This window comes from Treponema succinifaciens DSM 2489, from assembly GCF_000195275.1.
Classification (GTDB): Bacteria; Spirochaetota; Spirochaetia; order Treponematales; family Treponemataceae; genus Treponema_D; species Treponema_D succinifaciens.
Genome location: NC_015385.1, coordinates 1,881,113 through 2,342,485 on the forward strand (window position 1 = coordinate 1,881,113; position 461,373 = coordinate 2,342,485).

440 protein-coding genes, 5 tRNA genes, 5 pseudogenes and 1 CRISPR repeat array (2 of these 451 only partly in view) are annotated in these 461,373 nt (G+C 40.2%); of the genes and pseudogenes, 184 read left to right on the forward strand and 266 right to left on the reverse strand.

Features of this window, described 5'->3' with window-relative positions; translation table 11 throughout:
- Together TRESU_RS08920 and TRESU_RS08925 are read right to left on the reverse strand one after the other, a co-directional pair.
- Window positions 1-412 carry the beginning of a putative barnase/colicin E5 family endoribonuclease gene (locus TRESU_RS08920; RefSeq protein ID WP_013701924.1) on the reverse strand. It extends 533 nt beyond the left edge of the window, so 412 of the gene's 945 nt are visible here — the first part of the coding sequence; its start codon is at window positions 410-412; the stop codon falls past the left edge of the window.
- A 12-nt stretch (window positions 413-424) separates the two neighbouring features.
- Window positions 425-2,572 (reverse strand): type IV secretory system conjugative DNA transfer family protein, encoded by a 2,148-nt coding sequence (locus tag TRESU_RS08925; RefSeq protein WP_013701925.1) that lies wholly within the window; start codon window positions 2,570-2,572, stop codon window positions 425-427.
- Between the two features lie 177 nt (window positions 2,573-2,749).
- On the opposite strand from TRESU_RS08925, the gene TRESU_RS08930 reads away from it, so the two are divergent.
- From TRESU_RS08930 to TRESU_RS08950, 6 genes are all read left to right on the forward strand, one after another.
- Window positions 2,750-2,989: a hypothetical protein gene (locus tag TRESU_RS08930; RefSeq protein ID WP_013701926.1), complete on the forward strand. Its 240-nt coding sequence runs from the start codon at window positions 2,750-2,752 to the stop codon at window positions 2,987-2,989.
- A gap of 156 nt (window positions 2,990-3,145) precedes the next feature.
- A complete protein-coding gene (locus tag TRESU_RS08935) occupies window positions 3,146-3,463 on the forward strand; it encodes a hypothetical protein (protein ID WP_013701927.1) in 318 nt (105 codons plus the stop codon).
- A 118-nt stretch (window positions 3,464-3,581) separates the two neighbouring features.
- Window positions 3,582-3,815 (forward strand): hypothetical protein, encoded by a 234-nt coding sequence (locus TRESU_RS14935; protein ID WP_013701928.1) that lies wholly within the window; start codon window positions 3,582-3,584, stop codon window positions 3,813-3,815.
- Complete coding sequence (locus TRESU_RS08940; protein ID WP_013701929.1) at window positions 3,812-4,456, forward strand: hypothetical protein; 645 nt, start codon at window positions 3,812-3,814, stop codon at window positions 4,454-4,456. The genes TRESU_RS14935 and TRESU_RS08940 overlap by 4 nt, the downstream gene beginning before the upstream one ends.
- A gap of 55 nt (window positions 4,457-4,511) precedes the next feature.
- Complete coding sequence (locus TRESU_RS08945; protein ID WP_013701930.1) at window positions 4,512-5,219, forward strand: tetratricopeptide repeat protein; 708 nt, start codon at window positions 4,512-4,514, stop codon at window positions 5,217-5,219.
- 20 nt (window positions 5,220-5,239) lie between these two features.
- Entirely contained in the window at window positions 5,240-6,787 is a 1,548-nt protein-coding gene (locus TRESU_RS08950; RefSeq protein ID WP_013701931.1) for a hypothetical protein, read from the forward strand.
- A gap of 101 nt (window positions 6,788-6,888) precedes the next feature.
- Here TRESU_RS08950 and TRESU_RS08955 read toward each other — a convergent pair whose 3' ends face one another.
- The 12 genes from TRESU_RS08955 to TRESU_RS09010 all read right to left on the reverse strand — a co-directional run bounded on the left by TRESU_RS08955 (window position 6,889) and on the right by TRESU_RS09010 (window position 20,232).
- A complete protein-coding gene (locus TRESU_RS08955; protein WP_013701932.1) occupies window positions 6,889-12,831 on the reverse strand; it encodes a hypothetical protein in 5,943 nt (1,980 codons plus the stop codon).
- Between the two features lie 131 nt (window positions 12,832-12,962).
- Window positions 12,963-14,360: a TrbI/VirB10 family protein gene (locus TRESU_RS14295; RefSeq protein ID WP_013701933.1), complete on the reverse strand. Its 1,398-nt coding sequence runs from the start codon at window positions 14,358-14,360 to the stop codon at window positions 12,963-12,965.
- Window positions 14,350-15,438, reverse strand: coding sequence for a TrbG/VirB9 family P-type conjugative transfer protein (locus TRESU_RS08965; RefSeq protein WP_013701934.1), 1,089 nt, complete (start codon window positions 15,436-15,438; stop codon window positions 14,350-14,352). Before TRESU_RS08965 ends, TRESU_RS14295 begins: the two co-directional genes overlap by 11 nt.
- On the reverse strand, window positions 15,435-16,145 hold the full coding sequence (locus tag TRESU_RS08970; protein WP_013701935.1) for a VirB8 family type IV secretion system protein: 711 nt from the start codon (window positions 16,143-16,145) through the stop codon (window positions 15,435-15,437). The genes TRESU_RS08965 and TRESU_RS08970 overlap by 4 nt, the downstream gene beginning before the upstream one ends.
- A gap of 114 nt (window positions 16,146-16,259) precedes the next feature.
- A complete protein-coding gene (locus TRESU_RS08975; RefSeq protein ID WP_013701936.1) occupies window positions 16,260-17,453 on the reverse strand; it encodes a relaxase/mobilization nuclease domain-containing protein in 1,194 nt (397 codons plus the stop codon).
- 15 nt (window positions 17,454-17,468) lie between these two features.
- On the reverse strand, window positions 17,469-17,951 hold the full coding sequence (locus TRESU_RS08980; protein ID WP_013701937.1) for a hypothetical protein: 483 nt from the start codon (window positions 17,949-17,951) through the stop codon (window positions 17,469-17,471).
- A 15-nt stretch (window positions 17,952-17,966) separates the two neighbouring features.
- Window positions 17,967-18,284: a hypothetical protein gene (locus TRESU_RS08985; protein WP_013701938.1), complete on the reverse strand. Its 318-nt coding sequence runs from the start codon at window positions 18,282-18,284 to the stop codon at window positions 17,967-17,969.
- 14 nt (window positions 18,285-18,298) lie between these two features.
- On the reverse strand, window positions 18,299-18,583 hold the full coding sequence (locus tag TRESU_RS08990) for a DNA cytosine methyltransferase (protein ID WP_013701939.1): 285 nt from the start codon (window positions 18,581-18,583) through the stop codon (window positions 18,299-18,301).
- 9 nt (window positions 18,584-18,592) lie between these two features.
- Window positions 18,593-18,892 carry a hypothetical protein gene (locus tag TRESU_RS08995; protein ID WP_013701940.1) on the reverse strand — a complete coding sequence of 100 codons (300 nt, stop codon included), beginning with the start codon at window positions 18,890-18,892 and terminating at the stop codon, window positions 18,593-18,595.
- Between the two features lie 227 nt (window positions 18,893-19,119).
- Window positions 19,120-19,455 (reverse strand): hypothetical protein, encoded by a 336-nt coding sequence (locus TRESU_RS09000; RefSeq protein ID WP_013701942.1) that lies wholly within the window; start codon window positions 19,453-19,455, stop codon window positions 19,120-19,122.
- Window positions 19,452-19,658: a hypothetical protein gene (locus TRESU_RS09005; protein WP_013701943.1), complete on the reverse strand. Its 207-nt coding sequence runs from the start codon at window positions 19,656-19,658 to the stop codon at window positions 19,452-19,454. The genes TRESU_RS09000 and TRESU_RS09005 overlap by 4 nt, the downstream gene beginning before the upstream one ends.
- Window positions 19,639-20,232: a hypothetical protein gene (locus TRESU_RS09010; protein WP_013701944.1), complete on the reverse strand. Its 594-nt coding sequence runs from the start codon at window positions 20,230-20,232 to the stop codon at window positions 19,639-19,641. The genes TRESU_RS09005 and TRESU_RS09010 overlap by 20 nt, the downstream gene beginning before the upstream one ends.
- Before the next feature lie 505 nt (window positions 20,233-20,737).
- On the opposite strand from TRESU_RS09010, the gene TRESU_RS09020 reads away from it, so the two are divergent.
- From TRESU_RS09020 to TRESU_RS09035, 4 genes are all read left to right on the forward strand, one after another.
- On the forward strand, window positions 20,738-22,825 hold the full coding sequence (locus TRESU_RS09020) for a DNA topoisomerase (protein WP_013701945.1): 2,088 nt from the start codon (window positions 20,738-20,740) through the stop codon (window positions 22,823-22,825).
- 261 nt (window positions 22,826-23,086) lie between these two features.
- Entirely contained in the window at window positions 23,087-24,124 is a 1,038-nt protein-coding gene (locus tag TRESU_RS09025; RefSeq protein ID WP_013701946.1) for an IS30 family transposase, read from the forward strand.
- A gap of 396 nt (window positions 24,125-24,520) precedes the next feature.
- Window positions 24,521-26,026 carry a glycine hydroxymethyltransferase gene (locus TRESU_RS09030; RefSeq protein WP_013701947.1) on the forward strand — a complete coding sequence of 502 codons (1,506 nt, stop codon included), beginning with the start codon at window positions 24,521-24,523 and terminating at the stop codon, window positions 26,024-26,026.
- A 550-nt stretch (window positions 26,027-26,576) separates the two neighbouring features.
- Window positions 26,577-27,974, forward strand: coding sequence for a hypothetical protein (locus tag TRESU_RS09035; RefSeq protein WP_013701948.1), 1,398 nt, complete (start codon window positions 26,577-26,579; stop codon window positions 27,972-27,974).
- Window positions 27,975-28,089: 115 nt separating this feature from the next.
- Here the strand turns inward: TRESU_RS09035 and TRESU_RS09040 are convergent, their stop codons facing one another.
- The 13 genes from TRESU_RS09040 to TRESU_RS09095 all read right to left on the reverse strand — a co-directional run bounded on the left by TRESU_RS09040 (window position 28,090) and on the right by TRESU_RS09095 (window position 35,398).
- Entirely contained in the window at window positions 28,090-28,380 is a 291-nt protein-coding gene (locus TRESU_RS09040) for a type II toxin-antitoxin system YafQ family toxin (RefSeq protein WP_013701949.1), read from the reverse strand.
- Complete coding sequence (locus TRESU_RS09045; protein WP_013701950.1) at window positions 28,374-28,640, reverse strand: type II toxin-antitoxin system RelB/DinJ family antitoxin; 267 nt, start codon at window positions 28,638-28,640, stop codon at window positions 28,374-28,376. Before TRESU_RS09045 ends, TRESU_RS09040 begins: the two co-directional genes overlap by 7 nt.
- 56 nt (window positions 28,641-28,696) lie before the next feature.
- A complete protein-coding gene (locus tag TRESU_RS09050; RefSeq protein ID WP_013701951.1) occupies window positions 28,697-28,978 on the reverse strand; it encodes a GNAT family N-acetyltransferase in 282 nt (93 codons plus the stop codon).
- Between the two features lie 32 nt (window positions 28,979-29,010).
- Window positions 29,011-29,103 carry a DUF3781 domain-containing protein gene (locus TRESU_RS15915; RefSeq protein WP_169309754.1) on the reverse strand — a complete coding sequence of 31 codons (93 nt, stop codon included), beginning with the start codon at window positions 29,101-29,103 and terminating at the stop codon, window positions 29,011-29,013.
- Complete coding sequence (locus TRESU_RS09055; RefSeq protein ID WP_013701952.1) at window positions 29,096-30,106, reverse strand: SPOR domain-containing protein; 1,011 nt, start codon at window positions 30,104-30,106, stop codon at window positions 29,096-29,098. The genes TRESU_RS15915 and TRESU_RS09055 overlap by 8 nt, the downstream gene beginning before the upstream one ends.
- The gene (locus TRESU_RS09060; protein ID WP_013701953.1) at window positions 30,103-30,399 is read right to left on the reverse strand and encodes a hypothetical protein; all 297 of its coding nucleotides are present in this window, start codon (window positions 30,397-30,399) and stop codon (window positions 30,103-30,105) included. Before TRESU_RS09060 ends, TRESU_RS09055 begins: the two co-directional genes overlap by 4 nt.
- A 94-nt stretch (window positions 30,400-30,493) precedes the next feature.
- Window positions 30,494-30,850: a type II toxin-antitoxin system VapC family toxin gene (locus tag TRESU_RS09065; RefSeq protein WP_013701954.1), complete on the reverse strand. Its 357-nt coding sequence runs from the start codon at window positions 30,848-30,850 to the stop codon at window positions 30,494-30,496.
- A gap of 2 nt (window positions 30,851-30,852) precedes the next feature.
- Window positions 30,853-31,068, reverse strand: coding sequence for a hypothetical protein (locus tag TRESU_RS09070; RefSeq protein ID WP_013701955.1), 216 nt, complete (start codon window positions 31,066-31,068; stop codon window positions 30,853-30,855).
- Window positions 31,069-31,384: 316 nt separating this feature from the next.
- Window positions 31,385-32,524, reverse strand: a complete 1,140-nt coding sequence (locus TRESU_RS14300; RefSeq protein WP_013701956.1) for an ankyrin repeat domain-containing protein — start codon at window positions 32,522-32,524, stop codon at window positions 31,385-31,387.
- 87 nt (window positions 32,525-32,611) lie between these two features.
- Window positions 32,612-33,439, reverse strand: coding sequence for a hypothetical protein (locus TRESU_RS09080; RefSeq protein WP_013701957.1), 828 nt, complete (start codon window positions 33,437-33,439; stop codon window positions 32,612-32,614).
- Complete coding sequence (locus TRESU_RS09085; RefSeq protein WP_013701958.1) at window positions 33,405-33,674, reverse strand: hypothetical protein; 270 nt, start codon at window positions 33,672-33,674, stop codon at window positions 33,405-33,407. The genes TRESU_RS09080 and TRESU_RS09085 overlap by 35 nt, the downstream gene beginning before the upstream one ends.
- A gap of 135 nt (window positions 33,675-33,809) precedes the next feature.
- Window positions 33,810-34,232 carry a hypothetical protein gene (locus tag TRESU_RS09090; RefSeq protein WP_013701959.1) on the reverse strand — a complete coding sequence of 141 codons (423 nt, stop codon included), beginning with the start codon at window positions 34,230-34,232 and terminating at the stop codon, window positions 33,810-33,812.
- A gap of 17 nt (window positions 34,233-34,249) precedes the next feature.
- Window positions 34,250-35,398: a hypothetical protein gene (locus TRESU_RS09095; RefSeq protein WP_013701960.1), complete on the reverse strand. Its 1,149-nt coding sequence runs from the start codon at window positions 35,396-35,398 to the stop codon at window positions 34,250-34,252.
- Window positions 35,399-35,961: 563 nt separating this feature from the next.
- On the opposite strand from TRESU_RS09095, the gene TRESU_RS09105 reads away from it, so the two are divergent.
- Window positions 35,962-36,279: a helix-turn-helix domain-containing protein gene (locus TRESU_RS09105; RefSeq protein ID WP_013701962.1), complete on the forward strand. Its 318-nt coding sequence runs from the start codon at window positions 35,962-35,964 to the stop codon at window positions 36,277-36,279.
- Window positions 36,280-36,298: 19 nt separating this feature from the next.
- Here the strand turns inward: TRESU_RS09105 and TRESU_RS09110 are convergent, their stop codons facing one another.
- Window positions 36,299-36,961 (reverse strand): outer membrane beta-barrel protein, encoded by a 663-nt coding sequence (locus TRESU_RS09110; protein WP_013701963.1) that lies wholly within the window; start codon window positions 36,959-36,961, stop codon window positions 36,299-36,301.
- 189 nt (window positions 36,962-37,150) lie between these two features.
- Here TRESU_RS09110 and TRESU_RS09115 point away from each other — a divergent pair, with 189 nt between their 5' ends.
- Window positions 37,151-39,535, forward strand: a complete 2,385-nt coding sequence (locus TRESU_RS09115; RefSeq protein ID WP_013701964.1) for a glycoside hydrolase family 2 protein — start codon at window positions 37,151-37,153, stop codon at window positions 39,533-39,535.
- 83 nt (window positions 39,536-39,618) lie between these two features.
- Here TRESU_RS09115 and add read toward each other — a convergent pair whose 3' ends face one another.
- Window positions 39,619-40,665, reverse strand: a complete 1,047-nt coding sequence (gene add, locus TRESU_RS09120) for an adenosine deaminase (protein ID WP_013701965.1) — start codon at window positions 40,663-40,665, stop codon at window positions 39,619-39,621.
- 371 nt (window positions 40,666-41,036) lie between these two features.
- On the opposite strand from add, the gene TRESU_RS09130 reads away from it, so the two are divergent.
- Window positions 41,037-41,366 (forward strand): RNA recognition motif domain-containing protein, encoded by a 330-nt coding sequence (locus tag TRESU_RS09130; RefSeq protein ID WP_013701966.1) that lies wholly within the window; start codon window positions 41,037-41,039, stop codon window positions 41,364-41,366.
- A gap of 6 nt (window positions 41,367-41,372) precedes the next feature.
- Window positions 41,373-42,269, forward strand: coding sequence for a M28 family peptidase (locus TRESU_RS09135; protein WP_013701967.1), 897 nt, complete (start codon window positions 41,373-41,375; stop codon window positions 42,267-42,269).
- Here TRESU_RS09135 and TRESU_RS09140 read toward each other — a convergent pair.
- On the reverse strand, window positions 42,266-43,165 hold the full coding sequence (locus tag TRESU_RS09140; protein WP_013701968.1) for a DMT family transporter: 900 nt from the start codon (window positions 43,163-43,165) through the stop codon (window positions 42,266-42,268). The two genes, TRESU_RS09135 and TRESU_RS09140, sit on opposite strands and share 4 nt — an antisense overlap.
- Before the next feature lie 90 nt (window positions 43,166-43,255).
- On the opposite strand from TRESU_RS09140, the gene TRESU_RS09145 reads away from it, so the two are divergent.
- Window positions 43,256-44,209, forward strand: a complete 954-nt coding sequence (locus tag TRESU_RS09145) for an RluA family pseudouridine synthase (protein ID WP_013701969.1) — start codon at window positions 43,256-43,258, stop codon at window positions 44,207-44,209.
- Here the strand turns inward: TRESU_RS09145 and rsgA are convergent.
- Complete coding sequence (rsgA, locus tag TRESU_RS09150) at window positions 44,183-45,139, reverse strand: ribosome small subunit-dependent GTPase A (protein WP_013701970.1); 957 nt, start codon at window positions 45,137-45,139, stop codon at window positions 44,183-44,185. The two genes, TRESU_RS09145 and rsgA, sit on opposite strands and share 27 nt — an antisense overlap.
- A gap of 139 nt (window positions 45,140-45,278) precedes the next feature.
- Between rsgA and TRESU_RS09155 the strand changes: the two genes are divergently transcribed.
- Window positions 45,279-45,351: transfer RNA gene (locus TRESU_RS09155), tRNA-Lys, on the forward strand.
- Between the two features lie 154 nt (window positions 45,352-45,505).
- Here TRESU_RS09155 and fusA (TRESU_RS09160) read toward each other — a convergent pair.
- Window positions 45,506-47,539, reverse strand: a complete 2,034-nt coding sequence (gene fusA, locus TRESU_RS09160) for an elongation factor G (RefSeq protein ID WP_013701971.1) — start codon at window positions 47,537-47,539, stop codon at window positions 45,506-45,508.
- Between the two features lie 184 nt (window positions 47,540-47,723).
- Here fusA (TRESU_RS09160) and TRESU_RS09165 point away from each other — a divergent pair, with 184 nt between their 5' ends.
- Genes TRESU_RS09165 through rlmJ form a run of 3 tightly spaced genes read left to right on the forward strand, consistent with a single transcriptional unit; the run spans window position 47,724 to window position 51,615 of the window.
- On the forward strand, window positions 47,724-48,749 hold the full coding sequence (locus TRESU_RS09165; RefSeq protein ID WP_013701972.1) for a response regulator: 1,026 nt from the start codon (window positions 47,724-47,726) through the stop codon (window positions 48,747-48,749).
- Window positions 48,750-48,790: 41 nt separating this feature from the next.
- Window positions 48,791-50,779, forward strand: a complete 1,989-nt coding sequence (locus tag TRESU_RS09170) for an NAD(+) synthase (RefSeq protein ID WP_013701973.1) — start codon at window positions 48,791-48,793, stop codon at window positions 50,777-50,779.
- Complete coding sequence (rlmJ, locus tag TRESU_RS09175; protein WP_013701974.1) at window positions 50,773-51,615, forward strand: 23S rRNA (adenine(2030)-N(6))-methyltransferase RlmJ; 843 nt, start codon at window positions 50,773-50,775, stop codon at window positions 51,613-51,615. The genes TRESU_RS09170 and rlmJ overlap by 7 nt, the downstream gene beginning before the upstream one ends.
- Before the next feature lie 2 nt (window positions 51,616-51,617).
- Here the strand turns inward: rlmJ and TRESU_RS09180 are convergent, their stop codons facing one another.
- Genes TRESU_RS09180 through recA form a run of 9 tightly spaced genes read right to left on the reverse strand, consistent with a single transcriptional unit; the run spans window position 51,618 to window position 61,009 of the window.
- Window positions 51,618-52,403, reverse strand: coding sequence for a hypothetical protein (locus tag TRESU_RS09180; protein ID WP_013701975.1), 786 nt, complete (start codon window positions 52,401-52,403; stop codon window positions 51,618-51,620).
- 25 nt (window positions 52,404-52,428) lie between these two features.
- A complete protein-coding gene (locus tag TRESU_RS09185; protein WP_013701976.1) occupies window positions 52,429-53,103 on the reverse strand; it encodes a tetratricopeptide repeat protein in 675 nt (224 codons plus the stop codon).
- Window positions 53,104-53,163: 60 nt separating this feature from the next.
- Window positions 53,164-54,711, reverse strand: coding sequence for a sigma-54-dependent Fis family transcriptional regulator (locus TRESU_RS09190; RefSeq protein WP_013701977.1), 1,548 nt, complete (start codon window positions 54,709-54,711; stop codon window positions 53,164-53,166).
- A gap of 12 nt (window positions 54,712-54,723) precedes the next feature.
- Window positions 54,724-57,069: a bifunctional cytidylate kinase/30S ribosomal protein S1 gene (locus tag TRESU_RS09195; RefSeq protein WP_013701978.1), complete on the reverse strand. Its 2,346-nt coding sequence runs from the start codon at window positions 57,067-57,069 to the stop codon at window positions 54,724-54,726.
- A 13-nt stretch (window positions 57,070-57,082) separates the two neighbouring features.
- Entirely contained in the window at window positions 57,083-57,853 is a 771-nt protein-coding gene (locus TRESU_RS09200; protein ID WP_052299569.1) for a pseudouridine synthase, read from the reverse strand.
- Window positions 57,816-58,475 (reverse strand): SMC-Scp complex subunit ScpB, encoded by a 660-nt coding sequence (scpB, locus tag TRESU_RS09205; protein ID WP_013701980.1) that lies wholly within the window; start codon window positions 58,473-58,475, stop codon window positions 57,816-57,818. The genes TRESU_RS09200 and scpB overlap by 38 nt, the downstream gene beginning before the upstream one ends.
- The gene (locus tag TRESU_RS09210) at window positions 58,451-59,206 is read right to left on the reverse strand and encodes a segregation and condensation protein A (protein ID WP_013701981.1); all 756 of its coding nucleotides are present in this window, start codon (window positions 59,204-59,206) and stop codon (window positions 58,451-58,453) included. The genes scpB and TRESU_RS09210 overlap by 25 nt, the downstream gene beginning before the upstream one ends.
- 22 nt (window positions 59,207-59,228) lie before the next feature.
- Window positions 59,229-59,735 carry a 2-amino-4-hydroxy-6-hydroxymethyldihydropteridine diphosphokinase gene (gene folK, locus TRESU_RS09215; RefSeq protein ID WP_013701982.1) on the reverse strand — a complete coding sequence of 169 codons (507 nt, stop codon included), beginning with the start codon at window positions 59,733-59,735 and terminating at the stop codon, window positions 59,229-59,231.
- Between the two features lie 5 nt (window positions 59,736-59,740).
- Window positions 59,741-61,009, reverse strand: a complete 1,269-nt coding sequence (gene recA, locus TRESU_RS09220; RefSeq protein WP_013701983.1) for a recombinase RecA — start codon at window positions 61,007-61,009, stop codon at window positions 59,741-59,743.
- A gap of 384 nt (window positions 61,010-61,393) precedes the next feature.
- Here recA and TRESU_RS09225 point away from each other — a divergent pair, with 384 nt between their 5' ends.
- The 5 genes from TRESU_RS09225 to TRESU_RS09245 all read left to right on the forward strand — a co-directional run bounded on the left by TRESU_RS09225 (window position 61,394) and on the right by TRESU_RS09245 (window position 65,394).
- On the forward strand, window positions 61,394-62,338 hold the full coding sequence (locus TRESU_RS09225; protein ID WP_013701984.1) for a formylglycine-generating enzyme family protein: 945 nt from the start codon (window positions 61,394-61,396) through the stop codon (window positions 62,336-62,338).
- A 302-nt stretch (window positions 62,339-62,640) separates the two neighbouring features.
- Window positions 62,641-62,811, forward strand: coding sequence for a DUF362 domain-containing protein (locus TRESU_RS09230; protein WP_013701985.1), 171 nt, complete (start codon window positions 62,641-62,643; stop codon window positions 62,809-62,811).
- Window positions 62,812-62,873: 62 nt separating this feature from the next.
- On the forward strand, window positions 62,874-63,749 hold the full coding sequence (locus TRESU_RS09235) for a LysM peptidoglycan-binding domain-containing M23 family metallopeptidase (protein ID WP_013701986.1): 876 nt from the start codon (window positions 62,874-62,876) through the stop codon (window positions 63,747-63,749).
- Between the two features lie 60 nt (window positions 63,750-63,809).
- On the forward strand, window positions 63,810-64,814 hold the full coding sequence (locus TRESU_RS09240) for a hypothetical protein (protein ID WP_013701987.1): 1,005 nt from the start codon (window positions 63,810-63,812) through the stop codon (window positions 64,812-64,814).
- A 280-nt stretch (window positions 64,815-65,094) separates the two neighbouring features.
- A complete protein-coding gene (locus tag TRESU_RS09245; RefSeq protein WP_013701988.1) occupies window positions 65,095-65,394 on the forward strand; it encodes a Trp family transcriptional regulator in 300 nt (99 codons plus the stop codon).
- 14 nt (window positions 65,395-65,408) lie between these two features.
- On the opposite strand, the gene TRESU_RS09250 is transcribed toward TRESU_RS09245, so the two are convergent.
- Window positions 65,409-66,122: an IMP cyclohydrolase gene (locus TRESU_RS09250; protein ID WP_013701989.1), complete on the reverse strand. Its 714-nt coding sequence runs from the start codon at window positions 66,120-66,122 to the stop codon at window positions 65,409-65,411.
- 191 nt (window positions 66,123-66,313) lie between these two features.
- Between TRESU_RS09250 and TRESU_RS09255 the strand changes: the two genes are divergently transcribed.
- Both TRESU_RS09255 and TRESU_RS09260 read left to right on the forward strand, forming a co-directional pair.
- Window positions 66,314-67,831, forward strand: coding sequence for a peptidylprolyl isomerase (locus tag TRESU_RS09255; RefSeq protein WP_013701990.1), 1,518 nt, complete (start codon window positions 66,314-66,316; stop codon window positions 67,829-67,831).
- Window position 67,832: 1 nt separating this feature from the next.
- Window positions 67,833-69,461 carry a 6-hydroxymethylpterin diphosphokinase MptE-like protein gene (locus tag TRESU_RS09260; protein WP_013701991.1) on the forward strand — a complete coding sequence of 543 codons (1,629 nt, stop codon included), beginning with the start codon at window positions 67,833-67,835 and terminating at the stop codon, window positions 69,459-69,461.
- Between the two features lie 3 nt (window positions 69,462-69,464).
- Here TRESU_RS09260 and lepA read toward each other — a convergent pair whose 3' ends face one another.
- From lepA to TRESU_RS14315, 10 genes are all read right to left on the reverse strand, one after another.
- Entirely contained in the window at window positions 69,465-71,270 is a 1,806-nt protein-coding gene (gene lepA / locus TRESU_RS09265) for a translation elongation factor 4 (protein ID WP_013701992.1), read from the reverse strand.
- A gap of 31 nt (window positions 71,271-71,301) precedes the next feature.
- Entirely contained in the window at window positions 71,302-72,966 is a 1,665-nt protein-coding gene (locus TRESU_RS09270; protein WP_013701993.1) for a S1C family serine protease, read from the reverse strand.
- Window positions 72,950-75,067: a hypothetical protein gene (locus tag TRESU_RS09275; protein WP_013701994.1), complete on the reverse strand. Its 2,118-nt coding sequence runs from the start codon at window positions 75,065-75,067 to the stop codon at window positions 72,950-72,952. The genes TRESU_RS09270 and TRESU_RS09275 overlap by 17 nt, the downstream gene beginning before the upstream one ends.
- Window positions 75,064-76,428, reverse strand: a complete 1,365-nt coding sequence (tilS, locus tag TRESU_RS14305; RefSeq protein WP_013701995.1) for a tRNA lysidine(34) synthetase TilS — start codon at window positions 76,426-76,428, stop codon at window positions 75,064-75,066. The genes TRESU_RS09275 and tilS overlap by 4 nt, the downstream gene beginning before the upstream one ends.
- 102 nt (window positions 76,429-76,530) lie before the next feature.
- Window positions 76,531-77,085 (reverse strand): 50S ribosomal protein L25, encoded by a 555-nt coding sequence (locus tag TRESU_RS09285; protein ID WP_013701996.1) that lies wholly within the window; start codon window positions 77,083-77,085, stop codon window positions 76,531-76,533.
- A 38-nt stretch (window positions 77,086-77,123) separates the two neighbouring features.
- Window positions 77,124-77,196, reverse strand: a tRNA-Gln gene (locus TRESU_RS09290).
- A gap of 21 nt (window positions 77,197-77,217) precedes the next feature.
- Window positions 77,218-77,496, reverse strand: a complete 279-nt coding sequence (spoVG, locus tag TRESU_RS09295) for a septation regulator SpoVG (protein WP_013701997.1) — start codon at window positions 77,494-77,496, stop codon at window positions 77,218-77,220.
- A gap of 96 nt (window positions 77,497-77,592) precedes the next feature.
- Window positions 77,593-78,480 carry a 4-(cytidine 5'-diphospho)-2-C-methyl-D-erythritol kinase gene (gene ispE / locus TRESU_RS09300; RefSeq protein ID WP_013701998.1) on the reverse strand — a complete coding sequence of 296 codons (888 nt, stop codon included), beginning with the start codon at window positions 78,478-78,480 and terminating at the stop codon, window positions 77,593-77,595.
- Window positions 78,481-78,592: 112 nt separating this feature from the next.
- On the reverse strand, window positions 78,593-78,964 hold the full coding sequence (locus TRESU_RS15600; protein WP_052299565.1) for an ISAs1 family transposase: 372 nt from the start codon (window positions 78,962-78,964) through the stop codon (window positions 78,593-78,595).
- Window positions 78,945-79,724 carry an ISAs1 family transposase gene (locus tag TRESU_RS14315; protein WP_052299574.1) on the reverse strand — a complete coding sequence of 260 codons (780 nt, stop codon included), beginning with the start codon at window positions 79,722-79,724 and terminating at the stop codon, window positions 78,945-78,947. Before TRESU_RS14315 ends, TRESU_RS15600 begins: the two co-directional genes overlap by 20 nt.
- 211 nt (window positions 79,725-79,935) lie before the next feature.
- Here TRESU_RS14315 and TRESU_RS09310 point away from each other — a divergent pair, with 211 nt between their 5' ends.
- The gene (locus TRESU_RS09310; RefSeq protein WP_013701999.1) at window positions 79,936-80,229 is read left to right on the forward strand and encodes a hypothetical protein; all 294 of its coding nucleotides are present in this window, start codon (window positions 79,936-79,938) and stop codon (window positions 80,227-80,229) included.
- A 91-nt stretch (window positions 80,230-80,320) separates the two neighbouring features.
- Here TRESU_RS09310 and TRESU_RS09315 read toward each other — a convergent pair whose 3' ends face one another.
- The 11 genes from TRESU_RS09315 to TRESU_RS09365 all read right to left on the reverse strand — a co-directional run bounded on the left by TRESU_RS09315 (window position 80,321) and on the right by TRESU_RS09365 (window position 97,574).
- Entirely contained in the window at window positions 80,321-81,538 is a 1,218-nt protein-coding gene (locus TRESU_RS09315; RefSeq protein ID WP_013702000.1) for an HD domain-containing protein, read from the reverse strand.
- On the reverse strand, window positions 81,538-82,338 hold the full coding sequence (locus TRESU_RS09320; protein ID WP_013702001.1) for a hypothetical protein: 801 nt from the start codon (window positions 82,336-82,338) through the stop codon (window positions 81,538-81,540). The genes TRESU_RS09315 and TRESU_RS09320 overlap by 1 nt, the downstream gene beginning before the upstream one ends.
- Window positions 82,338-84,035: a DNA repair protein RecN gene (gene recN / locus TRESU_RS09325; protein WP_013702002.1), complete on the reverse strand. Its 1,698-nt coding sequence runs from the start codon at window positions 84,033-84,035 to the stop codon at window positions 82,338-82,340. The genes TRESU_RS09320 and recN overlap by 1 nt, the downstream gene beginning before the upstream one ends.
- Complete coding sequence (locus TRESU_RS09330) at window positions 84,028-84,882, reverse strand: NAD(+)/NADH kinase (RefSeq protein WP_013702003.1); 855 nt, start codon at window positions 84,880-84,882, stop codon at window positions 84,028-84,030. The genes recN and TRESU_RS09330 overlap by 8 nt, the downstream gene beginning before the upstream one ends.
- Window positions 84,879-85,955, reverse strand: coding sequence for a DegT/DnrJ/EryC1/StrS family aminotransferase (locus tag TRESU_RS09335; RefSeq protein WP_013702004.1), 1,077 nt, complete (start codon window positions 85,953-85,955; stop codon window positions 84,879-84,881). The genes TRESU_RS09330 and TRESU_RS09335 overlap by 4 nt, the downstream gene beginning before the upstream one ends.
- 113 nt (window positions 85,956-86,068) lie before the next feature.
- Window positions 86,069-86,560: a chemotaxis protein CheW gene (locus TRESU_RS09340; RefSeq protein ID WP_013702005.1), complete on the reverse strand. Its 492-nt coding sequence runs from the start codon at window positions 86,558-86,560 to the stop codon at window positions 86,069-86,071.
- A 69-nt stretch (window positions 86,561-86,629) separates the two neighbouring features.
- Complete coding sequence (locus TRESU_RS09345; protein WP_013702006.1) at window positions 86,630-87,391, reverse strand: ComF family protein; 762 nt, start codon at window positions 87,389-87,391, stop codon at window positions 86,630-86,632.
- Between the two features lie 52 nt (window positions 87,392-87,443).
- A complete protein-coding gene (mutS, locus tag TRESU_RS09350) occupies window positions 87,444-90,035 on the reverse strand; it encodes a DNA mismatch repair protein MutS (protein WP_013702007.1) in 2,592 nt (863 codons plus the stop codon).
- 67 nt (window positions 90,036-90,102) lie between these two features.
- Entirely contained in the window at window positions 90,103-90,636 is a 534-nt protein-coding gene (locus tag TRESU_RS09355) for an OmpH/Skp family outer membrane protein (protein WP_013702008.1), read from the reverse strand.
- 38 nt (window positions 90,637-90,674) lie between these two features.
- Window positions 90,675-93,152, reverse strand: coding sequence for an outer membrane protein assembly factor BamA (gene bamA, locus TRESU_RS09360; RefSeq protein ID WP_013702009.1), 2,478 nt, complete (start codon window positions 93,150-93,152; stop codon window positions 90,675-90,677).
- Window positions 93,153-93,173: 21 nt separating this feature from the next.
- Window positions 93,174-97,574 carry a translocation/assembly module TamB domain-containing protein gene (locus tag TRESU_RS09365; RefSeq protein WP_013702010.1) on the reverse strand — a complete coding sequence of 1,467 codons (4,401 nt, stop codon included), beginning with the start codon at window positions 97,572-97,574 and terminating at the stop codon, window positions 93,174-93,176.
- A 76-nt stretch (window positions 97,575-97,650) separates the two neighbouring features.
- On the opposite strand from TRESU_RS09365, the gene tmk reads away from it, so the two are divergent.
- From tmk to TRESU_RS09395, 6 genes are read left to right on the forward strand one after another with little or no spacing between them, the layout of a single operon-like run.
- Entirely contained in the window at window positions 97,651-98,295 is a 645-nt protein-coding gene (tmk, locus tag TRESU_RS09370; protein WP_013702011.1) for a dTMP kinase, read from the forward strand.
- Window positions 98,296-98,327: 32 nt separating this feature from the next.
- Window positions 98,328-98,957, forward strand: a complete 630-nt coding sequence (locus TRESU_RS09375) for a hypothetical protein (RefSeq protein WP_013702012.1) — start codon at window positions 98,328-98,330, stop codon at window positions 98,955-98,957.
- Between the two features lie 51 nt (window positions 98,958-99,008).
- Window positions 99,009-100,457, forward strand: coding sequence for an NFACT RNA binding domain-containing protein (locus TRESU_RS09380; protein WP_013702013.1), 1,449 nt, complete (start codon window positions 99,009-99,011; stop codon window positions 100,455-100,457).
- Between the two features lie 21 nt (window positions 100,458-100,478).
- Window positions 100,479-101,351, forward strand: coding sequence for a methylenetetrahydrofolate reductase [NAD(P)H] (metF, locus tag TRESU_RS09385; protein WP_013702014.1), 873 nt, complete (start codon window positions 100,479-100,481; stop codon window positions 101,349-101,351).
- A gap of 15 nt (window positions 101,352-101,366) precedes the next feature.
- Window positions 101,367-103,940, forward strand: coding sequence for a homocysteine S-methyltransferase family protein (locus TRESU_RS09390; RefSeq protein WP_013702015.1), 2,574 nt, complete (start codon window positions 101,367-101,369; stop codon window positions 103,938-103,940).
- Window positions 103,937-104,881 carry a hypothetical protein gene (locus TRESU_RS09395; protein ID WP_013702016.1) on the forward strand — a complete coding sequence of 315 codons (945 nt, stop codon included), beginning with the start codon at window positions 103,937-103,939 and terminating at the stop codon, window positions 104,879-104,881. The genes TRESU_RS09390 and TRESU_RS09395 overlap by 4 nt, the downstream gene beginning before the upstream one ends.
- Before the next feature lie 11 nt (window positions 104,882-104,892).
- On the opposite strand, the gene TRESU_RS09400 is transcribed toward TRESU_RS09395, so the two are convergent.
- From TRESU_RS09400 to TRESU_RS09415, 4 genes are all read right to left on the reverse strand, one after another.
- The gene (locus TRESU_RS09400) at window positions 104,893-105,684 is read right to left on the reverse strand and encodes a type I phosphomannose isomerase catalytic subunit (RefSeq protein ID WP_013702017.1); all 792 of its coding nucleotides are present in this window, start codon (window positions 105,682-105,684) and stop codon (window positions 104,893-104,895) included.
- Window positions 105,685-106,593 carry a nucleotidyltransferase family protein gene (locus TRESU_RS09405; protein WP_013702018.1) on the reverse strand — a complete coding sequence of 303 codons (909 nt, stop codon included), beginning with the start codon at window positions 106,591-106,593 and terminating at the stop codon, window positions 105,685-105,687.
- 185 nt (window positions 106,594-106,778) lie between these two features.
- Entirely contained in the window at window positions 106,779-107,480 is a 702-nt protein-coding gene (gene deoD, locus TRESU_RS09410) for a purine-nucleoside phosphorylase (RefSeq protein ID WP_013702019.1), read from the reverse strand.
- A 66-nt stretch (window positions 107,481-107,546) separates the two neighbouring features.
- Window positions 107,547-108,083 carry an adenine phosphoribosyltransferase gene (locus tag TRESU_RS09415; protein WP_013702020.1) on the reverse strand — a complete coding sequence of 179 codons (537 nt, stop codon included), beginning with the start codon at window positions 108,081-108,083 and terminating at the stop codon, window positions 107,547-107,549.
- Between the two features lie 648 nt (window positions 108,084-108,731).
- Between TRESU_RS09415 and TRESU_RS09420 the strand changes: the two genes are divergently transcribed.
- Genes TRESU_RS09420 through TRESU_RS14320 form a run of 3 tightly spaced genes read left to right on the forward strand, consistent with a single transcriptional unit; the run spans window position 108,732 to window position 112,293 of the window.
- Complete coding sequence (locus tag TRESU_RS09420; protein ID WP_013702021.1) at window positions 108,732-109,208, forward strand: SH3 domain-containing protein; 477 nt, start codon at window positions 108,732-108,734, stop codon at window positions 109,206-109,208.
- Entirely contained in the window at window positions 109,208-110,149 is a 942-nt protein-coding gene (locus TRESU_RS09425; RefSeq protein ID WP_013702022.1) for a M48 family metallopeptidase, read from the forward strand. Before TRESU_RS09420 ends, TRESU_RS09425 begins: the two co-directional genes overlap by 1 nt.
- A gap of 2 nt (window positions 110,150-110,151) precedes the next feature.
- Window positions 110,152-112,293, forward strand: coding sequence for a CHASE2 domain-containing protein (locus tag TRESU_RS14320; RefSeq protein WP_013702023.1), 2,142 nt, complete (start codon window positions 110,152-110,154; stop codon window positions 112,291-112,293).
- Window positions 112,294-112,322: 29 nt separating this feature from the next.
- On the opposite strand, the gene TRESU_RS09435 is transcribed toward TRESU_RS14320, so the two are convergent.
- The 7 genes from TRESU_RS09435 to TRESU_RS09465 form a co-directional block, all read right to left on the reverse strand.
- Window positions 112,323-113,216 (reverse strand): prephenate dehydrogenase, encoded by an 894-nt coding sequence (locus tag TRESU_RS09435; protein WP_013702024.1) that lies wholly within the window; start codon window positions 113,214-113,216, stop codon window positions 112,323-112,325.
- A 63-nt stretch (window positions 113,217-113,279) separates the two neighbouring features.
- On the reverse strand, window positions 113,280-114,314 hold the full coding sequence (aroF, locus tag TRESU_RS09440) for a 3-deoxy-7-phosphoheptulonate synthase (RefSeq protein WP_013702025.1): 1,035 nt from the start codon (window positions 114,312-114,314) through the stop codon (window positions 113,280-113,282).
- A 267-nt stretch (window positions 114,315-114,581) separates the two neighbouring features.
- Complete coding sequence (locus tag TRESU_RS09445; RefSeq protein ID WP_013702026.1) at window positions 114,582-114,809, reverse strand: tautomerase family protein; 228 nt, start codon at window positions 114,807-114,809, stop codon at window positions 114,582-114,584.
- 1 nt (window position 114,810) lies between these two features.
- Window positions 114,811-116,097, reverse strand: a complete 1,287-nt coding sequence (locus TRESU_RS09450) for an O-acetylhomoserine aminocarboxypropyltransferase/cysteine synthase family protein (protein WP_013702027.1) — start codon at window positions 116,095-116,097, stop codon at window positions 114,811-114,813.
- Between the two features lie 34 nt (window positions 116,098-116,131).
- Window positions 116,132-118,075, reverse strand: coding sequence for a ribonuclease catalytic domain-containing protein (locus TRESU_RS09455; RefSeq protein ID WP_013702028.1), 1,944 nt, complete (start codon window positions 118,073-118,075; stop codon window positions 116,132-116,134).
- 151 nt (window positions 118,076-118,226) lie between these two features.
- On the reverse strand, window positions 118,227-119,432 hold the full coding sequence (locus tag TRESU_RS09460; RefSeq protein WP_013702029.1) for an ABC transporter ATP-binding protein: 1,206 nt from the start codon (window positions 119,430-119,432) through the stop codon (window positions 118,227-118,229).
- 92 nt (window positions 119,433-119,524) lie between these two features.
- Window positions 119,525-120,055 carry a hypothetical protein gene (locus TRESU_RS09465; RefSeq protein ID WP_041612047.1) on the reverse strand — a complete coding sequence of 177 codons (531 nt, stop codon included), beginning with the start codon at window positions 120,053-120,055 and terminating at the stop codon, window positions 119,525-119,527.
- A gap of 206 nt (window positions 120,056-120,261) precedes the next feature.
- Between TRESU_RS09465 and TRESU_RS09470 the strand changes: the two genes are divergently transcribed.
- The 5 genes from TRESU_RS09470 to TRESU_RS09490 all read left to right on the forward strand — a co-directional run bounded on the left by TRESU_RS09470 (window position 120,262) and on the right by TRESU_RS09490 (window position 126,211).
- Window positions 120,262-122,355, forward strand: a complete 2,094-nt coding sequence (locus TRESU_RS09470) for a methyl-accepting chemotaxis protein (RefSeq protein WP_013702030.1) — start codon at window positions 120,262-120,264, stop codon at window positions 122,353-122,355.
- Between the two features lie 69 nt (window positions 122,356-122,424).
- Window positions 122,425-123,213 (forward strand): META domain-containing protein, encoded by a 789-nt coding sequence (locus TRESU_RS09475; protein ID WP_013702031.1) that lies wholly within the window; start codon window positions 122,425-122,427, stop codon window positions 123,211-123,213.
- A 130-nt stretch (window positions 123,214-123,343) separates the two neighbouring features.
- A complete protein-coding gene (locus TRESU_RS09480; RefSeq protein WP_013702032.1) occupies window positions 123,344-124,492 on the forward strand; it encodes a 3-dehydroquinate synthase in 1,149 nt (382 codons plus the stop codon).
- Window positions 124,489-125,664 (forward strand): cysteine desulfurase family protein, encoded by a 1,176-nt coding sequence (locus TRESU_RS09485; protein WP_013702033.1) that lies wholly within the window; start codon window positions 124,489-124,491, stop codon window positions 125,662-125,664. Before TRESU_RS09480 ends, TRESU_RS09485 begins: the two co-directional genes overlap by 4 nt.
- A 106-nt stretch (window positions 125,665-125,770) precedes the next feature.
- Window positions 125,771-126,211 carry a DUF3276 family protein gene (locus TRESU_RS09490; RefSeq protein ID WP_013702034.1) on the forward strand — a complete coding sequence of 147 codons (441 nt, stop codon included), beginning with the start codon at window positions 125,771-125,773 and terminating at the stop codon, window positions 126,209-126,211.
- On the opposite strand, the gene TRESU_RS09495 is transcribed toward TRESU_RS09490, so the two are convergent.
- The 7 genes from TRESU_RS09495 to rpe all read right to left on the reverse strand — a co-directional run bounded on the left by TRESU_RS09495 (window position 126,208) and on the right by rpe (window position 133,451).
- Complete coding sequence (locus TRESU_RS09495; protein WP_013702035.1) at window positions 126,208-126,807, reverse strand: ribonuclease HII; 600 nt, start codon at window positions 126,805-126,807, stop codon at window positions 126,208-126,210. The two genes, TRESU_RS09490 and TRESU_RS09495, sit on opposite strands and share 4 nt — an antisense overlap.
- A gap of 5 nt (window positions 126,808-126,812) precedes the next feature.
- Window positions 126,813-128,888 carry an FN3 associated domain-containing protein gene (locus TRESU_RS09500; RefSeq protein ID WP_013702036.1) on the reverse strand — a complete coding sequence of 692 codons (2,076 nt, stop codon included), beginning with the start codon at window positions 128,886-128,888 and terminating at the stop codon, window positions 126,813-126,815.
- Between the two features lie 5 nt (window positions 128,889-128,893).
- Window positions 128,894-129,502, reverse strand: coding sequence for a phosphoribosyltransferase (locus tag TRESU_RS09505; protein ID WP_013702037.1), 609 nt, complete (start codon window positions 129,500-129,502; stop codon window positions 128,894-128,896).
- 81 nt (window positions 129,503-129,583) lie between these two features.
- Window positions 129,584-130,708, reverse strand: coding sequence for a tetratricopeptide repeat protein (locus tag TRESU_RS09510; protein ID WP_013702038.1), 1,125 nt, complete (start codon window positions 130,706-130,708; stop codon window positions 129,584-129,586).
- The gene (locus TRESU_RS09515; protein ID WP_013702039.1) at window positions 130,709-131,926 is read right to left on the reverse strand and encodes a hypothetical protein; all 1,218 of its coding nucleotides are present in this window, start codon (window positions 131,924-131,926) and stop codon (window positions 130,709-130,711) included.
- Entirely contained in the window at window positions 131,926-132,825 is a 900-nt protein-coding gene (locus TRESU_RS09520) for a tetratricopeptide repeat protein (RefSeq protein WP_013702040.1), read from the reverse strand. Before TRESU_RS09520 ends, TRESU_RS09515 begins: the two co-directional genes overlap by 1 nt.
- Entirely contained in the window at window positions 132,816-133,451 is a 636-nt protein-coding gene (gene rpe, locus TRESU_RS09525; protein WP_013702041.1) for a ribulose-phosphate 3-epimerase, read from the reverse strand. The genes TRESU_RS09520 and rpe overlap by 10 nt, the downstream gene beginning before the upstream one ends.
- Window positions 133,452-133,653: 202 nt before the next feature.
- Between rpe and TRESU_RS09530 the strand changes: the two genes are divergently transcribed.
- Genes TRESU_RS09530 through deoC form a run of 4 tightly spaced genes read left to right on the forward strand, consistent with a single transcriptional unit; the run spans window position 133,654 to window position 139,043 of the window.
- On the forward strand, window positions 133,654-134,592 hold the full coding sequence (locus TRESU_RS09530; protein ID WP_013702042.1) for a hypothetical protein: 939 nt from the start codon (window positions 133,654-133,656) through the stop codon (window positions 134,590-134,592).
- A 40-nt stretch (window positions 134,593-134,632) separates the two neighbouring features.
- Window positions 134,633-137,377: a transcription elongation factor GreA gene (gene greA, locus TRESU_RS09535; RefSeq protein WP_013702043.1), complete on the forward strand. Its 2,745-nt coding sequence runs from the start codon at window positions 134,633-134,635 to the stop codon at window positions 137,375-137,377.
- Window positions 137,378-137,400: 23 nt separating this feature from the next.
- Window positions 137,401-138,336 (forward strand): MBL fold metallo-hydrolase, encoded by a 936-nt coding sequence (locus tag TRESU_RS09540; protein WP_013702044.1) that lies wholly within the window; start codon window positions 137,401-137,403, stop codon window positions 138,334-138,336.
- On the forward strand, window positions 138,333-139,043 hold the full coding sequence (deoC, locus tag TRESU_RS09545) for a deoxyribose-phosphate aldolase (RefSeq protein WP_013702045.1): 711 nt from the start codon (window positions 138,333-138,335) through the stop codon (window positions 139,041-139,043). Before TRESU_RS09540 ends, deoC begins: the two co-directional genes overlap by 4 nt.
- A gap of 3 nt (window positions 139,044-139,046) precedes the next feature.
- On the opposite strand, the gene TRESU_RS09550 is transcribed toward deoC, so the two are convergent.
- Complete coding sequence (locus TRESU_RS09550) at window positions 139,047-139,397, reverse strand: ArsR/SmtB family transcription factor (protein ID WP_013702046.1); 351 nt, start codon at window positions 139,395-139,397, stop codon at window positions 139,047-139,049.
- Window positions 139,398-139,585: 188 nt separating this feature from the next.
- Between TRESU_RS09550 and TRESU_RS09555 the strand changes: the two genes are divergently transcribed.
- From TRESU_RS09555 to TRESU_RS09565, 3 genes are read left to right on the forward strand one after another with little or no spacing between them, the layout of a single operon-like run.
- A complete protein-coding gene (locus tag TRESU_RS09555) occupies window positions 139,586-142,531 on the forward strand; it encodes an efflux RND transporter permease subunit (RefSeq protein WP_013702047.1) in 2,946 nt (981 codons plus the stop codon).
- 43 nt (window positions 142,532-142,574) lie between these two features.
- Entirely contained in the window at window positions 142,575-143,354 is a 780-nt protein-coding gene (locus tag TRESU_RS09560; protein WP_013702048.1) for an outer membrane lipoprotein-sorting protein, read from the forward strand.
- Window positions 143,355-143,379: 25 nt separating this feature from the next.
- The gene (locus tag TRESU_RS09565) at window positions 143,380-144,837 is read left to right on the forward strand and encodes a DUF1302 family protein (RefSeq protein WP_013702049.1); all 1,458 of its coding nucleotides are present in this window, start codon (window positions 143,380-143,382) and stop codon (window positions 144,835-144,837) included.
- Between the two features lie 46 nt (window positions 144,838-144,883).
- Here TRESU_RS09565 and mtaB read toward each other — a convergent pair whose 3' ends face one another.
- The 4 genes from mtaB to TRESU_RS09585 form a co-directional block, all read right to left on the reverse strand.
- Window positions 144,884-146,332, reverse strand: a complete 1,449-nt coding sequence (gene mtaB, locus TRESU_RS09570; RefSeq protein WP_013702050.1) for a tRNA (N(6)-L-threonylcarbamoyladenosine(37)-C(2))-methylthiotransferase MtaB — start codon at window positions 146,330-146,332, stop codon at window positions 144,884-144,886.
- A gap of 10 nt (window positions 146,333-146,342) precedes the next feature.
- Window positions 146,343-146,972, reverse strand: a complete 630-nt coding sequence (locus TRESU_RS09575; protein WP_013702051.1) for a tetratricopeptide repeat protein — start codon at window positions 146,970-146,972, stop codon at window positions 146,343-146,345.
- Between the two features lie 31 nt (window positions 146,973-147,003).
- Entirely contained in the window at window positions 147,004-147,366 is a 363-nt protein-coding gene (locus tag TRESU_RS09580; RefSeq protein ID WP_013702052.1) for a bactofilin family protein, read from the reverse strand.
- 94 nt (window positions 147,367-147,460) lie between these two features.
- Window positions 147,461-149,524 (reverse strand): DEAD/DEAH box helicase, encoded by a 2,064-nt coding sequence (locus TRESU_RS09585; RefSeq protein ID WP_148228332.1) that lies wholly within the window; start codon window positions 149,522-149,524, stop codon window positions 147,461-147,463.
- Window positions 149,525-149,911: 387 nt separating this feature from the next.
- Here TRESU_RS09585 and TRESU_RS09590 point away from each other — a divergent pair, with 387 nt between their 5' ends.
- A complete protein-coding gene (locus tag TRESU_RS09590) occupies window positions 149,912-151,288 on the forward strand; it encodes a hypothetical protein (RefSeq protein WP_148228282.1) in 1,377 nt (458 codons plus the stop codon).
- Window positions 151,289-151,361: 73 nt separating this feature from the next.
- Here the strand turns inward: TRESU_RS09590 and TRESU_RS15605 are convergent, their stop codons facing one another.
- From TRESU_RS15605 to TRESU_RS15615, 3 genes are read right to left on the reverse strand one after another with little or no spacing between them, the layout of a single operon-like run.
- Entirely contained in the window at window positions 151,362-151,505 is a 144-nt protein-coding gene (locus TRESU_RS15605; RefSeq protein WP_245535659.1) for a hypothetical protein, read from the reverse strand.
- Between the two features lie 10 nt (window positions 151,506-151,515).
- Window positions 151,516-151,980, reverse strand: a complete 465-nt coding sequence (locus tag TRESU_RS15610; RefSeq protein WP_052299576.1) for an ISAs1 family transposase — start codon at window positions 151,978-151,980, stop codon at window positions 151,516-151,518.
- On the reverse strand, window positions 151,940-152,404 hold the full coding sequence (locus TRESU_RS15615) for an ISAs1 family transposase (protein ID WP_052299578.1): 465 nt from the start codon (window positions 152,402-152,404) through the stop codon (window positions 151,940-151,942). The genes TRESU_RS15610 and TRESU_RS15615 overlap by 41 nt, the downstream gene beginning before the upstream one ends.
- 315 nt (window positions 152,405-152,719) lie before the next feature.
- Here TRESU_RS15615 and fusA (TRESU_RS09600) point away from each other — a divergent pair, with 315 nt between their 5' ends.
- The 3 genes from fusA (TRESU_RS09600) to TRESU_RS15175 all read left to right on the forward strand — a co-directional run bounded on the left by fusA (TRESU_RS09600) (window position 152,720) and on the right by TRESU_RS15175 (window position 156,225).
- Complete coding sequence (fusA, locus tag TRESU_RS09600) at window positions 152,720-154,816, forward strand: elongation factor G (RefSeq protein ID WP_013702055.1); 2,097 nt, start codon at window positions 152,720-152,722, stop codon at window positions 154,814-154,816.
- A 201-nt stretch (window positions 154,817-155,017) separates the two neighbouring features.
- Window positions 155,018-155,701 (forward strand): ATPase domain-containing protein, encoded by a 684-nt coding sequence (locus TRESU_RS09605; protein WP_013702056.1) that lies wholly within the window; start codon window positions 155,018-155,020, stop codon window positions 155,699-155,701.
- Between the two features lie 371 nt (window positions 155,702-156,072).
- On the forward strand, window positions 156,073-156,225 hold the full coding sequence (locus TRESU_RS15175; RefSeq protein ID WP_169309755.1) for a hypothetical protein: 153 nt from the start codon (window positions 156,073-156,075) through the stop codon (window positions 156,223-156,225).
- Window positions 156,226-156,227: 2 nt separating this feature from the next.
- Here TRESU_RS15175 and TRESU_RS14335 read toward each other — a convergent pair whose 3' ends face one another.
- The 4 genes from TRESU_RS14335 to TRESU_RS09625 all read right to left on the reverse strand — a co-directional run bounded on the left by TRESU_RS14335 (window position 156,228) and on the right by TRESU_RS09625 (window position 159,232).
- On the reverse strand, window positions 156,228-156,851 hold the full coding sequence (locus TRESU_RS14335; RefSeq protein ID WP_013702058.1) for an L-2-amino-thiazoline-4-carboxylic acid hydrolase: 624 nt from the start codon (window positions 156,849-156,851) through the stop codon (window positions 156,228-156,230).
- A 139-nt stretch (window positions 156,852-156,990) separates the two neighbouring features.
- Window positions 156,991-158,694: a heavy metal translocating P-type ATPase gene (locus TRESU_RS09620; protein WP_245535660.1), complete on the reverse strand. Its 1,704-nt coding sequence runs from the start codon at window positions 158,692-158,694 to the stop codon at window positions 156,991-156,993.
- Between the two features lie 21 nt (window positions 158,695-158,715).
- On the reverse strand, window positions 158,716-158,919 hold the full coding sequence (locus TRESU_RS15620) for a hypothetical protein (protein WP_245535661.1): 204 nt from the start codon (window positions 158,917-158,919) through the stop codon (window positions 158,716-158,718).
- 94 nt (window positions 158,920-159,013) lie between these two features.
- Window positions 159,014-159,232, reverse strand: a complete 219-nt coding sequence (locus TRESU_RS09625; protein WP_013702059.1) for a cation transporter — start codon at window positions 159,230-159,232, stop codon at window positions 159,014-159,016.
- A 165-nt stretch (window positions 159,233-159,397) separates the two neighbouring features.
- Between TRESU_RS09625 and TRESU_RS09630 the strand changes: the two genes are divergently transcribed.
- Window positions 159,398-160,132, forward strand: a complete 735-nt coding sequence (locus TRESU_RS09630; RefSeq protein WP_013702060.1) for a metalloregulator ArsR/SmtB family transcription factor — start codon at window positions 159,398-159,400, stop codon at window positions 160,130-160,132.
- A 7-nt stretch (window positions 160,133-160,139) separates the two neighbouring features.
- Here the strand turns inward: TRESU_RS09630 and TRESU_RS09635 are convergent, their stop codons facing one another.
- The 4 genes from TRESU_RS09635 to TRESU_RS09650 form a co-directional block, all read right to left on the reverse strand.
- The gene (locus TRESU_RS09635; RefSeq protein WP_013702061.1) at window positions 160,140-160,556 is read right to left on the reverse strand and encodes an NUDIX hydrolase; all 417 of its coding nucleotides are present in this window, start codon (window positions 160,554-160,556) and stop codon (window positions 160,140-160,142) included.
- A complete protein-coding gene (locus tag TRESU_RS09640) occupies window positions 160,553-161,005 on the reverse strand; it encodes a GNAT family N-acetyltransferase (RefSeq protein WP_013702062.1) in 453 nt (150 codons plus the stop codon). Before TRESU_RS09640 ends, TRESU_RS09635 begins: the two co-directional genes overlap by 4 nt.
- The gene (locus tag TRESU_RS09645) at window positions 161,006-161,437 is read right to left on the reverse strand and encodes a GNAT family N-acetyltransferase (RefSeq protein ID WP_052299579.1); all 432 of its coding nucleotides are present in this window, start codon (window positions 161,435-161,437) and stop codon (window positions 161,006-161,008) included.
- Between the two features lie 352 nt (window positions 161,438-161,789).
- A complete protein-coding gene (locus TRESU_RS09650) occupies window positions 161,790-162,641 on the reverse strand; it encodes a hypothetical protein (RefSeq protein ID WP_013702064.1) in 852 nt (283 codons plus the stop codon).
- Window positions 162,642-162,727: 86 nt separating this feature from the next.
- On the opposite strand from TRESU_RS09650, the gene TRESU_RS09655 reads away from it, so the two are divergent.
- The 4 genes from TRESU_RS09655 (at window position 162,728) to TRESU_RS09670 (ending at window position 165,634) form a co-directional block, all read left to right on the forward strand.
- Window positions 162,728-163,204 (forward strand): DDE-type integrase/transposase/recombinase, encoded by a 477-nt coding sequence (locus tag TRESU_RS09655; protein WP_052299581.1) that lies wholly within the window; start codon window positions 162,728-162,730, stop codon window positions 163,202-163,204.
- Window positions 163,205-163,244: 40 nt separating this feature from the next.
- Window positions 163,245-164,066, forward strand: coding sequence for a YdcF family protein (locus TRESU_RS09660; RefSeq protein ID WP_013702065.1), 822 nt, complete (start codon window positions 163,245-163,247; stop codon window positions 164,064-164,066).
- Between the two features lie 66 nt (window positions 164,067-164,132).
- Entirely contained in the window at window positions 164,133-164,885 is a 753-nt protein-coding gene (locus tag TRESU_RS09665) for a hypothetical protein (protein WP_013702066.1), read from the forward strand.
- Window positions 164,886-164,908: 23 nt separating this feature from the next.
- Window positions 164,909-165,634, forward strand: a complete 726-nt coding sequence (locus TRESU_RS09670; protein ID WP_013702067.1) for a DUF6198 family protein — start codon at window positions 164,909-164,911, stop codon at window positions 165,632-165,634.
- Window positions 165,635-165,846: 212 nt separating this feature from the next.
- Here TRESU_RS09670 and TRESU_RS09675 read toward each other — a convergent pair whose 3' ends face one another.
- Window positions 165,847-166,974: an SLC13 family permease gene (locus tag TRESU_RS09675; protein ID WP_013702068.1), complete on the reverse strand. Its 1,128-nt coding sequence runs from the start codon at window positions 166,972-166,974 to the stop codon at window positions 165,847-165,849.
- A gap of 73 nt (window positions 166,975-167,047) precedes the next feature.
- Window positions 167,048-167,509 (reverse strand): GyrI-like domain-containing protein, encoded by a 462-nt coding sequence (locus TRESU_RS09680; protein WP_013702069.1) that lies wholly within the window; start codon window positions 167,507-167,509, stop codon window positions 167,048-167,050.
- A gap of 141 nt (window positions 167,510-167,650) precedes the next feature.
- On the opposite strand from TRESU_RS09680, the gene TRESU_RS09685 reads away from it, so the two are divergent.
- From TRESU_RS09685 to TRESU_RS09705, 6 genes are all read left to right on the forward strand, one after another.
- A complete protein-coding gene (locus tag TRESU_RS09685; protein ID WP_169309756.1) occupies window positions 167,651-168,520 on the forward strand; it encodes an omptin family outer membrane protease in 870 nt (289 codons plus the stop codon).
- A 9-nt stretch (window positions 168,521-168,529) separates the two neighbouring features.
- Window positions 168,530-169,468 (forward strand): helix-turn-helix transcriptional regulator, encoded by a 939-nt coding sequence (locus TRESU_RS09690; RefSeq protein WP_013702071.1) that lies wholly within the window; start codon window positions 168,530-168,532, stop codon window positions 169,466-169,468.
- 67 nt (window positions 169,469-169,535) lie between these two features.
- Window positions 169,536-170,345 (forward strand): M48 family metallopeptidase, encoded by an 810-nt coding sequence (locus tag TRESU_RS09695; RefSeq protein WP_013702072.1) that lies wholly within the window; start codon window positions 169,536-169,538, stop codon window positions 170,343-170,345.
- A 201-nt stretch (window positions 170,346-170,546) separates the two neighbouring features.
- On the forward strand, window positions 170,547-171,038 hold the full coding sequence (locus tag TRESU_RS15625) for a LysR family transcriptional regulator (RefSeq protein ID WP_245535662.1): 492 nt from the start codon (window positions 170,547-170,549) through the stop codon (window positions 171,036-171,038).
- Between the two features lie 79 nt (window positions 171,039-171,117).
- Window positions 171,118-171,444, forward strand: coding sequence for a hypothetical protein (locus tag TRESU_RS15630; protein ID WP_245535663.1), 327 nt, complete (start codon window positions 171,118-171,120; stop codon window positions 171,442-171,444).
- Between the two features lie 342 nt (window positions 171,445-171,786).
- Window positions 171,787-172,065, forward strand: a complete 279-nt coding sequence (locus TRESU_RS09705; RefSeq protein WP_013702073.1) for a TetR/AcrR family transcriptional regulator — start codon at window positions 171,787-171,789, stop codon at window positions 172,063-172,065.
- Between the two features lie 135 nt (window positions 172,066-172,200).
- Here TRESU_RS09705 and TRESU_RS14340 read toward each other — a convergent pair whose 3' ends face one another.
- From TRESU_RS14340 to TRESU_RS15380, 14 genes and pseudogenes are all read right to left on the reverse strand, one after another.
- Entirely contained in the window at window positions 172,201-172,875 is a 675-nt protein-coding gene (locus TRESU_RS14340) for a DUF4405 domain-containing protein (protein WP_169309757.1), read from the reverse strand.
- A gap of 18 nt (window positions 172,876-172,893) precedes the next feature.
- Window positions 172,894-173,469 (reverse strand): flavodoxin, encoded by a 576-nt coding sequence (locus TRESU_RS15635; protein WP_281054713.1) that lies wholly within the window; start codon window positions 173,467-173,469, stop codon window positions 172,894-172,896.
- A 3-nt stretch (window positions 173,470-173,472) separates the two neighbouring features.
- Window positions 173,473-174,378, reverse strand: a pseudogene (locus tag TRESU_RS15640) (formylglycine-generating enzyme family protein); the annotation flags it as partial.
- Window positions 174,379-174,401: 23 nt separating this feature from the next.
- Entirely contained in the window at window positions 174,402-175,340 is a 939-nt protein-coding gene (locus TRESU_RS09720; protein WP_013702075.1) for a DUF362 domain-containing protein, read from the reverse strand.
- Window positions 175,341-175,465: 125 nt separating this feature from the next.
- On the reverse strand, window positions 175,466-175,897 hold the full coding sequence (locus tag TRESU_RS09725) for a cupin domain-containing protein (protein ID WP_013702076.1): 432 nt from the start codon (window positions 175,895-175,897) through the stop codon (window positions 175,466-175,468).
- A gap of 102 nt (window positions 175,898-175,999) precedes the next feature.
- Window positions 176,000-176,185 (reverse strand): hypothetical protein, encoded by a 186-nt coding sequence (locus tag TRESU_RS09730; protein ID WP_041612051.1) that lies wholly within the window; start codon window positions 176,183-176,185, stop codon window positions 176,000-176,002.
- A 128-nt stretch (window positions 176,186-176,313) separates the two neighbouring features.
- Window positions 176,314-177,933, reverse strand: a complete 1,620-nt coding sequence (locus tag TRESU_RS09735) for a recombinase family protein (RefSeq protein ID WP_000945966.1) — start codon at window positions 177,931-177,933, stop codon at window positions 176,314-176,316.
- Window positions 177,934-178,044: 111 nt separating this feature from the next.
- Window positions 178,045-178,233 carry a transposon-encoded TnpW family protein gene (locus TRESU_RS09740; RefSeq protein ID WP_000427739.1) on the reverse strand — a complete coding sequence of 63 codons (189 nt, stop codon included), beginning with the start codon at window positions 178,231-178,233 and terminating at the stop codon, window positions 178,045-178,047.
- Window positions 178,234-178,247: 14 nt separating this feature from the next.
- Window positions 178,248-179,087: an ATP-binding protein gene (locus TRESU_RS09745; RefSeq protein ID WP_000200031.1), complete on the reverse strand. Its 840-nt coding sequence runs from the start codon at window positions 179,085-179,087 to the stop codon at window positions 178,248-178,250.
- Entirely contained in the window at window positions 179,084-179,878 is a 795-nt protein-coding gene (locus tag TRESU_RS09750) for a replication initiator protein A (protein ID WP_001205019.1), read from the reverse strand. The genes TRESU_RS09745 and TRESU_RS09750 overlap by 4 nt, the downstream gene beginning before the upstream one ends.
- Window positions 179,879-179,950: 72 nt before the next feature.
- On the reverse strand, window positions 179,951-180,337 hold the full coding sequence (locus tag TRESU_RS09755) for a cysteine-rich VLP domain-containing protein (RefSeq protein WP_000998386.1): 387 nt from the start codon (window positions 180,335-180,337) through the stop codon (window positions 179,951-179,953).
- Window positions 180,327-181,994 carry a relaxase/mobilization nuclease domain-containing protein gene (locus TRESU_RS09760; protein ID WP_009249723.1) on the reverse strand — a complete coding sequence of 556 codons (1,668 nt, stop codon included), beginning with the start codon at window positions 181,992-181,994 and terminating at the stop codon, window positions 180,327-180,329. The genes TRESU_RS09755 and TRESU_RS09760 overlap by 11 nt, the downstream gene beginning before the upstream one ends.
- On the reverse strand, window positions 181,966-182,364 hold the full coding sequence (locus TRESU_RS09765; protein ID WP_001126628.1) for a plasmid mobilization protein: 399 nt from the start codon (window positions 182,362-182,364) through the stop codon (window positions 181,966-181,968). Before TRESU_RS09765 ends, TRESU_RS09760 begins: the two co-directional genes overlap by 29 nt.
- 646 nt (window positions 182,365-183,010) lie before the next feature.
- Window positions 183,011-183,202, reverse strand: a complete 192-nt coding sequence (locus TRESU_RS15380; RefSeq protein ID WP_000841357.1) for a hypothetical protein — start codon at window positions 183,200-183,202, stop codon at window positions 183,011-183,013.
- A gap of 1,091 nt (window positions 183,203-184,293) precedes the next feature.
- On the opposite strand from TRESU_RS15380, the gene TRESU_RS09780 reads away from it, so the two are divergent.
- On the forward strand, window positions 184,294-185,514 hold the full coding sequence (locus TRESU_RS09780; protein ID WP_002584949.1) for an MFS transporter: 1,221 nt from the start codon (window positions 184,294-184,296) through the stop codon (window positions 185,512-185,514).
- A gap of 80 nt (window positions 185,515-185,594) precedes the next feature.
- Here the strand turns inward: TRESU_RS09780 and TRESU_RS09785 are convergent, their stop codons facing one another.
- Window positions 185,595-186,395, reverse strand: coding sequence for a helix-turn-helix domain-containing protein (locus tag TRESU_RS09785; RefSeq protein WP_002575858.1), 801 nt, complete (start codon window positions 186,393-186,395; stop codon window positions 185,595-185,597).
- Window positions 186,396-186,473: 78 nt separating this feature from the next.
- Window positions 186,474-186,737 carry a hypothetical protein gene (locus TRESU_RS09790; protein ID WP_002575859.1) on the reverse strand — a complete coding sequence of 88 codons (264 nt, stop codon included), beginning with the start codon at window positions 186,735-186,737 and terminating at the stop codon, window positions 186,474-186,476.
- 228 nt (window positions 186,738-186,965) lie between these two features.
- Here TRESU_RS09790 and TRESU_RS09795 point away from each other — a divergent pair, with 228 nt between their 5' ends.
- The 5 genes from TRESU_RS09795 to TRESU_RS09815 all read left to right on the forward strand — a co-directional run bounded on the left by TRESU_RS09795 (window position 186,966) and on the right by TRESU_RS09815 (window position 190,806).
- Entirely contained in the window at window positions 186,966-187,379 is a 414-nt protein-coding gene (locus TRESU_RS09795) for a cysteine-rich VLP domain-containing protein (protein WP_002575860.1), read from the forward strand.
- 111 nt (window positions 187,380-187,490) lie between these two features.
- Entirely contained in the window at window positions 187,491-187,886 is a 396-nt protein-coding gene (locus TRESU_RS14730; RefSeq protein WP_002575861.1) for a replication initiator protein A, read from the forward strand.
- 173 nt (window positions 187,887-188,059) lie between these two features.
- A complete protein-coding gene (gene mobV, locus TRESU_RS09805) occupies window positions 188,060-189,004 on the forward strand; it encodes a MobV family relaxase (protein WP_002575862.1) in 945 nt (314 codons plus the stop codon).
- Complete coding sequence (locus TRESU_RS09810; RefSeq protein ID WP_002584948.1) at window positions 188,988-189,200, forward strand: hypothetical protein; 213 nt, start codon at window positions 188,988-188,990, stop codon at window positions 189,198-189,200. Before mobV ends, TRESU_RS09810 begins: the two co-directional genes overlap by 17 nt.
- Window positions 189,201-189,294: 94 nt before the next feature.
- Window positions 189,295-190,806, forward strand: a complete 1,512-nt coding sequence (locus TRESU_RS09815) for a recombinase family protein (protein ID WP_002575864.1) — start codon at window positions 189,295-189,297, stop codon at window positions 190,804-190,806.
- 151 nt (window positions 190,807-190,957) lie between these two features.
- On the opposite strand, the gene TRESU_RS09820 is transcribed toward TRESU_RS09815, so the two are convergent.
- Window positions 190,958-191,155 (reverse strand): helix-turn-helix domain-containing protein, encoded by a 198-nt coding sequence (locus TRESU_RS09820; RefSeq protein ID WP_001909500.1) that lies wholly within the window; start codon window positions 191,153-191,155, stop codon window positions 190,958-190,960.
- Between the two features lie 82 nt (window positions 191,156-191,237).
- On the opposite strand from TRESU_RS09820, the gene TRESU_RS15315 reads away from it, so the two are divergent.
- Complete coding sequence (locus TRESU_RS15315) at window positions 191,238-191,771, forward strand: hypothetical protein (protein ID WP_174255853.1); 534 nt, start codon at window positions 191,238-191,240, stop codon at window positions 191,769-191,771.
- On the opposite strand, the gene TRESU_RS09830 is transcribed toward TRESU_RS15315, so the two are convergent.
- The 11 genes from TRESU_RS09830 to TRESU_RS09885 all read right to left on the reverse strand — a co-directional run bounded on the left by TRESU_RS09830 (window position 191,740) and on the right by TRESU_RS09885 (window position 201,806).
- Entirely contained in the window at window positions 191,740-192,078 is a 339-nt protein-coding gene (locus TRESU_RS09830) for a hypothetical protein (protein WP_425358535.1), read from the reverse strand. The two genes, TRESU_RS15315 and TRESU_RS09830, sit on opposite strands and share 32 nt — an antisense overlap.
- A 212-nt stretch (window positions 192,079-192,290) precedes the next feature.
- A complete protein-coding gene (locus TRESU_RS09835; RefSeq protein WP_002590585.1) occupies window positions 192,291-193,484 on the reverse strand; it encodes a site-specific integrase in 1,194 nt (397 codons plus the stop codon).
- An 80-nt stretch (window positions 193,485-193,564) separates the two neighbouring features.
- On the reverse strand, window positions 193,565-193,768 hold the full coding sequence (locus TRESU_RS09840) for an excisionase (protein ID WP_002590584.1): 204 nt from the start codon (window positions 193,766-193,768) through the stop codon (window positions 193,565-193,567).
- A gap of 451 nt (window positions 193,769-194,219) precedes the next feature.
- Window positions 194,220-194,480, reverse strand: a complete 261-nt coding sequence (locus tag TRESU_RS09850; RefSeq protein WP_002590583.1) for a helix-turn-helix domain-containing protein — start codon at window positions 194,478-194,480, stop codon at window positions 194,220-194,222.
- On the reverse strand, window positions 194,461-195,015 hold the full coding sequence (locus TRESU_RS09855) for an RNA polymerase sigma factor (RefSeq protein ID WP_009321357.1): 555 nt from the start codon (window positions 195,013-195,015) through the stop codon (window positions 194,461-194,463). The genes TRESU_RS09850 and TRESU_RS09855 overlap by 20 nt, the downstream gene beginning before the upstream one ends.
- A 413-nt stretch (window positions 195,016-195,428) precedes the next feature.
- Complete coding sequence (gene rlmN, locus TRESU_RS09860) at window positions 195,429-196,418, reverse strand: 23S rRNA (adenine(2503)-C(2))-methyltransferase RlmN (protein ID WP_002590581.1); 990 nt, start codon at window positions 196,416-196,418, stop codon at window positions 195,429-195,431.
- A 60-nt stretch (window positions 196,419-196,478) separates the two neighbouring features.
- The gene (locus tag TRESU_RS09865; RefSeq protein WP_013702079.1) at window positions 196,479-196,904 is read right to left on the reverse strand and encodes a class I SAM-dependent methyltransferase; all 426 of its coding nucleotides are present in this window, start codon (window positions 196,902-196,904) and stop codon (window positions 196,479-196,481) included.
- 231 nt (window positions 196,905-197,135) lie between these two features.
- Complete coding sequence (locus TRESU_RS09870) at window positions 197,136-197,591, reverse strand: XRE family transcriptional regulator (RefSeq protein WP_001071126.1); 456 nt, start codon at window positions 197,589-197,591, stop codon at window positions 197,136-197,138.
- Window positions 197,592-197,672: 81 nt separating this feature from the next.
- Entirely contained in the window at window positions 197,673-199,592 is a 1,920-nt protein-coding gene (tet(W), locus tag TRESU_RS09875) for a tetracycline resistance ribosomal protection protein Tet(W) (protein ID WP_013702080.1), read from the reverse strand.
- A gap of 362 nt (window positions 199,593-199,954) precedes the next feature.
- Window positions 199,955-200,476 carry a P-loop nucleotide/nucleoside kinase family protein gene (locus tag TRESU_RS09880; RefSeq protein ID WP_013702081.1) on the reverse strand — a complete coding sequence of 174 codons (522 nt, stop codon included), beginning with the start codon at window positions 200,474-200,476 and terminating at the stop codon, window positions 199,955-199,957.
- Between the two features lie 262 nt (window positions 200,477-200,738).
- Window positions 200,739-201,806 carry an alpha/beta hydrolase gene (locus tag TRESU_RS09885; RefSeq protein WP_013702082.1) on the reverse strand — a complete coding sequence of 356 codons (1,068 nt, stop codon included), beginning with the start codon at window positions 201,804-201,806 and terminating at the stop codon, window positions 200,739-200,741.
- Between the two features lie 155 nt (window positions 201,807-201,961).
- On the opposite strand from TRESU_RS09885, the gene TRESU_RS09890 reads away from it, so the two are divergent.
- A complete protein-coding gene (locus tag TRESU_RS09890; protein ID WP_013702083.1) occupies window positions 201,962-202,843 on the forward strand; it encodes a LysR family transcriptional regulator in 882 nt (293 codons plus the stop codon).
- Window positions 202,844-203,078: 235 nt separating this feature from the next.
- Here TRESU_RS09890 and TRESU_RS09895 read toward each other — a convergent pair whose 3' ends face one another.
- The 4 genes from TRESU_RS09895 to TRESU_RS09910 form a co-directional block, all read right to left on the reverse strand.
- The gene (locus TRESU_RS09895; RefSeq protein ID WP_013702084.1) at window positions 203,079-203,435 is read right to left on the reverse strand and encodes a carboxymuconolactone decarboxylase family protein; all 357 of its coding nucleotides are present in this window, start codon (window positions 203,433-203,435) and stop codon (window positions 203,079-203,081) included.
- 84 nt (window positions 203,436-203,519) lie between these two features.
- Window positions 203,520-204,080 carry a flavodoxin gene (locus tag TRESU_RS09900; protein WP_013702085.1) on the reverse strand — a complete coding sequence of 187 codons (561 nt, stop codon included), beginning with the start codon at window positions 204,078-204,080 and terminating at the stop codon, window positions 203,520-203,522.
- 106 nt (window positions 204,081-204,186) lie between these two features.
- Window positions 204,187-204,621 carry a cyclophilin-like fold protein gene (locus TRESU_RS09905; protein WP_013702086.1) on the reverse strand — a complete coding sequence of 145 codons (435 nt, stop codon included), beginning with the start codon at window positions 204,619-204,621 and terminating at the stop codon, window positions 204,187-204,189.
- 34 nt (window positions 204,622-204,655) lie between these two features.
- Window positions 204,656-206,425, reverse strand: a complete 1,770-nt coding sequence (locus TRESU_RS09910) for a 1-deoxy-D-xylulose-5-phosphate synthase (RefSeq protein WP_013702087.1) — start codon at window positions 206,423-206,425, stop codon at window positions 204,656-204,658.
- Between the two features lie 298 nt (window positions 206,426-206,723).
- Here TRESU_RS09910 and TRESU_RS09915 point away from each other — a divergent pair, with 298 nt between their 5' ends.
- Together TRESU_RS09915 and TRESU_RS09920 are read left to right on the forward strand one after the other, a co-directional pair.
- Window positions 206,724-207,362: a TetR/AcrR family transcriptional regulator gene (locus TRESU_RS09915; RefSeq protein ID WP_041612386.1), complete on the forward strand. Its 639-nt coding sequence runs from the start codon at window positions 206,724-206,726 to the stop codon at window positions 207,360-207,362.
- A gap of 23 nt (window positions 207,363-207,385) precedes the next feature.
- Complete coding sequence (locus TRESU_RS09920; RefSeq protein WP_013702089.1) at window positions 207,386-208,156, forward strand: YoaP domain-containing protein; 771 nt, start codon at window positions 207,386-207,388, stop codon at window positions 208,154-208,156.
- Window positions 208,157-208,281: 125 nt separating this feature from the next.
- Here TRESU_RS09920 and TRESU_RS09925 read toward each other — a convergent pair whose 3' ends face one another.
- Genes TRESU_RS09925 through TRESU_RS09930 form a run of 3 tightly spaced genes read right to left on the reverse strand, consistent with a single transcriptional unit; the run spans window position 208,282 to window position 209,831 of the window.
- On the reverse strand, window positions 208,282-209,151 hold the full coding sequence (locus TRESU_RS09925; RefSeq protein ID WP_013702090.1) for a 4Fe-4S binding protein: 870 nt from the start codon (window positions 209,149-209,151) through the stop codon (window positions 208,282-208,284).
- A gap of 15 nt (window positions 209,152-209,166) precedes the next feature.
- The gene (locus tag TRESU_RS15185; protein WP_013702091.1) at window positions 209,167-209,319 is read right to left on the reverse strand and encodes a CD1871A family CXXC motif-containing protein; all 153 of its coding nucleotides are present in this window, start codon (window positions 209,317-209,319) and stop codon (window positions 209,167-209,169) included.
- Entirely contained in the window at window positions 209,316-209,831 is a 516-nt protein-coding gene (locus tag TRESU_RS09930) for a TlpA family protein disulfide reductase (protein ID WP_013702092.1), read from the reverse strand. Before TRESU_RS09930 ends, TRESU_RS15185 begins: the two co-directional genes overlap by 4 nt.
- 188 nt (window positions 209,832-210,019) lie before the next feature.
- Here TRESU_RS09930 and TRESU_RS09935 point away from each other — a divergent pair, with 188 nt between their 5' ends.
- Both TRESU_RS09935 and TRESU_RS09940 read left to right on the forward strand, forming a co-directional pair.
- Window positions 210,020-210,844, forward strand: a complete 825-nt coding sequence (locus TRESU_RS09935) for a DUF3427 domain-containing protein (RefSeq protein ID WP_081454780.1) — start codon at window positions 210,020-210,022, stop codon at window positions 210,842-210,844.
- A 24-nt stretch (window positions 210,845-210,868) separates the two neighbouring features.
- Entirely contained in the window at window positions 210,869-211,321 is a 453-nt protein-coding gene (locus tag TRESU_RS09940) for a (deoxy)nucleoside triphosphate pyrophosphohydrolase (RefSeq protein WP_013701849.1), read from the forward strand.
- Window positions 211,322-211,478: 157 nt separating this feature from the next.
- On the opposite strand, the gene TRESU_RS09945 is transcribed toward TRESU_RS09940, so the two are convergent.
- The 3 genes from TRESU_RS09945 to TRESU_RS09955 form a co-directional block, all read right to left on the reverse strand.
- Window positions 211,479-212,264 (reverse strand): class I SAM-dependent methyltransferase, encoded by a 786-nt coding sequence (locus TRESU_RS09945; protein WP_013702093.1) that lies wholly within the window; start codon window positions 212,262-212,264, stop codon window positions 211,479-211,481.
- Between the two features lie 86 nt (window positions 212,265-212,350).
- Window positions 212,351-212,671 (reverse strand): Rrf2 family transcriptional regulator, encoded by a 321-nt coding sequence (locus TRESU_RS09950; protein WP_245535664.1) that lies wholly within the window; start codon window positions 212,669-212,671, stop codon window positions 212,351-212,353.
- Window positions 212,672-212,874: 203 nt separating this feature from the next.
- Window positions 212,875-213,939, reverse strand: coding sequence for a sensor histidine kinase (locus TRESU_RS09955; RefSeq protein WP_013702094.1), 1,065 nt, complete (start codon window positions 213,937-213,939; stop codon window positions 212,875-212,877).
- Between the two features lie 44 nt (window positions 213,940-213,983).
- Here TRESU_RS09955 and TRESU_RS09960 point away from each other — a divergent pair, with 44 nt between their 5' ends.
- Window positions 213,984-214,601 carry an ECF transporter S component gene (locus TRESU_RS09960; protein WP_013702095.1) on the forward strand — a complete coding sequence of 206 codons (618 nt, stop codon included), beginning with the start codon at window positions 213,984-213,986 and terminating at the stop codon, window positions 214,599-214,601.
- Window positions 214,602-215,014: 413 nt separating this feature from the next.
- Here TRESU_RS09960 and TRESU_RS09965 read toward each other — a convergent pair whose 3' ends face one another.
- Window positions 215,015-215,617, reverse strand: a complete 603-nt coding sequence (locus TRESU_RS09965) for a response regulator transcription factor (protein WP_169309758.1) — start codon at window positions 215,615-215,617, stop codon at window positions 215,015-215,017.
- Window positions 215,618-215,784: 167 nt separating this feature from the next.
- On the opposite strand from TRESU_RS09965, the gene TRESU_RS09970 reads away from it, so the two are divergent.
- The 3 genes from TRESU_RS09970 to TRESU_RS09980 all read left to right on the forward strand — a co-directional run bounded on the left by TRESU_RS09970 (window position 215,785) and on the right by TRESU_RS09980 (window position 217,728).
- Window positions 215,785-216,126, forward strand: a complete 342-nt coding sequence (locus TRESU_RS09970; RefSeq protein WP_013702097.1) for a hypothetical protein — start codon at window positions 215,785-215,787, stop codon at window positions 216,124-216,126.
- Between the two features lie 15 nt (window positions 216,127-216,141).
- Entirely contained in the window at window positions 216,142-217,239 is a 1,098-nt protein-coding gene (locus TRESU_RS09975; protein ID WP_013702098.1) for a hypothetical protein, read from the forward strand.
- Window positions 217,240-217,395: 156 nt separating this feature from the next.
- On the forward strand, window positions 217,396-217,728 hold the full coding sequence (locus TRESU_RS09980) for a hypothetical protein (RefSeq protein ID WP_013702099.1): 333 nt from the start codon (window positions 217,396-217,398) through the stop codon (window positions 217,726-217,728).
- A gap of 126 nt (window positions 217,729-217,854) precedes the next feature.
- On the opposite strand, the gene TRESU_RS09985 is transcribed toward TRESU_RS09980, so the two are convergent.
- The 3 genes and pseudogenes from TRESU_RS09985 to TRESU_RS15865 all read right to left on the reverse strand — a co-directional run bounded on the left by TRESU_RS09985 (window position 217,855) and on the right by TRESU_RS15865 (window position 220,344).
- The gene (locus TRESU_RS09985; protein WP_013702100.1) at window positions 217,855-218,067 is read right to left on the reverse strand and encodes a type II toxin-antitoxin system YafQ family toxin; all 213 of its coding nucleotides are present in this window, start codon (window positions 218,065-218,067) and stop codon (window positions 217,855-217,857) included.
- A gap of 111 nt (window positions 218,068-218,178) precedes the next feature.
- Window positions 218,179-218,769: a CAP domain-containing protein gene (locus TRESU_RS09990; RefSeq protein ID WP_169309759.1), complete on the reverse strand. Its 591-nt coding sequence runs from the start codon at window positions 218,767-218,769 to the stop codon at window positions 218,179-218,181.
- Window positions 218,770-219,456: 687 nt separating this feature from the next.
- Window positions 219,457-220,344 (reverse strand): annotated as a pseudogene (locus TRESU_RS15865) (aldo/keto reductase).
- A 465-nt stretch (window positions 220,345-220,809) separates the two neighbouring features.
- Here TRESU_RS15865 and TRESU_RS10000 point away from each other — a divergent pair.
- From TRESU_RS10000 to TRESU_RS10065, 14 genes are all read left to right on the forward strand, one after another.
- On the forward strand, window positions 220,810-221,454 hold the full coding sequence (locus TRESU_RS10000; protein ID WP_013702102.1) for a LuxR C-terminal-related transcriptional regulator: 645 nt from the start codon (window positions 220,810-220,812) through the stop codon (window positions 221,452-221,454).
- Complete coding sequence (locus tag TRESU_RS10005; RefSeq protein ID WP_013702103.1) at window positions 221,451-222,041, forward strand: hypothetical protein; 591 nt, start codon at window positions 221,451-221,453, stop codon at window positions 222,039-222,041. Before TRESU_RS10000 ends, TRESU_RS10005 begins: the two co-directional genes overlap by 4 nt.
- Window positions 222,038-222,859, forward strand: coding sequence for a sensor histidine kinase (locus tag TRESU_RS10010; RefSeq protein WP_013702104.1), 822 nt, complete (start codon window positions 222,038-222,040; stop codon window positions 222,857-222,859). Before TRESU_RS10005 ends, TRESU_RS10010 begins: the two co-directional genes overlap by 4 nt.
- 12 nt (window positions 222,860-222,871) lie before the next feature.
- Window positions 222,872-223,396, forward strand: a complete 525-nt coding sequence (locus tag TRESU_RS10015; protein WP_013702105.1) for a hypothetical protein — start codon at window positions 222,872-222,874, stop codon at window positions 223,394-223,396.
- An 87-nt stretch (window positions 223,397-223,483) separates the two neighbouring features.
- Complete coding sequence (locus tag TRESU_RS10020; protein WP_013702106.1) at window positions 223,484-224,884, forward strand: ATP-binding protein; 1,401 nt, start codon at window positions 223,484-223,486, stop codon at window positions 224,882-224,884.
- A gap of 180 nt (window positions 224,885-225,064) precedes the next feature.
- The gene (locus tag TRESU_RS10025) at window positions 225,065-226,114 is read left to right on the forward strand and encodes a PDDEXK-like family protein (protein ID WP_041612053.1); all 1,050 of its coding nucleotides are present in this window, start codon (window positions 225,065-225,067) and stop codon (window positions 226,112-226,114) included.
- A gap of 109 nt (window positions 226,115-226,223) precedes the next feature.
- Window positions 226,224-226,379 (forward strand): hypothetical protein, encoded by a 156-nt coding sequence (locus tag TRESU_RS15190; protein WP_013702107.1) that lies wholly within the window; start codon window positions 226,224-226,226, stop codon window positions 226,377-226,379.
- A 72-nt stretch (window positions 226,380-226,451) separates the two neighbouring features.
- Window positions 226,452-226,649, forward strand: a complete 198-nt coding sequence (locus TRESU_RS10035) for a hypothetical protein (protein WP_013702108.1) — start codon at window positions 226,452-226,454, stop codon at window positions 226,647-226,649.
- 9 nt (window positions 226,650-226,658) lie between these two features.
- Entirely contained in the window at window positions 226,659-227,978 is a 1,320-nt protein-coding gene (locus tag TRESU_RS10040) for a hypothetical protein (RefSeq protein WP_013702109.1), read from the forward strand.
- Between the two features lies 1 nt (window position 227,979).
- Window positions 227,980-229,452, forward strand: a complete 1,473-nt coding sequence (locus TRESU_RS10045; RefSeq protein ID WP_013702110.1) for a radical SAM/SPASM domain-containing protein — start codon at window positions 227,980-227,982, stop codon at window positions 229,450-229,452.
- Between the two features lie 115 nt (window positions 229,453-229,567).
- A complete protein-coding gene (locus TRESU_RS10050; RefSeq protein WP_013702111.1) occupies window positions 229,568-229,771 on the forward strand; it encodes a hypothetical protein in 204 nt (67 codons plus the stop codon).
- Window positions 229,772-229,849: 78 nt separating this feature from the next.
- The gene (locus tag TRESU_RS10055) at window positions 229,850-230,386 is read left to right on the forward strand and encodes an amidohydrolase family protein (protein ID WP_041612055.1); all 537 of its coding nucleotides are present in this window, start codon (window positions 229,850-229,852) and stop codon (window positions 230,384-230,386) included.
- Window positions 230,387-230,501: 115 nt separating this feature from the next.
- A complete protein-coding gene (locus TRESU_RS10060; RefSeq protein ID WP_013702112.1) occupies window positions 230,502-230,864 on the forward strand; it encodes a hypothetical protein in 363 nt (120 codons plus the stop codon).
- A gap of 13 nt (window positions 230,865-230,877) precedes the next feature.
- On the forward strand, window positions 230,878-231,543 hold the full coding sequence (locus tag TRESU_RS10065) for a hypothetical protein (RefSeq protein WP_013702113.1): 666 nt from the start codon (window positions 230,878-230,880) through the stop codon (window positions 231,541-231,543).
- Window positions 231,544-231,564: 21 nt separating this feature from the next.
- Here the strand turns inward: TRESU_RS10065 and TRESU_RS15920 are convergent.
- From TRESU_RS15920 to TRESU_RS10105, 8 genes and pseudogenes are all read right to left on the reverse strand, one after another.
- Window positions 231,565-231,946 (reverse strand): annotated as a pseudogene (locus TRESU_RS15920) (transposase); the annotation flags it as partial.
- A gap of 252 nt (window positions 231,947-232,198) precedes the next feature.
- On the reverse strand, window positions 232,199-232,786 hold the full coding sequence (locus tag TRESU_RS10075) for a mobile mystery protein B (RefSeq protein WP_013702114.1): 588 nt from the start codon (window positions 232,784-232,786) through the stop codon (window positions 232,199-232,201).
- A gap of 6 nt (window positions 232,787-232,792) precedes the next feature.
- The gene (locus tag TRESU_RS10080) at window positions 232,793-233,233 is read right to left on the reverse strand and encodes a mobile mystery protein A (protein ID WP_013702115.1); all 441 of its coding nucleotides are present in this window, start codon (window positions 233,231-233,233) and stop codon (window positions 232,793-232,795) included.
- 238 nt (window positions 233,234-233,471) lie between these two features.
- Window positions 233,472-233,765: pseudogene (locus TRESU_RS15655) on the reverse strand (flavodoxin); the annotation flags it as partial.
- 27 nt (window positions 233,766-233,792) lie between these two features.
- Entirely contained in the window at window positions 233,793-234,626 is an 834-nt protein-coding gene (locus TRESU_RS15660; protein WP_013702116.1) for a flavodoxin, read from the reverse strand.
- 21 nt (window positions 234,627-234,647) lie between these two features.
- Window positions 234,648-235,190, reverse strand: a complete 543-nt coding sequence (locus tag TRESU_RS10095) for a cupin domain-containing protein (protein ID WP_013702117.1) — start codon at window positions 235,188-235,190, stop codon at window positions 234,648-234,650.
- On the reverse strand, window positions 235,190-235,903 hold the full coding sequence (locus TRESU_RS10100; RefSeq protein ID WP_013702118.1) for a carboxymuconolactone decarboxylase family protein: 714 nt from the start codon (window positions 235,901-235,903) through the stop codon (window positions 235,190-235,192). Before TRESU_RS10100 ends, TRESU_RS10095 begins: the two co-directional genes overlap by 1 nt.
- A 1-nt stretch (window position 235,904) precedes the next feature.
- Window positions 235,905-236,981 carry an alpha/beta hydrolase gene (locus TRESU_RS10105; RefSeq protein ID WP_013702119.1) on the reverse strand — a complete coding sequence of 359 codons (1,077 nt, stop codon included), beginning with the start codon at window positions 236,979-236,981 and terminating at the stop codon, window positions 235,905-235,907.
- A 283-nt stretch (window positions 236,982-237,264) separates the two neighbouring features.
- Here TRESU_RS10105 and TRESU_RS10110 point away from each other — a divergent pair, with 283 nt between their 5' ends.
- From TRESU_RS10110 to TRESU_RS10120, 3 genes are all read left to right on the forward strand, one after another.
- Window positions 237,265-238,590: a DNA cytosine methyltransferase gene (locus TRESU_RS10110; RefSeq protein ID WP_215904934.1), complete on the forward strand. Its 1,326-nt coding sequence runs from the start codon at window positions 237,265-237,267 to the stop codon at window positions 238,588-238,590.
- Window positions 238,571-239,296: an NgoBV family restriction endonuclease gene (locus TRESU_RS10115; RefSeq protein ID WP_013702121.1), complete on the forward strand. Its 726-nt coding sequence runs from the start codon at window positions 238,571-238,573 to the stop codon at window positions 239,294-239,296. Before TRESU_RS10110 ends, TRESU_RS10115 begins: the two co-directional genes overlap by 20 nt.
- 82 nt (window positions 239,297-239,378) lie before the next feature.
- Window positions 239,379-240,230: a LysR family transcriptional regulator gene (locus TRESU_RS10120; RefSeq protein WP_013702122.1), complete on the forward strand. Its 852-nt coding sequence runs from the start codon at window positions 239,379-239,381 to the stop codon at window positions 240,228-240,230.
- Window positions 240,231-240,462: 232 nt separating this feature from the next.
- On the opposite strand, the gene TRESU_RS15385 is transcribed toward TRESU_RS10120, so the two are convergent.
- From TRESU_RS15385 to TRESU_RS15200, 6 genes are all read right to left on the reverse strand, one after another.
- Window positions 240,463-240,750: a flavodoxin gene (locus tag TRESU_RS15385; RefSeq protein WP_041612057.1), complete on the reverse strand. Its 288-nt coding sequence runs from the start codon at window positions 240,748-240,750 to the stop codon at window positions 240,463-240,465.
- 277 nt (window positions 240,751-241,027) lie between these two features.
- Window positions 241,028-242,185, reverse strand: coding sequence for an ISAs1 family transposase (locus tag TRESU_RS10130; protein ID WP_245535656.1), 1,158 nt, complete (start codon window positions 242,183-242,185; stop codon window positions 241,028-241,030).
- A 194-nt stretch (window positions 242,186-242,379) separates the two neighbouring features.
- Window positions 242,380-242,634 (reverse strand): hypothetical protein, encoded by a 255-nt coding sequence (locus TRESU_RS10135; protein WP_013702123.1) that lies wholly within the window; start codon window positions 242,632-242,634, stop codon window positions 242,380-242,382.
- Window positions 242,635-242,713: 79 nt separating this feature from the next.
- Window positions 242,714-244,843 (reverse strand): hypothetical protein, encoded by a 2,130-nt coding sequence (locus TRESU_RS10140; protein WP_013702124.1) that lies wholly within the window; start codon window positions 244,841-244,843, stop codon window positions 242,714-242,716.
- Between the two features lie 24 nt (window positions 244,844-244,867).
- Window positions 244,868-245,062, reverse strand: a complete 195-nt coding sequence (locus TRESU_RS10145; RefSeq protein WP_013702125.1) for a hypothetical protein — start codon at window positions 245,060-245,062, stop codon at window positions 244,868-244,870.
- Window positions 245,063-245,189: 127 nt separating this feature from the next.
- Window positions 245,190-245,342 carry a hypothetical protein gene (locus tag TRESU_RS15200; protein ID WP_169309760.1) on the reverse strand — a complete coding sequence of 51 codons (153 nt, stop codon included), beginning with the start codon at window positions 245,340-245,342 and terminating at the stop codon, window positions 245,190-245,192.
- Window positions 245,343-245,462: 120 nt separating this feature from the next.
- Between TRESU_RS15200 and TRESU_RS10150 the strand changes: the two genes are divergently transcribed.
- From TRESU_RS10150 to TRESU_RS15925, 9 genes are all read left to right on the forward strand, one after another.
- Window positions 245,463-246,620, forward strand: coding sequence for an ISAs1 family transposase (locus tag TRESU_RS10150; protein WP_245535669.1), 1,158 nt, complete (start codon window positions 245,463-245,465; stop codon window positions 246,618-246,620).
- 402 nt (window positions 246,621-247,022) lie between these two features.
- The gene (locus TRESU_RS15205; RefSeq protein ID WP_169309761.1) at window positions 247,023-247,187 is read left to right on the forward strand and encodes a hypothetical protein; all 165 of its coding nucleotides are present in this window, start codon (window positions 247,023-247,025) and stop codon (window positions 247,185-247,187) included.
- A gap of 41 nt (window positions 247,188-247,228) precedes the next feature.
- Window positions 247,229-247,528, forward strand: a complete 300-nt coding sequence (locus TRESU_RS10155; RefSeq protein WP_013702126.1) for a hypothetical protein — start codon at window positions 247,229-247,231, stop codon at window positions 247,526-247,528.
- A 2-nt stretch (window positions 247,529-247,530) separates the two neighbouring features.
- Window positions 247,531-247,680: a hypothetical protein gene (locus tag TRESU_RS15210; RefSeq protein WP_169309762.1), complete on the forward strand. Its 150-nt coding sequence runs from the start codon at window positions 247,531-247,533 to the stop codon at window positions 247,678-247,680.
- A 102-nt stretch (window positions 247,681-247,782) separates the two neighbouring features.
- Window positions 247,783-248,274: a hypothetical protein gene (locus TRESU_RS10160; protein ID WP_013702127.1), complete on the forward strand. Its 492-nt coding sequence runs from the start codon at window positions 247,783-247,785 to the stop codon at window positions 248,272-248,274.
- Between the two features lie 175 nt (window positions 248,275-248,449).
- Entirely contained in the window at window positions 248,450-249,040 is a 591-nt protein-coding gene (locus TRESU_RS10165) for a hypothetical protein (protein ID WP_013702128.1), read from the forward strand.
- Window positions 249,041-249,053: 13 nt separating this feature from the next.
- Complete coding sequence (locus tag TRESU_RS10170) at window positions 249,054-249,872, forward strand: sensor histidine kinase (protein WP_013702129.1); 819 nt, start codon at window positions 249,054-249,056, stop codon at window positions 249,870-249,872.
- Window positions 249,873-249,875: 3 nt separating this feature from the next.
- Window positions 249,876-250,343: a response regulator gene (locus TRESU_RS10175; protein ID WP_052299588.1), complete on the forward strand. Its 468-nt coding sequence runs from the start codon at window positions 249,876-249,878 to the stop codon at window positions 250,341-250,343.
- A 15-nt stretch (window positions 250,344-250,358) separates the two neighbouring features.
- Window positions 250,359-250,499: a helix-turn-helix transcriptional regulator gene (locus TRESU_RS15925; RefSeq protein WP_148228334.1), complete on the forward strand. Its 141-nt coding sequence runs from the start codon at window positions 250,359-250,361 to the stop codon at window positions 250,497-250,499.
- Between the two features lie 75 nt (window positions 250,500-250,574).
- Here TRESU_RS15925 and TRESU_RS10180 read toward each other — a convergent pair whose 3' ends face one another.
- A complete protein-coding gene (locus TRESU_RS10180; RefSeq protein WP_013702130.1) occupies window positions 250,575-251,927 on the reverse strand; it encodes an ATP-binding protein in 1,353 nt (450 codons plus the stop codon).
- Window positions 251,928-252,246: 319 nt separating this feature from the next.
- On the opposite strand from TRESU_RS10180, the gene TRESU_RS10185 reads away from it, so the two are divergent.
- The 4 genes from TRESU_RS10185 (at window position 252,247) to TRESU_RS10200 (ending at window position 257,661) form a co-directional block, all read left to right on the forward strand.
- Window positions 252,247-253,473, forward strand: coding sequence for an ATP-binding protein (locus tag TRESU_RS10185; protein WP_013702131.1), 1,227 nt, complete (start codon window positions 252,247-252,249; stop codon window positions 253,471-253,473).
- Window positions 253,474-253,637: 164 nt separating this feature from the next.
- On the forward strand, window positions 253,638-254,189 hold the full coding sequence (locus tag TRESU_RS10190; protein WP_013702132.1) for a lipocalin family protein: 552 nt from the start codon (window positions 253,638-253,640) through the stop codon (window positions 254,187-254,189).
- Window positions 254,190-254,343: 154 nt separating this feature from the next.
- On the forward strand, window positions 254,344-257,379 hold the full coding sequence (locus TRESU_RS10195) for an AAA domain-containing protein (protein ID WP_013702133.1): 3,036 nt from the start codon (window positions 254,344-254,346) through the stop codon (window positions 257,377-257,379).
- Window positions 257,380-257,430: 51 nt separating this feature from the next.
- A complete protein-coding gene (locus TRESU_RS10200) occupies window positions 257,431-257,661 on the forward strand; it encodes a hypothetical protein (RefSeq protein WP_013702134.1) in 231 nt (76 codons plus the stop codon).
- A gap of 103 nt (window positions 257,662-257,764) precedes the next feature.
- On the opposite strand, the gene TRESU_RS15215 is transcribed toward TRESU_RS10200, so the two are convergent.
- Entirely contained in the window at window positions 257,765-257,935 is a 171-nt protein-coding gene (locus tag TRESU_RS15215) for a hypothetical protein (RefSeq protein WP_013702135.1), read from the reverse strand.
- Window positions 257,936-258,108: 173 nt separating this feature from the next.
- Between TRESU_RS15215 and gpmI the strand changes: the two genes are divergently transcribed.
- Entirely contained in the window at window positions 258,109-259,773 is a 1,665-nt protein-coding gene (gene gpmI / locus TRESU_RS10205; protein ID WP_013702136.1) for a 2,3-bisphosphoglycerate-independent phosphoglycerate mutase, read from the forward strand.
- 72 nt (window positions 259,774-259,845) lie between these two features.
- Here gpmI and TRESU_RS10210 read toward each other — a convergent pair whose 3' ends face one another.
- The 3 genes from TRESU_RS10210 to TRESU_RS10220 form a co-directional block, all read right to left on the reverse strand.
- Window positions 259,846-261,156, reverse strand: coding sequence for a serine hydrolase domain-containing protein (locus TRESU_RS10210; protein WP_013702137.1), 1,311 nt, complete (start codon window positions 261,154-261,156; stop codon window positions 259,846-259,848).
- 252 nt (window positions 261,157-261,408) lie between these two features.
- Complete coding sequence (locus TRESU_RS10215) at window positions 261,409-262,152, reverse strand: DNA-binding domain-containing protein (protein WP_013702138.1); 744 nt, start codon at window positions 262,150-262,152, stop codon at window positions 261,409-261,411.
- Between the two features lie 279 nt (window positions 262,153-262,431).
- The gene (locus TRESU_RS10220) at window positions 262,432-265,518 is read right to left on the reverse strand and encodes a glycoside hydrolase family 2 (RefSeq protein WP_013702139.1); all 3,087 of its coding nucleotides are present in this window, start codon (window positions 265,516-265,518) and stop codon (window positions 262,432-262,434) included.
- 206 nt (window positions 265,519-265,724) lie between these two features.
- On the opposite strand from TRESU_RS10220, the gene TRESU_RS10225 reads away from it, so the two are divergent.
- The 3 genes from TRESU_RS10225 (at window position 265,725) to TRESU_RS10235 (ending at window position 268,781) form a co-directional block, all read left to right on the forward strand.
- Window positions 265,725-267,005 carry an ABC transporter substrate-binding protein gene (locus TRESU_RS10225; protein WP_013702140.1) on the forward strand — a complete coding sequence of 427 codons (1,281 nt, stop codon included), beginning with the start codon at window positions 265,725-265,727 and terminating at the stop codon, window positions 267,003-267,005.
- Between the two features lie 79 nt (window positions 267,006-267,084).
- Window positions 267,085-267,969 carry a carbohydrate ABC transporter permease gene (locus TRESU_RS10230; RefSeq protein ID WP_013702141.1) on the forward strand — a complete coding sequence of 295 codons (885 nt, stop codon included), beginning with the start codon at window positions 267,085-267,087 and terminating at the stop codon, window positions 267,967-267,969.
- Window positions 267,966-268,781 (forward strand): carbohydrate ABC transporter permease, encoded by an 816-nt coding sequence (locus TRESU_RS10235; RefSeq protein WP_013702142.1) that lies wholly within the window; start codon window positions 267,966-267,968, stop codon window positions 268,779-268,781. The genes TRESU_RS10230 and TRESU_RS10235 overlap by 4 nt, the downstream gene beginning before the upstream one ends.
- Window positions 268,782-268,858: 77 nt before the next feature.
- Here TRESU_RS10235 and TRESU_RS10240 read toward each other — a convergent pair whose 3' ends face one another.
- Genes TRESU_RS10240 through TRESU_RS10255 form a run of 4 tightly spaced genes read right to left on the reverse strand, consistent with a single transcriptional unit; the run spans window position 268,859 to window position 271,900 of the window.
- Complete coding sequence (locus tag TRESU_RS10240; protein WP_013702143.1) at window positions 268,859-269,119, reverse strand: TIGR03905 family TSCPD domain-containing protein; 261 nt, start codon at window positions 269,117-269,119, stop codon at window positions 268,859-268,861.
- Between the two features lie 7 nt (window positions 269,120-269,126).
- Window positions 269,127-269,930, reverse strand: a complete 804-nt coding sequence (locus TRESU_RS10245; RefSeq protein WP_013702144.1) for an ABC transporter ATP-binding protein — start codon at window positions 269,928-269,930, stop codon at window positions 269,127-269,129.
- The gene (locus TRESU_RS10250) at window positions 269,923-270,885 is read right to left on the reverse strand and encodes an ABC transporter permease (RefSeq protein WP_013702145.1); all 963 of its coding nucleotides are present in this window, start codon (window positions 270,883-270,885) and stop codon (window positions 269,923-269,925) included. The genes TRESU_RS10245 and TRESU_RS10250 overlap by 8 nt, the downstream gene beginning before the upstream one ends.
- 58 nt (window positions 270,886-270,943) lie before the next feature.
- Entirely contained in the window at window positions 270,944-271,900 is a 957-nt protein-coding gene (locus TRESU_RS10255) for an ABC transporter substrate-binding protein (RefSeq protein WP_013702146.1), read from the reverse strand.
- A gap of 318 nt (window positions 271,901-272,218) precedes the next feature.
- Between TRESU_RS10255 and TRESU_RS10260 the strand changes: the two genes are divergently transcribed.
- From TRESU_RS10260 to TRESU_RS10290, 7 genes are all read left to right on the forward strand, one after another.
- Window positions 272,219-273,268: an extracellular solute-binding protein gene (locus TRESU_RS10260; protein WP_013702147.1), complete on the forward strand. Its 1,050-nt coding sequence runs from the start codon at window positions 272,219-272,221 to the stop codon at window positions 273,266-273,268.
- 278 nt (window positions 273,269-273,546) lie between these two features.
- On the forward strand, window positions 273,547-274,425 hold the full coding sequence (locus TRESU_RS10265; protein WP_013702148.1) for a substrate-binding domain-containing protein: 879 nt from the start codon (window positions 273,547-273,549) through the stop codon (window positions 274,423-274,425).
- 81 nt (window positions 274,426-274,506) lie between these two features.
- Window positions 274,507-275,358: a phosphate ABC transporter permease subunit PstC gene (gene pstC, locus TRESU_RS10270; protein WP_013702149.1), complete on the forward strand. Its 852-nt coding sequence runs from the start codon at window positions 274,507-274,509 to the stop codon at window positions 275,356-275,358.
- Between the two features lie 8 nt (window positions 275,359-275,366).
- The gene (pstA, locus tag TRESU_RS10275) at window positions 275,367-276,203 is read left to right on the forward strand and encodes a phosphate ABC transporter permease PstA (RefSeq protein ID WP_013702150.1); all 837 of its coding nucleotides are present in this window, start codon (window positions 275,367-275,369) and stop codon (window positions 276,201-276,203) included.
- Complete coding sequence (gene pstB, locus TRESU_RS10280; RefSeq protein WP_013702151.1) at window positions 276,196-276,951, forward strand: phosphate ABC transporter ATP-binding protein PstB; 756 nt, start codon at window positions 276,196-276,198, stop codon at window positions 276,949-276,951. Before pstA ends, pstB begins: the two co-directional genes overlap by 8 nt.
- A gap of 45 nt (window positions 276,952-276,996) precedes the next feature.
- On the forward strand, window positions 276,997-277,656 hold the full coding sequence (gene phoU / locus TRESU_RS10285; RefSeq protein WP_013702152.1) for a phosphate signaling complex protein PhoU: 660 nt from the start codon (window positions 276,997-276,999) through the stop codon (window positions 277,654-277,656).
- Window positions 277,657-277,876: 220 nt separating this feature from the next.
- The gene (locus TRESU_RS10290) at window positions 277,877-278,992 is read left to right on the forward strand and encodes a hypothetical protein (protein ID WP_013702153.1); all 1,116 of its coding nucleotides are present in this window, start codon (window positions 277,877-277,879) and stop codon (window positions 278,990-278,992) included.
- Window positions 278,993-279,087: 95 nt separating this feature from the next.
- On the opposite strand, the gene TRESU_RS10295 is transcribed toward TRESU_RS10290, so the two are convergent.
- On the reverse strand, window positions 279,088-279,783 hold the full coding sequence (locus tag TRESU_RS10295; protein WP_013702154.1) for a DUF6261 family protein: 696 nt from the start codon (window positions 279,781-279,783) through the stop codon (window positions 279,088-279,090).
- Window positions 279,784-280,316: 533 nt separating this feature from the next.
- On the opposite strand from TRESU_RS10295, the gene TRESU_RS10300 reads away from it, so the two are divergent.
- The 10 genes from TRESU_RS10300 (at window position 280,317) to TRESU_RS10345 (ending at window position 293,004) form a co-directional block, all read left to right on the forward strand.
- Window positions 280,317-282,380 carry an EAL domain-containing protein gene (locus TRESU_RS10300; protein ID WP_013702155.1) on the forward strand — a complete coding sequence of 688 codons (2,064 nt, stop codon included), beginning with the start codon at window positions 280,317-280,319 and terminating at the stop codon, window positions 282,378-282,380.
- Between the two features lie 86 nt (window positions 282,381-282,466).
- Complete coding sequence (locus tag TRESU_RS10305; protein WP_013702156.1) at window positions 282,467-283,162, forward strand: response regulator; 696 nt, start codon at window positions 282,467-282,469, stop codon at window positions 283,160-283,162.
- A 3-nt stretch (window positions 283,163-283,165) separates the two neighbouring features.
- Entirely contained in the window at window positions 283,166-284,584 is a 1,419-nt protein-coding gene (locus tag TRESU_RS10310; RefSeq protein WP_013702157.1) for a sensor histidine kinase, read from the forward strand.
- Between the two features lie 61 nt (window positions 284,585-284,645).
- Window positions 284,646-285,317, forward strand: a complete 672-nt coding sequence (locus TRESU_RS10315; protein WP_013702158.1) for a JAB domain-containing protein — start codon at window positions 284,646-284,648, stop codon at window positions 285,315-285,317.
- 39 nt (window positions 285,318-285,356) lie between these two features.
- Window positions 285,357-286,598: a S1C family serine protease gene (locus TRESU_RS10320; RefSeq protein ID WP_013702159.1), complete on the forward strand. Its 1,242-nt coding sequence runs from the start codon at window positions 285,357-285,359 to the stop codon at window positions 286,596-286,598.
- A 154-nt stretch (window positions 286,599-286,752) separates the two neighbouring features.
- Window positions 286,753-288,750 carry an excinuclease ABC subunit UvrB gene (uvrB, locus tag TRESU_RS10325; RefSeq protein WP_013702160.1) on the forward strand — a complete coding sequence of 666 codons (1,998 nt, stop codon included), beginning with the start codon at window positions 286,753-286,755 and terminating at the stop codon, window positions 288,748-288,750.
- Window positions 288,751-288,772: 22 nt separating this feature from the next.
- The gene (locus TRESU_RS10330) at window positions 288,773-289,048 is read left to right on the forward strand and encodes a hypothetical protein (RefSeq protein ID WP_013702161.1); all 276 of its coding nucleotides are present in this window, start codon (window positions 288,773-288,775) and stop codon (window positions 289,046-289,048) included.
- A gap of 212 nt (window positions 289,049-289,260) precedes the next feature.
- On the forward strand, window positions 289,261-291,366 hold the full coding sequence (locus TRESU_RS10335; RefSeq protein ID WP_013702162.1) for an S-layer homology domain-containing protein: 2,106 nt from the start codon (window positions 289,261-289,263) through the stop codon (window positions 291,364-291,366).
- Between the two features lie 308 nt (window positions 291,367-291,674).
- Complete coding sequence (rpmB, locus tag TRESU_RS10340; protein WP_013702163.1) at window positions 291,675-291,905, forward strand: 50S ribosomal protein L28; 231 nt, start codon at window positions 291,675-291,677, stop codon at window positions 291,903-291,905.
- Window positions 291,906-292,047: 142 nt separating this feature from the next.
- A complete protein-coding gene (locus TRESU_RS10345) occupies window positions 292,048-293,004 on the forward strand; it encodes a hypothetical protein (RefSeq protein ID WP_013702164.1) in 957 nt (318 codons plus the stop codon).
- Between the two features lie 71 nt (window positions 293,005-293,075).
- On the opposite strand, the gene TRESU_RS10350 is transcribed toward TRESU_RS10345, so the two are convergent.
- Both TRESU_RS10350 and TRESU_RS10355 read right to left on the reverse strand, forming a co-directional pair.
- Window positions 293,076-293,972 carry an MBL fold metallo-hydrolase gene (locus tag TRESU_RS10350; RefSeq protein WP_013702165.1) on the reverse strand — a complete coding sequence of 299 codons (897 nt, stop codon included), beginning with the start codon at window positions 293,970-293,972 and terminating at the stop codon, window positions 293,076-293,078.
- A gap of 381 nt (window positions 293,973-294,353) precedes the next feature.
- Window positions 294,354-295,172: a sigma-70 family RNA polymerase sigma factor gene (locus TRESU_RS10355; protein ID WP_013702166.1), complete on the reverse strand. Its 819-nt coding sequence runs from the start codon at window positions 295,170-295,172 to the stop codon at window positions 294,354-294,356.
- Between the two features lie 425 nt (window positions 295,173-295,597).
- Between TRESU_RS10355 and asnS the strand changes: the two genes are divergently transcribed.
- The 5 genes from asnS (at window position 295,598) to TRESU_RS10380 (ending at window position 303,419) form a co-directional block, all read left to right on the forward strand.
- Entirely contained in the window at window positions 295,598-297,058 is a 1,461-nt protein-coding gene (gene asnS / locus TRESU_RS10360) for an asparagine--tRNA ligase (RefSeq protein ID WP_013702167.1), read from the forward strand.
- Window positions 297,059-297,190: 132 nt separating this feature from the next.
- On the forward strand, window positions 297,191-298,090 hold the full coding sequence (locus TRESU_RS10365) for a hypothetical protein (protein ID WP_013702168.1): 900 nt from the start codon (window positions 297,191-297,193) through the stop codon (window positions 298,088-298,090).
- Complete coding sequence (locus TRESU_RS10370) at window positions 298,087-299,364, forward strand: YhjD/YihY/BrkB family envelope integrity protein (protein ID WP_013702169.1); 1,278 nt, start codon at window positions 298,087-298,089, stop codon at window positions 299,362-299,364. Before TRESU_RS10365 ends, TRESU_RS10370 begins: the two co-directional genes overlap by 4 nt.
- A 339-nt stretch (window positions 299,365-299,703) precedes the next feature.
- Complete coding sequence (gene guaA, locus TRESU_RS10375; RefSeq protein WP_013702171.1) at window positions 299,704-301,581, forward strand: glutamine-hydrolyzing GMP synthase; 1,878 nt, start codon at window positions 299,704-299,706, stop codon at window positions 301,579-301,581.
- Between the two features lie 71 nt (window positions 301,582-301,652).
- Window positions 301,653-303,419, forward strand: coding sequence for a putative bifunctional diguanylate cyclase/phosphodiesterase (locus TRESU_RS10380; protein WP_013702172.1), 1,767 nt, complete (start codon window positions 301,653-301,655; stop codon window positions 303,417-303,419).
- 5 nt (window positions 303,420-303,424) lie between these two features.
- On the opposite strand, the gene TRESU_RS10385 is transcribed toward TRESU_RS10380, so the two are convergent.
- A complete protein-coding gene (locus TRESU_RS10385) occupies window positions 303,425-303,865 on the reverse strand; it encodes a Holliday junction resolvase-like protein (protein ID WP_013702173.1) in 441 nt (146 codons plus the stop codon).
- Between the two features lie 22 nt (window positions 303,866-303,887).
- Here TRESU_RS10385 and TRESU_RS10390 point away from each other — a divergent pair, with 22 nt between their 5' ends.
- Complete coding sequence (locus TRESU_RS10390; protein WP_148228284.1) at window positions 303,888-304,802, forward strand: hypothetical protein; 915 nt, start codon at window positions 303,888-303,890, stop codon at window positions 304,800-304,802.
- Window positions 304,803-305,176: 374 nt separating this feature from the next.
- On the opposite strand, the gene TRESU_RS10395 is transcribed toward TRESU_RS10390, so the two are convergent.
- Both TRESU_RS10395 and TRESU_RS10400 read right to left on the reverse strand, forming a co-directional pair.
- Window positions 305,177-306,088 carry an IS1595 family transposase gene (locus tag TRESU_RS10395; RefSeq protein ID WP_013700533.1) on the reverse strand — a complete coding sequence of 304 codons (912 nt, stop codon included), beginning with the start codon at window positions 306,086-306,088 and terminating at the stop codon, window positions 305,177-305,179.
- Between the two features lie 16 nt (window positions 306,089-306,104).
- Window positions 306,105-306,434, reverse strand: coding sequence for a hypothetical protein (locus TRESU_RS10400; RefSeq protein WP_013700534.1), 330 nt, complete (start codon window positions 306,432-306,434; stop codon window positions 306,105-306,107).
- 264 nt (window positions 306,435-306,698) lie between these two features.
- On the opposite strand from TRESU_RS10400, the gene TRESU_RS10405 reads away from it, so the two are divergent.
- The 6 genes from TRESU_RS10405 to TRESU_RS10430 all read left to right on the forward strand — a co-directional run bounded on the left by TRESU_RS10405 (window position 306,699) and on the right by TRESU_RS10430 (window position 310,619).
- Window positions 306,699-307,052 (forward strand): OmpA family protein, encoded by a 354-nt coding sequence (locus TRESU_RS10405; protein ID WP_041612058.1) that lies wholly within the window; start codon window positions 306,699-306,701, stop codon window positions 307,050-307,052.
- A 69-nt stretch (window positions 307,053-307,121) separates the two neighbouring features.
- Window positions 307,122-307,784, forward strand: a complete 663-nt coding sequence (locus TRESU_RS10410) for an amino acid ABC transporter permease (RefSeq protein WP_013702174.1) — start codon at window positions 307,122-307,124, stop codon at window positions 307,782-307,784.
- Complete coding sequence (locus tag TRESU_RS10415; RefSeq protein ID WP_013702175.1) at window positions 307,762-308,466, forward strand: amino acid ABC transporter permease; 705 nt, start codon at window positions 307,762-307,764, stop codon at window positions 308,464-308,466. The genes TRESU_RS10410 and TRESU_RS10415 overlap by 23 nt, the downstream gene beginning before the upstream one ends.
- A gap of 16 nt (window positions 308,467-308,482) precedes the next feature.
- The gene (locus TRESU_RS10420; RefSeq protein ID WP_013702176.1) at window positions 308,483-309,235 is read left to right on the forward strand and encodes an amino acid ABC transporter ATP-binding protein; all 753 of its coding nucleotides are present in this window, start codon (window positions 308,483-308,485) and stop codon (window positions 309,233-309,235) included.
- A 67-nt stretch (window positions 309,236-309,302) separates the two neighbouring features.
- On the forward strand, window positions 309,303-310,139 hold the full coding sequence (locus tag TRESU_RS10425) for a cysteine ABC transporter substrate-binding protein (RefSeq protein WP_013702177.1): 837 nt from the start codon (window positions 309,303-309,305) through the stop codon (window positions 310,137-310,139).
- Window positions 310,140-310,202: 63 nt separating this feature from the next.
- Window positions 310,203-310,619, forward strand: a complete 417-nt coding sequence (locus TRESU_RS10430) for an EamA family transporter (RefSeq protein WP_277299664.1) — start codon at window positions 310,203-310,205, stop codon at window positions 310,617-310,619.
- A gap of 14 nt (window positions 310,620-310,633) precedes the next feature.
- Here TRESU_RS10430 and TRESU_RS10435 read toward each other — a convergent pair whose 3' ends face one another.
- The 9 genes from TRESU_RS10435 to TRESU_RS10475 all read right to left on the reverse strand — a co-directional run bounded on the left by TRESU_RS10435 (window position 310,634) and on the right by TRESU_RS10475 (window position 321,128).
- Entirely contained in the window at window positions 310,634-311,617 is a 984-nt protein-coding gene (locus TRESU_RS10435) for an SAM-dependent methyltransferase (RefSeq protein WP_013702179.1), read from the reverse strand.
- Window positions 311,614-312,003 (reverse strand): PilZ domain-containing protein, encoded by a 390-nt coding sequence (locus TRESU_RS10440; protein ID WP_013702180.1) that lies wholly within the window; start codon window positions 312,001-312,003, stop codon window positions 311,614-311,616. Before TRESU_RS10440 ends, TRESU_RS10435 begins: the two co-directional genes overlap by 4 nt.
- Window position 312,004: 1 nt before the next feature.
- The gene (gene ilvB / locus TRESU_RS10445; protein ID WP_013702181.1) at window positions 312,005-313,738 is read right to left on the reverse strand and encodes a biosynthetic-type acetolactate synthase large subunit; all 1,734 of its coding nucleotides are present in this window, start codon (window positions 313,736-313,738) and stop codon (window positions 312,005-312,007) included.
- A gap of 108 nt (window positions 313,739-313,846) precedes the next feature.
- A complete protein-coding gene (ilvD, locus tag TRESU_RS10450) occupies window positions 313,847-315,538 on the reverse strand; it encodes a dihydroxy-acid dehydratase (protein ID WP_013702182.1) in 1,692 nt (563 codons plus the stop codon).
- Window positions 315,539-315,714: 176 nt separating this feature from the next.
- Window positions 315,715-316,752: a tRNA (adenosine(37)-N6)-threonylcarbamoyltransferase complex transferase subunit TsaD gene (tsaD, locus tag TRESU_RS10455; RefSeq protein ID WP_013702183.1), complete on the reverse strand. Its 1,038-nt coding sequence runs from the start codon at window positions 316,750-316,752 to the stop codon at window positions 315,715-315,717.
- Window positions 316,753-316,779: 27 nt separating this feature from the next.
- Window positions 316,780-317,949 (reverse strand): divergent polysaccharide deacetylase family protein, encoded by a 1,170-nt coding sequence (locus tag TRESU_RS10460; protein ID WP_013702184.1) that lies wholly within the window; start codon window positions 317,947-317,949, stop codon window positions 316,780-316,782.
- Between the two features lie 29 nt (window positions 317,950-317,978).
- A complete protein-coding gene (locus TRESU_RS10465; RefSeq protein ID WP_013702185.1) occupies window positions 317,979-318,932 on the reverse strand; it encodes a ParB/RepB/Spo0J family partition protein in 954 nt (317 codons plus the stop codon).
- The gene (locus tag TRESU_RS10470; RefSeq protein WP_013702186.1) at window positions 318,925-319,680 is read right to left on the reverse strand and encodes a ParA family protein; all 756 of its coding nucleotides are present in this window, start codon (window positions 319,678-319,680) and stop codon (window positions 318,925-318,927) included. The genes TRESU_RS10465 and TRESU_RS10470 overlap by 8 nt, the downstream gene beginning before the upstream one ends.
- A gap of 98 nt (window positions 319,681-319,778) precedes the next feature.
- Complete coding sequence (locus TRESU_RS10475) at window positions 319,779-321,128, reverse strand: MATE family efflux transporter (RefSeq protein WP_013702187.1); 1,350 nt, start codon at window positions 321,126-321,128, stop codon at window positions 319,779-319,781.
- Between the two features lie 327 nt (window positions 321,129-321,455).
- Between TRESU_RS10475 and TRESU_RS10480 the strand changes: the two genes are divergently transcribed.
- The 5 genes from TRESU_RS10480 to TRESU_RS10495 all read left to right on the forward strand — a co-directional run bounded on the left by TRESU_RS10480 (window position 321,456) and on the right by TRESU_RS10495 (window position 326,613).
- Window positions 321,456-322,352 carry a class I SAM-dependent methyltransferase gene (locus TRESU_RS10480; RefSeq protein WP_245535671.1) on the forward strand — a complete coding sequence of 299 codons (897 nt, stop codon included), beginning with the start codon at window positions 321,456-321,458 and terminating at the stop codon, window positions 322,350-322,352.
- A gap of 129 nt (window positions 322,353-322,481) precedes the next feature.
- Complete coding sequence (locus TRESU_RS15665) at window positions 322,482-322,655, forward strand: hypothetical protein (protein WP_245535672.1); 174 nt, start codon at window positions 322,482-322,484, stop codon at window positions 322,653-322,655.
- Between the two features lie 59 nt (window positions 322,656-322,714).
- Window positions 322,715-324,496 (forward strand): phospho-sugar mutase, encoded by a 1,782-nt coding sequence (locus tag TRESU_RS10485; RefSeq protein WP_013702188.1) that lies wholly within the window; start codon window positions 322,715-322,717, stop codon window positions 324,494-324,496.
- A gap of 60 nt (window positions 324,497-324,556) precedes the next feature.
- Window positions 324,557-325,207 carry a 3'-5' exonuclease gene (locus TRESU_RS10490; protein WP_013702189.1) on the forward strand — a complete coding sequence of 217 codons (651 nt, stop codon included), beginning with the start codon at window positions 324,557-324,559 and terminating at the stop codon, window positions 325,205-325,207.
- A 50-nt stretch (window positions 325,208-325,257) separates the two neighbouring features.
- The gene (locus tag TRESU_RS10495; RefSeq protein ID WP_013702190.1) at window positions 325,258-326,613 is read left to right on the forward strand and encodes an MATE family efflux transporter; all 1,356 of its coding nucleotides are present in this window, start codon (window positions 325,258-325,260) and stop codon (window positions 326,611-326,613) included.
- 26 nt (window positions 326,614-326,639) lie between these two features.
- Here TRESU_RS10495 and TRESU_RS10500 read toward each other — a convergent pair whose 3' ends face one another.
- From TRESU_RS10500 to TRESU_RS10515, 4 genes are read right to left on the reverse strand one after another with little or no spacing between them, the layout of a single operon-like run.
- Entirely contained in the window at window positions 326,640-327,506 is an 867-nt protein-coding gene (locus tag TRESU_RS10500; RefSeq protein ID WP_013702191.1) for a M23 family metallopeptidase, read from the reverse strand.
- A 53-nt stretch (window positions 327,507-327,559) separates the two neighbouring features.
- Entirely contained in the window at window positions 327,560-328,351 is a 792-nt protein-coding gene (gene dapB / locus TRESU_RS10505) for a 4-hydroxy-tetrahydrodipicolinate reductase (protein ID WP_013702192.1), read from the reverse strand.
- 18 nt (window positions 328,352-328,369) lie between these two features.
- Window positions 328,370-329,695, reverse strand: coding sequence for an aspartate kinase (locus tag TRESU_RS10510; protein WP_013702193.1), 1,326 nt, complete (start codon window positions 329,693-329,695; stop codon window positions 328,370-328,372).
- Between the two features lie 14 nt (window positions 329,696-329,709).
- Window positions 329,710-331,029: a DUF1015 domain-containing protein gene (locus TRESU_RS10515; RefSeq protein WP_041612406.1), complete on the reverse strand. Its 1,320-nt coding sequence runs from the start codon at window positions 331,027-331,029 to the stop codon at window positions 329,710-329,712.
- 86 nt (window positions 331,030-331,115) lie between these two features.
- Between TRESU_RS10515 and TRESU_RS10520 the strand changes: the two genes are divergently transcribed.
- Window positions 331,116-332,549, forward strand: a complete 1,434-nt coding sequence (locus tag TRESU_RS10520; protein WP_013702195.1) for an RNA polymerase factor sigma-54 — start codon at window positions 331,116-331,118, stop codon at window positions 332,547-332,549.
- 74 nt (window positions 332,550-332,623) lie between these two features.
- Here TRESU_RS10520 and TRESU_RS10525 read toward each other — a convergent pair whose 3' ends face one another.
- Entirely contained in the window at window positions 332,624-332,914 is a 291-nt protein-coding gene (locus TRESU_RS10525) for an HPF/RaiA family ribosome-associated protein (protein WP_013702196.1), read from the reverse strand.
- 184 nt (window positions 332,915-333,098) lie between these two features.
- Between TRESU_RS10525 and TRESU_RS10530 the strand changes: the two genes are divergently transcribed.
- On the forward strand, window positions 333,099-333,413 hold the full coding sequence (locus tag TRESU_RS10530) for a hypothetical protein (protein WP_013702197.1): 315 nt from the start codon (window positions 333,099-333,101) through the stop codon (window positions 333,411-333,413).
- An 80-nt stretch (window positions 333,414-333,493) separates the two neighbouring features.
- Here TRESU_RS10530 and TRESU_RS10535 read toward each other — a convergent pair whose 3' ends face one another.
- The 7 genes and pseudogenes from TRESU_RS10535 to earP form a co-directional block, all read right to left on the reverse strand.
- Window positions 333,494-335,158: a Na/Pi cotransporter family protein gene (locus TRESU_RS10535; RefSeq protein WP_013702198.1), complete on the reverse strand. Its 1,665-nt coding sequence runs from the start codon at window positions 335,156-335,158 to the stop codon at window positions 333,494-333,496.
- A 130-nt stretch (window positions 335,159-335,288) separates the two neighbouring features.
- Window positions 335,289-335,672 (reverse strand): DUF4469 domain-containing protein, encoded by a 384-nt coding sequence (locus tag TRESU_RS10540; protein WP_041612060.1) that lies wholly within the window; start codon window positions 335,670-335,672, stop codon window positions 335,289-335,291.
- Between the two features lie 121 nt (window positions 335,673-335,793).
- On the reverse strand, window positions 335,794-336,339 hold the full coding sequence (locus TRESU_RS10545) for an NlpC/P60 family protein (RefSeq protein WP_013702199.1): 546 nt from the start codon (window positions 336,337-336,339) through the stop codon (window positions 335,794-335,796).
- A 276-nt stretch (window positions 336,340-336,615) separates the two neighbouring features.
- Window positions 336,616-338,484: pseudogene (locus tag TRESU_RS10550) on the reverse strand (phosphoenolpyruvate carboxykinase (GTP)); the annotation flags it as partial.
- A gap of 235 nt (window positions 338,485-338,719) precedes the next feature.
- Window positions 338,720-338,794 (reverse strand) — tRNA-Arg (locus tag TRESU_RS10555).
- A gap of 44 nt (window positions 338,795-338,838) precedes the next feature.
- A complete protein-coding gene (gene efp / locus TRESU_RS10560) occupies window positions 338,839-339,411 on the reverse strand; it encodes an elongation factor P (protein WP_013702201.1) in 573 nt (190 codons plus the stop codon).
- A gap of 101 nt (window positions 339,412-339,512) precedes the next feature.
- Entirely contained in the window at window positions 339,513-340,703 is a 1,191-nt protein-coding gene (earP, locus tag TRESU_RS10565) for an elongation factor P maturation arginine rhamnosyltransferase EarP (RefSeq protein ID WP_169309763.1), read from the reverse strand.
- A 98-nt stretch (window positions 340,704-340,801) separates the two neighbouring features.
- On the opposite strand from earP, the gene TRESU_RS10570 reads away from it, so the two are divergent.
- On the forward strand, window positions 340,802-342,367 hold the full coding sequence (locus TRESU_RS10570) for a YifB family Mg chelatase-like AAA ATPase (protein WP_013702203.1): 1,566 nt from the start codon (window positions 340,802-340,804) through the stop codon (window positions 342,365-342,367).
- A gap of 33 nt (window positions 342,368-342,400) precedes the next feature.
- Here the strand turns inward: TRESU_RS10570 and TRESU_RS10575 are convergent.
- A tRNA-Leu gene (locus tag TRESU_RS10575) sits at window positions 342,401-342,483 on the reverse strand.
- Between the two features lie 204 nt (window positions 342,484-342,687).
- Between TRESU_RS10575 and TRESU_RS10580 the strand changes: the two genes are divergently transcribed.
- Window positions 342,688-344,250: a RecQ family ATP-dependent DNA helicase gene (locus TRESU_RS10580; protein WP_013702204.1), complete on the forward strand. Its 1,563-nt coding sequence runs from the start codon at window positions 342,688-342,690 to the stop codon at window positions 344,248-344,250.
- A 47-nt stretch (window positions 344,251-344,297) separates the two neighbouring features.
- On the opposite strand, the gene TRESU_RS10585 is transcribed toward TRESU_RS10580, so the two are convergent.
- From TRESU_RS10585 to TRESU_RS10650, 14 genes are all read right to left on the reverse strand, one after another.
- Complete coding sequence (locus TRESU_RS10585; RefSeq protein ID WP_013702205.1) at window positions 344,298-345,986, reverse strand: HEAT repeat domain-containing protein; 1,689 nt, start codon at window positions 345,984-345,986, stop codon at window positions 344,298-344,300.
- 34 nt (window positions 345,987-346,020) lie between these two features.
- Window positions 346,021-347,157, reverse strand: a complete 1,137-nt coding sequence (gene tgt, locus TRESU_RS10590) for a tRNA guanosine(34) transglycosylase Tgt (RefSeq protein WP_013702206.1) — start codon at window positions 347,155-347,157, stop codon at window positions 346,021-346,023.
- Window positions 347,158-347,181: 24 nt separating this feature from the next.
- A complete protein-coding gene (locus TRESU_RS10595) occupies window positions 347,182-348,252 on the reverse strand; it encodes an LptF/LptG family permease (protein ID WP_013702207.1) in 1,071 nt (356 codons plus the stop codon).
- A complete protein-coding gene (locus tag TRESU_RS10600) occupies window positions 348,249-349,403 on the reverse strand; it encodes an LptF/LptG family permease (protein WP_245535673.1) in 1,155 nt (384 codons plus the stop codon). Before TRESU_RS10600 ends, TRESU_RS10595 begins: the two co-directional genes overlap by 4 nt.
- Window positions 349,404-349,597: 194 nt before the next feature.
- Window positions 349,598-350,041, reverse strand: a complete 444-nt coding sequence (dut, locus tag TRESU_RS10605; protein WP_013702209.1) for a dUTP diphosphatase — start codon at window positions 350,039-350,041, stop codon at window positions 349,598-349,600.
- On the reverse strand, window positions 350,026-351,312 hold the full coding sequence (locus tag TRESU_RS10610; protein WP_013702210.1) for a M16 family metallopeptidase: 1,287 nt from the start codon (window positions 351,310-351,312) through the stop codon (window positions 350,026-350,028). Before TRESU_RS10610 ends, dut begins: the two co-directional genes overlap by 16 nt.
- Before the next feature lie 107 nt (window positions 351,313-351,419).
- Window positions 351,420-353,510, reverse strand: a complete 2,091-nt coding sequence (pnp, locus tag TRESU_RS10615) for a polyribonucleotide nucleotidyltransferase (protein ID WP_013702211.1) — start codon at window positions 353,508-353,510, stop codon at window positions 351,420-351,422.
- Window positions 353,511-353,716: 206 nt separating this feature from the next.
- Complete coding sequence (gene rpsO / locus TRESU_RS10620) at window positions 353,717-353,986, reverse strand: 30S ribosomal protein S15 (RefSeq protein WP_013702212.1); 270 nt, start codon at window positions 353,984-353,986, stop codon at window positions 353,717-353,719.
- Window positions 353,987-354,147: 161 nt separating this feature from the next.
- Window positions 354,148-356,001 carry a tRNA pseudouridine(55) synthase TruB gene (gene truB / locus TRESU_RS14360; RefSeq protein ID WP_052299594.1) on the reverse strand — a complete coding sequence of 618 codons (1,854 nt, stop codon included), beginning with the start codon at window positions 355,999-356,001 and terminating at the stop codon, window positions 354,148-354,150.
- Window positions 355,979-356,383: a 30S ribosome-binding factor RbfA gene (gene rbfA, locus TRESU_RS10630; RefSeq protein WP_013702214.1), complete on the reverse strand. Its 405-nt coding sequence runs from the start codon at window positions 356,381-356,383 to the stop codon at window positions 355,979-355,981. Before rbfA ends, truB begins: the two co-directional genes overlap by 23 nt.
- 11 nt (window positions 356,384-356,394) lie before the next feature.
- The gene (gene infB / locus TRESU_RS10635; RefSeq protein WP_013702215.1) at window positions 356,395-359,130 is read right to left on the reverse strand and encodes a translation initiation factor IF-2; all 2,736 of its coding nucleotides are present in this window, start codon (window positions 359,128-359,130) and stop codon (window positions 356,395-356,397) included.
- A gap of 18 nt (window positions 359,131-359,148) precedes the next feature.
- A complete protein-coding gene (gene nusA, locus TRESU_RS10640) occupies window positions 359,149-360,603 on the reverse strand; it encodes a transcription termination factor NusA (protein WP_013702216.1) in 1,455 nt (484 codons plus the stop codon).
- A gap of 11 nt (window positions 360,604-360,614) precedes the next feature.
- Window positions 360,615-361,082 (reverse strand): LSm family protein, encoded by a 468-nt coding sequence (locus TRESU_RS10645; RefSeq protein ID WP_013702217.1) that lies wholly within the window; start codon window positions 361,080-361,082, stop codon window positions 360,615-360,617.
- A 204-nt stretch (window positions 361,083-361,286) separates the two neighbouring features.
- A complete protein-coding gene (locus tag TRESU_RS10650) occupies window positions 361,287-362,444 on the reverse strand; it encodes an ISAs1 family transposase (protein ID WP_245535656.1) in 1,158 nt (385 codons plus the stop codon).
- Between the two features lie 352 nt (window positions 362,445-362,796).
- Between TRESU_RS10650 and cyaB the strand changes: the two genes are divergently transcribed.
- Genes cyaB through sppA form a run of 3 tightly spaced genes read left to right on the forward strand, consistent with a single transcriptional unit; the run spans window position 362,797 to window position 365,137 of the window.
- A complete protein-coding gene (gene cyaB / locus TRESU_RS10655; protein ID WP_013702218.1) occupies window positions 362,797-363,387 on the forward strand; it encodes a class IV adenylate cyclase in 591 nt (196 codons plus the stop codon).
- A 41-nt stretch (window positions 363,388-363,428) separates the two neighbouring features.
- Window positions 363,429-364,076, forward strand: coding sequence for a DUF975 family protein (locus tag TRESU_RS10660; RefSeq protein WP_013702219.1), 648 nt, complete (start codon window positions 363,429-363,431; stop codon window positions 364,074-364,076).
- Window positions 364,077-364,105: 29 nt separating this feature from the next.
- Window positions 364,106-365,137 (forward strand): signal peptide peptidase SppA, encoded by a 1,032-nt coding sequence (gene sppA, locus TRESU_RS10665; protein WP_013702220.1) that lies wholly within the window; start codon window positions 364,106-364,108, stop codon window positions 365,135-365,137.
- On the opposite strand, the gene TRESU_RS10670 is transcribed toward sppA, so the two are convergent.
- The 7 genes from TRESU_RS10670 to TRESU_RS10700 form a co-directional block, all read right to left on the reverse strand.
- On the reverse strand, window positions 365,128-365,706 hold the full coding sequence (locus TRESU_RS10670; RefSeq protein WP_013702221.1) for a regulatory protein RecX: 579 nt from the start codon (window positions 365,704-365,706) through the stop codon (window positions 365,128-365,130). The genes sppA and TRESU_RS10670 overlap by 10 nt on opposite strands.
- Window positions 365,707-365,744: 38 nt before the next feature.
- Window positions 365,745-366,137 (reverse strand): 30S ribosomal protein S9, encoded by a 393-nt coding sequence (gene rpsI, locus TRESU_RS10675; RefSeq protein ID WP_013702222.1) that lies wholly within the window; start codon window positions 366,135-366,137, stop codon window positions 365,745-365,747.
- A gap of 14 nt (window positions 366,138-366,151) precedes the next feature.
- Window positions 366,152-366,580, reverse strand: a complete 429-nt coding sequence (gene rplM / locus TRESU_RS10680) for a 50S ribosomal protein L13 (protein ID WP_013702223.1) — start codon at window positions 366,578-366,580, stop codon at window positions 366,152-366,154.
- A 188-nt stretch (window positions 366,581-366,768) separates the two neighbouring features.
- A complete protein-coding gene (locus TRESU_RS10685) occupies window positions 366,769-366,990 on the reverse strand; it encodes a hypothetical protein (RefSeq protein ID WP_013702224.1) in 222 nt (73 codons plus the stop codon).
- Between the two features lie 70 nt (window positions 366,991-367,060).
- Window positions 367,061-367,597 (reverse strand): rubrerythrin, encoded by a 537-nt coding sequence (rbr, locus tag TRESU_RS10690; protein ID WP_013702225.1) that lies wholly within the window; start codon window positions 367,595-367,597, stop codon window positions 367,061-367,063.
- A 109-nt stretch (window positions 367,598-367,706) separates the two neighbouring features.
- The gene (locus TRESU_RS10695; RefSeq protein ID WP_013702226.1) at window positions 367,707-368,039 is read right to left on the reverse strand and encodes a branched-chain amino acid transporter permease; all 333 of its coding nucleotides are present in this window, start codon (window positions 368,037-368,039) and stop codon (window positions 367,707-367,709) included.
- Complete coding sequence (locus tag TRESU_RS10700) at window positions 368,036-368,791, reverse strand: AzlC family ABC transporter permease (protein WP_013702227.1); 756 nt, start codon at window positions 368,789-368,791, stop codon at window positions 368,036-368,038. The genes TRESU_RS10695 and TRESU_RS10700 overlap by 4 nt, the downstream gene beginning before the upstream one ends.
- A 240-nt stretch (window positions 368,792-369,031) precedes the next feature.
- Here TRESU_RS10700 and TRESU_RS10705 point away from each other — a divergent pair, with 240 nt between their 5' ends.
- From TRESU_RS10705 to aroA, 5 genes are read left to right on the forward strand one after another with little or no spacing between them, the layout of a single operon-like run.
- A complete protein-coding gene (locus tag TRESU_RS10705; protein WP_013702228.1) occupies window positions 369,032-370,222 on the forward strand; it encodes an ABC transporter ATP-binding protein in 1,191 nt (396 codons plus the stop codon).
- A complete protein-coding gene (locus tag TRESU_RS10710; protein ID WP_013702229.1) occupies window positions 370,219-371,238 on the forward strand; it encodes an ABC transporter permease in 1,020 nt (339 codons plus the stop codon). Before TRESU_RS10705 ends, TRESU_RS10710 begins: the two co-directional genes overlap by 4 nt.
- Window positions 371,235-372,107, forward strand: coding sequence for an ABC transporter permease (locus tag TRESU_RS10715; protein WP_013702230.1), 873 nt, complete (start codon window positions 371,235-371,237; stop codon window positions 372,105-372,107). The genes TRESU_RS10710 and TRESU_RS10715 overlap by 4 nt, the downstream gene beginning before the upstream one ends.
- Before the next feature lie 58 nt (window positions 372,108-372,165).
- Window positions 372,166-373,209: an extracellular solute-binding protein gene (locus tag TRESU_RS10720; protein WP_013702231.1), complete on the forward strand. Its 1,044-nt coding sequence runs from the start codon at window positions 372,166-372,168 to the stop codon at window positions 373,207-373,209.
- Between the two features lies 1 nt (window position 373,210).
- Entirely contained in the window at window positions 373,211-374,602 is a 1,392-nt protein-coding gene (aroA, locus tag TRESU_RS10725) for a 3-phosphoshikimate 1-carboxyvinyltransferase (protein ID WP_013702232.1), read from the forward strand.
- Between the two features lie 34 nt (window positions 374,603-374,636).
- Here aroA and TRESU_RS15830 read toward each other — a convergent pair whose 3' ends face one another.
- Window positions 374,637-374,771 carry a hypothetical protein gene (locus TRESU_RS15830; RefSeq protein WP_281054708.1) on the reverse strand — a complete coding sequence of 45 codons (135 nt, stop codon included), beginning with the start codon at window positions 374,769-374,771 and terminating at the stop codon, window positions 374,637-374,639.
- Window positions 374,772-374,855: 84 nt separating this feature from the next.
- Complete coding sequence (locus TRESU_RS14365; protein ID WP_052299598.1) at window positions 374,856-375,917, reverse strand: HD-GYP domain-containing protein; 1,062 nt, start codon at window positions 375,915-375,917, stop codon at window positions 374,856-374,858.
- Window positions 375,918-376,427: 510 nt separating this feature from the next.
- Here TRESU_RS14365 and TRESU_RS10735 point away from each other — a divergent pair.
- The 5 genes from TRESU_RS10735 to TRESU_RS10755 all read left to right on the forward strand — a co-directional run bounded on the left by TRESU_RS10735 (window position 376,428) and on the right by TRESU_RS10755 (window position 381,499).
- Window positions 376,428-377,498 carry a phospho-N-acetylmuramoyl-pentapeptide-transferase gene (locus tag TRESU_RS10735; RefSeq protein ID WP_013702233.1) on the forward strand — a complete coding sequence of 357 codons (1,071 nt, stop codon included), beginning with the start codon at window positions 376,428-376,430 and terminating at the stop codon, window positions 377,496-377,498.
- Window positions 377,499-377,726: 228 nt separating this feature from the next.
- Window positions 377,727-378,848 carry a DUF362 domain-containing protein gene (locus tag TRESU_RS10740; protein WP_013702234.1) on the forward strand — a complete coding sequence of 374 codons (1,122 nt, stop codon included), beginning with the start codon at window positions 377,727-377,729 and terminating at the stop codon, window positions 378,846-378,848.
- 202 nt (window positions 378,849-379,050) lie between these two features.
- A complete protein-coding gene (locus TRESU_RS10745; protein WP_013702235.1) occupies window positions 379,051-379,458 on the forward strand; it encodes a hypothetical protein in 408 nt (135 codons plus the stop codon).
- A 225-nt stretch (window positions 379,459-379,683) separates the two neighbouring features.
- Window positions 379,684-380,619 carry an NYN domain-containing protein gene (locus TRESU_RS10750; RefSeq protein WP_013702236.1) on the forward strand — a complete coding sequence of 312 codons (936 nt, stop codon included), beginning with the start codon at window positions 379,684-379,686 and terminating at the stop codon, window positions 380,617-380,619.
- A 25-nt stretch (window positions 380,620-380,644) separates the two neighbouring features.
- Complete coding sequence (locus tag TRESU_RS10755) at window positions 380,645-381,499, forward strand: CAP domain-containing protein (RefSeq protein WP_013702237.1); 855 nt, start codon at window positions 380,645-380,647, stop codon at window positions 381,497-381,499.
- Window positions 381,500-381,698: 199 nt separating this feature from the next.
- On the opposite strand, the gene TRESU_RS10760 is transcribed toward TRESU_RS10755, so the two are convergent.
- From TRESU_RS10760 to cas2 (TRESU_RS10815), 12 genes are all read right to left on the reverse strand, one after another.
- A complete protein-coding gene (locus tag TRESU_RS10760; protein WP_013702238.1) occupies window positions 381,699-382,976 on the reverse strand; it encodes a valine--pyruvate transaminase in 1,278 nt (425 codons plus the stop codon).
- A gap of 19 nt (window positions 382,977-382,995) precedes the next feature.
- Window positions 382,996-385,563: an ATP-dependent Clp protease ATP-binding subunit gene (locus TRESU_RS10765; RefSeq protein WP_013702239.1), complete on the reverse strand. Its 2,568-nt coding sequence runs from the start codon at window positions 385,561-385,563 to the stop codon at window positions 382,996-382,998.
- 9 nt (window positions 385,564-385,572) lie between these two features.
- Entirely contained in the window at window positions 385,573-386,685 is a 1,113-nt protein-coding gene (locus tag TRESU_RS10770; RefSeq protein WP_013702240.1) for an ATP--guanido phosphotransferase, read from the reverse strand.
- Entirely contained in the window at window positions 386,685-387,221 is a 537-nt protein-coding gene (locus TRESU_RS10775) for a UvrB/UvrC motif-containing protein (protein WP_013702241.1), read from the reverse strand. Before TRESU_RS10775 ends, TRESU_RS10770 begins: the two co-directional genes overlap by 1 nt.
- A 38-nt stretch (window positions 387,222-387,259) precedes the next feature.
- A complete protein-coding gene (locus TRESU_RS10780) occupies window positions 387,260-388,603 on the reverse strand; it encodes an ABC transporter permease (RefSeq protein ID WP_013702242.1) in 1,344 nt (447 codons plus the stop codon).
- Window positions 388,600-389,292: an ABC transporter ATP-binding protein gene (locus TRESU_RS10785; protein ID WP_013702243.1), complete on the reverse strand. Its 693-nt coding sequence runs from the start codon at window positions 389,290-389,292 to the stop codon at window positions 388,600-388,602. The genes TRESU_RS10780 and TRESU_RS10785 overlap by 4 nt, the downstream gene beginning before the upstream one ends.
- Window positions 389,285-390,565: an ABC transporter permease gene (locus TRESU_RS10790; protein WP_013702244.1), complete on the reverse strand. Its 1,281-nt coding sequence runs from the start codon at window positions 390,563-390,565 to the stop codon at window positions 389,285-389,287. Before TRESU_RS10790 ends, TRESU_RS10785 begins: the two co-directional genes overlap by 8 nt.
- 20 nt (window positions 390,566-390,585) lie before the next feature.
- The gene (locus TRESU_RS10795) at window positions 390,586-391,452 is read right to left on the reverse strand and encodes a hypothetical protein (protein WP_013702245.1); all 867 of its coding nucleotides are present in this window, start codon (window positions 391,450-391,452) and stop codon (window positions 390,586-390,588) included.
- Window positions 391,452-392,327, reverse strand: coding sequence for a signal recognition particle-docking protein FtsY (gene ftsY, locus TRESU_RS10800; RefSeq protein ID WP_013702246.1), 876 nt, complete (start codon window positions 392,325-392,327; stop codon window positions 391,452-391,454). Before ftsY ends, TRESU_RS10795 begins: the two co-directional genes overlap by 1 nt.
- A 20-nt stretch (window positions 392,328-392,347) precedes the next feature.
- Window positions 392,348-393,955, reverse strand: a complete 1,608-nt coding sequence (locus TRESU_RS10805; RefSeq protein WP_169309764.1) for a peptidase associated/transthyretin-like domain-containing protein — start codon at window positions 393,953-393,955, stop codon at window positions 392,348-392,350.
- Between the two features lie 53 nt (window positions 393,956-394,008).
- Window positions 394,009-395,143 (reverse strand): peptide chain release factor 2 gene (gene prfB / locus TRESU_RS10810; RefSeq protein WP_169309765.1). Its coding sequence is split into 2 segments (ribosomal slippage): window positions 394,009-395,073 and window positions 395,075-395,143, totalling 1,134 coding nucleotides; the frame shifts between segments, so codons are not numbered across the junction.
- A 16-nt stretch (window positions 395,144-395,159) separates the two neighbouring features.
- Window positions 395,160-395,450, reverse strand: coding sequence for a CRISPR-associated endonuclease Cas2 (gene cas2 / locus TRESU_RS10815; RefSeq protein ID WP_013702249.1), 291 nt, complete (start codon window positions 395,448-395,450; stop codon window positions 395,160-395,162).
- 273 nt (window positions 395,451-395,723) lie between these two features.
- On the opposite strand from cas2 (TRESU_RS10815), the gene TRESU_RS10820 reads away from it, so the two are divergent.
- The gene (locus tag TRESU_RS10820) at window positions 395,724-396,764 is read left to right on the forward strand and encodes a tol-pal system YbgF family protein (protein ID WP_013702250.1); all 1,041 of its coding nucleotides are present in this window, start codon (window positions 395,724-395,726) and stop codon (window positions 396,762-396,764) included.
- A gap of 405 nt (window positions 396,765-397,169) precedes the next feature.
- Here the strand turns inward: TRESU_RS10820 and TRESU_RS10825 are convergent, their stop codons facing one another.
- From TRESU_RS10825 to TRESU_RS10840, 4 genes are all read right to left on the reverse strand, one after another.
- The gene (locus tag TRESU_RS10825) at window positions 397,170-397,733 is read right to left on the reverse strand and encodes a methylated-DNA--[protein]-cysteine S-methyltransferase (protein ID WP_013702251.1); all 564 of its coding nucleotides are present in this window, start codon (window positions 397,731-397,733) and stop codon (window positions 397,170-397,172) included.
- Window positions 397,734-398,228: a hypothetical protein gene (locus TRESU_RS10830; protein WP_013702252.1), complete on the reverse strand. Its 495-nt coding sequence runs from the start codon at window positions 398,226-398,228 to the stop codon at window positions 397,734-397,736.
- Window positions 398,229-398,230: 2 nt separating this feature from the next.
- Window positions 398,231-399,151, reverse strand: coding sequence for a DUF2156 domain-containing protein (locus TRESU_RS10835; protein WP_013702253.1), 921 nt, complete (start codon window positions 399,149-399,151; stop codon window positions 398,231-398,233).
- A 132-nt stretch (window positions 399,152-399,283) separates the two neighbouring features.
- A complete protein-coding gene (locus TRESU_RS10840; RefSeq protein ID WP_013702254.1) occupies window positions 399,284-399,625 on the reverse strand; it encodes a hypothetical protein in 342 nt (113 codons plus the stop codon).
- Between the two features lie 24 nt (window positions 399,626-399,649).
- Between TRESU_RS10840 and TRESU_RS10845 the strand changes: the two genes are divergently transcribed.
- The 3 genes from TRESU_RS10845 to ychF all read left to right on the forward strand — a co-directional run bounded on the left by TRESU_RS10845 (window position 399,650) and on the right by ychF (window position 403,586).
- Window positions 399,650-401,332 (forward strand): SulP family inorganic anion transporter, encoded by a 1,683-nt coding sequence (locus TRESU_RS10845; protein WP_013702255.1) that lies wholly within the window; start codon window positions 399,650-399,652, stop codon window positions 401,330-401,332.
- 83 nt (window positions 401,333-401,415) lie between these two features.
- Window positions 401,416-402,342, forward strand: a complete 927-nt coding sequence (gene era, locus TRESU_RS10850) for a GTPase Era (RefSeq protein ID WP_013702256.1) — start codon at window positions 401,416-401,418, stop codon at window positions 402,340-402,342.
- 113 nt (window positions 402,343-402,455) lie between these two features.
- Window positions 402,456-403,586, forward strand: a complete 1,131-nt coding sequence (ychF, locus tag TRESU_RS10855) for a redox-regulated ATPase YchF (RefSeq protein WP_013702257.1) — start codon at window positions 402,456-402,458, stop codon at window positions 403,584-403,586.
- A 48-nt stretch (window positions 403,587-403,634) separates the two neighbouring features.
- Here the strand turns inward: ychF and TRESU_RS10860 are convergent, their stop codons facing one another.
- Together TRESU_RS10860 and TRESU_RS10865 are read right to left on the reverse strand one after the other, a co-directional pair.
- On the reverse strand, window positions 403,635-404,957 hold the full coding sequence (locus TRESU_RS10860; protein WP_013702258.1) for an RluA family pseudouridine synthase: 1,323 nt from the start codon (window positions 404,955-404,957) through the stop codon (window positions 403,635-403,637).
- Between the two features lie 7 nt (window positions 404,958-404,964).
- The gene (locus TRESU_RS10865; protein ID WP_013702259.1) at window positions 404,965-405,795 is read right to left on the reverse strand and encodes a pyridoxamine kinase; all 831 of its coding nucleotides are present in this window, start codon (window positions 405,793-405,795) and stop codon (window positions 404,965-404,967) included.
- Between the two features lie 100 nt (window positions 405,796-405,895).
- On the opposite strand from TRESU_RS10865, the gene pdxR reads away from it, so the two are divergent.
- Complete coding sequence (gene pdxR / locus TRESU_RS10870) at window positions 405,896-407,353, forward strand: MocR-like pyridoxine biosynthesis transcription factor PdxR (protein WP_013702260.1); 1,458 nt, start codon at window positions 405,896-405,898, stop codon at window positions 407,351-407,353.
- 21 nt (window positions 407,354-407,374) lie between these two features.
- Here pdxR and TRESU_RS10875 read toward each other — a convergent pair whose 3' ends face one another.
- The 4 genes from TRESU_RS10875 to TRESU_RS10890 all read right to left on the reverse strand — a co-directional run bounded on the left by TRESU_RS10875 (window position 407,375) and on the right by TRESU_RS10890 (window position 412,395).
- On the reverse strand, window positions 407,375-407,953 hold the full coding sequence (locus TRESU_RS10875; RefSeq protein WP_013702261.1) for a xanthine phosphoribosyltransferase: 579 nt from the start codon (window positions 407,951-407,953) through the stop codon (window positions 407,375-407,377).
- A 43-nt stretch (window positions 407,954-407,996) separates the two neighbouring features.
- Entirely contained in the window at window positions 407,997-409,907 is a 1,911-nt protein-coding gene (locus TRESU_RS10880) for a RelA/SpoT family protein (protein WP_013702262.1), read from the reverse strand.
- Window positions 409,908-409,968: 61 nt separating this feature from the next.
- A complete protein-coding gene (locus TRESU_RS10885; protein WP_013702263.1) occupies window positions 409,969-411,435 on the reverse strand; it encodes a peptidase U32 family protein in 1,467 nt (488 codons plus the stop codon).
- A gap of 3 nt (window positions 411,436-411,438) precedes the next feature.
- A complete protein-coding gene (locus TRESU_RS10890; RefSeq protein WP_013702264.1) occupies window positions 411,439-412,395 on the reverse strand; it encodes an alpha/beta hydrolase fold domain-containing protein in 957 nt (318 codons plus the stop codon).
- 48 nt (window positions 412,396-412,443) lie between these two features.
- On the opposite strand from TRESU_RS10890, the gene metA reads away from it, so the two are divergent.
- The 3 genes from metA (at window position 412,444) to TRESU_RS10905 (ending at window position 414,963) form a co-directional block, all read left to right on the forward strand.
- Window positions 412,444-413,358, forward strand: a complete 915-nt coding sequence (gene metA / locus TRESU_RS10895) for a homoserine O-acetyltransferase MetA (RefSeq protein ID WP_041612416.1) — start codon at window positions 412,444-412,446, stop codon at window positions 413,356-413,358.
- Window positions 413,359-413,376: 18 nt separating this feature from the next.
- Window positions 413,377-413,631, forward strand: coding sequence for a hypothetical protein (locus TRESU_RS10900; protein WP_013702266.1), 255 nt, complete (start codon window positions 413,377-413,379; stop codon window positions 413,629-413,631).
- 387 nt (window positions 413,632-414,018) lie between these two features.
- The gene (locus tag TRESU_RS10905) at window positions 414,019-414,963 is read left to right on the forward strand and encodes a DNA-methyltransferase (protein WP_013702267.1); all 945 of its coding nucleotides are present in this window, start codon (window positions 414,019-414,021) and stop codon (window positions 414,961-414,963) included.
- Between the two features lie 5 nt (window positions 414,964-414,968).
- Here TRESU_RS10905 and TRESU_RS10910 read toward each other — a convergent pair whose 3' ends face one another.
- On the reverse strand, window positions 414,969-416,330 hold the full coding sequence (locus TRESU_RS10910; protein ID WP_013702268.1) for a DUF2130 domain-containing protein: 1,362 nt from the start codon (window positions 416,328-416,330) through the stop codon (window positions 414,969-414,971).
- 109 nt (window positions 416,331-416,439) lie between these two features.
- Between TRESU_RS10910 and TRESU_RS10915 the strand changes: the two genes are divergently transcribed.
- Window positions 416,440-417,027: a master DNA invertase Mpi family serine-type recombinase gene (locus tag TRESU_RS10915; RefSeq protein WP_013702269.1), complete on the forward strand. Its 588-nt coding sequence runs from the start codon at window positions 416,440-416,442 to the stop codon at window positions 417,025-417,027.
- A 488-nt stretch (window positions 417,028-417,515) separates the two neighbouring features.
- The gene (locus TRESU_RS10920; RefSeq protein ID WP_013702270.1) at window positions 417,516-417,944 is read left to right on the forward strand and encodes a hypothetical protein; all 429 of its coding nucleotides are present in this window, start codon (window positions 417,516-417,518) and stop codon (window positions 417,942-417,944) included.
- 3 nt (window positions 417,945-417,947) lie between these two features.
- Here TRESU_RS10920 and TRESU_RS10925 read toward each other — a convergent pair whose 3' ends face one another.
- Together TRESU_RS10925 and TRESU_RS10930 are read right to left on the reverse strand one after the other, a co-directional pair.
- Window positions 417,948-418,133 (reverse strand): helix-turn-helix domain-containing protein, encoded by a 186-nt coding sequence (locus tag TRESU_RS10925; RefSeq protein ID WP_013702271.1) that lies wholly within the window; start codon window positions 418,131-418,133, stop codon window positions 417,948-417,950.
- 85 nt (window positions 418,134-418,218) lie between these two features.
- Window positions 418,219-420,303 (reverse strand): methyl-accepting chemotaxis protein, encoded by a 2,085-nt coding sequence (locus TRESU_RS10930; RefSeq protein ID WP_013702272.1) that lies wholly within the window; start codon window positions 420,301-420,303, stop codon window positions 418,219-418,221.
- A gap of 490 nt (window positions 420,304-420,793) precedes the next feature.
- On the opposite strand from TRESU_RS10930, the gene TRESU_RS10935 reads away from it, so the two are divergent.
- Together TRESU_RS10935 and purA are read left to right on the forward strand one after the other, a co-directional pair.
- Window positions 420,794-422,302 carry an IMP dehydrogenase gene (locus TRESU_RS10935; RefSeq protein ID WP_013702273.1) on the forward strand — a complete coding sequence of 503 codons (1,509 nt, stop codon included), beginning with the start codon at window positions 420,794-420,796 and terminating at the stop codon, window positions 422,300-422,302.
- Between the two features lie 45 nt (window positions 422,303-422,347).
- A complete protein-coding gene (purA, locus tag TRESU_RS10940; protein WP_013702274.1) occupies window positions 422,348-423,574 on the forward strand; it encodes an adenylosuccinate synthase in 1,227 nt (408 codons plus the stop codon).
- 76 nt (window positions 423,575-423,650) lie between these two features.
- Here the strand turns inward: purA and TRESU_RS10945 are convergent, their stop codons facing one another.
- From TRESU_RS10945 to prs, 4 genes are all read right to left on the reverse strand, one after another.
- Entirely contained in the window at window positions 423,651-425,000 is a 1,350-nt protein-coding gene (locus tag TRESU_RS10945; protein ID WP_013702275.1) for an MATE family efflux transporter, read from the reverse strand.
- Window positions 425,001-425,045: 45 nt separating this feature from the next.
- The gene (locus TRESU_RS10950) at window positions 425,046-425,702 is read right to left on the reverse strand and encodes an HAD family hydrolase (RefSeq protein WP_013702276.1); all 657 of its coding nucleotides are present in this window, start codon (window positions 425,700-425,702) and stop codon (window positions 425,046-425,048) included.
- 14 nt (window positions 425,703-425,716) lie between these two features.
- Window positions 425,717-426,955 carry an FGGY-family carbohydrate kinase gene (locus tag TRESU_RS10955; protein WP_169309766.1) on the reverse strand — a complete coding sequence of 413 codons (1,239 nt, stop codon included), beginning with the start codon at window positions 426,953-426,955 and terminating at the stop codon, window positions 425,717-425,719.
- Window positions 426,956-427,040: 85 nt separating this feature from the next.
- Window positions 427,041-428,294, reverse strand: coding sequence for a ribose-phosphate diphosphokinase (prs, locus tag TRESU_RS10960; protein ID WP_013702278.1), 1,254 nt, complete (start codon window positions 428,292-428,294; stop codon window positions 427,041-427,043).
- A 653-nt stretch (window positions 428,295-428,947) separates the two neighbouring features.
- On the opposite strand from prs, the gene TRESU_RS10965 reads away from it, so the two are divergent.
- From TRESU_RS10965 to TRESU_RS10975, 3 genes are all read left to right on the forward strand, one after another.
- Window positions 428,948-429,802 (forward strand): leucine-rich repeat protein, encoded by an 855-nt coding sequence (locus tag TRESU_RS10965; RefSeq protein ID WP_013702279.1) that lies wholly within the window; start codon window positions 428,948-428,950, stop codon window positions 429,800-429,802.
- Window positions 429,803-429,992: 190 nt separating this feature from the next.
- A complete protein-coding gene (locus TRESU_RS10970; protein ID WP_013702280.1) occupies window positions 429,993-431,099 on the forward strand; it encodes a DNA adenine methylase in 1,107 nt (368 codons plus the stop codon).
- A gap of 1 nt (window position 431,100) precedes the next feature.
- Window positions 431,101-432,453 (forward strand): MATE family efflux transporter, encoded by a 1,353-nt coding sequence (locus TRESU_RS10975; RefSeq protein ID WP_013702281.1) that lies wholly within the window; start codon window positions 431,101-431,103, stop codon window positions 432,451-432,453.
- Between the two features lie 59 nt (window positions 432,454-432,512).
- Here TRESU_RS10975 and TRESU_RS10980 read toward each other — a convergent pair whose 3' ends face one another.
- Window positions 432,513-433,535: a branched-chain amino acid aminotransferase gene (locus TRESU_RS10980; protein WP_013702282.1), complete on the reverse strand. Its 1,023-nt coding sequence runs from the start codon at window positions 433,533-433,535 to the stop codon at window positions 432,513-432,515.
- A gap of 210 nt (window positions 433,536-433,745) precedes the next feature.
- On the opposite strand from TRESU_RS10980, the gene TRESU_RS10985 reads away from it, so the two are divergent.
- Window positions 433,746-435,326: a type I restriction enzyme HsdR N-terminal domain-containing protein gene (locus TRESU_RS10985; protein WP_013702283.1), complete on the forward strand. Its 1,581-nt coding sequence runs from the start codon at window positions 433,746-433,748 to the stop codon at window positions 435,324-435,326.
- 94 nt (window positions 435,327-435,420) lie between these two features.
- On the opposite strand, the gene TRESU_RS10990 is transcribed toward TRESU_RS10985, so the two are convergent.
- Complete coding sequence (locus TRESU_RS10990; protein ID WP_013702284.1) at window positions 435,421-436,143, reverse strand: PBECR4 domain-containing protein; 723 nt, start codon at window positions 436,141-436,143, stop codon at window positions 435,421-435,423.
- A 362-nt stretch (window positions 436,144-436,505) separates the two neighbouring features.
- Between TRESU_RS10990 and TRESU_RS10995 the strand changes: the two genes are divergently transcribed.
- A tRNA-Pro gene (locus tag TRESU_RS10995) sits at window positions 436,506-436,579 on the forward strand.
- A gap of 32 nt (window positions 436,580-436,611) precedes the next feature.
- Window positions 436,612-437,643, forward strand: coding sequence for a phosphate acetyltransferase (gene pta, locus TRESU_RS11000; RefSeq protein WP_013702285.1), 1,032 nt, complete (start codon window positions 436,612-436,614; stop codon window positions 437,641-437,643).
- Between the two features lie 46 nt (window positions 437,644-437,689).
- Here the strand turns inward: pta and TRESU_RS11005 are convergent, their stop codons facing one another.
- Genes TRESU_RS11005 through lysS form a run of 3 tightly spaced genes read right to left on the reverse strand, consistent with a single transcriptional unit; the run spans window position 437,690 to window position 440,517 of the window.
- The gene (locus tag TRESU_RS11005) at window positions 437,690-438,169 is read right to left on the reverse strand and encodes a COG2426 family protein (RefSeq protein ID WP_013702286.1); all 480 of its coding nucleotides are present in this window, start codon (window positions 438,167-438,169) and stop codon (window positions 437,690-437,692) included.
- A gap of 57 nt (window positions 438,170-438,226) precedes the next feature.
- A complete protein-coding gene (locus tag TRESU_RS11010; protein WP_013702287.1) occupies window positions 438,227-438,859 on the reverse strand; it encodes a hypothetical protein in 633 nt (210 codons plus the stop codon).
- A 41-nt stretch (window positions 438,860-438,900) separates the two neighbouring features.
- A complete protein-coding gene (gene lysS / locus TRESU_RS11015; protein WP_013702288.1) occupies window positions 438,901-440,517 on the reverse strand; it encodes a lysine--tRNA ligase in 1,617 nt (538 codons plus the stop codon).
- A gap of 213 nt (window positions 440,518-440,730) precedes the next feature.
- On the opposite strand from lysS, the gene TRESU_RS11025 reads away from it, so the two are divergent.
- Entirely contained in the window at window positions 440,731-442,503 is a 1,773-nt protein-coding gene (locus tag TRESU_RS11025; RefSeq protein ID WP_245535674.1) for a phosphoglucomutase, read from the forward strand.
- Window positions 442,504-442,506: 3 nt separating this feature from the next.
- Here the strand turns inward: TRESU_RS11025 and TRESU_RS11030 are convergent, their stop codons facing one another.
- Window positions 442,507-443,346: a Cof-type HAD-IIB family hydrolase gene (locus TRESU_RS11030; RefSeq protein WP_013702290.1), complete on the reverse strand. Its 840-nt coding sequence runs from the start codon at window positions 443,344-443,346 to the stop codon at window positions 442,507-442,509.
- A 77-nt stretch (window positions 443,347-443,423) separates the two neighbouring features.
- Window positions 443,424-445,205: a DUF6788 family protein gene (locus TRESU_RS11035; RefSeq protein WP_041612067.1), complete on the reverse strand. Its 1,782-nt coding sequence runs from the start codon at window positions 445,203-445,205 to the stop codon at window positions 443,424-443,426.
- Between the two features lie 148 nt (window positions 445,206-445,353).
- Here TRESU_RS11035 and TRESU_RS11040 point away from each other — a divergent pair, with 148 nt between their 5' ends.
- Window positions 445,354-446,046 (forward strand): hypothetical protein, encoded by a 693-nt coding sequence (locus TRESU_RS11040; protein WP_013702292.1) that lies wholly within the window; start codon window positions 445,354-445,356, stop codon window positions 446,044-446,046.
- Window positions 446,047-446,298: 252 nt separating this feature from the next.
- Here TRESU_RS11040 and ettA read toward each other — a convergent pair whose 3' ends face one another.
- From ettA to csm5, 15 genes are all read right to left on the reverse strand, one after another.
- Window positions 446,299-448,038: an energy-dependent translational throttle protein EttA gene (gene ettA, locus TRESU_RS11045; RefSeq protein ID WP_013702294.1), complete on the reverse strand. Its 1,740-nt coding sequence runs from the start codon at window positions 448,036-448,038 to the stop codon at window positions 446,299-446,301.
- A 153-nt stretch (window positions 448,039-448,191) separates the two neighbouring features.
- Window positions 448,192-448,968 carry a hypothetical protein gene (locus TRESU_RS11050; RefSeq protein ID WP_013702295.1) on the reverse strand — a complete coding sequence of 259 codons (777 nt, stop codon included), beginning with the start codon at window positions 448,966-448,968 and terminating at the stop codon, window positions 448,192-448,194.
- A 410-nt stretch (window positions 448,969-449,378) separates the two neighbouring features.
- Window positions 449,379-450,170: a hypothetical protein gene (locus tag TRESU_RS11055; RefSeq protein WP_013702296.1), complete on the reverse strand. Its 792-nt coding sequence runs from the start codon at window positions 450,168-450,170 to the stop codon at window positions 449,379-449,381.
- Between the two features lie 18 nt (window positions 450,171-450,188).
- On the reverse strand, window positions 450,189-450,809 hold the full coding sequence (locus TRESU_RS11060) for a TM1812 family CRISPR-associated protein (RefSeq protein WP_013702297.1): 621 nt from the start codon (window positions 450,807-450,809) through the stop codon (window positions 450,189-450,191).
- Window positions 450,810-451,242: 433 nt separating this feature from the next.
- Entirely contained in the window at window positions 451,243-452,400 is a 1,158-nt protein-coding gene (locus TRESU_RS11065; protein WP_245535656.1) for an ISAs1 family transposase, read from the reverse strand.
- 92 nt (window positions 452,401-452,492) lie between these two features.
- Window positions 452,493-454,409: a CRISPR direct-repeat array (repeat unit 34 nt; unit sequence GTCTTAATCCCTTAAATCAGGTCTATGTTTTTAA).
- A 250-nt stretch (window positions 454,410-454,659) separates the two neighbouring features.
- Complete coding sequence (gene cas2, locus TRESU_RS11075) at window positions 454,660-454,953, reverse strand: CRISPR-associated endonuclease Cas2 (RefSeq protein WP_013702299.1); 294 nt, start codon at window positions 454,951-454,953, stop codon at window positions 454,660-454,662.
- 7 nt (window positions 454,954-454,960) lie between these two features.
- Window positions 454,961-455,236, reverse strand: a complete 276-nt coding sequence (gene cas2 / locus TRESU_RS11080; protein ID WP_013702300.1) for a CRISPR-associated endonuclease Cas2 — start codon at window positions 455,234-455,236, stop codon at window positions 454,961-454,963.
- On the reverse strand, window positions 455,233-456,333 hold the full coding sequence (gene cas1, locus TRESU_RS11085; protein ID WP_013702301.1) for a CRISPR-associated endonuclease Cas1: 1,101 nt from the start codon (window positions 456,331-456,333) through the stop codon (window positions 455,233-455,235). The genes cas2 (TRESU_RS11080) and cas1 overlap by 4 nt, the downstream gene beginning before the upstream one ends.
- A 23-nt stretch (window positions 456,334-456,356) precedes the next feature.
- Window positions 456,357-456,572 (reverse strand): hypothetical protein, encoded by a 216-nt coding sequence (locus tag TRESU_RS11090; protein WP_013702302.1) that lies wholly within the window; start codon window positions 456,570-456,572, stop codon window positions 456,357-456,359.
- Complete coding sequence (locus TRESU_RS11095) at window positions 456,569-457,060, reverse strand: DUF3990 domain-containing protein (RefSeq protein WP_013702303.1); 492 nt, start codon at window positions 457,058-457,060, stop codon at window positions 456,569-456,571. Before TRESU_RS11095 ends, TRESU_RS11090 begins: the two co-directional genes overlap by 4 nt.
- Window positions 457,060-457,278 carry a DUF3791 domain-containing protein gene (locus TRESU_RS11100; protein ID WP_013702304.1) on the reverse strand — a complete coding sequence of 73 codons (219 nt, stop codon included), beginning with the start codon at window positions 457,276-457,278 and terminating at the stop codon, window positions 457,060-457,062. Before TRESU_RS11100 ends, TRESU_RS11095 begins: the two co-directional genes overlap by 1 nt.
- 103 nt (window positions 457,279-457,381) lie before the next feature.
- A complete protein-coding gene (gene csx20 / locus TRESU_RS11105; RefSeq protein ID WP_013702305.1) occupies window positions 457,382-457,771 on the reverse strand; it encodes a CRISPR-associated protein Csx20 in 390 nt (129 codons plus the stop codon).
- Window positions 457,772-457,782: 11 nt separating this feature from the next.
- Window positions 457,783-458,904: a Card1-like endonuclease domain-containing protein gene (locus TRESU_RS11110; protein ID WP_013702306.1), complete on the reverse strand. Its 1,122-nt coding sequence runs from the start codon at window positions 458,902-458,904 to the stop codon at window positions 457,783-457,785.
- Between the two features lie 12 nt (window positions 458,905-458,916).
- Window positions 458,917-460,389, reverse strand: coding sequence for an RNA-binding domain-containing protein (locus TRESU_RS11115; protein WP_013702307.1), 1,473 nt, complete (start codon window positions 460,387-460,389; stop codon window positions 458,917-458,919).
- Window positions 460,390-460,409: 20 nt separating this feature from the next.
- Window positions 460,410-461,373: the 3' portion of a type III-A CRISPR-associated RAMP protein Csm5 gene (csm5, locus tag TRESU_RS11120; RefSeq protein ID WP_013702308.1), read on the reverse strand. 116 nt of this gene lie beyond the right edge of the window; only the last 964 of its 1,080 coding nucleotides appear in the window; the start codon falls outside the window, past its right edge — the gene reads right to left on this strand; its stop codon occupies window positions 460,410-460,412.

Below are 461,373 nucleotides of genomic sequence, written 5' to 3' on the forward strand. Positions count from 1 at the left end.
CCGCTTCTTTTTTGATGGCATTGTTTTCATCATTCTCTGCAAAGCCTGTTATAACCCAGTTTTCATCACTTCCAAGCCATTGTTTTGAAACACCGACAAATATAGAATTTTTTCTGATATTAAGCCTGTTCTTTGAGATGTCATCAGGAATTACGGTTTCTACAGTGTCTTTTATCAGATAAAGCAATGCGGAAATTTCCTTTTCATCAAGTCCGTCTTTTCTGTAGCGGCCGTCTATGATGTGCTTTATTCCGAATCCACCTGTGTTTTTTTTCTCAAGATTTCCGAGAGTTCCGTTAGCAAAAACAACATCTCCAAGAACAGGATTCTTTATTATCATCGAGCTGTCCTTTTCAATGACTTCCGCAATCTGGGAAAAAACTGCAAGCTGCTCTTTATTCTTATCTTCCATACTTCACTTCCGTTAGAATTTTGTCTCGCGACCGTCGTCCGCAAAAATGTCAAAGTCGCCTGGAATCGACTGCGTTACTTCTATTTTCTCAATCCGCTCGATTGTCCTCTGTATTGAGCTGTCCACGTTGAAATGTTTCTTATGATGGCTCGGAAGCTTTTTAAGCCTTGCGTAAATCTCGTTCATCTCAGGAACTTTTCCGAACGCCTTGTCCTTGAATCTAGGGTCTTCGTAATAGACAACCTTCTTTCCCTTGTATGGCGGCATTTGACCGTTGAACACAATGCAGCGCGAGAAGTCCATTTTCATAAGCTCGTCCGGATTCACAAGGCTTGTCTGCGTTTCCTGCGAACTTCGCGATATATTGCTGAATCCGGCCTGCCACTTTGTGCCTGAGCTTGATATGTTGTCCAGAAGAACGGAGCGGTTTCCGATTGTCTCTGAAAACTGCCTTGCGTCCTTTATGTTTCCCGGAGCAAAAAGAATGATGGTCTTGCAGTGGTCAAGGAACGGATGGTTCTCGCCGTAGACATCGACAATCTGGTTCAGCGACTGGCTTACGATAAAGAAAGTGACTCCGTAGCCCGCGAGAATTCCGGCGTTCAATGCTATGTCCGGGAAATATCCAAGCACCGGGAACTCGTCCAGAAGAAAGAGGCACGGAATTTTGAGCTTGACGGCGTTCGCGTTTGTCGTTCCGCTTGAAAATTTCTTAATCATGAAAGTGATTATCATCCTGAACACAGGGCTGATTCGCTTGATATGGTTGTACGGAACAATTAGATAAAGGCTGATTCCGTTCTTTCCGTCGATAAAGTCATCCACGCTGAAATCCGAATATGCGGTTGCGTTTTTAAGCAGCGGATCCTGGAACAGGGAAATCTTGCTGAATACAGTCGAGTATGTGGAGGCGCGCTCCTTCGGTGTCTGCGTCTCCGAGCGGTTCGCCGCCTTTACAATAAGCTCGTGGATAAGAGAACTTTCGTGTCCTGAGTCGTCAACATGGACTCCTTCCTCCCTCATCTGCGCAAGCATGGCAGAACCCGGTCCGCCGCTCTCCTCGTCATCGCCCTTGCTGTCATCGCCGCCTGCCTGGCTGAAAATATCAAGGACTGTGGAAAGATTCTTGTCTTTCCATGCGATGTACCGGCAGAATCGCACGTGCATGACAACGCCTGCGAAAATATCGCGCGCAGTATTGTTGAAGTACTGCGTAGCTCCGTCTGAGGCAGCCTTCGCGTTTTCCGCTCCGAAGAAAATCTCGGCAATCATGTCAGCCCAGGAGAACGCCTCGCTCGGGCTGTCGGGAATCTCGTGAATCGGATTGTAGTGCGCGGTGTCGCCGTCAGGGTCGAGAGGACGGAACGGAATGCACGTGCTGAACTTGGAGCGGTAGCCTGCTGAAGCCTCCCAGTTCTCGCCCTTCGGGTCGAAAATCACCATCGAGCCGCGCCCCTTTATGACTTTCTTTCCAGTCTTGCTGTCTATTCCCCAGTATGGAACGCCGTAGCTCAGGCAGGTCGGAATTACAGTGCTGACGCCCTTTCCGCTTCTGGTCGGGGCAATCATCCAGGTATTTGTGCGTCCTGAATGGCACACAACAGGCGCGACATGGACTTTCCTGGTAACAAGATTCTTCGGAAGGTCAAGAACAAAGCTCTGCTTCTCCTTGTCGGTATGGTAGCCGACATTCGCGCTTGAAAGCTGTCCGCAGATTACGCCTCGCGGCTGGAGCATTCCGAACTTCTCAAGGTCTTTTCTTGTAGCCCATCTCGCGGTTCCGTGTATATGCTGGTTCTTCTGGTGGGCTGAGACAATCACGCTTGTTATGAAGAACAGAAGCACTGCCACGACAAGGCCGATGAACACCGCAGGGGCTGCCTGAAAAAAATAGTACGAGTACACATCGTCAAAGGCGTACTTGATCATTCCAAGAATGAATATGAGCGGATTGTAGACGCGGTACGAGCCATTTAAAATGAAGAGCGGCCGCCCGATGACACTATAGTCATGATTCATAAGGACGGCGAATTTTTGTGTGGTCAGAATCAGACCTGTTAAAATACACAGAATCGGAACAATCCAGTTAAGCACGGCAAGCCAATAGACTTTATGCGCCGCGTCAGGGTCTGTGCGGATGAATTCTTCTTTGTCTCTCAAAACAACTTTTCCCCGGGCGGGCAGAAAATATTGTTTTTATTGCATAATTATTTCTTAATTTACAATACTATTTATTTGTAAAAACAGCAATATAAAAACATTACAACAAAACGCTTTTCCGAAACAACTTGAAAAAAAAACTTGACAATTCAAAAACAATGGTATAGACTGCTAAGCATGAACACAAGCAACTGGGGCGGAAAAAGAAAAGGCTCTGGCCGGAAGCCCACAGGAAAAAACATCGTGAATATGACTCTAACTTTTCAGAACGCAAGACAAGCTGAAATAATGCGCTCGCTTGCCAAAAATGCGGGTCTTACGGTGAGCCAGCTTGTGATAAAAAGATTCGGGCTTGAGCATGTGGAGAACACAGAGCCTCTTCCCGAGAGCATAACAGGAAACAGAAGGCTCTGCTAAGGAGACCTTAAAAACATTCCCGGACGGAAAACAAGCTTTGTTTTTTATTTCATTTCCGCCGGGGAATCATAACCGAATTACGCCGCCGCTGTCCGGAAAGCTAGCATAGCCCTGCGCCGTAAATAACCACAAGAAAACAAACAACTGGAGTTATTTATGACAGCGCAGGAACTCAAGAAATCCCACCCGGACGTCTTTTTCGTGAAGACAAAAAAATTCATCGACAGACCGAACTACTACCTGATAAAAGAATCCTACATTCCAGAGGACGACTCTCCTCTTCCGACCGTGGAGCAGCTGAACGAGAACACACGCCTTTACCCTCTCTCAATCACATCATATCCCGGAGTTCTGAAAAGAATGACCGCAATGGAAGCCGGAGCGTGGGCAGTTACAAAATGCCGCCAGCAGAAATGGGAGCTTACACTCGACAATTTCCAGTGCTGCCTCGCCAACCTTGAAATGGACTTCTAGCCGGAATTTCTCCGCAAAAAAACTCAGATTCTTACAGAAAAAAAATACCCTCCACTTGAAACTTTTTCGGGGGGGGGTAAAATGTATAGTATAAAAAACAATTCGGAAGGAAACAAAAATGATAATCACAGCGATTCTTTTGGCAAAATGTATTCTATTCTTCTTTTTTCTGCCTACGATGATTCTAGGCTACATAGCACACGGAATCCATAGCAACATTATTGAACCAATATCGCACAGGCATGGAATCATCGCAGGAGTAATGACATTCATTGTGTATGCGCCGACTGTCTTTGTGGGCGGAAGCTCTGTCATCTACATCGCCTCTGAAATCATAAAGGCATTCAAATGAGAAATATCAGGAAACCGACGGCAATTTTAGCCGCAGTGTTCATAGCCATTATTCTGTCATCATGCGCGACAAGCCGGAGCTTCTTCGACACAAGGCCTTATGAGGAGACAGAAGAAGAAAAGGCAATCCAATATCCGTTCAAGGTATTCGGCTGGTACAAAAACAAACTGATTGAGATGGAATTCAGAGACAAGAGCAACCTGATTGTCTCATTCCCGAGAATCGGCGGAGCAAAGAAAGTCTACTATAAATACCAAATGTACAGCACACTTTATTCCTGGAAAAAAGGACACAGCGACATGCAGCTATGCGGAATCGAGTTTAAAGTAATTTGCGCACTGGAAAAGCCTTATTACGGATTCGACTGGCTTACTCTCTGCCGGAAAGGAGACTTCTCAAAGCCTATAAGCGACCCGAAGAACTACACCGACCGGCACACAAGAAACAAGATGGCGATGATGGACTTCTTCGGCGACAGCCTCACATACAGGAAAATCGAGGAAGGAGACTTCGACCTGTCCTACAGCGCGCTTCCCATCATAAGATTCCAGAGAATGGACGAGGAGATAAAACAGGAAAGACAAAAAAGAAGGGAATACCAGCGAACCGGCGGAAACACATCAATCCGCAGAAAATACTAACTTTGATGAAAATTTAAATTTTCATAAATTAAAACTATCTTACAAGGAGTTTATTATGGCAAACGACAATTTTTGGCTCGGAGTCATGATTGGAAACTTATTCTCAAAAAAAGGGAATAACGGAGAACAGAAAGGTGGATGCCTTGGAAAAATCATAGGCATTCTAGTTATTATCGGCATAGGAAATCTTGCCATAAAGTATTACGGAATAAAGGGAATCCTAATACCAATTGCAATACTGATTGCCGCCTTTGCACTGCTGGTCTTTCTTTCAATCAAAATGAGCTATGCAAAGGACACAGCATCTTTCTTCTTAAATCTTTACAACGAAGGAAAGTACACCCAGGCGATTGAGTATATAGAACAAGAGCCGAAAGAAAAAATTGAAAAAGTATTCAAAAAATATCCAGATGTAGCATTGGCGGCTGGCATTTCCTACAGATTCGGAAGAGGCTGCGATGTGAATCCGCAAAAAGCATTCGCGTATTTTGAAAAAGTCAAGAACAAAAGCAATGAGGCGGCAGGCTGCTATGGAGCAATGCTTATCACCGGTGAAGGATGTAATGCTGATGCAAAAACAGGAATTGTCTATTTAAAAAACGCAGTTGTAGGAAATGTTCCTTATGCCTGCTATGAATATGGAAAACTTCTATTTAATGGAGATTTTCTTGAAAAAAATGAAACTGACGGAAAAAAATTTCTCCGCATAGCTTCCGAAAACGGTGTGCAGGAAGCAACCGACTTTCTTAACAATATCCTTTAAAAATAATGGAGAAAATAAAAATGAAGAAAAGAATAGCAGTGCTGGCAGCAATAACACTTGCAATAGAAGTTCTCACAGCGGAAACATTGCCGAACGGTCAGGACGCGCCACTCCTGAAAATGACAAATGATGAAGACGGAAACAAGACGGCAGTGCTTGCCCAGTCTTTCGCAGTTGAAACGAAATATGGAAATCTGACAGCTCCTGCAACTTCCAAAGTCGTCTTCTATGAGAACGGAAACGTAAAGTCAATGCAGCTTGAGGAAGCTCAGGAAATTGAGACCGAAGCCGGAAAATTCACTGTAAACACAAGAGCTGAATTCTACGAAAACGGAAACATAAAGCTCACATTTCTTGAAGGCACTCAGCAGCTTGAAACAAAAGCCGGAACATTCAAAATAACTGCAACCCCAAGCAGCGGAGCGGCGCTCGCAAAAGACAAGCCTTTGACTTTCTATGAAAATGGAACAGTGAAGTCTGCGTATCTTTACGGATCGTCAGCTCCAGGCGAAAGAACAGCAACAGCAAAAACTCTAGACGGAGAAATGGAGATAAGAACAAGAAATTTCATTACTTTCTATGAAAGCGGAAATCTTGAGAGCGCAGTTCCAGCAGACGGAAGCACAGCCGAGTTTCTTACAAAACTCAAGGCAAATGCAAAATTCAACTCAGGCTCACTTTTGACATTCTATGAATCAGGGAAACCAAAAAGCTTCACACCGTCATCATCTTTAAAACATCAGCTCGGATTCAGCACAAAGGCAAGAAGCGAGGTTGTGATTTCAGAAGACGGAAAAATAATCTCATGCATTCCCGACAGAGCCTCAACTCTTAAGCTCGATAAACAATACTGGCACTTGTCTCCGAGCATGCCTTTCAAGAATTTTGAAGACAACTTCCCGGAAGAAATGACAATCGACATGACAGACAACCATTTTCTTTTTGGCTCAGAGCAGGCTGGAATTTACTTCGACCTTGAAGAAGGAACTCCAATAATGCAGGGAAAAACAGGAAAAAGACCTGAATCAGACGAAAGTGCTCGAAGTGTTCCATACGGCGTAATCACACTGAAATTTTTCAGCACAAAAACACTGAAAAGCGCAGTTTCAAGAAATCCATTTGTAATAAAAGTTGGAGCAAATGGAATTTCTACAACCAATGTTGAATTCAATGAAAACTTCAGCCTAAAGAAAATTCTCCTGTCGCCTTATGCGGAGGCTCCAATGGAAACAACGACAGTGCAGATTTCAACCGCTGAAAATCCAGATGTGAAAGTTGCGCGTAAAAAATACACAAGCTGTATTTTACAGAAAATCTACTTCACAAACGGACGCATAGGATGCGCGATTGGAAGCTACTCGCAGGTTCTTCAGGGAAATAGCAAATACTACAGACCTCTGAGCTGCATTATTCTTTTTGAAAACGGAAAAATAAAGGACGTTGTTGCAAAAGGAGCAGAAAGCCTGAACGTAGCATCCGAGCTTATTTTTGACGACAGCGGAAATCCTGTTGCCTATACTTCAAAAGACAACCTCGGCAATGAAAGAACTTTTGAAATAAAAAAATAGAAGCTCAAAAATGAATCCCAACAAATGGAAGTTACCATCTGTTGGGATTTTTTTTTACATCAATGAGCAAGACCTAAAGCCCGCTCATTTCACAATTCCGGCTAGTTCATACTACAGTTTCTGATTTCTCCGACGACCAGAAATTCCTTGTACTCAGACTTTCCATTATGGTTTATTACAACCTTTATGCGTCCGAAATTCTGAATGCCTTTCACAGTTTCATCAGAACTGTTTCTGTAAGTCGCATCAACAACATCCGTCAAGACAGAAGGCGAAACCCTCATTGACCAGCCCTCGTCATCGTCAAGAGTTGAAATTCCACCGGCATTGTCAATAGCGCACTTATAGCCTCTGTCTGTATGATACAGAATCCTCTCCCCCTCGCCTGTCCTTGTGCCAGGGCAATAGAACCAGCCTATTTTCTGAAAATCCGACTCCTGGTATATTTTGCCCCGGAGAGATGTTTTTTCCCTTATAGAAAAAGAACCATTTTTCTCATAAGAAGGACTGCTTCCATTAAAACGTCCAAAGCTCCAGCTACCTTGGTCACGGCCTATAGCCCTGTATGCCCAGTTTTGCGTCATCCATTCATAGAGCGAAGTTTTATTAGTATTCTTACTGCAACGCCCTCCGCTGTAGTTAAAACTTCTGTTGTTTGAGCTATAAATCTGGGCAAAAGTCAAGCAGTCATGCGCAACAGAATGCTTGCAGTCGCCAGCATACCAAGTAAAAGCTGTTTCCCAGTCAGAAAGCTCTGCATTGCCGATGTAAGGAACATAAGCCTTGTTTATCAAATATTCCTTTTTTACAACATCTGCCTGTGAGTTTCTTATAGCATAAACCCCAGATTTTTCCGCAGAAGAAACAATGGAAATAGACGGTGCGCCATTTCCATAAGCCGTAACACTCTGAATAGTCGCATTGGATTTTTCTTCCGCTATAGATATGACTATATTTGAAGACTCTCCATCTCCAAGAAACAGAGTATTTGACTGACTGTCAAAACGAGAAAACTTTCCGTTTGAGCTTGTCTGACCAATATCTACAGAAACACTGGCGTATGCAAACTGGGCTTTTATGGTCTTTGTTCCAACCGTCTCATATGACTTGTTAGGATTCTTCGCCACAAACACAATGTCCACCGCCTTGCTTGTCTCTGAGGCAGGATGAATAACAATTTTTCCTTTTCCATCCCCACTGCTTGCAACCTCATAAGAGAAAGCAGAACCTCCGTTTTCAATGGAATCCGTAGATTCAACAGAAACAATAGAATCGATTGGGCTTACTGCATATTCAAAAGTCTTTGCTTCATCAGGAGTACAAGTAAACGCTGTAGAACCAGAGACGCTGAATTCATAGTCCCACGCAACCCTTACAGCACACTGGGCTTTCGCGCCACCGTCTGTAACGCAGGCAAGAGTTCCGCTTCCCTCCTTGATTCCTGAAATCTCAACCTGTCCGTTTCCTTCCGCATCGCATCCAAGGTCTCGGTACTCGAAGTAGTCCTCGCCCACTCCCTGCGACATTGTCCAGGTAAGTATCGCGTCCGCAGGGCTTACCGTGTATTTCAGAATCTTTGAATGGAACGGCTGAACCTTTCTTGAATTCGTCTCAAAGACAAGGCTCTTTCCCGCCTCGACAATTACAGTGCATTTTGCGACGCTTGAGCTGTCAGGAAGCTGCGCCATAACTGTCGCCTCGCCGACTGAAACCGGGTAGATTGTAACTTTCTGTCCGTTTCCCATAACGCGCGCAACATCCTTGCCGTTCGCGCCCTCGCAAGTCCAGATAAGATTGTTGTAGTCGTTGCTGCTCTCAGCGTTCTCTATTGTCGCCTTGAGCTGGCTTCCGCTTGAGCCTTTGATAATCGTCATGTATGTCTTGTCGAAAGTCACAGTCTTTTCAGCAGTGCCGGGAACAACCACATAGAACTGCAATGTGCTTGCCGCCTTCTCGTGCGAGCAGGTTATAACAGCCTCGCCGCTTTTCAGCGCGGTTATATAGATTGACTGGCCTTTAACAGTTCCGTCGGAGCTGATTCCAGTAACCTGCACAATGTCGCTGTCTGATGTTGTCCACTTCAGATTGTACTGGTCGGAATTCGTGACTCCAGTTCCTGTAAGCGTCGCGCTCAGGCTCTGGCTTTTTCCCTTGTTCACAGTGTAAATCGTTGTGGAGGCCGTTATGTAGACAGCATCGACAGCCTTCTCTTTGACGTAGACCATCATCTCGGAGCTTGCCTGCTCAACGCCGGTGCTTGTCGCAATAAGCCGAGCCTTTACAATTGTCGTTCCAGCTCCGACCGCCGTAATCTGAGCAACAGAATTTGTTCCAACAATCGAGCAGATATTGCTGTTTTCTACAGAATACTCAATGTGAGTTGAAACCGTTGTTGTCGGAACTTCCATGTTCACAAACTGCACGCTTCCCTGCTCAATCGTCATGCTTTCCTTCGGGAATGAGAATTCAGAGTACTGCTGCACGTTCACGATTATCTGCTGGTCGTAAGCCGCTTTCGGGTGGTGAATAGTTATCGTAACGCTTCCGGTCTGCTTAGGCGTAATCGTGCAGACATTCGCTGAATACTGGAAGTCGATTATGTCATAGACATCAAGCGACCAGCTGAAATTGTACTTGTCGTTCGCGCTTCCGTTCACGAGTGTCGCCGTTACAGTCTTCGCGCCGTCCGTCGGCTTCATCGTGATTATGCTGCTCGGCACGCTGATTGAGCACTCGCTTTCCTTTACCTCATCGCAGACTGCAAGAATCTGAGCCGGATATACAGCTTTCGGATGCGAAACCGTGATGTATGCAGTTCCGGCTTTCAACGCGCGCACTTTTCCGACCTCGTTCTGTCCGTAAACCGCGCATATAGAGGAATCATTTGTAGACCAGACAAAATCGGAGAAATCGCTCTGCTTGCCTCCGACCAAGTCCGCCGTAATTGACGTGTACGTTGTTCCGACGTTCAGGTTCATCACGCTTGACGTAAGCTGAATATATGGATTCGCCGCAGCTGCAATCGGGTCAACGCACTGGGCAATAATCTGGAGCGGATACTGGCAGTACTTGCTTGTTACAGTAATCATCGCAGTTCCGATTCCGTTTCCCTGAAGAACCGCAGTCGCTCCGCTTGAAGTCACATCCACGACATTCGGATTGCTTGAAGTCCAGCTGTAGCCGTCAAGAACAACCGAGTCTGAATTCTTCACGCTGACAGATACGCTCTTCGTGTTTCCCTCGCCGACCGCAACAACATTGCTGCCTGTCGTAAGATAGACATATCCTGCAAGCTCCTCAGAGGAATTTCCTACAACAACAAGAACCTTCTTTGTAAGCTCAGTGGCTGTATGTGAAATTGTGATTTCCGCCTGACCGCTCCCCACCGGCTTTATATATGCAGTTCCGTTTACAGACTGAGCTGAAATTTTAGCAACATCCTCATTGTCGATTGAGAATTGAAATCTGTTAGTGTCTGAGCCGGAATAATTGGCAAGAACAGCCTGAAGTTTTTGTGCGGAGTCATCACGGAGCATTGTAATAACATCCTGAGATGAAATATAGACAAGCGGTTCTGCCTCCGGAATCACGTACTCGCTTCCGACACGGACATAGATTTTCAGCGTGTTCTGGCTTTCAGAGTGTGAGACATTTATCACAGTCTCACCCTCGCCTGCCGCTGTTATTGTCGCGGAAGTTCCGTTCGCCTGTACTGTCGCGACAGATTCATTTTCAACCTGCCATTTTATTGAAGAATACTTGCCTGCAGAAAGATTCACCGCACTCACATTCAGGGACGCAGTTTTTCCGGCTGATTTCAGCGAGACAACATTCTGCGTGGTTGTAAGATAGACCTCCGGGTCTGTCTGAACCGTTCCGACAGGATAGACCATTATCTTGAAGCCGCACGAGTATCCGTCGATTGAGCCAGTAAGCGTGCAGGTTCCGGCTTTTAGACCTCTTATCGTGCAAGAGAGCGGATTATATGAATTCTTGTCCACCGAGATGACAGCCGGGTCGGAAGTTGTCCAGGTAAACATCGAGAAGTCGTAGCTTTTTGTCTCATCGGTCTCCTCGTCATACTCATCAAACCCGACCGCATTGCAGAAGACCGTGGCTTCCTTTCCAGCCTCAAAGTTGTAATAGAGTTTGTCGGAATAAAGAGCCTTCATGCTCATCAGCGTCTTCTCGTCATCGGCTGTCATGACAAGGACTGTCTTGTCCTGCTCTGCCTTGCTGTGGCTCACCGTTATATGCGAGATTGTCTGCCCTGTTCCATAGGACGGAGCTTTTATTGTGGCGGAAGTTCCGTTTCCAATAACTGACAGTCTTGTGTCGTCGTTGCTCCATTTTATGTTCTGCTCATCTGATGATGACTTGTTCTTTCCGTTAAGCCCGACAGAATACTCGGTCTCATTGCCGTTAAGCACGCGCACAAGACCGTTGCCTGTGAAATAAAGCGGCTCCTCAAGAATCGCGTCCTTGTTCAGGACTTTTACGAGGATTTCCGTAGTGTAGACAATCTTCGGGTGGCTCACGGTGATTACGGCTGTTCCCTCGGATTTCGGCGTGATGTACGCAGTTCCGTAGGCATAGGTCATCGAGGCAGCCCTTGAGTGGACTGCGCTTCCGTCCGTAGTCTCAAGAGATATGACATCTCCACTTCCCGATGACGGCGAGCTTTTCACAGTCCAGACAAAGCCCTTCTCGTCTCCGTCATCGCCACCGCGCAAACTTACCGAAACAGACGTTGTGTCAGCGCCGACTTTCGTTCTTATGTAGTTCTGACTTGTCGTGATATAACACGAGGCGTCAACAGCATCCTTCAGCTGGCCTGTAACAATGCAGAGCACTTCCCTCGGATAGGCGGCTTTCGGATGAGAGATGATAAGCTTCGCGCTTCCGTTTGCAAGACCGCGCAGCATTACCTGGTTTCCGACAGACGAGACTATCTCAGCAGCGCTCAGGTTGTCGAGGGAATAGCTGTACTCATCAATCGAATAGTCGCCGATGTCGATATTCTCAAGCGTGCTTGTTACAGTCTGCTCCTCAGTTCCGTTCAAGGTAATCATTGTCCTGTCAGGATTTATGTAGACATTCTTTACAATCGTGATTACACGGCACAGAATATCAAGAGGATACGCCGCATCAGGATGAGTGATTCTTAAAGTGCAGCTTCCGCCGCGCAGAGGTGTTATGACCGCATTGTTTCCGTTGAATGAAAGCCCAACAGGAACTTCATTTGAATCCTTTGAAACAATTTCCCACTTGAACGCACTGTCCAGAGAGCCTTCCTTTCCATTCAAAAGTGAACAGTTTATTGTCTGCTCGCCGTCGCCCTGGTTCATTGTAAGAATATTCGTGGATGTCGTTATATAAGGAACGTTTGTGGCGTCCGCAAAGACATAAACACCCATGTAGTACGGATAGCTCGCCTTGCTGTTTGTAACCTTGATTCTCGCATAGCCGGAGTCCTTCGCAGTTATAAGGCAGTACTGGCCGGTCGGCTGGATTGTTGCGACGGAAGAGTTGTCTATTGTCCAGGTATAGCCGTCAATGTCGGAAGCGTCTCCGCCGTAGAGAGATACAAAGACTTTTTCCGTGACGCCCGGACTTGTCTGGATAATCGAAGTGTTTGAATAAATGTACGGCTCTGTGGTTTCCTCATATCCCTGCTCAAATCCTGAGACCGTTATTATGCAGGTCGCGTCATATCCGCCGTAGGAGCAGCGGAGCGAAGTCTGGCCTTCCGAAAGAGCCGTTATCGTCACGCCGAAATTCGAGGCTGTGTCGCAGCTGATTATCTTTGAATCATAAGACCACTTGAACTCGCAGTCCTTCTGGCTCGTGGCTGGATTCACCTTTATCGTTATGTAGTCCATAGAGCCGACTTTCATTGAGAGCGTTGACTTTGCAAATGAAAGCGAGCTGATTTTAACATCATCATCGCCGCCGCTGTCGGACACATCGTTCCAGTGGCAGCCGACAAAAGCAAGAGCCGCCGCAACCATGAGCAGCTGAACAGCATTTCTTAAAAATTTCATCTTTTACTCCAGAGAATTTTTTTTCAATGTCTATTCGTGCGCTCATTTTTGTTTCAGTTTTTTATAATGAAGAATCCGCTTTTTATAAGATTTCTATTCGTGACTGCGGAGCGTTCATATCAGTTTTATTTTCAGCGTGTCCTTACATATTTCCGCTCAGCCTGGTTCACCTTGCACGGCGGAAGCTCAAGCGGAACATTTGTAATCAGCTTGATTTCCCTTCCGCTGTCGATTCTTATCGTAGGCTTTATGTCAAGCGCGCGGTCAATAATCTTGTTTCCGATTTTCGACGACTGCGCCCATACGTCGGTCATCGCGTTCTGGATATACTCGTTGTTCTGGCTGTTTATGCTCTTCGACATATCGGTCTGAATCATCGAGTAGACCGCAATCATTCCAAGAGCCTTCATTGTCGCCCACGGATGGTTCGAGACCTTTCCTTTGTATCCGCTCACGCCCTGCGCGCTCACTCCGTTCATGTTGCCCAAAGTGATTCTGTAGCCGTCAGGCCGGATAAGAAGATTCCATGCGACCTGAACCTTGTCCTGCCCATAGCTGACAGAGCTGTTGTAGGTCGCGTAAAGGAGCGAGCCTTCGGGAATCAGGAGAAGCGAATGGTCGTAGCTTGAGTACACGTTCTGCGTCACTCTGGCAATCACAACGCCCGGATTGTCCGTGTTTATCGCCGTTACAAGCGCGCCCGAGATAATTGTTCCGTCCCAAAGCGTGTTGTACGGAAGGAACTGTCCGTTTCCAGTTCCGTTCCCCTGATTGTTGAAGAATTCCTCACGGTTGGACTGGTAAGCCGCGTTCTGGCTCTGGGGTGTGCCGCCGTAGCTTCCGCTAGAGCCGTAGAGTGAATTCTGAATCTGCTGTGTGCGCTGAATCTGCTGCGCTATGTATTCCTCCTTCGTCATTCTTGACGAGGCTGCCGTCTGCGGAAAATTTCCGTTCATGACCGCGCTCACAATATTGGAGTTCGCATTCGCCGCCGCATAGTCCTGTCCTGCGATTCCCTCTATCTTTCTGGGAGACTTTGAATTGCGTGTGTCCGGGCGGTCTGACTTTGCAGACGAGGACGAGCGGCTTCCGACTGGCGTTACCGGAGCTGTTCCGCTCTGTAGCTCAGGCGGCAGTGTCGAGAGGACTTCATCCGCGTCCTTCTCGCTCATCGGCTTGTCGTCTTTCTTTTCTTCCCCGAAAATCTGCTCCACATTCTCCTTGACTTCTGGAGCTTTCTCAGTCCTTTCCTTGAATTCAATCGCAATCTTGCTGCCGGCCTTGTCAAGCTCACGGCTCTGGACTTTCTTCTTTGACTTCGCCGAGCCTGCCGCCATCACGATAAGGAAAATCACCGCGACCCCTATAAAAATCAGCGCAAGTATATTACCCACGTTAAGCTCGCGCGCCTCGTCCTTTTCATCTTCAGGAGGAGGAAGCTCATCGTCCTCGCTCTCAATCTCGTCGTTTAGGTTCACAGGAGAGGCGTCAAGCTCAAGTTTTTCATCCTCATCGATATTATTTTCCACCTTGCGCTTCCTCCTCTTCTGCGGTGATTTTTTCCGCAATTTTCTGGCTTGTCTTTTTCTTCTCTATCACGACTTTCTGCTTTCCAAGACGGAGAGTGATTTTGTTCACAAGTCGCGGAACGACAAACACATTCTTCTTTACGGAATAGTTCTCTATCTCGTTCTTCTCGTTGAACAGGACAGGAAGCTTCTTCTGAAGCACAATATTGTCCACCTGAATGTAGGTTGACTGTCCATCATCGTAGACACGCTTTGGCAAAAATTCCGGCTTCTTGAACATCGAGTATTTCATTTTGTAGTCAAAGGACAAAAGCTCCGGGTTCGAGATTCTGATGAAGTCGTTCTCGACGGAGCGGCTTTTTTCCACCGACTTTTTCGCATAGACATTCCGTTTTCCAGGATATGTGAATTTCACAATCGCCATGTGGGTGTCGGCGAAGGACTTAACACGCAGGTGGTAGACACGGCGGTCTGTTATGATAATCAGACTTGAGTCAAGCTTTGAGTACGCCGGCTTCACAAAAAAATGCTGGATTTCCTCGCCTGTCTCCGGGTCAATCGAGACGCCTGCCGTAAGCTCCCACACGCTCTCATCCTCGGAGAAAAACGGAGTTCCTTTCACGGTCTCGCCACGCTCAAGGACAATATCTGTAAGGTGATATGGCTGGGCGTAAATTTCGTACACAAGATTCTCGTTATACTGATAGAAAAAAGTTCCGCTCTTGTAGTTCTCCGGTTTTACAGTCGCTTTCTTCTGGCTTGTCTTTACAGCGTCATAGCCTGTTTCAAACCCGCGCTCAAGCTCCGGAACGTCTTTCTGCTCAGGAATATAGACAGGACGGTCAACAAAAATAACTGTGTCCTCTATGTCCTGGACTTTCAGTTCCTCCTGCACATAGTAGCCGTTAAGCTCGGCTTCGTTCTTCTGCTCATCTTCCTCAAGCGATTCCGAGCCGCTGTTGTAAAAGTCCGTCTGGTTCACGCTCTTCTCAAGGTCTCTTGTCGTTGAACATGACAAGAGCAGAAATGTTGCTGCCACAACCGACACGTGTCGGTCGATTTTCTTTCTTGTTTTCATTTTGGTTCTCCTGAATAGACCTTTGTGTTTATTTCCTTCATATCGAATGCGGTTATATAGATTCCAAGAGGATTATCCTTTATATCCTCGTCGCTCGGCTGCAAGGTTTTCACGCTTATTACCGCGCGGTAGGTTACATTGCTCACGACAGAGCCTGAGACCTGCCGGGTCAGAACCTGATAGTCAATCTGATAGGAATCCTTGGAGAGCTTCAGCGGCTCGGTTTGAAAAAGCACTTCCCTTGTACGAGAACCGAAATATTCAAAAGGTTTCTCTTCTTTTACAAGGGATGAATATTTTGACGCTGTTGTGGAAGTCAGGATGTGATAGATTTTGCTGACAGATTTTTTCATCACGGTCTTGTCAGTTGAGAGCGTGTGGTAAAGATTCAGGAAGTCCTTGACCTGATACTGGACTGCGACTTCCGGGACATTGAAGTCCTGATAGTTTCTCCGCGAGACAGGACCGATATATGACGCCTGCCCGAAATCATTCATAGTCACAATCACAGGTATTGAGTCCGGCTGCGCGACCGCATACAGACTTATTCCGATTGATAGGAAAAATGCGAGGCAGGAAATGACAGCCACAATCCGAAGGATATGGTTTTCCCTGCGAATCTGTCCTGTAATCCAGTCGAAATGCTCAAGCTGCGGATAGAACGGTGTCTGGACTTTTCCGGCAGGAGGATATTGTTTTGTACTCATAAAGTATCTCCAAGGATGGGCGGGCAGATACTTTTGCTACAGATTACAAATTTTCAAGCCTATAGTCAATATTGATTTTATTACATATAAAAAAATATTTGTAATTTTAGAAATTTACTCACGCTTACCGGAATTTCTTATGCCTCTCGGTGTACCCACAACACGGATACTTGAGTCTGTAACCTGACGCGACAGGCTTCTTGTTCCGTCTTTTATCTCAACTGACTTTCCCAAAAGGTCATCTTTCTTCAGCTGCCAGACAGGAACATAGACAAGGGATTCTCCGCTTCTTATGACAAGAGCATCGTTCCAGCTTTCATCCTTGTCAAACGAGATTACAGTCTCGACAGTTCCGCTGATTCCGCCGCCTGAGTAAAGCTCAAGTTTTCCGCCTGACTTCTGGTACTCGTCAAAGAATGTGTTGTATCTTCCGGTCGCGACAAGGACTTCCTTCCAGTCATCTTTAAGCTCGTAGAATCCGGCTTTTCTGACAGCAAGATTCATCTCCGAAAGAAAAGCAAGACGGTTCTGCATATCAGGGCTTAGAAGATGAGGGCTTATTTTGCCGGGATATTTTTCAAGCTCCTCGTCTAGCTTCGTCCAGCGTCTTGCGACAACAAGATTCTTCTGCGCTGAAATAATTTCCTGCTCTGTTCTTTCCCCGACCATCTGCGTCGCGATGTATGACAGGGTCTCCCTCATTGTTCGCTTTATCATCTCAGGCTGAAAATAGACACGCTTTCCATTACTGTCTCTGCCATTTATGCAGATGTGCGCATGACGGTGCGCCGTGTCTGTATGGACTGCCCCCTGCCACAAAAGTTTATAGCCTGTCATGGTTTCAACGCGCCTGATAAATTCGGAGGCAAGAACTTTCAGGTTCACATTCTGATTTTCAGGCGAGATTATGAATTTGAAATGCTCGGGAACTTTCGCAGACTCGTACTCTGAGTTTTCCGTGCCGAAAAGTCTTGGCTTGTCCAGAACTTCATTCTTGTTTTCCTGCGACATATAGGTTGAAAGATATTTATCATGCGCCTGCATTGAGGAGCTGTGAGAGACCTTGAACATCACGCGTTGGTCTCGCTGATTTACAGAATTTAAAAACAATGCTCCGCCACGTCCGCCACCTGAGAATCTTCCGCCGTCATCACGACCGACACGTGTCGGTTTTGCCGCAAGCAGCTTTGAGAGCCGCCACATATCGTCCTTCTTGTACGGAACTTTTCTTACCTTGTATAGGTCTTCCTCATAACTCTCCTTTGTCGGACGGTTGGAGAAAATATCTTTTATTGAATGGGATTTCATGGGCAGCCCTAAAAATCAGCGGATAAGGGGGAAATAGTGAAAATAAATTGGAACTTCTGTTTTTCGTTCTACATTTTGTATTTTTTCCTCATACTCCTGATACTCACCCTCGACTTCAAGAACTTTCACAGGTCTGAAAATGTGATTCCGAACAATATGCTTCTTTCCATCTTTTCTTAAAAAATAGGTCTGGCTCACTTCAATTTTTATTTTTTGGCCTATATGATTTTTAGCTACATCATAGAGAGCCTTGTCCTCAATCTCTATCTCCTTTCCGTTCGGCATTGTAAGATAGACATATCTGCACAAAGTTGAACTGTTGCTGTATTTTACAAGACTGACATAGTTCACAGTGCACTCAATGGACTTTGCTTCGCTTTTCTTGTCGCCAAGATTAAGACCGTATGCAATTACAAATAGAAGCAAAGCAAATAAAATAAGAAAAACAAAGAAGCAGATAATTTTTCTCAACACACTATCGTCATCATAATAGGACATTGTTATTTCCTCCTTCTATAATTGACCATTGGTCAAAGTCAATTCGTTCTCAATTTTTTTACAAGAATAAAGTATATATTTAAAATACAGTTCCTCATTCATTCTTTTTGCAGTGTCATTACTGATTTTTCTTATTCTTAGAATTATGCAGAATTGTTTTTCTATTCTTTTTTTTACTCTGATTGCCTTTTCTTTGCTGTTGAAAACCATTATTTCCGAAAGCTCTCCTTCTTCTGAGTAAAACCATTTTCTATTATCGATTTTTTTTCTAGAACAATATTTCAGGCAGTAACCAGAACCATCAAAATCTTCCCATTCAATAACATATCTCATTATCTATTCCTCAATTAATTCATCAGATACAATCCTTTCCATAAATGCTGACATCCAGGGCTTGCCCACATTAAATCAGTGTTTTTGCTTGCTTTCAGTGTTTGCGGCTGTATGTGTTGTACATTTTCGCAACGGTGTTCCGCAAAAGGATAATTCTTTGAATGCGTTTCAATCGCTCTTTCCCAGTGGTTAATTGCGCTCATGTTTACATCAAAGTTATAATCGTGCGCAGCTTCTATAAGTCCTGTAGATTCACCACCGCCACCACAGAACATATCAACAATATTAAGTTTGCTCATTTTAGTCCCCTAGCTTCTATTTGCTTTTGACTTTTCATAGTTTTTTTTCTTATGTTCCTTTATATCCAAGACATCCTTTTTCAGATTTTCTTTTGCCTTTTCATAGGACTTCGCCACAGGCTTTTCTAAATCAAGTCCTCTGTAACGATGCCTCCATGCGTTATAAAAAAACATCTTGTCCGCAGCCTCTTTGCCATTTTTGTAAAAAAGCACATCATACTGCGCACGGACGACATTTTTTTGCAACCGTGCCAGCTCTGAATTGTAAAAGGAATTCTCCTTTCTGCGCTCACGCTCTTTTTTTGCCATTTTTTATTCCCCCAATATCCGCTGTCTTCCCCTCGACCGACACGTGTCGGCTCAGTGCTTTTCTGAATACGCCACCGGCAGAAAATGTGCGGTGATTCTGCCTTATCCGCTTTTCAATTTCAATCAGCTCATTATCCACGGAAGAGCTTTCAAATTTAGAAGTTCTTTTTGCTCTTTCATTACTGTTAGTTTTATTAAGTTTTTGTTTTTTTTACAAAACTCTTTGTTCATTTATTCACCTTCATATTTATATATTTTTCAGGATTTTCAAAATAATCTTCAGGTAATCTGTCTCTCTTTATAAGATATTCTTGCAGTCTTTTTTCGTTATTTTTCTGCTGCTTTACTGCCATGTCTATCAAAAGATTTGTTCGTTCCTGCATCATTTCATCCCATTCCCTGAATTCTCTGATATGCTTTTTTATCATCTCATCCTGTTCTTTTTTTTCCGATCTTTTCTTCAGAACATAGTTGTCTACTAGAGTGTAAGTGTAAACGTATACACCAAAAAGGCATACGCAAGAAACAATAATATATCCAAGTATTTCTGTAATTATATTCATTCTCTCACAAGACCTCGTGCTATCTCTGTTTGAAAATCGTCAACGTGTTTTGAAATTTCCCTGTGTGCTTCTTCTGCGGTCATTCCGTCAAAGCAGTAATCTCCGCTCAAGCTCCTCCATGGACATAATTTTCCATACTCCCAGTATGCGCTTTCGCAGTTATTACATTTGGCTTTAAGAATTTCATTTTCTTTTATTTTCATTTTTCTCCTCGAGCGACACGTGTCGGTTCAGTGCTTTTCTGAATATTCCGCCGACAGAAAATGTGCGGTGATTCCGCCTTATCCGCTTTTCAATTTCAATCAGTTCATTATCCACGGAAGAGCTTTCAAACAGATTCAGATTACAGAACTTTTCGACAGCCTCAATCGCATTTTCCTTATCCAAAAATTCAACATTGACGCTGACATCGGAATAATTTCTCATTGCACTGCTCCAGGCTGAATACCAGCTCAAATATATTTTTTTTCTGAACTGCCATTCTTCATCTTTATTATCAGGCTTGGCCAAAACTAGAAGACAGAACTGAGGCTTGCACATTCCACCGTCGCTGTCATAGCCCACATAAAATTTTCTTAAAATGCCGGAATATTTTTTTCTGAAGAAAGTCCAGCGGCTGTTGCTCCATATTCTCCAGGCACGGAACATTATGTCCGACATCTCCGCAAGCTCCTGCAATCCGCACCAGCCGACATCAAGGGAAATCCTGCACAGCAAATCCGGCGATTTTTTTATCACCTGAACTATCAAAAATTTTCTCTTTTTTGAGAAATACATATTTTTCCACCAATGACATATATTTTCACGTCTAAACCTGTAATAAATATGTCATTATAGAAATATCTTGTCAATATATAAATATTTCTTACAAAAATACAAATTTCAAAAATCCTATACTAAAATGCAACAGAAATCCACTGTACTACACCGCATATTATAGAAGAAAAAAGACATCCGCATTACAGAAAAAACGCACGTAACACAGACAATTTCAGAACTGGAAACGAAATAGTACGGCTTGTAGCACAAACCTTTATCTTGCGTCCAAGAGTTACTCTTTTTTCTCTTTTGTTCATTTCATCTCTTTTCAATAACGGCTCTTTTTCTGAAAATTCTTTTAATGACTTGAAAAGCACGACTTTATCGGAAAAAACGCCCTTTTTTAAAAGTTGAACCGACACGTGTCGGTTCAACAGCAGCAGCGGATACACATACTCTTGAAAAATCCTGAATATCAGGCTATAAATGGAAATGAACTTCTGCCCGCCCGAAGGAGTTCAAAATGCTTATCATCGCAGAAAAACCGAATGTCGCAAAAGAATTTGCGGATGCACTCTCATGCAGGAAAACCGGCGGAATATATTCCGGAAAAGACACCACAATCACAAACTGCAAAGGACATCTGTTCAACCTTGAAGAGCCGAAACACTACACTTCCGAAATTTTTCCGATTATTCCAGAGAGATTCGATTACCGAGAAAATCCAAAGACATCGGAACAGACTAAAATTGTCATCAGCCTTCTGAAAAAGCACCGCAACGAGGAAATCCTGATTGCGACCGATGCAGACCGCGAGGGCGAAGTCATCGCAAGGGAATGTCTTCTGATGGCTGGAATCACAGACTTCAGCAGGATAAAAAGGTTCTGGGTATCGCAGGCTCTCACCACCGAGGTCATAAAAGATGGAATCAGGAATGCAAAGCCTCTGTCAGAATACAATGTGCTTTCCGCTCAGGGATTCGCACGGCAGCACGCAGACTGGCTTGTCGGAATGAATTTTTCAAGATACATAAGCCGCGCCGCAAACACAAAGCTTCCTGTCGGAAGAGTCCAGACGGCGATTCTAAACGCAATCTCGGAAAGGTGCGACGCAATAAAAAATTTCAGGAGCGAGAAATATTTTGAGCACTACGGAATTTTCCGACCGACACGTGTCGGTTCAGGGAACACCGAATGCACAGGAATTTATTTTGAAAACAACACAACAAAATTCCCCGATGATTCAAGAAGCCAGAAACTGAAAGAATGTATAGGAAAGAAAGCTGTCCTGAAAGAAAAAAGAGAAGAGGAAAAATCCATTGAGCCGCCGCAGCTCTACAACCTGAACTCAGCACAAAAAGATGCTTTCAAGTTTTTTGGGTACAGCGCAAACGAAACGCTTTCAATAATCCAATCGCTATACGACGACCTGAAATGCGTGTCCTATCCGCGAACTCCGTCCAAAGTGATGGGAAGCGGAAACGTGGAGCTTTGCCGCAATGTGTTTGACGAGCTTTGCAAAGCATATCCGAAATACAGGCAGCTTGCCGCAAGCGAGGATTTTTCCGTTTCAAACAAGAGGTGCTTCAACGACAAAAAACTCGAAGCCCACCATGCCCTGATTCCGCTGAAAGCCCTTCCTGAAAACGCAGACGAAAAACAGATGAACATCTACACGCTGATTCTTGAGCGTTTCATGGCAGCCTTCCTCCCGGAGGCAAAATATATCCAGCAGGTCTATATTCTTGAAGTCGGAGGAAACACATTCAAAATCTCCGGAAAAAAGACAACAGAATCAGGCTGGAAAAATTTTACTGATATATTGTCCGACCGACACGTGTCGGTCCAAAGCAAAGAAACTGAAAGCGAAGAACAAAGCCTTGACGGAATCGACTGGAACTCGCTTGTCCTTTCCAAAACAGAGACAAAGGAAAAATGGACAAAACCTCCGAAATATTTCAACGAGGCAAGCATTCTATCATTCATGGAAAATCCAAAGCCCGACCGACACGTGTCGGTTCATAATGAACAAAATGAAAAACTTACAGGACTTGGAACTCCGGCTACACGGCACACATTCATTCCTAAGCTCACTGCAAACGGATACATTGAACTCCAGAACAAAAATTTCATCTGCACAAGACTCGGCGAAACGCTCCTTTCCGCATTAAGAAATTCCTCATTGAAACAGATTGCCGACATATCAGCGACAACTCAATGGGAAAAAGAGCTTGCGGAAAATCCCGAAACCTTCGAGAAAAAAATGAAGGACTTTGTGAGGCAAGCTGTCAGCACGGAAATAAAAATCGACCACATAGGAATCACAGAGAATGAAATCAAATGTCCAGCCTGCGGAAAGCCTGTAAAAGAAAGTGCAAAAAACTGGTTCTGCACAGGCTACAAAGACGGCTGCAAATTCAAGTCGCTGTGGAAAGAAACACGAGGAACAAAATTCGCAAAGTCGGACATAAAGGCTTTATGCGAGGGGAAAAAGACATCACTCAAAAAATGCATGAAGAAAGACAGCGGAAACTATGAGTGCCGCTTTATTCTGAACAAAGAAAATTCATGGGAAATTGAACCACTGTTTGAAAAAAGAAATAAAAAATGAACCGACACGTGTCGGTTGCAGAATTAGGCTTGTGGGAAACTCAGAGGCACTTCCAGATGCCGCCCGTGCCTAAGCACGGCTTGAGTTTTCCATAAGACCTCATTTCTCATCTTGAAAAAACAGTTTGACATATCAAGATAATTGTGCTTATTTAAACAAATCGGACTTTGATATGCGGCAAAACACAGAATTCGGAGAATAGACAGAAAACTGCAAATTCTTTTGGCGGCTGAATATCCAGTCCGGCAAGGAATCTGCCAAATGAAATACACACTTGAACACGTCAGAAACAAGCACCTGACAATCTGCGAGCGCACGCTTATCCAGCTCAGACTCAAGGACGGACACACGGTCTATTCAATCGCAAAGGAAATCGGCTGCGCATACAACACAGTCAAGAATGAAATCAGAAGAGGCTCAAAGCAAATATACAGAAGCCGCCGCTTATGCTACCGTGCAGACTTCGGTCAGAAAAAATATGAGGCAAACCGCATAAGATGCCACAGAACCGGAAAATTCCGTGAATGCGCGCAGTTCATAAAACACGTTGAAAAGAATTTCTCAAGCCCCCTGAAAAAATGGTCTGTGGACGCTACGTCAGGAAGACTAAGAGCAGAAAGAATCTTCACACAAAAAAATTCAGTCTGCACAAAGACGCTTTACAACTGGATTCACAAGGGGCTTATGGAAGTCAAAGTTTCAGATCTGCCAGAAAGCCTCAGACGAAAAAAACACGTCTCAAAAAACAGAACAGGAAAGATGAGACTCGGAGCAAGCATTGACAGCAGGTCTGCGGAAGTCGCGACGCGGAAAACATTCGGGCACTGGGAAATAGACACGGTAATCGGAAAAAAGAAAGGAAAGAACGCTGTCGTCCTGACACTCGTCGAGCGCAACACGGATTTCTACATAACGCGGAAAATTCCAGCGAAAGCGGCCAGTGCGGTCAATTCGGAAATCAAGCAGTTGCTCTCAGACTTTGGAGATAGACCGGAGAAAATCTTCAAGACGCTGACATCCGACCGCGGACTTGAATTCGCCTCGCTTGCCGAGCTTGAAAATGAAAGCACAAAAATATACTTCGCACATCCATACTCGTCATACGAGAGAGGAATCAACGAGCGCCACAACCGGATTCTGAGACGCTTCATTCCAAAAGGCGCGGACATAAATAAAATTTCTGAAGAGGAGCTTGAGAGAATTGAAGACCTGATAAACGGACTGCCAAGAAAAAGACTAGGCTACAAAACACCAGAAGAACTTTTCAATGAGCAGCTAGACTTAATCTATAGACTTTGAAAAAAAATCAAAAAATAGTGCAATTTGATATTGCAATTTTTGAAAAGAGTTTTATAATTATCTTATTAAATATCCATATTTAGGTTGTAAGCACTCTGTTGGAAAACAAATTATTAGAGTTGATTTCATTTTGTTTTTAACTTAATTTTATTTTGTTTTTAACTTAATTTCATTTTGATTTTAAGTTGATTTCACTTTGTTTTTAACTTAATTTTGTTTTGTTTTTAAGTTGATTTCATAAAACATACATACCTTGTTCTGTGCATATAAAGCATAACGATGCAGGCTAGAAACCCCGCCTGTTTTCAAGACTTCAGCTTACTTGCGGAAAGAGCTAGATTCAACTAGAATGCTAAGAGTTAAACTGATTAAAATATATAAAGCGAGGTGAATCCAATGCCTACTCCACTTGAAAACTATGTAAAGGAATGCGGCGGAAAACTGAATCCTGCCATGACTTCCTATGTTGCGAATCTTCAGCTTGTCTCTGATGTAGCCCCGGAAATTGCAGAAGACATTGTAAAGGAGCTTGCAACCCAGCGCCGGCATTTAAAGCTTGTTGCAAGTGAAAACTACTGCTCGCTCAATGTTCAGGCCGCAATGGGAAACCTTCTTACAGACAAATACGCGGAAGGATTTCCAGAGCACCGTTACTACGGCGGCTGCGAAAACATTGATTCAGTAGAAAAAACTGCCGCAAAAGAAGCCGCTGAGCTTTTTGGAGCAGACTACGCTTATGTTCAGCCTCATGCAGGATGCGATGCGAACCTTGTTGCTTACTGGGCGATTCTTTCAAAGACTGTTGAAACTCCGACTCTTGAGGAAATGGGCGTAAAGTCTCTTGCGGAGCTTAATGCCGAGCAGTTCGACATTCTGCGCAAAAGATTCGGCAACCAGCGTCTTATGGGACTTGACTATTCATGCGGCGGACACCTTACCCACGGATACAAGATGAATGTTTCAGCCCGTATGTTTGAAAGCCATCCTTACGGAGTTGACAGGGAAACTGGACTTTTGGACTATGACGCAATCGAAAAGCAGGCGATGGAAGTAAAGCCTCTTATTCTTCTTACAGGATTCAGCGCGTATCCAAGAAAAATCAACTTTAAGAAATTCCGCGAGATTGCAGACAAATGCGGAGCAGTTCTTATGGTGGACATGGCGCACTTTGCAGGACTTGTTGCAGGAAAAGTTTTCACAGGCGACTACGATCCTGTAAAATGGGCTGACGTTGTTACGACTACAACACACAAGACTTTACGCGGGCCACGCGGCGCGCTCATTCTTTGCAAGAAGGAATTCACAGACTATGTGAACAAAGGATGTCCTATGGTTCTAGGCGGACCTCTGAATCACATTGTCGCGGCAAAGGCTGTGGCTTTCAAAGAAGCAAAAACTCCTGCATATCAGGCTTATGCGCAGAACGTTGTAAAGAACGCCCAGGCTCTTGCTGCTGCCTGCATTGAAAAAGGAATGAAGCTTCAGACCGGCGGAACAGACAACCACCTTATGCTCGTTGACGTTACAACTTACGGACTTACAGGAAAACAGGCGGAAGCGGCTTTGTTCAAATGCGGTGTTACAGCAAACGCAAACGCTCTTCCTTATGACAAGAACGGCGCCTGGTGGACTTCTGGAATCCGTATTGGAACTCCGGGGCTTACAACTTTGGGCATGAATGAAAACGACATGAAGAAAGTCGCGGAAATTATTGACCTTGTTTTAAAAGGAACAAAACCTGGACTCACAAAAGACGGAAAGCCTGCAAAAGGAAAAATCGAGCTTGACGGTTCCGTTCAGGCTAAGGCGGAAAAAGAAGTCCAGGAGCTTCTTTCAAAACACGTTCTTTATCCAGAGCTTGACCTTGACTTTCTTAAAAAAGAATTTGTAAAAGGACTTTAAGCTGGTGCATTAATTGCAAAAACTGCCGCTAAGAACTAAAACGCTTGGCGGCTTTTTTATTTGACTTCCTAAGCGGCAAAATAAACAGACAAAACCAAGGTAGAAATGAGCGTATATTTTGCCGATAGAATAAAAACCTGCCGGAAGAACATTATAAAGTTCCTTTATTTTCCTTCAATGTCAAAGTTTCTTTTTTTATAATATATTATTCTACTACTCCGAAGTTCTTGAAATAATCTTCTCTCTTGGATATATACTCTCCAAATATCCAGCATATAGGAAATCCATCAAGTTGAGGCTATCTTGGAAAGCAATGACTATTATCTTCAGGTTAAAGTTAATTTTATTGATGATAAGGAACCGTCAGATTATAGTGTGAATGACAAACCTGATGTTCTAAATAAAATCAAAACAATATTGAATAACAACTTATAATTTTATTGTTTTTTGCCTGCCAGAACATAAGTTTTTTTTTGAAGCATTTTTTGTTGGCAGGATTATTTATTGCAAATATATAGATTCTTCTTCCGTAAAAATATAGAATTGCAATGTGAAGAGATTTTTTATTCTTTTTTCAACTGTATTTTTATTTGTATCATCGCTTATTTCGTGCCATATTTTTGATGAGGATGACGATGATCCTGACCGGATCCGCCGGAATTCGTGGGATTACAGAAATATTCCTGACAGCCGGAATTGCGGCGCGGATGAGTCGGCGGATTTTACGGTGGCAAACGGCAACACGGAGATTGCGCCCGGCGTTACGGTAACTTTTCGCCCAGACACAGACCAGTTCAATTTTTCCTCTTACAAAATCAGGGAGCTTCCCGACCGCACGGCTGTCCGCAATTTTGATTTTTCCAGCCACGATTTTGTTACGCTCGGAATGGACAGATACGATGGAAGAAAAACGGTTGTTTTTGAAAACTGCAGGTTCAAGGCTTTCAGAAATGATGCGGTAAGCCCTGATTCGGCGGGAAAAGTTTATTTTGTTTTCAACAACTGCTCGTTCACAGGAAACGTGAGCAGCTCATACATTACATTGAACAACTGCAAGATTGGCGGATTCACTTCGGATGCGATGAATCCGCTGCGTGAATTCCATGCGAAGAATCTTTACGTCTATGACCTTGCGCACGGACCGCTTTCCGGAGAGCTTCATCTGGACGGAATTCAGATTTACGGCGACCAGCGTTCAAGAAAAAACGAAGTGAACGGAAAATGGATTTCTAAAGTTGAAACCGGCGAGATTCATTTTGACAATGTGCGCTTTGAGATTCCTTCCATTAATTTCGGCGCGGAAAACAAGGCTTATGTGAACGCGTGCGTGATGTTTCAGCTTGAATTCAGCGATGTTGACAACGTCTCTTTCAGGAATCTGTACGTGAACGGCGGCGGCTTATGGTTTCCGCTTTATATGGACTACGGAAAAAACAATGAGCGGTCAAAAAACGGAGTTTCCTGGTCGCACAAAAATCTTGTAATGCAGAATGTGCTTGTCTCGAACAATTTCGGGACGGTTTTTTATCCGCAGCTGCTTTCCGACGCAAAGATTGAAAACGTTGACCACCACGGCTATCTTTTTGTGATTTCCGTGTGGAAAGACGAGCACGGAGATGCGCATTTTCTTGTTACTAACGACACAAATTCAGACAAAATTTTAACCGTAAAAACCGACAGGGGAATTTTCAAATACGAAATTCCGCACTGCCCCAGCAACTGGGCTTTGGGCGGAGAAATTGACAAGGGCTTGAACCCGAATGAACCGCTCGCAGATTCCGCCGGAAAACCTTATACAAAATACAAATTTGAAGACCTGCCGTTTGATTTGGAATTCACAGTTCCCGGCTCTCCGAATTTCATTCTATGTTATCAGGATGAGGAGCAAATCCGCTACGCAAGCCTGGACGGAAAAAAGCATTATTATTCGGAGATTTTTGGAGAATAATTTTTCGGGTTTTCAGAATGAAGGACGGACATTTTGAGGACATCTGTCCGTATTACCATGAAGCGTGAAAATCACAGCAATTTTTCGGGAAAAATAAGCGGGCTGGAAAAAAATTCTATTTTTTAAATAAATCAGCGTGAGTTCCTGTGCGTGAAAGTTCAAGAATCAGCACATCATCTTTTATCTGATAAATTAAAAGCCAGTCCGGTTTTATGTGACATTCACGGTGATTTTTCCAGTTTCCCTCAAGCTCGTGGTCGTGGTATTTTTCATCGAGAGGAAGAGCGTTTGCGAGCGAAAAGACAACTTTTTGTAATTCTTCAATTTTGTAATGTCGTTTTTTTGCAAGTTTTATGTCTTTTTTGTATTGCGAAGTCCACTTGATTTGATATTTTGGTTCTACCATTTTTTCATCTCCTCGACAAATTCATTAAATGAGTATCCTTTCACATTCGGGTCGTTCGCAATTCTGTCGCCTTCTTTCATTGCCTTGATTGTCTTGCGGTTAGGGCGGTCAACGGCTACGTCGAACGGAATCCGTCCTTCGCGGAGAACTTGTTTTGTAAAAACGTTGTAAAGCCCTGAAACAGTCATTCCGACCTGCTCGCAGAATGATGAGATGTCTTTTTTGTCCTGGTCATCCAAAGTGATTGTCAAGTTTGCCATAGTATCCTCCAAAAACAGTAATCTACACTTGAATATATGTGAATTTCATGTGTTTTTCAAGTGGAAATTACAGTTTTTCGTCGTCGTCCAGCGGGTCGCAGTCGCGTTTCCCAAGAAAGACGTTTCCAATCATTTTGCAGGCTTTTCAGTTCAATTGCAAAAATCTCATCGGAAGAAATCCGCCATTCAAGGCTTTTCTTTGTTTCTTCAAAACTGAGCGCATTATAAGGTTCAAAACGCACGATTTCTTCATCACAAAGATATTCGTAAAGGTCGTTCAAATCCTTTTCTGCGTATCTGTGGATAATCAGGCGGCCGGTTGTAATTGGCAGCTTCATAAAAGCTCCAAAAGTTTTTATTTGCGGATTTTTTATTTGCACCAGCTGACAATGTCGTTGGTTAAAAAACAAAGATTCCGTTTTATGCGGACAATGCTCAAATCCGTGTGGCAACTTTTATTCAATCGTATAACAGTCTATGCCGGCGTTTTTTAGTTTTTGCCCCATTGTCATGCTGGAGTTTTCGTCCACGGCGACTATAAAATATGTAGTTCCACTGGAGCGGGTTTCTGTGTAGCAGTATGCGTCGAATCCTTTTTCTTTTGCTTTTCTTATGCAGTCATCGGCGTTTTCTTTTTTCTTAAAAAGACCAAGCTGCTGTTTTTTTCCGGGATGTTTTTGCGACAAAGAAATCTCAGGCTGAACAGAAGAATCTTTCGCTGGCACTTTTGAATTTTCAGTGTAACGGTTTTGTGAAGATGAAGCGGCATTTTCTTTCGGCACAAAGTACCAGAACGGAACGCGCATTATCTGGCTTTTTCCATTTGCAACAGATGATTCCGGGCTTAAAGGAAATTCACGGTTAAGTTCATCCGCATAAATTCTTGCTGAAGTCAAATGCCATAAGGTAAAAAGAACCTGCGCCTTTACACTTTTCATGGAGTGCATTGAACTGTATGCTTTTAAAAGCTCCAGGGAATCGGAAATGTCCGCGCCGGGAACAGAAGATGCCTTGCAAAGTTCACTCCAAACAGAATAAAGTTTGACCGTAGCGGAAACAGTTTCATTCTTGGAATTCCTGACCGCGCTGTTCAAGTAAGAATCGGCAGTTTCCCAGTTGCCAGCGCAAAGATTCGCACGCACAGCATTCAGAACAAGTTGCTCAGAAGTAACCTTTGGCATATTTGAAGCATCATGCGCCGCAATGCCAGCTGCCTTTGCATAGGAATTTCCGGCGTCGGTATAAAGTCCGAGCTGTTCCTGCAAAGTTCCGGTATAATATAGAAGAGAACGAGTGTCCGCGGCAGTATCGGCAAAGTCAAGGTTATGCTTTAAATAGTCAATTGAGTCAAGAACAGTTTCCTGCTTTAGAGCTTCCTTTTTTATGATTTCCGCGGATTTTTTATTCTGCGCAAAAATAGAAGCGGAAGCAACACAGGCGAAAAATGCAAGCAATAATTTTTTCATTCAGCGTTTTCCTGCGGTTGCTGCAAAGGAGCTTCTTCTTGCTGAACTTTCTGCCCGGATTTTTTTTCTTTCTTTTTTGTTTCAGAAAAGGAATCCGTTTTTCTTTTTTTCCCAAATGTGAACGGAAGCGTAATTACAACGCCAGCCAAAAAAGCGGAAAGCAATGCTGCAAAAACCGGAATATTTTCAAAGCTATGAAAAAACCAGATTGAGCACTTGTTAGAAAGATTGAATCCAGTAAGAAGAGCGACAAGAACAACCAAAAATAAAATTCCTATAAGTTTTAACGGCATATAAACCTCACAAAAATTCAAAACTATAAATCAGTTAAATTATAATTGCATTCAAGGAAAATTGCAATTTTAATGCCATGGAAAATACAAGGAGTTATTTTAATTTTGCAGAAAGTTTCTTATCAAACGTAAAAATAGTTTCATTAAGAAGTTTTTTTCTCGAAATTATAATGCAGTCAACAAAATCAAATGATGTTTCGGAAAAAATAGAAAGCGCATTAACAATAATTTCCTTATTCTGAATTTCAACTTCATTAAAAACAGGAACAACTATTGATTTTATTTCATTTCTAGGAACTTTATAAAGCTTGGTCAGCACATACACAACTTCGGCAATAATTTCTGGCAAAGTAAAAGAACCTTGCTTTATAACAGATTCTGCTTTGTCCGCCTGTTCTGGAATATCATCCAAAAGATAGCGGAGAATAACATTTGTATCTATGAGAGTCATTTTTATTTTCCAGAAAAAGCAGAAGAAGCTGTTTCCTGTTCAAGGTGAACCAACGACGGATTCGCATAGATAGCAGCAAGTCCGCGGCATGAAACAGATTTTTCATCAGAATCATTTTCTTCATCCACAACAACTATAGCCGACTGTTTTAATTTAAAAGTAATATTTCCAAGAGGAACAAAAGATTTTCCGTCATAATAAGCCTTGACTGCAATCATGAGATGCCTCCTATAATTTTTTAATATATTAAAATTATAATTGCATTCAAGGAAAATTGCAATTTTATATTTATTATGTGCCAGGGCAAACGCATTATAAATGATTCAGCATAAAATTGCCTTTCAGACACGGTTTCCTGGTTCAAAATCGCGCAATAATGCGCTACACGCTGATTGTTGCAAAGCAACTATAGAATTACCCGCTCACGCGGCCGCAACAATCAGAGTGTTTTTGCCCCAGAAACCGTTCCTTCGCGCAAACTTTACTTAAATTATTTATAATGCGTTTGCCCTGTATTATGCGTTTTTTTTTCCGTTATTTTTCTGAGTCTTCTTTTTGTCCGAGATATTTTCCAGTTGCTTCAAACAAAGCATTTTCAATTTCTTCGATTCTGAAATTCCGTTTTTGGATAAAATCCTTGATTGTCATGTCGAATTTGTTTTTTTCGTCAAAAGCATAGCCTGCGCTGAATAGAAGCTGCTCGGTCTGCTCAACAGTCAGATTCATTCCGAGCGCAAGGAGAAAAACAGTGTTCTTTTTGGGATGATAGTTTGGATTTTTTTGGCTTCTGATTTTTGAGAAGGCCCGCTTGTCAATTCCTCCCTCACCGCCGATGCTCGTGTTCTTGTAGATGAGGCTTGGCTTTCCTCGTCCGTTCAAAGTGAACTGCGAGATAAAATATTCCAAAGTCTGATTGAAAGTAAGTTTTGCTTCTGGAGTTTTTGAGTTAAGGCAAATGTTGTCAGTCCGCGCACCCGCATCCCGCAGTATTTTTATTATCTCGGTATAGAGGTCGTCCTTGTTGTTCATAATTGCAAGAAGAAGAATTGAAGTTCCACGGTTTGTGCAGTAATTCACGTCTACGCCATTTTTTATAAGAAGCTCCACCATCTCTTTGTTTCTGTTGAAAACCGCAATCATAAGTGGAGTTATGCCATCTTTGTCAGAACAGTTTACATCGAATCCTTCTGCAATATATTCTTTTGCGGACTCTCGCGAATTCAACATCACTGCCATCATCAGCGGAGTCCAGGAATTCCGCTCTGCAAGCTTCTTAAAATTTTCAGTTCCAGTAATACTTTCTTTTATGCGACTCATTTGCCTTTTTAGCACAGAATCAAGAGGAAGAAGCTCATCAAGATTAACAAAATAAGGACGAGTTGAATTCTTTGCCCAGAAATTCAGGACACTTGTGCCATGGGAAAATGTCATTGAAAAACGGCATCCAAGCTCGGTCATTTTGTTCCGTACAGACTTTGCAAGTGATGAGTTTAGCCTCCAGTCGGATTCTTTTACATTGCGGTAGCCAAGCGAATTGAGTTTTCTGAAAAGAACATCGATGTCATCCGTCATAAAATATTCATAGGTTTTGCCGCGGTCTTCAATGTAAACCTTCACATTTTCAAAAACAACAGATGCTTTTTTCTTGTCAGTTTTTTCTGCATTCTCGGACATAAGCTATTCTCTCTTTTCTTTTAAGTTTTTACAAAATTGTACGGCAATGCAAGCTAAAAAAGTCGCAAAACGGGGGACTTTTAAAAACTATAAATCGGAAGAAATATCAAAGCCAAGTACCGTTGCGGCTCTTATAAAATTTTTTATATTTTGCGGTTCCCATTGTGTACTCACAGCAACTTGCTGGCCATCGGACAAAATTATTGGATGTTTATTAAATCTGTGTCCGCCCCATTCATTATCCTTCACATCTTCAAGCCGTCTTACAACTTTTCCAAATCCTGGTCTCGCAGCTTCATCAGGAAAAGCTTCTTGTAATTGCTCAAAAGTTATTCCAGGATTGTTTTTTACATAGCTTTCTATTACATATCGAACAGTAGGACATTTTCCTCCAGTAGGAACTCCATTCACCGTGAACTGGGCTTTGTTTTTTCCACTTGAAGTAAATGGAACAGAAGGATTCTGAACTACAGCAGATGCTCCAGTATTCATATTCTTTCTTTCGGAGCAAATAAATGAAAAACCTTTCAGTGCAGATTCAACAACATCTTTGTCGTAAGTTTTTATGAAATGTTCCGTCAAAAGATTTTTTACAAGCTCCTCTGAAATTTCTTTTTTTACTTTTACGACATCATTTTTGTTTTTGATTTCAGACTGAATAAAATCTCTTGTATTCTCTACATCAAAATTGTTTTTACTGAAAAGCTCCATTAATTTTATTCCAAGCTCGTTGTCCTTTTCAAAAGGAATTTCCAGGCAATCATTTTTATTGTCAGAATGATTGTAAAAATACAGATACAGTTTTTCACAGACAAGAATACCGATTGAAAGTCTAAGGTCTGTGTGGCTCATATAGTTTAAAAGCTGTTTTTCAAAGTCATCATTTTTTGAAAGTGAATACTGCTTTAATTCCACAATAAATAAATAAATCCCTGCCGTCCTTGTTCAAAATGATGTCGGGAATTTCCCTGTCTGTAGAGCCTATATGAAGTTTCCGCTGCGAATCAATTTCATTAAGAATCTTTTTGAAACCAAATATTTCGGAAAAATAATTTTCCCAAAGAGCCTGAATTTTATATTCAGGTTGATTATAAAATTGTGAATGCTGAGCCACCAACAAATTCCAGTCTTCAATATAACTTCCGCCCATTGCCAATCATCTCCTGTTTCTATAAATTGAAAACACTTCTATTATAATAAACGAAATTAGATTATAAATTTAATTTTTTAACAAATAAAATATTTTGCAACACAAATTTTCTCTCCTTAACAAAAATTCTAAAAACTAGTAATTGTAAGTTACTGTTCTTGATTGGTTAAATCCATATTCAATTGGAATTTCCATTCCTAAATATGGAGAATCATCAACAATTTCACCAGAAAACGCATATCGGGAAAGCAAACTAGGACATTCAATTATTTCAGCGTCATTTTTAAACCCATTCATTAATTGGCTATCCTCTGAAATTTTTCGCCAGCCACGCTCGTCCATTTTGCATACTACTACAATTTCTTTGTGGCAAACACCCAAAATAAAATCTGCCTCGTTCGCCTTTTTTACGTCATCAATTGGCCAGTATTTGCGAACACAGTCCCAGCGAGACGCTCTTCCTGCAACTTTTATGCCTTTGCTCAATTTTTCGTATGATTTGTTTATACATACAAAAATTACCTTTCCGTTTTTTGAATCAAAAATACCGGTTGCCATGTTTTTACCTCCATTTATCATTCATAGTTATCTTCTAGTGGATAAGATCCAAATTTTCCATTATCACGAAATAATTGTCCTGAATTTCCAAGAAAGGAAGAATCATCTGAATAAATAGAACCTTCCCAAATTCCACTCAACATTTTGACTGCATGAATATCATTTGAATATTTCTTTTTATCCCAAAAATCCTTATTCTTACATTCTCCAGTTATATGCCCTATAGAAGCAACATAAGATGCTGAATGCAATCTTAAATCTCCATTGCTACAATGATTACAATAAAATTTATCATAATCAAGTTGTTGCAATATTGAACATCTGCTTTTCCAGCTTGTATGATGCTCCAAAATATGATTCTTTATTTTTTCTGCTGCAAATCTAATACCACAAACAGGACATTCAAGTATTAAATCATAATTTAAATTTGAAACAGCACTTTCTTCAATAAATATTTTATTAAACTTAGATTTTAATATACTTTCTTTTTTATTATAAGTAATTTTTATATCAATCAAATTACTGTTCGCATATTCAATTGCTTTTTCAAAAACAGATTCATCAATTATAACATCATATTCAGAGCAATATTTTTCAATTTTAACTGGCTTTTCAAATCCCGTCTTTTCTGTCAAAAAAGTTTCTTGTAATTGTTCCGCAATTTGTAATGCTTCGTGTTCTATAATACGCTCTGTTTTATATGTAATTATATATTCGTTTTCATTGTTTGCTACTAGTCTAAGAATTAATCCCTTTTCTTTTAAGCACTTGTTTATTTCAATTTCATTATTAGATATAAAAGTTGAATAATCTTTATCAAATTTTTGCGGAATATTTTCTGTAAACAAGACAGGAACATACTTATTATTTACTATAAGCGGTCTACGAATAAAAATTTCATTTGGCAACCTTTCAACAACATATCCCTGTAAACTTTTTTTATCATTAATAAGTTCAATATATTCTAAAAGGTCTTCCAACATTAAACATGATTTTATATTAAAATATAATTTAAAATTGGAATTAAATGCTTTATTCATTTCATTGAATGAAAAGCAAAACAGTTCTGTTAAATCTCCCCAATTTATATATTCATTTATGAAAAAATTTATATATTCTCTTGTTCTTTTAGCAACTTCTAAATCATCATTTTTTTGCTTGCTCATAAAACATCTTTTTCACTCACTTTATCAGTTTCAATAAAAAATCTTCTGCATGGCTTCTTTTTGAGGAAACCATGCAAAACAAAAAAACTAACTTTGTTTTTTTAAGTATATAGATTTTCCATCTTTTGAAAGTATCATTGTATCACTAGAAATTTCATAAGTATAATAAATAGAAACAGGTGATGTTATATGTATAGTTTTTGTGGACTCATCATAAGTTCCTGGCTGAGCCGATCCTGCCACCAAAGAGCATATCCCATCCTCATATAAATACAGGTATACACCTCCAACTTCCCAAACAGTTCCAGCTAATGATGATGTGGAATTTTCATCACTACTGTCGCCCCCCCCCGGAACTTCCGTTGGAACAGCTAGCAACCATTACAGCAACAAGAAAAGCCGCCATAATACTTTTAAAAACTTTAATCATAAAATTCTCCTTGCGTTCCTGCATTTTCTATGCAACCACGCCGTTTTATTAGCTAATAGACTATATTTTAGCACAATTTAACCATGCGTCAAGCGTATACAAAAAGAAAAAAGTAGCTTTTAGAATATAAACAATGGATTTACAAGACACATTTATTAGCAATCTGAAAAGATTCCGCAAAGAACAGAACATGACGCAGGAAAAACTTGCGGAACTTTGCAAGACAGACACTTCATACATTGGGCAGATTGAAACAAAGAAACGTTTTCCTTCTCTTTCGTTTGTTGAAAGAATCGCCGCCTCACTTAAAGTTGAGCCTTACAGACTTTATATGCCGCAAGACTCAAGCAATGATTCTGTTTCTGTGGAAGAACTAAAGCTGATTGAATCTGAAATCCTGCGCGCATTAAAGACCGACATAAAAAAAATCGTAAAAAAGCACGGTCTGTAAAGGCGCAGAATTTTCAATCCTAGAACTTTGCAGTTCCGCCGATTTTTATAAGTTGAGGATAACCTACTTCAATATTCGCGCCGAATTTTTCAGTAAAGAAATATGAAGCTCCAAAGTTTATTCCAGCATAGAAATTTGTTCCGTTTTTCTTGATTGATTCTTTTTCAGTTTTATATTTATAGCTGACAAGATAACCATCATAATTATAAACTGGTTCGTAACTAGGATATTTGTAATCAACTTTCCAGTTCCAGAATTCAAGTCCAAGGCGAAGTCCTGCGTACAAATCAAGTTTTTCTACAGGAACTTGAATATGATAGTTTGCAAGCGCGCCCAAGTTGATGTAATTCATTTCGCCTTTCCATTCGTAGTCAGGAACATCTTCAACTCCGAACGAAGCAGTTTCTTTCATCTTGTCCTGAGAATATCCGATGAATCCGCCAAATCCAAGAGGAAGCTCGCCAAGCTTTTTTGTGTATTCAACAGACGCTTCAAGATACGGAACTTTCATAGAGCCGTCATAAGGCAAACTTTTCCAGTGCCTAGAAAATCCAATGTCGCCACGGACAATAAAATCTCCTTCCTCAATTCCCGCTCCATAGTTCTTCCAGTCAACATTCTGAGCCTGCATAAAGCACAAAGCTCCCAAAAGACAAAACCCAGCAACCAATAGCTTTTTCATAAAAGCCCTCCAATAAAAATAATATAACTTAATTCCATTCTCCCCGACTTTTGCCAAGAAGAAAGAAGCGATTTTTTACAAATTATAAGAACACTTTTTCATAAAAGGTCGCAAAACAAGCGACTTTTTTACAATTAAACTGGCAGCTTCAACCTTGACGATAAAAATTCTTTTGAATAGACTAAAAGAATGAAAGATAGAATTTATTTTAACAACGGCTGGGAATTTTCTCCGTCATTCAATGAAAAAATGTTGGATTCAAAATACAAGGGAAAATTCGAGCAGGTAAGAATTCCGCATTCAGTTTGCGAAACTCCTTTTAACGGATTTGATGAAAGCGAATATCAAAAGCTGAGCATTTACAGAAAATTTTTTAAGACAGAAAAAGAATGGGCAGGGAAAAAAATTCTTCTTACAATAGAAGGCGCGGCTCATCAGTGCGATGTTTTTTTAAACGGAAAATTTCTTGCAAGGCACAGTTGCGGATATACAGCTTTTACAGTTGACTTGACAGATTCTCTTTTGCCGGCAGGAAGAAACAACCTGCTTGCATTAAAACTGGACAGCCGCGAGTCTTTAAACATTCCGCCATTTGGATTTGTAATCGACTACATGACTTACGGAGGAATCTACAGAGACGTTTATCTTGATATAAAAAATCCTATTTATATAGAAGACATTTTTATAAAAACCAAGGCGAGCCATTTTGAAACAGAGATAACTTTGAATTCTTCTGACGCGGAAGGATATTCAATTGTTCAGCGAGTGGAAAGTTCAAGTTCTGTGGTGGCGCAGATAAACACAGGCGTTCCGGGAAACAAAATTCTTACTGCGGCGGACGCACAGCCGGTTCATCCGTGGACTCTTGAGCAGCCGGTTCTTTACAATCTTGTTACAGAACTTATAAATCCAAAGGGAAAAATTGCAGACAAAAAAAATGTAAGATTCGGATTCAGGGAAATAAAATTTGATGAAACCGGATTTTATCTCAATGGAAAAAAAATAAAGCTTCGCGGACTAAACAGACATCAGTCATACCCTTACGTGGGATACGCAATGCCAAAGAATATCCAGAAAGAAGATGCCGACATTTTAAAACTCGAGCTTGGCGTAAACTACGTAAGGACTTCGCATTATCCGCAGAGCAAATATTTTATAGAAAGATGCGATGAACTTGGAATTCTTGTGTTCACGGAATTTCCGGGCTGGCAGCACATTGGCGACGATGCCTGGAAAGCGCAGGCTTTGGAAAATGAAGATGAAATGATTTCGCAGTACAGAAATCATCCTTCAGTCTTTATGTGGGGTGTAAGAATAAATGAAAGCAAGGACGATGACGAATTCTACAAGGCGACAAATTTCCTTGCGCACAAAACAGACTCAACTCGTCCAACTGGCGGCGTAAGATGCATCAAGAACAGCAACTTGCTGGAAGATGTATATACTTACAACGACTTTAGCCATTCAGGTAAAAACGCCGGAAGCCTTGATAAAATCAAAGTTACAAAAAGCCACGGCGGATATTTAGTAACAGAACATTCAGGCCATATGTTCCCGACAAAATCATTCGACACTGAGCAAAGAAGAACTGAGCACGCAATAAGGCACGCCACAGTTCTTGACAGCGTTGCAGGACACGATGACTGCGCAGGCTCAAGTGGCTGGTGCGCCTTCGACTACAACACTCACAAGGAATTCGGTTCCGGGGACAGAATTTGCTACCACGGCGTAATGGATATGTTCAGAAATCCAAAGCTGGCAGCCGCTGTCTATAAAAGCCAGGAAGATTTTACAGGGGATTTTATTGAAGTAAATTCCAACATGAGTATCGGAGAATACAACGAAGGACTTTTAGGCGACCTGTGGATTTTTACAAACGCTGATTCCGTAAAGCTTTTTGTAAACAACACTTTTATAAAGGAATTCAAAGCGTCTGATTCACCGTTTAAAAATCTTGCGCACGGACCGATTCTTGTTGACGACATAATCGGAAACAGGCTCATTGATGAAGAAGGAATTTCTGCAAAGAACAGTGAAAAAATAAAAGAGCTGATTTTTGCAATAAAAAAATTCGGGCAGAACAGTCTTTCTGCAAAATATAAACTGGAAGCCGCAAAGCTTTTTGCAATGCGTGTTATTTCGAAAGAAAAACTAATTGCACTCTTTGGAAAATACATAAGCAACTGGGGCGGAGAATCTTCTTCTTATAAATTTGAAGCAATAAAAAACGGCAAGACTGTAAAAACGCTTGTAAAGTCAATGTGCAAAAATGCCTCTTTAAAAACGCAAGTCAGCCGCACAATTTTAATAGAAGAAGAAACTTACGATGTTGCAGAAGTTCATTTGCGGGCAGAAGACGAAAACGGAAACCTTCAGTCTTTTATACAGGAAGCTGTACTTGCAGAAGCAGAAGGCGCAATTGAAATAATCGGACCACAAGCAGTTTCTCTTAAAGGCGGAATGTCAGGAATCTACGTAAAAACAACTGGCACTGCCGGAAGAGGAACTTTAAAAATAACTGACTGGCAAGGAAAAGAAACCAAGATTAGTTTTACTGTAAAAATTAAAAGATGACAAAAAAATTGCCGTGCATATCAGATTTGCGACTTGCACGGCAACAATATTTAAATGCCAATAACAAAATTCAGATTATTCTGTTAGTTTGCGTCTGGATGTTTTTTAAACCAAGCGTCCCAGGCAGAATCAACATTTTTACAATAGTCATCTTTTTCTTCCTTGGAAATAAAAGCAGCCTTGTATCCATTCTTGATAATCTCTTTTATTTCGTCCAAAGAGAAATTCTGATCTTTGTAAATATTCCAGTATTCATCAATAAGCGAAACTTTAAAGAATGTAGGATCATCTGTATTAAGAGTAACAAAGACTCCCGCATCATAAAGTTTTTTTACAGGATGATTTTTCATATCGCCGTTGAATTCTTTTAGGATAAAAATATTGCTTGTAGGGCAAACTTCAAGCGGAATTTTATTTTCCGCAAGATACTTCATAAAATCAGCATCTTGAGCAGCGGCGATTCCGTGACCAAGCCGTTCAGCCTTGCAAAGTTCCAAGCTGTCTTTCATGGAAAAAACGCCACAGCTTTCTCCTGCATGAGTTACAACATGAAGTCCGTTTTCTTTTGCCTTTACAAAAACATCCTTGTATTCCGCGGCAGGTCCTTTTTTTTCATCTCCACCAAGCCCGATTCCAACGATATAAGGATTTTTTTCAGCAAGCACAAGGTCTAGATTTTTCATTGCGTTTTCCACGCCAAACGAGCGGCTCACATCAACAATGAGTTTTACAGTGCGCCCGGAATTTTCTTTTATGCGCTCAATGTTTTTTTGAACAATACTGATCATGTCGTGGAAACTCCAGCCTTTCTTTAAATGCGAAGTCGGACTGAAAAAAGTTTCGCAATAGATAATATTATTTTTATTCAAGTAAGCTTCAAAATCCTTGAACATATATTCAAAGTCATTTATGTTTGTAAAATAAGATTGGATTTTTATAAAGGAAGAAAGAAAGCCCGTCAAATCATCGTATTCAAAAAGAGAATTGAATTCCTCATCTGACATATCCTGATTAAAATTACGCTTATAAACTTTCTTTACGGTTTCCCTGCTTAAAACAGCCTCCTCATGAACATGGAGCTCGGCTTTTGGAATACTTTCCAGCAAATCATAAAATTCTTCTTTCTTCATGTAAAAGATATTATAACACAGAATGTTAAAAATCAACAGGATAAATTTATCAAAGGCAGGGCAAACGCATTATAAATAATTTAAGTAAAGTTTGCGGGAAGGAACGGTTCCCGGGGCAAAAACACTCTGATTGTTGCGACCGCGTGAGCGGGCAATTCTATAGTTGCTTTGCAACAATCAGCGTGCAGCGCATTATTGCGCGGTTTTGAACCAGGAAACCGTGCATGGCAGCCAGTTTTGTGCTGAATACATTTATAATGCGTTTGGTCCGTTTATCAAAGGCAATTTTACTTGACAGCGCATTTTTTCCATAGTATTTTAATATTGCATGATTCCTTGCCAAGGCTTTGTGAATCTGCAAGGAATTATTTATGTCAAAAAGACTTTACGTTGGAAACTTGAGCTATGCAACAACACAAGATACATTGAGCTCATTGTTTTCTGCTTATGGAAATGTTGTTTCTGCAACAATTATTATTGACCGCGATACAAACCAATCAAAAGGTTTCGGCTTTGTTGAAATGGAAGATCCTGCGGAAACAGACAAGGCAATTGCCAAGCTTGCAGGCAAAGAAGTTGACGGACGCAAAATCCGCGTAAACTATGCAGAAGAAAAAAAGCCTCGTGAGCGTTCTGGATTTTCAAGAGACAGCGGAAAAAGATTCGGTTCAAACAATCGTCGCAGAAACGGAGACTACTAAAATAATATGGGATTCTTTCCGAATGAGTTTTCAGAATATCTAGCTCAAGACTGCAACAGGGCGGATTTTATACAAGAATGGCTTGAAAGCCGCGGTGTAAATTCCAACCGTGTTGTAATAGACGGAAAGAATCACATTTTAGTTCAGTTTGGTTCTTCAAGCTACAATCCCCAGTTTAAAATAAAAACTGTAATTGCCCACCATGACAGAGTTCAAGAAAGTCCAGGCGCAAACGACAACAGCGCGGCGGACTGGCAGCTCATGAACTGGGCGGTGTGGCTTAAAGATTATCCTTCGTTCCATAATGTAAGAATTTTCTTTACAGACGGAGAAGAGCTTGGCTGGACTGTAACAAACCAAGGCGCATTTGGAATTGCAAAAACTTTTCAGCGTCTTGGAATTACAAACGATGATGTTTATGTTTTTGATGCTTGCGGACGTGGGGAAATTCCAATTCTTTCAAAAAGCGGATTAAGTTCTCTTGCTTCTGCAAAATTCAAATCGCAGTTCAATGACCTTTACACAAGAACACAAAATATTTTAAAGCGCGCCACAGACGGCAGATGGATGACTCTTCCAGTTCCATACAGCGACAATGCGTCTTTTCTTGCCTGCGGAATTCCAGCGGTCGCAATTACACTTTTGCCAGCAGAAGAAGCCTCGCTTTATGCAAGAAAAATCAACAGCGACAAGTCTCTTGAAGATGCGGTGATGAACAGAGAATCCTCAAAGCAAAAACGCATTGAAGAAAACATTCCGGACTTTTCATACAAAGAGCACCTGCCCTACACTTGGCGTCTTTTCCACACACAGAATGACAACATAGAATCGCTGACTCCTGCAAGCTTTAAAGTAATGGAATCTATTTTAAAATCCCTTGCAGAAAGCAAAACTCCCTGCTAATTTTCACTTTGCCTTTTAGCCGCATTTTTTGAATTGTAAATAAAAACAAGAATTGCTGTTCCGATTATAATAAAATATCCTGCAACGCTAAAAATATCTGGAACCTGATCAAGAAAAACAAATCCAAGAATTCCTGCAAAAACAATATTCGAATAATCATAAATTGAAATTTTTGAAGCCGGAGCATTGAAGTACGCGTTTGTCATTCCAAATTGACCGCAAGCAGCTCCAAGTCCCGCGCAAAGTAAAATCAAAACTTGAGGCAAACTCATAGACGCATGGAAAAAGAAAACAAAGGGAACAGCAAGCAAGCTGGAAAAAAGTGAAAAGAACACAATTATAAAATCGCCGCAAACATTATACGAATGGAGTTTTCTTACAAAGCAAGATGCAAAACCAGCTCCCATTCCGCCGACAAAAGCAAAAAGAGCTGGAAAAACTTTTACAAAATCAAATGTAGGCTTAATGACAAAAAGCGAGCCGGTAAAAACAACAATCAACGAAAACGCAGAAACAAAATTTGGCTTTTTACCAAGAATAAAAATGCTTGCAATCACAGCAAAGAATGGCGACATTTTATTCAGCATAGCGGCGTCAGAAATATTCATAAAACCCAAAGCATAAAAATTTCCAAAAATTCCAAGGGAGCCGACAGCCAATCTTAAAAGCAAAAATTTCCAAGCCTCACGCGGAACATAAAAAACCGACTTATCCTTTTTAGCCTTCATGTACAAAGTTGAAAAAGCAACAAAAAACGCAATGAGATTTCTAAAAAGAGTTTTTTGGACAAAAGGAAGATTTCCTGCCAAACGCACGCAAAGTCCCATTACTGCAAATCCAAATGCGGAAAATAAAATCCAGCAAACTCCAAGCTTTAAATTTTCTTGATTTTCCATATTTGCAAGATTATAGAACCTTGCATTTTTTTTGTAAATTAAAATTCGGCGGAAATTGAATTTATTCAAAATGAAGTTTATTATAAAACAATGATTGAAAAAAACTGGACAGCAAACGAAAAGAAAACTCTAAATGAATTTTTACGGCAAAAAATTCCAGAACTTCTTGAAGGCGAAATTTCCAACAGCAAAATCAGACGTTTAATTGTTTCCGGCGCAGTCTACATAAATTCAAGGCAATGCAGAATTCCTTCATTTAAAATAAATTCTGGAACCGCAATAAAAGTTTTAATTGACAAGGAAAAATTCTTTTTTGAAAAACAACCGGAAGACGCAGATTTTGAACTTACAGAAAATGATGTTCTTTTTGAAGATGAATATTTAATCGCAATAAACAAGCCGCCTTTTCTTCCAACCGAGCAGACAATCACAGGTCAAAGAAAAAATGCCCACGACTGCACGGTAAAATATTTGTGGCAAAAAAATTCCTCTCTTAGAAATCCACCTTACGTTGGAATAATGCACAGGCTTGACAGAGAAACAAGCGGAATTCTTTTATTCACAAAGAGCCGAAGTGTAAACAAAGACATTTCTGAAATGTTTAAAACCCGCGGAATAAAAAAAATCTACAGAGCCGTCTGCACTGGAAAACTTCCTGAACAAAAAGAATTCACAGTTGAAAATTTCATCGCGCGAATCTCACCAAAAAGCTCGGCTTGCAAAATGGGAATTGTTCCAGAATCAAGGGGTGGACTTTTTACAAAAACTGATTTTAAGATAATTTCAGAAAAAAACGGTTTTATTCAAATTGACTGCCAGCTGCACACAGGACGCACACATCAAATAAGAGTTCAGCTTTCAAGTATGAATCTTCCAATTGCAGGTGATGAGCTTTACGGCGGAATAAAATCAGACAGAATAAAGCTTCATGCAAGAAAAATAGAATTTGTGCATCCGGTTTCAAAAGAAAAAATTACAATCGAATCAGAAATTCCAAAAAATTTTTTTACTGAAAAATCAGTCGCCCCAAATGCCAGTCTTTAATTCTTCAAAAGTTTTTTTCCAGCTCTCGTAGCGCGCCTTTGAAATTTTTCCTTCTTCAACAGCTTTGCAAATTGCACAGCCTTTTTCTTTGACATGGGAACAGCTCATTCCAAAACTGCATTTTCCAATAAACGGAAAAAATTCTTTGTAATAAAGCGCAAGATTTTCCGCGGAAATTCCGTGAAGCAAAAAAGTTTTTACGCCCGGAGTATCGATTATATTTGCGACCGCATCTTTTCTTCCGCCCATAAGAGCTTCATTCAGCTGAAGATGAATCAAAGTCCCTTTTGTAGTTGTATGGGTTCCCTTTCCGTATTTTTTAGAAAGACTGCCGGTTTTTAAAACAACATTGTTATCAAGAACATTTATTATAGAACTTTTTCCAACGCCGCTTTTTCCAACAAAGGCGCAAGTTTTGTTTTCAATGAAATTCGCAAGCTCCTCGATTCCTTCTCCAGTTTTTGCGCTTGAACGGATTATCTTGTAGCCCATTTCTTCCCAGTTCAAAAGCCTCTCTTTAAATTCATCAGACTGCGAAAGCTCATATTTATTGCAGACAATCACTGGAGTTATTTTCTGAAAATCAGCCTGAACAAGCGCACGGTCAATAAAACGCGGCTTAAACGGAGGTTCATCGGGAGTTGTAACAATCAGAAGATAATCCAAGTTCGAAGCAAGAACCTGAGGCTGTCTTTTTTTTACATTCCAGCGGACAAATTCATTTTTCCGAGGAACAAGATTTTTTATAAGCCCTTTTTCCTCTTCAAGGGAATCATCATCAAGCACAACAATGTCTCCAGGCGCAAGCGGATTGTAATAGCCTTTTCCGTCCTTTAAGATTTTTCCTTTTAAAGAACATTCGCGGATAAAGCCATCATCACATTCAACTTGAAAAACATTTTTACTTCCGTCTAAAACAAGTCCATTCATATAACTAATAAAAGTAAAAAAGAAAACTCAAACTGTGTCAAGGGGAAAATTTTGTTAGAATTATTTTGAAAAAACAGTAAAATGCTCTTGACCAAATTTGTTTTAGAGTATATGATACTAATCACGTTGAAAAACGGATGGGCTACTAGCTCAGTAGGTAGAGCAACGCCCTTTTAAGGCGTGGGTCTCGTGTTCGAATCACGAGTAGCTCAGTAAAAGGCACTTGGTTTTCAAGTGTCTTTTTTTATTTTAAATTAATTTCAGTAGAAGAGGCAATGCAAGCAGCGCAAAAGGAACAGCCCGAGAAGATGTTTCCGCAAAAGCAGTAACGCAGTAAACAATCTTGCTCAAGCGTCCTATAAGAATTTACACCTTTACCTGGAAGTGGCTGAACACCATTCCGAAGCTTGCCCTTCCTTGAGTTACAGAGCGAAGATTTGTTGAAAAGCCGAACATTTTTGCCATTGGGGCTTTTGCATGAATTACACTTTCGCCTGACTTTTCATCCATGCTAACAATCATTCCGCCACGCTGTGTAATCTGGCTCATTGCGTCTCCAACAAATTCAGCAGGACATTCAATATCAACTTCCATTACCGGCTCAAGCAGTTCAGGAGTTGCAGACTCGCACGCTTTGTCAAACGCTTCGGCAGCGGCGGCTTCAAATGCAAAAGTAGAAGCTGTAAGCTCATCATATTTTATGTCAGTTACAGAAACCGCAATGTCTGTGCAAGGGTAACCCATTCGTATTCCAGAAGTAAAACAGCTTTGAATACTCTGTTCAATTGCTTCATAAATTTCTTTTGGAATTAAATTGTCATGCACTGCGCAAGTATAAGAATTTCCAGCACCAGTTTCTCTTGGTTCAATATGAATCGTGAGGCAAGCCGCATTTTCTTTTCCGGCAAGAACTTTGCTGAACTCTTCCTTATAATCGGCGGCAGTAGAAATTGACTCTCTGTAAGTAACCTGCGGAGAACCAACCCTGCACTGAACTTTAAAGTCGTCTCTGATTCGGGTAACAAGAACATCAAGGTGAAGCTCTCCCATTCCAGAAATAACAAGCTGTCCTGTTTCTTCGTCATCGCGGAAAGTAAACGTAGGATCTTCACGGCTAAGGATTTCAAGAGTTTCCTGAAGTTTTGCACGGTCGCCCATTGTTTCCGGCTCAATCGCAATCGAAATAACAGGCTCCGGAAATTTTACACTTTCAAGAAGAACTGGCATTCCTTCGCTACCCAAAGTATCTCCGGTCTGCGCAAATTTCAAGCCCACAAAAACCGCAATGTCTCCTGCGCTTACACTGTCCATCTGCTCCATCCGGTTTGCATTCACACGGAGAATTCTATTTACACGCTCACGCTTTTTTTTGCCAACATTGTAAACCTGAGTTCCAGTTGAAATTTTTCCAGAGTACATTCTTACAAAGCAAAGAATTCCTGCCTCGCGGTCATACTGAATTTTAAAAACAAGACCAGCCGGAGTCTTTGAATCAGGATCGCATTTTACAAGAATTTTTTCCTCTTCATTTCTCTTTACATGAATTCCTTCAGCAGGCGGAACTTCATCTGGCGAAGGAAGATAAGCGACAACCGCATCAATGAGAGGCTGAACTCCCTGATTATGCCGGCTTGAACCGCAAAGGAACGGAACAAGCGTTCTGTTAATTGTAGCTTTGCGCAATGCAGATACAAGTTGCTCAACAGAAATTTCCTTGCCTTCTATATAAAGGTCTGTAAGTTCTTCATCATTTGAAGCGACTGTATCAACAAGTTTTTCCCGCCATTCCTGTGCAAGTTCTTTGTACTCATCGCTGATTTCTGATTCTGTAAATTTTTCTCCTTCAGTTTCTGAATCCCAGCAGATTTCTTTCATTTTAAGAAGATCTATAACGCCTTCAAAGTCCTGTCCGCTTCCCATAGGAATTTCAAGGGCAACAGGCTCGCAGCCAAATTTTTTGCGAACATCTTCCATTGCTCCAAAGAAGTCCGCACCGACTCTGTCCATTTTGTTTACAAAGCAAATGCGCGGAACATGAAATTCATCAGCCTGCTTCCAGACAGTTTCAGTTTGAGGCTGAACCCATCCAACGGCGCAGATTACGGCAACAGCTCCATCAAGAACACGCAAAGAGCGTTCAACTTCCGCAGTAAAATCAACGTGGCCTGGAGTGTCAATGATATTTATTTTGTAGCCTTTCCATTCAGTTGTGATTGCAGCTGAAGCGATTGTAATTCCACGCTCTTGCTCCTGCTTCATAAAATCCATTGTAGCCGCGCCGTCATCAATTTCACCGATTTTATGAATTTTTCCAGAGTAATAAAGAATTCTTTCTGTCGTGGTTGTTTTTCCAGCATCAATGTGAGCCATGATGCCAATGTTTCTCATTTTTTCAAGCATATAGATTTCCAAAAATAAACGCGAAATTTTTTTAGTATTTTAAAAAAATACACACCAGATGTCAAGGCAACGAATTTTTCCAAAAGTTTATTTCTTTACATTTCAAGATGATATGATATAATCAATTTGGAATATTTAAAAATTCAGTTTCAGCGGTTTTTAAATTCAACAACTGGAGCAAGAGATGACAACAATTTTAATAGTTGATGATTCTGAAATTGACAGAGCGGTTTTAAAAAACATACTGGCAAGTTTCTACAATGTAATTGAAGCAGATTCAGGATATGCGGCGCTTGATATTTTAAACAATCCGGCATTAAAAATTGACGGACTTATTATTGATATAAATATGCCTGGACTAAGCGGGTTCGAAGTGCTCAGTCTGCTAGACAAGTCAAAGCATTCAGGAATGATGATTCTGCTCATTTCTTCAGAAGCGAAAAAAGACAACATTATAAGAGCCGCAAATTTCGGAGCGTCAGGATTTTTCAAGAAACCTTATGACAGCAAGCAGATTCTTTCAAAACTGAAATCAATATTCGCAAAAAAAGTTCTTGCGGCTTCAATGCTAAAAGGAACTGTATCAGATAAAGAGTTAAAGGCGACAATTCTTTACGCGGACAAGCTTCGCCGTGTTTATCTTACTTATCTAAAAAGTGAAAAAAAGAACGACGATCTTTATATTCACGTAACTGAAATTGTGCATATAATGCTTGAAAATTATTTTGCGACAAAAGCTCCAAAAGATCTCACGCCGGAAGGAATTGAAATAATCAGCCGCGCAGCATATTTTTATGACATAGGCAGAATGATTGTAAGCCATGAAAAATTCAAGGTTTATTCCCAGTCAGAAATCGATGACATTCCAGAAACGCACACAATTGCAGGAGCGGATTTTGTTGGCGTGAACAGCTCGCCAAGTGTCGCATATTTTGTAAAAGTCTGCTCTGACATCTGCATGCACCACCACGAACGCTATGACGGAAGAGGAATGCCTCATGGTCTAAAAAGCAGCATCAACAACATCTACACGCAGATGTGCGCAATCGCAATAGAATTCTGCATAAACTTTTTTTCCGCAGAAGAAATAAGCGCAGCCGAATTCAACATGGCCATGAACACAATTTTAGAAGATAAAGACGCATTCCGGCCAGATGTAATAGAACTTCTTAAAAACAGCCAGGACGACATTCTCGCCTGCTACACATAAAAAAAATTGAATTTTCTGCGGATAATTCGTATAATCGATTTATGAACTACGGATTTTTCAGAGTTGCAAGCGTTTCCCCTTCACTTTCTGTGGCGGACTGCAACTTCAACTCCAAGCAGATAATTGAACTTGTAAAAAAAGCTCAGGACAAAAAAATAAAGCTTCTCGTTTTCCCGGAACTTTCCATTTGCGCCTACACTTGCGCAGATTTATTCACACAAAAAACACTTCAAGAAGAGTGCTATATCGTCCTAAAAAATATTTGCGAGGAAACAAAAAACTGCAATATTCTTTTTTGCGTAGGACTTCCTGTTGAACTGGACTCGGAGCGATTCAACTGCGCAGCTTTCGTTTTCAAAGGAAAAGTTCTTGCTTTAATACCAAAATCTTTTATTCCAAATTATTCTGAATTCTATGAAAGCCGCTGGTTTGCCTCATTTTCTGAAAACACTGTAAAACAAATTTCACTTTGCAAAGGCTTGGAAGACATTCCGTTTGGCACAGATATTTTTATTCAGGATGAAAATGACTCTTCCATAAAAATTTCCGCGGAACTTTGCGAAGATTTGTGGGTTCCGTTTTCACCTTCAACAAGGCACGCATTAAACGGAGCTACGATAATTGCAAATTTAAGCGCAAGCAATGAAGTCGCAGGAAAAGCAGAATACAGACGGATTCTTGTGACAGGACATTCCGCAAAAACAGTAAGCGCATACATTTACGCAAACGCAAGCCACGATGAAAGTTCCACCGATATGATTTTCAGCGGACACAGCATCATAGCAGCAAACGGAGCAATAAAAGCCGAATCCGGTCTTTTTGAAAACACGCAGGAATTTCTTATAGCGGACATTGATCTGGAAAAACTCACGCAAGACAGAATCAAGTCCACAACTTTTTCTAGAAGCACAAGTTTTGCAAAATCTGAATACAAGACAATTTTTGTAAGCGGACTTCAGCAGGAACATTTTGCAGACAACATAGACGAGCAGCTTTATGAAAAAATTGATCTTCATCCATTTGTTCCTTCTGATATTCAAAAAAGAAAAGAAAGATGTTTTTCAATAATTGAAATGCAGTCGGAAGGACTCGCAAAACGGCTAAGGCACATTCATGCGCAGGGAGCAGTCATAGGACTTAGCGGAGGTCTAGATTCAACTTTGGCGCTTTTAGTATGCGCAAGAGCTTTTGATAAATGCAACATTTCAAGAGAAAAAATTTTTTCTATAACAATGCCCGCCTTCGGAACAACAGACAGAACATTCAACAACGCCTGCCTGCTTGCAAAGGAAATGGGAACAACCTTAAAAGAAATAAATATAAAAGACGCTGTGATTCAGCATTTTAAAGATATAGGGCAAGACATAAACACACACGATGTAACTTACGAAAATTGCCAGGCACGCGAGCGTACTCAAGTTCTTATGGATTTTGCAAACAAGTGCAACGGAATTGTAATCGGAACAGGAGATTTAAGCGAGCTTGCTCTTGGATGGTGCACTTACAACGGCGACCAGATGAGCATGTACGGCGTAAATTCCAGTATTCCAAAAACTTTAGTCCGCCACCTTGTTTCTTGGTTTGCGGACGAGGCATTTGAAAAAGGAAACAAAAATCTTTCTGATGTTCTGAATGATATTCTTGCGACACCTGTAAGCCCGGAACTTCTACCGCCTTCAGAAGGAAAAATAAGTCAGAAAACAGAAGAAATTGTAGGTCCTTACGAGCTTCATGATTTTTTCCTTTACTATGTTTTGCGCTGGGGATTTTCTCCACGGAAAATTTATTTTCTTGCACAAAAAGCTTTTCTTGGAAAAGAAGACAAGGCGACAAAGACAATATACACAAAAGAAATCATCTTAAAATGGCTAAAGAATTTCTACAAAAGATTTTTCAGCCAGCAGTTCAAAAGAAGCTGTATGCCGGACGGAGCAAAAGTTGGAACAGTAAATCTTTCGCCAAGAGGAGACTGGAGAATGCCTAGCGATGCAAGCGCGCAGATTTGGATAAAGGAAATTGAAAAATGCTAAGCTATCAGCACGAATATCACGCCGGAAATCTTGCAGACGTTTTAAAGCACACTTGCCTTTGCCTGATTTTGGATTCTCTTTGCAAAAAAGAAAAGCCTTTTACAATAATAGACAGCCACTCAGGTGCCGGAATATTCAGTCTTGATGACGAGCGGATTTTAAAGACAAACGAAGCAAAAGACGGAATAGAAAAAATATACAGATTCTACAAACGGACTTCGCAGGAATTTCCTCACGGACTAAAAGAATACATCGAGCGTGAATCTTCTTATCTTGAAGAAAAAAAATACGCAGGAAGCCCGGAACTTGAAAGCCTTTATTCAAGAGACAAAGACAGCCTTCATTTTGTAGAAAAACATCCGCAAGCGCTTGAATCATTAAGAAGCAACATGAAAGACCACAAGGTCATAATTCACAATGAAGACAGCTACAAAGCACTTTGCGCGCTCACACCACCACTAATAAAACGCGGACTTGTTCTATGCGATCCAAGCTACGAAGATGCAGATGATTACAAAAAAGTCTGCGACGCATTAAAAACTGTAAGAAAAAAATGGAACACAGCAATTATCGCGCTTTGGTATCCGCTTTTGCTCCGCAGAAAAAATGAAACCTCTCAGCTTTTAACAGAACTTGAAGACTTCTGCAAACTAGGAACAACTCCCTGCGAAAGCTTTAAAGTTGAGCTAGTCACAAAAAATCCAGAGGAAACAAAAACAGAGTCAGGCTCTCATCTTTACGGAAGCGGAATGTTTATAATGAATCCGCCATGGAAGCTAAAAGAGGATATGGAAAAAAACTGCACATTTATAAATAAAATCCTCGAAATTTTGTAAACTTAGTCATCGTACCACTCTTCTCTTATTGAGATCGAGCCAAGGTGAAGCAATTTGCTGTAAGACGGGGAATAGCTTGAATCCCTGCCAACGGAAACCGCCCACATATCAACATACCAAACTCCATCTTCGGAACTGCTAGACCAATTTACATCCTCATCGCTTGAAACCGGAAGCGGATTACCGTTGTCAGTTTTCTTGAAGTCAAATCCGTACCCTGAGCCGGAACTCACATTGCGCAAAGGTTTTCCAATCAAAGTTATGCCGCTTGAACCAGCAACATAGCTTTCCATTGCAGAAGTTCCGTAGCAGACAACAGCAGAATATTCAGAAGAACCTTTTATGCTATTCAGGCGGATATAAACATAGCGGTCATCATTTTTTTCTGGAATCAAAGGAGTTTGGTTATAGGAAGAAAATAAAAGCGTCTTATAGTTTCTTGAATTTATAATATTTGTTGCCGCAGCCGAAACATCACTGCTTGAGTTCAATGAGTCAATCGAACTTTGCGCGCTGACCATTGTAGAATAGTTATTATAAATCTTGTAATAGACTTCAGTTCCAAGAAAAGAAAAATCGGACGAGCCGTAATCAGAATTGTCGCCTTCTTCATTGGTCAAAAAAGAAAAATAAAGCTGAGGTCTATCAGTGCTTGTGTATTTTGTTGTGTGCCCGTCAGTTTTTGGCGGCTCAAGGTAATAAAAAGTATCCAAACCGCAACTGACAAAAAGCATGGCAAATAAAAAAAAGGCGGTTTTTAATTTTTTTGCAAAACAAACACCGCCCATTTTTTCTTTATAAAAATACTGATTTTTAGTCAATTTTTCCTTTTGCCCTTAAATCAATAAGGCGGCTTTCAGAAAGGTTTGCCCACTCGTATCCGCTGTAAGAATCAACAGTCTTCTGGTAAAGTTCCGCGGCATTAGAATAATTTCCTGAAAGTTCTAAAACTCTTGCAGCGTTAAAAAGCGCATGGGACGCAAGGTAAAAATCCTTGTCATCCGCAGCAGCCTTATAATAAGCCACAGCATCATCATTTTTAGAAAGCTCCTCTGCGCAAACAGCTGCATTGTACATACATTCTGCATAAGTATAAGCCTTTTTAGAAGCATTGGCAGCCTTTAAGTAACAATCAAGTGCTTTCGTAAAATCTTTCTTTGCAAAGGCAATATCAGCATAAAGCATATTGGCACGAACGCCGGCAACATTCTTTTTTGAAAGATAAGGAGCAAGAGCTTCTTCTGCTTTTGCCTGACGTGAAGAAATCGCATCTTCCTCTATTCCGCCGGATTTTGAAACATAAGAATATTCAATTGAATCAATAGCAGCAAGATCTTTTTTCTTGTTTGAATCAGAAATTGCAAACACAACGCAAACAACTACAGCAGCAGCAACCAAAACAGCCACACCGCAAACGAATATTTTTCTATTTCTAATAATGAAATCTTCAATTTTTACATTTGCAGTAGCTTTTTTTCCCTTAGACATTTTTTACTCCGAATATTTTTTTATTATATAGAATATCAGTTTTTTTGTCAAAACCTGAAACTAAGTCCTGCGGATATTCAGCTCAGAAATAAGCTTTGAAACATAAGTGCGCTGAATATCAAGAATTTTTGCGGCGGCAGTCTGATTCCAGTTTGTTTCCCGTAGAATTCTTTCAACATACTGTTTTTTAAATTCCGAAAGCGCATTCTTTAAGCTACGGTCTTTCATAAGTGAAAGTTCTTCTGCGCAATTTTTAATTTCAGTGTTTTCCTGCAAATTTTCAGAATCCACAGGAAGCCGCAAGTCGTTCAGCTGAATAAAAGGCGGATTCCCGATTATACAAGCCCGCTCAATTGTATTCTCAAGCTCGCGGATATTTCCCGGCCACATATAAGAATAAATCGCTTTTTTTGCCGCTTCTGAAAATCCAAGAAAATCCTTGTGTATTTCAGCCTTGAATTTATTCAAAAAGAATTCGCACAAATCTTCAAGTTCGTCCCTGCGCTCACGCAAAGGCGGAACAGCAATAGGAAGAACATTCAGCCTAAAATACAAATCGCTTCTAAAAGTGCCTTCCTTTATCATTGCTTCTAAGTCGCGGTTTGTTGCGGCAATAATTCTTACATCAACTGAAATCGTATCGCAAGAACCAACGCGCTCAAACTTTTTTTCCTGAATCACACGCAAAAGCTTAGCCTGCAAATCAAAAGGCAGCTCACCAATCTCATCAAGAAAAATTGTTCCGCCGTCAGCCATTTCAAATCGGCCTTTTCTTGCAGAAACAGCATCGGTAAAAGCACCCTTCACGTGTCCAAAGAATTCCGACTCAAGCAAAGACGGACTTAAAGAAGCGCAGCTCACACGGACAAACGGCTTGTTTTTTCTGTTGCTCAAAAGATGAATCTGCTCTGCAAAAAGCTCCTTGCCAACTCCGCTTTCACCAGTAATCAAGACAGAAGAATTAATCGCAGAAGCACGCTTTATATTTTCAATTAATGAAAGAACAAGAGGATTCCGCGCAATAAAAGGATGATAGTCCTTGCCAGCGTCAACTACATACTGAAGCGCATTAAGCTGAACTTTATTTTTCCTGTAACGCAAGGCATTTTGGTAAGCAACAGCCGCCTGTTCGCCCAAAAGCTCAAGAATTTCAAGGTCGTCAGCAGTAAAGTCGCCGTTATTTTCCTTGTTAATCAGCTCAATAACGCCAACACAATCGCCTTTCACACTCATAGGAAAAGCAATCATGTTTCTTGTAACATATTTTGTCATGTTTTGAACTGTGGAATTAAAGCGCGGATCGCTATTTACATCATTGATTATGACCGACTCGCAATTTTCTGCAACCCAGCCAGCGATTGATTCTTTTTCAACAAGGATTTTTTTTACTTCGGAATTTTTAGGACCAAGACTGATATAAAATTCCAGTGAATCGATTTCTTTCCGCACAAGAAGAAGAGATGCGGCTTCACATTTTACCATAAGCATTGCTGATTCCAAAATTGAAACCAGCAATGTATCTGGATCCGCATAATTTAAATTTATGCGCGTATTGATTTCAATGAGTGACTTTAGCCTGTCTAAAGAAATCAAACTGTTTCCACTCATTGATTTTATTTTTTACTCTTCGTGACTCTTTACGCTGTCGCCAATTGTGTAAGCTCTGTCATCATTGCTAGAAGACATATACTGTGAAATTTCAGCACGATCCTGAGCTCTCTTGTATTCTTTTACAGAGAAAGCAACGCGCTCTTTGTCCACATCAATTGAAACAACATAAACATTAACTTTATCGCCAACATTGTATTTCTTTACAGCTTCCTCAAAAGGAACATCACGGTCATCGCTAAGGTTTGCTTTATTAACAAGACCTTCAATTCCATTAGGAGCTTTTACAAAAATTCCAAAATCATTGATAGAAGTAACTTCGCCCGCAAGAGTTCCGCCAACTCTATATTCCTCAGCAAAAGCCTTCCAAGGATTGTCTGTAAGCTGCTTTACGCCAACGCGGATTCTGTGGTTTTCTGGATCGCAGTCCAAAACAACAACATCCAAAGGCTGGTCAACTTTTATTTCGCTTCCAGGATGCTTAATTTTCTTTGTCCAAGAAAGATCTTCGCCAGCAAGGAAAGCGTCAATGCCTTCTTCAAGCTGAACAAATGCACCGCTGTTTGCAATCTTTACAACTTTTCCAGAAATCTTTGTTCCAACAGGATATTTGTCAGCAATTGAATCCCAAGGATTTTCTGTAACCTGCTTAAGACCAAGAGAAACGCGTCCGCCCTGAATGTCATAGCCAAGAATCATGCATTCAACTTCATCGCCTTCTTTTACCATATCAGACGGCTTGTTGATTTTCTTTGTCCAGCTGAATTCAGAGATATGCGCAAGACCTTCAATTCCCTCTTCAAGCTCAATAAATGCACCGAAATCAGGAACTTTTGTAACTTTTCCCTTTACAATATCATTTACATGGTATTTTTCTTCAAAGTGAACCCACGGATCTTCTGTAAAATGCTTAAGAGAAAGGTTGATTCTCTTTCCCTCTGGATCAAGGCGGATAACCTTAAGCTCGATTTCCTGACCTTTTTTTACAAAATCCTTTGGACGAGTTACGTGTCCCCAGCTCATGTCATTGATGTGAAGAAGACCGTCAAATCCGCCAAGGTCAATAAATGCGCCAAAACTTGTGAATGACTTTACAACACCTTTTACTGTGTCGCCAATCTTTACAGTCTCAAAGAATTTATCGCGATTTTCGTTAATCTGCTCTTCAAGATACTTGCGGCGGTTTACAACAACATTACGTTTGCCGTTGCTATAAAGACGCTCAACATAGAACTTAGACTTTACGCCGATAAGCTTGTCTTCTTTTTCAACTTTCTGAGCATCTGCCTGGCTGATTGGAAGGAATGCAGAAATTCCACCGCCAAGATTAACCATATATCCGCCTTTTGTAACAGAAGAAATAACACCTTCTACAGGAGTTTTCTGTTCAGAAGCAACCTTGAGTTCTTCCCAAAGACGTTTTTCATCGGCCTTCTGTTTTGAAACAATAGGACCATTTTTTCCAAACTGACTTACGAGATATACTGTAATTACATCTCCCTCTTTTGGAAGATTTCCAGCAAATTCAGATACTGGAATTTTTCCTTCTGACTTGCAGTTTACGTCAACGAATACAATATCATCTGTAACTTGAACAACAGTAGCCTTTACATTAGCACCGTCTTCAACCGGCTCCATGTTATTAATAGATGCTTCTAATTGTGTGTAAATGTTGTCGGAGCCCTGGGCACCATTCTTTTCCACTTCCTTTTCCATAGCAAACCCTTTTGATTTTATTTTGCTTTCGATTATTGCACAAACATCATTTATGGTCAAGTCAGAAGTGTCAATATAGAATGCGTCCTTTGCTTTTTTTAGCGAGCCTTCCGCCTTGTTTCTGTCCATTTCATCGCGCTTGATAATGGCGGCTTTTATTTCTTCAAGTGAAAGTCCGCTGACTCCCTGATCAAAACGCCTCTTTGCCTGAACATCAATGCTGGCATCAAGATAAAACTTGAATTCCGCGTCGGGAAACACAACAGTTGTCATGTCCCTGCCCTCGCAAATTATGCTAAGGCTTTTTACAATCTGCCTCATTCTTGAATTGACAAAATGCCGAAGCTCAACAAAAGAAGAAACTTTTGAAACATTAGCATCAACCTTGTCCTGATGAAGCAAATCGTCAACATCTTTTCCGTTCAGAATCAGCCTTGCATTCACATAGTCAAGCCTCTGCTTCTTTGCAAAGTCAACTACGGATTTTTCATCATCAAGATTTATCCCGGAATCAAGCAAAGCAAGTGTAAGCGCGCGGTAAAAACTTCCGCTGTTTAAATATGTAAGATTCAAGTCTTTTGCGACTTTTCCAGCAACTGTGCTTTTTCCTGTTCCTGCAGGACCATCTATAGCAACAACCATAACAACCTCTTTTTTAATTTTTGCAAAGTCTAAGAAGGGCTTTAACTTCGTCTTGAGTCAAATCCCTGAACTGCCCAAACTGAAGTTCTCCAACTCCAACGCAGCCAATTCTTATGCGCATAAGGCTTTTTATTCCCACTTCATACTTTTCAAATACACGGCGGATTTCACGGTTTTTTCCTTCAACAAGAACGATTCTCATTCTATGTGAATTAAGCTCGCGGGCATCTTTGCAGCGGTAGAAAACTCCGTCGATTCTGATTCCGTCCATAAAATCATCCGCAAGAAAACGCGGCATAGGAAGGCTTGTGTCCACAATGTATTCTTTTTCAAGCTCCGCGGAAGGATGTGAAAGTTTTGCGGCGAAGTCTCCGTCGTTTGTAAAAATAATAAGGCCGCTTGAAAACATATCAAGTCTGCCAACATTGTAAAGACGCTCCGAATAAGCTTCCTTGAGCAAATCCGCCGCAACAGGCCGACCTTTTTCATCGCTTGCGGAACACACGTATCCAGAAGGCTTATTTAAAAGAACATAACATTTTTTTTCTTCAAGGTGGATTTCTTTTTCATCAACACAGACTTTGTCTTGGACGTCGACTTTAGTTCCAAGCTCTGTTACAACAGTTCCGTTTACGGTAACGCGTCCAGCGCAAATAATCGCTTCGCTGGCACGGCGGCTTGCAACACCGCATTTCGCCATGTACTGCTGAAGGCGCATAACGTCTTCTTTTTTCTCTTTTGAATTATTAACGGGCAAGTTCGAACCTCTCGCTTTCTTTTTCATCAAGCTGCGGCAAATCGGCAATGCTCTGTAAATGGAAGAATTCAAGAAACTCTTTTGTTGTGCCGTACATGACAGGTTTTCCGGGAATATCTTTTTTTCCGACTTCCTTTATAAACTTTCTGTCAAGCAAAACACGCATCATGTTGTCCACATTTACATGGCGGATGCTTTCGATTTCCGCACGCGTTATAGGCTGACTGTAAGCAATTATCGACAAAGTTTCAATAGCGGCACGGCTTAACCTGCCTTCATTCTTTTTTCCATACCGCTCTTTTACAAAGTCAAAGCATTCTCTTTTTGGCGTAAGAGTCCAGCCTCCGATAATCATCGAAAGCTCAATTCCTGAATCCGCATTTGAATATTTTTCTTTTAGACGCTCTATGCATTCTTCAATTACATTAGGAGCCATCTTTGTTATCTTTGAAAGATTTTCAACAGTCTGAGGCTCGCTTTCCAAAAAAAGAACAGTTTCCAAAAGAGCAGTTTCTGTATCAAGATTTAATTCTGCCCGGCGCTTTTCAAGGTCATTTTCAGCTTCATCCAAGGTATCTTCCAAAGCCTCTATATTTTCATTTGGTTCTTTTTTTTCCTCTGAAATCATGCCGCTTTCTGCTTCCTGCATATTTTTATATCTCCAAACATTTTATTTTGATATATTTCAACTAAATTCAATTTTACTGCTTCAAGAATCGCCATAAAAGCGCAAATCACGTCAAGTTCGTTGCCTTTTCTAGTTATCAAGTCTGTAAACATGCATTCGCTTTTCTTTTCCAAAAGCTCGTTTATCAAGGCTATTTTTTCATTCGGAGCAATATCCTCGCCCATGTTCAAAAGACGCTCGTCTGGATTTACATTTGTAAGATTCCTAAAAATCTTCTGCATATCCTGAAGCAAAGCCCAAGTGTCCATCTTTTTCCACTGGGAATCATCTTCGTCAAACGGAAGCGTTCTTTCTATTTTTTTACGCTCAAAGCTCCATTCGCTCTGCTCTTCCTGCTCTTCCATTAAAACAGAAAGTTTTTTAAAACGCTGATATTCAATAAGCTGCTCAACAAGTTCTTCGCGGGGATCTTCCATGCTTTCGTCATCGTCATATCGGACTTCAACAGGCAAAAGAAGGCGGCTCTTTATGCACGCAAGTTTTGCAGCCCAAAGATAGAATTCGCTCAGATCCTGCAAGTCAAGCTCCACAGCATAGTCAAGGTAGTCCTGAAACTGCTCCGTAATTTCCGCAATCGGAATATCATAGATATTTATTTTATTTTCGCGTATAAGGCTCCATAAAAGATCAAGAGGTCCTTCAAATGTTCCTGCCATAAATTTTCTATGGCAAACTGTCCGTTCTTGTTCCATTTTGCACTCCGAAGCAATATTTTTAAAACGAACAATATTTTTCCACACGCTGATCCTTTAAAAGCTCCAGTTTTTTTCCGTAGAATTCTATGTCCGCTTTATTAACATCGGCATTTTTTTGCAAAACTTCAAGAAAAGGCGCAAGAACAAACGCTCTTTCTAAAAGACGCTCGTGCGGAATCACAAGATTTTCTTTTTTTACAGTCTGATTTCCAAAAAGCTCTATGTCAATGTCCAAGGAGCGCGGACCGTTTCTAACTTCAAGACTTCTGTCGCGTCCGAATTTCTGTTCAATTGAGTGGATTTTTTCAAGAAGAGAATCAGGAGTTCCGCTGAACTTTCCAACGGCAACCATATTATAAAAATCATCTTGCTCGCAGACATACATGGCCGCAGTTTTATATATGGAAGAAACTTCAAGCCCATGTATAAAATCCGCAAGGCAAGAGCAGGCTCTTTTTAAAAGCTCAAGTGAAGAAAACGCCCCGAAACTTTTATTAGAGCCAAGCCCCAAAACAACATGTTCCATAAATTTTAGAAAAGCTCATCTGGCACAGGCTTATCTTCTGAAGCGGCCTTTGCAAGGCTTGCTGCCTTTGACTTTGCAGCTTTTGCAGTTTTTTCTTCTGCGTCAGGAGCTTTTTCAGCAGGCTTTTCTTCTTTTGAAGGTGAGTCAACGATAGAGCCAGTTCCAACACCTTTTGCCCGCATTTCCTTTTCATACTGAAGAATCTGCTCTTTTGTTACAACTTCGCCCTCTTTTGTACGCAAAACCTGTCCAGGAAAAATCTTTTCACGCAAAGTATTTTCAAGCTCCATTTTAAATGCCGGATTATTTTCTATATAGGCAACCGCATTTTCCTTTCCCTGACCGACTTTTTCTTCTCCTCTTGTGTACCAGGCGCCGCGTTTGTCTATAAGCCCATGTTTTACAGAAGAGTCCAAAATAGATGCGGCAGAAGAAATTCCTTTTCCAAAGTAAATATCAAGTTCAACCTTGCGGAATGGAGGAGCAACTTTGTTCTTTACAATTTTTACACGCACGCGGTTTCCTACAGCATCCTCTTCGCCCTTGCCGTCAATTGATTCAATTCTGCGGATTTCAAGACGAATGGAAGAATAGAATTTAAGCGCATTTCCGCCTGTTGTAGTTTCAGGGTTTCCAAACATAACGCCAATTTTCATGCGGATCTGGTTTATAAAGACTACAATGCACTTGCTCTTTCCGACAATGGCAGTAAGTTTTCTAAGTGCCTGGCTCATAAGACGAGCCTGAAGTCCCATAACGGAATCTCCCATCTCGCCTTCAATTTCTTTTTGAGGAGTAAGGGCGGCAACTGAATCCACAACAATTATGTCAACAGCACCAGAGCGAACAAGGTTTTCGCAAATTTCAAGAGCCTGCTCACCTGTATCCGGCTGACTCACCCAAAGTTCATCAATGTTAACACCAAGATTTTTGGCATAAACAGGGTCTAAAGCGTGCTCAGCATCAATAAAAGCCGCAATTCCGCCAAGTTTTTGAGCTTCCGCTACAGCATGAAGCGCAAGAGTAGTTTTTCCAGAGCTTTCAGGACCGTACATTTCAATTACACGTCCGCGCGGATAGCCTCCAATTCCAAGAGCCTCGTCAAGCAATATTGAGCCTGAAGGAACAACGTCAATAGAAGCGGTGTCTGTTTTTGTTCCAAGCTTCATCAAAGAGCCTGTGCCGAACTGCTTTTCAATCTGAAGCCTTGCAGCCTCCAAGGCCTTTAACTTTTCCGACATTTCAACCGGAAATTTTTCTTCTGTCTTAGCCATTTTTTTCTCCAATATAACAGCAGGAATAAAATCTTAAACAAAAAGCAGCGGAAACTAAAACTCCAAAGTTCTTAATTTAAGATTTTATAACTTTATATACATTTTTTTTTAATTTTATGCACTGAATTCAAAAAAGTCTTTGGAAATATACCATAAAAAAAAATAGTTTTAAAGTAGAAAAAGAAAAGATACACAGAAATCATCTTTGTCATAAAACGATTCAAATTGAATTTAATAATGCGTTCAAAAAACAGCGGCGGAAAGAGAGGCGGCAGTCAAAAAATCAGCAAAAAACTTACTAACCCACTTGACAAATCCCGGGGGGGGTACAATAGACTTGCTGAATTTTTTCAGCGGAATCTATTGTTTTTAAGGAGCGGGCTTATGAAAAAGTTTGCTAAAATTTCAGCTGTGCTGGCTGCCATGGCGATTGCATTTTCTTTTGCAGGCTGCTCTGACGGAAGCTCCGGCGGCGGCTCTGACAGTTCAGAAATAACCGGCGGAGAAACTTCAGGCGGAGGAACTTCAGGCGGAAGTGGAGAAATTTCAAAAGACTTTGTAAAAATTCCGGCTGTTTCAATCACAGGAAGCGAAAGTTGGACACCGGAATCAGAAGTATTTGTAAGTAAACGTAGACTTGAGATAAAATCATTTTGGATGAGCGACCACGAAGTAACGCAGGCGGAATGGAAAGATGTAATGGGTAGTACTCCTTCTTACATGGCGAATGTAGACGGAAATCCGGACAACAACCCTGTAAATGAAGTAAGCTGGTATGATGCACTTGTCTACTGCAATAAACGTTCTATAAAGGAAGGCTTGACATCGTGCTACAAAATAAAAGATTCTACCGACCCGGACAAGTGGGGAAAAGTACCGACAAAAAGCGATGATACATGGAACGCCGTAACTTGCGACTGGAAAGCAAACGGCTACCGTCTGCCTACAGATGCCGAATGGGAATGGGCAGCACGAGGCGGAGAAAACTATAAATACGCCGGAAGCGACGATATAGATGATGTTGCGTGGTATGCAAAATATGAGTATGAGTATGACAAAGGAACAAGGGAAGTAAAAAGAAAGAAACCGCACGGCTACGTACTTTATGACATGAGCGGAAACGTATGGGAATGGTGCTGGGACTGGTGGAGAGAGAACATACCAAGCGATACGCCTGCTGAAGGTGTGCCGTCCGGTTCTCTCCGCTCTCTACGTGGTGGTTCTTGGTGCAACTACGACAACATCTGCTCTGTTGACAGCCGGGGCATTAAAGCTCCGAGCGAAGGGGGCAATATTACCGGCTTCCGCGTTGTGCGTTCATGCGAATAGCGTTTTTGCCCCGCGCCGGGCAATGTGTATAACTGGACCGCGTCTTTTTGGGCGCGGCAACTATAGCACGGATTGGTGTTTAAATGTAGTGCGCATCGCTGTTTTAATGCAGACGCATCAGTGCCGTCATCTAGGCTTATAGACGGAAAAATTCAGCCTTAGCTGAACCTTTCTGTATGACAAGCCATTTGCTTCACTTAAAACAGAAAACAAAACTTGCCTTTTTAGCAAATTTCAAGTATTATTTTTTTAGAAGATTTCTATAAATAGAAGTTTTCCACACACACAAACCGAGGTATTTTATGGCTTACAAAATTTCATCGGACTGCATCAACTGCGGAGCATGCGAAGGCGAATGCCCTTCAGAAGCAATCAGCGAAGTAAACGACAAGCGTCAGATTAATGCTGACAACTGCGTAAGCTGCGGATCTTGCGCTTCTGTATGTCCAGTTGGAGCAATCTCAGAAGAATAACAGCCACAAGCTGTTAAAGAACAAGGCTGTTCAGGAATATTTTCTTGAGCAGCCCTTTTTTTATGAAGCAAAAACTTTTTTTAATCGTAGGAACATTTTTTTCACTTTTTTGTGTATGGTCGCAAAGTTTTCCGCAAATTCCGTCTTTGGAATCGCGCGACTTTCTTTTTTCCCAGTACCAACAGGAAGTCCAGCAGTGCCAAAAAGATTTTTTTAAGTCAAATACAAGCGTTCAGGCTTTCTATTCATACAAAGCAAAAAAAGGCGACACAATTTTCACCATGGCGGCAAGATGCAGCATTTGGCAGGAAACTTTGTCAACCGCAAATTCCATAGAAAACAGCAGCGAGCTTCTTGAAGGCAAAACAATAATTCTTCCTTCCGCAAACGGAATTTTTATCCCGGAGTTTCCTGCTACTTCCATTGAATTTCTGCTTGCAAACGAGCATAAAGAAAAAATAATGCAAGGAAAATTTGAGCAGTACAAAATAAACGGAAGAATTTTCTATTTTATTCCCGGCGAAAGATTCAGTCCGGCTGAACGGGCGTATTTTTTAAATCCCGGAATGTCCATGCCGCTAGAAAAAAGCATTCTTACTTCCGACTACGGAAAACGGCAAAGCCCCATAACCGGCAGATGGCAGTTTCATAAAGGAATCGACCTTGCAGCTCCAACGGGAACTTCTGTATTTGCCTGCAAAACTGGAATTGTAAAATCCGTGGAAAGAGGAAACAAAATCTACGGAAACCACATCGTAATTTCCCACGCAGGCGGAATGGAAAGCTCCTACGCCCATCTTTCTGAAATCCTAGTCGAAGAAGGAGAAGCGGTTGCAACAGGACAGAAAATCGGAAAAGTCGGAACAACAGGACTTTCAACAGGGCCGCATCTTCACTTTGAAATAAAGCAGAACGGCTCTTCATTATATCCACGGTAAATACTTAAAATAAAAGAAATTACACTAGAAATATAGAAGATTTAAGATTATAATATCAACATGAAATCTTGCATTTCTAGGAAAAACAAAAAAGTTTTCTCTTTGATGCTTTTGGCTTTCTGCGGAATCTTTCTGTTAAAAGCCGAGCCTTTCCGTGTGCGCAAGACAAATTTAATTGCAATCGATTCACTTTTTGAAAAAAAATCAGTTGAAGCAGGCGTAAACGATGCAGTTGTAATAAAACTTCCGGAAGACAAGACTTTTATAGAAGGAATTGAAATTTCAATAAAAGTTCCAAAAATAGTCGCAGAATGGAGGGATTCCGTAGCATGGTCTTTGTATTCAGGAATTTCACCAGTTCCAGATGCAAAACTGATTGACTACAGCGGAACAAGAGCGGAAGTCGGAACGTTCGGTGAAAGTTTAAGTTTTAATATAAAAGTTCCAACAAAGAAAAACAATTCAATAAAAAGCGATGCATATTCATATATGGCGCAGATGATTCCTGCAAATGCCGACGGCTTTTTGTTCTTCAGGCTTCAGCTCGCAATGAAAGGCTCAAGCGATTCCATTTCAAAGTCAAAATTCAGCGTGTGCGCATATCCGATTCTTTCAAATGAAGGGAAAATTTCTCTTGCCATAAATTCTCCAGAAAACGAAGATGAAAAAGAATTCACTGTTTTTGTTGACGGAAAACAGTCGGAGCTTGGCAAAAAAGACATTCTTGTTCCAGCAGGAAGCCATAACGTAAACATCGTAAGCGGCTCTTATCGTAATGAAGTGCGCACTGTAAGCGTTGAGCAGGCAAAGACTTCAAGCATTGAAATTTCACTTAGGGAAATAAAGCCAATAATCAGGCTCATTGCGCCAGAAGGTACAAAAATAGCATTCGACAATGACGAATACACGGCTCCAGTAGAACAGTTCTATACAACAAGCGGCGACCACACCGTAAAATTCATTGTTGGCGACTACGAAATAACAAAGACAGTTTCAGCATTGGATGGGCGAAGCTACAATATTTCTGTAAACATTGACGCAACTATTGAAGAAACGGACGAATAAAGCCGCAAATTCAACAAATATTTAACCAACCATTTAAGTGTCAAGCACGGCAATGACATTAAACTATAAAACTTGAATTTCAAGCTAAACAATAAAAAAAACAATTCAAGAAAAACGGAATGCGCTCCGATATATAAATTACCAGGTGTTCAATTTATCCCCTCCCACCCATTGGAGCCTGGATGCCAAAAGGCATGGCCGGTGTAAAAGCCGGTCTTTTTATTTTAAAGACAGTTTGCTTTTTTAATGCAATTGGATTATCATTCTTTTAGAGGTAAAAATGCCAGAAACAAAAAACAGCCAGAACGATCAGATTAAAGAAATATGCATGCTTCTTTCAAAAATTCAGGACGAAAATCTTATATTTGATTTTTTCGGCTGTCTTTTTACAAAGTCTGAATTAAAGGATTTTTCCAAGAGATGGAGTCTTGTAAAGGAACTTGACGAAGGAACAACCCAGCGCGAAATTGCAAAAAAATACAATTTGTCTTTATGCAATATAACGAGAGGGTCCAGAGAAATGAAAAAGGAAAATTCAGCGTTCCAAAAAGTTCTTACCCTCTTGAAATCGCTGAAATAATAATAAAAACATCTCTAGTTCTTGTTTATAATTTTTGTCTGGGCTTTTCCTGTTGCAATTTCAATAAAGCGCACAAAAAGCGAGACCTTGTTGTCTTCATTTAAGTTTTCCCAGATTGAATTTGCAGTTTCTTCTATAGAAGTTCCGTCCAGTTCCAAAAGCTCAGGCTCACCTTCAAAGCTAGGAAGAGGATTTCCGTTCTGCATATAAGTGTGAATGTAGCGGCCGATTCCTGCGCGCGGATTTTCAAAGTCAAAAGTGTATCTGTTTACAGAAGATTCGTTTCCGCAGTCGCTCTTTAAAATCGACATTGAAAAATTAAAATTTCCATTCTCAACTTCAAGCAAGGCTGAAATGCGCGGTGTAAAATTCGGAGAGTCCGGCTCAAACATTCTTGACTGCAAGGATTTTTCAAAGCTAAGTCCATTTTTAAGTCCGTCATAAACTGTGTCAGTCTGATCGCCGTTTGTTACAATTGTCTTGGAACCAAGAACTTTTACAGGCGCGTAAATTATAAGGCTTGGATCTGTAAGTTTTGAAGGATCAAATGCCTGAGTGCGGATTCCGTCTCCATCTTCCACAAAAATTCTATTGCGGCTGTTTTCGCTTCTTCCCATAATCCAATAGGCAGAAACCGCGTATTTTCCGTCTGCGGATTTTCCAACAATAATTCCGCGTCCTGGATATTCATTTTTAGAAAGAGCCTCTTTCAATGTTTTTTGAATCATAATTCCTCCGAATAGATTTAGTATAGCATGAAATCGAAAGTTTGTGTATTGAAAGACAAAATGTGCAGGAAAGTTTTTATGAAGCCACTAAAAGCTTCAGTTTTTAGAGATGCACTTTACATTGACACTTGCATTTTACAATGATAAAATAGTTTCACTTCTATTTATATATAAAAAGGATGAATCTTCTTATGGATCAAGAAAACAAAATCACTGAACAGAAAACAAAAAAAGACAGTTCAAAAATCGGAGCTGTAATCATACTTGTAATTTCGGCGCTGGTATTTCTTCCCTTTGGAGCGAGCGCAGTTTTTCAGTCAATCTTTAACAAGCAGAAGGCAAGCACTTTCGGCTCTTACAACGGAAAAAACATAACTTATGAGCCAGGCACAAAGTTCTTTATTACGGTTTCAAATCTTGCGCAGTCATATCAGGCTGGCGGATACAAAGTTGACGAAAATTCATACTACCGCATTATGAGAGAAGCCTTTTATCAGACTGTAATCAACATGGCGTTCACTGACTCAGTAAAAAAATCAGGCTACATAGTTCCAAAAGAAGCTGTAAACAGATTTGTAATTGAAAGCTTCACAGATCCTTCAACAGGAAAATTCTCACAGAAAGCTTACAATCAGACAAGCGCAGTTGATCTTGAAAAACTAAGAAAAGACATTGAAAGCAACCTTGTTTACAAACGCTATTTTTATGATTTGTTCGGGGCTGGCAATGAAGTTTCTTTCAACGGAACTCCATTGTACGGACTTAAAAGAAGCGGCGCGGAAAAGAAATTTCTTGCTTCAATGGGAGCAGAAAAACATTCATTTGACGCAGTTGCATTCAGCACGGCGAACTTCCCAAAAGAAGAAGCTGTAAAATTCGGAAAAGAAAATGCTGAAAAGTTCATCAAATACGACCTTTCTGTAATCACAGTTGACGATGAGCAGGAAGCAAAGGCGCTTTTAAAGCAGATAAATGGAAACGAAATTACATTTGCTGATGCAGCAAGTGAAAAATCCCAGAAATATTATTCTGACGCAGAAGGAAAAAATGCAGGAGCTTACCGCTACCAGATTGAAAATATGCTTGACAATGTGGATTCACTTGCAGAGCTTGAAAAACTTCAGAAAGATGAAATCAGCGCAATTATAAAAACAAAACGCGGATATTCAATATTCAAGTGCGACGATTCTGTAGTTGCGGCGGATTTTGAAGACAGCACAGTTCAGGACGCAGTTCTTGGCTACATAAACTCAAACGAAAAAAGCTACATTGAAAACTACTTCCTTGAGATTGCGGAAAACTTTGTTTCAGAAGCCGCTATTTCAAGTTTTGACAGCGCATGCAAAAAGTTCAATGTGGAAAAATCAGAAGTTCAGCCTTTCCCTGTAAACTACGGAAGTTCAAGCATTTATTCTTCTGTTTCTGAAACTGGACCGCTCGCAAGAATCGCTTCAAATGAAGACGCATACAAGACAGCATTTTCTTTAAAGCAAGACGAAATCAGCTCGCCATTTATTCTTGGCTCAAATGTCGTTGTTCTTAAGTGCACAGGAATTCAAACTGACGAAGTGGAAGATGCAAGCGAAACTGAAATCCGCAACGCAGACTTGAACACAGCAAATTCCGCTCTTTTTGCAAATCCAAAAGTTGTAGACAATTTCTTTGCAACTTACATTACTCTTATGAGCGAAAACAAAAACAGGAAATAAATTGAACGAATCAGTTCAGGAGAAGCCCCGTCTGGTAAGTGCCGGTCAGGGCTTTTCTGTTTTAAAGACAGTAGAATACAAAGGTCGCTTTTTATATTCAAAGTACAATCCTGCAAAAGCAATTGAAACTTACATAGACAAAATGCAGGTTTTGAGCGGAACTCTCATAATAGCCTGCTCTCCTCTTCTTTGGTACGGAATTGAAAAACTAAAATCGCTTCTACCGGAAAATTGTGAAATCATCGCGCTGGAAAATGACGAGAACCTTTTTGAGCTTGCAATGCAAAACGACAGCGCAGGCATTCCGTTATTCAAGTTAAATGAAGGCGAAAAAATAGATTCATATGTAAGAAGCATTTGCAAGGGCGGAAGCATAAAGCGCGCATTGAAAATTGACTTTAGTGCGGGAGTAAATTTTTCAAAAGAAAAGTTTGATTTTACAGTCAACGCAATAAGTGAAATAATCGCCACATTCTGGAAAAATAGAATCACACTTGTAAAATTCGGGCGTCTTTTTTCCAAAAACTTTTTAAGGAACATTGCGCATCTTGAATATACAAAAACATTGGAAGATGTTGCAAAAACAGTTTCAAAACCGTTGCTAGTTTTGGGTGCAGGAGAAGGACTGGACACTTTGTCGTATTCAAGTTTTTCCCCAAACGACTTTTTTATAATCACAGTCGATGCCGCTCTGTCTCCATTACTAGCAAGAAACATAACGCCGGACGCAGTTGTTACAATGGAAAGCCAAATTGCAATCGAAAAAACGTTTCTAGGTGCAAAAAACAAAAACATTCTTTTGTTTGCGGATTTATGCGCAAGACCTGAAGCCACAAAAATTCTTGGCGGAAATATAATCTGGTTTGCGACAAAATATGCGGATGGAATTTTCTTTGACAATCTAAAAAAAGAAAGCGTCATTAGGAATTTTATTGAGCCAATGGGTTCTGTTGGGCTTGCGGCAACATACATTGCGCTAAAAATAAGAAGCAGTTCTTCTATTCCAGTTTTTATTGCAGGACTAGATTTTAGCTATTCCATAGGAACAACGCATGCAAAAGACACAATGGCTTTAAAACAACGTTTTATAAATTCCAACAGACTTACTCCAATAGAAAACTACGATGCGGCTTTTTCCATGTCGACGCAAACTGTCATGTCAAAAAACGGAAAAAAAATATGTAGCACAAAAATTCTTTTGCAATACGCCCAGCAATTCAAGCTGATGTTCCAAAATGAAAAGAATCTTTTTGACTGCTCAAGCACAGGAATAAAACTTGGAATACCCCAAAGAAACCTTTTTGCGACAAAAGGAAATTTGCAAAAAGAAAAATGCGAATCGCATAAAAATATTTCTAGCTTCTGTGAAAAGGAAAAAAGAAAACTTGAAGAACTTAGAAGCCTGCTTTCAGATGGAGAAAAGTCGCCTTTTAGAAATAACTTGCCTGAAAAACTTTCTCTTAGCAAGCAGATAAAAAAAATTGCAGAAGAACGGGAGTATCTTTTTCTGCATTTTCCTGATGGCTACAGATTCAAAATGGAGCAGTCGTTTCTAAAAAGAATCAGGGCAGAAACAGATTTTTTCATAAAGCAGCTTGAAATCGCCATGAAGGAAAACAAGCCGCTTTAATTTTTAAGAATCTTCTTTTTCCTTTAAGACAGCAAGGAATGCGCTCTGCGGAAGCTCCACATTTCCAGCCATAAGCATTCTCTTTTTTCCAGCTTTTTGCTTTTCAAGAAGCTTGCGTTTTCTAGTTACGTCTCCGCCGTAGCATTTTGCAAGAACGTCTTTTCTAACAGGATTTACAGTTTCCCTTGCAATTATCTGGCTTCCGATCGCACCTTGAATTGCAACCTTAAACTGCTGGCGGGCAATTTCTCCTTTTAAGCGTTCACAGACAACTTTTGCGCGCTCAACAGCACTCGGTCTGTAGCAAAGCTGAGCCAATGCGTCAACGGGTTTTGAATTTATGAGAATATCTATTTTTATTAAGTCAGTCGGACGGTAGTCAATAACTTCATAGTCAAAACTTGCATATCCGCGGCTGTAAGATTTCAGTTTGTCATAAAAATCAAAAAGGACTTCGGAAAGCGGCATTTCATAAGTAAGTTCAACACGCTTTTCGTCAAGGTACTGCATATTTTTTTGTGTTCCACGCTTTAGGCAGCAAAGTTCCATAATAGAACCAAGATACTCGGCAGGAGTTATTATTGAAGCTTTTATATACGGCTCTTGCGACGACTCTATTTTTCCTTCAGGATAGTCAGCAGGATTGTCTACAAAAATTTCTTCGTGGCCGGGAATCTTTACCTTGTACTTTACGCTTGGAGCTGTAAAAATTACAATCTGGTCAAAATCCCGCTCAAGGCGTTCCTGAATTATTTCCAAGTGAAGCAATCCCAAAAAGCCGCACCTAAAGCCGTTTCCAAGCGCAAGGGAATTATCTTTTTCATAAATAAGAGACGCATCGTTAAGCTTAAGTTTTTCCATTGCCGCTTTGAGTTCTTCGTAGTCATTTGAATCAATCGGGTAAATTGAAGAGAACACAACCGGCTTTACTTCCTTGAATCCTGGCAAAGGAGAAGCGGCAGGCTTTGAAGCAAGAGTTATAGTGTCGCCAACGCTTACATCGCTTACAGTTTTTATTCCGGCAATAATGTAGCCAACGTCTCCAGCTTCAAGGACTCCAGTTTCTTCATATTTAATTTTGAAAACACCAACTTGCTCTACTTTGTAGTCGGTGTTGTTGCTCATAAAGCGGATTATATCGCCAGTTTTTACGCGTCCTTCCATTACTCTCAAATGGACGACAACACCGCGGTACTCATCATAATGGCAGTCGAAAATCAAAGCCTGAAGCGGAGCATTCACATCACCTTTAGGCGGCGGAAACTTTGTAACAATGGCTTCAAGCAAATCGTCAATTCCTTCTCCGGTTTTTGCGCTGACAAGCTGAGCTTCAGAAGATTCAAGTCCCAAATCATGGTCGATTTGCTTTTTTACAGATTCAACATCCGCGCTTGCAAGGTCGATTTTATTTATGACAGGAACAATTGTCAGGTCATGTTCCATCGCCATGTAAAGGTTGCTAACCGTCTGGCTTTCAACACCTTGGGTTGCATCAATAAGAAGCAATGCTCCCTCACAAGAGGCAATCGCACGGCTTACTTCATAGCTAAAGTCAACATGTCCCGGCGTGTCAACAAAATTCAGTTCATAGTCATGTCCGTCTTTTGCCTTGTATGGAATTGTAACGGCCTGGCTTTTTATTGTGATTCCGCGCTCGCGTTCAATATCCATGTTGTCAAGAATTTGATTTTTCATCTGGCGGTCGTCAACAATTTTTGCTTTTTGAATAAGCCTGTCCGCCAAAGTCGATTTTCCATGATCAATGTGAGCTGTAATACAAAAGTTCCGTTTATACTTTAATTCTGTCATCTTTATTCCTTTTTATTTTTTCAGTTTAGTTTTAAAAATAATATGGGCTGTCCAACCCTGCTGAAAATCCAAGGCTCACATCAAGATAGCCATTCTTTCTTTTTTTTGCGTAAAGCTTTATGTATGCGGCTTCTTTTTCAGGACTGAAATCAATTCCAAGCAGTTCAATAGGATCATTTTCACTGAATCCAGTTTCATCTGCGACAGAGCCTTTTATAATTCTTACTATAGAATACTTTTTTTTGTTTGAAGGTGAAACTCTTACCATCTTCATTCCAAACATAGGATAAAAAGAATTTTCAAGCGAATCACGTTTAAAAAATTCATATCCTGGAGATGACGGACGTTTTTCAAGGTAAACAATTTTCTCAGATTCAGTTCCATCTGAAGATAAAATTCCAAGTTTTGTTATAATTCCAGAAGGCTGTTTCATAAACGCAATCTGCAGATCCGAAAGCGAATTAATTTTCTCGCCATTAACAGAAATCACAACATCATCTTCTTTAATTCCTGCACGGTCTGCGCTTCCGCCCGGCAAAACATAAAAAACGGCAACACCTTCATTCTTTGCGCCTGAACCAGGAAGCCGTTTTGTCTTTCCGTAAGAAGCAATCCAAGGATGCTCGCGTTCTCCTCCATTAAATAAAAATGGAAGCTCATTTTTTAAATATTCAACTGGAATTGCAAAGTTAAGTCCCTGAAAATTCTGAACTCCAGCAAAAACAACGGCCTGAACTCTGCCCTTTTCATCAATCAAAGGTCCGCCGGAATTTCCGCTGTTAATAGCTGCGTCCACTTGAAAAACAGTTCCAGCCGTAAAAAGCTGTCTGTCCGTGGAAGAAATAATTCCGCTTGTCAAAGTTTTTTCAAGTCCCAACGGAGAACCAATCGCATAAACTTTATCACCCACTGAAAGGTCGCTACTAGAGCCAAGAGCAAAAACATAAGGAGCATCTATTTCTGTTTTTAAAAGAGCCAAATCCAAAGTCTTGTCATATCCAACAACTTTGGCAGGAACTCTTGTGTCGGGGTCTTCTGCAAGTTTTATATAGAGCCTTGAAAATCCCTCATATTTTTTGTCAACCATGTCTGCAATAACATGATGATTTGTTACAATGTATCCATCTTTTGAAATAAAAAATCCGCTTCCCAAAACAGCATCCGCATAGCCTATTCCTCGCTGAATTTTTATTCCCTTGTCAACAAAAACAGTTACCGTGCCCTTTATCATGTCGGAAACACTTGCATTTGAAACGGAAGGAACCGAACCGCCCGGAACATTTTTGTAAGCCAAAGTTTCAAGCTCAGCTTTTGATTTTGGAATTGAATTAAGCTCAGAATATCCTGCCGCTTCCAAAGACAAATAATATCCAAGCGCATCAAAATATTTTTCTTCATCTATAGCACGAATGCAAGATTCCACGCAAATTTTAGTTGTCTGCTCAAAAATTTGCTTGCATTTTTTATTTGAAGAAATTTTATCATACAAAATTTTTGCGCGCCACAAAGATTTTATTTTATTTTCTGTTGAAAGTTTTTCAACAAGATCGATTTCAATGTCAACTGCGCGTTCTTCACTGTAATCAACAGGAACAAAAATTTCACTGCCGCCTTTTATTGTTCCACAGGAAAAAACAAACAACACACAACCAATAGCAAAAAATAAACTGAAAAGTTTTTTAATTTTTATTTTCATTTTCTATTAAAATTCCAAAGTCAAATTTTTCAATGCGGATACAAATCACTGACTGAGTTTCGTTTTCAACAGTAATCATCGAAAAGCCTTGAACATTTTTTTTGTCAAGCTCTAATTTTGCATTTTTTGCCAGCGCAGAATATATTTCAGGATTGAAAGAATTATTTTTCAAAAGCCAGTAAAAATTTGAATCAGCGTCTTTATAAACAAAAAATTCTTCTTTTCCGTTCGTTACTTTCTGAGGAATATTATTTTCAAATTTCACAACAACAAGATTTTTTTCTGGAACTGTATAGAACATTGATTCTTCAGAAATTCCGTCTGGATAAACAACATGGCGGACATTCCATTTTCCATCTCCGTCTGTATCCCAAGAAGAAATTTTTCCGTTGTTCTCCAAATATTCTTCAGTAAAATCAGGAATCGTATCTTTATTTCTGTCAATCTGAATCATTCTAAGATAAAATTCTGCGTTTTCAGATGGAAGCCCAAAAAGATTTTTTACAACCTGCCTCTCATCTTCAAGCGAATGAAAATTCACTTTTTTCTCTGAATCAACTGAATAAAATTCTGTGGCTTCAAAAATTCCGTCTTTATCAAAATCAACAGTTCTGAAAACCGGAATATTATTTTCAAAATGAGCCTGAGCATAAAGCGTTCCGTCAAATGAATAATACAATGCCTGCTGAATATTTCCATTTAAAAGAACAAAACGAATTTTTTCATTTGAAGAAGTTGTAATTTCAAAATCAGAAGCACAATCAAGAAGTTCTGCAACATTTAACTTTTGCCCATCATTTTTTACAGCTGGAATAAAAAAGTCAAAGCCAAATTTTTCTGAAATTTCAGAATCACGTTCAATCAAAACAGGAGACCACCTCAATGTTTCTGGAACAAAATTAAATTTTTCAACAGGAATTTTTTCTTGCACAAACTCTGCATAATTAAAATACGGAAAATTTGCCCAAGAAAAATTCATTTTCATTTCTCTGCAGTATCCAGAAACCGGAGTTCCAAAATCGCACTGAACAGTCCATTCAAGTTCTCCATCCTGGTTTTCATCAAATAAAATTTCTTGAGGACGTCCGCGTGAAAATTTTACAATTAAATTTTCAATTCCGTCATTGTCAATGTCAAAAGAAAATGAACCAGAAAAAGCTTCAAGGTGTTTCTTTACATTATCACAAGAATCATTTTCAGAAAGCCGCAAAATAAAATTCTTAAAAAGCTCATAGTCAATTTTTTCATCTGCAAAGTCAAAAATGTAATCAACTGCTTCCTGCTCGCCGATAAGATTTTCACTCAAAGCTTCCTGGGCATAAAGCGGATGTTTAAATCCTTTTGCAGTGAAAGATTTTAAAATTCTGTTTTTATTTTCACCAGAAGAAAACAAGGCGGAATAAATTTCAAGTTCTGAATTTTCAGGCTCACGCTGCAAATAAAAATCCAGCTGGGAAACAAAAAATGAAGCAAGCCTTTTTACAGTTGAATCTGAATCGTTCGGATTTTCATTTTTAAAAAATACAAGCGGAAACCTTGTGTCAGAAGGATAAATTCTTCTTGCGCCGTCAATTTTATTTCGAGCCTTAGAAACAGAAGAAGAATCTTTCAATCTGTAAAGGCATTTTATCCTAATAAATTCAGAATCAGAAGAATACAAAAACGGCTGACTGTCCAAAACATCCAATGACTCGGACATTTTGCCAGTATCGCAAAGAATATCCGCATACAAAAGGCGCGCGTTGTCGCGGTTGTAATTTGACCAACTGTCATTTTTTATCGCCTTTTCAATCAACGGAAGAACCGCAGCTTTTGTTTTTTCCAGGGCATTCTCAGAAACAGCATACAAATACCATAAGTCCGAAATTGAATCATCGTATGCAATTCCAAAGCAAGCCTGGCTTTTTGCAGCTTCCCAGTTTTTTTCAAAAATATAATTTGAAGCAGTTTCCAGACAACGCAACGCAGTCTTTTTATTTGCAAGCTTTGAATTTTCATTTTCAGCAAAAGAAAAATCCAAAAAATTCAAAAAGGCAAAAACAAATAAAATTCTTTTTAAAAGATGCAGCGATTTCAATTTTTTATTCTGTTGCATTTTCATTTTACAATCCAGTTTTTAAAGCCAAAAAGACTTCCCCACACACAGCAAATTTCCTGAGAGGAATTATTTTTTTCTGGGCAGATATTTTGAATCAGTGGAATTGAATCTCTCAACTTTCCAGTTTTCCAATCATCCAAAATTTTTGAAACCTGCCTAAAAGAACCGTCTGCATTTTTCACAAAATCGTCCGGCTGCCTGCTTCTGAATACAAACGGGAACTTCAAATTTTTCAAGCAAATCTCAGACGAATCAGTTCTTAAAAAAATTTCATCATCATGCGAAAAAACTTCAAAAGAAATTTCTCCAGCCTGATAAATTCCATTTTTTTCTATTATAACAAAAAAAACGCTTTCTGTCGCTACTTTTCGTTTCTTTTGAATTAAAAACCTTCCGTTGCAAAATGAAAATTCAAGTCCGCCGCATTCTGAACAGCCGGCATTTTCAAAACATCCAGAAGCCAAACAGGATACAAAAGCGTAAGGAATTCTTTCGGAAGCTTTTACAAAATCTATTCCTTTAAAAATTATTCTGACTTTTATTGCAAGCGGAAGTGAAGAAAATTTTTCAGCATCAAATGAAAACTTCTCATTTTCAAATTTGCAGTCAATCTTTAAAAGTTCATTTTCAGTAAAAAAAGAAAGAGCTTCATTTTCCGCACGGCTTTTTTCAGCCAAAGAAAAAACTGCATTTTGCCAGCCAGAAAATTCATTGTCTAAAAAAGGAACAAGCTTATTTCGGATTCGATTTCTAAAAATTTGATTGTCAAAATTTGTGCGGTCAGTTCTAAAATTTATTTTTTGAAGTTGAAGATATTTTTCAATTTCACTTCTGGAAATATTTAAAAGCGGACGGACAAATTTTTCACGCGTCATTGGAATTCCGCAAAGATTAGCCGAACCTTGCAAAAAACGCATGGCAAGAGTTTCTATCTGATCGTTTTTATTGTGGGCAAGACACACAAAAGAAATTCCTTCAGTTTTTATAAAATCTGAAAATTTTTCATACCGAATTTTTCTAGCGGCATCTTCAACTGAAGTCTTAAGTTTTTTTGCAAGAGAAAAAATTTCACCTGGAGCCACATCATAGCGAACGCATTTTACACCAAGGGAACGGCAAACGGATTCAACATAATCGGCATCATCAGAGCTTTCCTTGCTACTTCTTATATTATGGTTCACGGTAACGGCTTTCAGCTGAATATTTAAGTTTTTTTTCAAAGCGACAAGAAGCGAGACTGAATCGGCACCGCCAGAAACCGCAACTCCGGCGCAAGTGCAAGAATCAAGATTTGTGTTTAGCTCGGAAAGACACAAATTTAAATTTTCTAAAACTCTAGCTTGAAAATCCAAAATAAATTCCATACTCGTAAGACTAAAAAAAACACAACAAAAAATCCCCCTGCAAAACACAGAGGGATTTTATTCAGAAATTAAAAATCTCATAATATGATTTTTAAAAACTGATTATTTTTTTGGAGGTGCAATAGAAACAACGAGAGCCGCAGGATCAGAAAGAACTTCGATTTTATCACCAAGATTAAAATCAGCAATTGTAAATTTCTGTCCAATCTCAAGTTTAGAAACATCTGCTGAAATAAATTCAGGCAAATCCTGTGGAAGAGCCTTTACTTTAATTTCAGGAACGTGCTTAACCATAAATCCGCCTTTAAGAACTCCAGCAGCAGTTCCAGAATAACGAATCTTATAAACAAAAGTAAATTTCTTCTGACCACTTACAATATGAAAATCAGCATGAAGAGATTTGTCAGTTTTAATATCATATTCTGTATCTTTTATAAATGCTTTGTTTTCAACACCATCAATTTTCAAAACGATAAGTGTAGTTTTTGTAATTGATCTCCATGCTTTTGAAAATTCATTGGCATCAATTTCAAGCATAAATGATTCACCTTTTTCATTGTATGCAACTGCCGGAATTTTTCCCTGTGCACGAATTTTTTTTGCATATTTTTTTCCTGATTCCGTGCGTGTAGTTGCATTAATAACAAACTGTTCCATTTTTAGAACTCCTTACAAATTTTAAAATATGTATAAAACTGGGACGGCTGGACTCGAACCAGCGGAATGATGGCACCAAAAGCCATTGTCTTACCACTTGACGACGTCCCAAAATATATGTGGACTAAAAACTTATTCTTCAGAAGAACCAGTTTCTATATGTCCCGCATTATATTCTTCAAGAATTTTGGACTGAATCGCATTGCGAAAGTCCGGGCTGATTGGATGAGCAACATCCTTGTACTCACCATTTGCAGTCTTACGGCTTGGCATTGCAATAAAAAGACCAGAAGATCCTTCGATAATCTTTACATTGTGAACAACAAAGCAGTCGTCAAATGTAACAGTAACATAAGCCTTTAGCTTTCCTTCGCCTTCAACTTTGCGGATCCGAACATCTGTAATCTGCATAACAATCTTCCCTCTTTATAATAAAAATCTATAAAACCGCAGACAAAATGCCTATGATTTTCTTTCATCAAGCTGCAAAACTTGCATTTTATTATATCAGCCGCCTAAACAAAGCGCAAGATTGAATTCTTTTTCAAGAAGAACTTTCGCTTTTAAAGCCGTTTCTTTTTTTTCAAAAATGCCGAACACAGTCGAACCAGAACCGCTCATGTCAGCAAAATCCGCACCACAAGACTTGAGCTTAATTAAAGCCTCAGCAATTCCTGCATATTTTTCTGAAACAGGAACTGTAAAGTCATTTTTAAAGCTCCAGTTTTTTACTGGCAGATTATAAATTTCTTCAAGTGAAATTTTATTCCGCCTGCGTTCCAAATCAAGAGTTTCATCCACAAGAGCATAAGCATCTTTTGTAGAAACACCGACATTTGGAAAAACCAAAAGCACAGAAAAATCACTTCTATGCTGTATTTGCCTGACTTTCTCTCCACGACCTTCAACAACAGCTGCAAAAGGTTCAAACTTGCTGAACCGTTTTCCGTCCTGCGCAGAAAGTGCATAAGTAAAGAAAAAAACATCGCTTCCGACTTTTCCTGCAATTGCAGAAAGAGAATCAATGCCTAGACCAGCTTTAAATAGATTGTTCACGGATTGAATAAAAGAAGAAGCATCACTTGAGCCGCCCCCCAATCCACCGCCGGAAGGAATTCTTTTCTTAATTGAAACATGAACTCCCAAATCTATGCCAGTCAGCACGCAGAAAGCTTTGTACGCCGCAGTTATTGTATTTTGATTTGGAAGATCCATTCCAAAAGAATCAACTATGCAAGTATTTTTTTCATCGATTTTAGAAACACAAATTTCATCAAACAAACCGACTGTCGTAAAAATGCTATGCAACCCATGATAACCATCAGCACGCCTTGGAAAAATTTCAAGTCCAAGATTTATTTTCGCAGGTGCTAAAACAGTTATACTGTCAGACATACGCAAATATTATAGTGTTTTACTTTATTTTTTGTCAATAAGACGAATCGAATTATGCAGGGCAAACGCATGTAAAAACACTTTCTGATAAAATTACAGAAAGTGTGAAATTTTAAAGGAGCCTTAAAACCGTTTGGCGGAACTGGCGGTTTTCCCGAAACCAGATCGTGCGCTTGCTTAAACTGTCCTGTTTTTTATTCTCCGGTTTTTCTGCTTGGCGTAAGATATTTAATGCAAGCCGGCGCATAACTGTCATGTTTTCCGGACTATGATCCTTTCGGTGCCTTTTGTAGTCCTCATTGAAAGTCATATCAAGACACCAGTGAAGGCGGTTTTCAATTCCCCAGTGTAGTCGAATTGATTTTTTCACAAGTTCAATGTTATCAAGTGAAGTTAGAAAAAACCTGATGTCTGTGGAAGTTTTTCCATTTACAGTCCGTTCTTCCCGTGCCATGGCAACAGCCTTAAGTCCCCGGCCACTCATCTTTATTCTCCAGCCACGACAGGTTCGTGCACAGGTAATACTGCCTGTTTTCAATTCGTCCATGGTCAGGATTACATTCCTTTTCGCTTTTTATAACTCCGTATTTTGCAAGCTCCTTTTCATCCATAGAGAAAAAGTCTTTTACGGCTTCGTGTGTCGTGCTTTGATTTCCTTTCAAAGAAAGAACATAGTCTGCTTTTTTTTCCTTAATTTTCTCGCAGATTTTTTTCTGGCAGCCCATTGCATCGATTGTGATTATCATTCCCCTTATATCAATCAGTTCCAGAAGCTCAGGAATTGCAGTGATTTCATTTGACTTTTCATCTGTCTTTACCTGCCCAAGAATGAGGGACAGTTCATCTGCCCATGCACTTACAATGTGAATTCCCTTTGCTCCCGTGACCTTGTTTGAGCCGCACATCGTCTTTCCGTCGATGGCAACAATTGTTCTGTCCGGTTCAATTTTTACTTTCTCGTAAATTCCATGAGCCCACTTTATAAAAACTTTCTCGATTTTATCTGCGTTCACATTTCTGAAAACCCGGAGAATTGTGTCGGCACTTGGCGGACCGAACTCAAACTTCACCAGCCCCTTGATGGACTCTTCCGCTTCCTCCGCCCATTCAGCTATGTGCTCAATGTCCTTGATGCCGCTTAGCAGCCCGAACAAAACCAGCAGGAAAATATCAGCCAGTTCAAACTTCCTGCACCTTTTTACTCTAAAATCGTCTATTTCTTCCAGACTTTCTCTTAAAAGCATAATTCCACCCAAGGGGATTTTACCATTTTGTGCATTTTTAAATAGTACTTTAGAGATTTAAAACAAAAAATTTTTACATGCGTTTGCCCTGTCGAATTATGTATGTTTCTTTGCAAAAAAATAAAATTCAATTGACAAAAACATAACAGTATTTTACTCTTTACATGAGGCTTTGTCAGCGGCAAACTAAATTACAAAAAGGAATATAGCAATGCTCAATGACGACGATGTTGAATTTTCATCAATGACTGGATTTTCTTATGAAGATGATGATTTTTCAGAAGAAATGTCTGATGACAATTTTGACGATGATTTTGAAGATGACGAATATGAAGATGATTTCGAGGATGATTTCCTAGAAGAATCTGACAATTACGACGAGCCTTATGACGATCAAGAGCCGGAAGACGGATACGACAACAGAATCCACGGATTTGATGATGGATTTTACAATGACGAAGAAGAAATAGAAGAGGACTCAGATCCCGCTGACATGAAAGGTTAAATTTATAAAAGCATTGGCTGGATTTTAATCACCTTACCAATGCTTTTTTTTACACAAAAAGTTGTTTATTTAAACAATGAAACGTTTTTTTTCAGTCTATAAATTCGTGGAATAGTTTTTTTGCATCGATTCCATTGATAATTTTTCCGTCATCATAAACCTTCAAAAGATTTGCCTTTCCATCTGTAAGTTGCTGGCTCGTTATTCCGTAGCGAATAGAAAGTCCGGCTTCAAGCAATGCAGAATAATGGTCGGCAACACGAACCAAGCGGCCATCCACTGGATTATATTTGTCTTCATTGAATGCGGAATTCAGTTCCTCAAAACTTACAGGAAGAACACATCCGTCAAAAACGCATCTGTTCATAAATTCATCGCTAGTAAAATAAAGTATTTCATCGCAATAAAATTTTTCCATAAGCGGAACAAGTTCTTTTGAAACAATTTTATCTTCAATGTCTTTTACTATCGCAGGAAGTCCGTCGGTCGCTCTTTTTACAGGCGAAATTATATCGCGCGTAACGCTTTCCGGCAAATCATGGAAAAGGCCTGAAAAAAAGTTGTTATAAAGACGTTTTGCACACATTTTCACGCCAGAATCACGGCACAAAAGCAAAGTCAAAATCGCAACAAAAAAGCAATGACCAAGCACGGATGTCCGCGGAACTCTCGGAGTTTGATTCCACCTTGTCTGGAAACGAAGCTGCTCAATCCGCATCAAAAATTCAAACGGCTTCTGTTTTGTAATCAAAAGTTGAAGTCCGCGCAAATCAAGGTATTTTTGCAAGTCGGCATTAAGCTCTTTACGGATTGAATCCAGACGCTCAGTTTCGTTCACTGGAGAAATCATTTCAAGCTCACGCAAAGTTGAATATTTATGCGCCGCTCGGAAAATTTTTACAGTAAGAGGAAGCTCTTTTTTTTCAGCGGAAAAACTGCTTAAATCCTTCAAATAAAATTCAAATTTCTTATAAAGTTCCTTATCGTCAATTAAATCTTTGTAACGCTCTAAAACCCAGTCGTTAAGGCGGGCGTATTCTTCCGGATATTCATTTTTTATAAGAGTCTGAACCGGGCTTTTTATGTCGCAAAGCTGAATTTTTCTGAGCAAATCAAAAAGGCTCGCATAAATCAGCCATTCCCAATCAATTTTTGCGCCGAGATTTTCTTCATATTTTGCAATTATGTATGCAACGACTGTTTTTTCTGCGTGCTTGTCCATTTCGATTATTTCAAAAGGACGAACCAAATCGTTCCAGCGTTCAATAGAAAATGCTTCGAAAATTTTCAGCGTAAATTCTTTTTTCATTATTTTGAGCTTCCGGCTTTTACGTCGGCTTCCATTTTAGTTTTCCAAACAAGCGCTTTTTTTCTTATGTTTTCGGATTCTGTGTTGTCGCCAAGAGCCATTGCAATTCTTCTGTTTGCAATAAGAAGATTTATCGCCATACGCATATCATCAAGCCGACGGGAAGCAAGCTCATAACGATCCCGGTATTCCATTGCGCATTTGTCCAAGAGGTTGCGCAAAAGCCTGATGTAAGTTACAGTTGTTTCGTAAACTGGAGAATTGTGATCAAAATAATCTTTACAAGCCTGCTTCATGTTTATAAAATTTTTTGCAACAACAGCATGGCGGCCGCGCATCTCAACAAAAGATTCTTTCCATTTTGAATTTTCGCCAAAAGCATCAACAAGAAGATCAATTGCAAGCCCTATTTTTTTTACAATGTCAAGTTTTCTTCCGATGGGAACAAAAGCAACGGATGCCAAATGAGTTTCCAAGTCAGAAAACGGACAGTCAACAATATTTGTAACAAGTTCTTCAAGATAAATTATAGATTTATAAATTGATTTTCTGGCATCGTTAAGAGTATCGTTGTTTTTTGTTTCAAGCATTTCAAGAGATATGCTGTTTATACTCATTTGCAAAGTTGCCGTGTAAATCATTTCCTCGCAAAGAAAAATTTTCTTTTCTTCAATTCCTTCCTTCGCACTTCTAAGAGCAAAAGATTCGTCTCTTTCTTTTTTTAAGCAATCATTGATTTTTTCTTTTATCGGGCGGACTCTTTCATTAAATTCTTTTCGCAACTCATCTGATATAGCCATTACCTTCCTCCGAATTTTTTCAGCATTGCAGATGCGTGTTCAAGCGACTGGGAAGAATCTGAATCGCCAGACAACATTCTAGCAATCTCTTTTACGCGCTCTTCGTCAGAAACTTCAAAAACATTCGAGGCCGTTGTGTTTCCTTCCACGCCTTTTTGAATCTTAATTTGATTATCGGCATAAACGGCAATACTCGCAAGATGTGTTATGCAAAGAATTTGCTTTTTTTCCGCAAGAAGCTTCATGTGGCTTCCAACAGAAACCGCAACCTCTCCGCCGATTCCAGTATCAATTTCATCAAAAACAAGAGTTCCCGCCAAATCACCGTCCGAAAGAATTGTCTTCAATGCAAGCATTACACGGCTAAGCTCACCGCCAGATGCGATTTTTGCAAGCGGATTCAAAGGAGAACCAGGATTTGCACTGATTAAAAATTCTATATTGTCCATTCCATAAGGACCGCATTTTTGCTCAACCGCATTCCCTTCTTTTTCAGTAAGTCCAACGCGGAATTTGGTGTCTTTCATTCCAAGGCTGCAAAGAATTTTTTCAACATCAAGCGACATTTTTTCCGCAGCGGATTTTCGTTTTTCACTAAGCGATTTTGCAAGAACGTAAACTTTTTTTTCAAGCTCCGAAATTTCTTTTTCCAAAATCGATTTATCAAAAGTTGAGCCGCCAAGTTCTTCAAGCTGCCTGGAAGCATTTTCAGCATAAGAAAGAAGATTTGCGACAGAAGAATTTCGTCCTGTGTATTTTTGTTTCAGCCTGAAAATAAGCTCAAGCCGCTCCTGAACTTGCTCAAGCCGCTCCGGGTCAAAAACAAGCGAACTTGCATATCTTCTAAACTCGCCTGCAATGTCGTCAATTTCGTAAAACGCAGACTGAAGCCGATTTTCCAAAGGTTCAAGAGATTTATCAGAATCCAAGGCTTTTGACGCAGTTCCGCAGATTTTTTTCAGCAGGAAAATAATTCCGTTTTCACCTTCGCCTTCAAAAGCGGAATTTATTTCTTCAATATCAGCGTAAAGTTTTTCAAATGATGACAGTCTGTTTTCTTCGGCTTCAAGCTCCTCGTCTTCTCCAGCTTTTAAATTCGCCTCAGAAATTTCAGAAACCGCAAAATTCAGCATATCGATTTTTGCATTTCGCTCCGATTCGTTGCTATTAAGATTTTCAAGAATTTTTCTTTTTTCAACAAGCTGATTATAAATTGAAGTAAATGATGAAACTTCTCCGACAATTCCGGCATAAATATCAAGATAACGACGGTGCTCGGCAACTTTCATAAGTGACTGCTGCTCATGCTGCCCATGAATGTCAACGAGAAATGCTGAAAATTCAGAAAGAATCACTCTTGTTACAGGAGTTCCGCCAATCCATGCTGAAGATTTCCCATTATCGCGGATAACTCGCCGGATTATTATGCGGTTTTCTTCAGATTCAATTCCGTGCTCATCAAGCCAAAGAAAAGTTTCTTTGTTTTCAAGGAAAAATACGCCGGAAACTTGGGCTTCATGACAACCAGCGCGAATTTGTTCTGTACCAGATTTTCCGCCGAGCAAAAAGGCAAGGCTTCCAATCAGTATTGATTTTCCGGCTCCAGTTTCACCACTTAAAACAGTAAAGCCTTTTTCAAATTCGATGTGCGCGCTTTCAATAAGAGCGAAATTTTTTATATCGAGTTCTTCAAGCACGTGGACCTCCTGACCAGTTTAGTTTGCTCTGCAATGCTGAAAAAAATTTTTCCTGCGTAGAACAAATAAGCCTTGCCCGAAATTCTGGTATTTTCAAAATCAAAACATCGCCTTCTTTCAACTCAAAATCAATCTGACCATCGCAAGTCAAAGAAGCATCTGAGCGGCTGCTCATCAAAGTTATTACAATTTCACCTTTTTCTCCAAAAACCAAAGGCCTTGCAGACAAACTGAAAGAACTCACCGGCGTCAAGACCAAAGCTGAAAGTTCCGGCTCAACAATCGGTCCGCCTGCAGCAGCAGAATAAGCCGTGGAACCAGTCGGCGTTGAAACAATTATTCCGTTCGTTTTAAAAGGCCCTAAAAGAGCATGGTTGTAAGCCACATTTAAATTTACAAGATGAGAAGACGGACAACTCGAAATAACGCAGTCATTCATTCCGCAGCATCTGAAAACGGTTTTTCCATTTCTCAAAACTTCACACTGAACTAGAGAGCGGCTGCTTATGTAGCATTTTTCCCTTAAGAAAAGCTCCAGTTCTTTTTTCCAATTGTCTTTTGGAACTGCGGCAATAAAACCAAACTCTCCCAAATTTATCGGAAAAACAGGAATTCCTAAAGGTGCGCATCCACGGCAGGCAAACAAAACAGTTCCGTCTCCTCCCAAAGTTACAACAAAATCATAGCCTGAAAAATCAATATCAAGAATTTTTGAGCGGACTTCTTTTCCGTCATATAAAAAGAGCGAATTTTCAATATTTTCTTTTTTCAAAAAAACTGAAATTTCATTTCCCAAAAGCCCGGCGTTTTCTTTAAAAGAATTAGCTATGATAAGACATTTTTTCATGGCAAAGAAGACAATACCTTTACAATCTGAGCCGCATCTTTTTGTCCCAGTCGAGGATACAATGGAAACAATGCGCAGCGCAACAAAAGTGAATTCGCGCAGATGCATTCAGAAGCAAGCTCTTCCTGCCTAAGAGCAATTATAGAATTTTCAAAAGCCTGGCGAATTTCAATATTTTTTTTCTGCGCATAAGATTTCACATCTTTAAACCCAGAATTCAAAACTAAAGGAAAAGAGTAAATTGTAGAGCCATCTTCCGCAGCGCGCACAAAAGTTTTATGCCTGCCAGACATCACAGCTCTTGAAAACAGAGCAAACAACTCACGTCTTGTTTTTTCATTTCGTGAAAATTCCTTTAACTCAACAAGCGCCAAAGCCGCATTCATGTCCGGCAGAATATCTGTAAAAGGAGCTTCATCCGCAATGTGCTTTAACACAGTCCATTCACGGCGATTCGGAGCTATAAGCAACGTGCCGCCTCCAGAAGTTACAATGTCCCGGTCTTCCATTCCAAGAATAGCATAAAGACCATACATTCCAGCTTTTTTTCCTACAGCGGCTTTCTGCTCTCCTCCTTCTTTTTTTTCAGGCTGTTCTTCAGTAGGATAAGTTGCAAAAACCGACTGCGAAATATCTTCAACTATAGGAATTCCAAGTTCCAAAAATGATTTGATTTCAGGAAGAATTCCCATTGTTTCATTTAAAATCAAAAGCCGGCCGCCATCCTTTATGCACTTTTCAACAGACTCAACTGTTACAAGCCCAGTTTCTTCGCAAACATCAGCAGCAAGAACTTTATATCCTAATTTTTCCGCAGTAAGCAGCTGATAAGACGGAGCAAGCGCGCTTACAATAACTCCACTTTCTTTAGGCAGATTCAAAGCTTTAAAAATGTATTCCAATGCAATCGCCGGACTTCTTAAGGCAACTGCGCCGTCAAATCCAATCAGTTCTTTTGCTGTCTGAACAAGCCTTGTGTTCATTTCGCCAGGTCCGATTTTTTCATCAACCATGCAAGTAAGAACAGCTTCCATTTCTTTGCGGCGGATTGTAGAACTATAAGTATGAATCATTTTAAATTCCTTAAAACAAAATATTCACAGAAACAATAATTCTATTTCCGCATAAAAAATATAACAAACGGACAAAAGAGAAGATGTTCTGAGAAAACAAGCATGAACAGAAATCAGACAGCTTCCGGCTCAAGAATTTTCTGAAGTTCCTTTGCACTGAACAACTTGCGTGTATCAAGAATAATAAGATAATTATTTTCCTGACGAACTACGCCGTGAATATATTCTGTGCCAATTCCACTGAGCATCTGTGGCGGAGGTTTGATTTCATCGCCTTGAACAGGAACAACACGCGCAATTCTATCTATAATAATTCCGATTTTATTTCCTTCAATATCAAGAATAATAAATCCGCCTTCATCCTCACCAATTTCATCATCTGAAGCCTTCGCCATTTTCTTGATATAAAATCTTTTATGCAGATTTATTATTGGAATGACTTCTCCGCGCAAATTTATAATACCCTCAACATAAAAAGGAGCATTCGGAATAGGACGCACATTTTGAATCTTAACGATTTCCTTGACATCCATAATGTCCACACCATAAAGCTCATCTCCAAGCTGAAAAGTTACAAGCTGCAACAATGTATCTTCATCTGCCATAGATTTCTCCCATGAATCCATAAAGATTTTAAAGCTAATGCTTCTATTATTTTAATTCATAAAACAATTCTAGTCTACTACAAATAAAGATAAAACGTCTACTTTTGAAATTCCGGCATTTTTCAAAATTTCACAGCAACTTTCAACTGTAACGCCTGTCGTCAAAACGTCGTCAATTAAAAGAACTTGTTCCGGCAAAGAATTTTCAGAGGAAAGACGCTTCAAAAGTTTTGACTCTGTATAAATTTTTCCCTTGGAAGACAAGCGTTTTTTTCTGTCCAGTTTTTTCTGCTGATTTTTTTCCGTGCGCTCCAAAAGCTTTAAAACTTTGTATCCAAATTTCACTTTAAGAATTTCTGAAAGCTCTTCAATTTGATCCCAGCCTCTTGATCTTATTTTTCCGGGACGAGGCGGAACAGGAACAATGAAAATATTTTCTGAAATTCTTTTTTTAATTACAGAATTGCAAATTTCAGCAAATAAAAGTGAAAGATTTCTTTGATTTTGCATTTTCCATTCGAATAAAAGAGTCTTTGCCCAAAGTCTGTATGGAAAAACAGGAACAACTTTATCTGAATTTTTCAGAATGCGCTCTTCACGGCAAGACATGCAGATTTCTTCTTCACTGATTAAAGATTTTCCGCAGATACGACATTTTTCACAATGGGAGTTTTCCGCTTCATCATAAAGTTTTTTCGAGCACGAAATGCAAATTTTTCCATTGAAAGTGGAATTTCCGCATACACAGCATTTTCCATTTCCAAACATGAAATTCAAAACAAGCATTGCAAAACGCTTAAAATCATAAATTGTAAATTTTCTAAAAGCCATCAATAATATGATTACTCGGAAAATAAAAAAAATGCAGTTTTTGTAAAAAAATTTATTTTTCAGCTAGACTTTTTTTCCATCGTAAAATATTTTGCAACGCCACCATTGGAGTCATGTTATCAATGTCACAAGAAAGAATTTCATCAAGAACAAGTTCCTCTTCGGAAAACAATGAGCCTGAAAAAATTTCAACTTTATTTTTTGAAACTTCCTCAGTTTCAGTTTCTGGAATTATAACGGACGCATCTCCTTGAATTTTTTCCAAGATTTTTCCTGCGCGCTCAATGACGGATTCTGGAATTCCTGCAAGCCTTGCAACATGAATTCCATAGCTGTTTTCACTTGAGCCTTCAACAACTTTTCTAAGGAAAACAATATCGCTGCCGTTTTCCGCAACAGCCATGCAAAGCCGTTTCAATGATTTGTGCTCCAGCCTTGTAAGTTCGTGGTAATGCGTTGCAAAAAAAGTCTTGCATTTCAATGTATTTAAAAGATATTCGCTTACAGCCCAGGCAATCGAAAGTCCGTCTTCCGTGCTAGTTCCCCGCCCTACTTCATCCATTATGACAAGAGAATTTTGTGTTGCGGAACGAAGTATTCTTGCAGTTTCCGTCATTTCAACAAGAAAGGTCGATTCTCCGCGCGCAAGATTATCGCTAGCTCCAACACGGCAAAAAATCCTGTCAACAATTCCAATATTCGCTTCATCAGCCGGAACAAAACTTCCAGTCTGTGCAAGAAGCGCAATAAGAGCGTTCTGACGCAAAAACGTGCTTTTTCCCGCCATATTCGGACCAGTAATCAAAGCAAAGGACGCGGAATTTTCAGGCTCAGAGCCGCAAAGGGAAACATCATTCGGAACAAATTCGCCAGCAGGAAGATGACGCTCAACAACAGGATGCCTTCCGTTTTTTACAGAAAATTCCAAGCTATCAGACAAAACGTGCGGACGATTCCAATTGTAAAGAATTGCTGATTCTGCAAAAGAACAAACAACATCAACGTAAGCGATTTTTTTTGCAGCCTGCTGAAGATACGGAATATATTTTTTCAGTTCATTTCTGACTTCAATAAAAAGATTATGCTCAAGCTCAAGAATTTTTGCGCCTGATTCATTTAAAGAATTTTCAAGTTCCTGAAGCTTTTCAGTTGTATAACGCTCAGCATTTAAAAGTGTCCTACGCATAATAAAATGGGGCGGAATTTTATCAAGCTTGCCTTTTGTAACTTCTATAAAATATCCAAGGTTGCCGGTGCTTTTTATTTTTAAATTCTGAATTCCTGTTTTTTCTTTTTCTGACTCAATGTATTCTTCAAGAATTCCGTTAAAATCATTTCGTACTTTTTTCCAGTAGTCGAGTTCTTCCGACCAGCCGTCTTTTATAATCCGTCCTTCTGTAAAAACTGTGGCTGGATCTTCCGCAATTGAATTTTCTATAAGGTCAATAATTTTTTGTGCGGAATCTTTTTCAGGCATAGAAAAATCGTAGCGTTCCAAAACAGCCTGCGACTTCAACCAGAATTTTAAGCTTGCCTTTAACGCCTGCAAATCTTTCGCATGAGCCCTGTCCATTGCAATTCTTCCGGCCAGCCGCTCAACGTCAAGAATTCCATCAAGATTTTCCCGCACGCAATGAAGCAAGTTTCTGTCTTTTACAAAAAGCTCAACGTGATTCTGCCTTGAATTTATCTCATTTTCATTTGTAAGCGGAAAAGAAAGCCATGAACGCAAAAGTCGGCTTCCCATTGCGGTTTTTGTATTGCTCACAGATTCAAGCAAAGTATAACTAGAAGTTCCGTCACGCAAATTAAAAGTGATTTCAAGATTCCGTCGCGAAGAATCATCAATTATAACAAACTGAGAATCCTGATAAACTGAAATTCCTGAAATATGCGAAACAGGCGCGTTCGTAGTTTTTTCTATATAATCAAGAAGAAATCCTGCTGGAGGAACTTCGGGACTTTCTTTTGTAAGTGAAAATGAATTTAAATTCGCAACTTTAAATTGCTTTACAAGATGCTCATAATTTTTTTCAGCATTGAAGTGCCAGTCCGGATACCAGGAAACAGACGCAACCGAAATTGTTTCAAGGATAGTTTGAATTTCCTTATTATTTTTTAAACTTTCAGGAAGAATTATTTCTTTTGGGCTGCACCTTCCGAGTTCCTTAGAAACATTTTCCGCAAATTTATATTCCGGAAATTTTGTGGCACGAAATTCTCCAGTCGTTACATCAATGTAAGCAAGTCCAGCAAATCCGCCGGAAATAAAAATGGAAGCAAGAAAATTATTTGAACCGCCATCAAGATATTCGCTTTCAACAGCAGTTCCCGGCGTTACAACTTCGACAACCTTTCGCTCTGTAAGTCCGCGTTTTGCAACTTCGCCAACCTGTTCTGCAACCGCAACTTTTTTTCCCATCCGAAGAAGCCGTGCGATATAGCCTTTTGCAGAATGATACGGAATGCCGCACATGGGATTGTCCCCCTTATGCGTCAATGTAAGATTTAAAAGCCGCGAAACTTCAAGCGCATCTTCATTGAACATTTCATAAAAATCCCCTAGCCTAAAAAACAAAACATCATTCGGATGCTGTTTTTTTATTCCAAGATACTGTGTGATAACCGGGGTTTCTTCTGCCATCTTTTGCTCCAATTTTCAGACCATTGCCTGAATGAAAATTCAAAGGCAGGTTTTAATTTTTATAAAATCACATAAGTCCAAGCTGCGAAATAACCTGATCTGTAATATCAACAGAAGAACTGTACCACAAAATTGCGTTTGACTCCTGAAGATTTAAAATCATGCTGTAGCCGCCAGATTCCGCAACACGAGCAAGAGTATCATAAAGTTTTTTGTAGAAACTGTTGTTTTCCTGAAGCGATTTTTTTAAAGACTCAAGCTCTATGTTTTTTGCATTTGTATATTCATTTATAAAATCTGATTTTTTTGTAATCTGCGCTTCAATTTTCATTGCTTCTGTATCATTGCCTTTGCGTTCAAATTCTATTTTCTGATCATTCAAACGCTGAAGTTCTGCAACAAGACGGTCGATTTCTCTTTTAAATTCTTCTTTTTTATTTTCGTAATTTCTTACAGGAGCGGAATTTCTAAAATACGCCTGATAAACTTTTGCAGTATCTACAACAGCGAATTTTGTAATCTGCTGCGCAAACGAAAATGCCGCTGAAAAAATTCCGAGCAAAGCAAAAACAGCAATTCTTTTTGTAAAAAAAACTTTCATAAAAACTCCAATTAATTTTAAATTTCCGGCGTAAAAATCTAGCGGTTTGTCATGCTGAATGAAAGAACGAAATTCCAGTTCTTTCTCCAGTTGTAATCTCCGTCTCCGTCCTGATCAGTGAATACAGGAGAACCATCTTTGATTTTAAATGTGTTTGCAAACAACAGACGCAAAGGAAACTGCTGAATAGAAAATCTAAAACTCGGACCAAAACTAAAGTACCAGTCTTCCTCTTTTAAATTAAAGAACTGATAAGGCTCATCTGTAATTGCAACTGCATCGCCCCAAAGGTCAAGCGAGAAAATTCCAGGAATCACAGGCATTCTAAGTTCAAGTGAGTTGCACCACATAGCTTTTCCGCGACCTTTATCTGAATTGTAAATTGTCCATCCGCGGCCATTAAACATTCCGTCTATATAAAGCTGATTGTTCTTTTTTATCGTTGAATCCAAAGCCGAGAACTGGAACGAAAGTCCAGAATATCCCATAAGAACCAGTTTCAATGCCCAGCTGTCTGTTATCGGTTTATTTACAAGAGTGAAATATTTTTCAGCCTTTGTATCTGTACGCAAATAAAATTCGTTTTCTCCCCAGTCAGGCGCAAACGGCAAAAATCCTTCATGCATAAGTCCGTACCAAGAAAAACGTTGGCTTGCAAACCATCCGCTTGAAGGATCCCATGCAATATTTCTTCCATCCATAGAAAATGAAGTCCAGATGGAATTGCGCGGCTCCCAGTTATCCGAGTACTGGCTTATTGAAGTATCATAAGGAATCCAAAGCGAATCATCATAAAGATTGTTAATAAGGCTGCTCGTAACGCCACCAGAAAGTGTAAGAATCGCAAAGTTAGGAGTCCAGCGATGTCCTAAAGAAAGTCCAAGGCTAAACTGATTCTGCTCATACTGCATATAATAATAATCATTGTCAATGTCGCCGCTCGGAAGAATCTTGTCTCTTAAAGCATAATTGTTTGAATGAGAATAGCTAAGCGAAATATTTGTGCTTATAGGTTTGTTGAAAAGCCAGTTCTGACCGTAACTCAAAGAAACTGACTGTTCATTTGTAGAAAGCGTTGTTCCAACAGAAGCAAGTTTTCCTTCACCAAAAATATTTGAGTCTTGAATTCTTGCAGTAAGCGCAATCGGAATTTCTCCAGGATCAGAAACTCCACTGAACGTAAATCCAAAGTCAAGCGAAGTTGTGCTCTGCTCTTCCACAGTGAAAACAATGTCAACAAGATTTTCTTCTGAGCCTTGAAGAACTTCCGGGGAAACCGCAGAAAAATACTGAAGGTTGTAAAGGTTTCTCATTCCGTTTGAAATTTTTGCATTTGAAAAAATATCGCCTTCTTCAATCGGAATTTCACGGCGGATAACAAAATCCTTTGTTTTTTCATTTCCTTTTATGATAATATTTTCAATATGGCTTCTCGGATTTTCCTGAATTCTGATTGTATATGAAATAACTTTAGATTCCGCATCTTTGTTTATATCAGTTGCAAATCTGTTTGAAGTGTAGCCATTTTCATAATACAAGTTCTGAATATTCATTCTTGTTTCTTGAAATTTTGTTTCGTTGTAAACCGCGCCAGTTTTCAGGGTAACGAGATTTTCAAGTTCTTCTGTTGTAAAAACATGGTTTCCGTCAAAAGTAATTCCACCGAAATTGTACTGAATTCCCTCTTGAATCTCAAAAGTTATTTCAATTTCCTCACGGTTCTTTTGTTCATTGTACGAAGTTTTTTGATCAATATTTACAACTTTCGCATCTGCATATCCGCGGTTCTGATAATAAGCAACAATTGCCCTTGAATCCGCAGACAAAGACGATTCCTGAAATGAGCCTTTCCTAAAAAGTCCGGCTTCTTTTAATGAAATTTTTCCTTTGAGAGTTTTTGAAGAAACAACTTGGTTTCCTGCAAAGCCAATGCTTTTTACAACTGTCTGGCGGCCTTCCCTGATTTTAAAAGTAACATAAGCTCCGTCATCACGCATTTCAAAAGAAGATTCTACAGAAATTTTTGTATAGCCTTTTTCAATATAATAATTTCTTATGGCTCTTTCATCTTCAAGAACTTTGCTTTCTACAAAAATATCTTTTGCTTTTAATGAAATTTTTGACTTTAAATCAGCATCATGAATATATCTGTTTCCGTCAAAATTCAGTTTCATAACGACAGGACGCTCAACAACGCTCAGTATAAGATTCACAGTTTTTCCGTTGTCGGCATTTTTCGCAGCTTTGATTTCAACATCGTCAAAATATTCAAGAGAAAAAAGTCTATCGTAAAGCTCGCTGATTAAATCATCAGAAAACGGCTTGCTTATAAAACTGCTTGTAACGCCGTCCAAATCGCCTTGCTTTACATTTTTCAAATTGTCAAAAACTATATTTTTTATAGGCTTTCCGTAAAACCAGTCTTCCGAATCTGTCTGAGAAAAAACAGGAGCAGCAGAAAAAATCGCCGCAACACAAAAAACAGCAAACACAAAAAAAGTGTTCTTAACGCGCATAAAATAAAATCCTCTATATCGTTAGAATGATACACGCCATGACAGTGTAATAGAAGTTGCCTGTGTCCACGATTGCTGGAGCTCGCCCAAGTCAGGAGCAAAATTCCACCTTATGTTGGCAAAAGGCGCTTCAAATTCCAAACCGATTTCCGGCTGAAAAACAAGACCATTGCCCGAAGTTCCACCAGAATCAAGTTTAGTCTTGTCATAAGTCCAATGCAGCAAAGCATCAGCGTAAATGTCATCGCCGAAGTATTTACCAATATAAACAGTCGAATTGTCAAATAAGTTACCAATTATAGAATTATTATCAGAAGCTCTGTTCATATTGAGTCCCTGCATAATTGAATTCTGCAGGATAGTGGTTCTGACAGAAAATATATCAAAATTACTCAAATCACGCAATGCACTTTCAATTTTTCTAAGAAGCGTAACCTGAACTCCATAGTCTCCTGCCGCAACAAGAAAGTTTCCGACAGAAGACGCATCGCCTGAAGCAATCTGCCCTAAAATTTCCATAATTTCACTTTCAGATTTTGCAGGGCTAGAAGAAAGAACCGCATTGAATCTTGAAATATTCTGCGAGATTGCGGAAAGCGTGATTGTAACAGGATCGCCGTTTGTATCGTGCTCGCGAGTTTCCGCGCGGACAGTTATAACAGGATCAAATTTATTCTGGGTTTCATCCAAAATCAGCTGACCTTGCTTAAGATAAAAGTTCCGGCTTAAATACGAAACTTCTCCTCCGCGCAGAACAATATCGCCTTTTATTCCCCAAAGTCCAGTCGCAGTATCAGCATTTACAGAAATCGGAGTTGACGGAGCAACAAGGCTTCTAACCAGCGGATTTATTGCAATCTGAACTTTTTTTCCAATCATCAAATCCAAGTTTATTGAAAAGTCAATGTCATTTGACGCGACAGGCTTTTTCTTTTGAGTAAAATCAGAAGCGTTCATGGAAACTGAAAGCTCCGCATTTTGTAAGCCAACAGAACCATTCAGGCTGACAGAACGATCTTCCATAATAAGAGAAGCATCAACAGAAGTGTAGCCTTTTATTCTAAAGTATGAAACTTTTGAATCGATTGGAATATCCTCGTCTTCCAAAGTCGCAAGGTTAAGCTCAAGAGTCCCAAGAGACCATCTGTCCAAGGAAACAACTGCATTCGCCGCAAGAATTCCGTCTTTGATTTTAAAGTTTGTTTCTGGAATTGAAATTTCTTCCTGCGAAAAATCAACATTCATTTCGGCAGTTGTAAAATGCTCAGGAACAAACTGCGGAAGATTAAAGTCAACATCCGAAATAACAAACCGTCCGTCCATATCGGGATCTGTTATTGTCCCAGACAAATTTAAATTCCCTTCAACAATCGCAGAATAAATAGAAAAAACTTTTGAATTAAAAATGCGGGCGCATCTTGAAACGTCCCAGAAAATGTTTTCAAAATCAAGATCAACGATTTGCTTTTTTATGTTTCCATTTAAATCAAAATAAAGAGGCTTATCTTTGGCAACAGAAAAACTGATTTTTCCATCATCAAGAATTTCTCCAAATGCGCCAAGATTTTCATCAGTAACAATATCGAATCTTCCCGGAGAACGGATTACAGAAAATTTAAACGGAACAAAATCTGCAACAAGCTCGCTTTCAACTGAAGCAAAAGTCGTTTCAACCGAATAGGCTTCCGGGAAAAAGCCTTCTAGATTTTCAGAAAGATTTGAAAGTACAAGTTCGATTCCCGTTTCAATTTTTTTTTCTCCGGCATGAGCTTTGGCTTTTAATGAGGCAGTTCCAGAAAAAGTTTCAAAGTCAATATTTGAAGAAACTGAATCTATCTGAAAATTTTTCCAAGAAATGTCCGCACTTGAAATTGTAAAAGTATTTTCTATTAGAGAAGCTTCTGCCGATGCCGTCAAATTTGAACCGCCAAGCAGAACAGAAGAGTCTATTAATTTTGCAGACAAATACGGATTTTCAAAAGTTCCGCTTGCAGAGAGTTCCGCATTTAAAACATTACTTTCGTTTTGTCGTAAAAGAAAACGGCTAAAAGGAAACGCCTCGACTTTTGTTCCGGCTGAAAAATAAAAATCGCGTTTCAAATTATCTACTGAAAAGATTTCTCTCATAGGATTCGTAAGCTCAGCCTGAAAAGAAATTTTTTCAGAACTTTTTGAATCTTTCAGCTGAACAGACAAAGTTGAACTGTCAAAAATTTTTTCATTTATATTCCAAAATGCATAGCCCTCGCCTTCCAGCTGCGCAAAAGAATCTTTATAAACAACGCTAGAAGCAAGAAAACTTTTTTCATTCACTTCGCCTTTTATAGTAAGTTCTGGCTTCAAACGAAATTTTCCAGAAAGTTCAGAAGCGGAAAAATTTTCAACAAAAAAGTTCCAGTCATATTTTGACAAAACTGAAAAATTGGAATCCAAAGAAAACGCAAGCATAAAATCATTTACAGAAACAGGCAAATCTTTAAAACGCAAAGAGCCGTCTATAAAATTTTTAAAGTCAACAGCGACATCAAGTCCGTAGTCTCCTGTAATGTTCAGCCAGTCTCCAAAAACAAAAAGTCCGTTAAACGCATAAGGAATCGAATTAAAAGTAAAATCAGAAGAAAAAGTCATCTGGTGCTTTGGAAATTCCACATCAAGACCGCCAGACGCGCTCAATGAATTTTTTCCATAAATCAAATCAGCTTTGCTTACTTGAACTGAAGTTCCGACTTTTCCGCCTGTGCCATCAACAGATAAAAGCAAAACTTCTTTGTCTTTTTTTGTGTTGGCAAAAATTGCAAGAGGAGAATTGTAATTGTAATCTTTAAAATCTGTGGCAAAGTAAGCTTCAACATTTGAAATATAAGGCTCGGAAATTTTTACAACTTTGTTTAAAACATTTCTTCCATTTTTTTCTGTAAAAAAAGCTCCAGTCTTAACGCCTGTTTCAACAAAGAAATTTTTCAATTCAGCAGAAGCCTGCAAGTACATATTTTTTCCAAGCTGAAGACTTCCGCTCGCATTTATTCTGCCAGGCTCACCGTATTCAAGATGCGAATAATCGCTAGCTTCAAATGCAAGTTCAATAGACATTCCAAGCGATGAATATCCTTGAAAAGCTGTGTAGCAACTGTAATCTCCAAAATACAATTGCGGAATAAAAAAATCAAAACCTTTGTCTTTTCGTGGCTCAAAAAAAATCTCAGCGGAAATTTTATTTCCATTAAAAAAAGAATAATGCTCTAAATTCAAATATCCAGAAGGCTGAAGTTTTGGAATATAGAAAGAACCTTCAAAAGTTCCCTGTACAATCCCACCGGACGCAGAAAGTTTTTTTACATTTATATCAATGTTATTTCCTGAAGCCTCAACATTTAAAGTCTGTGTGCCTTTTGCAAAACGTCTGGGCAAGGAAAAAAAAGTTTTTGACTTCCAGTTATATTTTAGCGAATTTAAATCAAATGAGAATTCTGAATCAGTTGAAAAAATAGTTCCTTTAAAAAATTTCACAACAGGATGAAGTTTTTGGGTTCTAACAATTTTTAGCGGATCAAAAGAATTTGACTTTAACTTTGCTAAAATTTTTTTTGAGGTAACATCAAAAGAAATCATCGTGGAAAAAGGAAAAACTTCACGAACAGATAATATTTCAATCTTAGGACTTTTATAAGCCGCAAGAAATTCAAGCTTCCGAAGAGAAATATCAGCCTTATAATAATTATCAAGTTTTACAGTGCATGAACTTCCAGAAACAGAATTTAAAATTTTCCCATTCAAAACAAAAGTTGCTCCAAAACTTCTTTCACCAGAATAAAATAAAAAATTTCCTTCTGACTTTAACCAGGAATCAACAGCATTTTCATTTTTTCCAAAATAAAAATTTTTTAATGACAAAGAAAAACTTTTATTTTCCGCAGTAAAATTTAATTTAAAATTTTTTACCTGAACATCAAAAGGAAGAATGAAGGCAATTTTTTTTATCAAGGATTCAACTTTTTCAAAAGAATTTTCAGCTGAATTATTTTTTTCTGAAACAGTTTTTGCAGAATTTTTTTTGCTGTCAATATTTACACAAGCATCTTTCACCAAAAGTTTTTCAAAAGCATTTTCAAAATCACCTTTCAAAATTTTTGGCAAGCTGAAATGAACATAAATCTTATTTACAAAAATAATTTGCTGCCCGCTTTTTGAATCCAAAACATCTATACCTTTTATGCAGATTTTTGATAGAATGGACGGCGATAAAGATTTGTATGAAATCTTCATGCCAGTATTTTTTTCAAGTTCCAGCACAATTTTTTTCTCACAGCTTCTGATTGCTACGTCAACTTTGCTATAAACAGGTTTCATCGCAGCAATAAAAGACGCAGCTATCAAGAGAAAAATAAGAATGCCAATGCTTGTCTTTAACACTTTAGATTTCATAAAGAATCTCGTTTATATTTTAACAGAAAAAATTATTTGAGGAAATGCCCGAATTTGGGCAACGGAGATGTTTAATATGGTCTTAGAAAATTTTATTGTATTCGAAGGAATTGACGGAGCAGGAACAACAACTCAGCTTGAAATTTTAAAATCAAGAACTCCGGAATTTTTATTTACAGCAGAACCAACATCTTCAGAAACTGGAAAATTTCTTCGCAAAATGCTCAAAGGCGAAATTCAGGTTACAAACGAAACCGCCGCCTATATTTTTGCCGCAGACAGAAATGAACATATAAATGGAAACTGTATAATAGAAGAAAACAAACTAATTACAGGAATAAAATCCGCCTGTGAAAAAGGAAAAATCGTTGTGAGCGACCGCTATCTATTTTCAAGCCTCGCATACCAAAGCATAGATTGCTCACCAGAAATTCCTCGGACACTGAATAAATTTTTTCCATTGCCGAGGCTTCTATTCTTTTTCGACATCGAGCCGGAAATTTCACTAAAAAGAATTTCATCAAGAGGACAAAAAGAAATTTATGAAAAAATAGATTTCTTAAAAAGAACAAAAGAAGAATACGAAAAAGTTCTTGCGGAATACAACGGAACAGAAATCAGCAAAGGAATGAAAATAGTCCGCATAGACGCAACAGCTGACAAGGAAAAAATCAGCCGGAAAATTGAAGAAGAAATAAATTCAATTTACAAAATATTCTAAAAACAACAGGCATTTTCTCCGATATTCAAAAGGTGGAAAAGTCTTTTTTTAAAGCAACCAAAATTTTATTTTTGCTTCTCATCGCGCTTCTTTTTTCAGCAGAAAAAAGCAATGCTTATATGGTTAAATATAAAGAAGATTTTTACAAGCTTTATCACGTTCATTATCAGCAGCAACCAGATGACTGCATAGAAAATATTTACTGGCTGGAAAAAGCAGTTAAAGCAGATTTTTGCAATCCTCTGTACGCATACACAAAAATTGAAAATGAACTTCAATGGGAAAAATACCGTTATCTTTTTCAAATGCACTTGAATTTAAAATTAATAGAACAGCACTTGCGGCTTGGACGAATTTACGATAAAAACGCCGCGTATTTTTACGACGCTCCCTGGAAAGATGAATATCTTCGCAATCTTGAAAAAGCAAAAACTTGTTATGAAGCAGGATACATTTACTGGCAGGAAGCTTCGCTTTGGGCTGAAAAAGCAAACATCGGGAAATTCAAATTCTTATTTTTGACAGGAATTCAAAACTGGGAAGATGAACGTGAACGGATAAATTCAGGCTCTTTAGATTACAAAAAAACTTTAGACCGGGAACTAAAAAGACTTAACAAAGTTATAGACGATTTAAAATCAATGGAAACGAAAAGATACTAACTTTTTAAATACCAATTCACTATCCATTTTAAATCTGATATACTTTGAAAAATGTCCTTAAACTGCAATGAAATAAATTTAATATTGAGCGAACTCAACATTGAAGGTTCCTTTATACAAGAAATAATCCAACCGGGCTACGATACGGTTTCATTTAAAATTGTCGGAAAAACAGAACCCGTAAATATTGTAATTTGCACATCACCGCAATCATGCAGAATAAACAAAACGAATTCAAAATCTCCAAAAAATGAAAAGCCTTTAAGATTCAATGAGTTTTTAAAATCACGCGTTCAAGGAATGAGAATCAACTCATGCAAGCAGCTAGGACTTGATAGAATTGTAAAATTCGATGTTTCAACATGGAAAGACAGGCTTTTTATCTATGCCCGGCTTTGGTCAAATGCGGCAAATATTATCGTAACAGATGAAAATGGAAAAATTCTTGACTGCTTGTACCGCCGGCCGGCAAAAGACGAAATCACTGGTGGAGTTTTTGTTCCGCAAGAAAAAATTCCAACTGAAGAAGAAAAAGAACTTTCACTTCTAAAATTTCCTATAAGAACATTCGACGATAATGATTTTTTCAAAGGAAAAGAAGAACTTTCATTCAATGAAAAAATCAATTTATATTACACAGAATGCGCCGGAAAACTTTCAAGAGAAAGCCTCTTAGCTCAAGCTGAAAAATGGTACAATGTAAAACGAAGCAAAATGGAAAACGCACTTCAGCATCTTATAGAAAAAAAATCAGAATTTGAAAACGCAGGAAAACTAAAACACACTGGGGACTTAATTCTTTCATTCGCAAGCCAAATCAAAGGCTCTTACTTAGATTGTACAGACTACAATACAGGCGAACAACTTCATATAAGGCTGAACGAAAAACTGAACCCACAGGAAAACGCCGCATCTTATTATGAGCAATATAAGAAAGCTGTGTCCGGAATAGAATCTCTTGAGCATGACATTGAGCTTGAAAAAAAAGCAATAGCTTCGCTAGACGAAGAATACAATCGGATAATTTCAGAAAAAAACACTTTAAAAATCGAACAGATTCTTCGGCATGATACAAAACCAAAACAGCAGATTCAAAAAAAACATCCTGGGCTTCATTACGAAATTGATGGGTGGATTATAATCGTTGGAAGAAACTCTTCTGAAAATGACGAGCTTTTAAGACATACTGTAAAAGGCCATGATATGTGGCTGCATACAAGAGATTATGCCGGCGGATATGTTTTTATAAAAGCACAAAAAAATAAAACCATTCCTCTTGAAATTCTTCTTTATGCAGGAAACCTTGCAGTCTACCATTCAAAAGCAAGAAAAAATAAACAGGCAGATTTATATTATACGCAGGTAAAATTTTTGCGTCGGGCAAAAAACGGTCCAAAAGGCCTTGTGCTTCCAACTCAGGAAAAAAACTTGTTTATAAAAATCGATGATGAAAAATTAAAACGCCTTGATGAAATTGAAAAGGCAAGCTCAATTCTATAGAATAGAAAACCGAGGAATCAAATGACAATATCTAAAATTCTTGAACAAAAAAAGACGCTTCTATCATTTGAAGTTTTTCCGCCAAAGCAGCAGGCGAATTTTGAAAATACAGTCAACGCGGCAAAAGAGCTTTGCAATCTGAATCCTGATTTTATAAGCGTAACTTACGGAGCCGGAGGAACAACCAGAGAAAACACTGTTGAAATAGCCTCCAAGATTTTATCATTTGGAACACCAGCACTTGCACACCTTACTTGCGTTGGAAATACAATTGATGAAGCTAAAAATATAATTTCTCAAATGAAGAAAAATAAAATTGAAAATGTCCTTGCATTGCGCGGAGACATTCCGCAAGGAATACCAAATCCACTGAGCAATGAACTTGACCACGCAAATGTTCTTGCAAAGATTTTAAAGGATGAAGGCTTTTGCGTTGGAGGAGCTTGCTATCCAGAAGGACACCCGGAAAGCCATAATAGGCAAGAAGATATAGACAACCTAAAATATAAAATAGATGCTGGTGTTGACTTTCTTACAACACAAATGTTTTTTGACAACAATATGCTCTACAGCTATCTCTATCAAATCCAGTCAAAAGGAATTCATGTTCCGGTTTTAGCAGGAATTATGCCAATTACAAACAGCAATCAAGTTTCAAAAATGGTAAAACTTTCATCTGCATATATTCCGGCCAAACTCCTTTCAATTTGCGACCGCTTTTCTGAAAATCCAGAAGCAATGCGCCAGGCAGGAATCGCTTATGCAACAGACCAGATTATAGACCTTATTTCAAACGGAGTAAGAGGCATTCATATTTACACAATGAACAAGCCTTCTGTAGCCCAAGAAATTTACAAAAATGTTGATAAAATTATTTCTGCAATTAACAGCTAGCGAAGGGAGATTGTCTTGAGCGAATTTAAAAATTTTCTATTTAATAAAATACAAAAACATGAGCCTGTTTTCTTTGACGGCGGAATGGGAACAATGATTCAAAAAATTTCAGGTCTTTCCTATTCTATTCCAGAAGATCTGAATTTTTACAATCCAGAAGCAATAAAAGATATTCACAAAAAATATATACTTGCAGGAAGCAACATTTGCACCACAAACACATTCGGCGCAAATCCTATAAAGCTTGAAAACGCATCTCATTCAGCACAAGAATTTATTGAAAAAGGAATCGCTCTAGTAAAAGGAGCAATCGCTGAATGCAAAAAACAAAACGAAAACATAATCTGCTTTACCGCATGGGATTCAGGTCAGATTGGAAAACTGCTTGAGCCAAATGGTCCTCTTACATTTGACGAAGCATATAATTCATACAAGGCAGCTGCAATTGCCGCAGAAAAATCAGGCGCGGATCTTGCAATAATCGAAACAATGAGCGACCTTTATGAAGTAAAAGCCGCAGTTCTTGCAATCAAAGAAAATACAAATCTTCCCGTCATAGCAACAATGACGTTCCAGCCTAATTGTAGAACCTTGACAGGTGCAGATGTTCTTACTTGCGTAACTTATCTTGAATCTCTGCACGTTGATGTTCTTGGTTTTAATTGCGGCGGAAGCCTTGAAGAAGACATTGAACTTGCAAATCAATTCTGCAAATATTCACACATTCCAATTCTTTCCCAGCCAAACGCAGGACTTCCAGAAGTTATAAACGGAAAAGATGTATTCAAGGTAACTCCAGAAGAATTTACAAATGCACAGGAAAAAATACTTGAGTCTGGAGTTTCAATTTTCGGAGGCTGCTGCGGAACAACTCCAGATCATATAAAAACAATGGCAGAAAAACTTTCAGAAAAAAAACTGAAGGCAAAAAAAGAAAAGTTCCAGTCATTTATATGTTCCTACAACAAAACTGTTCAGGCAGGAGGGGCAGCAGGACCTGTAATTATCGGTGAGCGCATAAATCCAACCGGAAAAAAGAAATGCAAGGAAGCTCTCCAAAATAACGATATGCAGTTCATAATTGACGAAGCAGACAGCCAGATAAATTCAGGCGCACATATTCTTGATGTAAACGTCGGACTTCCTGGAATAAATGAAAAAGAAATGATGCTTCAAGCGGTGAAGTCAGTGCAAAAAATTTTCAACACTCCGTTGCAACTTGACTCAAGCGAAAGCGATGTTTTGGAATATGCATTGAGGTATTACAACGGAAAAGCCCTTGTAAACAGCGTAAATGGAAAGCAAGAAGTCATGGACAAAGTTTTTCCGCTAATAAAACATTACGGCGGAGCTGTTGTCGCGCTTTGCATAGATGAAGACGGAATTTCCCAAACTGCGGAAGGAAGGGTAAAAGTCGCTGAAAAAATAATTCAGGAAGCCGCAAAATACGGAATACCTATAAGAGATATTTTTATTGACACGCTCACACTGACTGTAAGTTCTGAACAAAAAACATCACTTGAAACTGTAAAAGCAATCAGAATCTTAAAAGAAAAATTCGGAAAAGAAGGAATTCAGTTTGTGCTTGGAGTTTCTAATATTTCATTTGGACTTCCAAGAAGAGACATTATAAACTCAAGATTTTTTATGCTTGCACTTGAAGCAGGACTTAGCGCGGCAATCATAAACCCGGCAAGTATTCCGATGATGGACACCTACAGAGCTTACAGAGCACTTGGCTGCTTTGACGAAAACTGCCTTGACTACATTCAGACTTACACAGGAACTCTTGATCCTACAACTGAAAAAGCCCGGCAAAAAATTCTTTCGGATGCAGTTAATGACGGAACAATTTCCATTCAGATAAACGGAACGCCCATCGCATCTCCTAAAAAAGAAACTGAAAAAAAAAACACTTTAACTGAAACTATAGGCGCAGAAAAAAACACGGAAGAAAAGGAGCTTATACAGATAATTGAAAAAGGCTTCAAGGATAAGGCGGCAGACGCAACAGCCAGACTTCTTGAAAAAAACGCACCTGTAAAAATAATCGATAACTGCATAGTTCCAGCTCTTGACAACGTAGGAAAAGACTTTGAAACTGGAAAGAAATTTCTTCCACAGCTTTTGCTTAGTGCAGAAACCGTAGGCAATTCATTCCTTAAAATAAAAGAAACTCTTGCAGCTTCAGGAAAAGAGCAGGAAGAAAAAGGAACCATAGCAATTGCAACTGTCTTTGGCGACATTCATGATATCGGAAAAAACATCGTCAAGGCAATGCTTGAAAACTATGGATATAAAGTAATCGATCTAGGAAAAAATGTTCCGGCAGAAACAGTTGTAAAAACAGTTATAGAAAACAAAATCCAGCTTGTGGGCTTAAGCGCGCTAATGACTACAACGGTCGCTAATATGGAAGAAACAATAAACCAGCTTCATAAAGCGTTAAAAGAAAATAATCTGGAATGTAAAATTGTAGTAGGCGGCGCAGTTTTAACACCAGACTATGCAAAAAAAATCGGAGCTGACTTCTATGCAAAGGACGCAATGGAAACAGTATCAGCAGCAAAGGAAGTTTTTGGAAAATGAAAGAAGAAAACCTAAAATACAAGTTCAAAATTAAGAATGCAAAAAAGCCATCTCAAAAGAAAATCAAAAAGACTCTAGGAAGAACTTTAAAAAGCTTTAATGTTCTATATGCCTACGCAATGTTCATTTTTCACTGGACTGGTCTTAAATATTTTGCAGTTTTTATTTTAAATGTAATACAAAAATTCTTTATAGTTCAGTATCTTGAAAAATTCCACATAATACACATTCCAGTAAAAAGAGTAGACCACAAGCTGGATTCAAAAATTCCATTCAAGCCGGAATTCGCACAATGCTATCTTGACTTTGTAAACTATTGGATTCGTCCTATGTGCATGACAATGAAACGCTACGGAAGCTTTGAAGGAATCAAGCTCAGCGCGGAATATGTCCGGTACATGATTATGCTTTACAAGGAAGCATACAAAATTTATTCGCACTGCCTTACAACAACAGTGCGTCCAAAGCCAACAACAAAAGCGACAAAAGGCATTCAGTTTTGGGATCCGCATTATCTTTGCGTGCCGAGCCTGCACATTGCAATTGTTGTTCTTACAATCGGATTTTATAAAATGCTTTTTGAACGTGAAGAATTTACAGAACCAGAAAAAGATCAATGGAACAGCGAGCTTTACACTCATGGAATAGAAATTGCTGAATCAGTTTTATACATGAAGCAGCATAGTGTAAACTGCATTTCTGCGGCAATATACATGGTAACAAAAACTGCGCCAGAACTTTTAACAGAAGAAATGTCCATTGATTTTATTGACTCGATGTTTAAAGATTCTATTTATGTTGAAAAAACTGACTCAAAAGAAATCACAAGTTACATAAAAAAAATGTACAAAAATTTAATGGAAGAAAGCCGTAACTCCGATGACTGGACATCTCCGCTTAAAGAGTGGCTAAAAAATTATAAAATCCAAGCTCAAAATTAAAACGCAAAAAGCTACTTTGCAGAAATTTTCATAAGCTTTAAGCAGCCTTTTATTTCAACGGATTCTCCAGGTTCAAATGCAAAAATATCTTCCGCATTTGCAGGAAGTCCGTTTACAGTTCCGCTTCCTTCAATTATAAAACCAAGAACTATATCACGAGGATTTTTTTTGCCGCTAGCATTCTCTATTTTTGAAGAATAAAAATCTTCAACATTGATTTCTTCAAGAGAAAAATACGGGCAAGAAAAAGCTTCTGGGAAAGGCGCAATTTTTCTTACGCTGCTGTCTTTTATGCAGGCAATTCCCTTTTCTACATGACACTCTCTTCCGCGACCCCAGTCATACAATCTGTAAGTAATATCACTTGACTGCTGAACTTCCAAAAGACGCAAGCCGCCGCAGATTGCATGGACAGTTCCAGCCGGAATATAAATAAAGTCTCCAGCCTTGACTTTTTCATAGCGCAAACAATCCTGCAAAGAATTCGCCTCGATAGCTTTTCTAAGCTCGCTTGAGTTATAAACTCCATTCAGTCCGTAAACAAGTTCTGTATCTTCCTTTGCTGAAAGAACATACCAGCATTCAGTTTTTCCGCGGCAGTGCTCATAAAGAGCAGCTTTTTCATCATCAGGGTGAACCTGAACGCTCAAAGTCTTGTCGGCTTGAATAACTTTAACCAAAAGAGGATAATCACCGCCGCACATTTCAAAGAAATCTTTTTGAAATCCATTTTTATGAGTGGAAGCAATCCAGTTTTCATAGCCCCAAATTTTTTCAGACTTTATAGCGTTCAGTTTTTTCATTTAATGCTCCCAAAGCTTTGCAGGATAATATCCACTTTGAATTTTCTTTGCAATTTCTTGCTTTACAATCTCGCGGTCCTCTGGATAAGTCATTCCAAACCACTTTTCAGAAGAAGTAAAGAATTTTATGCTGCCTTCACCGTTCTTTACGATGTCACTAGCAGCAACCGGCAATAAAGCTTCCGCCTTAAGTTCGCCAATTGAAGAAGCCTTAAATTCATCCCAATATTTATGAAAGCGTTCAAAAGCCTTCAAGCTGAATCCAAAGAAATTCATGCTTACCCATTCTTTTCCTGTAAATGGAATTTCCTTGCCGTCAAGTTCACTTATAATACCATCGCCTTTGTAGCTGATTTTTGTATTTTCAACAATTGATTCAAGATAGCCATCTTTTACAGAACAAACTCCACGGCTAACAGAACCGCTTTTGCTCATAGTGTTTCCAAGAACGTAGCCAACCATTGCATGGTCATTAGAATCCGGACTTATAGATGAAAGATATTTTCCCAAAGTCGCAAATGCTTCCCTGCCGTAATAGTCATCGCTATTTATTACAGCAAACGGAGCGTTTATCTTTTCTTCAGCGCAAAGAACGGCATGAATCGTTCCCCAAGGCTTTGTACGCGCAGAAGATTTTTCCGCCTCGCTAGCAGTCAAAAGAGAATCATGCGTCTGAAAAACATATTCCGCATCAAAGTTACGGGCAACTCTGTCAAAAAGCCGCTCCCTAAAGTCTTTTTCAATGTCAGGACGGATTACAAATACAACTTTTCCAAATCCGCTTTTTTTAGCATCGAAAGTCGCAAAGTCCAAAAGGCACTCGCCATGCTGACCTACAGAATCAATCTGCTTAACTCCACCGTAACGGCTTCCCATTCCAGCTGCAAGAACCAACAATACAGGTTTCATTTCACATTCTCCCGTTAATTTAAATTTTTTAGGTTTTATTTCAAGTTTTATATTTTTATGTCATTATCGGACTTGACCCTGCGATGTTTCTGAAAGAAACCCGGCTAATAATCTAAATGCATATATTGAAATCATTTAGAGATTGTCGTATCAAGTACGACAATGACATTTTGTTTTATAAAAAACTATGCAGTAACAGCTTCAAGCGCAATTTTCATCATGTTTGTAAAAGTTACCTGGCGTTCTTCTGCGGAAGTTTCACCACCCAAAAGAATATGGTCGCTAACAGTAAGAACAGCCAAAGCCTTTCTCTTGAATTTCGCAGCAAGAGTGTAAAGTTCCGCGGCTTCCATTTCTACACCCATAACCCCATATTCCGCCCAAAGCTTCCAGTTTTCCGTTGGATCGTAAAACATATCGCTTGAAACACAAAGCCCTACATTCGGTTTTATGCCGATTTTTTCAGCAGCAGAATACGCCTTTGTAAGAAGCTCAAAGTCCGCAACAGGAGCAAAATGAAGTCCGTTGAACCTCATTGTATTCAACCCGGAATCTGAACATGCGCCTTCAGCAAGAATAACATCTCTAAGCGCAATATCTTTTTGAACAGCCCCGCAAGTTCCAACACGCACAGCTTTCTGCACATTATAAAACTGAAAAAGCTCATTTACATAAATAGAAAGCGAAGGCTGCCCCATTCCAGTACCCTGAACAGAAACTCTTTTTCCATTATAGAGCCCTGTAAATCCATACATTCCGCGGACTTCATTATAACACTTGGCATCCTGCAAGAAATTTTCAGCAATAAATTTGGCTCTAAGAGGATCCCCCGGAAGCAAAACTGCCTCTGCAATGTCTCCCTCTTTTGCATTAATATGTGTACTCATACTCAGAATTATATCATAAATTTTTATAAAACGATACAAAAATCATATAATCGGCAGAAAAAAGACTTATTCAGACTGATAATTTACAAGAGTTGTAACGTTAAGACCTTCAAGCTTTTTCTTATAATTCAAGAAAGGAAGCCCTATAACACCAAAGACATCCGTTGTCTTAGCTCCGCCCTGCTCTATCAAATTTACCGCCGCCTTTAAAGTTCCGCCGGTTGCAATAAGATCGTCAACCAAAAGAATATTCTGACCTTTTGAAATGTCGGCAGTGTGGACTTCAATTTCAGCAGAACCATATTCAAGCTCATATTTGCAGGTATATGTTTTTCCGGGAAGCTTTCCTTTTTTACGAATCAAAACAAGAGGAATTCCCATAGCCTGAGCAAAAGGAGCAGCAAATACAAATCCGCGCGACTCAATTCCAGCAACAGCGTCAATATTTTTATCCTTGTAGAGATCCACCATACGCTCAATTGTATAGCGGAATGCTTCTGGATGGCGAAGAACTCCAGTTATATCATAAAACAAAACGCCTTTTTTGGGAAAATCAGGCACGCGGCCAATTACTTTATCAAGAACCTCAAAATCTTTATTCATGTTTACTCCAGATTTTTTATTATAAACTGAATACAGGCAAAATGCAAATGTGAGTTACAGATAGGCTATTGACAAATTGGTGCATAAACTATAGCAACATTATGTCAATAAGCTATAGAGAATAATGCACATAGACTATGTAGCGTTATCTATATAAGCTATTAAGAACATCACTGACAGACTGTATATAGGTTAACTATACAGTCTATGTACAGCATTACAGATAACTTATATATAAATATCAAATACAGACTGTCTATGCAGTATACGAATAGACTATATATGAATATTGCATATAGACTGACTGTGAGTAATGCGGATAGACTGTCAGCAGATATGTGTATAGACTGTCGACAAATATGCCGACAGTCTATACGTAACACCGTGGACTGTCAGTACCACTATGCCGGTACTGTAAATATTTGACTTTTCCATAATTATATACCCTTAATTTCGAGTTTTATAATTTTATGTCATTATCGGGCTTGACCCGATAATCTATTGAAAATATCCAACAGATTCCTGACCAAGTTTACTACTTAAACATCGCAGTGTCTTAGCATGGGAATAACACTTAAATTACTGTTCTTATCAAAACTCGACATTTGGGCTATTTAACACAAACAATTACAATGATATACTTTAGACATGAGTAAAATCAAAGTTATTTTTTTATCAGTTATGGCGCTGAATATTTCTTCTGCATTTGTCGCAGAGCCAAAACCACAGTACGTGCAGGTGGATTCAGCAATTGTCAGAGTCAAGGCATCCCAATTTGCGTCCATCGCAGGAACTTTAAACCTTGGCGACAAAGTCAAAGTTACTTCAAAAGGAAAATCCTGGTCCTGCATTTCATCCGAAGATGGAAAAATTAAAGGCTGGCTTCCAAATTCATCTTTAACAACAAAAAAACTGATTATAAATATCAACGGAAAAACTTCCGTAAATGCAAAAGAACTTGGACTTGCAGGAAAAGGAATGGACAAGGCTTTTGAAAAAGTTTACAGCCAGGCAAATGAAATTTCGTATGCTCAAGTTGATAAAATTGAAACAAATGCCTGTTCAGAAAAAGACGCCATTGCTTTTCTAAAAGAAGGACAACTCAATGCCGGAGGTGAAGAATAATGAAAAAGCTATCAAAAAAAATTCTTTGCGTTTGCATTTTTTCATCAGTTTCTTTAGCCGCATTTTCTGCTGATATTTTTGGCGCATTAAACAAAGTAAACTCCGCTGTTCAAAAAAGCCAGGATGTAAAGAAAACACTTGAGCAAGCCAGCAGCACAGTTGAGTCAATCGACAGAGCCGCAGAGCCTATTACAACGCAGGACTCATATTTTATTGGAAGAACTGTTGCGTCCAATGTTCTTACTGAATACAAGCTTTACACGGCATCTCCAAAAGCAACTGCTTATGTTAATAAAATTTGCAAAGCAATCACAATGAATTCCGACACGCCAAAAATTTACAAGGATTATTGCGTTGCGATTCTTGATTCAGATGAAATCAATGCGTTGTCTACAAGCGGCGGGCACATTTTTATTACAACAGGAATTTTGAAATGCTGCAATTCAGAGGATGAGGTCGCAGCAATTATTGCACATGAAATTGCACACATTCAGCTAAAACATGCAACCACAGCAATCAAGACTGTAAGAACAACAGAAGCAATTTCAAATTCTGCAACAATGGCAAAAAACTACACAAAGCAGTTTTCAAATCTTAATCAAGAGGAAAAACAGTCCGCGGATTTTCTTACCAGTTCCAGCATTTCAATGATGAATATCATTACAGAAACCGGATACACAAAAGGCCAGGAATTCAAAGCTGACGAAAAAGCAGTTTCGCTTATGGCAGACGCAGGCTATGATCCAAACGCCTTGACTGATGTCCTCAAAATGCTCAAAGCAAAAAGTAGCGGAGAAGATTCAGGCTGGGGAAAAACTCATCCAAAGCCAGAGACCAGAATCAACAGTGTGCAAAAGATTCTTAAAAACTTTAATTTCACAGGAATCAGTAGAGATGTCCGCCAGTCAAGATTTGAAAACGCTTTAGCAGGAATAAAATAGCCATGAAACAAAAACATAAGCTTTGGACAAGAGCCATAATCATTGCCCTTTCAAGCATTCTGATAACTTTAATCTTTCACTTTTCAAAAGCATTTAACGCTTTTGAAAACAAATCTTATGACCTTCGCATGACAAACGCTGCAAAATACAAGCAGCCTTGCGAAGAAATATGTCTGATTATTGTTGATCAGAAAAGCATTGACTGGGCAAAAGAAAAATACAACTGGTCATGGCCTTGGCCTAGAGAAGCTTATGGAAGAATGGTTGATTTTATTTCAGCTGGAAATCCTAAGGCAATTACATTTGATATTCTTTACACAGAGCCTTCTATATATGGAGAAGAAGATGACATTGCTTTAGGCGCGGCAGAGGCAAAAAGTAAAAAAGTTATCCAGACATTTTTTTATTCCGCAGAAGACTACGGAAAAACTTTAATGCCTGTAAAGCCAATCAATGACAATGCGGCTCTTCTAGGAAACATTACAAGCGCAAAAGACAGCGACGATATTATCCGCCGCACTCGCCTTTTTGATACATTTAATGATACTGAATATCCAACGCTCGGACTTGCACCTCTTTTCTTAAATGAAGAAGCTCCTGACTTTTCTTCTATTCCTGTAGTAGACAACAACACTGCCCTTTTGCGTTTTACAAAATCCATAGATGATTATTTTCCATACAGCGCAAAAGATATACTTGAAAGCCATGATCTTTGGCTACAAGGAAAGGAAGGTGTTTTGTCTCCAGAGGATTTCAATGACCTTTATATTTTCTGCGCATACTATGCTCCAGGGCTTTTTGACATTTGCTCAACGCCGGTTTCACAAGTTTATCCGGGAGTCGGAATTCATATTACAACTTTGGATAATTACCTTACAGAAAGCTTTATAAAAAAAGTTCCATTTTGCATTTCTCTTTTATGGCTGATTGCATTGGCATTCTTTGCGTCTTTGTTTGCAGTCATAAGTGAAAAAATTTCTCCACGGTTTTCTGCGATTTTTATTTCAGCGGGAATCTTTGCTGGAATCGCGGTTTCAATTTTTGTACCTGTGATTTTGTTTAACAACGGATTTTGGCTTTTAATGATTGCGCCTTTGTTCGCTTTTCTTATTTCAGAAATGGCAAGTGTTGTTGTAAGTTTGTCTGTAGAAGGAAAGCAAAAACGCTTTATCCGTTCTGCGTTCAGCCAATGTCTTTCAAAAGATGTTGTCAATCAAATTATAAATGACTCTTCTTCGTTTACATTGGGAGGAAAAGAATTTGAAATGTCGGCGATTTTTACAGACATTCAGAAATTTTCATCCTTTAGCGAACTGCTCACAGCAAAAGAGCTAGGCTGTCTACTAAACTTTTATCTTACAAAAATGTCTGACATCATAATTGATGAAAAAGGAACTGTTGATAAATACGAAGGAGATGCGATTGTTGCACTTGTCGGCGCGCCAGTTGCAATGCCAGACCATGCAGTTCATGCGTGTGCCGCCGCAATAAAAATGAAAAAAGCAGAACAAGTAATGAATCAAGATATTATACGCTATTCGCAAAATCCTAAGCCTTCATGGATGGAAGAAGCTTTGTATTCTGCATTTAAAACTCTTGTGGCAAACAGCAAGACAATTTTCACTAGAATCGGAATTAATTCAGGTGAAATGATTGCAGGCTATTTTGGTTCGGAAAAGAAAAAGAATTACACAATGATGGGCAACAATGTAAACCTTGCGTCCCGTCTTGAAGGTGTAAACAAGCAGTATCACACAAATGGAATTCTTATTAGCCAAAGCACAAAAGAATTGATTGGAGACAGATTCGTTGTGCGTTCTCTTGACCGTGTTCGGGTTGTAAACATCAACACACCGATTGGACTTTATGAACTTATTGAAGAAAAATCTCTTGCATCTCCAGAACTTCTTGATTATATGCAGAACTGGGAAAGCGCAATGGCTAAATTCAGCAACAAAAATTACACAAAAGCTAAAGAACTATTGTCTTCCCTTGCGAAAAAAAACAGCAATGACAACGTTGCAAAATATTACATTCATCTTCTTGACGACTATTTTCTTAAAGGAACTTTTCCAAAAGAAGCTGACGGTGAAGGAGTTGAATTCAATCCAGACGACGGAGTTTTCAAACTGCTTCAAAAGTAAAGAAACTGAATCAACCTTGCTTTTGAACCCTACACTTTTACTTCTATACGGCTCATGGAAATGCGTTTTTCTCGGACATTTTCAAGATAAGACTTCAGGGAAGAAGCGTTGTTTTTTTCTATAAATCCTTTTAGCTCATTAAGAGATTTTTCAAAATTTTCAATGTGAAGCAGAAGTTCTTTTTTATTTGCAAGGAAAAGTTCTGTCCACAAAGGAGCATTAATCATGGCGATTCTAGTCAAGTCCTCAAAGCTTCCGCCGCCAAAAGCCGTTATCTTGGAATCTTCCGCACTATCAACAAGCGCGCTCGCAATGACATGGCAAAGCTGGGAAGTAAAAGCAATTTTATGGTCGTGAACAAAAGCATCAGTTTCTACAATCCTGGTAAATCCCATAAGCGAAACAAGCTGCTTAAAGAGTTCCAGATTTTCGATTTTATTCTGTTTTAGCGGCATTAAAATGTAGTTATGATTCTTAAAAATTGAACCACATGAATTTGCATAGCCTTCCTTTTCGCTGCCAGCCATCGGATGCCCCGGAATAAAATCAAATCCACCGGAAAGAATTTCATTCAGGCGAGAAAATATTTCAGACTTGACTCCGCTTATGTCCGTTACGATTGAACCGGGCTTAAAATTATTTTTGTGCTGAATTAAAAATTCCAAAGTCGCATGAGGATAAAGGCACACAAAAACAAAATCACACTGGCAAAGCATAGAGTCAACTTTGCTGATAAGAAAAGTTTCATCCGCAATGTGCTGTTCTCTCGCCAAGGAAAGGGATGCTTCATTTATGTCCGCAGCAAGAATCTTTCCGCTGGCAGAAGAAACTGAAAGCACATTTTCCCTGATTGCCTTTCCAAGAGAGCCGCCCATAAGACCGAATCCAACAATTCCATAAGTCAAGTCTGATAAATTTTTCAATTTGAAATCCTTCTATTGTTGAGCTGCCGGAACTTTTTTTCTTATTAAGAATCCGGCATTTTTTTACATAGTTTTTCCTTCAACAGCCGCATATTTTCCAAGCTTAATCATGAGTTCTTCAAACTGACTAGGTGGAAGCTGCTGGCTTGCATCGCTCCAAGCCTTTTCAGGGCAGCAGTGAACTTCAATTTCAAGTCCGTCAGCACCGGCGGCAACAGCAGACTGGGCAAGAGTTCCTACCATCCATCTGATTCCGCAGGCATGGCTTGGGTCAATCACAACCGGTAAGTGTGAAACTTTATGAAGATAAGGAACTGCGCTTACATCAAGGCAGTTGCGTGTATATCCGTCATAAGTTCTAATTCCGCGCTCGCAAAGAATGACATTTTCGTTTCCGTTGGCCATTATATATTCCGCGCTCATCAAAAGCTCGTTGATTGTTCCAGAAAGACCGCGCTTAAGCAGAACCGGCTTATTAAATTTTCCAAGTTCCTTCAGAAGGTCAAAGTTCTGAAAATTTCTTGCTCCAACTTGAATCAAGTCAACATTTTCAAAATTCTTAAGTTCGCTGATTGCCATAAGCTCCGTGCAGATTGGAAGCCCTGTTTCTTTCTTTGCTTTTTCAAGAAGCTTTATACCTTCCTTTCCAAGCCCTTGAAAACTATAAGGTGAAGTTCTTGGCTTGTATGCGCCGCCACGTAAAATTCTTGCTCCGGCTTTTTTTACAGCAAATGCCGCATTCATAATCTGGTCTTCAGTTTCAACAGCGCAAGGACCTGCGATTACAGGAACAGTTTTTCCGTCTCCAATTTTACATTCAATAACGCCGCTCTGCCCTGTTCCGATGCAGACAACTGTATTTTCCGGATGGAATGAACGGCTTGCCATTTTATACGGTGCGCTGACACGCTCCGCAGTTTCAACTATATCATTTGCAAGGAAATCCTCTGGAACAAGTTTTGAAGTATCGCCTAGAAGACCAATAATAGTCTTGTCTACTCCAGTCGAAATATGAACGCCAAGACCTTTCTGCTTAACCTCTTCAACAAATTCATTGATTGCCGGCTCTGTCGCGCCTTTCTTTAAAATCACTATCATACAAAAACCTCCGAAATTTAAACCGTCTGGCAAAAAAAAGAGCCTTCCACTGCGGAAGGCTCCATTATTTTACCAGTTATACGGCAAACACAATGCTCGCTATTATCTAGCGAAACTTCCGCAAGGCACGAGAAAACCAATAAAAGCTAAAGTAAAGGTAAGCCAACGATGAGATATTGATAATTACTGCCCAATGGGTTGTGTTTTTCATAGTAAAAAATATATCATGCAAAACTGATACTGTCAACAAAAACATTTTTGTATTTGCTACATTGTATAGCCAGGCTTTACAAAAATATTTTTATTATCCGGGTCTACAATCTTGTTAAAAACACGCTCTTTCCATTCGTCCTGCGGAATATCTTCTACAGAAACAGAAAAATGCTCGATTCCCCTGCCAAGCTCCTCGCTCGCTACTTTTGCAAGTTTTTCTGCAAGATTTTTCTTGATTTCGTCATTTCTTCCGGGAAACATTTGAACTGTAATATGCGGCATCTTAAACCTCCAGTGCCTGAGTTAAATCAGCAATTATATCATTTACATTTTCAACACCAACAGAAAGTCTTACCATGTCCGGCAAAACACCTGCAGCCTTTAGCTCTTCATCGGACATCTGCCTGTGTGTAGAACTTGCAGGGTGAAGAACACAAGTCCTGCTGTCCGCAACGTGCGTTGCAATCATTGCAAGCTTAAGGTTCGACATGAATTTTTCAGCAACCTGTCTTCCGCCTTTCACTCCAAAAGAAATAACTCCGCAAGTTCCGTTCGGCATATATTTTTTTGCAAGCTCGTAATATTTGTTTCCTTTTAATCCGGGATAGTTCACCCAGGAAACATTTTTATGCGACTGAAGAAATTCAGCAATTTTCAAGGCATTTTCGCAGTGACGGGCAACACGAAGCGGCAGGGATTCAAGTCCAAGATTTAAAAAGTAAGCATTCATCGGGGACTGAACAGAGCCAAAGTCTCTCATAAGCTGAACAGTTGCTTTTGTAATAAACGCGCCTTCCTTTCCAAATTTTTTTGCGTAAACCACGCCGTGATAGCTTTCATCCGGGGTGCAAAGGCCCGGAAATTTCTGGGCGTTTGCAAGCCAATCAAATTTTCCAGAATCAACAATCGCGCCACCAATAGTCGCATCATGTCCATCCATATATTTTGTTGTGGAATGAGTTACAATGTCTGCGCCCCATTCAAACGGACGGCAATTCACGGGAGTTGCAAAAGTATTGTCTACAATAAGTGGAACTCCGTGGCTGTGCGCCGCTTTTGCAAAACGCTCAATGTCAAAAACAATCAAAGCCGGATTCGCAATCGTTTCGCCAAAAACAGCTTTTGTGTTCGGTTTAAAAGCCGCATTAAGTTCCTCCTCTGAACATTCGGGATCTACAAAAGTAAAATCAATTCCCATCTTGCGCATTGTAACATTGAACAAGTTGAAAGTTCCTCCATAAATTGTAGAAGAAACAACAACATGATCGCCTGCGCTTGCAATATTAAAAACCGCAAAAAAGTTTGCCGCCTGGCCGGAAGAAGTGAGCATAGCGGCAGTTCCACCTTCAAGAGCAGCAATTTTCGCAGCCACATAATCATTTGTAGGATTCTGGAGTCTGCTGTAAAAATAGCCAGAATCTTCAAGGTCAAAAAGTTTTCCCATTGCTTCGCTTGTGTCATACTTAAAAGTTGTACTTTGAACAATAGGAATCATTCTAGGCTCGCCGTTTTTTGGCTCATAGCCTGAGTGAATGCATTTCGTCTCAATTCCGTTTTGAAAATCTTTCATTCTTTATACACCTCAATATTTTTGTACTTAAAACTTAATTTACAATTTCAAATTCAACTTGCAGTTCTGTAAGTTCAATTTTCTTTACTTTTATTTTCACCACGTCATTAAGCTCTGTTTTTTCAGGGCAAGGCATAAAGGTTTCTATTGCAAGAGAAGGAATTGAAAAAAGAGGAAGCTTCATTCCCTTGTCAACGCAGACAGCCTCACCTGTCCAGCCGGGATTTTGCAAAAGATAAACAAGAGTCCAGTGCATATTGCTTTTGCGTTCAGCCTTGTGAGCCGCCTGAGCCCCGGCATCTCCTTCTGAAATACGCATAAGAATAGTGTCCTTGTCCAAAAGCTCCCTTTTATCCAAAAATGCTCGCAGCTGAATATGAGCAATCAAGTCTCCGTAGCGGCGCAAAGGGCTTGTAACCTGACTGTACATATTAAGCCCCAAAGCGCAATGCATTCCAGGAGTTACACCGACAGATCTTTTTCTCATGCATCTTCTAAGCCTGAACTGACCTGCAAGACCTTCCGGAACATCATCTGGAATTACAGGAGCTTCCTGGCTTACAAACGGAAAAGGAATCTGATTTTTGAATGCGAATTTTGCAGCTCCTTCTCCGGCCAAAAGCATCATCTCACGGATCATTTCTGAGCTTTTAGGATGAACAAGAGGCTCGATTGAAACTTTTTTTGTTTCAGGTTCAACGGAAATATGAACTTCCGGCATTGAAATCTGAACAGCCCCGGACTTTTTGCGGCGTTCCACATTTTTCCATGCGATAGAAAAAAGAGGCTTTAGCTCTTCACTTTCCATAAGATCATCAGCCTGCTCATAAGAAAGGCGCTTTACTTTTACAAGTGTCTTAAAAACGGAACAATCTTCAATCGCGCCGTTTTCATCAAGAAGAATTCTAAAAGACAAGGCACGGCTTTTTTCCTTTAGTCCAAGCGCATAATCTTCAAGACAACTTTCACAAAGCATTCTGGCAGCACCTTCTGGAATATAAAGAGTTGCACCTCTTGCACGCGCATTTTTATCAATAGGAGAATCTGGCTGAACCGTAGACGCCGGATCTGCAATATGAATCCAAAGATATTTTCCGTCAAAGGCAACAGCATCGTCCGGATCAGTTGACCAGGCATTGTCAATTGCATAAGAAATACAGTCAAGCTCAAGCCGCTCTTCTTCCGGCGGAGAATCAAGGGAATCTGACGCTGATTTTGTGGAAAGTCCCCAGCGCAAAGGATACGGATTACGTGTAATGTCCCAAAGTCCTGTATCAAGCAAAAGTTTGTGCGCACGTTCTGGAGTTTCCTTTAAGCCGGCATCATGCATTGTACGGCTTTTGTCTGTTTTTCCAAGCGCAAGAGCTTCCACATCGCCCATAAAAACAGAATCTTCCGGCAAAAGCTTTCCAGTTTTTAATCGCTGAATAAATTCAGACCGCAGTTCGGCTTCTTTTTCCTTTTCACCGGCTTTTTTTACAAGGGAGTCAATTTCTTGCTGAGGGCGGACAGTAAACGCAATTTTTCCGTCCAGCTGATCCTTTAAAACCTGGCTAAAATAAACAGTATTTTTTAAGGCGCAGTAAAGTCCCCAAGCCTCATCAGGTTTTACTTCGCCTCTAAAAAGTGAAACCAATTCATTAAAAGGATAACTTTCGCCAGGAGTTTCGCCTGACAAAAGTTCATAGCAGTCTTTTATCTGAAGAAAAATCTCATTTGCCTGCTCAAGATTGTAAATATCAGAGGCTGAAGGACATTTTTCCACAGCGAATTTCAAAACAGATTCAAGAGAAGAAACAGGACCTTCATTCAGCAAAAGAATATCCTTTGCGCGGACATTCTGAGTTTCATAAACAGCAGGCTTTGTGGCAGTGGCAGGAACAGACTGAAATTTTATAGAAAACTTATTATTTTCACCAACAGAAAGAACAACAGCAGCAGTATTTTTATATATAACAAGTGAATTAGGTTTTATCATGCTGAAAGTTTACAATAAAAAAAAAGCAATTACAATAAAGATTGTTATGGCTGATTCTATAATGACATAAAAAAACACCGCCAGAATTGCTCTAGCGGTGTCCAAGGCTACAAATTTTCAAGTCTGCCTAAGAAAACTTGAAAAGCATAGATTATTTTCTGATTTCAGAACCAATTGCTACTTTATAGCCAACTTCGCCTGTAATAGCATTCTTGAGCCATGGAGCAGAAATTTTGTCTGCTTCACAGATGTTGATTTCCTTGCTCTGATCTTCCGGATTCTTAGCAAAGAATTTGCATCTTTCCATTGCTGGCTTAAAGTTTACAGTTTCGCCAATCTTGAAGTCTCCCTTAGAAGAAGCCTGTACACGGGCAACAATGCTCTGTGTCTTTGTAGAAAGGAAGAGGTGTGTTTCTGCACCAAGAGGCTCCTTGTTAGAAACTTTCATCTGCATATTGTTTTCTGCAGCTGGAGCTTCTGAATAAACAAGGTCTTCCGGGCGTACACCGAAGTAAACCTCTTTGCCTACATAGTCTTTAAGAGAAGCCTGCTGTTCTGCTGTAGGAACAACTGTGAATGTGCCTTCATCAGCAACAATCTTGTCGCCTTCTTTCTTGATTGTAACAGAAAGGAAGTTCATTGGAGGAGTTCCAATAAATCCTGCAACAAATTTATTGATTGGGTGATTGTACAAATAGAGAGGCTCACCAATCTGCTGTACGTGACCGTCTTTCATAACAACGATTTTTGTACCCATTGTCATAGCTTCAATCTGGTCATGAGTAACATAAATCATTGTAGCATTAAGTCTCTGGTGCAAACCTGCGATTTCTCCACGCATTGTAACACGGAGTTTTGCATCAAGGTTAGAAAGAGGCTCGTCAAACAAGAATACTTTAGGGTTGCGGACAATTGCGCGTCCTACTGCAACACGCTGTCTCTGTCCACCAGAAAGAGCCTTTGGCTTGCGGTCCAAGTACTGTGTAAGACCAAGAATATTAGCAGCTTCATCAACACGGCGTTTAATTTCACCTTTATCCATTTTGCGGATCTTAAGTCCGAATGCCATGTTGTCATATACTGTCATATGAGGATAAAGAGCATAGTTCTGGAAAACCATCGCAATGTTTCTGTCTTTTGGCGGAACATCATTCATAAGCTCGCCATCAATAAGAAGCTCGCCTTCAGAAATTTCTTCCAAACCTGCAATCATGCGGAGAGTTGTTGATTTTCCACATCCAGAAGGTCCTACGAATACACAGAAGTCGCGGTCCTCAATAACAATGTTGGCGTTTTCTACAGCCTGAACATTTCCATCGTAAATCTTACCGATTCCTTTTAATTCTACCTTTGCCAATTTTGGCCTCCTAAGGGTTTATGTTATGCAACAATTATAAATTCAAAAAGTATAGAAGTCAAACAAATTCTTTAAAGAAATTCAGTTTTTTTTCAGCCGACAGAGCCATTTTTGTAAACTTTGGCTTCAACAAACTTTCCGTCTGAGCCGATCTTCTTTCCGTCTATTTCAACAAACCCATCTTTTGTATAAAGTTTGAACGAAAAGAATTTATCCGGCTTTACATAGCAATATTTTTCAGCTGGAGCTTCAAATCCTTCAGGCTCAAGAATAGTTCCCGGTTCAAACTGAGGTGCAAAAAGAACTTCGCAAGTTTCCCGGTCTGTAACATTCGGATCAGAGGCCGCAAGCAGCATTCCGTTGCTTCTGACTCCGCGGAAATTTGCAGGCTTTAAATTATAAACGATGACGATTGTTTTGCCCAAAAGCTCTTCAGGCTTATAAAAAGGCACAATGGAACTTACAATCTGCCTAGGCTCTTCATCTCCGTCGTTCAATGTGAGTATATATAGAAGACTTCCGCCCGGATGCTGCTCCACTTTTTCTATGCGCGCAGCCTTTAAAATAACACGGTTTCTGAACTGTTCCGCTTCTGAAACTGCTTTTTCTTCGTTTTCTTCCATAAATATAACCTCGCTTTATGTTTTTTTCCATACAAAATATAGAGCAAATTCAAAAGATTTTCAAAGCCCGTCAATAGCAGAAAAATATAAAGATCAGCATTCACATAAAAATTTCATTTGGGAAAATTTTTGATAAAAAAAAAAAAATTTTTAAGTTGAAATAAAAAAAAATCTAATATATAACCTATAGTAAATTGGAGCTGAATATGTCTTTAATGAAAAAAACTTTTTTGTTTTCGTCTGTATTTTTTATTTTTATCTGTTTCATTTCAATTTTTACTTACGGCATTGCAAAACGCAAGATCGGGCGGAAGAATCTTTCGCAGGGAATCCGAACGGAGCTTACCACTGACCAGCTCATGCTTGAGTCTTCGGTGAATAAGGACATCACTCTTGCGCTTCAAATGGCCCGTTCGCCTGTAATTTCAAATTATTTCCGCAATGCGACCGACAAGAAACTTCAGAAGCCTGCATTTGACGAGATGGCGGCATACGGAAAGGCTTTTTCTTCCGGAATAAATTTCTGGATAAACGACACGGATCACTTTTTCTACTTCGGGGACAAATATTCATACACGCTTGATCCTAACAAACCAGAAAGCTACTGGTATAACATGACGCTCTACAAAACCGAATCGTATAACTTCAACATAAACTACAATCCAGACGTGAACGAAACCTGCCTTTGGGTAAACGCTCCTGTTTTTTCCGCGGACAAAAAGCCTGTAGGAGTTGTCGGAACTGGAATTATTTTGGACTCTTTTCTTGATTCTGTTTACAAGACTGTGAGCGGCGGCGGAAACGGTCAGCTTTTCTTCTTCAACAGCCTCGGAGAAATTACAGGAGCAGCAGACAAGTCTCTTGTAAGCAAAAAAGCGCTGGTAAAAGATCAGCTTGGCGGACTTTACGAGAAAATCGAAGGGGCGCTTGAAGACTACAAGGACGGACAGGTTTACACATTTAGCCTTGGAGATGCGGAATACGGTCTTTGCTACGTTAAAATTCTTGACTGGTATCTTGTGCGCCGCATAGACATCGCCTCAGGAATGGCAACCGAAAGTTCTCTTCTTGTAATGCTTGCGATGTTCATAATCGGAATGCTCATCGTCTCCTGCCTGTACACGCTTTTCATATCGCTGATTCTAAAGCCGCTTTTAAAGCTTCGGGAATCCATGAACAAAATCGCAGATGGAGACTTCACCGAAAAATTCAGCTACAAGAAGAACGATGAAATCGGAAGCCTTGCAGGAAGCCTCTCACACATCACGGCGACCGTAAATTCTCTCATAAACGGAATCACGGAAAAGGCGGACTACGTTCACGACACGAACAACCTTCAGCAAAAAAATTTCGACTCTGGAAAGGAAAAGTCCGCGGCAATTGTCCACGAGCTTGAAGGAATGAAAAATTCGGTTTCGGAACAACAGGGAATGATTCAGAGCGCATCCGACAAAATCGAAAAGACAACGGAAAGACTCAAAGGCTTCGGAAGCATAATCAAGACGCAGATTTCTGATATCGAGGAATCCGGCGAGCAGATAAAGCAGCTTTTGGATTCGGTCGAGTCTGTTGACAAAATCAGGAAGTTCACGGTTGAGAACATGGGGCTTCTTTCTTCCGCATCAGAAAAGGGAAATACGCACATCAAGCAGGTTTCGGAAACGATTCAGCAGATTTCAAACGACACAAAAAAACTTCTTGAAACAAACAAGATAATTTCTTCAATTTCAGACCAGACAAATCTTCTTGCAATGAATGCGGCGATTGAAGCGGCTCATGCGGGAAAAGCTGGTGACGGATTCGCGGTTGTCGCGCAGGAAATCAAAAAGCTCTCTGAAAAAACTCATGCGCAATCGGAGAACGTTGCGAAAGTTATCGGCGGAATCATCGACTCTGTTCAGCGTGTTGTGGAAGTTTCCGAAGTTACAAGCCAGATTTTCTCGGACATTGTGAAGCAGGTTTCCGCGGTTGACTCTGACTTCAAGGAAATGTCGGGCATAATAGAAAACGAGAACTCACTGAACATTTCGGTTGCGGAAAAGCTCAAGGCTCTGTCCTCTGGCTCGGCTTCGGTTTCCAGCGGATTTTCAGACATGGAAAAGGACACTTTGAATATCGCCTCTGCAATGGAAAAAGTTACAAGACGCACAATAGAACTTGTAGCAAGTGTTGATGCAAGTTCTGAAAGCGCGCTTGCCATAAACACGCAGCTCAAAGAGGTTTCAAATCTTGCGAACAAATCCGTGGAGCAAATTCAGACACTTGCAGATTCGCTTGAAATATATAAAATAGAAAAATAAGTGCAAGATAAACTGGATGAAATAACGTCAGTTTTATCTACATTGACTTTTTTATGGAGCAAAATAAAAATGAAAAAAATCAAAATTTTTACAGCAGTTATGTCATTTGCAATGCTGGCTTTTTTGGGTTGCAAATCAAAGGACACAAAACAAATTGAAGGCGACTGGAATCTTGTTCAATACAAAATTAACGAAAAGCAAGTGGAATTTTCATGCGCCACAATTTCCCTTTTGCAAGATGAAAACTTGAACATTAAAGTATCTGGTTTTTCAGGCGTAAATTCTTTCTCTGGACTTTACAAGGCAAATGGAAAAAAACTTATCGCAGAGCCGGGATTTATTTCCACAAAAATGATGGGAAGCAAAGAAGACATGGAATTTGAAAGGCTCTTTTTAAATTCCGCAGTTGGAGCTGACAGCTGGAAAACAAAAAAACAGAACGGAAAAATTCTTTTGTGCATTTATAATTCAACGGAAAATTCCGAGCTTATTTTTGCAAAAGCTTCTATAAAAGACGCAACTTGGACATTAACCGCAATTCTAAAGAACAACGGAGTTCAAAGCATAGACGCAGACCAAACAGAACTTCCTACACTCACCTTTAATGAAGAAAATACAGCTTCTGGTTTTTCAGGCGTAAACTATTACACAATGGACTACAATCTTTATGAGGCGGCAAAAAAACTTTCGTTCAAGCCAGGAGCTTCAACCCTGATGGATTCGGGAAGCAAGGAAGCGCAGGAACTTGAGCAGCAGTTTTATATCTACTTAGATCAGACTGCAACTTATTCGCTTTTTGGAAACACACTTACGCTCCGCTCAAAAGACGGAAAAACTCTTTTGGAATTCACAAAGTAATTTTTCAGACAACCATATTTCATTCCTGTGAAATTCAAATGAATGGCACAGGAGTGGCTTTAAGCAAAAATCGTTTTCAAAAATTTCAATAGGGTTTGCTTCCATTTATAAAATGCAGTAAACTGTAGAAATGAATATTTCACCAATAGATAATTTTGAACTTTTATTTCCTGACAATTCAGGCTTTGATAAAACTGATATTCTTTTTTACAGTGGAAAAAATGACTTATGCAGCCTTTACCTTTCCGCGGAAAATAAACGCAACAGACTTTTCGTTACCGACACAAACATCGCTCCTTTATGCACAGATTTTATTTCACATTTTACAGATGAAAATGCAGACAACATAAAAGCTCCTTCTATTTTCAAGAAAGGAAACGACACGCTTTGCATTCTCGGCGCAGGAGAAAAATACAAGACAATAGAAAATGTCCTTGAAATTGTGAGAGCGGCTTTAAACTCGAACTTCAACAGGAACTGTCTTTTTGTTGCAATCGGAGGCGGAGTTTTAAGCGACATGACAGGATTTGCTGCTTCGATGTTTAAACGCGGAGTTGACGTTGAGTTTGTTCCGACAACTTTGCTTTCTGATGTTGATGCTTCGATTGGCGGAAAAACTGGATGCGACTTTGACAGTTACAAAAACATGATCGGAGCTTTTTATCCTGCAAAAAAAATTCATATATGGAGTTCATTCATACAAAGCCTTCCGCAGAATGAATTTATTTCAGGACTTGGCGAAGTTGTAAAAACAGCTTTTCTTTTTTCTCCAGAATTGACAGAAATTTTAAAGACACAAAAAGAAAAGGTTATGAGCCGCAACGAAGAAGTTCTGCAAAAAATAATTACAATATGCGCAAAGGCAAAAGCAAAAACAGTGCATGAAGATTTTAAAGAAAAAGGAATCCGCGCGTATTTAAATTACGGACATACTTTTGGACACGCGCTTGAAACTGTAGCAGGACTTGGAAAAATAAGCCACGGAGAAGCAGTTGCCTGGGGAATTGGAAGAGCACTGGGACTTTCCTTAGACAAAAATCTTTGCTCTGCTGAATTTGCAAATGAATGCAAGTCAATTCTTTTTGACTACGGGTTCTGCACGGATCCGCTTCCACAGATTATAAAAGACATTCCAAATGCAACACTTGCTTTAGTTTCTGCAATGCACAAAGACAAAAAAAATTCTGGAAGCTGCGTAAAAGTCATTCTGCAAAAAACCGGACAATCCACATTTATAACAGAAGTTCAGGACAACGAAATTATTGAGGTTTTAAAATGATTTCAGCAAAGCATTATTTTGACTGGGCTGCAACCGCTCCAAATGATGAAGAAATTTTAACTAAAGCGCTAAAACATTCTATTGAGCATTGGGGAAATCCTTCGAGCATTCACAAAGCTGGAACCGATGCAAAAAAAGCATTGGAAACCGCAAGAAAAAGAGCAGCACAAGCTTTAGGTGTAAATGCAGAAAACATTTTCTTTACTTCTGGAGGAACAGAAGGAGATCACATTGCGATTCTTTCTGTCTTAAATCGACCGCAAAAAGGAAGCGTTGTATTAAGTTCCATTGAGCATCCGGCCCTGCGTGAAATGACAAAGTCAATGCAAAACTGCGGCTGGAAAGTTATAAATGTAAATCCAGATAAAAATGGAATTGTCTGCGCACAAAGCATTTCGAATGCGCTTCAGGAAGATACGGCATTTGTTTCAGTAATGGCGGTAAATAATGAAACCGGCGCAATTCAGCCTATTTATGAAATCGCAAAAATTATTGAAGAAAAAACAAAAGGAAAACGAAAACCATTTTTTCATGTTGACTGTGTTCAAGCCGCAGGAAAAATTCCACTGAATTTAAAAGCAAGCGGAATTGATTCGGCTTCATTCAGCGCACATAAAATCGGCGGACCAAGAGGAGTCGGAATTCTTTATCTTGCAAAAGAACTGAATTCATTTTTAAAAGGTGGAGGACAGGAAAAAACAGTAAGAAGCGGAACTGAAAATCTTTTTGGCGCAGAAGCATTTTCACTTTGCCTTGAAAAATATTTTATTTCAGAAAGAAACACTTCCGCTGAAAAAAGATTTGAACAGCAAAAAATTCTCACTGCAAATTTCATAAAGAAGCTAAAAGAAATAAAAGGCTGCGTTATAATTCCGCATTGCCGTGAAGGAGAAAAATTTGAAGCAAACTTTTCTCCTTGGGTTGTTCAAGCCGCATTTCCAGGAATTCCAGGACAAGTCATGGAGCGCGCATTAAGCGAAAAAGGATTTTTCATTTCAACAGGAAGCGCGTGTTCATCTTCGCACAAAGGCAGACCAGTTCTTGATACAATGCAGTTAACTCCAAAAGAAAAAGAAAGCGCAGTAAGATTCAGCTTTGGATTTTCAACTGAAGAAGAAGGCATGAACGAGCTAATTGAAGAACTGAAAAATATTTGCAGTCAGTTTTTATAATGGAGATGCTTGCAATAAATTTTAAAATGCTGTAAAGTTTAAGGAGTCATATCCTGCATCTTTTTTGATGCAAAAAAATCAAACTAAATTTTTAGGGAAGGACATTATGGGAATTCGTGGAGAACTTTTTACAAATCAGGTAAACTTGGACAAACGTTCGTATTATTTCAACGTAAAAGAAAACCGCAATGGAGATGTTTTTCTTCAGATTGTTGAAAGCAAAATAAAGGACGGACAAGATGAAAGACGCGACATTGTTGTTTTTGCAGATGACATGAAAAGTTTTTTGGGCGGAATGGACGAATCTTTAAGAGCTGTTGAAAAAATTCAAAAGGAACGCGCAAAGCTCCGTGCAGAAAAAAAAGCCGCAAAAGAAGCAAAATATGCAGCAAGCGGAATGTCAGAAGAAAAGCCAGCAAAAAAAGTTTACCGCAGAAAAGGCGAAAGCCGCTTAGTTTCAGAAAGAAGAGCAGAGCGCAAGGAAATTTCAGGCAGACTTCATGTTGTTTCAAAAAGACAGCCTGACGCTGAAAAAACAGAATACTAATATTTAAACGAAAGCCGCTGAATGGGAGACGGTCCTAAACGGCGGCAAATTTCTTTATGCGCAAGAGTTGGATAGCCTTTGTGCTTTGCATACCCATACTCCGGATAGAGTTTATCGTAATCAATCATAATTTTATCACGCTGAACTTTTGCCAAAATGCTTGCCGCCATAACACAAGGAAATTTTGAATCAGCTTTTATAACTGCTTTTATATCAAGATTTTTATCAGTAAAAGGCAACATATTTCCATCGACAATTATTTGCATGGAATTTTTGCATTGCTCAAAATTAAATTTATTTTTTTCACACCAGGCAGGAAGTTTCATTCTCATCATATCAAAAGCAATTTTCATTGCCTTAAAATCAGCCTGAAGAATATTTATCTCGTCAATTATTTTTTCACTGACAATTCCGATTCCCCAGCAAGATTTTTCTCTTATAACATCAGATGCAGCCTCACGTTTTTTTTCAGAAAGTTTTTTGCTGTCATTTAAAATTTCCACAGGAAAATCAATAGGCAAGAGAACACATCCGGCCGTAACAGGACCAGCCAAAGGACCTCTTCCCGCTTCGTCGATTCCAACAAGAAAATCCATAAAACTTAAAATCCTTTTTGAATATTTTTTTCTGATGCAACAGAATTTACATTGCTCCAAATTGGAGAACTTTTTTTAGTTGAATCAGAAAGTCTTGCGTTAAATTCATTTTGAACAATTGAAGCGTTTGCATTAAGAACTTGAATTCCGCGTCCAAAAATTCCAATCAAAGAAAAAGACGAATCAGAGAATGAACAAGTTCCGCCTGAAAGTTTCACATTGAAACAAGACTCCGCAACCGATGTGAACCTTGAATTTTTGCAGTTGACATTTGAATTTTCAGAAGAAATTCCGCAAGCGTAAGAATCAGATTGAATTGTAAATCCAGAATTTTCAATCTGAGCATTTGAATTTTCCAAATCAAGCAAAGTGCCTCTTTTCAAAGACACTGCGAAAAACTCACAGTCAGAAATTCCAACAGAAGAATTTTTTGCAGAAATAAGCGGAAAATTTTCATCTCGGGATTTCTTTTCAATAATTAGATTTTCAAATTCAACATTTGCATTTAAAATTTTTACAGCAGTATTTTCTTTAAAGTTTAAACTGGAATCATGGCCTATAAAAGTGCAATCTTTTGAAATTAAAAATTCGTTATCAGGAATTTCGATGTTTCCATAAATATGAAACCTAAGTTTTTTATTTGAAGATTTCAAAACTGAAATAAGCTGGTCAAAAGAATTAAACGGCTTATCATAAGAGCCGTCTTGAATTTCATTTTGCGAATTTGCAAAAAGATAATAGTTTGTTTCATCAATGATTATTTTCTTTTCTGAAACTTCACTTTTATTCCCAGACGCATCAACAGAATATGCGCACACTTTATAAAACACTGCGTTTTTATCTGAAGACTTGAGAAAAATTTCATTACCCTTGTACAAAGAAAAATTAGTAGGATTTATCTTTTCAAATTCAGACTGCGCGCTTTCTACAAATCCGTCTGGTATTTCAAAAGGCTTGCTCAAAGCATAAAAAATTTTAGCATCTGGCTCACTTGAAATTCTGAAAAACGATTTTATTCTCGTAAGTTTTCCTACAGATGATGAAAAAATTTCAGGAGGTTCTGGCGGAAGCCTGTCTATAGAAAAATCAGCGTCAATTGTTCCCTGATAATTTCCATTGTAAAAAATTTTAAAGCAAGCAGAACTTTTTATATCTTCATTTTCAAACGCATCGGCATAAGCAAAAGGAGAATTTTTTTCAAATGTGAAATTCTCATTTCCATCTATAAAAAATTCGACAACACCATTTTTGTCTTTTTTGGAAAAAACCAAAGGTTTTGCCGGAAGCTCATATTCAAAAATTTCATTTCCGGGATAAAATTCAACTGGCTGCCAAGAAATTTTATGAGCATAATTTCTGTCAATAAAACTTGATTCCGATGGAGACTTCCAGTTTTCATCATCAATTCTGTAAATAAAATTTTTATCCTTAAAAGAAAAATTATTCCACTCTGAAATTTCAAACGGAACATTGTCGGCTTTTGAATCGGTAGTTTTTTTAGCAGGAAGAACTTGAATTACAAAATGAAAAAAATTATTTCCTGTAAAATCAACAGCAAAGCAAGAAACAAAACGCTCCACAGAATTTTTACCTGAAAGAAAAAGCTTTGACTTTAAATATGGAGCTTTGGAATTTTCAAGAGAATACAAAAATTCAGACGGAATAAAAAAATCAGTTCCAGAAATATAAAGAACAGTAGGATTTTGATTTATTGAATTTATAAATTCTTTTGACTGAATGCTATATTCAACTTCTGAATTCTCTTCGACATTGTACTCAATTGTAAAATCTTTTCTTTCGCCGTTTTGAGCAATCGATGTAATCTTCACAGTTATATCTCCAGTCTGATCAATGAGAACAGGAGAATCATAAGAAAATCCAGAAACATAAGGATCGCTGCCTGTAAAAGAATAATAAACGTCCGTGCCTTTTTCCAAATTTAAAACAAGAGCCTGTTTATTTTTCCAAACTCCAGAAATAGGACTCAAAATATTTTTTTCTTCAAAAGCAAAAAGCTTGCTAAAAGTAAAAAGCAAAAGAATACTTATAATTTTTTTTACAGACAATCGCATTTCATTCATGGAATTTATTCATCCTTAAAAATCGGTTCTAAAACCTCACGCAAATCAGGGTAAGGTTTATAAAAATTTTCCTCAAGCTCTTCATGTGTAAGCCCGACAAGTTCGTGGCTGTTATAGTTAATCCAATTGTTTTCTTCTGGATTTGAAATTTCAAATTTTCTGCACCAATAGTCAGGCTGAATAGGAAGCTGCTCCTTCCATTTGTACACTTTATAATCATGCACAACAATTTTTATATTTTCACGCGGAACTCCTCTTTCCAAAAGAATTCCAACCAGATAATTCAAAGTTCTTCCTGAATCAAAAATATCATCCACGAGCATAATTTTATCGCCGGCACGAAGATAATCCGGGGAATAAGTCCAGCCGTCAATTCTAACCGCAGAATGCTGGGAAACATCGGTATAGCTTCTTGCAACAACAGCGGCATACAAAACAGGCTTGTGATTTTTTAAAGCGACTTTGTAATACTCACTGATTACGTTCGCCATGTATGCGCCGCCACGCAGAGAAGTATAAATAACATCAGGAACAAATTTGTCCTGCTGATAAATCTTATGAGCGAGCTTCAATGCATCGATTCTAACACTGTCATAGGGTAAAAATTCTTTCATATAAATTCCTTAATAAAAATTATCCGAAACAAAAACGGATGAATAAAAGTCTGCAACGCAAACCAACTTTTCAGCTGAACTTTAAGACTCTCCAAGCGTTCTGCCCTTTAACTGCTGATAAATTCCGCAGCCAAAAAGATACAGTTCTCCATTTTCAATTTTTATCTTAGCAAGAAACCTAACCGGCTTTTCCATATCGACAGGCGGCGCTGGAGCTTTTTCAAAAACAACTTTTACAGTTCCAATTGAAGAGCGTTTTTCTTCAGCCGGAATATAATTCACCAGAAGCATACAGCCCCAGGAACCGTCGCTTTTTTGATATTCATTTACAGCAGTGCCATCCCAAATCACATAGCAATTCTGGTAAAGCAACGGATTTTCCTTTACTTCAAGATAAGAATAATTATCCTTTAGAGAACTGAATGAAGGCTCTTTAAAAAGCTCCGTCATCTCCAAAGATTTTTGCTTGATTGAAGAAGCCGCATTGCTGTTTAGAATTTTATTAAGCTCAACTTGCGCGGCATTATCCCGTCCTTCACCAAAATATTTTTTTGCAGAATTAAAAACAGAAGCAACCTGATTTTTTTCAAGCTTAACAGTAAAATCTTTTTCAGAAATATTTATCTGAAGCGGATTTTTTATTTCTTCCGTAGAAAGAGAAAACTTTGAATCAAATTCAGTGAGCGGCTTATTAAACTTTTTCCAAGGCTCATAAACCATAAGCACAGAACAAACAATTCCTGTTAAAAGCCCCGCAAGAACGCAGTTTCTTATAATGTCCGGATTCATTCCAAGTGGCGGATAGAATTTTTTTATGTCGCCGGAATCAACCCATTTGCAGATTGTCGTATAATCTCCGTAAAGCCTGATAAATTCCATTGCTGAGCGCGCAATCGAATTTCTTGGATCAATGTCAAGCACTTCAAGATAATACTCAAGAGCCCTGTCGGTTTCTCCGTGCCTAAGAAAAATAACCGCCTGCCCCAAAAGAAGCTGTGTGTTTTTTATTTTTATTTCACGCGCGCTTCTAAAATTCTGGGAAGCTTTTCCTGGAACATCAGCATACAAATAAGCAACTCCCAAAGCAAGGTAATATTCAAAATCACCTTCATAAATATCCTCGTAAGATTCAAGAATATTTATTGCAAGATCAAATTTGCGGCGCTTTATGAGATGTTTTGCTGTGTCCAGGTTGGAGCGTCCCATTTATCTTTGAACTCCAAGTTTTGCAAGAATTGAATCAAGTTCTGAATTAAGCCGGGCAAGTTCTTCCTTGTCAACGTCATTTGAAAGAGAAGCTATGTGGTCAAGTAAATTCTGGATATATTCAGGATCAAGCTGCTCTTCTGTAACTTCAACAAAGGGCGTTCCATTTTTTGTATAGTCGTGAATTTCTTTTTCTGAAAGTCCGGCTTCTTGAGGAGTAAGAGGAGTTGGAGCTGGCGCAACGTTTGTTGTCGGAACAGCAACTTTAGAATAAATTCCAAGCATTGTTTTTCCGTTCGCTAAATCTGAAAGAAATTTTTTTCCAGCAGGAAGTTCTCCGTCCGTGGCAACTGAAATAAAAAATCCAACGGCAGAAGTTTTCAGCGGATCAAGATACGCAGTGTCCCAGTTTATGCAAAGCGCAGAATTATTGTACGACAAAACAGAAGTAAAGCTTTTTCCATGCTGAACAGGAGGAATCCAGCCGGAAGAATTTACAAGATTTTCTTTATTCGCAAGCACAACATTGCAAGGTCTGCTTATTCCAGCTCCTTCAAGAAGAAATTGAACCGCCGCTTTTGCATTGCTAGAGCGAATCCACAAATCATCAGACATATCTGTAAACAAAGTTTCAGAATTGACTTTGCTTCTAGCCGCTGTAGAAAAATGCGCTGAAGTATTTTCGCCAAGAACAGTGTCAAACACGCCTTTCAGTGCAAACGACTGAATGTTTTTTCCAAGGTTGATTGTATAAACGGTAACACGCAACATATCGGTTCTTGTGGAATTAGGAATCGACGGAAGAAAGCTAAAGTCAACAACAACCTGGGCAACATTCGGAACCAGATAAGCCATCTGCGCCCCCAAAGGAGTTCTTCGGCATTCTGTTTTTATTCCAGTTCCGCGGGCAAGTTTGTATTCTTTTCTTCCAGCTTTAAGAGCAAAAAAAGATGCCGAGCCTGAATCATAGCTTGAAAGAAGAGCAATTTCACGACCTTTTTCAGGAAGCGCGTAAAGAGAAAAAGCTCCAGTTGTACTGTCAAGTGCAAGCCGGATTTCGTCCTTGTCAATTACAATATTTTTTTCCACTGAATATGAAGGAATCTCTTTTTTCTCCAAAGAATCTTTTTGCATTACAAAAGAAAGATCTTCATTCTGAGCATTCAAAGTAAAAACAAAAGAGGTAAAAAAAGCAAAAGCAAATAATTTTTTTTTCATTACTTTCCCCCGTATTTTTCATCAAGAAGTTTCTGAATCAAAGCGGCTTTTTCTTTTAAAGAATACATTTCCTCATCTTCAATTCCGCCAGAAGAAACTGTAATTCCTTCATTCGAATTTTCCGCACGGACATTTGAAGCAGAAGGCAAACCGGATGAAGCATTTTCTTCAAGCTCCCTGATTCTGCTGTTTGCAATTCTAAGCTGCTTTTTCAGCTCGGCAATATCTTCCGACTGCATAGTTCTAAGCTCGCGCTCATAATTTTCCTTGCTACTAAGATATTCTTCGCCAGTCATCTTCAAGAGGTACAGAAGCTTCTGTTCACGGTCGTGCTGAGTTATAAGGTAAAGTTTGAATTCCGCGTCGCTGCATTTTGCGCTGTCTGGATATTCATAAATAATTCTTTCATACAAAGATCGGGCTGTCTCGTAATCGTAGTCCTCATAAAAACACTCGGCAATCCAGTACAATGCGGAAGAATACATTTTGCTTTCTGGATATTCATTGCAGAAACTTCCAAGAGCCATTACCGCGCTGTCATTCTGCCCGATGCTATGCAATGCTCTTCCACGCTGATATTCAACTGCAGGAAGCAAAGAGCTTTCCGGAAAAACAGAAATAAAATAATCGCAGGCATTTACAGCAGAAGAAAAATCTTCAGAATAAACAAGGCTCATAATAACCATAAACCAAGTTGAATCCGTTGAATATTCCTCTGAATCCGCTGCCTGCCTCAAAAACACAGAAGCGTCAGTCCAAGCTTTGTCCTTATAGCAAATAAGACCTTGCACAAAAGAATCCGCCGCGCTTTCACCTGATGAACTTTTCTGGCTAAATGCAAACGGAAGCGCAAAAGTCAAAACAAGAAAAGCCAGTACAAAGCGTTTTTTTATTTCCATTCTAAATTCCCCCTGAAAAATGACGAGCCGGAAACAACAATATCTGTTCCCGCTTCAAGGACATCCTCCAAGGTTTCTTGATTTATGCCGCCATCTACAGAAATAAGATATTTAAAGTTTTTCTCTCTCTGTATATCGGCAAGTTTTCTGATTTTTTCAATAGTATATGGAATAAGTTTTTGTCCGCCCCACCCAGGATTAACAGACATAACAAGAACAATGTCAACAAAAGGCAAAAGTTCTTCAACCGCGCTCAAAGGAGTTGCCGGGCACAATGCGATTCCGGCTTTTTTTCCGGCGTCATGAACAAGCTGAACACATCGGTCTGCATGGCAAGTTGCTTCTATATGGAAAGTAACAAAATCCGCGCCAGATTCTATATAGGAAACAATTGAATTTTCAGGACGCTCAATCATAAGATGGACGTCAAAAGGAAGCTTTGTGCATTTTCGGATTGAACTGATTACAGGCTGGCCATAAGAAACCTGCGGAACAAAATGCCCGTCCATAACATCAACATGAACAAAGGAACTGCCCTTTTCTTCTATAAATTTAAATGCAGAGGTCAAATCTGAAAAATCCGCGGAAAGAAGCGATGGCGAAAGAAATCGGCTGTTTTTTTTCATAAAGCCATGATAAATAAATTCCAATTATTTATCAATTGAAATTTTCAAGAACAAAAATTCAGACCAAACAAAAAAATCTAAAACTTTTAAACTATGAGGCACAAAACTATTGACAAACATATTAAAAAACCATTATAAATAATACCCCCTTTTGCAGAAAATCACATTGACTAAATCTTCCAAATATATATAATTGAATTCTATGGGTATTCAGTCAGAAAATGCGCTCTGCGATGCATTCAAACTCATTGAAATCTGCAATATTTCAGAAGCTTCAGAAATGCTCAAGGATGCGCTGACTATCAATCTGGACGACGAAAGCATTGTTTTTGCAATAAAATGCTGCGGATTCTGGATTGACACACTGAATTCAATTCCCAGCCTTTCCAGTTTTGAACAAGGCGAAACTCTTTTGAATCAATGGAAGCAGTTTGTCTTTATAACCGGAAAAAAAAGCGAAAAGTACGAAAGAACAATTTATTCCTTTAAAAAAGGAATTTTTTCGCTCGCACTGGAATGCTACAGCAAGGCGGCGGACGAAAAAGACAGCAGGCTCAAATCTGAAATTTTAAGAAAAACCGGGCTTTGCTACAAAAAACTGGGCTCTTATGAAGTCGCCCTTAACTTTTTAAGGGAAGCAAACGGAACTCTTTCCGGGCAGGCAGCCATTGTTGCGGAAGTCGCCGACTGCTATGCGCTTTGCGGGGAAACCAAAAATGCAAAAATGCTTTTCAGGGAAGCTTTTTATATAGATGCAAAAAAAATAGACTTTTTTTTCCTGGATTCGCCAATGATAAAGGCTCTAATAAATAAAGTCGAAGAAATTGGCTATACAGGCGAAGCGTTGCAGGAATGGGTTGCAGTTTACGGAGTCATACTTGAAGTTTTTACCGTAAAAAGACTTTTAAGAGCGCAGGAAGTAATTCGCCTTAGGCAGGAAATTTTTGCCAGAGAAAGCGAAATGAAAGATCCCGGAAGCAACAAGGAAGTTATAAAACCAAGGCTCTTGAACCTTTATTTTTGGCTTATAGATTACTATATCTCGTCAAAAGAAAAGTCAAGCAGTATTTCGGAAGTCATGCTCAAGATGAAAATTCTTGATCCTGAAATTCATAATTTATACAGATTTGGAAACCTCTGAAAAAACAGAGAGGTTTATAAAAAAACTAGGAGCAAACATTATGTCTGAAGAACTTGAAAATTCTGTCCGCGAAATGCTGAAGGCAGAAACATGGACACGAGCGGGAATTACAAACTTCACCAAGAACAACATCGAAGAACTTGAAAAAGTCCTTGACGAATGCAGAAACCAGAACTGTGAGTACGCCATCAAGGATATCTGCGATGAGCAGCTTGCGCACACAAAAGACAGCATTGTAGCCCTTTATCTTTCAGGAATGATTGCAATGCGTACAGGTTCCGTAGACACAAGCTCCCTTTACGCGCTTTTTGATATTTTTGAAAAGAACCACAAGGAATCGCTCGTTGAATATCTTTGCAATTCAATTCTTGAAGACGATCCGCAGAACAAGCTCGCTCTAAGAAAACTCGCAGATTACTACAAGGCTTCAAATGACGACAGGATTTGGGAGCTTTATGAAAAAATTGTAAAACTTGACTTTGAAGAAGCTGAAATGGCGCGCATTCTTGCTGAACGCTATGATTCGCAGGGAAACAGAGAAGCCGCAATAAATTACTATAAAAAGGCATTGCTCCGCTTTGTCGCAGCAAAAAACATCGGTTCAGCAAAAGCTATATGGTCAATTCTTGTTTCCTATATTCCAGAAGAACTTGATTTCTTTATGCTGGTTCAGCGCAAAATTGCAAAGACAATCAGTGAGGACAAATCAGCAATTCTCATGCAGGAACTTTATGCATATTACAAGGAAACTGCAAAATGGGACACAGCAATAAGCATTCTAAAGCTTATTCTTGAAATCGACAGCAAGGATTCCTGGGCGCGCAAGGAAATCACAGAATGTTTCCGCGGAAAATACGCAGACCACTCGCATCTTGAAGACTACATAAAATCCTCAAATTTAAACCAGTCGTTCCGCAACGTTTTTGAAGCAATCAACGACTTTGAAAAGCACATTGCATTCGATGCAAAAAATTACGTTTACCACAGAACTTGGGGCGTTGGAATTATTTCAAAAGTCGAAGGCGACATTCTTACAATCAACTTCGGAAAGAAAACCGGCGTTCACACAATGTCCTTGAAAATGGCAGTCAGCGCACTTCAGCCTCTTGCAAAAGACCACATCAAAGTCTACAAGAAAACTGTAAAGCATGAAGAGCTTGTAAAAAAAGTAAAGTCAGACATTCCATGGACTTTAAAGACAATAATTAAAAGCTACAATAATAACTGCGACGAAAAGCACATCAAGGCGGAACTTGTTCCTTCGATTTTAAAAGATGCAGTTAAAGACAAAGACGGAAAAACAAAAGGCTCAAGCGAATGGACAAGCTGGCACGCAAAAGCTCAGAAAATTCTTGCCGAAGCTCCGTTCTGCGTAAATCCAAACGATGCGAATTTCTACACAGTACGCGACAGGGAACTCAGCAAATCTGAGCGTCTTGCAAATGAATTCAAGGCAAACAAGGAATTCTTCCCGAGAATCGATATAATGGCGCGTTATCTTGAAGCGATTGAAGACCCTTCTGACGACCAGTTCTCCGAAATGTTCAGCTACTTTGCAAACTACCTCAAGGCATTTACTTCGGTAAATGAGCAGACCGTTGCTTCTTATCTTGTTGTTCAGGAAATTGTAAAAAGGATTTCCGCACTTGAAAATCCTGCAAAGTTCACATTCGCCGAGCTTTATTCAGAAATTGAAAATCCACGCGAAATGTACACAAAACTCAAGGACACAAAAAACACCCACCTCAAGAAAATGTTCCTTGCGAATATCAAGATGCTTCCGGACTGGGACTCTCAGTACACATTCCTGTTCCCGACTGTGCTTGATAAAAATCTTATCGCAGAAATTATTTCAGCCGGAAAAAAAGAAAAAGCTGTCCGCCTTGTTCAGGATATTTTCAACGACTACAGAAGCAATAGAAATGCTGTAAACTACTTTATTTCTAAATGCAAAACTGAAGAATGGTTTGTTGAAGCAAAAATTTCAGAGGAAAAGCAGCTCGTAACTTTGGTCAACATAATTTCAGTCTGCAACCGTGAAAAAAACAATCACGTAAATACAGTTGAAAACACAAAGACTATAAAAGAAGCCACTTCCCTTCTCTTTGGAAACAAGTTGAACGAAGACAAGAATCCAATGCTAGAGTATATGCTTTCAAATTCAACTGATGTTATCACAAGAATGTACACAATGGTCAGCGATCTTTCGGAACTTGAACTGCAATACAAAGCCGCTTTAAGAAACGGGATCTTGAAAAAATATCCAAACTTCAAATTCCAGGAAGCAGAAATCAAGCAGGAAGCTCCAAAAGGACTTTTGGTTACTACAAAAATGCTCGATGTCAAACGTTCGCTTGCTGAAGACATTGAAAAAGTTCAACTTCCAAAAGTTGCTGCTGAAATCGGCGAGGCAAAAGAAAAAGGCGACCTTAAGGAAAATGCTGAATACATCGCGGCAAAAGAAGCCCAGCATCGTCTTAATGTTCAGCTTTCAAAACTCAAGGAAGAACTTTCGCGCGCAGTTGTATTTGATCCTACAACAGCGACGACATCGCTTGTTTCATTCGGAACAAAAGTTACATTGCATAACAACCTCGAAAACAATGAAGTTGTTTACACAATTCTTGGTCCGTGGGAATCAAATGTTGATGAAGGAATAATTTCTTATCTTTCGCCACTCGGAAACAATCTTCTTGATATGAAAAACGGAGAGCAAAGAGCATTCACAATAAACGACCACAAATATGATTACACTGTAAAATCTATTGAGGCCGCTGAAGTTTAATAAAAATTGGAGCTGGCAAAACAATGGCTATAAATGAAAAATCATTTGTAAAACTTTCAGCTAACGTTGGAATGTTCTGCCACTCCACAAACATTGGAGTTGTTTTCAGCAATGATGAAATTTTTCTTATTGACTCAGGGCAGTCAGAAGAAGACGGAAAACTCATTGCTGAAACACTTTCCTCTCTCTTTCCTGAAAAAAAAATCAAAGCAGTAATCCAAACACATTCGCACGCTGACCACTGCGGCGGCTCTTTATATCTGAAAAAAAATTTAGAAACTCAAATCTGGGCTTCTGCTGAATCCGCGAGAATAATGGAAGTTCCCGCAATAATCGGGGCAATTTACTGCGGAGGAGTTTCACTAAAAGAATTTGATATTCCGCAGTTTATGCCGCCAGAACCAATTTTTACAGACAGAATTTTAACTGAAGAAAAAATTGAGCTTGACGATGTTTTTATTTCATTCTATTTTCTTCCGGGACACTTTTTTGATCAGATTGGAATTTTAGTTCAGGACAAGTCAGACGGAATAAAAAGTTTTTTTCTTGGCGACAGTTTCTTTGGAATTGAACTTTTAAAAAAAACATGGATTCCGTTTTTATGTAATCAAAAGGACTTCAGAAAATCAGTAAGAAAAATCGCATCGATAAAATCTGATTTTTATATTCCCGGCCACGGCTCAAAATGCACGTTCGCAACAATAAACGCATTTGCAGAAATAAACATAATGGTTACTTACGAATTTGAGTCTCTCATTTTAAAAAAAATAAAAGAAGGATTCAGGACAACGGAAGAGCTTTTAAAAGCAATCGCCGACTATTCATCAATAAAAATGAAAGTTGTTCCGTTTTATTTAATCGGCACAACATTGCGTTCATATCTTTCCTGCCTTGAGCACGAAGGTCAAATCGCCTGCGAAATCATAGACAACAAACTTATTTGGAGGACCTTGAAATGACAAAACAAGAACTTGCAAACTTTATAGACCAGACACTTCTTTCACAGGAAGCTACGGAAGAACAAGTTGAAAAATTCTGCCAGCAAGCAAAAGAATACGGATTTGCAAGCGTCTGCATAAATCCAGTTTTTGTTTCAACTGCGGCAAAAATTCTTTCAGGCTCGCAAACAAAAGTCTGCACTGTAATAGATTTTCCGCTTGGCGCCGGCGGAACAGAATCAAAAATGTCTCAGGCTGACATTGCAATTACAAACGGTGCGGACGAGCTTGACTTTGTAATCGACCTGAACCTTGTAAAAAGCAAAAAATGGAATGAGCTTACACAGCAACTTTCATTTTTAACAAAGAGCGTTCAAGAAGCTTCAATGTTCGCAGAAAAGGACGGACTTCCGCGCAAAGGAAAAGTTTTAACAAAGCTGATTTTGGAAACAACACTTTTGAATGACGATGAAATAATTCAGTCTTGCATTTGCGCAAAAAACGCAAGATTTGATTTTGTAAAAACCTCCACAGGATTTTCAATGAAAAAGCCAAACGGAGCAACAATCCACGCCGTTGAGCTGATGAGAAAAACCGTAGGAAATGAAATGGGAGTAAAAGCAAGCGGAGGAATTCATTCTACACAAGAAGCGTTGGATTTTATTTCGGCTGGAGCAAACAGAATCGGAGCAAGCTCAGGAATTCAAATTGTTGACGGTCTGAACTGAAAATTATTCAGCCTGCTCTTTTCTTACTTTTTCTATGATTCTAAGGCTTTCATTTACAAGCTTGTCAATTTCTGCAAAATTTTCTGAAATGGAAATTTTGTAGAAAACCCAAGTTCCGCGTTTTATTGTTTTTACAAATCCAGAATCCTTTAAAATTTTCAAATGATGAGAAATCGCAGGGCGCGAAAGATTTGACTTGGAAGTTAAATCCATAACACTTATTCCTTCTTCGCCGGCATCAGCTATGTCAAGAATAAGTTTCTGGCGCACTTCATCGCCAAGAGCTATAAAAAGAGGACCGCATTTATTGAGCATTTCATGTATTTTTTTTAATTCAGACTTGCTTATTGCCATTTGCAGAACCTCGCATTTTTTCAAGTATCATTAATAATATAGTTTAAATTCGCAAAATGTCAATAAGTTTAAATAATTAAACTTTTTTACATTTTTTTACAAAACCTATTGCATTTTATAAAAAAAACATTATATTTATATATCAATAAGTTTAATCTTTTGAACATTATTCAGGAAAGGATTATTTTATGAAAAAGAAATTTCTAAAAACTTTTTTTAGGTATCCTTGGGCGATAATTGTAGCCACACTTCTGCTCACAGGATTCTTCGGATTCTTCTTAAAGAATTTAGCCCTTGAAAATTCGCTTCGCTCATTCTTCCCGCAAAAGGATACATCTTATGACTTGCTTACAAAAACCGAAGACGAATTCGGAAGCATGCTTTCTATTGGAATCACATTAGAAACAAAAAGCGGAACAACAATACTTACTCCAGAATACATTGATGTTGTAAGAAAAATCACTGACAGAACTCTTGAATTGCCGGAAGTTGAAGATATAGATTCTGTTACCCACATCGATTATGTCTGCGATGAAAACGGATCAATATCAGCGACACAGCTTATTCCAGACACATACACAGGAACAGACGAAGATATTTTTCAGCTGAAATCACGGCTTGCAGAATGGCATGATATGTACAACCGCGTAATCGTGAATGACGACAGTACTGGATTTCAAATGCAGATTTCACTTCGTCCAAAAAGTGATGAAACTCTTTCATTGGAAGAAAATCAAGCTAAACTTGCAGAGCTTACAGAGCAGGCAAAAACTGCTGACAACAAAACAGAAATCAATGCGGAAATCGCAAAGACAAAATCGAACATAAAAGAAATAAAAGCTCAAGTCAGAAAACTTGGCACTGACATTATGAGGCAGCAAAAAGTTCTTGCAAAAGTAAAACAGATTGTAAACGAAGAAACAGACGGGCATCATCTCAATGTGAAATTTGTAGGAGAGCCTGTTCTTTCCGAAGAATCAAAGCAGTTTATGATTTCAGACTTGTTGGTTTTGATTCCGCTTGTAATTGTTGTTGTTCTTCTTTCTCTTTACATGAGCTTTAAAACAGTAACAGGAATGCTTCTTCCTTTATGCACGGTTTTGCTTTCAACAATAATTTCTGTTGGAATGATGGGATTCTTTGGAATAACTTTCACTTTGATTTCAAGCGTAATTCCAGTTTCGTTAATTGCAGTCGGCTCTGCATACGGAATCCATGTTCTTTCACATTACTACATTGCAATCAACAGCGTCGAAGGTGAAATGACAAGAGAAAAATATGAAGACTGCGTTTTCTCCGGATTGAATGAAGTTATCGTTGCTGTTTTTCTTGCTGGTATTACAACAATTGTCGGCTTCATTTCACTTATAACAAGTCCGCTCGGACCTTTGCACAGTTTCGCAGTATTCACAGCGGTTGGAGTTTCACTTTCGCTTCTTCTTTCTATAACATTTATTCCTGCAGTACTTCTTTTAAAGGACTACAGAAAAGCTGTAAAAAGAGAACGCAACATCGACAAGCTCACTGCGAAAGTAAAAGCAAAAATGGAAAAAGCAAAGCGCCGTCTTGAGCTGGCAAAAATTCAGCGTGGCGGAAAAACAGAAGCAGAAGCTAGCGGCGACACGCTTTATTCAATCTACAAATTCTTCTGTGGCTCTGTTCCACGGCTTGTGCTTACTTCAATTATCATAATTGTTCTTTCATTCACTGGACTCAAAGTTCTAAAAATTGACACAGCCTTAATCAACTACTTTCCAAAGAACTGCGACTTCAGAAAAGACGTTGACCACATCGACCAGCAATACGCCGGTTCAAACTGTCTCTTCTTTGTAATTCAAGGACAAGAAAAAGGTGACATTTCAAATCCTGAACTCTTGAAGGCAGTTGACAACATGGAGCATTATCTTGCTGCAAACCATGAGAACATTGGAAAAATCGTTTCATTCACAACATTTATAAAACGCATAAACCAAGTCTGGCACGTTCCTGGAGCACAGCCAGTTTCTTCAAACGAATCATCAGACTCTTCTTCAAGCGGGTTTTCTGACGGATGGGATGACTGGGGCTCTGACTTTGGAACAGACAATTCTGTCTCTTCTGACGACTGGTCAAACTGGGGCACAGATGATTCAGAAACACAGACTTCTCCTGCGAAGGATTTTGTAGATCCAAACATTGCTTACAGCGAGCAGCTTGAAACTTCAATGACAACAAAAGAAATCCTTGAGCTTTTCCACAAGGCTTATGTTGAAGCAGGCGGACAATATGCTTCCGTAGAAGATATTGTTAACCAGCTTATGAAACAGGTTAACTACAACGGAACTGCATACTATGAAATTCCTTACGACACTTCAAAGTATCCAGTTGCAACCCGTGAAGAACTGAAAAATGTTGTTGAAAACTATCTTACACTTTTAAGCGGCTCGCTTGACAGATTTATTGATGACGACATGAATCCAAAGGAAATGCGCATAACTTGCCAGCTTAGAAGCCATTCATCAGAGGAAAGCGGAATAATAATCGCAGATGCAAAAAATTATGCCGCAGAACATTTTCCTGAAGGCTACACTCTCGAAGCAACTGGTTCAGCGCAAATGGAACACAGAATGACAAGTATGATTGTTTCAAGCCAGATAACAAGCCTTGCGCTTTCATTGTTCTCTGTATTCCTGATTATCGCAATTTCATTCAGATCTTGCTGGGCAGGTCTTTTGGGAGCAATTCCGCTTGCATTCAGTATTCTTCTTAACTACATGACAATGGGATTCTGCGAAATCAATCTTGACTTTATTACAAGCATTATCGCTTCAGTTGCAGTCGGCGTTGGTATTGACTACACAATTCACTTTATGACAACCTATAGAGAAGAAAGAGCAAAAACAGATAATGTTGTTGAAGTTCTAAAGGAAACATTCAGAAAGAGCGGACGCGGAATTCTTACAAACGCGCTTGCAGTAGGACTTGGATTCCTTGTTCTTACACTTTCAAAGTTTATAGTTTTGCGCTACATTGGAATTCTGGTTGCAATCGTAATGTTTACATCAAGTTTCCTTGCAATGACAATTATTCCAGGAATTTTGAATCTAACAGATCCAAAATTTATGCGTCCAAAAGAAAAAAATGAAAACAAATAAAAAAAAATCCCGGATTTTTCCGGGGAAAACATGGAGGATAAAAATGAAACTTACATTTAAAACACTTACATTGGCAGCGGCACTTGCAGCAGGAACTTTAGTAGCGTTCGCAGATGCTCGCGGAGACGAAATCATGCAGAGAACACATGATGTCGCAAAACCTGACTATAGCCGCTCTCAAGTTGGAATGCTTCTAACAGACAAAAACGGAAGCACAGAACAGCGCAATGTTCTTCAGTACGGACGCAACAAAAACGACATAACAAGCGCAGTCATGGATTTCCGCTCGCCAGCAAACATAAAGGACACAAGATTTCTTCAGATTGAAAACAAAGGCGCGCCAGATGACAAATGGATTTACCTTCCGGCATTAAAAAACACAAGACGCGTAAATTCAAGCGAAGGCTCAAAGTCTTTCATGGGAACTGACGCAACTTATGACGATCTTTCTACACGCGAAATGGAAGAAGACACTCACGAGTTCATAAAGGAAGAAACAAAGAACGGTTTCAATTGCGAAGTTGTAAAAAACACACCGATTGATCCAAAGTCAAGCCAGTACAGCTACAGAATGGTTTGGGTAGACAAAGCCACAGACTATCCTGTTTACACAGAGCTTTTTGACAAAAACGGAAAACTCATAAAAACTCTTACTGTTTTCAAAATTGAAAATGTTGACGGCTTTAACATTCCAATGGAAAACAAAATGGAAAATGTTCAGACAAAACATTCAACTTCCATAAAGGTTCTTAAAGTTGATGTAAAGACAGTTCTTCCAGACAAAATCTTTACACAGGACTTCTTGAACACAGGAAGATTCTAAAAGCAAAACTAAGGAGTTTCTTTATATGAAAAACAAAATTTTTGCGCTTGCAATGATTTTCTGTTCATTTGCATTTGCACAGGATTTTGATGACTGGGGAAGTTTCTCTGACGACACAGACGGTTTTGGCGGAGGCTCAAGTCCTTCAATTACGTTCAGCGGCGAAGGAGAACTTCAGGGCAGAATGTATCTTGACAAGCCGGAATACGAAAGCCAGAAAGATTCAGACTACGACTCAGTTTCAGATTTTCCGGTTACCGCAACTCCATCTGCAAAACTTGGAATCAATTTTTCAGGTACAAATGTTGATGCGGACATTCAGTTGAAATTTGATGAAAACGCAATTAAAGATTATCCACAGGATGTAATAAATGAACTTACAGTCCGCTGCTATTTCGGAAAACTAAAACTTGAAGCAGGAAAAATGAAAGTTATATGGGGAAAAGGCGACAAGCTTCATGTTCTGGATAATTTTAATGCGGATGACTACACGGACTTTATTGTTCCAGAATACATCGACCGCAGGCTCAGCACACCTATGTTCCGCGCAATATATTCCTTTGAAAAAAACGATTTGCGCTTAGAAGGAATCTGGACCCCATACATGGAAAAAGACAGATTCGCAACAGACGGAATTTGGACGCCAGATGCATACACAGAATTGAAAAATTCTGTAACTGAAATAGCTTCAAAGTGGGCAGCGGGCGGAACAGCAGGACTTATGGCAGCTGCGCAATTCGACCAGAACGACTTGTACCCGGACACGCAAAAATTAAAATACACACAAGCAGGTCTTAGACTCACTGGCACATTCGGCTCGTTTGACTGGGGCGCAAGTTACTATTACGGACATTACAAGCAGCCTTCAGCAGATTTAAGCGCGACAATTTTAAGCGGAAAAACAACAATGCCTTCACTTGAATATGACTGGAAGCAGACATTCGGACTTGAAGCGGCGACTGTGCTTGGAAGATTCAACTTGCGCGGCGAACTTGCCTACAATTTGACTGACGATGTTGCAGGCGATAATCCTTGGGTTCATAACAACAGCATTGCATGGCTTGCGGGTTTTGATGTGGACATTCCGGTTAACAACATTAACATCAACATTCAGGAAATTGGAACTTACATTTTCAAAGGCGACAAAATTGATGATGCGGAAGGATTTTATAACTACGGTGTAATGAAATCAGCATTGAAATCCTGCGATGTTGACTATGACAAAACCGGATACACAAACAACAAGCTTGTCGTAAACATTACAGATTCCTGGATGAATGATAAAATCGCGCCGGAAGTTACTGCGCTTTGGGGAATCGAACACGGAGACCTTGTTGTTCAGCCTAAAATCGCATACAAGCCAAACGGAAATTTAACACTGACTTTAAGCGGAATGTACATCCATTGCAAAGATGAAGACAGCGAATTCTACGAATGGAAAGACAACAGCTTTATAAATGTTGGTGTAAACTGCAAATTCTAAAGTAAAAAAGCAACGGACGCTTTGGAAAAATCCATTGCGTCCATTTTTATTTTAAAAGTTCCGCGGAACACTCTTCTTCTCTTCCGCATTTTATGCTGTCTTCAAGCGCGGAAATTATTTTCAGCATTGCAACGCTTCCGGCTTTTAATTTTTTTTCAGACTCAAATTCAGCATGAAGAAAATTTTCGGTAACGGCATGAAAAATATTTTTTCCATTTGATTTCTGCAAAACTTTTTTTTCAACAGTCGCTTCAACAGTTTTTTCTTTAAAAGAATTTATATAAGAAATTTTTCCAGAAACAGCAATTTCAGCAAGCCACTTTACGCGCTCATTTTTTGTCCGCTCAGGAATTTTTGGTGTCATAGAAAATGCCAATGTTCCAGGTCTTGCAGAAAAAGGAAAAGCGTGAATCCAAGCGAAATTCATTTTTTTGCACAATGACTTAGTCTGCTCAAAATCATCTTCCGTTTCTCCGGGAAATCCTGCGATTATATCACAAGAAATAAACGGATTCATTTTGCATTCTCTAAGAAGCTGAACCGCATTTTCAACTTGTTCCCGTTTGTAAGGTCGGCGCATGGAATTCAAAATAGAATCGCTTCCAGACTGAATGCTCAAATGAAAAAACGGCTGAACTCTTTTATCAGACAAAACTGCACAAAGTTCTTTTGTTATATGCTGCGGATAAAAAGAAGAAATTCTAAATTTTACTTTTTTTGTATTAGAAAGCAAAAATGAAAGCAAATCTTTAAAATCAAAAATTGCACCGTCTTTTGACATTCCAGCATACTGGCTCAAGTTTACACCTGTAAGCACAATTTCAGAAGAACCTAAATTTTCAATTTCCTTCGCACGCTCAAGAATTTTTTCAGGCTCAAGAGAAACAGAAGTTCCTCGGGCAAAATGAATTCTGCAGAACGAACACGAATTATTGCATCCGTCTTGAATTTTCAAAGTCGCCCGACTATGCTTTTCAAAAACAGGCGTATATAAAGCAAACGGATTAATCGCCATTGGAATTTTTTTTGCAGAATCAATTCTTTCAAATGAAAATATTTTTTTGCTAACAAAGGATTTTAGATTTTCAAAATTAAATTTTCCGCTTTTAAAATCAAGATCGCCACCATTCATCGCAACGGCAATTTCCTTTAAAACAAATTTTTTTGTGCCGGGAACAATTACAATTCTGTTTTTGGAAATCGAAGTTATTTCGGAATCAGCAAGTTCCGCATAGCAGCCGGTAACAATCAAAGGCGCGTTAAAAAATTTTTCAAGAAGAAGCCTGATTATGCGCCGGGCTTTCTGTTCAGCTTTGCCTGTAACAGTGCAGGTGTTTATCACGCTTAAAATTACATCTTGAGAAGGATTTTTTGCAGACGAAATAGAATTGAATTCACAGATAAAACCAGCATCAGAAAAAGAACGCGCGGCTCCTTCCGTTTCGTCCTGATTAAGCCTGCAGCCTAGAGTTTCAAAATGAATAATATTTTTCATCAGCCAAAAACTAAAGACGCTCCTGGCATCTTTTTTTTCCGCGGACAGCATCGTAATTCTGGGAATTCAAGCCAAGCGCTCTGTCATAAGCTGTAACGGCATTTTTAAAGTCGCCGCACATTTCACGCGCGTAGCCAAGCCTTGTCCACCAATGCGCACTATAGATCGGCTCATATTTTACAGCCGCGCTAAAAGAAATGTCCGCATGCTCATATTTTGTCTGGCGGACATAAATTTCGCCCATGTAATAATATGCAGTTCCAAGCCGCGCCGCAGTTTCCGAAGAATTTGCAACATAACGTTGAAACATATCGAGAGCTTCATTGTTTTTTCCAAGATAAAATTTAGCCTCGCCAAGAACTTCAATTAAACGAATGTCATAGGAATTTATTTTTCGCGCTTCTATAGCTCTAAGCTCGGCTTCCTTATATTGTTTATTTCCAACCAGCGACCAGCACAACACCGCATAGGAATCCATGTTGTTCGGATTGTTAGAAATTTCAGCTTCACAAACAGCCACCGCATCTTTGTATTTTCCTTCACGGTAAAGCTTAAGAGCATCAGGACGAGAGGCTTGGGAAAAAACTGCAGAAACAAAAACAAAGAATATAATAAATGCAAAACAATTTTTCTTATTCATAATCAGCACCTTGAAAATTCAACTTGAAAAACTACATTCCAGACATTGAGCATTTTCCAGAAAAAACAGAACCCGGCTCAAGCACAACTTGCGCAGAAGAAATATCTCCAATTACAGAACCAGTCGAAGCAACATAAACAAGTTTTTTTCCCTTTATATTTCCTACAACTTTTCCGCGGACAAGCACACGTTCTGTTGAAATATCAGCATTGACTTCCGCATTTGTATCGATAAGCAAATCACTTGAAGCCTCGATTGTTCCATTCATTTTTCCTTTTATCATAAACGGCTTTGAAAAACGTATGTTTCCTGTAAATGAAATGTCACTAGCCATTACAGTGTCAAAATCTTCTTCGTCAGTATCAAACGGCTTTGAATCTTTTATTTCGTACATTTCTTTATTTTATTGATGAATAGCATTGAAGTCAATGCGACTAGAATAAAAAAACGCCGCCATTTCTAGCAGCGTTTCTATCTAAAATTTGAAATTAATATTCCTGAGCATCAGATCTCTTGAAGAATGAAGATGAACCGCTTCTCTGTGTAGCAGTGTGAACTCCAGCTCTTGCATGAGAACCTCCGCGGAATCCCCTGTCTCTATCACGTTCGCGACGTCCACCAAAATCTCTGTCGCGTCCAAATCCCCGGTCGCGTTCACGTCCTCTATCGCGTCCGCCTCTTCTTGAGCCACGGTCTCGTCCAAATGAATCGCGCTCACCAAGTCCGCCGCCAGTAACTTTTGTGTCAAGGTGCATATGCGGCAAAGAACGATCGCGCTCGGAAAGCTCAATAGCTCTTCTTCCATCGTCAGCCGGCAAAGAAAGAAGACAAAATTTGTCCGCCATATCAATAGCATCAACTTTACGCCCCGGAACGCCAAGCAAGTCATGGAAGAAATCCGCAATTTTTCTTGGATTGTAGCCGTTGTCCCATCCCATCTGAACATAAAGCCTAAGCTGATCATCGCCAACAAAAGCATCTCCGCCTCTTCTTGAGCCACGGTCGCGTTCACGGCGTCCGCCACGGTCTCTGTCGCGTCCTTTTGATTCAACAGAATAAGTGTTGATTTTTCCATAGCGGTTTTTGTTCAGCATTCCGCCGTAAGAAACTGCAAGCAATGAAGCTACAACTTCCTCTGGATTCTGGCCGTTGCAAAGTTCTTCCGCAAGCTTGTCAAAAATAGGATCGCCTTTTCTTAAGTGAGGAACTTTTGGCTCTGCACAAGCATTAGCTTCTGCATTTTCATCCGCGGAAACAGAATCACTTTCAGCCTGAGATTCAGATTTTTCCTGATTGAGTCCAAGCTTGTTTTTTATATCAGAAAACAGGCGGCTCTTTTTTGCTTCAAGAACTTCTTCTATTGAAGGAACTTTGTCTTCAACAATTTCGCCCTTGGAACTTTTCTTTACAGTATTAATAAGATAATTAAGACGTCTGCGGGTTTCTTCCGGCTTTACAAAAGTAACCGCCATTCCAGCAGCTCCGGCACGTCCTGTACGTCCAATACGGTGAACATAAGTCGGACCGTCAAAAGGAAGCTCGTAGTTTACAACGTGAGTTACGCCTTCAATATCAATTCCGCGAGCAGCAACATCAGTCGCAACAAGAATTCTTGTTTTCTTTGAACGGAATCTCGCAAGGATTTTTTCACGCTGTCCCTGAGGAATATCTCCGTGCAATGCGGCGGCTTCATATCCGCGCTCGTCAAGTGACTTTGAAACATAGTCAGCATCAGATTTTCTCTGAACAAAAACAAGTCCGAAGAAATCAGGCGAAATATCAATAAGACGAACCAAAGCATCGACTTTTTCACTTTCGCGCATAACCCAATATTTCTGCTCAATCAAAAGCGGCTCTTCTTCAAAGCCTTCTTCTTCAACAATTTCGTATTCGCCCATAAAACGCTGGGCAATTTTCAAAATTTCTTTCGGAACTGTCGCACTGAACAAAAGAACACGGCAATCCTGATTTGCGCATTCAAAAATATTCTCAATATCCTCGATGAATCCCATGTCAAGCATTTCATCGCCTTCATCAAGAATAAAGTAATCGATTTTGCTGATATCAAGAACACCGCGGTCAATCAAGTCCTGAACACGTCCCGGAGTTCCAACAACAATTTCAACTCCGCGGCGCAAAGCTCTCATCTGCTCGCCCATCGAAGCTCCGCCGTAAACAACAGCAGTGCGCGGATATTTTCCAGTTGTAAACGAAGCCATTTCAGTCGCAGTCTGCATGGCAAGCTCGCGTGTAGGCTCAAGAATTATTGCGCGGACATGGTCGCTTTCTTCACGCAAATCCTGAACAAGAGGAAGTCCAAAAGCGGCGGTTTTTCCAGTTCCAGTGCGGGCCTTTGCGATAACATTCGCATCTCCATTCAAAAGACGCGGAATTGCAAGAACCTGAATTGGTGAAGGAACTTTAAAACCTTTTTTCTCAATAGCGGCAAGAGTGATTTCATCAAGTCCCAAGTCTGCAAATGAAATTGTCTCAGGCTCATTCGATGATTCATTTGAATTTTCCACAGAAACCTGTGAATCCTCTGCGGGCATAGTAATCCCGTCAACTTTGTTTTCTAAATCTTCCATAAACGATTCCCTTTTCCTTACATGAAAGACCGGAACCGCTTGAAAATATCTTTTTTTACTTGATTTTCCTTTTTACCTGGCAAAGCCTAAGAAGCGGCTGCAATCTGACATGCTTATGATATAAAATATAGCGTAAAGTATATAAAATTTTTCAATGTTATTCAAGTGAAAAAGCATAAAAACGCAAAAAATGTCATAATTTTCCATCAAAATTCTATATTTACTGTCATTATTAGGCTCAACCGCGATGTTTCTAAAAGAAACTCGGTTAATAATCCATTGAAATTTTATAGCTGATTAATTTTCACAAAAACCATGCAGAAAATTACTTTTTTCAGAAATAAATATGTTATGAAAAACAAAATTACTTTTATAGCAATTATTTTGGCAGCGAACATTTGCCATGCGCAAATCGAATTTTATTCCGGGAACAATTTTAAATTTCCTGTAAAAGACGGAAAAGAAAATTTTTCGCTGAAATACGATTCCGGCTCAAAGTTGAAAATCCACGGACTAACTGCAATTTGGGTTGCAGGAATCGGAACAGAAACTTTTCACGACATTGCAAGGTCTTCATTTTCTGAATTCGAGACAATGCAAAAATACCGCTACGGAATAAAATATTCAGCGGCAACAAAATTTACGGCCACAGAATTTCTTGCGGGAACTTTGCATTTTTCACAAGGAATTTCAAGGCTAAAGCATCCAAGTTTTTATGTTCCCGGAGCACTGAAAAAGCCTTCGCTTTTGACACCGGGAATTTCGCCAGCCCTGCCCTCCTGGACTTCTGCAAAAACTCCGTTGTCGGCGGCAATTTCAATTTCTTCTGGAAACAAAAATTCAGTTTTACCAACGTTCCAGTTTTCTATTCTTGAAACAAAAGAATTTTACGCATCTGCCTTCAAAAGATTTTCAGCTCCGTTAATTCCAAACGCAAGCATTTCATTCTCAGGAGGACTTTTTGAATACGGAAGAGAAAACACTTCGGCTTGGTTTCAAAAGCAAAAATACTTTTCCGAAAAGAAACGAGGCGCAGTGGAGACTGAAGTGAATTTTGTTTTTCCGCATTTTAGAATTTCAGGAGCAGCAGGAATGCACGAAAGTCCGTTCGGTGGAAATTTCTGTTGGGCAAGGCTTCAAAACTTCATTCTTTTAGGCGATTTTTTGCTGCATTCCTTCCATTATATTGCAGATAAATCTTTAATAACCGTTGACAAATCTGAAAACAGAATAAGAACACAAACTGGAATAAATCCGCAGTACACATTTTGGATCGGAAAAAATTCGGCAAGCATAGGAATTCTTTTTTATTCCGCGGAAAGACAGACAACCGAAAAAATTCCCACTTGTTTCAACGAATACTGCGCAAAAACAGCATTGAATGTTTCAAGCGGAAAATTCAAAATTTCATCAAACGCATCTTTTCTTTATTCCACGGAAAAAAATGAAAAAGAATATTCAACGCAGATAAAGGCTTCAAGAAATTTCAAAAGCTCTTCCGCAAACGCAACTTTTTCCTATAAGAAAGAAGACTCAGGGAAAAACACATTTTCATTAGCAAGCACAGTTTATCCTAAAAAAATAATCATACATCAAGCCGGAATCGGATTTTCACTTGCAGAAAACGAAGGAGAGTTCAAATGCAGTCCTTCAGCGACTACAGTTTTTAAAGGCGGAAACAGAAAAATCAAATGGAACATAAAAACGGCATTTCTATTAAATTTTTAAACTTTCTTCAAAACAGCCCAGGGCAAACGCATGTAAAAACACTTTCTGATAAAATTACAGAAAGTGTGAAATTTTAAAGGAGCCTTAAAACCGTTTGGCGGAACTGGCGGTTTTCCCGAAACCAGATCGTGCGCTTGCTTAAACTGTCCTGTTTTTTATTCTCCGGTTTTTCTGCTTGGCGTAAGATATTTAATGCAAGACGGCGCATAACTGTCATGTTTTCCGGACTATGATCCTTTCGGTGTCCTTTTGTAGTCCTCATTGAAAGTCATATCAAGACACCAGTGAAGGCGGTTTTCAATTCCCCAGTGTAGGCGAATTGATTTTTTCACAAGTTCAATGTTATCAAGTGAAGTTAGAAAAAACCTGATGTCTGTGGAAGTTTTTCCATTTACAGTCCGTTCTTCCCGTGCCATGGCAACAGCCTTAAGTCCCGGCCACTCATCTTTATTCTCCAGCCACGACAGGTTCGTGCACAGGTAATACTGCCTGTTTTCAATTCGTCCATGGTCAGGATTACATTCCTTTTCGCTTTTTATAACTCCGTATTTTGCAAGCTCCTTTTCATCCATAGAGAAAAAGTCTTTTACGGCTTCGTGTGTCGTGCTTTGATTTCCTTTCAAAGAAAGAACATAGTCTGCTTTTTTTTCCTTAATTTTCTCGCAGATTTTTTTTCTGGCAGCCCATTGCATCGATTGTGATTATCATTCCCCTTATATCAATCAGTTCCAGAAGCTCAGGAATTGCAGTGATTTCATTTGACTTTTCATCTGTCTTTACCTGCCCAAGAATGAGGGACAGTTCATCTGCCCATGCACTTACAATGTGAATTCCCTTTGCTCCCGTGACCTTGTTTGAGCCGCACATCGTCTTTCCGTCGATGGCAACAATTGTTCTGTCCGGTTCAATTTTTACTTTCTCGTAAATTCCATGAGCCCACTTTATAAAAACTTTCTCGATTTTATCTGCGTTCACATTTCTGAAAACCCGGAGAATTGTGTCGGCACTTGGCGGACCGAACTCAAACTTCACCAGCCCCTTGATGGACTCTTCCGCTTCCTCCGCCCATTCAGCTATGTGCTCAATGTCCTTGATGCCGCTTAGCAGCCCGAACAAAACCAGCAGGAAAATATCAGCCAGTTCAAACTTCCTGCTACCTTTTTACTCTAAAATCGTCTATTTCTTCCAGACTTTCTCTTAAAAGCATAATTCCACCCAAGGGGAATTTTACCATTTTGTGCATTTTTTAAATAGTAGTTTAGAGATTTAAAACAAAAAATTTTTACATGCGTTTGCCCTGCAAAACAGCCCAAGACCTATTGAATTTACCGCTATTTTTTAATAAAATTGCTTGAATTAATTGCATTATGCGGAAATCTTTGCATTTCGTATTCTGCCGACTCACGAATTTTTTTTTGAGAGGTATACACTATGGGTTTTGATATTACAAAAGTACGTAATATCGGTATCAGTGCGCACATTGACTCTGGTAAAACAACAACATCAGAACGTATCTTGTTCTACTGCAACAAGATTCACCAGATCCATGAAGTTCATGGCAAAGACGGTGTAGGCGCTGTAATGGATTCTATGGATTTGGAGCGCGAGCGTGGAATCACAATCCAGTCAGCAGCGACTCAGGTAAACTGGAAAGGCACAACAATCAACCTTATCGACACTCCAGGCCACGTAGACTTCACAGTTGAAGTTGAACGCTCACTCCGTGTTCTTGACGGAGCAATCCTTGTTCTTTGCGCTGTTGCAGGTGTTCAGTCTCAGTCTATCACAGTTGACCGCCAGCTCAAACGCTACCATGTTCCACGAATAGCTTTCGTAAATAAATGCGACCGTCAGGGTGCAAATCCGCTTCGTGTATGCGCACAGCTCCGCGACAAGCTCGGACTCAATGCATATATGGTGGAACTGCCAATCGGTCTTGAAGACAAGCTTCAGGGTGTTGTAGACCTTATCGCAATGAAGGCTTACTATTTTGAAGGACATGACGGTGAAGAAATCCGCGTTGCAGAGATTCCGGCTGAACTTGTAGAACAGGCAAAAGAAAAGAGAGCAGAACTTCTTGAAGCAGCCGCAATGTTTGATGACTCGCTCATGGAAGACCTCATGGAAGAAAAAGAAGACATTCCAGAAGAAAAGATTATCGCCGCAATCCGCAAAGGAACTCTTGAAGAAAACTTCGTAGCAGTATTCTGTGGTTCTGCGCACATGAACAAAGGTATCCAGCCAGTTCTTGACGGTGTTGTACGCTATCTTCCTAACCCGACTGAAGTTCACAACTACGGTCTTGACCTTGACAAGAATGAAGAGCAGGTTGAACTTTTCAATGTTGAAAACAAGCCTTGTGTCGCTCTCGCATTCAAGCTTGATGACGGTCAGTACGGTCAGCTTACTTATGTCCGCATCTATCAGGGAAAAATCACAAAAGGCGATGAGCTTTACAATACACGCGCAAAGAAAAAGTTCAAGGTTGGACGCATTGTCCGCATGAACTCAGCGGAAATGGAAGACATTAACGAAGGTCAGCCAGGCGACATTATCGCATTGTTCGGAGTTGACTGCGCATCAGGAGACACATTCTGCGGCGGCGGGCTCAACATTGCAATGACTTCTATGTTCGTTCCGGAACCTGTTATTTCAGAAGCAATCACTCCTGTAAACAAGCAGGATGCCGCAAATATGTCAAAGGCACTCAACCGCTTTACAAAAGAAGACCCTACATTCCAGACTTACGTTGACCCTGAATCAAATCAGACAATCATCAAGGGAATGGGCGAACTTCACCTTGCAGTTTATGTTGAGCGCATGAAACGTGAATACAAATGCGAAGTTACAGTTTCTCAGCCGGAAGTTGCATACCGCGAGTCTATCACACAGCGCGCTGACTTCAACTACACTCACAAAAAGCAGACTGGTGGTTCAGGACAGTACGGACGCGTTGCAGGATTTATGGAGCCAATTTCAGAAAAAGACTACGAGTTTGTTGACGCAATCAAAGGTGGAGCAATTCCAAACGAATACATTCCTTCTTGCGACAAAGGTTTCAAGAAAGCAATGGAAAAAGGCTCTCTCATCGGAGCACCAGTTGTTGGCGTAAGATGCACAATCAACGATGGTCAGTACCACCCGGTTGACTCTTCAGACATAGCATTCCAGACTGCTGCTATCGGCGCATTCCGTGAAGGCTACGCAAAGGCAAAACCGGCAATTCTTGAGCCAATCATGAAAGTTCAGATTGCAGGACCTACAGAATTCCAGGGAAATATGTTCGGACTTATCAACCAGAGACGCGGTGTTATCATCGATTCTTCTGATGAAAACGGAAACTCAACTGTAAACGCAGAAGTTCCTCTTTCTGAAATGTTCGGATTCTCAACAATTCTCCGCTCTTCTACACAGGGAAAAGCAGAATTCACAATGGAATTTGAAAAATACAGCAAAGTTCCAAATGCAGTTGCCGACGAGCTTATCAAGGCTTATGCAGAAAAGAAAAAGGCTGGACAGGCAAAATAAAATTATAAAAGCCTAGTTTAACCGCAGAATCTTCAGTGAAAGAATTTTCTTTTGCTGGAGATTTTTTTATTGTAAAATAAAATTTATGTGCTATACTTATTCAAACGGACACAGAACTTTTTGCAAGAAAAAAACATTTTGAAGCGCAAAACCTTCTGCAAAAGTTAAAAAAATCAAGCTAAAAATTCAGGAGGCAGCATTATGGCAAAGCAGGAATTATATGAAAGAAGCCCGATCCGCATTTTTGACGAAGCGGCAAACGGAGGGCTCAAGGCTGGAGAACTAGGACTTGTTACAGCAAAAAAGGGACTTGGAAAAACCTCCGTGCTTGTTCAGTTCGGAATGGACACACTTCTTAACGGAAAGCAGCTTGTTCACGTTTCATTCAACCAGCACAGCGAAAACGTAATTTCTTGGTATGATGGAATCTACAACGAAATTTCAAAGAAAAAAGCAATCGCAAACGCCGCTGACGTAAAGGAGCAGATTCTTCGCAACAGAACAATTTTGAACTTCAATCAGGACAACATCAGTCTGGAAAAAGTTGTTAACACATTGAATGCGCTCAAGGCTGGCGGAACAGCAGTTGCAGGAGTTGTTATTGACGATGTTGATTTTTCAAAAGTAAAAGAAGCCGACTTGCAGACAGTCGCAAGCTACGCAAAGGCAACAAAGACAAAAATCTGGTTCAGCTCAACTTCAGCAGGCGACAAGCTTGAAGATTCAGCTCCAAAGGCACTTCTTCCATACTTCTCTGCTGTTATTCACCTTTCTTCAAAGAATTCTGTAACTCAGCTGAGCATTCTGAAAATGGGCAAGAACACGGATATTGAAACAACACTTAAGCTGGATTCAAAGACCCTGCTCATCACAAACAACAAGTAATTTCAGAATGTCTCTGAAAGACGAACTTTTAGAGACGGCAAAAAAAACGAGGCTAAAACAAAACGACTGCCCTTTAGAAATAGAGGGCAGTTTTTTTGTTTTTGAAATATTATTGAAAGAAATTTGGGCTAAATAAAAAAAAATTTCCTTTAGTAAATCCGTTATTTTCCATAGGCTGTAATTATAAATAAAACGGAACTCTGTAAAGATTTGTTTTTCTTTTTCCATTGTATACAGCTTGGTGCATTCTTCTTTTCTTTCCTCGTCCAACTCATTGCGGACAAAAAGGTCGTGCGCTATTGCAGGAAAGGAAGCTTGACTTGTTTTAAAATAGGTCAAATTTCGAGTTTCAAAGGAAAAACATGAAGCGCATGCTTACGCATGAACAGTTTCGGCTTCTAATGAACCGCAACAGAATTGAGAACGCCTGGTCGGTAATGAGGCTGAACTACAACCTGGTTTACCACCGCGCAAGGAGCGTGGCTGGAATGTTCCGCCGGGCTTGTTCATTGGCAATCATTTGACTTCAATTTATAGCAATATGATTGTAGTGGCAGTCGCAGTATTTTCCGCCGCCGGCAAGCGTGAATTCTCTGGAAAACTCCGTGTTGTTCAGGGCGGCCATGTCGTAGTCCAAACTGCACATTGCCGGAATGTATTCCTTTAATCCTAGCTTTGTCATAAGGAAGCAGACTCCGCAGGTGTGGAAAGTCGCCGTATATTGATTCAAGGTTTCGCCGTCTTCAACGGAAAATTTCCAGGAATAGGGATTCGTGTTTTTCTCGCTTTCTTTTGCCTGCGATTTCAGCAGTTCCCGCCCTTTTGCCGTGTATGCCCTGCTTTTTTGACGGCTGCTTTCATCAGAAAGTTTCCGCACATCGCCCTGCGGTAATAGACGCGGACTTCTTCCAGGGAATATTTTTTTTGTTAACAAAAGCACGACGGAAAGCATTGCGCAGCTCAGAATATTCATCAGAAAATGGTCGCCTTTTTCAAATTCGTCAACTCCGGACAGAATTTTCCTGTATTTTTTGCTGGCGTTTTTTATCACCTCCGCAGGATTCCGCTCGTCAAACGATTTTGAAAGCTGCTTTCTGAACGTTCCCTTGAAACCTGTCCACATAAGTCTCTGAATAAAGCCGTATCTCATTTTCCGCCTCAAGATATTGTAAGTTGCCGCCGGATAAATTTATTGTGCTGAACGCTGATTCCCCTGTCAGGCCGGAGGAAATGACAGCCAGCTGCGATAATGACAGAGCCGCAATCCAACCAAAGCCGTGAATTTTCTCCTACAGCCCTTTCACGTTCAGTGCGCGGACGGCATTCAGGACTGCCAGAACCATTACGCCCACGTCGGCGAAGATTGCAAGCCACATATTTGCGATTCCCAGCGCACCGAGCGCAAGGCAGGCGAATTTTATTGCGAGCGCGAACGAGATGTTCTGATAGACGATTCCGATACACTTGCGCGAGATTCTGATTGCCTTTGCTATTTTGAGCGGATCATCGTCCATAAGCACAACATCGGCGGCCTCAATCGCGGCATCCGAGCCCATCACTCCCATTGCGATTCCTATGTCGGCACGCGATAGAACCGGCGCGTCGTTTATCCCGTCGCCCACGAACGCAAGCACGTCGTTCTTTTTCTTTTCCGCAATCAGCCTTTCAACCTGATTCACTTTGTCCGCCGGAAGAAGCTCCGCATGAACCTCGTCGATTCCAAGATCCGCCGCCACTTTCTCAGCGACTTTCTTCGCGTCTCCGGTGAGCATTACGGTCTTTGCGACTCCGGCTTTTTTCAGAGCGGAAAGAGCTTCCCTGGATGTCGGTTTTTCAACGTCGGAAATCACTATGTGTCCCGAATATTCTCCGTCAATCGCCAGATGGATTATCGTTCCGAGCGAATGGCATTCTGCAGCCTCGATTCCGAGCTTTTTCATCAGCCTGAGGTTTCCCGCAGCGATTTTGTGTCCGTCAACTTTTGCGGTGATTCCGTGTCCGCTTATTTCCTCGATGTCCGCGACACGGCTTCTGTCGATTTCCTTTCCGTAGGCCGCCTGAAGGCTTCTGCTGATCGGGTGGGATGATGAGCATTCTGCGAGCGCGGCGTATTCAAGAAGCTTTGCCTCTCCGATTTTGCTGTGGTGAACCGCCGTAACCTCAAAGACTCCGCGGGTCAGCGTTCCGGTCTTGTCGAACACGACGATTTTTGACTTGGATAGCGTCTCAAGGTAGTTCGAGCCTTTTATGAGAATGCCTTCCCTGCTTGCGCCTCCAAGTCCCGCAAAGAAGCTTAGCGGAATGCTGATTACGAGAGCGCACGGACAGCTGATTACGAGGAAGGTGAGCGCGCGGTAAATCCAGTCGCTCCATCCGGGATCCGATTTTGCGATGATGCAGACAAGAGGCGGAAGAACGGCAAGCGCAAGCGCGCTGCAGCAGACGGCAGGAGTGTAGACCCGTGCGAACTTGGAGATGAATTCCTCGGACTTGGATTTTCTTGAGCTGGCGTTCTCCACAAGCTCCAGGATTTTTGAGACGGTCGACTCTCCGAAATTCTTTGTCGTCCTGATTTTGAGGACTCCGCTCATGTTTATGCTTCCGCTTATGACTTCCGTTCCTGTGCTGACTTCACGCGGCAGGCTTTCACCTGTGAGCGCGCTTGTGTTCAGCGTTGAGTTTCCTTCTGTTACAATGCCGTCAATCGGAACTTTCTCTCCGGGCTGAACCACAATCACGGTTCCCGGCGCGACTTCGGAAGGGTCAACCTGAACAAGCCTTCCGTCCTTTTCGATGTTCGCGTAGTCAGGGCGGATGTCCATAAGCTCGGTGATGTTTCTGCGGCTTTTTCCGACCGCATAGCTCTGGAAGAATTCGCCGATCTGGTAGAAAAGCATTACGGCGACCGCCTCGTTGCAGTCGTCAATCAGAAGAAGATTTCCGTGCGCATTGTAGATTTCAAGCGCGAACGCTCCCGCTGTTGCGACCGCCATCAGGAAATTCTCGTCGAAGACCTAGCGGTTCCATATTCCCTTTCCGGCCTTTTTCAGGATGTCGTATCCGATTATCAGATAGTCAACCACGTAGAGAATCATCTTGAGCGGAACTTTTCCCGGAATCGCGGAGAACACGTTCAGCCTGTCAAGCACGTTCAGCACCAGAAGCAGCGTGAACGCCGTGATGATTCTTGCAAGCATTTTCTTCTGTTTCTTTGTCATAAATTCTTCCTTAATTAATTGTCATTGCCGGGCTTGACCCGATAATCTTTCACAGAGAGATTCGACGATCAAGTCGGGGAATGACATCGGGCGTTTAAAACTCAATCTCGCAGTCGTCCTCGACTTTCCTGCACGCCTTGAGGACAGCCTTCATCACTTTCTTGTCGTCCTGTCCGTCGCCGAATTCCACGGTCATTTTCTGAAGCATGAAATTCACGCAGGCATCCTTTACGCCCTCAACAGTTTTTGTTGCGTCCTCCATTTTTAGGGCGCAGCTCGCGCAGTCAACTTCAATCTTGTAAGTCTTTTTCATGTTTTCCTCCGGAAAGTCAGTCCTGTTTATTCCTTCGATTAAGCGGTTGTTTAATCTTTATATTCAAGATATAATCCGGGGCGGATCTTTGCAAGGGCGGCGCAAGATTTATTTCCTTTTCGGAAAAACAAATTTCCGTTTGGGACGCTTGACGGGAGGCAAAAAATGAAGCTTGTTCACGGACACAACGAATATTTCAATCTGGATCTGCTCAGGGAGATTCTTTCAGACGGAAACACCGTGCGGGAAACCGCGGAATGTTTTGCGGTTTTTGCCGATGAGGTGCGCGTGCGGATTTTCATGCTTCTGTGCCACACAAAGCAGTGCGTCGTGAACATTGCGGACTTCATGGAGATGACCGCGCCTGCCGTGTCCCATCATCTTAAAATCTTAAAGGATGCTGATCTGATTGAAAGCTGGCGCGACGGAAAGGAGGTTTTTTATTCAGCGTCGGATTCTGAGAAGAGCCGCACGATGCACGGAATAATTGAGAGACTGATGAAGACAAGCTGCCCGGACTTTGAGAGCAAGCACGAGAAAATCAACGAGCGATCGGAATTTCAGGACAGGCAGATTGAGACTGTGAAGAAAGTCCACGACTTTATGTGCGAGCATATTTCGGAGCGGTTTACGATTGACGGTCTTGCGCGCAGGTTCGGCATGAACACGACGACTCTAAAGACAGTTTTCAAGGACGTGTACGGAACTTCGCTTGCTGCGCACATCAAGGAGCACCGCATGAAAAAAGCCGCGGAGCTTCTTTCCAGAACCGACCTTTCGATAAGCGAAGTCGCAGCCCAGGTCGGATATGAGAGCCAGGGCAAATTCAGCGCGACATTCAAGGAATTCTACGGCACGATTCCGAGCGGATACAAGAGGGACAAGCGGTGTGGAAAATGAAATTCTTTCAGTCCAGCTGTGTCTGCCAGTTTTTATTTTCATAAGCCGCAAAGCACATTTTTATCTGCTCAAGATTGTTTTTTTCTTCCGCAAGATTGAGCTTAGAAATTTCTTCAAGTGAAAAATATTTACTTTCTGTTGTTTCGATGTTTGCCGTGAATTTTCCGTCTTTTTTTATTGAACAGAGAATGAAGATTTTGCAGATTTTCCAAGCATAAACCGGCTTGTTGTGTTTTTCCCTGTCTTGAACCGCAATCACTTTTTCAAGCGGAAGTTCAGTTTTGTGCGCAACAATTTCTGCGGAGATTTTTCTGATTTCTTCGTAACGTTCAATGTCGAACTTGTCTTTTCCGTAAGTGAGTCCGGCCTGCGCTATGCTTTGAAGTTTTACCGCCCAGTCAAGCCAAATATTTTCCCCGCTCATTTTTCTTCCCTGTTCCTTACCATTTCCGCGTCGCTGATTACCTTGTTGCGGTATGTGATGTCGCTTCGTTTTGTAAAGCCGTGATTTTCCCAGAATGTGTTTCCGCTTTCGTTGTCTGAAAAGACGAGGAGGGCGACTTTTGCGATTCCCTGTTTTTTAAGCGCGCCCATTGCGGATTGGAGCAGTGCGGTTGCAATTCCGCGTCTTCTGAACTGGGGAAGAACCGCCGTGTGGTAAATGTAGCCACGCCTGCCGTCGTGCCCCGCGATGATTGTTCCGGCAAAAATTCCGTCTGTTTCTGCAACAAAGCATGTCTTGGGATTTCTGCGCAGAAAACGGACAATGCCTTCCTTTGTGTCGTCAATGCTGTTCAAGCCCATTTCCGGAATGTTCTGCCAAAGTTCAAGGCACTTTTTCCAGTCGCGTTTTTTCATAACCCTGATTTTCATTTACTCCGCCTTGCACATCAGCTTGAGACGCTGCGATTCATCGTAGTCAAAGCCGAATTTTTCGTAGAACGGAATTTTGTCTGGCCCGGCACAGAGTTCCACGAAAATATTTGTTCCGCTCACTCCGTTTTTTCTGACAAAGTTCAAAAGCTCATCAATCAGAAGCCTTCTGATTCCCATTTTCTGATATTCGGGGTGGACAACAACATCCTTGATGAAGTAGTCCAGACCTAAGTCGCCGAGCATCCGCGCCATGCCAACGATTTTTCCGCCGTCAAAAATAGAAACCCGGAACAGAGTGTTTTTCATCGCAATCTCCGCCTGTTCGGTTGAAGGTCCCGCGCCCCAGACCGTTTTCCAAAGCTCGATGAACTGCACAGCCGTAAGCTCGTTGTATTTTATCGTAAGATTTTCTGTTGGTTTTGATTCCATTCCTGTCTTCCATAAGAACTTCGACGCTATCTCAGGCAAAGTTTCTGTTCCTGCTTCCTTGAAAATTTTTTACAGTATATTTCATTGCGGCAGATTTTTACAAGCTGACATTGTTATTTTTTTTGTTCCCGAATTCAACAAAAACTTTAGATGTCATGGGGATGTCTAACAAGTATCTTTTCTGTCATTGTCGGTCTTGACCCGAAAATCCAAATGCGTATATTGCAATCATTTTTAGATTGTCTTATCAAGTCCGACAATGACAAATTGACAGATTGACAACGAGACTAAAAAAGGCTGCCCGTTTGGACAGCCTGTCTTTTAGCAACTATAAAATGCTATTTTTTTAACCTTACAGTTTTTTATATTCATCGCAGTCAGGGTCAAAAATGAATTTGTACTCTGTGCCTGTTTTCATATTGTAAGAAGTTGATGTCAGTGTGGCAGGAAGGTTTGCGAAATTAATTGTGATGTATCCATTTTCTTCGTTTAGTTTATAATCACCATTTAAATCCTTCAAAGTTTTTGTTGCCGTTTTTACAGTGTATGAACCTTTAATTTTGTCACCAGAGAAAGTTTTTTCTTTTGCATTTAGTTTTATTTCCCAGGAATCTCTTTCGGCAACATTTAGTTCTATTTTTCCATCATCAAAATCTACTCTAAGTGCAACATTTTCCGCATAAACGAATTCAGAACCTTCAACATCTTTGTCATCGCCAAAGTAGTCGCCCAAAAGAATATTGCCATCATCCTTTACGAAATAGCACTTAGAAATATTTTCTGCAAATATATTCTCATCGCCTAACTGTTCTTTTGCTTCTGCAACAGTGCAGCCGTTATCTTTTGCAAAATATTTGTACACATCATCCATTGAAGTCATTTTTACGCCATCGACAGTCCAAGAAACAATGTTCAAATAAAGAAGCCCGGTATTTGCATTGCAAGTGTATTTGTATTCTGTTATTTCTGTTTTTGGTGATTCTCCTGTTGGCTGCTTAACTTCTGTTTCTGTAACAGTGCCGTCTTTAAAGACATAAGTAATTGTCTTAGTCTTTTTGTCATCTTTCTGTGAATACCGATAAGAGTTTCCGGCAAGAACATTTTCTCCTACAGAAGGTAGCAAACCATTTGTGCTGCTATCATCATCGTCTGAATCACTGCCATTAGAGCATGATGCGAATACGAACGCAAATGCAAGAAGCATAAGCGCTGTGCAAATTTTTTTTTAAAGCTTTCATAAAAAGCCTCCTTGTAAAAAATAAAATATGTGGCATTTTACATCGGGGGGGGGTGTCAAGTGGTTATGTAAAAAAAGTAGCCTTTGTCCGCCCTGCAAGCGTCTACAACATCATGAAAGAGTACGATTTGGTCCATAAATGGGCTAAGAATGAAGGAGAAGCAAAGAAAAAAGGCTTTGACCAGCCCGAGGCTCCGCATGAGCAGTGGCATACAGATATTTCATACATCAAGGTTCCTGGTGTGTTTTATTATTTTATCAGCATAATGGACGGCTACAGCCGAAAAATTCCGGACTGGGCATTATGCGAAAACATGGAGGGAATAAACATTGAGCTTCTGGTTGCAAGAGTAAAGGAAAAGTATCCGGAAGCAAAAGCACGAATCATCCACGACAACGGAAAGCAGTTCATTTCAAAAGACTTCAAATCGTTGGTTTCTCTGCTGGAACTTTACGATCATAGAAATAAAAAATTGACATTAACATCAAAAGCACAAATAGAATCTCCATATATGAAGTTATATTTATAAGTTCTTTTCAATTGAAGTTTATGTATGTATAATCTCCATTATGCTTTCATTAATTTTTCTCATTTTAGCCGTTTTGTCCGGCGTTTATTTTGTTTTGATTAACATTGCTTCTCCGGGAACTTTTTTGGGGACGATTTTTAGTTTTTCTGCGGTTTGGCTTTGGATTGCTGTTTTCTTTGTGCTTCTTTTTGTGCTTGAAAGACGTAAGGTTCTGAAAATAATTTGCAGCAGGATTTCAAAGCGTATAAAAATAATTTTGATTTTTTTATTTTTCGCGGGAGTTTTTATTTCCGGATTGAATCTATTTTTTATCTGCAATCCAAGGCTTTCTGATGGAAAAGAAAATGTGCGCTACGTGATTGTTCTTGGTGGCGGAATCACAAAAGATGCCAAGCTTACAGATTCTGTGAAGAACCGTGTGCGTGTTGCTTCCGAATATTTTAAAGCTCATTCGGCAGCTCTTGTGGTTGTTACAGGCGGAAAAGGAAAATTTTCTCCTTGCCCGGAATCTGATGTTTTAAAACCTGTGCTTGCTTCTTATGGAATTGATGAAAATCGGATTCTTGCGGAAAACAAAGCAAAAGACACAATTCAAAATTTTATGTTCAGCGCAAAACTTTTTGCAGAGTATGATGGAATCAGCATGGAAGAAGTTCTTGCTTCTCCTGTTGCGGTTGTAACAAGCGACTTTCACATTGCGCGTGCTGAACGTCTTGCTTCGCGAATGGGATTTTCAGATGTGTATGGAGTCGCGTCAAAAACTCCGCCGCTTTTTGTACTGAACAGCTACTGCCGTGAAATCTGCAGCTACATAAAACTGAACTTAAGAATTTTGCTCACAGGCAAGCCAACGCATCTGTAGTAAAGTTACGCATTGTGATAGCATTGAATAAGATTTATTTTTGAGTCTTTGCTGGAGAAATTTATTATGAATAACTTTTGGGAAAAGATAAAACTGTTTTTCATTGATGCAAAAAATAAAATCGTTTCTTTTTTTGAAAAATTGAAGAATTCTTTCTGCGGATTTTTAAAATCACTACGAAGCAAAATTTTAAACTTTTTTGAAAAACATAAAAATTCAAAGACACAAAAAGATTCAAATTTAAAAGATGAATATGAAGAGACAACAATAAAAAAATCACTTGGTAAAAAAATCGGTTTTGCATTTTTGAATTTCTTTGATATTGTTTTTGATTTAGTTTTTGCGGCAGTAATTATTCTGATACTAAAACCTGAACTTATAAATGGCAATTCACTTTGCAATAAAATTTCAATCATTGATTTTGTGAAAAATAATTTGCCAGAAAATTTTTTGTTTTTAATTTTTCTTTGCGCATTGTTGGCGGCATATTTTATTTTCAAATTGATTTTTTCATTTATTTATGTGCGCAGTTTGCAGAGAATTTCTTGCGCAATGATTGTGGTGTTGAGCATTGTTTCAATTCTTCTTTTGCCAACAAATATTCTGTTCTTTCTTTTGTTTTATTTTCTTCTATATATTACGTTTCAGATTTCGTGCGGAATAAAACCTAGTTGCGCTATTTACAAACTTATTGCAGTGATAGTTTTGGACATCACGCTTTATTTTGAACTTCATCTGATTTGCATAGATGAAATATGGAAATCTATAAGAGATATTCAGAATTCAATTTTTGAAATTTTTGGTTATCTTAAAATTTAGAATAATAATAAAAGGGAATTTATATGAAAATTAATTTTAGCATTAAACAGTTTTTTCCTCAAAAGTGGCAGGTAAAACTTCCGGTTATGCTTTTTGCGGTTGTGATGATGGGAATTACGCTTTCAGTTCTTATTGAAATTGGCTGGGGAACTGATCCTGCGACTTTTATGAATTATCATGTGGCGGCATTGCTTGGAACTGATAATATCGGCTTGATTCAGATTATGGATTACGCGGTTTTTCTTGTTTTTGTAATTTTGTTTGGGGCGCAGCATATCGGTTTTGGCTCGATTGCGAATATGTTTTTTATCGGATTTGTTTCTGATTTTTCACGCTGGATTTGGAAGCTGATTGGATTTCATCAGTTTTTGCAGAATGCGGAACTTTTGCCAAAGGCTGGAATTTTTGCTTTTATTTTGCTTCTTTTTGTAACTGCTTGCGCGATTTATATGAATTCAGAATTGGGAATTGCTCCTTACGATGCGGTTCCTAAAATTATCAGCGATAGATTTGTTAAGCTTCCTTTTTTTGTTGTCCGCATTATTTTTGATTATTCTGCAATTACAATTGGACTTGTGGCGGCTTGCTTTGCAAAAAACAACATTCCGAATCCAGTTGCGACTTTTGCCGGAGTCGGACTTAAAACAAATATTTTCGGTTCAGTCTGTATGGGACTTCTTTTAGGACCAGCCATTTCTCTTGTTGGAAAATTTATGAAAAAAATTATTCCAGTGTTTCGTGAAAATTAACCTGAATATCGAATTTTGAAAAGGACAGGCATTTATGTGTCATTCCCGTGCTGCGACAGTGCGATGTTTACGCAGTAAACTCGGTTAGGAATCTGTTGTAAAACTACAATAGATTATAAATCGAGTTTCTTTTAGAAACATCGCAGTGGCAAGCCCTATAATGACATTAAACTATAAAACTCGAATTTAGGGCTAATTAAGAAAATAGTTTTTTATTTTAAAATCGCTTTCATTGCGCAGAGGGCGACTAGAAAAATAATGTTCATTAGCGTAAAGACTGCGAGGAATTTTCCGGTGCCGCCTTTTTCCTGCGTGTATAGTTTTAGGCTTATAAGGCTTGCAAGAGATGCCACCGGTGTTCCAAGCCCGCCGATGTCCACGCCAAGCAGAAGCTCCTTTGTGTTCCGCGCGAACGGATGAAGCAAAAGTGTTGCGGGAACGTTGCTTATCAACTGGCTGAACGCAAGGCTTACGTTAAATTCATTTTCTCCGGTTATCCGTTTTAGAAAACTGTCCACGCTTTCCAGCCGCGCGATGTTTCCTGTGAAAATGAAAAACGCCGTGAATGTCAGAAGCAGCATAAAATCGATATTGCAGAAAATTTTCCGGTCGGAAACAAGAACGCAAATAGCGACAAGGACTGCCGCCGCCCATTTTGGAACTACGTCCGCAACTGAAAGCAGGCACAATATAAAAAGGACAGTGTACAGAATATTTTTTCCTGCGCAGCTTGTGCTGTCTTTTTCGGCTTCCTGCTGTTCAATCTGCGTTTCTTCATTTTTTATTATCAGAGTTGAAAAAATCAGAAGCACAAAAGAAAGCGATGTGTACGGAAAAAGAATTTTCATAAACTGGACTGTGCCGAGCGGCATTTTTGAAAACAAAAATATATTCTGCGGATTTCCAATCGGCGTAATCATGCTTCCAAGGTTCGCCGCAAGAGTCTGAAGAACGACGGTATACAATAGAAGAAAACCGCTCGTTCCTGAAAGAAGCACAATCGCGAACGGAACAAATGTAAGGAGCGCCACGTCGTTTGTAATAATCATGCTTGTGAAAAAACAAAGCATAACAAGCGTAAGGCAAAGTCCGCGCTGACCGTGAACTTTGCGGCAGACGGTTTTCCCAAGAGCGTCGAAAAGCCCTGTCCGCCGCCAGCCTGAAACGACCGCCATCAGCGAAAAAAGAGTCAGAAGCGTTCCAAAGTCGATGTACGAAATATATTTTGCATCCGGCTTTACAAAAAACATTGAAACGAGCGCGAATAAAAATGTGATGCAAAAGATAATTTCCTTTTTGCACCAGATGAATGTTTTATTAAAGATTTTTCCTGCCGACATTTTTTTTACCTTTTTGAAGATTAGTATATTTCCCTTTGAAAAAAATGTCAGCAGTTTTACATTGCAAAAAAAATTATTTTATTGCAATGTAAATAAAAATTGTTCCTGTTTTTCCGTCGCAGTCTTCCTGGTATTCTTCAAAGTCGCCAGTGAATGTGCGTTCAAGCGGAGTGTTCCAAATTTCAGCCCAAGTTTTGCCAACATCTTTTGCAACGTCGCCTTTCACCGTGAACTTTGCATATTTTCCGCTTGGAATTTGTTTTACTGCAAAGCTTTTTTCTTTTGCATCTTCAGCTGATTCATTTGAAATTTGGACTCCAACAAGAACCGTGTAATCCTGTTCTGTCGGCATTCCGTAGTCGCAGTAAAGACCCACTGCTTTTTGGTTTGTTCTGCCCGTGAACTTTGACTGCATGTTTCCAAGTTTCTGCCAAAGGCCACCAATTTTTTGCGTCATATTCGGTGAGCTGTTTGATGTTACTTCTGTAAGTCCTGCGAATGTCATTTGCGGCAATTCTACGATTTCGTATTTCATGTTTTCTCCATTGAAAAAAATTTATGCCTGAATTATAAAACGGTTAATATGACAACAGTATGTCATGTTTTGTTTTAAATTGCATTTATTTTTTTTTGCTTAAATGCTATGATGAAAATGTCTGTGAAAAAAATATTTTTCATGTCTTTATTTATTTCATTTTTCTCTTGCTTCAAGTTCAGTGCTGAAACTTTTTCATTTGCGGCTTCCGTTGGTTTTCAGTCTGGAAAAGTTCAGGAATATGTTTATGATTCTGGCGATGTTCTTAGCCGGCTTGACTGGAAAACTTATTTTATTCCTGTTGCGGATATTTCTTCTAGGCTGAATATTTTTCACATTGTTACTGATGTTGATTTTCTTTGCGCATTGCCGATAAAGTACGGAACGATTGAAGACTGGGACTGGCTTGGAGAGGATAAAACAAGAGCAACAAATTTTTCAAAACATGATCTTTCAGTTGAAAGAAAATTTGAAGTTGAAGCAAAAAGCGGATATGAATTTGTTTTTGAAAAAATAAAACTTGTTCCGCAGTTTGGCTTGCGTTATCGTAATCAAAAGTTTAAGGCGCACGACGGATATTATAAGTATGCGGATTATGAGAATGGAGAGTATTTGAGCAGTTCAATTGAAAGAAAAAAAATTAATGGAGCTGGACTTTCTTACGAGCAGCAGTTTGTACTTCCGTTTATTTCTCTTGAAGCCGAATATAAAATTTTTTCTAACTGGAATTTGATTTTAAATTGGCGTTGCTATCCTTATATTTATTGCTTTGCAGTTGACAGACATTATTTTAGAAATACAGATTTCCGCGATGCGATGTATGGCTCTGGATTTTTGTTTGGTGCGGAATTGCGTTACAAGTCTTTTTCAATTCTGGCAAATTATGAATTTCTTGAATGCAAAAACGGAATATCAGAATATAAAGAAGACGGAAAATCCGCAGTGAAGCTTTATACTGTGCCTGGAATAAAATCTTCTGTTGCTTCTGTCATGATGCGTTATAGATTTTAAAATAAAAATATGTCGCAGAAAAATCTTTTTGAGCTTGTTTACATTCTCTTGGATAAAAAATCGGTAACTGCAAAAAATCTCGCGGAACATTTTGGTGTTTCTGAAAGAACAATTTTGCGTTGGGCAGAATCTTTGGCAGAAGCGGGAGTTCCTGTTTATTCTACACAAGGAAGGTACGGCGGATTTTCGATTGCAGAAAATTATGTGCTGGATAAAACTATTTTTACTGATGAAGAAAAATGCTCTGTTGTTTCAAGTTTGAAGGCTGTTGCAAAACTTACAGGCAGTGAGCATTCTTGCAAAAATTCTGCGGAAAAAACTGCGGTGCAAAAACTCAGCAAGTTTGCTAAAAAAAATACTGACTGGCTTGAACTTGATTTTTCTCCATGGAATCCGCAGGGAAAAAATATCAACGGAATATTTAACAAACTTAAAAATGCCATAATAGAAAAACAGCAAGTTGAGTTTGATTATTTTTCACTTAACAAAAAAACTGAGCATAGAACTGTTCAGCCTTGGAAAATTGTATTCCGCGGTGTTGGCTGGTATTTTTACGGTTGGTGCAATGTGCGTTGTGCTCCAAGATATTTCAAGCTTAATAGAATCTGCAATCTAAAAGTACTGAATAAAAAAGTTTTTATGGAAGAAAAATTTGGAGCTGAGCAGAAAAATTCTTATAGTGCGGAAAAAGAAATTTCGATAATTGAAATAACTGCTCAAGTTTCAGACAACGAGCTTTATAGAATCCTTGATGAATTTGCAGTTTGCAAAGTTGAGAAGTTTTCTTCAGAAACTTCAATTGTAAAATTTAACGCGCCGGAAGTCAGCTGGCTTGTTCCATTTCTTTTGTCATTTGGCTCAGCTATAAAAATAATTTTTCCTGAAAAAATAAAAGAACAGTTTTCTCTTGAAGTAAAAAAAATGTCAGCGCGCTTAAATGAAAAATAAAAATTCAATTGAAGAAGATAAAAATATTTGTATAATAAATTTTAGTTTTTTGCGAGGAAATATTTTTATGAAAAATTTTTTGTGGATTTTGTTTTCATCTTTTGTTTTAGTTTTGTTTTTGGGATGCATGGCAACAACGACTTCAGCAGGAAATGTGGGAGCGGACAGAAATCAGCTTATGATTGTTTCAGAAGAACAGATGGAGCAGAGCGCGAATGAGTCTTATGCTCAGGTTATTGCCGAGGCAAAAAAGTCCGGCACGTTGAATGTTGATGCTACGACTGTTGCCCGCGTAAGAAATGTTGCAAAAAATTTGATTGCGCAGGTTGGAGCTTTTAGAGAAGACGCGCTTTCTTGGAACTGGCAGGTGAATGTAATCAGCGACAACACTGTAAATGCTTGGTGTATGCCTGGCGGAAAAATTGTTGTCTACACTGGAATTATCCAAAGCCTCAATTTGACAGATTCGCAGCTTGCCGCTGTAATGGGACACGAAATTGCGCACGCGCTTAGGGAACACAGTCGTGAGCAGGCTAGCAGCGAAACTTTAAAAAACGCCGGAATCGCAGTTGTTTCTTCCGTTGCAGGACTTAATGAAACTGGAAACTCTTTGCTTGGTCTTGCGGCTCAATATACTTTGACTCTTCCGTTTTCACGTTCGCACGAAACAGAAGCGGATCACATTGGAACAGAACTTATGGCACGCGCTGGGTACGACCCTAATGAAGCTGTTGCAGTTTGGGAAAAAATGTCTGCGCTCGGTGGAAGTCAGATTCCAGAAATTATGAGCACCCATCCTTCCAACACAAGCCGCATAAAAGACTTAACCGAAATCTCTAAAAAAGTTTATCCACTTTATGAGGCTGCAAAAAAATAACGTCTAAATACATTTGGACAAGGCACGCTTACACTCAATGTCTTAGCCGTTTTTATGGTTTGAATATACTCTAAATGAAAATTGACAGAACAAGTCCGGTAATGATTGTTTGTTCTAGTGATAAAAGTGTCCTCAAGTTTTGCAATCTCACCATCTATGCGGTATAGATTTAAACTATACTAAAAAGCTAAAATGAAACAAATGACACTACAGCAGCTAAAATATGCAGTTACAGTCGCCGAGTGCAGAACAATCTCTAAAGCGGCTGAAAAAGTCTTTATCTCGCAGCCGAGCCTCACAGCCGCAATCAGGCAGCTTGAAGACGAAATGAACGTGAAAATCTTCTCGCGCACAAACAAAGGAATTGAAATCACAAAAGACGGCGAAATTTTTTTATCTTACGCGAGGCAGGTTCTTGAACAGGCGGACTTGCTCGAGGAAAAATTCACAGGAAAGCGAAGTGCAAATCCGTTTTTCAGCGTTTCTTGCCAGCACTACTCGTTTGCGGTGAATGCTTTTGTTGACGTAATCAAAGAATTCGGCGGAAACAAATACAATTTCACGCTCAGGGAAACTCAGACTTTTGAAATCATCGAGGACGTTTCATTCCTGAAAAGCGAAGTCGGAATTCTCTACACAGACTCAAAAAACGAGGAGATAATCGGAAAACTCCTGAAAAAAAAACGAGCTTGAATTCTCCGAGCTTTTTACAGCAAAGCCTCACGTTTTTATAAGCGACAAAAATCCGCTGTGTAAAAAAAGCCGAATCACCGTGAAAGACCTTGCGCCGTTTCCGTATCTCGTCTTTGAGCAGGGGGAGCACAGTTCATTTTATTTTTCCGAAGAGCCTTACCCTGCAATTGAGCACGAAAAAACAATCATGGTGCGAGACCGGGCGACTCTCTTTAATCTTCTTATTGGACTTGACGGATTTACAGTGAGCTCTGGTGTAATCGACGAGGAGCTGAACGGAGATCATATCGTGGCGCGACTGTTCGAACTTGACGAGAAAATGCGGATTGGAATCATCACGAAAAAGAACGTGATTCTTTCAAGATACGCGGTAAGTTACATTGAAGCGGTGAGAAAGTATATTTAAGATGAATGCGTGATAAGGGTCAAGAAAAATGGGAAATTAACGTTTTATGAAAGTGCAAAGTTTTGCGAACGTTACTGTAACGCTTCAAGAAATTACGTGCTGACGGCAAACGTTACGGTAACGCAAGGAGAAATCAAGCAAATTCGGCGAACGTTATTTTAACGCAGGCAGAAAACAGATGTTGCCGGAGAAAATCAAAATAACGTTTGTCAAAAGCGCACCAGTTCACGGAATGTTACCGTAACACAACAAGAAATCAATTGAAGATGAAACATTTCCGTTTGACACCCTATCAGTCGGTCGGATATATTGTCAGTGATATTTTTATTCAGGAAACTCGATATGGCGGAAAAAGGTAACACAAAGCAGGAGATTCTGGAGGCGGCGCTGGATTTGTTTTCGGCGCAGGGCTACGAGGCGACTTCCATGCAGCAGATTGATGACTTGAAGCACGGCATGAATTTCCGGGTGATTGACGCGAAGACCGAAATATTCAGCCGGCAGGGACGCGTTTACAAAACTCCAGCCGCGATTCTGAGCAGGGAAGAATTCATCCAGGAATATCCCGGAAGTACGGATTTTTTCTCATGGATTCCTAATGTATCACTCAGAAGCAACTGAAAACACATTCACAGACATTGACAGAATGATTGCTTCTGCAGGCTGATGAAACAAACACGGCTTAGGCATTTTTCATACCGTAGGTATGCTGCGAGATTTTGCTGCCGCAAGGCAGGAAAGCTCCTGAAAAAAAATTTACCTGTGCTTTTTTTCTGTAAATAGTTTCATCGCAAAATGCGAAAGCATAATCATTCCTGCGGTCATTCCCAAATATTCTGACACGCATACAAAAATGTTCGGAGCGGAAAGTTTCCATGCGTTCCGCCAGAAAAGATAGACATAAAGCTGGCTATGAACTATGCAGAAGATTCCGAGTGCGAAAATTAAAATCCACAGAATTTGAAGGATTGCAAAACACGCGGAATTTCTGCAGTCCGCTTTTTTCCCATTCGCCGCCGTTTCAAGTTTTTTCAACTTTGAATGAAGATGAAGCCCCAAGTGAAAGCCCATCACCAGAAATCCCCAGGAGCATGAAAAAGCGTGCAGCGGGCGGCTCCAGGAAGTCATGTTGATAGAAGAAAACGCAAAAACCGCGCCACTCATCATAACCGAGCTGAACGCCATCAAAATCATCAGAGCGAACAAAAGCCACGCAGTCGCGCTCAGCAAAATCCGCACGGAATTATATTTTCCGCGGTTCAAGGAACGGTAAAAGCCGCCGTTCAAAATGTGATGCAAAATAAACAGCGCAAAAAGCGTAGCCCCGAAAATTCCATGCGCCGAAAGATTGCGCACAACCTCATGGCTCATCAAAAATATAAAGTCCGCGAACATAAGAATATCGGTTATGATTTTAAGAAGTTTTCGCATTTTCATATTCAAAATAGCTCACAGTCCGCTTTCTTTCAGCCATTCGTCGATTCTTGCATTCAGGTCGCGGCCGCCGGAATAGAAGAACTCAAACGGAAGCCCCAGGTAGCTTTTTGGCAAGTGCTTTGAAAGGTCGCTCACGCTGTCGCCGTACATTGTTCCGCCGTGGCTTGAAAATGAAACCACGGCTTTGCCTGAAAAATCGTAGCTTTCAATGAAACTGTAAACCGGCATTGGAAGAGTCGCCCACCAAGTCGGGTAGCCGAGCAAGACAACGTCGTATTCCGCCATTTTTGTGGCAGATATTTTTGTCTTTAAAGGAGGCCGCGTTCCGCTCATCAAGTCGCACTGGCTTACATCGTAGATTCCGCCGCGGTACGGATTCTTCATTTCAAGTTCCACAAGGTCAACTTTTTCATCGCCGAATTTTTGTTTCAGGTTTTTTGAAATATATTCAGCCGAGCTTTCGGTGTTTCCCGAATAAGAAAAATACGCAACGAGGACACGCGGATTTTTAGGAACTGAAATTGAAGCGATTCTCTCATCATATTTTGTCTCAAAAACAAAGTTCCGTTTTCCGGCGTTCCGCGCGATTCTGAATCCAAGATTTCTGTCTTTTGTAAGCGGATTTGAAGCCGAACGGTATGCGCTCCGCAAATGCTTTCCAAAATCATTGAAGCCACCGCCACGGTTCACGCGGTAAATACCAACTGACGCACCAAGCGGATTCAAGACAGATTTTCCGCCCATGCCAGAAGCATTTTTTCCGCCCGAACGTCCAATTCCAGCCGCGCCAGCAACATCTGGAGAAGAAATCGAATCGTCATAACCGCCGTAATAATTAAAAACCCACTCGCTCACATTTCCGTGCATATTGAAAAGCCCGAATGCATTCGGCGAGAGAGAGCCCACCGCAACCGTTTTTCCGCGGTTCAAGCCCGGCTGAACATTCGGATTTGTGCGCCGAACATAATTTTCTTCTATTAGATACGGATAGCTTCCCTCATAGTTCGCGTCTTTCGGATTGTTCCAGTTTCCCATGCTGAAAATCGTTTTTGTTCCGGCACGGCAGGCGTATTCCCATTCAGCCTCGCTCAAAAGCCGGTAACCGTCCGCCGCCAAGTCCACAGATACATCTGGGAACTTCGCGTTTTTTCCGCCGATTCTGTAAACCGTAGCCAGACCCTCCGCCAAAGATTTCTTGTTGCAGTATTCAAGTGCGTCGTAAAAAGAAACATTCTCAACAGGAAGATTCGCGCCCTTGTTATAGCTTGGATTTTCTCCCATCAGTTTTTCATAATCCGACTACCGGACTTCAAACGCGTCGCAATAAAAATCGTCCACCGCAACCGAATGTTGCTCCTCGTCCTTATCGCGCATCCGCTCCGAAGCAGAGCTTCCCATCAAAAAAGTCCCGCCTTTGATTAAAATCATTTTAGATTCCGAAAAAACTGAGCCGCACAAAAGGCAAGCGGCAGCCACCGTAAAAATAATTTTTTTCATTGCAATATTCTCCAAGTTCTCCCCTACTTCAATTCCACGAGCCGATAGTTTCTTGTGCCGCCGCCGAGTTTTTCAAGCTGCTCGACCATTCCTGTGCAGTGGGCGGCTTTCCATTCGGATTTTGTGGCATTGTCAACATCGGTTTTTTCAATCACAAAGTCCAAAGTGCATTGCTCAAGGGCCACGATGTCGTTCGAGGCTATGATTCCGATTTTTCCGAGATTTTTCGCGCCCCGGCAGCTGTCGTTCGGCTCGATGTCGTCAAGAACATTGATGAACGCCCAATTTTTCTTGTAGTCAAGCGCGGCTTTTGCGGCATCTGCAAAGCTTTTTTCAAGAACGTCGGCAGGAGTACTGTGATAATGGCTTTCGTCCGTGCCGCCTGAATGAATAATGCACTTTCCGCTTCGGTTGGCAAGGCAGAGCGAAATATTTTTGATGTTTCCGTCAAAAGCCGGGAGCATGTGAAGCCGGACGCGAAAAACTGAAATCAGCGTGTCAAAGCCGGCGAATTCTTTTCCTGTTCGCGCGTATTTTAAAAGATTTCCGCCAGTCAAAGGCAGATTGATATAGTCGCTGTCGCTAACCATCACGCATTTTCCGATTTCCATGAAACCGTGCCGCCTCGCATACGAAAGATTCATCTCCGAAGTACGCCTGTTGCCCGACAAGCCGTTTCCGTCAAACATCGTGCCACCAGTCGTCCTTACAAGGTCGCGCAAAAGATCTGGCTGCAAAACTTCCTCGTCGGGTCCGCCAAAGCTCACCTTGATTCCCACGTTTCCCTCGATTTTCTGCTTCAGAGCGCGGTAAACTTTCATAAGCCCCGCGGAAGAAACATCACGCGTAAAATAGACAATGCTCTGATTCTGCGAGCCGTTTTTTTGACCGTCATTTTGATTCTGGGCAAAAATTCCGGCAGCAAAAAGCAAAGCCAAAAGTGTTGAAAGAAGTTTTTTCATATTTGTCTCCAAAGTAATTTTTCTTTTTTAGTTTACTTCGTTCACGACCCGAATTGCATTCAAATCTGCGCCCTGCCGTCAAAACTTGCGTACATAAAACAGATGATTTTCATTTCAGTTTTTCCTTATTCCCCAAGTTTTCCGTATTCCTCGTCGCTCACAGGTTCAAGCCATTCATTGGAAGTTCCCTCGCCTGCAGGCTCAAACGTGATGTGGCTGAACCAGCTGTCTTTTTTTGCGCCGTGCCAGTGCTTAACGTTCGCAGGAATAACAACAATGCTTCCGGCTTCCATAGAAACCGCCTCTTTTCCCCATTCCTGATACCAGCCGTTTCCAGCCGTGCAGATTAAAACCTGGCCGCCGCCTTTCATTGCATGGTGAACGTGCCAGTTGTTGCGGCAGCCCGGCTCAAACGTAACATTAAAAATCGGAAATTCGCCTTTTTTTGTGTCCGTAAGCGGCTTCAAGAACGACTGACCGATAAAATACTTTGCGAAAGCCTCGTTCGGCTCACAAACTCCAAATTTGTCGATTTTAGAAAATTCCTCTTTTGTCATATTTTTCACCTTTTTCTTCTTTTTTTTTGCAAGTTTCACAGTTGTTTCAGTAAAGCTGTAGTAGACGACGAGCTTTTTTGAGCTTGAAAAAACGGCAGGAGATTATTCAGAAGCAGACGCAACAGATTCAGCCAGAGTAAAAGCAAAAACGCTTCTGCTTGAAAGATTTTTCAGAACATCGCAAACGCTTTTATCCGCAAATTCGCCGATTTCCACCGCCCTTGTAGAGCCGATGCAGTGGTCTGCGTAAGCAACGGAAATCGCCTGAAACAAACATTTTTTTGTCAAAAAATCACTTCAAATAAGTCTCAAAGAACACCTGAAGCTTTGCTAATGTGCGATAAAGAAGTAATAGAAGTGTAAAAAATTTTGCCGTTCCTATCCGGCACTTAGGGCTGTGTCGGATAGGTCAGGCGTTAGGCTTCCGGCAAGTCTATCTTGCCGACAAAGCTGTAATAAATCTCAATGTCCTGCCTGCGGGTGCCGTTCTCGTCATAGCTGCACTCATGCACGACGATTTTCTCAATCATTTCCCGCAAGAGGGTGGGGGTCAATTCTTCAAAAGCAAGGTGCTTTCTCACAATCCCCATGAATTTCTCGGCGTTGACGGTGGCGGCCTGCGACTTGGAAAGTTCCTCCTGCAAAGCGGCAGCCCGGTCTTTCAGTTCCCGCTGCTCCTGCTCATAGTCCGCCGACAGCTCCATGAAACGCTCGTCGCTGATTTTGCCGCTTACATTGTCCTCATACAGCCGCTTGATAATGCGGTTCACTTCGGCAATGCGTGTCTGGGCCTGTTCAAGCTGCTTCGTGGCTGCGGCGGTCTTTCTCTTGCCGCCGATTTCGTTCTGCTGGATGAGCAGCTTTACAAAGCGGCTCTCATGCCTGGCGGCGTATTCCGTCACTTGCCGGAGATTGGAAAGCACGCCCGCCGTCAAAAGGTCGGTGCGGATAAAGTGTGCCGTACAGTCACGGGTACGCTTCTTGTAGCTGCCGCAGATATAACAGTCCTGCTTGCGGTTCTTGTTCTGATACCGCTGCTGATACAGCACATGGCCGCAGTCGGCGCAGAACAGCATACCAGAGAACAGCCCCACTTCATCATAGCGGTTCGGGCGTTTTCGCTGCTTGCGTAACTCCTGCACACGCTCCCATGTTTCCGTGTCGATAATCGGCTCATGGTGATTTGGGAAGATAGCCTGCTTCTCGATGGGGTTCTCAACGCTGTGCTTGACCTTGTAAGAGGGCTTCTCCGTCTTGAAGTTTACCAGACAGCCAGTGTACTCCCGGTTTTCCAGCAGATGGACGACGGTGTTTGTCGCCCACTTGCACTCATAGCCGGGGTGGTAGCGTCGGGTGCTGCCCGTCCTGCGGTATTCCAGCGTCCCCGGCGTGGGGATTTGCTGCTCCGTCAGCATACGGGCAATCTTGGTCGGGCCATTTCCCGCAAGGCAAAGCTGGTAAATCTGCCGGACAACCGGGGCGGCTTCCTCGTCAACGATATAGTTCTCGTCCTTGTCCATGAGATAGCCATAGACTGGCTTGCTGGTTACAGGCTTGCCGCTCATGCCTTTTGCTTTCTTTACTGCCTTGATTTTCTTGCTCGTATCTCTCACCAGCCATTCGTTAAATAAGTTCCGCAGAGGGGTAAAATCATTGTCCATGCCGCCGTTTGCGCTGTCCACGTTGTCATTGACAGCGATAAAACGCACGCCCTTTTGAGGGAACAGCATTTCCGTGTAAAATCCCACCTGCAAGTAATTACGCCCCAGCCTGCTCATGTCCTTGACTATGACGGTGCCGACTTTCCCGGCTTCAATGTCTGCAAGCATGGCTTGAAATCCGGGCCGCTGGAAGTTCGCACCTGAGTAGCCGTCGTCGGTGTACCAGCGCAGATTGGTAAAGCCGTTCTGCTTGGCGTAGGCTTCCAAAATCCGTTTCTGGTTGGAAATGGAATTGCTCTCGCCTTGCAATTCGTCCTCATGGGACAATCTCGGATAAAGGGCGGTAATGAGGTTTTGGGTGGCTTGTCTTAACATAAAATCCTCCGTTTCCGACAGCCAGCCCCACTATTCCGTGGTTTCATTGTACCACGGAACAGGGGCGGCTGTACAGCGGTAAAAGTGATAAATCTGCTTCTTTACAGCTTGTCAAATCGCCTTTTTTTGTGTAGCAGCGGCTTCCGCTTCCAGTACCCTCGCCATCTTGTCGGCGGCGGTGCTGGTGGTGTCTTTCTTGAAAAAGCCGGACACGACAAGAACGGTATTCCCCATGCGGATTTCCGTCACGCAGTCGGGGCGGCGGGTGGTACGGTGGTCGTGCTGCTTGATATTCTCCATAGGCAATACTCCTTTCATTCAGCCAGCAGTTTCTTCATGGTTTCCATTTTCCGCTTTGCGGTTTCCTGCCGGAAGTTGACGCCAGTAAAGCGTATCGGGACGCACATGGACAGCAGTCGGTCATAAATCCGGGAATGGGCCGTGTCTGTCGGCTTTTTCAACTCGTCCAGCGGGCGGTTGGTGGTGGCGATCAGCGGCTTGTTGCTGCGGTATCGGGTATCAATCACATGGAATACCTGTTCCAGTCCATAGTCGGTGCCACGCTCCATGCCGAAGTCGTCAATGATAAGCAGCGGATAGCGGCAAAGGCGGGAAATATACTCATTCCGGCCTGTAAAGCCGGGAGAGAGGTCGCCCAGGATAACGGCGAAGTTCGTCATATATACGGGGACTTCTTTCTCCATGAGGGCGTTTGCGATACAGCCCGCAAGGTAGCTTTTCCCGTTGCCGACGTTCCCCCAGAACAGGCAGCCGATGTTTTCGGCCTGCATTTCTTCCCAATGCTCCGCATACCGCCGGGCAATCCCGGTCTGCGGGTTTCTGCCGTTGTCGTTCTCGAATGTCCATTGCTGCATGGCTGAGTCGGCAAAAGCCCTCTGTTTCAGATTTTCCACGGCTTCCACATGGCGGCGGTGTTCCTCGGCGGCCTGCCGCTGCTCACGGGCGGCTCTCTGGCAGTCGCACTCTGCCGGGTGGCGGTCACGGCCAAACAGCTCCTTACCCTCCGGGAAGTAGGCTTCTTTCGGCGTATGGCACTTTCCGCAGTAAAGCAGTCCGTCCTCGCCGATATAGTCCTCCATCTCCGGGGCGGCGGTTGTCATGTTCTCCAAAATATCTTTGATTTCACTTGTCATAAGCTTTCTCCCTCCATACAGGTATAGTCGGGGATGCCCTGTTTTACGGCTCCCTTTTTGTCATTGGCCGCCCATCTGTGCAAGGCGGCGGCATAATTCTGGTAGGCTTTCCCGCTGGCGGCAAGGTAATGGCTCATTTCCTCAATCAGCCGTTCCAGCCTGTCCGGGTATTCTGCCTGTAACTCGTCATATTCGTCCTTTGACAGAAAAATATTCTCATATCGGCCATAAGCTGTGGGCGGCTCCCCACTCGCTCTCATTGTTTGGTTCTCTATTAAGTTGTTTATATTAGTTTTGTTAGGGGTCGGTTTTCCGACCATCATAGGGTCGGTTTTCCGACCGTCATAAGGTCGCTTTTCCGACTGTATGAGGGTCGCTTTTCCGGCCATCAGTTGGTCGGAAAACCGTACCACTGGGACAGGCGGCACTTTCACATAAAGCCGATTGGGTGCGGAGAAGCCCCGCCGTTCCCGTTCTAAAAGCCCGGCTGCGTCCAGTTCTTTCAAGGCTCCCTTGATGGCGGTACAACCCTTGTCCAGCATTTCCGCTATCTCCGCAACGGGGTAGACAATGAATATCCTGCCCTCGCCGTCCTGCCAGCCGTTCTTCTGTGACAGGGTGGAGCGGTCTAATAAAAGCGCATACAGCAGCTTGGCGGTCTGTGAAATCTCCATTTTCAGCAGGAAACGGGGGTATGGAAGATAGGCGGGCAGCGTGGTGTCTGCCCTGATATAATCAGCGATAGTATCACCTCCCTCTGTGTTGTGTCGTTTTTGGGCTTTGTCACGCATTAGGACGGCATTTCCGGGGGGAAAGGATAAATGTATCGCATACCCTTTGACACCCACGAAAAAAGCCTTGATTTATGCGGGTTTGAAAGGCTCTAAAGCGTGACATTTCTGCCTTTGTTTCCGCTTTCTCTCGGCGGCTTTGCGTTTCTTCATGCACCCGGCGCAGCCGGGGCAGTATTTCCCCCGGTTGGATTTGGGGACAAAGGCCGCCCCGCAGACCGCGCAGCGTTTCCGGCTCCCCCGGTACAAGAGGGCTGCGGCCAGCTCCCCGTCAAGGGGCAGGACAGCCACACGGAACCAGCGGCACATGAGGGAATAGGAAATGCTCTGGACGCACACGCAAGGCTCCCCGTCGTCTAACAGCAGGCAGTTCCCCTCGTCGTAGTTACAGCACTCATGCACAAGGCGGCGGGCTGCCTGGTGCTGGCGGTAGTCCATGCGGGACGGCTTATCGTTCATGGCTCTGCTCCTTTCTGCGGTGCGGCTCTTCCCGGCGCAAAATCTGGTCGATGTTCCGCTTGACGGTCTGCAACTCCCTGAACCGCTGCTTCTGTTCGTGATAGGTGTTGTACAGGCCGTCTTTCTCGGAGATAAGCTGCTCGATCTCGGCCTGCAACGCTTTTCGGCCGGGCAGCTTGGTAAGCCCCTGTGCCTTGAAATACCGGGCGGCGGCTTCGGCTATGATAAAATCGCTCTCGTTTGCCTGGCGGTATGCGGCGCGGGCTTTCTCGGATTTCTGCGCTTTCAGCCCCTCGCGGATGGGCTTGGTCTTGGCATAGGCAAGTACCTGTTGCCGCAACTCCCTTTTCCCTTGCAGCTTCGTTTCCAGTGCTTTCAGTTCGCCGCTGGTCTGGCGCATTTCCTGATAGGCGGTAGCAACGGCGGCTTCAAGCTGTTCCGGGGAAGAAAAGCCGTACTGTTGGTAGATGGTCAGGGTCTTGGCGGCCTGTTTCAGATTGTGTATCTTCGCCCATCGTTCATAGCCTTTGCCCTTGCCCTCGGCCATCTTCTGCTCAATGTCCACAAGCCGCTGCACACTGTCCTGTCTGGGGTCGATTTTCCCTGTCTTTTCGCCCTGTAAGCGGCCTTTCCCGGCGTGTAGGTATTCGGGTATGGCTGCGGTCTGTTCGGCGGCTCTGGCGGCTTGGTGCTGCGGGGTGTAGCGAACCGTTACGCCCCTCTGGGCGTTCTGCTCCAAAACGGCAAGGACGGCGGTGCGGTCAAAGTCGCCGCCCAGCTTCCGGGCGGTGATAGGCTTCGTCCTGTCTGGCGTGAGGTAGGACAGCCGCCCCCGGCTCTCCTTGACGGTCACACCCTCCCGCAACAGCAGAGAGGAAAACTCGTCAAAGCTGGCAGCGGTGGCAAGGGCTTTCCGTAGGGTCTGCCGCAGCTTCTCCTTGTTCGTTTCAAACTTGGTCTGCCGGGGCGTGATACCGCCTGCAATCATGGGGGCGTTCTGCTTGTCCAGTGCGGCCTGTCCCTTTTTCTGCGCCCAATATTCCCGGTCTGTGACACGGTTCTTGCTGCCGTTCAAGAGGTCGATTTGGTAAAGTCCTTCCCGGTGGCACATCTCCATGACCTCGGACTTGAAGTAGCGTAGGGCTGCGTCGGTGCAGCGGTGCTTGCACCCGGCTTTCGTGTCCGCTGGCCTGTCCATGTAGGGCAGGAACGGCACTTCCTCTATCCGCAGGCTGTTAATGACGATATGCACATGGATGTTGCCGCTGTGGTTATGCCCGTCCGGGTGGGTGCAGACAAGGGCCTGATGGCCGGGGAAATGCTCTTTACAGAATTGCTCCCCCAACGCCTGCGCCCGGTCTACGGTCAGGCCGTTGTCCGGCCCGTCCCGTGGGTCAAAGCTGATGATATAGTGGTGGCTTTTCACATCCTCCCGCCGCTGATTTTTCTCATAGCGGAGATTGGAGCGCATACACGCAACGGCAAAATCCTCGCCGCCGCAGTTCAGCGTGGACAAGCGATAATCCTCACGGGGGATAAGCCTGCCGTTTTCATCAAGGACGGGCTTCATAGTAAATTCGTCATGCTCAAAGAGCAGGTATTGTTCGGCGGCTCCGTAGTCGGCGTTCTTAGAGCCTAAATGCTTGAGTGTTGCCAACGGCGTCACCTACTTTCTTTAGGACTTCATACTTGAGGGCGGCAAGGTCGGCGGCCGCTTCCCGCAATTCCTTTGCCATAGCCGGGTAGGGGCTATGCCACTCGTTGAGGGTGCGGGCAATCTGGTTGAGATTGCCGCCAATCCTGCCGTACTCGGCTGTGAGCTTCCCGACAGCGGAGAGCAGCTCGTCATTGACTGACGACACATGGAGTACGGGGCGTATGGTAGTGCGCCGGATGGCCTGCCGGAGAAATTCGGACTGACTGATACCATAGGGCGCAAGCCGTTCTGTGAAGTCGGCGTATTCTTCATCGGTCAGCCGGGTTTTCACAACATGGCTGCGGTGGGGGGTGTTGTATCGCTTCGGCATGGGCTGTAAACCTCCTTTCACTTATCACAAAAAATGGGCTGGTCTGTTAGCTATTTTCGGGGCATTTCCTGTCTGCCGGACAGAAATATTTTTGCGGCGTAAGCCGCATAGCAGGGTTTGGGGAAGGCACTCCCCAACAAGTTTCCCGCGAGGGGCAAAACCGCAGAATTGCGGATTTTGGCACCGTGGTAGAAACTTGCTCTAAGTAAGCCGTAGATTTCCCCTTGCACTTACTACTCGTATAGCTGCCGCCTGTTTTGGCCGGATTTCTGCAAAAATCTTACGGCGTGGGGCGATTTTTACCCGCAGTTCTTTCTTTCCGCTAAAGATACATTTCAAAGGCCGCCAGCTACCCGCTTGCCGGGAATTTTCTCAAATTTTCCTTTGCCTTAGAAATACAGAAAATGCAGATTTGGCTACCGCCGCAGAAAATTTTTTGTTTCCGGCTTCACCTACCTACTACGGATGACTTTGCGATTTTGCCAAACGGATAAAGAAAAAAGCAGCAAATCTTTTTCAGACTTACTGCTTTCGCTGGCCGCCGATGGGCGGTGGATATTCAGTTTTGAAAGTTCAGGTCAGGTTGGCCCGATGATGGATAGCACAATAAATTCCTGTTTTCCCTTTAAGGCATTGTGCATTTTTTCTATTTCTCTTGATGATTATTTTTTTCATAATCAATCAATGTACCTATAACAATTCCAATCAACATTCCGATACCTGCACAAATAGAAATAGCAAAAAGATTTTGCAAAAACGCCCATGCCAACACACCTATGCAACCACCGACAATAAATCCTGTTAATAAGCCAATAGTTAAGTATTTATTACTTTTCATATTGCTATATCTCCCCTAAAAGTATATTTGTCGTTGGTTAGGTCAGTTTACAAGGAACTACACGCAGACCGTGAAACGGGCTGCTGACAACAAACGGCGCTATGCTCCCGGCTGGGTGCATAGCACCTGTTTGTTGCGGGGGTTTCCAAAGGGGGCAGCGCCCCATTTGGCACACGACTTTGCGGAGCAAAGTGTAGTGTGTTATACGCTCTGTCGGCGTTGCCCTGAAAATACCGTTGCCGCCGGGGAGGGCAAGGGCATTTGACGCGGCAGGAAAGCAGGGCTTTGTTTGGGGCTGGTAAGCCGGAAACAAAGGGCTGATTTCAGCAGCAGACAGGGCGTATTATGAAAGCCCCCGTCCCTCGTCCTCCGCCCCCGGCCTATGGGACAAAAAGTCCCAAAGCTCTGGACACCGTGACCAGATGTGTGGCCACACTCCGGGAAAAGTAGCAGGACGGCAGGAAACCGTCAAGGCTGAAATGAATGGGCTGACGCCCGGCCTTGACCGTTCCCCGCCGCCCCGCTGGATGGGTGGACAAGGTGGCCAATCCCTAAAAGTGTTTGGCCGCACTCGTTCATTTTGGGGCCTTTCTTCTCCCAAAATTGAAATGGGCGGGAAAGCCCTAAAATGGCTTTCCCGCCTTGATTACCCATTAGCAAAGACGGGCGAGACTGTCAACGGCGGCGCTGAAAGCGCCGTTCATCTTGACCGTTGACTGGCTCGCCTGGCTTTGCTACTGCCCGTAAGAGATGGAAAAACAAGATGGAAAACAAGGTTAAAAATGGTTGACAAGTCTATCGGATGTGTGTTATACTGTGCGACAGTTTGAGATTGGAAGGAGGCTTACGTGTGTTAATTTGTGTACGCTAATAAGCAATAAAAAGTAGAAGTACCTTTCCACATGATGGTGGGCTTTTTTTGCGTGCGTATGCAAAGGAACACGTAGGTTTGACACGAGCAGTCTTTGAACTGTATCGTGGTGTTTTTTCGTGCTTTGTTGTTATGCAGGCGTCTGCCCTCTCTGTGGGACAACGCCTGCTTTTTATTGCAGAAACAAAGGAACAATGCAATAAAAAAGGAGGTTCGCATTATGACCCAAAACAACAATTCATGGAGAAAAACTTATTTTACACTTCTTGCCGGACAAGCAATATCCTTTATTAGCAGCGGTATTTTGCAAATGGCCATTATCTTTTATTTGGTTGCGAAAACTAATTCTGCAATCATATTGACGGCGGCAACACTGATTGGATTTTTGCCGCAAGCCTGTTTAGGCCCGTTTGCAGGTGCTTTTGTTGACCGGCACAGCCGTAAAAGCGTAATGATTGGTGCGGATTTGATAATTGCCGCCGCTGGCGGTATTCTGGCGCTGGTGGCGTTTTACATGGAATTGCCCGTATGGTCTATTATGGTTGTCCTGTTAATCCGAAGTGCGGGAACTGCTTTTCATTCTCCAGCATTCAGCGCAGCAACACCTATGATTGTGCCAAAAGAGGAACTTACAAAATGCGCTGGTTACACGCAGACCATGCAAGCAGTAAGTGCGATTATCAGTCCAGCTGCCGCAGCGTTTTTATATGCTGTTTGGCCTCTTAATGCAATTATATTGTTAGATATTGTGGGTGCAATCCTTGCCTGTGTGACTGTTGCGATTTCGTCCATACCAACGCCTGAACTATGTCCAGAAACGAAAAGACAACAGTTTTTACAGGATATGAAAGAGGGGTATGTGGTATTAAAGCAAAACAGGGGCCTCTTTGCTCTGCTCTGGATTGGTGTAATTTATATGTTCTTTTATATGCCAATCAGTACGCTTTTTCCTCTCATCTGTATGTCATACTTCAAAGGAACACCGGCCCATGCCTCTGCCGCTGAAATTGCTTTTGCGGTTGGTATGCTGCTTGGCGGAGTCATTCTGAGCATTTGGGGCGGTTTTAAGAAACGGCGGTACACCATCGGTCTTTCCGTTCTCCTGATGGGCGTTAGCAATATGCTCTCCGGGCTTTTGCCGCCAGACGCATTTCTTGTCTTTGTTGTGTGCTGTACTGTTATGGGAATTTCCGCTCCATTTTACGGTGTGCAAAATGCGATTTTTCAAGAAACGGTCAAACCAGAATATCTGGGGAGAGTTTTTTCTCTACTGACAAGCGCCGCTTCCCTCGCCATGCCGTTTGGCCTTGTCATTTCCGGGCCTCTGGCGGAGCGGCTGGGAGTTGAGAAATGGTTTGTCATTTGCGGAATTGGCATTATCATCGTTGCGCTTGCCGTATTTTTACTACCCGGTTTGAGAGAGATTGACAATACGCAATAATCAACTGCACCTTTTTCTATTACTAAACAAAATGCCTGGATGGTGGTTCTGAAAAACCAGAACCGCCGTTCAGGCATTTTTTATCTTCGTCCTCTCTGCGGTTTTGGATTCTTCAGCAAGTCGGATTTTTCCGCAATCTTTTTCAGCCACTTCCGTTCTTCTACTGACAGCTTCCTAAAATTCAGCTTGAGCCGTTTGCAGATAAACGCCAAGTACGCTTGTTCCGTGTCGCTGTCCTGGCTGACGATTTCACCAGCAGTTTCCAGCATTTCTTTTAGCGGGTTATCCTCTGGGACGCTGAAAAAATCGTCCTTGTGTGTTTCCCGCAGAGCAAGGGCAATCCCGTTTATGTCCCGTTGTATCACATAGCGGCAAAACTCGTCCTCATCAATATGGGCGGTGATAAGCTGTCTTAACTGCGTATCACTCATGCCAGGATTATGCTTTTTTATAACAGTTGCGCTCATCGTGTCCACTATGGCGTTTGCACCCTGCGCCTGTTTCAGTGCCGTTCCGTTCACATAGATTTCAAGGTCAGCCATCAGCCGGGGGAAATCCGGGTGCGCCGCCAGCTCACACAGCAGGGTATTGTCTATCCTCCCGCTTTTCAGCAGGTCAATCATTTCATCACTCAAACGCAGGTCTGCAAGATCGGCGTTTGGGTGATTTTTCATTTCAGACAGCCCCAGCAGATAATCAGCGGTCACACCGTAAAACTTCGCCAGCCGGATAAGGGCATAGTGGCTGATGTCCTTGAAGTCTTCCGTTTCGTAACTGCCCAGCGCAGACTTGGAAAGCCCGGTCTGCTCCGCAAGCTGCCCCAGCGTCAAGCCACGCTCCACACGTAGGTCTTTTAATCGCTCTTGTATGGATAAAGACATATTCACCCTCCTTGCTAGCTCAACGAAAGAGAAGCCGTTATGCTATGTACTATGCTCATAGCATAACGGCATAGGCATTTACAGTTTTATTTTACCATTTGCTACATCTTCACGAAATTTATCAACAAGCTTCGCTGTCAGCTTGGATTTACCGTAGTGTTCAAGTACAAAAGTACGATAACTTTTTCCATCTACAAGCACATCACTTTTTCTGGTCAACAACCAATTTCCGTTACCTCCTCCCTGTTCTCTAATATTCCAGTCTTTCCCATATCTTTTATAGATTTCATCTTTTTTACCTTGAACAGACATTGATTCGCTTGGAATATAAACAATTTGCATAATAGCTCCTCCTTTATTTTGTGCAAGAAGACCAGAAACCTGAATTTGTCTTTTATCTTTTTTTGATTATATCACAAATCCGAGAGCGTGGAAATAGGGAGTTTTTCAGGCTGATTTCCTACCTCTTGGATATACGGCACAGGCGGTCAAAAAGGTGTAGACTTGGGATAGTTCATCGATGGACAAGCACCTTGGAAACAGAACACGCCAAAGAAAACGGAGGGACGCATGAGCAAAAGACCCTATCAACACCTGCCGCCGCTGGAACACAGGCCGGACGGCTCCCCCTACCGCATAACCCCGCCCCAGAAGAGACGAGCCAGCGGCCTGATACGCCGGGAGTGCTGCAACTGCGAGGACGGAAACTGCCTTGCGCTGGACGATGGCGACACCTGCGCCTGTCCGCAGATGATTTCGTTCTCCGTCTGCTGCAAGTGGTTCCGCTGGGCGGTCTTGCCGCTGGACAGGACGCTGGAAGCGGAGATTTACCGGGACAGGGACTTGAAACGCTGTGCGGAGTGCGGCGGTGTGTTCGTCCCGAAGTCCAACCGGGGCAAATACTGCCCGGACTGCGCCGCCAGAGTTCACAGGCGGCAGAAAACAGAAAGTGAACGGAAAAGGAGGTCTGCTGTGGACAGTTAAGAGCGGGAAAAGCCTTGATTTGCAAGGCTCCGCAAGCCCTCAACCGGGGCGGCTGGTATCATTTATCATTCGCCCCGGAAAACGGGCCTCTAACCGTCCACAAAACACGCTATGACAAACACGATTTATATTCACCAGCCGGAAAAGGCGTTCAGTTTCACCCGGCTCCCCAATTTCCTTTTTGAAGCACCCACATTCCAGCCCTTGAGCAACGAAGCGAAGGTGCTGTATGCCTTTGTCCTGCGCCGGGCGGAGTTGTCCCGGAAGAACGGCTGGGCGGACGAGTACGGGCGGGTCTACCTGTACTACCCCATCTGCGAGGTGGTCGCTTTGCTCCGCTGCGGGCGGCAGAAAGCGGTCAACACCCTGCGGGAGTTGCAGTATGCGGGGCTGGTGGAAATCCAGAAACAGGGCTGTGGAAAACCCAACCGCATTTACCCGAAATCCTATGAAGCGGTTCCAAACACCGACTTCAAGAAATCCGGTTATGGTACGCCGGAGGGCTGAAAACCGTACTTGGCGAGTACGAAAATCAATCCTCTTGAAGTACGGAAATCTGACGGTATATAGAAATACAGAGATTAAAACCATCTATTTACATTCATTCCATTCCAATCCTATCAGAGATATTTTCGGCGGGAAAACCCGCCGGAAAGGAATGGAATGGGGAAAGGAGTTCAATGGCACAACACGCAATTTTGCGATTTGAGAAGCACAAGGGCCACCCGGCGGGGCCGCTGGAAGCCCACCATGAACGGAAAAAGGAGCAGTACGCCAGCAACCCGGACATTGACACCAGCCGGAGCAAGTACAATTTCCACATCGTCAAGCCGGATGGCCGCTACTACCATTTCATTCAGAGCCGCATCGAGCAGGCCAGATGCCGCACCCGCAAGGACAGCACTCGGTTTGTGGACACGCTGATTACCGCCAGCCCGGAGTTTTTCAAGGGCAAGTCCCCAAAGGAGATAGCGGCCTACTTCCAGAGGGCGGCGGACTTCCTCATTGACCGGGTGGGCCGGGAGAACATCGTTTCGGCTATGGTACACATGGATGAAAAAACGCCCCATCTGCACTTGGTCTTTGTGCCGCTGACAAAGGACAACCGCCTGTGCGCCAAAGAAATTATCGGCAACCGGGCCAATCTGACGAAGTGGCAGGACGATTTTCACGCCTGTATGGTGGAGCAGTACCCCGACCTGGAGCGTGGGGAAAGCGCCAGCAAGACGGGCCGGAAGCATATCCCCACCCGGCTGTTCAAACAGGCGGTCAACCTCTCCAAACAGGCGAGGGCCATTGAAGCGGTTCTCTCCGGCATTACCCCGCTGAACGCCGGAAAGAAGAAAGAGGAAGCCCTCTCCATGCTGAAAAAGTGGTTTCCGCAGATGGAGAACTTCTCCGGGCAACTGAAAAAATACAAGGTCACAATCAATGACTTGTTAGCGGAAAATGAAAAGCTGGAAGTCAGGGCAAAGGCCAGCGAAAAAGGCAAGATGAATGACACGATGGAACGGGCGAAGTTAAAAAGCGAACTGGACGATATGCGGCGGCTGGTTGACCGTATCCCGCCGGAGATTTTAGCGGAACTGAAACGGCAACAGCGGCAGCATGGAAAGGAAAGGTGATCTTATAAGTAATATCAGATACAAAAAGGAAATCGAAATCGTGACTTTTCAGGGAAAGGAAATCACACTGGAAAATCTCTCCCCGGTGTTCACGCCGGAACAGGAAGCAGCCAAACGCCGGGAACTGGAACAGCAGCTTTATGAGGTGTTCCGCAAGTACGCCGACAAGCGGGAGAGTGAGGAAGCCGGGACATAAGGTTTTCCAAACCCATCATTGATTTGCGGGGCTGCTGGCGGTATAATAGAACTGTCAGCAGCTCCGTTTCTTTTTTAAGAAAAGGAGCGACAATATGAACAATCGGATAGACGCAATCTATGCAAGACAATCGGTAGACAAAAAGGACAGCATTTCCATTGAAAGCCAGATTGAATTTTGCAAATACGAGTTGAAAGGCGGTAACTGCAAGGAATACACAGACAAAGGGTACAGCGGCAAGAACACAGACCGTCCGAAGTTTCAAGAACTGGTGCGGGACATCAAGCGGGGCTTGATTGCAAAGGTCGTGGTTTACAAGCTCGACCGTATCAGCCGTTCCATTCTGGACTTTGCCAACATGATGGAGCTGTTCCAGCAGTACAATGTGGAGTTTGTGTCCTCTACGGAAAAGTTTGATACCTCCACGCCGATGGGACGGGCCATGCTGAATATCTGTATCGTGTTCGCCCAGCTTGAACGGGAAACGATACAGAAGCGGGTAACGGACGCTTACTACTCCCGCAGTCAGCGGGGCTTTAAGATGGGCGGGAAAGCCCCTTACGGCTTCCATACGGAGCCTATCAAGATGGACGGTATCAACACAAAGAAGCTGGTGGTAAACCCGGAGGAAGCGGCCAATATCCGGCTGATGTTTGAGATGTACGCCCAGCCCACAACTTCCTACGGGGACATTACCCGGTACTTTGCCGAACAGGGGATTTTGTTCCATGGCAAAGAGCTGATACGCCCCACGCTGGCGCAGATGTTACGCAATCCTGTCTATGTGCAGGCAGACCTTGATGTGTACGAATTTTTCAAAAGTCAAGGTACAGTCATTGTCAATGACGTTGCCGATTTTACGGGCATGAACGGCTGCTATCTGTATCAAGGGCGAGATGTAAAGGCCAGCAAGAAAAACGACTTAAAAGACCAAATGCTGGTACTGGCTCCCCATGAGGGTATCGTCCCCTCCGACACCTGGCTGACCTGCCGCAAGAAGCTGATGAACAACATGAAAATCCAGTCTGCCCGGAAAGCCACCCACACATGGCTGGCAGGAAAAATCAAGTGCGGGAATTGCGGGTATGCTCTTATGAGTATCTACAATCCCTCCGGCAAACAGTATCTCCGCTGCACGAAACGGCTGGACAATAAAAGCTGTCCTGGCTGTGGGAAAATCATCACTTCGGAACTGGAAGCGGTTGTTTATCAGCAGATGGTAAAGAAGCTGGCAAGCTACAAGACGCTGACAGGAAAAAAGAAAGCGGCAAAGGCAAACCCGAAAATCACCGCCCTGCAAGTGGAACTTGCCCATGTAGACAGCGAGATTGAAAAGCTGGTGGACAGTCTGACGGGGGCAAACAATGTCCTGTTCTCCTATGTGAATGTGAAGATAGCGGAACTGGACGGGCGCAAGCAGGAACTTCTGGCAAGGATAGCGGAGTTGACTGTGGAGGCCATCAGCCCGGAACAGGTCAGCCAGATTTCCGGCTACCTCGATACCTGGGAGAATGTATCTTTTGATGACAAGCGGCGTGTGGTGGATTTGATGATCACCACCATAGCCGCCACAAGCGACAGCTTGAACATCACATGGAAAATCTGACTGGCGGCACCCCTCCCGTCAGATACCTACCCTGTGTAGTCCCTTGTAAACTGTACTTTCTATTATACTATGACCTGCTTCCTTTAGGAATAGATGAATTGTAAACTGGCTGGAGTGAAACCGCTAATGACAGCCAGTGTTTGTTCTTTGTTTATCGGTCAAAGCGAAATTTGAACAGGGCGGCAATGAGCTGTTGCTTTATATGTTCCTCAACTTCGGCGTTGACTTTCCCGTGTACTTTGGAACAGTAGCGGATATATCCGGCATAGTGGGAAAGAATGGTGTCGATTGCGTCCGGGTCGCCCTCATGGGCTTTGACGATTGTTTCATAGGGGAGAAGTTTACTCATAGTCATTTCCCTCCATGAGCCGCCTTAACCGCTGCAAGGCAAGCCGGATATGCCGCCCCGCTGTGCTGCGTGTCCGGCCAATATGTACGCCGATCACTCGCTGCGGCTGGCGCAGGAAATAGTAACGAAAAATTTCTTCCTGCGTCTGCTCCGGCAAAAGGGCAAGGGCGGCGGCAAGCTCCGCATGATACAGAACGGCGGTCTGGCCGCAGGCGGTAAAAAGATATTCTTCAAGCTACTCCGGCTCGGCAAGCTGGACAAACTTTTCACTCATCAGATAATCAAGGGAAACTTCCCGTTCCCACCTCCGGCGCAGCTTCAAGATTTTATCTATGGCTGCGTGACGAATGACTACCTTGCAAAAGGCATTGAATGTGTACTGGATATGCACCTTGTAGGCTTCATCTTCGGTCATGGAAATTCCCCCTCTCTGAATAATAGTGCGGGGCGGCAGCACTCCTTGCTGTCGCTCCTTGACTGCCTAACTGCGAAACCGGGCGGGGCTGTCAACGGTGGGCGAAGCCCGTTCATCTTGACCGCCCGCTGGCTCGGCTGGCTTTGCTATTTACCCGACAAACTTGAATTTATTGTAAGGTATCACGTTTTACCTTCTTAAGCCTTACTATCATTACCATAGGAATTTCTTTGTTGGTTTTGAAACATTCTTCATAAAATCCATCAATGACAAATCCAGCTCTAAAACAAAGGTTAAAAATATCTTGTATGGAACGATGATAATAAATCTGCTCTTTCGGTTGCCCTTCAATCGCTATATCATAGTAACTGTGCGGTGTCATATATTTTTCAGTCAACGTGACAAAACAAGGGTGTTGCGTTGCAAAGACAAAAATTCCGCTTTCCTGCAACAGTTCATAAACAGCCATAAGAAGTGGTTCAATATCCGTAATATCCATAATTGCCATATTAGAAACTGCTTTAGTAAAGGCTCGATTTTTATATAAATCAAAATATAGTTTTTGACTATCTCTTTATAAGTTCTCATAAGCCGGTATAGCCTGTATTTACAGGCTTTCCGGCATTTTTCAAATCGGAAGAAGCTCTTATATATTCTCATTTCCCCTCATGTTTTCGCGTCCAAAAGTAGTAAATCAAGTAGTAAAACCTCTATCTACTACTAAGCAATCAGCCGTTCCATTTCTGCCATTGCACTATCAGAGGTAGCATGGGCGTAATAGTTCAGCGTCATGTTGATGTTGGAATGTCCCATGATATACTGCAATGCTTTCGGGTTCATTCCGGCGTTTGCTAAATTGGTACAGAACGTATGGCGTAGGGTATGGGGCGTTGTCACTTTCGGTAAGGCTTCCTCATGGCTTTTGTTGTACTTCTTCACAAGCCCCCGGAACATGGTTTCAAAGTTGACTGCTACTTTCGGTAGCCCGTTCCGGTTAAGGAATAAAAATCTGCTGTAACCGCCGACAATAAAATTGTCTGCCCGTCCCCTGTCATTCAGCACACGCTTGAACGCTTCATAGACTTTGGTACTCATTGGAATTTGTCTGATACCGCTTTTTGTCTTTGGCGTTTCAACATGATACCCAACTCCCGATACTTTCAAAAGCTGGTGGTCTACGTTGATTAGCTTATGCTCAAAGTCAATATCGCTTTCAGTCAGTCCGCAGAGTTCAGAAATGCGAAGCCCTGTTCCTAACAGTATGATAATCTCGTCGTAATACTTCTGATAGACTTTATCACTCTGCACAAAGGACAGGAAAGACGCTTCCTGTGTTGGGGATAGAGGTACCTTTGGTTCGGTGTTATCTTCTAAAACGGTGTTCAACTGGAAGTCAAAGGGATTTTTCCTAATGCAATCGTCCTGTATGGCTGTGTAAAAGGCAGCTTTCAGAGAACGCTTGTGATTGTTGATTGTCTTGAATGAATAGCCCTTATCTTTCATGCGTAAAGCCCATTCTTTCGCGTCGGACAGCTTCACGCTCTCAATGCTGCAAGCTCCAAGACTATCTTCTTCCAAAATCCTCATAAGCTGCTTGCGCCCCTGTTTTGTGCCATGCCGTACATTTGCCCGGTGCCTTATCTGCTTTGCGTAGAGTTGGCAGACAGTCATTTTCTTTCCCAACGTGTCAATCCCGTCGTCAAGGTCTTTCTGTATCTCTTTTTCCTTTTCCCGAAGCGAAATATCTTCACGTTTTCCCGCCGGGGTCTTGTCGGTAGGTACTAACTTCCAAGCGTAAACAAATTGCGGGTTCCCAAAGGTATCTATATATTTGTAAGCATATCTTCCGTCTTTTCTCTGGCTCTCTCCTGTGCGTAAAATGCGGTTCCTGTTATCTCGTCTTTTCTCCGACATTGTTCGTCATGCTCCTTTCCATGACGGAAAGAGCCTTGATATGCTTGTATCTATTATACCACATTCAAGGCTCGATTTCACTATATAACTTCCAAAGTGTCAATGAATTTTTCAAACTGTTTTCGCTTGATTTGAATACGGTTGCCGTTCATAATCACCCACCCGGCAGCCGGGTTTTCTTCCGCTAATTTACGCAGCTTGTTTTCCCCGATACGGAAATATTTTGACGCTTCCTCAATGGTGAGCGTGTACTTCTCCCAGATAGGCACATCAGTAATATTCATTAAAATGTCCCCCTTTCAATAGAGTACAATAGTTTCAAAAGTAGAAAGAGAGCTTTAATCGGACGGTTATTAGCATAACCTCATGGGAATTGCACCCCCGCATGGTTCTCATGCAGCCCTACCCATTGCCTGCGACGCTCTTAACGCTCGGACTGTGGCTGTAAGGAAGTATCATTGTATATTTTGCGTGTCGTCGCCCGCAAGCCGCTACACTTGCTTTCCGGCGCGGTGTTGGTCGCTCGGCTGTCCGGGTGGGGATAACCTCACCCGGATAGCGTCATGGCGCACCCGCCGTATGGCTCGGCGCAAAAGGAACGTATCCGATTTGCCCTATGCTGCGCCGCCGTTATCTTGCGCCGCTTTCTTTGTCAAGGTTCAGAATGGCTTTGCTGCCGCGTCAGCAGCGGAACGGAAAAGGGGGAGAGAGAAAGCGTCCCGCCGCCGCTGCGGTTTATTCCTCTGCCTTAAAGGTGAGGACAGCCATCATCAGTTTTGCTTGCAGCCGTTCCCGAATGTCGTGGTCTACGCCAAAATAGACGTTCCCGCGCTCGTCGTACAGCTTCCGCATGGAGAGGCGGGCTATGTAGCCGCTGAAATGCTGCAAGACAATCTTCATAGCGTCCGGGTCGCCCTTTGTCGCTGCCAAAATGACAGGATAGGGAACAAGGGCTTTTTCCGGGTAGCCGGGTTCGTTACCATTCGTCCCATTCATCAGCATTTTCCTCCAGATATTTTTTTAGTAGCTCAAAAGAGCTTGTCCGCCTGTACTGTATCGTGCTTCTCGACGTATCGAACAGCTCCGCAATCTCGGTGTCGTTCATTCCCTCGAAATAGTACAGGAGTACGGCTTTGCGCTTTTCTTCCGGCAAAGTACGGATTGCTTCAAGAAGCAGCTTCGGCGTGATTTTCTTCCCGGCTCTTTCAAAGGCGGTTTCCCCTTTGAAATATTCATCAAAGGTATGAAGCTGCCGCGCTTCTTCTAAGGTCAAGTCGGAAAAGGTAATCTCCTTTGCCTTATGCCTGTGCAGCTCTTTGTGAGCGTCACACGCTTCATTGTGCAGTACCGTATTGCAAAACTTCTGGAAAGCGCACTGTTTTATAAACTCCCTGCGATTAGGTTCCACATTCTCACCCCCTTTCTCGTTGGAAAGTTGGTGGTGCTTCCCCCTTTTCGCGGGGCAATACTGCCTTTTGAAAAAAACGCCGAAGATTTTCGGATTTTTTTCAAAAAATTTTTTGAGCAGCAAAATACGCCTGTCCGAAAAGCCCGGACAGGCGTATAGGTATTGTAAGTAGTATTTAGATGATTAGACAGTTCATATTCAAGGGTGGAGAGGTTCCCGACGGTGGTCGGGCTTTTTTTGATAAGTCAATGACCGTCGGATTTTGTCGATAGGGTATGTGCTTCATGGCGGCTACCTCCTTTAGCCGCCGCTTTTAACAGTGATACCGCGTCATTTCATCAGAAAATAAAAAGAAACGGCGGCTTTGATTTTTCAAAGCTGCTGCGGAAATCAAAGAACGACAAGCAACAGTTCTGATTTTGCTCCAATATGGTTATTGGGGGCACAAATTAAAATCAAAAAAGAGCCGATAACAGCAGTATTTCAAACTGCATATTATCGGCTCTGCGTCTGTGCGTCTGGCTCTTTTAATTAAATTATTTTTGTTGTTTTTTGGCTTTATTATATGTATTAGCTAATTGTCCACAAGCTGCTTTAATCTCTCTACCATGAGAAACTCTCATGGTAACTTCAAGTCCTGTTTGCTCTAATTGATGTTTGAACGCAACCATTTCTTGTTTTTGTGGTGCTCTAATTTTTGAATTACTCGTCGGGTTGTATTGCAGCACGTTAATCATAACATTTTTGCCCTTAAACCATTTTGCAAGTTGCCTTATATCTGAGGAACGGTCATTTATACCTGGTAAAAGTAAATACGCAAATACCACTTTTCGATTATGCCTTTGTGAATAGGACAATGCTTGCTTAACAACATCTTCAATAGCGTACATGTGCATATGAGGAATGATACAGTTTCTCGCAGCCTGTGTTGCTGCATGTAAAGATATTGTCAACTGAATTTTTAGATGTTCTTCGCGCAATTTTTTTAATTGATTAACTGGACCAACTGTTGATACGGTAATGCCGTCGGTTGGAAAGTTAAGTCCATTTCTATCTCGAAGAATATGGATTGCTGCAATCAAGTTGTCGTAATTGAATAAAGGTTCTCCCATTCCCATAAAAACGATACGATTTACTTTTTGACGTATCAATATGACCTGCTGCACAATTTCAGACGGTGTTAGATTACGAACAAAACCATTGCGTCCGGACTCACAAAAAATACAGCCAACAGAACAACCAACTTGCGTACTTACGCAAACAGTCCCACCATCTCGCCGTTTAATAAAAACCGTTTCGATATACCTGTTGTCTTTCAATTCATAAACATACTTTTCAGTATCGCTACTTTTATAGACTTTTTTTGTTGATATTGATAGATTTTTTTTGTGAAATGGCTGTTTATATAATTCCGTATATAAGGCTCTTGCTTTATCCTCTCCAATTACTTCCGACATTTCTTTGTAAGTAAATCCGTATGGGTCATTCAATATTTCCGTAGGTGTACTTTTAGGTAAGTGTTTCATTTAATATCCTTCCTTTTCAAAATTAAAAAGTTTGTTTTTCAGAGTTTTTGATTATGATTTCTAATTTTTCAACATCAACGATATGTGTAGCAAGAATTCTAATATACTTTTTCTATTGGTCGCATCCGCCACACAAAATTCAATTTGTTTTGCATATTGTGATTGCCGTCTTTTAGCCAATTCTATCATTTTTTTGCTGTAATCAAAAGCGACAACCGAAGCGCCTCTTTGTGCAAGATACGAAGAATAATTTCCATTGCCACACGCAATATCCAAAATATAATCCGCAGGATTAGGAGATAGAAGTTCCGTTACTTTGGGACGCACTACCTCTCTGTGAAATTCATTAGATTCGTCACCCATTGCATTATCCCAAAATTGTGCGTTCTCCTCCCAGATTTTTTTACTTTCCTCTGTTCCCATGTTCTCTCCCACTCCCAAAATTTGCTTTTTTGCTTCCATTAAATCTTCCTTACTATATTCCATTGTTACCCTCCATAACTTCTGATTGTTGTCGTCTTGACTATTATGTATCTTTTCTTTCCAAAATGGTATAGGCTTTTATTTTTGTAATGCTGCAAAACTTTTCTTCTGTAAGGTATTCAAAGGATATTTCCCTTTGCCGCCGCTTGCATTAAGCCGCCGCTATTGGAAAGCCAAAAGCAGCGGCTTTTTTTACTCGGTATTACCGAAAAGTATAGAAAGCAGGATATGTCATCATTTGTCATTTCTTCTCAATGTAATAACTGCATGGCATATCAAGCCAAATACAAGAGAAAAACAGCCACCGCCAAATAGTGATGCTCCCCACCCTGCACCTGACATTGTCATAAAACCGCCAACAAAGAAAATACCAATGCCAAGAAATATACCAACACCATAAAAAAGTCCAATTGCCATATCGTACTTATTAAATTGTCGTTTCTCCTTTTTTTCATATGTTTCCATCTTTGTTATTACCTCCTTCGCAAAATCGTCCATGTTGACTCCAAAAAGAAAGCAAATTTTTTTCAACATATTTAAATCGGGTTCATTAACATCTCTCTCCCAATTCGATAGTGCCTGCCGGGTAACATTCAATTCCCCGGCTAGTTCTTCCTGTGTCATTCCCAATTGTGTTCGCAGATGACGTATTTGCTTTCCTGTTGTAATATTCGTCTGTTCCTGGTTCAAAATAGTTTCTCCTCTCTGATACTGATTTTATCAATGATATTTCGCAATAGCCAGCAATGAACGCTTGCATTGCGCAAGACGTTACATTATCTTCTGAAACATATAGCGCACCTTGTCCAGGCGGCTGTTTGGACGGCGGGGCTGGATGACTGGCTTGCCGACAGCGGCCTGATACCCTTTCAGTTTTGTAAGGCATACGCTCTGCCCGTTGGTGTAAAAGGCCAGATCAGTACGGTATGCCTGTATACAGCGGGCGGGAATCTCGCCAGTAAAGACAACTTCATCCTTTTTTACCTGGGCCGTTTCGATGGTGGCACAGTATTTCGGTGCATCATGATAAGCCCTGGAAAGGTATTCCTGGGGCGCATAGAGGGTGAAGGAGAGATAAGGTTCCAGCAGCTGCGTCCCCGATTCCTTCAATGCCTGTTCCAATACAATCGGGGCCAATGAGCGGAAGTCCGCCGGCGTGCTGACTGGACTGTAATAAAGCCCGTATTCAAAGCAAATCTTACAGTCCGTTACGTTCCAGCCGAACAAGCCCTGCTCCAGCCCGTAACGGATACCATCCCTGACAGCGTTTTGAAAACTCTGGTTCAAGTATCCCAGCGAAACCCGGCTCTCGTATTGTACGCCGGAGCCAAGCGGGAGTGGTGTAACAGACAGTCCGATAGATGCCCAAAACGGGTTGGGCGGCACCTCGATATGGATGGTGTGGCTGGCTGCTTTGAGCGGCCGCTCCATATAAATGATGGTGGGTTCCTTTACCACTGTTTCAAGCTTGTATTTTTCCGACAGCAAAGCGGAAACAACCTCCAACTGCACCCGGCCCAAAAAAGAAAGAATGATCTCATGGGTGATGGAATCCACCTCGCAGCGCAAAAGCGGGTCAGTATCCGCAAGTTGCGTAAGAGCGTCCAGCAGCCGTTCTCTTTGCGCTGCCGTTTTCGGCGCAATCGACGTCCGCAGCATGGGGAGGGGGTCCTCACGCCACCTTTTACGAGGGAGCCGGGTTGGGTCCCCTAATACATCGTTTAACCTCACGCTGTCGCTGGGAAGGATAACAATTTCACCCGGATAAGCGGTGTCTGTCCGAACAATTTCCCCTTTGGATGGAATACGCATCTCTGTGATTTTCAGCTTTTCTCTCCCGGCCAGGGCCACCGTATCCCGCAGGCGCAGCGTTCCGCTGTATAGCCGTAGATAGACACGCCGCTGGCCGCAATCTGTATACTCCACCTTGAAAACGCTGCCGCATAGGGCGGCGCTCCCCTGTTCCCCAATCGGTTGGAACAGCCCTGTCACCGCATCCATCAACGGTTGAATGCCAAGGCCCTTTTTGGCGCTGCCATAATAGACCGGGAACAGGGAGGCGTCTTGAACCCGCCGCTGTTCCTCCCGCACAAGTTTTTCCCGGCTGATTGGTTCTCCTGCGATATACTTTTCCAATAATTTATCGTTATTTTCGATGACCGCATCCCATGCTTCTATGTCGGTATTTTCCTCCAGGACTATTTCCGGGGACAGCGACACCGTCTGCTTGATGATAATATCGGCGGAGAGCTTATCCCGAACAGACTGAACCACGCTCTGCAAATCAACGCCAGCCTGGTCGATCTTGTTGATAAAGATAACGGTGGGAATGTTCATTTTCCGCAGGGCATGGAACAGAATACGGGTCTGGGCCTGCACGCCATCTTTAGCGGAGATCACCAAGATGGCCCCATCTAAAACAGCCAAAGAGCGGTACACCTCCGCCAAAAAATCCATGTGGCCGGGCGTATCCACAATGTTGACTTTACATCTGTGCCACTGGAAGGAAGTGACTGCCGCTTGAATGGTAATCCCACGCTGCCGCTCCAAAAACATGGTGTCCGTCCTCGTTGTCCCTTTTTCGACGCTCCCCGGTTCTGAAATGGCTCCGCTGGCATATAGCAGGCTCTCCGTCAAGGTCGTCTTTCCAGCGTCTACGTGGGCAAGAATGCCAATATTGATTATTTTCATGTGATTGTCCTCCTTTTACAGCCCGAAAGGGCACAAAAATCCCCAGCAGTAAAATACTTTTACCACTGGGGATGATAATTTGCGGACATCCCCAAAAACAGCATACACCTGTTTGTGACTGCTGTTTTTTTGGATATGTCAAAATTGATAAGGCAAAAGTATTCTTAAATTGGGTACAAAAAATCAAGCCCCCACAAAAGGAACTATCATAATCCTTTGTTCCCACTATTTGATTATAGTTTTATTTAAGAATACCTTGCCGCATATTTTTTACTCCTTTTCTGGAATGAAGCTATTATATCACATCAGTTTTAGGAAAGAAAGTACCTAAAAGAAATTTTTCTTCCCCTTATATGTAACAATCATACCGGCTTCCTGGCGTTCAGAATGGTTTCTGCTGTCTGCTGTGGTGTTTGGTTGGAATTGTCCAGCCAAAAGCCGATCCGTGGTGTTGTCTGCATAAATGTATCGTATAAGGTTTCAACCGTAAAGCCGGAATAGCCTGTTTTCTCCCTGTATCGTTCCCTTTCTTTTATTGTTTCCACATCTGGACAAAGAACGACAACCTCAACAGGGTATTTATGCAGATAATTTATCATTCGATTTAATTCATCACCGTAGTAGTTATCTTGGATCACTACAGAAAAGCCGTTGTCAAAGTATGACTTTGCCGCATCAGCAGTCAATTTGTATCGAAGGTACAGCTGGCGGACTGCTTCCGCTGATGGGGTAGCTGACATATTTTCTCTGCCTGTAATAATCATTTTTCGGAACACATCACCACGAAGATGGACGCATTTTTCTATTGATTTTGCCAGTAAATCGGAAACTGTAGATTTTCCAGAAGCCATTAAGCCTGTAATGAGATAAATTTTTGGATTCATTTCACTTCCTCCGGTACAAAAAATATGTACATGTAACTAATTCAACACATTTATAATTTGAATAGGGACATTATAGCATTTACTAAATACAAATTCAATGTATACGGAAAGAAAGATATAAGGAGTGGGAGGGATTCCGCCGTAGTCGGCATTGTAGGAGAATCCAAAAGTTTAGATTTTCCCACAATGCTTATCTTTTGGTCTTTGGTTCGGAATAGTGTAGTGCTGGCGGTCTATCTATTGTTTTCGGTTGCTTGCTTCTTTACCGTACATGAGCATTTTCCCATGGAATAAAGTTGCCATTTCCGCCGTCATAAAGGTCGCAGTGGCTTGCTTCAGGAATTATCATAAGCTCCTTGTTGTCTCCTTTTAGCAGTTTGAATGCAGTTTCTCCCATATAGCGCGAGTGGGCTTTCTCGCCATGAACAATGAGAACTGCGCTTTCAATTTCATCTGCATAGGCAAAAAGTTTTGTGTTCAAGAGCGATGAACTTGCCTGAACTGACCAGCCTCCGTTTGAATTAAGGCTTCTTGGGTGGTAGCCGCGTTCTGTCTTGTAATAGTCCCAATACTGGCTGAAAAATTCAGGATTCTCTGGACGCTCATTCGGAAGCCCCCCGGCAAGCTTATAAGTTCCGTTTTTATAGTCTTCGGTGCGCTGAGCATTCAAAGAATCACGTGCTTGCATTCTTGCTTGTTCATTGTCCGCAGCATCAAAATATCCGTTTGCTGTAATACGGCTCATATCGTACATTGTCATTACTGCGGTTGCCTTTATCCGTGTGTCGATTGCAGCGGCATTCAATGCCATTCCGCCCCAGCCGCAAATTCCGATGATTCCAATTTTCTGGGAATCAACGTTTTCTTGAACGCTTAAAAAATCAACCGCCGCCTGAAAATCCTCTGTGTTAATGTCAGGAGAATTCATATAACGAGGATTTCCTCCGGACTCTCCAGTGAATGACGGATCAAAAGCGATTGTTAAAAATCCGCGTTCTGCCATTGTCTGGGCGTACAATCCCGAAGCCTGCTCCTTTACTGCGCCGAAAGGTCCTGAAACAGCAAGCGCCGAAAATTTTCCGCTGTCAGGAACTGATTTTGGAGTATACATATCAGCTGCAATCGTGATTCCAAAATGGTTAACGAAAGTTACCTTTTTATGGTCAACTTTGTCAGATTTAGGGAATACTTTATCCCATTTTGAGTCAAGCCTAAGTTTTTCCATTTTTACTGCCACCTCGTTTTTTTGATTTTTAATTTTTGCAAAAGCTCCGCTAGCCGCTACAAAAGCAAGCGTAAGAACAGCAAAATTCCTTAGATATTTTTTCATTTTCTTAAAATCTCCATTCTGTTCAAAGTTTTTACGGTGCGCATCCGTTTTTAGTTTTTATCGACAATAGAAATATAAAATATTCCAGAAGATATTGCCAATATTTTGTTTTTATAACTAGATATTCCTTTTAGGAATAGATATAATGTCAAATTATGGAATTTCGTGTGTTAAAATACTTTCTAGCGATTGCAAAGGAAGAAAATATGAGCCGGGCGGCGGAAATTCTGCATATCACGCAGCCGACACTTTCCAAGCAGATAAAAGATTTGGAAGAGGAGCTTGGAAAAAAGCTCTTTAAGCGCTCAAACTATTCAATGCACCTTACTGCCGAGGGTCAGATTCTTTACAAGAGAGCTAGAGACATAGTTTCGCTTGCGGACGAAACTGTTGACGAGCTTAAATCTATGACAGAACCAACTGGAGGAAACGTAAATATCGGGGCCGCCGAAAGCGATTCAATAAAATATCTTGCGCGAATCATAAAACAGCTTCAGGAAGAGAGCGCAGGAATTACGGTGAACATCTATTCCGGCGATAGCGAGATGGTTGAATATAAACTTGACCGAGGACAGCTTGATTTTGCGGTTGTTGTGCGCGAATTCGATGTGAACAAATATTCATTTTTAAAGCTGCCGTATACTGACAAATTCGGGCTGATTACACGGCGCGACAATCCTCTTGCGAAAAAAAAACAGATTACAGCAGATGACTTGATAGAAACAAATGAGCCGTTGATTGCTTCACGGCAGAGCCTTCATTACGATTTTCAGAAATGGTGCGGAGAGAGGGTTGAAAAGCTTAATATTGTCGCAACGGGCGATATTCCATTCAACCTTTCGCTCCTCGCAAAAGAGGGCGTCGGATCGCTTTTGTGTTTTGGCAAAATCATCAATACAGGAACTGAAAGTCCGTTGGTTTATATTCCACTTTTCCCTTTACTGGAAAGTCCGATGTTTATTATCTGGAAAAAAGGCATGGAACTTACGCCGCCTGCAAAAAAATTAATGGACAGATTCCGTTTTCTTGCGCTGTAAAGACTGTTTTTTTAGACGGTAAAAACGGAAAAAAAGAGGATATGTTTTTCTCCGAACTGTCTTAGGGATATAAAACCTACAGTATGCGTTTTTACGTATGCGCTAAAGCGCACGACCCAATCCTGCTGGCTTAAATATAGTAGCTCTACGAAGCAGTTCAAAACAACATTAAAAATCAGATATTGCCAATATTTTGTTTTTATAACTTGATATGCAAGTTTTGAATAACTAAAACCTACTCCGTCCAGACCTGCTTTGCCAGATTGAAGACCGCCCAGGCTTTCGGCCAGCCGGCATAAAACGCAACGTGGGTAACAACCGCGGAAATCTCGTTTTTGGTGACGCCGTTTTTCTTTGCGTTTTCAAGGTGATATTTAAGTGAGCTGTCCGTAATTCCCTGCGCCATAAGGGCAACCACCGTGATAATACATCGGGTTTTGAGGTCGATGTCATGATTGTTCCAGTTTTCGCCAAAAAGAATATCGTCATTGAAGCGCGCAAAGTCCGGCGCAAACTCGCCAAGAGCCGCACGCCCAGCCGTCTGAACAATTTTCTGCGGATTCTGATTTTCTGAATTTTCATTTTGTGGCATAATTTTCCCCCTCAAAATATTTGTTTAAACTTTCTAAAAAAAGAGATTCCCATGTTGTTTGCCTGGAAATGACACACAGTCAGTTTATTTCAAAATGCTGTCAATATATTTTTTCACTTCCGCACCGGATGCGCTTCCTCTGAATTCCCGGCCACCTTTCAGAACTGCGCCTTTTGCGTGCTTTGCCAAGTCAGAGCCGCTTCGTCCAAGTCCGCTTCCGCCGCTTGTGCAGAGCACCACAAGATTCTTGCCGTTCAGGTCGTTCTGTTCAACGAATGTGTAGACGATTTTTGGAGCGAATCCCCACCAGATTGGATATGCGATAATCACGTTGCCGTAGCCACTCAGGTCGATCGAGTTTGCGATTGCAGGACGGCTTTTATTGTCGTTGTTTTCTTTTACGCAGCGAGAATTATTGTCTCGCCAGTTCAAGTCCGCGCTAGAATATTTTTGCGCCGGAACAATTTCGTGCAAGTCCGCGCCCAAAGCCGAAGCCGCTGTTTTTGCGAGCCGCTGCGTAGTCCCTGTCGCGCTGAAATAGCAGACAACCGTCTTTTTTGCGTTTTGTGTTCCCTGTGAACTCTGCGCATTTGCTCCAAACATAAGAATTCCTCCTGCCAAAAGTGAAATTAAAAGTTTTTTCATATTTCCTCCAAATTTTTCGGGCGTTTCCCCCCCCCCTCAATGTGTTAGGTTCCGCTCCTGTTGGCTGTATCTCTTTCCCAGCTGTTTGCCGGATGATTTTCCGCATTTATTTTTCCGCTTCCACGCTAACAATGCCTGAAAGATTTTTTATATTCTCCGCGCCGCTGACCGCTTTTCCAAGAATAAAAAGTCCAGGATACCCGCTGAATTTTCCGTAAAAAAGAACGATATTTCCCCACGGCGAAAAATATGCCAGCGTTCCCGAATCGCCTGAGCCTTCAATTCCGTTTTTCAGCGGAATTTTTTCTTTCGGATAAAAGATTTTTTCGTTTGTGCTGTAGTTTTCAATCTGAACTTTTATCGGAAGCTGACTGTAAAGCGATTTGCTCTGCCCGCTTGCGTTCAGTTCATAAACGATTTTATTTTTTCCGTCCGAAACACTGATTTTCATATTTTCTCCATTTACGGCATTTTCCGCAAAAGCACAGGAACTCGCCGCCAAAGCCGCAATGATAAAAAATGAAAGCAAAAGTTTTTTCACAAGCCGCGCCTCCAAATTTCTGTTTCCCAGTTTTTTATTTCCCAAGAATCTCTTTCACGTCCGCCAGAATCTGCTCGGTTGTCATTCCAAGCTCCTTCAAAAGCCCGGCCGGATTGTAGCGGTCGTAGAATTTCTTTTCCAGGCCGTAATTTTTCACTTTCATATTTGAAATTCCGTAGAACGAGGCGATTTTTTCGCCGAAGCCGCCGCTTGTGATTCCGTCCTCAAGCGTAATCACAAGCACATGGTCTTTCTTAAGCTCTTCAAGAAGTTTTTTGTCAACGCCGCTTGCAAAACGCGGATTTATCAAAGTCGGCTCAAAGCCAAGAGCGCTTTTTATAGCCGCCGCAACAGCCTCGCCTTTCTGGTAAAAGTCGCCGAGCGCGACAACCGCGACTTTCTCGCCTTTCTTTTCAACTTTGTAAGTGTCAAGCGCGTCAAAAGTTTTTTCTTCTGCGCAAGACGAGCGGTGGAAAACTTCATTCCCTGGAATCAGAATCAGAACCGGGTGGGATTTCTGTTCAATCGACCAGTTCAGCATATTCAGATATTCTTCTGCGCAGGTCGGAGCAAGAACCACAAGATTCGGAATATTCGTGAATACCGCAAGCCCGAAAATTCCCAAATGCGTAACGTCGGTAAGTCCGTCAAACGAAGTGTAGTTCATCAGCATTGTAACCGGCAGATTGTTTATGCAGACATCCTGCGAAATCTGGTCGTAAGCGCGCTGCAGGAAAGTCATATTTGTAACCAGAAGCGGATTTCCGCCGTTTTTCGCGATTCCTGCGCAGACCGCAACTGCCGCCTCCTCCGCGATTCCAACGTCAAGATACTGCGGGCCGAGCTTTACACGAAGCTCAGGCACAAGTCCGACCGAGGCCGGCATTGCAGGAGTCACGACAACAAATTTCCTGTCCTTTGCGGCACGCTCCATAATCCAGTTCGGAGTAATCGCGCCGTAGCTTTCTCCGTCTCCAAAATTCACAGTCGTTTTTCCGGTCGCGCGGTCAAACGGAAGAGTCCAGTGCCAGGCCTCCTTGTTTTTCTCAGCAGGGGCATAGCCTTTTCCCTTCAAAGTGTGGATATGAAGCACAACCGGATGGTCAATGTCCTTCACCTTTTCAAAAAGCGCAATCATTGCGCCGATGTCGTTTCCGTTTTCCTCATAAATATAGTCAAGCCCGAACGCGCGGAACATATTGTTTGAAGATTTTCCGTTTGTCTTGCGCAATTCTTTCAGATTCTTGTAGATTCCGCCGTGATTTTCCGCAATCGCAATCTCGTTGTCGTTCACAACAATGATGAAATTTGAATTCAGCTCAGAACCTGCAACGCTCAACGCCTCCAAAGCCTCTCCGCCAGAAAGCGAGCCGTCACCAATCACTGCGATAATATTTTCCTTTCCGCCAAGGACATCGCGCCCTTTCGCAAGACCTGCCGCCAGCGCAATAGAAGTTGAAGTGTGTCCCACATTGAAAAAATCGTGCTTGCTTTCGTCAGGATTCGTGTAGCCAGAATCCTCCGCAAAATGCGCATCGTCCAAATATCCGGCTTTTCGCCCGGTCAAAAGCTTGTGCGCATAGCTCTGGTGCGAAACGTCAAAAACAAACTTGTCCACAGGCGAATTAAAAACGTAGTGAAGCGCGATTGTCGCCTCAACCATTCCAAAGTTCGGTCCAAAATGTCCGCCGATTTTCGTAAGCCGGTTGAACAAAGCCTCGCGCATCTCTTCCGCAAGAGCCGTCATCTCCGGCAAAGAAAGTTTTTTCAAGTCAGCCGGTGAATTGATTTTTTCCAAGTACATATTTTCTCCATTTTTTGGGCGCTACCGCTGCGTTCGTTTCTCAAGCTCAACTGCCGCAACGGTCGGGCTATCCGCACTTCGCAAACTGCTCATCCGTCCGCTTCGCTACCGGACTGCTTCGCAGGTGCTACTATCCCTAGCGCACATAATAGTACATTTTATTTATTTTTAAGAAACATTCCGTTACTTAAACAGAATTTACAAACATTTTAGTTACTTGTCAACACTAAAAATTAAAATAAACAACGTTTCATCACTTATTCTTGAAATAAAAATTGTTTTATTCTATTATATTTGCATGGCAGATTATATCCGCGCGCGAAGCTACGACCAGAAAGAAGAGCGTCTGAACCAGATAAAAAAAGCAACCGAAGAACTCTTTGAAAATTTTCCTTATACAGAAATCACTCTTTCTACGATTGCAGAAAAACTAGGCTGGTCCCGCGCAAATTTATATAAGTATGTAACAACAAAAGAAGAAATCATCCTTGAAATTGCCTCCGACAAAATGACCGCATACTTCAATTCGCTTCTTTCTGCTTTTCCGCAAAAAAATAATTTCAGCCTTGAAGTAATTGCAGAAGTCTGGGCAGGGCTTGTAAACGCGCACCAGGATTATATGCGATACGTTTCGTATTTAAATCCGATTATTGAAACAAATGTAACAGTCGAACGACTCGCCTCATTCAAAAAAAAATATTATAACTTTGCATATTTATTCCGCGACAGGCTCTCGCAAATGCTTAATATTTCCGCTGAAAAATCCTATAAAATTCAGTTGGATGTGCTTTTTTTTGCATCTTCAAATGCGGTCTGCTGCTATAAGAATCCGCTAGTCAAAGCCGCCCTTGATCAAATCGGCATTGTTCCGCCAAAAATGGACTTTTACGAAGACATGAAAACTTTTATCTTGATGCGGCTAAGCTGGGAAAAATAATTTTTCTTTCTGGACGGAGCTTTATGGAATATATAAAAATTACAAAAGAAAACATTGACTTGGAGCACATCTGCTGCGCCATGTCTGGAAAACAGAGCCTTGCTAAAAAGGAATGGATGAAAAACCGCTTTGAAGACGGGCTTGTTTTTTACCGGAGCAAGGAGCGCGGCAAGTGTTTTATTGAATATATTCCGGCTGAAAATGCATGGATTCCGATTGAGGCTGGCGGTTACATTTACATCAACTGCCTGTGGATTGCCGGCGCTATGAAAGGACACGGTTATTCTGACGATTTGATTTCGGAATGCATTCGGGACGCAAAGGAAACAGAAAAAAAAGGAATCTGCATACTTTCGTCGGAAGGAAGAAAAAAAGAGTTTCTGTCGGATTCAAAATATCTTGAACACAAGGGATTTGCTGTCGCAGATACTTCCGAGCCGGGAATTACACTTATGTACCTGCCGTTCGACAAGAATGCCGAACCTCCGAGATTCAAAGAATGTGCAAAACACCCAAAAACTGACGAAAACGGCTTTGTTCTTTACTACACAGACCAGTGTCCGTTCACATATTACTGGGTCCCAAAAGTTCAGGAAGCGGCGAAAGAAAACAACATTCCCCTTAAAGTAATCCACATAACAGATAAGTCATCCGCCCGGAACGCCCCTTCCCCGGTTACAACCTACGCCCTTTTCTACAACGGAAAATTCATAACGCACGCAATCCAGTCCGACAAAAAGTTTTTGAAACTTGCGGGGGAAACAGGAGAAATAAAATCTTTTCCGGTGGTTTAGAAAGCCGCCCTGGAATATAAAGCAAAATTATCCATCAGTCCGAAGGATAATGGGAAAGAGCGCGCATACCACATTATCCAGCGTCATAGAAAGCATTGCAGTCAATTTTGATTTGTTGCCTTTTTCTATTTTTCTACATTCGATACTGTGAATTTGATTGCTTTATTGGGACAGACTGTCTTGCAGTCGCCGCAGCGTATACAGTCCATGCTGTTGGGATTCCGCCATACGGGAATGTCTAATTTACAGATTTTCTGGCAGGAGGCACACTCTGTGCATTTTTCAGTGTCAATTTTAAAGCGATAAAATGAAATCTTGTTGAAGATTCCGTAAACTGCGCCGAGCGGACAAACATAGCGGCAGAATGGACGGCATATTATAATAGAAGAAAACAGCGTAATTAATAGGATTAAAACTTTCCAGCGGAAGATAAAGCCCGCGGCCTCCCGCATTCCTTTATCTAACAGCACAAGCGGAACGCCTCCCTCAAGTGTTCCCACCGGGCAAATCCACTTACAGAACCAGGGCTCGCCCAAACCTGTAATATCAATAACGAACATAGGAAGCAGGATTACAAAAATTCCCAGAAATACAAAGCGCAGCCAGCGCAGACCTTTTTCGCCCGGAAGACGACGGATTTTTTTGACGAATGGAATCTTAAAAAGCAAATCCTGAACAAGACCAAATGGGCATAAAAAACCGCAGACAAATCGTCCAAGAATAATTCCGAATATCACAAGTAAGCCCACAACATACATTGAGATGCGGTATTCGCGGGCATTGAGCGTGGCCTGCAGAGAGCCAATCGGACAGGCTCCCAGCGCTCCCGGACAGGAATAGCAGTTCATCCCCGGAAGGCAGACAGCTTTCGAGCCGCCCTCAAAAATTTTTCCATGGGAAAAACCCTTGATGTAGCCGTTTGAAATGGCTGCAAAACATGCCTGAAATATTAGACGAATGCGGGAATGTTTTTTCAGTCTTGAACTGCCTGCCATAGAAAAATTCCTCTTCTATCCTATTCCGATACATTCCAGGCAGATTCTGCTGGCTTTATTGAAAACAGTTTCTGCCTCTCCCCGGAAAACCCCTGCTATCACAAGGCCAATTCCAAGACAGAGGGAGATTATTGCTATGATTTTACGGACTTTTTCATCCAATTTCATTTTTCCAGAATTCCATCGATAATCTTCTGCCAGTCTTTCTGGCTGCGTGAACCAAGATACGCATTTCCAACCTGATTTCCGTTTGAATCTACAAAAATCGTTGTCGGAACAGCCTGCACACCTCGCAGAATACCGGAGAACATCTCGATATTCGGAATAACATGGGTATAGTCTGCGCCGGTATTTTTGATGATTTTCTCGCCTGTTGTCTTTACCCGTTCACTGACCTGGCCCTTGTTATCAAGAATATCTATTACAATTCCTATAACTTCAATTCCCTTTGCCTTATTCTCTTCGTTTATGCGGGCAAGATCAGGCATTTCCCGGATGCAGGGACCGCAAAAAGTACCCCAGATGTTTACCATCGTAAGCTTATTCTTTGCAAAAATTTCGCTTGTTACGGGATTTCCCTTAAAGTCTGTGGCAGTAAATGAAATTTTGTCACCCGCTTTTTGTGCAAATAAAAGTGTTGAAAGAGTCAAAAGCGCGATTACAGTAAAGAGTTTTTTCATATAAATTCTCCTGTGAAGGCGAGCCTCTCAAATCTCGCAAGGCTGGGATTATAATACAAAGAAGAGAAAATACAGTCAATAAAGGAAATATTCAAAAGGAAAAAGAGCTTTTAAGCTCAATCGGCAAAAATATAAATGGTTTACAATTCCAGAAATGAAAACTGATAGGAATATAATCCGCAGAAACAATTTTTAATTCAGAAAATTACTTTGCTTCTGTTGATGAAATTGCAGAAAAGGCAAGAAAATACCTTTCTTTTGTGAATAAAACTTCTATCGTTCATGCCTGCCAGACGCTTAGCGGAACATATTTTGACACAAGCGAAAAAACACGGTACGAAAAGGCGATTTTTAATTTTGACGGAACTTCAGTTTCATTCAATAAAAACACGGTCGATTCCCTTGAAAATTCAAGATTTTCCGCACAAAAGAAGCTTTGGGTAGAAGACTTGATTCAATACAATCTTTTGCGTTACCAAAACGAATTCGGCTCAGATGATTATTCTGAAAACGGAACTTTGCCGTTTTTAAAGCTTTACCAAAAATACACGATGCGCGACGCGGCTCTTTTATGCGACTATACAAAAATCCATTCTTCGTTCCGCGGACAAGGACTTATAACTTCCGCAAAGCCAGATTATTTTCTATTTGTGAACCTGCACAAGGATGCGGACATAAAAGATTCAATAAATTATGCTGACAGATTCATAACGCCGGACCATTTTCAGTGGCAGTCGCCAAACAGCACAACGCAAAATTCTGAAGTCGGACAGAACTTAATCCGCAACATCGAAAGAAAAATCCGACTTCATCTTTTTGTACGCAAATTTGAAAAAGTAGAAAACATAACCCAGCCGTTCATTTATCTTGGTCAGGTTTCAACTTTTCCGGGCAGCGCGGAAGGCAACAAGCCAATCACAATGAAATTCGCGCTTCATAGCCGTGTTCCTGACGAGCTTTTCAACGACTTTATAACACGCACCGACAAAATGGGAAAAAACAGCGATAATTGACTTTACAAAAAAAGGACTGAAAAAATGAACAACGCAAATATAACAAAAAACGATTGTAAAACCCAAACTACACCGCTCAAGCAAATCCACGTTTCTGCGGCGGTAATTTTCCGTACTGTGGCTGGCGGCGAAAAGCTGGTTTTTGCGACGCAGCGTGGCTACGGAGAATGGAAGGACTGGTGGGAGTTTCCGGGCGGAAAGATTGAAGATGGAGAAAGCGCGGAACAGGCGGTTGTGCGGGAAATACGCGAGGAGCTTGCGACGGAAATCCGGGCAGAACGAAAACTCTGCACGGTTGAATACGACTACCCCGCTTTTCATCTGACAATGGAATGTTTTTTGTGCTCAATTGTTTCCGGGAAGCTTACTCTGCTTGAGCACGAGAACGCGGCATGGCTTTCCGAAGAAAAGCTTAAAAGCGTAAAATGGCTTCCTGCGGATGTGGAAGTTCTAGAAAATCTAAAGGAACTTTTTTAGGCGGATGCGGTAGCGCTGGGAGCAATGCCGGAGGCAGTCCGAACAAAGTGAGGACCGCGCGCAGCAAGTTGCGGACATAGCGACGGCAAGCGCCGTAGGTGATTGCCGGACCGCCACGTATGCAAAGCATTGTGGGAACGCCAATTTGTTGTATATATTATTTTTTCTTTAATTCTGCTATTGCTGCATAATGAAGAACGTCGAATTCTTCTGGTGCTATCTGTTTAAGAAGTTCTCTGTGTTCTGTTTCCCATGCAACAATTTCTTCTTTTGAAAGCGAAGCGCCGATTCCACGGCAGGCTTTTATCCGTCCATTCCATGATTCGCGAGTAAAATGAACCTTTAGTGGAAATTCTTCGTGATGTACAAGTTGAAAATATTCGTTGTAGATTTCTGGAATTTGGATTTGATGGATTGTTTCTCGTCCACCACTCCAATTTGGGCTATACTTTAGAACAAGATCCTCACTGGCTCTTGCAATTTTGTCATCGAAAGGAAGCCAAGCCATATAAAGAATCAAAAACCGACCATCTTTCTTTAGTATTTTGTGAAAATTTGGAGCTGTTACTTTGTGTTTGAAATACCAAAAACACTGGCATGCTGTTATAATATCGAAAGTTTCATTTGGAAAATGTAAATCTTCTGTGGAGCTTACAAAATAATTAATTTTCTTTCCAATTGAAAGAAGTTTTGCCTGTTCTATCTGGTTTTCTGAGATGTCCGCTGCCGTCCATTCTGCACCGTAGTGGTAAAGATTACGTGGAATAACTCCAGTTCCCGTTCCAATATCGAGTACGGACTGTCCTTTTATGCAAAACTTGCGTTTTATAATTTTATCGTAAAATTCTTTCGGGTATATGTCGCGGTATTTTGCGTAATCCGATGAAGTCCGTCCCCAGTCAAAAGCCTTTCCTTTGTCAATATTTTCGTCTTTTATTAACATTCTGTACTTCTTAATTTTAAAAGAAAATTAAAATTTTTATTCAAATTTATGTTTAGTTTTATCCGCAGGTTGTTTTCTTCTGCTTGTTATTTCTCCGCAGATTCCGCCTTTTTTAGTTCTGCCGCAAGGTCGGAAAATTTTACCGTCGCAAGACTTTGTTCAAACGCTTTCTGCGCGTCCGCAAGGTGGGAGTCGAGTATGTTGTGAATGTTTCCGCCAACAGGGCACGCGGGATTCGGTTGCTCGTGAAAACCAAAAATATTTTCTTCCATGCTGCCCGAAGCCTTGTAAATGTCAAAAAGTGTAAAATCCTCCGGCTTTACCGCAAGCTCAGCTCCGCCTGTTCCTGCCGCAACGTTCACAAGACCCGCCGCCTTGAGCGAAATGAGCGTCCGCCTGATAATCACAGGATTTACGCCCGTGCTTCCGGCAATAAAATCCGAAGTAACCTTGTATTCTTTATTTAAAACGGAAAATGCACAACAACGTGTGAACCGTCACCGTAAATTTGCTGCTTATTTTCATACGCTGATTTTAACAGATTTTTGATGTAACTTCAATTATTACAATGTCAGGGCGAATGTTGCTGTCCGGATTGCAAAATTCCGTTTTAATACGGCACGGTGACCGTCACCTGCGTTCCTGCCCCTTTTTCTGTATTGAAGCTGACTCCGCCGCCGAGCCCTTCCGCGCGGGTCTGAATGTTTTTCAGTCCGAAGTGATTTTTCTTTTTGAGCGCGTTTTTCAAATCAAAGCCCTTTCCGTCATCAGAAACGATAATCTTGAAACTTTTTTCATCAACGGTTCTGACCGGCACGCTTATACTTTCTGCTTCCGAATGTTTTATTGCATTTGTGATAATCTCCTGCGCGATTCGGTAAATGTTCAGACTTTTGTCTTTCGGAAAAGTCTTAAAAGCCTTGTTGTTTTTGAGTTCATCCTGAATGCTCAGGACAATTTCCACGCCGCTCTGTTTCTGCAGGACATGGCACAGGGAAATCAGCGCTTCAAGAATTCCTTCGCCCAAATCAGACGGAGTAAGCGCATAGCAGACGCTGCGGACATCGGAAGCGATTTTTTTGCAAAGGCTGACGGATTCCTCGTCTTCAAGGCGGAACTGGAGCACACCCAAATCCTGACAGACCGTATCATGAAGCTCGCAGGAAATTCGCTCGCGCTCGGCTTCCTGGGTTTTTATCATCCGGGCAGTAAAGGCAAGATTTTCCTTGCGGAGTTTTGATGACAAAAGATACATGACCGAAAACACAAGCGATGCGAGCAATGCAATAATGATTACAAAAATCAAAATCCTGTAGGAATAATAGACTTGCTCAAGCTGAAACCTTGCAAGATTTTTCTGGAGGATTTCCCAGCCGCGAACGTTTTCCGCAATTTTCTGCCTGTCGCCTTCATTGATTCCGTCAAGAATGTTTTCGTAGACGACCTTTGCTTCCGGAAAATAATAAATCACGGTATCAGAATGAGAGGCGTTTTTCACTTCGGCACGAAAATCTTCAAGATGTTTTTTGAATTCAGCTTCCTCCGCCGATTCACATTCCATCCACTTTTGAGTAATCCCTTCCATCATAAGCGGTTCAGCCTGCTTCTGAGCCTTATGAGCGAAAGTGGGAAAACTGAATAGAACAGACAGAATAAAAACCGTGATTTTTTTCATCTTTAGAGTATAACATATTTTTTATACAGCTGATATAATAAACCATGCTTTTCAAGTTTGACTCGTCAAATCGAAAGAGATTTGTATTTTTTGCTTTAAGCGTTCTTGCCGGTCTTTTAGATTACCTTATCTGCGACTTTGTGGCCTGGATAAACCATCTGCCTCTTTTCTGTGACACGATTTTTATCATGGCGCTCAGTTTTCTTGCAGGTCCATGGTGGGGAGTGCTTGCCGGATTCTTCTATCACCTGATTGACTTTATTTTGAACAGGACGCTCGAACCCGGACATCTGTTTATGCTCTGTCATTTTCTTGCGGCTCTTACAGCAGGATATTTTAAAATCCGGTTCATAAAAAAGACTGACACGGGCCGTGCGGTTTTTGTAAAACTGATTGTTCTCAGCATTGTGCTGTGCCTTGTCATGAGCGTTTCGGGCGGAATCATAAGCTACATTCTGAGTTTTGTGGAAGCGTACAACCAGGCAAGCAGCCAGACTGATTTTCTTACGTTTCTGTGGGAAAACAGCTTCCGTTCAAAGATTCTGCTTCTGATAGCCGTGCGCCTTCCTGTAAACTTTGCGGACCGGCTCATCTGCACATTCGCCGCCTGGGGCATTTTTCGGGGCGGAGAAAGGATTCTGTATATTTCTGGAAAATTATAGGTTTTTATTTCGGGAAAGTAATTAATATCATTTTTATTAAAACAACTTGCAGATTCTGTCTGCTTTGTGTACTATACATTTTACAGGGGATACTTTGCAATTTGTGGCGGCTTGCCTCCGATTTCTCATGAATGAAGGAGGATGTCTGTGACAGAATACGAAAAAGCAATGCTTGTTGTTGCAATTATCGCACTTGTTATAGACTTGCTCACTTTCCTGGTAAAATAGGATTAGAGCATAAAAAAGCCCGCCCCATAAGCCACCAACTTCGGACGGGCTGTTAACAATAGCTTACGGGGACGGTCGCTCAGTTGCTTGGTGTCTCCGTCTATTTTTATAATATATACCAATATAGAATGTTCGTCAAATTTTCTGATGCTTGATATTCATCGCGAAGCTGTCTCGGCAACTTTCTACAAATACCGTCCCAGTTCGTAGCGGTTCTTCACGTTGAATTTGTCGAAAATGCGGGAGACATAGTTTTCTACGGTGCGTTTGGAAATTCCAAGACGAGAGGCGATTATCTCGTTCGGAAGATGTTCGGAAATCAAATCCAAAAGCTCGCGTTCTTTCTTGGTGAGGGAAACAAGGATTGAGCTTACATACATCATGCCGGGAATCAAATCCTTTTGGATGTAGGTTCCGCCACGTGCGACTGTCCGGACTGCATCCAGCATTTCTGCTTTTCTGGCATTTTTGGAGACAAAGCCCTTTATTTTGTGCTCCATGGTTTTTACAACAAAGCCCGCGTTTGAAAATGAGGAATACATAAGGCAGTTCACTCCGCGCCGGACAAGAAAGTCCGCCGCATCAAAGCCGCTTTCGGTTTCAAGCTTTATGTCAACCATTGCGACCGTTCGGCTTAGCTCTTCTGGAGATTTTGAGCCGATGAACGCTGCTGCCTCATCCTTTGTCTTGCAGAAATGACAGACCTGGATGTCTTCAGTTTCCGAAAACACCTGCTCTAGGCCAAGGCTTATCATTTCATGGTCGTCAATACTGATTACGCTGATCATTCTCATATTTTATCTTAGAAGAACGCAAAAATATACAGAGAAAACTCACAGGAATAAAGTGAGTTTTTACTGACTACAAGGAAAAAGTCTGACTGTATAATTTTGCTCAAATACAGAGGTTTCGCCTCAAATAGTCGGAGGACATTAAACTCGGAGGATATTTTTTTATGAAAAGACTTTTTGTTGCGCTTGCAACATTTACGCTCGCGGTTACTTTGATGAGCTGTGGTGGTGAAAAACTTGCTGACACGACTTGGAAAGGCTCTGATAATTATTGGAACTACACGCTTACGTTCACAAAGGATGAAGTAACTTTTAATCAGACTGACAAAGATACACAGAATCCTGTAAAACCAACCGAAATGACTGAAAAATACACCATAAAAGGCGACACAGTCTATATTATCAGCAGTTATAATGGAGAAAAAAATCCTTTCTGCACGATAAACGAAAATACTATTACAGTCGCCGCTGATGGCCAGACAATTAAATTTGCAAAACAAGAGTAAAAAAGGAAGAAAAAAATGAAATTAAGGAAGATTATTATAGCCATATTAACAGCCACGACTTCATTTGCCGCATTTGCGCAGAACGCAGATTATAACGTGCTTCTCTCAAAAGGCAAGGATTATGAAAATAAAAAGCAGTTCGTATATGCGTTGGGAACTTATTATGATGCTGTTGCGGCAGAACCGACCGGGGATTCAAAAGAAGCCCAGGATGCTTTTAACACCTTGTTGGATTCCATAAAGAACGGAAATCCCGGAATCGGTGAATTTGATGAATTTGAGATTTATGACAGCTGGCTTGTTTTTTGCAAGGAATATGAGAAATATTGGACTGAATACAGCCCAAGAGCAATTATTTACGAATTGGAAAGAGACAGCATTGACCGGACTACCAAAACTGGTAATTACAAAGTAAGTCTCAAATGTGAATGGTCAGCAAAATATAAAAGAATATCCGAAGCAGTCCTTGCCGGTCTTGAAAAATCATGGCAGGATGACTGGACTGGTATTCCTAAAAGATGGCCAAAAGAATCTGCATACATGGCAGAATTAAAAGGTACCAGACCAAAGAATTATACTCCAGGGGCTGATTTTGGAAGGTATTTTACTTCTGTAACAGATACATACTTAAAAAACGGGGCGGCTCTTTTTCAGTCTTATGAAGGCGATTATTTTTATGAAAAAGATTTTAGAAAGTATCCGTATTACTCGATTATTCCTGCCACATTTGTAGAAAACGCTTATTCTATTGACAGTTGGGGTAATCAACAAACAAAAAACGGTTGTCTTATTGACCTGAAAGTAAAAATTGCAGATGAAAACGGAAAAACTCTTTATACAAGCAGCCGCATCTCAATGATGGGTGGTGGCGACAGTATATATGGCTGTGTGTATATTTTTAAAAATATAGATCAGGCAACTATGAAATTGATTGACAGCGGAAAGGCAAAACTTGAGCTTGATAGCGCTTTCCTTGAATACGGAAATCCACCAAAGTCGTTAGTTTCATTCGAGGCACCAGAAGACAGAACATGGCTGAAATCACTTCCGGAAGTAAAGATTGACAATGCAAAATTCGTATGGGGAAAAGATAAAGACGCTTTCGTTAAATAAGCATGGCTCCGTATTTTTTAATCGGTAAGACAAAGAAATTATGAGTGCATGGGCAATGCGCTCATAATTTCTTTAAGGTTTATACAAACATTAAAAACGGCAAAGTCAAGGTCTTGAGCATAACCGTGTCTTGACCAGACGTATGGGAGATATAAAATGAAAGAGGCGATAATCGGCGGAATCTTTGCGTTGCTCGGCTCTTTGGTCACATTTTTGGGGACGTATCTTTCAACCTTAAATACAAAAAAAGAAGAACGGACCAGAAGGCGGATAAAGAACTACCTTGAAGAATTAAAGGGGTTCTACAACCTTGAGCAGCTTTACATGAAAGCCGTCGCACAGTTGCGCGGAAAAATTCCGGAAAATCAGGAAAGTGCAAGTCCGCTTGGAATTCAGAAAGAATTCCGCAAGGCAAATGAGGAAGAATGCGGTATTATTCTTTCAATGACAGACCACAAGGCAGATAAATTGCTTGCCGATTTGGAATAAAACAAAAGCAAAAGTTTGCAAAATAAGCGTTGTGGAATAAAAGCAACGCTTGTTTTTTCTACAGCCTCAATAAATCAGCATGAGTTCCGGTGCGTGAAAGCGTAAGAATCAGTTCCGTCTTGTTCTTTATATAGACCAGAATCCAGTCGGCTGAATGTGCAGTTCCCGGAATTTCTTCAGCTTGCCTTTCAGCTGGTGGTCGCAGTACTTTTCGGGGAGCTTTTTGCCGCTTTTCAGCCATTCCAAAACTTCTGTAAGAGCATTCATGTCAAGATGTCTCTTTTCTGCAAGACGAACATCTTTTTTGAACGATGATGTATAAATCAGTCTATATGTCATGATTTGTACTCTGGCTAATCCTCTGCTACAGAGTCGCTGTCGCCTGGGACATTTTTTGAGACAAAGCCCTTGATTTTTGCTCCATTGTTTTTACAACAAAGCCGTGTTCTATCATTTTTTTGCAAGAATCAAAGTGTAATAACAACCGTCGCTGACATTATTTGCTCCAGACTTATTTACACTACTGACAGCAAACCAATTCACATCTGGATTTTCAAGATTTTTTCTGGTTCGGGAATTTGAAGCCCAAAGATTTACAATTTCATCGGCTGCAACATCATCCATAGTCATAATCTTGCTAAAAGCAACATTTTGAGCAACGAATTTATAGCCAGCAGATATTTTTTTCACATTTATATTAAAAATCTGCTTTTTATTTGCCATTTTTTTTGAATGAGTTTTGCAGATTTCATGCAAGCCCGAATCATAGTACATGATAGAATCCGGGCGTCTTTGTTTTATGTATTTATTGATTGCATCCAGAATTTTCTTATCATAAAAACCGCAACTATAGAAACCGTTTGTCGGAACACAGGCTTCATCCGCAAGCTTTTGTTCCTTCACGGACTGAAATTCTTCTGATGTTATTGAATTTATATATTCAGAGTTTTCCTCTGCCCATGAAACTGAATCGCATGAAAGCGAATCGCATGAAACTAAAAATCCAAAGGAAAACAAAGAAATCAACAAGGATTCCAGCAAAAATTTTCTATTTAATATAGATTTATTTTAATGAAAATTGATACTTTGTCAATCTTGCATAATAAGCTGTTATTTTACAACCGTCAAAATCATCTTTAATTTTTAATTTTGTAAGCGCCTTCAGCGAATGTGAAACATTTTTTTTGCATTACAATTATCTGGCCGGCTTTCAAAATATGCGGAACTCCTAAGACTGTGATTTCAGTTTTTCCCTCTTTGTATTGAACCAAATCTTTCCGAACAAGCGGAGCTGCGTCTTCAACATTTTTAATAAGTTTTTCTTCTATATTATTGCGTCTAAATCCACAGAAGAATTTTTATTTGATTCATAGTGATATATTTATAGAAGAAAAAGATTTTTCGATAGACTTTGATAGCTGGCTTAAGGATTTAAAAGGTGAGCACGCGAAAACAAATGTTTGAATTTGCTCTGGGGCGAAGCCGTAGCCCGCAACAACGTAAAACCGTTTTTTCTTGCAGGCTTTTTTATAACCTGAATAAAAACATTTCTTGTTTCCATTTCGTTCTCCTTGCAGGCATTAAACTGCCTATTTTGGAATTTGACACCTGTCGGAATAAAGTACGGAACCGGAATAGGATGTGTTGAATATGTCCCCAGGTTACAGCAAAACTTTGAAGCCAAGTGCGACCATCACGGGGAACGTCATAACTGATTTCTTCGCTTTTCTACCATGCCTTCTTTTCTTTTGAAGAATTCTGCTGCTGCTTCCGCTCTTCAACCATTTTTACGAACCATTCCACCATTGCAGGATCCTGATGACTGAAGAAAGAACTTGTTGCAGTATCGATAGCGGTGATTTTTGATATCTCTTCGGCAGTGAGGGTAAAATCAAAGACATTCAGGTTTTCTGCCATGCGTTCCTTGTGGGGTGATTTTGGAATAACCACAATTCCTCTCTGCAGGTGCCAGCGGAGCATAACCTGAGCTGTTGTTTTTCCATGTGCGGCAGCAATTTCTTTTAACACAGAATTTTCAAAAAGGCCACCACGTCCCTCGCCAAAAGGGGCCCAGGCTTAAAGCTGAATACCGTACTTGTTATTCCATTTTTTTGCCTCTATCTGCTGATTCAAAGGATGACATTCCACCTGATTCACCATAGGCTTTATGCGGTTGAAGGACGCAAACTCCACCATGAGGTCGGCATAAAAGTTGGAGATTCCGATTGCCTTTAAAATTCCTTTTTCATAAAATTCTTCAAGAGCGCGCCATGCACCGTAAGCATCACCAAAAGGCTGATGAAGAAGCATGAGGTCAATGTAATCAGTCTTGAGTTTCTTAAGAGACTCTTCTACAGAAGCCTTGCAAGAGTCATAGTCGCAATGCTCAATCCAGACTTTTGTTGTAAGGAAAATGTTGCTCCGGGCAATGCCCGATTTTGCAATTGCATTCCCCACTTCTTCTTCTTTGAAATACGACTGCGCCGTGTCAATGGAACGGTAGCCGACTTCCAGCGCATCCGAAACACAGCGTTCAGCATCTTCCTTTGTCACCTGATACACGCCATAGCCCAAAACAGGCATTTTGATTCCATTTGAAAGTGTTATGTAGTTCATATATGTCTCCTGAAAGTAAATTGTTTTCTAAAATAAGAGTAGCGTGCAGACAGACCTTTTGTACAATAAAACTTTCGTAATGCGGTATTCGCCGTGCGCATAGCGCTAACGCATTTTTTTCCTAAACCATTTTCTACAAACACAAATATTTTCGTCGCTTAATTAGGCCTTTTTATTTTCTCTCACACCTGCCCTTTAAACTTCCTTCTGAACTTTACAGTCTTTCATATGTAAATGTTAATGAATAATAAGAATCATCTTCCGTGATAACATTTTGTTTTTCTTCTTCACTTTCTTTGTTATTAACCATGCATTTTATCCATTCGAAAGATTAGCCGTTATCTTTTTTTTGTAACAATAATTTGCAAAGTACACCATAGGGCTAAGAATATTCTTTTTACTCCCGAAATTTCCGGGAGTAAACCCCCTACAAAACACATTATTTTTCATTGTATAATCGTTTTTATGAGAAAAAGCATAATTCTTGTTGATGATCACGCGCTTTTACTGAACGGAATTAAAAACTGGATAGAAAATCATTCGGATTATAAGGTGGAATTTCAGGCAAGTAACGTCGAAGAATGTAAGGAAATCCAGAATCAGTTTGAGAAAGGAAGTATTAAGGCTGATGATTTTCTTGCGTTCGTAGATATTTCCTTTAAGTCTTCCGATTCGCAGATGGAAAACTCCGGTTTTGGCATCATCAAAGAATTTTCAGCTCTGGGGATTCCCTGCATTGCCTATTCCAGCCACGACTCCGGCGGCTTTATTGAACACGCAACAAGCTCTGCCGTGGGGGCAAAAGGCTTTGTTTCAAAAACGGCAGATGAATCCATTCTGCTAGCAGCAATCAATTCGGTGGCAAATGGCGGAATTTATATTCAGGCTGAGCTTGTAACCGGGCTTCTGGAAGTGCGCGACATCACCCAGACCTTCACTAAAAAGGAAAAGCTCGTCGCCGACACGCTGACTATCCACAACACAAATGCCGAAGTTGCCGCCGCCCTGGGAATTGCGGAAAAAACTGTCGTAAATTATCTGACAATTTTGTATGATAAGGCAGGAGTAGAAAATAAACTCAAGTTTCTTGAAAAAATGGGAAGATTATGAAATCCAAAAAGATTGCATTCACAGGACTTTTATGCCTCCTTGCTCTTATATTGAACATTGCAAGCGCAATGCTGGCCTCCACCCTCAAGCTCCCGGCCTTTTTAGACACAATTTTTACCGTGGCAATTACTTTTTATTCAGGTCTGATTCCCGGAATCATCGTAGCCACCCTTTTTAACCCGGTTATGACACTTCTCCGCTGTGCTATGACCGGTAGTGAAATTTTCCTGTATGATTTTTTGTATGGAATCTGCGGAATTCTCATTGTAATAGCCAGTTGGCTTTTCAGCCGCAACAAAAAAGAGTTTCATTTTAATCGCCGCGTCACCCTTCTTTACCTTCTGATAATCGTTTTCTTCTCAACCTTTCTAAGCTCATTTTCTGCAAGCGCACTGGACACCTTTATCCGCCCGCTTTTTGAAAAAGCATCGGGCTTTTCGGCAATCGACGACATTTCCCTGATCTTTCAGAAATTGAATTTCAGCGTATTTTTGTCCTATCTTTTACCCCGCATTCCAATTACGCTTTTAGACCGTTTTATCTGTACCTTTGCCGCATACGGCATTTATTCGGGGCTTCGTAAATGACAGAGCTTGATTTGCAGGATTTAACTTCCGCCCTCAGTCTTTACACTTCATTTTTTATCTTTCTTGTCGTCCTTACTTTTGCAGCCTTTATCATCCTTATGGTGATTTTGATTCACAACATTAAATCCCGCAAAAATCCTAAGAATAACCGCCAATTTATTGAAGAAACAATTGCCGTGCAGGAAGAAGAGCGCCGCCGCATCAGTCAGGAACTTCACGACACGGTAAGCCAGAACATAAAAGCCCTGCTGCTTACCCAGAAGGAAGTCAAAGACCACTGCAGGGACACAAATCTCCTTACAGAACTTGAAAAAATCATCAGCCTGGAAAAGAAAAATCAGAAGGAACTGAGGGCCATAATCCAGAATCTTTCTGTTCCTGCCCTTGCAAGCATTCCCTTTAAAACCGTCATAAATGATTTGTGCGAGCAGTTTTATGCCCAGAGTAAAATCCCCTGCAAATTTTTTGTTGACCCAGACCTTTCTTTAGACACCTTCACCACTGAACAAAAACATCATATCCTGCGCATTATTCAGGAAGCCTTGAACAATACCCGGGCCCACGCTAAGACCGAAGAAACGAGCGTTGTTATAAGAAAAATTTCTGACCCGCAGAAAAACAGCAACCTGATTCGCATTATGATTTTTGATGACGGACTGGGTTTCGATTCTGAAAAACAGATGGCTCCGGGCAACGCGACTTCTCACTTCGGCATGAGCGGAATGGAAATGCGGGCTAAGCTCCTGGGTGGCAATTTTTCTGTAAACAGCTCGCCAGATACAGGAACCGAAGTACAGCTGGAGCTTCCCCTGCAGTAAAGCGGAGAGTAAATGAAAAAGAACCGCCCGAAGAAATACGAGGAGAGCCTTAAAAACTGTATTTTACTCGCACGAATAGAATTCTTCACAATTTCTGCAGATCCAGATGACCAATATCAGAACCAGCTTGCAGAAAAAATATTTCAAATACAGAGAAAAATAGAAAATAAACAAAAGGATAACGGGCTTTTTGGCGGCCGCTACGGAGTAAAGTGGTATCAGCAGCTCTTTACAAATTTTGCGACGAACTTAGGCATTTCAAAAATGTGCCCCATTTACCGCCTGCCAGGCTTTTACGCTTTTGACAACGCAAATCCCCGCCGCGTCTACCAAAAATGGTGCGCCGCCTTTGACGGTCTTCTTTCTAAAAGCGACATAGACTTAATCGTTTCTGCCGCCATAAAAAATGACGATAACTTCTACGAATACGGCATTAAAGCCTGGGAAAATATGCAGGAACAAAAACGCTGGAACCTTACCGGCGAACTCATTACCATCTGGCGATATTGGAAAAAGAAAATTACGGGAAACGATTAGCTTCTTCTTGACGATTTCTTTTTTCAGCATTATCATTTTACTCGGATAAAACCGAGTCGGAAATATTCGAGTAAAAAGGAGATGCATATGGCAATAGGGGAAGTTTTCTTTGGAAGAAAAGAAAATATCAAAGCAATTTCAAGATTTTTCAATTCAGATAATAATGATGCAGCCCTAATTTACGGTCGTCGGCGGGTTGGCAAAACAGAACTGATTAAGCATTGCCTGAAACAAACAAAAACAACTTCTATCTATTATGAATGTAAAGAAACCTCTGAGCTGAATAATGTCAAATCCCTTTGTGAAATCATTTCAGAAACTTTTGGTCTGCCGCCTTTAGCCTTTGATACCTTTGAATCAACACTTGCTTTTCTCTATAAGCAAGCTGCAAAAAAAGAATTAATCCTTGTGATTGATGAATATCCTTATATCAGGAAAGTTGTAGAGGGATTAGACAGCATTATTCAGTCTTTTATCGACAATAACAAGTCTACTTCCAGATTAAAGCTGATTTTATGTGGCTCTTACGTAGAAACCATGAAGTCTTTGCTCTCGGAAGAAAATCCGCTCTTTGGTCGTTTTGATTTAGTTATGAATCTTAAAGCTATGGATTATTATGAATCAGCTCTCTTCTATAAAGATTTCAGTGATGAAGATAAGGTTCGCTTATATTCTGTTTTTGGCGGAATCCCTTATTACAACAGGCGCATAGATTCATCAAAGACAGTTAAACAGAATATAATTGATTTGATTGCCAGTCCCGGCAGCCGTTTTGAAAATGAAGTTCAAATGCACCTGAAATCTGAAATTTCCAAAATGCAGAATGCGTATGAGGTTTTTGAAGCTCTGGCAAAAGGATTTGTTCGATTTAAAGATATTCTCTCTCAATCACAAGTCTCAAGTTCACCAACGCTTGCAGATGTTCTTGATAAATTAATAAATATGGATATCGTTGTAAAAGAATCTCCAATTAATGATGAAAATAACAAGAAGAAAGCCGGCTATTATATTTCAGACCAGCTGACTTTATTTTATTTCAAATACATTTACAGAAATCTTTCAAGACTTGCAGTAATGGAGTCTGAAGCTTTCTATGATAAATTTATTGAACCAGATTTTGAAGAACATTATGTTCCACAGGCTTTCGAACAGATTTGCCGACAATTTTTAATCCGTAAAAATCGCTCAGGAGAATTAGCTGATTCGTTTGAAAAAATTGGAAAATACTGGTATGACGATCCTATAAATCACAAAAATGGAGAGTTTGATGTAGTCACTGAAAACGATAATTCCTATATCTTTTACGAAGCAAAATTCCGTGAAGGTAAATTAGACAAAAATCTCATTTGGAACGAAATCCAGCAGGTAAATAGCACAGGTTTAGTTTGCAGCAAATACGGATTTTTCTCTAAATCTGGGTATAAAGAGATTGACGAGTCCCATAGGCAGCAGTTGATTCTTTATAAGCTGGAAGATTTGTATCAGTAAACTCGCCTTGTGTACGTAAGGTATTAACTCCCAATATAATCAGGAAAAATTTCCTTTTATTTCTTAAGAGTTTCCTCCCAATACAGAATAAAATTTTCAGTGTAAAATTGATTTTGTTACAAAAAAATGATTTTTTGCTGCATGACTTATTTATATTATGCAGGCAATTGTGGAGGAAAAATGAGAAAGATAACAGAAACAAAAAACATTTTTAAGGTGCTGGATATTGGCCACTTGGAAAACTATCACAGCAATATGCTTGCATGGCTTTTAGATGTTAACGGCGGCCATCATATTGGTTCAACTTATTTTAGAAATCTTGTCAGCGGTCCTATTCAAAAAAAATCTCAAAAAGAGATGGAAGAAACTGTTGATATGGACTGGGAATCATTTAGTGTGTACCGCGAATTCCCTGTAGAAAATGATGAGAAAAAAGGCTTTATCGACATTTTCTGCATTTCTGAAGAGAAAAAATGCGTAATCTATATTGAAAACAAAGTCGAAAGCTCTGAACATTCAAATCAATTGCAGCGCTATGCAGATTTTGTAGAACAAGAATATTGCGAAAAAGGCTACAAAGCGCTCTTTATGTATTTTACACCAACAGGCGAAACTCCTTCTGATGCACGCTGGATAAAAAAGAATTACAGAGACCTGTATGACATTACCCGCACAGCAATAGGAAATATCGTTGACGGCAAAATAAGAGGCATTGTGGAAGATTACGGAGATGTTCTTCTTAGTCTTTTTGCTAACACACGTGATTTTAAAAGTTGCATCACAGAAGTGAATGAAAGCATCGTTGCAAAGGACTTTTCAAACTTAGAATGTGCCGGAATCACATCAATGAATACTCTATACAAAGATTCTTCACTGACCCGCTTCGCTCCTGCAGATACGACAGGCGGCTACATGAACACAACTGATTTGTGCTACATCAATATCAAAATGGAAGACTCGCAACGAAAAAAAGGCACGCTTGCCTGTGTGCTTACATTTACCAATCACCCTAAAAATCTTGAAGAAGGCTCTGAATTTAGAAAATGCTTTCCTAACGCAGGACTGAATTTTCGTTGGTATAATGCAATCACAATTGAAGAGAAATTCTTAAACGATGGCGAAAAGTTACGGGATTTTCTTATGAGCAACGAATGTCAGGAGCGTTTAGGTGCCGTGGTAAAGAGCCTGCTTTCTAAGATGAAAGACGAAATCAAGGCAAAGGCTCTGTAGAGGAAAAAAACGCTAAGTCTTATAAATTGCGGTATTTGCCGCTTTTTATAGCCCTGCGTTGCAGGACACAGATTCGGAAAACGAATCTTATCAAGCTGAGGTAATTCATATGGAAGACAAAAAATCAACAGAAAAGGCTACTGTGGTTTATGAAAAACCGCAAGTTCTTGCACAGAATGATGCTTCTGGAAGCTATGCTGCTGGATGTCCTGCCTATAAAGACGGCAACGGACACTGGTGCGCAGAGTGCGAACGCAGAAACTAAAACTGTGTCTTATAGTGGCAAAGCCCGCTATGTAAAATAAGGTGGCTGAAATAATTTTAGTGGTGAAGCGATATGGCAATAAAAGATGTAGAGAATGAACCTGGATATGTATACGACGATGAGAAGCCGTCAAAAATAGAAGATGGTAAGAAAATGTTTTCAAGTCATTTTGACAGGAATCGGGCTAAAGAACTCGGAATGTCAGAAGAAGAAATCAGACTTCATGAAACTGGTGTAAAAAATCGCGAGCATTTTATTTATTCAAATTAGGAACAAGCAATGTTATATCGACAAAAAAAAGATGTTCTAATTAGAAAGACAGAACACGGTGCATATATTCTCTCAAAAGAAAATTACAGCGAAAAAATTGTGAATGAAAGTGGATCTGTATTCTTATGTGCTCTTTCAAAAGATCCTCAATCAATAGAAACCCTTGCAGATACAATCTTAAAATCATTTGTCGGAGCTGACAAAGAAACGATAATTTCTGATGCCATAGAATTTTATGAAACTTTTGTAAAAGAAGGCTTTGTTGCAAAAGGCGAGACAGAAGCAGAGCTTAACGAGAAAGATGCGAGCGGAATTTATAATTCTGATTGTAGAGTATATGATGGAAGAAATAAAATACACTTTTTTATTCCTGGCTTGGACTTGCAATATCAGGGATTTTACTCCCTATTTTTTGATTATATGAAAAAATTTTCTTATCGTTTTATGGATAATATTGATGTTCCCGCTGTTTATGGTTCATTCAATAATATGATATGGAATGGTGGACGTGTCCGCAGAGGTGTTCAGCCAGCACTGGAAGAAATAAAATCGACGATAAAGACTTTAAATGATTTTGGAATAGCCGTTAGATTTACTTATACGAACAGCCTTGTTGAAGAAAAACATCTGCAAGATACTATGTGTAATCTTACGATGGAAATTGCAAACAATGGAATGAATGAAGTTCTGGTAAATTCGCCTTTGCTTGAAGATTATCTAAGAAAGACCTATCCAAATTTCAAATATATTCTTTCGACAACAGCTTGTGTACGCGATGTAAATAAAATAAATGAAGCGACAAAAAAATATGATTTGGTCGTCTTGGATTGGCGTGACAACAGAAATTTTGACTTCCTAAAAAAAATTCAGGATAAAGAAAAAATCGAAATTCTTGTTGATGAAAAATGCCCAAGTTCTTGTCCAAACAGAAAAGCAGATTATGCGCATGTCTCAAAGGTGAACTTATATCAGGCAACTTCAGATGAACTGAATTTAAAATGCATGAGAGCGGTTTCAGATGTTGCAGGATTTTATAGAGGATTGAAATTCAATCGTGACACAAATCTTACTTTCAATGACATTTACGGAAAATATTATGACATGGGCTTTAGAAATTTTAAGCTTATGGGACGAAATGAACAGGATTTATTAAGTCTGTTTGAAAGCTATATTTATTACATGGCAACCCCTGAATGTCGGGATATTGTACGCTACGACTTACTCACTTACTATATGGATTATTTAATTCGTGATTTTGGTGGAAACAGAACTTCTGCAATACGCTGGCACGAAGAAAATCTAAAAAAATCTTACGCACAAGGAAAATAGAATGTTTTATCGGCTGAAAAAAGATACTTATGTTCGAAACTATGATGGAATCGGATATATCACATCAACTGGAATATTCAATGACAGCGTTGTAAATGGAACTGGAGCTGTCTTGCTCAGCCTCTTAAATCGGCAGCCGCAATCTTTGGATGAACTTGTAAATAAGGCGGAAAAGATTTTTGATAGTGCGAACCATATGATTATTTACAAAGATGCAAAAGAATTTTATGACAATCTTGTTGAGAATGGGTTTGTTTTAAAAGGGAAAAATGAAGATGAATTAAATGCTAACGACATTGGTTTTACATACAATACTGTACTTCCTAAGACAATTCAAGATGATTTTACGCCATCAATTCAAAGAGCAGATACTTCTACGCAGGAATTTTTAGAGAAATACTTTAAGGATAAGCCACATCTGACAAGCTTTCAGATAGAACTTACAAGTCGTTGCAACGAAAGATGCATTCATTGCTATATTCCGCACAAATATAAATTGTACAATATAAGTGATGAATTATATTATTCAACATTGGAACAGTTGTCAGAAATGAATATTCTTTCTGTATGCTTAAGTGGTGGGGAACCTATGATGCATCCTCATTTTAAGGAATTTTTGAAAGCTGCAAAAAAATATGATTTTTATGTGACGCTGCTTTCAAATCTCACGCTTTTAGATGATGAAACTGTTCAGATTATGAAGGAAGGAAATGTTTCAAGCGTTCAAGTTTCACTATATTCTATGGTTCCAGAACACCACGATGCTATCACGCAGTTAAAAGGCAGTTTTTATAAAACCCGTGATGTAATTCTAAAATTGATAGAAAATGATATTCCTTGCCATGTAAGTTGCCCCACAATGAAAGCTAACAAAAATGATTTTACAGATGTACTTGCTTGGTGCAATGAGCATAAAATTCGCGCACAGACTGATTACATTATGATGGCGGAATACAATCACGAAACAGAAAACCTTGCTAACAGACTTTCTGTAGATGAGGCTGGCGAAGTCATAAAATCTATAATGACTGGTGATATAGATTATCAAAAAAATGTTCTTAAGAATGACTTCCTTACAAATATGAACATGGCACAGTTCAATCCAGAACGTCGTTTATGCGGAGTCGGAATCTCGACTTGTTGTATGGTGGCAAATGGCAATGTTTACCCATGTCCTGGCTGGCAAGAAATGGTCTTAGGCAACCTGAACGAAATACCGCTTCAAGAAATCTGGGATAACGGCGAAAAAATCAAATGGCTTCGTTCTCTTAAAATGAAAGACTTAGGAGGTGGCGAATGCTGCAAGTGCGACAAAGCAGCATTTTGTGCTCCCTGCATGGTTCAAAACGCAAACGAATCTCCTACAGGAAACCCTCTTGAAATAAACAGACACTTCTGTGCAGTTGCCGCAAAAAACAAGCAGATTGTACTTGACTGGCGAAAAGCAAAGCTGAAGGAACTGGGGCATAAATAGATTCTTCGCTTTGCTCAGAATGACGCTGAATCAAGTTCAGAATGATATTCCAATGCAGAGTGGAGGTTGGCTATTGTCATGTTGAGTGCAGTGAAACATCTTTAAAAGGAGAGCTATGACCGACTTTCATGTTCACATCGGACAGTATGAAAAAGCATATTACTACGCAGACCGCGTGTTTTCCGTATTAAAGAAAAACGGCGTGGATGAAGTCTATTTTTCGTCTACAACAAGCTGTATCTTCTGCAAAGAAAGCACCAACATCCGATTCTCTGAACATGAAAGAAAAAATGCTCCATCCGCAAGTACGCTTTACTAAGCAATACGCTATGAGGTAAAAAACGCACTGGTTTGTGCAAAAGAAATCGGTATAAAAACTCATGCTCTTTATTGGGTTGTGCCGGATTTTCATTTTGCAAATTGCGCTCTTACCATAAAAAAGGCGATGGACGACGTTCCGTATGACGGATTTAAAATTCATCCGTTCGCACAAAAATGGAATTTAAAAGATGAAAGGACGGCAGGGCTTGCCGAAGAGATTTTTGACTATACGGAAAAAAATAAAAAGCGGATTGTAATTCATACTGGTGTTGATGATTTTTGCAGTCCGAAATTATTTGAAAAATATACTGCAAGTCATAAAGATGTACTTGTCCAACTTGCACACTGTCGTCCTTTGAGACAAACGGTTTATATGCTGGATCATTATGAAAATGTTTTCTGCGATTCTTCTATGACTAATAGAGAAACAATAGCAGAAACAGAAAATAATGGTTTAAAAAATCGTGTATTATACGGAAGCGATTTTCCTATAACTCATTGGAGAGAGTATAAACCTGATTATGATCCGACAGAAAAAGAACTGTCTGATTTTTTTATATTATGTATAACTTCCCCAGGCTATCCTGCGATAAGGCAGGTTAACCGCGATTAAGCGGAGTCTGGGGTTTTAGGGGTGGTCACACCCCTAGGCGAAGGGGGTGCGGCGCAACGGAGTGCAACGCAGGGGGTCAAGACTTTCCCCCTCACCTTAAATTCTGGAGGTAGAAATGAAAAAGCAACTTCTCAGTTTTGTAGTTTTGATTATGTTTGTATCTGCTTTGGTAAGTGGTGAGAAAAAAAAGAAAACTTTGTATAAGAGATTTACCGAATTATTTGATAAAAAAGTAGAAAAAGCTGAGAAAGAACTCCCTCCCAAAATCGAAAAAGGCATGGAAACCTTTACCGACAACCTGGAAGATTTTGAAAACGACATTCATGCCGAGCCCAAAAAGCAGAGCAAGTTCGCAAAGATTTTTAATTATATTGCAGATATTGATATTACTGAGACCTATGCAAATGATTATGCACAAATAAATCCTGAAGATATTGAAAGAGTCGGAGCTTACACAGACGCCCGCGAAGAAAAGTAAGAAAGGACCGCCTATGATAACCATCAAGGGAAAAAAATACGCAATTTCAGAGGATACCGCCATCTCCTGGTTGAAAAGTGTTCACTTTCAGCTTGCAAAGCCGCTTGCAGAAAAAATGGGGCTTGAGCTGCCACCGGATTTTGTTTCGGATAATGAGGGAAAAAGACCGGGCGATTATGGAAGCCAGACTTATGAAGAGGCGCTAAAAAAAAGTGAAGAATATATCGCTATGAGGATAAAATGGGAGACCCGTAAAAAAGCTCGCCGGGTCTGCAGCTTGAAGCAGGAATACGTCTATATTGTCACAAGTTACGAGCGGGATGACGATTATTCGGCCTTTGCCTATGCTGCAATCGATAAGAATGAGGCTGTCAGCTTTGTTGAAAAGGAACAGAAAAAGTGGAGGGAAGGCTGGGCAACTCACGCCTTTTTGTGGAGATGCAAACTGGGGCTTTGGGGCGGCGAAAAAATCCTCTGGGGCATTTACAGTGTAGAAAAAAACGAATGGCTGACTGATTATTCAGTAGACGAAAACGAAAGCATTTTCTTTGAAGACCAGGTGCTGGTAAAAGCGCCCTACTCCAGCCCCAACACCGGTATTCTTGTCTGCCCGATGGAGGTAAAGGATGGGAGAAGGTCGTTTATGTCAATGCCGGCGAGAAATTTCCTATCAAGGTGAAGACATTTTTCTGCCTTTTCAGTTGATTGCCAGAGCGACATATAGGGCTTTGTTGATGTTTTTGCCGTCCTGCCTTGAATTTACGCGTAAGGCATCTAGAAAAAGAATAGAATATGATTTTTCAAGCGACCTGTTCTGCCATTCACGAACATCGGCCATGACTGATTCAGTGATATTTGAAATTGTTTCTGGAGAAACTTCAACACCGTAGACCTGCTGCAGATGCCGCTGAATGTCACGGGTACTCATTCCGAAAGAATACATCGAAATAATCTGGTCGTTGAAAAAGTGGCGTGCGTTTTTCATGTTTTGGAATTATTACAGGTTCAGCTGTCATCCCATGGAAGTCAATCTGATCCAGCAACTGGTCGATGACATCTTTTTCTTTTATTTTGGCCAACATTGTACTCCTCCTTAAGAGTATCATATTTGTCAGCCATTTACACAGAAAATTTTACAAGGTCAAAAATCTACCTTATATTCTAATTAGCGGCGAGTCCTACCCTAAGTGGAATCTTTAAAAGCAGTGTACCCTACTGTGAGTGGGAACTTTAAAAGCGGAGAATCCTGCCGTTAAGTGGAATCGATAAAGCCGTTCAGTTCGCTGAGACGGCTTTTTTTATAAAAATATAAATCCGTATTTGTCACTATTCATTTATTTTTTCATTGTAAAATTCAACAAATCTGTATAATCGCCTGCGTCTGCTTTTCTAAGAGCATCAATATATTTTCTGCGTACTTCTGAAACGTCTACAAGATTCGTATCTCCCCAATAAAGAGTTTTTCCTTCAAGTTTCTGGAGTACTAAATCTGCCATAAGACGGGAAACACGCCCATTGCCATTTGGGAAAGGATGGATTTGAACAAGCTTATGATGGAGCCTGACTGCAATTTCATGATTTGAATATGTTTTGTTGTCAATCCAAAAATTTAAATCATCAAAAAGCTGCATGAGTTTCATTGGAATCTGATATGGTGCAACGCCAATATTTCTTTCAGTAATCCGGTATTCGCCTGCCCATACCCAGACATCACAAAACATTTTTTTATGAAGATTCCGCAAGAATGTATCTGAACAAACGTCCTTTTTCTTGTTAGATGCAAGCCAGAGCTGAGCCTGTGCTATATTTCGAGCTTCCGCCTCGTTTAGTTCCGAACGCAGTGTTATCCACTTCAGTTTGAGACCATTTTTCTCTTCTGCCGTAAGAGGTGTTGAATTATCGTCTGCTTCAAAAATGTCCATGTATCATTAATCCCAAATCTGTTTGATTTTTGTGTTTATTAAATCACTGGCAAAATCTTTTACTGCTTCATCTTCTGCAATTTCCTGATTTTCAAGAGCCATATTCACATTTACGGTTTTCAGAACTTCTGCGGCCTTTTTTTGAGCCTGTTCATCAACAAGATTCTGGAAAGTTGTTCTAGGCTTAAAGTAATACACGAATTCACAATTCATAGCTTCGGCGGCTTTCTTCATGGTTGAGAGTTTTAGATTGTCTTCATTAGATTCCATTTTTGTAATTCGCGGCTGAGTAACTCCAAGTCGTGCAGCTAGCTGACTCACTGTCATTCCGATTGCTTCACGCACTGTTTTTATCCAGCCGGAAGGTTGAGGAACTATATTTTTTGCACTCTTTAAGTCAGAAGTTTTCTTATCCAAAGCTCTGATTTGTAAAACCCTTGCATCCATATAATAACCTATACATTATATTTCTATAGTATTATAGAACATTTAGGTTATATTTTCAACTTAAAGTATTACTTTTCTATTATTTATTTTCATTATTCTATAACCTTTGTGTTATTTTTTTGTCGTCAAAATCAATGAAAAATATTGTATAGGGATTTGGTGCATTCTTGCCCTATGTGAAGTCCTTGAAAGCAACTGGCTGTAAAAGTTCGCCTTTTTTACAACTCTTTACTCCCCCTTACAATCCCTTTGCCCAGTCTTTTATTTTCTGCTCTGACTTTGCGGTGTCGCTGCGGCTTAGAATCAGCATATTCCTGCTGACGGTGGCCTTTGGTTCTGAGGCGGCGATTTCTCGCTCTATTCCCGCGCTTCTGCTTCCTCCGTGGGTGACGGAAAGGTAAATCGTTTTGCCGCTCAAATCGTATTCGTCAAGGAAGGACTGCACGGCGAGGGGCATTTTGTACCACCAGACCGGGCAGACGATGACGATTTTGTCATACTGCGCCATGTTCTGAACGCGCTTCAAGAGCTTTGGCTTTACATTGTTCCGCTGTTCGCTTTATGTTGCGTTGAAGATTTTTTTGTAGTCGCGGGGATAGTGGTCGCCCGTGTCGATTTCAAAGAGGTCTGCGCTTTCTCCAAGCGTGTCGGCGACCGTCATAGCGATGAACTGGGCGTTTCCAAAGTGCCGTCCGTTTTTGATTGTCACGCTGGCTCCGCTTGTTGCGTCCAGAGCTTCTTTCCCGCTGTCAATGGGAAAGGAAAAGTATGCGACCAGAGTTTTAGCAGATGCCGTCATGGTGAGGGCAAGTGCCAGTGATAAAGTAAGAATCAGTTTTTTCATTTTGTCACTCCTATTTTTTTTGAGCCATGCATCTACATTGTTCTGATTTGGATTTGTCGTGCCATAGCCTTCCTTATGACTGGCAGTTGGAGTTGCATCCACAATTGCCTGAAGCGTTTCCGCGCGGTAAGTAGCCTGATACGTGCAGAATGGAATGATTGTCTTGCCCTTAAGCGCCTCCTTGTTTTCTTCAAGGAAATGAGTCATAAGGGTTGGTGCTGTATGACACCATACAGGAACTCCTACAAAAATTGTATCGTACTTAGAAAAATCCGAAGCCTTTTTTACCTGGCGGAATATACCATTATCCAGTTCTTCTTTTACAACTTCAGTACAAGGAGTGTAGCTTGTTGGATAATCCTTTGTCGGCTCAATCCTAAAAAGCTCCCCGCCATTAGATGAGGAAATCATTTTTGCCATTTTTTCTGTTGTGCCACCCCAGCTAAAATACATAACCAGAGTTTTTGAGTTTTTTGTGTTCTGCGCAAATAATCCGCTTGTTGCGGCAATTGCAATAAGTGCAGTTAAGATAATTGATTTGATTTTCATGAGTTTTCCTCATTATGATTCCTAGTCTAATTTTCCGTAGGCTTCATCGCTTACTGCTTCAAGCCAGTCGGTTCCGCTTTTTCCGCTTCCGTCGTCTTTGGGAACAGTGATGCTTAAATGGCTGAACCAGCTGTCTTTTACAGCTCCATGCCAGTGTCTAACGCCAGGTTCAATGCAGACTACTTCGCCGGCATTGAGGGGTTTTGCTGCTTCTCCTTCAATCTGAACCCAGCCTCGTCCTCCAACGCCTATAAGAATCTGGGCTTCGGTATGGTGAATGTGCCAGTTGTTGCGGCAGCCAGGCTCGAATGTTACATTCGCCACGAATGCGGATGAATTATTGAGAACTTCAAGATAGCTGTCTCCGCTAAAATATTTAGAAAAAGCCTCGTTTGGTTTTCCGACAGCGAACATAGATTTTTTTGCATAACCGTTTATGTCTGTCGCCTGTACTGAAGTTTTGTTTTCCAATTTAATTTCTCCTTTCTGACTTTCATTTTTTGCGCAGGAGATAAGGCTCAAAGACGCGCACAATGCGAATAATATTTTTTTCATGCCTTTCATTACTTTGCTCCTGTTACCTGTTTTACGATGTTTTCTGCATTCCTGCCTTCTTTTTTTCCGATCAGTTTGCCGACAATCAAAGCCATCTCTTCAAGTTCTTCTTTGCTGTTTCCGTTTTTGAAGGCTCCCTGAGTGTGTGAAGTAAACATCGGGTTTACATTGCCAAGAGATGCGAGCATTGTCGCTGTGGAAAGTTCCCTTTCCTTGTCCGAAAGAACGCCCCTGTAAAAAATGTCAGTAAAGAGATGTTCTTTCAGGAAAATATCGGTGGAAGAATTGTAGTCTGTGGAAACCGGACGGCTCTGTTTTGCGTTTCTGCCAAAGAGAGAATTGATTTTTTCTCTGCCGTATTCGTATTTTTCAAGATCAGACGGAACTTCTCTTGCTTTCTCACCCCATTCAAGATCCTTTCCTTTTTCGTCCGCTTCTTTTACAATCGAAGTCAAAACACCTTCTGCAAGAAGGCTGCGTGGAAAACCTACGTAATCATAAGACTGTACGCAGAGTTCTCCAATTTCGTTTACAGAAAGCCCTGCTTCAAGCCCTTCTTCCATTGCCTTTTTTAATCCGTCAAGATTGCTTACTGCAATGTAGGCTGAAATTTCTACAATGATTTTGCTCCTGCTATCCAATGCCATAGTATCTCCCCTGGATTTTGCGCTTACGCTAAAACAAAATGCCATGCTGATTAGAATTGATAAAATTTTCTTCATATTAAAGCCCCCTTTCCTTAAGCCATTTTTCGATGTGGTCTGCAATTTCCTTGTTGTTTGTTTCCTGGAACATAAAGTGGCTGTTGCCCGTGATGCCCGCTTTGGGAAGGTCTACCACTGTAGCATCTCCGCCGTCCGCATTGTAGGCTTTTGCAAATTCAATGGCAGTGTCGCGGACATTTTTCCAAAAGCCCGTGCTCATGATGTTTTCAGGTCCGTTGTCGATGTAGTCGCCGAAGTAGATGACAATAGGAATTTTTGCCGCAAGGAATTTATTGTATTCTTCGCTTCCAACAACAGGAGTTCCGCCCGGCTCGATTGCAACGATTGCCGCCATGTTCTCGGTGTCGGTCTGCCAGCCCACTCTGCCGCCCTGTGAGTGGGTGATGTAGATTGATTTTTTGCCTGTCATTGCCTTTGCGTCAGAAAGAACCTTGCTCAAAACAGAGCCGAAAAGTTTTTCATCATAGTCGCCGGTGTTGGGTGTCATCTGACGAAAAAACTCATCCTGAGCTTCTTCTCCGGCAGGGAAAGCAGAGCCTTCGTAACGCTCTGGAGAGACAAGTCCGATTCTAAAATGTGTGTACCATGCCTGGTCTCCCGGCATGTAGGATTTTCCGTCTTCTCCCCATGCGTCAATTCCGCCTGCGCTTGCCATGCGTGAAGTTGAGCCTGCGGAAGCGCGGCGCGGCTGGTCTACTAAAAATGCAGGGTAGCCTTTGCGAAGGAAAATGTCGCTCCAGCCTTCGCGACCATCAGGCGTTGTCTGCCAGCCGGTTCTGCTCTGTCCGTAGCCGTGAAGGTAAACAATCGGATTCTTTGTTTTTCCGGCCGGAATCTGATAGAAAGTATTTGCGTGATCAATGTGGGCTGTGTTTCCAGCACGAGTCGGGTCGAGCCAGCTTTTTTCCGGCGCATAGTTTCCTGCAACAGGTTCTGTTACACTTCCTCCAGATGTGAACACGCCCTGCTTTTGAATAACAAGAGCGTCTTTACCTTTTGAACAGCCTGCAAAAGTAAGTGAGGCTGCCATTGCCAGCGCGGCAATTTTTACCGTGTTTGAAATTGTCTTTTTCATAAGTTTTCCTCCAGATATTTATGTGTAAGATGCGCAAGGCACGACCGTCTTTCCCGAAAAATCAAGAGTAAGTGTCTTTGCCATTTGTTTGATTCTTGTGATTTTTAATATAACCTAAGGAATCGTCATTTGAACAATCAAACTTTTTTATCGCAGTATACGTTGCACGCATAGCAAAGCCGTGTTATATTCAAAGCATAATATAGACCTACATTTTGTTCGTATTGGAATAGATACTGTAATTTTCCAAAGAAATATGCTATATTTGTAGTGAAATATATTTTTGGGTGGAAAAATGCAGTTTACAGAATCAATAAAATTTATAGATTTGTTCGCTGGAATTGGTGGAATCCGAAAGGGATTTGAATCAGCCTGCGCAGATTTAGGCATAAAAACTGAATGTGTTTTTACCTCAGAAATAAAACCCCATGCAGTTGAAGTATTAAAACAAAACCACCCGAATGAAACTGTAAGAGGCGATATTACAAAAATTGAAACAGCAGAAATTCCTGATTTTGATTTTCTTTTAGGAGGTTTCCCTTGTCAGGCATTTTCAGCTGCAGGAAAGAGATTGGGCTTTGAAGATACCAGGGGAACTTTATTTTTTGAAGTAGAAAGGATTCTTCGTGATAAAAAGCCAAAGGGGTTTATTCTTGAAAATGTTGAAGGCTTGGTAAATCATGACAGGCAGAATCCCAAAGATAAAATGGGCAGAACCCTTTCAACTATTTTAGAACATTTAACTGCACTGGGGTATAAAGTAAATTGGAAGGTATTAAATGCTAAAAATTTTGGTGTTCCACAGGATAGAAAAAGAATTTATATCACAGGTACATATACCGATTTTCCAAACCTGGAAAACTTTGAAACCAATAACGCAAATCTCTCTGATATACTTGAAAAAGGATTGCCAGTTTCAAACAGCAAATTTGTAAATCTTGTCCTTTCCAATTATTCTGTAAAACAACTGTACGGAATGTCTATAAAGGATAAACGAGGTGGTAATAATAATATTCACAGTTGGGATATTGATTATAAAGGAAAAACAACAAAACAAGAAAAAGAATTCCTAAATCTACTTTTAAAAGAAAGAAGAAAAAAGAAATGGGCTCAAGAATATGGTATTGATTGGATGGACGGCATGCCTCTTACAATTAGTATGATTAGAACCTTCTATAATGCAGATAATCTTGAAACGATGTTAGAAGATTTAGTTTCAAAAAAATATCTTAAAAAAGAACATCCGAAAAAGAAAATTGGAAATAAAAGAGTTCAAGATGAAACCTTACCCCTTGGATATAATATTGTCGCTGGTAAAATGTCTTATGAGGTGGCGAAAGTATTAGACCCAAAAGGTATTGCCCCTACCTTGGTAGCTATGGATATGGAACATCTTTTCGTCGGAGATGGTGACGGAATCCGAAAATTGTCATTGCGAGAAGGATTACGACTTTTCGGTTATCCTGATGATTTTAAATTTGATGTTTCATTACAAGACGGATATGATTTATTGGGGAATACTGTTGTAGTTCCTGTAATAAAACAAGTTGCATTGCGTGTATTAACAATATTGACAGAGGAAAAAAAGAATGAAAGTGAATGCGCTTAAAGTATTTGAAAAATTACTTGATGAAGATAAATTGCTTGAAATTGAAGGACAAATAAAATTCTTTTTGGGTGATGTAGACATAATTGTAAAGCAGAAAGATGTTGTCGGAAACATAATACAGGAATGGCTTCAAGGATGGATGGATAAGCGTGGTATAAAATATGCCCTTAATGACAATACTCAAATGCCTCCAGATTTCTTTTTGAATCCAGACGACAAAACATCTGACTTATTGGAAGTAAAGGCATTCAATCGTTCTGCAAGCCCAGGATTCGATATTGCGGATTTTAGAATGTATGAGGAAGAAATAATCGAAAAACCATATATGCTAAATGTAGATTATCTTATTTTTGGGTATGACATGAGCGATAATGGTATTGTGACTATTAAAGATTTGTGGCTTAAAAAGGTCTGGGAAATTACCCGAAGAATGGATGGTTGGTCTATAAACTTACAAGTAAAACAAGGTGTCGTCCATAAAATCAGACCTGGGGTTTGGTACAGTGACAGACCTGGTAATATTCCAATGTTTAAAAGTATGGAAGATTTTATCGCCGCAATAGAGGAAGCTGTATATCAAAATCCAAAGACTCATGAGTCAGCCGCAACTTGGAAAAAGAATTTCATTGATAGTTATAGAAAATTTTATGGTGTAAAACTTGATATACCAAGATGGCAAGAAATTGCATCTAAGTATGAAGTATAATATCACATAATAAAGTCTCAAATCCGACAAATCAGTCGCAGTATACGTTGCACACATAGCAATCTCATGGTAAAATATTAATATGATAGAAACTTACATCCTTCAAAATCTTGTCGCCTTTGCTGACAGTGGAACGCTTGTTGCCGCAAGTGAAATTGTGAATGTAACGCAGCCGTCACTTACGCGTTCTCTTCAAAAACTGGAAGATATTCTTGGGGTGCGGCTTTTTGACAGGACTAAAAATACAATCTCTTTGAATCAGACCGGCCGACTTGCCGTGGACTATGCCCGCCGAATTCTTGCGCTTCAAAATGAGATGGAAAATGAGGTGGTGGATTTTTACAGGCGGACGAGGGAAATCAAGGTCGCCTCTATCGCCCCCGCACCCTTGTGGCATCTGACGGAGCTTTTCAATAAGGCGGTGCCCAAAACAAAAGTGACGGGAAATCTTTGCGAGGAAAACGACAGGCTTTTTTCTGATTTGGAGCATGATAAGGCGCAGGTCATCATCACCACGGAAAACAGGGCGGACGAGCGTTTTTATGCCCGAGAATTTTTTGAAGAACATCTGAAGGTCTTTCTGCCCAAAAGCCATAACCTTGCCAAAAAGAAGTCCGTATCTCTCTCTGACCTTGCAGGAGAAACTTTCATCATGGCTTCCGCACTGGGGTTCTGGACGAATGTGGTAAAAAGCAAGATTCCAGAAGCAAAGTTCATCGAGCAGGACGATATCACCGACCTCCGCGACATCATCAACCATTCCACCCTCCCGGCCTTCGTGACCGACTTCACAGAAAAAACAGGGCACCTTCCGGTATTGGAAAAGTCAAGCCGTGTAGCGGTTTCCATCAGAGATGAGGCGGTGAATGTGCGCTTTTATGCGGTCTGCCGTGTTGAGATGATGAGGCAATTAAGAGAAGTTTTTTCACTTTAAGCTGATTGCCCCATGCATCATTCGTCACATCTCAACCTGTTATTTTTGTGATACTCCGCATTTTTTAAGTCATTTTTCTACATCTTTTGAAAGAGAAGAGCCGCCGGAATAATGGCTTGAAAGACCTTCTGTCAGTGTTGCTTTTGGTGCAAGTTTTGAAATTGCCGTAAGGCTTTGACCGAATCTTCCACCTCAGTGTGAGCAGAATGGCATAATTGTTTTTCCTGAAAAATCATAACGTTGCAATGGGCATTGGAATGCTTGCCCACCAGTTTAGATAACCCAAGATTATTGTATCATACTCTGCCCATTTTTTTGAGTCGATTTTTGTTTTGAGAGCAGGGCGAATCTGTTTGTGCTGGTCGTTTTGGGCCTGATTCAAAACGGTGTTGTAGTCTGTGGAATAGGGGATAACAAGTTCAAGCTCAATGCTGACAAAGCCAGTTTGGCGGGAGATTTCTTCTGCCAGGTGATGTGTTGAATTGTATACTGAAAAATAAAGAATAAGTGTCTTTGCCATTTGTTTGCTCCTTACCAGGGGTCGTGCCCCTATTAGAAATGCCGAACTAATGCCTGGTTTTCGTTGAATGTTTTCAGCGTATCACATTTTTGTGAGGGACATTTTATACGGTAATTACGACGAAAAAAAAGCAGTTTCTATATTTGGTTCTGCATCCGAACATCTCTGTCATCAGCAAGGGCAAGAAATAAGCTGTTTTTCTCTAAAATATGAACATTTCCACAGGGCAAACGCATGTAAAAACACTTTCTGATAAAATTACAGAAAGTGTGAAATTTTAAAGGAGCCTTAAAACCGTTTGGCGGAACTGGCGGTTTTCCCGAAACCAGATCGTGCGCTTGCTTAAACTGTCCTGTTTTTTATTCTCCGGTTTTTCTGCTTGGCGTAAGATATTTAATGCAAGACGGCGCATAACTGTCATGTTTTCCGGACTATGATCCTTTCGGTGCCTTTTGTAGTCCTCATTGAAAGTCATATCAAGACACCAGTGAAGGCGGTTTTCAATTCCCCAGTGTAGGCGAATTGATTTTTTCACAAGTTCAATGTTATCAAGTGAAGTTAGAAAAAACCTGATGTCTGTGGAAGTTTTTCCATTTACAGTCCGTTCTTCCCGTGCCATGGCAACAGCCTTAAGTCCCGGCCACTCATCTTTATTCTCCAGCCACGACAGGTTCGTGCACAGGTAATACTGCCTGTTTTCAATTCGTCCATGGTCAGGATTACATTCCTTTTCGCTTTTTATAACTCCGTATTTTGCAAGCTCCTTTTCATCCATAGAGAAAAAGTCTTTTACGGCTTCGTGTGTCGTGCTTTGATTTCCTTTCAAAGAAAGAACATAGTCTGCTTTTTTTTCCTTAATTTTCTCGCAGATTTTTTTCTGGCAGCCCATTGCATCGATTGTGATTATCATTCCCCTTATATCAATCAGTTCCAGAAGCTCAGGAATTGCAGTGATTTCATTTGACTTTTCATCTGTCTTTACCTGCCCAAGAATGAGGGACAGTTCATCTGCCCATGCACTTACAATGTGAATTCCCTTTGCTCCCGTGACCTTGTTTGAGCCGCACATCGTCTTTCCGTCGATGGCAACAATTGTTCTGTCCGGTTCAATTTTTACTTTCTCGTAAATTCCATGAGCCCACTTTATAAAAACTTTCTCGATTTTATCTGCGTTCACATTTCTGAAAACCCGGAGAATTGTGTCGGCACTTGGCGGACCGAACTCAAACTTCACCAGCCCCTTGATGGACTCTTCCGCTTCCTCCGCCCATTCAGCTATGTGCTCAATGTCCTTGATGCCGCTTAGCAGCCCGAACAAAACCAGCAGGAAAATATCAGCCAGTTCAAACTTCCTGCACCTTTTTACTCTAAAATCGTCTATTTCTTCCAGACTTTCTCTTAAAAGCATAATTCCACCCAAGGGGAATTTTACCATTTTGTGCATTTTTTAAATAGTAGTTTAGAGATTTAAAACAAAAAATTTTTACATGCGTTTGCCCTGCCTTCCGCATCCTTAACGCTTGGCTTACAAACACAAAAGCCGTACCAACATACGCTGATACGGCTTAACAGAGAATGACAACTGTTCCTAGTAGGGAATAAGTGCTATGTTTAAAACCTTTAACCCATTTATGTTAAATATATTTCAGGAATGAACAAAGCAACTCTGTCATCGGGATTGTTTACAACTTCAAACATTCCATAGCTGACAGCTTTTTTTGCTTTAATTTGTTGTTTACATTTAGGGCAGTCAATTATATCCCGACTTCCACTGTTTGTATGATAAGACATTACAACTTCTTTACAGTTAGGACAAAGTAAATAGCATTTGTTAGGTGATTTTCCCCAATTTGCTCCTGTATTGTTTGTATTATTCAATGCCATAAAATATCACTCCCTATTGCCTTATATCTTGCAACTGCCCCGCACCGTATATTTTTAAGATGCAGGGATATATAGAATATTAATTCTTCTTTTCTACACGGAATGTATAATCGCTAACTTTTTCCCAAAGATTTTTGCAACCCTCCACTTTCCCTATATATCTAAACTCAACAAAACCGGGAGCTGCTTCTACGACTTTTTCAATTCTAGAAGGGACCCTTAAAGATTCGTTCAGACAATATCCGTTAGCTTTTTTGTTCATACTGTACTTTTCCCATTTTTTGTCTTTTTCAGTCGGAACAGTTCCCCAGTCATCGGGATTCGTTGACTTGTTTATGGTGTACACGGGTGTAAGCCCTGCGGCAATGCTCAGTTTGTTGCAGAAAACCATGATTTCATAAAAACTTATGTTGGTTACGGGATAAAGCGGATTCTGTCTTTTGCTCGGATTATATCCCATAAGTTTCTCGAACAAATACTGCGTGACTTCGTAATTCGATAGTTTATGCTTCTTATTATCACTATCACCTCCCAACTGCGAAACATACTGATAATCAACCAATATAGAAGCATAATCCTTTGGCTCTGGGCTGATTTTTGCAAGCATATCGGCAATTTTCTTTGCCTCGGCGTCAGCCTTTGCTTTTGCTTCTGCGGCAAGTCTTTCTTCAAGGGCTTTTTTTTCGGATTCAGTTACAGGGCGATAAAAGCACCTTTCTGTATAATCGGAAATTTCTCTGTGATTTTGTTTACACCACCCTTCTTTGAACTCTGTTCCTTCGATTTTTCCAAGTATTTTTATGAAGTCTACACAGTCCCTAAAGTATTCTCTCTCAATCGGCAGAGGTATTTTATAGATATTTTTGTTATTTACTTCCCAGCTACTAACCATACCTTGTAGTTCCAATTCTTCTGTTAAAATGCAAAATTGTTCGCTGTCATCTACAATTCCAATAAAACCTTTATTTCTGAATGTGGTCATTACGGCTGTTTCTATGGCAACATCATTTGGGGTATAACTTTCGTTGAAGATTTTTTCTAATTTACTTTCATTCATTCCCTTATAAGCTTTTGTTTTAGAACTTGGTTTAAGATTAAAAGCCGGCAATTCAGCCGTAATTTTTGCTTTAGTCTCAGAATCTATTTTTTTTCTGTTTTGATTATACTCTGTTTGTGTTGAATTTGGATTGAGTGTAAATGTATCGATTATGATGCTGAATTTTCCCTCATCCATTATCTTTACATCGGATGCTGCAATGCCAGATATTTTTTGATTACAACTAACACTGAGATCGCTCTGTCCATATTTTTTTATATCTGGATACATGTAGCTCGCCTTATCCATCTTGCCGATTGTTCTTCCGTTTTCATCATCGATATGGAACTGAATTTTAATAGCTGATTCCCATTCGATGCAGCTAAAATTTCCTCCATAGAGATTTTTACCTTCTTCAAGGACAGCTCTGTTTAAAACGCTCCATGCAGGCATTGTAACTGTTGATATCTTCCCTTGTGGAGTATATACTCTAAAATCTTGGTTTTGAAAACTATGTATTGCAAAAATCGAAGGTCTCTTTAATTTTACCTCTTCACCATAGTATACTTCATAGGGATCTCTTTTATCTTTAGAATAATCCCATGTGTAAGTAACTACAGGAATGGTAGAAGAATCTTTGAAGATAGATACTGTAGGCCACATTCCAGGTATTTCTACCCAGTCTTTTCTTCGTGATTTATCAAGTCCTTTAACAGCTGCATATATATATTCAAATTTTGGTGTTGTCCTTTGAAATACACCAAAATCATAGGTTGCAGTGCGGGTTTTCATATCAAGAGCATCTTTTTTATAAGTGAATGAAAGTGCATAAATTTCGCTTACATGTTCGTTCCAATAGATTTCATAATCCTTGCAGAGTGAAACCCAGCCGTCATAAAGAGAAAAATCATCGAAAGTTCCAATCCCTGGGTTTCCTTCTTGCAATGCTTTTGTTATTTTTAAAAATGCTTCATAAGCTTCCGTACCGTTTCGTTTTTCTTCGGCTTCCATAGCATCCCAGTAAGCACCCATTGCGTGTACCCACTGACCTTTTTCCTCATAGGCTTTGCCTTCTGCAAGCAGCTTGTCATACTGGGCTTTGTCCGCAAATACGAACGATGTTCCCAGAACCAGTGCAGCTAGAACTGCAACTATGTTTTTTATTCGTTTCATTTTTACCTCCATTTGAAACTTTTTTTATTTGGCAAGAGCCAAAATTAGTACCAGAATCACGGCTATAAGAATAAGAGCGATTTTAAGTCCTCTTTTAGCTTTCCAGGTAAAGATTTCCAGATGAAACCATTTGTCAGAAATCCAGTTCAACGCTTTCATCACAAAAACTAGGGCTATGACCGCAAGAATTATTCCGCCGATTGTTAAGACTGTGTGCATTTTTTGCATCTCCATTGGGGGTAAATATAAAAAAGCCCTTGAAAGCTGTGCGGACATAAAGCCACAAGCCGACAAGGGCTTAATTTGAGAAATTGAACTGTATTGATTAGAATTTGTGCTAAATCATTTAGGGCAGACTTTGGGCTATCTGCGAATCTGCGAATCTGCGAATCTGCGAATCTGCGAATCTGCGAATCTGCGAAATTATACAGGCGGATTGTTCCATGTCAAGAGGTTTTGAGAAAAAATGAGAACTTTTTTCGCTGATTGCACTTTCCATAAAAGCAGTATAGCACAGATTGCAGAATTTGTAAATAAAACTGGTGGAAATGTTCAGGGAAAACGCATGTAAAAATTTTTTGTTTTAAATCTCTAAACTACTATTTAAAAAATGCACAAAATGGTGAACTTCCCCTTGGGTGGAATTATGCTTTTAAGAGAAAGTCTGGAAGAAATAGACGATTTTAGAGTAAAAAGGTGCAGGAAGTTTGAACTGGCTGATATTTTCCTGCTGGTTTTGTTCGGGCTGCTAAGCGGCATCAAGGACATTGAGCACATAGCTGAATGGGCGGAGGAAGCGGAAGAGTCCATCAAGGGGCTGGTGAAGTTTGAGTTCGGTCCGCCAAGTGCCGACACAATTCTCCGGGTTTTCAGAAATGTGAACGCAGATAAAATCGAGAAAGTTTTTATAAAGTGGGCTCATGGAATTTACGAAAAAGTAAAAATTGAACCGGACAGAACAATTGTTGCCATCGACGGAAAGACGATGTGCGGCTCAAACAAGGTCACGGGAGCAAAGGGAATTCACATTGTAAGTGCATGGGCAGATGAACTGTCCCTCATTCTTGGGCAGGTAAAGACAGATGAAAAGTCAAATGAAATCACTGCAATTCCTGAGCTTCTGGAACTGATTGATATAAGGGGAATGATAATCACAATCGATGCAATGGGCTGCCAGAAAAAAATCTGCGAGAAAATTAAGGAAAAAAAAGCAGACTATGTTCTTTCTTTGAAAGGAAATCAAAGCACGACACACGAAGCCGTAAAAGACTTTTTCTCTATGGATGAAAAGGAGCTTGCAAAATACGGAGTTATAAAAAGCGAAAAGGAATGTAATCCTGACCATGGACGAATTGAAAACAGGCAGTATTACCTGTGCACGAACCTGTCGTGGCTGGAGAATAAAGATGAGTGGCCGGGACTTAAGGCTGTTGCCATGGCACGGGAAGAACGGACTGTAAATGGAAAAACTTCCACAGACATCAGGTTTTTTCTAACTTCACTTGATAACATTGAACTTGTGAAAAAATCAATTCGACTACACTGGGGAATTGAAAACCGCCTTCACTGGTGTCTTGATATGACTTTCAATGAGGACTACAAAAGGCACCGAAAGGATCATAGTCCGGAAAACATGACAGTTATGCGCCGGCTTGCATTAAATATCTTACGCCAAGCAGAAAAACCGGAGAATAAAAAACAGGACAGTTTAAGCAAGCGCACGATCTGGTTTCGGGAAAACCGCCAGTTCCGCCAAACGGTTTTAAGGCTCCTTTAAAATTTCACACTTTCTGTAATTTTATCAGAAAGTGTTTTTACATGCGTTTGCCCTGGGAGTGTCGGAGAGAAAGATAATAAACGTAAAACAACTTACGATTAAAATTTTCCTTTAGAATCGCCGATTGTCAGGCTATAAAAAACTGTATTTTTTGTTTTCTTCCTTTTATTACACTTTGCTTGATTCTTAGCCAAGGAATTTTGTAAACGGAACTGGGAAATAAAAACAAAATATTTCTCATAAAAATCAGTGAAATTTTCATCGTTTTTTATGTAGTTTTACACACTCCTGGATTATCTTTGTGGAGTATAATTCCATATATCACTGCGGTGTTTTTAATAAGTCAAAATTCGACTTAATAAATTCAGTTCCATTTTTAAGGAGTTCCATTTTTAAGGAGGCATGATAAAAAAGAATAAAGGCAGCGGCAAATCAATTGCGGCCGCCGCCAGAAAGATGGCGGAAATCGTACGGGCGATGCTCAGCGACAGACAGAACTTTGATTCAGACAGGATGAAAGGCGTTTACAGACCTATGACCTTGCCAGCGAAGCTCTCTCTGCCATGAATTAATTAGTTATAGAGAGTTGACTTTTTATGGGAGATAAAATGAAAAAAATATTTTTTGTTCTTACAATGTTGTTGTTTTCTGGTTTACTTTTTGCAGAAAACTCTATTAAAGATTATATTGCTGAATTTCTGAATAAAGGTAGTTATATTTTTCTTGACAATGGTTCTAGGTCACTATTTATTCCGAAGCGTATGATTGCAAATTTGAGATATGATAGTGAGGACTTCTCTTTTACATATATTAAGGATGGAAGTGAGTATACTGAACACTTTGTAGATATAAAAGACTCTCTTATAAATATAGATAAAAACAGTAATATTATAATATTAGAAAAGTAAAAATGACTTTGCGATGGCAGAAGGCGGATTCCAAAGGAGATCTTTGGTTCCGCAGCGACATCTACACGCAGGTCTGTTGCGAATTTTCTGACTCATCGAACTCTTGCAACAAGGGAAATGGCTTCCGCCTTGTGCGCTCTTCCATCAAGTAAATAGCGAGCTGCGGCAAGCATAAAAAATGAGGAGAGAGTTCACATTTTGTCATGGAATAACATGACAAAATGTTTATAAAATTTAATTTGGGAGAATAAATTATGAGTAGCGAAGATTTTAAAAGGGAATTCAATATTTCTGCAAAGATTATTTACAGGAAGTGGCTTATGGATGCAATTGAAAAAAATGAATATGAATCATTTAAGGATTGCGTTTTAAATCTTGGTATTGAATGGCATGTTATCCGTACTGTAAAAAAAGTAAAGCGGGAAGATTTTTACAAAAATCTATGGGACAACAGAAAAAATATTCAAAATGGCACTTATAACTGGTGGACAGGAGCACCTAGCTATAAAAGCAAGGTTTGCTTTTTAATAAATCCTCAGTATTATAAGCTCATTTATGATAGCAAAAACAGAGATGCGATTAATGAAGAAAACTGCAAGCCGGCAAACTGGCAGGATGTTGTTGATAAATATTATGAAAAAGATAAAAAAGAATTTCTTAAATCAGAAAAAGATGTTCTAAAAATATTCGAAATTGATTATTACCTTTGGAATAAAGGAAAACAATTACGGCAGAACAAATCCTAAAAAACTTTGAATACAAACATCAAAAAATAGCCGCAATTTTAACTGATTATGTTACAGGCGGCTATGTCAAAACTCGCGGCAAGCACGGTCTCCGGTTCCGGTCCGGCTAAAAGGACAGGCAAAAGCAAAAATGTTTTCATCAACAAACAATAATTTTTGTGATATACTCTACAATATGCCAAAGACTCTTAGAACTGTTGTGATTTGTGTTATTGCGGAAATCCTGAATTTTATTGTTACGGCAATTTTTTATCATGGGCTGAAGATTCCGCTTTTTTTCGATACGATTTTTACTGTTGCCGTTGTATTTTACTGCGGACTTCTTCCGGCTCTTTGCGTTTCAATCGGCTACAATCTTATTAATTCTTTTCTATGGATTTGCAACAAAGGAGTCTTTGATCCTTTTATCTTCGCTTATACTGTCTGCGGAATTTTGATTGTCTTTTCAACCTGGCTCTTTGCCCGCAGAAAGGATGACTTTAAGATTTCTGCGGCGATTACAGCCCTGTACCTGGTTTTGATAGCCCTGCTCTCTTCTTTGTGCGCAATTATTTCAAGCGGAATTATAGATTATTTCCATTATATTTATTATGACGTGCCAGACATGATGAATCCGATAAAATCTTTTACAAAGTCTTTTGTTCAACATCGCTTTAGTCTGCTTGCCTCCTGCATTCTGGCGCAGATTCCAATTTCATTTGCCGACCGCCTGATTGCAACATTCGCCGGATACGGAGTATATCGTCTTTGCGAACATCATATATAGAGAGAAAAACAATATGAACCTAACTCAGACTGTCGAAGAACTGGAAGACATCATTCGCAACTACATAACTTATTTTATTGTTTTTGATATTCTGTTTTTTGCGGTTTTATTTGTAAGCGTTCTGCTTTTAATCAGATTTTTAAAATCAAAGAAAAGTCTGAAAGACTCCAATGAATATCTTTTGTTCACGATTAAAGGGCAGGAAGAAGAGCGTGCCAGAATTGCATGGGAACTTCATGATACAATTGCCCAGGATTTACGATATTGCAGGACCCTTCTTGAAAAAAAGAATTGCGCGGAAAATATACCGGAAGCGGTTCAGCTTTTGGGAAAATCTTTGTCAGACGTGCGCCTTATAAGCTACAACCTTTCGCCGGCGGATATTACAAAAAAGGATTTAAGGGCAAATCTTGTAAACCTCTGCGCTTCTATGGCACAGACCTGCGATGTAAAATTCAGAATCTCAATGCCTGATGACACAGACACTTCCTTTTTGAATGAAAATGATATATTGAACCTTTACCGTATTGTGCAGGAAAGTCTTACAAATGTAATAAAACATGCAAATGCAGGCGAAGCGGTAATTCTTATCAGAAATTCCAGCGAGAATGAAGAAAAAGGTCTTTACATTTTTATAAGTGATGACGGCTGCGGTTTTGATTATGACGCAGAACAGTACGAGGGCTTTTCAAGTTACAAAAGAATCGGCGGTGCAAAACATTTTGGACTTATCGGGATGAAAAAAAGATGCCAGCTGATTGGAGCCGAATTTTCAGTTTCCTCTGCCCCAGGAGAGGGAACACAAATCAGTATTTTTAAGAGGATGAATTAGAATATGGGACATGAAGTCAGTTTTTTTGTAGTTGAAGATCATACACTCACAAACAGGGGAATCCGCGAATTGATTTCCGAGCACGGCAGATATTCCTGCTGTGGCTATGCTTTTTCAAAAAATGAATGCACTGAAAAACTTTATGAGCTTGCAAAGGAATCCAGGCTTCCGGACATTCTGATTCTTGATTTATTCCTTGGCGACGAAAGCGGACTTGATATTCTGCGCGAGGTAAAGGCCAATCTTCCTTCTGTAAAAGTCATTATATATTCAATGTTCGCAAAACCGGGAATTGTATCTCTTGCGCTAGAAGACGATGCCGACGGTTTTGTTCTAAAATCCGCCCCTGAGAGTGAACTTTTTGCGGCCATTGAAGCAATTCTTGCCGGCGACACTTACGTACAGCAGACTCTTGTAGCCCCGCTTTTTACATATAAAAGTGTTTTTGACGGCCTGACACGCCAGGAGTAGACAGTTTTCAAAAAACTGATAGAACGAAAAAGCCGCAGCCAGATTACAAAAGAACTGAATATTGTCGAACGCTCGCTGGAAAATTACCTTTCCAAAATTTACCAGAAAACAGGCTGCAAGAACCACGAAGAACTGATTAAAAAGTTCGGTGAGTGAAATGAGGAAAAAAACACGACTGGAAGCAAGGAAACGGAAATTAGGCTTGAAATTCCGAGGTGAAAAATCAATTTTTTACAAAAACATTGCCATATAAACTGGTAAATAAATTATGCCGTTTTCTTCCTTAAAATCTGAGGTGTGAATGACAAAACATTTATCGGTATATTCTGCGAATTTTTTCCTAAACTTGTTAAGCGAAGAAATTGTATAACGCTTTGAGGATTTTACTTCGATTCCCTGAATGTTGTGACGCGAAGTAACCTTATTTTTTGTAATAAGAAAATCAATTTCCATGCGGGAAGCAGAATCTTCATTGTCAGACTTTGAATAAAAGTAGAGTTTGTGTCCGCTTGCTGTAAGCATCTGGGAAACAATGTTTTCAAAAATCATTCCTTCGTTTACTTCAAGCTTTCCAAAAAGCAGTTTTTTATAAATTTCTTCAGCGACAAGACCATTTTCGTCAAACGCGTGGCTAATTAAAAGTCCAGTATCTGCCATGTAGCATTTTAATGTGGTGCGGCTCATATTCATTTTTAATGCGATATTAGGCTCATCAGCATTGTAGCAAATGTTTACGATTCTAGAATCTTTAAGCCACATAAACGCGTCATCATAATTGCGCATTTTTGCATCTTTTTTTAAGGAAGCCAGCTTAAATTTTTTTTCGTGCTTAGAAAGCTGAGAAGGAATTTCATCAAAAATAGATTCCGCTTTTAATTCCGAGCCTTTTGCGTGCTTTTGAATATCGTTACGATACAGCTCCAGAATTTCCCGCTTTATCATATCTACCTTTTCAAAATTTTTTGATTCACAATATTCTTTTACAGCTTGCGGCATTCCGCCGACTATAAGATAAAGCCTGAATAAATCCATAGCCTTTCTATGCAAAGCCTGCCCCATAGGAATTTTCTTTTCAAAGCAATTTTTTACAACAGGAATCAACGTGTCATTTCCTAAAGCAAGCAAAAACTCCTCAAAATCCATGGGATTTAACTGTAAATGATGTTCTTCCGATGGAATTAAAATGTCCTGTGTATTTTTTTTAATGGAAAGAAGGGAGCCTGTTTCTATAAAATCATAGCGCCCATCAGCAACAAGATATTTAATTGCGGCTCTGGCTCTTGGAAAAAACTGAACCTCATCAAAAATAAAGAGCGTGTTGCGTTCGTGCAGTTTTACAGAATAATAGGCAGAAAGGTGCATAAAAAGAGTGTCTAAATCAGAAAGGTATTTTTCAAATAGTTCTTTGATTTCATCAGGAGCAGAAAAAAAATCTATGAGGATATATGATTCATATTCATTTTTTGCAAATTCCTGCGCAAGAAAGCTTTTTCCAACACGGCGAGCGCCTTCAATCATGATGGCACATTTTCCTTTTTCTTCATCCTTCCATTTTAAGAGAGTTTTATATGCCTTTCGATACATATTTACACCTTTTTGACTTTAATTTTTATTAAATCATACACCATTTTAAGATTATTAACAAACAAAAATTACACCTTTTTAAATGTATGGAAAAATATGCAGAACCAAAAACACTTGACGCCCGCGGGAAAGCTTTATTCCATCTGGCTTTATTGGAAGAAAAGTGACTTAGATAAACGCCTCTCAAACCACAAGAATTCGGGAGGTAAAATCTAAAACTTCGAGCCGCGGACTTCAACTCCTTTTGCAAATAAAAACTTTCCGCTATACCTGAAACTTTTCTTGAATTCCAGAACTTTTTCGGTTATACTGGAAACAAATGAAACAGATTGCGCTGGACAGATTCGGAATCGACGAAATAATTTCTCTTTACAAGGACAAGTCCGTCATAAAAGTGCTTCAGGGAATACGGCGGTCGGGAAAGTCGTTCATGCTTGAGCTTCTTTCACGGAAGATTATGAAAAAAGGCGCGGCGGAAAACCAGATTCTTCTATTAAATATGGAAGATTTTGAGAACGCGGAATTACTGGACGCAAAAAAGCTCTACGACTTTATAAAATCAAAAAGCGAGGCGGCCGGCGGAAAAAAACTCTATCTTTTTCTGGATGAGGTTCAGGAAGTCAGCGGTTGGGAAAAGCTTGTGAATTCGCTCTACTCTTCCGCTACGATTGACGCGGACATCTACATAACCGGCAGCAACGCAAATCTTCTTTCCTCCGAGCTGGCGACTTACCTGAGCGGTCGCTATGTCCTGATTCACGTCTGGCCGCTTTCCTACAGGGAATTTTTGTATTTCAATTCTGAAAACGACTCTGCGGCGGCGTTCAGAAAATTCATTGAATTCGGAGGATTTCCGGGACTGAAAGACATGATGGAAAATCCTGTCCAAATCCGCTCGTATCTGGAAGGAATCTATTCAACTGTTCTTCTGAAAGACGTGATTGCCCGCAACAGAATCCGCAACACTGCGGTTCTTGAAAAAATCATTCTGTACATCGCCGACAACACAGGAAACATTTTTTCCGCAAAACGGATTTCCGACTTCATGAAGTCCGGCGGACGCCCGCTTTCCGTGGAGACAATCTACAACGACATAAAATATCTTGAGAACGCGCTGGTCCTGCACAAAGTTCCGCGGTATGACGTGCGCGGCAAAAAAATCCTTGAGACGATGGAAAAATATTACCTTGCCGACCAGGGGCTGCTGACATTCCTGCACGGCTACAAGGACACCTACATAAACGGCATTCTTGAAAACATCGTGTTCATCGAACTTCTTCGGCGCGGCTACAAGGTCTTTATCGGAAAAATCGGCGACATGGAGATTGACTTTGCGGCAGAAAAAAACGGCGAAAAACTCTACGTTCAGGTCGCATACCTAATCGGCTCGGAAGAGACAAAAAAAAGGGAACTCCGCCCTCTAAAATCGCTTCTGGCACTAGGCGACAACTTTCCAAAACTCATTCTTACAATGGACGACCTTCCGCCCTCAAACGAAAACGGAATTATAAGGAAGAATATAAGGGAGTGGATTTTGGAGGGGTGAAAGGAGTTGCGGGCGGAAAACGGTAAGAATCCGGATGCTCAAATTGCATAACTTTTTGACAAAACAGTCAAAAATGGCTGAACTTCTCATCTGTTTTCTTGCTTTCCGCCTCTTTTATGGTTATTTTCTTTGTAGGTTGTATGCAATTTTTACAGGAGGTTCACATGAAAAAAGGAAGCAGAATCAGGAAGATTTTTTCTTTGGCCGCCGTTTTTAGCTGCATTGCAAGCCTTTCAGCCCAGTCAGTCTCCGAAAAAAGCAATGCAAACCTTGAGCCTGTGCGGAATTTTGAGCTCGAGCGGTATCTTGGAAAATGGTACGAGATCGGCAGGTTTGACTTCAAGTGGGAAAAAAATCTGAAAAACGTTACGGCCGACTACTCGCTGAACAAAAACGGCACTGTCAAGGTTGTAAATTCTGGCTATGATTATGTCAGCAAAAAACAGAAACAGTCCGTGGGAAAGGCGAAATTCGCCGGGAACCAAAATTCCGGAAGCCTGAAAGTCTCGTTCTTTTGGCCGTTTTACAGCGACTACAAAATCATTGCGCTTGATTCCGAATACAACTACGCGCTTGTCGCAGGAGCAAACAAAAAACTTCTGTGGATTTTGAGCCGCACAAAGACGATTCCAGATGACGTCAAGGAACGCTACATTCAGACTGCCCAGAACGCAGGCTACGATTTGAACGGTTTTGTCTGGACAGAGCAGGAATAAAAAATCTGGCATGACTGAAAATTTTGGTTGTGCCGGAAAAAAGGGGCTAGGTTATTAGCAGAAAAAATTTCTAATATCTTTTCGGATTCTAATAAACATACAGTCGTTTATAAAGAATATTCACAAAAATACATTATAGTTTTAGAATTGCTTTATGGACTCTATTTGTAAAGATATTTTCCGTTCTATTCATGAGGGATGCTGGATTTATATTGAATACAAAAACAAAAGTGAAGAATGCACAAAATACTGGATTGCAATTCGAAACATAAATCTACAAAAGAAAAGTCTTGAGGCAACAGGGCTTCATCTTGGCGACTTTACAACAAAAAATCTTTTTTTACTTATTGAAAAAATTCTCCGTATTCGAATAATAGAGGGAACTTATTTTAAAACAAACAAAGATTTAATAGAAAACATTGATCTTTATCCGCAGAAATATAAAGAGATTTTTTCTGAAATTGTAAACTTAAAAACTCTGAATTATCTTTCTGACTGCAACAAACTTGCTGATATTCCAAAACTCAACACAAAATACGAGCTTATAAATCGGCTTGATTCTTCAAAACTGAAAAACAGGATTTACAATTTGGACGACGAGCAATTTAAAATGTTCGTAAACAGTTTTAAAAAATCCGCAGAAACAAAAGAAGAAAAAAATATTAACAGCACAATTCAAATTGCCCTAAACGAGCTGAGCATTCACACTCAAAAAGGACTTTATGTTTTGGCTTACCGGGAAGTGCGATTTGATGTTGAACGAAAAATTTTAATTGCAGGAAATAAAATCAAAATTTGCTCGGAATTCTGCATGGAAAAAAGCGCTGACAAAAACAGTAAAAAACTGAGCATTTTAAATTTTATCGATAACGAAGACTTATCTTTGCTTGAGAATTTTGAAGAGAATGCAGAAACAATAAAAGATATCGTAATGCAAAACATCAAAAACAAAAAAGATTGTGCAGTTGATGACAGGCCTTATTTTCTTTGCTTGCATCGGGATTTAAATATCGACCTTGAAAAAGAATATGAATCAATCATAAATATGTATTCCCAAAATAATGTTACAGTTCCGATTCAAGCATTTTTTGGCGAGCTTCATTCGACAAAACAAAATGACAAAGTTTATCCTCTGGCGTTGATAAACAAAAATGTAAACCTTGACCAGCTGCTTGCAATTCACACTGCAATGAATTTTCCAGTCGCATATATTCAAGGACCGCCCGGAACAGGAAAAACTACAACCATAATTAGCACGATTATCACGGCATTTTTTAATTCAAAAACCGTTCTTTTTTCTTCATACAACAACCATCCGATTGACGGTGTCTTTGAAAAATTGACAAACTTAAAATATAAGAATTACAGAATTCCATTTCCGATTCTGCGAATTGGCAGTAACGATCGGATTCAAGAAACCTGCCTCTACATTAAAAATTTACTTTTACAAATAAAATCTCTAAAATATTTTGATACAGTTTTACAACAAAACAAAGAGAGCCAAATTGAACGGACTAAAAAACTTACAGAACTTTTGCAGAAACACGAAGAACAGCTTGACTTGGCTGAACGAAGAGAATTAATTGAAGAAATGCTTTCAAAAAGCGAAAATATGAATCTTCGGATGAATCTTGAAGGCCAGCAATATTCCAAAATCAAGAAACGCCTTGAAGAAATCGGAAACATCAGCGATGAAGACGCTCTCAGCCTTTTGGATTTTGACCACGAAAAACTGATGCAGTTTATAAACTTTACCTCGGTGAAATTCTTAAAACGGCTTTTTGAAGACGAATACAAAGATTTTATTGAGATTTTGAATATTAAAAATAAAGAAAAGCAATCTACAGAATTTAACAAATACTTTTCTGTATCTGAAAATATTTTTAAAATGCAAAAAGTATTTCCCGTTTTTTGTTCAACTTGCATTTCAACGCAGAAGATTGGCGGACCACAAACTTACTTTGACATGACAATCATTGATGAAGCAAGCCAATGCAATACGGCAGTTTCGCTAGTTCCGATTATCCGCGGAAAAAATCTTATGCTTGTGGGAGATCCTCAGCAGCTGAATCCTGTAATTACACTGGATAAAAATATTAACGAAGAGCTGAAAGCCAAATACAAGGTGAATGAAAATTATGATTACATCAAAAATTCAATTTACAAAGCATATCTTGCCAGCGATTCTGTAAGCCAGGAAATTCTTTTACATAATCATTATAGATGTGCAAAGGAAATCATTGAATTCAGCAATAAAAAATATTATAACAATCAGCTAAATATAAAATCTGAAATTACAAAGGAAAAGCCACTCGTCTTCTGTGAAGTTCGTGAAAACTATTTTGCCGATAAAAACACCTCTCTGGATGAAGCTGAAAAAATTGTGCAGTATGTAAAAAATCATCCGGATAAGAAAATTGGAATCATCACTCCGTTTAAAAATCAAAAAGATTTAATCGATTATAAATTGAAGGAAAACCATCTTGAAAACAAGGCAAGTTGCGGAACAGTCCACGCATTTCAGGGTGATGAAAAAGATGAGATTTTGTTTTCACTTGCGCTTACAAGCCATACATATTCAAAAACTTACGATTGGCTTAAAAATAATCGGGAACTTTTAAACGTTGCAGTTTCAAGGGCTAAAGATAAATTTATAATTTTTTCGAACAGCGAAGAACTAAAAAGACTTCACAAAAATGATGATAGCGATGATTTATACGAACTGGCAGAATATGTAAAAAAGAACGGCGAATATAAAATCACACCAAGGGTATCTTCTTCCAGAGCACTTGGAATAAAACCTTACAGCACGGAAACTGAAAACACCTTTCTGACAACATTAAATCACGCAATTTCAACACTGTTAGAATCGGACGGAAAATTTTCGGTAGAACGGGAAGTTCAGCTTTCACACCTATTTGAAAAAAATCCAAGCGACAGTGATTTTTTCTACAAAGGAAGCCTGGATTTTGTAATTTACAAAAAAGGCTTCAGAAACAGAAAAGATGCAGTTCTGGCAATAGAACTTGACGGTCCAGAACATCACAACAATCCGAATATAATCGCAAGAGATGAAAAGAAAAAACAGATTTGCAAAAACCACGGCTTTGATTTGTTGCACATTGATAACACTTATGCAAGACGCTATTGCTTTGTAAAGGAAATTCTGACAGAATTTTTGGAAGACTAAAAAAGAGAAACAGCAGTTTTTTAGTAAAAGTAAAAATGCAGTGAGCAAGAAATGCAAAAACTCTTTGCAGAAAATCAATTTTATTTTATGAATAAAACATACGGGCAATACCTAAAAGATTTCAAATTATCGGATTATGATTTTTCTTTTGAAAAAAAAATTATTTCTATCACTGGAATAAGAAAAAGGATACAGAAAAATATAAATCTTTTTATAAAATATATATTGCCAATGCAACAAAAGTTATTAACAGCAGAACAAATAAAATGGTTGACGAATTGATTGAACTGTTATTATAACTGATTTTTCAAATAATAAAAACAAAAGTTTAAAAGCTGTCAAAATTTTACTTGATGTGTTTCCAAGAGATGCAAGAGTTTTCCTATTATTTCTTTCCAACCCCATACCCCATCATTCTGTAAAAGTCCTCTTTCCAGATTATGTTGCCGTAGCCTTTTCCGTTGGCGGTGTAGTTTGTGCAGGCAAGAAAGTGTTTTGAGCCGTCTTTTGATGATTTTACAATCAGATAACCGTCGGCGCATGAATTGCATTTCATAATTGAAAGTTTACCTGAATCAATGCGGTTGAGAACTTAATCAATTCACATCATGCGTAAGCCCTGGTCCGTCTTTTCCTATCATTCCTATCAATTGTAATGAATCCCACTAATCGCTATACTAGAGCCAAGACTATTTATCTTAGTACAAAAACTTTATGGAGGTTTTATATATGGCAGATACAATGCATGCTTTGGAAAAAAATCCGAACTGGAAAGGCCGTCGCGGTCCTGTGGTTCTTGTAATCATGGACGGTGTTGGCTACGGAAAATATGTTGAGGGCGACGCTGTAAAGGCAAGCCGCATGAAGTACCTTGACTGGTTCACGGCGAACTGTCCGCACACAAAGCTCAAGGCCCACGGAACAGCGGTAGGACTTCCTTCTGACGACGACATGGGAAACAGCGAAGTCGGACACAACGCTATGGGCTGCGGACGCGTGTTCGCACAGGGAGCTAAGCTTGTAGGCGAGTCAATCAAATCAGGCAAGATGTTCCAGGACGCAACCTGGCAGAAGCTCATCAAGAACGTGAACAGCAAAGGCTCAACCCTTCACTTTATAGGACTTGTATCTGACGGAAACGTTCACTCCCACATCGACCACCTCAAGGCGATGATTGAAGAGGCGAACAAGGAAGGAGTAAAGAAAATCCGCGTGCACGCATTGCTTGACGGACGCGACGTTGACCCTACTTCCGCACTGAACTACATCACACCGCTTGAAGAATTCCTTGCGGGCTTTGCAGGCTGCGACTATCAGATTGCCTCCGGCGGCGGACGTATGTACATGACAATGGACCGCTACAACGCTGACTGGAGCATGGTTGAGCGCGGATGGAAGGCGCACGTTCTGGGCGAAGGACGTATGTTCGACTCTGCGACAAAGGCAATCGAAACCTACCGCACCGAAGTCCCGGGCGTTCTTGACCAGGATATGCACGAGTTCGTAATCGCAAAGGACGGAAAGCCAGTCGGAACAATCAACGACGGCGACAGCGTAATCTACTTCAACTTCCGCGGAGACCGTGCCCTAGAGATGACACGCGCGTTTGAAACACCGGCAGGAGGCGAGCTTCCGTTTGACAGAAAGCGTGTTCCGGCCGTTGAGTATGCCGGTATGATGGAATACGACGGAGACGCGCACATTCCTGCCCAGTATCTTGTGAATCCTCCGAGCATTGACCGCACAATGGGCGAATACCTCACAAAGACAGGTGTTCACCTCATGGCGATTTCCGAGACCCAGAAGTACGGACACGTTACATACTTCTTCAACGGAAACAAGCAGGGCAAGTTCGACGAAAAGCTTGAGGACTATGTTGAAGTTCCAAGCGATGTTGTTCCGTTCGAGCAGCGTCCTTGGATGAAATGCGCTGAAATCACCGACAAGGTTATTGAGGCAATCAAGAGCGGAAAGTACGACCACATCAGACTGAACTACCCGAACGGAGACATGGTCGGACACACTGGCGTATTCAACGCGGTGGTCTGCTCAATGGAAGGCATGGACCTTCAGCTTGGAAGATTGAAGGCGGCAATCGAGGAAGCCGGTGGAATCATGTGCATCACGGCTGACCACGGAAACTCAGACGATATGTACGAGCACGCAAAGGACGGCAGCGTAAAGAAGGACAAGGACGGAGAGCCAAAGGCAAAGACATCGCACTCGCTCAACCCGGTACCGGGAATCATCTATGACCCTGAATACAAGGGCGAATACGACAACACCAAGCTCAACGACGGACTTGGAATCTCATCCTGGCCTGCAACAATAATGAATCTTATGGGCTATGTTCCGCCGACGGACTACGACAAGAGCATGGTCAACTTGAAGTAGGCACAACAATAAGCGCATAACAAAGGGCATCCCAAAAACGGATGCCCTTTGTTTTTTATTTTATTCTACTTGTTACTTGTTCAAAAGATATTCCGCGACAGCCTCGTAAGCCGGAATTGAAAGCGGGTCGATGTACTTGTTCGAGGCGTAGTAAGTCGAGGCAAAGCGCGCAATAACCATCTGCGCCGCCGGATCAATGTAGATTGCCTGCCCATGAACGCCGCGCGCCATGTATGCACCGTGCGAGTTGTTCGTAATCCACCACATATTGTGATAGCTCCAGCCCTGCAATTTCGGATAATCGCCTTTTGCAAACGTTGCCTTGTACTCATCGGAAGAGCCTCCGGTCGCAATGTAGTTTACAGCTATTTCAGGAATAACCTGCCTGCCGTTCAGCCTTCCGCCGTTTCTCATCATCTCGCCGAAAGCCGCCATATCGCGAAGGTTCAAGTCAAAGCCGCCGCCTGCAAACGCGATTCCAGAAGGGTCAACCTGGTAGTAGCCGTCGTAATGCGCGCCAAGAGGCTTCCAAATCATCCCGGAAACCATATCAGCAAGCCCCTGCCCTGTTACGCGCGAGCAAATCCAGGCAAGAAGCTCTGTGTTCACGGTTCTGTAGCCGAAAGCGTCTCCGTGTTCTGAATCAGGAAGTTTTTTTACAGTTGCAAGGTATTCGTAGTAATTCTGCGGGCCTGTGTAGTCTGCCGGGCGGAACACGTTTCCTGCCACAGAGTAAGCCCAGATTTCCGCGTTCGGGTTGTTGTAGTCCTCGCTGTATTTTACCGCGGTCGTCATGTCCATAACCTCTTGGACAGTCGCATCCGCGAAGCCTGAATCCTTTAGCTCTGGAATGTATTCAACGACTTTCTTTGACGGCTCAAGTTTGCCTTCAGCAACAAGAATAGAAGCGATTGTTCCAGTAAACGATTTGCTCACCGACATCGCCGCGTGAAGTCCGTCCGGCTTTAAGCCTGCCGGGTATTTTTCATAGACGATTTTTCCCTTGTGCATGACTATGATTCCGTCTGTATAATTCGCACCAAGCGACTCTTCAAAAGTCATCGTCTTGTCTGAATCCCACGGTGTGAATGTTACGTTTCCAATTGCCGGGTCAAGCTTTGTCTTTAGCTGATATTTTTTGCCATTGCCTGACGAGACATTCCGTGTAGGAAAAAACTCCCTCATGTGGTTCACGCTGTAGCGCAAAGCCGGAAACTCAAAGAACGATCCGTCCGAAGCATGAAGCGTTTTTTCCTGAGACGGCGGAAATCCTTTCATCCAGCCCATAACGTCGGGCACGGTCTGCTCTGCGGTAGGATAATTCTGGGCAAAGCCAAGAGAGCCAGCCAAAGCCAGCGCGGAAAATAAAACGGTTGCTTTCATAGCATTCCTCCTTAGTTAATATGATAGGTATTACTAAAAAGATAAGCATAAAGAGAGTGAACGGCAAATTTAGGATATTATAAAAAGATAGTGATTTCTATAGAGTGTCTATAGTAGCTCTCTATGGACACTCCATAGCGTCCATTATGGATACCTCATAGAGTGCTCTGTGGACACTCCATAGCGAACGCTATGCACAGTCCATAGCAGGTCGCTATGAACAGTGCATAGAGAATTGTTAGACTTAAACTGCTACGCCTTTACTGCTTTTAGTTCATAGGCATATCGGAGTTCACGTAAATTCTTTAAGATATTTACACTGCTTCCTGTATACCTTGTTCTGATTATGAGCGAAACATTGCCTTCGGCTACGCTTGACGGAACGCGGGCTATGAGCCGGGACGGCTTGTTTGCGGTGAGCTTGCGGGTTACTCGGTGCTCATTGCCTTCCATGTCAACAAAGAATACTCCCTGCTCTGTATCGGCTTCGTCCTGGATCTTGATTTTTTCACCTTCGATGATGACATCGTCTCCAATCTGAACTGTGCCATCCTTGTTGCCTGTAAGCGTATTGGTAACCGCTCCGATTACCGCTCCTCCTGAATCCTTGCATCCAGTTACCTTTACACTGATTTTGGAAGTTTCAGCGCGCAGGCTGGCGGAAGGCATAATGTCGAACGAGCACTTGTGTAGCGCAGTGTCGAACACGGAGTTTATGTCCTCGAATACTCCTGAAACCCTTGGAGAAAGGCTTCCCACTTCGTTTGAGTAAGTGCAGCCGGAAAGAGCATACTCAAAGACTTTTTTGTTCCTAAGCGAAAGGATATTCAGAATTGTCTCCTTCTTGATTTCGCTTCCTTCTGCAACAATCGCATCCGCGATGTCCTCGTCGCGCTTTGCCGCAGCAGGCACAACGTCCGCAAGCTGGTCGCGGTCATTGTCCTGTGTAAACGGGTTTGGTCTGAGCACAATGCTCCAGACATACTTTTTAGCCATTAAAACCTCCTTTGGTTTGGCGAAAATGCGGGGCTGCTACGCCCCTTAAATAAAACAGCCCGTGAGGATATTCCAAAAGGAGGAACTCCTGCACGGGCAGATTTGCGAGATTGTTATTACTGTGCTGTTCAAGCTGACTTTCTTTCTCTTCACGCTAAGAATTATAACATAGGTATTCCATGCACGCAAATAAAATATAATAAATGTTTACGCTTTGTCATCTTAGGGATTGCCCCAAAGCTCTATTGCATGGGATTCCCCTGTTCAACAATGACAAGGTTACCAGATTCTTAGGTTCAGCTTGTATGTGCCGGGGCGGACGCGGTACTGCTCAAGGGTGTCCGGACCGCAGGCTCCTGTTCCTACTCCTCGGTGGGCGGCGTCTATTACTAGAATCCACTTGCCTTCACTTCCTTTGGACAGGTCAACCAGTTCGCTTGTGTGGTGGCACTTGTACAAGTCCTGAGCTGTGTACGGCAAGAGGCTAAAGCTGAATTCTGTGTCCGACTGTACGTGCAGTGTCTTTCCGCCTCCTGAAAGCTCAAGGTACTTTACGCCGCACCTTAGTCCGTTTTCCTGCGGAACAATGTAAGGCACCTCAAGGTCTTTTATGTCCATTTCGTACAAGCCTTTGAGCGCGGAATACTTTCTGTCGCTATAGCATTCGTGGGGACCGCATCCGTACCATTTTGCCTTTGTAAATGCGCTGCTAACAGAAGCTTCAAGACCAATACGTGGATATTCCGGCACTGTACTGTTCAGGCTGAAGTCAGCGCATATTTCCATGAATGAATTGTCTTCCTGCCATGCCTTCTTTATAGCGCAAGAGCAAGTTCCAAAGTCAAACTTCTTTCCGTCCTTCTCTGAAACTATATGGAATACACCATGCGAGTCTTTTACGCCATGGGACTTGTCAAGCGCACAGTCCATCCAGAGCTTAGTAGGCTTTCCGATAAAGCAGCCGGGCACATTGTCGCTGTCAACTTTGTCGTAGAGGGCTTTTATTCCCTCATTTTCGGTGTAGGCATGGAACACTGCAGGCGCAAGGCTCAAGGCAAGCTGCTCGGCTTCCGTGGAAACGCAAGAGGCGCTGTCTGCAAAGCAAGTCCTGCCGGTGCAAATCAGTTCTTCGTCTGAACTGCACAGTTCGCCTTTTAAAGCCCAAGGTGTCTGTTCTGCATAAACAAAGTCGGCATGGAACACTATTTCAGCGCGGCTGTCTGCGTTAAGCACGCACTCACACACTTGAGGAAGCTCAATATGCATTGTTTTTCCAGGGAGAAGTTCTTTAAGCGGAATCTCACCCGATGCCTTTGCAGTTCCGTCAACTAGGCATGACCATTTTAAGCTTAAGAAGTCCAGCGGAACAAAGAAAGCCTTGCTTTTAACTTCAAAGATTCCCTGGGCGGCATGGATGGCTTTAAGGCGTACAGGTGCAAAAAGACGGCGGCATTCTTCCATTGCAGGCTTAGGGGTCTGGTCAGGGAAGTTCAGTCCGTTAAGGCAAAAGTCGTAGTCGCAAGGGCTATCTTCAAAGTCACCTCCGTACTTCCAGTATTTTCCACCCTTACTTTCACCAAGCTTTCCTTCCGGGGCATAGGCTGCTATTCCTTGGTCTATCCAGTCCCAGATAAAGCCTCCCTGAAGCCCCTGGGTTGACTCAATCGCATTCCAGTAGTCTGCAAGGCTTCCGTTTGCGTTTCCCATTGCGTGGGAATATTCGCACATGATTAAAGGCCGCCAGTCGTCGCGCTTTGTGGCATAGTCTACAATCAGGTCGATGCTCGGATACATCGGGGCAATGAGGTCGGTAAGCTGTTTTCCGTTTGCAAGGCAGTCAAGAGTGAAGTCTCCCTGATGAATCTGCGGGCGCACAAAGCCTTCGTAATGCACAATGCGCGTGCTGTCGTAGCCTCTAAGCCAGGCGGCTGTTGCCCAGTGGTTCTGTCCGTTGCCGCTTTCGTTTCCTAAAGACCAGCCGAAGATGCAGGCGTGGTTCTTGTCGCGGATTGCCATTCGCTGCACTCTCTGGATATATGAGTTGAGCCATTCCTCGCTGCGGCTCATAACATCATAGTATGCGTGGTTTTCGATGTTCGCCTCATCAAGGATGTAGATTCCGTAGCGGTCGCAAAGTTCGTACCAGCGTTCATCGTCCGGGTAATGGCAGGTGCGCACCGCATTGAAGTTGTATTTCTTGAGAGTCTTTATGTCGTGAACCATTTCCGCAGTGGAAAGAGTCTTGGCATTGGACTCGTTGTGCTCGTGGCGGTTCACTCCGTGGATGTAGACTTTCTTGGAATTGAACAGAAGCTCGCGCCGCTTTATTTCCACGGACTTAAACCCAACTGTAAATGAAGAGCTTTCTATATGCCTTCCGTTCTTTTCCAGAAGACTTACAGTTACAAGATAAAGCGACGGCGTTTCGTTAGTCCAAAGAGCAGGGTTTTCAATTACAATGTCTTTCTTTGCAAGCGAAAGGGTGTTGCGCACATCGAGGCTGCACGGAATTTTGCCGGACGCCACTTCTTTTCCGGGGATTCCTGTTGATGGAGTTCCTTCAATGCGGCAGACTTTGTATTCCACATCAAACTGCATTTTGTCCACTTCTGTCTGTGTCTTGTACTTGGCTTGCGATGTTGCAATGGCGACTTCAAGTGGAATCACGCCCTTCGGCTCTTCGCCTGAAAAGTCAATGTATGTCAACGCCTTTGCATCCTGAATGAAAACTTTTTCAGTTGAGTAAAGGTAGACGCTTCTGTGGATTCCGCCGAACCACCACTGGTCTTGGTCTTCAACATAGGAGGCGTCTGACCAGCGCACAACCTTTATAACAATTTCAGCGGACGAGCCTTTTATGAAATCAGTTATGTCGAATTCGCAAGGAAGCCTTGTGTCCTTTGAAACGCCGGCTTCAGTTCCGTTCACGTATACAATCGCAACGCTTTCCGCAGAGCCGATATGCAGAACTATACGGCGGCCATTCCATTTTTCGGGCAAGCTCACATTCAGCTTATAGTAGCCAGTGGGATTCTTTTGCGGCACAAACGGAGGCACGCAGTCAAACGGCATCTGGATGTTCGTGTAATGCGGAGAGCTGAAGCCCTGCATTGTCCAGGAAAGAGGCACTTTTATCTTCTGCCACTCAGTCTTTTCGTCCGGCTCATGTTCCGGGGAATCGAAGAAGCAAAAGTCCCATTCTCCGTCCAGGCTTTTAAAGAAGGAGCTTGTAGGCACTTCACAGGATTCAGGTCCTATGGCAGCCTCAATCTGCGACTTTTGCGACGACTCATAAGGAACAAGCGGGCTTCTCATTGGCAGCCTGTTTACTGATTGTATTTCTGGATTCTCCCAAACTCTTTTCATATTCACCTCAAGCTAAATAGTGTTTTTTCTTAACAATGCCGATTGTAAATCAGAATCACATAAATGCAACTTGGCGGAAGAACGAATGCGCAACCGTTGCCCATTTGGATATTAGAAAATTTGACAGATTAAATTTTGTGCTCCTATAATTAATCTCGTTAACGTTAACACAACGAATTTCGTTTTATCACTAGGAGGAAATTTTTATGAAATTGGTTTATAAAATTATGACCGCGGCTGTAGTTTCAGCCGGCTTATTTTTCATGGGAGGATGCAGCAAGGCTGAGCAGGAAAAGCAGCTTACAGTCTGGTGCTGGGATCCGCAGTTCAATATTTACGCAATGAACACAGCAGCTGAAATATACCAGAGGGAACATCCAGATGTTAAAGTAAATGTAGTTGAAACACCTTGGGCAGACTTGCAGCAGAAACTTATTACTTCACTTTCAGCAAATGACACAAAATCACTTCCTGACATCATCCTTTGCCAAGACACAGCAATGCAGAAAAATATATCAAACTATCCGAACGCATTTTATCCTTTGGACGGAAAAGTTGACATAAGCCAGTTCGCGCAGTTCAAGGTTGGCTACGGAGAGTTCAAAGGCAAGCACTATTCAGTTCCATTTGACAACGGAGCAACAGCTACATTCATCAGAACTGACATTCTTGAAAAAGCCGGACTCAAGCCTTCTGACTTCAACGATATAACCTGGAGACAGTTCCTTGAGCTTGGAAAAATTGTAAAGGCAAAAGCCGGTGTTCCGCTTCTTTCTTATGTAGGAACAGAACCTGACTGTATTTTCATTATGCTTCAGAGCGCGGGAAAATGGGTTTTTGACGAGAACGGAAATCCTTCTATGGTCGGAAATGAGGCGCTTAAGGAAGCTGTTTCAGTTTATTCAGAAATGATAAAGGAAGGCGTTTGCATTACAGTTTCTGACTGGAACGCATACATCGCAAGCATTCAGAATAGCTCGGTTGCGGCAACTATCAACGGATGCTGGATTGCAGGTTCAATCACAAATCAGCCGGCACAGAAAGGAAAATGGGCAGTTGTAAACACACCAAGGCTCGACAACATTCCTGGCGCAACAAACTATTCAAACCAGGGCGGCTCAAGCTGGATGGTTATGAAAAGCTCAAAGAATGCCGAAATTGCCTGCGACTTCTTGAACAAGACTTTTGCCGGAAGCACAGAACTTTACGAAACAATTCTTCCAACTTCTGGAGCAATTGCAACATGGCTTCCTGCATCAAAGACTTCTGTCTATGACCAGCCAAATGATTTCTTTGCAGGCCAGAAAATCTACAAGGACATTGTTGACTACGCCGGAAAAATTCCGCAGGTAAAATACGGAGTTTACAACTACGAAGCAAGAGACGCGATTGGAGTTGTTGTAAGCGACATTCTTACAGGAAAGAAAACCATTGACCAGGGAATAGAAGAAGCTGAAAAGCAAGTTAAATTCCTTATGGGTCTTTAATTGACAAAGCCAGCCGCAGGACAGAAGCAAACTTCAAAACATTCTTGTCTTGCGGCTTTATTTTTTCAGAGGTGCAAATATGAAAAGTAAATCGCTTGAGCGCAAATACAAAATTGCCGGATGGTATTTTGTAATGCCCGCTTCGCTTTTGATTTTTCTTTTTAGCTTTATTCCGATGGTCAGGGCTTTTATTCTTTCACTTCAGTCTGGAGTTGGAAACAATTTAAGTTTCTGCGGAATTAAAAACTACGTCAGGCTTTTTCAGGATGAGAAATTTATCGCTTCTCTGAAAAACGTAATTATATATTTTGCTTTTCAAGTTCCAATAATGCTTTTTATCGCCATTATTCTAGCTTGTATTCTTAATGACAAAAAACTGAAATTCAAGGGGCTTTTTAGAACTATAATTTTTCTTCCGTGCGCGACTTCACTTGTAGCTTCCGCCCTTATCTTTAAATCTCTTTTTGCGCTGGACGGACTTGTAAACGTTCTGCTAGTAAACCACCATTTTATTTCTCAGCCAATCAACTGGCTCACTCATCCTGTGTGGGCAAAGGTCATTGTAATTTTTACGATTACCTGGAGATGGACTGGATACAACACCGTGTTTTTTCTTGCGGGACTTCAGGGAATTGAATACAGCATTTACGAGGCTGCAAGAATCGACGGAGCTTCAACAGTCCAGACATTCTTTAGAATAACGCTTCCGCAGTTAAAGCCTGTTGTTCTTCTTACAGCAATCATGTCAACAAACGGAACTTTGCAGCTCTTCGATGAAGTAAAGAATTTGACTGGCGGCGGACCTGGAAACGCGACAATCACAATTTCGCAGTACATCTACGATTTGTCATTCAAGTACAATCCGCAGTTTGGATATGCAGCGGCAGTTTCTTACGCGATTCTTATAATCGTTGCGCTGCTTTCATTTATTCAGATTATTCTTGCTGACAGGAAGGAAAAATGAAAAAATCAGGACACATCACAGAAGTATTAAAATACGCCTTTATAATAACAGTTTGCTTCTTTTCTATATTTCCATTTTACTGGATGCTTTGCGGTGCGACAAACACAAGCGCAGACGTAATCACAGGAAGAGTTATTCCAGGCGCAAATTTGTTTGCAAACATAAAGACAATGCTTTCAACCGTAAAAATCGGACGCGCTTTCTGGAACTCACTGCGCACAACTGTCTGCGGAACTGTTCTTAGTATTTTTGTCTGCTCGCTTGCAGGCTACGGATTTCAGATTTTCAGAGACAAGGGAAAAGACACGCTCATGAACATTCTGCTTATTTCAATGATGATTCCATTCGCTTCGATTATGGTTCCATTGTTTAAAATGTTCAGCGTAATGCATCTTATGAATTCCACGCTAGGATTTATTTTGCCGACTGTTTCAACTGCGTTTCTGATTTTCTTTTTCAGGCAGAATTCGGTAACGTTTCCGCTTGAAACAATTCAGGCAGCAAGAGTTGACGGACTTGGAGAGTTTTCAATCTACCTTAAAATTTACCTTCCGATTATGGCTCCGACATTTGCGGCGGCGGCAATTGTAACTTTTATGAACAACTGGAACAACTATATGTGGCCTTTGATTGTTATGCAAAGCCAGAAAATGCAGACACTGCCACTTTTAGTTTCAGGACTCACAGCAGGATACACTACAGACTACGGACTTTTGATGCTGAACCTTTGCATTATGACAATTCCGACTGTTGTGCTTTTCTTTACACAGCAAAAGAGATTTGTTTCTGGAATTCTTGGTGCTGTAAAATAAAAGTTCAGACAAAAAAATAGGCGGAAATCTTGAAAAGGACACTCGAAATTTCTGCCTTTATTTTTCAGTAAAAAAAATTATTTTTTATTTGCTTTGTCAAACGCTTCCTGAACTGCAATTGCAAGCTGGTCAGCGCAGGAAGTTCCTTTTGTGCGGCACAAGTTTCCGCGGCACTTTTCTTGAATAAATTCAACAGTTGTTCCGTCAAGGATTTTTGAAATCGCCTTTAAGTTTCCGTCGCATCCATTTGTAAATTCAATTCCGCGGACAACATTTCCGTCAAGCTCGAATTTTATATTTGTGGCGCAAACACCTTTTGTCTTAAAATTGCAAACCATAAATTCCTCACTGGCTCAAAATCATTCTGTCAGAAATTGAATCCGTGTCGCCGCCGCTTGCAGTCTGGAATTTTTGGAGCAAGTCAGCAACTTGAAGATTCTTTTTTTCTTCCCCGGAAACATCGTAAACAATATGTCCGTCAAGCATCATGATAAGGCGGTTGCCGTAATGAATGGCGTGCTTCATATTGTGAGTTACCATAAAAGTTGTAAGATGGTCGCGCTCAACAAAATGCTGGGTTAGCTCAAGGACTTTATGCGCAGTCTTTGGATCAAGCGCCGCCGTATGTTCATCAAGCAGCAAAAGCTTCGGTTTTTGCAATGTCGCCATCAAAAGAGTAAGAGCCTGTCTTTGTCCGCCGGAAAGAAGTCCGACTTTTGAAGTCATGCGGTTTTCAAGACCAAGCTCCAAAAGTGAAAGCTGCTTTTTAAATTCTTCCTGTTCAGCGGAAGTAACGCCCCACTTAAGTCCGCGTTTCTTTCCACGGCGCAAAGCAAGCGCAAGGTTTTCCTGAATTTCCATAGTGGCAGCAGTTCCCCTCATCGGATCCTGAAAAACACGTCCAAGATATTTTGCGCGAATATGTTCCTTTTGGCGCGTAATGTCTTCACCGTCAAGAATAATCGAGCCAGAATCGCATTCATGAACGCCAGCAATCAGGTTGAGCAAAGTTGATTTTCCAGCTCCGTTTCCGCCGATTACAGTAACAAAGTCTCCGTCATTTAAAGTCAGGCTTATGTCTTTTAAAGCTTTGCGTTCTGTTATTGTTCCGGGATTAAATGTTTTTGAAACGTGTCTTACTTCAAGCATTTTTAGCCTCCACGGAAATTTTCTTGCAGCGCGAAGCCTTTTGCTTCAACACAGGAACAGAAAGCGCAATTGCAACTACGACAGCGGAAAGAAGCTTTAAATCCTGAGTTTTCATTCCAAGCTGAAGAACAAGCGCGATAATCAAACGGTAAATGACAGAGCCAAACACAACAGAAAGCAAGCTCCACCAAAATCCGAATCGTTTTCCGAAAATAACTTCGCCAATAATTATAGAAGCAAGTCCGATTACGATTGTACCGATTCCCATGCTTACATCTCCGAACCTCTGCTGCTGCATTACAAGTGAACCACTCATGGCAACAAGGGCGTTTGCAATCATAAGTGCCAGAATCTGCATTGAATCAGTGTTGATTCCCTGCGCACGGCTCATTGCGGCATTGTCTCCAGTTGAACGGATTGCGCTGCCGAGTTCTGTTCCAAAGAACCAGTACAAAATTGCAATCGCAGCTCCAGTAAAAATAATTCCAGTAATCAGACTTGAAACAGAAGTTGCGCTATAAGGGAAAAATTCTGACAAATTAAAAGCTTTGTTAATCCAGTCCATGATAGTTGTGTGGACTCTTGTCAAAGGCTGATTCGGTCCGCCAAGGACATGAAGGTTTATTGAATAAAGAGCAAGCTGAACCAATATTCCTGCAAGAATTCCTGGTATCTTGAATTTAGTTGTAAGAAAGCCAGTTACAAGACCAGCAATACTTCCTGCAACCGTAGCCACAAGAACTGCAAGCAAAGGATTTACGCCGCGGACAATAAGAAGAGCGCAGACGCAACCGCCCAAAGCGAAGCTTCCGTCTACAGTCATATCGGCAAAATCAAGGATTTTAAATGTGATGTAAACGCCAAGAGCCATGATTCCCCAAAGCACGCCTTGAGAAACAGCTCCCAGCATTGCGCCTGAAAACGGCACTAAAAAATCTAAAAAAGTATCAAACATAACTCAAAGAGTATATCAGATTTTTTGCGCCGTGTCATTTTTTTTCTATAAAATTTAACTATTTAATCAAGTCGGCTGGAATTTTTACTCCAATGGCGTCAGCAACTTCCTTGTTATACATAAAGTCGCATTTGTCCAAATACTGAATCGGCATCTGAGCAGGCTTTTTTCCGTTTGCAAAAATTTCAACAGCCATCTTTGCAGTCTGTTTTCCAAGCTCATAGTAATTGATTCCGTAAGTTGCAAGTCCGCCAGACTGACACATTCCGCTTTCTCCGCAGATTACAGGAATTTTTGCTTCTGTTGTAACGAGCGAAACTGTAGCCATTGAGCTTGCAATCATGTTGTCTGTAGGACAGTAAATTGCGTCAACTTTTCCAACAAGGCTCTGAACAACCTGCTGAACTTCATTTGTATTTGAAACTGTCGCATCTACAAAAGAAAGTCCTGCGCCCTTGCAAGCTTCCTTTGCAATGTTAATCTGAAATCTTGAATTCTCTTCGCTTGAGCAATACAAAAGTCCGACTTTTTTTGCGGAAGGAACAATTTTCTTAAGAAGGTCAATCTGGGCGGCAACTGGAGTAAGATCAGAAGTTCCGCTTACATTTGTTCCTGGCATTTTGTTCGATTCAACAAGACCGGCTGTTTTTGGATCTGTAACAGCTGTAACAAGGACAGGTATTGTTGAAGTCTTATTTGCGACTGCCTGAGCTGCAGGAGTTGCGATTGCGAAAATCAAATTGCTGCGTTTTGAAACAAGTTTGTCTGCGATTGTAACACAGTTTGACTGCTCGCCCTGGGCATTTTCATAGTCAATCTTAATATTCACGCCGTCAACATAGCCAGCATCTTTTAGTCCGTCAACAAAGCCTTTGTAAGAAGCGTCCAAAGCCGGATGCTCAACAAGCTGAATTACGCCGATTTTTATCTGCTTCTGTTTTTTTGCAGAACAAAGAAATGTGCCGGCAGCAATAAAAGCCAAAGACACTGCTAAAACTTTTGAAATTTTTTTCATGCTATTTCCTCCAAAAAAAATCCGCGGAAAAAATTCCGCAAAACAAAAATACTATAAACGAACTTAAAAAATTACTCAACAACATTGGAATTAAAGAAAAAGATATTACATTTTTACATAAACCATATCTTCTTAAGCTAATTTCGCTAAATTTTTCGTTAACTTAACATTACTTCCCTATTTCCATTTTTTCCAGTAGACTATGCTTTCTTGCCGTCAAACTGATGGGCAGGAAAGAATTTCGTATGAAGTTCTAATTCTACTTTTTTAATGAACAGATTTTTTTACCTAATAAAAGCCTGTTCAAAGGATATTGAAATGAAGAAATTCAATGTCGCTATTTTTAGCATGGCCGCTTTTGTCCTTTCAATTTTTTCTTCCTGCTCAAAAGAAAAAAAGGAAACTTTCAACCTGTACAACTGGAGCTATTACACGCCTGATTCAGTTCTTGAAAAATTCGCGAAAGAATACAACTGCAAAGTAAAAGTTGACTATTTTGATTCAAATGAAATGATGTATGCAAAGCTCCGCGCCGGCGCAAAAGGCTACGACCTGACAATTCCATCTCAAGACTACACTTCAATTATGATAAAACAGGGAATGGTTCAGAAAATTGATCACTCGCAGTTCCCGAATTCAAAATATATAAATCCTGAAGCACTTGAAAAAGCAAAGGGATACGATCCAGACATGACTTGGAGCGTTCCATATTGCCTCGCAGCTTCTGGAATTTCTGTAAACAAAACAAAAGTAAAAGACTACGAAAAGTCATTCGATATTTTTTCACGCACAGATTTAGCCGGACACATGACAATGATGGACGACATGAGAGTTACAATGGGAAGCGCGTTAAAGCACCTTGGCTACTCGCTGAACACAACAGATGACAAAGAGCTTCGAGAAGCCGCAGATTTAATCATAAACAAGTGGCGTCCAAATCTTATAAAGTTTGATGCGGAAGGCTACGGAAAATCATTTGCTTCAGGAGACTTCTGGGTTTGCGACGGCTATGCGGAAATTGTATTTGCTGAAGTTCCAGAAGACAAGCACGATGAAGTAATTGATTTTTTTGTTCCTGAATGCGGTTCAGCTGCGTATCTTGATTCAATGGTAATTTTAAAAGACGCCAAGCACTATGACCTTGCAATGAAATTTATTGACTTCAGCCACCGCCCGGAAATCTACGCGGAATTCTGCGACGCTCTGAAATTTCCTGCTTACATAAACAAGGAAGCTGCAAAGTACACAAAGAAAAAACCAATGTATCCAGTTGAAACTCTTGAAAAAGTTGAGCTCAAAATGGACGTAGGCGAAGCACTTTCAAAATATGACGCGCTCTGGCAGGAAATAAGATTTTCCGCAGAATAAAGAATATTCTTTATGTCATTTTCGGACTTGACTCTGCGATGCTTGCGTAGCAAACTCGGTTAGAAATCCTAAATGTGTATTGCAACCATTTAAATGTCATTCCCGTGCATCGACACGGGAATCTGTTGCAAACTTGCCGTGTTAACAATGCGGCAATTAAAAATAAAATTCACTTCTATTAAAAATTAACACAATTCTAACAATTCAATAACCTTCAAAAAACACAGCCGCTTTAGATTTTTCATCGTAAAATAAAAAACCGAACGGAGGTTTGAACTATGAAAAAGACTATGTATGCTGTGATCAGCGCAATCTCACTGGCAGTTTTAGGCGGAACATTATTTGCCGCTCCTAAAAAAGACAAAAACTTCGGAAAGAAAAGTGTTGTACTTATAAGCCGCGAAGAAGGAAGCGGAACAAGAGGCGCATTTGTTGAGCTTTTCGGAATTGAAATGAAAAACGCAGAAGGCAAAAAAGTTGACTTCACTTCTGAGGAAGCTGACATTACAAACAGCACAGAAGTAATGCTTACTTCAGTTGCAGGAAACAAATATGCAATCGGCTATGTTTCCCTTGGCTCGCTGAACAAAACCGTAAAGGCTCTCAAAATTGAAGGCGTCTCTCCAAGCGTTTCAAGCATTAAAAATGGAACTTATAAAATTTCCCGCCCGTTCAACATCGTAACAAAACAAACCGGACTTTCAGAAAACGCTTCTGATTTTATCCGCTTCATTCTTTCAAGCGACGGACAGGCAATTGTTGAAGCCAACGGTTACATCAGCGCGACTCAAAATCCAGCGTACATTGCAACTGGAAAAAAAGGAAAAATAACCGTAGCCGGTTCTTCAAGCGTAACTCCTGTAATGGAAAAACTTGCTGAAGCCTACGAAAAACTGAACCCGGAAATCAAAATTGAAGTCCAGATGTCTGACAGCACAACAGGCGTAAACAGCGCGCTCAATGGTGTCTGCGAAATCGGAATGGCAAGCCGCGAATTAAAAGACAGCGAAAAAGCAAAAGGCGCGCTTCAGATAAAAATTGCAATCGACGGAATCGCGGTAATCATCAACAAGGAAAACCCAACAGAAAGCGCATCGATTCAGTCAGTCAAAGACTTGTACATTGGAACAATCTCAAAATGGGGCGATGTAAAATAAGCTTGACGGCTTAACAAAAATTGCAGTGCAAATCCAGTTCGGACAAGCGCTGCAATTCAATTCTTTTAAAAGCAGAAAAATATGAAAAACAAATATATAGAACAGACAATGCGATTCGTTTTTCTTGCGGCGGCTTGCGTTTCAATCGCGGCTACAATAACAATCTGCATTTTTCTGTTTGCAAACGGCGTTCCTGCCATGCTTAAAATCGGACTAAAGAATTTCATCTTTGGTTTAAAGTGGAAGCCTTCCATAGATTTATACGGAATTTTCCCGATGATTGTAGGCTCAATTACAGTAACGCTTGGCGCATTGATTCTGGGAGTTCCGCTCGGACTTTTTACAGCGGTTTTTCTTGCGCGCTACTGTCCAAAACAGCTCTACAATTTTTTTGAAAGCGGCGTAAAACTTCTAGCTGGAATTCCTTCTGTTGTCTATGGTTTTTTCGGACTTACAGTCATAGTTCCTGCAATCAGAAATATATTCGGCGGAAACGGAACTTCAATTCTTGCCGCTTCGATTGTCCTTGCGATAATGATTCTTCCAACAATAATAAGCGTAAGCGAATCTTCAATACGGGCAGTGCCTTCACTTTACTTTGAAGGCTCCCTTGCATTAGGAGCTTGCAAGGAACGCAGCATTTTTCTTGTTGAACTTAAGGCGGCAAAAAGCGGAATAATGGCGGGAATAATTCTTGGAGTGGGACGCGCTGTCGGAGAAACAATGGCAGTCATCATGGTCGCAGGAAACCAGGCGATTCTTCCACGCAGCCTTGTAAAAGGAATCAGAACGCTCACTGCAAACATCGTTCTTGAAATGGGATATGCCGCGGACTTGCATAGAGACGCTCTCATTGCAACTTCTGTAATTCTGTTTATTTTCATTTTGATTATCAACTTGTGCTTTTCTCTCTTAAAAGAAAAAAAGGAGTAGCAGATAAAATGAAAACTTCGCAAACATTTCAGTCAAAAGTTTTAAAGTCGTTCGTACTTGGAGCCGGAATTTTTACAATTGCAATTTCATGCGGAATCGTAATCTACATTCTTGCAAGAGGAATTCCGAATCTAAATCTGTCGCTTTTCAGCATAAAGTACACAAGCGAAAACAGCTCGCTTTTTCCAGCATTGATAAACACGCTTTCTGCAACAGCAATAACGCTCGCAATAGCAGTGCCAATTGGAATCGGAGCCGCAATTTATTTAAGCGAATACGCATACCGCGGAAGCAAAATCGTAAAGGCAATCAGGCTTGCGACAGAAACATTGTCGGGCATTCCTTCAATCGTGTACGGACTTTTCGGATTTTTGTTTTTCGTAACTTTCCTGCACTGGGGATTTTCTCTGCTTGCCGGATGCTGCACACTCGCGATTATGATTCTTCCTGTAATCGTTCGAACAACAGAAGAAGCCTTGCTTTCCGTAAACGACAGCTACCGTGAAGGAAGCTTCGGACTTGGAGCAGGAAAACTCCGCACAGTATTCTGCATAGTTCTGCCTTCCGCAGTTCCGGGAATAATCGCGGGAATTGTCTTGGGTACAGGACGCATCGTTGGAGAAACAGCAGCTTTAATTTACACAGCAGGAACTGTCGCGCGGATTGCAGGCGGAATGCAAAGTGGAAGAACTCTCGCAGTCCACTTGTACGCGCTTTGGAGCGAAGGACTTGCAACTGGTCAGTCTTACGCAACGGCAGTAATTCTTCTTGCCATAGTTCTAATTCTGAACTGGCTAAGTTCTCTTCTTGAAAAAATAATCACAAGGAAAAACAAAAATGAATAAAAGCAAAATATCAGTCCAAGACTTAAATTTATTCTACGGAAATTTTCAGGCGCTTTACGATGTGAATCTTGAAATTCCTGCGAACATGGTTACAGCGTTCATCGGACCAAGCGGCTGCGGAAAATCAACTCTGCTCAAAACTTTCAACAGGATGAACGACCTTGTTGTAGGCTGCAGAACAGAAGGCAAAGTTTTAATAGACGATGAAAATATTTTTGAAAACATAGACGTGAACCTGCTCAGAAAAAAAGTCGGAATGGTATTCCAAAAGCCGAATCCGTTTCCAATGAGCATTTACGACAACATCGCCTACGGTCCGCGCACCCACGGAATCAAACGCAAAAGCGACTTGGACAATATCGTTGAAAAAGCCCTGCAGGATGCGGCAATCTGGGATGAAGTAAAAGACAGGCTGAACAAAAGCGCGATAGGACTTTCAGGCGGACAGCAGCAGCGTCTTTGCATTGCACGCGCGCTTGCAATAGAACCGGAAGTGCTTTTAATGGACGAGCCTACAAGCGCGCTAGATCCAATCAGCACAAGCAAAATTGAAGACACAATCGCTGAGTTAAAAAGCAAATACACAATTGTAATTGTAACTCACAATATGCAGCAGGCAACACGCGTAAGCGACTTAACGGCATTTTTCCTGCTCGGAAAAGTGATTGAGTACGGACAAACGGAACAAATATTCAGCTCACCGAAAAACAAAAAGACGGAAGATTATATCACGGGAAGATTCGGCTGATATTTTTCAAAACAGAAAAGCAGAAATTTCTACAAGAGGAAAAAGATGAGAAACAACTTTAACCTGCAGCTAAATGAACTGCACGAAGACTTAAAAAAGATGGGAACACTTTGCGAAGACTGCATAACATTTGCAACCCAGTCGCTTCTCCTTGGAGACACCGAGCTTGGAGAACGCGCAATCCAAGCGGAAAAGCAGACAGACATAATGGAAAAAGAAATTCAAAATCTTTGCATGAGAATTCTTTTGCAGCAGCAGCCGGTAGCAAGCGATCTTAGAACCATAAGCGCGGCAATCAAAGTAATCACAGACATGGAAAGAATCGGAGACCAGGGAAGCGACATTGCAGAGCTGATAAAGAAAACGCAGATTCCATTTGAAGCCTTTAACTCTCACATCGCGGCAATGGCGGACTGCATAATCCGAATGGTTACAGGCAGCGTGGAAAGCTTTATCAAGCAGGACGCAAAACTTGCCAAGCAGATTGCAGACCTTGATGATCAGGCGGACGATCTTTTTATCCAAATCAAAAACGACATTCTGGACATGATGTCTGGAAAAACAAAGCATGACAGAGCATTCGGAGAAAAAGCTCTAAACACACTTATGATCGCAAAGTACCTTGAGCGCATAGGAGACCACGCTGTAAATATAACTGAATGCGCGCTCATGGCGGCAGGCTCGCAAAACGCGCAACAGGAATAAAAAGCGCAAAACTAAAACATTGCAAGCCGTTATAAAATCCTCGGAGCAACCGGGGATTTTTTTATGAGAAAACAGTAAGCGCAAATTCACTGAAAGTTTATTTTAAGCTAACAAAAATCAAACAGAAAAATTTTATTTTTTTGGCAACAAAGAAATAAATCTGCAAGAACAAAAACATTGCAGGTTTCATCAAGCAAATCTTTAAGATAGGAGTTATCTTATGAAAAAACTTTTGGCTGCATCCGTTGCAGGAATTCTTGTATGCGCATCAGTTTTCGCACAGAAAGTTTCGCTCACAAACACATTCGGAGCAAATGACGACAACACAGGAAACGGAGACTTTCTTGAGTTCAACAGAAAAGTAAAAAACAACGGAGATTTAGACGACGGATTTGAAAACGAAGAAGCCCACGTAGACAACAGGCTTCAGCTCGACTTTTCTTCTGAACAACTTGACGGAAGAGTCCGCATGGAAACTTACGGCCTTAAGCTCAACGGAAAAGAATCCACAACAAGACTCCGCGGCTTTGTACGATTTTCGCCATTTGAGCAGATTGGACTTGCAATAGGAAACGAATTCTTCACAAAAATTACAACAGACGCAGCTTACCTTGGAGCGGCAGACGACACGCCAAAATGGGGACGCATGGCAGAAAACGGATTCGCGGTTGTAGCTCTTCCAGTTGAAGGCTTAAAGATTTCCGGCGGAATAAGAGGAAACACAGAGTACGACAACAACGACAATTACCGCCTTGACTTCGGAGCGCAGTACATGGCAAAAGACCTTGTAACTTTCGGAGCAACAGCAAAAAGCGTGACTAACGACGACCGCACATTCGGCTTGTTCGCTGGAATCAACAGCATTCAGAACATGATGATCAACCTTGGATTTGTGTACAACGCAAACGACACAGACTTCATTCCGGAAGAAACAAAATACGCGCTCACCTTCTCGGCAGGATACGAAATGAAGGACGCAGGATTTTCAATTTACGCCGATGTTGTTTCAGGACTTTCAAGCAAGTATATCGACAAGGAATACAAGACAAGCGATTTGAAAAATGACAACGGAGACAAGGGAATTCCGTTCCAGGCAAAGCTCCTTGCAAACTATGCGCTTACAGAAGCAACAACACTTTCTCTCGCTGTAACAGAAGCCACAGTTATTGGCTGGGACGACGCATACACAACAACAGTTTACCCTTACGCAACATTCGCACTCCCACAGAACATGGGCGACATTGACATGGGCGTAAGAATGGAGCTTACAAGCGACGGCCTTACAAAGTTCTCTATCCCGTTCAGCTGGAAATGCAAGTTCATAAACAAAAAGTAAAACCTGTCATATCCTAGAAACCTAAAACAAACTGTCCGTGTGGCCGCCCCCTTTGCCATGCGGATTTTTTTATTGAGCACGGTAATTTTCCCCTCTCATTGCGGAGGGGATTTTTTTGTTTTTGGGACTGCGCTGTTTAGTTTTTTTATCTGGCGCTCCACATTCTGCGCAAAGTTTCCGTAAGCGGAATTATCCGCAATCGACATGGCAGAAAGATACGGAACAAGCTTTTCGTTTATTGTCCGCACAAGCCTTCCCTTTATTGAATACGCGCTTTCATTTTTTAACGCCCTTCCGCGCACAAACTCATCGTTCGCCTTGTAAAAATCATTCTCGGCATTCCGCAAAGACTGAATCAGTTCCGCCACGCCATCCAAAGACGCAGCGTCACTTTTTTCCTGCTCCCTCGAAAAATCCTCCAGTATGCTTTCTATAAGCGAAGACTTTGACGAATAGTTTTCCGAAGTAATTTTAAGACCGTACTTTTTGAACACGGCAAGAAGACGCTTGGCGCACTCTCTTTTTTCCGCCGAAGGAAACACCGCATAGCCTTTTAAAAGCGCATTCAGCTTCCTGATTTCCTCATTGCGCGCCCTGTCTTTTTCCGCCAGAGAACTTTTAACCCTGTCCTGCATAATCGCCGTCGTGATTTTTGCAGAAAGCCTTTCAATCTCGCCGAATATTTCCGCAAGAAACTTGTCCTCAATCTCAAAATCCTTGTAAAGCCGCACAAAATAATCAGAAAGTCCGTCTGCAGCCGTTACACGTATTGAATTTCTAAGCTTATTCATTGCTCCTCCACTCAAAATCACCATGATTTTTATAGAAAATAAATATTTTTTAACAAAATCATAATGATTATAATAAAAAACAAATACTTTTAATGAAAATCAAAATGATTATGTATAATAACAAATATTTTTGAATAAAATCATAATGATTGTATTAAACATAACATATTTTTTAGAATAATCATAATGATTTTTATAGAAAACTAATATTTTCACAAAAAATCACCGTGATTGTAGCAAATAATAAATATTTTTAACAAAAATCGTTATGATTATAATAGTTACTTTGCAACAATCAGCGTGTAGCGCATTATTGTGCTATTTTGAACCAGGAAACCGTACCTTGGAGCCAGTTTTATGCTGAATACATTTATAATGCGTTTGCACGGGAATGACATAAAACTTATGCCTGGCGGCGACTGTTTTCAAAGAAAAGCCGTTAGACTTTTATAATCCGTGTGGCAATTCCCCTTCAAACTAATTTTTAACACAATCAACACAAAGGCAAAACACTTGGCGCAAATAATGCCTGTATGAACTTTGATGAAATATTGTCTGGCAAAAACCTTTACACTGTTTTTCAGCCGATTGTCTCGCTGGAAACTGGAGACGTATTTGCTTACGAGGCTCTCACAAGAATTGACGAGTCGGTTTACATCGGAAGCATAAAAAATCTGTTCAAAATTTCAGAGGACGCAAGCCTTTCCTGGCAGCTTGAAAAAAAGTGCATAAAGTCCGCGCTCAAGACTGCAAGGGCTTTGGGGCTCAAGCGCAAGCTGTTCCTGAACATAAATCCAAACGTCCTTCTGGAAGAAGAGTTTCAGGAAAACTACATAAAGAGCAAGCTTGAAAAAAACGGAATAGAGCCGTCAAGCATCGTGTTTGAAATAACCGGTCAGAAACTTAAAGGCTCGGAGCAAAAACTTTGCGATGCTGTTCTTCACTTTAAAAATCAAAAACTAAAGATTGCGATTGACGACATCGGTGAGTCCTATGCTGCCCTTAACAGAATCTGCACTCTTAATCCGGACTTTATAAAAATCAGCATAGACTTGGTTCAGTCTGTTCACAAGGACAAAGTAAAAAAGGAGATTGTAAGAAGCCTGAGCGCGTTCTGCAAAAACTCTGGAATCAAGCTGATTGCCGTCGGAGTTGAAACAGAAGAAAATCTTGCGACAATAATGGAACTTGGCATTCCTTACGCCCAAGGATTTTTTACAGGAAAGCCGGAACGTGTTTTTACTAAGACAAGCAAAGAGGCGTTTGTAAGAATAATTTCATACCAGAACAAAAAAAGCTCAAAGTTCGTTGAAGAAAAAAAGAGCATTGACAAGAAAAAGACACAGGCAATCATTCCCACGGAAGGAATAAAGCAAGACAGCCGCCCTATTTCGCAAATCACAAGAAAAGGAATGACAATTCCAGAAACCATGGCGGTTGCGGATGTTCTTGCCTTGTTTAACGCGAACCCGGAAATTTCAATCTTCACTGTTGTGGACAGCGCAAGCAAAGTCATGGGAATTATTCCGCGCATTACGTTGTTCAAGGTTCTGGGCACTCAATACGGATTCAGCATTTATTCCAAGAAGCCGATTTCGCGCCTAATGGTTACGGATTATCTTGCAGTCGATTTTTTTGAGCCGGTGGAAGTTGTTGCGTCAAAGGCGGCATCCCGTGCGGAAGAGCATCTTTACGACCCGATTGTTGTTGAGCAGAACGGAATTTATTTTGGTGTTGTCATATTCAAGGACTTGCTTGAAATCATCGTGAATGTTGAAGTTCTTGAACGTACACAGGAGCTTAACAAGACCACAAGAAAGCTCTTGGAGCAGGAAGCAATGCAGCAGCGCGACTTAAAGCTTGCCGAGATTGTTCAGAAAAGCATTTATCCTAGCCGCGCGCCAAAAACTTCCAAGTGGGACTGCGCATACATCTTTAAACCGATGGCTTCTGTTTCCGGCGATGTCTATGACTTTTACTACGATGACAAAGGCAGCCTGAATGGAGCCGCGCTTTTCGATGTTTCCGGGCACGGAGTCGCTTCCGGGCTTGTGGGAATTCTTTCCAAGTATCTTGCCAAGGACACTTTCCGCGAAAACAAAAACGAGGAGCTAAGCGCGCTTGCAAGAACATTCAACAAAAAACTCATAAAGGAAAAGGCGAATGTTGAAAACTATCTTACAGGAATTCTTCTGCGTATAACGGACAGCAAGATTGAATACGTGAATGCCGGACACACGGACTTGCTCTGCATTGACAGCAAAAGAAAAGTTTCGGTTGCAGGTGGAGCGAACGGAAGCTTTAGAGGCTCGTTTCTTGGAATTGAAGGACTGCCAGACAATTTTGAAACTGTGGACATTCCACTTGAAAAAAACTCGTGCTACATCATGTTCACGGACTGCCTCACAGAAAGCCGAAACCTTGCAGGAGACGAGCTTGGCATTGAGCTTCTTCAAAAAATTCTTGCAAGAGCTCCACAAGGAACAAGCGCAAAGCAGCTTCTGGAATATTTAATCGACATTTTTGAAGCGTTTACAGAAGCCGTTCCTTTGCGCGACGACCTTACAGTTATTGTGCTTAAGTATCTTGGTGAATGAGCAAACAAAAGGCGTGTTAAAATTTAACAGAGTTTTAACATTCCGAATATTGAAAACCGGTGCGTTTGCTCTATAATGAAATTGCTATGAAAATACTGATTGTAGATGACGAAGAGCCAATCCGCGAGCTTATTAAATACAATGTTGAAAAACAAAAGTACGAAACGTTCACGGCAGAAAATGGACAGCAGGCACTGGAACTTTGCCGCAACAAAAATCCAGACCTTGTAATTCTTGACCTTATGCTTCCAGACATGAGCGGACTGGACATCTGCCGCATAATCAGAAACGACAGTTCCATAAAGAACATTCCAATCATCATGGTTACTGCCAAGACAGAAGATTCCGACATTGTAACAGGTCTTGAGCTTGGAGCAGATGACTATGTAACAAAGCCGTTCAGCCCTAAAGTTCTGCTTGCAAGAATCCAAAGTGTTTTGCGCAGAAAGGGAGAAGCATTCCGTTCAAATTCAGACGAGGATATAAAAATCCGCTCACTTGTAATTTCACCGCTCAAGCACAAAGTTACGCAGAACGGAAAAGAGGTTGAACTTAGCGCAACGGAATTTTCTATTCTTGAATTTCTTGCGCGGCACAAGGGACAGGTCTTTAGCCGGCAACAGATTATCAATGCGGTAAAAGGCTCAAGCTATCCTGTAACAGACCGGTCAATTGATGTTCAGATTCTTGGCATAAGAAAAAAAATCGGAGACAGCCCGGAAAGCTCAAATCCGTTCATTGAAACTTTGCGTGGCGTTGGCTACAGAATTTGCGAGGAATAATATATGCACAGGACTTTAAAAATCCACACGTTGCTTTTTGTCTTTAACGGAATTTTGCTTGCATCCGGATTCACCGTTTTGCTTTTTGTGTGCCTGTGGGCGTTGGAAAGCACCGCAGTTGACCAGACAGAAGCAAACCTAAAATCATTCGCGCATTCACTTGTAAAAATTATTCCGCAGGACAAAAAAAACGCAGACATTTTTATAAAGGAACTCACACATTCCGATGACTCGTTCAGGATTACGCTTATAAATAATGACGGAACAGTTGCGGCGGATTCAGTTTCCAAACCAAGCGAAATGGAAAACCACAGCTACAGAAAAGAAGTGCGTCTTGCTCTGGAAGGAAAAGAAGCAAGCTCAATTCACACAAGCTCCACAAACGGAAAAAGATTTATGTACTATGCGATTCCTCTTTCCACAAACGAAGTTTTTTCCGCGCTTAGAATTTCCATGCCGATTGAAGAAACTGTATTCTTTTCGTCTTCCATAAAAAATATTTTTGTAATTTCAACAATTCTGATTTTTGCGCTTGTGCTGATTGTTTCGTTTTATATTTCAAGTAAAACTGTGCGTCCGATTTTACTGATGAAAAAGGCAACGGAAGAATATGCAAAGGGAAACTTTGATTTTCACCTGAATATTTCTTCTCCTCAGGAAATAGCGGAACTTGCGCAGTCGTTCAATTCAATGACAGACAGAATTACACAGAACATTCAAAGCTTGAAAAAAGTTGAGCAAATCCGAAAAGATTTTGTTGCAAATGTAAGCCACGAATTAAAAACTCCGGTAACTTCAATAAAAGGATTCACGGAAACTTTGCTTGACGATGGAATCAACGAACCTGAAACCGCAAAGCATTTTCTTGGAATTATAAACACACAGTGCGAGCGTCTCATAAATATAATAGAAGATTTGCTCACGTTAAGCCGTCTTGAAACAGATGACGGAGTCCTTGAAACCGTAAAGACAGATCTTGTGCAGATTGCAAAAAAAGCCTGCTCAAATCTTGAAAGCGCAGCAACCGAAAAACAAATCAGAATAAATTTCAGCTCAAGCAAAAAGGAAATTTTTATAAAAGGAAATCCGGGGCTTCTTGAACAGGTGATAACAAATTTAATAGACAACTCAGTAAAATATTGCCCGGAAAAAAGCATTGTTTTCTGTTCTCTTTCTGAAAATTCCGGCAAAGCAAAAATAATTGTGGAAGACAATGGAAACGGAATTCCTGATGAATACAAGGACAGAATTTTTGAAAGGTTCTACAGAGTTGACAAAGGAAGAAGCCGCGAACACGGAGGAACTGGACTTGGACTTTCCATTGCAAGGCACATTGTAAATATTCATGGCGGAACAATAAAAGAAACCGGGCGGTCGGACAAAAAGAAAGGCGCGCATTTTGAAATAGAACTTCCGCTTTAAAATATTTCAACTAAACGTAATTAATTCTGCAAAAAATATTTTTTTAAGCTAATTATATTGTATGCAGAATTATATTTTAGATTACTCCAAATCCGGCAAGCAGCCAAACATAAGAGAACTCACGCTTTTAAATGGAATTTCTTATCCTGATGACGAAGAGCTTATAATGCTCATTTTGGGAAAAGGCACAAAAAACAATCCGATTGAAAGCCTTGCTGAAAAAGTTACAAAGACAATAAATTCCAGCAACGAGGAAGAACTCATTCCCAATCTAAAAAAAATCAACGGAATGGGAGAAAGCCGCGCACTCATAATTGCAGCCGCCTTGGAGCTTGGAAGAAGAAGACGCGGAATTTTACGTTCATCAATAAATGCGCCCAAAGATGTGATTCCATTTTTGCAGCATTACACGCTAATGCCGACCGAGCATTTTATTACAGTTACAGTAAACGGCGCAAAAGAAATTTTAAGCACAAGAGTTGTTTCAGTTGGAACAATAAACAAGGCGCTCATCCATCCGCGGGAAGTTTTTGCAAACGCAGTTTCTGAATACGCCTCTGGGATTATCTGCTGCCACAATCATCCGTGCGGACAATGTTATCCAAGCAACGCAGATATTGACTCCACAAAAATTCTTCAGAAGGCGGCAAAAATTTTAGGCATTGTATTTATGGATCACATAATAATAACAAAGGAAGACTACTTTAGTTTTTTGGAACACGGAATGCTGTGAAAGTTGAATTTTGCAATAAAAGTTATTATATTTTTCAGCATGAAACTCTACTCAAAAAAACAGCTTGTAACTTATTCAATTTCAACAGGAATTCTTGCGGCAGTCGCAGTTTCCGTGTTCTTTACTTTTTTCAAAAATGATTCTTCAAAAAAATCCGGCAAAGAAATTTCAGCAGTAGAAAAAAATCAATCAGAATTAAAAGAAGAAATTCCGCAGACATTTGAAGCGTTTCCTGTCGCGGCGGAAAACGGCTCATACACGCAGGACGAATCTCAAAACATTTCAGTGTACGAAAAATGCAACGAGGCAGTTGTAAACATCACTACAAAAGTGATGGGCTACAACTGGTTCTACGAGCCGATTGTGACAGAAAGCGGTTCTGGTTCCGGCTCAATTATCGACAAGCGCGGATACGTTGTAACAAATGTCCATGTAATAGAAAAAGCCTCTGTAATAAACATTTCACTTGCGGACGGAACAACTTACGAAGGAACAGTTGTAGGTCAGGACATAGAAAGCGACATTGCCGTTTTAAAATTTGAACCTGCGAAAGGTGCCGACTTAAAAACAATTTCGTTCGGAAATTCTGGAAGCCTCAAGGTCGGACAAAAAGTCATCGCAATCGGAAATCCATTCGCACTTGAACGCACAATGACAACTGGAATTATTTCAGGACTTGGACGCCCAATTCAGAAAAGCGCAAACGTAATAATCCGAAATATGATTCAAACTGACGCCGCAATCAATCCGGGAAATTCAGGCGGTCCTCTTTTAGATAGCCAAGGACGCATGATTGGAATCAACACAATGATTTACTCTTCCAGCGGCTCTTCTGCCGGAGTCGGATTTGCAATTCCAGCAAGCACTGCCCGACGAGTTGTAAGCGACCTTTTAAAATACGGAAAAGTAAACCGCGGTACAATGAAACTTTCGCTCGTTCAAAACACAGCTCGAATCGCAAATTTTGCAGGATATGAAATTTCTTCCGGCATGATTGTAAGCAGCGTAAAAAAAGGAAGCAAGGCGGATCAGGCAGGAATCAAAGGCGGAACTCAAGCAGTTCAGTACGGCACTTTTTATCCGCAGACAATTTATCTTGGCGGCGACATCATAACAGAAATCAACGGAATAAAAATTTCAAAGCTTGCAGACTACTACAGCGCAATAGAAGACAAAGTTCCAGGCGACGTTGTAACCGTAACCGTTTACCGTAACAGAAAATTTGAAAAGATAAAAATAGAACTAGAGGCGTCAAGCAACTCGCCTAATGCAAGCATATAAAAACAATCAGCGTGTAGCGCATTATTGCGCGATTTTGAACCAGAAAACCGTGACTGGGAGCCAGTTTTATGCTGAATACATTTATAATGCGTTTGCCCTGAATCATCAATTGAATTCCATAGATTTTTTTCTATACTTTATCTAAAATAAACGCATGAGAAAATTTCATGTTGTTTCTCCTTTTGAGCCTTCTGGAGATCAGCCGAACGCAATAAAAAAACTTTCCGAAGGATTTTTCCGCGGAGACAAATATCAGACTTTAAAAGGCGTTACAGGAAGCGGAAAAACTTTCACAATGGCAAAAATAATTGAAGCGGTTCAGCGTCCGACTTTGATTATCAGCCACAACAAAACACTTTCTGCACAGCTTTACAGGGAATTCAAAACCTTTTTTCCAGACAACGCCGTAGAATATTTTGTAAGCTACTACGATTATTATCAGCCGGAAGCTTATGTTCCTGCGCGCGACTTGTATATAGAAAAAGACGCTTCAATAAACAAAGAAATCGACAAGCTCCGTCTCGCCGCAACCTACGCCTTAATGGAACGCCGCGATGTAATTATCGTTGCGACCGTCAGCTGCATTTACGGACTTGGAATGCCTGATCTCTACAAGGAAATGCGGATTCATGTTGAAAAAGGAAACGAGCTTGACACGCACGAAATCGCATCAAGGCTTATTTCAATTCAGTATGAACGGAACGACATGATTCTTGAGCGCGGAAAATTCAGAATCAAAGGCGACACAATTGAAATTTTTCCACCTTACATGGAAACAGACGAAGCTTACAAAATCGAACTTGACTTTGACCAGATTTCAAGAATAAAAAGATTCAACGCAATTTCTGGAGAAACAATAGAAGAACTTGATGAGCTTCAGCTTTATCCTGCCAAGCACTTTGTTGTTCCGCGCGACCAGATGGCAAGCGTTACAGAAAAAATTCAGACTGAACTTGATTCACGGCTTGAAGAGCTTCGTTCCGCCGGAAAAATTCTTGAAGCCGAACGTTTAAAAACACGCACAACTTACGACCTTGAAATGATGAAAGAAATGGGCTACTGCTCTGGAATTGAAAATTATTCAGGACCGATTTCAGGACGCAAAAGAGGAGATCCGCCTGCAACTTTGCTTCATTATTTTCCTGATGATTTTCTTTGCATGATTGACGAGGCTCACGTTTCTGTTCCGCAGATTGGAGCAATGTACGAAGGCGACCGGGCGCGCAAGCAAAACTTAATCGACTTTGGATTCAGGCTTCCAAGCGCACTGGACAACCGCCCGCTCAAAATCGATGAGTTCACAAAAAAAATGAACCAAGTGATTTTTGTAACTGCGACTCCACGCCCGGAAGAAATTAAAAAATCAACACAAGTCGTGGAGCAGCTTATCCGTCCCACAGGACTTCTTGATCCAAAAATTGAAGTTCGTCCAAGCGAAGGTCAGATGCAGGACATCTTTAAAGAAGTCAGCGCACGCATAAAAAAAGGCGAACGTTCATTGATTCTTACTCTTACAAAAAAAATGGCGGAAGATTTAACCGACTACCTTTCCGAGCTGAATTTAAAAGTCAAATACATTCATTCTGAAATCGACACTTTTGAGCGTGTTGAAATTTTAAAAAGCCTACGAACTGGAGAAACTGATGTTCTAATTGGAATCAATCTTTTGCGCGAAGGAATAGACTTACCGGAAGTTTCGCTGATAGCAATTCTTGACGCGGACAAAATCGGATTTTTAAGAAGCACAACTTCGCTGATTCAGATTATAGGACGCGCCGCACGAAATGCCGACGGAACAGTTTTAATGTACGCAGACAGAATGAGCGACGCAATGAAAGAAGCCATTGACGAAACTAAACGCCGCCGTTCAATTCAGGAAGCGTACAACAAAGAACACGGAATTGTTCCAAAGACAATAAAAAAAGCAGTTGAAGATATTCTTGAGCATCAAAAAGAAGACGCAGAGCAAGAAGCAAACATAAAGCTTGAAGCTCTTAAAAACTGTACAAATCTTTTTGTCGCCAAGCAAAGAAAAAAACTTCTTGACCTGATGAAAAAAGAAATGTCAGAAGCAGCCGATCGTCTTGACTATGAGCAGGCAGCTGTTTTGCGCGATCAGATTATAGAAATAGAAAAAACTTACGGAAAATAAACAGCAGTTTTTCGGGGGACTTATGAAAATAAAAAATTTCTTTTTAGCATATCTTGTCGTGGCAGTCTTGATTTTGCAAAATTCCTTTTCACAGACAAAACAAACACAATCTCAAAACGGCAGGGCAATTTCTTTGATTCCGAAATTTGAACTTAAACTAAATGAAAAAGGAATGCCGGGCGCACTTTCAGGAAAAAGCGCGATGTGCGAAATCAGCTCGGTTGTCTACGAGCCAAAAGGTCCGCTTGAACCGAACTCATTTTTTTGCGCAACGGTAACTTACAAGGCGACTGGCTGAAATATATTTACACAGGAGGAACACGCATTTGGGTTACAAGTCCAAGAGTCGGAAGCTCGAGAGATTACGCAAGGCATTATCCGACAAAGAATCCGTACAACGGCGAGACAATATATGTAATTGCAGAAGATTTCTTGCCGATAAAAGCGGATTAAAAAATTCTGAATCAAAGAAACTTTAAAATAATCAAATAAAATCTTATGGAGAAAAAAATGAAAAAATCAATTTTCAAGACCATCATCTTAATCAGCGCGCTTGCACTTGCAGCAGCTCCAGTTTTCTCGCAGACAAAAAAGAAAACGCAATCAAAGAAAACTCAGCCCGCAGAAACAGAATCAACACAATCGTACTGGGATGGCGCACCGGCAGTTTTAAAGGAAACTCCGTTCAAATTTGAAGGCGGAACTGGCACTCTCAAAGATCCATACTTAATCAAAACAGCAGAGCAACTCAACTCAGTCAGATTCGGACTTTCAAAGCATTACAAACTGATTGCCGACATCGACCTTTCAAATTGGGGCAACTGGATTCCACTCGGAGGAACTCCAGCTTACGGCGGTGCCTGGATAAAAAAATATCCTCAAGCAGCAGATGCAGGATGCGGAGAATTCACAGGTTCTTTTGACGGAAACGGCCACGTAATCTCTGGAATGACAATAATCGACCATAATGACGACATCTTTATGGGAGAAGCTGAGGCAACACGCGCATACGCTCTTTTCGGAGCAATATTTCCGGAAAACAATTCATTCATTAGAAATCTTGGAGTTGTGAACTACACAATTGACATCAGCCATACAAAAATGAAATACAACTGTGACCTTCGGGTGGCGGCGATTTCAAATTATGCGGCAGGCGTAATAGTAGAAAACTGCTACACTTCAGGCGGAAAAATCAAAGTGCATACAGGACGCGCAGGAAAGCAAACTAGCAGAGCTTATGTAATGGCAGGCGGAATGTTCACAGAAATTGAAGACTCAAAAATTATAAACTGCTACAACGCATCTCCAATCATCATAACAACAAGCGACACAGACTACATGAACTATAATTATACAACCACAACAAGGCAGCTTGGTGATCTTCGTTCTGCAAGGGCTGGTGGAATTGTAATGCAGATGATGTACACACACATCACAGGCTGCATGAACGCAGGTGAAGTTACAGTTCCTTATGCAAACTTTGGATACGGAAATTCGCTTGCAGGAGGAATTGTGGGAAAAGTTGTACGCCTTGGCCAGCAGTTTATTGAAGACTTGTCTCCAGAAATGGCAAGTACCATAACAAGCTGCTACAATATCGGAAAAATCACAGGAACTTATGCCACAGGAATTTTGGGATTCACAAACACCGACTGCTACATAAGCGACTGCTACAACGTGGGCAAGCTTGTTCTTGACGAGGACAATCCGCAAAAAGACTATATTCCAACTTACAAGGATGACATAATAGTTCAAGGATGCCCTATTCTTGAATATGGAAAAAAATACGTTCACGACAACGGAATAAAAGTTGTTCATGGCAGCAGATGGATAGATTCTCCAAAGCTCGGAAGAAAAATCCTTAAAGCAATTCCAGAAGACAAACTTGGAATAAAACCAAGCGAGCCGGAAGAAGCAACACAAATTGCAGGATTTACAGATGTAATGTCAAGCGATGACTTTGCACGCTCTGCTCCCTGGGCAGTTGAAAAAGGAATCGCAAAGCCATCATCAAAAACAACATTCTCTCCAAACGAGCCTTGCACAAGAGGACAAGTTGTTACATACATTTACCGCTGGCAAGGGTCTCCAAAAGTTTCAGGTAAAAATCCGTTCAAAGATGTAAAGCCAAGCGATTCTTTCTACAACGCGGCACTCTGGGCTTACCAAAAAGGATTTTTAGAAGGAAAAACATTCAACGGAAACGCTCCTTGCACACGTGGCGATGCGCTTGAAATCTTATGGAAATGCTCAGGCTCAATGTCGATGATTGCAATTGATAACTTTACCGATGTTCCGCGCTCGTCAAAATATCAGCAACCAGTTTCTTGGGCATATTACTGCGCAATCGCAAAACCAACCACAAAAACCACATTCGAGCCTGAAAGCGTCTGCACAAAAGGCCAGATTGTAACGTTCATTTATCAAGTTGAGCACACAGGTGTAAAGGACTGGATGGATACGACACAGAAAAATTCGAATCCGAAGTCAAGCAAAAAAAATGCGAAGTCGGATTCAAGTCAAACCGATAATGCTTTAACCGATGAAGATTTAGATGCTTTACTTGAGAACGCACGCAAACAAGCGGAGATGCTTCTCAACGGAAATCAGTTCTAGCTGCGGATTTGATATAATCATCAGGGCAAACGCATTATAAATAATTTAAGTAAAGTTTGCGCGAAGGAACGGTTCCTGGGCCAAAAACACTCTGATTGTTGCGACCGCGTGAGCGGGCAATTCTATAGTTACTTTGCAACAGTCAGCGTGCAGCGCATTATTGCGCGATTTTGAAGCACGAAACCGTGCCTGGGAGCCAGTTTTATGCTGAATACATTCGTTTGCCCTGAGATAATCATTGACACAAGTATGTTTTTTCTATATCATATTTGCACTGTTAGGAACAAATTTTTAGGTAGGTACGAGATATGTCAAGATCATGTGATGTCTGCGGAAAACATTCAATGCACGGTAACAGAGTAAGCAAATCATACAATCATACACGCCGTCAGTGGAAGCCAAATCTTTTGAAGATTAAGACAGAAATCGACGGAACAACAAGAACAATCAAAATTTGCACTCAGTGTCTCCGCTCTGGATTCATTACAAAGAAAATCAATGTAACTCCTGCAAACGCAGGCGCAAACAAAGCTGAATAGTTTTAACCTTAAAAGCTAGAATTTGAAGAAGGCTGCCAAAATCTGGCAGTCTTTTTTGTTTTAAACGCAAATATTTTCTAATTTCACGACCGAACCTCTTGACAAAACTCGGGGGGGGGTAAAATGACCTTGAGGTATTTATATGAAAATTAGAAACTTTATTTTTGGAATCGCATTGATTTGCGCAATTTGCTTTACAAGCTGTTCTGACGGCTCAAGCAGTTCAGATTCAAACGAGACAAGTTCAAGAGTCCTTGACCTTAGAATCAAGAAAAACGGCGTTGTGCACAATTCAAGCCGCTCAATTGAAAACGCAGCTGAAATAACACAAACAGATCACGTAAAAGCCACAGCAGTTTCAGGCGGAATCCAGTTTGAAATTGCGCTTCCAAGCGATGCAAGTTACCTTGAAATCAGAAGACTTGAAGACATCGAAGGCATGGAAGATTTTTGGACAACAAGATGTGAACCGCAGAATATCTTGGAATACGCTGGAAAAACATACACATTCGTTTATCCGCTTTGCGAGCCGGGCGAAAAATACAAGTTCAACATTGGTATTCAAGTTACAGATGAAAAACAAAATTCAAAAGACTTGGATGCAGAAATTATCATAATCACCGCTACAGACGGAATAGGCGACATCGACTATTCAAATTTAACAAGCCGCCACATAGACTTATCTTACGATGGAACAAAGCCAACTGTTAAAGTTTTAAACGTTATTCCGCCGGAAGGAGACAATGTGGGAACAAGAATCGCCTACTATGCAAAAAATTCCAGCACAGAAACAGACTGGAACAATGACGTAATTTGGTTTGGAAATTACTTTGGAAAAGAATCAGACACAGTATCTTCAACTAAACTTCATGAAGCAAAAGACTATACTAGTCTAGATAATCCTGTTTACTGTTCAGAAGCAAAAAACCAAAACCAAGAGCTTCTGGCAAAAGGCTTCAGCCATTTTCTTGAAAGCACAAACAAATCTTATCTTTTTGCGCAGTACGCATACACTTTTGAAGTTAATGAAATGAAAAACCCAGAACGCTACGTCTGGAGAACCGCAATCTTAGACTCAGAAGCCATAAAAATAAAGTAAATTATCATTTCCCTGACTGACTTTGCAAAACAAAACCAGCCAGGGAATTTTTTCATGCAAAAAATGCAAGGCTAACACACAAGCTCAAGTCCATCGTAGGCAGGTCCTATATAAAATCCGTTTTCTGCGCTTTTTTTCAGCAGAGGAAACTTCCACAAAATGCTTTTTACATAATCTTCTATTTGAACGTGGCTCATGTTATGCGTTATGTGAGTCAAATAAACGTTTCGCGGATTCATTTTTTGCGCCGCTTCAAGTGCCTGTTCAAATGAAAAATGCGTTGAATGAGGTTCCAGCCGCAATCCGTCGATTACAAGATGCTCAAGAATTCCTGAGTTGTTTTTTACAAGCTCAATTGAATTTTCCGGCACAAAGCTGCAATCCGTAAGGTAGGCGATGCTGTGCTTTTTTCCGTCCTGCCCTTTCTCGCTGAACAAAAGTCCCAGGTCATCTAAATGTCCGTGCTTGAGCATTACAGGCAGAATTTCAATTCCGTTTATAAAAAGCGGATTTTTTTCGCTGATATTTTCCGCGCTCATAATCTGAATCTTGGGCTTTCCGCCGCCCTCTTTCATCGGAGTAAAAATGTAGTCGAACCTGTGCCGAATATCATGCTCCGCGTGAGTTGTCGTGTAAATTCTAAGACCTTCTCCTTCAGTTTCCTTGTTGTCCGGATGCGCCGGGTCAAGAGCCTTTGTGTGGCTAAAAACACGCAAATCATCAATCCCATGAAGATGATCCGCATGGCTGTGCGTTATAAAAACCGCGTCAATTTTGTTAATTTTATATTTCAACGCCTGAATTCTAAATTCCGGCCCGACATCCACAAGAATATTTACAGGACTTTCAAGAAACGCGCTGCATCTTAGCCGGTTGTCCCTCGGATCACTTGAACGGCACACATTGCATCCGCATCCAATCACAGGGATTCCGTGGCTTGTTCCAGTGCCAGTAAGAATCATTTTCATAAGCACATCATACTTCTTTGAATAAACTTTTGAAATAGCTGAATAAAATATAAAGTTTCAATAAAAATTCAGCTATCAACAATATACATACAGTTTTGAACTTGAAATGGAAGGTCAAGAAAATTTTATGTGGAGAACAGCATCTATAGTGTAATGCTGAACCTATAAAAATAAAATAAAACAACAAACTCTATAAAAACAGGAATTCGATTTACGATTAGCGGAAATCAAGGGAAATTAGAAGAAAATTTCTCTTGATTTTTCAGTAAAAAATGCAAAAAAACAGAGGCTTCGGCGCTGAATAAAATTCACAACCGAAGCCCCTCAATCTGCGCAAGAGGAATTGACAGTAAAAGGAGACTAAGAACTGACTAAAATGCCCTAAACAGCAAAAACACTCTCCATTGCAGATTTAAGATGTTTTTTGGCGCGGAGTTCAGCCTGGCGCACTGCCTCTTGGCTCAATCCTACAATTCTACCGACTTCACGCAAACTTTTTGAATGCAAGTCATAGTCAAAATTGTAACGATGCCGCAAAACACTCTTTTCTATTCCTGTTAAAGAATCCATAAAAAAATTAACACAGCTTTTAGAATCCTCTCTGATTGCAAGCTCTTCCGGGGAAAACGCTGTGTCCGGGATAATATCGCCTAGCGAAACTGTTTTTCCTTCATCAGCAACTTCAGTATCAAGAGACGCAACTGTATAAGAAGTTTCAAGAACATCATTCAACCTCTCTTCTGAAATTCCTGCAAAAAGCGCAAGTTCCTTGACCGCGGCTTCTCTTCCGTTCTGCTGAAAGAAAATATTCTGAAACTTCTGAATACGTCGCAAAAGAGTTTCCCTATGCACCGGAAGCAAAATCGGAGAACTGTTGGCACTGATGAATTTCATAATGCGCTGTACAATCCATCTGTATGCATAAGTTGAAAATCTTGTTCCAAACGCCGGATCGAATTTCTTGGCAGCAACCATAAGCCCAAGATTTCCTTCCTGAATCAAATCCATAATGCAAAACGCACCTTTGTTGAATCTTCCTGCAACACTTACAACAAGCCTAAGATTGGAATTAACAAGCAGATTGAACGCTTCCTTGTCTCCAGACTTGATTCTTTTTGCAAGCGCGATTTCTTCATCGGCGGAAAGCAGAGGATATTTTTTTAATGAATTCAGGTATCCCTTGGCAACATCAATTTCCATAACAAACTCCATAACTTTTTTTAATCCTATGATATATTAGCATATATTGTGCCAAGTTAAGAAAAGCACAGACAAAAATCAGCATCTTTCTTGAAATCAATGCGTATTTTCTTATAATTTAAGGAAATAAAATCCTAATAAAAATCGGAAAATTTTATTAATTTAAAAAATAAAATATAAAGAAACAAGCAAATTGCAAAAAAGTAGACAGATAAACAAAAAATTATCTGTATAAATTTATATACAGTGTAAAATTGTAGACATTCCTACTAAAGTAAACAAAGTGCTCCTGTTAAAGCAGGAACAGCCTTCCGCTTAGAACAGGAATCTCTTTCCGCTTAGAGCAGGAACTTTATTCCGCTTAAAAAACACGGCTAAAAAACATTAATTGACCATATAAACTCAATTCATTAAACTGTAAAATTATGGTACCTACATTAATAAAAGACTTGCTTTCCTCAAAACCGGAAAGTCAGAAAGTTACAGTTTGCGGCTGGATTCGTTCCGTTCGCGATTCTAAAAATCTTGTTTTCATCCAGGTAAATGACGGAAGCTGTTTCGCGAACATTCAGCTTACCTTTGACAGAAATTCACCTTCTCCAAATGCAAATGTAAATAATATAGAAGAAGAATTAAAAAAATTGAACACCGGGGCTTCTGTCCGCGCGGAAGGGCTTTTGATTTCCTCGCCGGCAAGCGGCCAGGCTGTGGAAGTTACCCTTGAATCTTTAAAAACGCTGGGAACTTGCAATCCGGAAGAATATCCGCTGCAGAAAAACAAGATGAGCATGGAATACCTTCGCACAAACGCTCATCTCCGTGCGCGCACAAACACATTCGGCGCTGTTTACCGCGTAAGAAACCAGATGGCATTTGCGGTTCACTCGTTCTTTCAGGAACGCGGCTTCCAGTACATCAACGCTCCGGAAATCACTTGCTCTGACTGTGAAGGCGCAGGCGAAATGTTCCAGGTTACAACTCTTTCAATGGAAAAGATTGCCGAGCTTGGCGTAAAAGCCGGTGCCGGCGGAATGAAAATCGAGGACGCGCACAAGATTGTTGACTACTCAAAAGATTTCTTCGGCAAAAAGGCGTCGCTCACAGTTTCCGGCCAGCTTGAGGCAGAAACAATGGCAACCGCTCTAAGCCGCGTTTATACATTCGGCCCGACTTTCCGTGCGGAAAATTCAAACACTCCGCGCCACTTGGCAGAATTCTGGATGATTGAGCCGGAAATGGCGTTCTTTGATCTTGATGACGACATGGATATTCAGGAAGATTTTGTAAAATATCTTTTGAACTGGGCTTTGACAAAATGCCGCTCAGACCTGGAATTCTTTGACAAACGCATTCAGCCAGGCCTTATTGAAAGCCTTGAAAAAGTCGCAAAGGCAAAATTCGTGCGGATTTCCTACACAGACGCAATCGCAAAACTTGAAGAAGCGGAAAAAAACGGAGCGAAATTTGAATTCAAGCCGTACTGGGGCTGCGACATTGCGACTGAGCACGAACGCTATCTTACAGAAAAGATTTTCGGCTGTCCGGTAATGGTTTTCAACTATCCAAAAGAAATAAAATCTTTCTATATGAAGCAGAATGATGACGGAAAAACCGTAAAGGCGGTTGATGTTCTTGTTCCTGGAATCGGTGAGCTGATCGGCGGCTCTGAACGCGAGGAAAACTACGAGAAACTGCTCAAAGCGTGCGAGGAGCGCAAGATGGATATGTCAAACTACCAGTGGTATCTTGACTTGCGCCGGTTCGGAACTGTTCCGCACTCAGGATTCGGACTTGGCTTTGAACGCCTTATCCGTTACATTACCGGAATGGAAAACATCCGCGATGTAATTCCATATCCACGCGCGCCTAAACTCGCTGATTTCTAAAAGAATTTAAGGTAAAACATAAGTTTGCACACAACAAAGCCATACTGCGCATTTTGTTCAGTATGGCAAATTTATTTTCTAATTTGCAAAATTCAGCAAGCAGGCTTATAATATTTAGCTAGGATAAAATCAATGGCAGAACATACAGACTTCGATATGTACGGTAGAAAAATATTCTTCTTGAATCCTGCTTATGCAATAAAAAAAGATATAATAAGCAGCCTAAGAAAAAAAGAATATGAAGTATACATTATCGAAAGTTTCAGGGACGCAAAGAATCTTCTGCGGAAAAATCCAGATTCTGTTCTTTTTATAAACATTGACGCGCAGCTTTCAATAGGCGCCTGGTTCAATTTTCTGCGAAGTTTCGACAAAGAAGAAAGCCTCAAGACAATTCAGGCAACCGTCATTTCCGAAAAAATAAAGCCAAACGAAATTGAGTTATTCTCAAAATTTTCAGATTCAGAAAACAGCGTAATCGATTTTTCAGATGGAATAGAAAAAGTTTCCGAGCGCATACAAAATATTCTTACCAAGACAAACGCAAAAGGAAGACGGCAATATATACGGGCAAATTTAATGCACGACAAGGACGCCGCTTTATTCTGGAACCACGGAAGCAAAATGCACCAGCTCAAGCTTTTTGATTTAAGTTCTGTGGGAATGGCTGTAAAAATTCCCGCCGGACTTGAAAGCCTTATAATTGCAAAAAACTACATATTGCAGGATGTAACACTTAGGCTTGGAACAAAGCAGGTTGTAACAGAAGCCGTTGTTTTCGCCGTAAAAAAAACAGAGCAAGGAACAATATGGGTTCTTCTTCTTGCACCACAAACTTCTGCGGCGGTAAAAGACGAAATCCGCCGGTATGTTTTTAAAACGATTGAAGACAAAATGATTCTTTCCATAAACGAAGAACGCAAGGATGACACTGACTATGCACAGATGGACTACTACAACTTTGCAGCAAAGACAAAATCCAAGTCTAAGCCTTCAACTTTTTCAAGCCAGCCCGGACACAATTTTTCATGACTTTTTGCAAAAAACAGCTAAAAAAAATTTCTCTGTTCAGCATTGTGCAGTCGCTTTACTTAAGTTCAAGTTTGTTTTTTTCAAATGACTTGATTTCTTCCGCTTCTGCCTGCGCATTTGGATTTTTACTTTCGGTTGTTCCAATCAGCATGATAATCTGCGTTGTGCTTCTTAGGGTTTTGCACGCTTCCCCGGAAACTGTTTCCGCGCTTATTTCTTCAAGTCCGTTTTCAAGCCAGATTATAAGCATAGAAGATTCGCTTCCGAAGTCGCTTAAACTTGTTACAAATTTTGAAGTTGTAATCATTGCAGCTGTTGTGTGGATGTCAAGAAGATTTTTCAGTTCTGTGATTGTCGGGCTGAAAAGAATTTTTGGAAAAGATGCAAACTCGCGTCCTGTAAAAAATATGTTTCTTGTTTTCATTGGAGAAGCTCTTTTTGTAATTTTATTTTCACTGATAATTTTCATAGCAATCAGCTTAAAGACAATCGTGCTTGTTCCAAGGTTCTACGGAATTCTTGAGCCGCTGAACCACATTGCAGATCTGATTTCAAAAACTGCGGCTGGTTTTGTTCCGTTTATAATTTTATTTGCAGCAACGGCGTTCACGTATAAATTCGGAAGCAGAACAAATCCGTCCTGGGGCATAAGTGTTTTGTCTTCGGCAGGAACCTGCGCTTCGTTTTGGATTCTCACAAAGGCCTTTCATCTGTTTGTAAACATAAACCGCTACAACCTGGTCTACGGAGTTTTAAGCAACATTATTGTAATGCTCATGGGCGTGTTTTTTTTCTTTATAATTTTTTTCTTTTTTGCTCAATGGCTTTATGTCTATCAGTTTTTTGAAACATTGCTTTTGTGCGAGCTTTATCTTCTGCCTGAAAAACAAGACGGAAAATTCTTTTCAAATATAAAACGGTTTCTTTTTATAAATCCGTATTTTCTTCTTAAAAAAGATTCACACGCATTAAATTTCAACGACGGAAATTTTGTTTACAGAAAAAATTCAAAAAGCGAATTCTGTTTTTACATTGCGAGCGGAAGCATTTTGCTTATACACAAAAATGAAGGGCAGGTTTTAAATCAAGGCACATTTTTTGGCGAAGGCGAATGTCTTTTAAAAAAGCACCGGCAGGAAGACGCAGTTTCAATTGGAAAATCAAAAGTCATAAAAATCCATTACTCCGTGTTCCAAAAGCTCATAGAAAAAAATCCAAAAATCGGAGTAAAGGCGCTTAGTCAAATAAGAAAATATTACAAAGGGACTTTCTAATTTCCTGGCCGGAAATCAACACTATAAGAAGAAATGCATAAAATAAAGTCATAACTAAAACTAATTTTTTCATTTGATACAAACTCCTTAACCTTGCAATGGCTAAAAACAGCCAGATTACATTATATTGCACAGCCTATGATTTTATCTATATACCTCTTGAAACTTCTGCCAGGATTGAAAACGTGCCTTTTTTGCTCTTGGTCTATCAGGTATAGTCTTTTTGTACGAAGGGGAAAATTCACAAAAGGAGAGCATTTTACAGCTTAAAATTACAAACTTTCAGACTTCTTCCTTTTAACTTGGCTAAACCATGAATATGAGGTATAATTGCGTTTTATGGAACGTTTAAAAATTGTTGTTTTAGATTTTGGAAGCCAGTATGCCCACCTTATTGCAAAAAGATTCCGCATGATGGGTTATTATTCAGAAATCGCCTTGCCTTCCGCCGGGCTTGAAACATTCAAAAATGCAAAAGGAATTGTGCTTAGCGGAGGTCCGTCCAGTATCTATGATAAAAATGCTCCTGAATTCAATTCTGAAATTCTTAAGCTTGATATTCCGATTCTTGGTCTTTGCTACGGACATTATGTACTTCAAACCGGTTACAACGGAAAAGCCCAAAAAGCTTTGGTCGGAGAATTTGGTTTTGCAACTTTAGAGCTGAATCAAAATGTAAAGTGTCCGCTGTTTGAAGAAATTGCAAGTCCTCAGCAAGTTTGGATGAGCCATCAGGATGCTGTTGTAAAACCGGGAGACGGATTTGAAACTGTCGGCTCAACAAAGGACTGCGAATTCGCCGCACTCCAAAATCTTGAAAAAAAACGTTTCAGCCTTCAGTTTCACTGCGAAGTAAAGGATACTCCTTGCGGAAATAAGATTCTTGAAAACTTTGCAAAGTTCTGCGGAATGGAAAAAAACTGGGATCAGGACACGGTACTAAATCACATAATCGATTCTATAAAAAATCAGGCAGATGATAAAAATGTTCTTCTCTTTTTAAGCGGCGGAGTTGATTCCACTGTGGCGTTCGCGCTTTTAAACAAAGCGTTGGGACAGAAAAGAGTTTTGGGACTTCACATAGACAACGGCTTTATGCGCAAGAATGAAAGCAAGAAAGTGGAAGAGGCATACAAAAACCACGGATTTTCAAATTTCATTGTTGAAGACGCAAGCAAAACTTTCTTAAAGGCTGTAGAAAATCTTACCGATCCTCAGAAAAAAAGAATGGCTATTGGTGAAAATTTTATTACAGTACGCAACGAAGTTGTGGCAAAACAAAAGTTTGATGAAAACAAATGGCTTTTAGCGCAGGGAACTTTGTATCCGGACATAATTGAAAGCGGCGGAACAAAAAATTCAAATGTAATAAAAACTCATCATAACCGCGTAGACGGAATACAAAAGCTCATTGAAAAAGGCTTGATTATTGAACCCCTAAAAGATTTATACAAAGATGAAGTTCGCGCAATTGGAAAAAAACTTGGACTTGAAGACGAACTTGTAATGCGCCATCCTTTTCCTGGTCCTGGATTAAGCATCAATGTTCTTTGCTCCAACGGGACAATGACAGACAATGACAAAGAAGAATTTAAAAAAGCGCAGGAAGAAATTTCAAAAGTTCAACTTGAAATGTTCTGCGAAAAATGCTCTGAGAATCTTGAAAAATATATTCTGCCTGTAAAATCTGTAGGCGTTCAGGGAGACTTCCGCACTTACAGATTTCCGTCTGTAATCAGTTTTGCAAAAACAGAAAACGGATTTTATCATCTTCCAAAAAAATGGGAAAAACTTGAAGCCGCATCAAGCCAGATTACAAACAGCGCGTCATTTATAAACAGAACGATAATCCGCTTGTGGCAAAATCCTTCGGTAAAAGACGAAGCCTTAAAGCTTCAGGAAGGCTACTGCACAAAAGACAGATTGGATCAGACACGTGATGCCGACGACATAGTTCTTACCGCTCTTCATAAAAGCGGCTGGTACAATAAAATTTTCCAGCATCTTACAATCAATTTGCCTTACGCTTCTTCAAAGGAAAGATGCAGTTTTGTATTGCGTCCGCTTTGCTCAGAAGATGTAATGACAGCAAGGTTTGCGCAGCTTCCGCAGAATCTCCTTATGGATATTGTGCAGGAAATTTCCAAGCTGCCTTATGTTGATGCGATATTTTTTGATCTTACAAACAAGCCACCTGCAACATTCGGGTGGGAATAAATTTTCAATGCTGAAAAAGATTTGCAAAATTTTTTTTCAGTACTTTCAATTTAAAAATGTAAAGGAATTTTATGCTTGAACTTTCTGAATATAAAACTATTTTGGACACAATCCCTGCTGCGGTTATTATTGCAGTTCCAGTAAAGCAGGACGAAAAAATAACGGACTTTTCAATTGTCTATGTAAATGAATGTTTCAGAAACCTTACAAAAAATTTTATAAAGGAAGGCGTTCTGTTTTCAAGTTTCAAGGAAAAAATCAGCCAAGATATAAACTGGTTTGACATGGCGGTTGAAACTATAAAAACAAAAAAAACAATTGAAGAAACTTTTTACTCGCATAACTTTTCTATATGGATTCAGCTTGTGGAAAAATGCGTACCGGGCGATTACGTTGCAGTTTCGCTGACAAACGTCTCGCAGGCAAAAGAATACGAGTCCGCGCTAAGCGAGCAGAACAAAAAACTTGAGGAAGTAACAAGCCAGCTAAAGTCAAGCAGACTGAATTTGGATTCGCAGCTAAAAAATATCCAGCAGCTAAACGAGCAGCTTTTGTTTGCGGCATATCACGATTCCCTTACCGACCTTTACAACCGTTCATGGCTTTCTACAATGATGAAAGTTCAGATAAAAGAAACGACTGAAAAAAATGAAAAGTTTGGAATTCTTTTGTTTGACATTGACAACATGAAAGACATCAATGATTCAAGAGGACACAACGCAGGAGATGAGCTTTTAAAGCAAGTTGCGACAATCCTCAAGCTGATGGAATCAAAAACAGTTACAGCGACAAGGTTCGGCGGAGATGAATTTGTGCTTTTATACAAAAACATAAAAGACCGCGATGAAGCTATAGAAATTTCAAAGAAAGCCCTTCGATTTTTAAATGCGGAAGGAATTGGAATTTCAGGCGGAATTTCAATCTTTCCAGACGATTCAAAAAAAACCGAAGACCTTTTAAAGTTCGCTGACATGGCAAAAATCGAAGCAAAGAAAAACGGCAAAAACAACGTTGCCTGTTTCCATTCGCTCATGCAGGAAAAATTCCTAAGCAAGCTGAATATTGAAACAAAAATGTCAAAGGCAATGGCAAGCAGAAATTTTCAGCTTTATTATCAGCCGCAGTTCGACGCAAAGACAAAAGAGCTTCGCGGATTTGAAGCGCTTCTTAGATGGTACGACAGCGACTTGGGCTGGATAAGTCCTGAGCAATTCATTCCGCTTGCAGAAGAAACTCACCTTGTTGTTCCGCTCGGCGACTGGGTTATGACAACCGCGCTTGCAACAATCAAAGAATGGGAAATGAAATTCAGCTTCAATGGGATAATATCTGTGAATATTTCTCCAGTTCAGTTTGTTCAAGAAGATTTTATTGAAAAGCTGTTTAAGAAAATTGAAAAATCCGGAATAGACAAAAAACATCTTGAGATTGAAATTACAGAAGGTGTTCTTATTGACAACGTGGAAGACACAATATCCAAGCTAAACAAAATAAGAGAGCAAGGCGTAGGACTTTCGCTCGATGACTTTGGAACAGGATATTCTTCTTTAAGATATTTACAGCTTCTGCCTCTTACAACTTTAAAAATTGACAAATCTTTTGTTTCAAATATCGCGGAAAAAGACGGATTTGAAGCAAAACTTACAGAAAGCATTATCTCGCTTGTTTCCAAAATGGGATTGAACACAATTGCGGAAGGCGTTGAAAATGAAGAGCAGCTGAAAATGATTCAGAAATTCAACTGCCGCACAATTCAAGGATTCTTGCTTGGAAAACCAATGCCAAAAGAGCAATGCGAAAAACTTCTTGTAGAAAACTTGGGCAAAACTTCTAGCTAGAAGTTTTAAGCCTTGCCATTTCCGTCGGGAATTCTATATTCGAAATATTTCACTCTGCCCTGTTCCACTGCCAGCTTGATTTGTTTTTCCCGCGGACTTAGCTTGCTCTGCCCGGACTTTACTTCTATAAAATAAATTTCTTCTATATCGCCTCCTTCCGCGCATCCCGGAAAAGCTACAAAATCAACAGGCTTACCCACAAAACGGACATCGCCTGGATTGCACGGAAAACCTGGCAAAAACGGCGCAATCTGCTCGCTGAACTGCCCACACAAAACTGAACGGCTTCTGTTCACGGCGTCTTTTCTTTGCTTCTTAAATTCTGAAACGTTTTTTAACTTTTGCACAATCCGGCCCAAAACAAAACCAGTCAGCATCATGCAAATCATTGAAATGCAAAAAATAAATTTTCCGTTTAAAAGTTCGTGCACTGTTGAAATTTCCATGATTCAATTTTATCATATCAGCATGAAAAGAAAAATCTTATTGATTTCAGTTTTGCTGATTTTTGCATCTTCATTTTTTGCGCATGAAAATTCAGAAAGTGTTAAATTCGAATTTAAATATCAGAAAGGAGATCGCTACAGAATTCTTTCAACAGTTGACGAGGACATTTTTGTAAATCACCGCAAAAGCCATCATTCAATAATAGTAAACAGAGTTTCCGCTGAAATCACAGACGTAACAAAAGACGGACAAGGAATTCACGACTGCATTTTTATGACGACAGAAGATTCCACAGGAACTTTCACAGGCGCAAGATTTTCTTACGGAAAAGATTACAAAAGCATTTTCAAAAGAAGCAAAAACGGAACTTACACAATCGCAGATGAATATTTTATGCCGACCGTGCGCGATGTTCCGATTTTTCCAGACAGAGAAATTTTGCCGGGAGAAAAATGGACTGCAAAAGGACACGAAGCCCACGACTTAAGAAAAGGATTTGGAATTGAAAAGCCATACAAAGTTCCTTTCAACGCCGAGTACACTTACGAAGGACGCGATGAAAATTCCGGGCTTTATAAAATAAGAGTCCGCTACACGATGTACATGGAAAATCCTCCGGTGCAAAACTATGACCTTGACGACTATCCAGTTACAACCCGTGGATTCAGCGACGAGACAATTTTTTGGGACAATGAAAAAGGCTCAATTGATCACTATTCAGAGTCGTTCAAAATTTTTATAGAAACTGCCGCAGGAAATATTTTTGAATTCAGGGGAACTGCCCATGCAGAAGTTACAGAATTCGCAAGGACAAATACAACTGAAAACATTTCTTCCGTGCAGAAAAAAATAAAAGAGCTTGGACTTGAAAATGTTACCGTAAAGCCGGATGAAAAAGGACTTACAATAGCAATAGAAAACGGAATTATCCCCTAACACACTCTTAGTTATTAAAAAAAACAAGAAATATTACAAACGACAAAACTATATTTCTTGTTTTTTTATTATATGCTAAAATTCAAAATCTTTCCATATTAAATCAAAAAAATGTTCATCATAAAAATCAATGTAATTTTTTTTACACCTCATTAAATTTATCCTTTTAAGAGGCTTTCTGTATCATATTGACAAATAACTTATAAATGCTTAATATTATACAAAAAGCGAGAACATTTGTTCCCTTTGTTAATAAATATCAGATTGCCGTTTCCCAAAAGTATCTGATAATCCGTTTCAAAAGCCTTTCTTTCGCCAAAAAGAAAGGCTTTATCTTTATACTATACATTTCAAGGATTTAAATCAATATTGAATTATGCCGCAAATATCCCCTGCTTTAACAGTACATCAAATGAGCTTGTTCCGTTGTTCTGCCGGAAACAGAATTCGTTTACATATTCCTGCAAGTAGTCTACAGAAACGTGATGATAAATTCCGAGAATTCCACGCTTCAACAGTGCCCAGAACGATTCAATTCCGTTTGTATGAAGTCCGTTGCCGAGGCTGTAAATGCTTTCTAAATGATTTACGCTGATTCTGTAGTAGTTGTTTTTATTTGTGTTTTTATGGTTCATAAAATTGTAGCCTCTAAAATCATCGGTCAGAACCGTTGCGTCTTTCTTGCATACGCTGTCAAGAATATTGAAAAGCTGCTTTCCTGTAAGTTTCTTGCCTTCTTCGTTTGGAAGTGCTACCTTTGCGAATACGTGGCTTGAACTTCTTTCTTTTACACCTACAACAGGAGTTTTTTTAGTTCCACGTCCACGCTTTGAAGGCTCTGTTTCGCCGTTCATTTTTCTAGGTTTACCGCCGATATATGTTTCGTCAATTTCGACCATTGCTTCAAATGCTTTTGACATATCAGTGTTTCCCATTGCAGAGCGTATCTGCTTGAGCATTCTCCACGCTGTTTTATATGTTACGCCGATTTCACGCTGTAACTGCAAGCCGGAAATTCCTTTTTTAGAATTCAAAAATAAATGGATTGCATAGAACCATTTACGCAGGTCTGTTGATGACTTTTCAAAGATTGTGTTTTTGAATGGTGAGAATGTATTATTGCAGTTATGGCAGTTACAAAGTTTTAGATTGTCATTTCTGTGCTGAACACGAACTTTTGAACCGCAGTGAGGGCATATAAGAACATCGTTATATCTGATTTTGAGAAAGTATTTTATAACGGCTTTTTCAGTCGGAAACTTTATCATAAAATCAAAGAATGTCATATATGCCTCCTGCTTTTTAGTTTTTCAAAACAGAATCAATAATCAACCTGCTTACTGTTTTATTCTGTTCTTTTGCTTTTTGTTTTATTGCCATTTCCTCAGATTCAAGGCAGGAAATGACAATCCGTCCGTTTTTATATCCTGTATTATTTGTTGTGCTTCCTTTTTTTCTGCCTGCTCCGGCTCTTGTTCCGCCGTGCTGTGTTGTTTTTTCCATAAAATCACCTACATTATAAACCTTAACGCAATATCCAAAACTTGAAGAATTAAAATTGCTATCAGTATTTTTTCCATTCTGTTCATTATTGACACTCCTATATAATTTGATTATTTTTAAACCGTTCATAGATATTGGCGGTATCTATGAACGGTGGAAAACTAAGCAGACAGCTTAGAAACCAGGTCAAGTATGAACTTTAGAAGTTCTAGCAGAAAAACCAGCAAGGCGATTTTGTCTGCTCTTGACCACAGTTTTTTCTTTTTTCGTTTCACATTTCTATTACCTCCTGATGTTTATAATATAATACATCTTGATTATTATGTCAATAAAAATCAAATAAAAATGTAAAAAAAAATATGAAAATTTGTCGAATTTTATGTTATATTAAGAGTGTATGAGGGGATAATTCCGATAGAAAATATTCAGTTTGAGCCAGACAGCGCGATTCTTTTGGAAAGTGAAAAAATTAAAATTCAGCAGATTGCAAAAATTCTTGAAAACTGGCCGGACAACGACATTTTAGTCACAGGACACACAGCACTTGCCGGAACAGAAAAAATGCGGAAAATCCTAAGCGAAGAAAGAGCAAGCACGGTGGCAGAATATTTAATCGGACTGAATGTGCGGGACAGATTCCACGTGTTTACCCAAGGCTTTGGAGCAGAACGCCCTGTTGCAACAAACAGAACCGAAGAAGGAAAAGCAAGAAACCGCCGCGTTGAAATCACAATTATGGATAAATAGTTCAGCGGAAATTTTTAAAGCAAAAGTCTGTTGACCAATATTTCTTTTCCAATTAGACTTATAGGAATTATGGACTTTGGCTTTATTCATCAAGTGATTCCTCTGTACGAAAAAGCTGCGATTCTGACTTTAAAAGCCGGACTTGCAGGAGTTGTTCTTTCGATTGCGCTTGGACTTTTTTGCGCTGTAATCCGCTACTGGAAAATTCCTGTCGCAAAAGAAATTGTAAAGACATACACAGAACTTTCACGGAACACGCCATTGTTAATCCAGTTGTTTTTTTTGTATTTTGCTTTTCCAAAAATGGGAATAAAACTTTCTTCTGAGCAATGCGGAATAATCGGCCTGACTTTTTTAGGCGGAAGCTATATGGCTGAAACGTTTAGAAGCTCGCTTGAAACAGTCGGAAGAGTTCAGCTTGAATCAGGAAGATGCATCGGTCTTACGGAATTTCAGATTGTGAGATTTGTAATTCTTCCGCAGGCATTTTCAGTTTCCATACCGGGAATTTGCGCAAACACAATGTTCCTTATAAAAGAAACTTCAATGTTCAGTGCAGTCGCGCTTGCAGACCTTATGTACATTGCAAAAGATTTAATAGGACTGTATTACAAAACAGAAGAAGCTCTTTTTCTTTTGGTTGTTTCATATTTTATTTTACTTTTACCAATAACAATTTTAAGTTCATTTGCAGAAAGGAAGCTCCGCTATGCACAGTTCGGAAATGCTTGATTCAATTATAAATTCATTCAGCGTAATTTTCATGGGGAAAAATTTTCTGCGCCTTTTGCAGGGACTTCTTGTTACAATTGAAATTGCGGCAGTTTCTGTAGTATTTTCAATAATACTTGGATTTTTGCTCGGCGCGCTTATGACTGTAAAAATAAAACCGATTCAGATTATCTGTAAAATTTATCTTGAGTTTATGCGCATTATGCCTCAGCTCGTTTTGCTTTTTTTGGCGTACTTCGGACTTACAAGAGCATTCGGAATTTCAATCAGCGGAGAGGCGGCGTCTGTTCTCGTGTTCACACTTTGGGGGACTGCCGAAATGGGAGACCTTGTGAGAGGTGCGCTTGAAAGCATTCCGCGTCATCAGTACGAAAGTGCAAAATCAATCGGACTTAATGAAAAGCAGATTTACATTTATGTAATTATTCCCCAGACTTTGCGCCGGCTTATTCCGCTTGCCATGAATTTAATTACAAGAATGATAAAAACAACTTCAATTGTAGTTTTTGTCGGCGTAATCGAAGTTGTAAAAATCGGTCAGCAAATAATTGACGCAAACAGACTTACAGTTCCCACAGCCGCAATCGCAGTCTATGCTGTAATTTTTTTCATGTACTTTATAGTTTGCTGGCCTCTTTCAATTCTTGCAGGAAAACTTGAAAAACGTCAGAAAGACAATTAAAACTTTGGAGTAAAAAATGAGCTTGCTTGAAATAAAAGACATAAAAAAAGAATTTCCAAAAGTCGGAGGAATTCTAAACGGAGTTTCGCTTGAAGTTGAACGCGGAGAAGTCGTAGTAATTCTAGGACCTTCCGGCTGCGGAAAAAGCACGCTCCTAAGATGCATAAACGGACTTGAAGAAATTCAACAAGGCGAAATTCTTTTGGACGGCGAAATAATCAGCAACAGAAAAAAGAATATGCATTTAATCCGCCAAAAAATCGGAATGGTTTTTCAAAGCTATGATTTGTTTCCGCATTTAACTGTTGAAAAAAATATTTTGCTTGGACCTGTAAAAGCGCAGGGAAGAAATCCTGATGAAGTAAAAAAAGAAGCAGTGGTTTGGCTTGAAAGAGTCGGGCTTATTGAAAAAAAAGATTCGTATCCAAGGGAACTTTCCGGCGGCCAAAAACAGAGAGTTGCTATTGTCCGCGCGCTCTGCATGCATCCAGAAGTTCTTTTGTTCGATGAAGTTACAGCGGCTCTTGATCCGGAAATGGTGCGGGAAGTTTTGGATGTAATGGTGAATCTTGCAAAAGAAGGGCGCACAATGGTGATTGTAACCCATCAGTTGGAATTTGCCCGTGCGGTTGCAGACAGAATTGTTTTCATTGATGAAGGAAAAATTGTAGAAATATCAAAGCCGGAACAGTTTTTCAACAATCCGAAAACTGAACGCGCCAGAAAATTCCTAAAAGCCTTCATGTTTGACAAAGTAAAAAATAGGTGAAATTGCGCTTGACACTTTCCTATCAAATAAGTATGTTTATTCTATCTTAAACAAAAGAGGTAGAACTATGAAAACAAAAAACGGAATTATTCTTGCCACCGGAATTGCAGCAATCCTTGCTTTATTTTCAGCCTGCGTAAAAGAAAACAAAACTTCCGCAAGAACTGTTGAGCAGATAAAGAAAAGCGGAGAAATAAAAATAGCAGTTTTCAGCGACAAAAAGCCATTTGGATATGTTGATGAATACGGCGAATACCAAGGCTATGATGTTTACTTTGGAAACCGCATTGCAAAAGACCTCGGTGTAAAAGTAAAATATGTTCCAGTTGAAGCCGCAAGTCGTGTTGAATTTCTTGTTACAGGAAAAGTTGACATTGTTCTTGCAAACTTCACTGTAACTCCAGAACGCGCAGAAAAAGTTGACTTTGCGCTTCCGTACATGAAAGTTGCTCTTGGTGTTGTTTCCCCGGAATCTGCTCTTGTTACAAAGCCGGAAGACTTGATTGGAAAAAAACTTATAATCAGCAAAGGAACAACTGCTGAAACTTACTTTACAAAAAATTATCCAGAAGTTGAACTTTTAAAATTCGATCAGTATGCAGAAGCCTACTCCGCCCTTCTTGACGGAAGAGGAGCTGGAATGTCAACAGACAACACAGAAGTTCTTGCCTGGGCTTTGGAAAATCCGGGATACAAAGTCGGAATCGAAAGTCTTGGAGAACTTGACACAATTGCCGCCGCAGTTCAAAAAGGAAACACAAGCCTTCTTGAATGGATCAATAATGAAATCGTAGAACTCGGAAAAGAAAATTTTTTCCATGCTGATTATGAAGCGACTCTTCGTTCAACTTATGGAGCAGAGTCTGACGCAGATGCTCTTGTAGTTGAAGGCGGAAAACTTTAATAAAACAAAAAGAAGCCGTAAAAGAGATTGCTTGCAAAAAGCAGTCTCTTTTTTTTAATGAAAATTATGTGGTTAATTTTTGCAATTTTATCTTCCGTATTTGCCGCGTTAACTTCAATTCTTGCAAAAATAGGAATTGATGGCGTAAACTCAAATCTTGCAACAGCAATAAGAACTGCGGTTGTTCTTGCGCTGTCTTGGCTCATGGTTTTTGTAACAGGCGCGCAATCCGGCATTTCCGAAATAAACAAAAGAAACTGGATGTTTTTAATTCTTTCGGGACTTGCAACAGGAGCTTCATGGCTATGCTATTACAAGGCGCTTCAAATCGGGGAAGTTTCAAAAGTTATTCCAATCGACAAAATGAGCGTTGTACTCACATTGATTCTTGCTTTTATTTTTCTGCATGAACAGTTCACGACAAAGACACTGGTAGGCATAATTTTTTTGACCACCGGAACAATTCTTATGATAAAATAAATTTCAAAATTTTTTCAGTCTTTCTGGCAATGTATAAAAGTCAGCTCGTGCTTGTTGTAATTCAAATGCACAACTTTACTGTCTGGAATTTCTTCAAACTTTGAAATCAAATTCCAGTCAGTTTTTCCTTGCATTTTTATTGTGCAAATCATTTTTTTTGTTTTTCCGCTTTCAAGCCACATTTTTATCCATTCAAGAAGACGCTCAGGATAGCAAATCACATCGCTAAAAACCCAGTCGAATTCTCCAAGCGATTCAGGCTTCAATGTAAAAGCGTCATGTGCCAAAAATTCCACGAGCGGATTTTTCATTAACGACGGAACAAGCTCGCTTCTGTCAACTGCAAAAACTTTTGCGCCTAAATTCACAAGAACATAAGTCCAGCCGCCGGGACACGCTCCAGCTTCAAAGCATCTTGAAGAATCAGAAGGAAGTCCGCAGCCAAAAATGCTGTCTGCAACAGAAAGGCTTTCCTGAATTTTTAAATATGCGCGGCTTGGAGGATTTTCGTGATCTTCTATAAATGAAATTTTTCCGGCAGGAAGCGGACTGGAAGTTTTTGCAGAAGCAATCATCATGTTTTTGTCAAGCAAACAAAACAGCCCGATTTCTGATGCAGGAAGTTTTACAGGAAAAGTTTTGGGTTTGAAATTTATATACGGAAGTTTTTCTTGAATCAATGCGGATCTTCTAAAACAAGTTGAACTGCATGAAGCCCATGAACGCTGAATTTTTTTCAGTTCAACAGCGGCTTCTCCAATTGAATCAAATTTCAAAATGAAAGGCTCAAGCATCGCGCTTCTACAAAAATAAGGAACTTTAAAAGTTCCGTCAGAATTTTTTGCGTTGTAGTCAGGAATATATAGAAGTTCTCCGTAAGAAACAGCATTTTCCATAGAAAAAGAAAAACGTTCTTTCAACTCGTCCTTTAAAATTCCGTCCATTTCTGGAAAAGGAAGAAACGCCACGCCTGAATTTTTTTCTATTGAAATGCTCATTCTACAAATTCCGCTTCAGGAGAAATAATCATATCTGCAAGATCAGGATTTTCTTCAGAATTTTCCTGAAGGCTGTTTATAAAGGAAGCCAACGCAGGAGAATCTGGAGAACGCAAAATCTTAAATCCAATTTCAGTTTCACTTTCGTCTTCGTTTTTCCATTTTGGAACACAGACAAATTCAAGCGGACGTGAAAAATCCTGCCGAGAAAAAGTTATAAAAACCGTATACTCCTCTTCTGTATCTACAAAAACAGGATTTGGAAAATGCGCGCTGAATCCAGACATGCTAATATCTTCAAGGACTCCGGGCAAGGCGCAGATACGTTCGCAATCAATGCGCCCAATTTCATTAAAACGCTCTTCCCCTCTGAGTTCCTTTTTCATATCAGTTCATAACCTCTTCGCTGAGTTTCATAATCATGTCGTAAATCGGTTTTCCGCCCGGAACCATAGGGAGAACCATTTCGTCAATGTCAACTTCAGCATCGATTACGGCCGGCTTTTTTGCTTCAAAAGCTTCCTTGAAAACTTTTTCAAATTCCTTTGCATTGCTTGCCTTGTATCCTTTAATTCCGTAAGCATCGGCAAGCTTGCACCAGTCAGGTCCAAAGTCAAGAGTTGTCTGGCTGAATCTTTTTCCGTAGAAAAGACGCTGCCACATTCTTACATTTCCGAGCGCGTGATTGTCCACAACGATAATTACAATCGGAAGATTATAATGCTGAATCGTAGCAAGCTCGTTGCAGTTCATGCGGAATGAGCCATCGCCTGCAATATGCACAACACGGTTATTTTTGTCTGCAAATTGAACTCCCATCGCCGCGCCAGTTCCAAATCCCATTGTTCCAAGTCCGCCGGAAGTTATAAAAGTTCTAGGCTTTGTGAACGGATAAAACTGAGCAGTCCACATCTGATGCTGCCCAACTTCAGTTGTGATAAATGTATTTTCGCCTGCAATCTTGTTTATACATTCGCAGATAAATTTTGGATTTATAGAATGCTCTGGCTTTTTGTCGTAGCATTCAGGATATTCTTTTTTCCATGCCTGAATTTGCTCAATCCATTTCTTGCGTTCTTTCTTTTCAACGGAAGGAATAAGGCGATTAAGGATTTGCTTTAAATCTCCAACAAGAGATGTGTAAGCCGGAATATTTTTATTAATTTCCGCAGGGTCAATATCAATGTGAACAACTTTTGCATTCTGTGCAAATTTAGAAGAATCCAAGATAACACGGTCGCTGAATCTTGAGCCAAGAGAAATCAAAAGGTCGCATTCAGTAACACCCATGTTGCTTGCTTTTGTTCCGTGCATTCCAATCATCCAAGTGCATAACGGATGATTTGCCGGGAATGAAGAGCGAGCCATAAGACTTTCACTTACAGGAATATTTGCTTTTTCCGCAAGTTCCAGAAGTTCTTTTTCTGCGCCGCTTATTCCAATTCCTCCGCCAGCATAAATAAAAGGACGTTCAGAATTATTTATAAGCTCAGCAACTTTTTTTATATTTTCTTCTGAAGGAATATTTATTTCAGCAATTCTTTTTAAATTTGAATGATTTTCTATGAGAATACCGTTTCTTTCATTTTCTTTTGAAAGCGGCTCAAATTCAACTTCCGCAGCAGTAACATCTTTTAAAATATCAATCAGAACAGGACCAGGCCGACCAGTCTTTGCAATGAAAAAAGCTTCACGGATAGTTTTTGCCAAATCCTTTACATCGCGAACCATGAAGTTCTGCTTTGTAATCGGCATAGTCACGCCTGTAATGTCGATTTCCTGAAATGTATCTTTTCCCAAAAGATTGTTTGGAACATTGCAAGTTATTGCGACAATCGGGCTTGAATCCATGTATGCAGTTGCGATTCCTGTTACAAGATTTGTAGCACCCGGACCGCTTGTTGCCATGCACACTCCGACTCTTCCAGTTGCGCGCGCATACCCATCCGCGGCATGGGCAGCACCTTGTTCATGCGCAGTCAATATGTGGTTTATTCTACCTGAATTTTTATAAAGAGCATCATAAATGTTAAGAATGTTTCCACCCGGATAACCAAAAACAGTATCAACACCCTGCTCAATAAGGCATTCTATAACAACTTGTGAACCTGTAATTTTCATTTCTTAATATTTCCTTTTTATTTTTATTTACTGAAGAATCGCAACTTTGTCTGATCGCAGCCTGCGGCTACTTACCGAGTTTGCCATTCGGCAAACTCGCAAATATTTTTACTGCAATATTGCACCTTTATCAGCACTGGAAACCAGTTTTGCGTAGCGGGCAAGGTAGCCGGTTTTTACTTTTGGCTCAGGGGCAACCCACTTCGCTTTTCGGGCGGCAAGCTCCTCGTCGCTTACTTCAAGATGGATTTTGTAGTTGTTTATATCCAAAGTGATTTTGTCGCCTTCCTGAACAAGCGCAATCGGACCGCCTACAGCCGCTTCAGGCGAGCAGTGTCCTAAAGACGCGCCGCGTGTAGCACCGCTGAACCTTCCGTCGGTGATAAGAGCAACCTGCTTGTCCAGCCCCTGGCCTGCAAGAGCCGCGGTAACCGCAAGCATTTCGCGCATTCCCGGGCCGCCTTTCGGGCCTTCGTAGCGGATTACAACAACATCGCCCGCCTTAATCTGCGCCTTCTGGACAGCTTCCATGGCCTCGCTTTCGTCGTTGAACACGCGCGCAGGTCCTGTGTGGTTCATAAGCTCAGGAGCGCAGGCTGAACGTTTTACAACAGTTCCGTCCGGCGCAAGGTTTCCGAACAAAACCGCGATTCCGCCGTTGTCGCTGAACGGATTTTCAATCGGGCGCAGGATTTCCGGATTTCTGTTTTTTACACCTTTGATGTTTTCCGCGATAGTCTTTCCTGTGGCGGTAATCAAAGATGTGTTGATAAGATTCTTTTTTGCAAGCTCAGCAAGAACAGCCTGCACACCGCCGGCATCATCCAGCTCGCACATAAAAGTGTGTCCAGCAGGAGCCAAGTGGCAAAGGTTCGGAGTCCTTTCTGAAATCTTATTCACCTCGTGCAGGTCAATGTCAATTCCGGCCTCATGCGCAATCGCCGGAACGTGCAGCATTGTGTTGGAAGAACAGCCGAGCGCCATGTCCGCTGTAAGCGCATTGCGGAAATTTTCCGCGGTCATCATCTGCCGGGCGGTAATTCCTTTTTTATACAAATTCATGACAGCCATGCCTGCGTGCTTCGCAAGCGCGATTCTTTCGCCGGTAACAGCAGGAATTGTTCCGTTTCCAGGAAGCCCAAGGCCAAGAACTTCAGTCAGGCAGTTCATTGAGTTCGCGGTGAACATTCCAGAGCATGCTCCGCAGCCCGGACAAGCGCGGTGCTCCATTTCCTTAAGCTGCTCCTCAGTGATTTTTCCAACCGCAAGACCGCCTACAGCCTCGAACATATCAGTAAGCGAAAGATTCTTGCCGGAATAAGGATTTGAAGAATCATTTCCCGGAAGATGTCCCGGCATCATCGGGCCGCCGGAAACAAATACAGTCGGCAAATCAAGGCGCGCGGCAGCCATAAGCATACCAGGAACAATCTTGTCGCAGTTAGGAATCATAACAAGAGCGTCAAACTGATGGGCCTTTGCGACACATTCAACGCTGTCGGCAATCAGCTCGCGGGTAACAAGCGAATATTTCATTCCCTCGTGCCCCATCGCGATTCCGTCGCAAACGCCAATCGCAGGGAATTCAATCGGAGTTCCGCCTGCCATTCTAACGCCGGCCTTAACAGCCTCTGCAATCCGGTCAAGCTCAATGTGCCCCGGAATAAGTTCATTTTTTGCGCAAATAACGCCGACAAGCGGCTGATTCAATTCCTCATCAGTATAACCAGAAGCATAAAAAAGAGAACGGTGCGGCGCGCGTGCCGTACCTTTGCAGGCATTGTCAGATTTTTTTGTCATAGTCGAACCTCGGTATAAAAACTTCCTCTAACAAACAGAAGTTTTAAAATTCATTTTTTATATTAAATAACTTCAAAAGCCAGTCGATTTTTGAAACTATTTTCCATTATACAGAAATACATAGATTTGTAAAAGTCAGAGCTTTTTAAAAGACAAACTGAATTGCAGCGCAAAAATTATCTTCTTCCAAAAGCCTCAAGATTTGCAAGTCCTCTTTTAAACTGCGGAATTCTTGCGCAAGCTGTCGTATTCAGCGGACTTGTTTCGCCTCGCTCAAGAAAATGATATGCAACTCCAGCAATCATCGCACCATTGTCTCCACATAATTTTAAAGGAGGAAAAATGCAGTTGATTTCATTATGTTCTGCAAGCATTGCCCTGAGCCGTGAATTGGCAGCAACTCCGCCACCAGCAACAACAGTTTTCAGCCCGGTATCTTCCACTGCCCTAAGCAATCTTGAAACCAAAGTTCTGCAAGCAGTCTCCTGAAAAGATGCCGCAATATTTTCAACTGATTTTTCAAAGCCTGAATTTAAAAACATATCAGCCTGATGAATTACAGCAGTTTTCAATCCGCTGAAAGAAACATCATAACGATGATCACCCTTGTCAAGTTTTGGAAGAGGAAAACTGAACGCCTCTGGATTTCCGTTTTTAGCAAGCTTGTCAATTATAACTCCTCCCGGATAACCCAAGTCATAATATTTTGCAACCTTGTCAAACGCCTCGCCCACGCTGTCATCAATTGTAGTTCCTAAAATTTCCAAGTCGTCAAAGCCGTTCACTTTTGAAATAATGCTGTGTCCACCGGAAACCAAAAGTCCAATATACGGATAAGGAATGTCATTTTCAAGATGAGCAGCATACATATGTCCAAGCATATGGTTAACAGCTATAAAAGGTTTGCCCGAAGCCCATGCCAAAGTTTTTCCAAAAGTAAGTCCTACCAAAAGCGCGCCCATAAGTCCCGGACGATTTGTAGCGGCAATAGCATCAACTTCATCAAGAGTCAAATGAGATTCCTCAAGGCTTTGTCTTACAACCGGAAGAATCCATTCAGCATGCTTGCGGCTTGCAATCTCTGGAACAACGCCTTTGTAAATCTGATGAAAAGGAATTTGAGTTGCAACAACATTGCTTAAAATTTTTCTGCCGTCTTCAACAATCGCACAGGCTGTTTCATCACAAGAAGATTCTATTCCAAGAACTTTCATATATACTCCAATAAATTCCAAGTAAAATTATTTTTGAATTTGCGAAGGAAAAGCAATCTTGTATCCTTTTTGCTTTAAATACGGATACATATCATTTAAAAGCTGCGGAAGAATCTTTGCAGATTTATCAACGTGGCCAATCATTATAACTTTTCCATTTTTATTTGCAATTCCAAGTCCACGGTAAATTTGAGCAAGCATTTCATCTTTAGAAATTATATCATCAATAAAAACATCACGCTCAAGAATTTTCATATCCCGTTCCAATGCGGCTTGAGGAGCTTTTGTCTGCGCGGAAGTTCTGGAATCCACAAAGAAAATTCCGTTGTCAAGAACAGCATCAAGAACCGCTCCAATTTTCATAACATCGCAAGTTATAAGGGAACCTTCATGATTGTTAAGACCTTTTATCGGTCCGATTTCCGCAATATTTTCTGAAACCTGTTTATAAACTTCGCTCAAAGACATATCAGGCAAAATCGCACCCGCTCCGGGATTAAGCTTCAGATTCTGGGCTTGCATTGGCTGATGAAGCATAAGCTCCTGTCCAGAATTTCTTACAATTGCCGCACAATCTTTTGAATGCGCAAGCTTTGGGAGAACCGCAACAGCAATCGGAAAAGGAAGACTCGTGTAAAGCTTTAAATTATAAGTGTCATATCCTCCGTCATCAATTATAAAAACAAGAGTCGCTCCATTTTTTGCAGGCGGAATCGAATATTTTTCAACTTTTATTTCTTCAGTTTTTTTCGCAGGCGGATTCACAGAAGCAATCTTCGGCTCGTCTTTTTTTATTTCCTGCTTGGAAACTGGCTGAGGCTTTTTCTCTTCAGATTTTTTTTCAACTGGAACTTTTTTTATTTCAGGCTGAATCTCGAGCGGCTTTTGAACAGCTTCTTTTTTTTCAGGCTGAACATTTTTCGGCTGATTTTTGTTTTCTGCAACTTTATTTTTTTCAGCAAATTTATTCTTTTGTTCCTGACGCAAAACTTGCTGCTCAACATTTTGAACTTTTGGCTGCTTCTCTTTTTTGGGAGATGAAAAAACAAAAGCCATGGAAAGAAAAACCGCGCACAAAAAAATAATCAATGCGGATAAAAGGAGGACCCTTTTATTATCAAGAATTATCTTTGGCTTCTTTTTACGAGGGCTTCGTTTTTTTGCAGTTCTTTTTATATTTTGTTTTTTTTCAGCCATTTTTTATCAATAAAGAATTTTTAGCAAAGCTATAAGTTTGCATCTGGCACAATCAAATTAAAAATGCGATCCAAATCTTCAGAAGAAAAATAATTTATAGAAATTGTTCCCTTGCTGAATCCGCCTTTCAACTGAACTTTTGTTCCAAGCCGCTCAATCAGTTTTTGCTCAAGCGCCGCAAGATTCGGATCTTTTTTTGGCTCTGGTTTTAAATCTGTTTTAGCAACTGAAGAAATTCCACTTTTCATTTCCTTGGCAATATTTTCGGACTGTCTTACAGAAAGTCCCTGCCCGATTATTTTTCCAAAAAGAATCCGCTTGTCAGAATCATTTTCCAAACTCAAAATAGCGCGCGCATGTCCAGAAGAAATTGAATCCGTAACAAGAGCTTTTTGAATGTCTTCCGGAAGCTTTAAAAGCCGAAGACAGTTTGCAACAGTAGATCTGTTTTTTCCAACGCGTTCCGCAACCTGATCCTGCGTTAAATTTCCAAGCTCCATCAAATCATAATAAGCCTGGGCCTCTTCCAGCGCATTCAAATCCGTACGCTGAATATTTTCTATAAGCGCAACTTCAAGTTTTCTTTGCTCCGAATATTTTCTAAGCTGAACAGGAATTTTTTTAAGACCTGCGGCTTTTGCTGCTCGGGTACGGCGTTCACCAGCAATGATAAAAAATGTTCCGTCGTTTGCATCTTCTATTATTACAGGTGAAAGAATTCCTTCATTGCGAACTGATTCTGTAAGCTCTGCAAGTTTTTCATCATCAAAGTAAGTTCGAGGCTGACGAGGATTCGGTTTTAAAAGAGCCGGATCAACCCAAAGCGTTCCATTTTCATCGGAAGAAATTCCTGTCGGAAGATTTAAATTTACAGGAGACGCATTTTCCTTAAGCTGAACTCCATTCTCAGAAATTTCCTCGGACAAATCAGCTTCCTGCATCAAGGCTCCAAGACCTTTTCCTAATCCCTGATGTTTAGCCACGGCTGATTACCTCTTCTGCAAGTCTCTGATAGCTTTTTGCGCCAACACAATTCGGATCATAAACACAAATCGGCTCGCCATGTGAAGGTGCTTCTGAAAGTCTTACGTTGCGCGGAATAATTGTATTAAAAACAACATCCTTAAAATAGCTTTTTACCTGCATAACAACATCCTGCGCAAGACGAGTTCTTGAATCGTACATAGTAAAAAATATTCCGCCGATTACAAGATTTTTATTTATGCTTTCCTGGACTTTTTTTACTGTCTGCAAAAGAAGGGTGATTCCTTCAAGCGCAAAATATTCACACTGCATCGGAACAAGAACAGCATCCGCGGCGGCAAGCCCATTCAATGTAAGAATTCCAAGGGAAGGCGGACAGTCAATCAGAATGTAATCATATTTTTCACGGACAGGAGCAAGGGCATTCTTTAAAAAGTACTCGCGGTTTTCCTGATCTACAAGCTCAATTGCCGCGCCAGACAAATCAATAGATGCACTTATGACATCAAGATTTTTTACACCCGAATGCTTTATAGTTTCATCAATAGTGGACTGCCCCGCAAGAAGCTCGTAAATGGTAGGCTTTTTTTTGCTGACTCCAACGCCGCTAGACATATTTCCCTGACTGTCAAAATCAACGAGCAGAACTTTTTTTCCGCCGACAGCAATATATGCCCCGATATTTATAGCAGATGTAGTCTTGCCAACGCCACCTTTCTGATTAACAAAAACAAATACCTTTCCCATGATTAAACCATTATAAATTATATAGTAATAATTTTCAATTAATATGAGCCAGTTTCAAACTTCCGTTAAAATTGAAAGAAAATTTTATTGCTGTGCTTTTATTTTAATGCAGAAACTGAAAACTTCTGCTTGTAAAGTCTTGCAAAATAAAAAATTTCTGCCACAGCGGTAATCGTCCAAGAAAAAGCAAAAAGCAAATAAAGCGATTCAATTGTTTTAAAATATGCAAACACGCTAAAAATCCAGGCAATTCTAAAAACACAAGAGCCAAGAATAACAATTACAGTCGGAACGGAAGTCTGTCCAAGTCCGCGGGAAGCTGCAATAGTGCAATCCATAAATGCTGAAATGCAGTAAGAGAAAGCCATTATCGAAAGTCGCCTCATTCCAAGTTCTATAATTGCAGAATCTGAAATAAAAATCGAAATAAAATTTCTTCCGAAGATAAAAAGTAAAATTCCCAAGAACAATGCAAAACAAAATGAGCAGGCAAGACTTATAAAATAACTTTTTAAAACTCTGGATTTTTTTTCGGCACCGTAATTCTGTCCTATGAAAGTTGAGCAAGCAACGTAAAACGCGCTCATAATATTGTAAACAAGCGGATCTGAATTTGAAGCCGCAGAATTTGCAACAACCATAGAAGCGTCAAAAGAATTAACTCCAATCTGAATAAAAAGATTTGCGAATCCAAAAATCGCATTCTGCAGCCCGGCAGGGATTGCAATCTTTAAAAGTCGGAAAAGTTTTGACTTATTGACTTTAAGTTTGGAAAAACGCAACGCAAGAGAATCAGTTTTTCTGTGCAGTTTTATAAAAACAAGAAATGCTGAAACATAAAGAGCGACAACACTTGCAATTGCAACTCCGGCAATATCCATTTTAAAATGAATGACTAAAAGCAAATCCAGTACAACATTGAAAATTCCAGAAATAAAAAGAAAAATCAAAGGCGATTTTGTGTCTCCTTCCGCGCTAAGAATTCCATTTCCGAAATTATAAAAAGCAAGAGCAGGAAGCCCGACCATGTAAATTCTAAAATACAAAACCGCACCTTCAATAAGAACCGGCTTTGTGCTCATCAAATTCAAAACGGAACGGGAAAAAATTATTCCGGCAGCACAAACAAGAAATCCAGCAACAAGGCAAACAATCGCGGAAGTATGAACAGTTTCGCAAATGTCCTTTTCATTTTTTGCGCCTATAAAAAAAGCCACAATGACATTAACGCCGGAACCAAATCCAATAAGAATTCCTGTGCACAAAAAAACAAGAATTGTCGTAGAGCCAACCGAGCCAACAGAAGACGAACTTGCAAAGCGTCCCAAAACGGCAATATCAGTCATGTTGAAAAAAGTCTGGAGAAGATTTGTAAAAATTAGAGGCAAACTGAAAATCAAAATATTTTTAAAAAGCGGACCTTCAGAAAAATCTTTTTTAACTGACATCTTTGTAACCCTTTCCGTAGAAATATATCACTTCTAATAAAAATGTAAAGGCTTAAAAAATGTGCTATCAGTACAAACGCATTATAAATAATTTAAGTAAAGTTTGCGCGAAGGAACGGTTTCTGGGGCAAAAACACTCTGATTGCTGCGACCGCGTGAGCGGGCAATTCTATAGTTACTTTGCAACAATCAGCGTGTAGCGCATTATTGCGCGATTTTGAACCAGAAAACCGTGTCTGGGAGCCAGTTTTATGCTGAATACATTTATAATGCGTTTGCCCTGAATGCGCTATCCTCAAAAACAAATGTTTGTGCTAATATAAAAATATGATTTTAAGCGCAGTATTTTCAAAGCCATCAAAAACTTGCCAGGAAATTTTTGGCAAGCCTTATATAAAAATTCGAATCTGGAAAAATCCATCCCCTTCCGCAAAAAAGCAAAATAAATTTCAAGCTGAATTTTTTACGGAAAAACAGGCATTCCAAAAAAGTTTCACTGCGGAACAAGCGCAGGAATTTATTGAAAAGCACGCAGGAACAGCTTTTAAAAACTGCATTGTAAAAACAGACACCGAAGAAATCACAACAATGGCAAATAAAAAAGGCGAAATAAAAGTTTTCAGAAAAGCTACAAAAAATTTTTCAACGGAACAAAAGTTTTCAAATAATTTCAACCGAATAAAAAACTACATTCTGCAAGAAGGAAATCCAGTTCCATTTTTAATTGAGCTTGGAGTTATGACAAAAGACGGAAAAGTAGTCGCGCAAAAATATGACAAATTCCGTCAGATAAATAGATTCCTAGAATTTATAAACGATATAATTGAAAGCATTGAAAAACTAAATGGAGCTTCTTACACTCAGGAAAATCCTCTAAGAATTGTTGACTTCGGATCAGGAAAATCTTATTTAACTTTTGCGGTTTATTATTTTTTAACTGAGTTGAAAAAAATTCCTGCCTACATAACAGGACTTGATTTAAAAGAAGATGTAATAAAAAACTGCGATTCCCTTGCAAAAAAACTTGGATGCAAAAATCTTGAATTCAAAATTGGAAACATTGCAGATTATTCATCCGAAAAAAATCCAGACATCATAATCACGCTTCACGCCTGCGACACAGCAACAGACTTCGCACTAGACTATGCAGTTAAACATAATGCAAAAGCAATTCTTTCAGTTCCTTGCTGTCAGCACGAAATAAACAGTCAGCTCGAAAAATAAAAAATCAAATCAGAAAGTCCATTCGCTTCAATTGAAAGATTTGGAATTTTACGTGAACGATTTGCCGCAATTGCAACTGACGCAATCCGCGCAGAACTTCTTGAGCAATGCGGATACACAGTTCAGGTTTTGGAATTCATCGACATGAGCCACACTCCAAAAAACATTTTAATCCGCGCTGTAAAAAAACAGTCAGACAATTTTAAAAATAAAGAATCAAAAATCAGAATTAAAAGCTTGCTTGATGAGCTTTACTGCAATCAGACACTTGAAAAACTTTTGAGCAAAGAATCAAAGCTATAGAAAAAAAAAATCAACTATGTTAGACTTAGTTAATTTTTTAATAAAAGGAAGCAGATATTATGGAAGAGAAAGAAATACTTGAAAGAGCTGCAAAATATATTGCAGAAGAAAAAGACGATTCTTTCCGCAAGGAAGTTGAAGATTTAGTTGCAAAAAAAGATATGGCTGAACTAGAAGACCGTTTCTATCAGAGTCTTGAATTCGGAACAGGCGGACTTCGCGGTGTAATGGGCGGCGGAACAAACCGCATGAACACACTCAACATTTCAAAAGCAACTCAAGGTCTTGCAAATTATTTAATCAAGGCTTTTCCAGAAGAAGCAAAGAACGGCACATTGAGCGCATGTGTAGCTTATGACAGCCGCCATAACCATGATAAATTTTCTGACATCACAGCAAGAGTTTTTGCCGCAAACGGAATCAAAGCATATCTTTTCACTTCTCTTCGCCCTACTCCAGAACTTTCTTATGCAATCAGAATTCTTGGATGCAAAACTGGCGTTGTTGTAACTGCAAGCCATAATCCTCCACAGTACAACGGCTACAAAGCTTACTGGGACGACGGCGCGCAGGTTGTTGAGCCACATGACAAAGGAATCATCGATGAAGTCAACGCAGTAAAAGAAGTAAAGCTTATAGAAAAAGACGAAGCTGTAAAAGCAGGAAAAATCGTTTTAATCGACAAGGAAATCGATGAAAAATTCCAGGCAATGATAAAGTCAAATCTTTATCGTCCTGAGCTTATAAAAGAAAAAGCAAGCAGCGTAAAAGTTGTATACACTCCGCTCCACGGAACTGGCGCAATGCACGTTGAAAAAGTTCTCGGCGACCTTGGACTGAATGTAATCACAGTTCCAGAACAGCGCGAAGGAAACGGAGACTTTCCGACAGTAGAAAAGCCAAATCCGGAAGAAGCACCAGCGCTTAAAATGGCAGTTGAGCTTGCGGAAAAAGAAAAGGCTGATGTTGTAATGGCAACAGACCCAGACGCAGACAGATTCGGAACAGCATTTCCAGACAAAAACGGAAAATACGTTCTTGTTTCAGGAAACCAGATGGGTGCGCTTCTTGCAGACTATGTTCTTCTTTCAAAAAAAGAATTCAACAAGATGCCGGAAAAACCAGTTCTTATCCGCTCAATCGTAACTTCACCTTTCGTTGATTCAATTGCAAAAAAATACAATGTGGCTGTAAAAGAATGTCTTACAGGCTTCAAGTGGATTGCTTATGATGAAGGCCAGATGGAAAAAGACGGAAGCGGAAACTATGTATTCGGACTTGAAGAAAGCTACGGTTATCTTGTAGAAACAGAAGTTCGCGACAAGGACGGAATTTCAGCCGCGGCAATGTGCGCAGAAATGACACTTTACTGGGCAAGCAAAGGAAAATCACTCCTTGAGCATTTGAACGATATGTACAAGGAATACGGACTTTTTGAAGACCGCGCAATCAGCAAATATTTTCCTGGAGTACAAGGTCCAAAAATAATGGGCGGAATCATGACAAAGCTCCGCACAGAAGGACTTACTTCTCTCGGCGGAAAGAAAGTTATAAAAATCCGCGACATCCAGCAGCAGGTTGCTTTTGATCCGGCAAATCCGTCTTCAAAAGAAAACCTTCCTTGGCCAAAGAGCAATGTTCTTCAGTTCATTCTTGAAGGCGGAACAATTGTAAGCGCACGCCCAAGCGGAACAGAACCAAAGATTAAGTTCTACATAAACAGCACGGTTCCTGTTTCTGCAAAAACAGACGAAGCATTGGAAGAAGCAAAAAAAGCTGCCGACAAGCTCTGCTCAGATATTTCAGAAGAAATAAACGCAGTTCTTAACGCAGCAGGCTGAATTTAAAAAAACAACAATGGTATCCGTAATGATTTTTGCGGATGCCATTGTTTACAACTTATGGCATTTAAAATCTTCAACAGTTTTAGAAACCTCGCAAGGGAATTTTATTCAGGAAAAACTTTTGTGGCATTCGACACAGAAACCACAGGACTAAAAGCTGAAAAAGAATTCATAATAGAAATCGGCGCTGTAAAATTCAACTGCGATGGAATTATCGGTGAACCGTTTGATATTTTAATAAAGCCGCCAATAGAACTTCCGCAGTTCATAAAAGACCTAACACATATCACAGACAAAATGATTTCATGCTGCCCATGCGCAAAAGAAGCTGTCCCGCAGTTTTTAAATTTTGTCGGCGGAAAAGAAACTGTTCTTGTAGCGCACAATGCGCAGTTTGACTTAGGCTTTATAAATTCTGAGTTAAAAAGATTCAGCCATCCAGAACTTCCAAACGTTTGCATCGATACATTGAACGCCTCAAGATGGGCATATCCTGATTTCATAAAGGAACAGGAAAAAGGCCAATACAAACTTCAAAGCCTTGCAAAAAGATTTGGAATAGAAGCAAAAGCAGCACACCGCGCAAACGATGACGCAAGACTTTGCATGGAAATTTTCAAGCGGATAATAAGCGACACAATGGACAAGCAGAAAAATTTTTCAATAGACAAAATCAAAAGAAATCCAGTTCAAATCGAATTGTTCTAAATTAAAATTACTGATTGACAAAAAAAAACAATTTAATATAACATTGGCGAATGTCAGAAAACATCAAAGAAAACAAAATGGGTGTAATGCCTGTAACCAAACTTCTTTTAAATATGTCATTGCCGATTATGCTTTCAATGCTGGTAATGGCATGCTACAATATCGTTGACAGCATTTTTGTTGCGCAGATAAATGAAAACGCATTGACTGCAATATCGCTTGCATTTCCGGTTCAAACACTGATGATTGCAGTTTCAATAGGAACAGCAATCGGTGTAAATGCGCTTTTAGCAATGAAGCTTGGACAAAAAGACAGCGATACAGTAAACAAAATCGCCATCAACGGACTATTCCTTTCAGTTTGCAGCTTTATTGCATTTTTTATTCTCGGATTTCTTTTTACAAAGCCTTATTTAAAAACACAAACAGGCGATGAACAGATTATTCAATTCGGAAGTGAATATTTAAAAATAATAACAATGGCATCCTTCGCGCTTTTTGTTTCAACAATGTCGGACAGGCTTTTGCAGGCAACGGGAAGAACTTTTTACACAATGATAACACAGCTTGTTGGAGCAATCACAAACATAATTCTTGACCCGCTTATGATTTTTGGAATCGGTCCTTTTCCAAAAATGGGAATGGCAGGCGCGGCATGGGCAACAGTCATCGGACAAATTCTTTCTGCTCTAGTTTCAATTTATTTCAATCTGAAAAAAAATCCTGACATACATTTTAAACTAAAAGGATTCAAACCAGATTCTCTGATAATAGGTCAGATTTATAAAATCGGAATTCCTTCAATTCTTCTTCAGTCTATAAATTCTGTTACAACTTACGGAATGAATTTGATTCTTGGAACTTTTTCTGCAACAGCAATCGCAGTATATGGAGTTTATTTTAAACTGAACAGTTTTGTCTTTATGCCGGTATTCGGACTTACAACTGGAATGGTTCCGATTGTTTCGTACAACTACGGAGCAGGAAACGCAGAGCGAATCAAGAAAACTGTAAAGTCAACAATTTTAATTGCAGTTTCAATTATGATATTCGGCATTATAATTTTTGAACTTTTCCCAGCAGAACTGTTAATGCTATTCAAGGCAAGCGAACATATGCTCGGAATAGGATGCACGGCAATGAGAATTATCGCGCCAAGTTTTATCGGAGCGGCAATCGCAATTACACTAGGTTCAGCTTTTCAGGCTTTAGGAAAATCTTTTTTAAGCATGACAGTTTCTTTTGTAAGACAACTGGTTGTTTTGCTTCCTGTGGCATATTTTCTTTCACGCAGTGGAAAGCTTGAAAATGTCTGGTTTTGTTTTCTCGTTGCTGAAATTTTTGCAATCAGCCTTTCTTCATTTTTCATGCAAAGAATAAAAAAGACAATGCTCGACAAACTTTAATTTTAAAAAGAGACCGGTAAATAAAGCTAGCCTCTTGGAGCTTTCGCAGGATCAATAGGATTTGACTTTTGAAAAACCATCAGGCAAACTTGAGTTGTGCCTTTTATGCTGTCTGTTCCCGCAGTTCCCAAAGAATCGCCAAACACAACATAATCGCCTTTGCGGACTTTTATAGAGCCAAGTCCTGAATAAACATAAATGTGTCCGGTTTTCGCTTGAACGAAAACAACTTGCCCATATCCTCTGTAGTTTCCAACATACATAATAGTTCCGGCGCGGATTGCAGTTACACTTTCATTTTTTTGCGCGCTAAGCTGAACACCGCTGACCTTTCCGTTCATGTAAGTTACCAGCGGATTTTTTACAGGCCAAGTCAAATTTGAATCGCCTTTTTTCTCTGAATATTTTCGCGGATCACTTGAAGGCAAGCTAGGAAGAGACGCCGAAGTATCAACAATCGTAACAGGAATTTTCAGACGCTGTCCGGCCTTTAAAACTGTATCGGAATCAAGGTTGTTCAACCCCTTAAGCTCTTCAACAGAAATTCCGTTTACTTTTGCAATTCTATAAAAAGTGTCGCCCTTTTGAACTGTGTATGTGTCAAATTTTCTTTCTGCGCTAAGCGTATTTTTTACAGGCGAAGATGAAGGTAAAATTTTTTTCTCAACGTTCTTTTCTGGAATCGAAAGTTTCTGTCCAACTTTTAGAACATCGTTTACAGTAAGATTATTCACAGCACAAAGCTGCTCAACAGAAATTCCATACTTTCGACTGATTGAATAATAAGTTTCTCCTTTTTCAACTGCATGAGTTCCTGCAAAAGAAAAACAGACAGTCAAAAAAAGAATTGAAAGAAACAAAATATTTTTTCTATATTCAAATTTTTTACTCATAATCATACCGTTAGTTTATCGGCTGATTTATGAAAAAAAATTACCTTAAAGTTTTAAAACAATTCAGGGAAAATATCGTTCATGCCGTACAATGCGCCGCTCTTTAGCTTGCCTTCTTTCAGCATGGAAGAAAGATTTTCCAAAGCATGAACAGCTCCATTTGCAAAACCCTTGCGGCTTCTTGCTGTGTGCGCAATTTCAATTGTATCAGCCTCGCAATCAAAGAAAACTTTGTGTGTTCCCGGTACTGTACCGCATCTTGTGGAAGAAACGTGAAGCTGATTCGGCAAAGGCTTTTCCTTGAACTCATTTGTTACAATTGAATTTTTTCTTTTGAATTCAGAAAGCAGATGATTCGCAATTTCAAGCGCAGTTCCAGAAGGACTATCAGCTTTTTGATTATGATGCATTTCCCAAATTGCAGCGTCATACTCAGAAAATTTATTCGCAAGGCGAGCGGCATCTTCTACAATTTTATAAAGGATATTTACACCAATGGAAAAGTTCGCGCTTGTCATAATTGTTCCGCCGCACTTTGCAGCAAGAGAAGCAACCTCCTCCTTTTTGTCATTCCAGCCAGTAGTTCCAACTACCATAGGAATTTTCAAAGGAAGAAGAGCTTTTATATTTTCAAGAACAGAAGACGGATGCGTAAATTCAATTATTCCATCCGCACCGCTAGAAACAACTGCATCTGCAAGAGCCTTGCTGTCTCCTGCGGAAATTTTCACCTTGGCATCTGGCACAAAAACATCAATCGTAGACACAACAGAATGTCCAAATGCCAATGCGGACTGTTCAAGCATATGCCCCATTTTTCCATATCCAACCAATGCAATTTTCATTATTAATCCTCCCAAAAATTAAGCAAAAAGAACTGAATGAATTGCTTCTACAGTTTTGTCCGCCTGATTTGTATCCACAAGAATGCTTATGTTAACTTTGCTTGCGCCTTGGCTTATCATCTGAACATTTATTCCTTCTTTTGAAAGTCCATCGAATGCCTTTGCAATAATCACGCTGGATCTTGAAGCATCGCAAATTATTGTAACAATCGCCTTACCAGTTTTTACATTGACATCAGCAACACGCTTTAAATCTTCAATAAGTCCTGTCAAATCTGCTTTTCCATCAACAGTCAAACTGACAGAAACTTCAGAAGTCGCAATAACATCAATACTGATATTCCATTTTAAAAACTGATTGAAAATATGCGCAAGAAATCCAGCGGCTCCAAGCATACGGCTAGACTGAATATCTATGAGTGTTACATTTTTTACTTTTGTAATTGCAGTAACAAGCGGACGAGTTCCTGTATGCTCTTCAACAATAAGAGTGCCGTGGCTTTTTATATTGTAGCTGTTTTTTACACGGACAGGAGTTCTGGTTTTTCTGCAAGGAATCATGCTGCGCGGATGAAGAACCTGACTTCCGAACATTGCAAGTTCCTGAGCTTCCTCATAAGTTACTTCATCAACCGGCCGGGCTTCTTTTACAATGCGAGGATCTGTCGTCATAATTCCGTCAACATCTTTCCAAGTCTGAATTTCCTTTGCCCTCATTGCCGCGCCAATCATAGTTGCGCTCAAGTCGCTTCCGCCGCGCCCCAAAGTTGTTATGATTCCGTTTTTATCTTTAGCAATGAAACCAGTTACTATAGGAATTTCATTTGAAGTTCCGCTTTTATATCCACCAAGATGCTTCGGAATATTTTCCCACACTTCATCCAAAAGTTCTGCCGCCATATAATTTGAATCGCTCACAAATCCAATGTCCCAGGAATCAAACGCCTTTGCTTCAGTTCCAAGAGAACAAAGATAAGCTGACATCATGCGCACGGACATACGCTCGCCAAAAGACACAAGATAATCTCTAGTGCGTTTTGTAAGTTCATGCAGCATACTTATTCCAGTAAGAAGAGTTTTCAATTCGCCAAGCAATTCTTTTATTTCCGGAACAGAAACGCCAAGCTGTTTTTCTGTTTCAATGTGAAGCTTTTCAATTTTTTCAATGTCAACAGTTCCCTTCACTGCCATGTCAGCAGCTTCAAGAAGATGATCTGTTGTGTCTCCCATTGCGCTTAAAACAACAACAGGACGCTCACCTTTATATGCCTGAATTATTTCGGCTACATGTTTAATGCGGTCAGCATTTGCAACCGAGCTTCCGCCAAATTTCATTACAATCATAGCAACGATTATACTTAAGGATTAACTGAAAGTCTATCGGATGAAAAAAGTTTTCTGCATTCAAGATAGAATCTTTTTTCGCTGGCTTCTCCCATGCTGAAACTTTTTCGAGGCAAAGGTCCGCGGCTAGAAATTGTTTCAAAGAATGAATCTTTTGCGATTGGAGGAAGAAGAATTGCAACTGCATTTTTCTGCGCACCAAGCCTGAAAACTTCTTCATTGCCGTGAATGTAGTCAATTTCAATTTCTTTGTTACAGGAAATAAATTCATCAAGCAACAGCTGAAGACGGCTGACTGCAAGCTCCTGAATTTTAGTTTTTAGTCTGAAATATTTTTGACTTTCATTTTCTTTAAAAACAAAACCAAAATCCGCCTTGGAACTTTTTACATTTTTTTCCAAAGCATTTTCATTTGTTTCTTCTACAAGTTCACCGTCAAGTTTTTCATTTAAAAAAGAAATCAATTTGAAAGCATCGCAATTAAAAAGAACACGGTGAATCGGCTCAAAGGTCAACCCAGAATCATAAATGTTTACAATCTCAACAAGAGCATAGCGCGCATTTAAATCTGACGAATCAGAATTTTTACATTCGTCCCAAACAGCCTTTGCAGTCGCCAAAGAATGGTTTCCGTCTCCAACAGCAAACAAAAAAGAATTTCCTTCGCCGTCAGAATTTTCTCTCTTTAATTTTTCAAGTGCAGAAGAAATTTTTTCAAATGCCTCTTTTGATTTTACAGCCCAGCCTGAAACATGACCGGCATTCATCATCAAGTTTCCGTCATAAACCGGCGGATTTTTTCTAGCTTCACTGCCAGCTTCTTCTATAAGGCAATGCTCAGAATCGTTCACCAAAAGCATAATGTGAGGAAGCTCAAGCGGCGCATCTTTTCTGATTTCTTTTCGAACAGGAATTCTTTCCGGAATAGTAGCTTCCGTGGCGCGGATTAAACTTTTTGAAAAAGGCTTCCATTCATAAGTTTCCAAATCAATCGCAGCAACAAGACCGCGGCGGACTCTTCCGTAGCAAGTCTTTCGCTCAACATAAATAAATTCCTTTTCAGGCAAATCAAAAATATTCTCATCAAGATATTTTTTCATTGTCTGGCGGATTTTTTCTATGCGTTCTTTTTTATCTGAAGAAGAAAGAAAAATTTCCGGCAAAATCAAATTCAAAGTTGAAGGAGAACTGCCGACAATTTCTTCTGTTTTTTTCCAATAATCAAAATCCTGCGTATACTGATCGCACGCCACAACGCACCAAGTATTTAACTCTTTTTTTCTAGGCAAAAGAATTTCCGGGATTTGTATTCCAAACTGCTCAAAATTTTCCATAAAAAAATTATATAGATATTTTTCAATTTTAGCCATAAGAGAAAACCAAAATTGAATTTTCTGAAAATTGCAATTATAATTAAGTAATGGCAGGATTAGAATTTCAGCAAAAGCAGATTCAGTCTCAAATTCAAATAATGAGCCAAAAGCAAATTCAGGCTTTGAAACTTTTAGCCATGAACTCAAAAGATTTGACTGAAGAAATTTACAAAGCCGCAGAAGAAAATCCTGCGCTTGTCATAACAAAAGACAAATCAAACTGGGACGGAACAAAAATATCATCAGCAACTGCAAGCGGAGAAGTAGCAAGCGAAAATTTTCAGGCGGCACTTGAAGCAAAAGCAGATGAGCGGGAATCATTGCAGGAACATCTTTTGTCCCAATTGAATGCAATGCGTCTTGGCGCAACTGAAAAAACTTTATGCGAAAAACTCATTTATAATCTTGACGCAAAAGGATTTTATATTCTTGCTCCAGTTTCGCTTCTTGATAAAAAAAACAAACTGCAAACGCCGGGGCTTTTGGAAAAATGCATTGAAATTGTAAGGCAGTTTGAACCTTGCGGAGTTTGCGTTGCAAACACAGAAGAAAGTCTGCTTGTGCAGGCAGAGCAAAAAGAAAATGCGCCGATTCTTGCAATCTTTATTTTGGACGGAAAATTAAAATTCCTTGATCCGCCGCGTCCTGAAAAAGTTCTCCAGAAAATTCAAGAATATCTTTTAGAACAAAAAAAACTTTTTGCAAATTCACAAAACGAAAAATATAAAAATTTAAATCCTGTAATTCAAGATGTGGAAAAGGCAATTGATTTTATACGGACGCTTGATCCTTTTCCTGCGCGGAATTTCAGCACAAAAGAAATTCATTTTATTTCTCCAGATGTTTATGTAGAAAAAATTCAGGAAAGATTTCAAGAAAATCAAATTGAAGACAACATTGTTACAAGCGGAAAAAACTCCTGGAATGTGCGGCTTGCAAAGGACAACTTCCCGCAAGTTTCCATAAACCCGGAATTTTTAAAGCTTGCAAAAAACAATTCAAAAAATTCTTTATCAATAAAAACTGAAATAAAAAAAGCAAAAGATTTTTTAGACACTTTGGAATTCAGGCAAAACACGCTTTTAAGATCATGCATCGAAATTGTGCGGACTCAAACTGATTTTTTTCTGCACGGACAAGGCAACTTGGTTCCTTTAAGGCAACAGGACATTGCGGACAAACTTAAAGTCCACGAAACAACAATTTCACGAATGGCAAACAGCAAATTTCTTCAATGTGAATGGGGACTTTTTGACATAAAATATTTTTTCACAAATGCCGCAAGTAAAAAAAACAAAACAATAAGCCAAGACAAGGCAATGGCAGAATTAAAAAAAATACTGAACTCTTCCACCGGAAAAAAAATGAGCGACAAAAAGCTTTCAGAGGAACTAGAAAAACTTGGAATAAAAATTGCGCGCAGAACAGTTGCAAAATACAGAAACAAACTCAACATAGATTCTTCGTACAACAGGCAATAAAAAAGGCTGCCCTTTTTAGACAGCCCGCATTGTTTTAATGCCCAGATATAAAAACTATTTCTTTGAAAGAAAAATTATTTTTTCTCCTGGACTTTATCTTTTTCTTTCTTTATTTTTGTATCAAGAACATCCATCATTTTGTTGAGCGCAGCCGCAAAGTCAAAATCATCGCCTGTAACATGAGCATTTCCGCCCCATCTAAAGTTAACAGTTGTATCAAAGTAAAATTTCTTGTCTTCCTTTACGTGCATAATCAAGTCAACGATAAGATTTTCAGCGTAGCTTATACGCTCCAGTTTTTTGTTGATAAGAGCTGTCTGGTCTGAATCCAAAGTAAAGCCCTGTGCAGATATTGATTTTGTCATAGTTTTTCTCCTAATAAGTATATTTAAATTCCGCAGCAAACTGCCGCCGCAATCTTTTTAAGATTACACTAATATTATACTACGGAATATTCCAAAAAGCAAAGAAAAGTTTTTTTTATAAAAAACACTTGACAGAATCCCGGGGGGGGGTACAATAAAATATCCCATTTTTCTGGAGGTAAATATGAAAAAAGGAGTAGGTTTATTGTTGTCTATGCTGATTTTAGCGGCAACACTAACAGGCTGCATTTCTATGACACCACTTAGTGATGCAGGAGCTTTTCCAGGTGATGCGCAAAGCTATGAAGTTCTTGGACGTGTAGAAGTAAAATCTTCAGCCACAAATTCTGGCTACAGCAAGCTTTATGCAGAAGCAAAGAAAAAGTACCCTGAATGCGATGACGTTGTAAATGTAAAAGTTGACGCAAAGAAAACAGTGTTCCTTATTTTTACATTCAACAGTTACAACATGAGCGGAATTGCTATCAGCTATAAATAATAACTAAAATTTATTTATAGCAAATTGGCTGCCAAAACGCATAATGAATTAAACTTCATAATGTTCTTAGGCAGCCTTTTTTATTTTGTAAGTGCAAGCTGTTCGGCAATGTTAAAGCAACGGTCGCCTATTTTTTCTATCTGGCGCACTAAATCCATGTACAAAAGCTCGGCCTTTACATCCGCACCATCTTCAAGTCGTTTGCGCGCTATTTTTTTCAAGGCTTTGCGTTCTGCGTCAATCTGGGATTCAAGTTCATTCGCAAAATCAAGCTGCTCCTTTGAAAGAGCCTTGTTGATATTTTTATAGATAAACTGAAGCAACTGCCGCGCAAGCTCAAGATAAGGAATCAGGCGGTCAAAATCTTCTTTCTTAAATACGTAGTGTTTTTCCGTTATGCGCTTCAAATAAACGCCAATGCTCAGACAGTCATCAGACATAGATTCAAGTTCGCCTGTAATCGAAATCATCACGTTTATATTTTCACGGAGCTTGTCATCAATATCAAGCTGGGCGCATTTTAAAAGATACTTTGTAAGCTGTTCCTGCATCTGGTCAAGGTAATCTTCTTCCCGCACAAGATTATCGTAATGATCCACAACAAAACGTCCGGACAAATCGGTAAGTCCGTACTGAAGCCTGTCAAACATCTGCACGGAAATATCAGCCATCCGCCGTACTTCCATTTGCGCTGAAACAACAGGAATTGTAGGAGACTCATGCGCGGCGCGTTCAGGAAATTCAAACTTATATATAGAAGGAAGCGAAGCCTTGTCGTCTTTTATAATAAGATGCGTAAGCTTGCAAAGCGGATTCACAAACGGCATAAAGAAAACAGAGCCGATTATGTTGAACATCGAATGAAGCATCGCTATGTGCATTGTAATGTTTTCTGTAACAGTTCCCGGAACAATTAAATCCACAAGCTGAGTAAAAGGCTTTATAAAAATCAAGGCGACAATTGCAGTTACAGAATTGAACAAAACATGGACAAGCATTGTGCGCTTTGCATTTGCGTTTGCCCCGAACGAAGCCATAACAGAATCTATAGTCGAACCAACGTTGCTTCCGATTATAATTGCCGCGGAAAATTGCCAAGTAAGAATCTGGTTATATGCCATCGTAATTACAATCGCCGTCATAGCAGACGAAGAATGAATCATCGCAGTAACAATAATTCCGATTACAAAAGCAATAAGATAGCTAAAAATTCCTTTGTCTTGCAAGGCAGGAAGAAAATTCATTGAGCCTGAATTAAGTGAAATCGTGCTTGAAAGCCACTGCAACGCAATAAAAAGAATTCCAAATCCCATAATGGCCTGACCAAGCCCCGGATTTCTGATTTTCTTTATAACTGTAAAAAGATAGCCAATGCCAAAAAGCGGAATCGCAAATGCTGAAATTTCAAAGTTAAAGCCGAATATCGCGACAATCCAAGCCGTTATCGTTGTTCCGACATTCGCGCCAAGAATCACGGCAATCGACTTGCTTAGCTCGATAAGCCCGGCGTTTACAAAAGAAACAACCATGACAGTTGTAGCCCCAGAAGACTGAATTATCATAGTCAAAAAACAGCCTGTAAAAAATCCGGTAAATCGGTTTCCCGTCATAAGATGAAGAGCAGCCTGAAGTTTATCTCCCGCAGACTTCTGGATTCCATCGCTCATCATTTTCATTCCAAAAAGAAGAAAACAAAGACTGCCAAAAAACTGAAGGAATATAGACAATATGCTCGAAATGCTCATAAGCCGATTATACAGAAAAACACCACGAATTTAAAGCAAAAAGTTAAGGGCAGCAAGATAGCAATTAAAAGATGAGACCATATCTTTATTAATCTAGAAGCTTAGACATGAACTCATCTACACAACTAAATTAGCTTACATTGACGATTTTATCATATACATCACATTTAACACTCTTATTAACTCTTTTACCTGAACCATAAGCAGTCTGAACTATAATGCGATATGAACCAGCAACAACAGAATTCGGCAGTTCAAACATAAGTAAAGAAATAGTATTATTAACGATTCTTTCTGCTCCAATGCGAATCCATTTTGAATAGTCACTGCTATAGGCTCCAGTTTCATCACAAGGAGCAAAAAAAAAGCCTATATCATCTTTACTTCCTGCAACTTTTAACCTTGAACCCAAAAGCTGTATAGAATGTCCTGCAGAAATCTTATCCGAAATTTCATTTGTATGAACATCAAAAATTCCTTCTATTATATGCTGTATTTCGCTTAACTTTTTCATAGAATCAATTCTCCAATTTACAATAGTAAAAGTTCCACTACAAGGCTCAAATTATGAATCTCTACAGATAGAAAAGTTTCAAACAAAAAATTCCAGCAGAATTTAAAAAATTTATTTTCCATCAGTACTGGATCTTCATCACGCCGAACGACTTAAAGCGCGAATCACTTGCGGCATAATATCGACAAGTAACACCGCTGATGTCGTCTTTTTTCGTGCTGTCGATAAAATAGACATTGCCGTTTTCTAGCCGGTCAAAAAGCGCGATATGCGACACATTGGAAGAATCAGCCTCGCCCATGAAAATCAAGTCGCCCTGCCGCATTTGCTCCAGCGCAACATGAGACGAAGCGCTTTCGCACATATAAGCCGCCGTCATATCCGAGACAAGCAAGGAATATTTTGTATCGACCATTGCATATTTGTAGCACATCACGACAAGCCCAGAGCAGTCTATGGCAATCGCAGAACGCACAGGAGCCTGACCGCCCAACTCGTAAACAGTACCAGAATCTTTGTACAGCTCGGCGAAACGGAACGCACGAGAGGCAATTTCCGCAGGACAGTCTATTTCAGTAGTATCATCGGAATCATTGTTGAAATTGCAGGAAACAAACAGAATGGAGAAACAGAACAAAAAAGGAGCAAATAAAAAATTGCCTTTCACTTCTACCCTCCCCGTGTATAATATTTCACGTGGCTGATAAAATTAAGATTGGAGTGATTTATTATACCACGAAACGCAAAGATTGTAATGACAAAAAAATATAAAGTAAACAAAAAATCCCACCAGAAAAATTCCAGCGGGATAAACTTACCTAGTTTGCCTTTCGGCAAACTAGCACGGTAAAACTAGGCTTTATTCAAGCGAGCTTCGAGGTCATGCCGCAAGCCTTGCGGCTTGCTTATCGAGTTTGCTTTTCAGCAAACTCGCTCAATAAAACTATGCTTTGTTCAAACGACTTTCCAAATCATCGAGACATTCTGACAATTCTTTTGGAAGGTGTTTGCCGAACTTCGGATAGTGGTTTTCGCGGATGTCTTTGCATTCCTTGAGCCAGCCTTCCTTGTCAACTGCTGTGATTGCAGGAATCTGAGCCTTGTAAACGTCGTCAAGACCGTCAAGGTTGAGAGCGCCTTCTTTTGGCATGAATCCAATCGGTGTGTCAACGTAGTTGTCTTTTCCGTCGCAGCGGTCGAAAATCCATGCAAGAACGCGGCTGTTGTCGCCGTATCCAGGCCACATGAATCCGCCTGGAAGATCCTTGTTGTCTTCGTCCTTGCGGAACCAGTTAACATAGAAAATCTTAGGAAGTTTGTCTTCTTTACCACGTTTAGCTGCTGCAGCTCCAACGTCAATCCAGTGCTGGAAGTAGTCGCCCATGTTGTATCCGCAGAATGGAAGAATTGCGAACGGGTCGCGGCGGATTTTTCCAACCTGAGAAGCGTCGATTGTAGAAGCGGCTGTGATTTCTGAACCTACGATAGATCCGAGGAATACACCGTGGTTCCAGTCACGGCTCTGGTGAACAAGTGGAATTGTTGACGGACGGCGTCCACCGAACAAGATTGCGCTGATAGGTACACCTTCTGGAGATTCCCAGTCAGAAGCGATACATGGACACTGTTTAGCTGGTGCTGTAAAGCGAGCGTTTGGATGAGCGAATTCTTCGCCTTTTGGTGATTTGTCTTTTGGAAGAGCATCGCGTGTGTTGCCTTTCCAGTCAACGAGCTTGCCTTTTGCAGGGTAGCCGATTCCTTCCCACCAAACATCTCCGTCTTCTGTGAGCGCACAGTTTGTGAAGATTGTGTTTTTAGAAGCGGCTTCAAGAGCGTTTTTGTTAGACTGAGCAGAAGTTCCTGGAGCAACTCCGAAGAATCCTGCTTCAGGGTTGATAGCGTAAAGACGGCCGTCTTTTCCGAATTTCATCCAGGCAATATCATCGCCGACTGTCTCAACTTTCCAGCCAGGAATTGTAGGAATAAGCATTGCAAGGTTTGTTTTTCCGCAAGCAGAAGGGAATGCGCCTGTAACGTATTTAACTTCGCCCTGTGGGTTTGTGAGCTTAAGGATAAGCATGTGCTCAGCAAGCCAGCCTTCTTCGCGTGCGATTACTGTTGCGATGCGGAGCGCAAAGCATTTTTTTCCAAGAAGGGCGTTTCCGCCGTATCCAGAACCGTAAGACCAGATAAGTCGTTCTTCCGGGAAATGGCTGATGTATTTGTGTTCAACGTCTGCGCAAGGCCATACACCGTTGTCTTTTTCGCCGTTGTTGAGCGGTTTTCCAACTGAGTGAAGACATGGAACGAAGTCTCCGTCTGTGCCGAAGTATTCCCAAACCTTCTCGCCTGCGCGTGTCATGATGTCCATGTTAAGAACAACATATTCAGAGTCTGTAAGCTCAACACCGTATTTTGCAATTGGTGAGCCGAGAGGTCCCATGCAGAACGGAATAACATACATCGTGCGTCCGTGCATACATCCTGTGTAAAGACCTTTCATTGTAGCCTTGAGCTCTTTAGGATCAATCCAGTGGTTTGTAGGACCGGCATCCTCTTCCTTTACAGAAGAAATGAATGTACGTGACTCAACACGTGCAACATCGCTCGGAAGTGAGCGGAAAAGGAAGCTGTTAGGCTTTTTTGCGAGCGGAGTTGCAAGACCTGCATCAACGCATTTTTTCATAAGGCGGTCATATTCGGCTGTAGAACCATCGCAAACAACAACATTGTCCGGCTCACACATCTTAACACATTCTTCAATCCATGCCTTGATTCTGGCATGTTTAATGTCATTAACTGTCATTCGGTTACTCCTATGCTTAGAGTCAGAATTGAAATAGCTTTAAGCCTTCTGATTCCATATAGAATAAATATACTTTTTTTTCTTATGATTTTCAATAGACGAAGCAAAAAGAAGTTCATATCAATCTTGCAAAATCTATAATTTTTTCTTATCAATTTAATTTATGTGAAATTCAGCAAAAGCATGATTTAAAAACAAAAAAGGCAGCGTAAAACTGCCTTGAATCTTAAAAATACAACTTTGACCCTCGCGGGGTTCGAACTCGCTACCTACAGCTTAGGAGGCTGTCGCTCTATCCATAGTGAGCTAGGGGGTCATGGCCTTCCAAAGGAATGAAAACCAATCCTTTGGAAAAACAAATTATTTGTCTTTTGCTCTTTCTACAAATGAACCGTCTCTTGTGTCAATTATGATTTTATCATCTGTATTGCAGAACAAAGGAACTCTTACTTCCATTCCTGTATCAAGAGTTGCAGGCTTCAAAGACTTTCCAGAAGTGTCGCCTTTGATTCCTGGCTCACAGTATGTGATTACGCGGACAACGTTAATAGGAAGCTTTACACCAACAGGCTTTCCTTCATAATATGTGATTGTAACATCGTAGTCATCATCAGGAGAAATGTATCCAGCGTTGTCTCCCAAGTCTTCCTTTGAAAGCATAACATCTTCGTAAGTTTCCTGATCCATAAAGTGAAAATCATCACCGTCGATATAAGAAAGCTTTACATTTTTTTCTACAAGGTCAACATCGTCAAATTTTTCTCCCGCGTCAAGACCCAAATCCTGAGTTCCGCCTGTAACAATATTTTTTACACGAAGCTTTACTGTAATTCCCTGACGTCCGGCTTTCTGGCCAAGCATTTTCTGAACAATAAAAGGAGAGCCTTCAAACATAAAAGCTGTTCCAACTTTAATTTCGTTTGTTGATAACATAATAAACTTCCTTGATAATAAACTTGCTATTCGATTATATATGAACTGAAATAAAATTGCAACATTTCAAAACGCAGGCAACAAGGAAAAATAAATTTGCTTTAGCGCGGAATTTTTGTTTCAAGCAAATTCAAAAGATTTTCCGCAAGATTTCCGTTCTTTAAAATTTCATTGGAAAACTTTTTAAATTCCGGTTTTAAGCTTTCATAATTTTTCAGCAAGGAAAGAATTTCAGTTTTCATTTCTGAATTTATTTTTTCAAGTTCTGACGGAAGTTTTTTTTCTTCAAGAATTTCCAAAGATTCCGGGCAGCAACTGGCTTTAAAACTCCGGTTGTACAAAAAAGAAAATTTTTCAATCTGCGGGATTTTTATTTTTTGTAAAAACGCGTTCAATTTTACAATGTGAAATTCTTCTTCCTGCGAATAAATGTTCCATATAAAAGGATTTCCAAAAAGACAGCAGCGACTGAACGAATCTTCCCCTCGCACAAAAGAAAAATCCATAAGCGACAAAAAAGCGTCCCAAACTTCCTGCTGCATAAACGGAAGGCAGACAAAATCAACTTTAAATTTTTTCAAGGAAATTTTTGCTGAATCAGCTCCAGCTCCAGACGCAACAAAAACAATAATTTTTTTTAAAAAAGAAAATTCTTTTATTGCTGAAGCCAAAAAATCAAAATTCTTTGGATAAGAAAAAATAAGAATTTTAAATGAATCGGAAAAATCTTCGGAAAGAATTTTTTTATCAAGATTTTGTTTTACAAGATTCAAGGCGAATTTTTTTTCAGAAAGGCAGCGCATGAAATTTTTGTCCAAAATCAAGCCGCCAGTTTTTTTTGTAAAGCCCGGCATGAAATTTATTTTTTTAATTTTTGCAGAACGCGTGCCGCTTTTTAATAGATGAAAATCATCAGCCCAAGATTCAGCGGTCAAATATTCAACATTTACAATCTGAACATTTAAATTGAACTGCTGTGAAAATAAAAGTTCTTCAAGCCATTCCGGGCGACCGCATTGAAAACATTCCAAAATAAATTCCGGCGGATTTTTTGAAAATTCTTTTTTGCAAAGCGCACTGTCGTTCCAGTCAAAAACTTTCCATCCGCGGAATTCCTGAAATGTTTTTGTGGAATCTATGCCTTTTGAAATTTTTGCAAACGAATCAAGATTGCTTACAACAAGCCGAATTTCAAGATTTTTTTTCAGCTCGGAAAGCGCGCGGCATAAACGAAAAACGACTCCGATATCGCCAAAATTATCAACGACTTTGCACAAAACTGTAATTTCCATAAAAAAGCATTTTATCAAATTTTTTTTGATTTGCGGCATTTTTTTTATTTTTTCCATAATAAAGTTTTTAATTCTTGAATTTTTTATTTGGAGCAAACATGAGAATTTTTTGTTTTTCGCCTTTTGGCTACGAAGGAAATCTTGTTACAGTTGAAGTCGATTTGCGTCGCGGAATTCCTGCCGTTGACATAGTCGGACTTGCAGACAATGCGGTAAAAGAATCGCGGGAAAGAATGAAAAGCGCAATTATAAATTCCGGGCTGTTGTTTCCGCCTGAACGAGTTCTTATAAGCCTTTCTCCTGCTGATTTGAAAAAAGAGGGAGCCGGCTTCGATCTTGCGATTGCTCTTGCAGTTTTATCGGCAAAAGAAAATTTAGAAAACGAAGATTCTGCATTTCAAATGGAACCTATTCTTGTGATTGGCGAACTTGAATTGAACGGAAATATACGTCCTGTAAAAGCAATTCATGCGGCGGCGGCAACTGCTTATGCAAGCGGAATAAGATACTGCATTGTTCCTGCTGCAAATGCTGAGGAAGCAAGAGAAATCCGCACAATGAAAATTTTTGGCGCAGAAAATTTAACAGAAGCTTTCAATGCGTTAAAAAATACAGAATCATTTTCTGATTACAAAACTTCGCATATTGAAGAAGAAAACGTAAACACAATAAAAGATGCTGTTGAAATAAATGGAATTCTTTTTCCGCCTGAAGAATTCGAGTTTAAAGAAATTTGCGGACAACAAGAACTTGTGAGAGGATTGCAAATCGCGGCAGCAGGAAAACACAACTTGCTTGCGTTTGGTCCTCCGGGCTGCGGAAAAACACTTTCGCTGCAAAGATTTCCTGCGCTAGTTCCGTTGCTCACAAAAGAAGAAAGTCAAAGCGTAACTCGGATTTATTCGATTGCAGGAATTCTTCAGGCTGGAACAAGAATAATAAAAAAAGCTCCGTTCAGACAGCCACACCAGACATCTACAATAGAAGGAATGTGCGGAGGCGGAATTCATTGCAGTCCAGGAGAAATCTCTCTTGCGCACAACGGAACTCTTTTTTTAGACGAAGCTGCGGAATTTAGAACATCAGTTCTTCAAATTTTAAGAGTTCCGCTTGAAACAGGAGTCGTAACTCTAAGCAGAGCCGGACGCTCAACAATTTTTCCGGCAAACTTTCAGCTTTTAATGTCAATGAATCCTTGTCCCTGCGGAAACTACGGTTCAAAAGAAAAACTTTGCCTATGCTCTGCCCGCTCAGTCGAACAATATTGGAAAAAAATTTCCGCTCCGCTTTTGGACAGAATCGACTTAAGCATTCAAGTTGAAAAAGTTTCAATAGAAAATTCAAATTCATCGCAAAGCATTTCAACATCAGAACTGCGAAAAGAAATCGCGGCGGCAATAAAAATTCAGCGCAAACGTGGAAAAAGAAATTCAAGGCTTTCTCCATCGGAAATAAAAGAATTTTGCCAGATGAATTCGGAAGCAAAAAAAATTTTAGATGAGGCAACTGAAACGTATGAGTTTTCACCGAGATCTGTTTCAAGCTGCATAAAAATCGCAAGGACAATTTCAGATATGAAAGAAGAAAATATAATCGGAAAAAATTCAATGGAAGAAGCTGTGAAATTTAAAAAGCCAGCTGGCACAATGAATCTTTTGGCATAAAAAAAAAAGACCGAAGAAAATTCGGTCTAAAGATACCGGCTCAGAGACTTGAACTCTGACACGCTCGCGCGCAAAAGATTTTGAGTCTTTCGTGTCTACCATTCCACCAAGCCGGCAAGTGATACTTACTATATCAAAAAATAAAAATAAAATCAAGAGGAAGTGTTAAAACTCATCTGGCTTTAGAAACTCTCTCAGGCAGAAAAAAAATGGAGGTTTTATTTTTGGAATCATTCTTGTATAATCATTTATATGAATCTATAAAAAACATTTCATTTCAATTCGCATTGCAAAATTCATTATTTTTTCAGGAACCATCTATGGACTACACATTATTCGACAGAACACCAGAAGATATTTTAAAATCAGTTTTTGGATATGAATCATTCAGACCGATGCAAAGAAAAATAATTCAAAATGTTTTGGACGGACGTGACACACTTGCAGTTATGCCAACTGGAGGCGGAAAATCTTTATGCTATGAAATTCCGGCTCTTATTCTTCCGGGAATTACAGTTGTTGTTTCACCATTAATTGCGTTAATGCAAGATCAAGTGGCGCAACTTGAATCCTATGGAATTTCTGCCGTCTGTTTAAATTCGTCTCTTGAAAGAAACCATTATCAAAAATGCTGCGAAAAAATTTTATCAGGAAAAATAAAACTTCTTTACGTTTCACCAGAAGGATTGAATTCTGGCAGAATGATAAGATTGCTTCAGGAATCAAAAAGTTCTGTTGACTGTATTGCAATTGATGAGGCTCACTGCATAAGCGAATGGGGGCACGATTTTCGCCCGGACTACATGGAAATAACTCATATAAGAAATCAGTTTCCAAAATCGGTTTTTCTTGCACTCACAGCAACTGCGACAAAACAAGTTCAAGCTGATATTATAAAAAATCTTCGGATGGAAAATCCTGAAATATTTATGGCAAGTTTCAACAGGCCGAATATTTTTCTTCAAGTAATAAAAAAAGACAAGCCGATAGAACAGGTTCTCAACTTCATAGAAAATCATCCGAACCAAAGCGGAATAATTTATTGCTTTTCAAGAAAGCAAGTTGATTTAGTTGCGCAAGAATTGCATATAAATAGAATAAAAGCATTAAGTTATCACGCAGGACTTAATGATGCGCAACGGACAAAAAATCAGCAAGATTTTATTTCTGACAAAGCTGACATTATGGTCGCCACCGTTGCATTCGGAATGGGAATTAACAAACCTGACGTTCGCTTTGTAATTCACTTTGACATGCCTAAATCCATAGAGCAATACTATCAGGAAATCGGGCGGGCAGGACGCGATGGATTAGAATCTGAAGCTTTGCTTTTATACAGCGCAGGAGACATTCACAAAATCAGATATTTTTTCAAGGACAACTTTGATTCTGCTAAATCAGAAAATCTTTTGCAAGGAATGATAAACTACTGCGAAAATTCTGTTTGCAGGCGGAAATCACTTTTGTCTTATTTTGGTGAAAGCTATTCAGATGCAAGACAAGATTGCGTTTCTTCAGAAAACTGCTGTGATATATGCGCCTCAAAAAAAATAAATTATAATCAGCCGCGTGCAATTCTTCATAAAAGAATTCAAAGTTTTCCAAAGCCATCAAAAAAATCCACAGGCGAACTTTTTATTTCTGATACTTTAGAAAGCAATGAAAAAATTTTATCAGAAAAAATACGAAGCTGGAGAAAAAAGGCAGCCGAAGAATTAAACGTTCCGCCTTATGTTATTTTTGGAGACAAAACACTTTTTGACATTGCGCAGAAGAAACCTTCAAACATAAAAGAACTTACAAAGTGCTACGGAATAGGAGAAATAAAAGCTGAAAAATTTGGATATCTCATCTTAAAAATAATAAAAGAAAACGCGCAATGAATCGTGCGGAGGATATCTTGATGCTCTGCGTCGGAGTTCATTCTTTTTTAAGATTGCTCTAAAATCCGTTTTGCTTTTTTTGCATTTGCGTTTTTCTTTTTTACTCCAAACTGATAGCCCTTAGGCTTTTCTTTTTCTTCTGTCAAATTTTCCTCTTCTGCGTCTTTTGCAATTTCTTCAACGGCGGCTTTTACGCTTGAGTATCTTCCCTTTGCCCAGATATCAAGACCAGTGCCTTGAGTTGCAACATCATCGCTCGCAATATATTCCGCGCAAATATCAGCAAATTCGGAGCGGTCATATTTTGCAAATTCCTTTCCTAACGCATAACGCAAATTTTTCTGAATGTCGCTCTTCAATGCTGAACGTGCAAGCTCTATAACTTCTTTTGTTCCTGCATGATTATATTCAAGCAATGCCGCAGAAACTTTTGCTTTTGTGGCATCGCCAATTTTTTTGTCTTTTAAAACACTGATTAAATAATCGTTTCCGTCAGAAGTATTTAAATCTGCAATCACAGAATAACATTTTTCTTTTACTTGCTTCTGCTCATCTTTGTCTTTGCATCTAAAAATCAAAAAAGGAACAGCTTTGTCAATTCTGTTTTTTCCAACTGCGGAAACTGCTTCAAGCCGGACTTTATACTGAGAATCACGCAATGCCTGTATAATTAAATCTGAAGATTTTTTATCATTGAAATATGAGATTCCTTTTATAACATAAGTTCGAAGATTCGGATCATTAGACTCAAACAATTCCACAAGAATATCTTCTGATTCCGGCTTTTCCATTGCGCCAATCGCTTCTGCAGCATACATTCTGACAAAAGTATTTTCGTTTTCATCTTTTGCAATTTCCGAAATTTTCTGCCAAGTTTCAACAGCCTTGATTCTTCCAAGAACACGCATCAAAGCCTGCCGCTGAGAAACATTCAAATCATCACGGTCAAGATAATCCGCAAGAAAAAGTGCTTCTTCTTTTCCGCCAGTTTCGCCCAATGCAGAAAGAGCACCTGTAAAATACGCGTCTTCCTCTTTGTCAACCAAATCAACAAGCCCTGGATTTGCATCTTTTATATCAGCTTCAGAAACATATTTAAAGCATTTTTCAACAATTGAATTTTTTTCATCGTAAGGATCATTTATGATTTCGACCGCATAAGAAGCAAGACAAGAATCTTTTAATTTTGTAAAATAGTCAAGAATTTTTTCTTTTACAGCGACGCTTTTTGTTTCCTGAAACAAATCATAAATTCCATCGACAAAACGATTATCTTGATTTTTTGTAAGCTCATCAATCAATTCTGTAATCTGGCCTTCAAGTCCGTATTTTAAAATGTCATTGCATTTTTTTTCATAGTCTTTGGAACGGTCAACATAATTCTTTGAACTGTCATGTTTTTTTGGACGAGTATCTGCTGGATAAATTTTTTCTTTTGTATATTTAAATTTTATATTTTCTGAAGGCTGGCTCCCAGAGATTGCATCATAAGTTTCTTGTTTTGGCTCATCCTTGATTTCCGGAATTTCATTTTCAGGCAGAAAAACATTCGGAATTTCTGTTTCATTATTTTGCGAATCTTCTTCTGAAACAACTTCATCTGGCGAAGAAATTTTCGATTGAGAATCTTCAGATTCAGATAAAATACTTTCAATAAGTTCTGGCGCAGAAGATTCTTGAGACCAAGCAAAAACAAAAATTAATGAAACAGCAACGAGCAAAAATTTTCTCTTCATTTTTTCTCCAGACAAATCATTTTAATTATCGGCATTAAAGTTCATTTGAATGAAAATTATCCAAGAAATTTTTTTTGTATTCTTCAAATTTGTCGTTTTCAATTGCAGAGCGGATTTCCAAAATCATATTGTGTAAAAAATAAAGATTGTGATAGCTTGCCAGCATAGAAGAAAGAATTTCCTGCTCGCGGAAAATATGCCGCAAATATGCACGCGAATAAGTTTTGCAGACTTTGCAATTGCATTCTGAATCAAGCGCGGAAAAATCACGTTCAAATCTCTTTTGCTTGATTGAAACCATTCCTTTGTGATGAAAATAAAGTCCATGCCGGGCAATGCGCGTAGGCTGAACACAATCAAACATATCAATTCCATTTGAAACCGCGTCAAGAATATATTCAGGGGTTCCAATTCCCATAACATACCGAGGCTTGTTTTTTGAAAGGAACTGAACTGTATATTTCAACTTTTCAACAAAAACATCAGCAGGCTCGCCAACACTTAATCCGCCAATCGCAAGTCCCGGAGTTCCAAGAGAATCTACAAATTCAGCACTTTCCTTTCTAAGGTCATCAAAAAAATTTCCCTGAACAATCGGAAATAAAATTCCTTTGTAGCCATTTTCAGAATGAAGTTTCCATTCATTTATCGCACGCACAGCCCAGTCAGAAGACAAGCGGAAAGCTCGTTCTGCTTCGCGCCGTTCAACGCCATATCCAGAGCAAACATCAAGCTGCATTTGAATATCGCTGTTAAGTTTTACCTGGGTCTGGACAACATTTTCTGGAGTAAAAAAATGCTTGCTTCCGTCAATTGTGCTTCTAAAGGCAACTCCTTCATTTTCAATTTTTCGAAGATTTGAAAGAGACCACACTTGAAATCCGCCGGAATCTGTAAGAAAATTTCTGTTCCATTTTGTAAATCCGTGAAGTCCGCCAGCTTCAGAAACAATGTCAGCACCGGGGCGAAGATAAAGATGATAAGTGTTTGCGAGAATAATTTCAAAGCCGATTTCTTCCAAATCATCCTTGGTCAAAGCTTTTACAGTTCCCTTTGTTCCAACCGGCATAAAAACAGGAGTCTGGACATTTCCGTGTGCCAAGTGAACAACTCCAGTCCGTGCGCAGGAATTTTTATTCTCATGTTGAATTTCAAAAAAATTTTTTATCATAACATTTTTCCTCATTTTCAATTTTTAAGTTTTAGCATATTTTAACAAAACACAACTGATAATTATAAAAAGCACAACCGGACTCCAGGCTCCAAACAAAGGTGGAATAGCCTGAAATTTTGCCATAAGCATTGTAACCATTTGAAAAACATAAAACAGAACAACCGCCGTTATGCTCATTGCAAGGCTCACAAGCAAAACATTTTTACGAGTTTTTCCGCTAAGTCCAATCGCTAAAAAAACAACAATAAAAACAACAAAAGGAAACGAATATTTTTTATAATAAACAGATTTTTCCTCTGCGCTTGGAAGTCCTGCTTTTTCAAGATGCTCTATATATTCTCTAGCTTCTTTCGTGTTTACCCGTTCAACAGAAATTGTATTATTTCTGAAAGTTTCTGGAGGTTCCAAAAGACGTTCTTCTAATCTTTTTTCCAAAACGCAAGCTAAAAAATTTTCATCTTGAAATTTATATTCCACAGCATTTTCAAGTTTCCAAGAATTATTTTTCCAAAAAGCTTTTTGAGCATAGACAACCGCATCAGGCTTTTTGTCTTCAGTTCTAAAAAGAACATAAAGTTTTGAAAGAGATTCCGCTTTATTGTTGAAAAAATCCGCCTTGTAAATTACATTTCCGCCTTCCGCCATAATCACAATCTTACTGTTGTTCAAAGATTTTTCTTTCGACAAAACCGATTCCTGCAACTGCGTTTTTTTTGAAAATGACGGAACAACAATATTATCCTCAAAAATAAAAAGAGCGAAACTCATTGCAACAGCAACGGTAAGCAATGGAACTGAAAATTTAAAAAGCGAAATTCCAGATGCAAAAACCGCAAGCAACTCATTTCGCGCATAAAAATCACTGAGCATATAGGCAGTCGCAAAAAGCATTGCAATCGGAACAGCATACCAAACCGCTTTTGGAATATAATAAATAAGAATCAAGGCGACATCACGCGACGAAACATTTTTTGAAATATAATTCCAAAGATTCATAAATAAATCCGTAAGGCAAAGAACAAGAACAAAAAACATGACCGCACCAATAAAAACTGGAAAAAAACGCTTGAGCATATAAAAAACAAGTTTCATTTTTTCTTGAGCCTTATGTAAAGAATAATTCCTAAAATTCCTATTACAAAATTAGGAGTCCACATCATCCAAAATCCGTTGTAGCCTCCGCGGATTCCAAACATCTGTCCGATTATTGTTGCTGACCAGTAAAGAACCGAAAGTATTATTCCGAATATAAGTCCAAGTGTTTGTCCGTCTTTTTTCCCAAAGATTAGTGCAAGAGGAAAAGCTAGCAGAGCGAAAAAAAACGATCCAAAAGGAACTGAAAATTTTTTATTGCATTCAAGTATAAAAGTGTTCAATCTTTTTTTTGTTGAAGAATTTTCCTGCTTCATTTTTTTTATTCGCTTTATCAAATCCCACGATGTCATTTCACGCGGCGAAGTTCCGTTGCTAGAAGAGATAATAGAATCTTCAAAAATATTCAGCCTCAGTTTTTCAGCTGAAATAGATTCATAGTTTTCTGTTTTTGATTTATCAAGGCTCAAGACAATCGGACTGTTCATATCAAGCTGCATGATTACGCCAGGAGTTGAAGATTTTTTCACGTCGGAATTTCCAGCCATTATAATACGCTGAACACCGTCTTTTTCTGAGTCAAACAAAACAATATCAGAAACATTATTTTTGCTGACATTTCCAATTACTAAAGTTGAATCATTCATTCTTTTTATTGACTTTGATTCAAGCTCGATCGCAGGATTTGACACAATAATTTGTTTGAAAAGACGGTTGTATTTTAAAGTTCCAATCGGAAGGAAATAGTCATTCATAATAAAACTAAAAACTGAAATCAAAAGTCCCATTGCCAAAACAGATTTTAAAATCAAACTATAACGCTGACCACTTGCCCGGAAAATTAAAATTTCATTGTCGGTAACAAGTCTGCCAAGGCACATTAAAAAACCAACAAGTGTCGCAAACGGCGCAGACTGAGAAATAACATTCGGCAGGCAATACAAAATCAGTTTTAAAACAGAATTTATGGGAACCCTTTTCTTTAAAATAGTTTCAGCAAGCAAAAGAATTTGATTTACAAAAAACACGACAAAGAAAAAAACAAAGCAAATTAAAAAGTAAAGCAAAAGTTCCTTTGCAATGTAGCGTACTAAAATATTTGATTTTACAGAATTCAGTTTGAAGATGTTCTTTGCAAAAAAAGCCTGCATTTTTACACAATCAGTTTTTCTTCCAATTGAAAATCCAGCTGTGTAAATTTTTCTTTGGAATTCAAAGTGTTTTAATTTCTTAAATTTCCGTTTAAAAAAAAGAAAAGAAAAAGCGAATTGCTTTCTAGCAAAAACAACAGCCGAGTCTATTTTATTGTAAACAAATTCAAAAAATTTTTTTGCCAACATCAAGATTAGACACCAGTGCTTCCGAAGCCTCCAGCTCCACGTAAAGTTTCAGAAATAGAATTTACAGAAATAAAATTCGCTGTTGTAACTGTAGAAATTACAATCTGGGCAATTCTATCTCCGCTGTTCACGGTAAAATCATCCTGTCCAAAATTAGCAAGAATAATTTTGAGCTCGCCACGGTAATCGCTGTCAATAGTTCCGGGCGAATTTAAAACAGTAACGCCATTTTTTAAAGCAAGCCCGCTTCTTGGACGAACCTGAATTTCATAGCCAGACGGAATTTCAAAACTCAAGCCTGTAGGAATCAAAGCACGGTCGCCTTTTTTAAGAACAATCGGAGAATCCAGCAAAGCGCAAACATCAGCACCGGCGGAACCTTCTGTTTTATAAGCAGGCACAACTGCGTTTTTTTTCGCAACAATTTTCAAATCTATCTTTTCCAACATAATATTTCCTTTTTTTGTTTTGAAGAAAGTGCAGGTCCATAAACAAGCGAAGATTTTTTTTCTTCATTTAAAAGATTTTTTATGAAACCGATTATATCATTTTTTTCAGCCGAACGTATACTATTCAGAATTTCTTCAGTTTCGCAAAGTGGAAATCCCATCGAATAAAAATTCCAAAGCCGCTGCATTAAAAACGAAGTTCTAGTTTCTCCAAGAATTTCAGAGCCGCACAAACGCTCTTTTGAAATTTCAATTTCTTCATCTGAAATTTGATTTTCAACAAAACCTGAAATTTCTTCTGAAAGTTTTTTATAAACTTCCACAGCTTTTGTTTTTTCACAGACCGAATACGCACACCAAAGTCCTGCGTTTTCATAAGTCGTGTAAAAACTTCCAACTGAATAGCAAAGTCCGGATTTTTCACGAAGCGAAGAAAAAAGTCGGCTGCTCATAGTTTCTCCGGCGGCAGAATTAAAAATCAAAAGTGAAATATAATCTTCAAAGGAAAGACTTGAAGAAAGCGGATACAAAGAAAAAATTTGCGTCTGATTAAATTTGGCTTTTAAAATCCGATTCTCTGTGTTCCAAAAAATCTTCTCTGAAAAATGAAGATGCCTAAAAAATTCCTGCGAAGGTTTGTGCTGTGGAAGTTTCTGCAAGGTTTCAACAAGAATATCTTCAAAAATTTTTCCGCAAACAATTACAACAAGCTCGCCTTCTGCAAAATATTTTTTATACCAGTCAACCATCTGCTCCCGTGTAATCGAATCAACATCATCAGAAGTTCCAGTTATTGCAAGACTAAGTTTTTGATTCGGCCAGACACAAGACGCAACTTCATCCATTGCAGAATCATCAGGATCGTCCAAAACAGCAAGAATTTCACTCTGGACAACACCGCGCTCTTTTTCCATTTCTTCAGGCGGAAAAGTACAATTCGAGCTCAAATCGCAAAGAGTTTCCAAAGCAGTTTTATAGTTTTCCAAATTTTCAGAAGGAACAGTGCAGTAAACGCCTACATTTTCGCGCTCGGTAAAAGCATTGAAAATTCCGCCCATTCTGTCAAAAATAAGAGATATGTCCCGGTTCGATTTTGTTTTTGTTCCTTTAAAAATCATGTGCTCGGTAAAATGGCTGATTCCATGCTCACCTTCATTTTCAAAACGGCTTCCAACTGAAAAGTAAAAACCGAATGTTGTAACTTTTGAATTTACAACTTGCTGAGTGATAAGCGTTATGTTATTTAAAAGATTTTGTTTTCTTGCGAGCATAAAATGATTTTAGCAAATTTCAAAAAGTTTTGCATCAGATTGAAATTTTTCAAAAAAAAATCCGCCTGCAAAATTCACAGACGGATTCAATTCAGAGTTAAATAAACTTATTTGCTTTCAATTGCATCAATGTAGCTCAAATTCAATCGGCCCATCTTGTCAACTTCAAGCAGCTTTACAGGAATAACCTGACCTTCCTTGAGAATATCGCTTACTTTTTCAACACGATTTCTTGAAAGTTTTGAAATGTGGCAAAGTCCTTCTTTTCCCGGAAGAATTTCTATAAACGCGCCAAAGTCCATAATGCGCTTTACAGTTCCCTGATAAATTGTCCCTGGCTCTGGATCTTCGCAGATTCCCTTTATAGCGGCTTTTGCAGCATCAGTTGAAACACCAGACTTGCCGTAAATTGTAACAGTTCCGTCATCTTCAGTATTGATTGTAACATTATACTGCTGGCAAAGAGCTTTTACATTTTTTCCGCCAGGTCCAATCAAAGCTCCGATTTTATCGACAGCGATTTTCATTGTTTCAATTTTTGGAGCATAAGGACTGATTGGCTGAGGCTTGCTGATACATTTTTCCATTATGTCAAGAATATGATTGCGTCCGCGTTTTGCCTGCTCAAGAGCACGTCTCATAATATCCATTGAAACACCGGCAATTTTTATATCCATCTGGAATCCTGTAATTCCATCGCGGGTTCCTGCAACTTTAAAGTCCATGTCGCCAAGGTGATCTTCTTCTCCCAAAATATCAGAGAGAATCGCATATTTTTTGTACTGCGGTCCGTCAGTGATAAGTCCCATTGCAATTCCGGCAACCATTTTTTTCATCGGAACTCCAGCAGCGAGCAAAGACAAACATCCGCCGCAAGTTGAAGCCTGAGAAGAAGAACCGTTAGATTCCATGATTTCAGAAACAACACGGATTGTATAAGGGAATTCGCTTCTTGAAGGAATCATCGGAGCTAAAGAACGGCGCGCAAGATTTCCATGTCCAATTTCACGGCGTCCAGTTGTAAGTTTTCCAACTTCACCAACAGAATATGGAGGGAAATTGTAATGAAGAATAAAGTTTTCAGTTCTGTCGCCTTCAATGTCATCGTAAACCTGCTCGTCCATTGCAGTTCCCAAAGTTGTTACAGCCAATGACTGAGTTTCGCCACGAGTGAACAAAGCTGAACCGTGAGGACGAGGAAGAACATTTACTTCACAAGTAATCGGACGAATGTCTTCTGTGCCGCGGCCGTCAATGCGAAGACCTTTTTCAAGAATGCTTGAGCGGAGCAAATCATACTGAATGTCATCAAACAAAGCGTTGAACAATTTCGCCTGAATTTCATCTTCAAGCTGCTCTGAATATTTTTCCGCAATTTTAGCTTTTACAGCCTTTACCGCATTTCCGCGCGCCATTTTTCCTTTCTGGAAACAAGCTTCCTGCATAAGAGGAATTGCCTCGGCTTTGATTGCATCCGCATTTTCAAGTTTAACATCAAGAGGTGCAAGCGGAAGTTTTTCTTTTCCGGCAAGCTTTACGAGTTCTTCCTGAAGCAAACACATATCGGTAATAAATCCCTGCGCCTTTTCCAAAGCTCCAAGCATAACTTCCTCTGAAACTTCGTTTGCACCGCCTTCAACCATTGTAAATCCGTCTTTAGTTCCGGCAACAACAATTTCAAGCTGAATTTTTTCCATCTGCTCATAAGTTGGATTCAGAATATATTCACCATTCAAATATCCAACGCGAACACCTGCAACAGGTCCATGGAAAGGAATGTCAGAAATAGAAACAGCCGCGCTAGAAGCAAGAACTGCAAGAATGTCTGGAGGATTCACGCCGTCAATAGAAACGCAAGTCGGAACAATCTGGATTTCACGTCCGAAAGATGTTTCAAAAAGAGGACGCATAGGACGGTCAATAAGACGGCTTACAAGAATTTCCTTGTCCTTTGGACGGCCTTCACGCTTTACAAATCCTCCAGGAATTTTTCCTGCGGCATAAAATTTTTCGTTGTACTCAACTGTTACAGGAACAAAGTCAAGCCCTTCCTTTACTTCGCTTGAAGCGCAGACAGTTGCAATTACAGCAGTTCCACCAATCTGCGCATAAACACAGCCGTTTGCCTGCTTTCCGATTTTTCCAGTTTCAAGAATAAGTTCCTGATCACCAATTTTTTTGGTTACTCTTTGTATCATAAAAGTTTCCTAAATATGCTTTTTATGAACTTCTGATTATCCACAGATTACATCGATTCCCAATCTATAGAAATCCATATAATCGGTGGACTGACTCTTATCAGAATATTCAAAGGGAAATTCTTTTGAATCCACCTTAAAAAAACAACGGCAGTAAATCCATTTTTGAATTCATCTGCCGTCATCATCCAATTTTTTCTGCAAAATTACTTGCGGATTCCAAGCTCTTTTATAAGAGAGCGGTAGCCTTCAAGATTTGTGCGTTTAAGATATTTCAAAAGCTTGCGGCGAGCACCAACAACTTTTAAAAGACCACGCTGTGCGCAGGTGTCTTTCGGGAAAGTTTTGCAGTGAGCAGTAAGCTCTTTAATGCGCTCTGTCATCAAAGCAATTTGAACATTTGAATTTCCAGTGTCGCTTGCGTTTGCTCCAAATTTTGAAACGATTGACGCTGTTGTTTCTTTTGTAAGTGCCATTTCTTACTCCTAATAAATTTATTTTCAGTCCTTCGATTTTTACAGGGAACAAAAGTGGCGCTTTGTATTCCAAGCAAAATCACAACGGAATGAACTGTTTACATTCTACTGATATAGAAAGAAAAGTCAATGTTAAGCCGAGCGGCAAACTTCTCTGCGAATCAGCAAAATTTTATCTCGGCTGTTTTTTCTGCAATTCCGGAAGTCGGAAGCGCAATCCTAAGATTTTCGTTTTCAATTTCAAGAGTTGTATGAAAAATATTTCCGTCAGAATCAAGCGCGGTAACTTTGTAAATTCCATTCTTTGGCAAAACCTGATTTTTTTCATTGTGGAATTCAAAAATTGAATTTTCACTTCCAACTGATTTTTCTTTAAATGAAATTCCGCGGACATCCAAAGCGAACGGACGCAAAAGCATTTTCTGCGCGCATATAAAATTTCCTGCAAGAATTTCTTTTTTTACGCGGCTTGAACTGATTTTTTCATCTTCAAAAAAAACGTAATCTTGCCTGCAAAGCTCGAAGTTTTTTTTCTGCGAAATCTTTTCAAGTTCTTCCATATTAAGCAAGCCTTTGTAACCGCACTTAAAATCGCTTCCTTCAACAAGAAATTTCATTCCGCAAACTGAAATCAAAGTTTCAATAAAATCAGCACCTTCAATTTTTGAAAAATCCTGCGTAAAATCAATCACAACCGCAAAGTCAAGTCCAAGATCCTTGAAAAATTCCAGACGCTGCTCAAGAGTAAAAATTAAACCAGTTCCTTCATTTTTTATCTGCGAAGAAAAAGTTATAATTCCTGAAACAAAATTCTTTTGAGAAACAGCAGTTTTTATAAGCGCAACATGACCTGCATGAATAGCTTCAAAACTTCCAATTGTAAGAGCGCAGCCTTTTGACTTCCATTCAACTGGAAAATTCAAACTGCAAAATTCATTCCAAGAAAAAACTTTGAATTCTTTTTTTTCAGGCGGAACAACAAAACCATAAGAAAGTTTTGCATCTTTGTTTTTGCAGATTATTCCAGCGAAAGCCCCAGACGAATAAAAAACAGCAATTTCATCTTCTACATTTCCGCAGATTGCAATGTCAAACATTTTCTGCGAAAGCGGACGACCATTCAAATATGACTTTTCAAATTCAGGCTTTAAAATATCGCAGCTGAATCCGCAAAGAGACGCCAGTTTCTGAGAAAAAAGCAAAAAGTGATTTCTTATATCTTGAATTTTTTCAGCTGAATCTTCACGACTTTTTTTTATTTTCTGTTCAAACGGAAGATGAATTTTTTCTTTTTCCTTTTGAAAATAAAACGCGTTTTGAATTCCGTTTTCTATCGAAAATTCTTTTAGTTCTCCAAAGCAAGCCGCATCTTTTAATTCAAACGGTCCGACTTTAGTCCGCCTCAAAGCGCATAAATGGGCGCAAGTTCCAAGGCTATAAGCAATGTCTCTTGCAAGCGCGCGTATGTAAGTTCCTTTTGAGCAGACAATTTCAAGAAGAGCATAAGAGCAAGCGTCATTTTCTGAAGGCTCTTTAAAATCAAGAAGTTCATTTTTATAAACAAAAACCTGTCTGCTTTCAAGATGAATTTCATTTCCGCCGCGGACAAGATCACTTGCGCGTTTTCCGTCAACATGAAGCGCAGAATAAACAGGCGGCACTTGAAGAACCGCTCCGGTAAATTTTTTCAGCGCAACTTCAATCTGCTCTTTGGAAACTGCCGCACCAGTTTTTACAACATCGCCAGTCGGATCAAGAGTGTCCGTTTCTTTTCCGAAGCAGACAACAGCCTGATAAGTTTTTGTAAATGAAGTTATATGAGGAACAAGGTGCGTAAGATTGCCAGACAAAACAACAAGCAAGCCTTCAGCAAAAGAATCCAAAGTTCCAGTATGCCCGACTTTTTCAGTTTTCAAGGCATGCTTTATGCTCCAAAGAGAAGAAAAACTTGTAATTCCCGGAGTCTTTGCATAGAGCATAACCCCGGAAACTTTATTCTTGGTCTTCTCTGGCATTCTGCTCATTCTGGCTGATTTCAATTTGCCTAGATTCATTTTCCAGCGCATTAAGTTTTTGAACCATTTTATAGCCTTCTTTCATGCTGAAATCCGCTACAAAAGTAAGTTTTGGAAATCTATAGATTGAAACTTTTTTTGCAATTGTAGACTGAATAAATCCAGCCGCGCTCTGCAAGCCTTTTACACCGCGTTCAACAGAAGCGTCGTCCAAAAAAGATGAGACATAGACTTTCGCACATGATAAATCTTTTACAACTTCCACTCGGTTAATTGTAAGAAATTCATTCACGCGCGGATCTTTTACTTCGTGGCGCATTATGAGGGTGGCGATTTCTTCCCTAAGCAGGTTTCCCAGCCTGTCCATTCTATACTGTCCCATTGCAAATCCTTTTATTCAGCAGATACTTCTGCAGCGGCATTTTTCTTTTCAGCTTCTGCCTGCTCATCTGCCAAAGTTTTTCCGAGCTTGCGTTTAACTTCGATTGTCTCAAAAGCTTCAAGCTGATCTCCAATCTGAAGATCCTGCCAATTTTCAATTCCGATACCGCATTCAAATCCGTCTTTAACTTCCTTCGCATCGTCCTTGAATCTTTTTAGAGAAGCAATTTTTCCAGTGTAAATAACAACGCCGTCGCGGATAACGTTTACGCTGCAAGTTTTTTTGATAACACCATCTGTAACGTAACATCCGGCAATAACACCAATCTTTGGAACTTTGAAAGTGTTGCGGACTTCGGCAGTTCCTGTTGTCTCGTCTTTTGTGTCAGGCTGAAGCATTCCTTCCATAGCCTGCTGAATTTCTTCAACACACTTGTAGATAATGTTATACTTGCGGATTTCAACTTTTTCCTGTTCAGCCAAAGATTTTGCCTTTGGAGTCGGGCGGACATTGAATCCGATAATAATCGCATTTTCATCAGCAGCAGCCAAAGTAACATCACTTTCATTGATTGCACCCGCGCTCGAATGGATAACAACAAGCCTAAGTTCCTTTGTGCTGAGTTTTTCAAGAGAGGTTTTAAGAGCTTCCGCAGAACCTTGCAAATCAGCCTTGATAATAACCTTGAACTCTTTTACTTCGCTAGCTTCGATTGTTGAATACAAATTATCAAGCGTAACTTTCTTGACAGCCTTTGCATCTTCAAAGCGTTTAAGCTCCTGGCGTTTTGCGGCAAATGCACGAGCATCTTTTTCAGTTTCTGTAACCTGAATAGGATCTCCGGCATTCGGCATAGCTTCAAGACCAAGAACTTCCACCGGCATTGAAGGAGTTGCTTCTTGAATTTTTTGTCCGCGGTCATTGAAAATCGCACGAACGCGGCCCGAATAAATTCCTGCAACCAAAGGATCGCCGATATGCAAAGTTCCACGCTGAACAACAACAGAAGCAACAACACCGCGCCCCTGGTCAGTACGGCTTTCAATAACTTTTCCTTCAGCGCGGCAATCATACTGCGCCTTAAGCTCAAGAACTTCAGCCTGAATAAGAATCGCATCCAGCAAATCATCAATTCCCTGATGTTTCAACGCTGAAATATTTACATACTGAGTGTCGCCGCCCCAAGCTTCAGGAGTGAGTCCAAGCTCGGAAAGCTGCGTCATAACTTTTTCAGGATTTGCATCCGGCTTATCAATTTTGTTGACTGCAACAATAATTGGAACTTTCGCATCCTTTGCATGGTTTATAGCTTCCATTGTCTGAGGCATAACACCATCATCAGCCGCAACAACAAGAACAACAATATCTGTAATCTGTGCACCACGGGCGCGCATCATTGTAAACGCCTCGTGTCCCGGAGTGTCAAGGAAAGTAATTACGCCCTTCGGAGTTGAAACCTGATAAGCACCGATTTTTTGCGTGATTCCACCAGCTTCTCCAGCGGCAACATCAGCATTGCGGATTGCATCAAGCGTTTTTGTTTTTCCGTGGTCAACGTGTCCCATAACGGTAACAATCGGAGGACGAGTGCGCTCACCTTCAGACCTTCCCTTGTCGCTTTCAATAACAGTTTCGTCATAAAGGCTTACAAGGTGAACCTGACAATTATATTCAGAAGCAAGAATTGTCGCCGTGTCAGAATCAATGGACTGGTTGATTGTAACCATCATTCCCATTGACATAAGTTTGCCGATAATCTCGCTTGCCTTAAGATTCATTTTGCGGGCAAGATCTGAAACGGAAATTGTTTCCATGATTTCAATTTTCTCTGGAACAACGCTTGCCGGAGTTGAATCATGCTTTTTGTTCTGATAAAGTTCTTCCTCGTCAAAGAAATCTTCTTTATCTTTTCTATTATAAACTTGTTTTTTGCCCTTAAACTGCTTTTTAGCCGGAGCCTTGTTTCCTGCAATCGCTGAAGGATCTGCAAATCCGCCTGGACAAGGTCCGCCAAATCCTGGACGCCCTGCTCCGCCAGCAAATCCTCCCGGTCCGCGATTGAAGCCGCCTTGACCACGATTAAATCCACCCGACTGTCCATTGTTTCTGTTGAAGCCGCCTGATCCGCGATTGAAGCCGCCACCAGTTCCATTTCTATTGAAGCCACCCGGTCCACGGTTAAATCCACCCGGTTGTCCGTTATTTCTGTTGAAGCCGCCATTTGGGTTTCCACGGAAAGAACCGTTACGATTTCCAAAATTTGCTCCCTGCGGATTTCCACGGTTGAAGTTATTTTGTCTTTCGCGGTTCTGGTAGCTCTCTCTAGCCTGACTTCCAGTAAATCCGCCATCTCTGCGTCCGTTTCCATTATTTGAATAACGGTTTCTTCCGCCACTCAAATTTCCTGCTTTAACATTCGGTCGGACATTCGGAAATTCCAAAGTCTGAACCTGAGGCTTTGCAGGCTGGGCAACAGGAGCAGCTGACTTTTTTTCTTCCGCCGCAACAGTTTTTTCCTGAGAAACAGGAACTTCAGTTTTTACATCCTCAGCTTTAACAGATGAATCAGGAGTCTTTTTAGACACTACGTGAATTCTTTTTTTCTGTTCTTGTTTTGCCGCCTCTACGGAAGGAGCTTTTCTTTTTATAACAATCTTCCGCTTTGGGCTGGCTTCCCCTGCAGGATGAGAGTCCTGTACATGCTTATTTAAAACTACGCCTGTCTTTTTCTCTGATTCATCTGCCATACTGTATCCTATTACCTCTTACTCTTCTTCAAATGAGAATTCAACACCGCATTTCGGACATCTTGTCATATCCGGTGTAATTTTTTCGCCGCACTCAGGACAGAAATATTCTTCTTCTGAATCTTCCTCTGCTGAATCTGCTGTCTGCTGCGGTTCTTCCTCATCCTCAAACTCAACGTTTTCATTTATAATTGAATAAACTTCATCAAGCTGTTCTTTTGTTACATCGTCAAGTCCATTCAACGCTCCGCTTTCATAAGACGAAACAAAAACTTCTATATCATCGTAGCCGGCTTCCTTAAGAATTTCCGCAACACGCTGGTCAACCCCCGGAAGCTGGGCAACTGTAAGAATTTCCTCGTAAGATTCATTTTCTGAACCGCCAAAGAGTTCTTCCGCAGCCCTTCTTGTGTCATTTTCAACAAGATCTTCATCTGTAACCATAGCTTCGGTTTTTACATCGATTGACCAGTTGCAAAGACGGTTTGCAAGGCGGACATTCAAGCCCTGTTTTCCAATTGCAATAGAGAAATTTTCATCGGAAACAACCGCAAGCGCCTCTCTTTTTTCAGCATCTTTAATTACAACATGCTTTACTTCAGCAGGAGAAAGCGCATTTTTTATAAATACATGAGGATCTTCATCATAGCGCAGAACATCGATTTTTTCACCTTCAAGCTCGCGGATTACATTCTGAATGCGAACACCTTTCAAGCCAACACAAGCGCCAACAGGATCTACATCGATTTTATTTGAAGCCACTGCAATCTTTGTTCTGTAGCCAGGCTCGCGCGAAATGCTTTTTACAACAATCGTATTATCCTGAATTTCAGGAACTTCAAGTTCAAGAATGCTTTTTACAAAATTCTCATCTGTACGGCTAAGCACAACCTGAATTCCGGAAGGAACTTTTTTTACGTCTTTTATCAAAGCCCTGATTCTGTCGTTCTTTTCATAAACTTCACGTGGACTCTGATATTTTACAGGAAGCACACCTTCAACCTTTCCAAGCTCAACATAAATGTTTCCTTTATGCTCGCGCTGGTAATATCCGATTATAATCTGTCCGAGTTTTTCCTTGTATTCATCAAGAAGCTTTTTGCTTGAATTTTCATTCAAATCCTTGTGAGCTTCCTGTTTTCCAACTGAAACCGCGCCGCGTTCAAAATCACGTTTCGGGTCAAGCGGAATATCAAGAGTGTCATGAATCACAGCTTCTGGAGCAAGTTTCTGCGCTTCTTCAAGTTCAATTTCAATAACAGGATCATAAACTCCATCAACAACAGTTTTGCGCGCATAGACATTCACATCCGACATATCATCTGCAAACTTTACAATGCAGTTGTCGTAGCCTTTTCCGAATGATTTTTGATACGCCGCAAGAATCATTCTTTCTATAGTCTGCCTGATTGAAGATTCATCAATTCCTTTTTCTGCAGAAAGCGCACGGATTGCATCTGCCATTTCTGACATAACAAGCCCCCTTATAAATGTAAAAATTTTGCTTTAGCAATATCAGCATAGGCAACAGACTCTTCGCCGCCGCCTTCTAGTTCCAATGTAACTTGATTTTTATCTGAAGATTTTATTTTTCCGCAAACCCAGTCATTTACGTTTTTATCCCAAACGCGGACTTCTCTTCCTGTAAAAATCTCAAACTCAGCCGCATTTCTTAAAGTGCGTTCAATTCCCGGCGAACACATTTCCATAGAAATATCGTCTTCATTTTTTCCAAGGATTTTAACCATTTCTGAAAACAACGCGCGATGTGCTTTTGCACAATCTGAAACACCGATGTCCTTTTTGGAATCCGATGAAGCTATGACAGCAGAAATATTAATTTTGCCATTCTGCGGAACAACATGAAGCTCCACCAGCTTAAAACCTTCCGCAGACATCACAGCGGAACATTCATTAAAATACGGAATATTCTCGAAAGAACTATACTCCAAGTCAAACCTCTAAAAAACACGCTTAAAAAAAAGCATTTCAGACTAAAAAAAAAGAGCCTTTTTTGCGGCTCAATTTTCAAAGATAATCAAAATGTATAAAGATATTATCATTTTAAATCAACATTGTCAATAAACAAAAGCGCATTCTGCAGGGCAAACGCATGTAAAAACACTTTCTGATAAAATTACAGAAAGTGTGAAATTTTAAAGGAGCCTTAAAACCGTTTGGCGGAACTGGCGGTTTTCCCGAAACCAGATCGTGCGCTTGCTTAAACTGTCCTGTTTTTTATTCTCCGGTTTTTCTGCTTGGCGTAAGATATTTAATGCAAGACGGCGCATAACTGTCATGTTTTCCGGACTATGATCCTTTCGGTGCCTTTTGTAGTCCTCATTGAAAGTCATATCAAGACACCAGTGAAGGCGGTTTTCAATTCCCCAGTGTAGGCGAATTGATTTTTTCACAAGTTCAATGTTATCAAGTGAAGTTAGAAAAAACCTGATGTCTGTGGAAGTTTTTCCATTTACAGTCCGTTCTTCCCGTGCCATGGCAACAGCCTTAAGTCCCGGCCACTCATCTTTATTCTCCAGCCACGACAGGTTCGTGCACAGGTAATACTGCCTGTTTTCAATTCGTCCATGGTCAGGATTACATTCCTTTTCGCTTTTTATAACTCCGTATTTTGCAAGCTCCTTTTCATCCATAGAGAAAAAGTCTTTTACGGCTTCGTGTGTCGTGCTTTGATTTCCTTTCAAAGAAAGAACATAGTCTGCTTTTTTTTCCTTAATTTTCTCGCAGATTTTTTTCTGGCAGCCCATTGCATCGATTGTGATTATCATTCCCCTTATATCAATCAGTTCCAGAAGCTCAGGAATTGCAGTGATTTCATTTGACTTTTCATCTGTCTTTACCTGCCCAAGAATGAGGGACAGTTCATCTGCCCATGCACTTACAATGTGAATTCCCTTTGCTCCCGTGACCTTGTTTGAGCCGCACATCGTCTTTCCGTCGATGGCAACAATTGTTCTGTCCGGTTCAATTTTTACTTTCTCGTAAATTCCATGAGCCCACTTTATAAAAACTTTCTCGATTTTATCTGCGTTCACATTTCTGAAAACCCGGAGAATTGTGTCGGCACTTGGCGGACCGAACTCAAACTTCACCAGCCCCTTGATGGACTCTTCCGCTTCCTCCGCCCATTCAGCTATGTGCTCAATGTCCTTGATGCCGCTTAGCAGCCCGAACAAAACCAGCAGGAAAATATCAGCCAGTTCAAACTTCCTGCACCTTTTTACTCTAAAATCGTCTATTTCTTCCAGACTTTCTCTTAAAAGCATAATTCCACCCAAGGGGAATTTTACCATTTTGTGCATTTTTTAAATAGTAGTTTAGAGATTTAAAACAAAAAATTTTTACATGCGTTTGCCCTGGCGCATTCTGCAGGGCAAACGCATTATAAATGTATTCAGCATAAAACTGGCTCCCAGGCACGGTTTCGTGTTTCAAAATCGCGCAATAATGCGCTACACGCTGATTGTTGCAAAGTAACTATAGAATTGCCCGCTCACTCGGTCGCAACAATCATGCCACCCATGAACCTTTTCTTCGCGCAAACTTTACTTAAATTATTTATAATGCGTTTGCCCTATAGAATTCTGCAAAAACTTCTAAAATATATTATTTTTCATTTACAGATAAATATGATAAAATAGTCCGATGAATGAAATTGAAATCAAAGCACATGTTTACAAAAAAGACGAACTTATAAAAAAATTAAATTCTTTCGCTGAATTTAAGCAGGAAGTTTTGCGCGACGACACTTACTACGAAAGCCCGCTGAATCCAAAAATCAAAATCAGAATCCGAAAAGAAAAATACGGAAAAGAGACACGCAGCATTCTCACTTACAAGCAGAAAGAAATTAAAAGCGCATCCGAAAATTTCAGCACAGAATTGAACGAAGAACTTGAAACTGAAATTCTATCTCCCGAACCGCTGGAGAAATTTTTTTGCGACGCAGGATTTAAAGTCGCGCTAAAAAAACACAAAGAAGTCATGGACTGGAAACTGGAACTTCCAGCTTCAATTGAACACACAAAACTTAAGGCAACTCTTGAACTTTGCAATGTTCCGCCGCTCGGTTACTTTCTTGAAATAGAAATTCTTTCGCCGTCAAAAAAAGATGAAGATGTAAAAAAAGTTCAGCAAATTTTATTTGAGCTTCTTGAAAAATGCGGAATCGAAAAATCCTGCATAGAAGAAAAATATTATTCAGAACTTCTTTCGCAAATTGAAAAAAATAATTAAATTATAAAGAACAAACAAAATAGTAATAATAGAGGAAATTTATGTTTGAACGAATTAATTACAAAAATCAGGCACGCGAGCAGCTAAAAGGAAAATTAAAAACTCCAATAATTGCGTTTGTTGTAACAATGGCAATCACTGCAATGGCGGCAGGACTTCCGCAGGAAAATCTGGACGGAACAACTGGGCTTATTTCATTTTTGCTAATCAGTTTTATAAACAGCGTTTCATCTTTTGCATTTTTAAGAATTTTTATTCAGATTTACAACACAAAAACCAAGGCTGAATTTTCAGATTTTATAAACAGTTTTTCACATTTTGTAAAAGCTTTTCTCGGATTTCTTTGGTTTTATTTGTGGGTCGGACTTTGGAGCTTGCTTTTCTTTTTCCCGGGAATTGTAAAAGCATTTTCGTACTCGCAGATGTTTTTTGTTCTGGCGGAAAATCCAAAAATTTCAGTTTCAAAAGCCATGAATATAAGTAAAGTTCTTACGCGAAACCACAAAGGCGATTTGTTTCTTATGTCGCTAAGTTTTTTGGGCTGGGAATTTCTTTCGATGCTCACACTTTTCATTCTCCAGATTTGGATCAAACCTTACGAAGCAATGTCATTTACAAACGCATATTACGCACTAAAAGAAGAAGCGTTCAGGACAGGCTCGCTTACACCGGCGGACTTTGAATCGTAACTAAAAGTTATTTTTTATTGGAGGAAAAAATGAAAATAAAATTTTCAAAAGATAATTATTCAAAAAAAGGGATTGCAGTTTTTGCCTGCACAGTCGCTCTTGCAGCCGCTATTTTTATCTTTAACACAGCAAATTCCGCCTTGAACAAAAATAAAAAAAGCACAATTTCCGCAGTTTCAAATTCAGAAACAAAAATCAAAGACAAGCTGCTTGGAAAAAAAGAAAACAAGTTTCCAAAGAACGAATACATCGCAAAGCTTTTTATAAAGGGCGTAATTTCAGAATCAAACGATTCATACAATCAGGAATGGATTTTGTCCACAATAGAAAATTTGCAGGAAGACACGAACAACCGCGGAATCGTCCTTGTAATAAATTCTCCAGGCGGCGGAGTTTATCAGGCAGACGAAGTTTTCCTTGCGCTTGAAAAATACAAAAAGAAAACCGAACGTCCGGTTTACGCATACTTCACTTCTCTTGCGGCGAGCGGCGGATATTACGTTGGATGTGCGGCTGACTACATAATGGCAAACAGAAATTCTCTAACCGGAAGCATCGGCGTTATAGCAGGGCAGTTTACAGATTTGACAGGACTCATGGAAAAATGGGGAATAAAGTCCACAACAATCCACTCAGGACGCAACAAGCTCATGGGAAATTTCAACGAACCTATGACACAGGAACAGCAGGAAATAATGCAGTCAATCGCAGATGAATGTTACGAGCAGTTTACGGATATTGTAGCAGAAAGCCGCGGACTTTCAAAAGAAGAAGTCTACAAACTTGCGGACGGAAGAATCTACACAGCCTCGCAGGCAAAAGAAGCATCCCTCATAAATTCAATAGGAACTTTAGACGAGCTTATTGAAACAATGCAACGAAAAGAATTCGACTTTGCAGAATACGAAACCGCGGATTTTTCTTATCAAAAAGAAGATAGCATTTACAGAATGATTATGGGAAGCGCAAAAGAATTCAAAAAAGCTTCATTGGGAATTCCTGATGCTGTAATGGAAGTTTTAGAGCCGCAAATTGAATTTCCGGCATATTATTACAAGTAGGAATTTTCCTCTGAAATAACAATTCCAACTTGCTTTAGCGTAAAGCCTTTCTGAACAAGAGAGGCTTTTATTTTGTCCAAGTCTTTTTTGAACAATAGGCACTTTTTATAAGCACGCCGGCAAATCTCAAGTTCATCTTTTTCTGAAAAAAATTCATCAAGGGCTTTTTTTGAAGCTATGCGGTCAACGCCTCTGGATGCAAGTTCGGCCGCAAGCCGGATTCTTCCTTCAGCATGGTCGATTGAACGGCTTCTTAGCCAAGCACCGGCAAATCTTTCATCGCTTAAATTTCCACACAGCTCAAGATAATCCAAGGCTTTTTCTACAGCGGATTTTTCAATTCCCTTTTTTAAAAGCTTTCGCTCAAGTCCGGCACGGCAATGCTCAGCGCGCGCAAGATATGTCATTGCGGCAAATTCAGCGCCATAAACAATCGCCGCATTTAGCAAATCCGAAGCTTCTTCATCCGAAAATTCCGCTCCGGCAAAAAGCTTTTCCTCAGTCAAAAGAGAAAGGTAAGACGCACGCAAAAAAAATGCAGACCCAACAGAAGGTGTAATTTCGTACACTCCTGTAAAAGTCTGCTGTATTTGGCGAATAACCAATTTTAGCGTTTGCTGAACTGGAATCTGCGGCGAGCACCACGCTGACCATACTTCTTACGCTCAACCATACGAGAGTCGCGTGTAAGATATCCGTTTGCCTTAAGAGAAGGACGTGCGTCTGGATCTACCTGAGTCAAAGCACGGGAAACTCCATGCAAGCAAGCTGCAGCCTGACCATTAAGTCCGCCACCGCAAACGTTGATAAGAATATCAAACTTGTTTACATTTGATGTAACCAAAAGCGGCTGAATTACAAGACGAGCCTGTGATTCTGTTGCAAAATAGTCTTTTATATCCTTTCCGTTAACAACAATTTTTCCTGAACCTTCGCGCATAAAAACACGAGCAGTTGCAGTTTTTCTTCTTCCTGTACCGATAGCTAAATTCTTAATCACGATATGCTCCTATTTTAAACTTCAAGAGGTTTTGGATTCTGAGCTGCATGAGGATGCTCTGGACCTTCGTAAATCTTAAGATTTCCGATAATCTTGCGTCCAAGGCGGTTATGAGGAAGCATTCCCCAAATTGTTCTCTTCAAAGGTTCTGTAGGATGTTTTTCAATAAGAGTATTGAATGAATAAGAGCGCAAACCACGTACATAACCTGTATAATGGCGATAAAGCATATTGTCAGCTTTTTTGCCTGTAACCTGAATTTTTTCAGCATTAACGATTACAACAAAATCACCACACATAGAGTTCGGTGTATAAGAAGCTTTGTGCTTTCCACGGAGAACAGAAGCAGCTTTTGCAGCTACACGTCCCAAAGTTTTTCCAGATGCATCAATGACATACCAGTCATTTTTTACATCTTCATTTTTAGCAAAATAAGTTTTCATGTATATACCTTTCTAAATAAAACATTACGTTTTCCGCTTTGCATCCAGCTTCAAACGTTTGCAGGCAATGAGCAGTTGCCAACAATATATACGGGGTAAAAAAATATACCATGTTTTCAGTTTTTTAGTCAATTAAATTTAAGAAATTCAACTGTAAAAACTGAAAATATTTGCGATGAATAAGAAATTTATTTTTTTTCTATTGATTTAGCGGCGTTTTCTTCTTTTTTTGCTTCTTTTTTATCTTTTATATCAGCAAAACCTATAAAAACTGAAATGAGCCCGCAGAATGCCGCAAAACACGGAGTAAATCCTTTCAAAAATGAAATAATGTCAGAAGTCCAGTTCAAGCCAAGACAAGAAAACACACAAAATCCAATCAGAACAATTCCAATCAACAATGAAACCATAAAATACTCCATAATTGTTTTAGCCGTTCTTGTAAAAACAAAAACGGCATTTTATAAAAAAATTATCAAACTAGTAATTTTCAGGTTTTACTTCAAAATAGCTTTGAGGATGAGCGCAAACTGGACAAATATCCGGCGCTTTTTTTCCTACGCAGATATGTCCGCAGTTTGAGCATTGCCAGATAACGTCTCCGTCCTTGCTGAAAACACACTCATTTGTAACGTTATCCAAAAGCTTGCGGTAACGCTCTTCATGTGTTTTCTCAATCGCGGCGACACCTTCAAATTTCTGGGCAATATCGATAAATCCTTCTTCACGCGCTGTCTTGGCAAACGAAGAATACATATCTGTCCACTCGTAATTTTCACCTTCCGCAGCATCCTTTAAATTTTCTGCGGTGCTTTTTATTCCGTCGTTAAGATATTTGTACCAAAGCTTTGCGTGCTCCTTTTCATTTTCAGCAGTTTCCTCGAAAATTTTTGCAATCTGCACAAATCCGTCTTTGCGGGCCTTGCTTGCGAAAAATGTATACTTGTTGCGGGCCTGAGATTCACCTGCAAAAGCCGTCTTAAGATTTTCTTCTGTTTTTGAACCTTTCAATTCCATGATTTACCTCCAGTACAAATACAGCCATAAAAATAAAAATTTTCTAATTATATAAAGTATAATCAATTATTTGCACAATTGCAATTCAAACAGGAAATTTTTTTAATTTTTACATAATTCTGGACAAAACCATGAAAATAATAGTGCTTGAAAAAATGCTTACCATAGAATTTTTAAATAAAAGGTGAATGACAACAGTTGCCACAGAAGCAGCCAAATGAGGAATTCCAAAAGGAGAACTCAAAAAACTTGTGTCCTTGAAGCAATAAACGACCAAAACCGCCATAATTAAAGACGGCGTGTATTTCTCAATAAAGCGGATTATCGCAGGCGGATTTTTTCTGCTGAAGGCAACAAAAGGAAGCAAGCGCGTTCCATAAATAACTGCCCCGGAAACAAAAACAGCTACCAAAGCCATCATAAGGCTATAAGACTCTTTCATGCCAATTTCTCCGATTTAGAATTTGAAAGAATTTTCTCTTTTGCAAAAAATGACGGACCTCTTGCCAAAAGCATAACTCCAAGAGCCGCGCAAATTGAAAACCAGATTATATTTGACGAGCCAAAAACTCCGGTTTTATAAAGCACAACAGAAAACACAGCGGCAAGTCCACCAGCCAACGCAGGCACACAATCCTTTGAAGATTTTAGCTGCTCAATCAAAAGAACTATAAAAAGCGAAGTGAGCGCAAAATCAACTCCGGTTAAAAATTTTCCAAGTCCGTAGCGATTCATAACGGTGTAAGCCACAGCGCCAATAAGACTTCCCAAGCACCAGTAGCTTTGGTCCAGCGCGGAAACAACCGCATAAAAAGAAATTTTATTCACACGGGGCGGAACTTCAATTCCCTGAACAAGCGCAAAAGTTTCGTCCGTAATTGCAAAAATAAGATAAGGCTTTTTTCCGCCGGCATTTTTATATTTTGAAATAAGCGAAAGTCCGTAGAAAACATGGCGGATGCTAAGCAAAAACTGAACAAGAATTATTTCAGCAAAAGAAGCTCCGGAAGCAAGCTGACCGACTATAAAATATTGTCCAGAACCAGTATACATGACAACCCCTGAAAGAACTGCAAGCCACCAAGGATAGCCTGCATTCGCAAGCAGCATTCCGAATCCAATTCCAATCGCAATATATCCAAAAAACACAGGCGCAGTTATTTTCAGAGCATGGGCAAAAACATAGCGGTTCATAATGAGCAAATATAATAGCAATAAAGATAAATAGGTTCAACAGCGCAAAATTTAAACTTTCTACAATAAAATTCAGCAAAAATCCGCAAAAGTTTTTTTATAAATTTCCACTTATTTTTTCAAAAATTATTGACTTTTTTACGTATTAAATACAAATTAAGCCTTAGACTTTAAAGTCTATCAGAGCCTTGTTTTGCCAGATAAAAGGCTTCTTTATCACTCAGAAGGAGTTGTACCCTAGTGAACGGAAGTACAGTTTCTATTAACAGCGTGTCCAAGCATTTTGGCTCGTTCCATGCGCTTGACGACATCAGCATTACAATTAAGCAGGGTGAATTTTTTTCTCTGCTTGGACCGTCCGGCTGTGGAAAGACAACACTTCTCCGCATTATCGCAGGATTTGAATTTCCTGATGAAGGCGCAGTTCTTTTTGATGACAAGAATGTTGTGCCTCTTCCGCCTAACAAACGCCAGAGCAATACAGTTTTCCAGAGCTACGCGCTTTTTCCGCACCTTTCAGTTTATGAGAATGTCGCATTTCCGCTTCGCTTAAAAAAGACTGACAAAAAAACAATCGACGAAAAAGTAAAGGAATATCTGCATCTTGTTCAGCTTGACCAGCACATGTATAAAAAACCAAACCAGCTTTCTGGCGGACAAAGACAGCGTGTGGCAATTGCAAGGGCGCTCATAAACGAGCCGAAGGTTTTGCTTCTTGACGAGCCACTTTCAGCCCTTGATGCAAAACTGCGCGCAAATCTTTTGGTTGACCTTGACGCATTGCACGACAAAATCGGAATCACATTTATTTACGTTACCCACGACCAAAGCGAAGCGCTTGCCGTAAGCGACAGAATCGCTGTAATGAACCAAGGAAAAGTTCTTCAAGTTGGAACTCCATTTGAAATTTACGAAAGCCCGGCGACACAATTTGTAGCGCAATTCATAGGAGAAACAAACCTTTTTGAAAGCACAGTTGTTTCCTGCGAGCCGCACAAGAATTCAAAGGGAGAAGACGAATTCAATGTAACGCTGAATACTCCGGTTCTTGGACTTCAGGCTAAGCTCAAGGGCGAAACTCAGGCGATGCGCGAAGAAGACAAAAATATTCTTGTTACAGACTACGACCACACAGATCCGGGACAGAAAGTCTGCTTTACAATCCGACCGGAAAAAATCCGCATAACGCTTGAAGAGCCGAACGTAGGCGGAAGAAAAGACATCAATGTTTTTAAAGGAATTGTAGAAGAGCCAGTTTACACAGGATTTCAGTCTAAATTCTATGTGCGCCTTGAAAACGGAGCAATCATAAAAGTATTTAAGCAGCACACAAACTATCTTGATGACGGTCCGGAAATCGCCTGGAAAGATGAGGTTTTTGTTTCATGGTCAGCAGACGATGGCTACATTGTTGAGGACATAAACACATGAAAAGCAAGCAGGAAAATAAAGAGCATAAAAGCTTTCAGCTCAGGCTGGCTTCAAAAGCTTATGGCGCAAAATACAAGAAGGCAAATCCCGGTCCTGCTTATGCCTGGCCAATGGGAGCTTGGTTTTCACTTTTCTTTATTGTGCCTCTGATTATAATTGTGTGCTACTCGTTTTTAAAGCGCGATGTTTACGGCGGAGTTACAAGGGAATTTTCACTTAAAGCCTACGAGCAGATGCTGAGTCCGGCTTACGGTCTTATATTTTTGCGCACACTTTGGATTACAATAATCGCCACAGCAGTTACAATTCTCATTTCACTTCCGTGCGGATATGCGATGGCAAGGAGCAAGCACCAGACTCTTCTTTTGATTCTTGTCATTGTTCCGTTTTTAACAAACAGCCTAATAAGAATTTTCGCCTGGATTACAATTCTTGGAGACAACGGACTTTTCAACCAGTTGCTTTCAAATTTACACGACATTATTTGCAAGGTAACTGGCTCAACAAAAGAATTTCTTCCGCATAAATTTATGTTTACGCGCGAGGCTGTTATTCTTGTAAGCATTTATATGTACTTGCCTTATGCGATTCTTCCAGTTTTTACGGCGGTAGACAGATTCGATTTTACACTGCTTGAAGCCGCACGGGATCTTGGCGCAACAAAAATGCAGTCCATGTTTAAAGTTCTGATTCCCGGAATCAAAAGCGGAATCTTGAGCGCGATAATTTTTACGTTTATTCCGATTTTTGGAACATACACAGTTCCGCAGCTTGTAGGCGGAAAAGACAGCTATATGCTCGGAAACATTATTGTTGACCAAGTTCAGAAAGTACGAAACTGGCCTCTGGCTTCTGCATTCAGCCTTGTAATTACAGTTATAAGCATGGCGGGCGTTCTGCTCATGCTTTCAACAGGAAAAAAAGAAGCGGATATGAACAAAAAACTGAACAAAGAAGACACAACATCAAGCATTGCCGAAAGTATTTCCAAAGCCAGTCTCAAAGGAAGCAAATGAAAAATCCGATTTTATTACTGAACAAAAAATACAAGTCGATTCCCAAAAGCGAGTCAAACAGGCACGCAAAACGCCAATGGAAAAAACGCAATCCTAGATTCAGTCTGTCAAATACAGTGCTGTGCCTTTCGATTTTATTTTTGTTTTTACCGCTGTTTGTAATTGTGTTTTTCTCATTCAACGAGTCAAAAGACACAACTTTTACAAATTTCTCGTTCATCTGGTACCAAAAGCTCATATTCAGCTCAAAACCTTTATGGCACGCGCTTTTGAACAGTTTTATTGTAGCCTTAACTTCCGCAATTACAGCAACTGTGCTTGGAACTTTGGCGGCAATCGGAATCAGCTGGTACAAGTTCTTCGGAAAATCCTACATTCAGTCAATCAGCTTTTTACCGATGGTTCTACCGGAAGTTATCATGGGAATTTCGCTCCTGATTTTTTTTAGCGGAATAAAACTTTCGCTCGGACTTTTTACAATTTTTATTGCGCACACAACATTCTGTCTTCCGTTCGTTTATCTTATGGTAAGCGCGAGAATCGACGAATTTGACTATTCAATTATAGAAGCAAGCCACGACTTGGGTGCAAACGAATTTCAGACGCTTACAAAAGTAATTGTTCCCGCAATCATGCCTGGAATTATTTCAGGCTTTATGATGAGCATAACAATGTCACTTGAAGATTACGTTATAACAGCTCTTGTTTCAGGGCCGGGAAGCACTACACTTCCGCTTTACGTTTATTCGCTTATAAGATTCGGTGTAAGTCCTGTAATCAATTCGCTTTCGTTTGTGCTGATTCTTATAATCTGCATCATTGCAATTCTGCTTAGAAGCCGCCTTAAAACATTTGCGGCATCAAGATAATCCATTCTGTAAAAAAAAGCAAAGCTGGTTTCAATACCGACCGTACACAGGAGTTTATATGAAAAAAAGAGTTTGTTCAATTATTTCAGCTTTTATTGCAGTTGCCTCTGTTTCATTTTTTTCATGCAAAGAAGAAAATGAAGTCTACCTTTACAACTGGACTTACTACACACCAGATGAAGTTTTGCGCGACTTTGAAAAAGAATTCAACTGCACTGTAAAAGTAGACAGCTACGCTTCAAATGAAGAAATGTATGCAAAATTAAGAGCCGGAGCAAAAGGATACGACATAGTTGTTCCATCCCAGGATTACTGCTCAATTATGATTAAGCAGGGAATGTTCCGAGAGCTTGACCAGAGCAAGATGACAAACAAAAGCCATATAAATCCGCTTGTATTTGAAAAGGCAGATTACGATCCGCAAATGAAATATTGCGTTCCATATTATCTTGGAGCCGCCGGAATCGCCGTGAACAAGACAAAAGTTTCCACGGATTATGAAAAAACTTGGAACATTTTTGCAGATAAGCAGTTTGCAGGGCACGCCACAATGATGGACGATATGCGCGAAGTTATCGGGGATGCTCTTACAACTCTTGGCTACAGCATAAATACAGTTAACCAGAACGAACTGAAAGAAGCTTCGGACTACATAATAAAAAACTGGAAGCCAAACCTCGTAAAGTTCGACGCTGAAGGATTCGGAAAGTCATTTGCATCCGGCGATTTCTGGCTTTGTCAAGGATATGCGGAAGTTGTATTTGGTGAAGTCCCAGAAGACAAATGGGAAGAAACAATCGACTTCTTTATTCCAGCGGAAGGCGGACCTTCTTACCTTGACAGCATGTGCATCTTGAAAGACGCGCCTCACTACGATCTTGCCAATGAATTTGTAAACTATATTCATCGCCCTGAAGTATATGCTAAATTCCTTGACGCATTCCACTTTCCTTGCTTTGTGAATAAAGATGCCGCCCAGTACATGACAACAAAAACAATGTATGAGGCAGACCAAATGTCAAACTGCGTTCTAAAGGAAGACCTTGGCGAAGACTTGGACAAATACAACGAGCTTTGGCAGGAAATAAGATTCACTGAATAATATGAAAATCATTGCTAAAAAAACAAGCCTCAATGGGCACATTCAAGTTCCAGGCTCTAAGTCGCATACAATCAGAGCACTTTTACTTGCATCCCTTGCAGAAGGAACTTCATATATACGAAATCCACTTCCAAGCGCAGACTGTCTTAGCGCAAGCCGCGCAGTTCCGCTTATGGGCGCAAAAATAGAACTGGAAAAAGACTCTGTAAAAATCGGACAAACCTGGACAGTTCAAGGAGCAGGAAGCAAAATCCACTTGCCAAGCAATATTGTTGACGTAGGAAATTCCGGCTCGCTGCTTTACTTTATGTCGCCAATCGCAGCCACATTTGAAGGCTGGAGCGTGTTCACTGGGGACGAAAGCATAAGAAAACGCCCCGTAAGCCACGTTGTAGACGCATTAAGACAACTTGGAGCGCAGGCATTCACTGCGGAAGAAAAAAGCGGAACTTGCCCGATGCTCATAAAAGGTCCTATAAATGCAAGCAACACAGTAAAAACAGGCGGCGAGCTTAGCCAGTATGTTTCCGGAATGATGATGGCGGCTTGCAGGCTGAACGGAACTCTCAAAATCGAACTTTCAAATCCAAAGGAAACACCATACCTTTACATGACACAAAAGTGGCTTGAAAGCTGCGGAGTAAAAGTCAGAATGTCAGAGGACTTTAAGCACATCGAAGTTGACGGTCCTGTAAAAATCAAGGCATTCGACAAAGCAATTCCAAGCGACTGGGAAGCTGTGGCATTTCCGCTGATTGCAGCCTTAATCACAGACAGCGAGCTTGTAATTAACAACGTGGACTTAAGCGGAACACAGGGCGATGAAGCAATAGTCGAAGTTCTAAAATCCCTTGGAGCAGACATTGAGCTTGACAAACAAATCTGCTCGCTCAAAGTGCACGGCGGAACAAAAGCAAGCAACGGAACAGGAAGACTTTCCACGGAACTTCTAAAAAACAAGGAGCTTCACGTAAATCTTTCTGGATTTCCTGACGCAGTTTGTGCTCTTGCCGCAGTTTCGTGCTTTGTGGAAGGAACTGTTTTTATTGAAGACATTGGCGTTTGCCGCAGAAAGGAAACAGACCGCATAAAAGTTCTAAAAAGCGAGCTTGAAAAACTGGGCGCGCAAGTAGAAGAAGGCGAAGATTTTCTGGTTATCAAGGGACATTCTCCAGTTCTTGCTGACGGAAAGCCAAACCCGGAATTTGTCCTGCACGGCGCGGAAGTTGAAAGCTACTTTGACCACAGAGTTGCAATGAGCCTTGCCTGCCTAGGACTTGGATTAAAAGAAGGTCAAGAAATAAAAGTAAAAGACGCAGAATGTTGCTCTGTAAGCTTTCCTGAATTCTTTGAAGCCATGAACAAAATAGGAGCCGGATTTACAAAAGCCTAAATGACAGCAAAAAAAAGACTGTCTTGAAACTGTTTTACTTGCTATTTTCACGGCCTTCAACAAGCCGAACTCTCCAGTCGTATTCTTTTTGCTCGTCTTCAATTTCCTGCTTGCGAAATAACTTTGACAATTCTTCAATAACTGGAGCAATATTTATCACAGCATCCACAATGCAAGGCTCAAAGTGGCTTCCGCTTGATTCCTTAAAAATTTCAATTGTTCGCTCAATAGAAAACGGCTGTTTATAAGGTCTTCAACTTAAAAGAGCGTCAAGAACATCGGCAGCAGACATTATTCGGACGCAAAGAGGAATTTCATTTCCAGAAAGTCCATTCGGATAGCCGCTTCCGTCGTATTTTTCATGGTGGCAATAAGCCATCTGTTCCGCAACAATGTTGAACCACCCTCTGTTTATCATAGGCAAAAGCTGCACAAGCCTTTTACCTTCAGCAGGATGAGCTTTCATCATTTGAAATTCTTCGTAAGTATATTTTCCGGGCTTGTTAAGAATGCTGTCTGGAATGTGAACTTTGCCAATGTCGTGCAAGTTTGCCGCGGCGGAATAAACAGAAATTGCCTGCTCCGTCAGAATTTCATTGTAATGTCCCTCCTTTACAAGTTCCCTGGAAATAAGCTCCACATATTTAACAGTATGGCGAACATGGTGGCCTGTAAAAAGCTCGTGGCTTTCAAGCATTCTTGGAATAAATTCCATAATCTTCATCTGAGTATCTTTCAGCTGAAAAGCCTTTGTAAGCGCGCGGCTAAGAGTGGAATGGCTTCTTTTGGAAAGTGCAACCGCAATAATGTAGGAAAAAACAAATTCAATTGTAAATCCTGCGCTCTGTGAAAAAAAGTAAAAGCTTTCAGTTGTGTTAAAGCTGACGCACATAATTTTTGCGCGGAAATAAACTGAAAAAATCATAAGAACATAGCAGACAAGCGCAATGCATCTTGTAAGAACAGCATTGTAATAAAGGCAGCTAAGAAAAACTACAAGCGCATAGGAAATATTTATTCCAATATGTCCGTTTGTTCCCATGTATGCCAAAATTGCCGCCATAACGCACAGTCCAAACACCATGGGAATTCTGTGCCATCGTAAAACATAGACAAAAATGCTCTGAATAATAGAAAATAAAGCTATGACGATTCCAAGTATAATTGAATATGAATAGGGAATTTCAAAAATGCCAATCTTGCTGATAACAATAAAAAGAGGCGCAAGAACATTTCCAAGCAGCAAAATGCCAGTTGTAAGCCTGTTGACACTTTCAATATTTTCAGCGAAAAACTCTTCGTCTTCAACCGGCACAGAAAACTCCCTTCACTCTCCCAGAAAGAAAAAATCCGACTTATTAGAAACAATTTCAAGATTAAATACTCAGCCGTCATTCCCGTGCAATGGACACGGGAATCTATAGATTATCGAATAAAGATGATAATGACAGTAAACAATGAAACTTTATAAATTATAAAAATATTCCAAGTAAAAATCAACATATCAAATCGGCACGTCAGGGCAAACGCATTATAAATAATTTAAGTAAAGTTTGCGCGAAGGAACGGTTCCTGAGGCAAAAACACTCTGATTGTTGCGCCCACGTGAGCGGGCAATTCTATAGTTACTTTGCAACAATCAGAGTGTAGCGCATTATTGCGCGATTTTGAACCAGTAAACCGTGTCTGGGAGCCAGTTTTATGCTGAATACATTTATAATGCGCTTGCCCTGTTGGCACGTCATAAACCGAAAAAAATAATACACATTGAACGCTGGTTGTTTTTATGATATTATTATAAAATTACAATAAAAGGGGTCTTACTTTGATTTACTATCTTGGCGGCTTGCTGAAAAACTTTTGGGGACCAGCTAGACTTTTTCAGTCATATACAGTTCTGATTGCGCTTGCACTTTACATAGGATTTTTTCTTTCCAAAGTATTAATTCCAAAATTCTACAAATATCTTCCGAGCGACAGAGGAAGAGAATTCACATTGACAAAAGAAGTTGCAAAAGGAAAACCCACAGGTTCCGGAGTTGTGTTCATAACAATATTTGTAATTCTCTGTTTTATAATCGTTCCGCTGGATTATCTTCAGTCTGGAATTCTTGCGCTTACTTGGCTTATGATGCTTACAGGATTTTTGGATGACAGAAGCTTAAAAGGCTGGGGAGAATACAGAAAGGCATTTTTAGATTTTGTGATTGCAGTAGCGGCGGCATTTCTTTTAATGCATTATCTTTCTCAGACTTCTCCAGACGGAAGACTCAGATTTTGGTTCCCATTTTTTTCAACTACGATTCATATTCCGTGCTGGCTTTACGTTGCAATAACAGTAATCATGCTTTGGATGTCTGTAAACACAACAAACTGCACAGACGGAGTAGACGGATTAAGTTCAACTCTGGTTCTGATTGCGCTTTTGACTATGGGCGCGCTATTTTATATCGTGCTTGGCCATGTTGACATTTCAACATACCTTCTTGTTCCGCATTTAAAAGACGGAGCTTCCTGGGCAATAATAACATTCTGCCTTGCCGGAGTTCTTATGGGATACTTGTGGCACAATGCGTTTCCAAGCTCAGTTCTTATGGGAGACGCAGGTTCACGCGCGCTGGGATTTTTTATCGGCGTATGCGTAATGGTAAGCGGAAATCCATTTTTATTCCTTGCAACTTCTTCAATTATTTTTGTAAACGGCGGTGTAGGACTTTTAAAAGTCGCTCTCAAAAGATTCTTCCACATTTCAATTTTTGAAACAGTAAGATTTCCGCTGCACGACCACATGAGAAAAAACAAAGGCTGGTCGCCAACACAAGTGCTTATCAAGTTTATGATAATTCAGCTTTTAATAACTGTAGCAATGCTCGGAATATTCTTTAAAATCAGATAAGGAGGTAAGATAAAAACTGCCGAAAATAGTGTCAGTTTTTATCTTTTCAAGTTTGTGCTACAAACTTGTTATCAACTGCAATTTCTCACTTCGTTGCGAAATTGCGTAAAAAATCAAATCGAAAGTTGAAACTTTCTCATTGACTTTTTATAGGAGAATTTCACTTCTTAATAAAAACAGCGCATTTTCAAAACCACATATAACACACAAAACAAAGCGAGGAAGATTATGGAAAAAGAATCAAAAGTTTTTTTTACAGATTTCCGTGTAACTCAGGACGGAGGAATTGAGGCAAAACTGAAAAAACTCTGCAAGAAAGCCGGAATTGAGCAGATTGATTTTCACGGAAAATTCACCGCTATAAAGCTTCACTTCGGAGAGGACGGAAACCTTTCATTCCTGCGTCCGGATTACGCAAGAGCCGTCGCAGAACTTGTAAAGGAACTTGGCGGAAAACCATTTCTTACGGACTGCAACACTTTGTATCCGGGCTACAGAAAAAATGCCCTTGACCATCTTGACTGCGCGCAAAAACACGGATTTTCTCCAGTAACAACTGGCTGCCAGATAATAATCGGAGACGGACTTAAAGGCACTGATGAAGTGGACGTTCCTATTGTAAACGGAGAATATTGCAAAGTTGCCCACATCGGAAGAGCTGTAATGGACGCTGACATTTTTATAAGCCTTTCGCATTTTAAAGGGCACGAGGCAACTGGATTCGGCGGAGCAATAAAAAACATAGGAATGGGCTGTGGAAGCCGCGCTGGAAAAATGGATCAGCACAATACAGGAAAACCGAAAGTAAATCAGGAAGCCTGCAAAGGCTGCCGTTTGTGCTCAAAGGAATGCGGTTCTGACGCAATCACCTACGAAAACAAAAAAGCCTTTATAAACCAAGAGCTTTGCAAAGGCTGCGGAAGATGTATTGGCGCCTGCAACTTTGACGCAATCTACAATCCGAACTGGAACGCAAATGAAGACCTTGACTGCAAAATGGCTGAATACACTCAGGCAGTATGCTACGGAAGACCTTGTTTCCACATAAACATAATCCGCGATGTAAGCCTTTGGTGCGACTGCCGTGCTTTTAATGACGCGCCTCTTATTCCAAACCTTGGAATGGCTGCAAGTTTTGACCCGGTTGCGCTGGACCAGTCCTGCTCGGATTTATGTTGTCAAGCCGCAAGATTTGAAAACTCGCAAATTGCAGACAACATAAAAAAAGGACTCAAGCCAACTAAAGACCTTTGGAAAGATTCCACGCCCGAATCAGTTTGGGATATGTCGTTAATCCACAGTGAAAAAATCGGTCTTGGAAGCCGCAAGTACAAACTAGAAAAATTTTAAGGTCTTTTATAAATCTCTACAAAATCCCTAATCAGGAGAGTGTAATAAAAATTTTGCCTAACATAGCGTCAAAGTTTTTATTCACAAGTTTGCGTTGCAAACTTTCTTATTAACTGCAATTTCTCACTTTGTTGCGAAATTGTGCTAAAAAGTCAAATCGAAAATTGATATTTTCTCATTGACTTTTTATGGGAGGAAAATTATGGAAAAGAAGAACATTGGAATTATCCAGCATCTTTATTTAGCAGGAATGGCAATTTGCGCCATTGGATTTTTGTGTCCGCTGTTCAAGGCTTTGGGGCAGACAGCAAACGGATTCAGCCTTATTTCAAAAGATTTTTCTGTAATAAGCGCAGGAATTCTTTTGATTTTTATCGGAGCTGCGGCAGGAGCAGTTCTTTGCTTTATAAAAATAAAAAACGTAAAGCTCTTTAAACTGATTGCCCTTGCAGCAAGCATTTCGGGCGGAATAATTCTTGCATTGCAGATGAACAACAGCGCGCTTTCACGTCTTATTGGAAAAGAATTTTTAAAGCACGCAACATTTGGATTTTACATGATAATTGCCGGCTGGATTATTGCAATTGCAGGATTTACAAAAACAAAATAAGTTGACTTTAACTTCTTCGGGATAATTGCCCGAAGATATTTTCAGCTTATATTTTTGAAACGCTTGCAAAGTCTACAGAACTTTTTTATATTCTATATACAAACATTGCATACAAAATATGCAAATCAGGGAAGGAAAAATCTTCAATGTATAAGAAGCTGTTTTCAAAACACATCTGGCTTTTGAAAGGCTAATATACGCAAAATAAAAATATACGGAGGATATATGGAAGACATCGCAAGAGCCTGTTTTGTTATAGACGGAAATTATACAAGAAAAGGCTTTTCACATTTGGCCCAAGACGGAATTGACGGAAATTATTACTCAATAAATTTTGCAGCTCTTACAGAATACACGGCTTCACTTATTGAAGCAGAAACCGGAACAAGATGCGTGTTCTCAGATAAAAAAGTGTTCATGGGAACAAATGCGGAATTTGACCGCGAAAACCAGAAATTCTACAGGGCACTTGATGAAGCCGGATTTCAGCGCAACACATTCAACTTGCGCTCGCAGGAAAGCTCAAACGGAAGACTTCCCACTTTAAAAGAAGATGCTGTGGACACAACAATCGTATTCAACACGGCAAAAGAATTCTACACAAAAAGCCGCGATGAACGGTTCGACACGCTTGTTCTTTATGCAGGAGACGGAGATCTTTCAGTTCTTGTTTCGGGGCTTAAAGCGGAAGGCGTACGAGTGTTTGTTATCTACTATGATTTTAAAACACCAGTTTCCATTACAAGAGCTTCGCAGAATTTGCTTGAAACAGCAGACAAGGCAATCAGCATTTCAAGCCTTCTTGATGAACGAGTTTCCCAGCAGATAAAATCAATCTTTACAAAAATAGATGCGCCGGAACAAACATTCCAAGTTCACTACAAGCCGGGAGCTAGGAGCGCATTTGAAACGGCAACTCAGCCTTTTGTCTTGTCTGAAAAACTCATCATAGAAGGAATTTCAAACTGCCGAAAAGACGATGACGGCTGGGCGCTTGTTGCTCAACTTGGAAAATCAATTGAATACAAAATGGGCGCAAAGCTTCCGTTTGGGACAAAACTCCGTGCAGAACTTGCAAGATACCCGAAAACTTTTGAAACAAAAGAAGTGCCGGCATTCAGTGTAAGAATAAAACCAGCAGCATTGCAACATAAAAACTGATTAAAAAATCACAACCGAGGTTATTATGAAAAAAAGATTTTTTTTTGTTCTATTTACAATTTTTATTTCTACATTTTTGTTCTGCAAGTCTTCACCAGCAAAAAAAACTAAGCCGGTAAATTCGACTTCTACCACAAGAAAAACTTCCAGCCCTTCAAACAGCAAAAAAAGAGTTCAGCAAAAAACACAAGGAAATGCCAAAAGCAAACAAAACTCCAGCAATACTTCAAACGCTAAAGCAAAAAGCAAAAATTCTTTATGGAACATTAAACCGCTTGACACCGCAAGAAATGTTGATTACCTGAGCGATTTTGAAAAAAATGTAATTCTGGAAATGAACAAGGCAAGAACAAATCCGAAGCAATACGCTGATTTATATATTGTTCCAAGGCTGGAAAATTTCGATGGATATAACTATATAGAAAAAAGAATGTCGGCGGCAGGTCCATATAACTGGACAATCCGCACACAAGAAGGTCCTGCGGCTGTAAAAGAATGCATAAAATATATGTACGAACAAACTCCACGCCCGCCACTTAAACCATCTAAAGAACTTACACAAGCTGCAAGAGATCATGCAGAAAGCCAAGTGGTTACCGACCAGCTTGGGCACACAGGAGTTGACGGCTCGACACCATCTGAAAGAATGCAAAACTACGGCATATTTATGGCAACGGCTGAAAATATATTTTATTGCGTAGACACAGCAAGAAATACGGTTGTAAAATTTTTAATTGACGATGGAGTAGATTCACGCGGACACAGGAAAAATATTATGAACAGAAAATACAATATAGCCGGTGTAGGATATGCTGAATGCGAAGAGAACAGAAGAGATGAATGTGTAATCGACTTTGCACAAAGCTATATGGAAAAGTAAAAGGGGTGAATTTCCTCGGACTTTGTATAGAAAAGATGATAAGGAGCTGTCCAACAAGTTCTCATTATCATACTTGATACTGCGTGTTTTCATAGCAAACTCGGTTAGCAATCTTTAAATGATTGCAATATATATTAGATTTTAGGGGCAAGACCAAAAATAACAGAAAAGATACTTTTGGGACAGCCCCTTTGTTTTTTTAAGAATTTTCCTTGTAGGTTTCTGCAATGATTTTGATTCCGTCTTCAAGCTCATCATCGGGGCGCGCATAATTTATTCTTATGCACTTTGAATAATGCGGATGATTTTTAAATGCGACTCCATTTCCGAAGAAAAAATATTCACCCGGAACAACGACAACCCCCTGCTCTTTTAGTTTTTTGTAAAGCTCCTTCGTTGTGATTTTTAGTTTTCGCATTAAAATCCACAGGAAAATCGAGCCTTCACCTTTATGAACGGCATAATCAGTTCCCGCAAAATATTTATGCACAAGACTCTGGGCAAATTTATTTTTCTTTTCATAATACGGACGCACAAAGTTTGAAGCAGCCTCAATCAGTTTTCCACTTTCGATTAGATTAGAAGCAATCGCCTGGCCAAGACTTCCCGAAGCAAGCGCGATTATAGAATTCAAATTTGAAAGAGCTGTAACAATTTCTTTTCTGGCAATTATAATTCCAGTGCGCAAACTTGGAAGACCTATTTTTGAAAGGCTCATGCTAAGAATTACATTTTCATTCCAAAAAGGTTTTGCATCGTTGAAAATTATATGCGGCCACGGAAGTCCATAAGCGTTGTCAATAATCAGCGGAATAGAATGTTTTTGCGCAAGAGCAGACATCCGTGTAATTTCTTCATCGGTAAGAACATTTCCGGTTGGATTTGTGGGGCGGCTTACACAAAGGGCTGCAATGCTACTGTCCTTGTCAAGGCGTTCTTCAAGTTTTTCAAAGTCAACAAAATATTTAAAAGTGTTGTCGCTGTATTCTTCAAAGCGTGAAGGAATGCTTTCAAAAGTCTCATTTTCAATTCCATGGTCCGCATATCCAACATATTCCGGCACAAGCGGAAATAGAATTTTCTTTTTAGTTTTTTTTCCATCTGGCGAAGTGAATGTTCCAGAAAGAAGATTGAAAAGATAAAAGCATGCGCTTTGGCTTCCGTTGCACACAGCGATATTTTCTGGCTTTACATTCCATCCTAAGTTCTTTGAAAAAAAAGTTGCGACAGAATTTATAAACGCATTTTTTCCCTGCGGACCATCGTATTTTCCAATCAAATCTTCAAATGCACGGTCGTCTTTCATTATGAGTTCCATTTCAGCGCGGTACATTTTTTCAAGTTCTGGAATCTGCGCAGGGTTTCCTCCTCCAAGTGCGCAAATTTTTTTTCCTTTAGGAAGAGGCGCACCCAAGTCTTCCATCAATTGCAAAATTCCAGACTCTCCCGTAAGTTTTTTTCCAAAATCTGAAAACATTTTTTATCCTCGTTGTTTTTTATGAAAGTTGATTTGCTTCTTGCGCTGAAAGCTCCTGCTTTTTCTTTGCAGCTGCTGCTTTCTTTTTTTTCTTGCTGAGTTTTAATGAAATAGTTCCGTCAATGCAATCCACGGAAACTGTTTCGCCTTCCTCATTTTCATTTTGCAAAAGAAGATTTGCAAGAGGATCTTCAATTTCTTTTTGAAGCAGACGACGCATCGGGCGCGCTCCCATTGAAGGTTCGTAGCCGTGTTCCACAAGATATTCTTTGGCTTTAGTCTTAAGCACAAGTGAAATTGATTTTTCATCAAGACGATCTTCAAGCTCTTTAATTTGAATTTCGAGTATGGACGCAATTTGTTTTTTTGAAAGCGCATCGAAAACTATCACATCGTCAATTCGATTAAGAAGTTCAGGCGACATGATTTTTTTGAGTTCTTCCATTGCGCTGGATTTTATTTCGCTGTATGGAACAATTCCTTCTTTTGCTGTGGAAAATCCCATTTTGCTTTCCGCAGTAATTTCTCTTGCGCCCGCATTGCTGGTCATAATGATAACTGTATTTTTGAAGCTCACGGTATGACCAAGGTTATCTTTTAATTCGCCCTCTTCAAGTAGCTGAAGCAAAAGATTGTAAATGTCGTGGTGAGCTTTTTCAATTTCATCAAGAAGCACAACTGAATACGGGTGTTGCCGAACTTGTTCCGTAAGCAATCCGCCTTCTTCATAGCCGATGTATCCCGGAGGCGCTCCAACAAGTCGAGATGCGTTTTGCTTTTCCATGTAGTCGCTCATGTCTACACGAATCAATGCTTCTTCTGTTCCAAAAAGAAATTTTGCAAGCGACTTTGCAAGCTGAGTTTTTCCAACGCCAGTAGGACCAAGAAAAATAAAAGAACCTACAGGACGTTTATGCGAAGAAATGCCGGCTTTGCTTCTGCGGACTGCGCTACAAATCGAGGCAACGGCTTCGTCCTGTCCCACAACTTCTTCGTGCAGAATTTTTTCCATATTCAAAAGCCGGCCAGATTTTCCTTCATCCAATTTTGAAACATCGATTCCGGAAATCTCACTTATAATCTTGCAGACATCTTCCGCGCAGACACGGCGTTTTTTTGCGGCGTCAGAAGATTTCCATTTGCGGTTTAAATCATCTATTCTTGAGCGCAGCAAATTTATGTGGTCTCTGATATACGCAGCTTTTTCATATTCTTGGGAAGCAACAAGCTCACGTTTCTGCTCATTATATCTTGCATACTCTGATTCAAGCTTATCCAATTCCTCCGGACGAACATCTTCCTGCATTTTTTTCGCAGCTCCGGCTTCATCAAGAATATCAATTGCTTTGTCTGGCAAAAATCGTTCAGAAATATATCGCTTGCTATATTTTACAATAATCGGAATCACATCATCTTCATAAATAACATGGTGAAATTCCTCATAATATTTTTTCAGTCCCAAAAGTATTTCTTGCGTTTCATATTCGGAAGGCTCTTCAACTTTTACAGTCTGAAATCTTCTTGCAAGCGCGGAATCTTTCTCAAAATATTTTCGGTATTCCTTCGTCGTAGTCGCTCCAATCATCTGAAGCTCACCGCGGCTTAGAGCAGGCTTTATCATGTTGCTTGCATCCATTGAACCTTCTGGTCCTCCAGCACCAATTATAGTATGAAGCTCATCAACAAAAAGAATAATATTTTTTGATTCCTTGATTTCTTTCATTACACGCTTAAGCCGCTCTTCAAATTCGCCGCGATATTTTGTTCCGGCAATCATTGCAGCCAAATCAAGCTGAAGAATTTTTTTTCCAAAAAGATTAGCAGGAACATTTCCATTTGCAATGCGCTGTGCAAGAGACTCTGCTATTGCAGTTTTTCCAACGCCCGGCTCTCCAACAAGAACCGGATTATTTTTTGTGCGGCGGCTTAAAATCTGAATTGTGCGTAAAACTTCTTTTTCACGACCAACAACAGGATCTAAGTTTCCGTCCTTTGCATCTTGCGTCAAGTCTCTTGAAAACTGTGCAAGAATTCCAGACTGCTTTTGTTTTCTTTGTACGCTTCCGTCCGCCATAAAAGGAACTGGAGTTTCCTGCGCAAAATTTCCGCCTGAAAAATTTCTTGGATCTTTTACAGCAGAAGAAGGAATTTTCCGCTGAATATCCGCAATCGTTTTTTTCACTTGCTCAATAGAAATCCCTGCGCGCTTTAAATATGCCCACAAAAGGGAACGCTCCTCTGTAGCCGCGGCAAACAAAAGATGCTCGGTTCCAACATAGTTGCATTGCATTGTTTTTGCATCGAATGCCGCTTGATTTAAAAAACGTTCTGTGCGATCAGAATTTGGAATCGTCTTTAATTCAGTATCTGGAAAACGAGAAGGCAAGCTTTGTTCAATCGCAAGCTGAAGAGTAAGAACATTTATTCTAAGCTGCTGAAGCACAACGTATCCAAGTCCTTCCGCAGATTTTAAAAGCGCAAGTATAATATGTTCCGGATCAATCTGCCGGCTTCCTAAAAAATAAGCTTCATCTTGAGCAAGCGCAACCAAAATTCGCTGTGCCCTAGGAGAAAAATTTTCGTACATATAGGAACCTCACTTTTCAATATTTTCAAAAGCTTCCTGCAAAATCAAAGCTCTAAGCCGTTCAATTTTACGCGGACGGTTGTCCTGAATATCTTTTTCAAATTTAAATTTTCCGTTGTCAAGAACATATTCAAGATGCCCTTCCTGAACTCTGTAAAGCAAAGCATGCAAGTCCGAGTCTTCAATTCCACAAAAAACTCCAATATCCTTGCCGAACTTTACTCCGCTTATAATGTCGATAGCTTCTCTAAGCGAAATAAAAAAACTGCTCTTTGCCAAAGCCAACGAACGAAGCGCATAATTTGAAATTTCTGTTATATGCTGGGCCTTGCAAGTTTTTCGTGCCGCTCTTTCTTCCTTTAAAATATTTTGAACAGCACATTGAATCGAAGCAATCTGATCGAACTCGCTTCCGCCCGCTGAACTTTTCGGAACAACAATATAATAGCCGCCCAAAGAAGTTCCTTTTGTTCCAAATCCGCTCAAAGCATTTCCACCGCCAGAACCATAGCAAGCCAGCAAATTAAATCCATCGCCCGAAATATTTTTTACAATTGAATCAATTGAGCCAAGCAATGAGCAGGCAGGCAGATGAAGTTTTACAACAACAGAAAGTCCGCTTCCTGAATTTAAAACTGAATAAGTCAAATACCCAAATTCGTAGCTTGCGGCAAACTGAATTCTTTTTTGAAGCTCGTTGTCAATTTCATAAACTGAATTCGATGCGGCTTCAATTCCAAGTCCTGGAATAAAAGAAGAAATTTTCAAATGATCGTCAGCGTTTACAGTACAAGAAATTTTTCCATCATTGCGAAGAACAAGTCCAGTTTTTTTTCCTTTTGAATCGAAAAGAATTCCGCGCTCATGCATTATTTTGTTTCCAATGCCATCAAGTTTGCAAACAGAAATCGCCTGAAAATCTTCCGCATTCTTTAAAAAATTAAACGCATCAAAAACAATAGATTGAATGCGCTCACTTTCAGAATCATTCAGTTTATCTGGAAAAGGAAAGTTTGCAAGATTTCTTGAAAGAGTCGCTCTGGTTGCAACAACAATATCTTGTTCCAGTCCTGCACAGGCATACCAAGCTCCAGAAACATCTTCTTTTGATTTTTTCATCATCAGCCGATTTCTCCACTAGAAATTTCCGCCGAACCTGAAACTGCACTTTTTTCAAGAGCCTTTAAATAATCTCTGTACATCGCAGCCTTTTCATAATCTTCCTTTTGAATAGCAATATTCAGTTTGTTCTGAAGAACAACTCTGTCATTTAAAACAGAACGCACAGAAGAAAGACGAGCCGGCATTGAGCCTTTAAATATTTCCTTTATTCCATTAGTTTCAAGAAAATGCCTTACATCATTTTTAAAAATCGCATAGCATTCCGGGCAACCAGTTTTTCCATTCCGGATTATTTCTTTCAATGAAGTTCCGCAAACAGGACAAAGTTTGTTTTCGCGCTCTGAAATTTTCTTTGAAACATTGGCAAGTTCTCTAAAAAGATTTCCGATTGAAGACTCTATGCTTTTTGGATCTGGAGAAATTCCGCGTTCCATTGCGCATTCGAGGCATATATTTATTTTCCGGCGCGAACCATCAGTTGTGGTTTGTTCCATAAAAATTACAGCTTCACGTTCGTGGCAAAAATCGCAAATCATACTTTTCCTCGTTTTTCAAATAGTGAGTGTACCATAAATTACATTTTACGCAAAGTATCAATAGGTTTCTCTTTTCCGGCTTTAACTGAAGGAATCAAAGAAACCAAAGCGGAAAGAAGAAGCGTGCATAAAACAACCGCGACAATTTCTTTTACAGGAATTTCTATTGGAATGTCTTGAAGATAATATGCCGGATCAAGCAAATGAAATTTTGCAATTTCATGCGAATCTCCAAAAGAAAATGCAAGCGAAAATTTTTCAAAAAAGTTTACACAAGATTCAATTGCGCTGATAATTCCATTTATGTTTACGGAAATTAAAAGTCCAATCGGAACACCAATCAAAATTCCTGCAAGGCCAATTGAAGCTCCTGTTAAAACAAATGAAAGAGCAATTCCATTTGGAGACGCGCCAACGCATTTTAAAAGCGCAATTTCTTTTTTGCGTTCCATTACAACTATCAAAACAGAAGAGCTTACACTTATGCTTGCGACAATCACAATCATAACCATAATTACAACTAGCAAAGCTTTTGTTGAAGCAAAGTTTTCAAGTTCAGACGCATTGACTTCTTTCCATGTTTCAACTCTGGAATCGGCAAACCCTTCATCTTGAAATGTAAAAGTTTGGACTCGCTCTGCAATAAAAGAAAGTTCTTCGGAAAAAGAATTTTCAGTTTCAATTCCAACAACAAATTCGCAAGATGATTTTGCAAGAGAATTAAAAGCCGCTTCAATTGGAATAAAAACCCAAAGCGAATCAAGTTCCTGATAACCGCTTGAAATTATTCCGCCGACTTTAAACTGCGCGACTTTTGGAACAAATCTTTTTCCTGCTGTATTCATGCTTATGATTTTTATATTGTCTCCAACATGAACTCCAAGCTGCTCGGAAATTTTTTCTCCAATAACAGCAGTTCTAAAATCAGGCAAATCAAGTCTTCCTTCAACAACTTTAAAAAGCAAAGAAAAATTTTTATCAGCAAAAAAAGTATCTTGTGGAATTCCTCTTACAAATGCACCGGATCTATAATTTTCTCCAGCAGCAAGAGCCATTCCTCGCACTTCCGGGAAAACTTTTTCCACGCCTTGAATATCCGCAAGCTTTTTTGATGCCAAAATAAAATTTTCGTATGAAGTCAAATACATTGAATTTTTATAAACTGAAACTGAAATGTCCCGTGAAAAAAGATTTATCATCCGGCTTGTCATTCCCTGAACCATTCCGTTTGTAACAACAAGCAGAACAACCATCGGAACAAGACTTATTCCAATGCAGGCAATGGCTCCGGTAAGACTTCTCTTTCCAATTCCAGAATCAGAACTTTGAGATTTTGAAAAAAATATTTTTTTTGCATACATCAAGCATGAACTAAAAGTCATATTTCAAGCTCCTGAAGCTGCCCGTTTTCTATAGAATATTTTATCTGTCCTTTTGAAGCAAGATTCATATCATGTGTAACAAGTATCAAAGTTTTTCCATATTTTTCCGAAAGTGAAAAAAGAAGATTGCCAACAGCCTCGGCATTTGCAGGATCAAGATTTCCTGTAGGCTCATCAGCCAAAATCAGTTCGGGATTATTCACAAGACTTCTTGCAACAGAAACTCTTTGCCGCTCTCCACCAGAAAGTTCAGAAGGCAAATGCGACATTCTTTCTTTTAAACCAACAGCACACAAAAGTTCTTCCGCTTTTTCCATTGCATGTTTTTTAGAAACGCCTGCCATAAATGCCGGAAGAAAAACGTTTTCCAACGCAGTAAAATCTTTTAAAAGATAATGAAACTGAAATATCATTCCAAGAAATTCGCGCCTGAATTTTACAAGCTGCTTTTCTGGCATTGAACTTACATTCATTCCGCCAACACAAACAGTTCCGCCGGTAGCCTTGTCCAACCCGCCGATTATATTCAGTAAAGTTGATTTTCCGCTTCCGCTTTTTCCAACAATCACACAAGTCTGTCCTTGCTTCAATTCCATGTTCAGTTTTTTTAAAATCGCAAGTTCCTCACTTGAAGTCTTATAAGTTTTTTCCAAATCTTTTATTGACAAAATAATATTCTGATTATTCATCGCGCAAAACCTCCGTTACAGTCATTCGCAAAATATTTCGGCTAGCAAGCCATGTTGCCGCAACCGATGAAAAAACTCCGAACAGAAAAATAAAAATAACTTCATGCAAAAAAATTCTCGTAGGAATTCTTGCGTAAATTGCAAACATTGGATTTTCCGAAACAAATTTTTCATATCCCGAATTAAAAATCATCGTAAAAAAATATTCGATTCCAAATTGAATTTTAGAAACCAAATTGAAAACTGTTTTCATATTCAACGAAATAAAAACACCAAGCAAAAGTCCTGTCACACCGCCCAAAATTCCCGTGAATATTCCCTGAACAACAAAAATGCTCTGCACATTTTTTTCAGAAGCTCCAAGCGCAGAAAGAACTGCAATTTCATTTTTACGTTCCAAGACAAGTTTCTTCATTGAATTAAAAATATTTATTGCGGCAACAACAAAAATCAAAAGCACAATAACAAACAGCGTATTTTTTTCCATGCGAAGAACTCCAAAGTAGCTTCGGTTGTATTCACGCCAGCCTACTGCTTTAGACTGCGGAAAAACATTTTTGAATTCTTTTATAAATGAAGAATCTTTTTGAGCTGAAGTTAATTTTATTCCATATTTTTCTTCCGCAGAATTTCCGAGAATCTTTTTTCCAGAATCAAAATTTATAAATGCAAACGAAGAATTTATTTCCGCATAGCCGCAATGAAAAATTCCTTTCACAACAAACTGCCGGTTTGTAGAAAGCAAACTCGTATCGCTTGAACCGCTAAGAGCCGCAATGTTCACTCTGCTTCCAATCCTAAGATTCAAATTGTACGCCAAAGTGCTACCCACAACAATTGAGTCCGCGCTAGACAAATTAAATTTTCCTGCAACAATTTTCAACTTGTCTTTAAATCCAAAATCAACTTCCATAATATTTTCTGGAACTGCACGGACAATTGAAGCACATTGCTTTTCTGAATTTCCAACCATAAGACCTTGCGCTTCATAAAATGGAAGCGCACAAATAACTTTTTTATTTTTATTGCACCAGTTTTCAAATAAATCACTTTGAATTTTAGATACCTGAACATGGTATGATGAAATTTCCATTATAGAATCTATAAATCCCATTTGAAACCCATTCATAACGCTCATTATAACAATCAAAGCCATCACTCCAAGCGCAATTCCCAATGCGGCTAAATATGAAGCAGCCGCAGTTCGACCTTTGCTATTTATTCTACTTATGCGACGGGCAACAAAGCATATCCACTTAAAATCTGATTTCAATTTAATCCTCATTAATTTTTTTAATTCACTTTTTCACCATTTATAAATTTTGTTTCCATAAATTTTCCATCGGGAAAATATACAGTTTCAACAAAATCATCGTCATTTTCATAGTTTATAGAAAATCTTAAATTTCCGTTTTCATAAAATTCAAAATCCGCATTTTCACTTTTGCCTGTATAACTATAAACATTTTTTTTTCTATAAATTTCTTTACCTTCTTTTTTTTTATCATAGAAAATTTCTTCATCAGACAAAATTCGGTTTTGCTTGTCATAAGAAAAGAAATTTTTTTTCACCAAAGTTTTTATTTCTGGCAAAGGATTTTCCTCTGTTGACTCTGGATTTTGAATATAACAATATTCCACAACATAAAGCGGAAGAAAATCCTTGCTGTATCGAATTTCATAGTTTTTTTTATTTTTTAAATCTTCTTTAGTTGAAAAAATATATTCGCCTGAATATTTCCAGTTTTCCTTTAAAATAATTTTTGAATCTGCAACAGTATTTTTATTTTCCCAGACAATTTTTTCAACAGGCTTATAATCTGCATTATATTTTACCATTGAAAACTGCTCTTCATTTACCGAAGTGCAGGAAAAATTTTCAAGTTCATTTGAAACACTTAAAAGTTCTTTGTCGAATTTAAAAAACACAAGTTTGCCAAAAGAATTTTTCAAATAAAATTCAGAATGATTTTTTTTCGGCTCCTCATAAAGTCCAAAATCAATTTCATCTGAATTTAAAAACTTTTCCAACGTCGTTTTCAATTCTTCAGTTTTTTCAAGGGTAATATTTCCTTTCATTGCATTGGAAATCAAAAACTGTTTTTCATTTATAACGGGAAACAAAAGATACAAAAAAAACAAAGCCTCAAAAAAAGACATCACTCTGTTCCAACAAAATCATCTAAATATTTTTTAGGATCAAAAGATTTTATATTCTCGTATTTTTCTCCAGTGCAGACAAACAGAACCGGAATATTTAAATCTTTTCCAATTGAAACAAGCGCGCCGCCTTTTGCAGTCGAATCATATTTTGTAAGAACAACAGCGTCAATTCCAACCGCATCATTAAAAACTTCTGCCTGCCTAACAGCGTTTTGTCCTGTTGTCGCGTCAATTACAAGAATTTTTTTGTAGCATCCTTCATCAGCTTTTGAAGCGCAGATTCTATCAATTTTTTTCAGCTCATTCACAAGATTTTCTTTGTTATGAAGACGACCAGCAGTGTCCGCAATTACAAGCCCACCATTGTTCGCCTTGCAAGCATCCGCCGCATCAAAAACAACTGCGCTTGGATCGCTTCCCATCTGATGCTTTACAACACGAAGCTTAAGTTTTTCCCCGTGCATGGAAAGCTGGTCAACCGCCGCCGCGCGAAAAGTGTCAGCCGCCGCCATAATCACATTGACATTTTTTTCGGAATACAATTTTGCCATTTTTGCAACTGTCGTAGTTTTTCCAACACCATTCACGCCAAGAACCATAAAAATATTTACTTTTCCATTTGAAGGTTCAATCGAAACTGGCTTTAAAAATTTCATCAGAATATTTTTCAACTCAACAGTAATTTCTTCTGGAGAAAATTTCTTTTCTTTTTTACAAAACGATTCAAGGTTATCAACAATTTCAACTGCGTTTTTTGCGCCCAAATCTCCTTCAATCAAAGCGTCAGTCAAATCTTCAAAAAAATCCTCAGAGAAATTTTTCTTTCCGCCAAGAAGATTTTTTAATTTTTCTGAAAATGAAATCTTCGCCATATTTTTAACTCCTAAAAAATTTACTCTTCTTGAATTTCAGTCCAAGCCGAATTTGAAATTTCAGATGAAGAAATTTCTTTTGCATTTGAAGGAAGCAAAGAATTTGCAGCGATAAGATAACGTGCAAGTTCAAAGCCAAAAAATCCAAGACACGCAAAAGTTATTCCGCTGGAAATAGTTCCGTAGCGTCTCCATTTTAAAACTTCGTCATAATCTTTTAAAGAACCACGATTGTAAGCATTTGTAACTGAATTATTTTTTCCAACTGAATACAAAGTAAACGGCACAGAAAGAACCAAAGCCGTATAGGCTCTATAGGCGGCAATTCTCCGCTTGTCAATATATTCCGAATGATTTACAGTTTTTCCTTTTACAGAAAGCCGGGCTTGATTTTTTTGCAAAATTTCAGGCACATAAAAAAAGAACAAGGCATTTTCATCTTGCGCGGATTTGAATTGTCCGATGACAGGAGTTCCATCAAAAGAAATTTCCGCAGAAAAATTTTCATCTGAAATTTCAGAAAGCAAATTGCTTCCAGAATATAGAAATCCATTTTCCAGATTTCTTTTCAATTCAATAGAGCCGGAAACTTCCGACTTGAGTTTCATGTTTCCCTGAAGCTTAAAAATTTTAGAGCCTTCAAAATCATAATTTATCGAACGCGGAATATATCCTTTTGCCTCAATTGTTATGGAATGATTTCCAGACGGAACAGAAATTTTTTCCGGCGGATTTTTATAAATATTTCCATCAACGGAAACTATCGCATTTTTAAAAACTTCCGGAGGCTGAATTTCAAAACAGATTTCAACAGGAAAACTGTTTACAATAATCGGAACAAAATAATTCGCGGCATTTTCCGCAACGGAAATATAACTCTTTAATGAACCAATTTCTGTAACCTGCCCAAGAATTTTTTTTCCCGGAAAATTATAAAGTGCGCAGGAAATAGAAAAATATTCGCCATAAACAATAATACTCCCGCTTATGAGTCCGTTTATTTTTGCAGCGACAACTTCATTTTCAAACTTGCGGCTCTCAATTCCAGAATCAAGAGCTTCCTTAGAAGGAGAAAAAAGTTCATAAGCGTTTTCTTTATAGAAAGAAACATTTTCATTTTGAGGCTTTGGAAGAACTGGAGATTTTTTTTTCACAAAAAGATTTTTAAATGGATTGAAAGGAAGCGGACTAAAACTTGTTTCTGTTTTTTCCTCTTGAGAAGAATTTGCATTTTTAAATTCTTCATAAAGCAGATGAGTTTTTTCCAAGTTCTCGTCAATCTGATTTTTTATTTCGTCAATTTTTTTTTCTTGGGCTGAAATTTTTTTTTGAATTCTTTTCTTGCTTCCAGACAAAAGAAAAATTGCATCACGCGTTTTTATTTCTTTTGAAAGCTGAAGAAACAAAGACTGGCGTTCAACAAGCAAATTATTCAAAGACCTGTCCAGCATTTCCTGCGGAGTTGTGTTGCGCGAAAGTCCTTCAGAAATTTTTTCCATTATAAGCTGCGGCATTATGGAAGACAAATCTTGCTCTGCGGAATTCAAATTCTTCCCGCTGTCAAAATCAAATTTTTGAGCAGCAAGAATCCAAGGCTCACAAAAAATATTCTCCGTCAGAAATAACAAAAGAGAAAAAATAAAAAAAAATCTTTTATATTTCCGAAAGAGAAAATTCATCTCTACAAATCATCTCCATCGTCATCTGATGAAGAAGGAAGATCTTTCCATTTTGCTGAAAGGAATTCATCCAAGAATCCGTCGATATCTCCATCCATTACGCCCTGAATATTTCCAACTGAATATTTTGTGCGGTGGTCTTTTACCATTGTGTAAGGCTGGAAAACATAAGAACGAATCTGGCTTCCAAAAGAAATGTCCTTTTTTTCACCTGCGAATTTTGAATTTTCCTTTTCGCGTTCTTCCTTGTAATATTCGTAAAGCCTTGACTTTAAAATGCTCATTGCAGATGCGCGGTTCATAAGCTGGCTACGCTCACTGTCGCAGGCAACAACAATTCCGGTTGGAATATGAGTAAAGCGGACTGCGGATTCAGTTTTGTTTACGTGCTGGCCGCCTTTTCCGCCAGAACGATAAGTGTCCACGCGCAAATCTTTTGGGTCGATATTAACTTCGATGCTGTCATCAAGAACTGGGAAAACATAAACAGAAGCAAACGAAGTGTGCCGCCTTGCATTTGCATCAAACGGACTTATGCGAACCAAGCGGTGAACTCCAGCCTCGCCCTTTGTATATCCATAAACATAAGGTCCTGAAATTTTCATGTTGATTGACTTGAGTCCGCCTTCAGCTTCTTCCTGCGAAAGAACTTCAACTTTATATCCATGACGTTCTGCCCATCTTTGGTACATACGGCTAAGCATAAAAGTCCAATCGCAAGCCTCGGTTCCGCCAGCGCCAGCATGAACAGAAAGAAAGCAGTCGTTCTTGTCAACTTCATCGCTAAGAAGATTTAAAATGCTTTGATGCTCATAATCGGCTTTTGCTTTTTCGTACTGCTCTTTTAATTCTGACTCAATGCTCTTGTCATTTTCTTCAAGTCCAAGTTCATACAAAGCCTCAAGATCATCAACACGCTGAACCAAATCCTGCCACGGCTCAATCCTGCCCTTTAAAAGCTTAATGTCATTCATTATTTTTGTAGCCTTGGCATTGTCGTCCCAAAATCCGGGAGCAGTTGTAAGAGCTTCTTTTTCAGCTATTTTTTTATTGATGTCATCAACGTCAAAGACGCCCCCAAACAGCCGAAACATCTGCCTTCAGCTGTGCGATAGGCTCCTGAAAATCCTCAATCATAATTATCCTCAATTTTTTAATTCTTAGGTCGCGAAGTTCCGTTAAAGCAGCATTTGCGCCATTTTTTCTGTTTCATTTCTGTAATAACAAAAAGTCCGTTCAAGGGAAACTGATAAATTCTGATTTTATCATAGTAGTCAGTAACCCTGTCCAAGTCTTTTTTCAAGGCGGAAAGCTCGGTTTCGTTCAGCTTTAAACTTTCCCAGCAAGAACGCTGAATTTTCTGAAATCCATATCTGGAAAGAATATCCACCATCATCTTGCCGCTATCAAGCCCGCCCGGCTCTATAATCACAGAAATAAACATATATATAATAGAATAAATCAAACGCTAGACATTGTCAAACCGCACCAAATGCAAGATCAGGGCAAACGCATTATAAATGTATTCAGCATAAAACTGGCTCCTAGTCACGGTTTCCTGATTCAAAATCGCGCAATAATGCGCTACACGCTGATTGTTGCAAAATAACTATAGAATTGCCCGCTCACGTGGTCGCAACAATCAGAGTGTTTTTGCTTCAGGAACCGTTCCTTCGCGCAAACTTTACTTAAATTGTTTATAATGCGTTTGCCCTGAATGCAAGATACACTTGAAAATCAGCGGAATTTAGTCCAAAATACAAATATGGAAATTTCAAATTCATTTAGAAAATTTTTTTCATCGGCACTTTTAATTTTTTCATCCTCAATTTTATTTGCGCAAAGCAAACGACCGGTTGTTACAGGAATCAACGCAATTCAGGCCGAAAACGGAAAAATTTCAATAAGCTGGATTCTGCCAAAAAACGATTCAGATTCAATTTCTTCATTTATAATCTACAGAAACAAAAAGCCTTTCACAAGCTACGATCAAATTGAATTCAGTCAGCCTTTGGTAACCATAGAAAAAATTACGGACTCCTACACGGACTCGCCAAGGGACACAAGTGAATATTTTTATGCCGTAATCACAATGATTTCAGAAAACGACAAAACTCAAGGCAACAGTGAAATTTATTATGACGAGCAGCTCGACGGAAAAAAATCGCTTAAAACTGAAACTCCAGTCCGGCTTGTGCTTCCGGGAGTAAACGCGACAACCGAAGGAATCAAAGCTTCCGCTGCAATTTATCTTGGACAGCCTTCAATCAAAAAAACTCCTCAAGCAAAAAAAGAATACGAAGACAAAATGCGCGAAATGCCTTTGCCGCTTGTAGACGTTCTTGGGGAAACTTCAAAGCCTGAGGAAACTAAAATCAGCAAAAGTTCACGCAAAAAAATTCAGCCGCTTTTAAAATCAAAAAAAGAACAGACAAAAGTTTTGCCGGTTTATATTTTTGACGAAGACTTGATAAGTCCTGCTGGCGGAGATGAATATCTTTTATTTGAAATCTTACGCACTTCATTTATAAAGAAAAAATATTCGGATTCAATTGACGCGCTGAAAAAATTCCTTGCACAAAACAGAAGCAAGCAAGTTACAGACAGAGCGAATTTTTATCTTGGCGAATCTTACTATTATACTGGAAATTTTCCGTCTGCGCTCACATACTTTCTTTCACTTGAAGAAACATATCCAGAGCTAAGCCGAAAATGGACAGAAAGCACGCTAGATAATTTTTCCGTTGAAACAGAATAAAATGTTTTATGATTTTATGGGCAAACTGAAATCAATCGTCGAAGACAACATTCGAACATTAAGATGGGAAAACAAACATATATGGTAATCCGCGTTGGCAGTGTGCCGATTTTCTTTTATATGCAAGTAATGTCCTGTATTCTTTTTTCGTCTTAAAGTCGTCCGATTTTGTCACGATACCTCTATGACCAAAACACTTTGCAGAAGGCCAGTACATGGACACAAATTTTACAGTCACAGCAATTTATTCTGATTGTCAGTCTGCGCCCTGATAACTAAAAGTACGTTTGAATTGTTTTTATTAAACTGATTGAATCAAATTATAAAAATGATTTTGCTAAAGCCAGAGAACTGAACCTCTTGCATTCAAAAGTTAAACGCAGGATTCAGAATCCGAAATTTCCCTCACATAAACTTCCGGCTTTTTGGAAGCGTGAATTTTTCCGCAGCGATTCCCTCGATTTTCAGAAGAGCGATTTTGTTTTTGATTCCGCCGCCGTAACCTGTGAGGCTTCCGTCCGAACCGAGAACCCGGTGGCACGGAACGACAATGCAGAGCGGATTCCAGCCGACAGCTCCGCCCACAGCCTGCGCGCTCATTTTCTCAAGACCTTTTTTTGCGGCAATGTTTTTTGCAATCTCGCCGTAAGTCGTTGTCGCGCCGAACGGAATTTTCAGCATCTCGTCAACAACCAGTTTTCTGAAAGGCGTAAGATTTTCGATTCTGAATTCCGGCGTAAAGTCAGGATTCCGCCCTGAAAAATAAACGTCAAGCCAGCGGCAGGTTTCCGAAATCACAGGAAATGAATCAATGGAATCCGCGGAAATTTTCTTTACCCCGCCGCCTGAATTTTCCGCGTGCTTCTTCTCGTCAAACGGATATTCAAACCAAAGCCCGGTAAGAAATTTGCCGTCGCTTTCAATAAAAATTTTTCCGAGCGGAGAAGCGTATTCAAAAATGCATTTCATCTATTCAATCTCAACAAATCCGCCGCGCCAGTCCTTCACGATGTCCTGATGCGACAAAGCGTAAGAAAGGATTTTCCCGCCAAGCCCGGATTTCACGAGCGACTGTACTTCTGAAAACGGAAGCCTGTTCACCGCCGGGCAGGTCGTAGTCAGCGCGACAAAAATTTTTCCGCCGGAAGATTTTCTAACCACACGCAGCGGCCATATTTTGCAGTCGAACGGTTTTTCCTCCGCAGAAAGAACGCAGCCTTTTTCCGAGTCCAAAAACGGACAGGCAGCCTCCTCGTCAGGACTGTCAGTTCTGTAGCCGCCTGAAAGGTCAACGGTGAACGAATTTTTTCCTACAGGGCGGAAATGCGCAGACGGAAATTTTTTCTCTAGACGCTCCTTTGTCTCAAGGTCAAAAAGCGGAGTTTCCCACAGACTCTGGCGGCGGAACGAGCAGCAGAAACGGCATGACGCGCAGTCAGATTTTTTTAAGATTTTTGAAAGCATGGTCACTCCTCCGCTTCACCGTAAAATTTGTCCAGAATGATGTCGGGCTTGTACGAAAGTTTTGCCTTGCGAAGTCCCTCGACTCCCATGTCCTCCTCGCGGTTCAGGTACAGAAAATTTTTTGACTCCTTGGCAAAAAGATTGTTCACCACGGAATACGCTCCGTCCGCCGCATAACCGGAAAGAGCCTTCTCAAAATGAATGTCCAGAACCTGAGGCGAAACCGGACTTGCAAGCGTCATCGCGGCGGGTTTCCTGTCAACGTAAAGAACTCCGCCGCGGATATTAAGTGCGGAATGGAATTCAACAGCCGAGGCTATGCCCTGTTTTTCAAGCACAAGCGCATGGTCGGAATTTCCGCCTGAAGAATTTCTCTCCTCCAGCCACTTTTCTTCTATATAGATGATATCGCCGGCAATGTCGTTCTGGGGGAAAGTCTTGAATTCCCAGCGGTTCTCGTAAAGCCGCATGAAGCGCGCGATGTGATTTTTTTTCTTGTGGAATTTCTGCCCCGGAAGTTCCGCAAGGTTTTTCGCAAGGTAAATGTAGTCGCTGTCGTTGCGGCCGGAATTCCAGCTGATTTTAATTCGCGGAAAATTTTCTGAAAGGCAGGAATCAATCTCGTTCTTCTGGTCGCGCGTGCAGAGGCAGAATCTGAGCGGCGTTTTTTCCGCGGAACATTTTTCGACAAGAAAGGAAAGCGCGTCCTTCAGTGTGGAATTTTCAGAAACCGCAAGAGGAAATCCGAAGCCGTTCCTGCTGCCGTTCCCATTGTAACGCCGGAACAGAAACCCGTCCCTGACCAAAAGTTCGATTCCGTATTTGTCCTGAAGAAGAAAAATACTTGCAGGCGCGCTGTCGCTTCCCAAAAGTTTTTCCGCGCGGATATTCTGTCCAAGCCACTCAAAGTCAGAAAGATTCATGCAATAAAAATAATCATAAAGACCGAAGTTTGCAACAGATTTTTGTATAGTGGAAAAGTCTTAGAAAAAATCATAAAAAACAGCCATGCAAAATTATGCAAAGCTGTTTAATTGAAAGCTAAATTCCGCGCGCTACCATGAGAGTCTGTATGAAACTCCAGGCTCAACTCCATGCGCAGTCGGGATTACGCCGATGTTCATGCTCAAATTGACGCTGTTGTTCTTGTGATAGAAGAAAGGACGCACGAATCCGTAAGCAAGCGATACAATTCCCAATCCTAATGCAAAATCCCACTCTGCTTCATCTTCAGCAGTAAGACCAAGATAACAAACCATTAATTTGCTTCCTGTCAAAAAAATTCCGTCACCCCAGTGTCCATTCCTATACGAGCCTAATCCCAACAAGATATTCTGAAATCCGATTCCAAGCCTTTCGCCTGCCGTGTAGTCGTTAGCCGCATTGATTTTTTTCATTTAAAACATCATTATGTTTCAACTATGTTCAAACCAGAAATTCTTAACACATTAAAAAAGTATTCGCCAAAAACATTTCTAAATGATCTTACAGCTGGAATTATCGTCGGCATTGTTGCGCTTCCATTGGCAATAGCTTTTGCAATCGCATCTGGAGTAGAGCCGGAGCGCGGACTTTTCACAGCAATCATAGCAGGATTTTTTATTTCACTTTTGGGCGGAAGCCGAGTTCAGATTGGAGGACCGACAGGAGCCTTCGCTGTAATAGTTTATGGCGTTGTTGCAAAGTACGGATATTCAGGACTCGCAGCTGCAACTGTAATGGCTGGAATTCTTTTGATTATGCTCGGCGCATTTAAAATGGGCGGACTTGTAAAATTTATTCCGTACACAATCGTAACAGGATTCACTGCAGGAATCGCCGTAACAATCGCAACAGGACAAATCGGAGATTTTCTTGGACTTTCAATTTCAGTTTTTCCGGAAGGATTTTCAAAAATGCCGGGAAACTTCGTTGGCAAAATTGAAACTTACGCAATGAACATAACTCACATAAATTACTACTCGCTGATTATGGCTTCAGTTTGTCTTGTGCTGATTTTTATCTGGCCGCACTTCTGCAAAAAAATTCCAGGAAGCTTGATTGTAATTATACTCGCAACGGCAGCAAACATCCTTCTAAAGAAATACACCGGACTTGAAACTGACACAATCGGATCGCGCTACGGAAGCATACCATCAACATTGCCTTCGCCTTTACTTCCGCAGTTCAGCGTGGAAACAATCACTGCTCTTTTTCCGACTTCAATTTCCATTGCAGTTCTGGCGGCGATTGAAAGCCTTTTGAGCGCAGTTGTCGCTGACGGAATGACAGGCACAAAACACGATTCTGACACAGAACTTATCGCGCAAGGAATTGCAAACATAGCATCTCCAATTTTCGGCGGAATTCCTGCAACCGGAGCAATAGCGCGAACTGCCACAAATATAAAGAACGGCGGAAAAACTCCTGTGGCAGGAATAATTCATGCAATCACGCTTCTTCTTATAATGCTGATTCTTGGAAAATATGCGGTTTACATTCCGATGGCGGCTCTTTCCGCAGTGTTGATAAATGTTTCCTGGAACATGGCAGGTTTCCCGGCGGTCAAGGCTTTGCTAAAAGGACAAAAGTCTGACATCTTTGTTTTGGCGGCGACTTTCCTTATCACGATTTTTATCGACTTGACAGTTGCAATCGAATTTGGTCTTGGATTCGCGGCATTCTTCTTCATAAAAAAAATGATAGATGTTTCAGAAGTTCAAAACAAGCGTGATTCCATTGCGGGCGGAATTTCAGGGAATGAATTTTTGGAGGAAAACATCGAAATTCCAGAAAGCGCAGTTGTTTATGAAATTGATGGTCCTCTTTTTTTCGGAACTGTAAGAAAATTTGAATTCGCAATAGAACGCGCAGGAGCAAATGCAAAAGTTCTTATACTCAGAATGCAAAACATGATTTACATTGATGCCGGCGGAATCCGTGCGCTTGAACAGGCAAAGGCAGCTTGCGATAAAAACGGAATCACAATTGTAATATCAGGAATTCATACGCAGCCTTACATTCTTTTCAGCAAAATGGGAATGATTGAAAAACTCGGAAAAGAAAATATTTGCGCAGACATAAAAGAAGCGTTAAGCAGAACAAATCAGCTTCTTGTAAATTAAAAATTCCGGCTGTCCTATTTTTTAGGGCAGCTATTTTCTTTCAAAGTATATCAATTATTTTTTTTTAATTGTATACTAACCGCATGATTGAAGAAAAAGAAACTGATACAGAAATTCAAAAAGCCGGACCAAAGACCGCGCTTGTTTCCATCGTGGGCCGCCCTTCAGCAGGAAAGTCAACATTTTTAAATACAGCAAGCGGAGAAAAAATCAGCATAGTTTCCCCAGTTCCGCAGACAACAAGAAACGCAATCCGCGGAATAATAAACACATCTCTTGGACAGCTGGTTTTTATTGACACGCCGGGGCTTCATCTAAGCGAAAAAAAACTGAACTTAAAACTTTCAAACATTGCACAGGAAAATATAAAAGAAAGCGACGCAATTCTTTACATCATCGATTCAACTCGTCCGCACAACGAGGAAGAGGAAATGATTGCTTCACTTTTGATTCCGCATAAAGACAAAGTTGTAATTGCAATCAATAAAACTGAAGATTCAAAATCCAATGCGCTAAATTCCAGAAGTTTCATTCAAAAAACTTTCCCTGATTTTCCAAGCGAACGGATTATTGAAATCAGCGCGAAAGAAGACAAAAATATAAATGAAGTTTTAAAAGCGCTTTTCAGTCTTGCAAAAGAAGAGCCGCATCTTTATCCAGAAGAATTTTACACGGATCAAGAAGTTGATTTTAGAATTGCAGAAATTATCCGCGGACAGGCAATCAACAGGCTTGAGCAGGAACTTCCGCACGCAATCTATGTTGAAATCAGCGACCTTAAAATGCAAACACCGAAACTTTTAAAAGTCCTTGCCTACATTTATGTTGAGCGCGAAAGTCAAAAAGGAATCGTAATTGGAAAAGGCGCATCAATGATAAAAACAATCAGAGTTGAATCAATTAAAGAATGCAGAAAAATTTTTCCATACAAAGTTGACATTGACCTGCGCGTAAAAGTTGACAAGAACTGGCGGCAGAAAGATAAAGTACTAAACAAAATTATAAAGTAGTTTTTTCATGCGGAATTTTTGTTTATTGAAGAATTTAAACAAAAGCATTAAAATAGTTGCATTCTAAAAATTCACCTTGAGCGACTTTTTAAATTTTTATTAAGGAAAAAAATATGAAACTTACCTGCGGCATAGTTGGACTTCCAAATGTAGGAAAGTCAACAATTTTCAGCGCGCTAACAAAAGCTCCTGCAGAAGCTGCTAATTATCCATTCTGCACAATTGATCCAAACATCGGAATTGTTGATTTACCAGATGAAAGACTTGACTTCATGGCGAGCGTTTTTCAGCCAAAGAAAAAAATTCCTGCGACAGTTGATTTTGTTGATATTGCAGGCTTGATAAAAGGCGCCTCAAGCGGTGAAGGTCTTGGAAATAAATTTCTTGCAAACATCCGGGAAACAGCAGTCATTGCCCATGTTGTCCGATGCTTTGACAACCCGGACATTCAGCACGTTCGCGATGACGCAAAAACAGAAGCTCCAGTAGATCCGGAAAGCGACATTCTTACAATTGATTTTGAACTTGCGCAGGCTGACTTGGACACAATCGCAAAGCGTGCAGAAAAAATTACAAAGCAAATCCGTGCGCTCGGAAAAGATGAGGAAAAACGTCTCGCTCCATATTTCAGCGCAGTCGAAAAAATCAAGCCGCTTCTTACAGATGGAAAATGCGCCCGCATGGCAGACTTGACTGATGAAGAAAAAAATGCAGTCTACGATCTTCACTTGCTCACAATAAAGCCGCAAGTTTTTATCTGCAATATAGACGAAGATACAATTCCAGCAGGAACAAACAAATATGTTGAAACCGTCCAGAAAATTGCAAAGGAACAAAAATCAGAAGCAATTGTTATCTGCGGAAAGTTTGAAGCTGATCTTGCAGAAATTGATGACGAAAACGATCGCAAGGAATTTATGGAAAGCGCAGGATTAAAAGAGTCCGGACTTTCAGTTCTTGCAAAACATGTTTATCATCTCATGGGACTTAGGACATTTTTTACAGGCGGATCTGATGAATGCCGCGCTTGGACAATTCACGAAGGAGACAAAGCTCCACAGGCGGCCGGCGTAATTCACACAGACTTTGAAAAAGGATTTATCAAAGCTGAAGCTTACACTGTCAATGACTTGAAGCAATATGGTTCAGAAGCAAAAATAAAAGAAGCTGGAAAATACCGACAAGAAGGAAAAGATTATGTCGTTCAAGACGGCGATGTTCTTTTCTTTAAATTCAATGTATAAACAAATCTTGCACTGCTATAAAAACAGCAGTGCTTTTTTTTTCGCAAATTAAAAATCACATTCACAGTTAAATTCCATGACTTTTCCAGTAGAAGGATGTGTGAATTTTATATAGCAAGAATGAAGCATAAGCCGTTCACCCGGTTCACAATGCCCATATAAGGTATCGCCAATTATCGGAACTCCAAAACCATGAGAGTCGGCGCTTGCAAGACGAAGCTGATGAGTTCGCCCAGTATGCGGAATAAACAAAACTCGTGTAACATTTTTTTTATTTTCCAAAGGACTTAAATATTTTTCCACATCAAGTATTTTCCATTCAGTAATAGCTTTTTTTCCATATACAGAATCCCAAATCTGATGCGGACGATTTTCAATATCAAGCCTAAAATAAAGTTCCATAGTTCCACTTTGCGGAATTCCTTTTTTTGCAAGAATTCCATCAAGCAAGGCGACGTATTTTTTTTGAACAAGACCTTCTTCAAATTGCCGGCATAAATTTCTATGAGCGTCTTTTGTAAAAGCAAGAATCATAAGCCCAGAAGTTTCCATGTCCAGCCTATGCACGGAAGGCTGCTCAATACATTCAGGAAAAAGTTTTTTTAAACGGTTTACAATGCAATCTTGCTTTTCAGGTCCTCGGCCAGGTACGCTTAAAAGTCCGCTTTGCTTGTTCACAACAATTAAATCGTTATCACGGTACAAAATTTTCAAGCCAAGAATTTCAGGAAGAATCAAGCCGCACCGTTCATCGCAAGGAGAATATTTGCAGTCTGAGATTTTGTTTTCAGTTGATTTTCCATAAAAAACTTCGCACATGCTAAGCGGAGTTAAATTATTTTTAAATGCAAAATTCAAAAGTTTTGGAGCACAGCAATCACCTGTCCCTGTAGGCGGAAGGCGGTTTTTGCAAATTTGTTTTAGCGGACGATTTTTCCCATCAAAGCAATAAAAACTGTAAAGTTCATGCACTTTTTCCAAAGATTCAGAAGTAAAAGCAGAACGGCGAAACTGCAAATCTTGAACTTCTTCTTTTCGACAAGCTTTTAATTTTTCTGTAAGTAGATGAATTTCCTTGTCATTTTTTTGAAGAGCTGACATAATTTTTTTGCTAGAAACAATCGGTTCAACAAAAATCGCATCTTGGAATTTTCCTTCTATCTTTCTTGAGATTCCAGAAACTGTAAAAAAAATTTTATTTTCCTGCGCAGAATTTTTTGCAACAAGAACTCCAATCATAATTCCATTCGCAAAACGTTCTGCGCTTATTTTTTCCGTCGTATAAACAAGAGAAAGTTTCTTTTCTTCCAAAAGCGAAATTATTTCTTTGCAATATTTAAATGCCAGCGCTTCATCAAAAGGAGGAAACATTTTTTAATTATACAGAAAAAATCTGTTTAACTAAATATGGAATCGCCTTTTCAAATTTTACGCCGTACCAATGATCCTTATCATCAAGAGTTGCCTTTATAGATTCAACAACATAATTTGCGGCAATTTTTGCAGAACAAAACAAATCTTTTCCATTGCAAAGCGCACCTGTAAATGCCGACGCAAAGACATCGCCAGTTCCGTGCATTTGAACAGGAAGTCGTTCTGTAAAATAATATTCAACTGACTTTCCATTGCAAACCGCAACACCAAGTTTTTCTTTTTCAAAACTTACACCGGTAAGCACAACATTTTTTGTGCCAAGATTTATAAGTCCGTTGCAAATATTTTCAATATAATCTTCGCCGTAATTTTCGCTTTGATATTCGATTCCTAAAAGAAATGAAGCTTCTGTAATATTCGGAAGAACAACATCAGCACCATTGCAAAGTTCAGACATCTTTTTGGGGAAGTCGGGAGCAAAGCCAGCGTACATTTTTCCATTATCAGCCATTACAGGATCCACAACAACAATCGCGTCATTGCGAGAAGTTTCCTTTATAATTTTTTTTATAATAGGAATTTGGGCTTCCGAAACATATCCTGTATAAAATGCGCTGAAAGTAATATTTTCTTTTTTCCACTGATTTAAAATATTTTCCATGTCTCCTGTCAAATCGTTGAATGTCCATGCTTTAAATGCAGTATGATTTGAAAGAACTGAACTTGGAAGAACCGCAGTTTCAATTCCGCAGGCCGAAATAACAGGAAGCGCAACAGTAAGCGAACACTGTCCAACGCATGAAATATCCTGAATTGTAAGAAGACGTTTGTCCATAAAACACCTCATTTTATAAAATTTAAATTTTACAATATACAAAAACTGACATTATTAATATAATCATATTGATACAATTTTTATATAACCAGAGAAAAATATGTTTACTTATGATTTTTCTAAAAAAGGAACAATGACTTTCTGTGATTTTTTAATCGAAAACATAAAATCAAAAATCATAGACGGAACATTATCTCCAAATGAAAAGCTCCCGTCAAAACGAACACTTGCATCTCACTTGGGAGTAAGCGTAATCACAGTTCAAAATGCCTACTCAGAATTAATAAGCCAAGGCTACATTTTTTCAATTGAGAAAAAAGGATTTTTTGTCACAGAACTTCCAAAAGAAATAAAATCCCTTTCATCAAATTCTTACAAACAGAATTTCAAAAAAGAAAAAAGCATAAAAAAAATAAATTCAAAAAACAAAGAAAAAATTTTCATAGACCTAAAATCAAATTCTATTGGCTGGGAAAAATTTCCGTTTTCAATCTGGTCAAAAATAATGCGAAAAGTCCTAAACAGTCCGCATGAAAATCTTTTAAAAAGTCAGCCGCTGCAAGGAACACTTGAACTAAGAGAAGCAATCTGCAAGCATTTGAAAAGCTTTAAAAACATAGAAGCAGTTCCAGAGCAAATTGTAGTAGGCGCAGGAACAGAAATGCTTTACAGTTTTGTCGTTCAACTTTTGGGAAATGAAAAAATATATGCCGTTGAAAATCCAGGATACAAAAAAATTGCACAGATTTTTGAAATGAACGGAGCAAACATAAAACATATTCCAATCGACAAAAACGGACTTAACATAGAAGCCCTAAAAAAAACAAACGCATCTGTAGTTCATGTAACTCCAAGCCATCACTTTCCAACAGGAATTGTAATGCCGGTAAAAAGGCGAATGGAACTTTTATTTTGGGCGCAAGAAAAAAGTGAACGCTACATAATTGAAGATGACTACGACAGCGAATTTCGATTTACTGGGAAACCAATACTTCCACTTTTGTGCGCTTCAAAAAATGAAAATGTAATTTACATAAATTCATTTTCAAAAACACTTTCGCCTTCTTTTAGAATATGCTACATGGTTCTTCCAAAAAAGCTTTCTGAAAAGTTCAATTCAAAATTCAACTTCTGTTCATGCACAGTAAATTCATTTGAACAGTATGCGCTTGCGGATTTTATAAAAGAAGAGCATTATTCCAAGCACATTATCAGAATGAAAAATTATTACAGAAATCTTCGCAATGAACTGATTTTTAAAATTGAAAATTCAGAGTTAAAAAATTTTGTAAAAATCCACGAGGAAAATTCAGGTCTTCATTTTTTGCTTTCAATAAATTCCAAATTCAGCGGAAAAACTTTAGAAACACGGCTTAAAAAAAATGGAATAAAAATTTCAGCGCTGAAAGATTTTTTTTATGAGCTTGAAGAATTTTCAATTTTTCCAGAAGAGAATAAAAATTTCCGAATAGACAAAACATTTGTTGTAAATTATTCAGGCATAGAAAAACAAAAGATTCCAAAAACAGTTGAACTGATTCTGGAATCTATAAAGTGAAAAAGAATATTAAAATTTTTTTTAGCTTCTAAAAATTATATCGCCGTTATAAGACATTTTTTCAATTATTGCGCCGCTTTCAACGTGAATGCCTTTTTCACGAAGCGCATCTCCGCCCGACTGAAATGCCTTTTCAATTGCAACACAAATTCCCTGCACTTTCGCGCCGGCGTTTTCAGCAATTTCAATCAGACCATTCATTGCATTTCCATTCGCAAGAAAATCATCTACCAAAAGAATTTTGTCATCAGAAGAAAGATATTCCCTCGAAATAACAATATTGTAATTGCAAGAATTTGTGTGCGACCAAACTGTAGAATAGTACACATCATCCGACAAAGCCGCACTCTTATGTTTCTTGGCAAAGAGAACAGGAACATTTCCAAATGCCCTGGCGACAGAACAGGCAACAGCAATTCCGCTTGCTTCAATTGTAACAATTTTTGTTATATCCACACCGTCAAAAGACTTTTTAAAATCCTCTGCCAATTTATCAAGCAAGTCAACATCAATCTGATGATTTAAAAAACTATTTACTTTTAAAATATTTCCCGGCAAAACAATGCCGTCTTTTTTTATTCTATCTTCGAGCAATTTCATAACGCAATATTAGAAAAAAAATAACATTTATGCAACACAGTTTTTAACGCTGCTTTTTATACTGATTTTTTTCAATTTGCTTTTGCCGCGATTTTTCCCTGTTCTGCTCAAGAAGCTTGTCTTTTTTTTCTTGCTTTTTATCAGCAGAAGTGTCCCACTCAACAGCAACAGAACGCTCCTGAATTGCAGGAATTCTAAGAAAAGTCAAACAGTCAGCGCGATGAACGGTTATTCCTCTGCTATGAGAAACATAACCGACAATCGGATCTCCGGGAACAGGCTTGCAGCATTGCGCAATAGTAACTAAAAAATTCGTATCATTTTCAATGCGGATTCTTCCTGTGAAATTTTGCGACTGCTGTTTTTTCAAGGCTGCCTTTCGTTTTCTCTCCGCGGAATTTTCTTCGGCAATTTTTTTAGAATACAAAGTGTTCGCCGCAATTTCCGCCTCACGTTTTTCCTGAGCCTCCTTGTCAATAAACGTCGGATCATTTTCAACAAGCCAAGAATGAATTTTTTGCCGCGCCTTTGAAGTCTTTACAGCTTGAAGCTGGCTTTGAGTCGGATGCGCCTGAGGATTCGTAAGAATTTCAATAATCTGCGTATTCTTTAAAGGCTGAGTAAGAGGAATTATTTTTCCATCAGCTTTTGCGCCGACAACTTTTTCGCCTATGCCGGAATGAATCGCATAAGCAAAGTCAATTGCATTTGCGCCAGCTGGAAGTTCCTTCACATCGCCCTTTGGAGTAAAAACATAAATTGAATCGCCAAGAAGATCACTTTTCAGTTCCGCAAAAAATTTCTCATCGCTCAAATCTTCATTCCGAAGCGCGCGCAACTGATTTATGATGCTCAAGTCTTCGGCTTTTACCATATCATGGTTTGTTCCCTTTTTATAAAGCCAATGGGAAGCAACACCATGCTCGGCAATACTGTGCATCTCCTGTGTGCGGATTTGAATTTCAAGAGGCTTTCCTTCGCAAATCACAGTTGTATGCAAAGACTGATAGCCGTTCGCTTTTGGCATTGCAATATAATCTTTGAATCTTCCTTCCATAGGTTTCCAAAGACCGTGAACAATTCCAATCAAAGTGTAGCATTCAGATTCCGTGTTGCAAATTATTCTAAGCGCAAGCAAATCATAAAGCTCGCCAGGCTCCTTGTTGCGTTTTCTCATTTTTTGGTAAATCGAATAAAAATGCTTTGCGCGGCTCGTTATGTTTACAGTTATTCCGGCTTTTTCTGTGGCTGTATAAATTTTTTTCACAGCATTATTAAGGTACTCGGATCTTTCTGCTTTTTTTTGCGCCACAATTGATTTTATCTGCTGAAAAACTTCCGGGTTTGAATACTTCAAGCTCAAGTCTTCCATTTCACTTTTTACATCAGACATACCAAGGCGGCTTGCAAGCGGACACCAAATGTCAATCACTTCTTTTGCAACTGCGCGCTGAGCCTGTGCGGAAACAAATTTCAAATTGCGCATACGATCAAGACGGTCAGCAAGTTTTACAAGAATAACGCGAATGTCGTCAACCATAGCAAAAAGCATTTTTCTTATGCTGTCGGCCTGATGCAAAGAAGTTGAATTTATTTTTAATCCAGTTATTTTCGCAGTTCCATTGCAAATTACAGCAATTTCTTTTCCAAACTTTTTTTCAATTTCTGGAAGACAGTCATTGTCTACATCAAGAATATTGTGGAAGAAGCCTGCAATAATTGTGTCCGCACCAAGATTTTTTTCAGCAAGAATTGTTGCAACTCTAAGCGGATGAAGATAATAAGGCTTTCCGCATTTTCGCTTAAGTTCAGAAGTTTTGGAAATTAAATAATCCCATGCGCTTTGAATTTTTTTCCATTCTTCTGGAGTGTAGTTTTCAGAAAATTTTTTAGAAAACTGGCTGATTAAAATTTCAGGATCAGTTTCTACAACTTCATCAATTTTTTCTGACATAGGCAATCCTCTTTGATTGACTATATCACATAACAAAACTATGGTCAAAAGCAGAAAAATTTTATCTTCCGCTGTCTCTGAATTTTCCTTCAATATAATCAGGATCTTTTGAGCGAAGCAAACTTCCCTGCTGAAGTTTCAGCCTTGTATAGAAAACGCAAGAATGCCCGTTGCAAACCCAATTGTACAATTCGCCGTTTTCTGGATTCACAAGCACAAAATCTTTTCCCCATAAAATTTTCTGCGCAACAGTGTCGGGAGAAACAATTTCAAGTTCTGTGGATTTTGTGATCATGTTAAGGCTTTCAAAGCTGTACATTTTAAATCCGTCAATTTTTTCAGCGAAAGGAAGATTCAAATCAGGATGCTCTGCAAATCTTTTGTCGGCGGCGGCTTTTGCTTCCGGGCAAAGCGAATTGTATTTTTCATCACGAATTTTTTTATTCAGCGCGGCTTTTTCAAGAATAGAGTTTTCATCCTGCAAAGAAAGCTCGTTTCCAAATTCCGCGGAAAGTTCAAACGGACTGTCGCTTGCGCCGCTTACCGCAACATCCGCATCAGATTTATTATAATAAAATCCTGTGGCAAACGGACGATGGCTTACTTTATAAAGTTCTTCAACAAAAGGCGTTGCTTCCTCCTGCGGAATTTTTCCTTCAAGCGCATCAATCGCCTTTCTGTAAGCCCGCGTAATCAAGGCAACGTAATAGACACTTTTCATTCGTCCTTCAATTTTAAGCGAATCCACGCCGGCATTCTTTAAATCCGCAAGATGATCTATCATGCACAAATCTTTTGACGACAACACGGCTGTAAAATTTTCTCCTTCATAAACTGGAAAAAATTCATCAGGGCGTTTATGTTCACGCAAAACAAGATTTCCACTTTCTGAAATTTGCTTGGCATTTTCTCCAAGGCTTGCAAGAACATCATAATCCCAGCGGCAAGTATGGCTGCAAAATCCTTCCTGCGCACTACGTCCATTTAAATACGCACTCATCAAGCAGCGGCCGGAATATGCGATGCACATTGCGCCATGAACAAAACATTCAATTTCCATTTCTGGAACTGAGTTTTTTATTTCAGCAATTTCTTTTAAAGAAGCCTCGCGTCCCATTACAACTCTGCTGAATCCCAGCGACTTATAAACTTTTACAGCTTCACGGTTCATGCAGCTTGCTTGCGTTGAAAGATGCAATGCCGCTTTTGGAAATTCTTTTTGAAGAATCGGAACAATTCCCAAATCCTGAACAATAAAAGCATCAATCGGATAATTTTTAAAATACGGAATATTTTGAATCAGCCTGTCAATCTCGTCATTATGAAACGCAATGTTCAATGCGCAGTGAAGTTTTTTTCCGGGGAACTGTTTTTTTAGTTCGCAGACTTTTTTATATTCATCTTCATAAAAATTGTCTGCCTTAACACGCAAAGAAAAATTTTTCAGTCCAATGTAAACAGCATCAGCGCCGTAAATATATCCGTACTTAAGTTTTTCAACATTTCCAGCAGGAGAAAGAAGTTCCATATTTTATTCCACCGCGATATTATTTTCACGCATAAGACGTTCCCGCTCTTTTATTTCGCTTTCTGAAAGTCCGTTTCTTTTGTTTATGTAGTGTCCGATTTTTTCAACAGCCTCGTGCGACTCAAGCAAAAATTCATCCGCCATCTGAAACATAAACATCATTTCCGGCCAGACATCCAAAACACATTTTCCGCCTGAATAAATAATTTTCTTCGCCAAACTTTCTGCGCTGTCAAGAAGAATTTCTTTTTCGCCACACTGAATATAAACTTCAGGAAAAGTTGAAAAATCATTTTCAGAAGCAAACAAAGGCGAAACCTGAATATTTTTTAAATTGGAAGAATAAGTGTAAAGATCAGATGCATGACGCAAATCTTCATTTCCCAAAATTTCATCGCGGATTTTTTTATTCGAAAGATTTTCAGTTGAAAGATCAAGCCAAGGAGAAATCAAAATTATTTTTGAAACCAAGCTGCGTTTTTTTTCTTCAGTCCTAAGCATAAGTCCCAACGCAATGCTCGCACCGCTTCCGTCTGCCGCAAGAATAATTTCCTTAGATTCATCATCTTCTAAAATTCCGCTGAAAACTTTTTCAACATCTTCAATTGAAGAAGGAAAAGGATAAGAAGGAGCAAGTCTGAATTCCGGCACAACAACTTTTGCAGAAACAGCATTTGCAAAGATTGAGCAAAAACTTCTCCAGCTGTCCCGCGAACCTCCAACAAAAGAACCACCGTGAACATAAATCACAATCCTGTTCGAAGCAAAAATTTCAGGAACAAGAATATCGCATTTTACGCCGCCGATTTTTTTCTCAGTGCGCTCAACATGATTCGGAATAAAATCCGCTTTGAATTTTTTTTCCAGCTTGCTTCTAAAAGCCTCAACTTCGTTTTTTGGAGACAAAACCAAAGCCTTAAGTTTTTTTACTGCGGCCTTTCTGTCAACTTTGATTTCCATAATTTTGAGATTATAGCAAATTACATGAAAACTTGCTATAATGCGTCCATGCCAATCAGAATTGATTCCGACCTTCCAGCCAGAAGCACTCTTGAAAATGAAAATATATTTGTGATGACAGAAGAGCGCGCAGTTTCCCAAGATATACGTCCGCTCAAAATTGCGATTGTAAATTTAATGCCGACAAAGGAAGTTACAGAAACTCAGCTTCTTAGGCTTCTTTCAAATACTCCGCTTCAAATTGACATTTCGCTTGTGCAGATGAAAGGACACATTTCAAAAAACACAGACAAAAATCATCTGGAAAAATTCTATATGTCATCGGAAGAAATCTTCAGCAGGAAATTTGACGGAATGATTATAACAGGCGCGCCGGTAGAGCAGATTCCATTTGAGCAAGTTGACTACTGGAATGAACTTTGCAAAATAATGGACTACGCGAAAAAAAATGTTTTCTGTACACTTTACATTTGCTGGGGTGCAATGGCAGGACTTTATTATCTGCACGGAATAAACAAGCACATTGTTGAAAAAAAGTATTCAGGAATTTTTTACTCAAAACTTTTAGACTCAAAAGAACCTTTAATGCGCGGCTTTGATGATTATTTTCCAGTTCCAACTTCGCGCTACACAAAAATACTCACAGAAGATATTGCGTCAAATGAAAAACTTTCGCTGCTTGCATATTCAGAAACAACTGGAGTTACACTTGCAAAGTCAAAAGACAACAGAAGTATTTTTATGACAGGCCACTTGGAATATGACCCTGAAACATTGGCAGAAGAATACAAGCGAGATTTAAAAAAAGGAATAAATCCATCAATGCCGGAAAATTATTTTACAGACAATGATCCTTCCAAGCCGATTTTTTCAAAATGGAGAAGCACAGCGCACTTGTTCTATTCAAACTGGCTGAACTACTACGTATACCAAGAAACTCCATATAGGTTTACTGGAGTATAAAGAGACTGAATAAGCAGAGTGATAAAAAAAAAAGAAAGGCTAAACCAGATAAAGGAAGCAGCGGACTCGCTTTTTGCGCAGATGCCGTACACCGAAATTGCTATCACGACGATTACGGACAAACTCATCTGGTCGCGTGCAAATCTTTATAAATACGTTACGACAAAAGAAGAGATTTTCCTTAAGATTTCCGCAATGCTCACCCTTTCCGCCGATGAAGCATACAAGCTCCAGCTGAACGCCCTGATGTTCGCTGCTACAAAAATCCGCTGATTCAACAGGCTCTTCAAAAAATCGGCATAACTCCGCCCAATATGTACTTCTATGAGGATATGCGCGACTTTGTCCTGATGAGAATTAAGTGGAGCTTAAGGGAACGATAAATAACGCCTAGTGGACTTGCCTTTTCTTCCGTTTCGTCTTCTATGGAGTATCAATAGTAGCTCTCTATGGACACCCTATAGCGTCCACTACGAACATCCCATAGAGCACTTCTACGCCCCCACCATAGCGAACGCTATGCACACCTCATAGTAGGCCTATATGGACAGTCCATAGAGAATTGCTAGAGTTCAAGTCTATGCTCGGCAATGACAGAGTTATAAAAATCTTTTATAGTGTCCATAGAGAATATTATAAACTAAAAAAACGGACAGTCTGATGGAAAAAAAAGAACGCGCGGCAAACAACAGGACATTGACGCTTGAACCAGAGGAAATTGAAGACTTGAAAAGCCGCCTGCTCACCGAATCGAATATTTCTGCGGAAACGGACATCGTGAACCGCACACTGAACGGCGATATTCTGAAAATGCTTGAGTTTACACCGGACGGATTCGCCGACCTGATTATCATTGATCCGCCGTACAATCTTTCCAAAAATTTCAACGGAATGAAGTTCGCCTCGCGCTCGCAGGAAGGCTATGACGAATATCTGGCGACATGGTTTCCGGCTGTGTGCAAAAAGCTCAAATCCAACGGCTCGCTTTATATTTGCGGCGACTGGAAATGCACTTCCTCTCTTCAGCGTGCTGTTGAAAGGGAACTTACAGTTCTGAACAGGATTACCTGGCAGCGTGAAAAAGGACGCGGAGCAAAGTCAAACTGGAAGAACGGAATGGAAGACATCTGGTTTGCGGTAAAAAATCCTGCCGACTATTATTTTGATGTTGAGGCCGTAAAGATGAAGCGGAAAGTCCTTGCGCCGTACAAGGCTGACGGAAAGCCGAAGGACTGGGATGAGGAATCGGAGGGAAACTTCCGGCTTACGTATCCTTCCAATTTTTGGGACGATATTTCAGTTCCGTTCTGGTCAATGCCCGAAAACACCGACCATCCTACGCAAAAGCCCGAAAAACTTTACGCTAAGCTGATTCTTGCAAGCTCGCGCCCCGGCGACATCGTGTTTGACCCGTTTTTGGGAAGCGGCACTGCAAGCGTTGTGGCAAAAAAGCTCGGCCGGCGCTTCTGCGGAATCGAACAGAACGAAGAATATTGCCTTTGGGCAGAAAAACGCCTTGCCCTCGCGGAAACCGACAAGTCCATCCAGGGCTACAGCGACGGCGTTTTCTGGGAACGAAATTCGGGTAAGTGGCAGGGGAAGTAGTTATTTCATTCCCCTTTCAGTTCGTTGAACTTCTGCTTCATTGTGGGATTGTTTTTCACAAGCTTTTTCACGGTCAAATCTTCAAGCTTGTTGTTCGCAAGACGATAGTTATTCTCGGAGCTAAGCAAATCCTCCTTCATCTTCTGCAGATTTGAAATCGCCTTGTCAATCTGTTCAACTGCGCTCATGAATTTACGGCTTGCAAGGTCGTAGTTTCGGCTGAATCCGTCCTTGAATTTGTTCAAGTCTTCCTCAAAGTGAGTGATGTCCATGTTCTGTTCCTGAATACGCCTAAGTTCACGCTTAGACTCAAGAGTATTCATAGCAGCGTTCCGCAGAAAAGTAATCACCGGAATAAAAAACTGCGGGCGGATTACGTACATCTTTGGATATTTGTACGAAACGTCCACAATTCCAGTGTTGTAGTAGTCATTGTCGCTTTCAAGCATAGAAACCAGAACCGCATACTCGCAGCCCTTCTCGTTCCTGTCCTTGTCCAGCTCCTTTAAGAAATCCTCGTTCTTGTGCTTAGTCGCCGTCTCGTCAGCCTGATTTTTCATCTCGAACATAATTGAAATGAATTCCACACCGTCGCCGCTCGCTTCCCTAAAAATAAAGTCGCCCTTGCTTCCCGAAGCACGCGAAACCTTGTTGTCCTTTTCAAAATACGAATTCTGAAAACCAAGCGCACGGTTCTTGTTGAACTCAGTAAGACAGAACTGCTCCAAATCCTCGCCAATCTGTTTAGTCGATTCCTTCGCCTTGAAGTCCTTGTAGAACGCAATTTCCTCGTCCTTCGCCTTGAGCTGCGCCGAAAACTGCTCTTTTATATAAGACACTTCGCTTTTCGATTTATTTTCAAGCACCGCAAAGTCGCTTTTAAGCTGAATTATTTCCTTTTCCTTGTCCTGAACTGCGGATTTCACTGCAATCTCAGAATCACGTTTGCCCGAACTAATCTTTTCATTCAAAAGCGCGATTTCCTGTTCCTTTGAGGCAAGAGCTATTTTCATCTCCGACTGCGACTTTTCCTTTGCCGCTCCAAGTTCCGCGGAAATCTTGGTAATCTGCTGATTTTTTTCCGCCAGCGCAGCCTGAAATTCCGATTTTGACTTTTGCTTTTCCGCCTCAAATTCCGCCGCAATTTTTGAAAGCTTAGCTTCCAGAGCCGCAATTTCCTTTTCCTTTTCGTTCTGTGCCTTTGAGACCGCAAGCTGAACCGCAGCATCTTTTTCCTTGCTCAAGGATACCGCGCGTTTTTCGAGCTCTTTTTCAAACTGCTCGTTGCGCACATCGTTCGCAATCGAATCATAAACATTCTGCTCCAGTGCAATCAGCTGCCCGCAGTTAGGACACTTTATATTCATTTTTCACCTCATTTCTTGCCATGCACATATAATATATACCATTTTTTGCAAAAACTGCACAGATTAACAAGAATTTTCCTTTCCATCTAAAAATGATTATCTTATCATTATGGTTTACGGTTACATTCGGGTCAGCACGGACAGACAGACGGTGGAAAACCAGCGGTTCGAGATTCTGCGGTTCTGCAAAAAGAATTCGCTTGAGGTGGGAGCCTGGATTGAGGAGACAATCAGCGGAACGCTCACGCCGGACAAACGCGAGCTGGGCAGGCTTCTTTCGCACATTCGCAAAGACGACCTGATTATATGCAGCGAACTTTCGCGTCTAGGCAGAAGTCTTTTTATGATTATGTCGATTCTGAACCTGATTATGGAAAAGGGCGCGCGGATCTGGACGATAAAGGACAGCTACCGCCTCGGAGACGACATTCAGTCCAAGGTTCTTGCGTTCGCGTTCGGACTTAGCGCGGAAATCGAGCGCAACCTGATAAGCCAACGCACAAAGGAAGCCCTCGCGCTCAAAAGGGCGCAGAACGTGCATCTCGGCCGTCCCAAGGGAAGAAAAAACAACGGGCATCTTCTGGACGGCGCGGAATTCCAGATAAAGACAATGCACCGCTGGGGCATGAGCATAAACCGAATCGCGCATTTTGTGGGTGTCTCCCGCAACACAATAAGAAGATGCCTGAGGGCGTAAATTTATCACGTCAAGCACGACAATGAAAGAGAGACAAGATCCAGGACAGTCTGTATAAGCTATACAGTTTTCCTGTGACGACGCTACAGTTTGGCTGTGCTTATTGTACAGTTTGGCTGTATAACAACTACAGACAAACTGTACAGCGTATTTTTAAAGTCTGTGCCTGTTATACAGTTTGACTGTAGCGCCGATTTTGCATTATAGCTCTCGTAAGCACAGGCACAAATTCTTTTTGCGGAATTTATATTAAAGAGTTAAAAATTAGAGCATCCCATTCGTTTGCAACACATTGGACGACTTTATAACCCAAAAATATGGAGGCGACCGGGAGAATAGGGCATTTACTTTCTTTCAAAATACTACAGAAAAATGTTTACATCAAACAGTTCTGGCTTAGCTAACAACCACTCCGCCGCCTGATGAATAATTTCCATAGGGATTGATAAAATTTGCAAGTTTCTTCTATTTATTTTATAGTTAAGGCTATGGACGAAATTGAAAAAAACAGGCTCGAACGGGCATTGGCACTTATACGGCAAATACTTCCACTTGTAGAAGCGGCGGAAAAGAAATTCAAAAGCGCGCGCAACTGGGGATTTCTTGATATGTTCGGTGGAGGAACGCTCGTTGACCTTATAAAGCATTACAAGCTGAATACGGCGGCAGACATAATGAACCAGATAAGTTTTCTTTTGCAGCAACTTCAGGCGGAACTTAGGCAGGTTGTAATTCCTGTGGATTTTAGAATGAACACAATGACATTTGCAACATTCGCGGATTTTCTTTTCGACGGAATACTTGCGGACACATATATGCAGTCCAAGATAATGAAAAGTCTTGATCAAGTACGGGAGCTAAAGAACCGCCTTATTTTGCTAGAAAAAAATCTTTCCGCACTAAAACAAAGAGGATAAAAATTATTGCTCAGTAGTTTCTTCTTCTGAATTCTTTTTAGGGTTTAACTTTGGATTCAAGACCCAGCTGCGCACAGTGTCCCGGGAAAGTCCGTACATCTTTGCAAGCTTTTTGTAGCCGCAAGTTCCCATCTCGTACTTTCCTATAACTTCAAGCTTAAACTCTATAGAAAATTTCTGCTTTCCCATAATCTGTTCCCTGATTTTATTTTAAAAACAAGTTTTTATTTCTAAACTGCCTCTAAAAACTAAAGTTTCCAGAGACAGTTTAGATTCAAACTTTAAATTCGTCAATTCTACTGCCAATATTCCTTATAGAATCGCTCATATCATTTGAAATTTTAAACAAAGACTTTCCAGTATCAGAAACAGAACAAATATCCTGCTCCATTTCAGAGATTCGGATATTCATTACAGAAGTCGCCTCTTTTAATTTTGATACCTCTTCAAGAATAGACTTGTTCTTTTCATTCATCGTTTCATATTTAGACTTGAATTCATTGGAACTGTCTCTCATAATCGCAAGAGATTCGTTTATCTGCGAAGAACCTTCCTGCTGCTCAAGCATCGCATTTTTTATTTCCTGCATAAGTTGGTTTGTAGCTTCTATTTCCTCAACAACAGAATCAAAAGACTTTGTGGATTCTTCCGAAGCAGAAACTACATCTGATATAGAATTCTGTATTCCGCTCAGCTGCTCGCTTATACTATGTGACTGGGAAGAAGATGTTTCTGAAAGTTTTCTAATTTCATCGGCAACAACACTAAATCCTTTACCAGCCTCTCCTGCATGAGCAGCTTCAATTGCGGCATTCATAGCAAGAAGATTCGTCTGTTCAGCAATAGATGCAATAACAGCATTCGCATCCTGAAGACTTGCCGATTTTCCCGCTATGTGCGCTATTTTTTCACTAACATTGTCCTGCATAGAAGAGCCGTTCTGAGCATCCAAAAGAAGCATTTCAAATCTTTCAGCCATCTTTTCAACAGAATTATTTACAGAATGAATATTTCCAACCATTTCTTCAACAGCGGCAGATGCATTTTCTGTGCCTTTTGCCTGCTCAAGCACAAGACTATCCAGCCTGCTTATATTGTCCGCAACTTCGCGTACAGAATCAGTTGTAGCATCCACACAATTTGACTGCTTTGAAATTTCCTCATTCACTATATCAATATTTGAAACAATATTTGAAATAGAAGAATTTGAGTTTTCTGCCGAACACTGCAACTTTGAATCAAAACAAAGAAGCCTATCCTTTGAAGCCTTTACATCGCTTATAATTTTATGCAATTTTTCTATAAACTCATTGAATCCGGAAACAACCTCACCAATTTCATCATCTGAATAAATTTCGATTCTTTTTGTCAAATCTCCATTTCCAGAAGCAATCATTTTTATAGAAGATTTTAAAACATTAAGCGGCTTCAAAAGTTTCAAGACGAATGCTGAAACTATGAAAACCGCAAAAAACGTAAATACACAGAAAATCACAACAGCAAGCAAAAAAAGCCTGTTCAGTCCACCCAAAAAGTCATCAGCAGGAGCAGAACAGATTACAGTCCAGTCAGTATATCCGCCTACAGGATAATAAGAAACGCTGTATTCTTTTTTTGTATTTTTATCAACGCAGAATTCAGAGCCAAATTCTCCAGATTTTATTTTCATTATAACAGATTCAAGCTCTGCCGGAACATTGTCATAAAGGCTTTTTTCCTGCTTTAAAAACTCAACATCGGAGTGCGCCACATATTTTCCAGTCTTAATATTAATTACATAAGGATGAGAATTTTTTCCCATAATCATCTCAGAAACTGTCTGGCAAAGTCCAAGGCTATCTACAACAGCACCTGCCTGCCGGCTGTCCTGACCATAAAAAGGAACAGCGTAAAAAGTCGAAAGCTTTCCATTTACGGGACTCCAGTTTGGATCAAGAATAGCAACGTTTCCTTTTAGGGCTTTTGTTAAATATTCTCTTGTGTGCAAGTCCTGATATTTTCCTGTAGTTGTATAACCTATGCCTTTCTCATCATAAATTGCCATTCCAATATAAGAAGAATCTTCCTTGCTAATGGCATTTATCATTTCCCATTTTTTTCTAATGTCTACAGATTCATCACGAATAAGCGGCAGTTTTGAAAGGGAATCAAGCATTTTGTACTCCCTGTCATTTATGTTGTGAATCTGCAGTGCGGTAGAATACGTGAAGCTTGAGTTTTGTTCAGCAAGGGATTTCATAAGTTCGTTTCGTGAATTTACAAATAAAAAGCAAACAAGAAACAAATTTGAAACAATAATTATTGAAAGAATGGAAACTAAAAGGCGTGCCTTTAGGCTCGAAAAAAGTTTTTTTTGCATATATCCCCCCTGCAACTGCAACTAAAATTTATCCCGCCTCCAGGGATGCTGCCGCAATTGCATCTTTGCAATCAAAAAACAAAATAATAATACCCCCCCCCAGTCAACATTGTCAAGCGATTTGTTTGTATAGAACTGCCTCTATACATAAAATTCGCATGCATTTTTTCTTACCGCATATTCAGCGAATTGTCATTTCCATGCCCCGACACGGGAGTCCACTTAACAACAACAAATAGATTATCGGGTCAAGTAGGATAATGACAAAATACATTGTAATTCAAGCAGGTTCTTAAGGCGCAGCCCTAAGTGTTGCAAGGAAAGGATGGTGGCAGGGAGGGAGAGAAAAAGGCGATTGAATCGCTTCGCTTACGAGCTAGTTGTTTTTTTCCTCCATAACTAAAGAATAGACAGAACAGGGCATTTTTTATATAATATGCTGAAATTTCTAAGGCACTATAGCTGCCAAATTTCATTTCAAGAGGGCAAAATGGCATACTTTTACGAAGAACCGTCTCACACATTCGGTGAGTATCTGTTAATTCCCGGCTACACATCCGCAGAATGCATTCCAGAAAATGTTTCACTGAAAACACCTGTTGTAAGATTCAACAAAAAATCAGGCGAAAAACCTTCGCTTTCAATGAACATTCCTTTGGTAAGCGCAGTCATGCAGTCGGTTTCTGATGACAAAATGGCAATTGCCCTTGCAAAAGAAGGCGGAATCAGCTTTATATTCGGTTCGCAGACAATCGAAAACCAGGCGGCAATGGTTGCGCGCGTAAAATCATACAAAGCAGGATTTGTAACTTCCGACTCAAATATCCGCCCGGATCAGACTCTTGAAGAAGTTGTATCTTTAATAGAACAAACCGGACACAGCACAATCGCCGTAACAGACGACGGAACTGCGCACGGAAAGCTTGAAGGAATTATCACAGAGCGCGACTTTAGAATCGACCATGTTCCTGCAAACTCAAAAGTAAACGAATACATGACGCCATTTGCAAAGCTTGTTACTGGTAAAGACGGAATCACTTTGAGCGCAGCAAACGATTTAATATGGGCGCACAAAGTAAATCAGCTTCCTATAATCGATGACAAAAATCATCTTGTTTCAATTGTATTCAGAAAAGACTTCGACAACCACGAAACTCATCCAAATGAGCTTATGGACACTAACCACAGATACATTGTTGGAGCAGGAATCAACACACGCGACTATATGGAAAGAGTTCCAGCTCTTTTGAAGGCTGGTGTTGACATTTTGTGCCTTGACTCAAGCGAAGGATATTCAGAATGGCAGGCAAAAGCTCTCCACGACATCCACGAAAAATTCGGCAAAGATGTAAAAGTTGGAGCTGGAAACGTTGTTGACCGCGAAGGATTTATGTTCCTTGCAGAAAACGGCGCGGACTTTGTAAAAATCGGAATCGGCGGCGGCTCAATCTGCATTACACGCGAGCAAAAAGGAATTGGACGCGGACAAGCCACAGCTACAATCGAAGTTGCAAAAGCGCGCGATGAATACTACTCAAAGACAGGAATCTACGTTCCAATCTGCTCAGACGGCGGAATCGTTCACGACTACCACATAACACTTGCTCTTGCAATGGGCGCGGATTTTGTAATGCTCGGACGTTACTTTGCAAGATTCGATGAGTCTCCTACAAACAAGCTTATAATCAACGGAAACTACGTAAAGGAATACTGGGGCGAAGGAAGCAACAGGGCGCGCAACTGGCAGCGTTATGACCTCGGCGGAAAAAAGGGAATGGCGTTTGAAGAAGGCGTTGACTCTTATGTTCCTTATGCCGGACGCTTGCACGACAATGTTTCACTTTCAATGAGCAAGGTAATCCACACAATGTGCAACTGCGGCGCGCTTTCAATTCCAGAACTTCAGCAAAAAGCAAAACTTACACTTGTTTCATCTACAACAATCAGCGAAGGAAGCGCGCACGACGTTACAGTACGCAACACTTCTATTCACAGCTGAAACTAAATTAAAAATTCTAGGCAAAAAGCCTTGGAGGAATTATAAATGAATGTTGTTATCATTGGCGCTCAGTGGGGCGATGAAGGAAAAGGCAAAATTGTAGACTACCTTGCAAAAGACGCAAAATATGTTGTCCGCTATTCAGGAGGTCCGAACGCAGGACATACAATTGTTGTAGATGGAAAACAATTTGCGCTTCATCAAGTTCCAAGCGGAATCCTTTATTCAGACAAAAAGGTTTTTCTTGGAGCAGGAATGGTAATCGACCCGGAAGCCCTGTTCGAAGAGCTTAAGATGATAAAAGACAACGGCGTGGACTGGGAAGGCAGAGTATTTATTTCTGACCGCGCGCACCTTATTCTTCCAAGATACCGCCAGATGGACAAAGACAGAGATGCGTCCCGCAAACGTCCGATCGGAACAACTGGACGCGGAATAGGAATCGCATACAGCGAAAAAGCGCACCGCGACGGACTTCGGCTTGCAGACTTGGACTGGACAGAAAAGCTTGCTGACCTTGAAAAAGAAGACCTTGACTATCTTGACAAATACAAAGAACAGCTTTTGCAGATGCGTGTAGACCTTACACAAAAGATGTGGGAATTCCGCAAGGAAAACATTCTTTTTGAAGGCGCACAGGGCGCAATGCTCGACATTGATTCTGGAACATATCCTTATGTAAGTTCCGGAGCTTCTTGCGCGGCGGGAGCTGCTACAGGCTGCGGAATCGGTCCTCACAATCTTGACCACATTCTTGGAGTTTTCAAGGCTTACGAGACACGCGTAGGAAACGGTCCGATGCCAACAGAGTTCAACGCCACAAGCGAAGGCGAGCTTTGCCAGTATGTGCGCGACACAGGACGTGAATACGGAGTTACAACAGGAAGAGCCAGAAGATGCGGCTACCTTGATTTGGTTGCATTGCGCTATGCCTGCCGTGTAAACAGCTTGGACAGCCTCGTTCTTACACACCTTGATATTTACGATGCAATGGATCAGATTGAAGCTTGCGTTGGCTACGAAATAAACGGAAAAATTGTAACAGACTTTCCTGCAAACATCGACCAGCTTAACAGCGCAAAGCCGATTCTTCAGAAATTCTCAGGCTGGAAAACTTCGCTCAAAGAATGCAGAAGCTATAAAAAAATGCCAAAGAATGCGCGCGCTTACGTGGAATTCATTGAAGCATTTACCGGCACACCAGTAAGCATTATTTCCGTAGGCTACGATCGTGACGAAACATTCATCCGCAAAAACCCTTGGAAAAAGTAAATCTACAGTGTTGTTAAAATGACAAAGCCCGTGCAAGTTTTTTGCACGGGCTTTGTCATTTGCCTTAATAAAATTTTCACACAGCCTTTTTATACATCCAGACTTTTGACTTCCATCTAAAAATCATCAGAATTCCGCGGAAAAGCTCATCGCACGCCATAGCAATTATAACTCCAATGAATCCCCAGCCAAACAAAACAGCAAAGACATAAGAAAGCAAAGTTGAAATCATCCAGTTTGAAAAGATTCCGGCTCCAACAGGAAAGTGAATGTCTCCAGAAGCCATAAGGCACGGAATAATGATAACATTTATGGAACGCCCTAGCTCAAGGAAAAATGTTACCGGCATTACAGAAAGTATTATAGAAGTAATCGCCACGTCCGTAGTAAAAAATGCAATCATCTGATGGCGGAAAATAAAAATCACAGTCGCAAAAAAAAGACTCACCGCGCTTCCAGAAATTTGATAGCAAAAAACATTTTTGTACGCAGTCTGCTGAAGTCCTGCGCCGCAATAATGTCCGGTCTTGATTTGAGAAGCCGTTCCTATGGAAATAGCAATCATGTATATAAAACGCAAAATCGTCATAAGATAAGTGAACGCGGCAATAGCTTCTGTTCCAAACGTTGTAATTATTATCATTATAACAAGCTGCGACAAATTCCAGGAAACACTTTCGCCTGCGGTAGGAACTCCAATTTTAAGAATCTGTCTCCATTCGCTTTTTACAATTTTAAACGGATTTTTTATTGAATACTTTGAATCTTTTAAGCAAGCGATTCTAACAGAAAGAATAATAGCTCCTGCAAACTGGCTTGCAACTGTGGAAATTGCAACGCCTTTAACGCCTAAAATCGGAAGACCGAACCAGCCGTACAAGGCAAGAGCGTTGCCCACGATATTTAAAGAGTTCGCAATTGCATTTACAACCATAGCGTCTTTTGTGTGTCCGTAGCTGCGCAAAATAGAAGACTGAACAATAGAGATTCCGCTGAAAACAGAAAACGCTGAATAAATAAAAGCGTACTGGCTTGCAAACAACCGCACTTCATCGTCAATGTTGTATTTTTTTAGAATTTGCGGAATTAAAAACGCGAACACAAGACCAAAAAACAAACCGAACACAATTACCATCTGCAATGCCGTCCGGGAAATTTTCTTGGCTTTTTCAACCTGCCCTGCTCCCAAAAAGTTTGTAAGGGAAATAGTCGCGCCGTTTGGAATCACTTGCAGCAAGACAAGAAGAAACCAAGTGTACTGGGTTATAAGACCGACAGCTGCAACTGCCTTGTCCGAATATCCAGACAACATAAAAACATCAATACTGGAAAATGCAAGAAAAAGAAGATTTTCAATTACAAGCGGATAAGCGATTTTTCTAAGCGGAGTATCGTTTACTTTGTCAATAAGTTTTTCTTGAGCCATAAAACACCTCGAAGTTCAAACTTATACAGCAAAGAATTTTTTTAGTCAATAGATTTTATCAGAGATTTCGTCAAGGATTTTTACTACATCATGCGCGCCGTCTACAAGGATTCCGCCCATGCCAAGCTCAAGCGGAAGCGCAATGTCTATGTCAAATCTGTCGCCCACAGAAACACACTCGCTGAATTCACTTGAAGTCTTTTTTGCGGCAAGCTCAAGCATTTCCTTTGCGGGCTTAGACTTCATGCAAGTATCAAGTCCAATTACTTCTGGAATAAGATCTGAAATTCCAACTGCATCCAAAGTTCTTCTTGCGGCTTTTACAGGATTGTTCGTAACGCAAATTAAGTTGAAAGATTTTTTTAGCTCCCCAAGAAATTCTTTTAGCTTTAAATCTGGCGAAAGAAATTTTTCCGGCTGCAAAAGCTCATTGCGCCACTTTATGCTAGTTTCAATATCCACACCGAACGCAGGAAAAGTGTTTCCCAAGCTGATTTTTTTTCCACCGTGTTCCGCGCTCCATTTTTTTCTGTAGTCTTCAATCATGCTTCTTGCGGAATCTTCGGAAATGCCGTTTATGTGCGCGTAATGCCGAATCTGAACATCAACCTGCTCCGCAACAAATTCCGGGCTTGTGTAAAGAGTTCCGTCAATGTCAAAAATAAAAGTTTTAATTTTCCTAGGAATTGAATAAAGCTTCACGTGCGCCCAAGCCTTTAGTAGTTCTGCGGATAAAAAGTTTCCGCCTTGGAAAACAAGGATTCAGATGCGCAAACCAAATTAGGAAAAACTTTCAACGCTGTAAATGCAAACGCGGCATCTCCCAAAAGTTCTGCGTCAGGGCAATAAGGAACTGAAATTTTCATTCCAGTTATGTCGGCCTTCATCTGATTCCAAAGCGCGCTTTTTGCCTGTCCGCCTGCAACTCGCATTTCATCAGGAAACGGAATTCTTTTTTTTGCAGCGGCATCTTTTAAAATTCCAAGCGCATCTTTTAAATTCAGCGCAGTCTGAATCATAAGATACTTGCCTTGATCTAAAGAAGCATTTGTTCCGTCGTTTCCTATTATTTCCTGAACAAGAACCGAATATTCAATCTGGCTTCCAAGCTCGCGTTCAATTTTCAATTTAAAAGAATCAAACTTTGAGCCTGAATCAGGAAGCAAAACAGAAGCGTTCCAAAGTTCCGGAACAACAGAAGGAAGCGTCCTTATTTTTTCACCTTCAAGAGGAACAGCCGTGCAGAAGTTAAGACCTTCGCTTGAACCTGCCCTGTCGCACAAAACGCCCGGCTTTACAGTCGCAGTGCCAACAAGCGCAGAAATAAAATCTGGAGTGCCGCAAAAAACAGGAAGCCCTTCTTTTATTCCAAATTCTTCCACGCCCAAAAATGAAGACGCTTTTCTTGAAAGTCCGGCAACCTTGTGAGAAGGCTCTGTAAATGAAGGAAGTTTGTTTATTTCATCATTTGAAAATCCGCTTTCCAAAAGAAGCTGCTTGTTCCAATATGCGGACTCAAATCTTTTTTCAGGAAGAATTGTACAAGACTCCCCGGTAAGAAGCCACAGAAAATATTCAGGACCACTGTAGACTAGCCCGCTCTTTTTCCATACATCGGAAAACTTGTCTTTAAACGCAAGCAAGCGCGGAATAAAAAGTGAACTGGATTTCAACTGAACAACTTTTTCATTCCATAAAAGAGTTTCGCCTGACTGGGCAACAAGAGTAGGACCGTTTCCGCTTACGCAGATTCCGCTTGGACGGATTTCCGGCGACTGAGAAACTAAATCCTGCAAAGCATTCTGAAAGGCAGGAAGCCATTCCTTTGAAGCGTGTTCCGTATTGCAAAGCAAAAATGGACGGCGGCTGAACGCACTGATTTTTCCTTTTTCAGAAACAAAGGCAGCCTTTAAAGAAGATGTTCCAATATCAACGGCAAGAACAGTTTGTTCCATAACAAAACAATTTTCCAAAAACAATAACGGCATACTGCTTTTCTTAGAAATCATTCATCAAAAAGAAATATGCCGTTTTAAAATATTACTCGCTTTTTTCAGCAGGAGTTGAAACTTTTATAAGCTTGTCTATGATTGTGCGGTTATCAAGCAAGTCGCTCAAAGACTGGTCGTGGTGAAGCCTTGTGATTACATTTGCAAAAAGACCAGAAACATTTGTGCTGATGTACCATTCGCGCTTTAAAAGCTCTTCATGGTAAACCGCATTAGTTCCAATTATTCTATAGAACAAACCTTTGCTGTACGCTTCATCAAACTGCTCAATCGCATTTCCTGTAAAGAACGGAAGGCTGATTGCGGCAATAACTTTTGTCGCGCCCTGCTCATGCAAAAATCCCATTGCCTTAAGCAAAGTTCCGCCTGTGCCAAGCATATCATCTGCAAGGAAAGCAACCTTTCCCTTTACATCGCCCAAAAGCTTTATGCTCTTGATGTTTGTATTTTTTGCATCCTGAGTAACGATTGAATAGTCGCGCTCTTTGTAAATCATAGCAAGCGGCTTTTTAAGTCCAGTCGCATAGAATTTATTGCGGTCAATCGCTCCAGTGTCCGGGCTTACAACAACAAGATCTTCCTTTGTAAGATCAACTACACGTGCAAGCTCGCGGATAATCTGATATGAAGCATGAAGATTTTCGCAGTGAGTGTGGGCAAACGCATTTACAATTTCACGTGAATGAAGGTCAAGCGTGATAATGCGCTTAACTTCCATCATCTCATAAATGTGTCCCAAAAGAGCGGCTGTAAGACCTTCGCGACTCTTCTTTTTATGCTGACGACTGTAAGGATAAGCCGGCAAAACCAAAGTAATCTGGCGCGCTCCAGCCTGACGCACAGCATCGATTGTAACAAGAAGGCTCATAACGTGGTCGTTTACGCTTAGGCTAAGAACGTTTTTTCCGTCGTTAAGAGCAATTTTTTCGTGGTTTTCAACATCCTGAAAAATATAAACATCTTTTCCGCGGATGCAATCCAAAAGTTCTGTCTTGAATTCTCCGTTTGCAAAATATGTGAACCTTGCGTTGACCTTAAAAAACGGCGCGCGGTATTTGTCTGTTACACCGCGGATGCAAAGATCGCTAGTTTCGATATCATTCTTCAAGTTAATCTGCTGAACGATATTTTCCTTTTCAAGTCCGTAGCGTTTTGAAATGACATCGCTCTTCAAAGAAAAACGGTGCTTGTACATATGGCGCAAATGTGTGATGACTTCGTTGGCGAAAGACTCTCCGCCCGGACACGCTACAACAGCAAGATCAGTTGGCTCAGAATACGGCATTATTCTTACCCCTTATTTAGATTTTTTTGAAAGCAGAAGATTTATGCAGAGATTTTACGCATATAATACCGTTTTATGGAACATAGGTCAATTAAGATGAATTTTGTAACCAGGACAAACGCATTATAAATAATTTAAGTAAAGTTTGCGCGAAGGAACGGTTTCTGGGGCAAAAACACTCTGATTGCTGCGACCGCGTGAGCGGGCAATTCTATAGTTACTTTGCAACAATCAGCGTGTAGCGCATTATTGCGCGATTTTGAACCAGGAAACCGTGACTTGGAGCCAGTTTTATGCTGAATACATTTATAATGCGTTGCCCTGATTTTGTAACCAAGGTTGATTACTTGCCGTTATGTCATACTCTGGCTCGACCGGAGTATCTCCTTTGCAATGCGGATTTTTTTTTAACTTTTTTGCCGCTTAAGTTGTCATTTCAAATAAACTCATTATAATTATAATTATAGATATACAACAAATCTATTTTATGGAGACAAAATGAAATTTAACATTCACTTCACTACCCCCCCCATGCGATCGTAGCCTGTATTCTTGCTCTTAGCATTATATTTGCATTTACTTCCTGTTCGGATGGCTCAAGCGGCGGTTCGGATGATGACGCATTTGCGGCAGTTCAACAATCCGAGTCTGCTGTGCAAAGTTCGGATGATGACAGCGGTCAGGTAACAAATCCGGCAACCCCAAAAGTAACCTACACCGTAACATTTGACGCGAACGGCGGAAGCGGTACAATGAATCCCCAGATTTTTACTTACGGTGAGCCTCAAAATCTTTCGCCAAATGAATTCACTATGGAAAAAAAGGACTTTCTTGGCTGGGCGACATCCGCCGGCGGAAACATAGCCTACGATGACAATTCCGGGTACACAATCGGCACGGCGGATGTTACGCTCTATGCCGTGTGGGGAAAATTAGTAACTGCCGACAATGCCACGACTGTAATTGGCGGACTGGAAGGCGGAACTAGGAAAAATCCGAATGTCTGCACAGTGAAAATTACCAGCAAAGAACTGACTGATGAAAATATCCTGAAAGAAATAAGCAAGAAAATAGATTCAGTATTTGCTAATCCTAGCTATATCCATATCAATCTTGACCTTTCCGCAGTCGAAATCACAGAAATTTCAGAGAGTGCTTTTGCTTCTGCCAAATTGACGGGAATAACATTGCCAAATTCTTTGAAGAGTATTGAAAAAAACGCTTTTGGAGCAACTTACCATCTTAAAAAGATTGTAATCCCAGATAATGTAGAAACTATTAAAACTGAAGCTTTTATCGGAAGTCGGCTTACAGAAATAACTCTCCCTGCAAGTTTGTCTTCCATTGAAGAAGGTGCATTCTTTGAATGTGATAAACTAGAAACCGTGTACTACAAAGGCCCACAAGCACAGTGGGAGATACTAAAAACGAATATCAGCACAACCGACAACGACAAGCTCACCGGCGCAAAGATAATCTGCACCGACGGCATTATAAACGGCGAGTAAAAGGGATTCCTGTGTCGTGGCACAGGAATGACATTGTATTTTGCCATCCTCCTTACAGCAATTTTTCCGCGTAAAAATCCCTTGAAGTTCCTTGTTTTCTGGAGTATCTTAGAGCACAGAAATTTTCTTTTTAAATCTTTAGCAAAACAGAAACTGTAAACCATTCCGCTGAATTTGCGAGGAACAGAAAATGGCAGAAAACACAGACTACCTGACAACGCAAATTATAACTTACATCGGAAACAAACGGATTCTGATTGGAAATATCCGAGCCGAAATTGAACTGATAAAATCAAAGCTTAAAAAGCAAAAGCTTGTCTGCGCGGATTTATTTTCAGGCTCGGGAATTGTCGCGCGGATGCTCAAGCAGCATTCTTCAACAGTAATCGTAAATGACTTGGAAGACTATTCTTCAATCCTGAACAGCTGCTACCTTTTCAACAAGAAAGACTTTGACAGCGAAAAATATTTCAGCTACAGAAAATCAATTGAAAAAGAATTCTTCGAGCAGAAAATCCCAGGGATAATCTGCAGAAACTACGCGCCAAAAAACACAGATGACATTAAGGAAGGCGAGCGGGCTTTTTACACAAGGGAAAACGCGGAACGAATCGACTCTTACCGTGCGCTAATAGACAAGATTGTTGACTGCGATGATTACAAGAAATTTTTTATTGCGCCGCTTTTAACAGAAGCTTCTGTCCACGTAAACACTTCTGGAATTTTCAAGGGATTCTACAAAAACAAAAACACCGGGCTTGGCTGTTTTGGCGGAACAGGAAAAAACGCGCTTTCAAGAATCATGGGACAAGTGGAACTCCCAGTTCCGGTATTCAGCAACTTCAAGTCAAAAACTGAAATCTACAAAGAAGACACAGTCGAGCTTTCTTCCAAACTGAAAAAAATTGACATTGCATATTTAGATCCGCCTTACAACCAGCATCCTTACGGCTCAAATTATTTCATGCTGAACATAATCGCGCAAAACAAAATACCGGACACAAAGCTCAGCAAAGTTTCTGGAATTCCCGCAAACTGGAACCGCTCAATATTCAACAAAAAAAACAGCGCATTAAATTCAATGGAAAAAATAATCAGTGCGCTTGATGCGAAATTCATAATAATCTCATATAATTCAGAGGGATTTATAAAATTCGGCGAAATGAAATCAATGCTTGAAAAATACGGAAAACTCAAAACCGTTGAAATCGCGTATAATACATTCAGAGGCTCGCGAAACCTCAACGCAAGAAACATCCACGTTTCCGAATATCTTTTTGTTCTGGAGAAGTCGTAAAATGAGCGCAGGAAAAAATTCAGTTGACATGCTTAACGGCCCGCTTCTTGGAAAGATTCTGGTGTTCTCTCTTCCGTTTGCGGCAAGCAGCATTCTTCAGCAAGTTTTCAATTCCGCGGATGTAGCAGTCGTGGGAAGATTTTCTGGAAGCACATCTTTGGCGGCGGTCGGAAACAACGCTCCAATAATCAACTTAATCATAAATATTTTCGTTGGAATGTCGATTGGTGCAAATGTTCTGATTGCAACTTTAATCGGCCAGAACAGAAAGGACGAAATCAAGTCGGCGGTGCATACAGTAATTTCTGTGGCACTCATAAGCGGAATTTTTCTTGCGGTAATAGGACCACTTGTTTCAAAGCCAATTCTTGAAGCAATCGGAACGCCCGATGAAGTTCTAGTTCTTGCGGCTCTTTACCTGCGGATTTACTTTCTTGGAATGCCGGCGGTCATGGTTTACAACTTTGGTTCGGCTGTTCTAAGAAGCAAGGGAGACTCAAACCGTCCTTTGTACTGCCTGATTGCAGCCGGAATTCTCAACGTTATCCTGAACCTTGTGTTTGTAATCGTATTCAGAATGGGAGTTGCGGGAGTTGCAATTTCAACTGTAATTTCAAATTACGTAAGCGCAACCATGATAATTTTCTTTCTGCTGAATGAAGAAGAGGGACTCAGGCTTGATTTAAGAAAACTTCATATAAACAAAATCCAGCTTGCAAAAACCGCACGCATAGGAGTTCCGGCTGGATTGCAGGGAATGGTGTTCTGCTTTTCAAACATCTGCATTCAAGGCGGAATAAATTCATTCGGAAGCAACGCAATGGCAGGCTCGGCGGCGGCGCTTAACTTTGAATATTTTTCATACTTTGTCGTAAGCGCGTTCACTCAGGCAGCCACAACATTCACAAGCCAGAACTACGGTGCAAAAAAATTCAGCAGATGCAAAAAAATCTACAGGCTTTCAATGCTATGCAGCGTGATTATTTCCGGAGCAATGTGCTTTGTGTTTGTGTTCTTTAGAAGAGCAGTGATTAGAGTTTACACCGTGGATGAAGCGGTAATTGCGTTTGCGCTCATAAGACTAGTTCATGTAGAGTCCCTTGAATTTCTTACAAGCAGCTACGAAATTACAGCAGGAGCTTTGCGCGGAATGGGATACTCAATGCTTCCGGCAATTCTTACATTGGCAGGCTCATGTTTCTTGCGGCTTACCTGGCTTGCAACCGTATTCAAAAAATTTCCTTCGTTTGAAACAATAATGAATATCTATCCAATCAGCTGGATAATAACCGGAACAGCAGTAATATCTTCATACCTGATTATCAGAAAGAAAAAATTCAGCATAGAACAATGACATAAAAAAATCCCTGACTGTAGCCAGGGATTTACCGCAACAAGCTGAATATTTTCCGTTTATTTTATTTCGTAAATCCAACCTTCCGGAGCTTTTATTTCGCCCATCTGAATTCCAGTTAAAGTTTCACGGAGCTTTTTAAGAACAGGTCCGATTTCTTCCATTCCGCTTGGAACATTGATTTCTGTTCCGTGGTCAACAATTTTTCCGATTGGAGAAATTACAGCGGCAGTTCCGCAAAGTCCGCATTCTGCAAAGTCCGCAAGCTCGTTCTTGTTAATCTTGCGCTCCTCAACTTCAATTCCAAGATAATCTTTTGCAACCTGAATCAAAGAGCGGCGTGTGATTGAAGGAAGAATGCTGTTTGACTTTGGAGTAACAAGCTTTCCGTCTTTTGTAACAAAGAGAATGTTTGCTCCGCCAGTTTCTTCAATATAAGTATGTGTCGCAGGATCAAGATACATATTCTCTGCAAAGCCGTTTCTGTGTGCGTCCATTATATTGTGAAGGCTCATCGCATAGTTAAGGCCGGCTTTTATGTCGCCTGTTCCATGAGGAGCGGCTCTGTCCAAGTCTGAAATGCGGACAACAATCGGCTTGACTCCGCCCTTGAAATACGGACCTACAGGAGTAACAAGAATTCTAAACTGATATTCATCAGCAGGCTTTACACCGATTACAGCATTTGAACCGAACATATATGGACGGATATACAAAGTCGCGCCGCTTCCAAAAGGAGGAACCCAGTCAATATTCGCTTTTACAGTATCAAGCACAGCCTGAACAAAACGCTCTTTTGGGAACACCGGCATTTCAAGACGCTCGCAGGAAGAAGCCATGCGGTCAGCGTTCAAGTCCGGGCGGAAAGTAACAATTCTGCCGTCTTTTGTTGTATACGCTTTTAGACCTTCAAAGCAAGTCTGGGCATACTGAAGAACTCCAGCGCACTCAGAAATATGCACAGTAGCATCGGAAGTAAGCTCGCCTGCGTCCCATGCGCCGTTTTTGTAGTTAGCAACAAATCTCTTATCTGTTACCTGATAACCAAAAGGAAGATTCGCCCAATCAATATTCTTTGCCATACTTCACCTCGAAAAACCGGTATTTCCATGCCGGCAAGAATTTTACAAACATATTAACACAAATGAAAAAATCAAACAATCAGGGGAGGAATGGCGCACAAAAAACAAAATCTTTACATATACAGCAAAAATAGAATGTGCTACAATTGATTTATTGAAGTATAATTTCCAGACTGAAACCTTGCAAACTTAATAGAGAGTTTAATAATTATGAATAAAAGACTATGGGAACTATATAAAAAATCTGCTGAAGGACAAGAATTGCTGAATTTATTCACACTTAATGAAAATTATCCTGACAATCCATTTAAAAAAATGGAAAACTTATTAAATTATTTAAAATGTTGTGATTCAGATCATATAAAATATATTTGCTGTGTTGTAAATACATTACGCATAAATACACGCTTAGGAAATATCAAGTTACCAAAAATCAACAAATCGCTAACAGAAATAAAACTGAATAATCTTTTTTTCAACTATAGCATAAAACACTGTCATACAGATGATGAGAAAAAACAATTTGTTCTTGATGACACATTTTTTTGCACATCAGATTCTTATAGAGATAAAGCAGCTTTAATGGACTGTTTTTCATTATTCTTGTTTTATTTTTATACATCATCATTCTTTCCAATTCTTTTTTCCTCAAGATTTGACATAATACAAAAACACTGCGATGCACTTGGTTGCAATATACCAGACATTCCAAAGTCAAAAAATTACAAGGATTATGTCGCTTACTATTTACAATTGAACGACGCATTTCACAATTTTGCCGATTACAACAATCTTAACGATGAAGAATTTTGTGCCTGCCTTTACGGTTTTGCTCCTATGATGTTAGAAGAAAATAAAAACCAAGAACTTCCAGAACCTACAAATATTTGGTTTACAGGCGGAGGTGCAGGCGGAAAAGATTTTTACTATCTTGACAATTTAGGAAAAGACACATCTTATAATCAAGATAATATATGGGCGTGCAATGAACACACAAAGCGTGGTGATATAATCGTAATGTACTGCAAATCTCCAAGAAGTTACATCCACTCGATATGGCGTGCAGATTCAGGCGGCTTTTTCAATCCATTCGATTACTATCATTGCAGATCAACAATATGCAACGGAATAAAGGTGCCTCACGTCAGTATACATGATTTGAAAAATGACAAATATTTTTCACAAGTTCCAATAGTAAGAGGAAATCTTCAGGGACTAAACGGCAAAGAACTAAGTGCAGAGGATTACGAAAATCTCCTGCGTCTTTTCCGCGAGAAAGATTCAAGCTACAAAATTGAAAAACTTCCCAAGCTATTCAACAGTTCAAATATAAATTTCGGCATTATAAAAATTGAAAAAGATGTTGAAGAAAATATACTGATTCCTTTTCTCAAAAAAATTGGATATAAGGAAACAGACTGGACAAGGCAGCTGACTTTAAAAGCTGGAAGAAATGAAAAAGCCATTCCTGATTTTGTGTTTTTCGCAAAAGGTGAAAAACATTTTGAAAACGCGCCCTTTGTAATAGAAGCAAAATACGACATGTCATCTGTGCTTGAACAGCAAAAAGCATTCAGCCAATGCCTTTCGTATGCCAGAATGTTACATTCAAAATTGATGGGAATCTGCGACAAAGAAAGAATTCTTATATACAAAGTATCAAATTTAGGTGAGGCAGACAGAAGCAGTCCAATATTTGAAAACCATTGGAAAGCAGTATATTCTGATAATATCATAGGAATTAAACTGAAAAAAATCATCGGCTCAGAAATTGTCCGAGAAATAAAATAAAACCGTTTTTTTACCCAATTTGCCAATCACTTTTGGATTTGCATAAAAAAGTTACATCGAGAAATTCGACCAAAGAGAATTATTTGATTAATTACTACAACAATTTATTTTTCAAAATAGCCTGAAGTTCTGATGTTCTGCTTATATATTCTTGCTCATTTTTTACAAGTTCAAGATGATTTCTAAAATACGATGGATGTATAAAAAGTGTTTCTACAAAATTCTTTTTTAAGAACTTTTTCTTAATCAACATACATTCTTCATGCTGTCCTCTCGAATAATCAATCTCAGAACAAACAATCGATATTATAGAATAAATATTCTCACAAGAACCTTTATTAAGAAAAACAAATACATTATCAGAAATATTTTCAATATTTTTTAAAATCAATTCAGCTTTTATTTTGGACTCTTTATTCTTACCTTTGCCATGAATAATGCCATCGAAACTATAAACTTTTTTATTTGTATCTAACAAGCGTTCAAGATTCAATAGATAATACAATCTTTTTTGCTTTTCAAGCGTATATTCTTTTGAATCTTTTATATCTACTGTTGTTATATATCCTAGTTTTAAATCATAGAAAAAATCTTTACCGCTACGTTTGTGTTCTCTAAAGAGCTTTAACTTTATTATATCTTCAAAATGATGAAGACCTGATAAATGATACAAATGCTCTCTCAGAAATCTAAGACGAAACTCTTTTATACCTGTCTCAGATGATTTACTTTTTAAAGTATAAATATACTCAATATCAAGGAGTTTTTCGAAAGCATCTGCAATATCTTTAAGTTCGCAATAATAAGAAAGTGGCATAAAAACTCCATAAAACGACAAAAGCCCTGCATAAAAGCAAGGCTTTATTGAAAATAAGCATTTTCTGTCAGCTACTCAACTAAGGCAACCTAAGATAGGCTCTTGGTAAATGCATAACCCTTATACTGCTAACTGAAACAACGCAATTCCTATCTCGTTCTTTCAGCTCAAACGCATGATAGTTGAACCTGCCAACTACAATTAAAATATAACTTGAATTTATTATAATGTCAAATTCATTACAATATATATTTAGAAAAAAATTCATATTTTAATTCAAATTTACATTGAAGTTTTACCAGAACCGTTTTCCTTCTCAAGTTGCCAATCAGTTTTGGATTTGATATAATTGCAGTGCTTTTCGGGCAATAGCGCAGTTGGTTAGCGTGCGTGTCTGGGGGGCACGAGGTCCCGGATTCGAATTCCGGTTGCCCGATTTTCAAATAAAACAATTAAAGAAGGTGCATTATGGATTTTGTTTCACAGTTAAAGGAAAAGGCTAAATTGGCCGGAAAAAAAATCGTTCTTTGCGAAGGCGAAGACAAGCGTGTTGTTGAAGCCGCTGCAAAAATCGTAAAGGAAGGAATTGCAAAAATCATCCTTATTGGAAACGCAGAAGAATGCGCAAAAGCAGCCCCGGGAGTTGACCTTTCAGGAATTGAGCTTGTAGATCCAACGACAAGCCCTGATACAGACAAATACGCGGAACTTTTATTCAAGACACGTGAAGGCAAAATCAACAAAAAAACTGGACAGGCAGAATATCCTACAGTTCAAGATGCAAAAAACTACATTCTTAAAGACCGCACAATGTTCGGAGCTCTTATCCTCAAGGCAGGAGATGCGGACGGATTTGTAAGCGGAGCTTGCCATTCAACAGCAAACACATTGCGCCCGGGACTTCAGGTTATAAAGACCGCGCCTGGAATAAAGACAGTTTCATCAAGCTTTATCATGGTTGCACCTGAATGCGGAAACAAATACATAAAGGAAGGCGTTGCACTTCTTGCTGACTGCGCAATCAACATCGAGCCTTCAAGTGAAGAGCTTGCAGACATCGCAGTTGCAACAGCCGACACTGCAAAGAAAATTGCAGGAATCGAGCCAAGAGTCGCCATGTTAAGCTTCAGCACAAAAGGAAGTGGAAACGATGACAAATTCTTTAAGAGCGTTCCAAAAGTTCAGGAAGCTGTAAAGCTTGCGCAGGAAAAGGCACCGGACTTGGCATTGGACGGAGAATTTCAGTTTGACGCCGCAGTTGCTCCTGAAGTCGGCGAGCTAAAAGCTCCGGGAAGCAAAGTTGCAGGACACGCAAATGTTTTTGTATTCCCAAATATCAATGCAGGAAACATCGGCTACAAGATTGCCCAGAGAATGGGCGGCTGGATGGCAATTGGACCTGTATGCCAAGGATTCGCAAAACCGCTTAATGACCTTAGCCGTGGCTGCAACGTTGACGACATTGTTGCAACAGTAGCAGTTACAGCATTGCAGGCATAAGCAAACACAAGCTGTCCTAAACGGGCAGCTTTTTTAATTTAACTTTTTATCCTGCGACTGCGTTTGCAGCTCCGACTCCCAGCAATGTCAAAACAAGCATAATCACGCCGGCAAGCAAAACGCCTCCCATAACGGCAAGAGATGTCTTTTTTCCGTCCAAGTCCAGAAGGCTAGCTGCAAGTGTTCCAGTCCAAGCACCAGTTCCCGGAAGCGGAATTCCTACAAAAAGAAAAAGCGCAAAGTAAAGTCCGCGTCCAGCCTTTGCCTGCATTTTTTCACCGGCAGAAGTTCCTCGCAATAAAAAGAAACGGCAGATTCCGCCCACAAGACGTTTATCCTGTCCCCACTCCAAAAATTTTCTTGCAAACAAGAAAATAAAAGGAACAGGAATCATATTTCCAATTATGCTGACAACATAAGAAGAAATCACCGGCAATTTTAACGCCTGCGAAACAGGAATCGCACCCCTAAGTTCAATAAGCGGCACCATCGAAATAAAAAACACCCAAAGAAAATTTTTTAACATAAACTCATTTTAGCATACATAAGAAATCATTCGCAACTGCAACGCAAAATGCAACTTTCAAAATGATTTTTTTCTAGACGCTGCCCAGATTCCAACGCTCATCAAATAGTTTCCGCCGATTACAACAAACGTCCATCCCACAGAAGCAAGAACGCTCTGCTCATAAACGTGAAGAAAAAAATACGGACCAACCAAAACACTGGCGATATTCAAGACAAAAAGAACAGCCGCATAAATCAGCGTGGGAACAATAGCGCAAACAGTATGCGAAAATTTCAGCGGAATTTCTTCAAAGCAAATGAAAGAAACCAATGCCAGAACAGGACAAACAAAATGCATAAAAAGCCCTGAACCTTCAAGCATATAATGGCTGAAATTCTTCATTGTATATCCGCCGGCATTTGGAATGAGCAAGGCAAGGACAACTGTAATCGTGAGTGTTGTGCAGCAAACCGCAATGTAAGTAAATAATTTTACTGAATCAGAAATTTTTTTGCCTGAACATAAAAAGCGGATTTTACAAAATGCCATAACAGCGCACGAAATCCCCAAAAGAATATTGCTGTCCTGTGTATAAAATTTAAAGAAACTAAATCCGCCATATTCAATTATGGACAGAATCACAGCGGAAATTTCGAATGCGGTAATCAAAATATTCAGCGCAAGTGAAAAATAAATTTTCTTCTTCATTTAAAAACCCAAGACAGCTAATTTATCGGGACAAACTTTTTTTAGTATACGCTCAGGATTTTCTGAAGTTTTTCTTTTCCGATAATCCTAAAGAAGCTTGCAAGGCGCGGTCCCTGATCTTTTCCAATCAAGGCATGATACAAAGCTGTAAACAATGCTTTTGACTCAAGTCCAAGTTCTGTCGCAATGTCGTACATCGCCTGCTGGCATTCCTTGTCAACCGCAAAAGTATCAAGGCGCGGAACAACTTCATCACGCACACGGCGCACAGCAGTCAGCATTTCACCCGAAATATCTTCAGCCTTAGAACCGTCTTCTCTTAAAGTGAAGCAGAAATCCGGAGCGCAGTCAGGAGCGCTTTCTTTTATCCAGTACCATGCGCAAACACAGCGGCGGCGCAAAGTTTCCTTCTGTTCTTCCTTTACATCTTTGAGAGAAGCAATAACAGCATCGATGTCGCCTGAATAAGTCTGAAGCAAAGTTGTAAGCAAGCGGAATCCAATCTGGTACGGCTGAACTTTCGGCATTCCGTTTTCAATCTGGCTAAGCTCGTAAATGCGTTTTTCCTTGAGGAACAAATCTTCGTTCTTTGCCTTGTCGATTCCCCAGGCGATTCTCTCTGTCTTGTCGTAAGCTTCGTATATTGTAACAACATCCAAATCAAAACTGATACTGAACTCGTGGTCAACTTTGTTCATGGCGAAAATGTAGCGCAAAACTTCCGGCTGATAAACTTCAAGAGCGTCAACAAGAGAAATTACTTTTCCTTTTGAGGATGACATTTTTCCAGGAACGCCCTTGAGTTTTACAAAGTCGTACTTCATTGTAACAGGAGCATCCCAACCGAAAACTTTTTTGCTTACAAGTTTTGCAGTGTCGTAGCTTCCGCCCGGAGAAATGTGGTCTTTTCCGCCCGGCTCGAATACAACTTTTTCTTCGTTCCATCTCATAGGCCAGTCAACACGCCAGCCCAGCTTGAATTCTTTTGAAGTGCGAAGATCTCCTTTTTCTTCATGTCCGCAAGCCTTGCATTTATACGTAACGCCGTACTCACCGTCGTAACCAAGAATTTCTGTTTCGTCTTTATTGCATTTGCAGCAGAAAGCAGCTACTGGCCAGTAAACATCTTCCGGCTTCATTTTGTGCTGCTCATCGCGGTATTCGTTCAGGCATTCTTTTATAAGCTCACGGTTTTGCAACGCCTTTTTCATTCCCTCAGCGTAGCGGTTTGCACGATAACGGCTCGCCTGATACAAAAATTCTGGATGGATTCCAACACGCGGAAGCTGCGTTTCAATGTCAACTTCGTGATGGCGCGCATAGTTTTCGTCCCTTCCAAAAGTATCCGGAACCATTGTAATTGGATAGCGCAGATATTTTTCAAGAACTTCCGGCTGAGGCATATTGCCCGGAACTTTTCTGAAAACATCGTAGTCGTCCCAGGAATAAATAAAACGCACATTCTTGCCCCGGTCGCGGAGGGCGCGCACAATCAAATCTACAGTAATAATTTCGCGGAAATTTCCAATGTGAACTGTTCCGCTCGGTGTAATTCCAGAAGCGCAGGTGTAAAGGTCAAGGTCGCCTTTCTGCTTGATAATTCTTGAAGCCTGCTGGTCTGCCCAGTGGCAAAGTTCTTTTTCGTTTCTTTCTGACATAATGCGGATTATTATATTGAAAACAAAGGCAATGTGCAACGCAAGTTTTTGGAGGGAGAAAAACCAACTAATTCGTAAGCGAAGCGATTTTATCGCCGTTTTCTTTCCTCCATACCATCAATCTTTACTTGCGCCGCTTAAGGCTAGTGCCCTAATACCCCATTTATATGTTCGCTTCCACACTAGCGGCAAAAGCGTTATAATAGAAATATTATGGAACACAATATGATTTTATCGGCGTCCGGTTGGAGAAAAGTTTTTGCAGAAAGCATGGATGCGGAAGATACTTCGCCAAAAATCGGAGAAGCAAACAGTTTTCTCTGTCTTTTAATTGCAGAAACATTCGCTGAATATATAATTTCAAAGACGGGCAAAAAAGATCCGGCAGTTGTTGTGGCAACAGACACCCGCCCCACAGGAAAAGAAATCGCGCTCAATGTAATTCAAGGACTTTGCGCCTGCGGAATAAAAGTTGTTTTTCTTGGAACTGCCGCCGCCCCGGAAATCATGGCATATTCAAAAAAGCATGACGGATTCCTCTACATTTCAGCAAGCCACAATCCAATAGGACACAACGGAATAAAATTCGGTCTGAACAACGGAGGCGTTTTTGAAGCCGGGGAATCAAAAAAACTCGCGGAAAACTTTGCAGCAAAATGCAGTTCAGCCGGAGCAGAAGAACACGCGCTTTCACTTGCATTCAAGGCGCAAAAGACACAAGTTGAAAATGTGTACGCAAAATGCGCCAAGTATAAAAAAAAGTCTCTTGCCGCCTACGAAAAATTTATAAAGACCGTAATAGCCGGAAGTCCAAAAATTTTATTTCAGCATAAGCTGTTCAGCATTTTAAAAAAAGCAGCGCAGAAAAATCCACTTAGCATTGTGTGCGATATGAACGGTTCCGCCAGAGCAACTTCAATAGATAAAAAATTTATCCCGGAAAGCGGAATCGGTTTTATTCCATTCAATGAAGATAAAATTGTCCACGCAATAATTCCAGAGCCAGAAAATCTTGTGCATTGCGCGCAGAAAATCAATGAGCTTCAGAAAGAAGGAAACAAATCAGCCCTGCTTGGTTATATGCCGGACTGCGACGGCGACCGCGGAAACATTGTCTACTGGAACGGAAAAGAGGCAAAAACAGTGCCAGCACAAGAAGTGTTCGCGCTGTGTGTAATGTCGGAACTTGCATTTGAATACTGGAAAAATCCTGACGCTAAAAATCTTGCAGTAGCTGTAAACTGCCCTACTTCCATGAGAATTGACGAAATCTGCGCCAGCCTGAATGCAAAACTATTCCGCGCGGAAGTTGGAGAAGCCAATGTAGTGAACCTTGCACGTGAAAAAAGAAGCGAAGGTTTCAACGTAAGAATATTCGGGGAAGGAAGCAACGGCGGAAACATAACATACCCTTCTGCGGTAAGGGATCCAGTCGCTACAATCTTTGCGCTTGTAAAGCTTCTTGCGCTGCGGGACACAAAAAACAAGATTGGATTGTTCCATTTGTGGTGCAAGATGTCCGGCCAAGAAAAAAAATACAAAGACAACTTTACACTCGATGACGTTATTTCAACACTGCCCGAATACACAACAACTGGCGTAAGCGAAAGCCGCGCAGTTCTTCAAGTAAAAATGCAAGACAAAGGCAAGCTAAAGGAAAATTTCAAAAAAGAATTCATTTCGTCTTGGGAAGAAAAAAAAGAGCAGCTCAAAAATGAATACGGAATCGCAAGCTACGAAGCATTCACGACAAACGGCACAAAAGAAACTGCAGCCGATCAAAACTGGAACAACGCAAACGGCGGACTTAAAGTAAAATTTATGGACAGTGAAAATCAGCCAGTCGCATTTATCTGGATGCGTCCAAGCGGAACAGAGCCAGTCTTTAGAATTATGTGCGATGTAAAAGGAAACGGGACGCAAGAAGAAAAAGCCCTGCTCGAATGGGAAACAGAGCTTCTGCAAAAAGCGGACATTGAATCTTAAAAATTACAAAACATATTTTTCTATAAAGTCGCCAACGCCGCTTGAATCGTTATCTTTTTCAGTGATAAAGTCAGCGGCGTTTTTTATGTAGTCAATTCCATTGCTCATGCACACGCCGTAGCCGCATTTTGCAATCATGCTTTCATCGTTCATGCTGTCTCCGAATCCCATTGTAGATGAGCGTGGAATTCCAATGTAGTCAGCAAGCCAGTTGATGGATTCTCCTTTTCCGCAGTTCGGCGGAAGGATTTCAAGAAAGTACGGTTTGCTTGTAAAAATAACGGCAGAATCTCCAAGTTCATCTTTAAGTTTTTTTTGCAGCACTTGAAGAGTTTCAGGCTCGCCCGGAACAAGCATTTTGGGAAATTTTTTTTCACGCAGGAAAGTTTCATAGTCGTCTATAACTTTGCCTTTCAAACCGCACATATCAACATCCTTGCGCGTCCAGGGAGTCTCTTCAGCATAGAAAATTGTGTCCGGTGAATAAACTTCACTTCTAAGCCCCATTTTTTCAGCTTCGGAATTAGCCTTTAAAAGAACAGAAGAATCAACGCTGCAAGTGTAAATCTGCTTGCGCTCGTGCATATCAAAAACACTGCATCCGTTTATTGCAATTATGAATTTCCCAAACTCGCTGCCCGCAATGTCCATTCTGCGCACAAAAGGCAGAATTCCATCTTCCGCACGCCCAGAGCAAAGCACAACATAAATTCCGCGCCGAACACATTCCTGAAGCACCTGCACATTTTTATCACTGATTTTCCGATTTGAATCCAAAAGAGTATCGTCCAAGTCAAGCGCAATAAGCCTTACATCAAGAGCGTAAGAAGGAAGCTTTGCCATATAAACCTCGCATAAAAAATCTTGGCAGATTATAAACCAGCCACAAAGTTGTTTCAATGGGATTTATAAAGACAGCTTTAATGTTTGCCAAGTTCTAAAAGATATTCCTCCACATTCCTATACAAAATTCCCTCTTCTGTTTCTGAGTTTTTTCCTCTATATAAAACTACCTTACTCAAAATTTTACCATAGCGAAATTCTGTCTGTTCACATTTTCTTGTATCGACAAGATGATGGTACTGCTCTTTGGAAATTTCTTTGCTGTGCTTAATCTCATATATTTTACAGTTAACATTTTCAGAATCATATACAACCATATCAAATTCACCTACAGCGAATTTAAGTTTAAATATATCCTTTTCAGGATTAGCTTTTTTAGTTTCCAGCAAAACAATTTCCTCAAGAATACGACCTTTTACATCATCAAGAATTTTATCTGTAATTCTTTTTCTATCAATTGCGGAAATATTTTTAAAAATGTCATCCATCATAAGGCTTTTTATAAGAGATTCCGCCTGCGAATAACGCAAGCCTGGCTGAGTAAAAACAGTAAAAAAAACTCTATTATTCAAATCAGTCATAGAAACAACAGGAATATCACAAGTCAAATCTAGCATATCCAAGTATTCTTTAATTTCCTTGCGATGAACATCCTTGATTTCTACAGTCTGATTCTGTTTATTTAAAATCTCCAAAGCCTTCATAAGATTTTTTAAGAACTTCGGTTTATTAACAGTATCAAGAATATCTGTAGGATTATTTCTATCATTACGAACATTTCTTTGCGCCAAGCCAAAATCATGGGATTTAAAATCGCGCGTCAAAACATCAATAGTAAAACGATGATTCATATCTTCTACAATTCTGTTGATTACATTTGTCAGTTCATGTTTTTCATATAGTTCATAGAGATTTCTAAAATGATCTTCATATTGATAATTCTTAAGCGAATGCTGTATGTTTCTGGCAATTGCAGTATTCACATATTCATCGGTACTCTGCTTTGTACCAAAAATTAAATTATTATAATTTTCACCGCTGCGGCTCATCGTTCCGCCATATTTAATATATTCATCAATACTTTGAATTCCAAGAACATCATAAAACTCCCGAAACGGAATAAATGTTGTATGCAAAAGAATGCATCGATCATAAAGCTGCTCATCTTCAGAAAAAATAAAACCAAGAGAATCTGTTCCAGAAAGAACTATCTTCATTCCGCTAGTAGCAAAAACATCAGAAAAAAGAGCAGCTCCATCAATAAAATCATCCATCAGTGTAACTTCATCAATAAAGACATATTTATAGCCTTTAGCTTCCAGCACTTTTAAATCCTTGTTTACATCAGAAAGCGTATTATTTGAATTTATCTGAATAAAAACTGATTTAGAAAAATTACTTTCCAGCATATTATAAATAATCTGACGGACTAAAGTAGTTTTTCCAGTTCTTCGCAGACCATAAAGAATAAATACCTTATCATGCGTTTCATTATATATAAAATTTTTTATAACTTCATATATATAACGTTTTTTATAAGAACTTACAGATGCCGCAAAAATTTTTAGAGATTCTCCAATTCTGACATCACAGTTATAGGCATTAACTTTTTTAATCATTGCTGAAGAAACAGGAATTTTAGAATTCCTCATCTCCTTTAATTTTTCCTGCAAAAATTTTCTCTCTTCTATTTGAGCTTTTAAAAGCTCAGCTTCTTTTTCTTTTACAGTCCGCGAAAACTGCCTGCCGTTTTCTGTCCATTGATAATAAAGATATTTTTTTCCTTTTATCGTTTTTGCCGTAATTCCGCCAGCTGGAAGAGATTCCATTTTTTTCCTAAGTTCTTCTATGTCATTCATGCTTCAATATTAACTTAATTAACTTACTTTAACAAGTTAATTAAGTTAACTTGTGCAATAAATAAAATCTCTAAAAAGCAAACAAATCTCTTGACAAAGTGCCGGGGGGGGGTAAGACAGAGCAACAAAATTAACAAGGAGTTATTTTATGAAAACTTTGAAAAAACTTATTATTATTTTTACAAGCATGTTTATGCTGGCTGCATTGTTAAGCTGCGATGACGGAGGATGTGTAGAATCTCAAGCAGGAGAAGTTTCACCCAAATCTGAATGGCACATTATTCATCTTAGTGATGTTTCATTAGGTTGTGAATATAAAATTGAATTAGCTGAAAATTTAAAGACCGAATACAATTCACTAAATATAAACAATATTTCTGGAGTATTGCCCAACAAATATAAATTTTTTTACACTTCTGAAGATATAAAAAAAATGACAGATGCTGGATACGATTGCCATTATGGTTTTGCAATGACATCAGCAGAACTAAAAGAAAGTTTTCAATATTCTAATTCCGATGATCTTTATTTAAATGATGTTTTCAAAACACCAGAGAAAGATGTTAAAATCTATTACGGAATATATAAGCTAAGCGATGATATAAAAGAAATTCAAGGTGTGATTTTAACAGAAGAAACGAGGACTCCAGCGCAATTCAGTCAAGAGAAAAAAATTAGTAATACTACGTATAATACCAATATTGATAATGCGATATATGAATTTAAAGGACATCTTACAGTCACAACGGTAATAGAAACACAAGATATAGATACAGCTTCAGAGAAACGAACCTGTTATCCTGGCACAATAACAATTACATCTATAGTTCCAAAAAACTAATAAAAATATTCAAAAACAAAAATATACAACTACTGAAATTCATTTTAAAGGAGCATACAAATGGGAAAGACAACTGTAAAACCAGGCAACAGCCACGCAGGTGAAGGCGGAAGAATGCCTTCAACAACAGGAAACCCAAGCGGTGGAAGTCGCGGCAACAATCCGCCTAGTAATAAGTAGCATCACATTGGTTTTATGGCACAAAAAAAAAGGATGTCCAGTCGGGCATCCTTTTTTTTTACAGTTGTACGCTTACCTTGTGAGCTTGCGGTACATGGTTTTGTGAGGATGGTCATCGTCAATTCCAAGGACGTTTTTCTTCCATTCTACGTATTCACTCCAGTTGCCTTCAAACCATTTGACTTCGCTGTTGTTTTCAAACGCAAGAATGTGAGTACAGATACGGTCAAGGAAGTAGCGGTCGTGGCTGATTACAAGAACACAGCCAGCAAAACTGTTGATGGCCTCTTCAAGCGAACGCGTTGTAGAAATATCAAGGTCGTTTGTAGGCTCGTCCAAAAGCAAAACATTTCCCGCTTCCTTGAACATAAGCCCCATGTTCAGCCTGTTTTTTTCTCCGCCGGAAAGCACGCTGATTTTCTTGTTCTGTTCCGCGCCGTTAAAGTTGAACCAAGAGCAATAAGCATGGGCATTCACTTCGCGCAACGCTCCATTTACAGGACGTCCTTTTTCGTCCACCGCGCCAAGCTTTATAAGGTCAGCTCCTCCAGAAAGAAGCTCAAGAACTGTCTTGTTCGGGTCAAGCTTGCTTCTCATCTGATCCACATACACAAGCTTTACAGTGTCGCCTACTTTTATCGTGCCGGAATCCGGAGTTTCTTCTCCTTCACCTGTGGTGGCCTTTGCAAGCATTTTAAACAAAGTAGTTTTTCCCGCGCCGTTAGGTCCTACAACACCAACAACAGCACCAGCCGGAATTGCAAAGTCAAGGTTTTCAAAAAGGAGCTTGTCGCCAAACGATTTTGTAAGCCCGCTCGCTTCAATTACAAGGCTTCCAAGACGAGGTCCTGCCGGAATTGAAATCTGGCTGTCTTTAAGCTGAACACGTTTCTGCTCTTCCGCCAAAAGCTGCTCGTACTTTGTGATATGCTCCTTGTGTTTTGCCTGGCGACCTTTTGCACCTGCGTGAATCCATTCAAGCTCTTCTTTCATTTCGCGCTGACGGACAGAAGCCTGCTTTTCTTCCTGCTCAAGTCGCTTTTCTTTTGCTTCAAGCCATTCAGAATAGTTTCCTTTAAACGGATATCCTTCACCTCTGTCCATTTCAAGAATCCATCCGGCAACATTGTCAAGGAAGTAGCGGTCGTGAGTAATCGCAATAATTGTGCCTTTGTAGTCGCGAAGGTGGCGTTCAAGCCAGGCAACAGTTTCTGCGTCAAGGTGGTTAGTAGGTTCGTCCAAAAGCAGAATATCAGGCTGCTGAAGAAGAAGGCGGCACAAAGCAACACGGCGACGTTCACCTCCAGAAAGAACATCAACAACTTGGTCAGCTGGCGGACATCTTAACGCGTCCATTGCAAGCTCAAGATTTGTGTCCAAATTCCATGCATCCGCAGCATCAAGTTTTTCCTGAAGCTCAGCCTGTCTTGCGCAAAGCTTGTCAAAGTCAGCATCAGGGTCTCCAAATGCCTCGTTCACTTTGTCGAATTCAGCAAGCAAATCTGTAATCGGCTTTACGCCTTCCATTACAATTTCTTTTACAGTCTTGCCTGCTTCAAGCTGAGGTTCCTGCTCCAAATATCCCATTGTGAATCCAGGAAGCAGATGAGTTTCGCCTGTAAAATCATTGTCAACTCCCGCAAGAATTTTAAATAAAGAAGACTTACCTGCGCCGTTTTCACCAATAACGCCGATTTTTGCTCCGTAATAATATGAAATGCTTATGTCTTTAAGAACAACTTTAGTCCCGTAAGCGCGGGAAACCCGATCCATTGTGTAAATAATTTTCTTATCGTCTACAGTCTTTGCCATACGCCCAATTGTAGTTTATATAATGATAATTTGCAATTAAAGCTGAAACAATGAAGACATAAAAACAGCTCAAAAGTTACTGAGAATTGAGTTGAAGAATCAGCACGGAGAACTCATAACACGAATACTTATGCATCAATGTTTGCTCATTAATCACTCTCCATTATAAGGAAGCCCCATCTGCTTATACCAGAAAGACTTGGTAATCTCCCTGTTAAATCCAGGGTCATATTTGTTTCCCCAGAAATGCTCCATACGATAGCATACGGAATTTCCCTGCGGCTCAATATAAAATATCTTTTTACCAGACTGCACCGACACAAACAGGTGGTTCATGCCTGTATTAAAGTTCCTGTTGAACACAATCTGTGCAGCCCTTGAATCATCAGGATATATCTTAGCCCAAAGATACACGAACATGACTGTGAAATCCTGACAGTTCACCTCATGGTCATTATTCATATCATACACATTCCTATGTGTTTCATTAAGCACACGGAAAACCTTACTCTCTGTCTCGTCATCTATGATAGGATAGACAGCTCCCTTAGTATCCAGGGCATACGTGCACAAGAAGTAAGCAGCCGCTAAAGGGATAAAAATTGTAAACAGAAAAACTATAGCCATCCATTTCAGGCAGTTGAAGAAATATTTCCAGCGCGAAGCTGACGTAGCACGGAATGAAATGTCATTATCAAGTTTCCGCTGAATAATCTTTGTAGCAAGGTTATCAATCTTGAGTAGGTCAACAGGCAGAAGGTTCCTGACACCTTGCTGGTACAGACTGAGCTTGCTACAGGCTAAGCAGTCATCAGAATCACATTGACCTGTTTCCCGCAGACAGTAGCATGTTGCTTTTGTTTCTGCAAGAGTTTTAAGGTTCTTGTCAATCTCTGTTTCCATCCCTATGCGTGTTGTCTTTGTTTCCATTTAAAATCTCCCATATACAGAACAAGATTTAATCCTTTAAATAAAATCTGTGTTTTTAATCCATTCTATATTACCCCCAAGTATCTAGTATAATTTCTAGGATACACATAGAAATACCTATACAAATAAAAATTGCCACAATAACCAAGTTTTCTTTCATAATATCAAACCTCTCTTTAAGTTTTAAACCATTTACATAAGCTTTTATTTTTGATTGTTTTTCACCAAGAGCTGTTATTGCTCCGTTTTTGGCAAAAACTTTATGACTTTTACTGCGTTCATTTGCTCCTCCAGTATTATTTATGCTTTTATATATAAAGAGTTCTTTCTGTTAGAAAAATTAACACTTTTAAATAAAAAAAATCCGCCCGGAGTAATTCCGAACGGATTGAAAACCGGACAAACATCTTTTAAAGACATTGCTCATTATTTCTCAGTGAATCAAAGAAACTGTCTATTTTTCTACTTCTGTCAGAAAGCGTTTTTTCAGGAATTCCGAACAGCTTTGACACGTCTTTTTGGGTATATTTAAATTTTTTGTTCTCAGATTTCGCAACTTTCTGTTTTGCAAAATAATCCCCGGCAAGCTCCATGTTTATAAAACAGTATTTTTCGTGTTTCTCTTCTATCCAGCCAGAATCCGGAAATTCTGCATCATCAAGAATTCTGTATGTGAACATTACGCAGAGTGATTTTCGGACATCAGTTCTTACAGCTCTTGTATATATTTCAATGCCATCAAGGAGCTTGTCAAGCTTACTGTCATTATCGATTTTATCATCCAAACTCGCAGTTTCATCATCAGGCTCAAAATCGAGTAAAGTTACAGGCTCACCATATTTATCAACAGAAGAATCAAAAGACATCGCTTTGAATTCATCATCTTTTTGGACACATACTTTTGCAAGATTATTGCAAAGCGCCTTATAAAAGTAGCCTGAATATGATGAGGCACACGGAGATTTTTTCCAAGAATTCCAGCACGCCTCAATCGTTTTTACAATTTCCACGCATAAAAGATCTTCCTTTCCCCTGAACTTTTTACGACAAATTTCATCGCCATAAGACAAAAGCTCCGCAAACGCCTTATTCTTAAGCGCAGCAGGAGTTTCTGTTACAGGCCCGTCGCAGAGTTCAGGCGTAAAAAACTTTTTGCAGAGAAGATTGACGGGATTTTCTTCTTTTGATTTTGAATCTTCCATAAAACAACCCCAAGAGCGCTAAAGCTCAAACAAAGTGTTGAGCATTGCCAGTGCAGACGCTCCGTCCGGAGCTTTCATTACAGAAGCCATGGAATTCAGGTAGTACAGTGATGTAACATCAAAAATTTCGGCGGTATCAGGAACAGGATGTTTGTTTTTATCAAAAGCCACCTTTCCATAAACAATGTTCTTAATATCCGCATCAAAGAATTTCTCCGCAAATCCAAGCACATAGAACAGAACCGGCGTTAAAGTCTTAGGTCCAAAAGTCATGTCCGTATAAATTTCACAGCCAGTCTCAAGCGAATTCACCAGCTGCCTGAACCTTGAATGCAAGACCTGATTTGTCTCCCTATATGCCTCCCTCACCTCGACATAGGAAATATCAGCCCCGATTTCAGAATTGATTTTGTCAAGCTCATCTTTTTGGAGCTTCAGATTATCATCAGAAAATTTTCCTTCAGTAACAATTCTTACAACCTTGACCTCATCACCTTTTTCAAGCGTTTTTGCAAGCAGAGAGTCCACTGTAAAAAGAACGGGCTTTTCATACTCAATCACCTTGTTTTCTTCAGATTTGTAGACAATGCCTTCTTTTATTTCCTGCATGGGAATTGTTGCGAATACAATCTTTTTCATTTTATCATGCCTCCTTATAAAACTCCGCGTAGCGGCGAGCCAAGGATGGCGAGAATCACAGTTTGTGAAAGCAACGCCTGAGCAAACTGTGATGATAAAAATTACACGGATGTAATTTTTATCATGCCTCCTTGAATAAATTTCTCTAAAAAAACACCAGATGTCATGAAGCGGACTTTGTAATCCGTTTTACAAAAAATGACAGCAGCTCTATTGCAATTCCGGTCAGGGCGATTGTGATTGACAGTCTTGGATTTGACCCGCAATTTTTTTATTCAGACAAATACAAATCTTAATTTTACTGGAATTTTGATTGTGTTTTAATCCCTTAAATCAGGTCTATGTTTTTAATTCTTGACTATGAAGCTCAATACCAAACAGGGCAAACGCATGTAAAAACACTTTCTGATAAAATTACAGAAAGTGTGAAATTTTAAAGGAGCCTTAAAACCGTTTGGCGGAACTGGCGGTTTTCCCGAAACCAGATCGTGCGCTTGCTTAAACTGTCCTGTTTTTTATTCTCCGGTTTTTCTGCTTGGCGTAAGATATTTAATGCAAGACGGCGCATAACTGTCATGTTTTCCGGACTATGATCCTTTCGGTGCCTTTTGTAGTCCTCATTGAAAGTCATATCAAGACACCAGTGAAGGCGGTTTTCAATTCCCCAGTGTAGTCGAATTGATTTTTTCACAAGTTCAATGTTATCAAGTGAAGTTAGAAAAAACCTGATGTCTGTGGAAGTTTTTCCATTTACAGTCCGTTCTTCCCGTGCCATGGCAACAGCCTTAAGTCCCGGCCACTCATCTTTATTCTCCAGCCACGACAGGTTCGTGCACAGGTAATACTGCCTGTTTTCAATTCGTCCATGGTCAGGATTACATTCCTTTTCGCTTTTTATAACTCCGTATTTTGCAAGCTCCTTTTCATCCATAGAGAAAAAGTCTTTTACGGCTTCGTGTGTCGTGCTTTGATTTCCTTTCAAAGAAAGAACATAGTCTGCTTTTTTTTCCTTAATTTTCTCGCAGATTTTTTTCTGGCAGCCCATTGCATCGATTGTGATTATCATTCCCCTTATATCAATCAGTTCCAGAAGCTCAGGAATTGCAGTGATTTCATTTGACTTTTCATCTGTCTTTACCTGCCCAAGAATGAGGGACAGTTCATCTGCCCATGCACTTACAATGTGAATTCCCTTTGCTCCCGTGACCTTGTTTGAGCCGCACATCGTCTTTCCGTCGATGGCAACAATTGTTCTGTCCGGTTCAATTTTTACTTTCTCGTAAATTCCATGAGCCCACTTTATAAAAACTTTCTCGATTTTATCTGCGTTCACATTTCTGAAAACCCGGAGAATTGTGTCGGCACTTGGCGGACCGAACTCAAACTTCACCAGCCCCTTGATGGACTCTTCCGCTTCCTCCGCCCATTCAGCTATGTGCTCAATGTCCTTGATGCCGCTTAGCAGCCCGAACAAAACCAGCAGGAAAATATCAGCCAGTTCAAACTTCCTGCACCTTTTTACTCTAAAATCGTCTATTTCTTCCAGACTTTCTCTTAAAAGCATAATTCCACCCAAGGGGAATTTTACCATTTTGTGCATTTTTTAAATAGTAGTTTAGAGATTTAAAACAAAAAATTTTTACATGCGTTTGCCCTGCAATACCAAATGACTACAGATTTTGTGTCTTAATCCCTTAAATCAGGTCTATGTTTTTAATGGGCTCTTCCAGAGCTAAAGGTTGTCGTTCTTAACGACGAGTCTTAATCCCTTAAATCAGGTCTATGTTTTTAATGCATTCCCAACATACAATATCAGTCTCTCAAGAGACGTCTTAATCCCTTAAATCAGGTCTATGTTTTTAATTGACAAGGCTTTGAAATTTCAAGGTCATGTATCAGACCGGCTGGTCTTAATCCCTTAAATCAGGTCTATGTTTTTAATATATTCATAATATAAAGATTTTCGGAGGTAAGAAGATGGTCTTAATCCCTTAAATCAGGTCTATGTTTTTAATTTTCAACTTAGAAAGGGGAAAGGTTCCCTTTAGGGTATTATTGGTCTTAATCCTTAAATCAGGTCTATGTTTTTAACAAGACCAGTATTGCCTTGGGACTCTTACTCCAGTTCGTGAGTCTTAATCCCTTAAATCAGGTCTATGTTTTTAAAAAGAACCGAACCGCAGATTTTTAACTATCTCTGTCTTCATGTCTTAATCCCTTAAATCAGGTCTATGTTTTTAAAGAAAGCAAGAGGCGCAAACTCGACAAGAGATATAAAAATGTCTTAATCCCTTAAATCAGGTCTATGTTTTTAATTGACAAGGCTTTGAAATTTCAAGGTCATGTATCAGACCGGCTGGTCTTAATCCCTTAAATCAGGTCTATGTTTTTAATATATTCATAATATAAAGATTTTCGGAGGTAAGAAGATGGTCTTAATCCCTTAAATCAGGTCTATGTTTTTAATTTTCAACTTAGAAAGGGGAAAGGTTCCCTTTAGGGTATTATTGGTCTTAATCCCTTAAATCAGGTCTATGTTTTTAACAAGACCAGTATTGCCTTGGGACTCTTACTCCAGTTCGTGAGTCTTAATCCCTTAAATCAGGTCTATGTTTTTAAAAAGAACCGAACCGCAGATTTTTAACTATCTCTGTCTTCATGTCTTAATCCCTTAAATCAGGTCTATGTTTTTAAAGAAAGCAAGAGGCGCAAACTCGACAAGAGATATAAAAATGTCTTAATCCCTTAAATCAGGTCTATGTTTTTAAACAGGAAAATCAACTTTGATTGCTATGCCGCATAAAAGCGGGTCTTAATCCCTTAAATCAGGTCTATGTTTTTAATTTTAGTCGCTCACCGTATAAGTGATTGGGAAAATTTGATGTCTTAATCCCTTAAATCAGGTCTATGTTTTTAATAAAACGACAGGGACATCAAAGGATGAGCTGACAAAAGTAAGTCTTAATCCCTTAAATCAGGTCTATGTTTTTAAAAGGTAAAGCGCGCTTTGACCTTGTTGAGCCGGAGTTTGAGTCTTAATCCCTTAAATCAGGTCTATGTTTTTAATCATATCTCTTAATAGAGAGACAAAGCCTGTTGCGGAAAGCAAGTCTTAATCCCTTAAATCAGGTCTATGTTTTTAAGCGGGACAAGCCTCATGAATAAGAAGGAGCACGACGCCTACTGTCTTAATCCCTTAAATCAGGTCTATGTTTTTAATTATGGGAGGCAAGGAGTATAATATGAATGAAAAGTTGAATGTCTTAATCCCTTAAATCAGGTCTATGTTTTTAATTTGATGAATAAGAAGGAGCATGACGCTTATTTGCAGTGTCTTAATCCCTTAAATCAGGTCTATGTTTTTAATGATTATGGCATTCCCAGTATATCAGATTTCTCTTTCAAGAGGTCTTAATCCCTTAAATCAGGTCTATGTTTTTAACTTGTCGTGTTGAATGATAGCAAGAATATACATTTTGTAGATTCGGTCTTAATCCCTTAAATCAGGTCTATGTTTTTATCGCCCAGTTCGCGGAGGAAGATGATGGCACTGAATGTGTCTTTCGGTCTTAATCCCTTAAATCAGGTCTATGTTTTTAACTACCGCTCACAATATCTTTTATTGCAAGGAATTGCAACAGGTGTTTCGCAGAGGCCATTTATGTTTGCTGCAATTCCGTGCATTTTTATTGCAAAAAGTATATTTTCAGTCTTTTTAATCATTCTAAATCCTTGTATCATAAATATTTATATTTTATTCGCAAACCTGAGCCTTTTTTGGCAGATTTTTATAAAAACGGAAGTCTGCGATTTTATGTCAAAGAGCGAATCTGCACGCCCGAATATTTTATCATAGAATCACAAAATCCTCATCTGTTATTTTATCGTCCTTCTCAATATTTTTGCCGAAAATCTGCTTTTTCTGAAAATCACGCTCGCATACTTCAAAAAAAAGTACAAAATCTTCCTCAATATCCATCAGTTTTTCAAGCCGGCTTTTAAGCTGCCCGATTGTCTCATCGCTTGCAGTGCTTTCAAAGACAGACTTTTGCACCCGCCAGCCGTAGCTTTCAACGCACTTTGAGATTTTTGCAAGCCGTTTTGTGTCGCGGATGTCGTAAACAATAAGCCAGTGCTTTTCCATTTTAACCTCACAGAATCTCAAAAGTCTTGGGAATAAAAATATTTCCGTTTCCAAGCGAAGTTGTTTTTGCGGCGCAGTCCTGGCACAAAGGATAAATCCGCAGACTGTCTTCCTTTTTATTGATGATTTTCAAAAGCGCGGACTTAAGCTCCTCAAGCTGCTCCCTTTCCATTTCGCACTCAAAAAACGAGAACTGAATGCGGATTCCAAAGTTTTCAAGTGTTTTTGCAACTTTATTGAGACGCTTGGGATTTGAAACATCGTAGCTTATAAAATAAATCATTTGAAATAGTACGCCTTGTATTCTGTTTCTTCGCCGCAGATTACGCGCTTGTAATGCTGAACCTGCTGATAAATTATTTTTGTGTACGAAATTTTTTGCGCTGTCGGCGAATACAAAATCAGAGAATTCATTTTTGCCTCGAACGCGGAAATCACTTTTTTGATTCCAGCTTTGGTAAGAAGGATTCCATACTTTGCAGGAGAATTCTCTTCATCTCCCAAATTTGAATCCGAATCGCCCTTTCCTTGTTCCAGCTCCAAAGGATAATCTTCGCTTTCGGCTGAAAATTCTTTTTTCTCAAAATCTTCGCTCTTTAATGTTCCAAGATTGAACAGCGAGCAGCAGACGGAATCACAGACTGGCGAGCGGAATTCTTCCATCAAATCAAACACAAGGGCGGTCTTTCCGTAGTTCACGGCATGAAGGTTTCCGCAACAGGAATCCAAGCCCTGACTTTCGATTGCGCTTTCCACGCGGTACATCAGAAGCGTGTACAGAAAACTTAAAACGGCGTTCACATTTGTACGCGGAGGATTTTTGCTTCTTGTCTTGAATTCCGCCCATTCATCCTGAAGATTGAATTTAAAGACCTCAAAATACTTTCTGGCGGCAAGACCTTCATATCCGCGGAGTTTTTCAATGTCATCTGTTTTTTCCGCATTGGAGAGCGTGTTCTTTACCGAGCTGATTGCGTTTTCAACCGCCTCGTTTTCATTTGAATTTTTCCGCTTGATCCGCTGCATAAAACTGATTTCATTGCGGATTTTCCCAGAGACAATGCTTTTTGCAATTTCAAGCGACTTCTGCGGATTGTCAAGAATCCTAAACTGCTTCTGCCTGAGAAAAATATTTTTTCCGTCGCCAAAAGAAAGCTTGCCGTTAAAACGCCCGTTTGAAGAAAGAAAAGTCGTGCCGATTTTATATTTTGTAAGAAGACGCAATGCGTCCGCGCTGATAGAAACTTTTCCCACAAGAACCAGATGCTCGGTCTTGAACGGGAAAAGAATTGTGCTCGTTCCGTCCGGCTGAGAAAAAACGATAGTCTCGTCTTTTTTAGAAAGTTTTCCGTAATCTGAAAGAATGTAAATTTCTGACATTTTTGCTCCGAAAATTTCTTTTGTCAGCCATTCATCATCTGATACACATAAACCCAGCCTTCCTGCCAAAGTTTTGAAGATTCACGGCTTAAAGTCTCGTATGCAGCTGAATTATAAAATTTTAAAATAGATTCATTAAGAGAAAGATTTTCTTTTCGTGCCAGTTCAGAGCAGATTTTAGACACCTTGCCCGGAATAAAGAGATGGACATTTTTTTGCGTAACTTTAGGACGAATCATTGAAACACCTCCTCTGATTTTATGAATTCCAGATAGTTCAAAGATTTTTCTGTATGAAAACAAATCTGGTCAACATACTTCCAAGCAATCAACTCGTCAAGCAGTTCTTTTTTGCTTAAAAAACCATCTTCGTATAAGTTCAGGCTTGCATAGACATTATCATTTGCCACTGCCCCCATCACAACATCATAATCATAAACAAAATGAATGTCCTGACGGTTCGCCATTACAAAGTCCAGCCATTCCTCATCAGCCTTAGGAAACACTTTTGATTTAATTTTTGCAGTTTTGAAAATTTCATTATCCACTTCAAATGCGGATACGACGGCTTTTTCATAATGAAATCTGTCTTTTTTTATCAAAGACCATTTTTTTGCCTGATTAAAACTTGTTGTTGTATAAAAACCATTTCCAAAATCCATTGCGCGGCTTGGTTCTAAAATTCTCGGGCAAGAAACTTCTAAAAAACCGCCATGATATATTTTCATTATTCGCCCTCTGTTTTTATGAAATCTTCAATTGTTTCAATTATATAGGCTTTTCCCTGTGTATGCAGAATATCGTAATGCTCGCCAAGAAAATCCAGAACTTTTTTCTGGGAAAATAAATTCGCAACATCCCGCCCGTTAAGATTTTTTTCAGCGGCATATTCTTCAATGCACCAAGATAGAAATTCTGCTTTTTTCTGAAACAATTCATCGCTCATGACATCCGCCCTAGAATAGAAATTGTATCATGATTTTTATTTTTTTTCATTTTTCCGTAATCTGAAAGAATGTAAATTTCTGACATTTTTGCTCCGAAGTTTTTTATTCAAAATACTGATACTTTTTGAAACAGACATGCTCAAAAACATATTCGCGGCGGACTGTTTCCCCGCTGCGGGATTCTTTTGCAACGCGCCGGGTTGTGGCATAGAGCGGAACAAGACCGTTTTTTAAGGCAAAATCCACAAGCGTGAAAGTCGAGCCGAATTCACCTTGAATTATGAACAAATCGCCTGGAGCAGACTCACCTTTAAGCCAGGAAACAACAGACCCAACAACTTCCTCATTGGACTTTTCCGGCGGAATCTGTGCCCAGAGTTCCGCAAGATTTTTTTCCGGGTAAACAACTTCTATGGAATTGAATTTTTCACCAAGCTCGGCAAGCTGCTTTTGGGTGAGGACGTGGTTTAGAAGACAAAATGTTCTGGGCATGTGGACGGTTCCTAAAGTTGTGTTCCATCTTTTATATCAATGCCAAATTCTTTAGCACGATTTAAAGGAGTTTCTTTTTCTATTATGCTTTTTGTATACAAATGCTGTTTTACGTACAAGCCAAATTTAGACTTGATTATGGCTTGAAGTTTATACAAAGCATCGTTTAAAACCCTATTGCCTTCATTGCCGTCCACAAAACTTTTACATTCAATTACATGAAGCTTGTTATCCTTATCCAAATAAATTACATCAAGTTCATTTTTATCATTTCCTTTTTGAATTGTAACGTTCAAGGCAACATTTTTTTCATCTACATTGTGATATTCATTACAGATTTTCTGATAAACATATTCTTCAAACCAGCCACCTGTTATATACCGAATATGCTTGTGTTCAATTCTTGAAACATCAAATCCAAAAATCTGCAAGATTTTTATCATATTCTCTTTTGTTGCAGCAGGATGATTTATGGCTATGAATTTTTCTTCTTCTATTTGAGTGAAATCCAAAAAGTCTTTTCTCTTATAAACATTATTAAAATATGAATTATTTTGAAGGGCTATCATTCCTTTTATTAACTCACGGTTATCAGCAACGCACAAATCATAAACAGTTTTGTTATAATTCCAGTCTTTTACACATTCGTTATCATACTTATAAGAAATTCCATGAGCATCCAGATATTCCTTTAAAGAAAGTACTTCAAACATATCATATTTTTGTTTATTTGGATAAAGTTCCTGAAGTTCTTTTCCAATCGGTTGATAAAAAATTTCCGTATTTGGCTTATTGTTGAAAAAATCAAATGCAGCCAAAGACATAATTTTTGTTCCGCCTGTGATATTTACAATTATATTTTTATATTCATTATCTCTAAAATAATCAGTTAGAATATTCTCTGTTTTTGAAATATCATTTCCATCAGTATGAATTGTTTCCCATTCCACAAAAGAATCAGAAAAATGCAATGCATTTTTTATAAACAATGACTTTTCTTTTTGCTCCATTTCTTTTGTAGAAACAAGCAGGATTTTCATAGGCGTTTGCTTTTTATTGAAATACCATTTTATAAACTGAACATTTGGAATTGTCTGCTCACTGACCAAATTTACAAGAATTGTCTCTTTCATTTTTTCCTCCTGCTATTCCACAATCTCCCAAGTTCCTTTTTTGTCAGAACCGAGGCGCCTTATTTTGCCTTCATTTTTTAATTTTGCCATATTCCATTCCACGCCGCGCAACGTAAGCCCCGTAACCGCCGCAAGCCGCCTCTGAGTGATTTTCGGATTTTCCCTGATTGCATCAAGAATCTTTTCTTCGGCGGAAATATTTTCACCACAGTTTTCACCACAGTTTTCACCACAGTTTTCACCACAGTTGATTTGTTTTCCATCATTCATATTTTTATCAAAATTTTGCACATCAGCATTTTCGCCCATTTCTCCAAGCGGAACTACAATTCTGAACATATCGCCGTCTATAAATTCCGGGCGTATATTTTTGCCTGAATACAACGGAACAAATTTATTCAATTTTATAAAGCCAGAACCAAGTTCTTCTGAATAAGTTATTTCTCGGAAAACTTTTGAGATGCACGGATTTTTTGGAAAAGGCTCAATATTTTCCGGAGTAAGCTTTCCTTTATTTTGAGCCTTGTTCGGATTTTCAACATACATTCTGTCTTTTTCAATTACAAACTTTGAAATGCGTCCGCTTGTAAATTCACGGTGAATCAGGCAATTTACAATCATTTCGCGGCAGATATTTGAACGCAGGCTGATGCTCTGCATATTTTCATCCAAATAAAATTTATCAGAAGTATGCTTTTTGGCGAACTGCATAAGCAGGTCAACACTGTCAATCAGATTCGTCTGAATAATCTCGCGGTCATCATATCGGTCTGTGTCGATTTTTCTGCAAAGCGCATCTGTCCAGTATGTCGGACAAATATCCTGAATCACTTCATCCTGACCAAACAGAAGAGCCGCGGCAAGAGTAAGACCATCCTCATTTGTAGCATAATCATGTGTGTAAAGCCCGGTAGACTTCAAAAGCTGCATATTGTCCATTTTCATCCACGAATGATTTGAATTTCTGTTGTATGCGAGCTGCCTTGCTTTTTGAAAAACATCTTCCCGCAAATTTTCAAGCTTAAGATATGGAAAAACACGGCGTTCTGTAAAAATATTCTGCTTTCTGATATACATCTCGGCAATTTTGTCTGTAGAAGTAACAACGATGTCGCTGTCGCCTTGCCGGTCATAAACTTTTCCCTTAAAACTGTAAACTTGAGAAGCGTTCGGAACATAAACCCAAAGAACAATTTTTTCATCTACAGAAATCGGTTCAATAGTTGCCGTGCAGACTGGATTAAAAAGAGAAGGATTATTAAGGCAGTTTATAAAATTCCTAGTTAAATCACGCACAGCATTTTCCGGCACGCCTTCAATATTTCCGTCATCATCAACACCAAGAAAAATATCTCCGCCAAAACGGTTCAAGAATGAGCAGACAGTTTCATAAACATCAGAATGAATCCCATTTCCGCAACGCTTGAATTCTTGGGTAACTGTTTCGCCGAGCTTTATTTTTTTTAGAATTGTGTTTGGAGTCATGGTTTATTCCTTTCTGAAAGTCAGATTACTTTAGTGCACTTGCACCAGCCCATCGGAAGATATTGGCCATCGTAATTTAGAACGGTTCTGGAAGCTCCAAATTTATGATTTTCATCATACAAAGTTACGAATTCAAACTGACTCCATCTTCCAAGCCTTATTATAAATGAATTCTCAGATTCTTTCTCCGTGATGTTTTTAATTTCCATAAAAAGTTTATCTATCAATTCAAGTTTTTCGGAATCCGAATTTTTATAAAAATACTCATATTCCTGCTTAAAATTTTCACCATAAAAATAATTACATTCATTTATAATGTCTTTTATGAAGAATCTTTTTGAAACATTTCCTGTTTTCTGCAAGTCCTTATCAATAGTAAGACTAAACAGCTGCGGAACAGATTCTTTTGAAACGATTTTACCTAAAAGCACCTCTGCTTGAACCTGCGTGGAATTTTTCTCTGAAAGACGTCCAGCTTCTCCATTTATAATCTGAAGAGTTCCAACACCTTGTGTCAGCGGTGTTGTAAAATTACAGTCGCCAACATGAATTGCTCTAAACGGATCTGTTTTTGCATCTTTATTACTCAGAATTTGATTTTCAAAGTTTCTGTTTTTCTTTGCCGTGTAAAAATCAAATCCGCTTTCAACATCTTTTACACAGGAATCAACAAGAGCCGTTCTTATAGCTCCTTTTATTGAACTTCCGGGAATTCCAGGGAAACTCTTTAAGGAAGGTCTGTACATTTCCAAGACTTCGCAGGCATTCTGCAACGGGTCTTTTTTTAGATTCTCGTCATATTTCTCTTCAAATTCTTTAGTCGGCAGACACAGGTAAGAAACATCTTCGTTCTTCATGTTTTTATGAAAAAAACTCTGCAAAGATTTCATGTCACTGTTTAGAGAAAACATCTCGAATTCATTTCTAAGTTTTTCATCTGTTGCGACTCTGTTCAGAATTGAATCAGAAGAAAAGCGGACGTAT

What these genes read in the sequence shown, in the direction of transcription:
- TRESU_RS08930 (WP_013701926.1), top strand. Translation starts at nt 2,750, where the DNA reads ATGAACACAAGCAACTGGGGCGGAAAAAGAAAAGGCTCTGGCCGGAAG.
- TRESU_RS08935 (WP_013701927.1), top strand. Translation starts at nt 3,146, where the DNA reads ATGACAGCGCAGGAACTCAAGAAATCCCACCCGGACGTCTTTTTCGTG.
- TRESU_RS14935 (WP_013701928.1), top strand. Translation starts at nt 3,582, where the DNA reads ATGATAATCACAGCGATTCTTTTGGCAAAATGTATTCTATTCTTCTTT.
- TRESU_RS08940 (WP_013701929.1), top strand. Translation starts at nt 3,812, where the DNA reads ATGAGAAATATCAGGAAACCGACGGCAATTTTAGCCGCAGTGTTCATA.
- TRESU_RS08945 (WP_013701930.1), top strand. Translation starts at nt 4,512, where the DNA reads ATGGCAAACGACAATTTTTGGCTCGGAGTCATGATTGGAAACTTATTC.
- TRESU_RS08950 (WP_013701931.1), top strand. Translation starts at nt 5,240, where the DNA reads ATGAAGAAAAGAATAGCAGTGCTGGCAGCAATAACACTTGCAATAGAA.
- TRESU_RS08955 (WP_013701932.1), bottom strand. Translation starts at nt 12,831, where the DNA reads ATGAAATTTTTAAGAAATGCTGTTCAGCTGCTCATGGTTGCGGCGGCT.
- TRESU_RS08965 (WP_013701934.1), bottom strand. Translation starts at nt 15,438, where the DNA reads ATGAAAACAAGAAAGAAAATCGACCGACACGTGTCGGTTGTGGCAGCA.
- TRESU_RS08970 (WP_013701935.1), bottom strand. Translation starts at nt 16,145, where the DNA reads ATGAGTACAAAACAATATCCTCCTGCCGGAAAAGTCCAGACACCGTTC.
- TRESU_RS08975 (WP_013701936.1), bottom strand. Translation starts at nt 17,453, where the DNA reads ATGAAATCCCATTCAATAAAAGATATTTTCTCCAACCGTCCGACAAAG.
- TRESU_RS08980 (WP_013701937.1), bottom strand. Translation starts at nt 17,951, where the DNA reads ATGTCCTATTATGATGACGATAGTGTGTTGAGAAAAATTATCTGCTTC.
- TRESU_RS08985 (WP_013701938.1), bottom strand. Translation starts at nt 18,284, where the DNA reads ATGAGATATGTTATTGAATGGGAAGATTTTGATGGTTCTGGTTACTGC.
- TRESU_RS08990 (WP_013701939.1), bottom strand. Translation starts at nt 18,583, where the DNA reads ATGAGCAAACTTAATATTGTTGATATGTTCTGTGGTGGCGGTGGTGAA.
- TRESU_RS08995 (WP_013701940.1), bottom strand. Translation starts at nt 18,892, where the DNA reads ATGGCAAAAAAAGAGCGTGAGCGCAGAAAGGAGAATTCCTTTTACAAT.
- TRESU_RS09000 (WP_013701942.1), bottom strand. Translation starts at nt 19,455, where the DNA reads ATGAATATAATTACAGAAATACTTGGATATATTATTGTTTCTTGCGTA.
- TRESU_RS09005 (WP_013701943.1), bottom strand. Translation starts at nt 19,658, where the DNA reads ATGAAAATAAAAGAAAATGAAATTCTTAAAGCCAAATGTAATAACTGC.
- TRESU_RS09010 (WP_013701944.1), bottom strand. Translation starts at nt 20,232, where the DNA reads ATGTATTTCTCAAAAAAGAGAAAATTTTTGATAGTTCAGGTGATAAAA.
- TRESU_RS09020 (WP_013701945.1), top strand. Translation starts at nt 20,738, where the DNA reads ATGCTTATCATCGCAGAAAAACCGAATGTCGCAAAAGAATTTGCGGAT.
- TRESU_RS09025 (WP_013701946.1), top strand. Translation starts at nt 23,087, where the DNA reads ATGAAATACACACTTGAACACGTCAGAAACAAGCACCTGACAATCTGC.
- TRESU_RS09030 (WP_013701947.1), top strand. Translation starts at nt 24,521, where the DNA reads ATGCCTACTCCACTTGAAAACTATGTAAAGGAATGCGGCGGAAAACTG.
- TRESU_RS09040 (WP_013701949.1), bottom strand. Translation starts at nt 28,380, where the DNA reads ATGGTAGAACCAAAATATCAAATCAAGTGGACTTCGCAATACAAAAAA.
- TRESU_RS09045 (WP_013701950.1), bottom strand. Translation starts at nt 28,640, where the DNA reads ATGGCAAACTTGACAATCACTTTGGATGACCAGGACAAAAAAGACATC.
- TRESU_RS09050 (WP_013701951.1), bottom strand. Translation starts at nt 28,978, where the DNA reads ATGAAGCTGCCAATTACAACCGGCCGCCTGATTATCCACAGATACGCA.
- TRESU_RS09055 (WP_013701952.1), bottom strand. Translation starts at nt 30,106, where the DNA reads ATGAAAAAATTATTGCTTGCATTTTTCGCCTGTGTTGCTTCCGCTTCT.
- TRESU_RS09060 (WP_013701953.1), bottom strand. Translation starts at nt 30,399, where the DNA reads ATGCCGTTAAAACTTATAGGAATTTTATTTTTGGTTGTTCTTGTCGCT.
- TRESU_RS09065 (WP_013701954.1), bottom strand. Translation starts at nt 30,850, where the DNA reads ATGACTCTCATAGATACAAATGTTATTCTCCGCTATCTTTTGGATGAT.
- TRESU_RS09070 (WP_013701955.1), bottom strand. Translation starts at nt 31,068, where the DNA reads ATGATTGCAGTCAAGGCTTATTATGACGGAAAATCTTTTGTTCCTCTT.
- TRESU_RS14300 (WP_013701956.1), bottom strand. Translation starts at nt 32,524, where the DNA reads ATGTCCGAGAATGCAGAAAAAACTGACAAGAAAAAAGCATCTGTTGTT.
- TRESU_RS09085 (WP_013701958.1), bottom strand. Translation starts at nt 33,674, where the DNA reads ATGGGCGGAAGTTATATTGAAGACTGGAATTTGTTGGTGGCTCAGCAT.
- TRESU_RS09090 (WP_013701959.1), bottom strand. Translation starts at nt 34,232, where the DNA reads ATGGCAACCGGTATTTTTGATTCAAAAAACGGAAAGGTAATTTTTGTA.
- TRESU_RS09095 (WP_013701960.1), bottom strand. Translation starts at nt 35,398, where the DNA reads ATGAGCAAGCAAAAAAATGATGATTTAGAAGTTGCTAAAAGAACAAGA.
- TRESU_RS09105 (WP_013701962.1), top strand. Translation starts at nt 35,962, where the DNA reads ATGGATTTACAAGACACATTTATTAGCAATCTGAAAAGATTCCGCAAA.
- TRESU_RS09110 (WP_013701963.1), bottom strand. Translation starts at nt 36,961, where the DNA reads ATGAAAAAGCTATTGGTTGCTGGGTTTTGTCTTTTGGGAGCTTTGTGC.
- TRESU_RS09115 (WP_013701964.1), top strand. Translation starts at nt 37,151, where the DNA reads ATGAAAGATAGAATTTATTTTAACAACGGCTGGGAATTTTCTCCGTCA.
- add (WP_013701965.1), bottom strand. Translation starts at nt 40,665, where the DNA reads ATGAAGAAAGAAGAATTTTATGATTTGCTGGAAAGTATTCCAAAAGCC.
- TRESU_RS09130 (WP_013701966.1), top strand. Translation starts at nt 41,037, where the DNA reads ATGTCAAAAAGACTTTACGTTGGAAACTTGAGCTATGCAACAACACAA.
- TRESU_RS09135 (WP_013701967.1), top strand. Translation starts at nt 41,373, where the DNA reads ATGGGATTCTTTCCGAATGAGTTTTCAGAATATCTAGCTCAAGACTGC.
- TRESU_RS09140 (WP_013701968.1), bottom strand. Translation starts at nt 43,165, where the DNA reads ATGGAAAATCAAGAAAATTTAAAGCTTGGAGTTTGCTGGATTTTATTT.
- TRESU_RS09145 (WP_013701969.1), top strand. Translation starts at nt 43,256, where the DNA reads ATGATTGAAAAAAACTGGACAGCAAACGAAAAGAAAACTCTAAATGAA.
- rsgA (WP_013701970.1), bottom strand. Translation starts at nt 45,139, where the DNA reads ATGAATGGACTTGTTTTAGACGGAAGTAAAAATGTTTTTCAAGTTGAA.
- fusA (WP_013701971.1), bottom strand. Translation starts at nt 47,539, where the DNA reads ATGCTTGAAAAAATGAGAAACATTGGCATCATGGCTCACATTGATGCT.
- TRESU_RS09165 (WP_013701972.1), top strand. Translation starts at nt 47,724, where the DNA reads ATGACAACAATTTTAATAGTTGATGATTCTGAAATTGACAGAGCGGTT.
- TRESU_RS09170 (WP_013701973.1), top strand. Translation starts at nt 48,791, where the DNA reads ATGAACTACGGATTTTTCAGAGTTGCAAGCGTTTCCCCTTCACTTTCT.
- rlmJ (WP_013701974.1), top strand. Translation starts at nt 50,773, where the DNA reads ATGCTAAGCTATCAGCACGAATATCACGCCGGAAATCTTGCAGACGTT.
- TRESU_RS09180 (WP_013701975.1), bottom strand. Translation starts at nt 52,403, where the DNA reads ATGGGCGGTGTTTGTTTTGCAAAAAAATTAAAAACCGCCTTTTTTTTA.
- TRESU_RS09185 (WP_013701976.1), bottom strand. Translation starts at nt 53,103, where the DNA reads ATGTCTAAGGGAAAAAAAGCTACTGCAAATGTAAAAATTGAAGATTTC.
- TRESU_RS09190 (WP_013701977.1), bottom strand. Translation starts at nt 54,711, where the DNA reads ATGAGTGGAAACAGTTTGATTTCTTTAGACAGGCTAAAGTCACTCATT.
- TRESU_RS09195 (WP_013701978.1), bottom strand. Translation starts at nt 57,069, where the DNA reads ATGGTTGTTGCTATAGATGGTCCTGCAGGAACAGGAAAAAGCACAGTT.
- TRESU_RS09200 (WP_052299569.1), bottom strand. Translation starts at nt 57,853, where the DNA reads ATGAAAAAGAAAGCGAGAGGTTCGAACTTGCCCGTTAATAATTCAAAA.
- scpB (WP_013701980.1), bottom strand. Translation starts at nt 58,475, where the DNA reads ATGCAGGAAGCAGAAAGCGGCATGATTTCAGAGGAAAAAAAAGAACCA.
- TRESU_RS09210 (WP_013701981.1), bottom strand. Translation starts at nt 59,206, where the DNA reads ATGGAACAAGAACGGACAGTTTGCCATAGAAAATTTATGGCAGGAACA.
- folK (WP_013701982.1), bottom strand. Translation starts at nt 59,735, where the DNA reads ATGGAACATGTTGTTTTGGGGCTTGGCTCTAATAAAAGTTTCGGGGCG.
- recA (WP_013701983.1), bottom strand. Translation starts at nt 61,009, where the DNA reads ATGGCTAAGACAGAAGAAAAATTTCCGGTTGAAATGTCGGAAAAGTTA.
- TRESU_RS09225 (WP_013701984.1), top strand. Translation starts at nt 61,394, where the DNA reads ATGAAAAAGTTTGCTAAAATTTCAGCTGTGCTGGCTGCCATGGCGATT.
- TRESU_RS09230 (WP_013701985.1), top strand. Translation starts at nt 62,641, where the DNA reads ATGGCTTACAAAATTTCATCGGACTGCATCAACTGCGGAGCATGCGAA.
- TRESU_RS09235 (WP_013701986.1), top strand. Translation starts at nt 62,874, where the DNA reads ATGAAGCAAAAACTTTTTTTAATCGTAGGAACATTTTTTTCACTTTTT.
- TRESU_RS09240 (WP_013701987.1), top strand. Translation starts at nt 63,810, where the DNA reads ATGAAATCTTGCATTTCTAGGAAAAACAAAAAAGTTTTCTCTTTGATG.
- TRESU_RS09245 (WP_013701988.1), top strand. Translation starts at nt 65,095, where the DNA reads ATGCCAGAAACAAAAAACAGCCAGAACGATCAGATTAAAGAAATATGC.
- TRESU_RS09250 (WP_013701989.1), bottom strand. Translation starts at nt 66,122, where the DNA reads ATGATTCAAAAAACATTGAAAGAGGCTCTTTCTAAAAATGAATATCCA.
- TRESU_RS09255 (WP_013701990.1), top strand. Translation starts at nt 66,314, where the DNA reads ATGGATCAAGAAAACAAAATCACTGAACAGAAAACAAAAAAAGACAGT.
- lepA (WP_013701992.1), bottom strand. Translation starts at nt 71,270, where the DNA reads ATGACAGAATTAAAGTATAAACGGAACTTTTGTATTACAGCTCACATT.
- TRESU_RS09270 (WP_013701993.1), bottom strand. Translation starts at nt 72,966, where the DNA reads ATGAAAATAAAAATTAAAAAACTTTTCAGTTTATTTTTTGCTATTGGT.
- TRESU_RS09275 (WP_013701994.1), bottom strand. Translation starts at nt 75,067, where the DNA reads ATGAAAATGCAACAGAATAAAAAATTGAAATCGCTGCATCTTTTAAAA.
- tilS (WP_013701995.1), bottom strand. Translation starts at nt 76,428, where the DNA reads ATGGAATTTATTTTGGATTTTCAAGCTAGAGTTTTAGAAAATTTAAAT.
- TRESU_RS09285 (WP_013701996.1), bottom strand. Translation starts at nt 77,085, where the DNA reads ATGGAACAGTTTGTTATTAATGCAACTACACGCACGGAATCAGGAAAA.
- spoVG (WP_013701997.1), bottom strand. Translation starts at nt 77,496, where the DNA reads ATGCAGATTACAGATGTTCGGATCCGCAAAGTTGAAGGCGAAGGAAAG.
- ispE (WP_013701998.1), bottom strand. Translation starts at nt 78,480, where the DNA reads ATGTCTGACAGTATAACTGTTTTAGCACCTGCGAAAATAAATCTTGGA.
- TRESU_RS15600 (WP_052299565.1), bottom strand. Translation starts at nt 78,964, where the DNA reads ATGAGTGGCCGGGGACTTAAGGCTGTTGCCATGGCACGGGAAGAACGG.
- TRESU_RS14315 (WP_052299574.1), bottom strand. Translation starts at nt 79,724, where the DNA reads ATGCTTTTAAGAGAAAGTCTGGAAGAAATAGACGATTTTAGAGTAAAA.
- TRESU_RS09310 (WP_013701999.1), top strand. Translation starts at nt 79,936, where the DNA reads ATGCTCAATGACGACGATGTTGAATTTTCATCAATGACTGGATTTTCT.
- TRESU_RS09315 (WP_013702000.1), bottom strand. Translation starts at nt 81,538, where the DNA reads ATGAAAAAAGAATTTACGCTGAAAATTTTCGAAGCATTTTCTATTGAA.
- TRESU_RS09320 (WP_013702001.1), bottom strand. Translation starts at nt 82,338, where the DNA reads ATGGCTATATCAGATGAGTTGCGAAAAGAATTTAATGAAAGAGTCCGC.
- TRESU_RS09330 (WP_013702003.1), bottom strand. Translation starts at nt 84,882, where the DNA reads ATGAAAAAATGTCTTATCATAGCTAATTCTTTTAAAGAAAACGCCGGG.
- TRESU_RS09335 (WP_013702004.1), bottom strand. Translation starts at nt 85,955, where the DNA reads ATGATTCATACTTATAGTTCTACAATCCGCCGCAAAGAAATGGAAGCT.
- TRESU_RS09340 (WP_013702005.1), bottom strand. Translation starts at nt 86,560, where the DNA reads ATGGCAGATGAAGATACATTGTTGCAGCTTGTAACTTTTCAGCTTGGA.
- TRESU_RS09345 (WP_013702006.1), bottom strand. Translation starts at nt 87,391, where the DNA reads ATGGCTTTTAGAAAATTTACAATTTATGATTTTAAGCGTTTTGCAATG.
- mutS (WP_013702007.1), bottom strand. Translation starts at nt 90,035, where the DNA reads ATGGCAGAAGAAACCCCGGTTATCACACAGTATCTTGGAATAAAAAAA.
- TRESU_RS09355 (WP_013702008.1), bottom strand. Translation starts at nt 90,636, where the DNA reads ATGAAAGTTTTTTTTACAAAAAGAATTGCTGTTTTTGCTTTGCTCGGA.
- bamA (WP_013702009.1), bottom strand. Translation starts at nt 93,152, where the DNA reads ATGCGCGTTAAGAACACTTTTTTTGTGTTTGCTGTTTTTTGTGTTGCG.
- TRESU_RS09365 (WP_013702010.1), bottom strand. Translation starts at nt 97,574, where the DNA reads ATGAAATCTAAAGTGTTAAAGACAAGCATTGGCATTCTTATTTTTCTC.
- tmk (WP_013702011.1), top strand. Translation starts at nt 97,651, where the DNA reads ATGGTCTTAGAAAATTTTATTGTATTCGAAGGAATTGACGGAGCAGGA.
- TRESU_RS09380 (WP_013702013.1), top strand. Translation starts at nt 99,009, where the DNA reads ATGTCCTTAAACTGCAATGAAATAAATTTAATATTGAGCGAACTCAAC.
- metF (WP_013702014.1), top strand. Translation starts at nt 100,479, where the DNA reads ATGACAATATCTAAAATTCTTGAACAAAAAAAGACGCTTCTATCATTT.
- TRESU_RS09395 (WP_013702016.1), top strand. Translation starts at nt 103,937, where the DNA reads ATGAAAGAAGAAAACCTAAAATACAAGTTCAAAATTAAGAATGCAAAA.
- TRESU_RS09400 (WP_013702017.1), bottom strand. Translation starts at nt 105,684, where the DNA reads ATGAAAAAACTGAACGCTATAAAGTCTGAAAAAATTTGGGGCTATGAA.
- TRESU_RS09405 (WP_013702018.1), bottom strand. Translation starts at nt 106,593, where the DNA reads ATGAAACCTGTATTGTTGGTTCTTGCAGCTGGAATGGGAAGCCGTTAC.
- deoD (WP_013702019.1), bottom strand. Translation starts at nt 107,480, where the DNA reads ATGAGTACACATATTAATGCAAAAGAGGGAGACATTGCAGAGGCAGTT.
- TRESU_RS09415 (WP_013702020.1), bottom strand. Translation starts at nt 108,083, where the DNA reads ATGAATAAAGATTTTGAGGTTCTTGATAAAGTAATTGGCCGCGTGCCT.
- TRESU_RS09420 (WP_013702021.1), top strand. Translation starts at nt 108,732, where the DNA reads ATGAGTAAAATCAAAGTTATTTTTTTATCAGTTATGGCGCTGAATATT.
- TRESU_RS09425 (WP_013702022.1), top strand. Translation starts at nt 109,208, where the DNA reads ATGAAAAAGCTATCAAAAAAAATTCTTTGCGTTTGCATTTTTTCATCA.
- TRESU_RS14320 (WP_013702023.1), top strand. Translation starts at nt 110,152, where the DNA reads ATGAAACAAAAACATAAGCTTTGGACAAGAGCCATAATCATTGCCCTT.
- aroF (WP_013702025.1), bottom strand. Translation starts at nt 114,314, where the DNA reads ATGATAGTGATTTTAAAGAAAGGCGCGACAGAGCCGGCAATCAATGAA.
- TRESU_RS09445 (WP_013702026.1), bottom strand. Translation starts at nt 114,809, where the DNA reads ATGCCGCATATTACAGTTCAAATGTTTCCCGGAAGAAATGACGAAATC.
- TRESU_RS09450 (WP_013702027.1), bottom strand. Translation starts at nt 116,097, where the DNA reads ATGAAAGATTTTCAAAACGGAATTGAGACGAAATGCATTCACTCAGGC.
- TRESU_RS09455 (WP_013702028.1), bottom strand. Translation starts at nt 118,075, where the DNA reads ATGATAAAACCTAATTCACTTGTTATATATAAAAATACTGCTGCTGTT.
- TRESU_RS09465 (WP_041612047.1), bottom strand. Translation starts at nt 120,055, where the DNA reads ATGGAAGAAAACGAAGAAAAAGCAGTTTCAGAAGCGGAACAGTTCAGA.
- TRESU_RS09470 (WP_013702030.1), top strand. Translation starts at nt 120,262, where the DNA reads ATGTCTTTAATGAAAAAAACTTTTTTGTTTTCGTCTGTATTTTTTATT.
- TRESU_RS09475 (WP_013702031.1), top strand. Translation starts at nt 122,425, where the DNA reads ATGAAAAAAATCAAAATTTTTACAGCAGTTATGTCATTTGCAATGCTG.
- TRESU_RS09480 (WP_013702032.1), top strand. Translation starts at nt 123,344, where the DNA reads ATGAATATTTCACCAATAGATAATTTTGAACTTTTATTTCCTGACAAT.
- TRESU_RS09485 (WP_013702033.1), top strand. Translation starts at nt 124,489, where the DNA reads ATGATTTCAGCAAAGCATTATTTTGACTGGGCTGCAACCGCTCCAAAT.
- TRESU_RS09490 (WP_013702034.1), top strand. Translation starts at nt 125,771, where the DNA reads ATGGGAATTCGTGGAGAACTTTTTACAAATCAGGTAAACTTGGACAAA.
- TRESU_RS09495 (WP_013702035.1), bottom strand. Translation starts at nt 126,807, where the DNA reads ATGGATTTTCTTGTTGGAATCGACGAAGCGGGAAGAGGTCCTTTGGCT.
- TRESU_RS09500 (WP_013702036.1), bottom strand. Translation starts at nt 128,888, where the DNA reads ATGAATGAAATGCGATTGTCTGTAAAAAAAATTATAAGTATTCTTTTG.
- TRESU_RS09505 (WP_013702037.1), bottom strand. Translation starts at nt 129,502, where the DNA reads ATGAAAGAATTTTTACCCTATGACAGTGTTAGAATCGATGCATTGAAG.
- TRESU_RS09510 (WP_013702038.1), bottom strand. Translation starts at nt 130,708, where the DNA reads ATGGGACGCTCCAACCTGGACACAGCAAAACATCTCATAAAGCGCCGC.
- TRESU_RS09515 (WP_013702039.1), bottom strand. Translation starts at nt 131,926, where the DNA reads ATGAAAAAAAAATTATTTGCTTTTGCTTTTTTTACCTCTTTTGTTTTT.
- TRESU_RS09520 (WP_013702040.1), bottom strand. Translation starts at nt 132,825, where the DNA reads ATGGAAATAAAAAAACGCTTTGTACTGGCTTTTCTTGTTTTGACTTTT.
- rpe (WP_013702041.1), bottom strand. Translation starts at nt 133,451, where the DNA reads ATGAAAAAAAACAGCCGATTTCTTTCGCCATCGCTTCTTTCCGCGGAT.
- TRESU_RS09530 (WP_013702042.1), top strand. Translation starts at nt 133,654, where the DNA reads ATGGGTATTCAGTCAGAAAATGCGCTCTGCGATGCATTCAAACTCATT.
- greA (WP_013702043.1), top strand. Translation starts at nt 134,633, where the DNA reads ATGTCTGAAGAACTTGAAAATTCTGTCCGCGAAATGCTGAAGGCAGAA.
- TRESU_RS09540 (WP_013702044.1), top strand. Translation starts at nt 137,401, where the DNA reads ATGGCTATAAATGAAAAATCATTTGTAAAACTTTCAGCTAACGTTGGA.
- deoC (WP_013702045.1), top strand. Translation starts at nt 138,333, where the DNA reads ATGACAAAACAAGAACTTGCAAACTTTATAGACCAGACACTTCTTTCA.
- TRESU_RS09550 (WP_013702046.1), bottom strand. Translation starts at nt 139,397, where the DNA reads ATGGCAATAAGCAAGTCTGAATTAAAAAAAATACATGAAATGCTCAAT.
- TRESU_RS09555 (WP_013702047.1), top strand. Translation starts at nt 139,586, where the DNA reads ATGAAAAAGAAATTTCTAAAAACTTTTTTTAGGTATCCTTGGGCGATA.
- TRESU_RS09560 (WP_013702048.1), top strand. Translation starts at nt 142,575, where the DNA reads ATGAAACTTACATTTAAAACACTTACATTGGCAGCGGCACTTGCAGCA.
- TRESU_RS09565 (WP_013702049.1), top strand. Translation starts at nt 143,380, where the DNA reads ATGAAAAACAAAATTTTTGCGCTTGCAATGATTTTCTGTTCATTTGCA.
- mtaB (WP_013702050.1), bottom strand. Translation starts at nt 146,332, where the DNA reads ATGAAAAATATTATTCATTTTGAAACTCTAGGCTGCAGGCTTAATCAG.
- TRESU_RS09575 (WP_013702051.1), bottom strand. Translation starts at nt 146,972, where the DNA reads ATGAATAAGAAAAATTGTTTTGCATTTATTATATTCTTTGTTTTTGTT.
- TRESU_RS09580 (WP_013702052.1), bottom strand. Translation starts at nt 147,366, where the DNA reads ATGTACGAAATAAAAGATTCAAAGCCGTTTGATACTGACGAAGAAGAT.
- TRESU_RS09585 (WP_148228332.1), bottom strand. Translation starts at nt 149,524, where the DNA reads ATGCCCGCAGAGGATTCACAGGTTTCTGTGGAAAATTCAAATGAATCA.
- TRESU_RS09590 (WP_148228282.1), top strand. Translation starts at nt 149,912, where the DNA reads ATGAAAAACAAAATTACTTTTATAGCAATTATTTTGGCAGCGAACATT.
- TRESU_RS15605 (WP_245535659.1), bottom strand. Translation starts at nt 151,505, where the DNA reads ATGACAGTTATGCGCCGTCTTGCATTAAATATCTTACGCCAAGCAGAA.
- TRESU_RS15610 (WP_052299576.1), bottom strand. Translation starts at nt 151,980, where the DNA reads ATGCAATGGGCTGCCAGAAAAAAAATCTGCGAGAAAATTAAGGAAAAA.
- fusA (WP_013702055.1), top strand. Translation starts at nt 152,720, where the DNA reads ATGGGTTTTGATATTACAAAAGTACGTAATATCGGTATCAGTGCGCAC.
- TRESU_RS09605 (WP_013702056.1), top strand. Translation starts at nt 155,018, where the DNA reads ATGGCAAAGCAGGAATTATATGAAAGAAGCCCGATCCGCATTTTTGAC.
- TRESU_RS15175 (WP_169309755.1), top strand. Translation starts at nt 156,073, where the DNA reads ATGCTTACGCATGAACAGTTTCGGCTTCTAATGAACCGCAACAGAATT.
- TRESU_RS14335 (WP_013702058.1), bottom strand. Translation starts at nt 156,851, where the DNA reads ATGAGATACGGCTTTATTCAGAGACTTATGTGGACAGGTTTCAAGGGA.
- TRESU_RS09620 (WP_245535660.1), bottom strand. Translation starts at nt 158,694, where the DNA reads ATGGCGGTCGCAACAGCGGGAGCGTTCGCGCTTGAAATCTACAATGCG.
- TRESU_RS15620 (WP_245535661.1), bottom strand. Translation starts at nt 158,919, where the DNA reads ATGACAAAGAAACAGAAGAAAATGCTTGCAAGAATCATCACGGCGTTC.
- TRESU_RS09625 (WP_013702059.1), bottom strand. Translation starts at nt 159,232, where the DNA reads ATGAAAAAGACTTACAAGATTGAAGTTGACTGCGCGAGCTGCGCCCTA.
- TRESU_RS09630 (WP_013702060.1), top strand. Translation starts at nt 159,398, where the DNA reads ATGAAGCTTGTTCACGGACACAACGAATATTTCAATCTGGATCTGCTC.
- TRESU_RS09635 (WP_013702061.1), bottom strand. Translation starts at nt 160,556, where the DNA reads ATGAGCGGGGAAAATATTTGGCTTGACTGGGCGGTAAAACTTCAAAGC.
- TRESU_RS09640 (WP_013702062.1), bottom strand. Translation starts at nt 161,005, where the DNA reads ATGAAAATCAGGGTTATGAAAAAACGCGACTGGAAAAAGTGCCTTGAA.
- TRESU_RS09645 (WP_052299579.1), bottom strand. Translation starts at nt 161,437, where the DNA reads ATGGAATCAAAACCAACAGAAAATCTTACGATAAAATACAACGAGCTT.
- TRESU_RS09650 (WP_013702064.1), bottom strand. Translation starts at nt 162,641, where the DNA reads ATGCTTCTTGCATTTGCGTTCGTATTCGCATCATGCTCTAATGGCAGT.
- TRESU_RS09660 (WP_013702065.1), top strand. Translation starts at nt 163,245, where the DNA reads ATGCTTTCATTAATTTTTCTCATTTTAGCCGTTTTGTCCGGCGTTTAT.
- TRESU_RS09665 (WP_013702066.1), top strand. Translation starts at nt 164,133, where the DNA reads ATGAATAACTTTTGGGAAAAGATAAAACTGTTTTTCATTGATGCAAAA.
- TRESU_RS09670 (WP_013702067.1), top strand. Translation starts at nt 164,909, where the DNA reads ATGAAAATTAATTTTAGCATTAAACAGTTTTTTCCTCAAAAGTGGCAG.
- TRESU_RS09675 (WP_013702068.1), bottom strand. Translation starts at nt 166,974, where the DNA reads ATGTCGGCAGGAAAAATCTTTAATAAAACATTCATCTGGTGCAAAAAG.
- TRESU_RS09680 (WP_013702069.1), bottom strand. Translation starts at nt 167,509, where the DNA reads ATGAAATACGAAATCGTAGAATTGCCGCAAATGACATTCGCAGGACTT.
- TRESU_RS09685 (WP_169309756.1), top strand. Translation starts at nt 167,651, where the DNA reads ATGTCTTTATTTATTTCATTTTTCTCTTGCTTCAAGTTCAGTGCTGAA.
- TRESU_RS09690 (WP_013702071.1), top strand. Translation starts at nt 168,530, where the DNA reads ATGTCGCAGAAAAATCTTTTTGAGCTTGTTTACATTCTCTTGGATAAA.
- TRESU_RS09695 (WP_013702072.1), top strand. Translation starts at nt 169,536, where the DNA reads ATGAAAAATTTTTTGTGGATTTTGTTTTCATCTTTTGTTTTAGTTTTG.
- TRESU_RS15625 (WP_245535662.1), top strand. Translation starts at nt 170,547, where the DNA reads ATGACACTACAGCAGCTAAAATATGCAGTTACAGTCGCCGAGTGCAGA.
- TRESU_RS09705 (WP_013702073.1), top strand. Translation starts at nt 171,787, where the DNA reads ATGGCGGAAAAAGGTAACACAAAGCAGGAGATTCTGGAGGCGGCGCTG.
- TRESU_RS14340 (WP_169309757.1), bottom strand. Translation starts at nt 172,875, where the DNA reads ATGCGAAAACTTCTTAAAATCATAACCGATATTCTTATGTTCGCGGAC.
- TRESU_RS09720 (WP_013702075.1), bottom strand. Translation starts at nt 175,340, where the DNA reads ATGAAAAAACTTCTTTCAACACTTTTGGCTTTGCTTTTTGCTGCCGGA.
- TRESU_RS09725 (WP_013702076.1), bottom strand. Translation starts at nt 175,897, where the DNA reads ATGACAAAAGAGGAATTTTCTAAAATCGACAAATTTGGAGTTTGTGAG.
- TRESU_RS09735 (WP_000945966.1), bottom strand. Translation starts at nt 177,933, where the DNA reads ATGTTAAGACAAGCCACCCAAAACCTCATTACCGCCCTTTATCCGAGA.
- TRESU_RS09740 (WP_000427739.1), bottom strand. Translation starts at nt 178,233, where the DNA reads ATGGAGAATATCAAGCAGCACGACCACCGTACCACCCGCCGCCCCGAC.
- TRESU_RS09745 (WP_000200031.1), bottom strand. Translation starts at nt 179,087, where the DNA reads ATGACAAGTGAAATCAAAGATATTTTGGAGAACATGACAACCGCCGCC.
- TRESU_RS09750 (WP_001205019.1), bottom strand. Translation starts at nt 179,878, where the DNA reads ATGCGTGACAAAGCCCAAAAACGACACAACACAGAGGGAGGTGATACT.
- TRESU_RS09755 (WP_000998386.1), bottom strand. Translation starts at nt 180,337, where the DNA reads ATGAACGATAAGCCGTCCCGCATGGACTACCGCCAGCACCAGGCAGCC.
- TRESU_RS09765 (WP_001126628.1), bottom strand. Translation starts at nt 182,364, where the DNA reads ATGCCGAAGCGATACAACACCCCCCACCGCAGCCATGTTGTGAAAACC.
- TRESU_RS15380 (WP_000841357.1), bottom strand. Translation starts at nt 183,202, where the DNA reads ATGAAAAGTAATAAATACTTAACTATTGGCTTATTAACAGGATTTATT.
- TRESU_RS09780 (WP_002584949.1), top strand. Translation starts at nt 184,294, where the DNA reads ATGACCCAAAACAACAATTCATGGAGAAAAACTTATTTTACACTTCTT.
- TRESU_RS09785 (WP_002575858.1), bottom strand. Translation starts at nt 186,395, where the DNA reads ATGTCTTTATCCATACAAGAGCGATTAAAAGACCTACGTGTGGAGCGT.
- TRESU_RS09790 (WP_002575859.1), bottom strand. Translation starts at nt 186,737, where the DNA reads ATGCAAATTGTTTATATTCCAAGCGAATCAATGTCTGTTCAAGGTAAA.
- TRESU_RS09795 (WP_002575860.1), top strand. Translation starts at nt 186,966, where the DNA reads ATGAGCAAAAGACCCTATCAACACCTGCCGCCGCTGGAACACAGGCCG.
- TRESU_RS14730 (WP_002575861.1), top strand. Translation starts at nt 187,491, where the DNA reads ATGACAAACACGATTTATATTCACCAGCCGGAAAAGGCGTTCAGTTTC.
- mobV (WP_002575862.1), top strand. Translation starts at nt 188,060, where the DNA reads ATGGCACAACACGCAATTTTGCGATTTGAGAAGCACAAGGGCCACCCG.
- TRESU_RS09810 (WP_002584948.1), top strand. Translation starts at nt 188,988, where the DNA reads ATGGAAAGGAAAGGTGATCTTATAAGTAATATCAGATACAAAAAGGAA.
- TRESU_RS09815 (WP_002575864.1), top strand. Translation starts at nt 189,295, where the DNA reads ATGAACAATCGGATAGACGCAATCTATGCAAGACAATCGGTAGACAAA.
- TRESU_RS09820 (WP_001909500.1), bottom strand. Translation starts at nt 191,155, where the DNA reads ATGAGTAAACTTCTCCCCTATGAAACAATCGTCAAAGCCCATGAGGGC.
- TRESU_RS15315 (WP_174255853.1), top strand. Translation starts at nt 191,238, where the DNA reads ATGTACGCCGATCACTCGCTGCGGCTGGCGCAGGAAATAGTAACGAAA.
- TRESU_RS09830 (WP_425358535.1), bottom strand. Translation starts at nt 192,078, where the DNA reads ATGGCAATTATGGATATTACGGATATTGAACCACTTCTTATGGCTGTT.
- TRESU_RS09835 (WP_002590585.1), bottom strand. Translation starts at nt 193,484, where the DNA reads ATGTCGGAGAAAAGACGAGATAACAGGAACCGCATTTTACGCACAGGA.
- TRESU_RS09840 (WP_002590584.1), bottom strand. Translation starts at nt 193,768, where the DNA reads ATGAATATTACTGATGTGCCTATCTGGGAGAAGTACACGCTCACCATT.
- TRESU_RS09850 (WP_002590583.1), bottom strand. Translation starts at nt 194,480, where the DNA reads ATGAATGGGACGAATGGTAACGAACCCGGCTACCCGGAAAAAGCCCTT.
- rlmN (WP_002590581.1), bottom strand. Translation starts at nt 196,418, where the DNA reads ATGAAACACTTACCTAAAAGTACACCTACGGAAATATTGAATGACCCA.
- TRESU_RS09865 (WP_013702079.1), bottom strand. Translation starts at nt 196,904, where the DNA reads ATGGAATATAGTAAGGAAGATTTAATGGAAGCAAAAAAGCAAATTTTG.
- TRESU_RS09880 (WP_013702081.1), bottom strand. Translation starts at nt 200,476, where the DNA reads ATGAATCCAAAAATTTATCTCATTACAGGCTTAATGGCTTCTGGAAAA.
- TRESU_RS09885 (WP_013702082.1), bottom strand. Translation starts at nt 201,806, where the DNA reads ATGAAAAAATATCTAAGGAATTTTGCTGTTCTTACGCTTGCTTTTGTA.
- TRESU_RS09890 (WP_013702083.1), top strand. Translation starts at nt 201,962, where the DNA reads ATGGAATTTCGTGTGTTAAAATACTTTCTAGCGATTGCAAAGGAAGAA.
- TRESU_RS09895 (WP_013702084.1), bottom strand. Translation starts at nt 203,435, where the DNA reads ATGCCACAAAATGAAAATTCAGAAAATCAGAATCCGCAGAAAATTGTT.
- TRESU_RS09900 (WP_013702085.1), bottom strand. Translation starts at nt 204,080, where the DNA reads ATGAAAAAACTTTTAATTTCACTTTTGGCAGGAGGAATTCTTATGTTT.
- TRESU_RS09910 (WP_013702087.1), bottom strand. Translation starts at nt 206,425, where the DNA reads ATGTACTTGGAAAAAATCAATTCACCGGCTGACTTGAAAAAACTTTCT.
- TRESU_RS09915 (WP_041612386.1), top strand. Translation starts at nt 206,724, where the DNA reads ATGGCAGATTATATCCGCGCGCGAAGCTACGACCAGAAAGAAGAGCGT.
- TRESU_RS09920 (WP_013702089.1), top strand. Translation starts at nt 207,386, where the DNA reads ATGGAATATATAAAAATTACAAAAGAAAACATTGACTTGGAGCACATC.
- TRESU_RS09925 (WP_013702090.1), bottom strand. Translation starts at nt 209,151, where the DNA reads ATGGCAGGCAGTTCAAGACTGAAAAAACATTCCCGCATTCGTCTAATA.
- TRESU_RS15185 (WP_013702091.1), bottom strand. Translation starts at nt 209,319, where the DNA reads ATGAAATTGGATGAAAAAGTCCGTAAAATCATAGCAATAATCTCCCTC.
- TRESU_RS09930 (WP_013702092.1), bottom strand. Translation starts at nt 209,831, where the DNA reads ATGAAAAAACTCTTTACTGTAATCGCGCTTTTGACTCTTTCAACACTT.
- TRESU_RS09940 (WP_013701849.1), top strand. Translation starts at nt 210,869, where the DNA reads ATGAACAACGCAAATATAACAAAAAACGATTGTAAAACCCAAACTACA.
- TRESU_RS09945 (WP_013702093.1), bottom strand. Translation starts at nt 212,264, where the DNA reads ATGTTAATAAAAGACGAAAATATTGACAAAGGAAAGGCTTTTGACTGG.
- TRESU_RS09955 (WP_013702094.1), bottom strand. Translation starts at nt 213,939, where the DNA reads ATGAAAAAAATCACGGTTTTTATTCTGTCTGTTCTATTCAGTTTTCCC.
- TRESU_RS09960 (WP_013702095.1), top strand. Translation starts at nt 213,984, where the DNA reads ATGCTTTTCAAGTTTGACTCGTCAAATCGAAAGAGATTTGTATTTTTT.
- TRESU_RS09965 (WP_169309758.1), bottom strand. Translation starts at nt 215,617, where the DNA reads ATGATCAGCGTAATCAGTATTGACGACCATGAAATGATAAGCCTTGGC.
- TRESU_RS09970 (WP_013702097.1), top strand. Translation starts at nt 215,785, where the DNA reads ATGAAAAGACTTTTTGTTGCGCTTGCAACATTTACGCTCGCGGTTACT.
- TRESU_RS09975 (WP_013702098.1), top strand. Translation starts at nt 216,142, where the DNA reads ATGAAATTAAGGAAGATTATTATAGCCATATTAACAGCCACGACTTCA.
- TRESU_RS09980 (WP_013702099.1), top strand. Translation starts at nt 217,396, where the DNA reads ATGAAAGAGGCGATAATCGGCGGAATCTTTGCGTTGCTCGGCTCTTTG.
- TRESU_RS09985 (WP_013702100.1), bottom strand. Translation starts at nt 218,067, where the DNA reads ATGACATATAGACTGATTTATACATCATCGTTCAAAAAAGATGTTCGT.
- TRESU_RS10000 (WP_013702102.1), top strand. Translation starts at nt 220,810, where the DNA reads ATGAGAAAAAGCATAATTCTTGTTGATGATCACGCGCTTTTACTGAAC.
- TRESU_RS10005 (WP_013702103.1), top strand. Translation starts at nt 221,451, where the DNA reads ATGAAATCCAAAAAGATTGCATTCACAGGACTTTTATGCCTCCTTGCT.
- TRESU_RS10010 (WP_013702104.1), top strand. Translation starts at nt 222,038, where the DNA reads ATGACAGAGCTTGATTTGCAGGATTTAACTTCCGCCCTCAGTCTTTAC.
- TRESU_RS10015 (WP_013702105.1), top strand. Translation starts at nt 222,872, where the DNA reads ATGAAAAAGAACCGCCCGAAGAAATACGAGGAGAGCCTTAAAAACTGT.
- TRESU_RS10020 (WP_013702106.1), top strand. Translation starts at nt 223,484, where the DNA reads ATGGCAATAGGGGAAGTTTTCTTTGGAAGAAAAGAAAATATCAAAGCA.
- TRESU_RS10025 (WP_041612053.1), top strand. Translation starts at nt 225,065, where the DNA reads ATGAGAAAGATAACAGAAACAAAAAACATTTTTAAGGTGCTGGATATT.
- TRESU_RS15190 (WP_013702107.1), top strand. Translation starts at nt 226,224, where the DNA reads ATGGAAGACAAAAAATCAACAGAAAAGGCTACTGTGGTTTATGAAAAA.
- TRESU_RS10035 (WP_013702108.1), top strand. Translation starts at nt 226,452, where the DNA reads ATGGCAATAAAAGATGTAGAGAATGAACCTGGATATGTATACGACGAT.
- TRESU_RS10040 (WP_013702109.1), top strand. Translation starts at nt 226,659, where the DNA reads ATGTTATATCGACAAAAAAAAGATGTTCTAATTAGAAAGACAGAACAC.
- TRESU_RS10045 (WP_013702110.1), top strand. Translation starts at nt 227,980, where the DNA reads ATGTTTTATCGGCTGAAAAAAGATACTTATGTTCGAAACTATGATGGA.
- TRESU_RS10050 (WP_013702111.1), top strand. Translation starts at nt 229,568, where the DNA reads ATGACCGACTTTCATGTTCACATCGGACAGTATGAAAAAGCATATTAC.
- TRESU_RS10060 (WP_013702112.1), top strand. Translation starts at nt 230,502, where the DNA reads ATGAAAAAGCAACTTCTCAGTTTTGTAGTTTTGATTATGTTTGTATCT.
- TRESU_RS10065 (WP_013702113.1), top strand. Translation starts at nt 230,878, where the DNA reads ATGATAACCATCAAGGGAAAAAAATACGCAATTTCAGAGGATACCGCC.
- TRESU_RS10075 (WP_013702114.1), bottom strand. Translation starts at nt 232,786, where the DNA reads ATGGACATTTTTGAAGCAGACGATAATTCAACACCTCTTACGGCAGAA.
- TRESU_RS10080 (WP_013702115.1), bottom strand. Translation starts at nt 233,233, where the DNA reads ATGGATGCAAGGGTTTTACAAATCAGAGCTTTGGATAAGAAAACTTCT.
- TRESU_RS15660 (WP_013702116.1), bottom strand. Translation starts at nt 234,626, where the DNA reads ATGAAAATCAAATCAATTATCTTAACTGCACTTATTGCAATTGCCGCA.
- TRESU_RS10095 (WP_013702117.1), bottom strand. Translation starts at nt 235,190, where the DNA reads ATGAAAGGCATGAAAAAAATATTATTCGCATTGTGCGCGTCTTTGAGC.
- TRESU_RS10100 (WP_013702118.1), bottom strand. Translation starts at nt 235,903, where the DNA reads ATGAAGAAAATTTTATCAATTCTAATCAGCATGGCATTTTGTTTTAGC.
- TRESU_RS10105 (WP_013702119.1), bottom strand. Translation starts at nt 236,981, where the DNA reads ATGAAAAAGACAATTTCAAACACGGTAAAAATTGCCGCGCTGGCAATG.
- TRESU_RS10115 (WP_013702121.1), top strand. Translation starts at nt 238,571, where the DNA reads ATGAAAGTGAATGCGCTTAAAGTATTTGAAAAATTACTTGATGAAGAT.
- TRESU_RS10120 (WP_013702122.1), top strand. Translation starts at nt 239,379, where the DNA reads ATGATAGAAACTTACATCCTTCAAAATCTTGTCGCCTTTGCTGACAGT.
- TRESU_RS15385 (WP_041612057.1), bottom strand. Translation starts at nt 240,750, where the DNA reads ATGGCAAAGACACTTATTCTTTATTTTTCAGTATACAATTCAACACAT.
- TRESU_RS10130 (WP_245535656.1), bottom strand. Translation starts at nt 242,185, where the DNA reads ATGGTAAAATTCCCCTTGGGTGGAATTATGCTTTTAAGAGAAAGTCTG.
- TRESU_RS10135 (WP_013702123.1), bottom strand. Translation starts at nt 242,634, where the DNA reads ATGGCATTGAATAATACAAACAATACAGGAGCAAATTGGGGAAAATCA.
- TRESU_RS10140 (WP_013702124.1), bottom strand. Translation starts at nt 244,843, where the DNA reads ATGAAACGAATAAAAAACATAGTTGCAGTTCTAGCTGCACTGGTTCTG.
- TRESU_RS10145 (WP_013702125.1), bottom strand. Translation starts at nt 245,062, where the DNA reads ATGCACACAGTCTTAACAATCGGCGGAATAATTCTTGCGGTCATAGCC.
- TRESU_RS15200 (WP_169309760.1), bottom strand. Translation starts at nt 245,342, where the DNA reads ATGGAAAGTGCAATCAGCGAAAAAAGTTCTCATTTTTTCTCAAAACCT.
- TRESU_RS10150 (WP_245535669.1), top strand. Translation starts at nt 245,463, where the DNA reads ATGGTGAACTTCCCCTTGGGTGGAATTATGCTTTTAAGAGAAAGTCTG.
- TRESU_RS15205 (WP_169309761.1), top strand. Translation starts at nt 247,023, where the DNA reads ATGATAAAAAAGAATAAAGGCAGCGGCAAATCAATTGCGGCCGCCGCC.
- TRESU_RS10155 (WP_013702126.1), top strand. Translation starts at nt 247,229, where the DNA reads ATGAAAAAAATATTTTTTGTTCTTACAATGTTGTTGTTTTCTGGTTTA.
- TRESU_RS15210 (WP_169309762.1), top strand. Translation starts at nt 247,531, where the DNA reads ATGACTTTGCGATGGCAGAAGGCGGATTCCAAAGGAGATCTTTGGTTC.
- TRESU_RS10160 (WP_013702127.1), top strand. Translation starts at nt 247,783, where the DNA reads ATGAGTAGCGAAGATTTTAAAAGGGAATTCAATATTTCTGCAAAGATT.
- TRESU_RS10165 (WP_013702128.1), top strand. Translation starts at nt 248,450, where the DNA reads ATGCCAAAGACTCTTAGAACTGTTGTGATTTGTGTTATTGCGGAAATC.
- TRESU_RS10170 (WP_013702129.1), top strand. Translation starts at nt 249,054, where the DNA reads ATGAACCTAACTCAGACTGTCGAAGAACTGGAAGACATCATTCGCAAC.
- TRESU_RS10175 (WP_052299588.1), top strand. Translation starts at nt 249,876, where the DNA reads ATGGGACATGAAGTCAGTTTTTTTGTAGTTGAAGATCATACACTCACA.
- TRESU_RS10180 (WP_013702130.1), bottom strand. Translation starts at nt 251,927, where the DNA reads ATGTATCGAAAGGCATATAAAACTCTCTTAAAATGGAAGGATGAAGAA.
- TRESU_RS10185 (WP_013702131.1), top strand. Translation starts at nt 252,247, where the DNA reads ATGAAACAGATTGCGCTGGACAGATTCGGAATCGACGAAATAATTTCT.
- TRESU_RS10190 (WP_013702132.1), top strand. Translation starts at nt 253,638, where the DNA reads ATGAAAAAAGGAAGCAGAATCAGGAAGATTTTTTCTTTGGCCGCCGTT.
- TRESU_RS10195 (WP_013702133.1), top strand. Translation starts at nt 254,344, where the DNA reads ATGGACTCTATTTGTAAAGATATTTTCCGTTCTATTCATGAGGGATGC.
- TRESU_RS10200 (WP_013702134.1), top strand. Translation starts at nt 257,431, where the DNA reads ATGCAAAAACTCTTTGCAGAAAATCAATTTTATTTTATGAATAAAACA.
- TRESU_RS15215 (WP_013702135.1), bottom strand. Translation starts at nt 257,935, where the DNA reads ATGAAATGCAATTCATGCGCCGACGGTTATCTGATTGTAAAATCATCA.
- gpmI (WP_013702136.1), top strand. Translation starts at nt 258,109, where the DNA reads ATGGCAGATACAATGCATGCTTTGGAAAAAAATCCGAACTGGAAAGGC.
- TRESU_RS10210 (WP_013702137.1), bottom strand. Translation starts at nt 261,156, where the DNA reads ATGAAAGCAACCGTTTTATTTTCCGCGCTGGCTTTGGCTGGCTCTCTT.
- TRESU_RS10215 (WP_013702138.1), bottom strand. Translation starts at nt 262,152, where the DNA reads ATGGCTAAAAAGTATGTCTGGAGCATTGTGCTCAGACCAAACCCGTTT.
- TRESU_RS10220 (WP_013702139.1), bottom strand. Translation starts at nt 265,518, where the DNA reads ATGAAAAGAGTTTGGGAGAATCCAGAAATACAATCAGTAAACAGGCTG.
- TRESU_RS10225 (WP_013702140.1), top strand. Translation starts at nt 265,725, where the DNA reads ATGAAATTGGTTTATAAAATTATGACCGCGGCTGTAGTTTCAGCCGGC.
- TRESU_RS10230 (WP_013702141.1), top strand. Translation starts at nt 267,085, where the DNA reads ATGAAAAGTAAATCGCTTGAGCGCAAATACAAAATTGCCGGATGGTAT.
- TRESU_RS10235 (WP_013702142.1), top strand. Translation starts at nt 267,966, where the DNA reads ATGAAAAAATCAGGACACATCACAGAAGTATTAAAATACGCCTTTATA.
- TRESU_RS10240 (WP_013702143.1), bottom strand. Translation starts at nt 269,119, where the DNA reads ATGGTTTGCAATTTTAAGACAAAAGGTGTTTGCGCCACAAATATAAAA.
- TRESU_RS10245 (WP_013702144.1), bottom strand. Translation starts at nt 269,930, where the DNA reads ATGCTTGAAGTAAGACACGTTTCAAAAACATTTAATCCCGGAACAATA.
- TRESU_RS10250 (WP_013702145.1), bottom strand. Translation starts at nt 270,885, where the DNA reads ATGTTTGATACTTTTTTAGATTTTTTAGTGCCGTTTTCAGGCGCAATG.
- TRESU_RS10255 (WP_013702146.1), bottom strand. Translation starts at nt 271,900, where the DNA reads ATGAAAAAAATTTCAAAAGTTTTAGCAGTGTCTTTGGCTTTTATTGCT.
- TRESU_RS10260 (WP_013702147.1), top strand. Translation starts at nt 272,219, where the DNA reads ATGAAGAAATTCAATGTCGCTATTTTTAGCATGGCCGCTTTTGTCCTT.
- TRESU_RS10265 (WP_013702148.1), top strand. Translation starts at nt 273,547, where the DNA reads ATGAAAAAGACTATGTATGCTGTGATCAGCGCAATCTCACTGGCAGTT.
- pstC (WP_013702149.1), top strand. Translation starts at nt 274,507, where the DNA reads ATGAAAAACAAATATATAGAACAGACAATGCGATTCGTTTTTCTTGCG.
- pstA (WP_013702150.1), top strand. Translation starts at nt 275,367, where the DNA reads ATGAAAACTTCGCAAACATTTCAGTCAAAAGTTTTAAAGTCGTTCGTA.
- pstB (WP_013702151.1), top strand. Translation starts at nt 276,196, where the DNA reads ATGAATAAAAGCAAAATATCAGTCCAAGACTTAAATTTATTCTACGGA.
- phoU (WP_013702152.1), top strand. Translation starts at nt 276,997, where the DNA reads ATGAGAAACAACTTTAACCTGCAGCTAAATGAACTGCACGAAGACTTA.
- TRESU_RS10290 (WP_013702153.1), top strand. Translation starts at nt 277,877, where the DNA reads ATGAAAAAACTTTTGGCTGCATCCGTTGCAGGAATTCTTGTATGCGCA.
- TRESU_RS10295 (WP_013702154.1), bottom strand. Translation starts at nt 279,783, where the DNA reads ATGAATAAGCTTAGAAATTCAATACGTGTAACGGCTGCAGACGGACTT.
- TRESU_RS10300 (WP_013702155.1), top strand. Translation starts at nt 280,317, where the DNA reads ATGAACTTTGATGAAATATTGTCTGGCAAAAACCTTTACACTGTTTTT.
- TRESU_RS10305 (WP_013702156.1), top strand. Translation starts at nt 282,467, where the DNA reads ATGAAAATACTGATTGTAGATGACGAAGAGCCAATCCGCGAGCTTATT.
- TRESU_RS10310 (WP_013702157.1), top strand. Translation starts at nt 283,166, where the DNA reads ATGCACAGGACTTTAAAAATCCACACGTTGCTTTTTGTCTTTAACGGA.
- TRESU_RS10315 (WP_013702158.1), top strand. Translation starts at nt 284,646, where the DNA reads ATGCAGAATTATATTTTAGATTACTCCAAATCCGGCAAGCAGCCAAAC.
- TRESU_RS10320 (WP_013702159.1), top strand. Translation starts at nt 285,357, where the DNA reads ATGAAACTCTACTCAAAAAAACAGCTTGTAACTTATTCAATTTCAACA.
- uvrB (WP_013702160.1), top strand. Translation starts at nt 286,753, where the DNA reads ATGAGAAAATTTCATGTTGTTTCTCCTTTTGAGCCTTCTGGAGATCAG.
- TRESU_RS10330 (WP_013702161.1), top strand. Translation starts at nt 288,773, where the DNA reads ATGAAAATAAAAAATTTCTTTTTAGCATATCTTGTCGTGGCAGTCTTG.
- TRESU_RS10335 (WP_013702162.1), top strand. Translation starts at nt 289,261, where the DNA reads ATGAAAAAATCAATTTTCAAGACCATCATCTTAATCAGCGCGCTTGCA.
- rpmB (WP_013702163.1), top strand. Translation starts at nt 291,675, where the DNA reads ATGTCAAGATCATGTGATGTCTGCGGAAAACATTCAATGCACGGTAAC.
- TRESU_RS10345 (WP_013702164.1), top strand. Translation starts at nt 292,048, where the DNA reads ATGAAAATTAGAAACTTTATTTTTGGAATCGCATTGATTTGCGCAATT.
- TRESU_RS10350 (WP_013702165.1), bottom strand. Translation starts at nt 293,972, where the DNA reads ATGAAAATGATTCTTACTGGCACTGGAACAAGCCACGGAATCCCTGTG.
- TRESU_RS10355 (WP_013702166.1), bottom strand. Translation starts at nt 295,172, where the DNA reads ATGGAAATTGATGTTGCCAAGGGATACCTGAATTCATTAAAAAAATAT.
- asnS (WP_013702167.1), top strand. Translation starts at nt 295,598, where the DNA reads ATGGTACCTACATTAATAAAAGACTTGCTTTCCTCAAAACCGGAAAGT.
- TRESU_RS10365 (WP_013702168.1), top strand. Translation starts at nt 297,191, where the DNA reads ATGGCAGAACATACAGACTTCGATATGTACGGTAGAAAAATATTCTTC.
- TRESU_RS10370 (WP_013702169.1), top strand. Translation starts at nt 298,087, where the DNA reads ATGACTTTTTGCAAAAAACAGCTAAAAAAAATTTCTCTGTTCAGCATT.
- guaA (WP_013702171.1), top strand. Translation starts at nt 299,704, where the DNA reads ATGGAACGTTTAAAAATTGTTGTTTTAGATTTTGGAAGCCAGTATGCC.
- TRESU_RS10380 (WP_013702172.1), top strand. Translation starts at nt 301,653, where the DNA reads ATGCTTGAACTTTCTGAATATAAAACTATTTTGGACACAATCCCTGCT.
- TRESU_RS10385 (WP_013702173.1), bottom strand. Translation starts at nt 303,865, where the DNA reads ATGGAAATTTCAACAGTGCACGAACTTTTAAACGGAAAATTTATTTTT.
- TRESU_RS10390 (WP_148228284.1), top strand. Translation starts at nt 303,888, where the DNA reads ATGAAAAGAAAAATCTTATTGATTTCAGTTTTGCTGATTTTTGCATCT.
- TRESU_RS10395 (WP_013700533.1), bottom strand. Translation starts at nt 306,088, where the DNA reads ATGACATTCTTTGATTTTATGATAAAGTTTCCGACTGAAAAAGCCGTT.
- TRESU_RS10400 (WP_013700534.1), bottom strand. Translation starts at nt 306,434, where the DNA reads ATGAACGGTTTAAAAATAATCAAATTATATAGGAGTGTCAATAATGAA.
- TRESU_RS10410 (WP_013702174.1), top strand. Translation starts at nt 307,122, where the DNA reads ATGGACTTTGGCTTTATTCATCAAGTGATTCCTCTGTACGAAAAAGCT.
- TRESU_RS10415 (WP_013702175.1), top strand. Translation starts at nt 307,762, where the DNA reads ATGCACAGTTCGGAAATGCTTGATTCAATTATAAATTCATTCAGCGTA.
- TRESU_RS10420 (WP_013702176.1), top strand. Translation starts at nt 308,483, where the DNA reads ATGAGCTTGCTTGAAATAAAAGACATAAAAAAAGAATTTCCAAAAGTC.
- TRESU_RS10425 (WP_013702177.1), top strand. Translation starts at nt 309,303, where the DNA reads ATGAAAACAAAAAACGGAATTATTCTTGCCACCGGAATTGCAGCAATC.
- TRESU_RS10435 (WP_013702179.1), bottom strand. Translation starts at nt 311,617, where the DNA reads ATGAGCATTTCAATAGAAAAAAATTCAGGCGTGGCGTTTCTTCCTTTT.
- TRESU_RS10440 (WP_013702180.1), bottom strand. Translation starts at nt 312,003, where the DNA reads ATGAAAAAGGAACTCAGAGGGGAAGAGCGTTTTAATGAAATTGGGCGC.
- ilvB (WP_013702181.1), bottom strand. Translation starts at nt 313,738, where the DNA reads ATGAAAATTACAGGTTCACAAGTTGTTATAGAATGCCTTATTGAGCAG.
- ilvD (WP_013702182.1), bottom strand. Translation starts at nt 315,538, where the DNA reads ATGACAAAAAAATCTGACAATGCCTGCAAAGGTACGGCACGCGCGCCG.
- tsaD (WP_013702183.1), bottom strand. Translation starts at nt 316,752, where the DNA reads ATGAAAGTTCTTGGAATAGAATCTTCTTGTGATGAAACAGCCTGTGCG.
- TRESU_RS10460 (WP_013702184.1), bottom strand. Translation starts at nt 317,949, where the DNA reads ATGGCTGAAAAAAAACAAAATATAAAAAGAACTGCAAAAAAACGAAGC.
- TRESU_RS10470 (WP_013702186.1), bottom strand. Translation starts at nt 319,680, where the DNA reads ATGGGAAAGGTATTTGTTTTTGTTAATCAGAAAGGTGGCGTTGGCAAG.
- TRESU_RS10475 (WP_013702187.1), bottom strand. Translation starts at nt 321,128, where the DNA reads ATGTCAGTTAAAAAAGATTTTTCTGAAGGTCCGCTTTTTAAAAATATT.
- TRESU_RS10480 (WP_245535671.1), top strand. Translation starts at nt 321,456, where the DNA reads ATGATTTTAAGCGCAGTATTTTCAAAGCCATCAAAAACTTGCCAGGAA.
- TRESU_RS10485 (WP_013702188.1), top strand. Translation starts at nt 322,715, where the DNA reads ATGGAAGAGAAAGAAATACTTGAAAGAGCTGCAAAATATATTGCAGAA.
- TRESU_RS10490 (WP_013702189.1), top strand. Translation starts at nt 324,557, where the DNA reads ATGGCATTTAAAATCTTCAACAGTTTTAGAAACCTCGCAAGGGAATTT.
- TRESU_RS10495 (WP_013702190.1), top strand. Translation starts at nt 325,258, where the DNA reads ATGTCAGAAAACATCAAAGAAAACAAAATGGGTGTAATGCCTGTAACC.
- TRESU_RS10500 (WP_013702191.1), bottom strand. Translation starts at nt 327,506, where the DNA reads ATGAGTAAAAAATTTGAATATAGAAAAAATATTTTGTTTCTTTCAATT.
- dapB (WP_013702192.1), bottom strand. Translation starts at nt 328,351, where the DNA reads ATGAAAATTGCATTGGTTGGATATGGAAAAATGGGGCATATGCTTGAA.
- TRESU_RS10510 (WP_013702193.1), bottom strand. Translation starts at nt 329,695, where the DNA reads ATGATTGTAATGAAATTTGGCGGAAGCTCGGTTGCAAATGCTGACCGC.
- TRESU_RS10515 (WP_041612406.1), bottom strand. Translation starts at nt 331,029, where the DNA reads ATGGAAAATTTTGAGCAGTTTGGAATACAAATCCCGGAAATTCTTTTG.
- TRESU_RS10520 (WP_013702195.1), top strand. Translation starts at nt 331,116, where the DNA reads ATGGCAGGATTAGAATTTCAGCAAAAGCAGATTCAGTCTCAAATTCAA.
- TRESU_RS10525 (WP_013702196.1), bottom strand. Translation starts at nt 332,914, where the DNA reads ATGACAAAATCAATATCTGCACAGGGCTTTACTTTGGATTCAGACCAG.
- TRESU_RS10530 (WP_013702197.1), top strand. Translation starts at nt 333,099, where the DNA reads ATGAAAAAAGGAGTAGGTTTATTGTTGTCTATGCTGATTTTAGCGGCA.
- TRESU_RS10535 (WP_013702198.1), bottom strand. Translation starts at nt 335,158, where the DNA reads ATGAGCATTTCGAGCATATTGTCTATATTCCTTCAGTTTTTTGGCAGT.
- TRESU_RS10540 (WP_041612060.1), bottom strand. Translation starts at nt 335,672, where the DNA reads ATGAAAAAGTTAAGCGAAATACAGCATATAATAGAAGGAATTTTTGAT.
- efp (WP_013702201.1), bottom strand. Translation starts at nt 339,411, where the DNA reads ATGTTATCAACAAACGAAATTAAAGTTGGAACAGCTTTTATGTTTGAA.
- earP (WP_169309763.1), bottom strand. Translation starts at nt 340,703, where the DNA reads ATGGAAATTACAGTTTTGTGCAAAGTCGTTGATAATTTTGGCGATATC.
- TRESU_RS10570 (WP_013702203.1), top strand. Translation starts at nt 340,802, where the DNA reads ATGAGAATTTTTTGTTTTTCGCCTTTTGGCTACGAAGGAAATCTTGTT.
- TRESU_RS10580 (WP_013702204.1), top strand. Translation starts at nt 342,688, where the DNA reads ATGGACTACACATTATTCGACAGAACACCAGAAGATATTTTAAAATCA.
- TRESU_RS10585 (WP_013702205.1), bottom strand. Translation starts at nt 345,986, where the DNA reads ATGAAGAGAAAATTTTTGCTCGTTGCTGTTTCATTAATTTTTGTTTTT.
- tgt (WP_013702206.1), bottom strand. Translation starts at nt 347,157, where the DNA reads ATGATAAAAAATTTTTTTGAAATTCAACATGAGAATAAAAATTCCTGC.
- TRESU_RS10595 (WP_013702207.1), bottom strand. Translation starts at nt 348,252, where the DNA reads ATGAAACTTGTTTTTTATATGCTCAAGCGTTTTTTTCCAGTTTTTATT.
- TRESU_RS10600 (WP_245535673.1), bottom strand. Translation starts at nt 349,403, where the DNA reads ATGCAGGCTTTTTTTGCAAAGAACATCTTCAAACTGAATTCTGTAAAA.
- dut (WP_013702209.1), bottom strand. Translation starts at nt 350,041, where the DNA reads ATGTTGGAAAAGATAGATTTGAAAATTGTTGCGAAAAAAAACGCAGTT.
- TRESU_RS10610 (WP_013702210.1), bottom strand. Translation starts at nt 351,312, where the DNA reads ATGCTCGCAAGAAAACAAAATCTTTTAAATAACATAACGCTTATCACT.
- pnp (WP_013702211.1), bottom strand. Translation starts at nt 353,510, where the DNA reads ATGATACAAAGAGTAACCAAAAAAATTGGTGATCAGGAACTTATTCTT.
- rpsO (WP_013702212.1), bottom strand. Translation starts at nt 353,986, where the DNA reads ATGGCACTTACAAAAGAAACAACAGCGTCAATCGTTTCAAAATTTGGA.
- truB (WP_052299594.1), bottom strand. Translation starts at nt 356,001, where the DNA reads ATGCCAGAGAAGACCAAGAATAAAGTTTCCGGGGTTATGCTCTATGCA.
- rbfA (WP_013702214.1), bottom strand. Translation starts at nt 356,383, where the DNA reads ATGGGACAGTATAGAATGGACAGGCTGGGAAACCTGCTTAGGGAAGAA.
- infB (WP_013702215.1), bottom strand. Translation starts at nt 359,130, where the DNA reads ATGGCAGATGAATCAGAGAAAAAGACAGGCGTAGTTTTAAATAAGCAT.
- nusA (WP_013702216.1), bottom strand. Translation starts at nt 360,603, where the DNA reads ATGTCAGAAATGGCAGATGCAATCCGTGCGCTTTCTGCAGAAAAAGGA.
- TRESU_RS10650 (WP_245535656.1), bottom strand. Translation starts at nt 362,444, where the DNA reads ATGGTAAAATTCCCCTTGGGTGGAATTATGCTTTTAAGAGAAAGTCTG.
- cyaB (WP_013702218.1), top strand. Translation starts at nt 362,797, where the DNA reads ATGAATGAAATTGAAATCAAAGCACATGTTTACAAAAAAGACGAACTT.
- TRESU_RS10660 (WP_013702219.1), top strand. Translation starts at nt 363,429, where the DNA reads ATGTTTGAACGAATTAATTACAAAAATCAGGCACGCGAGCAGCTAAAA.
- sppA (WP_013702220.1), top strand. Translation starts at nt 364,106, where the DNA reads ATGAAAATAAAATTTTCAAAAGATAATTATTCAAAAAAAGGGATTGCA.
- rplM (WP_013702223.1), bottom strand. Translation starts at nt 366,580, where the DNA reads ATGAAAACTTATTTTGCTAAAAATGAAGATGTAAAAAATGACTGGTAT.
- TRESU_RS10685 (WP_013702224.1), bottom strand. Translation starts at nt 366,990, where the DNA reads ATGGTTTCATTGTTGATTGGAATTGTTCTGATTGGATTTTGTGTGTTT.
- rbr (WP_013702225.1), bottom strand. Translation starts at nt 367,597, where the DNA reads ATGGAATTGAAAGGTTCAAAAACAGAAGAAAATCTTAAGACGGCTTTT.
- TRESU_RS10695 (WP_013702226.1), bottom strand. Translation starts at nt 368,039, where the DNA reads ATGAAAGAGTCTTATAGCCTTATGATGGCTTTGGTAGCTGTTTTTGTT.
- TRESU_RS10700 (WP_013702227.1), bottom strand. Translation starts at nt 368,791, where the DNA reads ATGAACCGCTATGTTTTTGCCCATGCTCTGAAAATAACTGCGCCTGTG.
- TRESU_RS10710 (WP_013702229.1), top strand. Translation starts at nt 370,219, where the DNA reads ATGAAAAGCAAGCAGGAAAATAAAGAGCATAAAAGCTTTCAGCTCAGG.
- TRESU_RS10715 (WP_013702230.1), top strand. Translation starts at nt 371,235, where the DNA reads ATGAAAAATCCGATTTTATTACTGAACAAAAAATACAAGTCGATTCCC.
- TRESU_RS10720 (WP_013702231.1), top strand. Translation starts at nt 372,166, where the DNA reads ATGAAAAAAAGAGTTTGTTCAATTATTTCAGCTTTTATTGCAGTTGCC.
- aroA (WP_013702232.1), top strand. Translation starts at nt 373,211, where the DNA reads ATGAAAATCATTGCTAAAAAAACAAGCCTCAATGGGCACATTCAAGTT.
- TRESU_RS10740 (WP_013702234.1), top strand. Translation starts at nt 377,727, where the DNA reads ATGGAAAAAGAATCAAAAGTTTTTTTTACAGATTTCCGTGTAACTCAG.
- TRESU_RS10745 (WP_013702235.1), top strand. Translation starts at nt 379,051, where the DNA reads ATGGAAAAGAAGAACATTGGAATTATCCAGCATCTTTATTTAGCAGGA.
- TRESU_RS10750 (WP_013702236.1), top strand. Translation starts at nt 379,684, where the DNA reads ATGGAAGACATCGCAAGAGCCTGTTTTGTTATAGACGGAAATTATACA.
- TRESU_RS10755 (WP_013702237.1), top strand. Translation starts at nt 380,645, where the DNA reads ATGAAAAAAAGATTTTTTTTTGTTCTATTTACAATTTTTATTTCTACA.
- TRESU_RS10760 (WP_013702238.1), bottom strand. Translation starts at nt 382,976, where the DNA reads ATGTTTTCAGATTTTGGAAAAAAACTTACGGGAGAGTCTGGAATTTTG.
- TRESU_RS10765 (WP_013702239.1), bottom strand. Translation starts at nt 385,563, where the DNA reads ATGTACGAAAATTTTTCTCCTAGGGCACAGCGAATTTTGGTTGCGCTT.
- TRESU_RS10770 (WP_013702240.1), bottom strand. Translation starts at nt 386,685, where the DNA reads ATGATGAAAAAATCAAAAGAAGATGTTTCTGGAGCTTGGTATGCCTGT.
- TRESU_RS10775 (WP_013702241.1), bottom strand. Translation starts at nt 387,221, where the DNA reads ATGATTTGCGATTTTTGCCACGAACGTGAAGCTGTAATTTTTATGGAA.
- TRESU_RS10780 (WP_013702242.1), bottom strand. Translation starts at nt 388,603, where the DNA reads ATGACTTTTAGTTCATGCTTGATGTATGCAAAAAAAATATTTTTTTCA.
- TRESU_RS10785 (WP_013702243.1), bottom strand. Translation starts at nt 389,292, where the DNA reads ATGAATAATCAGAATATTATTTTGTCAATAAAAGATTTGGAAAAAACT.
- TRESU_RS10795 (WP_013702245.1), bottom strand. Translation starts at nt 391,452, where the DNA reads ATGTCTTTTTTTGAGGCTTTGTTTTTTTTGTATCTTTTGTTTCCCGTT.
- ftsY (WP_013702246.1), bottom strand. Translation starts at nt 392,327, where the DNA reads ATGGCGAAGATTTCATTTTCAGAAAAATTAAAAAATCTTCTTGGCGGA.
- cas2 (WP_013702249.1), bottom strand. Translation starts at nt 395,450, where the DNA reads ATGTTTATTTCTGTGATTATAGAGCCGGGCGGGCTTGATAGCGGCAAG.
- TRESU_RS10820 (WP_013702250.1), top strand. Translation starts at nt 395,724, where the DNA reads ATGCAAGATACACTTGAAAATCAGCGGAATTTAGTCCAAAATACAAAT.
- TRESU_RS10825 (WP_013702251.1), bottom strand. Translation starts at nt 397,733, where the DNA reads ATGAAATGCATTTTTGAATACGCTTCTCCGCTCGGAAAAATTTTTATT.
- TRESU_RS10830 (WP_013702252.1), bottom strand. Translation starts at nt 398,228, where the DNA reads ATGCTTTCAAAAATCTTAAAAAAATCTGACTGCGCGTCATGCCGTTTC.
- TRESU_RS10835 (WP_013702253.1), bottom strand. Translation starts at nt 399,151, where the DNA reads ATGAATCTTTCTGACTTTGAGTGGCTTGGACAGAATATCCGCGCGGAA.
- TRESU_RS10840 (WP_013702254.1), bottom strand. Translation starts at nt 399,625, where the DNA reads ATGAAAAAAATCAATGCGGCTAACGACTACACGGCAGGCGAAAGGCTT.
- TRESU_RS10845 (WP_013702255.1), top strand. Translation starts at nt 399,650, where the DNA reads ATGTTCAAACCAGAAATTCTTAACACATTAAAAAAGTATTCGCCAAAA.
- era (WP_013702256.1), top strand. Translation starts at nt 401,416, where the DNA reads ATGATTGAAGAAAAAGAAACTGATACAGAAATTCAAAAAGCCGGACCA.
- ychF (WP_013702257.1), top strand. Translation starts at nt 402,456, where the DNA reads ATGAAACTTACCTGCGGCATAGTTGGACTTCCAAATGTAGGAAAGTCA.
- TRESU_RS10860 (WP_013702258.1), bottom strand. Translation starts at nt 404,957, where the DNA reads ATGTTTCCTCCTTTTGATGAAGCGCTGGCATTTAAATATTGCAAAGAA.
- TRESU_RS10865 (WP_013702259.1), bottom strand. Translation starts at nt 405,795, where the DNA reads ATGGACAAACGTCTTCTTACAATTCAGGATATTTCATGCGTTGGACAG.
- pdxR (WP_013702260.1), top strand. Translation starts at nt 405,896, where the DNA reads ATGTTTACTTATGATTTTTCTAAAAAAGGAACAATGACTTTCTGTGAT.
- TRESU_RS10875 (WP_013702261.1), bottom strand. Translation starts at nt 407,953, where the DNA reads ATGAAATTGCTCGAAGATAGAATAAAAAAAGACGGCATTGTTTTGCCG.
- TRESU_RS10880 (WP_013702262.1), bottom strand. Translation starts at nt 409,907, where the DNA reads ATGTCAGAAAAAATTGATGAAGTTGTAGAAACTGATCCTGAAATTTTA.
- TRESU_RS10885 (WP_013702263.1), bottom strand. Translation starts at nt 411,435, where the DNA reads ATGGAACTTCTTTCTCCTGCTGGAAATGTTGAAAAACTTAAGTACGGA.
- TRESU_RS10890 (WP_013702264.1), bottom strand. Translation starts at nt 412,395, where the DNA reads ATGGAAATCAAAGTTGACAGAAAGGCCGCAGTAAAAAAACTTAAGGCT.
- metA (WP_041612416.1), top strand. Translation starts at nt 412,444, where the DNA reads ATGCCAATCAGAATTGATTCCGACCTTCCAGCCAGAAGCACTCTTGAA.
- TRESU_RS10905 (WP_013702267.1), top strand. Translation starts at nt 414,019, where the DNA reads ATGGAAAAAAAAGAACGCGCGGCAAACAACAGGACATTGACGCTTGAA.
- TRESU_RS10910 (WP_013702268.1), bottom strand. Translation starts at nt 416,330, where the DNA reads ATGAATATAAAGTGTCCTAACTGCGGGCAGCTGATTGCACTGGAGCAG.
- TRESU_RS10915 (WP_013702269.1), top strand. Translation starts at nt 416,440, where the DNA reads ATGGTTTACGGTTACATTCGGGTCAGCACGGACAGACAGACGGTGGAA.
- TRESU_RS10920 (WP_013702270.1), top strand. Translation starts at nt 417,516, where the DNA reads ATGGACGAAATTGAAAAAAACAGGCTCGAACGGGCATTGGCACTTATA.
- TRESU_RS10925 (WP_013702271.1), bottom strand. Translation starts at nt 418,133, where the DNA reads ATGGGAAAGCAGAAATTTTCTATAGAGTTTAAGCTTGAAGTTATAGGA.
- TRESU_RS10930 (WP_013702272.1), bottom strand. Translation starts at nt 420,303, where the DNA reads ATGCAAAAAAAACTTTTTTCGAGCCTAAAGGCACGCCTTTTAGTTTCC.
- TRESU_RS10935 (WP_013702273.1), top strand. Translation starts at nt 420,794, where the DNA reads ATGGCATACTTTTACGAAGAACCGTCTCACACATTCGGTGAGTATCTG.
- purA (WP_013702274.1), top strand. Translation starts at nt 422,348, where the DNA reads ATGAATGTTGTTATCATTGGCGCTCAGTGGGGCGATGAAGGAAAAGGC.
- TRESU_RS10945 (WP_013702275.1), bottom strand. Translation starts at nt 425,000, where the DNA reads ATGGCTCAAGAAAAACTTATTGACAAAGTAAACGATACTCCGCTTAGA.
- TRESU_RS10955 (WP_169309766.1), bottom strand. Translation starts at nt 426,955, where the DNA reads ATGGAACAAACTGTTCTTGCCGTTGATATTGGAACATCTTCTTTAAAG.
- prs (WP_013702278.1), bottom strand. Translation starts at nt 428,294, where the DNA reads ATGCCGTATTCTGAGCCAACTGATCTTGCTGTTGTAGCGTGTCCGGGC.
- TRESU_RS10970 (WP_013702280.1), top strand. Translation starts at nt 429,993, where the DNA reads ATGGCAGAAAACACAGACTACCTGACAACGCAAATTATAACTTACATC.
- TRESU_RS10975 (WP_013702281.1), top strand. Translation starts at nt 431,101, where the DNA reads ATGAGCGCAGGAAAAAATTCAGTTGACATGCTTAACGGCCCGCTTCTT.
- TRESU_RS10980 (WP_013702282.1), bottom strand. Translation starts at nt 433,535, where the DNA reads ATGGCAAAGAATATTGATTGGGCGAATCTTCCTTTTGGTTATCAGGTA.
- TRESU_RS10985 (WP_013702283.1), top strand. Translation starts at nt 433,746, where the DNA reads ATGAATAAAAGACTATGGGAACTATATAAAAAATCTGCTGAAGGACAA.
- TRESU_RS10990 (WP_013702284.1), bottom strand. Translation starts at nt 436,143, where the DNA reads ATGCCACTTTCTTATTATTGCGAACTTAAAGATATTGCAGATGCTTTC.
- pta (WP_013702285.1), top strand. Translation starts at nt 436,612, where the DNA reads ATGGATTTTGTTTCACAGTTAAAGGAAAAGGCTAAATTGGCCGGAAAA.
- TRESU_RS11005 (WP_013702286.1), bottom strand. Translation starts at nt 438,169, where the DNA reads ATGTTAAAAAATTTTCTTTGGGTGTTTTTTATTTCGATGGTGCCGCTT.
- TRESU_RS11010 (WP_013702287.1), bottom strand. Translation starts at nt 438,859, where the DNA reads ATGAAGAAGAAAATTTATTTTTCACTTGCGCTGAATATTTTGATTACC.
- lysS (WP_013702288.1), bottom strand. Translation starts at nt 440,517, where the DNA reads ATGTCAGAAAGAAACGAAAAAGAACTTTGCCACTGGGCAGACCAGCAG.
- TRESU_RS11025 (WP_245535674.1), top strand. Translation starts at nt 440,731, where the DNA reads ATGGAACACAATATGATTTTATCGGCGTCCGGTTGGAGAAAAGTTTTT.
- TRESU_RS11030 (WP_013702290.1), bottom strand. Translation starts at nt 443,346, where the DNA reads ATGGCAAAGCTTCCTTCTTACGCTCTTGATGTAAGGCTTATTGCGCTT.
- TRESU_RS11035 (WP_041612067.1), bottom strand. Translation starts at nt 445,205, where the DNA reads ATGAATGACATAGAAGAACTTAGGAAAAAAATGGAATCTCTTCCAGCT.
- TRESU_RS11040 (WP_013702292.1), top strand. Translation starts at nt 445,354, where the DNA reads ATGAAAACTTTGAAAAAACTTATTATTATTTTTACAAGCATGTTTATG.
- ettA (WP_013702294.1), bottom strand. Translation starts at nt 448,038, where the DNA reads ATGGCAAAGACTGTAGACGATAAGAAAATTATTTACACAATGGATCGG.
- TRESU_RS11050 (WP_013702295.1), bottom strand. Translation starts at nt 448,968, where the DNA reads ATGGAAACAAAGACAACACGCATAGGGATGGAAACAGAGATTGACAAG.
- TRESU_RS11055 (WP_013702296.1), bottom strand. Translation starts at nt 450,170, where the DNA reads ATGGAAGATTCAAAATCAAAAGAAGAAAATCCCGTCAATCTTCTCTGC.
- TRESU_RS11060 (WP_013702297.1), bottom strand. Translation starts at nt 450,809, where the DNA reads ATGAAAAAGATTGTATTCGCAACAATTCCCATGCAGGAAATAAAAGAA.
- TRESU_RS11065 (WP_245535656.1), bottom strand. Translation starts at nt 452,400, where the DNA reads ATGGTAAAATTCCCCTTGGGTGGAATTATGCTTTTAAGAGAAAGTCTG.
- cas2 (WP_013702299.1), bottom strand. Translation starts at nt 454,953, where the DNA reads ATGGAAAAGCACTGGCTTATTGTTTACGACATCCGCGACACAAAACGG.
- cas2 (WP_013702300.1), bottom strand. Translation starts at nt 455,236, where the DNA reads ATGATTTATTTTATAAGCTACGATGTTTCAAATCCCAAGCGTCTCAAT.
- cas1 (WP_013702301.1), bottom strand. Translation starts at nt 456,333, where the DNA reads ATGTCAGAAATTTACATTCTTTCAGATTACGGAAAACTTTCTAAAAAA.
- TRESU_RS11090 (WP_013702302.1), bottom strand. Translation starts at nt 456,572, where the DNA reads ATGATTCGTCCTAAAGTTACGCAAAAAAATGTCCATCTCTTTATTCCG.
- TRESU_RS11095 (WP_013702303.1), bottom strand. Translation starts at nt 457,060, where the DNA reads ATGAAAATATATCATGGCGGTTTTTTAGAAGTTTCTTGCCCGAGAATT.
- TRESU_RS11100 (WP_013702304.1), bottom strand. Translation starts at nt 457,278, where the DNA reads ATGAGCGATGAATTGTTTCAGAAAAAAGCAGAATTTCTATCTTGGTGC.
- csx20 (WP_013702305.1), bottom strand. Translation starts at nt 457,771, where the DNA reads ATGCCCAGAACATTTTGTCTTCTAAACCACGTCCTCACCCAAAAGCAG.
- TRESU_RS11110 (WP_013702306.1), bottom strand. Translation starts at nt 458,904, where the DNA reads ATGAAAGAGACAATTCTTGTAAATTTGGTCAGTGAGCAGACAATTCCA.
- TRESU_RS11115 (WP_013702307.1), bottom strand. Translation starts at nt 460,389, where the DNA reads ATGACTCCAAACACAATTCTAAAAAAAATAAAGCTCGGCGAAACAGTT.